We start from the raw sequence: 455,094 nt of genomic DNA on the forward strand, positions 1-455,094 counted from the left end.
CATCGTCATCGGCAGCTCGCTGCTGCTGTACGCGCTACGCGCGCCGCAGCTGGCCGACGACGCCTCGGAGAAGTCGTACTTCGCCGCCAGCTCCCGCGAGACGTTGCTGCTGGCCAACAACCTGCTGCTGACCGCCGCCTGCGCGATGGTGCTGCTGGGCACGCTGTACCCGCTGATCGCCGATGCGCTGGATCTGGGCAAGATCTCCGTCGGCCCGCCGTACTTCAGCCTGCTGTTCATCGTGCTGATGGCGCCACTGGTGGCGCTGGTGCCGTTCGGCCCGCTCGCCAAGTGGCAACGCGAAAACCCGCGCAAACTGGCGGCGATGCTGCTGCCGTGGGCCGGCCTGGCCCTGGTGCTGGCCGCAATCGCTTACGTCATGGCGCCGCAGGGCAAGCTGAAGGTGGCCGCCGGCATCCTCGGCGCAGCGTGGGTCGGCCTAGGCACGCTGCGCTTCCTGTGGCAGCGCCTGCGCGCGAACGGCCGCGTCACGCCCGAGATGCTCGGCATGACACTCGCGCACACCGGCATCGCCGTGTTCCTGGTCGGCGCGCTGCTGGTCGAAGGCCTGAACGTGCAGCGCGAACTGGCGGTGAAGCCGGGCCAGACGGTCGAGGTCGGCCGCTGGGGTTTCCATTTCCAGGGCGTCGATGAAACCCAGGGGCCCAACTATCTGTCCGACCGCGGCCACGTGCAGGTACTGCGCGACGGCCAGCCGGTGGTATTGCTGCATCCGGAGAAGCGTGCCTACGCCAGCGGTGGCCAGGTGATGACCGAAGCCGGCATCAAGCCCGGCGTACTGGGCGATGTCTACGTCGCCATCGGCGAACCACTGGGCAACGACGCGTGGGCGCTGCGCGTGCACATCAAACCCTTCGTCCGCTGGATCTGGCTCGGCGCCGCGCTGATGGCGCTGGGCGGCTTCGTCACCGCCGCCGATCGCCGGTTCCGAAACCACAAGAAACAAGAGGCGCGTCCCGCATGAACAACGCATCCGAACTCCCGCCGTCGCCGCCGCGCTCGCGCGGTGCGCTGACGTTCGCGCTGGTCATCATCGGCCTGTTCTTCGTCGGCCTGATGGGCCTGCTGTACTACGGCGTGAAGCAGTCGGACCGCGCCGGGCGCGATGCGTTGCCCTCCCCGCTGATCGGCAAGCCGGCGCCCGCGTTCGACCTGCCGCTGCTGCACGACCCCGCCAAGCGCACCACCAACGCCGACCTCGCCGGCCAGCCCTACGTGATGAACGTGTGGGGCAGCTGGTGCCCGGAATGCCGCGTCGAGCATCCCATCCTCACCAAGTTCGCACTGACCAAGCGCGTGCGCTTCATCGGCTACAACCTCAAGGACGAACGCGAGGACGCCCTGCGCTGGCTGGACCAGTTCGGCAACCCGTACATGATGGTCGTCGCCGACCTCGAAGGCCGCACCGCGATCGACTGGGGCATCTACGGTGCGCCGGAAACCTTCCTGGTCGACGGCCAGGGCGTGATCCGCTGGAAGCATGTCGGCGCCATCGACCAGGCCATCATCGACAACCAGCTGATTCCCGCGCTGGAAAAGATCGAAGCCGGCCGATGACCGCATTCCCGACATCAAGGCTCCCTCGCAGAGCCGAGCTTGCTCGGCTGCGCGGTGCCGCAACGAAGAGCAGCCGAGCAAGCTCGGCTCTACGGTGGGTGCTCGCCCTGTGCCTGGCCGTTTGCAGTTTCACTGCCTTCGCGCAGGCCAGCGATCCCACGCCGCTGCAGTTCCGCGATGATGCCGAGGAAGTCCGCTTCCACAAGCTGACCGCCGAACTGCGCTGCGTGATGTGCCAGAACCAGTCGCTGGCCGACTCCAACGCGCAGATCGCGCACGACCTGCGCCGCGAAGTGCTGGACCTGATGCGGCAGGGCAAGGACGACGCGCAGGTGAAGCAGTTCCTGGTCGACCGCTATGGCGAGTTCGTGCTGTACAAGCCCGACGTCGCGCCCGGCACCTACATCCTCTGGTTCGGGCCGCTGCTCCTGCTGCTCGCCGGCGGTTTCTGGGTCGCCCGCATCGTCGCCCGGCGCGCGAAGCAGTCAGCGCCCGCCATCGACGACACCGACCAGGAGTGGTGATGACCCCGTTCGTGATCCTCGCCATCGTGCTGTCGCTGGGCGTGCTGCTGGCCGTGCTGTGGCCGTTGTGGCGCGATGCGCGCGGACTGGTGCTGGCCGGCGTCGCCACGCTGGGCATCGCCACGTTCGCGCTGTACCGCGTGGTCGGCACGCCGGCGGCACTGGAACCCGAAGCGGCATCCGCCGCCATGCCCGCCACGCTGGACGAGGCGGTCGCGCAACTGGAGGCCGAACTGAAGAAGCAGCCGAACGAGCCCGAAGGCTGGCGCCTGCTGGGCAAGTCCTACGCGGCCCTCCAGCGTTACGACGACGCACAGAAGGCGTTCGAGCGCGCGGTGCAGCTGTTGCCCACCGATGCCGACCTGCTGGTCGAAGCGGCGCAGGCGCGCCTGTTCAACAATGCCGACCGCAAGCTCGATGCGCAGGCGATCGCGCTGCTCGACAAGGCGCTGGCGATCAATCCCGATCACCAGCGCGCGCTGTGGTTCGTGGGACTGGCGCAGCGGCAGGAGGGCAGGCACGCGGACGCGGCCAAGACTTGGGAGCCGCTGCTGGCCAAGGTGGACCCGAACACCGCGGCCACCCTGCGCACGCAGATCAACGAAGCCCGCGCGGCAGCCGGCCTGCCCCCTCTGGCCGACGCCGCGCCCGCCGCCGGCAGCGCGCCGGCGCTGCTCACGGTGACCGTCGACCTGGCGCCTGCCCTGAAGGACAAGCTCGCTCCCGGCGACACACTGTTCGTCTTCGCCCGCCAGGTGGGTGGCCCGCCGATGCCTGTCGCGGCCCGGCGCCTGCCGGTATCCGACTTTCCGGTCACCGTGCCGCTCGGCGATGGCGACAGCCCGATGCCGACGCTGAAGCTGTCGCAGCTCCCGCAGGTGCAACTGGTCGCCCGCATCGCCAAGGGCAACGGCCCCGCCGCGCAGCCCGGCGATCTGGAAGCGACCGCCGTCACCGCCGACGTCAAGGCCGGCAACACCTACGCGCTGACCATCGACCGCGTGGTGCCGTAAGGCACAGTGTGTCGCTCCCTTCTCCCCGCCTGCGGGGAGAAGGTGCCGAAGGCGGATGAGGGGCGCTCTTTTGCGCGACACCTTCGCCTCCCTGTGTAGACGCGCGTTGACGCTGATCGCAACGTCAGCTTCCCTACTCCGTTCGCCCCTCACCCGCCCTCCGGGCACCCTCTCCCCGCTTCGCAGGGCGAGGGATGTCGATTCCGCATCGCGGGTGGCGCAGCATGCACGGCGCCTGCATGACATGGCATGACCTCTGCGCCTTGCCTACACTCCGGCGATGATCCCTCTCCCGTCTGCCGCATGAGCCGCGCACGCATCGTTTCCCGGCTTGCGCCATGGATCGCCACGCCCGCCCTGATCGGACTCCTGCTGCCACTGCAGCGCGCGTGGCTGCCGGGCCAGGGATCTCTCGGCTGGGCCTTGGACCTGTTCGCGCACTGGCAGCCGCTCTACGCCCTGGCATGGATGCTCGCCTGCGCGCTCGGCACGTTGCGCGACAGGCGCTGGCTGTTGGGTCTGCCATTGCTTGCCGTGCCGTGGTTGACAGCCAGTCCCGTCGCACCGCACGCAGACGGGCCACCGGCGCTGGTCATCGCCGTCACCAACGTCAACATCCGCCAACGCGACCCCGCTGCACTGCTCGCCTGGCTGGATCACCAGCCGGCCCACATCGTCGTGCTGACCGAGCTGTCGCCCGACTACGCGGAGGCGCTGGCGCGTCAGGGCTACGGCGGGTTCCCGCACCGGGCATTGCATCCGCTGGCATCGCCGCCGGGGCTGGGCATCCTGTCCGACCGTCCCCTGCACGACGTGCGCGTGGTGCCCGATCGTCTGGGTGCACTGAGGATGGAAGCCGGCGTGGATATCGAAGATCGACGCATCCGCTTCGTCGCCGCACATCCGAAGCCGCCGATGGCCACGCGCAAGTACCGCGCACGCGATGGCCTGCTGCGCGAACTCGCGGCATCGGCCGCACGGGAGCCGATGATAGTCGCCGGCGACCTCAATGCCACGCCCTGGTCCAGCGCCCTGCTGGGCGCGGACCTGCATCCGCTGACGCGCGCCACCGGCTGGGCGCCGACCTATCCGAGCGAAGGCAAAGGCCTGTTCGGCATCGGCATCGATCACGTGCTGGTCTCGTCCGAGTTTGCCGGCACGGGCGCGGAACGCGGCCCCGACATCGGTTCGGACCACTTGCCAGTCCGTGTCAACGTGCACTGGCAGGGCGAATAGCACCGTCCGGATCGCTACACTTGGCGGATGACCGAATTCATCCCCCCCGGCACCCGCTTCCATCCCCTGCCCTCGCCGTTCCGCATGAAGCGCGGTGGCTCGCTGCATGGTGCACGGATGGCGTACGAGACGTGGGGCACGTTGAACGAACGGCGCGACAACGCGGTGCTGATCGTCACCGGGCTGTCGCCGGATGCGCATGCGGCGCGCAATGCGGGCAACGATGCCGAGGGCTGGTGGGAAGCGATGGTGGGGCCGGGCAAGCCGATCGATACCGACCGCTGGTTCGTGGTGTGCGTGAATTCGCTCGGCAGCTGCAAGGGTTCGACGGGTCCGGCATCGGTCAATCCCGGCACCGGCACGCTGTACCGCCTCGATTTCCCCGAGCTGTCCGTGGAAGACGGCGCCCACGCGGCCTTCGACGTGGTGCGCGGGCTGGGCATCGAGCAGCTGGCCTGCATCATCGGCAACTCGATGGGCGGGATGACGGCGCTGGCCTATCTGCTGCTGCATCCGGGCGCCGCGCGCACGCACATCAACATCTCGGGCAGTGCGCAGGCGCTGCCGTTCTCCATCGCGATCCGCTCGCTGCAGCGCGAGGCGATCCGCCTGGACCCGAACTGGAACGGTGGCCAGTACGACGATGCGTCGTATCCGGAATCCGGCATGCGCATGGCGCGCAAGCTGGGGGTCATCACCTACCGTTCGGCGCTGGAGTGGGATGGCCGCTTCGGCCGCGTGCGGCTGGAGTCGGATCGTCCGGATGAGGAACCGTTCGGGCTGGAATTCCAGGTGGAGAGCTACCTGGAAGGCCACGCGCGCCGCTTCGTGCGCCGCTTCGATCCCAATTGCTATCTCTATCTCAGCCGGTCGATGGACTGGTTCGACCTGGCGGAGTATGCCGGAGGCGACGTCGAGAAGGGGCTGGCGAAGATCCGGGTGCAGCGCGCCCTGGCGATCGGGGCCACCACCGACATCCTGTTCCCGCTGCAACAGCAGCAGCAGATCGCCGAGGGACTGGCTGCCGGAGGGGCACAGGCGGACTTCTTGCCGCTGGAATCGCCGCAGGGGCACGATGCATTTCTGGTGGATTTCGAGCGGTTCGGGCCAGCCATACGGGATTTCCTGGCAGGCGTCTGAGCCCCGCTGCTCCTTCTCCCTGCTCGGCGGGGAGAAGGTGCCCGGAGGGCGGATGAGGGGCGAGCGCGGTATCTGACCCCTGCACGTGCGCATTGCCGCTCCGCTCACCCCACCCCTCACCCGCCTTCGGCACCTGCTCCCCGCAAGCGGGGCGAGGGAAAAAGCCGGCCATCCCGCACCGCAAAACTCCCTCCCCGCCCCAGCCGGCTAAAATGGCTTCACACTTTCAAGCGGGCCGTGCCATGACCCTCGATTTCCCCGGCGCCGACAAGCTGGTCGCTTCGCTGGATGCCGCCGTCACCCTGGGTGACGACCGCGCCGTCACCGATGCGCTGCGCAAGTCGCTGTGCGAGTTGATCTGCGACGAGGAGGTCAGCCTGCCGTCCTGCGTGCTGGAGCCCATCTCGGACCACTACGCGCGCCGTGAGCTGTACACCAGTCCGGAGCACGGCTACAGCGTGATCGCGATGACCTGGGGCCCGGGCCAGGGGACCAAGATCCACGATCACTCGGGCATGTGGTGCGTGGAAGGCGTGTGGCGCGGGCGGCTGGAGATCACGCAGTACGAGCTGGCCGAGCATGACGATGTGCGCTATCGCTTCATCCAGGCGGGCACGATCGAGGCCGGCACCGGATCGGCCGGCAGCCTGATCCCGCCGCACGAGTACCACACCATCCGCAACCCGAGCGACAAGGCCATCGCGGTCAGTCTGCATGTGTACCAGCGCACGATGGTCCGCTGCGGCATCTTCACGCCGGAGGAAGAGGCCGGCGCCGAGGGCTGGCAGCGCCGCGGCGAGCGCTTACTGGGGACGGACCAGGTCAACTGAGGCGCGGCGGGCTCTGCCCCTGTCGGCCAGGGGTCGGGCTCGGCTATACTCCGCGTCCGCGCCGGAGTGGCGGAACGGTAGACGCAGCGGACTCAAAATCCGCCGCCCTTAAAAGCGTGTGGGTTCGAGTCCCACCTCCGGCACCAAGATCAAACCCTGGACCCCCAGGGTTTTTTCGTTTGTGGCGCTTGGGCGTGCGGAGTCCAGTGTCCGCTGACGGCCAGAAGCCGATGTCTGCTACGAGTAGAGGTCGAAAAGCCTAGCCCTGGACTACGAATGCACTCCATCCGATTCACTTGCGGCGAGCAACCTCTATCCAAGAGAAGGCGTTGTCGTTCGTCCTGGCGCATGGGTTAACCCTTCGGGCGCGCGGGACTGGCTTGGCAGCGGCCCGTCGTGGTGAACTGACCATGGAGTTCGTCGCTTGGACTATCCACTCGTATGACATCGGCACCCTTGGACCGGCGGGTACTCCCACCTTTCTGGCTACCGGTACTGGCCGGCCTGCCGCTGGGCGCCTGCCTGTTGGTGATGGCACTGCCACTTCTGGGCCATGGCCACGCGACGCTGTCGCGTACCTTGTATCTGTCCGCTTTCGTGCTGTGGCTACTGCCGCTGACCGCACTGCAGCGCTGGCTGTGGCGGCGCAGCACGCCGGGCTGGCGCATCGCCCTGGTGCTGCTTGCGGCTACCTACGCGATGGCGCTGGCCACGCGCCTGCTGAGCGTGGCCGTGCAGGCGATGACGTCGGGCAGCCTCGCGCGGCTGATGACACCGGGCGCGGTAGACGTACCGCTGTTGTTCCGCGGCCTGGAGGGCGCGTGGCTGGTGCTGGTTGCCTACTGCGCGATCCACGCGGTGGTGGCCTATTACGCCGCGCTGCGACAGGAGCAGGCAGACCATCTGGAAGCGCGTTCGCTTGCACGCGACGCCGAACTGCGCGCGCTGCGCTACCAGCTGCAGCCGCACTTCCTGTTCAACACGCTCAATGCGGTGTCCACCTTGATCGCGGAAGGCCACGGCGCGGACGCACGGCAGATGCTGGCACGGCTCAGCGACTTCCTGCGCACGGTGCTCAAGGCACAGCCACGCCACGAGGTGACGCTGGCCGAGGAAATCGCCATGACCGAGGCCTACCTGGAAGTGGAAAAGGCCCGGCTGGGGAGGCGCCTGCAGTTGGCCTGGCAACTGGGCGACGGCGTGCTCGCCGCCTACGTGCCCTATCTGCTGCTGCAGCCGCTGGTGGAGAACGCGATCCGACACGGCATCGCACCCCGTCGCGCACCAGGACGGCTCGACCTGCGCATCGTCCGTGACGGCACGCGGCTCGAGCTCCACCTGCTCAACGATCTGCCGGACACCGACGACGCACCTTCGCCGCCCGACGGCGCCCGCGAAGCCGTCGGCCTGGACAACGTGCGTGGCCGGCTGGCGCGCCTGTACCCGGGCGACGCTGCGCTGGAGACCGGCATCGAGGGCGACCGCTACCACGTGCACCTGACGCTGCCGCTACGCCTGCATGCCGGAGCGAGCGCATGATCCGCGCCGCGGTGGTCGACGACGAACCCCTCGCACGACGTGGCGTGATCTCGCAACTGGCCACGTTCGACGACGTGGTACTGGCCGGCGAATACGAAGACGGTCCCACCGCCCTGGCGGGACTGCGCGAGACGCTACCGGACCTGGTGTTCCTTGATGTGCAGATGCCGGGCATGAACGGCCTCGACGTGCTGGCCGCGCTGCCGCCCGAACGACGTCCGCTCGCTATCCTGCTGACAGCGCACGAAGGCTTCGCGGTGCGTGCGTTCGCACTGAACGCCGTGGACTACCTGCTAAAGCCGCTCGACGACCCGCGCTTCGGCGAGGCGGTGGCGCGCGCGCGCAGCCTGCTTCGTCTGCGCAGCCTCGATGCGTCGGCGGTGGAGGCCCGCGCGGCCGCACCGCTGCGTCCGTTGCAAAAGTTTCTGGTCCGGATCGGCAGCCGTACGCTCTTCATCCGCGCCGATGCGGTGGAATGGATCAGCGCCGATGGCGACTATGCAGTGCTGCACGTCGGCGCGCGTACGTACATGGTGCGGGAATCTCTGCACCAGCTCGCGGCGCAGATGGACCCTGCGCGCTTCGTCCGCGTGCACCGCTCCTCGATCGTGCGCCTGGACCAGGTGGCGGAACTGCAGCCGCTGACCAACCGAGATGCCGTGTTACGCCTGCACGACGGCACACCCGTGCGGGTCAGCCGCACCTATATCGACGCACTGCTCGTGGCGCTGCACGCACGCGCCTGACGGTCGCGTACGCGGCGCACCACCGGATCGGCGCGCCGCAGGCACGCACAACCGCACGCTGCGCGACATCACCGGACGGCGTCACTAGGTTGAAGGCTCCCCGACCGGAGCCGACCGATGCCAGCCCCATCTCCCTTCACGCATGCACGCACACGCCTGAGCGCGGCGTGCATCCTCGCGCTGCTCGCGACCGCCGTGCCCGCGATGGCGTCCGATACCTGCAGCACCGCGCCCGCCGACGCCGCCAGCACCACCTCGCAACGACTGCTGCAGGCTCTGGTGGAGACCAACGGCGTACCCGGCATGGGCGCGGCGGTATGGCGCGATGGCCGCGTCGCCTGGACGGGCTGTGCCGGCCTGCGCGATGTCGAAGCGCGCGCGCCAGTGCAACGCGACACCGTGTTCCGATTGGCCAGCGTATCCAAGGTCATAGCCACCACGGCGGCGGCGAAGCTGATCGAAGACGGCCGGCTCGACATCGATGCCGCAGTCGGCGCCACCTTGCCCTGGCTGACGCCTGCGTGGTCGCGAGTGACCGTACGCCAACTCGCCGCACACATCTCCGGCGCGCCGCACTACGCGGGCAACGATCTGCAGACGCTCGGCAAGGTCCGCTATCCCACCGCGCGCGATGCCGTCGGCTATTTCTCCGACCGCGCTCTACTGTCCACGCCGGGCACGAAGTATTCCTACTCCTCCTGGGGTTACACGTTGATCGGCGCGATGATCGAAGCGCGCTCGGGCCTGCACTTCCTCGACTACGTGCGCCAGCACGTCACCGACGGACTGGCCATCCTGGCAGATGGCGACGCGCCGTCCGCGCAGGCATCCGTTCTTTACGACATTGAGCACGGACCCGCACGGCGCGTCCCGAACACGGACATGAGCTACACCTGGCCCGGCGGTGGACTGGCGGCCACGCCCGAGGCGCTGGCGACCTTCGGTGGCCGCCTGCTCGACCACCAAATCGTTGGCGCCGCGCGGTGGGAGGCGATGCTGCAACCCACCCTGCTGGCCGACGGCACCCCGGTGCATGAGCGCGACTACGATGTGGGCTTCGGCTGGCGCGTCGGCCGCGATGCCGATGGCGACCGGATCGCGCACCACGCCGGCACTACCACCGGCGCACGTAGCGTGTTGCTCCTGTGGCCCGGACAGGGCACCGCCGTCGGCGTACTGTCGAATGCGATGTGGGTGTCGGCGATCGAAACCACTGCGGAACTGCTGGCCGCGCCGTTCCGCACGCCGCCGGCCAGCCTGACGGCCGCGGCATGCCCCGTCGGCGCACGCCTGACCGGCGCGCTTAAGGACGAACACTTCGAACTCGACGCGACGTTCCGCCTCGAACACGGCCGCTGCGTTGGCGACTTCGTCGCACCCAAACCTCTGCGCGACTTCTTCGCCAGCGCGTATGCGTGGCCCGGACACCGCCTGCGCATCGTCGCGCTTGCCGACGACGGCATGCTGTCGCGTGCAGCTCTCGCCACGCCTTACGGCCTGTACGACCTGCGTGCCGTACGTGACGGCGAATGGACGGTGTCCCTCAACGCCACGTCCACGCTGACCCTGACGCGCTAAGCCGCGTGCGCGCGCGTCCCCGGGGCCGGCACGCGCGATCCCTCACGGCCCCATCATGGAAAGGAACCACACGATGCGTTTCCGCACTCTCGCCTGCATCAGTCTCGCCGTCTTCTGTCTCGCTACTGTCGGCTGCAGTTCGATCGCAAGCCGCACCAACTCCCTCTCCGACGAACGCATCCTGTCCGAAACCGGCGGCGTGCTCGGTTTGTCTCCGTCGGAACTCACCCTGATCGAGCGCCGCACCGAAGGCACCAATACCTACGTCACCTTAAAGGCGCGCAATGGCAAGACCTATGCGTGCACCGTCAACGGCGGCAACCTGCTGTCGTTCGGCATGACCAATCCCCCGGTCTGTCAGCCGCGCTGAAACATCCTCGCCGCGACCGCGCCCGGTCGCGGCCTTCTTCTCTCCCATAGGACCCCGTCGATGCGCACACGCGGCCCATCACGGCGCGTGCGTGCGCGCCTGTTCTTTCTCCTCTGCAGCGGACTGGTGGTACCGGCCACGCAGGCGGCCATCGTGGTCGACGGTCGCCTGGACGAACCGGAGTGGCGCGACGCGGTGCAGTACCGCGATTTCCGCGTGGTGGCCCCATACCTGCTGTCGCACGCCCCAGATAGCGCAGCGACGGTGGCGTACCTGCTGTCCACGCCGGATGGACTGGTGGTGGGGTTCACCCTCACACAGTCAGACGACTATCCGCGCATCAGACCCCGCCTCGAACGCGATCAGGACACGCGCGCCGATCGGGTCGCGGTGATGATCGACTTCGACGCTGACGGCCGTACTGCTTACAGCTTCGGCGTGGACCTGTCCGGCTCGGTTCAGGACGGCGTGGTGACCAACGAGAACCAGCTTGCCACCGACTGGGACACCGACTGGACCTGGGCGGTGAGCGAGCACGACGCCGGCTGGCAGGTGGAACTGCTTCTGCCATGGACGGTGGCGCCGATGCGCGGCGCGGATGCACCCACCCGCGACATTGCCGTCCACTTCAGCCGCACGCTGGGGGCCACGGGCGAACAGGTCGCTTATCCCGCCGTCTCGCCCGAGCGAGCGCGCTTCGTCTCCGCCTTCGAACGCGTGAACCTGGCGCAGTACCGCAAGGCGCTGCTGCACGTATGGCCGTACGCGACCGTCACCCACGACCGTCTCGAGGGCGACCACCGCCACAAGGCCGGCGTCGATCTGCTGTGGAAGCCGTCGCCCACCTTCCAGCTGGGCGCCACGGTCAATCCCGATTTCGGCCAGGTCGAATCAGACGACCTGGTCATCAGCTTCGACGCCGTGGAGACGTTCCAGAGCGACCGACGTCCGTTCTTCACCGAGAACCAGAGCATCTTCAAGCAGACCACACCCGATGCCGGCCGACTGGTGCACACACGGCGCATCGGCGCTGAGGCCGATGACGGCACCGGAATGGCCGACATCGCGGCCGCGATCAAGCTCAACGGCTCGCTCGGTGCGCTCGGCTACGGCCTGCTGTCCGCGAGCGAGCGCGGTCCCGTCGGCCGCGACTTCCAAGCAGCGCGCCTGCAGTACCCCGTATCGACCGGAATCAACGTCGGCTGGCTCGGGACTTATGTCCGCCGTCCGTTCCTGCAGCGCGAGGCCCGCGTGCACGCGGTCGACCTGAGCTGGCGCCGTGGCGAGCAACTGGTGGTCGATGCGCAGGTGCTCGCCAGCGAGGCAAACCAGCATGGAGTGACGCGCAGCGGCTCCGGTGCATGGCTCCGGCTGTTCTGGATGCCGTCGCCGAGCTGGACCTACGAAATGGAAGCTACCCATTTCGATCCCGACCTCGATTTCAACGACCTGGGCTACCAGCGCCGCGGCGATCTAGATGAGATCGAAGTCACTGGCGCCTACCTGCATCGCAGCCAAGGCCCGTCCTCTCGCCTGTCGACGGCGCGCTGGTCGCTGGAAGCGCAGGCACGGCGCAATCATCGCGGCGAACGTCTGCCGGACATGTGGATCGCGCGCGGCACCTTCGATCTGCGCAGCGGCACCCGGATCATCGTCGACAGCGTCACCAGCAGCGGCGGCTGGGACGACCGTTTCCTGCGCGGGCACGGCGCGGTGTGGTTCGGCCATCGGAACGAGGCAAGCGCCCGCGTGGTAAGCCGCCGCTTAGGTGCGTGGTCGTACGAGGCCGAATTATCGTTGGCGGCGCTCGGCCTGAGTACGCGTCTCTCGCAGGCCGCACGGTTTGCAGTGAACTGGTTCGCCGGCGACCGTTTCAACGCGAAGCTGGAACTTGCGCCGGATATCAGCAGGGACTGGTTGATCTGGGAAGGTGGCGATTGCGCGGGCCGCTACACGCGCCGAGGCGATGCGTTGAGGCTCGACGCCGCCTGGTTTCCCGGACGCCAGCACGAGCTGCGCTTGAAATCGGAATGGCTCGGGCTGCGTGCCGAGGGGGGCCAACGTTACCGGCGCGGCGCCGATGGCCGGCTGCATTACACCGGCGAGAAGCTCTCCGCGTTCGACATCAACCGCTTTGGCATCCAGCTGCGCTACCGGTATTTGCTCGGACCGCAGTCGGACGTCTACCTAGCGTGGTCGCGCGGCGGCCTGGGTGAGCATGAGCGCCGCCGCCCGGGCACTGCCCAGCTGTTCGAGGAGGCGCTGTCGCTGACCGATACCGATCAACTGGTAGCCAAGCTGCGCTATCGGTTCTGAAAGCAATCGAGATGCTGCTCTTCAAAAAAATGATCAAGTCGATCGATAGCAGAAAGCACTGCGGCTGCGCGACCGCATCGAACGCACCGGGGCCGATATCGCGAACAGCACCATAGGGAAATCGCTCCGCCGGACGTCTACCTTGGTGATCGGGCGCTGTTCGCGCCCCGTGCACCGTCGACCGATGATCAAAGACCACCCGAATCCCTACCTCCAGGCCTCGCTGCGCGCTCTATCCACCGCCCTGGATCGGTGTGCCCGGCAACTGCGCGCGGCGAAGGCCCCCGTAGAGCGCGAGGACATGGCACACCTGCTTCTCGCCGCCGCCCAGCGCCTCGCCCCCAACCGCAGGAACCCGGGAGAGCCGGTGAATCGCGCGCGTGCGGGTGCGGAGGTCTTTCCAGACTTCTGGCTGCGTTACGAACGCGAGAAGCGCGCGATGCGCTGGCACCTGTTCCACCAGGCCGCCGAGACCGCCGGACTCACGCCCGCGCACCTCGGCGAGTACCTCACGCTGACGGGGCGGCCCCTGATGGATCGCGTCCTGGAAAGCGAGGAAGGCTACCGCGAAGCCCTGGACTGGATCGAAGAGGCCCGTCGTACAGGTGACCGGTCTTCTCGCCGTGTCGAGTAAGACCACCCGGGCCCATACATAGGGCTCACCAAGTAAAGCCTCACCCCGACCTGTCCCTGCCCGCGTCGGATCGGACGTGCACGCCCCCGCCCGCGTTCGCGAATACAGGGGCCCGCGTGTGCTCGGGTCCTGACGACCGATGACCCGAATCGCAATGCCGTGACACTGGGCATGCCGGGCATGCAGTGCTCACCCCCCACGTGCACTCTACGGCGCACCCTCGAATACCAAGGTCACCTTTGGTCTTGCTGGATCACCCGCGCTGTACTGCGTCTGCGGGAACCCCAGATAGTCCGGGTAGCTCGCATGCAGCGTGTGGTTGGATCGCCACTGCAGCGTCAGCGGTACGTGATCGAACGGCGCGTCGAATCCGGCAACACCGTTGGAGGCCATGCACTCCGCCTCGCGCGAAGACTCCAGCACCGTTACCTGCGTCCGGCGATAGGTGGTGATGCTGCAGCCGCAATGGCGCAGCTCGGCCTTCAGCGTGCCGTCGGGAGAGGGCAGCGTATCGACGTACTCGTCCACGCAGCCGCAGGCGACCAGAATCGATGACAGCACGCACGCCACCAGCAGACGGAACAACGGCTTCATGATGGACGGACTCCATGGCGACACGATCTTCCTGACCCATCCTGCCAGCCATTTGCCCCATCGCAAAGCGACTGGGGACGGACTGAGCGGCAGGTGATTCCCGTCGATCACGCCGCGTCGTCATCATCGATAGGTAGACCGACGCTCCCGTGCGAAGCCGCCTCACTCACCCCACCCTACGTGCCCAGTGACTCTTGAAACTACGACGCTTGGGTCATGCCTTCGCCAATGCGGCGGCTTCACACCGTCGATCCCGCGTCCAGCGCCGCCTTCCGAGCACCCTGTGCCGTGCGACCGCCAAACACGATGCCTGTGAGGCGCTCCGACTCCTGCCACAGGCGCTCGGCGACGGCGACATCCTCCGCCTGCGGCGGCACCCTGGCCGCAACCGGATGGCCGCGTGTCTCGCTCAACCTGTCCGGCCCGTAGTAACCACCGGCCTGCGCCGTGGCTGCAGTCGCCGCGTACAGGGGCGGCAAAGCCCCTCGTTCCGGGGGCTGGAACAGGAACCACAGATAGCGGCGTGCCAGCGCTTGCGGACTGCCGGGGCCAGCGCCGTTGGGCAGCAGGTCCGTGCGCGAGATGCCGGGGTGTGCGGCGAGGCTCTGGATGCCCCACCCTTCGCGCACGCTCCGTCGCTGCAACTCGAACGCGAACAGCAGGCACGCCAGCTTCGACTGGCTGTAGGCGGCCATCGGCACATACCGACGGTGCGATTGCAGGTCGTCGAAATCGATCGCACCGCTGCGCGCGGCAATGCTCGACAGCGACACGACGCGCGCATGGCATCCCTCGCGCAGCAACGGCAGCAACCGGGCCGTCAGCGCGAAATGGCCCAGATGGTTCGTCCCCAGTTGCAGTTCGAAACCGTCGGTGGTCTCCTTGCGCTGGGGCGGCGTCATCACGGCCGCATTGTTGACCAGCAGGTCCAGGCTGCCGTGCGAACGCAGCACGGTGTCGGCGAAGGTCTCGATCGAGTCGAGGCTGGCCAGATCGACGGCGCCGAAGCGCACGCGCGCCCGCGGCGACACCTGGCTGATCTGCTCGACGGCGGCCGCGCCCTTGGCGGCGTTGCGTCCCGCCACGATCACCGTGGCACCTGCCCGTGCGAGCGCAAGGGACACGTGCAGGCCAATGCCGCCCGTTCCGGTGACCAGGACCGTGCGCCGCACCTGGGAGGGAATATCCGACGTCGTCCAGCCTGCCATGATCGTTACCTTGTGGAGGGAAGAAAGAAGAGCACGCACAGGCTTCGCACGACGAGCGACACGACGCAGCGCGGGGCACGACGACGCGGTGCATCGTCGCCGTGAGGCAGTGTCGCGACGCGACTTTAAGACGCGTTTAAGGCAGGCAACGCCATCGCGGATGGCGCATGCCAGTCGGCATCGCCTGCCTGCGGCGCTGCAAGGCTCGTTGGCCAACATCGATCCGGTTGGATGCTTCCGTTGCGACACACCTGAATCCAGGCACAAAAAAAGAGGCGCGCTGCGCCTCCCACCCTCAATGTATATAACGCCCCGGGGCTTGCGGCAAGGCCCGGGGCGGGCATCAGTATCGCCGGCCTGTCGATTCGGCAGGACACACGAGCTCCTCCCATGCGCGATACCCCGGTCTACTACCACGGCACCCAGGCAACACTCGTCCCCGGCGACCTGATCGTCGCAGGCCACGTTTCCAACTTCGGCAAACGCCGCGTCGCGAAGTACGTCTATCTGACCGCCATGCTGGAAGCTGCGACATGGGGCGCGGAACTGGCGGTCGGCTCGGGACGCGGGCACATCTACATCGTCGAGCCGACCGGCCCCTTCGAAGACGACCCCAACCTCACCGACAAGAAATTCCCCGGCAATCCGACGCGCTCCTACCGGACGCGCGACCCCTTGCGCGTGGTCGCGGAAGTACACGGCTGGGTCGGCCACTCGCCCGAACGACTCGCGGCCATGCGCGCACGCCTGGCCGAACTGGACCGGCAGGGCGTGGAGGCGATAGAGGATTGAAACTGAGCGGTGCGGGCGACGCACGCGCGTGAATGCGCGCGAGCGTCCACGTCGCTGGCTGATGCGTGACGCGCAGGCTGCTGCCGCGCGCGACTCACTTGCGGGCCGAGCGTCCCCGCTTCTTACCGCCGTCCGCCATGTCCGCACGGCTCTGCGCGAACTCGGGGAACGTGTCCTCGAGCGTGTCCTTGTCCGGCAGGATGTAGAACACCCCGCCCTTCTCGAACGTCGGCTGCATGATGTCGGTGTAGAACGTGGGCGCTACGTTGATGCACCCGTGCGTGATGCGGTTGTCGTCCGGTGTCGGCGACGCGAGTCGCTCTTCGCGCTTCTCGGCGGGAACCCCGGTGGCGGTCGGATGGATGGAGACCGCGGAATCGTAGTCCACCCACAGTACGCGTCCGGCGTCGATGGAGGGGCCGAAGCCACCCACGAAGCGACCTGCCGGCGTCGTGCGGTCACGGCCGGGAATCTCCCGAAGGGCAAGCCCCGCGACGCCGGGCGCCGTGTGATCGCCGACCGCAGATCCGAACAGGCCCGGTGCGGCGCCGCGCGGGCGACCCTCGCCGTCGAACACCAGGATCTGCGCCGCCGCCTTGTCGATGATGGCGAAGGGATACCCCTGGCTGTCCCTGGTCGCGACGATCCAGCCTGCGAGCGCGACGATCGTGTCGGAGACCTGCTGGCCTTCCGGAAGCTGGTCGGCACTGGTGGCCGTTTGCGCGGGCTTGGCCTCGGAGGCCTTGTCGGCCCGTGACGTGTCGGCCTGGGACTTGGCCGCAACAGAACCGGCGAACGCGAGCGTCAACAACAGCGCGCCGCTGGCGATACGGATGAAAGAATGCGGGCGCATACGGAGGGTGCGGTTCCTCGACACTGGAGCGATATCAGTACGCATCCCGGTGGCCTGTCGCGGCCACCGGGATGCGGATTCCACGATCCGTCATGAATCGTGCGGGCGCGGTCAGCCGCGCGGCACGCGACGCGGCGCGGACTCTAGCTGACGCACGCGGCCTTCGATCTGATCCAGGCGCTGGTTGGCCTGCTGTGCGGACTGGTTCGCGGCATCGGCGCTCTGCGCCGCACCCTGCACCTTCGTGTCCAGCTGGTCCAGGCGCGAGTTGATGCCTGCGAACTCGTCGTCGTAGGTCGCACAGCCGCTCAGGGCCACGCCGGCCACCATCGCCACACCGAGCACACGCGCCGTCGTCATGAATCGCTTGTTGGTGAACATTCCAATCCTCCTTCTTCTGGGAGCTGGGAATATAGCGGCGTTTCAGCCGATGTCGGCACCCGCCTGTTACCCCCCGTTTGCGTACGTCGAGGCGGCGTGAAGATGGTGAACGACGCGCGTTCAAATTCATGAAATCCGTCGCAGTTGGATCACTGCCTTCATCGTTGAAACGGATGAGGAGACCGTAATCCACGCTTCATGTGGATGCCGTTGATCGACCTGTGCGCGCCTCGATCGTCATCGCCATGTAATTAAGCGCACTCGCCACGGACATCTTGAACGCCCTTCTTCCACGCTGCAGCTACGGAGCGCGCGGCCCTGCCACCGAACGCGCCGGTCAGTCGCGTGCGGGAACAGGTACGACAGGCGTCGCCGCGGCGTCGTAGATCACCTGCCCGCCGCGCACCGTCATGCGCACGTCCGCGAAGGCATCGATGCGCGCCTGCGGATCGGATCCCAGCAGCACCAGATCACCGGCAAGCCCCTCCTGCAAGCGCCCGCGCACCGAGGCCTGGCCGAAGCGTTGCGCCGGCGCCGTGGTGAGGCTGGCGAGGATCTGCCGCCAGTCCAGGCCCGCAGCCGCCATCAGCTGGAACTCGAGCTGCGTGTCGTACACCTCGATGTACCCGGCGTCGGTACCGAACAGCACCACGCCGCCGCCCTGCGCCATCGCACCGAGCTGCTGCTTCGCGGCGCCGACGAACCTCTCCAGCACGGGCGCGGGCACGCCTTCGCGACGCAGTTCCGAATCGAACAGGGTCAGCGTGGGCACGAACGCGACGTTGCTCGCCTTCAGGCGTGCGACGAAGTCGGGCGACCACGCGCCCGCGTCGGGGGCCGCATGCGCGAGGACATCGACGCCGCTCTCCACCGCGACATCGAGGCCCGCGCGGTCGGTGGGATGCGCGAACGCGGGCTTGCCGTGCGCATGCGCCTCGGCCACCGCCGCGGTGGCGATCTCCTTCGACATCGGCAACACGCCACCGGGGCCGCCGATGATCGCGCCGGTGAACAGTTTCACGCCATCCGCCCCTGCCGCGATCTGCGCCGCCGCACGCGTGCGCGCCTGCTCGGGCGTCGCGACTTCCGCGCTGGGCGCGTGGGTCTGCGCCCAGAGCTCGCGCACGTAGATCGGCGTGCCGTGCTCGGGAAAGAACGGCATGTCGACGGTCAGCAGCTGGGGGCCCACGACGTCGCCACGCGCGATGCGCGCGCGCAACGCACGTGCATCGCCCGGCAACGACGCGATGTCGAACAGCGTGGTGAAGCCCCAGCGCGTGAAGCGGTCACGCAGTGCCGCGTCCAGTGCCGCCGCCGGCTGCGCGTCCGGCGCGAGGAAAGGCGGCTTGATCAGATGCACGTGGCTGTTCCAGAAGCCGGCCGCCACGCTCTTCCCGCGACCATCGACGACACGCATGCCGGCCGGCACCGCCACGCGCTCACGGGCGCCTATGGCCACGATGCGGCCGTCGCGGATCACCAGGGTGGCGTCGTCGAGCGGAGCGACATCCGGTGCGGGGTAGAGGCGCGCACCGACGATGGCCAGGTCGTGCGCCGCCACGGGAGCAGCGAAAAGAAGCGCGACAAGCACGCCGGCGGTAACGCGACGCGTCGCAAGCAGGGTCAGCATGAAGTCCTCTCCCGCCCGGTCTGTCCGGGCATCGATGACGCCCAGCATAGGGGACGCGCCGGTCGCGCGGGCACGCGCCATCCGCAGCGCGGGCGGCGGGTCCGCCGCGCCTACGAAGCCGGATCGAATCCGAATACCCGCAGTTCCTGGTCGCAGCGGCAGGCCTTGGCGATGCGCGCCGCCCAGGCGATCGCGTCCTCGCGCGAGGGCAGCTCGAGTACGCAGAATCCGCCGGTGAGCGGCGGTGCCCACGGATAGCCTCCGTCGACGACGGTCGCGTCCGCGGACACCAGGACCGGTGGCACGCTTTCGTCGATGCCACCCCCAAAGACATACACACCCGCGGCCTTCGCCGCCGCGATCACCACACGCGAATCGCGCCCTGCGGCATCCAGCTCGCTGCCGGACACGACCATCGCGGCGCTGGGAAAGGAGATCAGGTACTTCATCGGGCATCCTCGTGGGCGGCGTCGAGGGGGCGCGGCGTGCCACCCCTTGGTCCGGGCAACCTACCCTCGCCCGCCGTGACGCTCAAGCCTCGCCGCTGCGCGGCCGCGCATAATCGACGCGTGATCACACGGCAGGCGGCGCGCGCATGAAGACGATCGGACTGATCGGGGGGATGAGCTGGGAGTCGACGGTGCCCTACTACCGCCAGATCAACGAGGGCATCAGGGAGCGACTGGGCGGGCTGCATTCGGCGTGCGTGGTGCTGTACAGCGTGGACTTCCACGAGATCGAGCAGTGGCAGCACGCAGGCGACTGGGACGCGGCCGGCGAGCGCCTGGCCGATGCGGCGCGCCGCGTGCAGGCCGCCGGTGCCGACCTGCTGGTGCTGTGCACCAACACCATGCACAAGGTGGCGCCGCAGATCGAGGGGGTTGTGTCGATTCCGCTGCTGCACATCGCCGATGCCACGGGCGCGGCCATGGCCGCCGCCGGCCATCGTACCGTCGGGCTGCTGGGCACCCGCTTCACCATGGAGCAGTCGTTCTATCGCGAGCGCCTGCAGCAGGTGCATGGCCTGCAGGTGATCGTGCCGGCGGCGGACGACCGCGCCGTGGTGCACGACGTGATCTATGACGAGCTGTGCCGCGGCGTGATCCGCGACAGCGCGCGCGACGCTTACCGACGCATCATGGACGCGCTGGCGGACCGTGGCGCGGACGCCATCATCCTCGGCTGCACCGAGATCGGCCTGCTGGTGGGACCGCAGGACGCGCGCGTGCCACTGTTCGACACCACGGCCCTGCACGCCAGCGCCGCGGTGGAGGCCGCGCTGTCGGCGTGACGGATCCGCTCAGCGCGGCAGGCGTGCGATCACCTTGATCTCGAAATCGAATCCCGCCAGCCAGGTCACGCCGAGCGCGGTCCAGGCCGGATAGGGCGCTGCCGGGAAGATGTCGTTCTTGACCGCCAGCACGGTGTCGAACTGGCGTTCCGGATCGGTATGGAAGGTGGTCACGTCGATGATGTCGTCCACGGTGCAGCCGGCCGCCTGCAAAGTGGCCTGCAGGTTGGCGAAAGCCAGGCGCACCTGCGCTTCGAAGTCCGGCTCCGGCGTGCCATCCTCGCGGCTGCCTACCTGTCCTGACACGAACAGGAAGGCATCGGCGCGCACGGCCGGGGAATAGCGGTGATGCTCGTACAGCGCGTGGCGGCCTGCGGGGAAAACGACGTTGCGGGTGTTCATGGACGCATCTCCTGTCGGGCCAGTCGCCCGATGCATGGCGATCACTCTAGGCACCGTGGCTTTCCGGATATACACGCCGATCGCGGGATCACTGTTTGTAGAATCGAAACAATTCCCGCCCCCAAGGAGTGCGCATGGACCGCATCGACGCGATGCAGGCCTTCGTCCGCGTGGTCGAGACCGGCAGCTTCACCCGGGCCGCCGAGACGCTGCAGTCGAGCCGCACGCGGGTGACGCAGCTGGTGCAGTCCCTGGAGGCGCACCTGCGGGTGAAGCTGCTCCACCGCACCACGCGCAAGGTCAACGCGACCGCCGACGGCGCCGCGTACTACGCGCGCGTGGTCCGCCTGCTGGCCGACCTGGACGATGCCGAGACCAGCCTGTCGGCCGCGTCCGAGGCGCCGCGCGGGCGGCTGCGCGTGGACGTGCCTGCGCCGCTGGCGCGCCTGGTCCTGGTGCCGGCGCTGCCGGATTTCCACGCGCGCTATCCCGATATCCAGCTGGACCTGGGCGCCAGCGACCGGCATGTGGACCTGATCGACGAGAACGTCGACTGCGTGGTGCGCGGTGGCACGCTCTCCGATCCCTCGCTGCGGGCACGCCACCTGGCAGACCTGGCACTGGGCATCTATGCATCGCCGGCCTACCTGGCACGCGCGGGCACGCCGGTGCATCCCCACGCGCTGGACGACGGTACGCACCGCATCGTCGGCTATCGCGGATCGCGCACCGGCCCTCCGCTGGCGTACGACCTGCAACGAGGCGACGAACACGTCAGCGTGCACGGCCGGCCCGTCATGTCGGTTGACGATGGCAACGCCTATCTGGCGGCGGGGCTGGCCGGCATGGGCGTGCTGTGGCTGCCGCAGTACATGGCCCGCGAGCCCGTCGCGCACGGCGAACTGGTGCCGCTGTTCGAGGACTGGCAGCTGGCGCCGATGCCGCTTTACCTGGCGTTTCCGCCCAGCCGCCATGTCAGCCGCAAGCTGCGGGTGTTCATCGATTGGATCGTGGACCTGATGGCGCAGCAGGCACCGGCAATCCTGCCACCCAAGGCGCGCGATGCGCCGCCGGCGTGAGTCCCGGACCGCGCGTCACGGTGGCGTTCTCGACTAGCGCGGCGTCAGCACGTCCAGCAACAGCGGCACGTTGAAGGGTTTCGTCATCAGCAGGGTGCCGGGCGGCAATCCCGCCATGTCGTTCTTGTCGTGGCCGGAGACCACGCACACGGTTGCGCCGGGATGGAGCACGCGTGCTTCGCGCGCGACCGTGGCGCCGGTGATGTCCGGCATCCAGTAGTCGGTGACGATGCAGTCGTACCTCGCCTGCCGCATCAGATCGAGCGCCGCCGTCGCGGTCGCGGCCTGCGTCACCGTGTGCCCCGCGACCTCGATGGCCTCGGCCACCATGGAGCGGTGCGTGTCGTCGTCATCGACGTAGAGGATGTTCAATGAAGTCATGGCGGAACTTTGCCGCAACGCCCCGCGAAGCTGGTGTGAACCGGAGACGGCTGACCGGTTTCGGTGTCTGGAAGCAGTGCGCGTCCTGCGGACAAGAACGGCAGATGTCCGTCAGCAGCGCAGATCAAGCCGGCAGATGCGCGCGGATCTGCGCGGCCGTCTCCGTCAGGCGTTCGAGGGAGACGCGGACGCGCGCCATCCGCGCCGCATCATCATTCGGGTCGTGGACGGCACCCCGCCTGCGCCCGGCGCTTTCGAAGACGGCGAGTTGCGGCGGGCCGATGCCCCAGTCGCTGCCAGGCTGCCGCGGCACGACGTGGAAATGGAAGTGCGGCGTTTCCTGGCCGCTGTAGACGCCGTTGTTCTGGAACGTGAGGATGCCGAGCGGCCGATAGGCGCGGACAAGGGCGCTGGCGACGCGCTGGGCCGCCCCCAGGACGGCCGCGCACTCCGGTGCGGACAGATCGAGCAGCGTCGCCACGTGCCGGCGCGTGATGACGCAGCACTGGCCGGTCTCGAATTGCCACGGATTGATCACGGTGAGCGTGTGCTCGCCCTCGTCGATGATCTTCCACGGCTCGTCGCGCGCGGCCACGCACAGGTCGCACGGATCCCGGACAGGAAGTTCGATCATCTTCCGCCTCCTGACGGCCTCATCCTTCGAAATGGAATTCCATGGGGATCAGCTCGACGGCCCAGCCGCCCTCCTCGCCCAGCGTGGCCGCCGGATGCAGCGAAGCGATCCGCACCGCCTCTTCGGGACTGTCGGCATCGATGATGAAAAGACCGCCGACCACCTCCTTCGACTCGGTGTACGGGCCGTCGCTGACCTGCGTCCGGCCCTGGCGGGGACGAAGGGTCTTCCAGCCATCCAGGTCGCCCAGCGACGCGGCCAACCGCACCTTGCCGGTCGCGCGCATCGCGTCGTCCCGCGCAGGGCACTGGCCGACCAGCGCCTCGACAGCCGCGGGGCTCATCGCGGCGAACTTTTCGGGGGTGAAATAGGCCAGGCCGAGGTACTTCATGGGAACTCCCGTGGGTCGTGATGCCTTGGCGACGAACCGTAAGGCCGGACATCGACACGTCCGCCGCCTGTGTCATCCTGCGGGGCACGCAGCTTACCGCGGCCCGGTTGCGGCCGCCGGCAAACCATCGAGCGACACGCCATGCCCGATTCACGCGCGCCCTATCTGCCCGTCAACCGCGAATTCCATGATGTGCTGGAAGCCACGGCCATGCGTCGCACCGCCGTCGAAGTCCGCTTCCTCGACGACGATGGCGTGATGCAACGGCGGACCTGCCGCCTCGTCACGCTGTCCGCGCGCGACGGCGTCGAACGGGTGGCACTCGACTCGGGCGAGCACGTCCGCCTCGATAGGCTGGTCGCCGTGGCGGGTACGGCACTGTCGGATTTCCCGGCGCCGACGTGAGTCGGGGCGCCCTCGGGAGTCGCGTAAGCTGACCCCATGACCGCCCTCGCCTCCCTCCTCGGTACCGGCCTGCCGCTGATCCAGGCGCCGATGGCGGGTGTGCAGGACGAACGACTGGCCCTTGCGGTGGCGCACGCGGGCGCGCTCGGTTCCCTGCCTTGCGCGATGCTGGACGCCGCGCAGTTGCAGGCGGCACTCCGGACGTTCGCCGCGCGCGCGCAGCCGGTCAACCTCAACTTCTTCTGCCATGCGAGGGCCGAGCCCGATGCGGACGAGATGCAGCGCTGGCGCGAGGCCCTGGCACCGTACTACGACGCGTACGGCATCGTCCCGCCCACGCCATCGGCTACCGGCGCGCGGCGCCCGCTGGATGCCGCAACGGTGGCGCTGCTGGAACCGTTCCGTCCGCCGATCGTGAGCTTCCACTTCGGACTGCCCGATGCAGCCCTGCTGGCGCGCATCAAGGGCTGGGGCGCGACCGTGCTGTCGTCCGCCACGACGCTAGAGGAAGGCCTGTGGCTGGAACGTCGCGGCGTGGACGCGGTGATCGCGCAGGGCATCGAGGCGGGTGGGCATCGGGGGCATTTCCTCTCCGAGGACCTGACGCTGCAACCCGCAACGCTTCCGCTGGTGGCGTCGTTGTCGAAGGCGTTGGCCGTGCCGGTGGTCGCAGCCGGCGGCATCGGCGATCGCCATGATGTACGGGCCATGCTCGACGCGGGCGCCAGCGCGGTACAGGCCGGCACCGCGTACCTGCTGTGTCCGGAGGCGACGACCACGCCCGTGCATCGCGCTGCGCTCCAGCAGCCGATGCGCGAAGCCGCCGTGACCAACCTGTTCAGTGGCCGGCCCGCCCGTGGCCTGGTCAACCGGCTGATGCGCGAGCTGGGCCCCCTGTCGGACCTGCCACCGGCGTTCCCGTGGGCGTCGCCGGCGCTGGCACCGCTGCGCGCGGCGGCGGAAGCCGTCGGCCGCGATGACTTTTCCCCGCTCTGGTCCGGCGCGCGGCCGGGCACCCTGGCGGGCCTGGATGCCGCCGGGGTCACGCGCCATCTGATGGGCGTGGACTGAGCCCGCGGGTGCCATCGGTGAGGCTGGGCGCGCCTGCATCCGACCATCTCCGTGACGCGTAACGTCAGTTTCAGCCGTTCCGAAGCGACGCGATCCTCTCCCCTGCGGCGTAGCCCAGGCGCGGCAGGGTGTGAGCCGTGGCACGGGATTTGCATGAAATGCCCGGATCAGACAGGGGATATCGATGGATCTGCAGCGGCTCGCAAGGCGGGCATGGTCAGGCGGGGTACTGGCCCTTGCGATGGCGTCGGGCGCCCATGCCGCGGAGGTGCGCCTGGCCGTCGGCAGCAACACCGGGCCGGCGGTGGACGCCGTGGTCAGCCTGCACGGTACGGTTCCGTCGTCCACCCGCACCGCGACCGCACGCATGGACCAGCAGCATTCGGCGTTCGTCCCCGGCGTGCTGCCGGTGCAGGCCGGCACGGTGGTGGCGTTCCCCAACCGCGACAACATCCAGCACCACGTCTATTCGTTCTCCCAGCCGCGGCAGTTCGAGATCCCGCTCTACTCCGGCAACAAGGCCGCGCCGATCCGCTTCGACAAGCCCGGCGTGGTGGTGGTGGGCTGCAACATCCACGACTGGATGATCGGCCACATCGTCGTGCTCGACACGCCCTACTTCGGCAAGACCGGGACCGACGGCAAGCTGTCGCTGGAGGTGCCGCCGGGGCGCTACACGCTGCGCGTGTGGCACGTCCGCGGTAACGGTGCACCGCTCGAGCGCACGCTCGACGTGCCGGCCGCCGGTACTTCCGCGACCCTGCAGGTGTCGCTGGCGCCGGTGAAGAGCGAGGTCCGCGGCAACGACCGTCTCCGCTCGCTGCAGGAGAAGTTCCGCCAGGCCAAGGGCGGCACGCCTTGAAGCCACGCCGTTTCCAGACGCGCGTCATCGCGGTGATGATCGCCGTGGTGGCGGCGGCGCAGCTGGCCACGTTCGCGGTGGTCACGGTCGCGACCCAGCGCGCGGTGTCGTCGCGACTGGAGCAGGAACTGCACGTGGGGCATCGCGTGTGGGAGCAGTTCCAGCAGGGCCGCTCGGAGCAGTTGCTCGCCTCGGCATCGGTGCTGGCGGACGACTTCGGATTCCGTGCGGCGGTGACCAGCGGCGATCTGCCCACGTTGCGCTCGGCATTGGACAACCATGGCACGCGCATCGGCGCGGACCTGGCATGGGTGCTCAACCGCGACGGCCGCTGGCAGGCCAGCGCCAACGGCATGGCGGGCCCCTCGGCCGATGTGTTGGCCGGGATCATGCGGCAGGCCGCCACCGATGGCCTGGCCCTGCAGACGGTGGTGGTGCAGGACGCGCTGTACCTGGTGGTGGTGCTGCCGGTGATGGCCCCTGACCGGGTCGGCTGGCTAGCGGTCGGTCGCCGCTACGACGATACCGTCGCGCAGGAATACCGCAGCCTCACGGGCCTGGAAGCCGCCTTCGTCACCCTGGTCGGCAACCGCACCCGGGTACATGCGGCCTCCCTGCCGATGGACCAGCGCGCGCCCTTCGCCCGCGCCTGGGTGGCCGACGGCGATCACGCACGGCCGGTTGCCGTGGGTGCCGACCATTACCTGTCCGATTCGCATCCGCTGACGCAGGGCGACGACGCCCGGCTGGTGCTGCTGGATTCGTACGACCGCGCGCTCGCGCCCTACCGCGCGCTGCGCTCGCGCATCCTGCTGCTGTCCGGACTGGCGGCGGTGCTCGCGGTCGCCGTGGCGGTTGCGCTGGGGCGAGGCATCAGCCGGCCGGTAGCGCGGCTGGCGCAGGCGGCGCAGCGCATCCAGGCCGGCGACTACTCGCAGGCACCCGTGTCCGGCGGCAGTCGCGAGATCGCCGAGCTGGCCGGCGCCTTCGGCCGCATGCAGGCCGACATCGCAGCGCGCGAGGAACGCATCCTGCACCAGGCGCACCACGACGGGCTGACCGGCCTGCCCAACCGCAGCCATGCCTACGACCGCCTGCAGGCAGCGATCGCGGCGGGCGGCGAAGTGGCGGTGCTGGTGATGGACGTGAACCGCTTCAAGGAAATCAACGACACGCTGGGCCACGAGTTCGGCGACCAGGTGCTGCGCGAAGTGGCGCGGCGCCTGCGCGGCGCGCTGGACGGGGCGCACCTGGTGGCGCGGCTGGGCGGCGACGAATTCATGGTGATGCTGCGTGGCCTGTCCTGCGAGGCTGCGAACGTGCAGGCCCAGGCGTTGTGGACGGCGCTGAAGCAACCGCTGGACCTGCCGAGTACGCGCGTTGGCGTGGAAGGCAGTTTCGGCATGGCCTGCCACCCGCAGCACGGTGCGGATGCCGACACGCTGCTGCGCCGCGCCGATATCGCGCTGTACGACGCCAAGGCCGCGCACGGCGGCGTGGCCGTCTACCAGCCCGGGCGCGACGAGTCGCACCTGAGGCAGCTGCAGCTCATGACCGTCCTGCGCCAGGCAATCGCCGGCAGACAGTTGGAGCTGAAATTCCAACCGAAGCTGGACGCGGCCAGCGCGCACGTGCAGCACGTGGAGGCGCTCGTGCGCTGGCGGCACCCCTCGCTCGGCCCGGTGGCGCCGGACGAATTCATTCCGCTGGCCGAACGTTCCGGCTTCATCCATGAATTGACGCGCTTCGTGCTGGACCAGGCGCTGGCCTGCAATGCCGCGTGGCGCCAGGGCGGGCTCGACCTGGGGCTGGCGGTGAACCTGTCGGCGATGGACCTGCTGGACGCCGACCTGCCCGCCTACATCGAAGAGCGACTGGCGACGCACGGCGTGCCGGCCGCGCGCGTGATCCTGGAAGTCACCGAGAGCGCGTTGATGCAGGACATCGAGTACGCCCTGCGCATGCTGCACCGGCTTAAAGCCTGTGGCGTGCGGCTGGCGATCGACGACTTCGGCACCGGCTACTCATCGCTGGCGCAGCTCAAGCGGATGCCGGTGGACGAACTGAAGATCGACAAGAGTTTCGTGATGCAGCTGGAAGAAGGCAGCGACGATGCGGTGATCGTGCGCTCCACCATCGAGCTGGGCCACAACATGGGCCTGTCGGTGATCGCCGAAGGCGTGGAGAACTATCGCGCACTCGCCCTGCTGCGCCGTTACCGCTGCGACATGGTGCAGGGTTACCTGTTCAGTGCACCGCTCGGCAGTGCCGAGCTGCTGGACTGGTGCCGCCGGCGCGAGACCGCTACCCCGTCCCCTGCCCTCCCGCTGGAAACCGACGCATGACCGTTCGCCTTCGTGCCCTCCCGCTCGCGTGCGCGGTCGCGGCGCTCCTGCCGGCACTGCCCGCGCTCGCCGGACAGGGACGCCTGCTGGCGACCGGTGGCGCGACCCAGATCGAAGGAGCGGCCGGCGGGGGCATCGTGCCGTGGGCCGTGCTGTCCGGTTACGGCACCGACGAACAGTGCGGCGGCACGGCGTTCTACACCCGCGTTGATACCGGCGACTACGCATTGGACGCCTACGGAGCGTCGTACACGTTCGGCAACCGGGTGGAAGTGTCGTTCGCGCGGCAGTCGTTCGACCTGGGCGAACTGCAACGGCGGCTGGCGCTGCCCTGGGACGCGCTGGAACAGGACATCTACGGCGCGAAAGTACGCGTGGCCGGCGACCTGGTCTACACGCGCATGCCGCAGGTGAGCGTGGGGGTGCAGCACAAGCGGCTGCGCGACGGCGCACTTCCGCTGGCGGTCGGCGCCCGCGACGACCATGGCACCGACGCCTACGTGAGCGCCAGCAAGCTGTTCCTCGATGCCGCGGGGGGTTACCAGTTGCTGCTCAATGCCACGCTGCGATCCACCAGCGGCAACCAGGCCGGGCTGCTCGGTTTCGGCGGCGACCGGCGCGCCACACGCAGTTGGCTGTGGGAGGGCTCGGCGGCGGTGCTGCTGGATCCGCGGCTGGCCGTGGGTCTCGAATACCGCCAGAAGCCGGACAACCTCGGCTTCGCCCGCGAAGACGACTGGCGCGATGTTTTCGTGGCGTGGTTCCCGAACAAGCATGTCGCGGTGGTCGGCGCGTGGGCCGACCTGGGCAGCATCGCCACACTGGACGACCAGCGCGGCGCGTACGTTTCCGTGCAGTGGAGCTTCTGACATGAAGGTCGCGCGTATCGCCACCCCCTGGGTGCTGGCCTGCCTGCTCGCCATCGCCGGGTGCGCGTCGACGCCACCGCGCGACGATGCGCTGTACCAGCAGCTGGGCCAGCGCAGCGGCATCGAAGCGCTGGTGGAGACGCTGCTGTTCCGCGTATCCGACGATCCGCGCATCGCGCATCACTTCGCCGACGTGGACATCGTCCACCTCAACGACCGGCTGGTGGAGTTCCTGTGCGTGCAGTCCGGCGGTCCGTGCCGCTACGCCGGCAAGCCGATGGTCGAAGCGCACAAGCACGTCACGGTCGATGAAGCCGACTTCAATGCGCTGGTCGAAGACCTGATGTGGGCGATGGACGAGCGCGGCCTGCCCCGCGCCACGCAGAACCGGCTGCTGCGCCGGCTGGCCGCGATGCAGCGGGACGTGGTCCGTCGGGGACCGCCGCCACCGGAAGCACCGCTGCTGCCGCAGCCCTGACCCGCCGCCCTGCGGAGTGCGCGGATTGATGCGCCGGCCGGGCGCTTTCGTCGCCGTGTCGGACATTTCGTCGCAGATCGCTGGCCCAAGGACGCCGGGGGAGCCAGCATCGGACCTCGTGATCCGCCGGATGAAGGAATCCCCCGACCATGAAGACCCTCCTCGCCCTGCTCGCCTGGTGCCTGCTGTTGGTGCTGTGCTGGCCACTCGCCCTGCTGGCGCTGTTGGCGTGGCCTTTCGTCTGGCTGCTGTCATTGCCGTTCCGGTTGCTCGGCGTGACGTTCTCGGCCCTGTTCGCTTTCCTGCACGCCTTGCTGATGTTGCCGGCCCGCCTGCTGGGCGGGCGTCCGCGCGCCACCGTGGTGGCGGCATGAGCACGTCACGCGCGCGCATCGCGAAGGTCGCGCTGTCCGGACTCGCGGGTGCGGTCCTGCTGCTGGGCGCAGTGGAATCGGCAGCCGCGGCCGACCGCACGCACGAACAGCTCACCCAGGTGGTCGATGCACTGGACAGCGCGCTGTTCGACACGTTCAACACCTGCGCCGACCCCGCCCAACTCGCCAAACATGCCGCCTACTTCGACGACGCGGTGGAGTTCTACCACGACAACGGCGGCGTCACCTGGACCCGCGACGAGATGATCGGACGCACGCGTGCCAACGTGTGCGGACAGTATCGACGCGAGCGCGTGCCGGGCACGCTGACCGTGTTCCCGATCAAGGGCTTCGGTGCCATCGCGCAGGGCACCCATCGCTTCTGCGCACGGTCGGCGACCGAATGCGCGGGCGAAGCGGATTTCGTGATGATCTGGCGCGAGCGCGACGGCCAATGGCAGGTCACCCGCGTGCTGAGCTACGCGCACCGGCAGGCCGCGCACTGAGGGCGCGCGACTTCGCACCCGCTTCACACAGCCTCCGTCACCGGCGCACGCCGGCCGTGGATCCTTTGTCCGGCATGCCCGCCGCCGACACGGAGACTGAACATGACGCACGACACCTATCGCAACGCGATCGCCTGGATACGCGTATTGCGCCCGCTCGTGTGGGGCAGCGGGGCCCTGTTGCTGCTGATGCCGTGGGTCGCCATGCGTTTCACGGACGAGGTGGCCTGGACGGGCGGCGACTTCGTGGTCTTCGGCGCAATGCTGCTGGCCGGCTGTGCCGCGTTCGAGATGACGGCGCGTGTCGCGCGCGTGCCCAGCTACCTGCTGGCAGGTGCCATCGCCGTCGGCGCCGGCTTCCTGCTGCTGTGGGCGAACCTGGCCGTGGGCATCGTCGATGAGCCGGGCCATCGCGCCAACCTGCTCTTCCTGGGCGTGCTGGTGACAGGCGTGCTGGGCGCCGGCGTTGCCAGACTGCAGGCGCGCGGGATGTCCCGTGTGCTCGTTGCGATGGCGCTGGCGCAGATGGCGGCAGGCGGCATCGCGATGGGCATGGACACGCAGGAATCACCGGCGTTCGTGCTGGCGTTCACCGCCCTGTATGTCGTCGCCTGGTTGTTGTCCGCCCTGCTGTTCCACAAGGCGGCCCGAACGCGTGCTGCCGGGTGATCAACGCGGCTTCGAGTGCCACAGCGCGTTGACGATGATCCAGCGGCTGCCGTAGCGGCCCATGTGGAAGTGATCGACGAACCACGGGGTTTCCAGCCGCACCGCGGCGGTCTCGGCGGTGACGTCGAGGATCCGGCAGCTGCGGTTCCACTGGTCCTTCGGCGTCTTCAGCACGCCTTGGCGGGTCAGGCCTACCAGTTCCTCCTTCGACATGCGGCGCAGGCCGAGCCGCTCGTCGGGCGTGTCCCCGGTAACGGCCCGCTTGGCCAGGTCGGGATGCAGCGCACGCGCCACGCGCGCCGGGTCGCCTTCCAGTTGGCCGTCGATGTAGTCGAGGCAGGTGGCTTCGATGGCGGCGAGCGTGGCGGCATCGGCGCCCGGCGGCGGCGCAGAGGCGGCCGCGGCGGCGAAGAGGAGGAAAGTCAGCGACATGGAGGTTCCTGCGAAGGGGACCCGGCGGTGGGGTCGTTCCCCGACGATACGGCAACGGCGGTGCCGGCGGGACAGGATCGCGTGTCCGTGCGGCCGCCCAGGGATCGAATGTCCGGCGCCCGGCGAATCAGGGCAGCCAGAGTTTCTCCAACTCGCGGAATCCCCATTTCTCCGGCGACTCGATGCCGACGATGCGCTCCCGGCCATCGGTCGCGGCCAGGTCGATGTCGGTCAGCAGCAGGTGCGTGCGCGACTTGGCCGAGTAGAAGGCGCGCACGCGCGGCGCGAGCAGCGTGCCGGGGTTCTGTTCCACCACCACCGCCAGGCGCTCGCTGGACAGACGGACGAGGGTTCCCACCGGGTAGATGCCCAGGCTGCGGACGAAGGCCTTCAGCAGGTCGGTATCGAAGTGTCCCTGCCAGCTGGCCATGCGCCGCAGAGATTCGCCGGGGTCCCAACCCGCTTTGTAAGGGCGGTTGGACGTGATGGCATCGTAGACGTCGCAGATGGCCCCCATGCGGGTGAGCACGGGCAAGGCGTCGCCAGGCAGGCGATTCGGGTAACCGGTGCCGTCCATCCGCTCATGGTGGTGGCGGGTGATGTGGAGCACCCCGGCCTGGGTCACGCCGCCTTCGCGCAGCAGGCGCTCGCCGTGCACCGGGTGCTGGCGGATCACGTCGAATTCGTCATCGGTCAGCTTGCCCGGCTTGTTGAGTACGTCCAGCGGCATGGCCGCCTTGCCCATGTCGTGCAGCAGGCCGCCCAGCGCGGCCTCGCGCAGATCGGCATCGGACAGGCCGATCTCGCGCCCCAGCATCACCATCAGCGCGCTGACGGCGACCGAATGCAGGTAGGTATAGCTGTCGGCGTCCTTCAATCGCGCCACGCTGACCAGGGCGGTGGGATGGCGATCGACCGAGCCGGTGATCTCCTCGATCAGCGGCAGGACATGACCGGGATCGACGCCGCGGCCCATGCGTACCTCGCGGAACATGGCCTCGACGGCATCGCGGGCCTCGCCGCAGATGCGGCGCGCACGGGCCAGTTCGGAGGCGAAATCGGGAGCGGCCTCGGGCACCAGGGTCCGGCGGCGGTCCGCTGCTGCCGGGGCATCGTCCTCGGCTCGGGTGGCAACAGTGTCGATGACGGGGGAGACCCCGTCGGCGATCGCATCCTCGCCGTCCCAGGCGCCCAACGACAGGTCGACGACCACCTGCTCCACGCCGCTGTCCTGCAGTTGCGCCAACCGCTCCTCGTCCAGCACGAACGAGGTCCTCCAGAACGGATGCTGCATCCACGGCCCGAGCAGCTTCTGTACATGCATGCCCGGCCGGAGCGCTGCGACATCGAGTGTTTTCAGCATGCACGACTCCACGGCCCCAGGTCGGTTACGCTCCGCGCTCCGGCGATGCCGGCGGGACAGGCCCGACTGCCCCGGAACCGTTATCGGCACGGGAGGCCACATGCTGAAGTCCTATGCGGGCAGTTGCCATTGCGGGGCGGTCCGGTTCGAGGCGGACATCGACCTGACCCAGCCTACCTACCGGTGCAACTGCTCCATCTGCCGGCGCAACCGGTTCTGGCCGGCCATCGTCACGCCGGACCGCTTCCGCCTGCTGGCCGGTGGCGACCAGCTGGTCGAATACCGGTTCAACGCGATGCGCCATTCCCACCATTTCTGCCGGACCTGCGGGGTGCGCCCGTTCGGGATCGGCAACGACGTCCCGGGCGGGGAGCGCATCTACGGCATCAACCTGGGATGCCTGGATGCGACGCCGGAAGAACTGGCGGCCGCACCCGTCACCTGCATCGACGGGGCGCATGACCGTTGGCAGTCGGCACCCGCGTTGACGTCTTATCTGTAGTACTTCTCACTTAGTCCGAAAAAGCCCCCGTTGCCGGCGGCGAATGCGACGCGGACTTGCCACACGCAAGTGGGCTTTTGCTAGTCTGGGTAATTGCCGCCGACCGGGTGCGAGCAGGAGTTCCACATGAGCACGCCTTCCGATTTCATGGAAAACGTTTTCAGCGACGCGCACATCCTCGGCGAGTCGCCGCTGCGACCGCGACCACACGTGGAGCTGTGCCGCCGCGGCGAGATCCGGGCGGAAAAATTCCTGGACGCCGCCACCGAGGTGTTCGCCGAGAAGGGCTACCAGCATGCTCGCCTGAGCGAGATCGTGGCGCGCGCCGGCGGATCGCTGGCCACGCTGTACCGCATCTTCGGCGACAAGGAGGGACTGGCCTGCGCCATCCTCGAGCGCCGCATGGACCTGCACATCCACGTCCTCAGCGACCTCAATCTCACCGAGCTATCGCCCGAGCAGGCGCTGCGCCGGGTGGCGATCCGGATGGCGCAGTTGATGGCCGGGCGGGATTCGCAGGTGGTGTACCGCATCGTCATCGGCGAGGGACAGTCGTTCCCCGCGTTGCGCGACTGGTTCTTCGACCACGTGGTCGCATCGATCCGGCAGACGCTGGAAGACTATTTCGCCCAGCAGGTCGCGGCCGGCCGGCTGCAGTTGCCCTCGCCGAAAGCAGCCGCGGCGCAGTTCTACATGAGCCTGTTCGGCGACCAAGTGGTCAGGCTGGCGGCGGGCAGCACCCACATGCCCGACGTCGACACGCTGGAAGCACAGGCGCTGGCCTCGGTCGACCTGTTCCTGCAGGGTGCGTTGCCACGCTGAGGGCGCCGCCCTTCACCTGTCCCTGTCGCGCCGCCTGCCAGCATCGCCGTATCGTGACGGTGCGGGGCAAGCATGGACCTGAAAAGCGGTTATCCCTTCTGGGCGGTCAGCAACGGGCTGATGCAGGCGTTTCCGCGCCTGGAGGCTGACCACCGCTGCGACGTGGTGGTGCTGGGCGGGGGCATCACCGGCGCACTGATCGCCGACGAACTGGCCACGCATGGCTTCGAGGTCGCAGTCCTCGAGCAACGCGACATCGGCTGGGGCAGCACGTCGGCCAGCACGGCGCTGCTGCAGTATGAGATCGACACCCATCTGGTCGATCTGGCGAAGCGTCACGGCGAGGCCGATGCCGCCCTCGCCTATCGCGCCTGTTCCGACGCGATCGACCAGTTGCACGGCGTCGCGTCGGCCTGGCGCGACGTGGGCTTCGCGCGCAACGCGAGCCTGTACTACGCCAGCCGACACCGCGACGTGCACGACCTCGAGGAAGAGCACGCCGCTCGGCGGCGGCACGGTCTGGATGTCGAACTGCTCACCGCCGGACGCGTGCGGGACGATTATGGCTTCGACGCCCCCGCGGCGCTGCTCAGCCGCCAGGGGGCGCGAGTCGATCCGTACCGACTGACCCATCGCCTGCTCCAGCGCCTGCAGAAGCAGGGAGCGTCGGTATTCGACCGCACGCGTGTCGTCGAGATCGACACGACGGCGCGCGGCGTCGTGTTGCGTACCGAAGGCGGGGTTACCGTGCGCGCCTCGCATCTCGTGGTCGCGGCGGGATATGCCAGCCAGCACTGGCTGAAGAAGTCGGTGGCACGCAACCGCAGCAGCTATGCCGTCATCAGCGACCCGCTGTCCGAGGAAGCCCTCGGGTTCCTGTCCGACACGCTGTTGTGGGAAACCGCGCGCCCGTATCTCTACGCGCGCAGCACGTCCGATCGCCGCCTGCTGATAGGCGGCGAAGACGACGCTGTCGACATTCCCGCCAAGCGCGATGCGCGGGTCGAAAAGAAGGCACGGACGCTGCTGAAACGGCTGCACGACCTGTTCCCTGCGCTGGAAATCACGCCGGCGTTCTCGTGGGCGGGCACCTTCGCGGAAACCGAAGACGGCCTGCCCTTCTTCGGCCCGCACGCGCAGTGGGGGCCGCGGGTGCATTTCGCGATGGCCTACGGCGGCAACGGCATCACCTACAGCATGCTGGGGGCTGGACTGCTGCGTGCGCTCATCGAGCGACGCCGGCATCCCCTGTGGCCCCTGTTCTCGTTCGAGCGACTGAAGCGCTGACGCTGCGCCACGTCGCATTGACGCCCACGTCATGCCTCCATCACGCGCATCGGAGCAGGCTGGCGGCACGTCCCGACTGGAGTACGGCCATGCCCCGTGGCGACAAATCCGCATATACCGAAAAACAGAAGCGCCGGGCCGAACACATCGAGGAGTCCGAGCGCGAGCAAGGGCGATCGAAGGAAGAGGCGGAGCGCATCGCCTGGGCCACGGTCAACAAGCAGGATGGCGGCGGCAAGAAGTCGGGTTCGGGACGCGCGAAGGCGCAATGACGCTACGGTGAGCCGGACGGCCACCATCCCTTGCCGGTCAGCGCGTAACGGTCCGCTGCCCGCTCGAAAGGATTGCGCACGCTGACGCCGCCGCAGAGCAGGTAGACCGGCAGGAACAGCGGTCCCAGCACCATGTACTGGTAGACATGCGCGCGTTCATGGTCCCCGAGGCGGATGCGAGGATGCTGGGCATGGCCAGCGCGGTGCTCATAAGTGATGCACTCGGATTCCAGCGTGTCGCCGGTGTGCAGGATGACGTTGCCGAAGGTGATGGCGCCGCCCGGTCCCCACGGCCAGTGGTGGAAGACCAAGGCGAAGTCCCTGCGACTCCACTCGACGCGCGCACCGAACGGCAGACCCGCGATCCCGGCCAACGCGCCGATCACGGTATTGGGCACGGCCCAGACCACGCCTAGCGCATATCCGAGCCACCGGCCCACCCGCGCCATGCTCAATCCTGTTCGTTCGGCATCAACAACCACAGGATCAGATAGACGAGGATGCCGGGAAACGCCGCCGACGCGATGGAGACGATCACGAACAGCACCCGCAGCAGCGTGGCACTCCATCCGTAGCGATGGGCGATACCGCCCATCACGCCCGCGATCATGCGGTCGTTCAGCGACCTGGCAAACGGCTTGGATGCGGTATTCATCGCCAACTCCCCACGGTTGTCCGTGGCCAGTCTAGCGCGTCAGCGCGCCGGCGCGGCTGAACCGCGCAGCGCGTCCAGCTTCGCCTTGAACCAGGTGGCGGCCGGCTGCGCCGGTTGTCCCGGACAACGCACCTGGTAGGCGCGTCCACTGATGCTGCTCTTGCTGGCTGCGCGCTCGATGAACTGCTCGGCGGTATCGGCCAGGTCGCGCTTCAGCAGGTAGTCGTACTTGCGCTGCAGATGCTTGCGCGCCTCGTCTCGCCCGTGCCACGTGCCGTTGCGCTGGAACTCGCAGGACGACGCCGACAACGCGTCCATCAACCCCTGGATCTCGCGCTTCGCCGCTGCGGAGGGCGCGGCATGTGCTGCGATCGGGAACAGCAGAGCCAGCAGGACGACGAAACGTCGCGTCGACGTCTTCATCGTGCGCGCTGGCCCAGCCAATGGTGGATGGCCGCAGGCACTTCGCGCTGGGCGCGGCTGGAGACATAAATGCCGATATGGCCACCCTTGAAGCTCAGTTCGGTGTAGTCGGCCGTGCCCACCACGTCCTTCAGCGCACGCGAGGCATCCGGCGGGACCAGGTGGTCCTGTTCGGCATAGATGTTCAGCACCGGCATGTCGACGAAGCCGAGGTCGACCGCTTCACCGCCGATCTGGATGCCGCCCTTGATGAAACCGTTGCGCTGGTAGAACTGGGTGATGAACTGCTTGAACGCCTCGCCCGCCAGGTCCGGCGAGTCGAAGATCCACTTCTCCATCCGCAGGAAATCCTCGATCGCACGCTTGTCGTCGAGGATGTCGACCAGGCCCACGTACTTCTGCAGGTTCAGCCGGAACGGCTTCAGCATCAGGTAGCAGGCGTTCATCATGTCGGCGGGCACGTTGCCCAGCGCTTCGACGAACAGGTCCACGTCCAGTTCGCGCGTCCAGTGCGACAGCATGTTGTCCGGCGTGTGGAAGTCCACCGGCGTGACCATCGTGATCAGGTTCTTGACCTTCTCCGGCTGCAGCGAGGCATAGCACAGCGAGAACGCCCCGCCCTGGCAGATGCCCAGCACGTTGACCGCATCGCGGCCGCTGCTGTCGCGCAGATGATCGACCGCGCCGTCGATGAAACGGTTGATGTAGTCGTCGAGCTCGAGGAAGCGGTCGGACCGGTCCGGGTAGCCCCAGTCGATGACGTAGACGTCCTCGCCCTGCGCCAGCAGGCCCTTCACCAGTGAGCGGTCGTGCTGCAGGTCGACCATGTACGGCCGGTTGACCAGCGCGTAGACGATCAGCAGCGGCACCTTCGCCGTCGGCGCCTTCTCGCCGACGAAGCGGTACAGCACCACCTTGCCGTCGCGCCATACCTCCTGTTTCGGAGTGGCGCCGTAGTGGACATCGTCCACCTCCGGCAGCGTATGCAGGCCGGCGGACAGTTTCTGCGCCAGCGTGGTGGCTTCCTGCGCCAGGGCCTCGGCGCTGAAGTTGAGCGGTCCATTCATTTGCCCTTACCCCGCTTCGTCTTGCTGGGCGCGCCCGCCGTAGCGCCGCGCGTCGCATTGCGCGCCACCCAGTCCTTCATCGATACGACCGACGTGGGCGTGGTGGCTGCCGCAATGGTCTTCTTCGTTGATTTCGCCGTGGGCTTCCGGGCTTTCGCCTCGCCGACCCCCGTCTTCGCCCTGGCGGGCTTGTGCTCGGCGGCAGTGGAGGCGCGCGCGGGCGCACGCTTGGCAGGGGCCGGAGCCGCTGCGGCCACCCCCCTGACGGCACGCTTCTTCGGCGCGGCCTTCTTCGCTGCCACGCGCGTCCCGGGCGACGCCTTCGGCGAAGGAGCCGACGTGCGTCGTGCGGCAGGACGTTTTTTCGCGGCCTTCGGCTTGGCAGCGGCCCGCGCTGACGGCGCCGCGTCGGGCGAGCGGGTTTCCACCGGCGCGGGCGCGGGCGCGGGTGCGGGCTGCGCGGGCGCGCGGCGGACAGGTGCGGAGGCCGCCCGTGTCAGCTTGCGCAATGCGCGTTCGAGCTCAACGATCTTGCGATGGGCCGAATCGACCTCGGTCCGCGTCGGCATGCCGAACTGCGTGCAGACCTGCTCGACTTCCCGCTGCACGCCGAGCCGCAGTCGGGCCTGCGCATTCGCCAATCCACCGTAGGCATGGCGGAAATCGTCGGACATCGCCACCTGCGCGTAGGCCTCTTCCGCGGCGTCGATCCACAGGTCGAACAGGGCTCGCGCATTCTGCAGCTGGCGGCCGGGCTCGGCGTGCTCCTCCAGCTTGCGTTCGAAGCGCGCGAAAGCGTCCTGCGCCACCTGCAGCATCAGCTGGTCGTACTCGCCGACCTGGCGCTGGTAATCCTGATAGGCCTGCGCCAGCTGCTGCCAGCGTTCCTGATGCTCGCGCGACAGGCCGAACGTCGGCAGGTGCATCCAGCGATCACCGTCCCGCTGGAGGTTCTCCAGCCACGGGCGCATCTGCTGCATCCACCCGTCGAGGCCGTGCGCGCCGCCCTGCATGCTGCGGAAGATGTCGGAGAACGGATTCTGGGCCGGTGCGGGATCGGCCATGCCGAGCGCGGAGCGCCAGGCGCGGCCGATGTCGCTGGCGTCATGGTCGCGGCCGGTGAACTGGGCCGCGACCTGCTGCATCTGCCCGAACCACTGGCCGGCCTGCCGCTGGAAGCGGCCTACGGCCTCGTCCACCTGCGCCTGCCCGCCCGGCACCAGCTTGGACCACCAGTCGACCGTCTGCTGCCAGCCCGAATTTGCGCCGGGCATGGACATCGCAGGCGCCGTCGCGCCAGCCTGTCGCAGGGCGTCGCCCCATAGGCTCCAGTACTGCTTGGCCACCGATTCGAAATCGCCCGGCCACGGTGGAACGGAATTTGCCATGTGCCCTCCCTTCCCGGCCGATTCTAGCCGCGGCCGGCGGCGCGTGCATGACGCGCCCTCACCTCACGGCTCAAGGCTTGGGGATGCGCAGCGTCTTGCTGATCATCAGCGTGCCGGAGACGGCGTACAGCAGCACCAGCGGGTGCAACAGCCATGGACCCAGCTTCACCGCACCGAGCCACAACGCCGGACCGACATGACCCAGGTACGCGGCGACGGCCAGCACGATGACCAATGCCAGGCTGGTGGGAATGGGCGTGCCCTCGAAGAACTTCACCTTGTCGCCCCCATCGGCCAACGTTTCGGCGGTGACGTTGTAGCGTGCCAGCCGGCTGACGCCGCAGGCGACGAAGTACGACAGCACCAGCCAGTCCCAGCCGCCCTGCATGCCGCAGGCGTAGGCCAGCGCGGCGGGCGCGACCCCGAAGGAGATGACGTCGGCCAGCGAGTCGAGCTCGCGCCCCAGCACCGAAGCCTGCTTGCGCCAGCGCGCCACCCTCCCATCGAGTGCGTCGAAGATGAAGGCCAACGGGATGAGCGCCATGCCGATCATCAGGTCGCGAAGGATGCCCTCCTGCAGGAAGCGCATGGAAGCGAACACCGCACCGGTGCCGCAGAAGGCGTTGCCCAGCGTGAACCAGTCGGCCAGCTGGAAGTCGCGGATCATCGAGAAGTGTCGGGACATGGCGGCACGCGTGACCAGGAACGGCCTACAGGGTAAGCCGAACCGGGTGAAGACGTTGCCGCATCCCCTCGCCCCGTTTACGGCGAGAGGGTGCCGAAGGCGGGTGAGGGGCGAACGAAGACCAGATGCTTACACGCTCGCGGACTCGCCGCGCCCTGCCCCTCATCCGCCCTCCGGGCACCTTCTCCCCGCAGGCGGGGAGAAGGATTCTTTCAACGCGGAATTGCGAACTGGCTCGCCTCGACGCTGCCAGCACCGCGCGGCCTGGCGTTGATCAGCGCGTTGGCCGGCAGTTCGCGGCTGCCGTCCAGGGTGGCACTGACCTGGTCCAGTGCCGCGTAGACATAGGGCAGCAGCGGTACGTAGCGCGCGCCGTACGCGGGCAATGCAAGGAATCCGTCGAAGTGCTGCGCGTTGCGCACCTGCCAATAACGCACGTCGGGATTGGCGGCACGCGCGGCCTGCACGTACGGCGCACTGGAGAACGCCGGCGGCACCAGTCCATCGTCCAGCCCATGGATCACCACCACCGGCCGCCGCGTGCGCGGGAAGCGCGCGGCGGTCTGCGCGATGCCGGCCTGCACGCGGCGCGCATCGTCGCTGCTGCCGGTCTGCAGTGCACGCAAGCACTGCAGGCCCGGCAGGGTGAAGTCCGGCGGCGCCAGTTTCGTGTCCACGATGCCCACCCCCGCCCCCGGCGGAATGCCGCTGCCATCCGACCACCACGCGGCACGTTCGGCGGCGCTCGCCGCGCGTGCGCTGAAGTCCGGGTTCTGCGCGGAGAACGCATGCCCGCACGGATGCTCGCCGACGCCGTAGCGACCATAGGCCGAGGCGTAGGTGACGGCGACCGCACGCCACAGGTCGAAGCCCACGCTCAGTGCGCCCGCCACCAGGGCTTCATCGGTCCAGCCATTCGCCTTCAATTGCGCACGTGCGGAGGCAGCCTGCGCCTTGACGTCCGCACCGGTCACCAGACCGGCCGCCTTCAAGGTGGCGCACCGCGCCGTCCACAGCGGCTCGACCTGCGCGCGCAGCGGCGGCTGCGGCAGCGATTCCGCCGGCAGGTCCAGCATTGCGCACGGCATCAGCAGCGCGGCTTCGGTGGTGTAGTCGTACAGCGAACGCGCACCCGGCGCATCGGCTGCCAGGATGTTCGGTTCGCCGGCGACCACGGCATCCAGCCAGCCGCCTTCTTCCTCGCTAGCGCGCAGCACGGCACCGCCGCCATTGGAGATACCCACCGCGATGACGCGCGTGTTGTCGAAACGGAATGGCGCCGCCTGCGGGAACGCCTGGTCCAGCGCGGCCAGCGCGAACTCGGCGGCCTGCTTCACGTGGCGGCCCCAGTCGGCCTCCGGATTGTCCTTGGAGTGCGCGTGCTTGACCGCGACACCGCTGGCACCGACCGGCGCATCCGGCGTGAACGCCAGTGTGCCGTCGCCCAGCGCGCCGATCGTCCCGTCTTCGCGCGCCCCGCGCTGCTCGGTCAGGTCGAAGTAGTCCGTGCCCGCACCTTTGTCGGTGTAGGCGATCGCGCACCCTTTCGGCAGTCCCCATGGGGCAGCGACCGCGATGGCACCGTAGACACCGCGGGAGCCCGACGACGCGGTGACCACTACGCAGCGCTTGGTCGCATCGAAATTGTCCGGCACCTGCACCAGCACGCGGTGCGGCTGCTTCGCGCCAGCGACCGTCGCCAGCGCGGAATACTCGCGTCCGGGCACGCTGGCCACGCTGCCGTAGGCCTGGCCATAGGCGCCGGTGAGCGACAGATCGGCGATGCCGCGCCAGTTCGCCCAGATCGCCCGACGACGCAGTTCGGCCGACGTCGGGTGCGCCGGATCGGCGAACGCGGGCGCGGCCATCGCGCGCAGGCCGTCGAGTCCCAGGCCCGCGGTGAGCAGGTCGTCGCTGCCGCGGTGTTCGGTAACGCGCTGGGGCTGGATCATGTGGGCGACGGCCTCGGGCTTGGGCGGCGCGGTGCTGCAGGCGGCCAGGGCCGCGCCGAGCATCAGGCCGCAGGAAATGCGCGTCTTCGCGTTCATGCGTGGAAAGCGTCCAGGGTTCCGGTCAGTGCCATGAAACTACCCTTCGGGGGAAGCGCCGTCATCGTACTTTGGTACCACGAACGGATCCTGCGTGCCTGCTACCCTAACCGCAGCACGCAGGAGCCCCCATGCAGAAGACCCACACCCTCCTCATCACCGGCGCGGCCAGCGGTATCGGCGCCGGCATCGCGGCCCAGCTTGCCGAAGCGGGCCGCCACGTCATCGTCAGCGACCTCAACCTGGCGGCCGCCGAGACGGTCGCGGCGCAAATCCGCGCCGACGGTGGTTCGGCAGAAGCCGTCGCGCTGGACGTCACCTCCCAGGACAGCATCGATGCCGCGCTCGCGGCGGTCTCGCGCCCCATCGACGTGCTGGTCAACAACGCCGGCCTGCAGCATGTGTCGCCGCTGGAGGACTTCCCCATCGAAAAGTGGGACTTCCTCGTGCAGGTGATGCTGGTCGGCGTGGCCCGCCTGACCCGCGCCGTGCTGCCGGGCATGCGCGAACGCGGCTTCGGCCGCATCGTCAACATCGGCAGCATCCATGCGCTGGTCGCCAGCCCGTACAAGAGCGCCTACGTGGCCGCCAAGCACGGCCTGGTCGGTTTCTCCAAGGTGCTCGCGCTGGAAACCGCCGACACCGACATCACCATCAACACCGTCTGCCCCAGCTACGTGAAGACGCCGCTGGTGGACAAGCAGATCGCCGACCAGGCGCGCACGCGCGGCATCTCCGAGGCCGACGTGGTCAGCCAGGTGATGCTGAAGCCGATGCCAAAGGGTGTCTTCATCGGCCTGGACGAACTGGCCGGCATCACCGCCTTCCTCACCTCACCGGCCGCGCGCAACATCACCGGACAGACGATCGTGGTGGATGGCGGCTGGACCGTGCAGTGAGCATCGGACATTGAAGATCCGCGTCCCGTCGAGAACATGCAGCCTGCTTGCGATCATCGTGCTCGCAGCCTGTAGCGAATCGACGCCGGAACATCCGCTTCGCATCGAGCTCGGACGTCTGTCCGGCTCTCAGGCCAAAGCCTGCGGCTGGGTCGCCGCAGGAGGGGAAACAGACGCAGGTTGGGCCTGTGCCCAAGCGGCCGATGCCGCCGGGCAAGCGTTCTGGTTTGCAATCCAGGGACGCGGCGTCGACTCCGAGGTGTGGGACGCGATTGGACGCGACGCGCACGGCATGCGTTACCACCTGCAATACGACTCCAATCCCTATGGCGAAGCGTCGCTGATGCCTCGCTACTTCCGCGACACCTGCCTTGGGGCGTTCCGCCTGAGGAAAGACGAGAGCACCCGACTCGGGTGTTCAAGGGCAAGGATCGAGACTCGCCAGATGCAGGCACCCGCCCAATGACTTACGCAGAATGCCCAACCTCCTGATCGCCGACGACCACCCGCTGTTCCGCGCCGCGCTGCGTGGTGCGGCCGCTGATGCCGTGGCGCAGTTGTCGGTGCGCGAAGCGGAGTCGCTGGACGGCGTCATCGCCACGCTGGAAGCGCACGACGACATCGACCTGGTGCTGCTCGACCTGCACATGCCCGGCAACCACGGCCTGGCCGGGCTGGCGGCGATCCGTGCACAGTTTCCCGCGGTCGCCGTCGTGGTGGTGTCCGCCAACGACGATCCGCGCGTGGTCCGTCGTGCGCTGGACCATGGCGCCGCGGGCTATCTGCCAAAGAGCTCGGGCCTGGACGAGCTGCGTGATGCCATCCGCAGCGTGCTCGCCTGCGAGCAGTGGCTGCCGGCCTCGCTGCGCGGCGCCGTGGCGCGTGCGCAATCGTCCGAACACGACACCGAACTGGCCGGTCGCCTGGCCAGCCTGTCGCCGCAGCAGTTCCGCGTGCTGACGCTGGTGGCACAGGGCCTGCTGAACAAGCAGATCGCCGACCGCCTCGATGTGCAGGAGCGCACCGTCAAGGCGCATCTCTCCGCGATCTTCGACCGCCTCGGTGTGCGCAACCGTACGCAGGCGGGCGTGGTGCTGCGCGAACTGGAACTGGCCGATCCGGCACGACAGATCGAAGGCTGAGGTTCCACGCCGTTTCCAAGGACGGCGCGATGACGTGGAACCAAGCGTGGATCACCGCTGATGTGCGGTGATCATAAATTCGCCACACACCTTGACAGCGTTGTGCCGCAACGCGTGCCAACGCTTATCCACATGTTGGTCGACAGACCATCCACATGCGGTGTGGACAACCCGGAAACCCGACCGTCACGCACTGGTCAAAATTTCGCCACACGCCTTGACAGGCTTGCGGCGCAAGGCGGCCGCGCGGTTATCCACATGCTTTCCCAACGCCGATCCACACAGCGTGTGGACAAGCGTGATCGTGGAACATGCGGCCGTTCCCTGTAGGAGCGACGTGAGTCGCGACCGTCGACCTTGGTCTCCGTTGTTCCGTGGATGACACGGACGAGGAGAAATATATGCCGTAGGAATCAGCGCTCATCCAAGGTGCAGTGCCCCCTCTGCCTTCCGGTCGCGACTCACGTCGCTCCTACAGGGTCGAGCAGCGCCGCTCAGATCCGCGAGTAGTCCCACGAGACCATGCGGCCCTCGTGGTACGGCATGACGCCGTGGAAGCCACGCGGATCGTCGTCGAACACCAGCGGCAGGAAGTGGCGGTCGCCGTCCCACAGCGGCAGCTCCATGAGCTTCTCCACCGGCACCCATTCCAGCGTGCCTTCCGGATTGCGTTCGAACGGCGTGCCGCTGTAGCGCGTGATGAGGAAGACGAAGCCCAGCCAGTCCTCGCCGAGCTTGCCGAAGCCCGGCCAGCTGATCGTGCCACGCAGCGTCATCGCGTCGCAGTCGATGCCCGCCTCCTCATGGATCTCGCGGCGCATGCCGGCCACCACGTCCTCATCCCGCTCGATCTTCCCGCCCAGCCCGTTGTACTTGCCCAGGTGCTGGTCATCCGGGCGCGCGTTGCGATGGATCAGCAGCACCTGCGAACGATCGGGCGAAAGAACGTAGCCGAGGGTGGCGACGATGGGGGTGTATGGCATGCGCGAACTCCGGAATCCAGGCGCGCATTCTAGCGTTCGCGGTTGTGGGAGCGACGTAAGTCGCGATGACGAACCAGAAGTGCGGACAGTCTCCGCACGTAACCATCGCGACTTACGTCGCTCCCACATCAGAGACCCGTGCGGCCAGCAGCCGGTCCAGCACCGACTTCAACGCCAGCGGCCGCACCGGCTTGGCCAGCAGCGGCAGGTCGGCATCGCGCACCGCGCGGCGGACGGCATCGGTCTGGTCGGCGGTGAGGATCAGGCACGGACGAGCACCGTGCGTGGCGCGCAGACGTTCGGCCAGCGCCACGCCGGTGTCGCCGTCATCTAGATGGAAGTCGAACAACCACAGGTCCGCCGAACGCTCACGCAGCGCCATCTCCGCGCCTGCGCTTCCACCCGCGCTGGCCACGCTGCAGCCCCACCCTTCCAGCACCTGCTGCAGCGCGGACAACGCCGCCGGATCGTTGTCGACGGCCAGCACGTGGCGACCGGCGAGGCCCGGCTTGCCCACGGCCACCGGCGCAGGTGCGGGCGTCGCCACCCGCACCAGGTCCACCGCGAACACGGCACCCTGCCCCAGCCGGCTCCGCAACGACAACGGCGCCTCCAGCAGCGCGGCGATGCGGTCGGCGATCGACAGACCCAGTCCGAGTCCCTGCCCGGGGACATCCTCGCCGCGACGGAATTCCTCGAAGATCCGCCGCTGCTCCGCTTCGGCGATGCCGGGGCCGGTGTCCCATACTTCGACGCGCAGCCGGTCGCCATGGCGACGCACGCCCAGCAGCACGCCGCCACGCACCGTGTAGCGCACGGCATTGGCCAGGAAGTTCTGCAGGATGCGCCGCAGCAGCTGCGGATCGGTGTGCACCCACGCACGCGTGGGCACGATGTCGAACGACAGCCCGCGTTCGTTCGCCAGCACGCGGAACTCGGACGCCAGCGGTTCCAGCACCTCCATCAGCGGGAAGTCGCGCGGCTCCGGCAGCAGGCCGCCCGCTTCGAGGCGCGACATGTCCAGCAGGCCGGTCAGCAGGTCCGTGGTGGAATCCAGCGCGCCGCGTACCTGCAGCGCCGTGTCGCGCTGGCGCGCCTCCGGCAGCTGCTGCGACAGCGCGTCGGTGAACAACTGCGCCGCGTGCAGCGGTTGCAACAGATCGTGGCCGATCGCGGTCAGGAAGCGGCTCTTCGCATCGTTCGCATGCTCGGCCTCGCGCTTGGCGCTCTCGAGCAGTGCGGTGCGTTCGGCGACGCGCTGCTCCAGCGTTTCGTTCGCCTGCTTGAGCTGGCGTTCGGCCTGGCGCGACGCGGTCACGTCGGTGTAGGTGGCGACGAATCCGCCGCCCGGCATCGGATTGCCGCGGATCTCGACGATGCTGCCATCGGGGAACACGCGCTCGGTGAGGTGCGCCGTGCCGGCGCGCATGAAGGCCAACCTGCGCTCCAGCGCGCGTTCGTCCTGGCCGCGCTGCGGCATGCGCGCCAGCGCCCAGCGCGTCAGCTCGGCGATCGGTCGGCCGACCTGCAGCATCTCCGCCGGAAATCCGAACATCTCCCGGTAGCGCCGGTTCCAAGCCACCAGCCGCTGCTCGCGGTCGATCACGCTGATGCCCTGGCTCATGTTCTGCAGCGCCGCTTCCAGCACCTGCTGGTTGAAGCGCAGGTCCTGCGAGACCTCGCCGACGATCGCCGCCACGGTATCGAGGTCGCCGCTCTCGCGGCGCGCGGCATCCAGCAGCAGGCGGGCCGACGCGGAACCGAGCACCGCGGACAACTCGCGCTCCAGGCGCGCTTCGATCACGCCGGGCACGGGGCCGGTGCGCGGTGCGTCGGCCAGCAATTCCTCGACCCGTTCGCGCGGCAGGAACCGGCGACCCGCATCGCGCAAGGTCTTGCTGTCGAAACCTCGACTGTCGGCGCGGCGCGGCGCGTTGCCGCGCCAGCCCATCACCAGCAACGTCACCGCCGTGCCGCAGAACAGGCTGACGCCGACCGCGCGCCCCAGGCGGCTCCACCCGGTCAGGCCGAAGAAGCCATCGGGCGACAGCCCCGCGATGCCGAAGGGTCCTTCCTGCAACCACGCCGGCGACAGTCCGCGCGCATCCATCGTCACCGGCAACAGCAACAGCCAGGCCCAGACCAAGAAACCGACCACGATGCCGGCGATCACCGCGCGCGGTGGCGTCTGCGGGCGCCAGATCGCGAAACCCAGGGCGGGGGCGAGCGTGGCCAGCGCGGAGAACGACACCGCGCCCACGTCGGCCAGCGCATCGTTGCCGGCGACCAACCGACTGTAGGCCCACGCCAACAGCATCACCGCGACGATGCCGATGCGCCGCTGCGCCAGCACCGCACCGCGCAGGTCGCCGCCGGTGCCGCGCAACCAGCCACCGCGCAGCAGGCCCGGCGCCAGCCAGTGATTGCCGATCATCAGGCTCAGCGTCAGCGTGCTGACCACCACCATGCCGGTGGCCGCGCTCAGACCGCCGAGGAAAGCCAGCAGCGCGAGGCCCTGGTGCCCCTGCGACAGCGGCAGCGCCAGTACGTAGAGATCGGAAGGCACGGCATCGCCGAACATCGCGCCACCGGCGCGCGCCAGCGGCAACAGCGGCGCCGCCATTAGCACCATGTACAGCGGGAACAGCCAGCGCGCCGTGCGCACATGCCGCTCATCGCGGCATTCGACCACGCCCACGTGCACCTGGTGCGGCAGGGTGAACATCGCCAGCACGCCGAGCGCGACCAATGGCAGGAAGCCGTAGGTGGTCGACGGCGGGGCCTGCACGGGTGGCACGTCAGGCAATTCCGGCAGGCCCCACCAGACGAACACGCCCAGCGCCAGCATCGCCGCCAGCTTGAACAGCGATTCGAACGCCATCGCCAACACGAGGCCGCGGTTGTGCTCAACCGCGCTGGCGCGCCGCGTGCCGAACAGCATCGCGAACACCGCCATCGCCAGCGCCACGTACAGCGCGCTGTCCTGCCAGGCCGGCAGCGCATCGTTGCCGGGCGAACGCGTCAGCAGCGCGAAGCTCATCGCCACCGCCTTCAACTGCAACGCGATGTAGGGAATCAGGCCCAGCGCCGCGACCAGGGTGATGGTGGCCGCCAGCCAGCCGTCCTTGCCCAGCCGCGTGGCGATCAGGTCGGCCAGCGAGGTCGCGTTGGATTCGCGCGCCATGCGCACCAGCCGCACCAGCAGGAACGCACCGAACACATACAGCAGGATGGTGCCGACAAAGGTGGGCGGCAGCGGCCAGCCGTAACGCGCGGCCTGCGTCACTGTGCCGAAGAACGTCCACGAGGTGCAGTACACCGCGAGCGACAACGCGTAGATGTAGGGCCACTGTACCGCGAGCACGCGCGGATGGTGTTCGGCATACAGCGCCGAGCCGAACAGCACGCCCAGCCAGAGCAGCCCCGCCAGCACCACGATGCCGATGCTCAGCATGCTTCCTCGAATGGTCCTCTCCGCCCAGCCACGATCTTACCGCGCCGACGATCGGCACTGTCCCCTGCCCGTTTCCGTGGCCGATGCCTGCGCAGGGCCTCGTTCTTCCTCATGACGAAGCCGCTCGGAACGCTCCTTCCGAGGGGATTGCCGCCACGCGGCTCCGTCATCGCCGGGCCCAAGGGGGTGCCCACACGGAGTCGAAAAAGGAGATCGCCATGCACAACCCCATGTTCCTGCGCTTCGCCGCGCTGTCCCTCGTGCTGCTTGCCGCATCCGCGCCCGCCTGGGCAACGCGCACCAGTACAGCGCTCGGCATCTGCATATCGCGTGGCCCGGACTGCAGCATTGCCAACAAGGGCGACAACTACGAGATCTGCGTCAACAATACCGACGGCAAGCAGTGCGTCAGTTGCCCCAACCTGGCCCAGGACAAGCAGGAGTGCTCGGTCGCCAGGACCGACAAGGGAACCCCGGCTCCGACCACCGGTGTGGCGGGCCTGCTGGCTGAGGAGTACCCGGCGTCGCCGCGCAAGCCCGAACGCCCCGCCCGCAAACCCTGAGGCGCGCCCGCCTTCCGCGCACCCGCCCACGAACGACGACGCGGCGCTGCATGCACAGCGCCGCGTCGCCTGGGGCTACGCGTCAGAAGTCGTAGCGCGCGGTCAGGCTGTACTGGCGCGGCGGACCGTAGAAGCCGGTCAGCACGCCATAGGCGGCGATGTTGTAACCGGTGGTGCGGTACTCCTCGTCCGCCAGGTTGGTGCCCTGCAGCGACAGGCTCCACGCGTCGTCGAGCTTCCAGATCACGCCCGCGTTGACCAGGCCGTAGCCCTCCTGCCGGATCAGCGGGCTCAGGTCGGTGGTCGGCCACACTTCAGACTGGTACGAGTAGCCCACGCGCGCGGACAGGTTGCCGCCGTTGGCCAGGTCGGTGCGGTACTCCACGTTGAGCGCGCCGGAGAATTCCGGTGCATTGGTGAAGCGCTGGCTGTCGGCCACGTTTACGCCGCTGGTGATGAACTCGTCGTACTTCGCGTCCAGCCAGGCCAGGTTGCCGCTGATCAGCCAGTTGGCCGTCGGCAGGAACTGGTACTCCACTTCCACGCCGTTCACGGTGCCCTTGCCGGCATTGGTGAAGTCGCCGAAGAAGCTCTGCGAGCCGTTCGGCAGCGTGTACGAGGTGAACACCGACAGCTGGATGTCCTCGTACTTGTTGTGGAACGCCGACAGGTTCAGGAACACGCGCTGGTCGAGGAACGACATCTTGCTGCCGATCTCGAAGCTGTCGACCGATTCGTCGTCGAACGGCTCGCCAGAGCGCGGCACCGCCGTGGTGTTGGCGCGGATGTTGTAGCCGCCCGACTTGAAACCGCGCGAGGCCAGGCCGTAGACCATGATGTCGGGGGTGACCTGGTAGTCCAGCGAGACCTTCGGCGAGACGTTCTTGAAGTTGACCGTCTTGTCGAAGTTCGCCGCCGTGCCCCACGACGTTTCGTACTGGTTGTTGGTGTAGAAGCGGTTCAGCGCGACGGCATGCTTGTCTTCGTCCGTGTAGCGCGCGCCCACGTCCAGCTTCAGGCGGTCGGTCAGGTCGAAGGTCCAGTCGGCGTACAGCGCGATGCTCTTGGTGTTGACCACGCCCTGGGTGTCGCCGAACAGCGGATTGGTCAGGCCGGTGGCCAGCAGCGGGTTCCAGAAATAGTTCAGCACCTGGCCACCGGCGTCGCCATTGAACCAGTACAGGCCCATGACGCCACGGGCACGGCCGCCGCCATCGTAGTTCGCCTGCAGTTCCTGGCTGACCTGGCTGTCGCTGTAGAACGCGCGCACGTCCACCAGCGGCAACGGCGTGGTGTCGAAGTCGATGTTGGTCTCGGTGTCGGATTCGCGCTTGGCGGCGACGTACTTGAACGCCCAGTTGTCGCTCGGCCGCCAGTTGGCGGTGACCGAGGCGCCCTTCATCTCGGTGTCGTTGATGTTCTTCATGCCGCTGCGGATGTCGTAGCGGTCGCTGGTCGGCGGATAGGCCGGGGCCAGCGGGTTCGGGGCCAGCATCTTCGCACCGCGCACACCGGACTGGTCGTCCATGTAGTCGAAGGCGAACTGCACGTCGAAATCGTCCTGCGAGTACGCGCCCAGCTGCATGCGGACCGCGTTGATCTCCTTGTCGCTGACCTCCTGGCCGGTGTACGTGTTCTCACCGAAGCCGTCGCGGTTCATGCTCGCCACCGAGACGCGGCCGCGCAGGCCGCTGTCCTTGCCGCCGATCTCGCCGCCCAGCGCCGCCTTCACGTCCAGCTGGTTGTAGTTGCCCACCGTGACCGAGGCGAAGCCGGTGGTCTCCTGCGGCAGGCCGCGCGAGATGTACTTGATCGCACCGCCGATGGTGTTCTTGCCGTACAGCGTGCCCTGCGGTCCGCGCAGCACTTCGATGCGCTCCACGTCGAACACGTCCAGCAGCGCACCCTGCGGGCGGGCGATGTAGACGTCGTCCAGGTAGATGCCCACGCCCGGGTCCACGCCCCACAGCGGATCGGCCTGGCCCACGCCGCGGATATAGGCGGTCACGGTGCTGGTGGAGCCGCGCGCCGCGTACACGGTCAGGTTCGGCACCTGTGCATCGAGGTCACCAAGGTCCTTGATGTTGAGCTTGTCCAGCGTCTCCGGCGTGAACGCGGTGACCGCGACCGGCACGTCCTGCAGGGTCTCCTCGCGCTTGCGCGCGGTGACCTTGACCGAATCGAGCGTGGTGGCGTTGGTGGCTGGCGTGCCGGCGGCCGGCGCGGCGTCCTGCGCCCATGCCACAGGCACGGACGACAACAGGACACAGCCGATGGCCAGGCTCAGGTGCTTGCGCTTCATGGGTCTCCCCCTCCCGGGTATGACGTTGGCGGCGGGCGGGTGCCGCCGATTGAAGCGAACACTAGGGGGTGGCCCGCGCGGAGGGCATCGTACCTTCGTACAGTGGGACGGCCGGCACGGCCCTGCGGATACTCGCCGCACTGCAACCGGCGCTGGCCGAGGAGTGTTGGATGTCGTTCCTGATCGTGCTGGCCGCGCTGTGTTTCCTGATGTTCGTGGCCTACCGCGGCTACAGCGTCATCCTGTTCGCGCCGATCGCGGCGTTGGGCGCGGTGCTGCTCACCGATCCGTCACTGGTCGCGCCGATGTTCACCGGTCTGTTCATGGACAAGATGGTCGGCTTCCTGAAGCTGTACTTCCCCGTGTTCCTGCTGGGTGCGGTGTTCGGCAAGCTGATCGAGATCTCCGGCTTCTCCAAGGCGATCGTGAAAGCGACCATCAAGGTGGTCGGCGCGCAGCGCGCGATGCTGTCCATCGTGCTGGTGTGCGCGCTGCTGACCTACGGCGGCGTGTCGCTGTTCGTGGTGGTGTTCGCGGTGTATCCGTTCGCGGCGGAACTGTTCCGCCAGAGCGACATCCCCAAGCGGCTGGTGCCGGGCACCATCGCGCTGGGCGCCTTCACCTTCACCATGGATGCACTGCCGGGCACGCCGCAGATCCAGAACATCATCCCCACCTCGTTCTTCGGCACCACCGGCTGGGCCGCGCCGGTGCTGGGTACCATCGGTGGCATCTTCATCCTGATCGTCGGCATGACGTACCTGGAATGGCGGCGTCGCGTGGCCGCGCGCAACGGGGAGGGCTATGCCGGCAGCGAAGAGCTGCGCAACGAACCCGAACCCTTCAGGGGCGATCGCCTGGCGCATCCGCTGATCGCGATCCTGCCGCTGCTGCTGGTGGGCGTGGCGAACTTCCTGTTCACCCGCTGGATCCCGGGCTTCTACGGCGACAGCCAGTCCTTCATCCCGGCGGTGATCGGCAATCCCGCACCGGTGGTGCAGGAGGTCTCGAAGGTCGCCGCGATCTGGGCCGTGCAGGGCGCGTTGCTGGTCGGCATCGTCTCGGTGATCGCGTTCGCGTGGAAGCCGGTGTTCGCCAGCTTCGCCGAAGGCACCAAGAGCGCCATCGGCGGCGCGTTGCTGGCCTCGATGAACACCGCCTCGGAATACGGCTTCGGCGCCGTCATCGCTGCCCTGCCCGGCTTCCTGGTGGTGGCCAACGCGCTGCAGGCCATTCCCAATCCGCTGGTCAACGAAGCGATCTCCGTCACCGCGCTGGCCGGCATCACCGGTTCGGCCTCGGGCGGCATGAGCATCGCGCTGGCGGCCATGGCGGACAGCTTCATCGCCAACGCGAACGCGGCCGGCATCCCGATGGAGGTGCTGCATCGCGTGGCGTCGATGGCCTCCGGCGGCATGGACACCCTGCCCCACAATGGTGCGGTGATCACCCTGCTGGCTGTTACCGGCCTCAGCCACCGGCAGTCGTACAAGGACATCTTCGCCATCACGCTGATCAAGACCACGGCGGTGTTCGTGATCATCGGCGTGTTTTACGCCACGGGCTGGGTCTGAGGCCACCCATGGCGTGACCGGCCTGTGCGCGCGGTCCCAAACGGGGCATCGCGCTTGCACAATACTTCCCGCATTCCGGGGAAGGCAGGGAAATCCGCATGGCGTACTACACCGTCCCGTGGCGTCGGCTCGCCGCGCGTGGCCCACTCCGGCGCACGGCCGTCGGCGCACGCGCTCGGCGCGACGCCGGCCCCGAACGACCGCCGGTGGCGACCGCCGACATCGGCACGCAGGTCCGTCAGCGCCTGAATCGCCTGTACGGCTGGAAAGGCGGCGAGCGCGCCAGTCCCAAGGACACCACGCCCGCACCGGACGCCATGGCCGTGCCGACCGGTGGCCGCGTGATGATGGGACAGTCGAATCCCCGGCTGCTGACCCTGGCTCGCCCGCCGTTCGCCGTGCAGGCACTCAACAACCTGAGCTACGGCGCCACCGCCACCACGGTCGCCGAGTTCAATGCGCTGGGCAGCAGCGACCGCCAGCGCCTGGCCAACTATGTCGACTGGCAGCTCAACTGGGATGCGATTGACGACAGCGCGGTCACCACTCGCCTCACCGCCGGCGGCTACACCACGCTCAACAAGTCGCTCGCCCAGCTGTGGGCCGACCACGTGGTGCCGGACCCGGAATACAACATCCGCATGCGCCCCGCCAACGAGGTGCAGCGTGCCGCCTTCGTTCGCGCGGTGTACTCGCGCCGCCAGCTGCGCGAAGTGCTGGTGAACTTCTGGCACGACCACTTCAACGTGCTGGGCACCGATTTCAGCGTGGGACCCGTGTTCGTGCATTACGACCGCGACGTGATCCGCGCCAACGCCAAGGGCAACTTCCGCACGATGCTGGAAGGCGTGGCCCAGAGCACGGCGATGCTGTATTACCTGGACAACATCAGCAATTCGCGCTCGGGCCCGAACGAGAACTTCGCCCGCGAGCTGCTGGAGCTGCACACCTTCGGGGCCGAGAACTACCTGGGCTTCATGGATCCGTTCCAGGTGCCGCCCTGCCCCGAGGATCCGGCGTACCCGATCGGTTACACCGACATCGACGTGTACGAAACCTCCGCCGCGTTCACCGGCTGGTCGGCGAAGAACGGGCACTGGCAGTTCCCCACCGAGAACGACGGCACGTTCGTCTATCGGCAGTCATGGCACGACGCCGGGCCGAAGTTCCTGCTCGGCATGCTGATCTATCCCGAACAACCGGCGCTCAAGGACGGCCGCGATGTACTGGACCGCCTGGCCAGCCATCCGCGCGTGGCCAAGTTCATCTGCAAGAAGCTGATCCGCCGCTTCATCAGCGACACGCCGAAGCAGGCGTTGATCGACAGCGCGGCGGCGATCTTCCGCGCCAACTGGCGCGCCCCGAACCAGATCGAACTGGTGCTGCGGCACATCCTGAATTCCGACGATTTCATCAACAGCTTCGGCCAGAAGAACCGCCGCCCGTTCGACTGCGCCGTGGCCGCGATGCGCACGCTGGGCGGCGACTGGACGCTCAGGCTGGACCATGGCCGCAGCGGCGACTTCATGTGGCTCTATGGGTTCACCGGCCACACCCCGTACAACTGGCCGGCGCCGAACGGGTATCCCGATGCCGGCCTGGCGTGGTCGGGTTCCAACTCTTACGCCATGACCTGGCGCCTGCTGGGCTGGCTGACCGAAACCAAGGACGGCGAGGTGCCGCTGCACCCGATCGTCGACACGACGCGCGCGAACGTGCCCGTCGCCAACTGGACCGCGAATACCCTGGTCACCTGGTGGTGCACGCGCCTGCTGGGCTACCAGCCGGAGGCCGCGCGCAAGCAGGCATTGGTGGCGTTCATGGCCCAGAACGGCGATCCCAACACCTACGTCATCACCGACACCAACACGTGGCAGGGCAGCGACCTGAAGCGGCACTACAACCACGAGCGCCTGCGCAGCCTGGTGGCGCTGATCCTGATGACTCCCGAATTCATGAGCCGCTGAGGCGACGATGACCGATTTCCGACTGACCCGACGCGAGTTCGTCAAAGGCTGCGGCGCGGCCGCCATCGTCGGCACCACCGGCGCCAGCCTGATGTTCGCCGACCCCGTCGATGCCGCCGTCAACAGCTACGACACCGTCGTGCACCTGTTCCTGCGGGGCGGCATCGATGGCCTGAACCTGGTCGTCCCGATCGACGGCGTGGACCGCGGCTTCTACGAGGAAGCGCGCCCCAGCCTGAAGATCGAGACCAGTGGCGCGTACGGTGCATTGCCGCTGACGCTGTCCGGCGGCGCCGGTACCGGCTTCGGCCTGCACCCGTCCGCCACCGGCCTGCGCGACCTGTGGAACGACGGCAGGATGGCCATCGTGCATGCCTGCGGCATGGCGACGACGGTAACGCGCAGCCACTTCGACGCGCAGCTGTACATCGACCTGGGCACGCCCGGGAAGTACGGTTCGCCGACCGGCTGGATGACGCGCGCCTGGGAAACGCGACCCAACGGTACCGGCACCCTGCCGGCGCTCGGGGTCAGCGGCACGCAGCCCGCCGGCCTGATGGGCGCGATCGATGCGCTGACCATGAGCAGCCCGTCCGACTTCTCGCTCAACACCACCGCGTGGAGCTGGCAGCGTACGCGCAGCGATTCGCCCAGCGGCCTGCGCGGCGTCAGCGAGACCGTGGCTTCGCTGTGGAACGGCCAGACCGGCATGGAGGTCAACGGCCGCCGCGCGGACGGCGCGCTGCGCCTGATCGGGCAGCAGGGCTACGCCAGCCTGCCGGCCAGCTGGCCGACCGGCAATTTCGCGCAACAGTTGTGGACCATCGCGCAGACCATCCGCTTCAACCTGGGCCTGCGCTACGCCACGCTGGACCTGGGCGGCTGGGACACGCACGAGGGTCAGGGCACCGCGGGCAGTGGCTATCACTACTACCAGAACAAGATCGCCGAACTGTCGCAGGCGCTGGCCGCGTTCTATGCCGAACTCAACGGCACCGGCGAGATGGCGCGGGTGACGGTGGTGGTGCAGTCGGAATTCGGCCGTCGCGTGCGGGCGAACGCCAACGGCGGTACCGATCATGGCTACGGCAATCCGATGCTGGTGCTGGGTGGCCCGGTCAACGGGCGCCGCTTCTACGGCAGCTGGCCCGGGCTGAATCCGGAAACCCTCTCGCCTACCTTCGGCGACGTGCCGGTGACCACCGACTACCGCCGCGTGATGTCGGAGATCCTCATCCGCCGCATGGGCAACGCCAACCTCAGCCAGGTGTTCCCCGGCTATACGGGCTACGCGCCGCTGGGCCTCATGCAGGGCACGGACATCGCGCCGAAATTCGACGAGGCAGCGACCGCTGCATCGATTCCATCGCTGATGGCGACGGGCACGGGAACGCCGGCATCCGCCGACAGCGTGTCCAGCGAGCGCGTCGTGCCGGACTGGCAGCGTCGCGGCCCGGTGGACCGCACGCTGGTGCGTCGGGAGCGATAGGGACTCGCGGTATAAGGCGCGGTCGCGGTCGCGCCCGCGCGCGGGGATGCCTCAGCCCTTGCGCGCGTGCCACGCCTTAAGCAGTTCGGCTTCCTTCTCGCGCGTGATGCCCGCGCCCAACTTGGCCTGACGCTCGGCCGGCAGGCTGCGGAACCACGCCAGCAGGTCTTCCACCGTGGTGGCGAGCGGACGGAACGTGAGCCCCGCGGTGATCGCACGCTGGTTGCTGACCGCGCCGTAGCCCGCGTACGGGTTGTCCTTCGACGGCACCCAGATCGGCAGGCCGACCTGCTGCTCGTCGAGGAACGCCGGCGGCACGTGGGTGAGCGTCATGCCGCCGCCGGTGACGGCCTGGCAGCCGTACAGCATGGCGTCCATCGACAGCGAATAGTCCGGCCCGCAGGCGTTGAAGGTGCCCAGCGTGCGCGTCTCCGCAAGCCGAATCATCCATTCGCCCAGGTCGCGGCCGTCGATGATCTGGATGGGGTCCTGGCCATCGCCGGGCACCAGGATCTCCCCTCCCTGCGCCACGCGGTGCGGCCAGTAGGTGAAGCGATCGGTCTCGTCGCGCGGGCCGACGATGTAACCGGGCCGCACGATGGTGACGTTCTTGCCGAACTGCTTGTGCGCTTCGGCTTCGCTCAGCGCCTTCAGCGGACCATAGAGGTTCTCGATGTCGGCGCGCAGCGTCTGCTGCGTTTCGGCCATCGCATCCTTGCCCTTGTACTGCGCCAGCGGCGAGGCCTCGTTGATGCCGGGCTTGCTGCCGTCGGCGTACACCGAGATGGTGGAGATGAAGAGGTAGTGGCCCACGTTGCCCTTCAGCACCTGGCCCGCATCGCGCACCCAGAACGGCAGGCTGGTGGGGTTGTCGATGCACACGTCCCACTTGCGGCCCTTCAGCGCGGCGAGGTCGCCGGTGTTGCGGTCGCCGTGCAGCTGCTCGACGGTCGACGGCCATTCCGGCGACGGGCGCTTGCCGCGGTTGAACAGCGTGACCTTATGGCCGCGCTTGAGCGCGTATTCGACCTGGAACGGCCCGGTGAAGCCGGTGCCGCCGAGGATCAGGATGTTGAGCGGCTTGGCCGCCTTGCCCACCGGCTTGGTCTCGCTGGCGGCGGAGGCGAACGACGGCAGCGCGGCGGCGGCGGCGGCCAGCGCGCCCAGCTTGAACAGGTCACGACGGGTGGTCATGCGGTGCTCCCCAGCGGTGTCAGGAAACCGACTAGATAGCACCGCCCCGGTCGGCAAACCCCTGCCGGAAGTCGTTGTGACTTCCTGTAAACCATCGGTATGGGAAAGCCAACGGCGGTCGCCCGCGTCCGGAACACAGGTGCGGTGACCAGCGTCCAACCCGTGCAGGCTCACCCTCCCCTTTCCAGGTGCCCGCAGCGAACGTCGGCCGGCCGTCGTCGAGCCTCGACGGCTCGCCGGCGACCTTCCGAATCCCACCCATCAGCGAAAAAGACGCGCGCGTGACCTCCAGCGTTTCGCCGGAGACACGAAAAATGTCGCGCGAGAGCCAGATACGCTTGTCGCTTCAACGGCCGAAGCCTCGCAAACGACATGTGGCGGGTGAAGCGCGAGGCTTCGCGCCTTGCGGCCGACACCCAAGGCTTGGCGGCCGGCACGTGGAGGCTTGCAGCCCCGAAGCGTGGACACTCGCCCTCGACGATTTTCGAGTCGCACCCGAGTCGCATGCGACTCGACGATGGGAATCGGAAGGTCGCCGGCGAGTACTGCGAGCATGCGGACCACGTGCGCCGAACGGAATGCCGACCTCAGCGACGCGTGCGTCATTCAGCTCGTGGCTTGGCGCGGCCAGGTCGGCTAAACCGAGCCTGGCGACCTCGTCGGCTAGTCGCTCAACCAGACCTGCTTGAACTTCCGCTGCGCGCTGTCCCAGAAGTAAAGGGATGATGCACTGCCGAGACGGAAATACTCGATCCCCGTGTTGGGGAGGACCAGACTGCGTGCTGCGCTATCTCGTCCCTGCTGACAGACTTCCTCCGCAGCAGGGCACGCGTAGATCCCGGGTTCCGCCGCGTCGATCCTCATGACGAGGCCGACATTGGCGAAGTCACTCCCCCATGAAATTTCATCGACCCGGACCCAAGCGGGCCCCTCCTTGCCCGACATCCGCACCCAAAGCGCTTCAGCATTGCTCGTCGTACTTTTCAGGAGCAGCGCGGTGTCATCGCCGCCATCGTCATCCAGGTCCGCAATCACACGGGTAAACGCTGCTGGCGACTCCGGTAGCATCGGGTGCTGGAGTTCTGCGCTGGTCGGCAAGCGCCAGCCTTCCGGTAAGTCGTTCACCATCGGACCGGCAACCCCTACCACGATCAAGAAAGACGCGAGCATGGCCAAACTCCAGAGCTTCGAAGATGCGGTGCGTGCGGCAACCAACGTCCCACTCGGCGGGTCCACCAGACGGATACAGCATTGGCGCTGCACTATCGTAGAGACGGCCGCCCTCGCCTATCAAGTACGTTGATCCCTCTTGGGGACCCCTGCCCCATGGAGACACCCGATGCCCGCTTCGCAGTCATTGATGACCACCCGCCGCGGTGAATTCCGCACGCTGTACCGCGCCCTCGCCCGCAAGCCCGCCGCCTTCGCCTCCACGCCCATCGTGTTCTGCGAAGGCGACTCGTGGTTCTCCACGCCACTGTCGATGAACCTGCTGGACTGGCTGGTGTACCCCGCGCCGGAGGACGAAAAGAAGGGCGTGCCGCTGTTCGGGGCGGGCGGCCTGTTCTTCCGTACCGAGGACAGCGGGGATCTGGCAACCGACATGTTCACGGCCAGCGGCATCCGCGACCTGTCCACGTGGTATCGCGGGTTCGAATTCGACCTGGTGCTGGTCAGCGCAGGCGGCAACGACTTCGTCGACACCTTCCTGCAGGCCACGTTCCGCGGGGCGGCACCGATGAACCCGGCGGCGGCGTTCCAGCGTGTCGTGGACACAGGTCGTTATGCCGAGGTACTGGACCGCTACCGTGCCTTCGTCACCTCCTTCCAGGCCATTCGTCCGCACACGCCGATCCTGGCGCACACCTACGACTACCCGCGCGAGCTCGGCCGCGCCGCGCAGCTGACCCTGGGCAACCTGGGTGCCGCCGCGCTGTTGAAGAAAGGCGTGGGCCCGTGGATCGGCAACAAGGTCTCGCACGTGTTGCCACGCATCGAGCAGCAAAGCGAGTTCGCGCGCCTGCTGATCGACGGGTTCGTCGACCGCGTGCTGGTGCCGCTGCGCGACGACCGTACCACCGGCAAGGTCTTCGACTTCGTCGACCTGCGCGGCGTACTGACCCGCAGCGACCAGTGGTTCGACGAGATGCACCCGACGGGCGCGGGTTTCGCCGCGCTGGCGACGAAGTTTCGCCAGCAGATGCGGGCGAAACTGGAGATCAAGTTGGGGGGTTAAGCCTTGTCCCGCTTCGCAGGATGAGCTGAGTACGGCGATACCCAGCATCTCCGCAATGGAAGGCTCGCACGCTGGGATCGCCTTCGACTCGGCCCCCTTAGGGCTTGCTACTGCCAGGTATCTTCGAGGTACCGCGGCTTGCATGCGAGGTACCCGCCGACCAGCAGCACGCCGACGCATGCGCCCAGGAACGCCATCGGCAGCGTCCAGCCGTGCGTGTGTTCGTGCAGCAGGCCGAACGCCAGCGGTCCAGCGCACGACAGCGTGTAGCCCACGCCCTGCATGAAGCCGGACAGCGCCGCGGAGCCTTCGGGCGTGCGCGTGCGCAGGTTGATCATCGTCAGCGACAGCGGAAACGTGCTGGGGCCCAGGCCGAGCAGCGCGACCCACAGCGCAGGTGCCGCCATCGGTGCGAGCAGCAGGCCGGCGAACGCGGCGGCGTAGAAGCCCGCGCAGACCACCACCACGATGAACGGATTGCGCATGCGCACGGCGATCAGCGGCATCGTGAGCGAGGCCACCAGCCCCAGCGTGGAAAACAGCGCCACCATGGTGCCGCCCAGCGCCGGCGTGCCGCCCGCTTCGACCAGCAGCTTGGGCAGCCAGGTGAACATCGAATAGGTGACCAGCGAGGTCATGCCGAACATCAGCGCCATGCCCCACGCCACCGGCGACCGCCATGCGCGACCCTGTGGTCGCGGTGCCGCCAGCTCGGGCGCCTCGTCATCGACGGCAACCGCTGCGTCGTGCGCGCGGGCGAGCGGGGTGTTGCGTTGTCGCTCCTGCCACAGCACCAGGCACCACGGCACCGCCGACGCGGCGGCGAAGACCGCCCACAGGCCCAGCGAGACGCGCCAGCCGGCCGCTTCCATGACCGGCACGGCAACCAGCGCGGGCAGGATGGTGCCGGCCTGCAGCACGGTGATGTACAGCGTGCTGACCGTGCCCACGCGGTCGGCGAAGTAGCGCTTCACCAGCGGCGGCAGCACGATGTTGCCGATGCCCATGCCGGCCAGCGCGGTGAGCGAAGCCGCCATCAGGGCCGTCGTGTCGCCCGCCGCGCTGCGCAGCAGCAGGCCGAGCATCGCCAGCAGCATGGCCAGCAGCGCCGTCCGTTCCAGGCCAATGCGGTGCGCCAATGCAGGCGTAGCCACGCCGAACAGCGCGAACGCCGCGGTCGGCAGCATGCCGAACACGCCGGTGAGGGTGGCACCGAAACCGAACGTGTCGCCCAGCATGTCGAGCAACGGCGTCAGCGAGGTGACCGCGGTACGCAGGTTGAAAGCGGACAGCACGATGCCGAGCAGCACCAGTCCGCGGCCGGACCAGAGCGAAGCGGGTGCGGCCGATCGAGTCTTCACGGATTCCATGCGCCCATTATCGGCGATGGCCTGCGACAGCGCGTCGCATGGGCAAGGACGGTGTGTCCTGCGGCACCGTACGCGATGCCCGAGGAAAAGGCGGACCGAAACCCGCCTTCCCTCATGCTGGCCGCACCCGGACCGCTCAGTACGTACCGGTCATGTTGACGAACCAGCCGCGATGATCGAAGTGGAAGTCCGTCAGGTCGTCGCTGAAGCGGGTGAAGTTGTACCCCGCACCGATGCGGAAGTGCTTGTTGAGGTCGCGGTCGACGCCGACCAGGAAGCCTTGCCGTGCACCGCCGTCCTCGACGTCCAGCCAGCGGTACTCGCCCAGCACATGCCACCGGGTGCGCAGTTCGTAACGTGCCTGCACGGCGCCGAACGTGGTGGCCGAGTCCAGCCACACGCCGGTGCCCCGCCCCATGCGCACCTCGCCTTCGCGACGCGACAGCTTGCCGGCGAACTCCCAGTGCTGGTCGTGCTTGTACACACCTTCCAGCGAGACGATCTGCGAGCGCTGGTCGACCTCCGCGCCGCCCAGCTGGCCCATGCTCGCCAAGTCGTACAGATAGGTGTAGCGCCCGAACAGGCCCCATCGCTCGCTGTTCCAGGGTCTGTAGGCGAAGCCCACGCTGCCCTCGATGAACTTGGCGCCTTCCTGCGGATTGAGCCGGTCGTCGGTGTCGGCATAGTTCAGGCGGGCCGCGATGCGCCAGCTGTCGCTGAAGCGATGGGTCAGACGCGTGGTGCTGACCCACTGCTCGCGCTGTTCCACACCGGTGTCCTCACGCCATTCCAGCTTGCTCTGCCAGTCGGTCTCCGGCGAGGTGTGGCCCCCGGACACGCTGACCGCGCGACGATCCACCACGCCACCGGATCGTGCGTTCTCCAGTTCTCCTTGCGACAGGGTGAAGCCCGTGTTCCAACCGCGCGCCGGATAGAAATCCATGCCGAAGGTGTGCGCCAGGCCCGACGTGTCGCGCTCCTTCAGGAACTGGCTTTCGTTGAACACGTTGGCCTGATTCGAGATGCGCCAGCGCTGGCCCAGCGTCCAGCCGTTCTGCCCCTTCGGGTTGAACAGCGAGTCGTAGCCGGTGGTGTCGGTCGAATGCGTGTAGCCGCCATAGAACGTGTGCTCCGGCGTGATGCGGTATTCGGCATTGACCGTCGCCGCATTGCCACGATCGCCGTCGGTGACTTCCGCGCCGATCGACGAGTTGTCGCCGAACAGATGCCTGGCGCCCAAGGTGTAGGCGTCGTTGTCGGCATACTGGCCGCCGTCGTCGTCCACGGTGAACTGGGCCACGCCATACACGTCCCACGCGCTGCCGATGCGGTGCTGGTACTTCAGCGCCGCCAGCGTGCCGGCGGCATCGACGGCGCCGCTTTCCTCGTTCACGCGTCGCACTTCCACGCCCAGCGTGCCGTCGTCGCTGATCCGCCATTCCACCGTCGCCTGCGCCTGGTCCAGCGTGTCCGTGCCGCGTTCGGCGCGGGTGTAGCGGCTGTACAGGCGGATGTTCTGGTCAAACTGGCCCAGCACTTCGGCGCCATACTCGGTCACCGGCAGGCCGTTGTCGTAGCGGGACACCGAATAGCCGGCGTCGGTGCGGCGCCACCAGGCCCCGGCGCTCCAGTCGTGCTCGGTCCAGCCCAGTTCCTTGAAGTTGGCGCGTGCCTCCAGTGCCTTCGCCTCGCCTTCGCGGTTCAGCGCGGTGTCGTTCTGCTGGATGAAGCTCAGGCCGCCGTTGTCGGAGAAGAATGCCGGCAGGCCGAACGACTCGCTGCGCGCGTACTCGGCCTTCACGAAGGTGCCCTTGCCCGCCTGCAGCGTGAGGTCGCCGCCCTTCAGCGTGTAGTCCTCGCCCGCACGGCTTTCGTCGATGTAGGTCGCCCCCACCCCGACGTGGTCGCCGAACCAGTGCTTGCCGCGCAGGCCGACAGTGAGCTCGTCCGCGTCGAAACCGGACGGCACCCATTCGTAGTCCACCAGCAGGCGCTGCTCCAGGCCATCGAGCGGCGTATCGCGCGTGAGCGTGGGATTGTTGTCGCGGCTGATCTGCGCCAGCGGGCGCGTCAGCAGCAGGCGGCCCTGCAGTTCGTCGATCTCGTAGTCCGTGCCCCGCTGCAGTACCACGCGGTTCTCGGTACGGCCGGTGGTGCGATCACGCACCTCCAGCGTCACCACGTCCGACCCGGGCAGCAGGTCCGTGTGGCGCAGGTAGTAGAGGCTGCCGCCGGTACCGATGAATTCATTGTGGCCCGGCGCGCTCTCCGGCTGGGACCCGAACACACGCAGTTCGCTGCCGGCATCGCCCCACCGGTTGCTGGCATTGGAGCGCCAGTTGAGCGCCGCACCGTACAGCGAACGCTGGTACTGGCCGAATTCGGTACCGGTGATTCCGGTCGCATAGTTGCCCCACAGGGCCTGGTTCTTGTCCCAGTCCACGCGCAGGTAGAAGCGCCCCATCGTGTCGACGTCGCGATAGGTGTTCGAATCGTCGCCGTAGACCGGGTAGTACAGGTCGGGATCGAGGCGGCGGAAGATGTCCTGCGGATCGGCCTGGGTGAAGCCGTCGAACAGGCGCTCCAGATCGCGTTCGGTGGTATCGGCCTGCGCCGTCACCAGGTACTTGCCCCGCCATTTCGCCTTGCCGTAGAACGCCAGCCGGCCGTCGCTGATCACGTCGTCCTGGTAGCGCGCATCGCCCTGGAACGAGGCCGACGAACCGCTGATCCTGTTCTGCGCGATGGTCACGTCGGCGAGGCCGACGCCGAAGAAGTAGCGGCCGGTGACGTCGATGTCCATCGAATGCGATGGCGTCGACGCTTCCCCGTCGCCATGTCCACCCACCACGATGTCGAAGCGATGCTTGCCCACCGGCACCAGGTACTCGGCGACGAACTTGCGCTCCAGGTCCACCGGGTAGTCCTGGCCGTTGATGCGCAACGCGGCATCGGCGGGCAGGTTGCGGCCCTGGATGCGCACGCGCGAGCCGTAGAGCGGGATGTTCTGCTGGCGCAGGCCATTTCCCGCGAAGACGTCGTCGATCAGGCTCTGCGCCTGCGCCTGCTCGGTGCTGAGTGCATTGCCCAGTTGACGCTCGGTGCTCGTGCGCAGTGCGGTGGCGCCGCGTTCGGCTTCCTCCGGCGACACCAGCTGCAACGTGCGCGGCAGGGTTTCGTCGACCTGGCCGTCGGCTCCCGTAGCGCGCAGCACGTAGACCAGCTCATCGCCCTTGCGGAAGCGGTACCTGGCCGGCAGCGCGCCGTCCCATTCGGCGCGCGTCACCGCAGCCACGTCCAGCGGCACGGTCGCCAGCGGCTCGATCAGGTCCGCATCGCTCGCGCGATACACGCTGATCTCCAGCCGCGCGATGAAGGCCGGATAGTTGCCGCGTACGTAGAACGGCACCGGCTTGAGGATGCCCGTGCCATCGAATGCCGCGAACGACGGTGCGGACACCGACAGTTCCGGCTGGCCGAGCGTGGGATCTTCGGTCGCCCAGATCGCGCCGCCGCCGGGCAGGTCGATCGAGAACTTGCCGGTCACCACCGCCTTGGCCGGCGATGCCGCCTGCACCGTCACGCGACGGTCGGGCTGCAGCGCGACCGAGGTGGCGTGCGCGCCGGTCGCCTGCGTCACCGGGTCGCCGTAGCTGCGCGTGCGCAGGCGGAAGAACAATCCGTCCTCGCTGGTGCAGCGTTCCGTATCGCACGTGACCGTCGCGCCTTCGCCCTGCGCGGGGTTGTCCGCGGTCGTGGCCGCTTCCTGCGCGGCCACCATCGGCGCCGCACCGGCCAGCAGCGTGATCAACGTGTAGTCCAACAGCTTCATCTTCATGCGCTTGTCCATGACCCGCCCCCTCAGTTCCGCGCGCCGTCGGGCGCGACCGGGTCGTTTTCGATTTCCACCCGCAACGTCGCGCGGGCCGATGCGCTGAGTCGTCCGGCGAGGGCGTCGAATACCGCCTTCGCACGTTGCATTCCCAGCGCGCTGTTGTAGGCATGCGAGCCGCGCCGGTCGGCGTGGCCCACGATGACGACGCCGCCTCCGCCACTGCGTTCGAGCGCGGCCGCGATCGCGTCGAGCAGCGGTGCGAACTCGGCGCGGATCGTCGCCATGTCGGTATCGAACAGCACCGTGCCGAGCAGCGCGGCGTCATCCCGCACACCGGCGACCAGCGACGCCGGCGCCTCCGGCTTTGCGCGGACGCTCACCGTCAGTGCCTTGGCCGCCGGCCCGTCGAGCTGGGCCAGCAAGGCGTCCTTGACCGCATTGGCCCGATCGAACGCGCGTCCTTCGCTGTCGCCATCGGCTTGGATCACCACCTCACCGCCCTGGTACTCGCGCACCTTGGCGGCCATGGCACTCACCAGCGGCTGGTAGCGCGCGGGCAACACGGCGCTGCCCGGCGCGAACTGCACCTCGCCCAGTTCGAGTTCCAGCTGGTCGCTGCCGCCTTCGATCACCTGTTCGGGCAGCACCACGCCCCAGTCGAAGCGCACCGGCACACCGGGGGTCACCCGGCGCAGCAGCGGGTTGTCCGTCGTCATCGTGGTGCCGGCGGGCAGCGTGGACGGATCCACCTTCAGGATCACGTTGCGTCCGCGCTCCCACGTGCCACCGGACACGCCGGCGAGGTGGTAGCGGCCGAACAGGTCGGTCTCGATCAACAGACCTTCCACGGTGGCGATGCGCACGCCCGGCACGCCGCGTTCCTCGATACCGGCGTTGCCGATGACGTAGTCCACCACGTAGCCGTCCGCGCCCTGCGCGACACGACGCTCCACCGTGGGCATCGCCGCCGTGAGGCCCTTGGCCGCGTCGCCACGCGTTTCGACCGAAGTGACGCCGTGGCGGTCCATCCGCAAGGTCACGCCCTGGTCGCTGCTCAGCACGAAGTCGTCGGTGAAGCTGGGCTCGCGCAACGTCTGGCGGATCACCACCTGGCGGCCGCTCGCGGGATCGGCCTCGGACTGGCGCCCTTCCACCGTGCCCACGACGATGCCGTGCAGCAGCGGCGCGCTGGCATCGGCCTGCGGCTGCGGCCCCGTGCCGCGATCCAGCGTGGTCGAACCCGCCACGTAGGCAGCCGACGCGAACCCGCCCTGCACGCGGATACCGCTCAGCGTGGCGCCGTCCTGCCAACCATCGCCGTCGCGGTCGTTGAACACCGTGCCGAACAGCAGGCTGTCTTCCACCATCGCGTCGGCCACCAGCATCACGTCGGCGCTCGCCACGTTGGACAGCGGCTCACCGGACGACGACACCGCTTGCGCCTGGTTGACCTGCGTGCCGGCGCGCGCACCGGCGCCCACCCGCATCGCGTACACCAGGCGGGCGCTGCCACCGACCGGAATGTCGAGGCCTTCGAACCGCACCGGAGACTGGCCGGCCACCGTGGCCGCGTTGTCGCCGTCGCTGACCGACAACGAGCCTTCCACGTAGGTGAAGCCCGCGGGCGGCGTATCGATGATGCGGCCGTCTACCAGCGGACCGTCGCCCAGGTTCTCGACCGACACCGTGTAGCGCACCAGGTCGCCGGTCTGCACGTCGCGCACGCCTGCGGCCTTGGTCACGCGCAGCAGCGCTTCGCCACTGACCACCACGACGGCATCGGCCGTATCGCAGTTGGCCGGGTTCAGCACTTCGCACAGGGTGTACGGATAACGGTACGTACCGGGCGGCGTGCCCGCGGTCATCGTGACGGTGCCGTCGGGGTTCATCACCAGTCCCGGGATGGGCGGACTGCCCGGCACCAGCGTGACCTGGCCGATCTGCGCAGGACCACCGCCCAGGGTGTCGTTGCCCAGCACGCTGGGCGAGGTCCCGCCCGTGCCGCTGCGGATCGGGACGAACGCGTCCTCCACGGCATCGATGATCGTGGCGGTCACGGTGAGCGTGACCGTCGCGTCGTCGCAGTTGTCGGGTGTCTGCGTTTCGCAGAGGCGGTAACCGATCGTGTACGTGCCCGCCGGTGTCCCGGCCGGGACGGACACGATGCCCGTTGCCGGATCCAGGACCGGGACCGGACCACCGTTGAGCGAGGTCGCCGGTGTGGTCACCGTGCCGGTGACGCGCGACGGATCCACCACCACACCGTTGATCGTGTCGTTGCCGTAGACGTTGCCGACCGACGGATTGCCGCGAGCCCCATCCACGGGGGCGGGCGCGTCGTCGACCGCATTCACCGCAGGCAGGATGTCGGTGTCCACGCTGCTGGTCGGCGTGCTCACGCCGGGCGACGGAGCGCCTCCCGGCGGCGTGGGCGGCTGGCCCGTGGCCATCGCGGTGTTGCGCACCTGGCCGGCCAGCACGTCGTCAGGCGTCACGCTGTAGGTCGCGTTCGCCACGACCTTCTCGCCCGGCTTCAGCTGTCCCGCCAGGCCCGGCCACGCGTAGGCCAGCGGACTGAGCCCGGCCATCGCATCGCTCACGGACACGTTCGCCAGGGTCACGTTGCCGGTGTTCTCCACCTCAAACCGGTAGGCGATCGTGCTGCCTGCGCGATACGGGCCCGTCGACGTCACCGACTTCACCAGCGTCATCGCCGGCAGCTGTTCGGTCGCCGTGTCCACTTCGCTCGAAGGACTGGTGATCGCCGGTGGCGTCGGACCCCCCGGCGGCGTCGGCGGCTGACCGCTGGCCGTCGCGCTGTTGTGCACGTTGCCGGCGGCCACTTCTTCCGCCGTCACGGTATGCACGCCCGTGCAGGTGGTGCTGTCGCCAGGCTGCAGCGTCGTCGACGCGCAGACGGCCGGCGCATCGAGTCGCGCGTCGTTCACCACGATGCCGGTGAGCGACAGGTTGCCGATGTTTTCGACCACGAACTGATACGCGACGACGCTGCCGAGGCGATAAGGACCGGTCGATGTCACTGACTTGGTGATCGACAGGACGGGGGCCTGTGCGGCCAGCGCCGTCGTGACCGGCGTGCTGGCGCAGCCCGCGGCACAATCCGGATCGCCGCCGCCCTGGATGCTGGCGATGTTGTCGACGCTGGCGGCCGCGGACACGGTCGCCGTCACCGGGATCACGTAGGTCGCCGTGTTGCCCGGCGCGGCATGGGACAGGCCGGCCGGAACCGCGCACACCACGGTCTGGCTGCCGGACGGATTCGTCGCGCAGCCAGCGGGCAGCGTACCGATGCTCAGGCCTGCGGGCACCACGTCGGTCATCGTCGCAACCGACGATGTCGCGGCAGTACCCGAGTTGGTCACCGTGATGAGGTAGTCGTAGGGCACCGCAACGACCGCGGTCGCCGGACCGGCCTTCTGGATCTCGAGGCGGGGTGCGACGATCGGCGTATCCACGGGTGCGCTGGCACAGCTGCCGGCGGTGGCGCAGGCGGGATCACCGCCGCCAGTCACCGTGGCCGTGTTCGACACGGTGGTGTTGTTGACGGCACCCTGCGGCGTCGCTGCGATCACGAAGCTCGCGGCATTGGCGGGTGCGATGTTCGACAGCCCCGAGGCGATGGTGCACACCACCGTCTGGCTGCCGACCGGGTTGGTCGTGCAACCGGCGGGCAGCGTCCCGAGGGTGAGGCCTGCCGGCACCGGGTCCGTGACGGTGGCAGCGGCGGAGGTCGGCCCTGCGCCCGTGTTGGTGACCGTGATCGTGTAGTCGAACGGCACGCCCACGGACGCCGCGGCGGGCGCGACGATGGAGGCGGTCTTGGCGATTTCCAGCCGTGGCTGGCCCGCGAACGCAACGTGGAATGCGCAATCCTGCGTCACCAGCGTGACGGTGTAGGTGTAGGCGCCGGCGGTCGGGCCGCTCAGCGTGCCGGGGCACGTGTTGGCGCCCGGCGGGGTGGTGATCGTGGGAACGTGGCCTGCAGTGGTCGGGGTGAAGGTGAAGCTGGTCCCCTGCCCGTCCTCGATGACCTGCGCCGCCGCGTTGCCCAGGGTGCCGCCGGCGACGCTGGGCGTGACGATCCAGACCCGGGCGAAGTCCGCGGTGACCTGCAGGTCCTGCGTGCCCATCTGCACTCGGCATTCGTTGCCGGTCACGCTGGCGCATCCGCCTGTCCAGCCCTTGAAGAGCGAACCGTTGTCGGCCACGGCGGTGAGGTAGGCCTCCTGCCCCTCGCCCAGGTTCCCCGAACTGCAGGCCGTCCTCGCGCCGCCCGACGGGCAGGCGTAGACCGCGGGAATGGCATTGAGGCGTCCGCTGCCGGCACCGGTGGTGTGGGCGGTGAGCAGGTGCTGCGCGGCACTCACGGGCGTGCTGAGGCCATCGGTATTGTTGGCGGCGACGCTGTCCGACATCCCGGCGGGCGGCGTCACGCTGACCACCGTCACTACCGGCGTACCGGCCGATGCCGCGGTGATGCCGTTGACGGTATAGACCAGCGACTGGCCCACCGGCAGGTTGGCGGTGGCCGTCGACAGGGTGCCGGACCCACTGCTGGTGGCGCCGCAGCTGGCCGTGCTGCCGCCCGGGACCGCACAGGTCCAGGCGGCGGTGCCGTTCGCACCGCTCAGGCTTTGCGAAAGGCTTGCGCCGTTGGCGTCGACCGGACCATGGTTGGTCACGGTGATCGTGTAGGCCACCGCGCCGCCGACCAGGTAGGACGGCACGTTGCCGTTGCCGACACTGACGCCCAGGTCGATCAGCGTGGTGCTCGCCGGCGAGATCGTGGTCTTGACGAGCGGCCCGATGAAAGGGCTGACCGTATTCGCGCGCACATCGTAGTCGCCGTTGTTGATGACGTTGTTCGGGCCGGTCGTCGCCGCACCGGCGGGTACGGTGAACGTCACCGGGAAGCTGCCGCCGGCGCCGGCCACGAGATCGCCGACCGGACAGTCGATGTAGTCCGCGCGCGGGGCCGTGCCGGCGTGGGGACCGGAACACGACGCGGGAAACGCATTGGGGACGAACGTGAGCGGCAGGCCGTTTTCGGTGATCGGCGCCGCGAGGCGGACGATCGAACCGAGCGCATAGACGCCCGAGTTGTTGACGTAGTTGTAGGTGTAGGTGACCTGCTCACCGGGCTTGGTCGTCGACGGGCCGACGGCGGACACGCTGAGACCCGGCATCTTCGAACCGAACACGTCCATGTAGACCTGGGCGGTGTGGTCGGCGGCGCCTGCGGAGCAGTTCGCCACGTAGACCTTCAGCCGTATCTGGTCGCCGACGTCCAGCCGTCCGTTGCCCGGCGAGATGTCGAAGCCCTGCCAGTTGGTGAACTGGTAGGCACCGAACGACTGCCAGGGAATGCCGGCCTGGTTCGAATAGTTGAAGGTATGGAAGAGCTGGGTGTTGCCCTTCGTCAGATTGATGACTTCGACGAAGAAGAACGGCTGCTGGCCTGCGGGATGGTTGGGATTGTTGAGCACCGGCGCCATCGCGAAGCGCAGGTGGACCTTGCCGTCGACGGGATCGACGTCGCTCAGCACCATCGTCGCTTGCTGCTCCATCGCATACGCGGCGCGCGCACCGTTGCCACCCAGCAGCGAAGACGCGGTGCCGGAGAAGGGATAGCGCGCACCGTTGCCACCGGTGTTGGCGGCAGTGCCGGCCGCGGTGAGGATGCGGACATTGCCGCCGAAGGCGGTGTTGACCGTGTTGCTGCTGGGAACGGTCTCCTGCACCGCACCCAGGGTCAGCTGGCTGCTGTTGGTCGGCGGCACGACCGGCAGGGCACTGGATGAGCGCGTGTAGCGTTCGAGCTTCCACTCCGAGAAGTTCTGCGTTTCGAAGCCGCCGTTCTTGACCTGCGCGTGCGCGGCCGGGAGGAACAGCGCCAGAAGCATCAGGACGCAGACCGTGGCGATGCGTTTCCTTCCGTTCCCGTGACAGGCCAGGGCGGCCCATCGTTCTCCAACTACCGCGGCAATCTGCATGATCCGTTCCGTCCTGAAAGCAAGAAGACTAGAAAGCGCCACGGGCGACCCCGTGTTGCGCGAGCAAGAAGTGGCGGGCATGGCGATGCCCGGCGTGCGATGCGGATGCGGCGTGGCGCGACGCCATGCATCCGCGACAGCGAGGCCGTTCAATGCGCGTGCCCGCTTGCGCGCCGCGCATCGTCGACCGTGTTCACGGTGATGCCGTTCGGCAGCACCATGTCGCCGGCGCGCTGGCCGGGCTTGCACCGGCCCAGCCATCGCCCCTTGAACGGCACGCGTCCTGTGTCGTTCGAAGGAGACGCCGGGTAGCGGATGCGATAGGTGCCCTCATACCGGGCCTGCATGTCGCCCTGCACCTTCACCTGCGTGTCGACGCGCTGGCCGTGCGTCTCGCAGACGGTGTTGATCTCATGGCCACTGCCGTTCCTGGAAACGGTGATCTGGCGGCACTGCTCGCGGGCGGGAAGCAGGAACAACGGCACCACGCGCTCGGCACCCGCGTCGGTGCACTGGAGCGCGGTCATGGCAGGCTGCATACGCCCGCCCGCACCCCGTGGTGCGTGCGCGATGATCGTCACCTCCCACAGGCCGGCCTTGCGTACCGGCGCATCGGCATAGCCCTTGCCGTCGGCAGCGTTCGCCAGGCAAGGCAGCAGGGTCGACGCGAGCAGCAGGAGCCGCCATGGCCGGAGAGACGTGCGGCAGACCGACATCGGCCCGCTGTTGGCCCGCGCACGCGTGCCGACGACTGATTCCATCGATTTCCCCCAAGTGACCAAACCGCGTGTCGTCGTCCCGCACTGCACGACGCCAGACGAACCCCGAGACATCGCCTCGGCGGCTCCCCGGAAGGCGCCACACCACGCCGGTACGGACGTTTCCCCTGCTCACGAAAGGCAGCTTCCCCGCTGCACTTCTTCGATGTTCTTCCCGTTCCTATCGGCATGCCGACGCAAAACTGAAATTCGAATTTCGCAAATTCCGTGACGCGCATGACGCCGTGCAAGTCCGGTGCCAGAACGGGAGCGCCCTAGGCTCGCCCTGCATCACGTCGACGTCGTGCGCAGGCGGGACGCGCGGAAAAGGGGCATGTCCGCGCCGTTGCGCGGCGGCAGCAGTGCCGGGCTCGCCTGCGTTTGCGCGGGGCGAACCGAAGGCACGGGCGGCTACGCCCGTGCCGCGAGCCGGGAAACCGACGCAGCCTGGACGGAAGTCCGGCGGTCGTCGTAAGACACGGACGATGGCCGTGCGCAGGCACGATGCGCCGCAACGCGGCACTCCGTGACCCAAAAGAAAAAGCGGGCCGAAGCCCGCTTTTCCGTCATGCCTTGCGATGTCGTGCGGCTTACTCGGCCGACACGCCCTCGCCTTCTTCCACGGCCTTGATCGACAGGCGGATACGACCCTGCTTGTCGACTTCCAACACCTTGACCTTGACCACGTCGCCTTCCTTCAGCGCGTCGCTGACCTTCTCGACGCGGTCGTTGGAGATCTGCGACACGTGCACCAGGCCGTCCTTGCCCGGGAGGATGGTGACGAACGCACCGAAGTCCATGATCTTGGCGACCTTGCCTTCGTAGATGCGGCCCGGCTCGACGTCGGACGTGATCTGCTCGATGCGGGCCTTGGCGGCCTGGCCGGCGGCGCCGTTCACCGAGGCGATGGTGATGGTGCCGTCGTCCTGGATGTCGATCTGCGTGCCGGTTTCCTTGGTGATGGCCTGGATCACCGAACCGCCCTTGCCGATCACTTCGCGGATCTTGTCGGGGTGGATCTTGATGGTGATCAGGCGCGGCGCGAACTCGCTCAGTTCCTGGCGCGGTGCGGACATCGCCTGGGCCATTTCACCCAGGATGTGCAGTCGGCCGGCCTTCGCCTGCGTCAGCGCCTGCTTCATGATCTCTTCGGTGATGCCTTCGATCTTGATGTCCATCTGCAGCGCGGACACGCCGTTGGCGGTACCGGCGACCTTGAAGTCCATGTCGCCCAGGTGGTCTTCGTCACCCAGGATGTCGCTCAGCACGACGAACTCGTCGCCTTCCTTCACCAGGCCCATCGCGATGCCGGCCACCGGCGCCTTGATCGGCACGCCGGCATCCATCAGCGCCAGCGAGCTGCCGCAGACCGAGGCCATCGACGAGGAACCGTTCGACTCGGTGATTTCCGACACCACGCGGATGGTGTACGGGAAGGCTTCCATCGTCGGCATCACGGCGAGCACGCCGCGCTTGGCGAGGCGGCCATGGCCGATTTCGCGACGCTTCGGACCCATCATGCGGCCGGCTTCGCCCACCGAGAACGGAGGGAAGTTGTAGTGGAACAGGAAGTGGTCCTTCCACTCGCCGGCCACGGCGTCGATCACCTGGCCATCGCGGGCGGTGCCCAGCGTGACGGCGACGATCGCCTGCGTTTCGCCACGGGTGAACAGCGCGGAGCCGTGCACGCGCGGCAGCACGCTGACCTTGGAGGAGATCGGGCGCACCTGGTCGAGCGCACGGCCGTCGATGCGGACCTTGGTCTTCAGGACCGAGGCGCGCATGGTCTGGTATTCCTGCTCGCTGAATTCCTTCGACAGGTCGCCCGTGCTCCAGGCATTGCTCTCGGCCTGCGGCGCCAGCGCGCCCAGGATGGCCTTCTTCAGGCTGGAGATGGCATCGCGGCGCTCGATCTTGTCGCGCACCTGGAACGCACCGGCCAGGCTGTCGCCCACCGCATGGCGCAGGGCGGCGATCAGGCCTTCGTTCTTGGCCGGCGGCTGCCAGTCCCACTTCGGCTTGCCGGCTTCGGCCACCAGCTCGTTGATCACGGCGATGACCTTCTGCATCTCGCGGTGACCGAACATCACCGCGCCCAGCATCACTTCTTCCGACAGCTCGGCGGCTTCGGATTCGACCATCAGCACGGCGTTGGCGGTACCGGCGACCACGAGCTCCAGCTTGGAGTCCTTCAGTTCGCTGACGGTCGGGTTCAGCACGTACTCGCCATTGACGTAGCCGACCTTGGCGGCACCGATCGGGCCGTTGAACGGCGCGCCGGTCAGGGCGACGGCGGCGGAGGCACCGATCAGCGCCGGGATGTCACCGTCGATTTCCGGATTCAGCGACATCACCGTGGCGATGACCTGCACTTCATTGCGGAACTCTTCCGGGAACAGCGGGCGCAGCGGGCGATCGATCAGGCGGGAGATCAGCGTCTCCTTCTCGGTCGCACGACCTTCGCGCTTGAAGAAGCCACCGGGGATGCGGCCGCCGGCGTAGAACTTCTCCTGGTAGTCGACCGTCAGGGGGAAGAAGTCCTGGCCCTCGCGGGCGGACTTCGCGGCCACGGCGGTGACCAGCAGCACGGTGTCGTCGAACTTGACGACGACGGCGCCGCCGGCCTGGCGGGCGACTTCGCCGGTCTCCAGGGTGACCTGGTGCTTGCCGTACTGGAAGGTTTTGGTGATTTTTTCCACGGGGGTTTCCTTGGGATGCCTTGTGCGGGTTGGACCTCACGCGACCCTTGTCGCGCGTGGCTGGCCGGATGCGTCCGGCCGGTGGTGCTGGGAGGGGCGGGCCCGGTGCGGCCAGCGGATGCAGCGCATTCCGTTCCCTGAAATGCAAACCGCGGCGCATCTCTGCGCCGCGGTCGGGGGTATATCAGCGACGCAGACCGAGCTTTTCGATCAGGGTCTTGTAGCGCTCGTTGTCTTTCTTCTTGAGGTAGTCAAGCAGGCTGCGGCGGCGATTGACCAGCTGCAGCAGGCCACGGCGGCTGTGGTGATCCTTCTTGTGGGTCTTGAAGTGGCCGCTCAGGTGCTCGATGCGGGCGGTGATCAGGGCCACCTGGACTTCCGGCGAACCGGTGTCGTTGGCGCCGCGCGCGTTGTCGGCAATGACTTTCTGGGTATCGATGGACATGCGTTTTCTCTGGTGGATGCGTGGCCTGCAGGAACGCGGGTGTCCTCCGCGCGCACCGCCTGGCTCGCCGTTGATGAAGCTGGGAAATGAACGAGATACCGGCATAAAACCGGCGGCGTAGTGTAGCCTCCGGGTCCTTGTGAAACAAGGTTCTATTGCGCGCGATCCGTCTTCACGGCGGTGCCGGCCACCGCCCAGGCGAACAGCCGCTGCGGCGACAGCGTGCCTTCGGCATCGACCGTCCCGAGGCCCAGCACGCGTCCTTCCGGCCCGTGGATCGCCACCGGGACCTCGCTGGGTGGATACCCCCGCAACCTTTGCCCCTGCGCCAACCGGCGTGCACCGACAGCATCCACCTCGACCCGCGGGAAGCCGGCCAGACCGGACTCGATGGGCAGCAGGCAGGCCTCCAGGGCAGCGTCGCCCCCTTGTTCAGCCAACGCCTGCAACGCCTCCAGGGTATACATGGGCGCCTGCATGAACGGATCGACCCAGAGGCGCCGCAGGGCCCCGACATGGGCGCCGCACCCCAACGCCTCGCCGAGGTCACGGACCAGGCTGCGCACGTAGGTCCCGGACCCGCATTCCACGCGCAAGGAGAGCCGATCAGGCGCGATCCCGAGGATCTCGATGCCGTGGACCTCGACCTCGCGCTCCGGCGCTTCGATGACGTCACCCCGCCGCGCCTTCGTGTAGAGCGGCTCGCCCCCCTGCTTCAGCGCGGAGTAGATGGGAGCGCGCTGGCGGATACGACCCTTCAGTGGCGCGAGCGCAGCAGCGACGGTGGTGGCATCCAGCGGCGGTATCGGGCGCTGGCGCAGCGGGACGCCATCGGCGTCGTCGGTATCGGTGGTCGTTCCGAGCACGGCGACCGTGTCGTAGGCCTTGCGCGACCCCAGCAGCAATCCGGCGATCTTGGTGGCTTCGCCGAAACACAGGGGCAACAGGCCGGTCGCCAGCGGATCCAGGCTTCCGGTATGACCGCCCTTTTCGGCCCTGAACAGGCGCCGCGCGACCTGCAGCGCACCGTTCGAACTCATGCCCTGCGGCTTGTCGAGCAGCAGGATGCCGTCAAGGGCGCGGAACTTGGTCTTGGGCGACGCCATGGGAAGCAACGCGTTCCTTTCGTAAGTGCAGGCCACGCCCGCGACGCTCTTCGCATGCAGGGAAGAGCAGGAGCATGGCGCGCGCCCGCAAGCGCGGCTAGCGGGTTCCGCAAACCAACGGTGGCGCGGACCGTCCGACGGACGGCACGGCGGTGGGCTCGACCATGCGCGGGCCGGGCGCCGCCTCCGCTACGGATCCCGCGGCTCTTCGTCGGCCGGCGGGGGCGGCAGGTCGCGCAGCAGATTTTCGATGCGTTCGCCGCGGTCGACGGAATCATCGTAGTGGAAATGCAGCTCCGGCACGTGACGCATCTTCACGCGTCGTGCCAATTCCATGCGCAAGCCCCAGGCCAGTTCCTTCAGGCCCTTCATCGCCTCGACCGAGCGTTCCGGCATCAGGGCGGTAACGAACACCTTGGCGTGCGCCATGTCGCGGGTGACTTCGACGTCGGACACGCTGACCGACGGCAGGCCGTGCTCGCGCACGGCCTCGTGCACCAGCGTACCCAGCTCCCGGCGGAGCTGGGCGGACACGCGGTCGGTGCGGTGGAACGACTTGGTCGGCATGATCAGAGCGTGCGCTGCACTTCGATGCGCTCGAAGCACTCGATCTGGTCGCCCGGCTGCACGTCGTTGTAGGCCTTCACGCCGATGCCGCACTCGGTGCCGTTGCGCACTTCGTCGACGTTCTCCTTGAAGCGGCGCAGCGACTCCAGTTCGCCTTCGAACACCACCGTGCTGGCGCGCAGCACGCGGATCGGCTTGTTCCGCTTGACCGTGCCTTCGACCACCATGCAGCCTGCGACCGCGCCGAACTTGGAGCTGCGGAACACGTCGCGCACTTCGGCGATACCGATGATCTCTTCGCGGATCTCCACGCCCAGCAGGCCGGACGCCACCTGCTTCACCTGGTCGATCACGTCATAGATGATCGAGAAGTAGCGCAGGTCCACGCCGTTGGCTTCGATGATGCGACGCGCGGACGCATCGGCACGCACGTTGAAGCCGATGACGGTGGCCTTCGAGGTGACCGCGGAGTTGGCGTCGGACTCGGTGATGCCGCCCACGCCGGAGCTGATGATGTTGATGCGGATCGACTCGTTGGACAGCGCGACCAGCGAATGGCGCAGCGCTTCCACCGAACCCTGCACGTCCGCCTTGACGATCAGGTTGAGGCTGAGCTGGCCTTCGCCCTTGCCGAGCTGCGCCATGATGTCTTCCATGCGGCTGCCGGCAGACTGCACCAGGCGCGATTCGCGGCGCTTGGCGTCGCGCTGCTGCGCCACGTCCTTGGCCAGGCGCTCGTCGGCGACCACGACGAAGTCGTCGCCCGCCTCCGGCACGCCGGACAGGCCCAGCACCTGCACCGGGATGGACGGGCCGGCCGACGGCGGCTGGCTGCCGGTCTCGTCGAACAGTGCCCGCACGCGGCCGTACTGGATACCGCAGACAAGGTAGTCGCCCTTCTTCAGGGTGCCCTGCTGCACCAGCACCGTCGCGACCGGGCCGCGGCCCTTGTCCAGCGAGGATTCGATGACCACACCGCTGGCGCGGCCGTCTTCCACGGCCTTCAGTTCCAGCAGTTCCGCCTGGATGGAGATGGCGTCCAGCAGGTTGTCCACGCCCTGCCCCGTCTTGGCCGAGATCTCGACCATCTGGGTGTCGCCGCCGAACTCTTCGGCGACCACTTCTTCGGCCAGCAGCTCGTTCTTCACGCGCAGCGGGTCGGCGTCGGACTTGTCGATCTTGTTCACCGCCACGATCAGCGGCACCTTCGCGGCCTTCGCGTGCTGGATGGCTTCGCGGGTCTGCGGCATGACACCGTCGTCGGCCGCGACCACCAGCACCACGATGTCGGTCAGCTTGGCGCCGCGGGCACGCATCGCGGTGAACGCGGCATGGCCCGGGGTGTCGAGGAAGCTGATGACGCCCTTCGGCGTCTCCACGTGGTACGCACCGATGTGCTGGGTGATGCCGCCGGCTTCGCCGCTGGCGATCTTGGTACGGCGGATGTAGTCCAACAGCGAGGTCTTGCCGTGGTCGACGTGGCCCATGATGGTGACCACGGGCGGACGCGCGACCTTGTCGCCCTGCTGCTCCTCCGAATGCGCCAGCAGTTCGTTCTCGACGTCGTTGGCGTCGGCGCGCACGGCCTTGTGGCCGAGTTCTTCGGTGATCAGCGCAGCGGTGTCGTGGTCGATGGTCTGGGTGATGGTGGCCATCACGCCCATCTTGAACAGCGCCTTCACCACGTCGCCGCCCTTCAGCGCCAGCTTCTGCGCCAGGTCGGCCACGGTGATGGTCTCGCCGATCGCCACTTCGCGCACGATCGGGGCCGTCGGACGCTCGAAGCCGTGCGCACCACCGCCACCGCGGCTCTGCTCATGGCGGCGCGGCGGCTTGGGCTTGCCACGCGACGCGCCACGACGGGCACGATCGGCGGCGGACAGGTGCAGCTGGCCCGCGAAACGGCTGGTGTTGTCGTCGTCCTCGACGCCGGCGACCATCGCGTGCGAACCGCGCGTCTTGTGCTTGGCGGCAGCGGCGTTGTTGCGGTCGTCGGTGCGCGGCGGATCCTTGCGCACGACCGTCTTGGGCACATGGTGGCCCTGGGTCGCGGGCTTGGCCGGACGCACCGGCTCGTCGCCATCCACAGCGACGGCACCGGCGGCCAGTGCGGCGGCTTCCGCATCGGCCTGTGCACGCGCAGCTTCGGCTTCGGCGCGCGCGGCGGCTTCTTCCTGCCGGCGGCGCTCCAGTTCCTCGGCGCGCTTGGCGTCTTCCTGCGCCAGGCGCTGCTGTTCGTCGAGGTTGCGCTGGCGGGACTCCTCCAGCTTGCGCAGGATTTCCGCGCGCTCCGGATCGGCCTCGCTCTGCCAGTTGGTCGCCACCGATTCGGCGTCCGTCGGCTTCACGTACGTACGCTTCTGGCGCACTTCCACGTTGACCGTGGTCTTGCTGCGGCCGGCCGCGACGGTGACTTCCTGCACCTTGCGGCGGTTCAGCGTGATCTTCTTGGGCGCAGCTTCATCCACCGCGGCATCGCTCTTGCCGTGCGAGCGCTTGAGGAAGCCGAGCAGCTTCACTTTTTCCATGCTGGTCACGACCTGGTCGGGACCGCTGAAGCTCATGCCCGCTTCGGACAGTTGCTCCAGGAGTTTCTCTACCGGCGTGTTGACCAGTTCAGCGAGCTTGCGGATGGTGGTTTGCTGCGACATTCGGATCCTAGTTTGGGTATTCCGCCCCCCCGGTGGTGGTGGGGCAACCCTGTTCAAGAGAGGGAATTCTAAGCCCTGCGGGTGCCAGGGCGGTGTTCATGGGTGGCTCATGCGCCGCATTCCAGGCGGGCCTGGAGGGCGGTCATGCGCCGCGCTCCAAGCGAGCGATCTCTTCGGCACGGGCGGCCAGGATCAGCGCGGCGGCGCGACCCTCGTCAAGCCCCTCGATGCCGAATTCGACCACTTCGTCGGCCGCCAGGTCGGACAGGTCCTCGCTGGTGCGGACGCCGTGCGAGGCCAGCGCGAACGCAGTCTCCTCGTCCATGCCTTCCAGCGCCAGCAGGTCGTCGGCCGGATGGTCGCCTTCCAGGCCTTCTTCCTCGGCCAGTGCTTCGTTCAGCAGGGCGTCGCGGGCGCGCGAGCGCAGTTCCTCGACGATGTCCTCGTCGAAGCCCTCGACGGCCAGCAGCTCGCCGACCGGCACGTAGGCGATTTCCTCGACGGTGCTGAAGCCTTCGCTGACGAGGATGGCGGCGATCTCCTCGTCCACTTCCAGCTTGTCCATGAACAGCTGGCGGGCGACGGCCTGCTCGGCCTCGCTCTTGGCCTGGACCTGGTCGGCGGTCATGACGTTGAGCTGCCAGCCGGTCAGGCGGCTGGCCAGGCGGACGTTCTGGCCGCCTTTGCCGATCGCCTGCGCCAGGCGGTCTTCCGCCACGGCCAGGTCCATCGAGTGCTTCTCTTCATCGACGATGATCGACTGCACTTCGGCCGGCGCCATCGCGTTGATGACGAAGGTGGCCGGATTGTCGTTCCACAGCACGATGTCCACGCGCTCGCCGTTGAGCTCGTTGCTCACGGCCTGCACGCGCGAACCGCGCATGCCGATGCAGGCGCCGATGGGATCGGTGCGGGTGTCGTGCGCGAGCACGGCGATCTTGGCGCGGTCGCCCGGATCGCGCGCGCAGGCCTTGATCTCGACCAGGCCCTGGCCCACTTCCGGCACTTCGAGCTTGAACAGCTCGATCATGAATTCCGGGGCGGCACGGCTGATGAACAGCTGCGGGCCGCGCGGTTCGTAACGCACGTCGAACAGGTAGCCGCGGACGCGGTCGCCGGCGCGCAGCACGTCGCGCGGGATGCCCTTGTCCTTCGGGATGAAGGCCTCGGCGTTGCCGCCCAGGTCCACGTAGATGTTGCCGCGCTCGGCACGCTTCACCACGCCGGTGACCAGTTCGCCGACGCGGTCCTTCCAGGCGTCGACCACCTGGGCGCGCTCGGCCTCGCGGACGCGCTGCACGATGACCTGCTTGGCAGCCTGCGCGGCGATGCGGCCGAAATCGGGGTTCTCGATCTTCTCTTCAATCCAGTCGCCCACTTCGGCGCCTTCGGCTTCGTCCTCGGCGTCCATCAGGCGGATCTGGCGGTCGGGCGATTCCATCACCACGTCGTCTGCCACCACTTCCCAGCGGCGGAACGTCTCGTAGCTGCCGTCCTTGTGGTCGATGGTGACGCGCACCTGCACGTCCTGATCCAGGTAGCGCTTCTTGGCGGCGGACGCCAAGGCGGCTTCGATGGCATCGAAGATGACTTCGCGCGGCACGCCCTTCTCGTTGGCCACCGCGTCCACGACCAGCAACAGTTCCTTACTCATTGATCACTCCGCGCGCGGCTTGCGGGCCGCCGGTTGGTTGGGTTTTTCTTGGCTTTCTTGGCCGGCGCACGCGTGGCGTCGCCGGCTTTCTTGGCACCGGCCTTGCGGCCGCCACCGGGTTTCTCGGGCGCCAGGCCCAGCGCGGCCCAGTCGGGGACCAGCCGCGCCTTGTCGATGTTGTCGAACGCCACCGTCATCTCGGCGTCGTCGACGGTGAACACGATGCTGTCGCCTTCGATGCGTGTGATCTTGCCCTGCAGGCGACGGCGACGCTCCTGCGGCAGCTTCAGCACGGCCTTGGCCGTTTCGCCGACGAAGCGCGCGTAGTGCTCCAGGCGGAACAACGGCCGGTCCACACCCGGCGAGGAGACTTCCAGCGTGTAGTTGCCGGAGATCGGATCCTCGACGTCGAGCTGCGCGGACACTTCGCGACTCACCGCTTCGCAGTCCTCGATGTTGACGTGGCGCGTGGCGCGCTCGGCTTCCTGCACATCGATGTAAAGGCGCACGGTGGCGCCGCCGGGCGCGGGCAGGTATTCAATGCCGAGCAGTTCCACGCCCAGTGCCTGGACGGTGGGTGCCAGCAGGTTGGCGATGTCGTTGGCCTTGTCGCTCACGGATTCGCTGCCGATGGTTCGTGGTTCTGCATTCGCTGAAACAAACAAGGGGCCCGATGGGCCCCTTGTCCGATACGCTGGATGTCGGTGCAACGACGGGAACATGCGTCGTTGCGTGCCCAGGCTTCTCGTTGGCCGCCGGTATCGGCGGCCTCGGATAAACATGGTAGCGGGGGCAGGATTTGAACCTGCGACCTTCGGGTTATGAGCCCGACGAGCTGCCAGACTGCTCCACCCCGCAGCAGAAGCGAAATTATGATGAATACGCCGGTGCATTGCAAGCCTTGCCATGCACCCAATTGAAACATCGCGTTCATCACGGGTGCCGGCAGCGCCCTGCCGGCGAAAGACAGCGTGGATCGCGGGATCCGACCTCAGCCCGCGAAGGCCAGCTTGCACCACGCCATGATCGGGTTCCAGGCGATGCCCAGCACCAGCAGGGCCAGTGCATTGACGCCGAACACCATCGGCACCACGCGGTCGGCACGCGGCGGCGGAAGCTCGCCCACCGGCTCGTCGAAATACATCACCTTGATGACGCGCAGGTAGTAGAACGCACCGATCACGGCGCACAGCACGCCGACGAGGGCCAGCCACAGGAAGCCGCCGTTGACGGCCGCGCCCAGCACCACCAGCTTGGCCCAGAAACCCAGGAACGGGGGCACGCCGGCCAGCGAGGCCATCACGCACAGCACCAGCCCGGCCTGCCACGGGTTGCGCGCATTCAGGCCCTTGAAGTCGTCGATCCTGTCGGCCTCGAACCCCTGCCGCGACAGCACGATGATGGCGCCGAACGCGGCCGCCGACATGATGGCGTAACTGATCGCGTAGAACAGTGCGCCCGAATACCCCACCTCGCCGCCGCCAGCGAAGCCGACCAGCAGGAAGCCGACGTGCGATACCGTCGAGTACGCCAGCATCCGCTTGAGATTGGTCTGCGCGATCGCGATGACGTTGCCGATCACCAGCGACGCGGCCGCCAGCCCCGCCAGCAACCACTGCCACTGCGCAGCCGCCGGGCCCACGCCATCCTGCAGCAGGCGGAACGCCATGCCGAACGCGGCAAGCTTCGGAGCGGCGCTGATGAACAGCGTCACCGGCGTCGGCGCACCCTGGTAGACGTCGGGCAACCACATGTGGAAAGGCGCCGCGCCCAGCTTGAACGCCACGCCCGCCACCATGAACACCACGCCCGTCAGCAACAGCATGCGCGCGTCGCTGCTTCCACCGAGCGCAGCGCCGGTGGCATCGAAGATCGCCGGCAGCTGCAGCGAACCGGTCGCGCCGTACACCAGCGACATGCCGTAAAGCAGCAAGCCCGAGGCGAGCGAGCCGAGCACGATGTACTTCATCGCCGCCTCGGTGGACAGACCGTCGTCGCGGTTCAGCGCAACCAGTGCGTACGAGCACAGCGCCAGCAGTTCAAGGCCCAGGTAAACCATCACCAGACTGCCCGCCGACACCATCATCATCATGCCCGCCGTGGCGAACATGACCAGCACCGGGGCCTCGCCCGGGTACAGGTTGCGCTCGCGCAGGTACGGCCAGCCATAGACCAGTGAGAGTGCGCTGACCGCGACGATGACCACCTTGCTGACGTCGGCCAGCGTGTCGCGCACGAACATGCCGCTGAACACGGCCCCCTGCCCGCCCACGCCCGTCGCCAGCATCCATACCACCGCCGCCATGACCACCAGGGCGAGCGCGTGGGTGATGATGCGACGGGAGTTGTCGAGGAACAGGTCCAGCATCAGCAGCGCGAACGCACCACCGATCAATGTCAGTTCGGGCAGCAGCGGCTGCAGGTCGGCGGCGGAGATGGTCATCGGCGTCGTCATGGTTCTTCCTTACAGCTTGCTGTTGGCGAGCTGCATCGCCAGTTGCGCGATCGACGGCTCCATCAGGTCGGTCAGCGGCTTGGGATACACGCCCAGCGCCAGCACGCAGACGGCGAACCCGCCGAGCACCACGGCCTCGCGCAGGGACACGTCCTTCAGCTCCGCCACGTGCGCATTGGCCACATCGCCCAGGATCACGCGCTTGACCAGCCACAGTGTGTAGGCCGCACCGATCACCAGCGTGGTAGCGGCGAAGAAGGCGATCAGCGGGTGCTGCTGGAACGAGGCCAGGATCACCATGAACTCGCCGACGAAGCCGCTGGTGCCCGGCAGGCCGGAGTTGGCCATGCCGAACAGGATGAAAAACGCGCCGAACCACGGCATCGTGTTGATGACGCCGCCGTAGTCCTTGATCATGCGGGTATGCATGCGGTCGTACAGCACGCCGACGCAGGTGAACATCGCGCCGGAGATGAAACCGTGGCTGATCATCTGCACCATCGCGCCCTGCAGGCCGAGGCGCGCGCCGTCCAGGTTGCCGTAGTCGCGCACCAGGCTGAAGGCGATGAAGATGCCGAGCGTCACGAAGCCCATGTGCGAGACCGACGAATAGGCGATCAGCTTCTTCATGTCGTCCTGCACCAGCGCCACCAGGCCCACGTAAACGACCGCGATCAGCGACAGCACGATGATGAACATCGCCCACTCATGGCCGGCGTCCGGCACGATCGGAAGGCTGAAGCGCAGCAGGCCGTAACCGCCGATCTTCAGCGCGATAGCCGCCAGGATGACCGAGCCGGCGGTCGGCGCCTCGACGTGTGCGTCCGGCAGCCAGGTGTGCACCGGGAACATGGGGATCTTGACTGCGAAGGCGATCAGGAATGCGAAGAACAGCCAGGTCTGCTCCTTCGCGCTCAACGGCATCGCGTACAGGTCGGCCAGCTGGAAGCTGCCGCCCTTGATGTACAGGTACACCAGACCGACCAGCATCAGCACCGAGCCGAGGAACGTGTACAGGAAGAACTTCAACGAGGCATAGATGCGGCGTGGTCCGCCCCAGACACCGATGATCAGGAACATCGGGATCAGCATCGCTTCGAAGAACACGTAGAACAGTACGGCGTCGCTGGCAGCGAAAATGCCGTTGGTCAGGCCTTCCAGGATCAGGAACGCCGCCACGTACTGCGCCACGCGCTTGTTCACCGAACCCCACGCACCCGCCAGCGTCAGCATCGTGATGAGGGTGTTGAGCAACAACAGCGCCACCGCGATGCCGTCGGCACCCAGGTTGTAATGGATGTCGAAGCTCGGGATCCACGCATGGGTCTCGATGAACTGCAGGCTCGGATTCGCGTAGTCGAAGCCCGTCAGCAGGCCGATGCTGGCGACGAACGTCAGTACCGCGACCGCCAGGCCCAGCCAGCGCGCTGCGCCCGCGCGGGCGTTGCCCACGGCGAGGACCAGCGCACCGCCCAGGATGGGCAGCCAGATCAGAACACTAAGCAGGGGCCAGTTCGACACGTTGTGTTATCCGTTGAGTTCTTCGCCAGGACGCTCCGCACGGGGCGGCGCCAGGTCGTTACTGCCAAAACCTGATGATCACGCCCAGCAGCAGGATCAGGCCGATGATCATCGCGAACGCGTAGTGGTACAGGTAACCGGACTGGGTCTTGCGCAGCAGCTGCGCGCCCAGGTCGACCAGCCTGGCGGTGCCGTTCACCGCCGCACCATCGATCACGTGGCTGTCGAAGGCGCGCGACGCCTTGCCCAGCTTGACGCCACCACCGGCAAAGCCGTTGATCCACAGGTGGTCGGCCCAGTACTTCTTGTCCAGGATGTTGGTCAGGAAGGCGCCCAAGGCACTGTGGCGCATCCTGCCGGGCAGCTCCGGCCTGAACAGGTACAGGAAGGTCGCCAGGGCGAAGCCTCCGAATGCCAGCCATAGCGCTGGCGTTTTCACGCTGTGAAGCGCGAAGTTGATTGCACCGTGCCACTCCGGCAACAACGCCATCACCGTATCGCGCGGCGACGTGGCCAACGACGGGTCGAGGCGAAGGAAGTCGATCGCGCCCTGGAAGAACGGCGTCACCCCATGATGGGCATCGTTCCAGGCCGTCCCGAACAGCATCGGACCGGCGGTGAACATGCCGATCAGGATGGACGGAATCGCGAGCAGTACGAGCGGCACCGTCACCACCCACGGCGATTCGTGCGGCTCATGCGCACCGTGATGGTGGCCATGGTCGTCGTGCGCCTCAGCGTGCGCGGCGTCGTGCCCGTGGTCGCTGTGCCCATGGTCGTCGTGGGCATCCCGGAACCGCTCCTTCCCGTGGAAGGTGAGGTACAGCAGGCGGAAGCTGTAGAAGCTGGTCACGAACACGCCCAGCAGCACGGCCCAATACCCATATGTCGCGATCCATTCGCTGGGGCCCTGATAGCCCTGGGCCGCCATCACGCCCATCTCGGACATCTTTTCGCCCAGCTCGTGCGCCACCTCGTGATGGTGGTGCGCGGCTTCGATGATGACGTCCTTCGAGTAGAAACCCGAGAAGAACGGCGTGCCGACCAGCGCCAGCGTGCCGATCAGGCTGGTGATCCAGGTGATGGGCATGTACTTGCGCAGGCCGCCCATCTTCCGCATGTCCTGCTCGTGGTGCATGCCGATGATGACCGAGCCGGCCGCCAGGAACAGCAGCGCCTTGAAGAAGGCGTGCGTCATCAGGTGGAACACGGCCGCCGAATAAGCCGACACGCCCAGCGCGACCGTCATGTAGCCCAGCTGCGACAGCGTGGAATACGCCACCACGCGCTTGATGTCGTTCTGCACGATGCCGATCAGGCCGGTGAACAACGCCGTGGTCGCGCCGATGAACAACACGAAGTCCAGCGCCGTCTGCGACAGCTCGAACAGCGGCGACATGCGCGCGACCATGAAGATGCCGGCGGTCACCATCGTCGCGGCGTGGATCAGCGCGGAGATCGGCGTCGGGCCTTCCATCGAGTCCGGCAGCCAGACGTGCAGCGGCACCTGGGCGGACTTGCCCATCGCACCGATGAACAGGCAGATGCAGGTCAGCGTGGCCATGGACCAGATCACGGGCTGGTCGAGCAGCTGCGTGGTGTGGCCGAACAGGGTCACGGCACCGGACCAGACCGGCACTGCCTTGCCTCCGAGCAGCGTGGCGTTGGCGAACACGGTGGCGTAGTCCAGCGTGCCGAACATCAGCAGCACGCAGCCGATGCCCAGCAGGAAGCCGAAGTCGCCCACGCGGTTGACCAGGAAGGCCTTCATGTTGGCGAAGATCGCCGTCGGGCGCTTGAACCAGAAACCGATCAGCAGGTAGGACACCAGGCCCACCGCTTCCCAGCCGAAGAACAGTTGCAGGAAGTTGTTGCTCATCACCAGCATCAGCATGCTGAAGGTGAACAGCGAGATGTAACTGAAGAAGCGCTGGTAGCCGGGATCTTCCGCCATGTAGCCGATGGTGTAGACATGCACCAGCAGCGACACGAAGGTCACCACGACCATCATCATCGCGGTCAGCCTGTCGATCATGAAGCCGACATGGCCGGTGATGCTGCCCACCTCGAAGAAGGTGTACAGGTTCTGGTTGAACGGCGACGCACCCAGCGCCACCAGCTGGTACAGCACCCAGCACGACAGCGCGCAGCTGGTGGCCACGCCCAGGATGGTCGCGGTATGCGCGCCGGCCCGGCCGACGAAACGCCCGAACAACCCGGCGATGATGCTGCCCAGCAGCGGCGCCAGCACGATGGCCAGCAGCACGTTCTTGGAGAGGAGGACTTCCATACCGGTCATCGGTGCATCAGCCTTTGAGCGTATCGACTTCGGCCACGTTGATCGTGCGCCGGGTGCGGAACAGGGTGACCAGGATCGCCAGGCCGATGGCGGCCTCGGCGGCGGCCACGGTCAGGATGAAGAACACGAAGATCTGGCCGGCGGCATCGCCCAGTTCGCGCGAGAACGCGACGAAATTGATGTTCACCGAGAGCAGCATCAGTTCGATCGACATCAGCAGCACGATGACGTTCTTCCGGTTGAGGAAGATGCCCGCCAGGCTGATGCAGAACAGCACGGCGCCGAGCGCCAGCAGGTGGCCTACGGAAATCATGCCTTGCCCTCCCCTTCCGCCGGCGCACTGGCCGGCGTTTCGCGCACCGGTTTCTCGGCCGGCATCGACACCATGCGGATGCGGTCGCGCGCCTTGACCCGCGACTGCTCGCCCGGGTCCTGCGTCTTGATGCCGGTGCGCTTGCGCAACGTCAGCATCACCGCCGCCACCACGGCCACGGTCAGGATGACGGCGGCGAACTCGAACGGCAGCAGGAACTCGGTGAACAGCGTGCGCGCCAGCCAGGCGGTGTTGGACACCTCGGCGGCCGCAGCGGCGGCGTTGTCGGCGAGCGGCACGGCCATCTTAGCCTTGATGCCGATCAGCACGAGCATCTGAGCCAACATGACCACGGCCACCAGCAGGCCCACCGGCAGGAACCTGACCCAGCCTTCGCGCATGGCGGTGACGTCGATGTCGAGCATCATCACCACGAACAGGAACAGCACCATCACCGCGCCCACGTAGACGAGGATCAGCGCCACGCCGAGGAACTCCGCGCCCACCAGCAGCCAGATGCAGGCCACCGAGAAGAACGTCAGGATGAGGCACAGCACGGCATGCACCGGGTTGCGCACGCTGATCACCGCGCCGGCGGCGACGACCGCGACGGTGGCGAAGGCGTAGAAACTGATCAGAACCCAATCCATTCTTCGGACCTCAGCGGAAAGCGGCGTCGGCGGCGCGGCGCTCGGCGATCTCGGCTTCCAGCCGGTCCCCGATCGCCAGCAGCTGCGGCTTGGTGACGATGTTCTGCCCGCGCTTGTCGAAGTGGTACTCCAGCACGTGCGTTTCCACGATCGAGTCCACCGGGCAGCTTTCTTCGCAGAAGCCGCAGTAGATGCACTTGAACAGGTCGATGTCGTAGCGCGTGGTGCGGCGGGTGCCGTCCTCGCGCGGCGCCGAATCGATGGTGATCGCCAGCGCCGGGCACACCGCCTCGCAGAGCTTGCAGGCGATGCAGCGCTCTTCGCCGTTCGGATAGCGGCGCAGCGCGTGCAGGCCGCGGAAGCGCGGCGACTGCGGGAACTTCTCCATCGGGTACATCAGCGTGTACTTCGGCTTGAAGGTGTACTTCAGTGTCAGCCACAGGCCCTGGAGCAGCTCCAGCAGCATCAGGCTCTTGAAGTAGTGCACAACCTTGCTCATGTCTTACACACCCTTCTCGAACACGCCGAAGAACACCAGCAACGCCGTCACCGCGATCCAGACGATCGTGAGCGGGATGAACACCTTCCAGCCAAGACGCATGATCTGGTCGTAGCGGTAACGCGGGAAACTGGCGCGGAACCAGATGTAGGCGCTGGCAAAGAACAGCACCTTCAGCAGCAGCCAAGGCCAGCCGCCGGTCCAGACCCAGTTGATCCAGGGCGACACGTCGGCCGTGATCCAGCCCTGCAGCGGGCTGAGCCAGCCGCCGAGGAAGAACAGCGACACCAGGAAGCTCACCAGGATCATGTTGGCGTATTCGGCCAGGAAGAACAGCGCGAACGCCGCACCCGAATACTCGACCATGTGGCCGGCGACGATTTCCGATTCGCCTTCCACCACGTCGAACGGCGAGCGGTTGGTTTCAGCGACGCCGGAGACCCAGTAGACGATGAAGAGCGGGAACAGCGGCAGCCAGAACCATTCGAAGAAGCCGGAATCGCCCGACTGCGCCATCACGATGTCGGTCAGGTTCAGGCTGCCGGCGGCGATCAGCACGCCCACCAGCGCGAAGCCCATCGCAATTTCGTAGCTGACGACCTGCGCGGCCGAGCGCATCGCACCCAGGAAGGCGTACTTCGAGTTCGACGCCCAGCCCGCGATGATGATGCCGTACACGCCCAGCGAGGTCATCGCCAGCAGGTACAGCAGGCCGGCATTGGCGTTCGACAGCACCAGCTGGTAATCGAACGGCACCACTGCCCACGCAGCGAACGCCGGCGCCAGCGTGATGAGCGGCGCCAGGATGTACATCGTCTTCTGCGCGCTGCTGGGCTGGATGATTTCCTTGAACAGCAGCTTGAAGACGTCCGCGAACGCCTGGAAGATGCCCATGCCCACGTACATCGGGCCATGGCGCACATGCATCCAGCCGATCAGCTTTCGCTCCCAGACCACGTAGAACGCGACCGAGATGATCACCGGCATGGCGATCGCCAGGATCTTCAGCACGATCCACAACACCATGCCGATGTCGCCCAGCCCGAAGAACCATTCGCGCAGCGGGCCGACCGCGTTGATCAGCAATTCATTCATGCGCTCACCACCGTGACGCGTCCGGCGCCCAACGGTGCCGTGGCACCGTAGCCGCTCTCGATCCAGGCGGCACCCGCGGCCACGCGGGCGTCCACCACCACCGGCAGCGAGGCCGTGCCGATGCCATTGCCGACCTTGGCGACCTGGCCCTCGGCGACGCCGGCGGCCTGCGCATCGGACGGATTCAGCACGATGCGGTCGCCGACGTTCAGCGGATGCGCCTGCAGCGCTTCGGCACGACGGACCGTCCCGTCGGTGCGGTAGATCGCTGCGGTGACGGCCAGTTCCAGGCCTTGGCCAGCGGCGTCCGGCGCGGCGGACTTCGCCACGGCAACCGGCCTGGTGCCGGCGATGGCTGCACGCGCGCCCGCGATGTCGGTGAACTCGAAACCGGCCAGCTGCAGCTCGCCACCGAGGGCGCGGAGCACCTTCCAGCCATCACGCGCCTCGCCCGGCAGCTTGCCGGCGGCTTGCGTGCGCTGGTCCTTGCCGTCCAGGTTGGTCAGCGTCGCGTCGATTTCAGGCAACAGACCGATCGGCAGGATCACATCGGCCACGTCGCGCGTGGACTTGCAGGCGAAGTGGCTGAACGCCACGACCTTCGACGAGGCCAGCGCCTTGGTGGCAGCCGGCGTATCGGCAAAATCCAGGCCCGGTTCGATGCCGTAGATGACGTAGGCGTTGCGCGGCTCGGCGAACATGCCGGCCACGTCGCGAGCACTCGGCAGCACGCCCTGGCGCGCGAGGCCTACCGCGTTCGCACCCTGGGGGATGCGGCACAGCGAGGCGCCGGTCGCGGCAGCGAAATCGGCTGCGGCACCGCGCAGCGCAGCGGCCTGCGGATGGTTCTCGACCATGCCACCGACGATCACGACGGCGCGGTTGGCGGCCTTGGCGACGTCGCGCAGCGCAGCGTCATTGAGCACGCCACCGAGCTGCGACGGCGCGACGATGTGCTTCCCGGCCAGGCTGAATGCGAAATCGAAATCGACCGGATTGACCGCATGCACCTTGGCCCCCTTGCGGACGGCCTTGCGGATGCGCTGGTGCAGCAGCGGCAACTCGTGGCGGATGTTGGTGCCGAACAACACGATGACATCGGCCTGCTCGATCTCCGCCAGCGGCAGCGCGAACGGTTCGGCGACGGCGCCATCGGAGAAATCGCGGTTGTTGATGCGGTGGTCCAGGTTGCCGGTACCGAGCCCTTCGGCCAGCTTCGCCAACAGGCCGCCCTCCTCGTTAGACACCGCCGGGTGCACCAGCACGCCCAGGCTGTCGCCGCGGTTCGCGCGCAGGATCTCGGCGGCGGCGGACAGGCCCTCGGCCCAGGAGACCTCGCGCCACTCGCCATCGACCTTCTGCAGCGGCTTCACCGCGCGGTCGTCGGCATAGAGGCCCTGGTGCGAATAACGGTCGCGATCCGACAACCAGCATTCGTTGACGGCTTCGTTCTCGCGCGGAACGGTGCGCAGCACCTGGCCGCGGCGCGAGTGATAGAACACGTTGGAGCCCATCGCGTCATGGAAGCCGATGGATTCGCGCGCAATCAGTTCCCACGGACGGGCGCGGAACTGGAACACCTTGTTGGTCAGCGCGCCCACCGGGCAGACGTCGATGACGTTGCCGGAAATTTCGGTGGTCAGCGGCTTGCCGTCGTAGGTGCCGATCTGCAGGTTCTCGCCACGGTACATGCCGCCCAGCTCGTACGTGCCGGCGACGTCCGCGGTGAAGCGCACGCAGCGCGTGCACTGGATGCAACGGGTCATCTCGGTGGCGACCAGCGGACCGATGTCCTCGTCCGGCACCACGCGCTTGCGTTCCTGGAAGCGGCTGACCGAACGGCCGTAGCCCAGCGACAGGTCCTGCAGCTCGCATTCGCCGCCCTGGTCGCAGATCGGGCAGTCCAGCGGATGGTTGATGAGCAGGAATTCCATCACGTTGCGCTGCGACTTCAACGCCTTGTCGCTGCGCGTGGCGATCTTCATGCCGTCCATCACCGGCGTGGCGCAGGCCGGTGCCGGCTTTGGCATCTTCTCGACTTCCACCAGGCACATGCGGCAGTTGGCCGCGATCGGCAGCTTCTCGTGGTAGCAGAAGCGCGGGATCGGGATGCCGGCCTTGTCGGCGGCCTGGATGATCATCGAACCCTTGGGCGCGGCCAGCTCCTGCCCGTCGATGAAGACGGTGACGTGGTCCGGCGGCAGGTTGGGATTCACGGGCTGCGCACTCACGCGGCCACCTCCAGGTTGGAACGGACGACCTTGCCGTCTCGCTCGTCGTCGACGAGGAAACGCTTGTTGACGATCGCGTATTCGAATTCGTGCCAGAAGTGTCGCAGCATGCCCTGCACGGGCCACGCCGCGGCTTCGCCGAACGCGCAGATGGTGTGGCCTTCGATCTGGCCCGCCGCCGCGCGCAGCGTCTGCAGGTCTTCGATCGTGGCCTTGTGCTCGGCCACGCGGGTCAGCATGCGGTACATCCAGCCGGTGCCTTCGCGGCACGGCGTGCACTGGCCGCAGCTTTCCTTGTAGTAGAAGCGCGCGATGCGCTGGCACGCACGCACCATGCAGGTGGTGTCGTCCATCACCACGACGGCACCCGAACCCAGGCCGGAACCGGCCTTCTGGATGCTGTCGTAGTCCATCGTCAGGCCCATCATCACCTCGCCCGGCAGTACCGGCATCGAGGAGCCGCCCGGGATGACCGCCTTGAGCTTGCGGCCTTCGCGCATGCCGCCGCACAGCTCGAGCAGCTCGGCGAACGACGTACCCAAGCGGATCTCATGATTGCCCGGCTTCGCCACGTGGCCGGAGACCGAGAAGATCTTGCAGCCGCCGTTGTTCGGCTTGCCCAGATTCATGAACCACTCGGCGCCGTTGCGCACGATGGCCGGCACCGAGGCATACGTCTCGGTGTTGTTGATCGTGGTGGGCTTGCCGTACAAGCCGAAGTTGGCCGGGAACGGTGGCTTGAAGCGCGGCTGGCCCTTCTTGCCTTCCAGCGACTCCATCAACGCGGTTTCTTCACCGCAGATGTAGGCGCCCGCGCCGAGCGCGTTGTACAGGTCGATGTCCACGCCGGAGCCGAGGATGTTCTTGCCCAGCCAGCCGTGCTTGTAGGCCTCGGCGGTGGCTTCCTCCAGATGCTCGAAGGGCTCGTGGTGGAACTCGCCGCGCAGGTAGTTGTAGCCCACGGTCGAACCGGTGGCGTAGCAGGCGATCGCCATGCCCTCGATCACCGCATGCGGGTTGTAGCGCAGGATGTCGCGGTCCTTGGCGGTGCCCGGCTCGGATTCGTCCGAGTTGCAGAGGATGTACTTCTGCATGTCGCCCTTCGGCATGAAGCTCCACTTCAGGCCGGTCGGGAAGCCGGCGCCGCCGCGGCCGCGCAGGCCGGACTGCTTGACCATCTCGACGACGTCGGCCGGCGGGATCCTCTCTTCGATGATCCGGCGCAGCGCGGAGTACCCGCCGGTCTTCAGGTAGTTCTCGTACGACCACGGCTTGTCGAAATGCAGCGTGGTGTAGACGGCCTGGTGCTCCTTCGGAGCAGGACCGACCGGGCCGTAGCCTTCGGAATAGTGTGAATGGCCTGCCATGCGCTTACTCCAGCCCGTCCAGCAGCTCGTCGACCTTCGCCGGCGTCAGCTTCTCGTGGTAATGGCCGTTGATGACCACGACCGGCGCGCCGCAGCAGGCGGCCACGCACTCTTCTTCGCGCTTCAGGTACACGCGGCCGTCGGCCGTGGATTCGCCCAGCCGGCAGCCGAGCTTCTTCTCCGCGTGAGCGACCAGGTCCTCGGCGCCGTTGAGCCAGCAGCTGATGTTGGTGCAGAAGGCGACATTGTTGCGGCCGACCTTCTCGGTCTCGAACATCGAGTAGAAGCTGGCGACCTCGTACGCCCACACCGGCGGCAGGTCGAGGTACTTGGCGACGGCGGCGATCAGCTCGTCGGTCAGCCAGCCCTGGTTCTGCTCCTGCGCGGCATGCAGGCCCTGCAGCACCGCCGAGCGCTTGCGGTCCGGCGGGAACTTGGTCAGCCAATGATCGATGTGCGCGCGCGTCTCGTCGCTCAACGCCACCAGCGGATCGACGTTCTGCGCCGCTTCGAAATTACCCGTGGCCCTCATCGGTCCACCTCACCAAAGACAAGATCATAGGTACCGATCATCGCGACGACGTCGGGGAGCATGTGGCCGCGCACGATCTCGTCCATCGAGGACAGGTGCGCGAAACCCGGCGCGCGCAGCTTCACGCGGAACGGCTTGTTGGCACCATCGGAGACCAGGTAGCAGCCGAATTCGCCCTTCGGCGCTTCGACCGCGGCGTAGGTTTCGCCGGCCGGCACGCAGTAACCTTCGCTGAAGAGCTTGAAGTGGTGGATCAGCGCTTCCATGTCGTCCTTCATCTCCTCGCGGGAGGGAGGCGCGACCTTGAAGTTCTGCACCATGACCGGGCCGGGGTTGGCCTTCAGCCACTTCACGCACTGCTGGATGATGCGGTTGGACTGGCGCATCTCGGCCACACGGACCAGGTAGCGGTCGTAGCAGTCGCCATTGACGCCGACGGGGATATCGAAATCGACCGCGTCGTACTTCGCGTAAGGCTGCTTCTTGCGCAGGTCCCATGCGATGCCCGAGCCGCGCAGCATCGCGCCGGTCATGCCCCAGGCGCGCGCCTGTTCGGGCGCGACCACGCCGATGCCCACCGTGCGCTGCTTCCAGATGCGGTTGTCGGTCAGCAGCGTCTCGTACTCGTCGACGCGCTTGGGGAATTCGTTGGTGAAGTCTTCCAGGAAGTCGAGCAGCGACCCTTCACGCGCCTGGTTGAACTGCTTGAGCGCCTTGCCCTTGCGCCAGGGCGACTCCTTGTACTTCGGCATATGGTCCGGCAGGTCGCGGTACACGCCGCCCGGACGGTAGTACGCCGCATGCATGCGTGCGCCGCTGACCGCTTCGTAGCAGTCCATCAGCTCTTCGCGCTCGCGGAACGCATACAGCATGACCGCCATCGCGCCGAGATCGAGCGCGTTGGACCCGATCCACATCAGGTGGTTCAGGATGCGGGTGATCTCGTCGTACATCGTGCGGATGTACTGCGCGCGCTCCGGCGCCTCGATGCCCATCAGGGTCTCGATGGCGCGCACGTACGCGTGCTCGTTGCACATCATCGAGACGTAGTCGAGGCGGTCCATGTAGCCGATCGACTGGTTGAACGGCTTGGATTCGGCCAGCTTCTCGGTGCCCCGGTGCAGCAGGCCCACGTGCGGATCGGCGCGGACGATGGTCTCGCCGTCCATTTCCAGGATCAGCCGCAGCACGCCGTGCGCGGCCGGATGCTGCGGCCCGAAGTTCAGGGTGTAGTTGCGGATTTCCTGCCTGGCTTCAGCAGGATTGCTGGCGAACGCGGCGCCGGATTGCGGATTGCTCATGCCTTGCCCTCACGCGCGGCGGCTTCGCCGGCGGCGGTCTGGTAGCGCGCGTCGTCGCGGATCACGCGCGGCACGCCGACGCGCGGCTCGACCGAAGTGACCGGCTCGTACACGACGCGCTTCTTCTCTTCGTCGTAACGCACTTCGACGTTGCCGATCAGCGGGAAGTCCTTGCGGAACGGATGACCGACGAACCCGTAGTCGGTCAGGATGCGGCGCAGGTCCGGATGGCCTTCGAAGATGATGCCGTACAGGTCGAACGCCTCGCGCTCGAACCAGTTGAGGCCCGGCCACACATCGGACACCGATGCCACCACCGGCAGGCCATCGTCGGGCGCGAAGCAGCGCACGCGGACACGACGGTTGTGCTGGTACGACAGCAGGTGCAGCACGACGGCGAAACGGTTCGGACGCGCGGCGTCGCGCGGACGCTGTTCCCAGCTGAAGCGACCCGGGCCGAAGCCTTCGACGCCGCGGCTGAAGCCCTCGGACGACACGTCCGCGGTATCCCACTCGGCGCTGCCGTAACCCAGGTAGTCCACGCCGCTGATGTCGACGGCCTGCTCGAAGCCGAATTCGTCGCGGAGCGCGAGCGCGACGGCGTGCCACGATGCCGACGGCACTTCCAGGGTGATTTCGCCGCGCGGCTCGGCCACGCTGACCGTGGCGTCCGCGAAACGGGCGCGCAACTGGTCGGTGAAGTTTGCAGCTTGCTCTGCCATGGGGCGTGGCGTGCTCTGGAGGAGGATGTCAGGGGAAAGCAGGAATCAGCGCGCGATGGTCTGCGTACGCCAGATCTTCTTCTGCAGTTGCAGGATGCCGTACACCAGCGCTTCGGCCGTCGGCGGGCAACCCGGCACGTACACGTCCACGGGCACCACGCGATCGCAGCCGCGCACCACCGAGTACGAATAGTGGTAGTAGCCACCGCCGTTGGCGCAGCTGCCCATCGAGATCACCCACTTGGGGTCGGGCATCTGGTCGTAGACCTTGCGCAGCGCCGGGGCCATCTTGTTGACCAGCGTGCCGGCGACGATCATCACGTCGGACTGGCGTGGCGACGGGCGGAACACCACGCCGTAGCGGTCCAGGTCGAGGCGGGAGGTGCCGGCGTGCATCATCTCGACCGCGCAGCAGGCCAGGCCGAACGTCATCGGCCACATCGAGCCGGTACGCGCCCAGTTCATCAGCGCATCCACGCTGGTGGTGACGTAGCCCTTTTCCAGCAGCGGATTGTCGCCTTCGGGGCGCAGGATGTCGTCCACCCGCCCTTCCGGGATCGGGTTGTTCATCAGACGGTCGACGGTCTGGATCACTCCCATTCGAGCGCTCCCTTCTTCCAAACGTAAACGAAGCCGAGGAACAGCATGCCCACGAACAGGCCCATCGTGACCAGCGCACGCGGACCCAGCTCCTGGAACACCAGCGTCCACGGAACAATGAAGATGATTTCCAGATCGAACACGATGAACTGGATGGCGATCAGGTAGTAGCGCACGTCGAACTTCATGCGCGCGTCTTCGAAAGCCTCGAAGCCGCATTCGTACGGGGAGAGCTTCTGGGCGTCGGGACGACGCGGGCCGAGGAAGCGACCGGCCACCATCAGCGCGATGCCGATGCCGGTGGCGACGATCAGGAACAACAGGGTGGGCAGGTAGTTGGCCAGCACTCGCTTGTCTCGTCTTGTCCTATCCGCCGGCGCGCAGGACGCGGCGCGGCATGAATGGGGCTCGCATCGCCCGCCAGCGGCCTTCGCCGCGAGCGACCCGTCGATGCGACCATCGGGCCCACCTTCCGCGGGAGCCCTTCCGCAACACGTACCGGGCGCCCGATGAATCGGCGGGATTGTAACGGTTCGTGAACTCGCTAGTAAACGATTACCGACACGCATCGCCGCCATCGCCAAAAGAAAAAACCCGCCGGAAGGCGGGTTTTTTCGAGGCGGGAGCGACGTTGCCGCCGACCCGCCCTGTTGGTGCCCAAGAGGGGACTCGAACCCCTACGACTTTCGCCGCTACCACCTCAAGGTAGTGCGTCTACCAATTCCGCCACCTGGGCTTTGAACTTCGTGCGATGCGCTCGGCGCCCCGCCATTGTATCCGCGCTCAGCCGCCCTGCGGCGGTGTCGCGGGAGGCGCTTCCGTCGCCGGTGCCGTTTCCTGCGGCGCGGCCGGCACGCTGTTGGCCGGCGCGGCGGGCGTCGGCTGGATCGGCGTGCTCGGTACGGTCGACGGCTTGGGAAGTTCGCCCACCGGCGCGGCGGGCGCGGCCGGCAGGTCGGACATCACGCCGAGGTTCTGCTGCGTGGTCGGGCGCGCGCTATGGGTCGCGTACCACGCCATGAACAGGCTGATGCCGAAAAACGTGATGGCCAGCCACTTGGTGCTCTTGGACAGGAAATTGGATGCACCGCGCGCACCGAACACGGTGCCGGACGCACCCCCGCCGAATCCCGAGCCCGCCTGAGCGCCGGAACCGCGCTGCATCAGCACCAACGCGATGATGGCGATGGCCACCAGCACGTACACCACATTCAGGATCAACATCCACATTTGGAATCAGTCTCAACCGGTTGAGTCGTCCGGCCCCGTTGGGCCGGTCGTGCCGGGGTCATCCCCGACCGGCCGCCGCTCGCGCGATGGCCAGGAAATCCTTGGCGACCAGGGAAGCGCCGCCGACCAGCCCTCCATCGACATCGGGCTGCGAGAACAGTTCCGCGGCGTTGTCGGGCTTCACGCTGCCGCCATACAGAAGGAGCAGCGAGCCGGCGATTCTAGCATCGCGCGCGGCGACTTCGCCACGGATGAACGCATGCACCGCCTGGGCCTGGGCCGGGGTGGCCGTCAGGCCGGTACCGATGGCCCAGACCGGCTCGTACGCGATGACGGCGCCGTCGAACGCCTGCGGACCGGCCAGGTCGAACACGGCCTGCAGCTGTTTCTGGATCCGGAACTCGGTCTGCCCGTCCCTCCGCTGCTGGTCGGTCTCGCCCACGCACAGCACCGGAACCAGGCCTGCGCCCTTGGCCGCGACGAACTTCTTCGCCACGAACTCACTGCTTTCATCGTGGTACTGCCTGCGCTCGGAATGCCCCACCAGTCCATACCGGGCGCCCACGTCGACCAGCATGGAGGCCGATACCTCGCCGGTATAGGCGCCTTTTTCGTTGCTGCTGACGTCCTGGGCGCCGAATGCCACGCCGCGGTCGCCGTAGTCCTCGATGAGCTCGCCCAGGTAGGGGAGCGGGGGAAGGATCAGCAGGTCCACGCCGTCCAGCGGCAGGCCTGCGACCAGTTCGTCCATCAGAGCCGTCGCGAAACCACGGGTGCCATGGAGCTTCCAGTTGCCGGCCACGAGCTTGCGACGCATAAGACCAATTCCTGTCCAGTTCGGGTCGCGCAGTCTAGCCGATGTTGTCCGGCACACCTACCTGCCGCGCTATCGTGGCCGCCTCCGCGCCCTCATGCCAGGACCCGACATGCCCGACGTCTCCCCTGCCCGCACCGCGGGTTACGCCCTGGTCACCGGCGCCTCCAGCGGCATCGGCGAACAGATCGCGCGCGAGTACGCGCGACGCGGCGTACCGCTTGTGCTGACTGCGCGCCGCGCGGAACGGCTGCAGGCGTTGGCCGCGGAACTGCGGGCGCAGGTCGCCGTGGAAGTGGTCGCGGCCGACTTGGCGGAACCGGACGCGCCAGCAGCCCTGGTCGCCGAACTCGAACGGCGGGGCGTGCAGGTCCGCATCCTGGTCAACAACGCCGGCTACGGCATGCCGGGGCGGTATCGCAGCAACGACTGGAGCGCACATGCAGCCTTCCTGCAGGTGATGGTAACGGCCGTCTGCGACCTGACATGGCGGCTGCTGCCCTCCATCCGCGCCTCCGGGCAGGGCCGCATCCTCAACGTCGCCTCGTTCGCGGCGCTGATGCCGGCGGCCGAGGGGCAGACGCTGTACGCGCCTGCGAAGAGCTTCCTGCTGAAGTTCAGCGAGGCGATGGCGCTGGAGAACACCGACCGTGGCGTTCACGTCACTGCGCTATGCCCCGGCTTCACCTATTCCGAGTTCCACGATGTCACCGGCACCCGGTCGCGCATGCGGGTGTCGCCGACGATGTGGCTGCAGGCCACGGAGGTGGCGCGCGCCGGTATCGAAGGTAACGAGCGCGGCGACATCCTGGTCATTCCGGGCTGGCGCTACCAGTTGATGCACGCCATCGTGAAGCTGCTGCCGCACCGCGTGGCGATGGGCCTGATGGCGCGCAACTCGCGCAAGGTGCGGCCGCTGGATTGAAGAAGTAAAGCATCGCGCCCCAGGGCGCTCCTACAGAACACCAGGATTCTGTAGGAGCGGGCCATGCCCGCGATGCTTTTTGCCTGGCGCCACCGCGCATCTCATCGCGGCCGCTTGCTCTCAGCGCGCGAGGCAGCGACTACTTCAGCTTGATCTCGCGCAGACGCTCTTCCAGATAACCCTGCGCCGTGATCGGTTCCGCATAACGCTTTGGATTGTCCGGCGTGATCGTGGACGGCAGCACGTCGATCAGGAAATCCGGATTGGGGTGCAGGAAGAAAGGCACCGAATACCGCGGCTGGCGCGCCTGCTCGCCGGGCGGATTGGTCACGCGGTGCGTGGTCGACGGATACACATGGTTGGTCAGGCGCTGCAGCATGTCGCCGATGTTGACGACGATGGTGTCGGCGTCCGACGTGAACGGTACCCACTCGCCCTGCTTCGACCGCACTTCCAGGCCGGCCGCGCTCGCACCGACCAGCAGCGTGATGAGGTTGATGTCCTCGTGCGCACCGGCGCGCACGTTGGGGATGTCGTCGGCGGTGATCGGGGGATAGTGGATGGGACGCAGGATCGAATTGCCCGAATCGGTCTTGTCGGCGAAATAGGTTTCCGGCAGGCCGATGTGCAGCGCCAGCGCCGACAGCACGCGTGAGCCCAGCTGGTCCAGCGCCTGGTACAGGCCATAGCCATGTTCGCGGAAGCCTGGCACCTCGTCCGGCCACAGGTTCGGCGGCATGACGTCGCGATACTTGGAATCGTCCGCGATCTCGCGACCGATGTGCCAGAACTCCTTCAGGTCGAAATGCTTGGAGTCCTTCGCGGTTTCCACGCCGAACGGCGTGTAGCCGCGCGCGCCGCCGCTGCCCGGGACGTGATACTGCTTCTTCACGTCATCGGGCAAAGCGAAGAAGCGCTTGAACACGTCGTAGGCAGCATCGATCTGCGCCTGCGGGATGCCGTGGTTGCGGATGCCGGCGAAACCCCATTCGCGATACGCCGCACCCAGCTCGGCGACGAACGCCTCGCGGTCGGTATCGAAACGGGTGATGTCCAGCGTGGGGATACGGGCACTCATGCAATCTGCTCCAACAACAGGGGGAAGGCGCGGTGGATCATCGGACCCGTCCCGCGCCGGACGTTCATGGATCCGATTCAAGCCGTGGCAGCGGCGCGCACGGCCTCGGCCAGGGTTTCCAGCGTGTTCTTCACCAGCGTGTCGTCATCGGCCTCCACGGTCACGCGCACGACCGGCTCGGTGCCGGAAGGGCGCAGGAACGCACGACCACGACCGGACACCGCGGCCTGCGCCTGCGCCAGGGCGGCCTGCACGCTGGCGGCCTCGGTAGGTTTGGCGCCGTTGGCCAGCTTCACGTTGATGGTCTTCTGCGGCAGCATCGCCAGGCCATCCAACGCCTCGCGCAGCGTCAGCTTGCGGCGCTTCAAGGATTCCAGCACCTGCAACGCCGCGATGATCGCGTCGCCGGTCGTCGTGCGATCCAGGCACAGCAGATGGCCGGAGGCTTCACCGCCGAGCACCGCATTGCCTTCCACCAGCGCCTGGTGGACGTAACGGTCGCCGACCTTGGTGCGGACGAACGGAATCTCGAGCTTGCCGAGCGCGCGCTCCAGGCCATAGTTGGTCATCAGCGTGCCGACCACCGGACCGCGCAAGCGGCCGCTCGCCTGCCAGTCGCGCGCCAGCAGGTAGATCAGCTGGTCGCCATCGACGGGGGTGCCCTGCCCGTCCGCCATCAGCACGCGATCGCCATCGCCATCGAAGGCGATGCCCAGCTGCGCCCCGGTCTCGCGCACCTTCGCGGCCAGGCTGTCGATGTGCATCGAGCCCACGCCGTCGTTGATGTTGACGCCGTTCGGTTCCGCCCCGATGGTGACGACGTTCGCCCCCAGTTCGCGGAAGAGCAGCGGTGCGATGTGGTAGGTGGCGCCATGCGCGCAATCCAGCACCAGCTTGACGCCTTTCAGGTCGAAGCGGCGCGGCACGCTGGCCTTGCAGAATTCCATGTAGCGGCCGACCGCATCGCGCGTGCGGATCGCCTTGCCGAGCTTTTCGGATTCGGCGGTGAAGAACGGTGCGTCCAGCGCGGCTTCGATCGCCAGTTCGGTGGCGTCGTCCAGCTTCTCGCCCTCGGCGGAGAAGAACTTGATGCCGTTGTCGTAATGCGGATTGTGCGACGCACTGATGACGATGCCGGCGTCCGCGCCCAGCGTGCGGGTGAGGAAGGCGACCGCAGGCGTCGGCATCGGCCCCATCAACTGCACGTCGGCGCCCGCGGCGACCAGGCCCGCCTCCAGAGCGGCCTCGAACATGTAACCGGAGATGCGCGTGTCCTTGCCGATCACCACGACCGGTCGTGCATCACCCGCGTTTTCGCACAGCACGCGTCCGAGCGCATTGCCCAGGCGCAACACGAAGTCGGCGGAGATCGGGCTGGTACCGACCCGGCCGCGGATGCCATCGGTACCGAAATACTTGCGGCTCATGCGGTCACCAGTTCGCTGTCTTCGGGCTTGGGCTGTCGCATCATCAACGCCAGCAGGTCCGCCAGGCGGTCACGCATTTCGCGACGGTCGCAGATCTGGTCGATGGCGCCATGCGCCACCAGGAATTCCGACCGCTGGAAGCCTTCCGGCAGCGTCTCGCGCACGGTCTGCTCGATCACGCGGGGGCCGGCAAAGCCGATCAGCGCTTCAGGCTCGGCCAGGTTGATGTCGCCCAGCATCGCGAAGCTGGCCGACACGCCCCCCGTCGTGGGGTGCGTCATCACCGAGATGTAGGGCAGACCCGCCTCGCGCAACCTGCCCAGCGCGGCCGAGGTCTTGGCCATCTGCATCAGCGAGAACAGGCTTTCCTGCATGCGCGCGCCGCCGCTGGCGGAGAAGCACACGAACGGCGAGCCGATCTCCAGCGCCTTTTCCGCGCCCAGCGAGAAGCGTTCGCCGACCACCGAGCCCATCGAGCCGCCCATGTAGGCAAAGTCGAAGGAACTGGCGACCAGGTCGCGGCCCTTCAGTGTCCCCTGCAGGGTGATCAGCGCGTCGCGCTCGCCGGTGCTTTTCTGCGCGGCCTTGATGCGGTCGGCGTACTTCTTCTGGTCCTTGAACTTCAGCACGTCGGTCGGACCCAGTGCCGCACCGATCTCGCGGGTGCTGCCCGGGTCGAACAGTGCGGCCAGACGGGCACGGGCGCGGATGGGCATGTGGAAGCTGCACTTCGGGCAGACCTCCAGGTTTTCCTCCAGTTCCGGCCGGTACAGCACCGCGCCGCAACGGTCGCATTTTTCCCACAGCCCCTCGGGGACGCTGCGTTTGCTCTTGCCTGCGTTGCCCTCGGTGCGGATGCCCGACGGCATCAGTTTGCTGAGCCAGCTCATGCGTGGTCTTGCTGCCTGCCCCGGGAGGGGCCTTATGGTTGAGCGCGGCAGTTTAGCTCAGTCGTCCATGCACAGCCGTACGGTGGTTCAGGCGTCCAGCGCCGCCCGCAGCGGGGCGAGGAAGGCGGACGCGCGGGCAGGTGCATCGCCTTCGGCGTCGGCCAGCGCCGCCACCAGCGCACTGCCGACCACGACGCCATCGGCATCGGCCGCCATCGCACGGGCACTGCCGGCGTCGCGGATGCCGAAGCCCGCCACCACGGGAACGTGGGAGCCTGCCTGCAGCTGCTTCAGCCGTTCGCCCGCCGCTGCGGTGTCCAGGCGATCGGACGCGCCCGTCACGCCCGCGAAACTGACGTAGTACAGGTAGCCCTGCGCGGTCTCGCACAGCATCCGTAGGCGCTCGGGCGAGGTGGTCGGCGACGCCAGCGCGATCAGGGCGAGCCCTTCACGGTTGAACACCGCGCGCGTCTCTTCGGCCTCTTCCGGCGGCAGGTCGACCAGCAGAACGCCGTCGACGCCCGCCGCGACCGCCTCGCGGGCGAAGCGCCCTGCACCGTGGATCTCCACCGGGTTCAGGTAACCCATCAGCACGATGGGCGTCGTGTCGTCCTGCTGGCGGAACACCTCCACGGCCTCCAGCACGTAGCGCAGCCCGGCGCCACGCGCCAGCGCGCGCTCGGAACTGCGCTGGATGACCGGGCCGTCGGCCATCGGGTCGGAGAACGGCACGCCGAGTTCGATCACGTCGGCACCGGCGTCCACCAGCGCGTGCATCACCGGCACCGTCGATTCCAGCGATGGGTCGCCGGCGGTGATGAACGGCACCAGCGCCTTGCGGCCCGCAGTCTTCAGTTCGGCGAACTTGGTTTCGAAGCGGCTCACAGGCTGATCCCCTCGCGTGCGGCGATGGTGTGCACGTCCTTGTCGCCACGACCGGACAGGTTGCACAGCACCAGCTGGTCCTTCGGCAGTTCGCGCGCCAGCTTGATCGCCTGGGCGACCGCGTGGCTGGATTCCAGCGCCGGCAGGATGCCCTCGGTGCGTGTCAGGCGATGGAATGCAGCGAGCGCTTCGTCGTCGGTGACGCCGACATACTCCGCGCGTCCGCTGTCCTTCAGGAACGCGTGTTCCGGCCCGACGCCCGGGTAGTCCAGGCCGGCGGAGATCGAATGCGTTTCGATGATCTGCCCGTCGTCGTCGCAGATCACGTAGGTGCGGTTGCCGTGCAGCACGCCGATGCGTCCCGCCGACAGCGACGAGGCATGGCGACCGGTCTCGATCCCGTCGCCGGCGGCTTCCGCGCCGACGATGCGCACGCCCGGATCGTTGAGGAAGGCATGGAACAGACCGATCGCGTTGCTGCCGCCGCCGACGCAGGCGGTGATCGCATCCGGCAGGCGGCCGTAGTCGGCCAGCATCTGCGCCCTCGCCTCGCGGCCGACCACGGCGTTGAAGTCGCGCACCATGCGCGGATACGGATCGGGACCGGCGACGGTGCCGATGATGTAGAAGGTGTCGTGCACGTTGGTCACCCAATCGCGCATCGCTTCGTTCAGTGCGTCCTTAAGCGTGGCCGAGCCGCTGGTCACCGGCACCACGGTCGCGCCGAGCAGCTTCATGCGATAGACGTTGATCTTCTGGCGCTCGATGTCGGTGGCGCCCATGTAGACCACGCATTCCAGCCCCAGCCGGGTGGCGACGGTGGCGCTGGCCACGCCGTGCTGGCCGGCGCCCGTCTCGGCGATGATCCGCTTCTTGCCCATCCGGCTGGCCAGCAGCGCCTGCCCGATGGTGTTGTTGATCTTGTGCGCGCCGGTGTGGTTCAGGTCCTCGCGCTTGAGCAGGATCTGTGCGCCGCCCACTTCACGACTCAGGCGCTCCGCGTGGTAGATCGGGCTGGGCCGGCCGACGTAGTGCTTCAGGTCCTTGTCGAAGGCAGCGATGAAGGCCGGATCGACACGGGCGGTGTCGTAGGCGGTGGCCAGTTCCTGCAGGGGGCCGATCAGGGTTTCGGCGACGAAGCGGCCGCCATGCCGGCCGAAGTGGCCGGCAGCATCGGGGTAGGCGTGATAGTCGGCAGCGGCGGCCATGATCGTGTGTCCAGCGAGGGCGAGCCGTCACTGTATCGCACAGGTTGTGGACGAAAAACCCATGAAATCTGACCAATCCGTGACTTAAACTGATGCCATGTCACGACCTCTTCCCCCGCTCAATGCCCTGCGTGCGTTCGAAGCGGCAGCCCGGTTGGGCAGCGTCAGTCGTGCGGCCGCCGAGCTGCACGTCACCCACGGAGCGGTCAGCCGGCATGTGCGCACCCTGGAAGAGGCGCTGGGCCGCCCGCTGTTCGTCCGCGATGGTCGCGGCCTGGCGCTCACGGCCGATGGCCTGCGCCTGCGCGACCTGGCCGGCGACGCATTCTCTTCGCTCCAGGCTGGCTGGGCTGCGATGCAGCGCGACCGCCGGCCGCTGGCCTTCGTGCTCGGCTGCCCGGGCAGCCTGCTGGCGCGCTGGGTGATCCCCCGGCTGGAGCGACTGGCGGTCGACCTGCCGACGCTGACGCTGCACCTGTCGGCACAGGAGGGAGGGTTCGACGACGCCCTCACCGGACTCGACGCCGCCCTGCTGGTCGGCGAGGCCCCCTGGCCCTCAGGCTGGGATGTGCACCTGCTGGCGCCCGAGCGGATCGGACCGGTGCTCAGCCCAAGGCATGTCCGGTTCGCCGCGCTGTCGGGCGCGCCACCCGCAGTGCTCGCCGACGAGCCCGTGCTGCACACCGCCTCGCGTCCACAGGCCTGGCCGCGCTGGTTCGCCACGCAGGGCCTGGATATCGGGCAGCCGCGGCGGGGCGCCGGCTTCGATCACCTGACCTATCTGCTGGAAGCCGCCGTCGCCGGGCTGGGCGTGGCCATCGCGCCGCAGGAACTGGTACAGGCCGATCTCGAAGGCGGACGCCTGGTCGCCCCCTGGGGGTTCACCGATACCGGCGGGCAGTGGGCGCTGTGTGGCCGGCGCGGCAACCCGGACCCACGGATACCGGCGCTGGCGGCGTGGTTGCGCACCGCACTGGCCTGAGCTCAAGCGCCGGTTTCGGCCTCGCGCACGGCCTCGACGAACCGACGCATCTTCTCCCCGTCTTTCACGCCGGGCGCCGTTTCGATGCCGCTGGACACATCGACGCCCCAAGGCCGCGCCGTGCGCAGCGCGAGGCCGACGTTCTCGGGCGTCAGGCCGCCGGCCAGCAGGAACGGCTTGTCGGTGGACGCGGGCATGCGGCGCCAATCGAAGCGCTGCCCGCTCCCCCCCTGCTCGCCTGCGGCGTGGCCGTCGAACAGGAAGCCCTGCGCGCCCGGATAGGCCGACACTCGGGCGAATACGCCCGCGTCCTGCCCGCCCATCGCGATCGCCTTCCAGTACGGGCGCCCGAAGGAGGTCGCGAATGCATCGTCTTCGTCGCCATGGAACTGCAGCAGGTCGGGCTGCAGCGATTCCACGATGTGCTCGATGTCGCCACGCGTGTTGTCCATGGCCAGCGCGACCACTGCGATCTCTTCCGGCACCAGGTCGCGCAGCATGCGCGCCTGGCCGAGCAGCAGCCGGCGCGGACTGTGCGGCGCGAACACCAGGCCGACGTAGTCCACGCCCAGCTCGACCGCCAGGCGGACATCCTCGGCACGCGTCAGGCCACAGAATTTGATGCGCATGTGCATGGTGGGGAAAAGGTCGGGCGTCGCGGAAGCGTAGCCGCTTTCGGGGGATCGCGCGGAGCCGGGCCATGCCGGCGGGACCTGTCCGCCGGGCGGACGTGCCTGGAAAAGCAGTGCGGACATGGTCCGCTACAATGGCGCCGCGGCCGCGACGGGCGTGTCCTGCAGCGTCACTTCCGCGGGCAGCTGCCACTCCGCCGGGTATAGCGGACTGACGAAGACCAGGCCATCCGGCGGTGCGGTCGGCCCGGCCACCGTGCGATCACGGCCGGCCAGCAGCTCGCCCACCCAGGTTTCCGGCCGCTCACCCCGCCCCACCACCAGCAGCGAACCGACGATGTTGCGCACCATGTGGTGCAGGAAGGCATTTGCCTGCACCTCCACGACCACCCGCTCGCCCTGTCGCGCCACCGAAATCGCATGGAGATTGCGCATCGCATGCGGCGACTGGCAATGCACGGTGCGGAACGCGCTGAAGTCGTTCTCGCCGACCAGCACCTGGGCGGCGCGGTGCATGGCATCGGCATCCAGCGGGATCTTTTCCCAGCTGAGGTATTGCCGCTCCAACGCCGGTCGCGCCAGGCGATTGACCAACGTGTAACGGTAGCGACGGGCACGCGCCGAGAAGCGCGCGTGGAAATCCTCGGCCACCGGCTGACACCAGCGTACGCAGACGGCAGGCGGCAACCGCGCCGTCGCCCCCAGCAGCCAGCCCCGTGGCGTCCGCGCCGCGTCGCTGTCGAAATGCACGACCTGGCACTGCGCATGCACACCGGCGTCGGTGCGGCCGGCGCAGATCGTATCCACCCGGGCATCGGCGACGGACGACAGCGCGAGTTCCAGCGCCGACTGCACGGTGCGGGTGTCGTCCGGCGTGCCGGATTTGCTCAGCCGTTGCCATCCCAGGAATTCGCTGCCGTCGTATTCGACACCCAGCGCATAGCGCGTCACGACATCACTCCGCGCCTTTCATCCGATATCGCGGAGCAGCTGCAGGGCTTCGTCGCGCGCGCCGGCATCGTTGCCCGCCGCCACTTCGTTCAGCAGATCACGGGCCGTGGCCACGTCGCCCAGGTCGAGGTAGGCCACCGCCAGTTCAAGACGGTCGCGGCCGGCCGGCGCCGGCGTCGGCGCAGGTGCCACCGGTGCGCCGGAGGCAGCCCCGCCTGCGTGCCAGGTGGGCCCCATCGCAGGCTTGGCTACCGGGGTCGGCGCGACCTTGGGCGGCGCGGCGACGGACGGCTCCAGCACCGGGCTCGGCGCCGTCTCCGCCTCGGGCACCGTCTGCGGGATCACGGCAGCGAGTTCGGCAGCGCGGCTCTCTGCAGGGGCCTTGCCGAACACCGGGTTGCGCGGTACCGGCGCGGGCGACAGGCGCTGGCGACGTTGCGCGAATCCCCAGGCCAGCGCGCCCGCGAACAGCAGGCCGAAGCCTGCCCATGCCCACACCGGCACGCCACCGTCGCTGCCGTTGCTCTGCGCCAGCCGCTGCTGTGCGGCGGCGAGATCGCTGTCCTTCATGGCCAGCAGTTGTTCCTGCTGCGCCTTGAGCTTTTCCAGGTCCGCGACCTGCGAGCGCAGCTCCTGCACTTCCGCTTCGCGCGCGGCCAGGTCTTCCTTCGACTGCTGCAACTGTTCGTTCGCCAACATCTCGCCCTCACCGCCGGCGCTGACGCCGGACTGCGTTCCAGAACCCGACGTGCTCGTGGCCGCGGGCGCGATTTCCAGCCGTGCATCCGCCACCGGTGCCGGGCGGGATGCCGCCGCGGCAGGCGCCGTCGCTGGCGTGGCGTCGACGACGGCGGCCGGTTGCGGAATGGGCGCGCGTGCGCGGCGCCATTCCGCAATCTGGCTGCGCACCAGCGCCGCGGCTTCACCCTCCAGGATCGTCTGCGCGTCCGCCACGTCCGGGACGCGCAACACAGCGCCCTGCTTCAGCAGGTTGAGGTTGCCGTTGATGAAGGCCTCGGGATTGGCGCGCAGCAGTGCGACCATCGCCTGGTCCAGCGTGTAGCCCTGCTCGCGTGCCAGCGGCGCCGCGATCTGGGAAAGCGACTGGCCACGACGCACCGGTGCCAACGTGCCACCGGGCGCCACGGAAGCCGCCTGTGCCACCGACGCAACGGGTGCCGCCGCCGGTGCCGGCGTGGGCTGCGCGGCCGCTTCAGGCGATGCTTCCGCCGTTTCCTGCGGCGTCGAGGCGACCGGTTCGACCGGACGGCTGATGATGTCGGTAGGCGCGGCAACCGGCGCGTCGATCACCGGCTGTTCTGCCGCCGCCAGCGTCCCCGGCGCGCTGACGAGCGCCGAATACTCGCGCACCAGCCGCCCCTGGCCCCAGTCGACCTCGATCAGGAAGTTCACCGCCGCCACGTCCACCGGCGTACGGCTGGTGACGCGCACCACCGGACGCCCGGCGTCGTCCAGCGCGACCGTGAAGTCCAGCTCGTTCACCAACCCCTGCGGTCGCGGCAGGCCGACGCGCTCGAACGTCACCGGCGACGCCAGGCGCGCACGCAGTTGCTCGAGTTCGCCCGGTTCGCTGGAAATGACCGGGATCTCGGCCAGCAAGGGCTGGCCGGGCTGCGATTTGACCTTGATCTCCCCCAGGCCGAGCGCGAGGGCTGCGTTGCTCAGCAACGCCAGCCCCAGCCCGATCATGCCGGCCAGGTGGAGTCTTGCCGCCCGAGGTCTGTGCTTCGGTTTCACGGCCCTTCCCCAAGTTTTCCCGGTCACGACTATAGCGGCTCAGCCGTTTTTCGCCACCAGCTCGGCGATCTGCACGGCGTTCAGGGCGGCGCCCTTGCGGATGTTGTCGGACACGATCCACAGGTTCAGGCCGCGCGGGTGCGAGAGGTCTTCGCGGATGCGGCCCACGTAGACCGCATCGTTGCCCGAGGCATGCGTGACCGGCGTGGGATAGCCGCCGGGTGCGCGATCGTCGACGACCTCCACCCCCGGCGACGACGCCAGCAGCGCGCGCGCGTCCGCGGCGGTGATCTTGTCGCGTGTTTCGATGGCGACGGCTTCGGAGTGTCCGTAGAACACCGGCACTCGCACGGCGGTGGGATTCACCTGGATGCTGTCGTCGCCGAGGATCTTGCGCGTTTCCCACACCAGCTTCATCTCTTCCTTGGTGAAGCCGTTGTCGAGGAAGTCGTCGATGTGGGGGATCAGGTTGAAGGCGATCTGCACCGGGAAGCGTTGCGGATCGGGGTCCTGGAAGTTCAGCAGCGCGCCGGTCTGGCGGCCGAGCTCTTCGAGTGCCGAACGCCCGGCGCCCGAGACCGACTGGTAGGTCGCCACGTTGATGCGCTCGATGCCGACCTTGCGGTGGATGGGCGCGAGCGCGACCAGCATCTGCATGGTCGAGCAATTCGGGTTGGCGATGATGCCGCGCGGGCGGTTCTGCACCTGCTCCGGGTTCACTTCGCTGACGACCAGCGGGATGTCGGCGTCGTAGCGGAAGGCCGAGGAGTTGTCGATGACGACGGCACCGGCCGCGGCGAACTTCGGCGCGAATTCCTTGGAGATGCCGCCGCCTGCCGAGAACAGCGCAATGTCGATGCCGGTCGGATCGAAGGTGGCCAGGTCCTGCACGGTGATCTTTTCGCCGTTGAATTCGACACTGTTGCCGGCGGAACGCTCGGACGCCAGGGCGACGAGCTTGCCGATCGGGAAATCGCGTTCGGCGAGGATGGACAGCATGGTTTCGCCGACGGCGCCGGTGGCGCCCACGACGGCGACGTTGAAGCTACGGTTCTGGTTGCTCATGGAGGGGTTTCGCGAAGGGAGGAGTGAAGACAGCAGACGGGAGAAGGCTGTGTTCGGGGAACCTGCGGACGTGCCTCAGGCTCCCTGTCGTTTGGCGATGGTGATTTTGATGGTGCCGGCGATGGCCAGCGCGTCCGGATTGACCGGCGTCGGCGGATGACCCGCGTCCGGACCCTCGCCCAGCGCGGCGATCAGGTTGTCCACTGCCAGCGACACCATCGCGCGGCGCGTGGCGAGGCTGGCGCTGGCGATATGCGGCGTCAGCACCACGTTGCGCAGCGCGAGCAGTTCGGGCAGCACGGCGGGTTCGCCTTCGTAGACGTCCAGGCCTGCGGCGGCCAGGCGTCCGTTGCCCAGCGCATCGGCCAGTGCGACCTCGTCGATGATGCCACCGCGCGCGATGTTCACCAGCGTGGCGGTCGGCTTCATCTTCGCCAGCGCGGCCGCGTCGACCAGGTGGTGGACCTGCGGCGCGTACGGCAGCGCCAGCACCACGTGGTCGGCCTTAGCGAGCACATCGTCGAAGCTCGCGTAGTCCGCACCGCATTCCCGCTCGACCGCGTCCGGCAACCGGCTGCGGTTGTGGTACAGCACGCGCATGCCGAAGCCGCGCGCGCGGCGCGCGATGCCCTGCCCGATCCGGCCCATGCCCACGATGCCCAGCGTGCTGCCATGCAGGTCCGCGCCCAGCAACGTGCTGAAGGACCACTGCCGCCACTGCCCTTCGCGCAGCCAGCGCTCGGCTTCGGTGATGCGGCGCGCGGTGGCCATCAGCAGCGCGAAACCGAAATCGGCCGTGGTCTCGGTGAGTACGTCCGGCGTGTTGGTGGCGACGATGCCGGCCTGCGTCAACGCGTCGACATCGAGGTTGTTGTAGCCCACGCCCACGTTGGCGATCGCGCGCAGCTGCGTGGCGGCGCCGATTTCCTGCGCCCCGATGCGTTCGTTCAGCGTCACCAGCGCACCCGCGCTGTCGCGCAACGCGTCGGCGATGGCCTGGGGTGCGTGCTCGATGACCTCCGGGGTCGAACGCACGTCGAAGTGCGCATCCAGCCGCTCGACGATGTCGTCGAACAGCGGTTGCGACACCCAGACGCGCGGCCGCGACTCAGCCATCGAGGCTGCCGGGGACCTGCGGCGGCACGACGCCGACATCACCGCACTGCGCGCGATGGCGCAGCGCCTGGTCCATCAGCACCAGCGCCATCATCGCCTCGGCGATGGGCGTGGCACGGATGCCTACGCAGGGGTCGTGGCGACCGGTGGTGATGACATCCACCGTATTGCCATCCACGTCCACGGTCGCGCCCGGCAGGCGCAGGCTCGAGGTCGGCTTCAGCACGATGGACGCGGTGACCTGCTGGCCAGTGGAGATGCCGCCAAGGATGCCGCCTGCGTGGTTGGACAGGAACCCGTCAGGCGTCATCAGGTCGCGATGCTCGGTGCCCTTCTGGGTAACCGCCGCGAAACCGTCGCCGATCTCCACGCCCTTCACCGCATTGATGCTCATCAGCGCGGCGGCGAGATCACCGTCCAGCTTGCCGTAGATCGGCTCGCCCCAGCCGGGCGGCACGCCGTCGGCGACGACATTGACGCGCGCGCCTATGGAATCGCCCGACTTGCGCAGCGCATCCATGTAGGTTTCCAGCGCCGGCACCTGCGCCGCGTGCGGCCAGAAGAACGGGTTGTCCTCCACCGCGCTCCAGTCGAAGCCTTCGGGGGTGATCGGCCCGAGTTGCGACAGGTAACCCCGCACGCTCACGCCGTGACGCTGCTGCAGCCACTTCTTGGCGATCACGCCCGCCGCGACGCGCATGGTAGTTTCTCGCGCCGACGAACGTCCGCCACCACGCGGGTCGCGGATGCCGTACTTCTGCCAGTAGGTGTAGTCCGCATGCCCCGGGCGGAACTGCCGTGCGATGTCGGCGTAGTCCTTGCTGCGCTGGTCGGTGTTGCGGATCAGCAGCGCGATCGGCGTGCCGGTGGTGCGCCCCTCGTAGACGCCGCTGAGGATCTCGACCTCATCGGCCTCGCGGCGCGCGGAGGTGTGCCGCGACTTGCCGGTGGCGCGGCGCTCCAGGTCGTGACGGAACTCCTCGGGCGCGATGTCCAGCCCCGGCGGGCAGCCGTCGACGACGCAACCGATCGCCGGTCCGTGCGATTCGCCGAACGTGGTGACCGTGAGGAGTTTTCCGAAACTGTTGCTGCTCAAGCGCCGCTCCGCTGTGGAACCACCCTGCCGGGCGTTGAAGCATCGCACGCCGGGCGCCCTATTGTGCAGTGCGCCAACGTTGGCCGCGACGGTTGCAGGCGCAACCGCCGCGGACCGCGTGCGAGACGCGCTACTTCCGCGTGGCGGCGAGCGCGCTGATCTGCGCGTTGTGGCGGATCAGTTCTGCGCATTCGACGGCAAAGATGCCCATCTGCCCCACCTTGAACTCGATCCACGCGAATTCGACGTCCGGCAGCAGCGCGACCAGTGCACGCTCGGACTCGCCGACTTCGCAGATCAGCAGGCCGTCCTGGCTCAGGTGCAGCGGCGCATCGCGCAGGATCTTCAGCACCAGGTCCAGCCCGTCGTCGCCGGCGCGCAGGCCAAGTTCCGGTTCGAAGGAATATTCCCTGGGCAGCGCGTCGGTCTCGTCGTTGGTGACGTAGGGCGGGTTGGTGACGATCAGGTCGTAGTGCCTGCCGGTCAGGCCGGCGAACAGGTCGGACTTGAGGAACTGCACGTTGTCGGCCAGCAGGCGCGCCTTGTTTTCCGCCGACAGCGCCAGGGCGTCGTCGCTGATGTCGACGCCGTCGACCTGCCAGTCCGGGTTGTAGTGGCCCATCGCGATGGCGATGCAGCCGGAGCCTGTGCACAGGTCCAGCGCACGGGTGACGTCGCGGCCGCCGAGCCAGGGCTCGAAGCCGGCTTCGATCAGTTCCGCGATCGGCGAACGCGGCACCAGGGCACGGGCATCGCTCTTGAAGCTGAGGCCGGCGAACCAGGCCTCGCCGGTCAGGTAGGCGACCGGGATGCGCTCGCTGACGCGTCGCTCGAACAGCGCCAGCACCTGGGCCTTCTCCGCACCCGTGACGCGCGCCTGCCCGTAGGCCGGGCCCAGGTCGGGCGGCAGGTGCAACGTGTGCAGCACCAGATGCGAGGCCTCGTCCAGCGCGTTGTCGTAGCTGTGGCCGAAGGTCAGGCCGGCCCCGTTGAAGCGGCTGGCGCCGTACCGGATCAGGTCGATGATGGTGTGCAGTTCGGCGGCGACGTCGGCGGTCATGGCAAGGCTTGTGAAGACGCCGGGACGGCGAAGGCCGCCGATTATAGGGGCTGCCCCGGTATCATGGCCGCCTTGCCGCCGCGCCCATGCGGCCCCCGGCCCGTGTGGCCGCGCCCTTCCATCGTGGGAATCCCCAGCGCATGTTCAACAAGAAGATCGGCCTCATCCTCGTCCTGGCGCTGGCCGCCGGCTTGGGCCTGCTGGCCGCGCAGAAATTCTTCGGCCCCGTCACGCCCGCCACGCAATGGCCAGCGACCCAGACGGTGACCCTGTTTCCGCAGCCGCGGCCGCTGCCGCCATTCTCGCTGCGCCAGTCCGACGGCACCCAGCTCACCGACGGGGAACTGAAGGGCCACTGGACGCTCGTCTTCCTCGGCTTCACCTTCTGCCCCGACGTCTGCCCGACCACGCTGGCCGAGCTGGCACAGGCCCAGGCGCAGTGGAAGGACCTGCCCGACTCGACCCGCCCGCGCGTGCTGTTCGTCTCGGTCGACCCCGAGCGCGACACGCCGACCCGCATCGGCGAGTACGCCCACGCCTTCCATCTCGACACGATGGCAGCCACGGCCGACATCCCGACCCTGGAGAACTTCGCCAGGTCGCTGGGCTTCGTCTTCATGAAGGTCCCCGGGGAAGGCTTCGAACAGAACCCGAACGACTACAGCATGGACCACTCGTCCGCGATCGGCGTACTCGACCCGCAGGGCCGCCTGGCCGGCCTGATCCGCCCGCCATTCCAGCCCAGGGCGATCGCCGCCGACATGCGCGCGCTGACCGAGGCGGCGTCGAAATGAGCCTGCTGACCTCGCTAACCTACGTACTGCCGCACCGCTTCCTGTCGTCGCTGGCGCGCCGGCTGGCCTATTCGACCTCGCCAGGCGTCAGCCGCTGGCTGATCGATACGGTGACGCGGAAATTCAATGTCGACCTCGGTGAAGCCGCCAATCCCGACCCCCTGTCCTACCCGAGCTTCAACGCCTTTTTCACCCGCGCACTGAGGCCGGGCGCACGGGTTGCCGATGCCGACCCGCGCGCGCTGCTGATGCCGGCCGATGGCCACATCAGCCAGTGCGGCCCCATCGAGGATGGCCGCATCTTCCAGGCCAAGGGCCAATCGTTCACCGCCGCCGAGCTGCTGGGCGACGCGGCGGATGCGGAACCCTTCCGCCACGGCGTGTTCGCCACCGTGTACCTGTCGCCGCGCGACTACCACCGCGTGCACATGCCGTGGACCGGCACGTTGCGCGAAACCGTACACGTGCCCGGCCGCCTCTTCAGTGTCGGCACCGATGCGGTGGCGAACGTGCCGCGCCTGTTCGCGCGCAACGAGCGACTGGTCTGCCACTTCGACACCGATTTCGGACCGATGGTGTCGGTGATGGTCGGCGCCCTGCTCGTCTCCGGCGTGGAAACGGTGTGGAGCGGCGAAGAGATTCCCGCCTATGGCACTGCCATCACCCGCAAGGATTACCGCGGCAAGGGCATCACGCTGGAGCGGTTCGCGGAGATGGCAAGGTTCAACTACGGCTCGACCGTCATCGTGCTGCTGCCGCCAGGCGTGGCGGAACTCGCGCCGAATCTGAAAGCCGAATCATCTGTGCGATTAGGTCAGGCCCTCGCCCGGCTGATTGAGTAGCGACCGTATCCAAAGGCGTTACAACGCGCTGTTGGCCATCGGCGCGCTCTTATCGGGACGTGAGGCGCGCTTCCATGGTGGATTGACCGTCATCGTGCCGACGCTCGCACCGAAATTGAAAGCAGTATGGCCGGTTCAGCAGGGATCGACGCTCGCAGAATGACTCGGTTGCCGACGCGATCACTGCAGGGGCGACCAGTGCATCAATGCTCAGCGGACAGGATGTACCCCTGCGTTCGCAAGAGCGAGATGATTTTGTCGCGATCATAACCCTCCAACTTTGAGTTCGCTGTCACGATGACGGGAACCCGCTCTGCATCCAGCCGATGCAACTCCTGACGATGCAGCAGCAGATTGTCAGCAGGACGTTCCACGTAATCCACGCCAAGTTCACGCAACAACTGTCTCGTCTTTTTGCAACCGCCGCATGACGCGAGGGAATAAAAAGCGACTTGCTCCGGACGTGCAAGATAGAGGGAATACTCCCCGTGCGTGATGACGAGCGCGCTCGACTTGGCAAGCTTGTGGGCGTTGTACGCTCGCCCCGCCCCGATTCCGATCAGAAGCGATATCGCCACCACTGCAACCGGAAGCATCCGTTTCATGTTCACTGGCGTCTCCCAACACCGCGGGAGCTAGCCCCCGCGGTGAAATGCTTCTGGTCAGGGGGGATCGCAATTTCCGCAGTTTACGAACCTGCAGGTATTGAGGCTGGTTCTGCACTGGGCAGGGGTGTACTGCCCCCCTTGCATACAGGCCGTGTATGCCTGGTCGCAGGCGAGCCAACAGTCAGTGCACGGATCGTCGGCTTTCGACGTGAACGAGAATCCAAGCACCAAAGCAGCCGCACACGCGGATGAAAGTAACAACGTCTTGATCGACATGACTACCTCCTTGTGATGGATACGCTGACGAGTCAGCGGTGCATATGTACTCTCGCTTCAGCGATACGAATGCGCGCACGCGCACATTTTTTCATCCCAGTAGGACGCCTGACTGTTCTCGCGCCCCATTCATCCGTTTACGTACAGATGTTTACATCAGTGCGCTGACAGATCACAGAAAGCTTCTCGACACTGGACCATCCGCAGGCAGCGAATCCCCGATATCGCTAGCACAGGCAAGGAACGCACCTCCCCTCACACAATGCGCATCACTTCCTGCAGCCTTCCAGCTTGAGCTCCTGCCCCGGCCGCACGGCGTACGCCGGCGCCTTCAACCTGTTGGCCTGCGCGAGCTTCTTCAGATCGCACTGGAACCGCTGCGAGATGCGCCCCAGCGTGTCGCCCTTCGCGACGCGGTAATCCCGCGCCTGCTTCGCCTTCGGTTCGGCTGGTTGCGGCTCGCCGGAGGCGACGGTGGTCGGCACGCCGGCCACGGGGGTCACATCGCCGACGGCGACATTGCCGGTCCGCGAGGCGCGGCGGATGGCGGCCGCGGGATCGGCGCTCACCAGCGTGCGCGCCAGTTCCGCGCGGGGGCCACTGATGCAGTGGCGTGTGTACAGGCCCGAGATGCGCGCGTTGGCCTTGAGCGTGGTGCCGGCGGGGATCCATGCCTCTGGCTGGTAGCGCGGGTTGAGGTTGCGCAGCGTGCGCATGTAGCCCTCGCGCGTGCCGCCATTGCCCAGACAGATGGTCAGCTCATAGATGGATGCGTCGCGCGCCAGCTTCAGCGTCGCCGGCTGCGCCGTGACCTTCGGAAACTCCAGTCCGTACTGGCGCGGGTGCAGGAACAGCCATGCCGCCGCGATCACCATCGGCACGTAGTCGCGCGTCTCGCCGGGGAACTGGCTGTAGACCACATCGTCCCAGAAGCCCAGGCCGCCGTTCTCGCGGAACACGCGCGCAGCCCGTCCCTCGCCCCCGTTGTAGGCCGCGAGGGCCAGTTCGATATTGTTGTTGAGCCCGCGCATGCGCTCGTTCATGTACTCCGCGCTGGCCTGGCCGGAGGCGTACGGGTCGTAGCGCGTGTCGAAGCCACTCGCATCGCGTCCCAGACCGAAACGGGCGCCAGTGTGGAACATGAACTGCATGGGCCCTGCCGCACCCGCGCGCGAGGTCGAATGCACGCGCCCGTTGGATTCCTTCGCCATGATGCCGAACAGAAGCGCTTCCGGCAGGCCGCTGCGCTCCCAGGCGGGATACAGCTCGGCGCGCATGTTCTGATAATTCTCGTAGCTGTCGATCAGCGCCGGGCGCATGTCGGTCAGCCAGCGGCGGATGCCTGCCTGGATGGCCGGGTTGTACTCGACCATGCGGTCGAACGCATGGCGCTGGTCGTTCAGCAGCGCCGCGGTGCGTGCGGTTTCGGGGATGGCGGCGCTGGCCGGCACCGCGTGGTCGGTGCCGTCGTCGAGTGCGTCGAGGGTCTCGCCCTCGTCTCCCGGGCCCTCTCCCTGCGCATCGGCGTTGCCCTTCAGCAGCCGCTTGTAGGTCGCCAGCAGCGTGGGCACCTGACAGCCGCGCTGCTGAACGCAGGCCGCCAGCACGTCCTCCATGTCCTCGAGTGCGGCGTCGCTCTCGGTAGCGCCGCGCGGATCACTGTTGGCCACCAGCACCAGACCGTCGCGGTAACGCTTCTCGGCGGCGGCCATGCGCTGTTCCAGCGCTTGCGCGGCGGCGCGATCCTTCGCGGACACGCGTTGCGCCAGCGAAGGCGGGGAGACCAGCAGGAGGGAAAGAGCGACCGCAACGGGCCACAGGCGCAGACAGGCAGGAACCGCAAGCGACATCAGGTGTGCATCCAGAGTGTGAGCCGGGAGGGTAGCCCCGGCTGCGCGACCGGGGCAAGGTCACGCGTCTCAGCGCTTTATCCCGGAGGCGGTTTCCAGCCGCTAGAATCGCGCCATCACCACGCGAGGTTGCACATGGATCCGATCCTGCTGGGCAAGGGCATCACGGACGACATCCCGGTCACGCTGCAGCCGAAGTTCGGCAACCGCCATGGCCTGGTGGCCGGCGCCACCGGTACCGGCAAGACGGTCACGCTGATGACCCTGGCCGAAGGCTTCTCGCGCATGGGCGTGCCCGTGTTCATGGCCGACGTGAAGGGCGACGTGGCCGGACTCGCCACCGCCGGCGATGGCAGCGAGCGCGTCATGCAGCGGGCCAGGGACATCGGCATCGCCGACTACGCACCGGGCGCGAATCCGGTGATCTTCTGGGATCTCTACGGCAAGCTGGGCCATCCGGTCCGCACGACCGTCAGCGAGATGGGCCCCACCCTGCTCTCGCGCATCCTGGAACTCAACGACACCCAAAGCGGCGTGCTCGACATCGTGTTCAAGCTCGCCGACGACCGCGGGCTGTTGCTGCTGGACCTGGAAGACCTGCGCGCCCTGCTGGGCCTGGTCGCCGCCGAGCGCAAGGACATTTCCACCAGTTACGGCCTTGTAAGCACGCAGTCGGTCGGCGCCATCCAGCGCGCGCTGCTGCGGTTGGAACAGGAAGGCGGCGAGGTGTTCTTCGGCGAGCCGGCGCTGGAACTGGCCGACCTGATGCGCACGAATACCGACGGGCGTGGGGTGATCGGCATCCTCGCCGCCGACCAGCTCATCCTGAAGCCGCGCCTGTATTCCAGCTTCCTGCTGTGGCTGCTGTCGGAACTGTTCGAGACGCTGCCGGAAGTGGGAGACCTGGACAAGCCCAAGCTGGTCTTCGTGTTCGACGAAGCCCACCTGCTGTTCGACGATGCCCCCCCGGCCCTACAGCAGCGCATCGAGCAGGTCGTGCGCCTGATCCGTTCCAAGGGCGTGGGCGTCTACTTCTGCTCGCAGTTTCCCGACGACGTGCCGGACAACATCCTCGGCCAGCTGGGCAACCGCGTGCAGCATGCGCTGCGCGCGTTCACCCCGCGCGACCAGAAGGCGGTGAAGACCGCCGCCGAGACCTTCGTGCCGAATCCCAAGCTCGACGTGGCCCAGGCGATCTCCAAGCTCGGCACCGGCGAAGCGCTGGTGTCGACGCTTCAGGACAAGGGCATCCCCTCGCCCGTGCAGCAGACGATGGTGTCGCCGCCGCGCTGCCGGATGGGCGCGATCAACGAAGGCGAACGCCAGCAGGTACGCAACGGCAGCCCCGTCGGCGGCAAGTACGATACCCGCGTCGATCGCGAGTCCGCCGCGGAAATGCTTGCCAAGCGCGGCGAGACCGCCACGCAGGCCGCCCAGGCGCCGCCGGCGAAGACCGAGCAGGACGATCCCGACGCCGGCGGCTTCGGCCAGGCCGTGAAGGACGCGGTGTTCGGCACCAAGCGCCGCCAGGGCATGATCGAGACGATGGCCAAGCAGACCACGCGCACGGTCGGCACCAAGCTGGGCAACCAGATCGTGCGTGGCATCCTGGGCAGCATCTTTGGCGGACGTCGCTGATCACGCGCATGAAGTGGAGTTTCGTACCGTTGGCCTGCGCGTTGTCGCTGGCGGCTTCCGCCGCCAGTCCGGCGCCGTCGACGTTCGCCGGCACGTTCTTCGGCAGCCTGCCGGCGGAAACCTGCGCATCGCAGGACGTATTGCTCGACCTGGGGGCTGACGGCCGATACGCGCTGGAAGCGCACTGCCAGGACGACTTGCAGGCGGCACCCATGCGCGCCGGCCGCTGGTCGGTGACCTGGAACGGCACCTGCGTGCAGCTCGCGCCGGAAGACGGTGGACCTGCGCAGGAGTTCGCCATCCATGACGACGATCTGCTGGTGTTGACCGCGGGCAGCTGCATCGAGCCGGTCGAGGATCCGCGCGGGCGCACGTTGCGGCGCGCGGAAGCCGCCGGAGAAAGCTGACGTGTCGCGCTGGCGCCCACCGGGCGAGAAGAGCACCGCCCTGATCACCCGCGAAGGCCATGATCGTCTCAAGGCGGAGTTGGACGATCTGTGGCGCGTTCGCCGCCCCGAGGTGGTGAAGGCCCTGGCCGCCGCCGCCGCGGAGGGCGACCGCTCCGAGAACGCGGAGTACACCTACCGCAAGAAGCAGCTCGGCGAGATCGACCGGCGCGTGCGCTACCTGAGCAAGCGGCTGGAAGTGCTGCGCGTGGTCGACACCGCGCCCAGCGATCCCGACGCCGTGTTCTTCGGCGCCACCATCGAGCTGGAGAATGTCGCCAGCGGCGAAACCTCGCGTTACCGCATCGTCGGCCCCGACGAGACCGAGGCGACGCGCGGCTGGATCAGCATCGATTCGCCGCTCGCGCGTGCGTTGTTGAAGAAGCGCATCGACGACGAATTCTCGGTCGAACTCCCCGGCGGGATCACCCACTTCGTGCTGGTGGATGTCAGCTACGCGAGCTGATCCTCACAACGGTCGCGGGTAAACGCGGCCCTCCCGCAACGGACGGAAGTAGTCCTCCTGCCCGTAGAACGCGGCATCCTGTCCTGCGTGCCATCCGGGAATGCCGGCCAGTGGCAGCGGACGCAGTTCGCTTGGCGCAGTGAGGATCGCACCCGCTAAGATCGATTCGACCACGCGCGCGATCACATCGATCTGATCTCCGAATACGACAAGACACTTGCCGACCAGCAAGCGCCCGGGCACCAGCACCTGCTCCATCAGCGCATGCCCCACCACCGCAGCGACGGTGATACCGCCGTCGTGCCAGCATGCAGCGTTCGCATGGAACAGTGCCGCCCAGTCGTGCCGATCCCACAGATCCAGCAGTGCCGCATCGCGCACCTGCACGATGACGCCGCTTTCATCGAACTGGGTCAGCGCCTGCTGCGCGGGACTGCGCTCGCGCGAGCCCATGTGCGCCATGTGCCGGCACTGCTGCTGGTTGAGCGCGTGCTTGAGCGCCGGATGACGCAGCCAGACCATCGCGTTGAACAGGTCATGCCAGTTCTCCGCGCGCGTGGCGATGCACCCCTGCGCGGACCGTGCTTCGTAATGCAGCCCGTCGGCAAGCAGGCCGGCATCCTGTCTCGCGAAACGGGGCCCGGAGAGCGGCATCCGCGCATTGAGGGTTTCGATGTCGGGCCAGTGCGGGGCCGTCAGCAGGTCCCGGTGCTCGCCATACCCGCCGAACAGGGGATGCCGGAAACATGCGGCATCCACCTGTCCACGCAAGGGGGCGACGAAGCGACGCCGGCCGTTGCCAGCATGAGTGTCCGTCGCCGGCGCGGTCACAGCACCTTGACGTCGAGCGGCCGGCCCGCCGTTCCGACGATGGCATCGCCAATCAGGTCGTGCTCGTCGCTCTCGGTGATTTCCACGTCGACGAACTGGCCGACGCGCAGCCCCAGTTCGCCGCCATTCTGGATATGCACCAGGCCATCGATCTCCGGCGCATCGGCCTTCGAGCGCGCGACGGCGATATCGTCTTCGATCAGGTCCACCAGGCACTGCTGCACCGTGCCGATCTTCGCTTCGAGGCGCGCGGCGGAGATCTCTGCCTGCTTCTCCATGAAACGCGCCAGGCGCTCCTGCTTCACTTCTTCCGGCACCGGATCCGGCAACAGGTTGGCCGCCGCGCCTTCGACCGGCGAGTAGGCGAACGCACCCACGCGGTCGAGTTGCGCTTCATCGAGGAACTGCAACAGCTCCTCGAATTCCTGGTCGGTTTCGCCGGGGAAGCCGACGATGAAGGTCGAGCGCAGGGTGATGTCGGGGCTGATCGAACGCCAGCGCTTCACGCGATCCAGCGTCTTGTCGACGGCGCCGGGACGCTTCATCAGCTTGAGGATGCGCGGACTGGCGTGCTGGAAAGGAATATCCAGGTAAGGCAGCACCTTGCCTTCGGCCATCAACGGAATCACGTCGTCGACGTGCGGATACGGGTAGACGTAATGCATGCGCACCCAGGCATCGAGTTCGCCCAGGCCCTCGCACAACGCCTTCATCCGCGTCTGGTACACCTTGCCGCGCCATTCGCGTTCGGCGTACTTCACGTCCACGCCGTAGGCCGACGTGTCCTGCGACACCACCAGCAGTTCCTTCACGCCGCCGCGCACCAGGCGCTCGGCCTCGCGCAGCACGTCATCGACCGGGCGCGACACCAGGTCGCCGCGCATCGACGGGATGATGCAGAAGCTGCAGCGGTGGTTGCAGCCCTCGGAAATCTTCAGGTACGCGTAATGCCGCGGCGTCAGCTTGACGCCGTAGTCTGGCACCAGGTCGACGAAGGGATCGTGCTTCGGCGGCAGCGCCGCGTGCAACGCTTCCATCACGCTCTGGTAGTCCTGCGGACCGCTGATCGACAGCACATCCGGGTACTGCTCGCGGATCTGCTCCGGGCGTTTGCCCAGGCAGCCGGTCACGATGACCTTGCCGTTCTCGTTCATCGCTTCGCCGATGGCGTCGAGCGATTCGGCCACGGCGGAATCGATGAACCCGCAGGTGTTCACCACCACCACGTCCGCCGCGTCGTAGGTCGGCACGATGTCGTATCCCTCCACGCGGAGCTGGGTGAGGATGCGTTCGGAATCGACCAGGGCTTTCGGGCAGCCGAGGCTGACGAAGCCCACCTTGGGGTTCTGCAGGGACATGGGGAGTACGGCGGCGGCGTGTACGGGGCGCGGATTATAGCGCCCCGCCCCGGGCGGCCCGTTCCGTCCATTCGGTCCGGGGCCGCCTGCGCATACACTGGGTGCCGTCTTCGCCGGAATCCTGCCGATGGGCCATTGGACTCAGATCGACACGCCCCGCGGCCGCATCGGGGCCTGGCGCGCGGATCCCGCCGACGCGCCGCGCGGCGCGCTGGTGATCGTGCAGGAAATCTTCGGCGTGAACGCGCATATCCGCAGCATCGCCGAGGGCTTCGCCATCGACGGTTACGTGGCGCTCGCGCCGGCGTACTTCGACGTCCTGGAGCCCCGCGTCGAGCTGGGCTACGACGATGTCGGCTTCGCGCTCGGCCGCGACCTGATCACGCGCCTGGGCCTGGAAGCGGCACTGGACATCACCGCGGCAGCGGCGGATACGATCGCGAGCCACGGCAAGGTGGGCGCCGTCGGTTACTGCTGGGGCGGCACGGTGGCGCTGCTCGCCGCCATGCGCCTGGGCCTGCCCGCGGTGAGTTACTACGGGGCACGCAACGCGCCCTTCCTCTCCGAGACACCGCTGGCCCCGGTGATGTTCCACTTCGGCGAGCAGGATGCCTCAATACCGCCGAAGCTGGTGCAGCAGCACCGCGACCTGCTTCCCCAGATGGACGTTTTCACATACCCCGCGGGGCATGGCTTCAACTGCGACCTGCGCGCGGACTACGATCCGTCGAGTGCGCGCCTGGCACGCGAACGCACGCTCGATTTCCTCGCAAGGAACCTGGCATGAGCGATTTCCTCCTGGACCCACGCCTGGCGGCCGACAGCGCCTTCGTCGCCGACGGCCCGCTGTCGCAGGTACGGCTGATGGACGACACGCGCTACCCGTGGCTGGTCCTGGTGCCTCGCGTGAACGGGGTCAGCGAATGGCTGGAACTGGAGGGCGGCCAGCAACGCCTGCTGTTGGCGGAGATCAACCAAGCCGGCCAGCTGATCCGCGCGCAGCCGGGCGTGGAGAAGCTCAACATCGGCGCCCTTGGCAACATCGTCCGACAACTGCATGTGCATCTGGTCGGCAGGCACGAGGGCGACGCGGCATGGCCCGGACCGGTCTGGGGCAACGGCGCCCCGGTCCGGCATGGTCCTGCCGCACTGGCAGAACGGATAGACGCGTGGCGCCGGTGTCTGGGCTGAGCGCGCAACCGCCTCAGGTCCGCGGCAGCGTCACGCCGGTCTGGCCCTGGTACTTGCCGCCGCGATCCTTGTAGCTGGTCTCGCAGACGTCGTCGGCATCGGACTGGAAGAACAGCATCTGCGCGACGCCTTCGTTCGCGTAGATGCGCGCCGGCAGCGGCGTGGTGTTGCTGAACTCCAGCGTCACATGGCCTTCCCACTCCGGCTCCAGCGGGGTCACGTTGACGATGATGCCGCAGCGCGCATAGGTACTCTTGCCGAGGCAGACCACCAGCGTGTCGCGCGGGATGCGGAAGAACTCCACCGTGCGCGCCAGCGCGAAGCTGTTCGGCGGGATGATGCATTCATCCGCTTCGATGTCCACGAAACTTTTCGGATCGAAGTGCTTGGGGTCGACGATCGTGGAGTTGATGTTGGTGAACACCTTGAACTCGCGTGAGCAGCGCACGTCATAGCCATAACTGGACGTGCCGTAGCTGACGATGCGCTCGCCGTCGGCCCCGCTCTTGTTGGCGAACTTCACCTGCCCCGGCTCGAACGGCTCGATCATGCCCTGCTGCTCGGCCATGCGGCGGATCCAACGGTCGCTCTTGATGCTCATGCAAATCCTGGTGTGTGGGGCGAAGGCCACGCGGACGGCGCGCGGCGGACGGGGAATTGTAGGGCGGGCCCCGGCCCGCCGTCTTCGCCGGCCGCTAGACCAGCGACGAGAGGATGGACAACGGCGCGCGCGGACGCTGCGCCAGCGTCGCCGCCATGACCCTCGCCGTCTGCCGGTAGGCCTGCGTAACCGCCGAATCGGGCGCGGCGACCACGACCGGCTGGCCGGCATCGCCCTGCTCGCGAATGGCGATGTCCAGCGGCAGCGAACCCAGCAGCGGCACGCCGTACTGCGCCGCCATCCGTTCGCCACCGCCCTGCCCGAACAGGTGCTCCACGTGGCCGCAGTTGGAGCAGGTATGGACGGCCATGTTCTCGACGATGCCCAGCACCGGCACCTCGACTTTCTCGAACATCTTCAACGCTTTCTTGGCATCCAGCGTGGCGATGTCCTGCGGCGTGGTGACGATGACCGCCCCGGCCACCGGGATCTTCTGCGCCAGGGTCAGCTGGATGTCGCCGGTACCCGGCGGCAGGTCGATCAGCAGGTAGTCCAGATCACCCCACAGCGTGTCGTTGAACAGCTGCATCAGCGCAGACGTGGCCATGGGGCCACGCCAGATCATCGGCGTGTCCTGGTCGACCAGCAGGCCGATGGACATGGCCTCCACCCCGAACGCCCGCATGGGTTCGATCGACTTGTTGTCAGGGCTGTCCGGCCGCCCCGCGAGCCCCAGCATCGCCGGCACGCTCGGTCCATAGACGTCGGCATCCAGCACCCCCACCCGGGCACCCTCGGCCGCCAACGCCAGCGCCAGGTTCACCGACGTGGTGGACTTGCCCACCCCTCCCTTCCCTGAACCGACCGCAATCACATTGCGAACGCGCGGGTGGGGCGACAGCGCCCCCTGCACGGCGTGCGTGCGCGGCCTGGCGTAATTCTGATGGGATTCAGTCACTTGCATCGATTCGCGCGGCGGGGAAACCGCCATTGTCTCACCCCGAGGCGCCTCGCCGGCAACCTGAATGACGCGTCATCACCGTGACGATCCCATCACGCGCCGGAAATAATTTCGTGGTATGCGCATCACATTAATTCCGTGTTAATGTCGGGTCGCACGGACGCTATTGCGCGGCTGGGGCCGATGGGAACGGTCCTATTGAAAGCCGCTTACACGTACGGATTTCTAGGGGATTCACCGACATGAACTACGGAAACGCGAAAGCGCTCCGGCGCAATCCGCTTGGTGCGGCTCTTGTCGCCGCGTTGCTGATCCCGGGCGCGGCACTGGCCCAGGACGCTACCACCAGCGGCTCGACTGCAGAAGCCGAAACGACCAACCTCGGGAAGGTGCAGGTCGTCGGCTCGCGCATCAAGCGCGCAGAGATCGAGGGACCGTCACCGGTCACCGTCATCACGGCCGAGCAGATCAAGCAGGAAGGCTTCAATACGGTCGCCGAAGCGATCGACACGCTGAGCCAGAACACCGGCAGCGTCCAGAACGACTTCAACGCTGCCGGCGGTTTCACGCCCAACGCCAGCCCGGTTAACCTCCGCGGCCTGGGTCCGGGCCGCACGCTGCTGCTGATCAACGGTCGCCGGGCGAATGACTATCCGTTCCCCTACAACGGCCGCAGCAACTTCCAGAACCTCAACAACGTCCCCGCGGCGGCCGTCGAACGCATCGAGATCCTCTCGGGCGGCGCATCGGCCGTGTACGGTTCCGACGCCGTTGCCGGCGTCGTTAACATCGTGTTGAAGACGAACTACGAAGGCAACATCCTCAAGGTCAAGGGCCAGACCTCGACAGACGGTGGCCGTGACATCGCCGACATCCAGTGGGTGGGCGGCAAAGCCGGCGACAATTGGAGCGTGACCTACGCGTTCGAGTCCTACAACGCCGAAGCCCTGTGGGGTTATCAGCGGGATTTCATGGATTCGGCGGCGGATAACCCCGCACCTCCGGGAACATATCCCAACGCACTCAACAACGGGCGCGGGTTCTACCAGCCGCCGATCGGCATCCAGATTCGCCGCCTCAACAACGTGGGCTCCACCGTTTCGTATGTATTGCCAGCAGGCCGTGACTGCTCGGCGAGCGAACTCTATCGCCCTCACTTCTATACGAGCGCCACCACGGGCAACAACCTCGGCCCTGGCTGCGGTTATGACCGCTTCCCGGCCGAACAGACGGTTGCTAACGGCAGCAACGAGCTGTCCGGCTATGTCTATGGCACGTTCAATTTCACTGACAATCTGGAAGGCTGGGCGAGCGCGATGGCGTTTCATTCGCGCAGTCGACTCGGCGGCGGCACGGAACAGTGGCAGGGTGGTCCGCAGCCAGGTACGAATTACTACGACGCGGGATTGGGTATGCGTATCCTGCCCATCCGCAACTTCACGCCCGAACCTTACGGCGGATCCGAAGGCACCTACCAGAAGTTCGAGGAAGATTCCCTCGATCTCGCGTTCGGTATGCGCGGTAGTTTTGCGGATCGTTTCGATTGGGAATTCAGCCTCGGCGGCGCACAGTATGAAATTGTCCGCGATCGTCCGCGCATGACGGTGGCGGGAGCCACCAACTACTTCTTGGGTCAGCGTCTGGGTACGACGGGCCAGGGGGCGTACACAGGGTTGGCTGGCGTCCCCAATGGCTTGGCTGTTTATCGCTTGAACCTCGATCGCTTCTACGGCCCCATCTCGACCGCAGACTATCAGGCCATGTCGACAATGGTTCATTACGAAGCAGTGTCGCGCAACGTCGCGTCCAACTTCGTGTTGTCGGGTGACTTATTCGAACTGCCGGCAGGTCCGCTGTCGTTCGCCGGCGTGATCGAGGCCTCGCGGCAAAGCTACGATCTGGAAAGCGATGCCCGCATCCTCCCGACCGTGCGAGAAATCTACAACTTGACGGGCACCGGCGGCAGCGGCGAACGCAACCGCTATGCCGCGGGCGTAGAGTTCAAGGTGCCGATCTTCAGCATGCTGACGGCCAGCCTCCAGGGCCGCTACGACAAGTACGATGATGTCACTGACGTGGATGCTGCGAGCACTTGGGGCGCAGGATTGGAGTTCCGTCCCTTCGACAGCCTGCTGATTCGCGCCAATTATGCGACCAGCTTCAAAGCACCGGACATGCACTATGTGTTCTCCGAACCTAGTGGCTCGTTTGGCACGGTGACAGACTACTACCGCTGCTACCTCAATGGCTTGGGAACCAGCGACAACGTCTGCGGCAACTCGGGCGGCAACTACCGCTACTCGGTCTTCACTACGTCACAAGGCGCGCCGGAGCTCAAGGAAGAAACCGGCAACTCCTGGACGGCCGGCTTTGTGTGGGACGTCACCGAGCAGTTGTCGCTCGCTGCGGACTACTACGAGGTCGAACTCAACGACGTTGTGACCGTTCAAAGCGGCACCGACATTCTGGCGGCAGAGTTGGGCTGCCTAACGGGCAAGTACCCCAACGGCAGCAATTACCCACACGCAGCGGGCAGCGGCTATTGCCAGATCATCCAAGGTCGCATTAGCCGCAATCCCGAGACCGACGCGCTCACCGAGATCCGTAGCGGACCGATCAACCAATCGTTCCTTGGCACGAAGGGCATCGACGCGACCGTGCGTTACCGCATGGATACGGACCGCTTCGGCGACTTCAGCACCACCTTGCAGTGGACGCATGTCCTTGAGCAGACCCAGAAGCTGTCGGTTGACCAGCCAATCCAGAGCTATCGCGATTTCAACAGCAATCTGGACAATCGCAGCCGGGTGCGCTGGACGATCAACTGGTCAAAGGATGATTGGATGGCGACGGTATTCATGAATCGCCTGGGAAGTACGCCGATCTGGGATCCCACCGTACCGGTGGCCTATCCCGAGTTCGACACTCGCATCGGCCCGTTCATCACCTGGAACGCCAGCGTGGCGAAGGACATCACCGAGAAGCTCAACCTGCGCCTGTCGGTGGTCAACATGTTCGACAACCACCATCCGGTCGACAAGACCAACTACACCTATCCGTACTACTGGCGCGGTTTCGATGCCATCGGTCGTCAGGTGGGTCTGGAAGCGACCTACAAGTTCAACTGATGGTTTGAGCGGTGCAGCAACACCTGGACCCGGCGGCGACGCCGGGTCTTTTTCTTCCTACGCCGCACACAAGGAGATCATGATGAAGCGTCAAGGAATTCTGCTTTTCCTCGCCGGATGGCTGATCGCGGCCGAGGCACTGGGCGCGCCGGCGCCGATCCGCGATTTCGTCGGCCACGCCGCCTTCAGCACCGCGAAGATATCGCCCACCGGTGAGTACCTGGCCATCACGGTGGACCGGGGCGACCAGGACGTGCTCACCACGATGCGCACCAGTGACCTGAAGATCCTCAACGTCAGCCAACTGCCCGACAAGAAGAGCGTGGGCTCGTTCGAATGGGTCAGCCCTAACCGCCTGATGTTCAATGCCATCCGCAAGATGGGCGGCTACGCGCAACCGTTCAGCACGGGCGAGTGGTTCGCCGTCAATGCCGATGGCTCACAACCGCGGCCGCTGGTCTTCTACGGCACGCAGGACGTCACCCAGCGCGCGAAGACCGTCACGTCCGAGCGTTTCAGCCTCATCGACACCCTGCAGGACGACGACCAGTTCGTCATCATGGACGTCCGCTCGCCCCGCTCCAGCGAAGGCGCCGGCACAGAGCTGGTCAAGCTGGACGTGTTCAACGGGCGGCGCACATCGCTCGGCCGTGCACCCAAGGAGAATTGCAACATCACGCTGGACGAGAACAAGCAGGCGCGTTTCGCCGTGTGCTCGTCAAGCCGCAACGAAGATGGCGAGTTCGACGAACGTACGGAACTCTACCGCCGCGATGGCCGCGACTGGACGCTGGTGAACGCTTCCAAGTCCGGCGGCAAGCACCTCGGCGTGATCCACACCACGCGCAACGGAACCGTCTACGTCACCCAGGACGACGGCGTGGCGCCGGCGGCGCTCGGAACGCTGGACACCACCACGGGGGCGTTCAAGCCCTTGTTCCATGACCCCGTGGCGCAGATCAGCAACCGTATCTGGTCCACCGACGACACGACACTGATCGCGGTAGTGACGGAAGCGGGGGCACCGTCCGTCAAACTGATCGACGAAGCGCATCCGGATGCCGAACTCTACGCCTCGCTCGCGTCCGCGTTCGAGGGGCAGATGGTGGATTTTTCCAGCCATACCACCGACGGCAAGAAAATCATCGTCAGCGTCTACAGCGACCACAATCCGGGCGAGCTCTACCTCTACGATCGCGACTCCGGCAAGGCCCGCTTCCTGATGAAGCGCCTGCCGCAGCTGGACCCCGCGAAGATGGCGTCGGTGGTGCCGTTCAACTTCGTGGCGCGCGACGGCAAGCGCATCCATGGGTACCTGACCATTCCGAACGGCTCGAACGGAAAGAACCTGCCGCTGATCGTCAATCCGCATGGCGGCCCAATCGGTCCCCGCGACGACTGGGCCTTCAGCGGCGAGACGCAGTTGTTCGCAAGCCGGGGTTACGCCGTGCTGCAGGTGAACTACCGCGGCTCCGGTGGTTACGGCCGTGGCTTCCAGAATGCCGGGCACCAGCAATGGGGCCAGGGCATCCAGAACGACATCATCGACGCCACGCAGTGGGCGATCCAGAAGGGCCATGCCGACAAGGACCGCATCTGCATCTACGGCGGCAGCTTCGGCGGTTACTCATCGCTGATGGCGCCGATCCGTGCGCCGGGCCTGTTCAAGTGCACGTTCGGCTACGTCGGTGTCTACGACGTGGAGATGATGTTCGAGAAGGGCGACATACCGAGCACGGAGTCCGGCCAGCGCTACCTGCGCCGCACGCATGGAATCGACAAGAAAGCGTGGGCGGAGAATTCGCCCGCACGCCGCGCCGCGGAAGTGAAGATCCCGGTCTACCTTGCCGCAGGCGCGCGCGACGTGCGCACGCCGCCCGAGCAGAGCGAACTCATGAACAAGGCGCTGATCGCAGCGGGCAATCCGCCGGAAGGCATGATCATCCAGTCCGGCGAGATGCATGGCTTCTACGACGTGGACAACCGGGTGAAGCTGTATACCGAGATGCTTGCCTTCTTCGACCGGCATATCGGGAAAACGGATTCTGGCGCATCGAAGTAACGCCATCCCGCACGGATGCGGTGGAGAGCGCCAGGCTCCGCACCACGGCCATGACTTCCGAGACGTGACCGGCGACAACGTCGCCGGTCACAATCGAAGCCTACTTCCCATCACCGGTGTCGGAGTACACATGGGCAACCTCAGGACGACCACCTTGTGCCTGCTGCTGGCTGGCACTGCGGCCGCATTTTCCGCGGCACATGCCGCCAAACCTCCGCCGGACCCGACACGCGACGCGATGATGCTCAGCGCCGGCTTCCTGAGCGGACATCCCGACCTGCGCTACCGCCTGCTGGGCCTGAAGCGGTTCAAGGCCGGCGAGTTCGACGAGGCGTTCCGTTTCTACCAGCGCGCCGCCTACTACGGCGACAAGCCTTCGCAAGGGATGGTGGGGGAGATGCTGTGGAACGGCCAGGGGACGGCGAAGGATCGCGCCCTGGCGTATGCGTGGATGGACCTGGCGTCCGAGCGCGGGTACACCGGGTTCCTCGGACTGCGGGAGCGCTATTGGGAGCAACTGACGGAGGCTGAACGCGCCCGGGCTGTCGACGAAGGCCAGGCCATCTATGCCCGGTTCGGCGACCAGGCCGCGCAGCCGCGCCTGGCCACCGTGCTCCGCCGCGAGAAACGTCGGTCCACGGGAAGCCGTACCGGTTTCACCGGGAACCTGCAGATCCACATCCCCGGCCCGGGGGGATTCATTCCGATCGATGGCAGCAAGTTCTACGACGACCGCTACTGGGACCCGAAGCAGTACCAGGCGTGGCACGACGAAATCTGGATGAAGCCGCGCATCGGGCGTGTGTCGGTGGGCAGCGTCGAACAAGTGCCGGGATCAACCCCGCCGGCTTCGCGCATTCCCGCCACGGCGCCGCAGCAGGATGCGCAGGAGCCGGAGACGCCCGAGGCGGACGACGCCGACCTCGGCACCCGCAAAGACGGCTGAACAGCTGGCACGCCGCGCTTCCATACGCCGGCGGATGCGGTATAACAGCGGCATCCCGCCGGTCGTTGCCGGCGGGCCTGACCTACATCCCTGGGAGGGGAACATGCGCAAGACCCTGATGGCCGTGATGCTGGCCGCCCCGCTGATGGCCCTGTCGCTGGTGGCCTCGGCCGCCGACCCGGTGGTCGGCCGCTGGAAGACCATCGACAGCGAAACCGGCAAGCCGAAATCCTTCGTCGAGATCACCCAGGCCGCGAACGGCACGATCACCGGCCGGATCGTCGAGTTGATCAACCCGAGCAAGCCCAATCCGACCTGCGACAAGTGCAAGGGCGACCGCAAGAACAAGCCGATTACGGGGATGGAGATCATCCGCGGCATGAAGGCGGAAGGCGGTGGCGATTACGCGGGCGGCACCATCCTGAAGCCGGATGAAGGCAAGGAATACAAGTCGAAGATGGAGTTGATCGAAGGTGGCAAGAAGCTGGAGGTCTCCGGCTGCATCGCCTTCATCTGCAAGTCGCAGACCTGGATCCGCCAGTAAGTCTCGACGCATCCTGTTGCAAGACGGGCCCGGCATTGCCGGGCCCGTTGCGTTCTGGCCAGGCGGAAGGGGCATCCGGCCGTCCATGCGATAATCGCGCGCCCCCGCAACGAAGTCCGACATGAGCCGCACCGCCCTCGTCACCAATGCCCTGCCCTACGCCAATGGCCCGCTGCACCTGGGTCATCTGGTCGGCTACATCCAGGGCGACATCTGGGTGCGGGCCCGGCGCATGCGCGGGGACACGGTGTATTTCGTCTGCGCCGACGACACCCACGGCACGCCGATCATGCTGGCAGCGGAGAAGGCGGGCGTCACCCCGGAGGCCTTCATCGCGGGCATCCAGGCAAGCCACGAGCGCGACTTCGCCGCCTTCGGTGTGGCCTTCGACCATTACGACTCGACCAACTCGTCCGGCAACCGGGCGTTGACGGAACAGTTCTACCAGCGCCTCGATGCCGGTGGGCACATCAGCCGCCGCACGGTGGCGCAGTTCTACGATCCGGCCAAGGGCATGTTCCTGCCGGACCGCTACATCAAGGGTATCTGCCCGAACTGTGGATCCGCCGACCAGTACGGCGACAACTGCGAGGTCTGCGGCGCGACCTACGCACCGACCGATCTGAAGGAACCGACGTCCATCCTGTCCGGCAGCACGCCGGAGATCCGCGACTCGGAACATTACTTCTTCGATGTCGGCCGCTTCGATGCGTTCCTGCGCGAATGGCTGGCGGGCGACGTCGCCCTGCCGGGCGTGAAGGCGAAGCTGCGCGAGTGGCTGGATGCCGACGGTGGCCTGCGCGCGTGGGACATCTCGCGCGATGCGCCCTACTTCGGCTTCGAGATTCCCGGCGCACCCGGCAAGTACTTCTATGTCTGGCTGGATGCGCCGATTGGCTACCTGAGCAGCTTCCACGCCCTGTGTGCGCAGCGTGGCCTCGACTTCGCATCGCATCTCGACGCCGGTACCGAGGTGGAACTGCACCATTTCATCGGCAAGGACATCGTCAACTTCCACGGCCTGTTCTGGCCGGCGGTGCTGCACGGCACGGGGCACCGCGCACCGACCCGCCTGCACGTCAACGGTTACCTCACGGTGGATAGCGCGAAGATGTCGAAGTCGCGCGGCACGTTCATCATGGCGCGCACCTACCTGGACGTAGGCCTCGAGCCTGAGGCACTGCGCTATTACTACGCGGCGAAGTCGTCCGGGGGCGTGGACGATCTCGACCTGAACCTCGGTGATTTCATCGCGCGCGTCAATGCGGACCTGGTCGGCAAGTTCGTCAACCTGGCCAGCCGCTGTGCCGGCTTCATCGACAAACGCTTCGGCGGTGCGCTGGCCGAAGCGCTGCCGGACCCGGGGATGTACCAGCGTTTCGTCGATGCGCTCGCCCCCATCGCCGATGCCTACGAACGCAACGAACCCGCCACGGCGCTGCGCCTGACGATGGCGCTGGCCGATGAAGCGAACAAGTACATCGATGAAACCAAGCCGTGGGTGATCGCCAAGCAGGAGGGCGCGGACGCCGACCTGCAGTCGGTCTGCACACAGGGGCTGAACCTGTTCCGCATTCTCGCAGCGGCACTGAAGCCGGTGTTGCCGCGCACGGCCGCCGAAGCGGAAGCGTTCCTCAGCGCGCCGGTGGAGACGTGGGCCGATGTGGACAACCCGCTGCTCGCCCACACCATCCAGACCTACTCGCCGCTTTTCACCCGTATCGACCCGAAACTGATCGACGCCATGACCGACGCCTCCAAGGACACCCTCGCCGCCGCGCCCGCACCCGCACCCGCCGTTACCGAGAAGAAGGCACAGGCGAAAGCTGACGTGCCGACCGAGGCGAAGGATGCGACCGGCCTCATCGGCATCGAGGATTTCGCCAGGCTCGACCTGCGCATCGGCAAGGTGCTGGAGTGCGGCTTCGTGGACGGTTCCGACAAGCTGCTGCGATTCCTGCTGGATGCCGGCGACTTGGGCCAGCGCCAGATCTTTTCCGGCATCCGCGCCAGCTACGGCGAACCGGACACGCTGGTCGGCCGCAACGTGGTGTTCATCGCCAACCTGGCACCGCGCAAGATGCGCTTCGGCCTGAGCGAGGGCATGATCCTGTCGGCCGGGTTCGACGGTGGCGCGCTGGCATTGCTGGACGCCGATGCCGGTGCCCTGCCCGGCATGCCGGTGCGGTGAGGCAAGAGCAGAGCGAAGAGACGTGAGGAACGAGCAGAAGCCGGTTCCATCCCACTCCTCGCTGATCCCCGTGGCAACCGCGGACCTGACCGAGCGCCTCGATCGCCTGCTGCCGCAGACCCAGTGCGGACAGTGCGGCTTCGATGGCTGCCTGCCCTACGCGCAGGCGATGGCATGCGGCGAAGCGGGCGTGGACCACTGTCCCCCCGGCGGCGATGACGGCGCGCGTGCGCTCGCACGGGTGCTGGGCGTACCGCCGCTGCCGTACGACCGCGCCCGCGGCACGCACAAGCCCGCAATGGTCGCGGTGGTGGTGGAGGCCGACTGCATCGGTTGCACGAGATGCATCCAGGCCTGCCCCGTGGATGCCATCATCGGCGGCGCCAAGCAGATGCATGTAGTGATCGATCCGCTGTGCACGGGCTGCGAACTCTGCGTGCCCGCCTGCCCGGTGGACTGCATTGTGATGGAACAGCCACCACCGCACGTGGGCCACGCGCGCGCAGGCGCCATTTCGTGAGCAAGCCGGCGCAGGGATCGTCCCGCGCCGGCTGGTCGATGCTACTCGAGGCAGGTCAGGAGCGCATCGTAAGTGTCGCTGTAACACCATTGACCCAGCGCTTCGAAATAAGAGTATCCGGCAGCCGTCAACATCATCGCCTCTCCCGCCACTTCACCCGATGCGCTTACGACGCTTGGCGAAAGCGAGCCCACAATTCCCGCTATCGCGTTCCCACCCAGGACAGCCGCATGCTCGGCTACAGTCAAGTCACGCATTCTCCAACTCCTTTTAGTTGACCATGATCGCCCCGCTTTCTTGCAGGACGACTCAACTTACCGGATAGGGCATGCGGGAGCAATCGCGTGATAGCGCGCGGGTCAACGCGGGCAAGCGGAGCAGATTCTCTCAACGGAGTAGCCCTGCGCGCGCAGCTTCTCGACCACGCCATCCTGGCCCAGCAAGTGCAGAGCGCCGACGACGACCAAGACATCATCACTGCCGCTTGCATCGAGGTGCTGACGGATTTTCGGCACCCATGCATCGTTCCGCGCGACGTTGATGCGCCGGTAAAGCTCGGGGTAGTCACGCTTCATGTCCGCCGCCATGCCCGCCCGCAGCAGTTCCGCATCGCCACGACGCCATGCGTCATGCAAGCGCAAGGTTTCCGTCGACCCTTTACCTGCTTGTTCTAGTGCATCCGCGAGCATCTGTAACTGCTCCTTCTCGCTCGAGCCATCCAGGACATCAATCTGCTCCTGTCCGGTCTCCAGGCCAGCGCTCGGCTTGCCGGACTCGGCGCTACGCTTGACGAAATGGTTGTCGAGCCCCAGCGCGGGATCCAGACCCAGCTTCCCCATTTCCACCATCGTCACCATCAAGGCCGCAAACCAAGGCTCCACTACCGAGAGCATCTGCGGCGACATGCCAAACTTTGGCAGCGCATCCCTATTCGCCTGAGCCCAACCGTCGAGTTGTTGCGCGATAGCTGGTGGCAATGCGGACTGAAGGGTCTTGCCATCCTGGCGCATTGCAGCTCGCATCATCGCCATGGCCAGTTCGGGCGAGGCCAGTTCCTCCGGCGACAACTCGAACATCACGCGCTCGGCATCGGCGAACGCGGCATCGACATCGCCGGACAACGGGTAGTCGCTGGGGCGCAACAGGTGGAACGAGCCCAGCAGGTAGACGGCGTTGTCCTTGTCGGACACCTTCCACATCAACGGCACCGGTGCCGTCGAAGCCGTGGGTGCGTCACTGGCGGATGCGGTCGCCCCGCCCAGCGAGGCCATCATGATCAGGGCTTTCAACGCGTGGCGCAGCTGCATGTCATCCTTCCCGGGTCGTCATAGCACTTTGATGGGTTTCGCATAGGCCTTCTCTCCCGCTTCCACCAGCAGGTCGAGGCGGTTCTCTGCGGGCGGCAACGGACACGTCGCGTACGGCGTGAAGGCGCAGGGCGGGTTGTACGCGCGATTGAAATCCAGCACCACCTTGCCGGCCTGCGGCGCGTCGGCATCCAGGAAGCGGCCGGCAGGATAGCTGCCGTGGCCGCTGGTGCGGTCGGACAGCACGAAGAACAGCGGACCACCTGCCTGCCCCAGCGCTTCCAGCCGGTACGTCGTGCCATCGCGCTCGAACTCGACCACGCCTGGATTCGGCGACTCGTTGGCCACGCCGATGACGTCGACGATGGTCAGCGTCTTGCCTGGCGGATGCGGGATGAAACGCCCTTCGATGCGCCAGTCCTCCTGCGCAGGCCAGTAGTCCAGCCCGATGAACTGCGTGCGCGATTCGGCATCGGCGTGCTTTACGCGCAGCGCGTGGCGCCCGCCGCGCTCGATCACCGTCAGCACGCCCTTTCCTTCGTCGAAGCCGATCGTCGATGGCTGCGCATCGCGATCGCTCTGCAGTTCCACGCGACCCTTCAACGGTTCGCCATCGAACGTCAGCGCCGCACCACCTTCGGGGGTGAGGAACACGCGTCCATCCTGCTGCGTGACCATGCCCAGCTTCGCCGGGCCGACCGCCAGCTTGATGCCACTGCCCGGACCGCTGCCGACGAAGTGGGACTTCAGTTCGATCCAATGCAGCCCGACCAGACTGGTCCAGCCATCCGGCGCGGTCAGCTCGTTCTTGCGCTGTTCGCGCCACGCGGCGTTGTCGGCCAGGAAGTTGACGTCCGCCACCTTGCCCGTGGAGGCCGCCTTCTCATCGCCGCCGCACCCGGCCAGCACTCCCAGCAGCATGGCCACCCCAAGCCATCCCGTGTTCTTCCCCATGTCAGCGTCCTCGCAGGAACCAGCGGTCGATCTCGTTCAAGGAAAAGCGCGCCCATGTCGGGCGGCCGTGATTGCACTGCCCCGAGCGCTCGGTGGCCTCCATCTCGCGCAACAGGGCGTTCATTTCGGGCACGGTGAGGCGCCGGTTCGCGCGCACCGCGCCATGGCACGCCATCGTCGACAGCAGTTCGTCGCGCGCAGCCGCCACGCGGCGGCTTTCGCCGTGTTCTCGCAGGTCCGCCAGCACGTCGCGCAGCAGTGCTTCGGGTTCGGCGTTCGACAACAAGGCGGGAATGCTGCGCACGCTCAACGACTGCGGACCGCTGCGGGTGACGTCGAAGCCCAGCGCCGCCAGCGTCGCCGCTTCTCGCTCGGCCACGTCGGCCTCGCGCTCCGCCACGGCGAGCGCCAGGGGGACCAGCAGCGGCTGCGCACGCAGGCCGATGCCATCGTGCGCATCCTTCAACTTCTCGTAGCCGATGCGCTCGTGCGCGGCGTGCATGTCGACTACGATCAGGCCATCCGCGTTTTCCGCCAGGATGTAGATGCCGTGCAGCTGTGCGATGGCGAAGCCCAGCGGCGGAATGCCGTCGGCATCGGCAGCCGGCATCGCCTGCGGCAGGGAGGGTGCCGGTGTCGCGGTTCCTGCCGGCGCAGCGTACAGCGCGGCATACGCCGCGGGTGCCTCGGCCACGTTCAGGCCCAGCGGCGACTGCTGCGTGGGCATCCAGGCGGACGGCACCGACGGGTAGTTTCTGCTGGCGAACGACGGCACCGCGGCGTCGTTCGGCAATGCACCAGCGCGCGTTTCGGCCAGGGCGTCGTGCAGCGTGCGGTATACGAAATCGTGGATCAACCGCGTGTCGCGGAAGCGCACTTCGTGCTTGGCGGGGTGCACGTTGACGTCGACGCGGGTGGGATCCAGTTCCAGGAACAGCACGTACGCCGGCTGGCGGCCATGGAACAGCACGTCCTGGTACGCCATCTTCACCGCATGCGCGATGTTGCGATCGCGCACGGAACGGCCGTTGACATAGACGTACTGCTGGTCCGCACTGGCGCGCGAGTAGCTGGGCTGTGCGATCCAGCCCTGCAGGCGCAGGCCGGCGGCGGCATGGTCCACGCGCAGCGCATTGCGTGCGAATTCGTCGCCCAGCGTTTCGCTCAGGCGGGACAAGGATTCCAGCTCATCGGCCTTGTAGCGCCGCGAGGGACGGCCGTTGTGGGAGACGCGCAGCTCGATATCGGGACGCGCCAGCGCCAGCGAACGCAGCCACTCTTCGATATGGCCCATCTCGGTGCGCTCGGCGCGCAGGAACTTGCGCCGCGCCGGCACGTTGTAGAACAGTTCGCGCACTTCCACGGTGGTGCCCACGGCATGCGGCTTGGGCGCCACCTCGCCGACCTTGCCGCCCTCCACCTGCAGCGATGCGCCGTGCGCATCCTGCGCACGCCGCGAGGTCAGCGCAAACCGGCTGACCGAAGCGATCGAAGGCAAGGCTTCGCCGCGGAAGCCGAGCGTGGCGACGGCTTCCAGGTCATCGAGCGAGGCGATCTTGCTGGTGGCGTGGCGCGATACCGCCAGCGGCAGTTCCTCGGGTGCGATGCCGCCGCCATCGTCGCGGATGCGGATCAGCCGCACGCCGCCCTCTTCCAGGTCGATGTCGACGCGGCGCGCGCCGGCATCCAGTGCGTTCTCGACGAGTTCCTTGACGACGGACGCCGGGCGCTCGACGACTTCGCCTGCAGCGATCTGGTTGATGAGGGTGTCGGGAAGCTGGCGGATCGGCACGTGCTGGCGGCGCAGGCGCGCCGTCTCGGGGGATCAGCCGTGATGATAGCCGAGCGGGTGCGCGATCAGGGCGCGCCGGCGGCGCCGCCCGCCGCGACAGTACGTGCGTCGGCCTCGGCCTGCGCGCGTGCGGCGAACAGCGTGCCCGGCGGCGGCTGGCGGGTGAAGTACGACTGGATGCCTTCCAGCACCGCGCCCGCCACCTTGCGCTGGTGCGCCGGGTCGAACAGCCGCTTCTCTTCGTCGGCGTTGGAGATGAAGCCCGTTTCCACCAGCATCGCCGGCATGTCGGAGTTGCGGAGGACTTCGAAGTTGGCGAATTCGATCTGCGGCTTGTGGGTCTTTCCGAGGCCCTTCAGCGAGGTCAGCACGTGGCCCGCGGCGTCCTGCGAGGCCTTCATGTGGCCGCTCTGGGCCAGGTCCAGCAGCACGTTGGACAAGGTGTCCTTGGTCAGGCGCACGCCACCGACCAGGTCGGAAGCATTTTCCTTGTCCGCCAGCCAGCGCGCGTGCTGCGACGAAGCACCCCGCAACGACAGCACGTACACCGACGAACCCCAGGCGCTGCGGTTCTCCGCCGCGTCGGCGTGGATCGACACGAACATGTCGGCCTTCGCCGCCCGCGCCTTGCGCGCGCGCTGGGGACGCTCGACATAGACATCTGTGTCGCGGACCAGATAGGCCTTCATGCCCGGCGTGGCGTTGATCTGGCGCGCCAGTTCCCTGGAGATCGCCAGCACCGCGTGCTTTTCGTAGCGACCGCTGGGACCGATGGCGCCCGGGTCCTGGCCGCCGTGGCCCGGATCGATGGCGATGACCAGCGGGCGCGTTCCGGAGGGCACGATGGTCGGCACCTTCGGCGCTTCTGCCGGAGGCGTCGTCGCGCCCGGCATCGGAGTGGGCTGACCCGTGGCGATGGTATAGGTGGGTCGTTCGCCGGCGGGGGTCGGCGCCGGCATCGTGGCGGCGGTGGACTGGCCGTTGAGGATGGCCTGCGGCGAGGGCGAGGGCGGACTGACGGGCGTCGGCCCTGTCGTTGCCGGCACCGACCCCGCCTGCACCACCTTGGCGGTCAGCAGCGCGGTCGCCCGGGCCGCATCGGCCTGCGGCGAGGGCGCAGGAACCGGGGTCGCTGGCGACGGTGTCGCGTTTGCGGTTGTCGCAGCAGCGCTGGCTGTCGCCGGCACCGCGACGCCATCACCGGGCCATTCGATGACCAGGCGGGAATTGGCGCCTGCCTGTTCCATGCGCGGCGCGAGCGCGGTGACGGGCGATGCAAGGTCGAAGACGACACGCAGGGTACTCGCGTCCGGCTGTCCTGTGCGCACGGCGCGCACGATGCCCGCCGGTACCGGCAGCCGCAGGCCAGCCTTCGCTTTCGATGCCGGGAGATCCACGACCAAGCGGTCGGGCCCCTTGAGAGTGAGGGTCTTGTACTGTCCGGCGCCCACCAGTTCGATCTCTGCGCGGGTGCCGGTGCTGCCCTGGGCCAGGGTGACGCCGGTGACCTCTCCTGCGAGGAGCACGCACGGCGCGGCGGCCAGCAGGGCCGCAAGGGCAAGGCGCAGCAAGGTGGTGGGCATCCCCGGGCTCATGCCGCGGATTCAAGCACCATCGGCTCACGAATGCAAGGCGTTTTCCCTTAATAATCCGCAACCTGGCGGATGTTCCTAACCGGACTGGAGAGATGCCGCCTGCAACTGGGCCTTTGCCGTCATTCGTGCGATCCAGTGTTCGCCCACCGCGGATGCCCCGGTAAGCCGGGCCGAGCGACCCGCACCGGCGACTTCGAGTGCCACGTGCAGGTCGGCGGGCGGCAACGCCGCCGCGCCGCGCTCGGGCCACTCGACCAGCCAAAGTGCGGCAACCCCTTCATCCAGCCCCAGGAATTCGAGTTCGCCCGCATTGCCGATGCGGTAGAGGTCCAGATGCCAGGCCTCTCCTCCCTCGACGGGGTAACGCTCCACCAGCGTGTAGGTCGGGCTGCGGATTGCGCCCACCACACCCAGCGTACGCAGCAGCGCGCGTGCCAGCGTGGACTTGCCGGCGCCCAGGTCACCCTGCAGGTGGACGACAGCGGCCGCAGGACGCGTGCGGGCGAGTGATCGGCCCAAGGCCTCGGTGGCCTCGTTGTCGGGAAGGAACACGTGCATGCCGCGATTCTAAGCGCTGGCGCGACGGGTGCCATGCATGCACGGCCCTCAGGGATTGGCCAATCGCCGCAGGTGTGCGAACAGGTCCGACGGCAGCAACCCCCGCTGGCCATCCCACGCCGCGGCGTCCCCGGCCAGCGCATGCAGCAGCGCGCCGGCGCTGGCGGCGTCGAACGCCGCGAGACCCTGCGCCCGCAGGGCGGCGATGACACCGGTCAGGACATCGCCCATGCCGCCCACGGCCATGCCGGGATTGCCGGCAGCGACCACGCGCAACACCCCGTCCGGCGACGCGACGATGGTGCCGGCTCCCTTCAGGACGACCACGCTCGCATGACGCTGGGCGATCGCCCGCGCGGTGGCGAAGCGGTCGCGCTGCACGTCGGCCGTGGTGCACGCGAGCAAGCGTGCCGCCTCGCCGGGATGCGGCGTCAGCACGGCGTCCTGCAGCCTGTGCGGCGATGTCGCCAGCAGGTTCAGCGCATCGGCATCGATTACAGAGGGGATGTCGTAGCGCATCGCGTGCTGGAACAAGGCGCGCGCCCATTCGCCCTGCCCCAGGCCGGGGCCAACGGCGATCACGCGCGCCCGTTCAAGCAGGGGTACCAGCGCGTCCGTCGATTCGACCGCACGCACCATCGCCTCGGGCCTGCGCGCCAGCAGCGCCGCGACATGCGCCGGCCGCGTCGCCACGCTGACCAGGCCGGCACCCGCGCGCAGTGCGGCTTCGGCACACAGCGCAATCGCGCCCCCGCTGCCTTCGTCGCCGCCGATGCACAGCACGTGGCCGGACTCACCCTTGTGCGTGTTGCGTCGGCGCGGAAGCAGCCAGCGTGCGAGCGCGTCCTGCTCCAGCAACGACGCCTCCGCGGGAACGCCATCGAATGTCGCGACGGGAATCTCGAGGTCGTCGAACGCGAGTGCGCCCGTGTATTCGAGCGCATCGCCGGTGTACAGGCCTGCATGCCGCACGATGAACTGCAGCGTGCGCGTCGCCAGCACCGCCACGCCGGGCGTACTGCCGCGATCGGCATCCACCCCGCTCGGCACGTCGAGCGCGAACACGGGGACGGACTGCGCGTTGATCGCGTCGATCAGCGCCTTCGCTTCGTGCTCCGGCGCGCGCGACAGGCCGATACCGAACAGGGCATCCACGATGACATCGGCCTTCGGCAGCGCATCGTCGAAGAGCGTGACCTGCCCACCCGCGGCCACGTAATCGGTGCAGGCGCGCTGTGCGACAGGATTGCCCGGCACGTGCGAATGCAGGTGCACGACCTCGACCGCCCGTCCCGCGCGGCGCGCATGCCGCGCCAGGACATACCCGTCGCCTCCATTGCTGCCGGGTCCGCACACCACGACAATGCGCTGCGCCTCGGGCCAGTGCATCAACAGGTGCTGCCAGGCCGCCAGGCCGGCGCGCTGCATCAGCACGTAGGCATCGCCGCCGAGTGCCTGCGTGGCGCGCGCATCCAGTGCCCGTGCGGCGTGCGCGGAGTACAGGGGCCAGGTGCCGGACATGCGCGGATTCTAGGTCCGGTCCCGGTTGCGGGGAAGTGAACCTGCGGCCCCCTCCTATAATCCCCCCATGCCCGTTTCCGACCCCATGACACCCGCGCCCGATCCTGACGCGCTTGCCCGGCGCGTACGGGAGCTGGCCCGCGAGTTCGGCTTCCAGCGCTGCGGCATCGCCGGGATTGATCTGGGTGACGACGAACGGCACCTGCGCGACTGGCTGGCGCAGGGACTGTACGGGTCGATGGCATGGATGGCGCAGCATGGCGACAAGCGCTCGCGCCCGCAGGAACTGATCCCCGGCACGCTGCGGGTGATCTCCGTCGGGCTGGACTACGGCCGCAACGACAGCGACGACGCATGGGACACGCTGCAGGATGGCCAGCGCGCGTACGTGGCGCGCTACGCGCTGGGGCGCGACTACCACAAGCTGATGCGCAACCGCCTGCAGAAGCTCGCCGAACGGCTCCAGCAGGAAGTCGGCGCATTCGGCCATCGCGTGTTCGTCGATTCCGCACCGGTGCTCGAACGCGCCCTCGCGCGCAACGCGGGCCTGGGCTGGATCGGCAAGCACACCTGCCTGATCGACAGGGACGGTGGTTCGTGGTTCTTCCTGGGGGAAATCTATGTCGACCTGCCGTTGCCGATCGATGCGCCGGCGAGTGCGCATTGCGGCACCTGCACCCGCTGCATCGACATCTGCCCGACGCAGGCAATCACCGCGCCCTACCGGCTCGATGCGCGACGCTGCATTTCCTACCTGACCATCGAGCACGAGGGTGCGATTCCGGAAGACCTCAGGCCCGCGATCGGCAACCGGATCTTCGGGTGCGACGATTGCCAACTGGTGTGCCCTTGGAACAAGTTCGCCAAGCGCACGGACGAGCCGGACTTCCGCGCGCGCAATGAACTGGACGTGGCGACGTTGCCGCAGCTGTTCGCGTGGAACGAAGACGAGTTCCTGCGCCGCACCGAAGGCTCGGCGATCCGCCGCAGCGGGCACGAACGCTGGCTGCGCAACATCGCGGTGGCGCTGGGCAATGCGCCCACTACGCCCGACGTGCTGACTGCGCTCGAAAGCCGTAGGGAAGACCTGTCCCCGTTGGTACGCGAGCATGTCGCATGGGGATTGGCGCAGCACCGCCTGCCTGTGGGAGCGACGTAAGTCGCGAAGGGCGACAAGCCAAAGCTCGCGACTTACACCGCTCCCACAAACGATGGGCGAAGGCGGTATTGCAGGCAGCTCACCCGCGTGCAGCGATCTCCGCCAGCAGTGCCTGGGTCACCGGATCCTTCGCCTCGGTTTCGCCCTTGAGCGCCGGCAGCAGCCCGTTGGCCAGCTGCTTGCCCAGTTCCACGCCGAACTGGTCGAAGGCGTTGATGCCCCAGAGCACGGACTGGGCATAGACGCTGTGCTCGTACATCGCGATCAGGCCACCGAGCGACTGCGGGGTCAGCGCATCGAGCAGGATCATCGTGCCGGGACGACCGCCGGCATAGCTGCGATGCGGATCGTCGCTGGCTTGGCCATTGGCGAGCGCTTCGCTCTGCGCGAGCAGGTTGGACATCAGCGCGAGGTGGTTTTCCGCGTAGGGGTCGTCGTTGCGCACGGTGCCCACGAAGTCGAGCGGCACGATCTGCGTGCCCTGGTGCAGCGCCTGGAAGAAGCTGTGCTGCACGTCGGTACCCGCCCCACCCCACCACACCGGCACGGACTCGACGCCGACCGGGCTGCCATCCAGCTTCACCGACTTGCCCAGACTCTCCATCACCAGCTGCTGCAGGTACGCCGGCAGCAGCGCCAGGCGCTGGTCGTACGTCATCACGCCCTGCGCCGCATGACCCAGCACATTGCGGTTCCACACGGCCGTCAGCGCGTGGCGGACGGCGATGTTCTCGGCCAACGGTGCGCCGATGACATGCGCGTCGAAAGCCGATGCGCCCGCCAGCAGTTGCTCGAAACGGTCGAAACCGATCGCCAGCGCGATCGGCAGACCCACCGCCGACCACAGCGAGTAACGGCCGCCCACCCAATCCCACATGGGCAGCACGCGCTCGGACGCGATGTCGAACGCCGCGGCGGCGCGGTCCGGGTTGGCGCTGACGGCGTACAGCCGATCGCTGCCGCCGAGCCAGTCGCGCAGGATGCCGCCGTTGAGCAGCGTCTCCTGCGTGCCGAACGTCTTTGAGATCAGGACTGCCGCGGTACTTGCCGGATCCAGCGGTGCCAACGTGCGCTGCGCCGCGGCGCCATCGACGTTGGATAGGAAGTGCACGCGGAACCGACCCGGCAACGGATCGCGCAACGCGTCGGCGACCAGCCTCGGCCCGAGGTCGGACCCGCCGATGCCGACGCTGACTATGTCCGTGACGCCGCTGTCTTCCAGACCCGAGATCAGGGCCGCCATGCGTTGGCGGACATCGAGCGCCGTCGCGTAGGCCTCGCGTGCGACGACCGCGTCCGAGTGGCGTCCGCGCAATGCGGTATGCAGGGCCGCGCGGTCTTCGGTGACGTTGACCTTCTCTCCGTCGAACAAGCGACGGAACGCACCCGCCAGGTCGGCGGAGTTGCCCTGCGCCAGCAGGGCCTGCCAGGCAGCCGCGTCGTACGACTGGCGCGCGAAGTTGAAATACAGGGGACCGGCGCGCAGCGTGTGGGCGGCGATGCGGTCGGGTTCGCGCGCCAGCAGTGCACTCAAGGGCTCCGCACGCAGGCGCGCGGCATGGGACTGCAAAGCGTCGAAACCCTGGCTCATGTCAGGCCGCCTGCTTGGGGATGCTGCGGTTGGTGTGGGTGATGCGGTTCTGGCCGTCCACGTAGACGAGCGTGGGCTGGAACGCATCGGCTTCCTGCTCGCTCATGGAAGCGAACGCGGCGATGATGATCAGGTCCCCGACCTGCACGTGGCGGGCTGCACCGCCGTTGAGCGACACGATGCCGCTGCCCTCGTCGGCGCGGATCGCGTAGGTGGAGAAGCGCGCCCCATTGGTGACGTCCCAGATATGGACCTGTTCGAACTCGCGGATGCCCGTGGCCTCCAGCAGCAGGCCATCGATGGCGATGGAACCTTCGTAGTTCAGTTCCGAATGGGTGACGGTCGCGCGGTGGATCTTGGTCTTGAGCAGGCTGAGGTGCATGTCGGCGGCACGAAGAGCGGGAGCGCGAAGTTTATCCCCTCATGCCGGCCTTGTACCGCGCTCAGAACTCGAGGTTGTCGATCAAGCGCGTGCGCCCCAGCTTCGCTGCGACCAGCGCGACGCGCGCGCCCGCTTCGCCGTCTTCCGGCTCGCTGAGGTCGGGGCGACGGACCACGGTGTAGTCCACTTCGTAACCAATCTCCGCAAGCTGCCGGGCGGCATCGGCTTCCACCCGGGCGCGCGGGGTTCCCGCCACCAGGCTTTCGCGCATGGCGATCAGTGTCCGGCGGATCTCCGCCGCGCGCGGACGTTCGTCCGCCGACAGGTACTGGTTGCGCGAGCTCATCGCCAGTCCGTCGGACTCGCGCACGATGCTGCCGGCGAGGATCTGGATCGGGAACGCCAGGTCGGTGACCAGTTGGCGGATCACCGCGAGCTGCTGGTAATCCTTCTTGCCGAAGGCGGCCACGTCGGGCTGTACCTGGTTGAACAGTCGACTGACCACGGTGCATACGCCATCGAAATGCCCCGGGCGGTGCGCGCCTTCCAGCACGCTGCTGACACCGGGTACGTGCACGTTGGCCGCGAGACCGACGCCGAACGGGTACATGGATTCCACCGTGGGCAGCCACAGGACATCGCAGCCGGCGCCTTCGAGACCGCTCATGTCCGCCTCGGGCGTGCGCGGGTAGCGGGTGAAGTCCTCGTTGGGCCCGAACTGCGTCGGGTTCACGAATACGCTGGACACCACGCGGTCGGCGTACTGCCGCGCCAGCATCACCAGTGAGTAATGCCCGGCATGCAGGTTGCCCATCGTCGGGACGAAACCGACCCGCAGGCCCTGCTGCCTCCATTCCCTGACGCGGGCGCGCAGCGCCTCAAGCTCGGTGATGGTCTCGATCATCGTGGCCCCTGGGGCGTGTGGTCGCGCGCGGCGCGGTCAGTAGGAATGGGCATCGTCGGGGAAGGCCCCGCTGCGCACCGCGTCGGCATAGGCGCGTACGGCGCCCGCCACGGAACCGCCTTCGGCAAGGAAATCCTTGACGAACTTCGGCCGTCGATGGCCCGTGTCGAGGCCGAGGAAGTCGTGCAGCACCAGCACTTGCCCATCGCAGCCGGGACCCGCCCCGATGCCGATGGTGGGGATGGCCAGGTCCGCGGTGATCGTGGCGGCCAGCGACGACGGCACGCACTCGAGCACCAACAGCTGCGCGCCGGCGTCCTGGACGGCGCGCGCTTCTTCGCGCAAGCGGACGGCCGCGGCCTCGTCACGCCCCTGCACGCGATAACCGCCGAACTTCAGCACCGACTGCGGGGTCAGGCCCAGGTGCGCGCAGACGGGGATGTCGCGCTCGACCAGGAAGCGGATGACCTCCAGCTTGTGGCCCGCCCCTTCCAGCTTGACCATCTCCGCACCGGCCTGGAGCAGCGCGATGGCGGCATCGAGCGCGCGCTCGGGCGTGGCATCGGACTGGAACGGCAGGTCCGACACCAGCAGGGCGCGATCGAGGCCGCGGGCAACGGCACGCGTGTGGTAGACGATGTCGTCCACGGTCACCGGCAGCGTGGAGTCGTGCCCTTGCACCACCATGCCCAGCGAGTCGCCGATCAACACCAGGTCGATGCCACTGGCATCCAGGACGCGGGCGAAACTGTTGTCGTACGCCGTCAGCATCACCAGCTTGCGACCGTCACGCTTGGCGTCGGCGAGGGCGGGAACGGTCCAGGGCTTGCTGTCGGCGTGGGTGCTCATAGCGCCGCATTATCCACTCATAACGGCTGGATGTTGGACATTTCCAGCACGGACACAGCATCCCGCGCAGCGCCGTAGGCAGGGATACGGGCATCGGGCAGGACGTCCAGCAGCGGTACCAGCGCGAAGGCGCGTTCGTGCAGATGTGGATGCGGCACGCGCAGCCCGGGCTCGTCGATCACCGCGTCGCCGTACAGCAGCAAGTCCAGGTCCAGCGTGCGCGGGCCCCAGCGCTCGCCTTCGACGCGACGCCGACCGAACCCCGCTTCCACCGCCAGCAGCAGGTCCAGCAGCGCGCGCGGCGGCAGCGAGGTTTCCACCAGTGCGACGGCATTGATGAAGTCGGGCTGGTCTTCCCTGCCCCAGGCCGGCGTGCGGTAGAAGGGCGAGACCGCCCGCACGACGATGCCTGCGCGGCCCGCCAACGCAGCCACCGCCTGGCGCAGCGTATCGGCCGCATCGCCGAGGTTGGCTCCCAGGCCAATGCAGGCCTGGCACGTCGCCGTCATTCCGGCGAGGCGCCGCCCGTGCGCCGGCGGCGACGGCGACGACGCTTCGACGGGGCCGCATCATCATCGTCGCCGAAGGCGTCGGTCGACGCGGCGACACCGAGCGTGGCGGCGAGCTCTTCACCGGACTGCGTCTGCGCTTCGCGCCAGAACGCCACATCCTCGGCATGCTCCGGCGACGCGGCGAGGCGCAGCACGAGGAAATCGAACGCGGCCCGGAACCGCGGATGCGTCAACAGGCGCGTCACCCGCTTGCGCTGGCGGTTGCCGAACCGGGTCTGCAACAGCCAGATCTCCTGCATCGGCAACGAGAAGCGGCGCGGCAGGGCCACCGTGTTCAACTGGTGCAGGGTCACCCGATCGGCGGCGCGACGCTGCGCTTCCTCCGCCTGCACGCCCTGGGCCTGCAGCCCCATCAGGGCGCGGCAGTACGCCGGCCACAGCAGCAACGCGAACAGGAAGGCCGGCGATACCGGTTCCTCGTTGGCCACGCGCTGGTCGGTGCCGGTCAGCCCCGCGAGTACCATGCGACGCAACGCGCCGCTGCGATTGGACGCGAGCGCGGCGGCGGTTTCGGGGAACAGCACCTTCAGCAGGCCGAAACGCTCCAGCCCCTCGAAGCTCGCCACGCCATGCCCGGACAGGAACAGCTTGAGGATCTCTTCGAACAGCCGCGCCGGCGCGGCCTCGGCCAGCAGTGGCGCCAGTGGCGCGATCGGCGCGGCGGTGTCGGCATCGATCTCGAAGCCCAGCTTGGCCGCCAGGCGGACCGCCCGCAGCATGCGCACGGGATCCTCGCGATAACGCTGTTCCGGATCGCCGATCAGCTTTAGCCGTCGCGCCATCGTGTCTTCGAAGCCGCCGACATAGTCGCGGACCGAAAAATCGTCGATGGCGTAATAAAGCGCATTGGCGGTGAAATCGCGGCGCACCGCATCGTCTTCGACGGTGCCGTAGACGTTGTCGCGGACCAGCCTGCCGTTGTCCATCTCGCGGTCGCCGCTGCCGTCGTCGACATTGGCGCGGAAGGTGGCGACCTCGATGATCTCGCGCCCGAAGACCACGTGCGCCAGGCGGAACCGGCGCCCGATCAGCCGGCAGTTGCGGAACTGCTGGCGCACCTGTTCCGGCGTGGCGTCGGTCGCCACATCGAAATCCTTGGGGTGGCCGCCGACCAGCAGGTCGCGCACCGCGCCACCGACCAGGTACGCCTGGAAACCGGCATCCCGCAGGCGGTAGAGCACACGCAGCGCGTTCGGGCTGATGTCCTTGCGCGAAATGGTGTGCTGGTCGCGCGGGATGGTTCGCAGAGCGGTGACGGGCGTAATAGCGGCAGTTCCATGCAGGAGGGTCACGCGGCCGGCGGGGTGGATTGCCCTCGACCTGACCGCCACCTATACTAATCCGCTACGCCGGTTTCACCAAAAACGCTCCCTTCGTCTAGTGGTTAGGACGTGGCCCTCTCAAGGCTAAAACAGGGGTTCGAGTCCCCTAGGGAGCGCCATCCGGTCGAGGTTGCGGGTTGAGATCCGCGACAGGTGGAGTGCCAGGACCCCGCTACGGCGGGGTTTTGCGTTTGCAGGGGCCGGCACGGACGCATTAAAGACGGTTTAATCGCGTCGTCCTAGCATGATCGCCCCATATCCCGCCGAGGCCCGCTCGTGTCGCGCCTGCTCCTGGTTGAAGACGATCGCATGCTCGGCGATGCCCTGGCCGCCGCCCTGGCCCAGGACGGCTGGTCCATCGACCGCGCCGAAGACGGCGCATCCGCACGCCTGGCGCTGGTCGACCACGGCTACACCGCGGTCCTGCTGGACCTGGGGTTGCCGCGCGGCTCGGGACTGGACGTACTGGCGGCACTGCGCCAGCGCTACGACACCACCCCCGTGCTGATCATCACGGCACGCGACCAGCTCAGCGACCGCGTGCGTGGACTGGATGCCGGCGCCGACGACTACATCGTCAAGCCGTTCGAAGCCGGGGAACTCAGCGCTCGCCTGCGCGCGGTGGTGCGCCGCACGCAGGGCCGCGTCGCGCCAGTGCTGCGCCATGGCGACATCGTGCTGGATCCTGCCGACCGCTCGGTGCGACTGGGCGACCAGCCGGTGCGATTGGGTGTACACGAGTACCGCACCCTGCTCGCCCTGATGGAGCGGCCGGGCCGCGTGATCGCGCGCGATACGCTGGAGTCCCTGGTGTACGGCGGCGAAGGGTCGATCGAGAGCAACACCATCGCGGTCTACATCCACCAGCTGCGCAGGAAACTGGGAGACGGCGTGATCACGACCGTGCATGGCTTCGGCTACCGGCTGGGAGAGGGTGAATGAGCCACTCGCTGAAGTCGAAACTACTGTTGGCGGTGATGACGCCGCTCGCGCTGGGTTGGGCCGGATGGCTCGGCAGCCAGCACTTCCAGATGACGCGTCAGCAGCAGGGCCACGACGACCTGTTCCTGCAGGAGGTCAGCGAACAGATCCTGTTGTCCATGCCGAGCAACCTCGACGCGCTGGACGACGGCCCGCGTCTTCGCCTGCCCCCGCGGGCCGGCCCGGCGGGCAAGAAGAAGAAATTCGACACGCTGCGCTACCAGGTGTGGATCCTCGGCCGGCGCACGCCCGTGGTGGCGTCGGATGGCGCACCGATGCAGCCGCTGCGCGCGGACTTCAAGTCCGGTTTCGTGGTGAGCGAGGTCGCGGGCGAACCGTGGCGCGTCTATGCCGCCACCGATGCCAGCGGCCGCATCCAGGTGCAGTCCGGCATGTCGCAGTCGGCGATGAAGGCCGAACTCGCGCACTGGGTGAAGATCAGCCTGTGGAGCGGCATCGGCATCCTGCTCATGCTCGGGGCCATCGTGGGCCTGGCCATCCACTGGAGCCTGCGTCCGATGAACCGCCTGCGCCGCGAGATGGCGCAGCGCGAGCCTCACGACCTGGCTCCCTTGCCCGCCTCCGGGCTGCCGCGCGAGATCCGGCCACTGGTGGATTCGTTCAACCTGTTGCTCGAACGCCTCTCGGAGGCGATGCGCGGCGAACGCCAGTTCCTGGCCGACGCCGCGCACGAGTTGCGGACGCCGCTGGCTGCGCTGCTGACGCAGACGCAGGTCGCCATGCGCGCCGGCAGCCAGGCGGACGCGCAGGCCGCGCTGGCCCAGCTGGCGCATGGCATCCAGCGCACGTCGCGGCTGGCGCAGCAGCTGCTCGACTCGGCACGCGTGGACGCGTCGCCGCTGCGCGAGGATCGACCCGTCGTCGCGCTCCCCGACGTAGTGACGATGGTCGCGCGCGAGTTCGAATCGATGGCGAGCCGCCGACAGCAGACGCTCGCGCTCCATGCCGAGCCCGCCAGCGTGCGGGGCGACCTCGACGATCTCGGCATCCTGGTGCGCAACCTGCTGGACAACGCAGTCCGCTACGGCGGCGACGGCGCGCGCATCGAGATCGCCTGCGGCACCGACGACGGAGGCGCGACCGCCTGGGTCAGGGTGCGGGACAACGGCCCCGGCGTGCCCGCAGACGAGCGCGAACGCATCTTCGAGCGCTTCTTCCGGGGGAGCCAGGGCAATGGCGAACGCGGCAGCGGCATCGGCCTGTCGCTGGTCGACCGCATCGCACGCGCACACGATGCGCGCATCACGGTGGAAGACGGCATCGCCGGACGGGGATTCGGTTGCCGCGTCGCGTTCCGCGCGGCACCCGACGCCTGATGCGGCGACGCGGCGCTATTCGCCGCGCCACCACGGTTGCGTGTCGGCGGGCCCCGCGATCGACAGCGGTTGGCCGATCACCGGAGTGGCGATGGCGACCCCCGCGTCCTGCGACAGGGCGTACAGCGTTTCCATGGGTTCGCTCCAGCCATGGAAGGCCAGGTCGAAGGTGCTGTTGTGGATGGGCACCAGCGATCGGCCGCCCAGATCGCGATGCGCCTGCAGCGTCTGCGCGGGCAGCATGTGTACGTCCTGCCAGCGGCGGTCGTAGGCGCCGCACTCCAGCAAGGTGATGTCGAACGGCCCCAGGCGCTCGCCGATGGTGCGGAAACCGTCGAAGTAGCCGGTATCGCCACTGAAAAAGACCTTCAACTCGTCCGTCCGGATCACCCACGACGCCCACAGCGTGGCGTTGCGGTCCAACAGCGTGCGGCCGGAGAAATGCTGCGACGGCGTCGCCGTGAAGCGCACGCCATCGCGTTCCACTTCGTCCCACCAGTCAAGCTGACGCACCTTGTCGCGGGGCACGCCCCACCTGACCAGCCGGTCGCCCACGCCGAGCGGCGTCAGGAATACCTCCGTCTTCGCCGCCAGCGCGCGCACCGTGTCGCGGTCCAGATGGTCGTAGTGATCGTGCGACAACACCACGGCCGCCAGCGGTGGCAATGCATCGAGGGCGATCGGCGGCGCGTGGAAGCGCTTGGGACCCGCCCACTGGACGGGCGAGGCGCGCTCGGAGAACACCGGATCGGTCAGCCAGAACCGGCCGCCGAGCTTCAGCAGGACGGTCGAATGTCCGAGCCGGTACAGCGTGCCATCCGCCGCGGCGTCCAACTGCGCACGGGACAGCGACTGGACCGGAATGGCACCCGTCGGCACGGTACCGGCCGGTTTGCCGCCGACCAGGAAGTCCCACCAGAGCTTGCCGGTATCGCGCCAACCGAGCGCACGCGGCTTGCGTTCGTTCTGGAAGCCGTCCTCGCCGAACTGCGGCGATTGCGGGTAGGACAGCGTGGCGCAGCCGGACAGGCCCGCGTAGGCGAAGGCCGTGGCGGACACGCAGGCCGCCGCCGCGATGCGCTTCAGGCGTTTTCCCCGGCGAGGCATCGGGGTGGACGGATCAGCCATCGTGGCCGCTCCTCGACGTGGGGAATACGTACTGGACCATCGTGGCCGCACCGGCCTGCCCGGGCAGCATCATCTGGACATCGCCCTGCCCCACGGGCACCTGCCAGCGGAGATCGACGCAGCCGAGCTGCGATGCCGTGCGACGCGCTTCGGCGAGCAACTGCGTGGCGACGTCCGAGGGGCGCGCGCTGGCGGGTACGAAGAGCGCTTCGAGATTGAGGTAATACGCCCGGTCGAGCATCGAGAATCCCACCGTGGCGAAGGCATAACCCGCGGGCTCCCGGCGGCGCTCCGCGATCCACGCCCACGCGCGCAGCGGTGGTTCGAACAAGGCTTCCATCAGCTCCAGCACGCCGGCGCCGGCGCGGGTACCGGAGGTTTCGGGCAGTTCCGCCCGCTGGCGGTCGCACAGTTGCATCAGCACCGCGGCGTGCGCCCGGGTGACGCGACGGATATCGATGCCGTCATCGGCCGATGCGTGGCTCCACGGCGGATCCTGCGGTGCGGGAAGGTGGGCCACGGGTACCGGGCGAAACAATGTCGCCGTCCCCGCGCGCGAAAGTCGTGCATTCATGGGAGCTCCAAGGGTTAGGGAAACCGCGATCAGAATCCGCGCGAGATGCCGACGAAGAGCGACGTGCTGCGGTCCTTGCCCTCCTCGACCAACGGGCTGTCCTGCAGCGCGTCGGGCAAGGCTCGGTATTCCACGTTGCCCACCAGCGCCCAGCGTCTGGCGAAGGGATGGACCAGGGTCAGGCTGGCGCGCGGCACCGTAGCCGCACCGGGACGGTAGGCCGCCACGCCGCGTGCAACCTCTTCATCGAGGATGCCGTAGTAGTAATCCGCCAGGTCCGCCGACAGGCGGATGGCGCCCACCGACGGCACCAGGGTCGAGCGACCGAGCGCCAGCGGATAGCTGTAGTCGAGGGCGACCGCGTAGCCGTCGCTGGTACCGGTCACATCGACGCGCGCGTCCAGGTCGAGCTTGCCGCCCGCCCCCTTCCAGCTCGCACCGACGCCGATGTCGACACTGTCGTCGCGATCGGACAGCAGCCGGCGGTCCACACCGCGACGCGCGAGTTCGGCGATGCCGAAGTCATCCGCATCCAGCCCATCCAGGCGACCCGCGATGAAGGTGCGCAGTTCGAAACGATCGTCCACGTGGACGCGGTAGCCCAGTGCCGCGCCACGCAGGTAGACACGTTCGCCGTCGTAGGCGAGGTTGGGATACAGGCGCGTCCGCGTGCCTTCGCCCGCGTACTCGCTGTCGCGGTGCACGACAGCCAGGCCGGCGCTCCAGCGCGACGGCAACTGGTCCTGCGCCTTGGCATCGGTGCGCTCGACGACCTGGGCGAACGCGGAGAAGGGCAACAGCAGCAACAGCGGTGTGCAGGCACGCAGCAGACTCATGGAAACCTCGGCGGTGGGGGACCGGATTGCCCGGCCCGCCCATGCTCGCGCGGGATGTTTAAGAACTCCTTAAGTCAACGCGTGTCCACTGCACCTCGCCTCATTGCATCCGCGGAAGGTCGAACACCAGCACCTCGGCACCGATGCCGCGTTCGATGGTGACCAGCGGCTCCGCGTCGTACAGCAGCGCATCACCCGCCTTCAGGGGCTTCCCGTTGACGGTCGCCTCGCCACGCGCCACGTGCACGTAGCCGAGCCGGCCGTCGGCGAGCGGCAGTTCGGCCTTTTCGCTGCCATCGAACAGACCGACGTACATGCGCGCATCCTGGTGGATGCGGACCGACCCATCGGCGCCATCGGGACTGACCGCCAGGCGCAGGCGGCCCTGTTTCTCGGTCGCGGGAAAGGACTTCTCCTCGTACGACGGCTCGACACCCTGCCGATCGGGAATGATCCAGATCTGCAGGAAGTGCGTGGCACCGGACGCGTTGTAATTGAACTCGGAGTGCTGCACGCCGGTGCCGGCGCTCATGCGCTGCACATCACCGGGCACGATGCTGGAGCTGTTGCCCATCGAGTCCTTGTGGCCCAGCGCACCTTCCAGCACGTAGCTGATGATTTCCATGTCGCGGTGGCCGTGTTCGCCGAAGCCGCGCCCCGCGGCCACGCGATCCTCGTTGATGACGCGCAGCGGGCCCCAGTGGACGTGCTTGTCATCGAAGTAGTTGGCGAAGGAGAAGCTGTGCCACGAATCCAGCCAACCGTGATTGGCATGGCCGCGGGCCTCGGCAGGGCGGAGGGTGATCATGGCGAAACTCCTTGGGTGGTGGACAGGGTACGAAGCTTGGGTGCTATCAAAAATGGAATAAACCCAGCCAATCTCAATTGTTTGTCCTATTTGTGAACTTAATTGGATTCGAAACCCGCAATCCCGCCGGCGGATGGGACGACGCCCGATGCACGGTCGAAGCGGTACAGGGTCGGGGCTGCGTCATTGTGTCGCGATGAAGTGCGCATCACGCGGACGCCTGCCTGCATTCGCGCCACGACGGGCCGGCTGCATTAAACTTGCGCGGTTCCCGCTCGAGCGCTCGTCTTCATGCCCTTCGTCGTCACCGAAAACTGCATCAAGTGCAAGTACACCGACTGCGTGGAGGTCTGTCCGGTGGACTGTTTCCACGAAGGGCCGAACTTCCTGGTGATCGATCCGGACGAATGCATCGACTGCACGCTGTGCGAGCCGGAATGCCCCATCAATGCCATCTATCCCGAGGACGACGTGCCGGCGGGACAGGAGGGCTACGTGGCGCTGAACGCCGAACTCTCGCGCGCCTGGCCGGTGATCACCACCCGCAAGGAGCCGTTGCCGGACGCCAAGGAGTGGGAAGGAAAGCCCGGCAAGTTGCCGCTGCTGGAGCGCTGACCGCGCGGCATGGCGGAACGCCTCCCATGAAAAAGGGCGCCTTGCGGCGCCCTTCTCGCATGTCGCGGCGGATGCGATCAGCCGCCCAGCTTCGCCTTCAATGCCGCAAGCAGCTTGGTCGCGGCCGGCGACGTCGCCGGCAGGCCGCGCGGATCGACCGCCGATACGTACGCGCCTGCGTCCACCGCCGACACGCGCACCAGGAAGCTTGCGCCTTCGTAGCTCACGTCATAGGTCCCCAGCAGCTGCGCGCGGCTGGCGATGGTCACGCCTTCGACGCCGGCAAGCGCTTCACCGACGCGGGTGAAGGCGTCGTCGCGTGAGCCGGCCACGCTGAACCCACCGGCGGTAGGGGCGTTGGACGACGTGGCCTGGCTGGCGGCCGGCACCTGCATGGCGCCGCTGGTGTTGGGCAGGTTGAGGTCCGGCGGCACTTCCAGCGGACGGGCTTCCGGCGCCAGTGCATAGTCGCCCCGCGCACCCTTCTTGAACCACGAGCAGCCGGCGACGGAGACGACCAGCAGCGCGAGGGCAAGCGGACGCACGAGGGAAGACGAAAGACGCATGAGGTTCTCCTGGGTTCAGGCCGCGAGGGTATCGCGGCTGGATTGTGCTTCCAGCGCCTGCGCCAAGGCGGCGAGGCGATCGGCGGTATCGGCATGGGCGGCGGACAGCGCGAGCAGCGGCAGGCGCAGGCCGTGGCCGAACCCCGCACGCTGCAGCAGCGCCTTCACCGGAATGGGATTGGATTCGACGCCGAGGAAGGCGTAGATCTCCTGCAGCTGCGCGTCCAGCGCTGACGCGGCCGCGGCATCACCGGCGCGCGCCACGTCGCACAGGCGGCGGAACGTGCGCGGCAACGCATTGGACCCGACCGAGATCAGGCCATCGGCTCCGGCCAGGATCGCGCGCGACGCGGTCGGGTCGTCACCACTCAGGATGGCGAAGCCCGGCGTGCGCAGCGCCAGCAGTGCGGACATGCGCTCGGGCTCGGAACGCGCTTCCTTGATGCCGACGATGTTCGGGTGGTCGACGAGTTCGGCGACCGTTTCCGGCAGCAGGTCACAGCCGGTCCGGCCCGGCACGTTGTAGAGAACGACCGGCAGGCCGCCCAGGTCGGCGACGGCGCGATAGTGGGCCACCAGGCCTGCCTGCGTCGGCCGGACATAGGGCGGCGTCACCACCAGCGCGAACTGCGCGCCGCCCGCGGCCGCACGGCGGGTCGCCGCGATGGTCCTGGCGGTATTCATCTGGCCGGTGCCGGCCAACACGGGAAGGCGCCCACGCACCTCTTCCACCGCGATGCGCAGGACCGTGTCGTACTCGTCGTCGGACAACGCCGCCGCTTCGCCGGTCGAACCCGCCACCACCACGCCCTGCGTGCCGCCGTCGAGCTGCTGTTTCAGCAGCGCGCGCCAGGCGTGCAGGTCGAGTTCGCCCGACGCCGAAAACGGCGTGGCCAGTGCGGTGATGCTGCCGGAAAGGTGCAAGGGGAGGCTCTCGGTGGGGATCCGGCGCACCGGAAGCGCCCGTGAGCGCGGTCGTCCCGGTCCGCCTGCAATGTCGGCCGCATGTTACTTGCGGGCTCAAAGGGCGGGCAAGTATGCTGCCTGCGTCGTCGGGCCGCTGCCCGGCCGCCATTCAGCCTGACCGCAACGCCGGAAGCTCTCTTGACCGATTCCACGCCCCGGCCTTCGCCGACCGAAAACCACCTCCTGATCACCGCCTATACGACGCATCCGGAATCGCCGCTCCTGTCGGTGACGCGCCGGATCGCCGACAGCGGCTGCAATCTGGTGGACGCGCGGCTGTCCACGGTGGGCCGCGACGTGTCGGTGACCGCGCTCGCGACCGGGTCGTGGGACGCGGTGGCGAAGCTGGAAGCCATGCTGTCGCGGCTCGAGCGCGACGACGGCCTGAAGCTGGTGTTCTACCGCACCGGGCCGAAGGTGGTGCAGTCCAACCTGCTGCCGTACATCGTGGAAGTGGTGGCCGCCGACAAGCCTGGCATCCTGTTCCAGCTGGCGGACTTCTTCGACCGCCAGGGGATCACCATCGAGAACCTGCAGAGCACGCGCTACCGCGCGATGCAGACCGGGGCGGAGATGTTCTCGGCGCAGGTCACCATCGGCGTGCCGGCCAACATGCACATCGCCGCGCTGCGCGACGATTTCCTCGAATTCTGCGACCATCTGAACCTGGACGCGATCATGGATCCGATGAAGTTCTGACGATGACGGCGAAAAGCGCGAAAGCCCTGCCCAAATCGACACTGAAACTGCCGCTGGCCCTGTCTGGCGGCGAGACCGCCACCCTCGCCGACTACGCCGGCCGATGGCTGGTGCTCTACTTCTATCCGAAGGACAGCACTCCCGGCTGCACCACCGAGGGTCTGGACTTCAACGCGCTGCTGCCGAAGTTCGCCAAGCTCGACGCCACCGTACTGGGCGTCTCGCGCGACTCGGTGAAATCGCACGACAACTTCTGCGCCAAGCAGGGCTTCAGGTTCCCGCTAGTGAGCGACGCCGACGAAGCGCTGTGCAAGGCCTTCGACGTGATCCACGAGAAGAACATGTATGGCCGCAAGGTGCTGGGCGTGGTGCGCAGCACCTTCCTGATCTCGCCGGACGGCCGCATCGTGCAGGAGTGGCGCGGCGTGAAGGTTCCCGGCCATGCCGACGCCGTGCTGGACGCGCTGAAGGCCCACCAGGCCCAGTGACGAAATCCCCTTCCCTTCCACCCACCATCCCGCGCCGCGGCGGGTCATGGTGGTTCGCTGCTGTCCGCGGAAATGTTGCCCGTGTTCACACATCTTCCTCGATGAGGTTGCCCGAATGACCCGTAGCAAGCGTATCTATGTGTTGGACACCAACGTGCTGATGCACGACCCCACCGCGCTGTTCAAGTTCGAGGAGCACGACGTCTTCCTGCCGATGCAGGTGATCGAGGAACTGGACAACGGCAAGAAGGGAACCTCGGAAGCGAGCCGCAACGCGCGGCAGGTCAGCCGCTTCCTCAACGAACTGGTCGAGGCGTCCGGCCTGGACAACCTGGCCGCCGGCATTCCGCTCGTGCAGCCCAACAGCCTGCAGCTGCGCGGCTCACAGAGCGCGGGCCTGCTGCGCTTCCAGACCAGCCATTTCGATGCCGGCAAGAGCTTCGGTGCGGTCATTCCCGACAACGCCATCCTCGGCGCCATTCTCGCGCTGAAGGAGAGCGAGCCGGAGATCCCGGTGGTGTTCGTCTCCAAGGACATCAACCTGCGCATCAAGGCGGCGATCGCCGGCATCGTGTCGGAGGACTACGAGAATGATCGCGCGCTCGACGATTTCAGCCTGCTGTACACCGGCGCCGATCCGCTGCCGGAGGATTTCTGGCAACGCCATGGCAAGGACCTGCGCTCGTGGACCGACAAGGGCCGCACGTTCTACGAAGTGACGATGGCCGATGGCGCGGGCTGGTACCCCAACCAGTACCTGTACCTGCCCGGCGACGACGAGTCCGAATTCCGCGTCAGCAAGGTCGAGGGCGACAAGGCGACGCTGCAGATCGTCGACGACTTCCGCCACAGCCAGCATGCGGTGTGGGGCATCAATGCGCGCAACCGCGAACAGAATTTCGCGCTCAACGCGCTGATGGATCCCGAAGTCGATTTCGTCACCCTCCTCGGCACCGCCGGCACCGGCAAGACGCTGCTCGCGCTCGCCGCCGGCCTGGCGCAGACGATGGACCAGCAGCGCTACCGCGAGATCATCATGACCCGCGCCACGGTCAGCGTCGGGGAGGACATCGGCTTCCTGCCGGGCACCGAGGAAGAGAAGATGACGCCGTGGATGGGCGCGCTTACCGACAACCTGGAAGTGCTGACGCACAACCAGGAAGGCGGCGCCTGGGGCCGTGCGGCGACCAATGACCTGCTCGCCTCGCGCATCAAGATCCGTTCGATGAACTTCATGCGTGGCCGTACGTTCCTGTCGCGCTACCTGATCCTCGACGAGGCGCAGAATCTCACGCCGAAGCAGATGAAGACGCTGATCACCCGCGCCGGCCCCGGCACCAAGATCGTCTGCCTGGGCAACGTGGAACAGATAGACACGCCCTACCTGACGGAGACGACATCGGGCCTGACCTACGCGGTGGACCGCTTCAAGAACTGGGCGCACAGCGCGCACATCACGCTGCGACGCGGCGAGCGCTCGCGCCTGGCGGATTACGCGTCGGAAGTGCTGTAGCGGTATCGATCGCCACGCTGGCCCTTGCGGCCTGCGTGGCGACACCAGAGCAGGCAGCCATGCATGATCCCTACACGCCGACACGCTACGCATCCGCCGCCGCCCCCACGGATGCCGCCGCAGCGCTGAAGTTTGGCGTGCAATGGCGGCGCGTCCTGCTGGGTGGCGTCGTCCTGTTCTCGGCACTGGCTACATGGTCCATTGGCACCAGCATGTTGCTCTCGCTATTCCTGTTCCGGTTCGCCCCGGATGATGTTGGATTCGCGTCCTTCAACGTCGTCCGCACAAGTGGATATATCCTGTTTGCGACGGTCGCCTACTGGTGGTTCTCCACCGGAATCGCGCGTTGGCGCGGGCTCCATCTGCTGCTTGCCTGGGTACTGGTCCAGTCGATAGGCGCCGGCATCCTGAAGGTGCTGTTGGACGTAACCCTCGACTATTCAGCATGGAAGTATTGGGCGTCCGAACTCCTTCCGGTCTGTGCCGCCTGGTCGCTTGCATGGCTGTGGCCGGGACGAGGTCCGCGTTCTGCACGCGGGGCTCATTGACGCCATGGGCCTCCAACTTCCCCGCTGGGTCTGGATCGGTGCCGTGCTGCTGGCCTGCGTGGCCGGCATGGTCAACGTCATCGGCTACCTGGGGTTCGAACACCAGGCGGTCAGCCATCTGACCGGCACCACCAGCCTGCTGGGTGCGGCGATCGCGCAGGGCGACCTGCGTGCGGTGATCCACCTGTGGGGCGTGCTGATCGCGTTCTGCCTCGGCGCGATGCTCAGCGGCCTGATCATCCAGGACCAGACGCTGAAACTCGGCCGCCGGTACGGCGTGGTGCTCGCGCTGGAGGCCGTGCTGCTGATCGCCGCGGTCCCGCTGTTCAAGCAGGAACAGATCTGGGGTGCCCTGCTCGCTGCCGTGGCCTGCGGCCTGCAGAACGCGATGGTCACGACCTACAGCGGTGCCGCCGTGCGTACCACCCACCTCAGTGGCATGTTCACCGACCTCGGCATCGGCCTGGGGCACCTGCTGCGCGGCATGCCGTTGCCGGTAAGGCGACTGACGCTCAGCGCCCTGATCATCAGCGGCTTCCTGGGCGGTGGCGTGCTCGGCGCCTGGCTGTATCGGCAAGTCGGTTACGACGCCCTGCTGGCGCCGGCGCTGCTGACCGGCTGCACCGGCGTCGGCTACGTGCTGTATCGCCAGTGGATGCGCGCACGGTCGCCGACGGCGTGACCCGCCCCGCCACCCGCCCGCGTACGGATGGCACAATCCGCGCATGACCGTTCCCTCCGTGGTTTCCGCCCTGACCATCGCCGGTTCCGACTCCGGTGGCGGTGCCGGCATCCAGGCCGACCTCAAGACCTTCGCCGCCCACCGCGTGCATGGCCTCTCCGCCATCGCCGCGCTCACCGCACAGCACACGCGGGGCGTTACCGCGGTAAACGTGCCGCCGATGGATTTCCTCCGCGCGCAGCTTGACGCATGCTTCGACGATTTCGACGTGCGCGCCGTGAAACTGGGCATGCTGGCGACCGCCGACGTCATCGGCGTGGTGGCCGAGGCCTTGCGCGTGCATCGCCCGGCCACGGTGGTGGTCGATCCGGTCATGGTGGCCACCAGCGGCGCCAAGCTGCTGGAAGACAGCGCCCTGCAAGCACTGCGCACACGGTTGCTGCCGCTGGCGGACGTGGTGACGCCGAATCTTCCGGAAGCGGAACTGCTGCTCGGGCGCGCCATTGCCGATGCGCCGGCGATGCGCAGGGCCGCGAACGACCTGCTGGCGCTGGGCGCCCGAGCCGTGTTCCTCAAGGGTGGCCATCTGCCGGGCGACGGCGATGTGGTGGACCTGTACGTCGATGCGGACGGAATGACCGAAACTTCGCACCCGCGCCTGGCCCTGGAAGCCCATGGCACCGGCTGCACGCTCGCTTCCGCCATCGCGGCGCGTGGCGCGCAAGGCATGGCGATGAAGGCGGCATGCCTCGCCGCTTCGGACTACGTGCACGCTGCGTTGCGCGGCGGCTATCGGCCGGGACGCAGCGACATCGTCGTGCTGGACCACACCGGGGCTGCACCGACCGCATGAATGCCACCGACACGTCCCGGCTTGCGGAAGACATTCCGCTGCAATCGCAGGATGGTCACGGCTACACCCTGGTCGCCCGTATTCCGACCCATCCCGTCTCCACGCTCCTGTGGGTACCCGCGCTGGGGGTCGCGGCGCGTCATTACCTGCCGTTCGCCGAGATGCTGGCCGCCCGCGGCATCGCGGTCTTCGTGCACGAATGGCGCGGCAATGGCAGCAGTTCGCTCCGCGCCGGACGGCACACGGACTGGGGCTATCGCGAGTTGCTGGGCACCGACCTGCCGCTCAGCCACGCCGCGATGCGTGGTCGCCTGCGGGACATTCCCCATCGCATCGGCGGCCACAGCCTGGGCGGCCAGCTGGCGGCCTGCCATGCAGGTCAGGCTGCCGACGCGTTCGCGAGCCTCTGGCTGGTCGCCAGCGGAACGCCATACTGGCGAACGTTCCCCGCGCCGCGTGGTTACGCGCTGCCATTCTTCTACCAGTTCGCGCCCTGGCTGGCACGCGCCTGTGGCGCCCTGCCCGGTCGCCGACTGGGCTTCGGTGGCGATGAAGCACGCGGTTTGATCCGCGACTGGGCGCGGGTGGGGTTGAGCGGCCGCTATCGCGCAGCGGGCTGGCCGGTGGACCTGGACGCCGGCATGCGAGGCGTGCGTGCGCCTGTGCGCGGCGTGTTGTTCGACGATGACTGGCTGGCTCCGGAAAGTTCGCTGCGGGCCTTGATGGCGAAACTGCCCGGGAGTCCCGCCCACGTGACGGTGCTCGACCATGCACGCCTGGGCGCACGCGCCGATCACTTCGCCTGGATGAAACAACCCACGGCCGTGGTCGACGCCCTGCTCGACTGAGCGCGCCTCAGCAGCCGACGACGATGCAGTCGCGCCCCTGGGCCTTCGCGCGGTAGAGGGCACTGTCGGCGCTGTTGATCCAGTCCGACACCGACGCGATGCCCGCATGGGATTCCGCCAGGCCGATGCTGACGGTGCACCGCAACGCACGCTTGGAGAATCCGCACGCCGCGACCTGCCGGCGCAGGCGCTCGGCGGCCACGATGGCCTCTTCCCATCGCGTGTCGGGCATCACCACGCCGAACTCGTCGCCGCCGTAGCGTCCGCTCGTGTCGACATCACGCAGACAGGCTTTCAGCAGGCGGGCGAACTCTTCCACCACCTCGTCCCCGACCGTATGGCCGTAGCCGTCGTTGATGTCCTTGAAGCGGTCGATGTCGATCAAGACGAGCACTGCGGTACGCCCGGCGCGCTGGTAGCGTTTGAGCTCGTGGGTCGCCGCGTGCAGCCATTGCTGGCGGTTCATCAATCCGGTCGCGGCATCGAAGCGCGCCATCTTCTCGAGCAGGTCCTTCTGCTGCCGCGCCCTGCGCGCAAGCGAATGGGTCGCGATGCCGATGGCCGTCGGATAGATCGCGAGGAAAGGCAGGCACGCAAGCACTACCGGATAGCTCGTGAAGGGCTCGAAGGCGAAGCCCCAGGCCGCGCTGGCCGCCAGGCAGGTCAGCGCCATCGCCGCCAGCGTGCGCACCGCGAAACGCCCGCCACCGACGATGACCTTGTCCATCGTCAGCATCACCGCCAGCAGCACGCTGGGCAGCGCATCGAACTGCATCGCCGCGATCCAGAACCCGCCCATCGCGGCGTCGAAGGTGAGGTTCTGGAACTCCGTCTGCAACGGTGCGTCGTGCTGCCGCTTCACCCGCCAGTAGGCCAAGTGCGGCCACAGGAACCCATGCGCGGCCAGCAACGCCCACAACGCAGGAGGCGCCGCGTGTTCGTACAGCACGGCGCCCACGCACAGCGCTCCCAGGCCCAGCCCCAGCGCGCGCATGCGGTACATGCGCTGGCCGTAGCGTGAGCGGTTCTGTTCCGCCAGGTCGCGAACGGCGTCGGTTGGCAAGCGGATCCAGGCGAGCGGGAGGTGCGTCGATTCTCGACCAATCGCCACCGCGTCGCCAGCCTGCGGCCGGCCGCCGCAGGCTCGCTTATGCCAAACCGGTCACGTTCGCGGCGTCCGGTCAGGCGGACGGATAGCCCTGCGGGTTCTGCGACTGCCACCGCCAGGCATCACGGCACATCGCGTCGACGTCGAGCTCCGCACGCCAGCCCAGCACGTCGTTGGCCAGCGATGGATCGGCATACACTTCGGCCACATCGCCCGCGCGACGCGCGACGATCTGGTACGGGATCGCGCGCTCGGCCGCACCCGCGAACGCGTTCACCAGCTGCAGCACGCTGATGCCCTGCCCGGTGCCGAGGTTGACGGTGAGGTTGCGGCGCTCGCGCACCAGGAAATCCAGCGCATCCGCGTGCGCGCGTGCCAGGTCCATCACGTGGATGTAGTCGCGCACGCCGGTGCCATCGGGCGTGGGCCAGTCGCCGCCGAACACGCTCAGGTGCTCGCGCCGGCCCACGGCCACCTGGCAGATGTAGGGCATCAGGTTGTTCGGGATTCCGGTCGGGTCCTCGCCGATCAGGCCGGAGACGTGCGCGCCCACGGGATTGAAGTAGCGCAGGTTGGCGGCGTGGAAACCCGGATCGCTTTCGCAGAGGTCGCCGATCAGCTGTTCCATCACCAGCTTGGTCCGGCCGTACGGGTTGGTGACCTGAAGGCGCGCGTCTTCACGGACGGGCACGCTCGCGGGGTCGCCGTAGACGGTGGCCGACGAGCTGAACACCAGCCGCTTGACGCCCGCCGCCTGCATGCCGTGCAACAGGTTGAGCGTGCCGCTGATGTTGTTGTGGAAATAGTCCAGCGGACGCTCGCAGGATTCGCCCACCGCCTTCAACGCCGCGAAGTGCACCACCGCATCGAACTGCTGCCGCGCGAAGAAGCCGACGACCGCCTCGCGGTCGCGCAGGTCCAGCGGCTGGAACGGCACCGGATGCCCGGTGATCTGCTGCAGGCGGGCCAATACGCCCGGCGAACTGTTGCTGAAGTTGTCCGCCACCACCACGTCGTGGCCCCGCTCGACGAGCACCACGTAAGCATGCGCGCCGATGTAGCCGGCGCCACCGCACAACAGGATCCGCATGTCGACTCCCCGGTCGCTGGTCGCCACCCTCCTGGTGGCCGATCATGCCTCTGGTACGCAGAGCGCGGCGCAATCAGGCCATTGCGCAAGCGTGTCCTCTCGACGGGGCTTTGCACGTTGATCGACTCGACATGGGGCCGCCGGCGGCAGCGCGGGCATGCCCCCGGCCTTATAGACTCTTCCAACACGCAGTACACAGGGGACCCCACATTGATGAACGCTCCATTGCCCACCCTGGACCAGGTCAGGATCGCCGTGATCGGCCTGGGATACGTCGGGCTGCCGCTGGCCGTCGCCTTCGGCCGCAAGTTCCCCACCCTGGGTTTCGACATCAACAGCAAGCGCGTGGCAGAACTGCGCGAGCACCAGGACCACACGCTGGAAGTGAGCGCCGACGAGCTGCGCGACACGCCGCTGCTCGACTTCAGCGACGACCCGGCGGCGCTGGCGGGCTGCAACGTGTTCATCGTCACCGTCCCCACCCCGATCGACGACTACAAGCGCCCCGACCTGCATCCGCTGGAATCGGCCAGCCGCACCGTGGGCCGCGCGATCGGCAAGGGTGCAGTCGCGATCTACGAATCGACCGTGTATCCCGGCGCCACCGAAGAGACCTGCGTACCGATCATCGAGCGCGAATCGGGACTGCGGTTCAACCAGGACTTCTATGCCGGCTACAGCCCGGAGCGCATCAACCCCGGCGACAAGCAGCACCGCCTGGAAACCATCATGAAGGTGACCTCCGGCTCCACCGCCGAGGTCGCGGACTTCGTCGACGCGCTGTACGGCAGCATCATCACCGCCGGCACCCACAAGGCCAGCAGCATCCGCGTGGCCGAGGCCGCCAAGGTCATCGAGAACACCCAGCGCGACGTCAACATCGCGCTGATCAACGAACTGGCCCTGATCTTCCATCGCCTGGGCATCGACACCCATGAGGTGCTCGAGGCCGCCGGCACCAAATGGAACTTCCTGCCGTTCCGCCCGGGCCTGGTCGGCGGCCACTGCATCGGCGTGGACCCGTATTACCTGACCCACAAGGCGCAGCAGATCGGCTACCACCCCGACGTGATCCTGGCTGGCCGCCGCATCAACGACGGCATGGGCAGCCATGTCGCGCGACGCGTGGCCAAGCTGATGGCCCGGCAGAACCTGCCCACGGCCGGCGCCAGGGTGCTGGTGCTGGGGCTGGCATTCAAGGAGAACTGTCCCGACGTGCGCAACACGCGCGTGGTCGACATCGTGGCCGAACTGCGCAGCTACAACGCGCAGGTGGACGTGCACGACCCGTGGGTCAGCGCCGCCGAAGCCAAGCACGAATACGGCCTGGACCTGGTGGCCGAGCCTCAGGCCGGCCAGTACGATGCCGTGATCCTGGCGGTCGCCCACCGCGAATTCACCGAGCGTGGCGGCGACGGCGTGCGCGCCCTCGGCAAGCCAGGCGCGGTGGTGTTCGACGTGAAGCGGGCGCTGCCCCGCCACGCTGTCGACGACTGCCTGTAACGTCCTTCCCCACGAGAATCCTCGATGCGCGTCCTCGTTACCGGTGCCGCCGGCTTCATCGGCTCCCATCTCAGCCATCGCCTGCTCGACCGCGGCGATGAGGTGCTGGGATACGACAACCTCAACGACTATTACGACCCCACCCTGAAAGAGGCGCGCCTGGCGCGCCTGCAGCCCAAGGACGGGTTCCGCTTCGTGCGGGCCTCGCTCGAAGACCGCGCGGCGATGGAGGCCGCGTTCGACGACTTCAAGCCGCAGCGCGTGGTGAACCTGGCCGCCCAGGCCGGCGTGCGCTATTCGCTGGAGAACCCGCACGCCTACATCGACAGCAACATCGTCGGCTTCACCAACATCCTGGAAGCCTGCCGCCATCGCGGCGTCGAACACCTGGTGTACGCCTCGTCCAGTTCGGTCTACGGCGCCAACCGCAAGCTGCCGTTCGCGGTGGAGGACAGCGTGGACCATCCGGTCAGCCTGTATGCCGCCACCAAGAAGGCCAACGAGCTGATGGCGCATACGTACAGCCACCTGTTCGGGCTGCCGACCACCGGCCTGCGCTTCTTTACGGTCTACGGACCGTGGGGCCGCCCGGACATGGCGCTGTTCCTGTTCACCAAGAGCATCCTCGAAGGCCGGCCCATCGACGTGTTCAACCATGGCCGCCACACGCGCGACTTCACCTTCGTCGACGACATCGTCGAAGGCGTCATCCGCACGCTCGACACGGTGCCCAGCCCGGACCCGACCTACGACCCGCTGCTCCCCAACCCCGGCTCGTCCAGCGCGCCCTGGCGTGTGTACAACATCGGCAACCACCAGCCGGTGGAGCTGCTGCGCTACATCGAAGTGCTGGAGGAATGCCTGGGCCGCAAGGCCGAGAAGCGCCTGCTGCCGATGCAGCCCGGCGACGTGCCCGACACCTGCGCCGATGTCGAAGCGCTGCGTCGCGACACCGGTTACCACCCGTCCACGCCCATCGAGACGGGCGTGCGCCGTTTCGTCGACTGGTACCGCGAGTTCTATCGGGTCTGACCGCCCTTTCGCCCGCGTCCGGTGGCCGGGCGCGGGCACTCCCTGCGTTGTATGGGGCAATCCGCACCAACACAGGGGATGTTCCATGAACCGCACCTTCGCCGGCCTTCTGGCCGTCGTCCTGGCGCTTCTTCTCGCCGGCTGCGCCTCCGGCAACGCCGGCAGCAAGTCCGCACCGCCGCAACAGGCCAGCACCGCCGTCGAGAACTACCAGATCGGCGTGGACGACATCGTGCAGGTGTCGGTCTGGCGCAACCCGGAACTCGGCATCACCGTGCCGGTCCGCCCGGACGGGATGATCTCGGTCCCGCTGGTGGGCGACGTGTCGGCCGCCGGCCACAGCCCCGCCGAGGTCGCCAAGGACATCCAGGAAAAGCTCGGCGCCTACGTGCGCGACCCGCAGGTCGCCGTGATCCTGACCGAACTGCGCAGCCACGAGTACCTGTCGCGCGTGCGCGTCACCGGTGCGGTGCGCCAGCCCGTCTCGATCCCCTATCGCCCGGGCATGACGGTGCTGGACGCCGTGCTGGCCGCCGGCGGCGTCACCGAGTTCGCCGCGCCCGACCGTTCCAACCTGTACCGCAAGACGGCCGACGCCACGCAGAGCTACGCCGTGCGGCTGGACCGCATCCTCAACCGCGGCGACCTGAGTACCAACTTCACCGTCGCCCCGGGTGACGTGATCACCGTGCCGGAACGCGTCCTGTGAACCAGTCCGCTGCCTGGGGAGCGCCCGAAGAGGGGCGCTCCGCGTTCGATGCGGTACCGGTGCTGAGCAAGGAGTTCAAGCGTCGCGCCGTGCTGCTGGCGAGCCTGTTCGCGGGCATCGCGCTGCTCGGCCTGGTCATCGGCATGATGCTGCCCAAGAAGTACACCTCCTCCACGATCATCCTGGTGGAAGACCGCAACATCATCGCGCCGCTGATGGAAGGCCGCGCAGTCGCCACCAGTGTCGTCGACCGCGCCAGCATCCTGCGCGAAGTCGCCTTCAGCCGCCGCGTGATGGAAGAGATCCTCAAGACCGGCGGCTGGATGGAGGACAACCCCACGCCGCTGGAGCAGGACAAGCTGATCGAGAAGATCATCGACCGCACCAGCATCAGCAACCCGCGCGCCAACCTCATCGAGATCGCGTACAGCGACTCGGACGCCACGCGGGCCTACGAGATCACCCGCCGTTTCGCCGAACTGGTCATCCAGGAAAGCCTGGCCACCAAGGAACGCGAGAGCAGTGAGGCGTACGCCTTCATCGATTCGCAGGTGAACCAGTACCACGAGAAGCTGACCACCGCCGAGGCCGGCCTGGAGAACTTCCGCCAGAGCACGCCCGATGCGCGGCCGGGTACGGACGTCGACGTCAACGCCCGCATCGGCGAGCTGCGCCGCATCATCGAGGGCGCGCGGATGGAACTGATCGACCTGCGCTCGCAGGAGGCCGCGCTGCAGTCGCAGCTGTCGGGCGAGAGCGAGATCACCCTGGTGCAGACCCGCGCCGGCCAGTACCGCGCGCGCCTGGCCGAACTGCAGTCCGATCGCGACCGCCTGTTGTTGCAGTACACCGAACAGCACCCGGACGTGGTGCGCGTGCAGCACCAGATCCGCGACGTGGAAGAAGACCTGCGCCGCGAGGAAAACGCGCCGCGCACGGCGGGCACGGCACTGGAGGGCCCGGCCGCCTTCAATCCGCTGTACGGCGAATTGAGGAGCAAGCTGGCCGAAGCCCGCCGTCGAAGCGCCGCCACCGCCGCGCGCATCGGCAGCGCCGAGCAGATGCTGGCCAGCGAGATGGCGCGCAGCAACCGGATCGCCTCGTCGGAGAGCACGCTGGCCGAACTGACCCGCGACTACGAGGTCAACCGCGATCTCTACCAGGACCTGCTGAAGCGCCGCGAGAACGCCCGCGTGTCGATGAACCTCGACGCCGAGCAGCGCGGCCTGAGCTTCCGCATCCAGGAGCCCGCTCAGATGCCGCTGCGCCCGAGCGGCCTGCGTGTCATGCACGTGGCCGGTGCCGGCATCGCCCTGGCACTGTTGATTCCCCTGGGCGTGCTGTTCGCGCTGATCAAGCTGGATCCGCGCGTGCGCTCGCCGCTGCAGATCGAGCGCGAAGCCGGACTGCCGGTGCTCGGCACCATGCCGGCGTACCTGACCGGGCGCCGGCGGCGCAAGGCGTTGCGGCGCTACGCGCTGGCCGCGTCGCTGTTCCTCGCCGTGCCGCTGCTGTACGGCCTGACCTATACGCTGAAGGTAATGGAAGTCCTATGAGCAACCCGATCAGGCCGCTGGGCAACGACGCCGCGGGCGACCGCGACGAGCACGTCGCCAGCCGTTCCATCGCGCCGCGCGCACCGGTCACCGCCCTCAGCCCGCTGCAGCTGGAAGACCGCGCCACCATCTACCGCAGCGATGCGGCACGGCGCGAAGTCGACGCCTTCCGCGAGCTGCGCACCCAGCTGCTGTCCGTGGCCGAGGGCAATTTCATCACCCTCGTGACCCCCGTGAGCCCCGGCAGCGGCGGCAGTTTCGTGGCGCGCAACCTCGCCGTGGCGGTCGCGTTCGACGAGACCAAGAGTGCGCTGCTGATCGACTGCGACCTGCGCCAGCCCACGCAGGACCGCACGATGAAGCTGTCCGCCGAAGGGGGCGGCCTGGTCGACTACCTGGAAGACCAGGAACGCACCACCGAGAGCGTGCTGTACGACACCGGCGTGCCGCGCCTGCGCCTGCTGCCCGCGGGGCGCACGCGCGAGACGGGCTCGGAGTATTTCTCGTCCTTCCGCATGCGCCTGCTGCTGGATTCGCTGCGCAGCCGCTACCCCAACTGCCATCTGTTCCTGGATGCGCCGCCGGTGCGCGGCGCGCCGGATGCCCGCATCCTCTCGGAACTGGCCGATGTCGTGGTGCTGGTGGCCGGCTACGGGCGCGACACGCCCGCCGCCATCGCCCAGGCGGCCGCGAACTTCGACCCGAAGAAGTTCGCCGGCGTCGTGTTCAACGAAGGCGTCTGACCCACCTGCGCACGGAAGAAACCATGGCCACGTCCCGCCACAGCCTCCACCGTACCCTGTCCACGCGCCGGCGCATCCTGTGCGCCGCACTCGCGGCCGCCTTGCCGTTCGGTGCGCAGGCCGCGCGCCTGGATTACGACGTCAGCATGCGCTACATGCATAGCGACAACATCGTGCTGCAGGCAGCGAACGAGATCAGCGAGGACATCCTCTCGCCGCAGGTCAGGTTCGACCTGACCCACGACAGCTCGGTGCTCACCACCCGGCTGCGCGGCAACGTGCAGTACCTGGACTACATGGACGATGTCTACCAGGACGATACCCGCGGCGAGTTCACCGGCGAGCTGGAATGGACGCTGCTGCCCGAGCGCCTGACCTTCTACGCCCGCGATTCCCTCAGCGAGCAGTCGGTGGACTCGCTGGCCGCGTTCACTCCCGGCAACCAGCAGAAGATCAACGTCTTCGAAGCAGGCCCGACGCTGATGGCCCGTTTCGGCGAGACGATGCGCGGCGTGCTGGACCTCCGCTACACCAACAGCTGGGCGGAAGAGACCGAGACGTTCAACAGCGATCGCTACTCGGCCGCGGCACGCCTGCTGCGCCCCCTGAGCACCACCGACACGCTGGTATTCAATCTTGAGGCCGGGCAGACCGAGTACGACACTATCTCCGAGTTCTACAACTACAAGCGCTACGACGCCTATGTCACCTACCTGAGCGAACTGTCCAAGCTCAATCTCGACGTCAGCGCCGGTTATTCGCGGCTGAAGCCGGAAGGTGCGGATGGAACGTCCAGCGCGCTGTTCCGCGGCTATGCAGGCTGGCAGGTCGCGCCGCGCAGCCAACTGAGCGGGCGGGCCAGCTACCAGTTCGGCGACGCCTCGCAGGACCTGATCCAGCGCGTGGGTGCGCCGGGCGAACCCACCGATCCGGGCACCCCCGGTGGTCCGGGCGTCGGCCAGCCGGGCGATCCGAACCTGCAGATCATCCCGGACACCTTCAAGCAGAAACGTGCGAGCGTGGGATACGAGTTCACCGGCGAGCGCCTGACGCTGCTGGCCGAACCGTACGTCGAACAACTGCGCTACCTGCGCGACGAGAGCTTCGACGCCGACAACTCTGGCATCTCGGTCTCCGCACGTTACGGCCTGACCGCGCGCCTGAGCCTGACCGGCGTGGCGCAGCGCTACAAGCGCGAGTTCACCAATATCGACCGCGACGATACCGACACCATCCTCGGCACCGGCCTGGCGATGCGCTTCAGCCGTCATTGGGGCGCGCAGGTCGACTACCTGCACCGCAAGCGCAACAGCTCGATCAGCAGCCAGGACTATGTCGAGAACGTCGTGGCCCTGTCGGTCACGTTCTACCGCTGACGCCGCGCCATGCCGCTCCCCACCCCGCCAGCCGTGGAACCCGGCCCCGTCGTCGCGCTGATGTACCACGCGTTGCATACCGGCGCCGTGCCCGACGGGCAGGATCCGCACTACACGCTCGCGGTGGACGAGTTCGACGAACAGATGCGCGAAGTGGCGTCCGCGGGGGGTGGCAGCAGCGCCGCCGCGTTGCTGGACGGCACCTCGCAGGCGCGCGTACTGGTCACGTTCGACGACGGGCACGCCAGCAACCACGCGCTCGCGCTGCCGCTGTTGTCGCGCCACGGCATCACCGCCGACTTCTTCATCAATCCCGCCACGGTCGGCACCCCCGGCTTCCTCGACTGGCGCCAGCTGCGGGAGATGGCGGATGCGGGCATGTCGATCCAGTCGCATGGCTATGACCACGTCTACCTCACCCAGCTCGATGCGCACCGCCTTCGACACACGCTGACCGCCGCGCGCGAGGAGATCGAACAGCGCATCGGCACGCCGGTCACGCTGCTGGCACCGCCCGGCGGCCGCATGCCGAAGGACCTGCTGCCGATCGCACGGGAGTGCGGCTACACGCACGTGCTTTCGTCGGAACCCGGCGTGCTCGCCGCCGCGGATGGCGCTACGGGCCCGCTTCCCCGCATGGCGATGACGGCGGCGACGCGGCATGTGACCTTCCAGCGCTGGATCCGGCGCGACCCGGTGGCCATCGGCCACGAGCGGTTGCGCTACCGGGGCCTGGCGCTCGCCAAGCGCATGCTCGGCGACACCGGTTACGAACGCCTGCGTGCCGGTGCCCTCGGCGTGCTGGGACGGCGCGCATGACCCTGCTGTTCTGGGCATCGCTGGCCCTGGTGGCGTTCGCGTACGCAGGCTATCCGCTGCTGATGGCGTTGCTGGCCCGCGTCCGGCCGCGCCCGGTCCACGCCGCGGCCGCGCTGCCCACGATCGACGTGCTGCTGGTGGTGCACAACGGCATGCGCGAACTGCCCGCGAAACTGGACAACCTGCTGGCGCTCGACTACCCGCACGACCGCCTGCGCATCAACGTGGCGTGCGATGGCTGCACGGACGGCAGCGACCGGTTCGCGGCACAACGGGATCCGCAACGCATCCGCGTATTCGCCTTCGGCGAGCGGCGCGGCAAGTCGGCCTGCCTGGGCAACGTGGTGCCGCTGCTCGATGCGGACATCGTGCTGTTCAACGATGTGCGCCAGCGCATCGATCCCGCGGCGGCGCGCGCGCTCGCCTCGGTACTGGCGGATCCCACGGTCGGGGCGGCGAGCGGCGAACTCGTGCTGGAAGCCGGCGATGGTTACGGCAAGGGCGTGGACGCCTACTGGCGCTACGAGAAGGCGATCCGGCGGCTGGAAAGCGCCAGCGGTTCGCTGGTGGGCGCCACCGGCGCGCTGTACGCCGCACGTCGCACGCTGATCCCCGCCATCCCCGGCGGCATCGTGCTGGACGACATGTGGATCCCGCTGGGCATCGCCCGTGCGGGATACCGCACCGTGTTCGTGCCCGAGGCCCAGGCCTTCGACCGCACACCGGCCAATCCCGCCGACGAGGAACGCCGCAAGCGGCGCACGCTGGCCGGAAACTTCCAGCTGATCCACCTGCAACCTGCGCTGGCCATCCCGGGCGCTCACCCGCTCGCCTGGCGGCTGTGGGGCCACAAGTGGCTGCGCCTGCTCGCGCCCTGGCTGCTCGCGCTCGCGCTGTTGTCGAACGTCGCGCTGGCGCTGCGAGGCGGCATGCTCTATCCGCTGCTGCTCGCGTTGCAGCTGTCCGGCTACGCCATCGCCGTGCTCGGTCGCGGCTGGCCGCGACTGGCGACGCTGCTGCCGGTGCGCCTGGCCGTTGCGTTCCTCAGCCTCAATACCAGTGCCATGCTCGCCCTCGCGGACTACCTGCGCGATCCCGAGGCGCACCTCTGGCAGACCACCCGACTGGAAGACGTTCGCCGATGACCGCCCACCCTCCCCTGCAACGCGCCGTGTACGTGGTGTCGTTGTTTCCCTGCTGGTCGGAGACGTTCATCGTCCGCGAGATCACCGCGCTGATCGAGAACGGCGTCGACGTACGGATCATCTCGCTGAAGAAGCCGTCGGAGACGCTGGTGCAGGCCGATGCGCAGGCCCTGATGGACCGCGTGCGGCATCCGCGTTCGCCGCTGCATGCACTGTGGGGCGCGACCAAGGCCTTCCTGCGCAATCCCGGCGCCGTCATCGCTACCCTCGGCAGCGTCGTTGCCGACAGTTGGCGTTCGCCATCGGTGCTGGCCAAATCGCTCGCCGCCTGGCTGCGCGGGCTGGAGCACGTGGACTGGCTGCACGGTTTCAAGCCGCAGGTCCTGCACGCGCACTGGGCGACCTACCCGTCTACCGCCGCCTGGACGCTGTCGCGCGTCCTGGACGTGCCGTTCGGTTTCACCTGCCACGCGCACGACATCTTCATCGAACGGCAACTGATCGCACGCAAGATCCAGGATGCCGCCGTCGCCGTCACGATTTCGCGCTTCAACGTGGAATGGCTGAGCGAACGCGAGACCGCGCAGGCGCGTGACAGGCTGCATGTGATCCATTGCGGCGTCGACCTGCGCGCGAATCCCTGGCAGCCGGACGGCCGCCTGCCGCACCAGATCCTCACCGTCGGCCGGCTCGACCCGATCAAGGGCTTCGCCACGCTGGTGGAAGCGCTCGCCCTGCTGCAGGCGCGCGGCGTCGATTTCCAGTGCCGCCTGCTGGGGTCCGGCCCGCTGGATGCGTCGCTGCGCGCGCTCGCGCAGGCCCGCGGCGTGGCCGACAGGATCGAGTTCTGCGGTGCGCAGCCGCAGGACGTCGTGCGCCGCTGGATGGGCGAGGCGGCATTGTTCGTGCTGCCTTCCGAAGTGGCGCCCGACGGCAACCGCGACGGCATCCCGGTGGCGCTGATGGAAGCCATGGCCACCGGCTGCCCGGTCGTCAGCACGCGCGTGTCCGGTATTCCCGAGCTGGTCGAGCACGAAGCCACCGGCCTGCTGGTGGACGAAAAGCAGCCGGCCGCCCTGGCCGATGCCATGCAGCGCCTGCTGGAAGATGCCGACCTGCGACGGCAGGTCGTCGCTGGAGCCCGTGCCAAGGTCGAGCGCGAGTTCGACGCGCGCAAGGAGGCACGCCGCTTGCAGGACCTGATGGAGGGTGTCGCACATGCGTCCTAGGAAGCTGCTGGTGGTAAGCGACGAGATGGAAGTGGGCGGCAGCCAGCGCCAGATCACCTACCTGCTCGGCGGCCTGGACCGTCGACAGTGGCAGGCGGAACTCGTGTTCTTCCGCAAGGAGTCGTTCCTGGTCCGCGACCTGCGCGCGCAGGGCATCGTGGTGCACCACATTCCCAAGCGTGGCCGGCTTGACCTGCGCTTCGTGCTGGCCTACGCGGCGCTGTTGCGCCGCCAGCGCTACGACCTGGTCCACGCGTTCTCGCTGACGGCGGAACTGTGGACGATCGTGTCCGGCTGGCTCGCGCGTCCGCGGCCTCCCATGGTGGCGTCGATCCGCGGTTTGTACCTGGACGAATCCGAACGCTTCTGGCGCATCAAGCGCTTCATCCTGTCGCGCTCGGCGGCGGTGATCGCGAATGCGCGAGCCGGCGCAGTCGCCGCGGCCCAGCGGGCGGGCGTGCCGCTGGCGCGGATCGACGTGGTGCCGAACGGCATGCTGCCCCCCGAGCCCCTGCCCATCGGCCAGCGCGAGGCCCTGCGCCAGGCCATCGGCGCGCCGGCGGACCGTCCTTTCGCGTTGTTCGTCGGCCGGCTGGTGAAAGAAAAGAACCTGGCCTGCCTGATGCGCGCCCTCGCCCGCCTTCCCGCGGATGAACGCCCCTGGGTGGCGCTGGCCGGCAACGGACCGTTGCGCGGCGACATCGACGCGATGCGCGAGGCGGCCGGTCTGGACGCCGATGTACGTTTCCTAGGCGAACGCAAGGACACTGCCGCCCTGATGCAATCCGCCGATTTCCTGATCCTCCCCTCTTCGTACGAAGGCATGTCGAACGTTCTCATGGAAGCCATGGCGGCCGGCTGCCCGGTGATCGCCTCGGACGTAGGCGGCAATCCCGAGCTGGTGGAGGACGACGCGACCGGCCTGCTGTTCCCCAGCGACGACGCCGAAGCGCTCGCGCGTTGCCTGCAGTCGCTCGGCACGGACGCGGCATTGCGCCAGCGGCTGTCGCAACAGGCGGCCCAGGTGGCGCGCCAGCGCTATTCGGTGGAGCAGCTGGTGCGATCGACGACCCGCGTCTACGACCGCTGCCTGCAGGCACCGGCCACCGACGCCGGCGCCGTTCCGCTGTCGCCCATCGGCTCAGCACGGGACGACGCATGAGCTCCGCCGGTTCGCTCTGCGAAGACTTCATCCTGGCCAGCGGGCCGCAGGCCGCTGCCTGGCTGGCGACCAAGCCCGGCCTGCAGGTGCGGGACGTGGGTGGCGGAACGCTGCAGGTGGCCACGACCGCCGGGGTGCGGCATGGCCGGCACGCCGACGGCCGTCACTGGCTGGCGATCGCCGACCTGATCTCGGGCGATCTCGAGGAGGCTGCCGCCGGTACGGCGACGGCGCCGCAGCGCCACTGGCGTGGTCGCTTCGCCTCCGCCAGCTGGCAGGCCGGCCCCGCCGGACTCACCGCGTTCACCGACCACTTCGGATCGCTGCCGCTGTTCTGGTACCGCCGCGACGGCCATTTCGCCGTCGCCACCGATCTGCGCCTGTTGCTCGACGCCCCGGGCGTCGGCAATGAGGTCGACCTGACGGCGGTCTACCACTACCTCAACTTCACCTGCATCCCGGCGCCGCTGACCATCCATCGCGACATCCGTCGCGTCGAGCCGGGCTGCGTGCTCACGCTCGATGCCGGCGCTGACGGCAGCACGCGCTACTACCTGCCGGAGTATCCGGCCGACCTGCAGGGCACCGACACGCAGCTCGCGCACGATCTGCGCGAACGCATGATCGCGACCGTGCAGGACTTCCGTCCTTCATCGGATGGGGACTGGGGCTGCTTCCTCAGCGGCGGCACCGACAGCAGCAGCATCGTCAGCATCCTGGCGCGCCAGGGCGGATCACAGGTGCACAGCTGCTCCATCGGCTTTCCCGAAGCCGGTTATGACGAACTGGATTTCGCGCGACTGGCCAGCGAAGCCTGTGGCGCACAGCCGCACCTGGCGAAGGTCGACCGCCACCGTGCGCTCGGCCTGCTGGACTCGGTGATCGATGCCTACGACCAGCCTTTCGGCAATGCCTCGGCCGTACCCACGCTGGCGTGCGCCGAACTCGGCCACAGCCAGGGTTTCGCGACCATGCTGGGCGGCGACGGCGGCGACGAGATCTTCGGCGGCAACCAGCGCTACGCCAAGGACAAGGTGATGGAGGCGTTCTACCGGCTGCCTTCCCCGCTGAAGGCGGCCGCGCGCGCCATTGGCGAGACCGTCGGCGGCGGCCATGTACACGTGCTCAACCGCGTGCAGAACTTCACCCGCCGTGGCTCGCTGCCGAACCCGGACCGCTTCTATACCGACGACTCCTTCGCCTCGGATTTCTACGGCGAACTACTGACGCCCGCCTTCCGCGCGCAGGTGCCGCAGGATGCCTCGCTGGACTTCATGCGTGGCGTGTACGCCATCGGTCCGCGCACGGAACCGCTGCACCAGATCATGCGGCTGGACCTGCTGATGGCCATCGCGCAGAACGACCTGGTGAAGGTCCATCGCGCCTGCCGCCAGCACGGCGTGTCGGTGCGCTTCCCGTACCTGGATCCCGCGCTGGTCGACTACTGCGGGCGCCTGGCGGCGCACTACAAGGTGCGCGGCCTGAAGAAGCGGTATCTGTTCAAGCAGGCGGTCGCCGACATCCTGCCTGCGGAGATCCTGAGCAAGCGCAAACAGGGCTTCGGTTTGCCCATCGCCATATGGATGAAGGAAGACCCTGCCCTGCAGGCGCGCGTGCGCGAGGTGCTGCTGGATGAGCGCACCCGCCAGCGCGGCTGGGTGAACCCGGCCTTCATCGAACGCCTGGTCGACCTGCACATGGCCGGTGGCTGGGACCACTCCAACGCGCTCTGGCAACTGCTGGTGCTGGAGCTGTGGATGCGGAGGTACATGGATGTCCGCTGACGCGTTGCGCGTGCTGATGGTGATGGAAGCCGCCTATCCGGCGCACAAGGGCGGTGGCGCGGAGGCGCAGGTCCGTACGCTGGCGCGCGGCCTTCGCGCGCGGGGACACCGCGTCACCATCCTCGTACCCCGCCTTCCCTATGCGTCGCCCGCGCGCGTCGAGCGCGTGGATGGCGCGGTCGTCTGCCGGCTGGCCTTCCCGCGCCTGCCGCTGCTCGCCAGTCCGTTGCTGTGGCTGCGCACGATCGCCTTCCTGTATGCACGCAGCCGTCGCTACGACGCGTGGCATGTCCACATCGCGCACCGCATGGCCGCGATCTGCGCGGTGATGGGCCAATGGCTGGACGTTCGCGTGCTGACCAAGGTGTCCGGCTGGTGGGAACTCGAGAAGGGCACGCTGGCGCCGCGCACGGGCCTGGTCGACACGCTCGCCCAGCGCGCGCTTCGACGCACCGAACACTGGCAGGCGATCAGCCGCCGCATCGCGCGCACGCTGGAATCGCGCGGCATTCCGCCGGAGCGCATCGTCGCCCTGCCCAACGCGGTCGACACGTCGCGCTTCGCCGGCATCCGTCGTGACGGCGCCCTGCCGCCGCGCTTCGTGTTCATCGGCCGGCTGGAGGCGGAAAAGGGCCTGAACGTGCTGGTCGACGCCTTCTCCGACATCGCGCAGGACCACCCCACGGCCGGCCTGCTGCTGGTCGGGACCGGCCGTCTGGAAGCCGAACTCAAGGCGCGCGTGCGTGCGCTCGACCTGGAATCGCGCATCGCCTTCGCCGGCCACCGCGACGACATCGAAGCCCCCTTGGCCGAAGGCAACATCGGCGTGCTGACCTCGCGCATCGAGGGCCTGTCCAACACCTTGCTGGAATCGATGGCATCCGGCCTGCCGATGGTCGCCAGCCGCATCAGCGGCAACGAGGATTTCGTGCGCCCCGGCGAGAACGGCTGGCTGTTCGAACCCGGCGACCGTGCCGCCCTGGCGACGTGCCTCGCGGAGGCGGCGGCGATGGATGGCGCCAGGCGCACCGCCATGGGTGAAGCCGCCCGCGCGACGGTACGGACGCACGCCGGCCTCGATCAGGTGCTCAACCGGCTGGTACAGCTGTATCGCGGCGAACGCCTGCTTGCCCACGGCACGCCCGCGCACAACGGGAACGCCTGACCATGTGCGGCATTGCAGGACTCGTGGTCGCTCCCGGCCAGCCGGCGCCCGACCCCGCGCTGGGCCGGCGCATGAACGCCGTCATCCACCATCGCGGTCCCGACGACGAGGGCCTGCACCACGACGAGCGCGCACTACTGGGCATGCGGCGGCTGTCGATCATCGACGTCGGCGGTGGTCACCAGCCGATGTACGGGGCCGACCACCAGGTCACGATCGTCTTCAACGGCGAGATCTACAACTACCGCGAACTGCGCGCGGGCCTGGAGCGCGATGGCCACGCCTTCGCCAGCCAGAGCGACACCGAGGTGATCCTGCAGGGATACCTGCGCGACGGCGTCGGCATCTTCGCGCAGCTGGACGGCATGTTCGGGGTCGCCATCTGGGACCGCCGCACGCAGGAACTGGTGCTGGCCCGCGACCGCCTGGGCGAGAAACCGCTCTACTACGCGCACGACGAGCGCCGCGTGCTGTTCGGTTCCGAGTTGAAGTCGCTGCTGCAATCTCCCGACTGCCCGCGCGACCTCAACGACGATGCGCTCCGCGCCTACCTCACCTACGGCTACGTGCCGTCGCCTTACAGCGTGTTCGCGGGCGTCCACAAGCTGCCGCCTGCGCACTTCCTGCGCTACCGCGACGGCCAGATCAGTCTGCATCGCTATTGGCAGCCCTCGCTCTCGCCCAAGACCTCGCTGAGCGAGCCGGAAGCGGCGGAGCAGTTGGAGGCGTTGCTGGACCGTGCGGTCGCGAGTCGACTGGTATCGGATGTGCCCTTCGGTGCCTTCCTCAGTGGCGGGCTCGATTCCAGCACGGTTGTCGCGCTGATGGCGCGCCACCTGGGACAGCCGGTGAAGACGTTCACCATCGGCTTCAAGGAAGCGGCCTACAACGAACTCGACGACGCGCGCCGCGTCGCGGCGCATCTGGGCACCGAACACCATGAACTGGTGGTAGAGCCCGATGCGGTCGACCTGCTGAAGACGCTGGTCTGGCACTTCGACGAACCGTTCGCCGACTCCTCCGCCGTACCGACCTTCCTCGTCTCGCAACTCGCGCGGCAGCACGTGAAGATGGTGCTGACCGGTGACGGCGGCGACGAGATGTTCGGCGGCTACGACCGCTATCTCAAGCTGATGAAGCTCGAGCGCCTGGGCGCGATGCGGGGCCCGGTCGCGGCAGGATTGTCGCTGGCCGGTGCCGTGGCGCCCAATCCGTACGGCGAACGGCTGGCCCGCGTCGGCGAGCGCCTGCGGCTGCGGTTCGACGAGCGTTACCTGAGCGGCGTCGCCGTCATGCGCTCGGACATCGCGCAGCGCCTGCGCCCGCAGGCGGGCGGCAGCAACCACTTCCACCTGCCGGCACTCGCACAGCCCGGCAGCGATCTCGGTGCGGGTGACGAACCGCTGGACCGCGCGGTCGCCATCGACCTGCAGAGCTATCTGCCCGATGACATCCTCGTGAAACTCGACCGCATGGCGATGGCCGCGTCACTGGAAGGGCGCTCGCCGTTCCTGCAGCCGGACCTGGTGCAGTTCGCGCTGTCGCTGCCGGTGGGCTACCGCGTCCGCGACGGCCGCGGCAAGCACCTGCTGCGCGAGGTGGCCAACAAATGGTTGCCGCCGCGCGCCATCAGCAAGCCCAAGCAAGGCTTCGCGATTCCGCTGGCGGACTGGTTCCGCGGGCCACTGCGCACGCTGGCCGCCGACACCTTCGGCAGCCGTGCCTTCCGCGAACGCGGCCTGCTGCAGGCGTCCGCCGCGCAGGCGCTGCTGCACGACCACGTGGAGCGCGACATCGATCGCAGTGAGGCGCTGTGGCAGGCGCTCTGCCTGGAACTGTGGGCGCAGCGCTTCCTCGACGGCGACGTCGCGTCAGGAGCCTGACCCATGTGGATGCGGCTGCTGCTCGCGGTGCCCCTGCTGTTCATGCCGAACATGCTGCACCTGTCGGTGGACACCGGCATCCCGGGGCTGAACCTCGCCAACATCATCTTCATCGTGGTGCTCGGTGCGCTGCTGATGGGGGGCCGTCGCTACCAGCCGCTGGACCCGCGCGGCTACCTGACGCCGGCGCTGCTGCTGCTCTTCGCCGCCCTCACCATCGCCTTCCTGATCGCGCAGGCCACCATGCCGCGCAACTTCATGGAGGATTTCACCTATCTCAAGAACCTGATCTTCTATCCGCTGCTGTACTTCGTCTACCGGCGTTGCGGTCAGGATGCGAAAGGAACGCGGCAGCTGATCATCTTCGTCATGATCGTCGCGGCGGTGGCGGGCGTGGAGGCGATCCGCGAAGGACTGGACTACGGGTTCGGCAACTACAACGAATCGCGGCGTGCCTCGGGCCCGTTCGGCACCGACTACTCGACCGCCAACCGCGCGGGCGTCTTCTACGCGATGTTCCTGCCGATGTTCATCGCCATGGCGCTGTTCTTCCGCAAGCAGAAGTTCTGGCGCATGGCGGCGATCGCCGGCTGCGCGATCATGGTGGTCGCGATCATGGCGACCTATTCGCGCCAGTCCTACCTGATCGCGCTGGTCGCGTTCGCCCTGCTGCTGGTGCGTCGCAACGTGGTGCTGGCGGTGGCCATCAGCCTGCTGATGGTGCCCGCGATCGGCTTCCTGCCGGAGAGCGTCACCCAGCGCGTGGCCGAGACCGAGCAACAGGACTCGGTGGGCGAAGAACAGCTCGACGTCAGTACCGCCAGCCGCTTCGAGATCTGGGGCGGCGCCACGCAGATGTGGACCGAACACCCGGTGGGCGTCGGCCTGAACCGTTTCAAGCAGCATATCGGCACGTACGTGCCGCGCTATGCAGGCTACGACGCGCACAGCATCTACTTCCTGATGCTGGCGGAATGCGGGCCGCTGGGCCTGTTCGCCCTGCTGTTCCTGCTGGCGCGCGTGCTGTGGATGGGCGTGCGCTTCACGCGCTCGGTGCCTGCCAGCGATGCCGAAGGCAAGGCACTCTCGCTGGGTTTCATTCTGCTCGCGGTCTGCACCGCCTTGGGCAATGTCTACGGCAGCCCGTTCTTCGAAGGCGCGGTGATGGCCAACTTCTGGGCGCTGTGCGGCCTGATGGAGCACTACTTCGCCCTGAAGCGCCGTGCGCCCGCGACGGGCAGCGTGGCGGCGGCCGGCCCCGCGCCGGCCAACGAACCGGCGCCGGCGATGCGCGGCATCGGCGACCGCTTCCCCCTGGCGGCGCGCATGGCGCCCCGCCGCTACGGCAGGACCGACGACTGACTTAGCGCGCGTGGTCGGGGAAGGTGCCATCCGCGCGCGGCAGGGCCGCCTCGCGGTCGTACAGGCGATAGGCCAGCAAACCCACCCATTCGTGCAAGGCGGCTTCGGTCTTGGCCAGGCCACCACTGTCGGGCACCAGGAAGCCTGCGTGCTGGAACGCGACGTAGCGTTCATCGGTCGCGAGAGGGCATGTACGGAAGCCCGCCTGCTGCAGCGAAAAGGAAGCCCGCGGCATGTGCAGTGCGGACGTGACCAGCACGATGTCGCGCGGCAACGCCGGCGTCAACGCCGCAAGGTGGCGGGCGTTCTCCCACGTCGTGCGCGAATGCGTTTCGAGCCGCATGGCGTCGGCCGGCACGCCCAGTGCGCGCAGGTAGGCCGCCATCAATCGCGCCTCGGGCGGGCTGCCCTGCCAGCCGCTGCCGCCGGCGAGCACCAGCTGCCGTCCCGGCGCCTCGCGCCACCAGCGCGCCGCCGCTTCGGCGCGCCGACGGCTCGCTTGGGTCAGCACGCTGTAGTTGTCCTGCGTGTGCGCCTTGCGGTCCACGCCGCCGGCAAGCACGACCGCCACACCCGGTGATCGCGCACGGCAGTCGGCGGAAGGCGTCACCCGACTTTCCAGCGAATGCACCAGCAGGTTGGCCACCCAGGGTGTCATGGCGATGAAGGACACCACGATCACGCCCATGCAGACCGCGCGCCACAGGCGCATGCGGGGTCGCCACGCGAGCGAGACCGCCAGGCCGACGAGCGCCAGCAGCAGCCATGACAGCGGCGACAGCCACCACATCAGGCGCGTGACTCCCGCGGGTGCGCGGTCATGCGGCGCTCCGCGTCCGCCAGTGGCGTGCCAGGTCGCGCAGGCGCGCGTCCAGCATCAGTACCGGCAATACGTAGAGCAACACCCACAGGCCACCTGCCGCGAACAGCCTTGCCCACGGCGACGCCAACCCGAACAGGCCGCTTCCTTCCACCGCCAGCACGAACGCCAGTCCCGCACCGCCCGCCACGCTCCACGCGCGCAGATCGGGGCGGTAGCGCAGGTCGCGCGGGCACAGCAGGTAAAGCCCGAACCCCAGCACGGAGAAACTGGCCACCGTGGCCCACGTCGCGCCCAGATAGCCATGCGCGGGGATCAGCCACAGGTTCAGCAGCGCGTTCAACGCGGTGGCCGCCAGCGTCATGTAAAGCACCGTCTTCGAACGCTTGTGCAGCAACAGGCCATAGCCGCCGATTTCCAGCAGCGGGTACAGCGCATACAGCGCTCCCAGCCAGGCGAACACGGCGCCGGAGGGTGCCTTGTCGGCGCCGCTGATGGCCTGCACGGCTTCGCTGCCGATGCAGCCGATGGCCACGGCGATACCGACCGACGCGTACGTCATGGGGAACAGCACCTTGGCCTTGAGCGCGCGCACCGCCTCCGCACCCCCGGTCTCCCAGCTGCGATTGGCCACCGGAATGAACGACTCCGACAGCGCCGCGCTCATCAGCAGGCTGACCTGCAGCGCCAGCGAGTAGCCGATGGTGAAGATGCCCACCGCGGCGAAATCCCCGGTGATCCCCTTCAGCATCAGCCGGCCGATGGAAATCAGCAGCACCGTGGCGATCTCGTTCACCACCAGCGGCATGCCGTAACCCAGCGTCCTGCGCATCTGCGACCAGTCCAGCTGGCGCGAGAACGAGAGGTGCTTGCGCACCCAGTACACGTAGAACACCACCACGATGCCGGCGGCCAGCATCTTGCCGCCGTAGGCCGCCATGGCGGAGCGTTCCAGCCAGGCGACCGCGCCCACCATCAGCACCAGTTCCAGCCATCGCCACGCCACCCGGGTAACCATCAGCACGCCGGAGTGCTCGCCTGCGCGCAGCACCATCTGCACCAGGCTGACGAACACCTGCAGCGGCACCATCATCACCGCCATCCACAGCACCGGCGAGAACGAGACGCCGCCGAACCAGTCCACGCACGCGAACACCGTGATGCCCACCGCCCAGATGCCGCACGACACCAGCAACGGCAGCAGGAACATGTTGGTGGCGAACCCCGGCAGCGCGCGGGCTTCGTCCTGGTAGGGATAGAAGCGCAGGATGGCGTGCTGCGCGCCCAGCTTCGCCACGGCGACGCCGATCATCAGCCACGTCTCGTAGTAGCCGAGGATGCCGTACTGCGTGTTGTCCAGCAGCCGCGTCAGCAGCGGGAACGACACCAGGCCGGCGACCATGACCAGCAGGCTGGCCGAGGAGTAGCGCAGGTAGTGCGCGCCCACGCTTCGCTTTCGCGGCGCCGTCGTGCCGTCTTCGCGGCTCATGGCGCGGGCTTGCCGCGAAAGACGGCGGGCAGGGGCTGGGAAGAAACGGCGTCAGGCATCACGGGTACAACGCACAAAGGCGCGCCGGTCGGTCATGGCCGGGCTGCCTGTACCCCCGCGACGCAGGCGGCGAAGCGCTGCGCGAGCTCCGGCTGGTCGATGAAGTCGTGGTGACGGCCGGGTAGCGTGTACACCTCGATCCGGCCTTCCACCCACCCGCGCCAGCCCAGCGCGTCATCGTCCTCGTGCCCACGCAGGGGGGTCCGGAACAGGGCGACGTCGCCCGGATAGGGGTGCGGCCGATACGAGGCGAGCGCTTGGTGATGGGCGCGCTCGACCTGTTGCAGGCGTACCTGCTGCGGCAAGGGAAGTCCCGGCGAACGCCGGTGGCGCCAGCCCGCACGCGGCGAGTCCCACAGCCGCACGCGCAGGCGACGGAGGAGTTCGGTCCATGGCGTGTGCGCCAGCGCTTCGCGCCAAAGCGGCACGCGCCGCCACCACCGGCGATGCATCAGGCCGGGCCCGAACGTATCGAACATCGCCAGCAGCACCATCTCGCGCCCAGACGCACGCAGCAGGCGCGCCGTTTCCAGCGCGAGTACACCCCCCATCGACCCGCCTGCCAGCATCAGCGGGCCCTGCGGCCGCGCGGCCTGGATCGCGGTGGCATAGGCGTCGGCCATGGTCTCCACACGTGTCGAAGCGGCCGACATCCCGTCGAGACCCGCCGCCTGCACGCCGAAAACCGGCTGCCACGATGGCAACGCGTCGAGCAGCGGCATGTAATTGAGCACGTTGCCGCCGACGGCATGCACGAGGAACAACGGTATGCCGTGCCCGCCGGCACGCAGGGTCACCAGGCACCGTCCGTCCGCGACCGCGACACCTTCGCCCTCGCCGGCCACCGCCACCGTCGCCTCGATGGCCTGCGCAAGCGTGGCCACGGTGGGATGCGCGATCAGCGTGGCCAGCGGCAGGTCCACGCCATGCCGCCGGTGGAGTTCGTTGAACATGCGCACGGCCAGCAGCGAGTAGCCACCGGACTCGAAGAAATCGTCATCCACCCCGACCTCGGACCGCTGCAGCAATCGCGCCCACTGTTCGCAGAGTTCGCGCTCAAGCGGCGTGCGGGGCGCGACGCGGCGACGCAGCGGCGTGGAGGCATCCAGCGTGGGCGGCGGCAGCGCGCGCCGGTCGATCTTGCCGTTGGGCGTCTTCGGCAGGCGTTCCAGTACTTCGATGTAGTGCGGACGCATGTAGGCCGGCAAGGCAGCCGTCAAGCGCTGGCGGAGGCGTTGCTCCACCCCGGCCGGCTCGGCCGCCGTCGACGCATACAGCACAAGCACCTGGTCGCCGCCGTCTAGGGTACGCACGACCGCCACGCACTCGGTGACGCCGTCGTCGCCCGCCGCCGCTTCGATGTCGCCCGGTTCGATGCGGTACCCGCGCAGCTTGATCTGCTCGTCCGCGCGCCCGTGGAAGTGGAGCCGCCCCGCATGCAGGCGGCCCAGGTCGCCGGTGCGGTACATGCGCGAGCCGTCATCGGCGAAGGGATCGCGGACGAACCGCTCGCTGCTCAGGTCGGGCCGATGCAGATATCCATCGGCAACCCCTGCGCCGCCGATCCATATCTCTCCCAGCGCGTGCGGCAGGGCCGGTCGCCGCTGTCCATCCAGCAGATAGAAGCGCGTGCGGGCGACCGGTTGTCCCAACGGCACGGTGTCCTCGCTTCCGTCGATGCGATGAAGGCTCGACCATACGGTCGTTTCCGTCGGCCCATACATGTTCCAGAGTTCGCGGCATTGCCCGTGCAGCGTACGCGCCAGCGGAAGCGGCAACGCTTCGCCGCCGACCAGCAGGCGCAGGGGCGCGAGCACCTCGGTGCGTCCCACCTCCTGCAGCAGCGCCATCAGCGACGGCGTGGTCTGGAACAGCGTGCATCCGTGCCGCTCGATCAAGCGGCACAGGGCTTCGGGGTCGCGATGTTCCGCATCGTCGGCGATCACCACCTGCGCGCCGCAGACCAGCGGCAGGTACAGCTCGAGCGCGGCGATGTCGAACGAGAGCGTGGTCGCCGAGCACACCACGTCGTCACGGGTACAGCCCGGCTGTTCGCGCATCGTGGCCACGAAGTTGACCAGGTTGCGATGCAGGATCCGCACCCCTTTCGGTTCACCGGTCGAGCCGGACGTGTACAGCACGTAGGCCGCATCGTCTTCCGCGACCCGGGGCAGCGCTCCGTCCTCACCGGTCGACTGCACTTCCGCCAACGTGAGCAACGCCCGACCTTCCGCCAGTCCGTCGGGCAGCGCCGCGCCCTCGCCGACCAGAAGCGTGCGCAGGCCGGCATGGTCGGCCATGTGCCGCAGGCGCTGGGGAGGAAAGGCCAGGTCCAGTGGCACGTAGGCCGCCCCGGCGCGCAGCACCGCCACGACCGCCACCAGCATGTCCAGCGATCGCGGCAGCGCGATGCCGACCAGATCGCCACGCCCGATGCCACGCGCGGCAAGTCCGCCCGCTGCGGCGCGCGTGCGCTGGTCGAGCGTCGCGTACTCGATCGAATGGGGCCCGCATGCGGCGGCCTTACGCGCCGGATGCGCGGCGAAGGCCTGTTCCAGCATCGCCACCAGGGACGGGGCATCCCCGCCCGGCGGTGCGATGTCGTTGACGAGCGCGAAGTTCGCCAGCGGCTGCGAGGACGTCAGGTCGATGGACTGGATAGCCGCCTCGTTCCCTGACGCGACTTCCTCCAGCAGGCGCAGGTACAGGCCCACCCAGTCGCGCAGCGTCGTCGCGTCGTACAACGCGGTCTGGTATTGCACCTCCAGCACCAGAGCCCCGGGCGTCTGGTGCCAGTAAAAACCCAGTTCCCAGGCGGCGGCCGAACGCGGAAGCACGTTCAACGCGCAGCGCACGTCTTCCATGCGCAGCTTGTCGAGCGACGGGGCCAGGGTGAAGATGGATTCCAGCAGCAGCATGCGCCCCGCGTGCCGCGGCAGTTGGAGCGCATCCACGATGCGTCCGAGCGAAGTGTCCTGGTGATCCGCCGCCTCCGCCAGGCGGGCCTGCACCTGTCGCGCCAGCGCTTCGAGCGGGGCGGCCGGGTCCACCTCCACCCGCAGCGGCAGGGTGTTGTCGGTATCGCCCACGACGCGCGCGCCACCGCCGCGTGCCGCACCGGCGAAAGGAATGCCGCAGACCAGGTCGGTCTGTCCGCTCAGCCGATGCAGCAATGCGAAGTACGCCGACAGCAGCAGCGCGAACCGCGTGGTGCCGGTATCGCGTGCGCGCTCCCGGATCTGCTGCCACCGCGCCACGGGCAGCTCCACCGTGAAACTGGCGGCGTCGAAACGGATCCGCGCAGGCCTGGGCCGATCGGTGGGCAGCCGCAAGGGTTCCGGCAGCGTGGCGAACCGCGCGCGCCAGTACGCCAGGCTGCGCGCGCCTTCGGGCCCGTCGCGACGCGCGCGTTCTTGCCGCACGAAGTCGCTCCAGCGATCCGCAGCCGGAATGCGTGCACGCGCCTCGGGCGTCGTCGCGTTGTAGTGGTCCATCAGGTCCTTCAGCACCACCCGCATGGACCACCCATCCATCACCAGGTGATGCGCGGCCATGAACAACCGATGGTGGTCGGGCGCGAACGCGTACAGGATGCCCCTCACCAGGGGTGCGACCGCAGGATCGAACGGTGTCGCGCGCCACCGGCGGCACGCGGCGGCGTAGGCGGCTTCCGCGTCGTCCACGGCGGACAGGTCTTCGACCTGCAGCGCCACCGCGCACTGCGGCTGGTAGAACTGCTCGGTACCGTCGCGCGAAAACGCGACCGCCAGCGCCTGGTGCCGCGACACCACCTCGCGCAGCGCATTCTCGAAGCGCGTGCGATCCAGCGGCCCATCCATCACCAACTCGAAGGCTTCCCCGAACGCCAGGGTGGCCTCGTCGCTGTAGCGGCTCCCCAGCCACTTCTCCGCCTGCGCATCCGTCAACGGAAACCGGAGGTCACCCGCATGCCCTGCCCCTGGTGCATCTTTCCGCAAGAATGGCCTCCTGATGCACATTCCTCCCTTTGCCTTCGAGTATAGGCAAATGTGAGACGTGCGACCCGGTTTGGCGTCTTGCAGTGTTGACGGGGACGCCGCGCCATGGCGTCTACTCGCTCCCCAGACGACACGCTGGCTGCGGCCATGTCGTTCGTGAAGGTGTCCTTCACGATGCTGTGGGCGGGCTGTATACCAGCGCCCATAAAGCGCAAAAACGTGAATCAGGTTTGAATCCGGCCAGAAGCGATTCGCCGATCCGTGAACCAATCGGCAGCGCCACGCATAACGTCGTATAGACTGGCCATCGGACAGGGGGTCCCCGTTTTTCGATACACAACGGCCGACAGGAGCCGTTCTAGATGACTGCATCCCGCATTTTGTCCCCCCGTAGCCTGCTGGGCCTCGTGCTGGTCCCGCTGGGCCTGGTCGCTTCGGCCGCCCACGCCCAGTCGCTGGGTGTCTGCAACTCGTTCTACACCTCCGGCTTCTCCCTCGCCGAGGGCAAGGTCAATCCGGCCATGCCGGCGCTGGGCAAGCCCGCCAAGGGCGCCGTGTTGAAGGAGCCGAACTTCAACACCTGCCTGGTCCGTGCCACGGACCATGCCGTCGAGCCGCCGAGCACCTTCGCCCGCAACGACTACTCGCGCCGGCAGGCGTTCAACGCCGACAACACCTATTTCATCGTCTACTCGAACGATGGCTGGTGGCACCTCTACAACGCCAACACCCTGGCGCACGTCCGCGCGCTGTCGCCCAAGGTGGCCAACGCCAACGTGTCCTCGGCGTACCACATGGCCGGCGATGCCGAGCCGCAGTGGCACCCCACCAATCCCAATATCCTGTACTACCTGCCCACTAACGGCGGCACCACGCTGCTGTCGCTCGATGTGCGCACCAACACGCACACGGTGGCGGCGGACTTCAACGGCAAGCTGCCGTCGTGGGCGTCGACCGCCGCCCACATCTGGACCAAATCGGAAGGCTCGCCGTCGGCTGATGGCCGGTACTGGGGCTTCCAGGTGGAGAACAGCAACTTCGGCCTGCTGGGCTACATCGTGTGGGATCTCCAGCAGAACCGTCTGGTCGGCAGCCGCCAGGACAGCAACCGCCCCGATCACTCCAGCATGTCCGCCTCGGGTCGCTGGTACATCACCTCGTCCGACGACACCGGCACGTGGGCGTGGTCGCCCGACTTCACCCAGAAGAAGAAGCTGCACGCCAAGAGCGAGCACTCCGACATGGCGCTGGGCCCGAACGGCCAGGACTACTACGTGTCGGTGGACTACCAGAGCTCGGCCGGCGATGTGTTCTTCACCGACGTCGACGCCTGCCCGGCGGTTGCCGCCAGCGCCACGACGGCGCCGGTCTGCCCGCGCACCGTGCTCTTCCCCAGCTACGCCAACGGTGCCGCGACCGCGATGCACTTCTCCGGCAAGGGCTTCAGCAAGCCGGGCTGGATGGTCTGGAGCACCTACGCCACCACCGGCGCGCGCGATGGTTCCTGGCCGTGGTTCACCAACAAGATCTACGCCGTGGAACTGAAGGCGAACCCGCGCGTGTATGCGCTGGGCTATACGCGCCGCGCCGAGTCCGCGGGCGGCTACTGGTCCGAGCCGCACGCCTCGGTGAGCCGCGACTTCACCCGGATCGCGTTCAACAGCAACTGGGCGGTCAACGACGCCAACAACATCGATACGTACATCATCCACATCCCGCAGTCCGCGCTGCCCGGCGGCACCACGGCGCCGCCGCCGACCAGCGGACGCGTCACCGGCGGCACCCTGCCCCCGCTGACCAATACGGCGACGACGGCGGGTAGCCAGCCGATGTCCGCAGGTACGGCCCCGGCGGTGACCGGTGGCAGCACCTCGACCGTTCCGGCGTCGGGTGATGTCGGCACCGCTGCCACGACCAGTGTCGCCTCGCGCGCCGCGCGGAGCGCCAAAGCCAATGCGCGCCGCGCGATGTCGGCACTGCGGCGCAGCAGCCCACGGCTGACCAGTGCCCTGCTGTCGCTGCCGCTGGTCTACTGGGCGGACCAGCAGTGGGAGCTGGACGGGCAGAAGTAAGCCGTCGCCGCGCCCCCGCGGCACACGATCACGAGGCCGGCGGAACCCTGGGTTCCCCGGCCTTTCTGCTTTCTGCGCGACGTCACAGGTACCACGGCCAGAGCGACGCGCCCCACAGCAGTCCCAGCCGCGACTGCTGCATCACGTGCGAAACCCGAGACGCCATGCGTGGCGAGCGTGCCGCGGGATCGTGGGTCACCGGCATCCGTCGCGCTGCATCGGGTGGCACGCCGTGGGCGTCCAGCACCTGCCATCGCCCGGCGGCATTGAAGGTATGGCACCCATCGTGGTCCGGTGCCCAGGTCGGGTCCAGTTGCGAACTCCTGCGCTCGCGGTAGCGTTCGGGATCGAGTTCGATGACTTCGTTGAACACCACCGCCGCGCCATACACCGGTGCACAGCACTGGGCGGGACGCCAAAGGCGCCCGCCGTGGTGGAACAACCGGCCTGCCGGACGCGCGCTGCGCACGTCCGCGACGAGCGGGTTGGCCGGATGCGGGCGGTAGGGTCCCTCGAGCGCGTCGGCGACGAACAGGAACAGTTCGTCGGACGGATTGCCGCCACTCTCGGATACGTTGCCGAACAGGTACCAGTGCCCGTCATGGTGGTGCAGCGTCGGGTCCACGCAGGCGCAGCCTTCGAGCAGATCGCAAACGCGGGTCCAGCCGCGCGGAAAGTCGGTCGTGCGGTACAGGCTGACGCGATCGGCCTCGTAGGATTCCACCGTCATGTACCACGCCCCTTCCCAGCGGAACACCTGCGGATAGGAAAGGTGGAAGGGCTCGTCCAGCACGGTGCCTAGATTGATCGCCGTACCGTCGTCCAGGATCTGCAGGCATGCGATCACGCCCTGGTTGCGCGCATCGACGAACTCCTCGACGAACAGCAGGCAACGTGCGTCGTCGTCGACCAGGAAAGGATCCGCCCAGTAGTCCTTGCCCGGCGCCACCAGCGCACGCGAGGCGCCGATGCGCGGTGCCTCCGGCAGTACCGGGTCTGCGGCATCCGGCATCAGCACGTACCAGGGTTGGTGCGTGGCGCGGCGCCGTGCGCCGGACTGCAGGAGCAGGCGCAGCGCGATCCACGCGGCATGCACGCACATGCCCATGTTCCAGCGGATCGGCGCCGGCCCCACCTGCAGACGCGCCATCGACGCGGTGCCGCCCGTGTCGGGCAGGTCGCGGATCGCGCGCAGCAGCAGCGCGGGCAGCTTCAGGAACGCCATGTCGCGATGCTGGCTGAAGGACACGGCGCGCGTCGCGCCCCAGCTGCCGGCCAGCACCTCGGGCGCGGCGGCTCCGTCCCGGCACAGCTCCAGCGTGATCGGCGTGGCATCGTGCCCTTCCAGGATCGGCGACAGCAGGGCCGCACCCGCACGCACAGGATCACGCAGGTCGCCGTCGAGCAGCCAGCAGCCGTGCGTGGCCACGCTGGCGAAGGCACGGCCCCATGCGACCGGCGCCATGCAGATGACCAGGTCCGGGGCCAGCGCGGACAGGCGGTCGCGGATCGCGGCGGAATCGCGCAGGACGGAGGTGTCTCCCGTCGCAGGGCCATGCAGGTCCGCGGGCAGCGTCCCCGTGGTCAGCGGGCCTTCCATCGGACGTCCGCGCAGGCGCAGGAACAGTCGGAGCAGCGTGCGCTCCAGCCAGAGGAACGGGAACAGGCCGAGCGGCAGCCGGCGCGGCGACGGCTCCGCGTGCGCTTCCGCGTACACGGCGAGCAACTCCATGTCGTCACGGTCGCGCGACAGTTCGAACGCGCAGGTCAGCCAGCGCGGCACGCGTGCGGGCCCGACGAACACGACGCGCAGGGGCCGCGCGCGGCGGCGGGCGTACAGCGAGGTACGCAAGCGCGCCGTCATGCCGCCACCGCCCAGTCGCGCACCTGCGCGAGCACGTCGTCGCGGTGCGACGGCGACAGGATCAGGTGGTCGATCTCCGGCCTGAACGCAACGCGCAGGTGCGGGTGGTGGCGATGACGGCCGAACGTGGCGTCGAGTTGCCGGGGATGGAGCAGGTAATACGAAACACCGCCGGTATAGAGCGCGAAGATGCGGACGCCGCGCTCGAGCAGTTGATCCAGTTCGTCCAGGAATTGCGGGTGCGCAGGCCAGTCGCGGTAATCGAGCAGGCCCGGCGCATCCTCCGGACGGGACCGGAAGAAGCGCGCCAGCATGCCGAACCAGCGCGTCGGCGCGCGCGACAGCACCAGTCCCATCTGGCCCACCCGGAACCACGCGTTCTGCACGGCCAGGCCATCGAGCAGCCACAGGCCGTCCACGCGCGGATCCTTCACCGCCGTGCGCCAGCCGAGGTCGGCCGCACTGCAGATGCCACCGACGATGAAGCGATCATTGCCGGTGGCGGCCTGCGCGGCATCCATCGCCTCCCGCACGACCTCCGTCTTGCCGGGATGCGAGCCCGCGGGGGCATCGCCCACCATCGGCAGGTCGAAGCGCAGCACGTCGTACCCTTCGGCCGCCAGCGTGCGCGCCAGCCGGACGTGCAGACGGAACGGACCCATCCGGTGGATCAGGCCGGCGTTGAACAGGACGAACGTGCGTCCACGGCGCGTCCCCTGCGCACGGGTCAGCAGGCCGAACGCCTTGCCGCCATCCAGCGGAATCACATCATCCATGCGCGTGCCGCTCCGGTTGCCACTGCGTGGCCTGGTCGAGGACCTCCTGCAGCCCGCCCAGGGGAATGAGGCCATCGAGATCGATTTCGCTGGTCCATCGCTGCAAGGCGTCGGGCAGCACGAAGCGCGCATCCGCGCGGACCGGGCCTTCGCCCACCGGCGTGTCGAACAGCGCCACCGGCACGCCCGGATCGCCGTCGAGACGCAGCGCCCGCATCTGCGCGGGAAAACCTGAAGGCAGGCGATAGCCCATCAGATCGTCGGGCGTCGCGGGTGCGGCCGAGCGTGCACGCGGGTAGCGCGACCGCGAGTTGCGTTCGCTCGCATCGCGCCTGCGCAAGGTCTCGACATGGCGCGCGCCGTCGACGACGGGTTGCCAGAGCCAGAGCGCCGACGCGCCGAGCGACGCCGCTTCCCGCCATGCGAACATGGCCGACGCGCGCACGGCCATGAGGTACAGCGGCACGCCGGGCGCGATGCTGCGCGCGGCGGCGGCGGCCAGTGCCAGGTCGCGCGACGCGCCTTCGGGATCGAACGCGGACTCCTCGCCTTCCGAATCGCCGGTACCGAAATAGTCGAAGCGCAGGCACGCCATGCCGCGGTCCGCGATCATTCCGGCCAGTTGCGAGAAGAAACGGTAGCTGCGCATGTGTTCATGCAGCAGCGGCGGGCACATCAGCACGACGGCGTCCGCGCGCGCCTGCCGCGGAAGGTGGCGGATGCAGAACAGTCGCCGGTCGTCCACGCCGAAGAATCCCGGCGTCATCGTGGTGTCGCTCATCGCCGGCATGCGCAGCGCCCCGTCCGGCGCACGCAACCTGCGGACACTTCCGTCCGCGCTGATCCGTTCAACACCACGTTCCTCCCCAGTATCGGCGCCTGCCGGGCGGCCATCGCCACGCCGCGTCCCCGCCGCCACGCTAGCGGACACGGGACCGACTCCCACGCCGCCACCAGTTCGCCATCCGGCGGAACATACCGACAGGCGGCGCCTCGGCCGCGCCGTCGATACGATCGCCTGCCGACGATGGCAGCTGTTCCGCCGCCTGCGCAAGGGTCTGCGTGGCCAGCTCCAGGATCCGCAGGCGCACGCCGGTGTCGCGCGCGACCCGGTTGGCCATCTGCACGGCGAGCATCGAATGCCCGCCTACCTCGAAGAAATTGTCGCCCGCCTCGACCGGCACGCCCAGCATGTCGCTCCAGACCTGCGCCAGGTACGCCTGGCGCGGGTCGTCGAAGTACGCGGGCCCGGCGGTGCCGTGGTCCGGGGCCGATGCCGAAGGTACTGGCAAGCGGCTTCGATCCAGCTTGCCGTTCGGCAGCAGCGGCACCGCCGGCAGCCTGACGATGTGCTGCGGCACCATGTAGCGCGGCAGCGCATCGCGCAATGCGGCCAGCAGACGCTGCTCGTCGGCCTCGCCGTCGGTGTCCATCACCACATACGCCACCAGGCGCACATCGCCCGGCGTGTCCTCGCGCACGATCGCCACGGCGCGCTGCACGCCCGCCTGCCGTGCCAGCACGTGTTCGATCTCGCCCAGTTCGATGCGATGGCCACGCACCTTCACCTGGAAGTCCAGCCGGCCTTGGTGCTCGAGCACGCCGTCGGTGCGCCAGCGCCCGCGGTCACCGGTGCGGTAGAGGCGCGCGCCCGAGGCGGTGCCGCCCGAGACCAGATGATCGGGGATGAAGCGGTCGGCGGTGAGTTCGGGGCGGTCCAGGTAACCTTGGGTGACGCCGGCGCCACCGATGTGGATCTCGCCCGACACGCCCGGCGGACACAGCGCACCGCGCGCATCGAGGACCCACACTGTGGTATTGGCGATGGGACGCCCGATGTGGATGTCGGGGCTGCGCCCGTCTTCGCCCGGCAGGATGCGTGTGCAGGTCGACCAGACGGTGGTCTCGGTCGGGCCATACATGTTCCACAAGTCCACGCCGCAGCCCAGCAGGTCCACTGCCAGGTCCGGCGGCAACGGCTCGCCGCCGCACAATGCCTTGAACGGCCCGTCCGCCTTCCAGCCCACGTCGCGCAACATGCGCCAGGTCGAGGGCGTGGCCTGCATCACCGTCGCCTTCGCGGTGCGCAGCAGTCGGGCCAACGCATCGCCATCGATGGCCTGCTCGCGGCTGGCGACGACCACATGGCCCCCCACCGCCAAGGGCAGGAACAGCTCGAGCACGGCGATGTCGAACGAGGTCGTCGTCACCGCGACCAGCCTGTCGTTCGCGGACAGGCCGGGTTCGCGCGCCATGCTGGCGAGGAAGTTCACCACCGCACCGTGCGGCACGCAGACGCCCTTCGGCTTGCCGGTGGAACCCGAGGTGTAGATGACGTACGCCGTCGCGTCCTGTCCGCCGAGGGTGGCGTCGTGGACGGCCGGCACGCGCGGAGCGGCGGCGATCGCGTGCGCATCGGCGTCCAGCCGCAGCAGACGCTCCATGGGCAGGTCGAGCGGCGCCGCGAGATCACCTTCGCTCACCACCAGGCGAAGGCCTGCGTCGTCGACCATGAAGCGCAGTCGGTCCGGCGGGTAGGCCGGATCGAGCGGCACGTAGGCAGCGCCGGTCCGCCATACCGCCAGCATCGCCGCCACCAGATCCGCGTGGCGGTCGAGGCAGATGCCGACCCGGTCGCCGGCCTGTACGCCGCGACGCACGAGCTCGTCGCCGATGCGGGCACTGCGTTCATGCAGGGCGCGATAGGCCACCTCGTTGCCGTCGCAGGACACGGCGACCGCGTCGGGCGCCAGCACGGCCTGCGCGTGCAGCAGCGCATGTGCCGTGCGTTCGGCAGGCACGGCCACGGCGGTCGAGTTCCACTGGCCCAGCTTGGCGGCATCGTCGGCGCCGACGATCGGCAGCGACCCGATGGTCGACTCGGGCTGGCGGGCGATCGCGTCCAGCAGGGTGCCGAAGCGGTAGCCGATCGCGCGCGCGCCTTCCGGCGTCAGGATGTCCGCGTTGTAGCCCAGTGCCCCCGACAGGCCGGTCGGATGCTCGAGGAACCAGATGCCCAGGTCGTGCGCCATGCCCTTCTGGAACATCAGCAGGTGTTCATGGCGCAGTTCGCCCCACTGCAGGTTGCGCGCACGCACATCCTGGAACGAGAACAGCGCCTGGTAGATCGGCGAGCGGCTGGGATCGCGCGCGACCTTCAGTGCCTGCATCAGGTGTTCGAACGGGACGTCGGGATGGTCGAGCGCTTCCACCAAGCCGGCCTTGACCTCTTCCACCAACGCCAGGAACGGCATCGCCGGATCCAGCCGCCTGCGCAACGGCAGCACGTTGACGAAGAAGCCCATCACCTTTTCCAGCGCATCGCTGGGACGGTTGCGGAACGGCATGCCGACGACCAGGTCGTCCTGTCCGCTCAGGCGGTGCAGCAGCACGTAGTACGCGGCCAGCAGGGTCATGAACAAGGTCGCGCCGACGCGCCCGCCTACCTGCCGCAGGGCATCCGTGGTGGCACTGTCCACGTGCACCCAGTCGGTACCGCCGATGCCGCTGGCGCGCGCCGGCCGCGGCTTGTCTTCCGGCAGGTGCAGCGGTTCGCCGCTGCCCGCGAGGTGCGTGGTCCAGTACGTCACCTGCCGCTGCAGCGCGTCGCCTTCCAGTTGCTGGCGATGCCAGGCGGCGAAGTCACCGTAACTCGTCTCCAGCTCCGGCAGCGGCGAGGCCTGGCCCTGGGCGAAGGCCGCGTACAGCACCGACATCTCCGCGTAGAAAATGTCGAACGACCACCCGTCCCAGATCACGTGGTGGGTCATGAAGTAGAGCACGTGGTCGTCTTCGGCCAGCGTGTACAGCGCCACGCGGAACAACGGGCCCTGGTCCAGCACGAAGGGTTGCGCGGTGCGGGCCTCCAGGTCGGCCATCAGCGTGGCCATGCGCTCCGGTTCCGGCAGGTGGGTCAGGTCGATGGCGGGCAACAGCGGGACATCGAGCGCATCGTCGATGACCTGCACGGCCGTCTCGCCCTGCGACACCAGGCGCGTCCGCAGCGAGGCCTGGCGCCGCACCATTTCGCGGAATGCGCGGTCCAGCGCCTGCAGGTCCATCGGGCCATGCAACCGGTGCGCCGACGGCGTGTTGTAGGTGACCGTTCCCGGCTCGATCTGCTCCAGCACCCACAGGCGCTGTTGCATCAGCGTCATCGGCGCGGTGCTCTGGTCGGCGAGCTTCGGCACGATCAGCGCGGCGGACGCGGCGTCCTGCGGCAGCCCGCCCATGCGTGCACGGAGCGCCTCGGACAGACCGCGCGCCGTCGGCGTGTCGAACAGCTGTCGCAGCGGCACGGGCAGCCCCAGCGCGCGACCCAGGCGCGTGCACAGTTGCGCGGCCAGCAACGAATGACCTCCCGCCTCGAAGAAGCCGTCGTCCATGCCCAGGCCCGGACGCCCGAGGACGTCCTCCATCGCTTTCACCACCTGCGCCTGCAGCGCATCGGCCGGGGCGGTCGCCGGCGACGAGCGCGTCGCGGCGGCCGCATCCACGGTCGACGCCTCCGGCGCAGGCAGCGCCTTGCGATCCACCTTCCCGTTGGGCAACAGCGGGATCGCCGGCAGTCGCAGGATGTGCTGCGGCACCATGTAGTCGGGCAGGTGCTGCTTCAGGTGGTGCACCAGCGCGGCGTCATCGACGCCCGGCGAGGATGCGGGAACGACATACGCCACCAGCCGCACATCACCGGGCCGGTCCTCGCGCGCCATCACGACCGCGCGCGCGAGTGCCGGATGCGTCAGCAACTGGCTTTCGATTTCGCCCAGCTCGATGCGGTACCCCCGCACCTTCACCTGGAAGTCGAGACGTCCCAGGTGTTCGAGCTCACCGTCCGGACGCCAGCGGCCGCGGTCGCCGGTGCGGTACAACGTCGGCGATGCGATGCCGGTACCGAAGCCGGCGGCCGTGGTGGCGAACGCATCCGGCAGGAAACGGTCCGCCGTCAGCTCGGGCCGGCCGAGATAGCCCAGCGTCACGCCTTCGCCACCGATGCAGATCTCGCCCGGCACGCCCCGCGGACAGGGCTGGCCGTTGTCGTCGAGGATCCAGACCTGCGTGTTGGCAATGGGACGGCCGATATGGATGTCGGGCATGCCCGGCTGCGCCGGTGCCATCACGCGCGTGGCCGTCGACCACACCGTCGTCTCGGTGGGGCCATAGAGATTCCACAGCTCGCCGCAGCGCGGCAGCAGTGCCTGCGCCAGGTCCGGCGGCAGCGGTTCGCCGCCGCACATCGCCTTGAAGCCCGCACGCCCTTCCCACCCCGCTTCGAGCAGCAGGCGCCAGCTGGCCGGCGTGGCCTGCATGGCGGTGGCGTCGGTCGCGGCCAGCAGCGCGGACAGCGCAAGGCCGTCGATCACCGTGTCCTTGCCGGCCAGGATGATCTCGGCGCCCACGCTCAGCGGCAGCATCAGCTCGAGGACGGCGATGTCGAAGGACAGCGTGGTCACCGCGACCAGGCGATCCTCGGCCGACAGACCGGGCTGGACCTGCATGGCGGTGACGAAATTGGACACCGCGCGGTGCGGTACCTGCACGCCCTTCGGGCGGCCGGTAGAGCCCGAGGTGTAGATGACGTAGGCCGGCCCTTCCGGATCCGCGGCGCCGCCATCGCGTCCCAGTCGCGCGGCCGGCAATGTGGCGAGTTCGGTCGCCAGCGAGTCGAGCGCCAGCACCGGACGCCCGCGAAGATCGAAGCGGGCCGCGTGGTGCGACTGGGTGACCAGCGCCGCCAGGCCTGCATCGCCGGCCATGTACGCGAGCCGGTCGGCGGGAAACTGCGGGTCCAGCGGCACGTAGCCGGCGCCGGCCTTGAGGATGCCCAGCAGGGCCGCCAGCATGTCGGCGCCACGGTCCAGCGCCAGGCCGACCAGTGCGCCCTTCTGCACGCCATGCCGGCGGAGCAGGTGCGCAATGCGGTTGGCGCGCACCTCCACCTGGCGGTACGTCAGCGCGCCATCGTCCGCGCGCACCGCGTTGCGATCCGGCGCGCGGTCGCACTGCCGTTCGAAGAATTCGTGCATGCGGCACTGGCGATCGAACGCCACGGGCGCCGGCTGCAAGGCCACCAGTTCCGCCAGCATGGCCGCGTCGACCAGCGGCAAGCGTGCGATCCGTTCGCCCGGTGCCTCGCACGCCGCCCGCAGCAGCGTCTCGAAGGCCGACAACCATCGGCGCACCGTGGCCGCCTGGAACAGGTCGGTGTTGTACTGCGTTTCCAGCCGCAAGGTGCCGTCGACCTGCACGGCGTTGATCGACAGCTCGAAGTTCTCGTAGTGGCGGGGATTGGTGGTGAAGTCCAGCGCCAGGCCCGGGAAGCCGCTTTTCTCCTGGTCCAGCGCCTGGTCGATGTTGAACATCACGCTGACCAGCGGCAGGCGTGCGGGGTCGCGCGCGATGCGCAGCTTCTTCAGCAGCGTGCCGAAGGTGTAGCGCTGGTGCTCGATGGCATCCAGCAGCGTGGTCTGCGCGGCATCGACGACCTGGGTGAAGCTGTCGCTGGACTGCAGGTCGAACTTCAAGGGCAGCAGGTTGACGCAGTGCCCGACGAGATGGTCATGGCCATCCACCGACTGTCCCGCCGCCGGAATACCCACCACCACCTGCTCCTGCCCCGCGATGCGCGACAGCAGCGCGGCGAAACCGCCCAGCAGGGTCGCGAACAGGCTGGCACCGCGTCGTGCACCGAGCCGGCGCACGGCGGCCACCAGGTCGGCGTCGAGCACGTGGTCCTCGCGCAGCGACGCGAAGCTGCGGCGCGCGGGGCGCGGCCGGTCGGTGGGCAGGTCCAGCACGGGCGACAGGCCTGCGAACTGCGACAGCCAGTAGGCCTCGTCGTCGCGGTATTGCGGCCCCATCGGATGCCGCGCTTCCGCCAGCGCATAGTCGGCATAGTGCTCGGCCTCCGGCAGCGCGCCTTCGCCCTGCCCGTAAGCGGCTCCCAGTTCGCGCACGATCACCCACCACGACCAACCATCGCAGACCAGGTGGTGCGCATGCATCAGCAGCACGTGGTCCTGCGCGGACAGCCGCACCAGTTCGGCGCGGAACAGGCGGCCCTGCGCCAGGGCGAACGTGGTTTCGACGCCCGTGCGGCGACGCTCTGCAAGTTGCTGTTCGCGCTCGGCCGCAGGCAGCGGAGAAAGATCCGTCAACGGCAGCAGCAGCGGCGCGGGCTCCAGCACGCAGAAGGTCTCGCCGTCCGGACCGAAGCTGGCACGCAGCGCGTCGTGACGCGCAACGACGGCCTGCAGCGCACGCTGCAGGCGCGCAGCGTCCAGGGCACCGCGCAATCGCAGCGATACCGATTCGTTGTAGGCGAGGGACGCGTCTTCACCGAGCTGCGACGCCAGCCACAGCTCGCGCTGCGGCTCCGTGGTCGGCACCACGCGCGCCAGCGCGCCACCGGCGAACGGGTCGTAGTCGACGGCGATGGTCGCGTCCTGGCGTTGCACCCTCGCCTCCCTCACGCAGTCACCCGGAGATACTGGCCGGGAGCATCGGGATTGGGCACGTACCACGCCGGGCGGCCGTCGGGGTCGCGTCCCAGCCGGGCGCCGGGCGCAACCGGATCAGCCGCGTCCATGACCGTGCGCGAGGTGGCCGCGTGGCGCGGCAGCAGTTCGGCTTCCTGCAGCTCAAGCACTGCTTCCTTCCACGCCTGCGTGATGGCCTGGAAGTCGGCCTCGCTGTGGGCGGTGGTGAAGAAGCACGGGAAATTGTCGAGGATGTGGATGCCACGGCTGCGCATCATCGCGAACAGCAGGTCCTGCAACGGATGCTCTTCGTCGAAGTGCGTGCGCCACAGCGATGCGAAGTGCTTGATGCGCACCGGCGCGCCGACGCCCTCCGAGAACGCATTCAGTTCCGCCGCCATCGCCGCGGTGCGCTCGTTGAGGCGCTGCTGCAGGGCCGCGCCGTGTTCCTTCATGTGCAGCAGCGACGCCTTCGCCGCCGCGAGCGTGAGCGGATGGCGCACGAAGGTGCCGGCGAAGTAGGTCACGCCGGCCGGCGGCGTGGAGTCGTCGCCGTACTGCCAGTAGCCACCATCCAGCGCATCCATGTACTCGCGCTTGCCGGCCATGACACCGATCGGATAACCGCCACCGACCACCTTGCCGTACGTGCACAGGTCGGCCTTGATGCCGAACAGCACCTGCGCACCGCCGGGATGCGAGCGGAAACCGGTGATCACTTCGTCGAAGATCAATACCGCGCCGGCCTCTGCCGTGATCTTGCGGACGTCCTTGAGGAACTCGACCGGCTGGAAGTCGGGACGGCGGCTCTGCACCGGCTCCACCAGCACGGCCGCCAGCTCGTGCGCGCGCTCGCGGATGATCTGCAGGGTTTCCGGCGTCCCGTAATCGAGCACCAGCACCTTCTCCGCGGTGTTGCGCAGGATGCCGGGGGCGGCCGGCACGGCGCGCAGCTTCTTGGTGCCGCGCACGATCACTTCGTCGTTGATGCCGTGGTAGGAACCGGAGAACACCACGATGGTCTCGCGGCCGGTCGCGGTCCGCGCGATGCGCATCGCGCCGAGCACCGCCTCGGAGCCGGTGTTGCACAGCGCGGCGCGATCGTGGCCGGTCAGTTCGCACACCAGCTGCGACACTTCGCCGGCCAGCGGATGCATCGGGCCGATCTCGTAGCCCTGTTCGATCTGCTGCTTCACCGCATCCACCACGAAGTCCGGCTGCCAGCCGAAGAGGCTGGTGCCGAAGCCATTCAGGGCGTCGACGTATTCATGCCCGTCGATGTCCCACACGTGGGATCCCTTCGAGCGCTGCACGACGATCTGGTACACGATCTCCTTGGTGAGCGGCCGGAAGCCGGTCACCACGCGCGGATCGGCCATGTGGCCGCGATGCTGCTGCGTGTAGGCCTTGGAGTTGGGCGTGCGTGCCGTGTACCGACGGATGAAACCATCGAGGCGTTCGCGCTGGTGCGGGTTGAGTTCGGTACCGTTGTGCGCGTCGATGCGGGCGATCGCGCCGAAGGCCTTCTTGACGTCGTAGCGCGTATGGGCGAGCGCCGCCTCCTCGTCGGCGGCGACGGCCGTGCCCGCGGGTGCGGGCGCGGCAACCGGTGCGGACGGCGGCACGGAGACCGGCGCGGCCTCCATGGGCGGCGCGGGCGTGGGCGCCACGGCGGCAGGCGCGACGGGTGCGGTGCCCGCAAGCAGGGCCAACTGCTGGGACATCAATTGCATCTGCTGGGCGATCAGCTGGCTCAGCGCATCCCCGCCTGCCAGTGCCCGCATCGGCGCGACCGTCATGGGCGCCGGTGCGGGCGCCAATGTCGCCGGCATCGCGAGGGCCGACGGTGCCGCGAGCACCGCGGGCGCTGCGCTCTGGACGACGGGGGCCGCCGGGGCCGGAGCGGTTTCGGGCGGCAATTGCGCATCCAAGCCCTGGGTCAGGCGATCGAGACTGGCGTATTCGCCCATCAACTGGCGGAAGGTGATGCGCACCGGGAAGGTCTTCTGCAACTGCAGCGCGACCTGGGTCAGCATCAGGCTGTCCAGGCCCAGCTCGATGAAGTTCGCATCGCCGTCCGCGTCGGACAGCTCGAAACCGGCCACGTCCTCGAACACCTCGCGCAACTGCGCGGCAATGCGGGGGCGACGATCGGCAGCGGGCGGTGCGATTTCGGGCACGACGGACATCAGGAACTCCGGGGCCGCACGCGCGGCCAGGCTGGGGTGGGGAATGACGTTGCGGGGCACCGCATGGGCGGCCTCTACCCAATAACGCTTTTTTTCGAACGGATAGGTCGGCAGGCAGAGACGCAGGCGACGGCCCCGTCGATCCAGGGCCTCGGCATGCACGTCGACGCCCTGCGACCACAGCTGCCCGAAGGCGTTCAGCAAGGCCGCATGTTCGCCCTCCACGTTGTCCGCCAGCGAGGCAACGGCGGCAATGCGGTGCTTCTGCAGCAGGGGTTGCTGGCGCGATAGCGTGGCGAGGGTGTTGCGCGGGCCGATCTCCAGCAGCACGCGACCAGGACGCTCCAGGACGTGGGCGACGGCAGAGGAGAAGCGCACGGGCTCGCGCAGATGGCGTGCCCAGTATTCCGGCGACACCGCCTGCGCGTCCGCCAGCCATTCGCCGCTTGCGGTCGACAGGATGGGCAGCGACGGCGCGTGGCGCACCAGCGCCTCCACTTCCGCGCGGAATGCCGGCACCACGGCGTCCATCATCGCGGAGTGGAACGCGTGGGATGTCTTCAGCGCGCGGCAGGCCACGCCCTCCCCCTCCAGCTGCTGCTGGAAGGCGGCGATCGCCTCGTGCGGCCCCGCCACCACGCAGGCGCCCGGTGCATTCTCCGCCGCCAGCGACAGCGCATCTGGCAGGCGCGCCTGCAGCGCATCGAGCGGCAGGCGCACGGACAGCATCGCGCCCGCGGGCTGCGCCTGCATCAGGCGGCCGCGGCGCGCGACCAGCCGCAACGCATCCGGCAGCGAGAACACGCCCGCCAGTGTCGCGGCGACGAATTCGCCGACGCTGTGGCCGACCATGGCCGTGGGCACTACGCCATGCGACATCCACCAGCGCGCCAGTGCGTATTCGATGCTGAAGATCGCGGGCTGCATGATGGCGGTGGGCAGCAAAGCGTCGGCATCGTCTCCGAACACCAGCGCGCGCAGGTCTTGGCCCAGTTCGACATCGAGCACCTGCGCGCAGTCGTCGAACGCGGCGCGGAAGGCCGGTTCGGCGGCGTAAAGCGCCCTTCCCATGCCGGCGTACTGGCAGCCCTGCCCGGGGAACATGAAGACGACATCCGCCGCCTGGACAGGCCGCGACTTCGATGCATTGGCCGACACATCGGCGCTGCGCAGCAGCGCGACCGCGTCTGCCGCACTCGCCGCCGCCACGGCGATGCGATGCGGGAACGCCTTGCGACCCACGGCGAGTGTCCATGCCACGTCAGCGACGTTGAGAGCGGGTCCGCGTTCCAGGTGATCCGCGAGCCGGGCGACCGCCTCGCCCAGGGCGACGGGCGTGCGCGCCGACAGCGTGAGCACCTGCGGGCCGTCGCCGGGGTCGGATGGCGCAACCGCGGGCGCTTCCTCCATCACCACGTGCGCATTGGTGCCGCCCACGCCGAAGGAGCTGACCCCCGCGCGCCGCGGTTGGCCCTCGAGCGCATTCCAGGGCGCCAGCTCGCCGCTCACGCGGAATGGCGTGCGCGTGAAGTCGATCACCGGGTTGGCATGGCGGAAGTGCGCGGTCGGCGGCAGGCAACGCTCGCGCAGCGCATAGGCCGTCTTGATGACGCCGGCGGCACCGGCCGCCATCAGCAGGTGGCCGACGTTGCTCTTCACCGAGCCGACCACACAGAAGTCCGTGTCGTCGGTACTCTGGCGGAACGCGCGCGTCAGCCCTTCGATTTCGATGGGGTCGCCCATCGGAGTGGCGGTACCGTGGGCCTCCACGTACCCGATGCTGCGCGCCTCCACGCCTGCATCGGCGTGCGCCATGGCGATCACCGCGGCCTGCCCTTCGCTGCTCGGCGCGGTGAAGCTGGCTTTCTGGCCGCCGTCGTTGTTGACCGCCGCGCCACGCACCACGGCATGGATCGGGTTGCCATCGGCGATGGCATCGGAGAGGCGCTTGAGCAGGACGACGGCCGCCCCGTCGCTGAACACCGTGCCGCTGGCATCGGCATCGAAGCTGCGCGTATGACCGTCGGCGGAGAGCATGCCGCCTTCCTGGTACACGTGTCCGCTGCGCACCGGGCAGGTCACCGCGATGCCGCCTGCCAACGCCATGCTGCAACGCCCCGCACGCAGGCTGTCGATCGCCTGGCTGATGGCGACCAGCGAGGTGGAGCACGCGGTGTGCACGCTGACGGCCGGGCCGGTGAGGTTCAGCTTGTGCGCGACGCGCGTGGCGATGTAGTCCTTCTCGTTGCCGAGCATCACCTGGAACGCGCCGAGCTTGTCGACCAGGTCGGGATGCGCCAGCACGTTGCGCTGGTAATAGCTGGCGTTGTACATGCCGGCGAACACGCCGACCGGCTCCGTCGTCGCATCCGGCACGTGGCCGGCGCGCTCGATGCATTCCCAGCACAGCTCCAGAAAGATCCGCTGCTGCGGATCCATCAGTTCCGCTTCCTTCGGCGAGATGCCGAAGAAGGCGGCGTCGAACTTGTCGACGTCGTCGAACACGCCCCGCGCCGGTACGTACGCCGGGTCGGCACGCTGCGCATCGGGAATCCCGGCATCCAGCTCATCGGCGGCGAAGCGGCTGACGCTGTCGCGACCGGCGCACAGGTTGTCCCAGAACGCTTCGACGGTCGAGGCGCCCGGGAAGCGACCGGCCATCGCCACGATGGCGATCGGCTCGTGGGCGTGCAGGTCGCGCCGGGCAGACATGCGCGCGGCGTCCAGCGGCTGGCGCTGGCCATCCGCCATCGCGGCGGCGAGTTGCGCCGGCGTCGGCGCGCGGAACAGCGCCATGGCGGGCACATCACCCACGCGCTCGCGGCGCGCCGCTTCGAGTACACGGATCGCCAGCAGCGACGTACCCCCGAGGTCGAAGAAGTTGTCGTCGCGCCCCAGGTCTTCCAGGTCGAGCACATCGGCGAAGATGCGGCACAGCGCCGCTTCGGTCGCATCGCGTGGCGCGCTGTACGCCCCGGCCCATTCGGGACGTCCACGACCGGGGCGCGGCAGCTTGTGCCGGTCCAGCTTGCCGTTCGGCGACAGCGGCAGCGCGTCCATCTGCACATACGCCACCGGCACCATGTAGTCAGGTATTGCCTCCACCAGATGCTGCCGCAGGCGCTCCAGGTCGACGGGCGCATCCCGGTCCCGGGGCGCTAGGTAGGCCACCAGGCGCTTGAGGCCGGGCACGTCCTCGCGCGCCAGCACACCCGCTTCGCGCACGCCGGGGAACGCCATCACCTGCGCCTCGATCTCGCCGAGCTCCACGCGGAAACCGCGGATCTTCACCTGGAAGTCCTGCCGCCCCAGGTATTCGACCGTCCCGTCCGGCAGCCAGCGACCGATGTCGCCGGTGCGATACATGCGCGCGCCGGCGCAGTCGACGAACGGATCGGGCAGGAAACGTTCGGCCGTCAGGTCATCGCGATGCAGGTAGCCGCGCGCGACCACCGGACCTGCCAGGTAGAGCTCGCCGACCACACCGAGGGGCAACGGACGGCCCTGCGCGTCGAGCACGTAGATGCGCGCATTGGCGATGGGCCTGCCGATGGTGGGCAGGCGCGGCCAGGCATGCGGATCTTCCGGCAACGTCAGCGCGGTGACCACATGGGTTTCGGTGGGACCGTAGTGGTTGTGCAGGCGGCAGCCCGGCAGCTGTTCGAAGAAACGCACGATCTTCGGTTCGATGCGCAGTTGCTCACCGGCGGTGATCACTTCGCGCAGCGCACACGCGATGCGCTGGCCCTCGGGCAGCGAGGCAAGGTGGCCCTCCAGGCCCTCGGCCAGCATCTGCAGCGCGAAGTACGGCAGGAACATGCGCTCGATGCGCTGTTCGACGATGGTCTCGAACAGCTTGCCCGCGCTCATGCGCGTTTCCTGGTCGATCGTATGGAGCGTCCCGCCGGTCGCCAGGGTGGCGAAGACTTCCTGGAACGCGACATCGAAACCCAGCGCTGCGAACTGCAGGGTACGCAGCGGCGCGTCATTGCCGGGCTCGCGCATCTGCCACTGGATCAGGTTGACCAGCGGCCCGTGCGGCATCGCCACGCCCTTGGGCTTGCCGGTGGAACCGGAGGTATACAGCACGTAGGCCAGATCTTCGGGGCCCACGCCGGCCTCGTCGTCGGCCAGATCGTGCGATGCCATCGACGTGGCAGCCGCATCGGCGTGCTGCATGTCGATGACGACCAGGTGTTCGGGAAGTTCGCCCAGCACGTCACGCGCCTCGCGCTCCATGCCCGGCATCGTCAGCAGCACGCGCGGCGCGCTGTCGGCCACCGTATAGGCCAGGCGGTCGGCGGGATACGTGGGATCCAGCGGCACGTAGGCACCGCCCGCCTTGAGTACGGCCAGCAGGCCGAGCGCCACCTCGATGCCGCGATCGACGTAGATCGCCACGCGCTCATCCCGTCCCACGCCGTGGTGCTTCAGCATCCGGGCCAGCCGGTTGGCGCGCGCATTGAGTTCGGCGTAGGTCAGGCGCGCATCGCCCTGCACGAGGGCCACGGCGTCCGGGGTCTCCGCCACCCGCGCCTCGAACAGGCGATGTACACCGGCTACCCGGGGGAACGGGTGGGCCGTGTCGTTGCCGAACGCGAGCAGATCGCCTGCCGCGTCCGCAGGCACGATCGCGGCCTCCGACAGGAGCGTATCCGGCGCTGCGGCGAGCGATGCCAGCAGGCACGCCCAATACGACAGCCATTGGCGCAACTGCGCGTCCGTATAGCCACCGTCGTGGTCGTGCAGCACCACGTCGCCGCCGATCAGCTGCAGCACCAGCGGACATGCCGGCGGGTCGGCCGCTTCGCGTACATAACCCGCCCACGGTGCCGCGTCGCTGGCGAAGGCGGCCGTTGCGTCCGGCGCCGGGGCGGCTGACGCATCGAGCGCCGCCACAAGCCGGCCGGTCGCGCTGGCGACTTGCTCGCCGTCCAACGCCAGCGTCCATGCGAGCGCGGGCTTCGTCCCGTCTCGCGACCAGGCCAGCGACACGCATGCCATAGGCTCGACGGTCATCCGTGCGAGCAGCGTGGCCCAGGCCACTGCCGCGACTGCATGCGTTTCCACGCCGATCTCGCTCGCGAGCTGCGCGAGTTCCGCCGGTTGCGGCATGCGCGCCGACGTGATGCCGGCATGCGGCGCGCTGCGCCAGGGCAAGGCCTGGCTCGCCGCCGGTGAGCGGCGAGGATCGTCGAGAGTGTCGCTGGCAGTGTCCACGTCGGTGCCCCATGGAGGCCGTCCGCGCCTCCCCATTCCTCCAGAACGTATGGGAAGATAGATTCAGGTCACAACGTGAACGTTTTCATCCCCGCGCCATGGAAGTCGATTTCCATTCGTTGTACAGCGAACTGCGGGTGCAGCCCGACTGCAGCCTGGACGACTTCAAGCGCGCCTATCGGCGGCGCGTCGCCGAGCTGCATCCCGACCGGCACGGCGACCAGGCCGTGCGACCCGACATGCCGGGAATGTCGTTGCCCGACCTGACGTTGCGCTACAGCCAGGCGATGCAGTTCTTCCGCGCGCATGGCCGACTTCCCGGCAGCCCTCCGCCGCGGGTAAACGTGCGGACCACCCACCTGACGCGTCCTCCGCGCCCGCACGTCGCGCCGGCCACAGGCGAATCCCCGGGATTCGCCAATGTCTCGCAGCGCAGCTGGCTCGTCCTGCTGGTGCTGCTGGCGATCGCCGCCTACCTGGTGTTTTCTTCGCCTCCGGCGTCGGCCGCCCTTCGCTGACCGGCGCGCTCAGCGCGCGCCACGCCCGAACAGCACGACTTCGACGGTCTGCAGCAGGATCATCATGTCGAACACCAGGCCATGGTTCTTGACGTAGAAGAGATCGAACTTCAGCTTCTCTTCGGCGTCCTTCACGGACGCGCCGTACGGATAGCGCAGCTGCGCCCAACCGGTCAGGCCCGGCTTCACGCAATGGCGGACACGGTAGTAGCGGACTTCGTCGTTCAACATGTCGACGAACTGCGGGCGCTCGGGGCGCGGCCCGACGAAGCTCATGTCGCCGCGAAGCACGGCGAACAGCTGCGGCAGTTCGTCCAAGCGAGTCTTGCGGATGAAGCGGCCCACGCGTGTGGTGCGATCGTCGTCCTTGCTCGCCCACACCGCGACGCCGCCCTTTTCCGCATCCGTCCGCATGCTGCGGAACTTGGTCAGCTTGAAGTGGTTGCCACGCTCGCCGACGCGGATCTGGCTGTAGAGGATCGGGCCACCGGATTCGAGCCATACCGCCAGCGCGGTCAGCAGCATCAGCGGCCACGCGAGCAGCAACAGCGCGCCTGCCGCGAGCAGGTCGAAGAACCGCTTGCTGAGTCGCCTCGGCGTGGAGTAATCGAAGCCGCCGGAGAAAACCAGCCAGGACGGATCGACGATGTTCAGCTGCACCATGCCCGCTTCGCGTTCGAAGAAGGTCGACAGGTCGATGACGTTCACCCCGTGCTGCACGCACTGAAGCATGTCTTCCATCGGCAGGCCGCCGCGACGCTCGTCCGGTGCGATCACCAGCTCGTCGATCTGCAGGTCTTCCACCAGGTCCGCCAGCGTGCCCTCGGGCTTCACCAGCAGGTCATCCCGCACGACCACCGGCTGGCCGGCCACGGGCACGAAGCCGACCACGATGAAACTGCGGCGGTCCGCCTTGCGCCGCATGCGGCTGTTGATGAGGTCGGCGTTGTTGCCGGCGCCCAGCACGAGCAGACGCTGCTTCAGCACATCCGTGCGGAACAGGCTCACGGACAGCATGCGCACCGCCACGATGCCTGCGGCCGACAGCGCCAGCGACAGCGCCAGCACGCCGCGGCCGATGTACGCCTGTGGCACCAGGTAATACAGCACGATCAGCGCGATGCCGCCGAGCACGAACGACATCAGGAAGCGCAGGAAGAAGTCCATGCGGCTGTGGCGCATGTGCACCTGGTAGAGGCCGAACGCCGCCATGGCGCCGGTCAGGCTCAGCGCCACCAGCAAGGCGCGTGCCGGCGCATGTTCGACGAACTCCAGGTGGGTCTCCTGGTCATTCAGGAAGCGCAGCCAGGCCGAGCCCAGCACGGCCAGCACGATGATCACCACCTCCAGCAGCCACAGGAACCGGATGGCCCTGGACTTCTGGCTCGCATGCGTCGACTTCATTACGTCCCCCTGATGCCTGATCGCCGGGCCCGGAACTACCGCCTCGCGCGACGCCGCCGCGTGAGAAGGACCCGGCCCTGATGCCCCTCACTTTCGAAAAACGCAAAAAGTGAGAGATCCGGACACACGCCTGCCCGCCGCACGACGGCCCTAGCGGACTTCGTCCCTTCGCATCGGCCGCAGCCAGCCGGCGATACAGCCGGCACCCGGCGGCCGCGCCACGGCGCAGACGACATCAGGCCCCAGATCCAGCCGCTCGATCTCCACCGTTGCCGTGCCGTCCGGATGCAGCGCCACGACGCCTTCTACAGGCAGGGAGAACGTATCCATCTCGCGTTCCAGCCCGACGCCGGCCGCTTTCAGGAAGGCCTCCTTGCGAACCCAAAGATCGAGCAGCGCCGCCGCGCGATCGGCGTCGGGAACCTGCGCAATGCGTGCCGACTCGGCAGCGTGGCAGATGCGTCCGGCGATCTCCGGCATGACCTGCGCGCGACTCACCGGTTCGATGTCCACCCCGACGTCGCCGGACATGCTCACTGCAACGGCCACCACACCTTCGGCGTGGCTGAGACTCGTCTGTTCCAGCCTGCCCTCGAGCAGGGGTCGACCGCGGGCATCCCGCGCCAGCCGCACCTGCGCCGCCGGGACACCCAGAGCATGCGCCAGCACCAGGCGATGCAACGCGTAAGCCAGCGCAAGGTCTGTGCGATGCCGTGGCTGCCGCTGCCGCTCCGCACGCCCGCGCTCGCGCGGATCGATGATCGCCAGCGCCTGCGTCTCCCATGCGCGCCAGTCCTGCAGCGCGAAGGCGGCTATCAGTACGTGTCGTTCCAGCGCAGGCTTCAATGCGATGCCGTTCAGGCACTGCGGAAACACGGATGCCATCGCGTCCGCGGACGGGTAGCGATCCGGTGAAAGCCCCGGGGGATGCGCGGATACGAAAGACATGCCGATGTCGGAATCACTACGTGAGCGAACCATCTTCGTCACGTACGTCACGACACGAACAGGTCACGCGGATCGCGATGACGCACGATCAGCGAAACCCCGAAACGCAAAGAGCCAGCGGATGGCCGCTGGCTCTTTGCGTTCGTAATGGCGCGCCCGGAGAGATTCGAACTCCCGACCGCCTGGTTCGTAGCCAGGTACTCTATCCAGCTGAGCTACGGGCGCGTGAGGAGCGGAATTATGCGTGAAGCGTTTTCCGCCCGTCAATCTTTTTTCTACCACTTCTTTGCACGACGACATCGTGCAAAGCACTACCGGAACACATCCTGCGAGCCTCGTTCGAGTGCCCGCTCTCGCCATCTTTCCGGCGCGTCACCCGACAAGCACGGGCAACCGCGGAACTGGCGGAGTGAGAGGGATTCGAACCCTCGATAAGGCTTTTGACCCTATACTCCCTTAGCAGGGGAGCCCCTTCAGCCGCTCGGGCATCACTCCGGTTTGACGCTCGTTGCAGCCAAGCTGCAGCGGCCGCATAGGATAGCGGCTCACCGCGCAGGCGGCAAACAAAATCAATCGGACGTGACGTTCTCCGACGCCGCATGCGAAGAGATTTCTTCGCCACGCTGGATGCGCTGGTAGATTTCTTCGCGGTGCACGGCCACATCCTTGGGCGCAGTGATGCCGATGCGCACCTGGTTGCCTTTGACGCCGAGCACGGTCACCGTGACCGAATCGCCGATCATCAGGGTTTCGCCGACACGGCGGGTCAAGATCAACATGTTTCTTCTCCGTAATCCGGCAAAGGATAGTGCCGGGGGCGCGTCGGCACCGTGAAATAGGGCCGCCGGCTTCCTGGTACATTCATGAACCTAAAGCATGTTAGCGGCCGGAGGCACGCGGCCGCAAGCGCCGTCTGGTCCAATAGAGGGGTCAACCGAGGCGCTGCCGGACCCATTCCGGAATGGCCTGGAGGGCTGTCGCAAGGGCGGGCCCGTCCTCACCACCACCCTGGGCGAGGTCCGGGCGACCACCGCCCTTGCCACCGATCTGACTGGCGATATGTGAGAGGAGTTCCCCCGCCTTGACCTTGCCGGTTGCGGCGCCGTTCACGCCCGCCACCAAGGCAGCCTTTCCGTCCGATGCGCCGGCCAGCACGATCACGGTATCCCCCAGTTGCTGCTTCAGGCGGTCGACCGCGTCCCGAAGGGCCTTGGCGTCGAAGCCTTCCAGGCGGGAGGCGAGGACACGGATTCCGCCAACGTCCACCGCGGCACTGCCCAGATCGGACGTGGCACTGGAGGCCGCCTTCGCCTTCAGGGATTCCAGCTCCCGCTCGAGCTTCTTCTGGCGGTCTGCCAAGGAGCGGATCTTTTCGACGATCTCGCCCGGACTGCCGCCCAGTAGACTGGCAGCCTCGGACAAGCGACGCTCCTCGTCGGCCACATAGTCCAGGGCGCCCTGCCCGGTCACGGCCTCGATGCGCCGGACCCCGGCGGACACACCGCTCTCGCCGATCAGCTTGAACAGGCCGATGTCGCCCGTGCGCCCCACATGCGTGCCGCCACAGAGTTCCGTGGAGTAATCGCCCATCTTCAGGACGCGGACGTTTTCGCCGTACTTCTCGCCGAACAGCGCCATGGCGCCGAAATCCAGCGCCTCCTGCATGCCCATGTTGTGCACTTCAGCCGCGTTGTTCGCGCGGATCTGCGCATTGACGCGACGCTCGACCTCGGCCAGTTCGGCCGGCGTCATCGGCTGGAAATGGGAGAAGTCGAAGCGCAGCCGGTCGGGCGCGACGAGCGAGCCCTTCTGCTGGACATGGTTGCCGAGCACGTCACGCAGCGCCGCATGCAACAGATGTGTGGCGGAGTGGTTCAGGATGGTATTCGCGCGGCGCGCGGCATCCACGGAAGCGACGACATGGTCACCCAGCTTCAACACGCCCTCGGCGACGCGGCCGGCATGGCCATGGAACTGGCCGGCGAACTTCAGCGTGTCCCCGACCTCGAACCGCACGCCCTGCTCGACCAGCACGCCCGTATCACCGACCTGGCCGCCGGATTCCGCGTAGAAGGGCGTGCGATCCAAGATGACGACCGCCTCGTCGCCCGCCGCCACGGATGGCACCGGACGCCCCTCCTTCAGCAGCGCGACGATCTGCAGGCCACCCGCATCGAGCTGGTCGTAGCCAAGGAACGCGGTCGGCGAGAGCTGGGCCACCAGGTCGGCAGGCAAGCCAGTGTTTGATGTGAACTTGCCGGCGGCACGCGCGGTCTCGCGCTGCTGCGCCATTGCAGTATCGAACCCGGCCATGTCGACCGTCAGCCCGCGTTCGCGGGCGATGTCGGCGGTCAGGTCGACCGGGAAGCCATAGGTGTCGTACAGCCGGAAGGCATCGACACCGGGAATGACGCCATCGGCGACGCGCGCAGCGACGTCGTCAAAAATGCGCATGCCGGAATCCAGTGTCTCGGCGAACCGCTCCTCCTCAGCCTTGAGTGCGCGCTCGACCAGGGCCTGGGCGGCAGGGAGTTCCGGATAGGCATCCCCCATCAGGTCTGAAAGCGTGTCGACCATCTTGTGGAAGAACGGCTGGCGCATGCCCAGCATCCAGCCGTGGCGCAGCGCGCGGCGGATGATACGGCGCAGCACGTAACCCCGGCCTTCGTTGGACGGCAGCACACCGTCGACGATCAGGAAACTGCAGGCGCGGATGTGATCGGCGATGACGCGCAGCGACTTGTTTTCCAGATCGGCCGTGCCGGTCAGCTCCGCCGCCTTGCGGATCAGGCCCTGGAACAGGTCGATCTCGTAATTCGTGTGGACGTGCTGGAGTACCGCCGCCAACCGCTCCAGCCCCATGCCCGTGTCCACGCACGGCGCCGGCAGCGGCACGAGCGTGCCATCGGGCTGGCGATCGAACTGCATGAAGACGTTGTTCCAGATCTCGATGTAGCGGTCGCCGTCCTCGTCCGGCGAACCCGGCGGACCGCCGGCGATATGCTCGCCGTGATCGTAGAAGATCTCCGTGCATGGGCCGCAGGGGCCGGTATCGGCCATCTGCCAGAAATTGTCCGATGCGTACGGCGCGCCCTTGTTGTCGCCGATGCGGACGATGCGCTCGGCCGGCAGGCCGATCATCTTGTTCCACAGGTCGTAGGACTCGTCGTCGGTGTGGTAAACCGTGACCAGCAACCGCTCCGGTGCCAGCCCCCACACCTCCGTCAGCAGTTCCCACGACCAGGCGATGGCTTCCTTCTTGAAATAGTCGCCGAAGGACCAGTTGCCCAGCATCTCGAAGAAGGTGTGGTGCCGTGCGGTGTAGCCGACCGAATCAAGGTCGTTGTGCTTGCCTCCCGCGCGCAGGCAGCGCTGCACGTCGGCCGCGCGCACGTAGCTGCGCTTCTCGGCGCCCAGAAACACGTCCTTGAACTGGACCATGCCGGAGTTGGTGAAGAGCAGCGTGGGATCGTTGCCGGGCACCAGCGAGGCGGAGGGCACGATGGCGTGGCCCTTGCCGGCGAAGAAATCGAGGAAATCCTGGCGGATCTGGCGGGTGCTGAGGGTCTTGGGAGTGGTCATCTGGCAGGCATTGGCTGGAAGGCGCCTCATTGCGACGCACCATCCACAACATGCGGACGCGGCCGGGGGAAGCAACCCAATGCGCTAGATTATCAGGCCGCCCCGCCCCAGTCCTCCGGCTTCATCTGGCTGGCAGCGCGCACCGCTGCGGCGTCGAAGCCGCGCCGGACCAGGAAATCCGCGATCTTTCGCGATTGCGCCGGATCGATCCGGCAGGCTGGACCGAAACGGCGGCGGACGAGGTCGCATGCCGTTTCGGTCCAGTCGCCATCGAAGGTGGCCATGGCCGCCGCAACCGCCTCGCGATCCAGCCCGTGGGTGGACAGCTCGGCCCGGATGCGCAGCGGACCATACCCCCCTGAGGCCCGACTGCGGACGAGGGCCTCGGCAAAGCGCGTGTCGCTCTGCCACCCCTCCTCCGACAACCGGTCCACGGCCGATCGCACATCGGCCGCTTCCACACCGCGGGATGCCAGCTTGCGGGACAGTTCCCGCCGGGAGTGCTCGCGCCGGGTCAGCAGGCCGAGGGCCCGCTGCAGTGGCGTCTGCAGGGACGACGGGCGACGCCCCCGCTTGCCGCCGCCGGCTGGCTCATCCTGTTCGCTCATCACCTGCCGCCTTGCGCTTACTCGCCGTCGTCGGCGCTCTCATCGCGCTGCGCTTCGGCGGGCTGGAACTTCTCGCGCAGCTCCGACTCGAGCTTGGCGGCGATGGCCGGATTCTCGCGCAGGAAGGTGCGGGAATTGTCCTTGCCCTGCCCGATGCGCTCGCTGCCGTAGCTGTACCAGGCACCCGCCTTCTCGACCAGCTTGGCCTCGACACCCATGTCGATCAGTTCGCCCTCGCGACTGATGCCCTCGCCATACAGGATCTCGGTGACGACCTGCTTGAACGGAGGTGCCAGCTTGTTCTTGACCACCTTGATCTTGGTCTGGTTGCCGATGATCTCGTCGCCTTTCTTGATGGCGCCGATGCGACGGATGTCGAGGCGGACCGAGGCATAGAACTTCAGCGCGTTGCCACCGGTCGTGGTTTCCGGGCTCTGGCCGGGCATCATCACGCCGATCTTCATGCGCAACTGGTTGATGAAAATGACCGTGGTGTTGGAGCGCTTGATATTGCCGGTGAGCTTGCGCAGCGCCTGGCTCATCAGGCGTGCCTGCAGGCCGGGCAGCTGGTCGCCCATCTCGCCCTCGATTTCGGCCTTCGGAGTCAGGGCCGCGACGGAGTCGATGACCACGATGTCGATGGAGCCCGAGCGGACCAGCATGTCGGCGATCTCGAGCGCCTGTTCGCCGGTATCCGGCTGCGACAGCAGCAGATCGTCGACATTCACGCCCAGCTTGGCGGCGTAGATCGGGTCGAGCGCGTGCTCGGCATCGATGAAGGCCGCGGTGCCACCCTGTTTCTGGCACTGTGCGATCGCCTGCAGCGTCAGCGTGGTCTTGCCGGAGGACTCCGGACCATAGATTTCCACCACACGACCGCGCGGCAATCCGCCGATGCCCAAGGCGATGTCCAGCATCAGCGAACCCGTGGGAATGATCTCGACGGGCTCGATCACCCGGTCGCCCATGCGCATCACCGAACCCTTGCCGAACTGGCGCTCGATCTGGGTCAGGGCAGCGGAAAGGGCGCGCTTCTTGTTCTCGTCCATCGTCGTGGTCCTAGTCAATGTGGTCAGGTGCGATCAGTGTGGTGGGTGCCCATCGCACAGGCTGCGACGGAGCGGGCATGAGTGAAATTACGTCGGGGCACGGGTTGCGGACATCGGGGCATGTCGTGCCCGGGCATCGGGAAATGCCGTTCGCCGGCATCGGACATGCCCGTCACCGATTGGGCCTCACCAGCCCGCAATACAACCCTTCGATGGCGAAGTCCTGGTCGGGCAGCACTTCGATGGGGGCGTAGTCCGGATTGCGCGGGAGCAGGCGGATGCGGTCTTTTCCGATCTTCAGCAGCTTGACGGTGATGGCGTCGTCGACCCGCGCCACCACGATCTGGCCAGAACGGGCGTCCCGTGTGCGGTGAACGCCGATCAGGTCACCATCGAAGATACCTTCGTCGCGCATCGAATCTCCCTTGACCTTCAGCAGGTAGTCCGGGGCAGGCGCGAAGAAGGCGCGGTCCAGCAGCACATAGTCGTGGTGGCCCGCGTCGGCCCCGATCGGAGCACCGGCAGCCACCTGCCCGAGCACGGGCACGCGGAGGCCGTCGTCGTTGGCGGCCGGGAACGCAAGGTCGGGCTGCGCCGATGCCGGCACCTTCAACAGGCGGATCCCGCGTGCCCGGCCGGGAACCCGCTCGATGGCGCCCGCCTGCTCAAGTGCCTCGAGGTGGTACTGCGCGGCGCGTACTCCCTTGAAACCGAAGGCCTTGGCGATTTCCGCCTGCGACGGTGGCATGCCTTCGGCTTCGAGCCGGTCGGCGATCAGGGCGAGGATGGCGTGCTGGGTATCGGTCAGGTCCATGGTTAGTAGTAATACTACTAACCCGACCATCTGGCAACCGGTCGTGCGGAACGGATTCCGTCCGGACCCCAGCTACAGCCGCTCCAGGCCTGCAAGTGCGGTCGCCACCGTCTGCCGGCGTACCGCCTCACGGTCACCTGCGAACTGGAAGACCTCCGCCCGCGCGTAGCCCCCGCGCCGCTTCCAGCCTATCCATACCGTGCCGACCGGCTTGTCGGGGCTGCCACCCCCGGGGCCGGCGATGCCGGTCACGGCGACGGCGACGCTGGCACCCGAGTTGACCAGCGCACCGGAGACCATTTCGATGACGGTTTCCCGGCTGACGGCGCCGTGCGTTTCAAGCGTCTGCGGCCGCACGCCCAGCAGGGCCTGCTTGGCTTCGTAGCTGTAGGCGGCCAGGCCGCAGTCGAACCAGTCCGACGAGCCCGCGATATCGGTCACGCACTTGGCGATCCAGCCTCCCGTGCAGCTTTCCGCCGTGACCAGGTGATCGCGGTCCTGCCGCAGGAGTTCGCCGACCTGATGGGCCAGGGCGCGCAGTTCTTCATCGGTGGGGGCTGACATCATCGGTTCCGACGGGGGACTGTCGTGTTGTAGCCGATTTGCCGCGCGCTGTCGCCCGTCGGGCACACAAGAAAACGGCCCGCCAGGGGGCGGGCCGCTCGCCACATTGTGCGAAGGGGATCAGTAGCGGACGCGGAAGGTCACGCCGTACATGCGGGGCGCACCGAGGAACGCGTTGAAGGTGTTGAAGGGATTGTTCGGGGCCGGCGAGACGTTCTGCAGCGGACCGTCGAAACCGACCTGCACGTATTCCTCGTCGGTGATGTTGGTGCCCCAGAACTCGAGCATCCAGCGCTGGTCCTGCGCGCCGATGCCGAAGCGCGCGTTGGCGACCGTGTACGCGCCCTGCATCTTCTCCGGGTCGAGGTCGGAACCGGTGTTGTACTCGGACACGTACTTGGCACCGATGTTGAAGCGCGCCATCAGGCTGCCCACATCCCATTCATACGTCACCGATGCCGAACCGGACCACTTCGGAGCGAAGCTCATCTGCGCACCGGGCAGCTTGTACAGTGCGCCGGTCGGCGAAACGAAGTCGCCGCCGGGGATGTTGTCGCCGTAGGTGGTGTCGGCATACATCAGGCCACTCTGCAGCATCAGACCGCGTATCGACTTGGGCTGCCACATCAGTTCGGCATCCAGACCCTGCGAGGTGACTTCCGGGATCGAGCGCACCACGAAGCTCGTACCCAGGAAGCTGTTGAGCTGGAAGTCCTCGTACTTCTGATGGAACAGGGTGGCGTTCAACAACAGGTTGCCGTCGAGCCAGGTGGTCTTGGCGCCCAGCTCGTAGCTGTCGACGAACTCACCGCCGAAGGAGGTGTCCAGGACAGGCTGGATGCCGTTCGCACTGCCGCTGCTCAGGCCGTTCGACGACTGCACGCGGTCGAGGTTGAAGCCGCCGCCCTTGTAGCCGCGTGCGAACGAACCGTACGTCATCACGTTGTCGTTCCAGCGGTAGGCGGCCTTGAGCGTGCCGGACCACTCCTTCTCCTCGCGGCTCTGCACCGTGTCGCGCGACGGTGCGTTGTGCAGCGGATTGGCCCAGGGCAGGCAGCCGTATCCGACCACCGTGGGGGCGGCGGCGCTGGCCTGCGCCACCGTCAGGCCGCGCGCCACCAGGGCGGCGACGACCTGCGCGGGATTGGCCAGCATGGAACCGCAGCCCGCACCGCCGTTCGGATTGCTGTAATTCGAAATCAGCGTCTTCTTCTCGCGCGTGTAGCGCAGGCCCAGCGTCAGGTCGAGGGCATCGGTGGCATGCCACGTGTTGTTGGTGAACAGCGCCGTGCTCTTCGCGCTCTGCTGGTAATTATCCAGCGCACCCAGGCCGGCGAACACCGTGCCGAACGGGCGACCGGTAGCCTGCGAGAGGAACAGCGGCGCGGTCGGCGAGGTGCCCAGCGCGGGATTGATGATCGACAGCAGCGCGACCGACAGGTAGGGCTCGTAGTGCGGACCGATGCGATAGGTCTCTGTGCGATCCAGGTCTTCGTCGGTATAGAACGCGCCGACCATCCAGTCGATGCGATCGGTCGCGCCGGTCAGGCGGAATTCCTGGCTGAAGGTCTTGAAACCGGTGAACGACTCGTCCTTGTCCGCCACGCGGTACAGGATGTCGGCCGTGCTGAAGTCGTAGTCGAGGCCGTTGATCGCCTGCCATTCGCGCTGTGCGGTGATCGAGGTCAGCGTGGCGCCGCCGAACCAGGACGAGTCCCAGTTCACTTCGACGGCAACACCATTCTCCTTGATGTCCTGGGTGGTCGGCCGGTTGCTGTAGGCCACGCGGTTGAACGGGTCGTCGCCCGGCGCGGCCACGGCCTGGCCGCCGACCAGCCGGTTGAGGATGGCGGCCGTCGCACCGACGGTCGTCTGTACCGCCGCGCAGCAGTTTTCCTCGCGGCTGGTGAAATCGCCGGACAGCATGATTTCCAGGTTCTCGGTCGGCTCCAGCAGCACCTTGCCGCGCACGGTGTGGAAGTTCTGATCGTTGTCGTCGGTCTCGCGACGCGGGCCGGCACCCGTGCGCACATCCATCCAGCCGTCGCGCTTGCGCTTGGCAGCGTAGATGTTGAACGCACCCACTTCGCCTAATGCGTCGTTGTACGCGCCCGACACGCCGATGGCGTTGTAGTTGCCGAGCGTGATCTCGCCTTCCGCGCTCTGCGTATAGCTGGGACGGCGTGTGACCACGTTGATGACGCCGGCAGAGGTGTTCTTGCCGAACACGGTGCCCTGCGGGCCCTTCAGGACTTCGATGCGCTCCAGCTGGCCGAGGTCGCCAAAGCCGACGCTGTTGCGGGGGCGGTACACGCCATCGATCACCACGCCCACCGACGATTCCAGGCCGACATTGTCGCCGACGGTACCGATGCCGCGGATACGCGCTGTGGTGATGGCCTCGCTCTGGGTGCTGGTCACGGTCAAGCCAGGCACCAGGACCTGCAGGTCCTTGATGTCGCGCACGCCGGTGTCCTGCAGCAATTGCTCGGACACCGCGGTGATCGCGATCGGCACGTCCTGCATGGCCTCCTCGCGCTTCTGCGCGGTGACCGTCATGGTCGCGAGCGTGGTGGGTTCCTCATCCGTCGCCGGCGCGGCGGCCTGCTGCGCATACGCATGCGAGCTGGCGCAGAGCGCGGTGAAGACGGCGAGCGAAAGCGCTTTGTGCCTGGGCGATGCGTTGACCATGTTCTCCCCTCCCAAGGGTCATGTCTGGCGGTTGGTGCTGTGGTTTACCTGATGTGGCGAGCGGTGATGCCGCTGACGACGAACGCAACTCCCCTTGCGTCAACGCGAAATTAACACCGGCTTCACAGCACGGCATTCTGCACTGCGTCGATACGCAGGCCATCACTTTGGCACGGATAAGCCACTGATTTTCCGAACGATCGTGCGGAACTGGGGTTACGCGGGGCGTGCCGCATGCATGGCTTCGAGCCATGTGCGTGCTCGATCCACAGGGGCAGCGCATGGGTCAAGGTGCGCACGGGCATGGGTGCCCAGCCGCTACAATCAACGCCCTTTTGCCTCCCCTTCCCCGCTGGCCACGTGAGCAAAGACAAGTCGGAACACACGCCCCTGATGAAGCAGTAAGGGCGTGCGACTTTCTTACGGCTCTATCCATCTGTTTTAATTAGGATTTCCCTTCGCAATTTCGGGATGTTCGGCATTTTGGCTACCCATTGGCGACCCTTTCCCCATCCTTCATCCCCTAAAACACACGCTCCTGACGATCGTCATTGAGGGCCGATCTGGGATATGAGTGGATGCATCCACTCTCCAAGAAAAGGAAGCCCCCGACGATGCCGAGGGCTACAGCCTTTCTGATGGAATTCGTGTGTCGGAGCGAAGGAAGCACTGGCTTGCTACTTGCACTGAGCTACCAACTTCTACTCTTCAAGCGACTCAGGAAGCGGCGTCTTCTTCACCAGCTGAAGCTCGCCATTCTCCATGACGTAGAAATAGGCGAAGTAGCCGATCTGATTGTATTGATCGTCCATCTCAGGTCCTTCAGCCACGAGCAACCGACTACTCGGCTCCATCTTCATGATGAGCTCTCCGTCCTCACCGCCGAACCCCTTCTCCACGACATGACCCGTTCGCTTACTTACTAGGGTGGTGACGAAGCATTGCGTGCCACAACCCCAACCTGCGACCGCGTATTCACCTGCAAACGCGACCTGACCATCGGCCAGGCCCTCTGATAGCTTCGTCCTGAAGGTTCTCGCAGTTTCGCTACTTAGATCCAATGCCGCCACCGGCCCCTGGTAGATCTCACCCACCGGATAGTCTTCGAGTTTGGGGCCACCATCCTGGCCACTAAGGATCGCCTCGCGCTGACGTTCAATCTCCGCAATTGCTTCAGGGGAAGGCGCAGCCGGCACCTCAGCAGCATTCTCCATGGCAGGCTCATCAGCGGGTGCGCCATCCACCCGGGATGCTTCTGATATTGGATTGACGTCAGCGGACGTCACATTGTTCTTGGCGCTAGCCACTGCGCCCATCAAGAAGATCTGATCCCCTGCGTCTAAGCCGCCGATATGGACCAAGTGTTGATCTTGGTCATCCAACTGAGATGTGTAATCGAGGGTGAGAGAGTGCTGGCCACCTTGACCGTTGGGAACACGCAGTGTGGCTTGGCAGCTGTATTTCTTGATGTTCTCTTCCAAGGATGTCGCGTGAGGAAGATCAATGGTCAGCACCTTTCGTAGCGCCTCCGCGGGAATGCTGTCCCCACCCGCCACACCGACGTTTTCCGCAATGATTCGCCTGACCAAGTCCAGCGTATCGGCATCTGAACACTTAGGCACTTCCGGCTCCATGAGCGAACAACCAGCCGAAACGCCCACGGCAAACACCAGCAGCACCGAGCCCACCGTCTTCATGCACAACCCCTAGCCCCTTGAATGAAAAAGATGATACATCGGCAACTCGCCACGGCGTCCTGAAATCGGTGCCCACTGGGCACTGTTGAGGCCCCTCGAACACGGGCATTGGCAAAGACCACCACGCGCTCCAGTCGAGACGCGACGTGGACACGCTCCACTCCCATGGGCGGCGGCACACGAACCCATCGCACTCCTCAGCTGGCGTGATGGCCAGCGGGTCCAGACCAGGCCAAAGTGGCGGCAAGGGCTCGGGCACCACGGCCGCCACCCTTACCTCCTGTCCGGCCCTATAAGAACGAATGGCCAGAAGGCAGGGCGTGCGCATCTCGACATGGGGCATGTCCTTGAAGTCGGTCCAAGCCCCACCCCACCGCAAGCCGGCCGCCTGGGCCAGTTCCCCATACCGCTCGTAGCCTTGGCGAACGTGGTCGTTCTTGAGGTTCCAGCTGGGTCGCCCCCGCTTGTGGATGACCATGTCGGCCGCGAAGCCGTGGTTATGGCAGCTTCGACCGGGGCCGACCTGAGTCACGCCCTTCTGGCTGGCCAGGAGTTCGGCCTGGCGTTGCTCGGACCGGTAGCCCTCGGCCAGGCGCAGGTCATAGCCCTCCTCTTTCATCTGCTGCTGGATCCGTTCCAGCTTGGCCCGCAGGTCGGGGTGGACACCGTCCCACTGAGGAGCGTCCTTGTGGCGGTGGAACAACCGCTTGAACAGCCCCGGTTTCTTGCCGTGGACATCGGCGATGGAGTCGGCAGGAACGTGGGCATGCGCCGGCACGGTGACAACGAGGAATAGGACAGACGCCAGCAGCGCCTTCATTGAACGAGATTTCATGAGTAGGCCTCCTTACTCACATGGGTCTACTCTTCATGCAAAAGGAAAATCGGAAACGCGCAAGGCCCCCTTGCCAATCTGAAATCCTTGTATAGAAAAGAAGAGGCAGGCTTCCTCCTTGCCTGCTGCTTCCCGGCCCGATGAGGTCTCCTGTCGGTCCCGTAGTCGGGTCGGGAAGCTCTTCTACCCCCCCTTGCGCGTTTCCCGCTGCGTGTTACTCGTGAGTAGACACCCCTACTCGTCGGAGGACACCCACCATGAAACGCTCACTCATCCACATCGCGCTGCTCGCCTGCCTGTTCTCGGGCACGGCGATGGCGCAGGTCCAGGTTGGCAACAACGCCACCGCGACCGCCCTCGAAACCACCGCCGTGGGCGACGGCGCCCATGCAGTCACGGACCTCTCAACGGCCATCGGTGCACGAGCCTTGGCAGATGGCGGCACAATTGACGGAAACCCCTGCGTGGGGGCTACCGCGGTTGGCAACGAAGCCACTTCCCAGGGCTGCAGCGCCACCTCGCTGGGGCACATGAGCCACGCGAACGGGCCGAGTGCGACCGCTGTTGGCGCGAGAGCCGAATCGATGGGCGTCAATTCATCCGCGTTTGGCGCAGGGGCTTCCGCCTCGAACAGCGGAACCGCCATCGGTTCCAATACTTCAGTATCCGGCACGTTCGGAACGGCCCTCGGATCAGGTGCTTCTGCAGGCGCCCCCCGCGGCACGGCCATCGGAGCAATGTCGAAAGCTGACGCGGATGGTTGCGTTGCCTTGGGTTCTGTCAGCGAATGCTCGAATTCGGATGAGGCCAGTGTTGGCAATGCGGAATATGGCATCTACCGCCGCGTGACCAATCTCGCCAACGGGATCAACGACACCGATGCAGCCTCCGTTGGCCAGCTGCGCACCATTGCCACCGCCATCGGTGGCGGTGCCGGCTTCGTCAATGGCGTGTTCGTGCCGCCATCCATCACCCTGTCCAGTGGTAACACCCACACCAACGTGACCGCCGCGATCTACGACCTGGACGGCCGGCTTCACACCCTGGAGCAGAACCCCGCCAGTGGCTCGCAGGGTCCGGCCGGTCCTGCCGGTGCCAGCGCCTACCAGGTGGCCGTTTCCAACGGCTTCACTGGAACGGAAACGGAGTGGCTGGTATCGCTGAAGGGCGACAAGGGAGAGCGCGGCAATATGGGCCCGCAAGGCCCTGCCGGCGCCAACGGTCAGGACGGACAAGGCGACGGAACCAACCCCTACTTCGCAGCCAACGGCAACAACGACGGGTCGGACAACGCGCAGGCAGACCAGCTCGGGGGTGTTGCGGCCGGCCGCAACGCGGCTTCCCGAGGGTTCGGCGACGTGGCTGTCGGCGAGAACGCCAACGCGGACTCAGGCCCAGATGGATCTGGGGCGGTTTCCATTGGCCCCCGCTCCAGCGCCACGGGTGGCGGAACCACCGCCGTGGGCGACCAAGCCAATGCTCAAGATCGCGGTTCGGCTGCTTTCGGGCTGGGCGCCACCGCGCGTGACAGCAGCCTGGCCGCTGGCATGGGCTCTGCGGCCACGGGTCACGTCAGCACCGCTGTGGGCCCGAACGCCCAGGCTTCCGGCCGCGCCTCCTCTGCCTTCGGCAACAACGCGCAGGCCCAGCAGGACAACGCTACTGCTGTCGGCTCTGCGACGGTTGCTCAGCGAAACGGCACCGCTGTGGGCGCTGGCTCAGCGGCTGGGGTGAATGGAACGGCTCTCGGTGTGAACGCCAGCGCCACGCACACCAACTCGGTGGCCATCGGCGCCAACACCCGCACCACGGGATCCAACCAGGTGGCCATGGGCTACCGGCAGGTGACCCAGGTTGCCGACGGCCGAGTGGCGCAAGGCTCCACGGATGCTGTCAACGGTGGGCAGCTGTGGAACCTTCAGCAGTCGCTGGATGACCGGTGGATCGAGATTGATCGGCGTTTCGACCACACCGACAAGCGCATCAACGGCTTGGGTGCCCAGACCGCCGCGATGTCCCAAATGGCAGCGGCTGGTGGTCCCTACGGCCTGGCCGTTGGTGAAGTCGCCATCGGTGCCGGCGTCGGCTTCTACGGCAACGAAGCCGCCATCGCCATCGGTTGGTCCACCCGCCTGACGGAACGCGTCAACGTCAGCGCCGGCCTGTCTTTCGGCAGCGGCAAGACCAAGCCCATGGGCGGGGTCGGGATTTCCATTCGTTTGGGTCGATAAAAAGGAGGTGATCCGTCTCGGCAGGGGCCCTTCGGGGCCCTTGTTCGCGCCTGCTGGAATTTAATTGAATTGCTATAATTTACAAGCACTTACAGTTGCATTCCGGGCACGAGGGGCGTATAATCGGCCCCAACAAATTCGCAGAGGGGTGGGGGTTCAATTCCCTACCCATCACGATGGTCGTAGCGCCGATAGCCTCCATCGCCTTGGCTCTCACCAAGGGATGGTTCTTCAACCGAAACAGGAATGGTGACACCCGCAACAACGATGACAACACGGAGGAAAACGTCATGAAGAAAGCAAACCGTTCAAGCAATATAGGTAATGGCAACAAGGGCAAGGCATTCAAGAACGCTATAGGCGCCGTTCTGGATGTGATTTACGACACGACCATTGGGATGGGAGCAGGTGCGCTCCTCCAGCAACACCAGGTCAGCGAACGGTGAGCCCCGCTCCCTGCTGACCCACACGAAGAGCCCGGGCTGGTCCCGGGCTTTTCTTTTGAACCCTTACAGCCTCGGCCGGGAGGGAGCGGAAGAAGCAGTGGCCAACGCCAGCTCCAGCCGCTCGGCCTTCTGAGCCGCACGCCAGGCTTGAAGCACTTTCAGTGTTGGCGCATCGTCGGCCAGGTCCATGGCGCCCTCGCCATCCTGGTTGAATGTTTCCAAGTCCGCGCCGTTCTCCAGGAGCAGTAGGCACATGGACGGCTGGCCCGACCGTGCCGCGGCCAGCAACGGCGTGTCACCGGTCATCCCGTCAACGCCGTCCACGTCCGCCCCTGCCTTCAGCATCAATTCGGCCACCGCGAGCGAGCGACCCCAGACGGCGCGCATCAACGGCATGTCTCCGCTTTCCCTGCGCTCCAAGGGCAACGTCAAGGCATCGACTTCTGCGCCATTGGCCAGGAGCAATCGGCAGGCATCGAGGTGGCCCCCGAATGCGGCCAGGTGGAGCGCCGTCACCTCCTCGGCCATCGTGGACACCATGCCCTGATCAACCAGCACGTAGCGCCCGGGATCCATGCCCAAGTGCAGGAGCCGGCTCAGCTCGTCGGTGTCGCCCACTCGGGCTGCGCGCATCCATCGGTTGTCCAAGGCCTGCTCCCTCTCGAGGTCGATAAGCCACGGTAGATCGGCATCGGAAACGCGCAAGGGGTTGCCAGTCCTCGAATCTGATCTATTCGTGAGTGGGTCGTTTCACTCACGGAGAGACCATGACCCACCGCCACAACCTCGGACGCAGCGAGAAGTATCACGCCCTGCCCCGCACCCTTTACGCCCTGTTGTTCGACGACGGGGGCTGCTACATCGGCCAGAGCTCGAACCCGGAGCAACGCGAGAAGCAACACCGATCACGCCAGGGCGGCTGGCACCGTCCCTTCCAGTTCCATGTGCTGGGCGTGGTGACGGCCACCCGGGCGGAAGCCGAAGCACACGAACAGGCCTGGCGAGTGAGGGCGTCGAAGGAAGGTTGGCGCGTCTACGCCAAGCCCCCGGGGATCGTCATCAACCCTCACCGTCGGGCTACGCCCCACGTGCGATGGCTGGCACTCCAGTGCCGTTGGACCTTGGGCACGCCAAGCAGGCGTCCCTCGGAACACATCCGATGGTGGCCGTGGATTCTCGTGGGAGCCAGCCTCTTGCTGCTGTCCCGCTGCGTCACCGGGTGAGCACGGGTCCGCGTTGCTTCATCACGGGCACCTGGGGTTTCGGCTTCAATCCCGCCAGCAGTTCTTCCACGTCCTGGACCAGGTTGCGCACGGGAGCGGCCTGGGTCTCGGACAGTCCGACGCTCAGTGCCATCTCCTTATGGCGTTCGGTGCCCAGGCGTTCGGCCATGCGCTCCATGACGTCGTCCGTCGTATACATGCGGTAGCTGCCCTTGGTCAGGCGCGTGAACGCCACCAGGGCCGATTGCTGGTCGAGCATGCCCATGTTGGTGGCCAGGTGGTAGATCTCCGCCTTGCCTTGCCCTTGGGACTTGTGGACGGTCATGGCATACCGGTGGGCCAGCGCGTTGTGCTCGCTCGTGTTGAACCGCACGAGGCGCCCGTTCTCCTTCGGGTTCGAGGCCTCGATGCGCACCACCAGATCGTAGCCGCCGGCCTTGTCCTTGCGGATGCTTTCCACGGTGCCTTCCGTGCCATTGATGACGCCCAGATCGTTGTTCGTCGCCGTGAACATGACCCGGTCCCGACGGGACAGCGTCAGGTCTTCCCACTGCCCCTTCACGATCGACCGGAAAGTGAACTCTTCCTTGTCCAGCACACCCTGCTCCTGCAGCCCTTTTCGGATGGCCATGTTGAGCGTGGTGACTTCGCCCCGGGTGTGGGCCAGAACCAACTTCTCGTCCATCGGGGTGGGGTCTTTCAGGTAGTCGTCTACCAGCGCCTTGATGGCCTGTTTGTCCGTGCCGAAGTCGTCGATGCAATTTCGCTCCTTGAGATTGCGAAGGATCTGCGCACCCATATCGAGGGTGCCTTGGCGGCTCCGGTGCCCTCGGCGCATGTCCTTGACCCTCCCGTGGTGGTCCCGTTCGTAGAAGCTGTTCGCGGTGACCAGGTCACCGGCGTTCTTCTGCCGACGGATCTCGGTCAGCTTCGTGTCGCCCAGCGCCATCTTCGCCAGTTCGAAGCCATTGCCCGCGGCGATGGGCTGGAGCTGGTCACTGTCCCCCTGCATGATGAGCTTGGCTCCCACCGACTGGCAGTAGGTCATGAGCTTCAGGGTGTCACCCGTGGCCACCATGCCGGCTTCGTCGAGCACGACCACGTCTTTCTTGGTCAAGGCCACCTTCCCCTGACGCACCTGGGAGAAGAATCTGGCGACGGACATGCTGGGCATGCCCGATTCGAGCTCCAATTTTTCAGCGGCCCGTCCACCCACCGCCAGTCCCATCAGCTGCTTTCCCTCGGCTTCGAAGCACTGCTTATAGACCTCTGCCACGGTGGTCTTGCCGGTGCCGGCCAACCCCGACATGACGCCGACTCCGGACGTTCCATAGGTCAGGTGACCGATGGCGGCCTTCTGCTCCTCGGTGAGAGTGAACCCCTTGCGCTTCTCATACGCGGCGATCTCCCGGTCCACTGTGGAGCGGAAAAGCTGCAGGTCCGTCTCGTTGTCCCGTTCCTTTGATCGGCGGATGATCTCGGCCTCCCATTCGACCATCCAGGTGGCGCAGAAGCGATCCTCCCGGTGCTTGCGCGCCAACCGGTTGCCCCGATCGTCTTCGTGGAGGTGTTCGGCTTTCACGCGCACCAGGTCGTCCTGTTCGGTGAACTCCTTCACCATCTTGAGCACCTGTTCGGCGTTCTTCTGCCCGGCGAATTCCATCCCCAGCTCCCGAACCAGGTCATGCTCGCAGAACATCGCCTCGTTCTCGTGCATGCGCCTCAAGACCTCATCGAATGTATGTGGGTCCAGGTGTTGGCCTTTGGTCTGCTTGAGGGACTGGGTGGTGGGGACCAGATCCGGTCTTTCCTTGGCGATGTTGGCGAAGGTTTGCTGCCAGTCCTTGACCACCTGCTCGAACGGCGGTTCTTCCTTCTTCTTGCGGGTGGCCTTGCAGGCCTCGTCGTGGCTGGCCGAAGGGTGTTCTTTGACGTAGTCCAGGATTTCCTGGCGGCGGGTCTTCGTCTGAAGCACGAGCTCCCGGTCGATGCCGGCGATGGTGGTGAGGATCTGGCCCGTCTCGCGCCCCATCACGTCCACCTCGCGCTCCCGCTGGATCCCGTAGCCCAGCGCCTTCATCGCGCTGTAGAGCTCGGCCTTGTAGAGATGATCGGCCGCATGGCGGTGACGGTAGATTTCGATGGCGTCGAAGGTGCCCCATTTGCCGTCCTCGCCCTTCGATATCCCGTAGACCAGGTGATGGGTGTGAAGGTCGGGTTCCACGTTCCGGTTGCTGACGTGATCGGCTGCGGTCCACACCAGGCCCTGCGTTCCGATGACTTCTTTTCCTCCCTTCTCCCGGCGGGTTTCCACCTTGCTCTCGATGTAGCCCATGGCCACGGCGCAGGCCTGGCGGTGGGCTTCCAGGATGGCCAGCTTCTCGCGCTCATCCGCAAGCGCAAAGGCCACGCTCACGTCCCCGGGGGCGGAAATGGTCAGATCGAACCCCACCCGATGGCCGCCCTGCCACTTCTCCATCGGCTTGCCATCGTCGTCCAGACGCACGTTGCCCCAGCGATCCGTCTTGATGACCAGCTGGGGTTCCTCGCCCGCGTTTTTGCACAACGGCCTTCCGGTGGGTGAAAAGCCCTTGCCCAGCTGTTCCATCACCTCGCGGGTGACCGGCTGCCCTTTCAGGCCGAGCTCGGCGGCGAGCTTGCCGCCCCAGTTGATCGTCTGACGGGGATCGGGCCCGCTGCCAGCGTAGTAAGCCACCGCGCTGTCGATGGCCAAGCGCTCGGTGGCCAGCATGTAGTCGAACATGTTGCCGTTGCCCTTGTTGCGGCCACGGGCGTCGATGCGCGTGCAATTGATCATGTGACTCTCCGAAACCTTGACTGATCCAAGGTCCCAGAAAACGGAGAGTTGGCAAGGCCACTCAGCGCTTGAACAGCGCGTCGATTTCTTCGGGGGTCATCGCCAGCACGCGCTGGATGTCTTCGACACCCCCTTGGGTAATAGGGAACGCAAACGCCCCGCCCGGTAACGTTGCCGACTGCGTCGCTTCCCCTTCAACAGGCCCAGCGGGCTTGGTGGTCCACTCAGCGGGCTCCTGACCATCACGAACCTGCGGGTAGGTCTTCCCCGGCCAGGCGAGCAGGAGCACGTCGCCGCCCATCTGGACGATCGCTTCGATGCCCCACTTCTCCGGCCCATATCGCTTGCCCTTGCGGAAGCCCAGCCGGTCCGTCAGTTCCCCAGCGGAAATCAGCGCCCGGCTTTCCTCGTGGACCTGCGCCTTGTCCTCGTGCGAACGCCACGCGATCTTGTGCTTGCCGAGCTGGCTGGCGAGCTTGTCGCGGGTCGCCCCCATCTGGACTTGGCACACCACATGGGTGCCGACCAACGACGAGAACGCCTGAGCGGTCTTCTCGCCGTAGACCAGTTCGATCTGGGCATGGTCCTGGACTGCCATGACGGCCACCACACCCTTGCTGCGCCCCAGCGCCAACAATGGGTCGATGTTCAACCGTCCAGCGCTCGTGAGCTCGTCGAACACGAAGTAGAGCCCCCGCCCGCTTTCGTTGTCCGGCAGCGCAGGCCCGATGAGATCCGGAACAGCCACGTTGATCATGGCTGCGATGTAGGCCTTGGTCAGCGTGGGATCGGGCCCCGATTGAACGATGATTTGCTTGCGGCCCGTGTAGTCGTCTCGAATCCATTCGGTCATCGAGAAGCGGCGTTTGCCCACCTTGGGCCAGGCGGTGGCCAGATCGTCGATGAGTCGGGTGAAGCCACCGAGGGTGGACAGCACGCTGGCGGTGGTCTGGCTCTCGGCGTTGGCGACCAAGGCTGCACCGCGGGGATAGTGATGTCGCATGCCTTCGCACATCGCCGCCGCGGGTCGCCGCAGCAGTTGGGCCAGCTCTGGGAAGCCCCAGGTCCCCGGCTGCGTGTTCTGCAGTTCACGCACGCACCCGATGAAGAGATCCTGGGCGGCCATAGTCCAGAACTTCGAGCTGCCCTCTCCCTCGGGAATTAGGGACGCTGCGAAGGCAGCCGCCTGGGTGGGCGTGCGAACGTCTGCGGCCACGTCCCACACGTAGGACCGTGAGTCGAATGGCGACACGATGATGGGACGCTTGAAGATCGAGGTGAAATCCCCTTTGATGTCGTAGAGAAACAGCTTCGCGCCCTTCATCCTGACCAGTTGCTCCAGCACGTGCTTGAGGATGACGCTCTTGCCCGAGCCCACGGAACCCGTAAGGAGCACGTGGCGTGCCCACTGCTTCTTCGAGAGCACCAAGTCGGGATGCAACGACAAGGCGAATGGGTCGGCCTCAATCTCCTTGGGCGTGAGTGAGCGGCGCCGTGCCTCGGCAATGGCCTCCTCGCCCTCCAGCATCTGCGCGCCTGCCAGGTGCCAGGTGTTGCTCACGGGCTTGGCTTCGTTCAGGAAAACGCGGACGGCCAGGTAACCCGCCAACGCAAGCGAGACCCCGATGCGTGTCCAAGTGGCAACCGGGTGGTGATAGGCCACCAGCTCGATGAACTCCCGCGCCGGAGCGCGAGCCGAGATGCCGGCGGTTAGGACGTGGTAGCCGGTCACCAGGCCGCCTTTCAGGGCATCGGTGAAGCGGATGAGTTGGCCGTCCGAGTTGGGGATGAGCCAGGCAATGCCCATGGCGCCCACGTAGACCACCCCAAACGTGAATCCCCCGCCCAACAAGGCGCGGTGCCAATAGCGGACCGGCTGCGAAGGCGCGACGTTGCCGGGCACCTCGCCCAGGGCGTCATAAGGCTTGGGCTTGCTCATAGCCGTTCTGACGCTGGTGCATGCGCGTGGGGGTGCGTCCACGCCACCCAGGCTGCTCAGGATTAGCGCCGTGGGCCATCAGCTGCATGCAGACGCGGGCGTGCTTGTGGAGCGATGCCAGGTGGAGCGGCGCCCAGCCCTGCCCGTTCAACGCCGACACGTCCGCACCGGCCTCCATCAAGGGGGTGACCAGGTGGGCGTGGCCGAAGCGGGCTGCATGGTGGAGTGGCGTGTTCCCGTTGAGGTCGGGCATGCGCACGTTGGCGCCCAAGCCAATGCAGGCCAACACCGCAGCTTCATGGCCCGCTCGAGAGGCGCCGGTCAGCCACGCTTGCCAGGGGCCATGTTCCTGGAGGCTTTTCGCATCGGCGCGAGCTGCGCGCGCTTCTTCAGCCGCCATGGACAGGTCATGGAACAACCCTGTGTGTTGTGCGGAGGTAAGGCGCGAGACGTGGTCGGCGATGGCACTGAACGCCATGGGTTCGTTCTTGTCGCCCAGCCGCCGCTCGAATGCGCGGACCATGTCTAGGGTCGAGGCGTTCTCGGGAGCGTCGAAGGTCAGGCGGTGAAGCCCCCACCGGAGATCCACCTGGGGAGCTCGGTCGGCGTCGCCGTGGCAAACCTGCCAGACCAGGTCGCCGCTCCGCCCCTCGACGGGGGCCAAGCTCAAGGCATGGGCGCGGGCCAGGACAACGGAACCATGCTGTGGCTCGTTGCCGAACTCCTGCAGTAAGGCGTCCACCAGAACTTCCGTTCGGTGGAGGCCCAGGGGGCGCAGTTGGTGTTGAAGACATTCACGGGCGTCCATGCCCATGGTTGTAAAGACGAATCGCCGGACGTCAAGCGAATGGCAAACATCAGCGTTGGTGGGTCAGGTAGGACTTGAACCTACAGGGGACGCGATGCCATCAGTTTTACAGACTGCCCCGGCTGCATTACCGGACTACTGACCCTTATGAAACCCCGCCGTTCGGCGCGACGGTCAACCCGGGATGGGTGCCAAGACCATCCAGACAAGCACTGTCAAAACCCAGAGAGGGTGCAGCCAGAACATGAACTCGTCGCCATCGAACCGGCGGAGGCTCCGCCGGAGGTAGACACGCACCTGTCGGTAAGAACGACTCATGCTCAGTTGAACATGGTCTCGACGCCCATGTAGATGACGCCGACGAAGAACAATCCCACCAGAGCGGCCTTGGCCATGAACGGTGCCAGCGCGAAAGCGAGGGCTAGAATGATGATGGCGAAGAAAGCCACCAGAATGGCAAGGGCGGTGTTCTCTACGGCCCATTCGTAGAAGTTAGCAATGAAAGTCATGTCGGTCTCCTTGGTTATTTATGAGTAGGTCGGTCTACTCTTGATACACCTTCAGGAAACCACACCAGAACTGGGTGTCAAGTCGCAAAAAAGCCCGATTCTGTGAAGAACCGGGCACTTTTTGACTTTAGTCGGAAAGGGCGGAGCTATTGACTGAAGACGTTCCGCTGGCGCTGCTTCTCGTGCTTGTCCCAGTCGAAGTTCTTCTCATACTCCTTCATGAAGGCAGCCTCCTTCGGGGCCGTGCGGGCATACTCGGCGTAGCCCAAGCGCCCCGGCCCGTTCTCCATCCGCTGCTCACGGGTCAGCATGGGAGGGCGCTGCTCTTCCCCCTGACGTTGCTGGCGCCACTGCTGGACGGTCTGAAAGGCCACCTGTTCGTGCTGGTTGTCGGGTTGGCTTTCGGCCTTGGCTTTGTCGGCCTCCTGAATCTTCTTCTGCAAGGCCTCGATCTGCTCCGGGCTGGCCTTCTCGGCCCAATCCAGCAACCGCTGCCGGCGCTCCTCAATCGCCTGCTGGTCCTTGCTCACGGACTGATCGTAGGCCGCCCTGGCCTCTTCTTTCTGGACGGGTGGGCGATCGCCCAACAGCTTCTCGTTGCGCTGTGCCCGCAGCGTGCGCAGGTCGGTCAGGGTTTCCATGGGTTGGGTAAGGGTGTCGCTCATAAGTGGGTTCTCCAGTGGGGATGGGATACATCGAGGGTTGATCAAATCGGCGGATTGGCAAGGGGGCGAACCCCCTCGCCGTCTCCGTCAGTCCAGGTCAGGAACCAGCTCGGCCAGGTCGATGCGCTTGTGACCGGCGCGGTTCAAGGCAACGATGGCGTGACCGCGGGGCTCCAGCAGGGCCGGATACTCTTCGGGCCGGAACAACGGCTGAACTTCGCGCTTGCCGCCTGTCGGCATGTCAATGTCACGGGCCAGTTCGTCCTGACCGATGACGTCCTCCGCCCCAATCCTCCAGCGACGACCCGTGGCCGGATCCACACGCAGAGCCGTCATGCGACCTGCACCTTCCAGTCGCATTTTGTCGTAGACCGCTGCATGGGGGTGACGCGGATCGTTGAGCACCGAGTGGCGGTAGTTGTCTAGGCCACCCTTGTAGTCGATGCCGCGTGTCTTCTGTTTGAAGGTCGTCAGCATGGCTTCACCGAAGCGCTTGATCAAGTATTCAACGGTGTTGAAAGAACACTTGAGCGCGATGACCGACTGCATAGTGTTCGCCAGCAGTTCCGCCCTGGTCTTATCGTTGTTGAAAGAAGAAATCAGGCTCTCAAATCCTTGCATAGCCAACACTGGCATCAGACCCAGTGAACGGGAGATGGAGAAAAGCTTCGTGTCATCGGCAGTCAAAAGCAGATGTGCTTCGTCCATCATCAACATGACTTCCACCTGGCCCGGCAAGGCTTCACGCCAATCGTCACCGTAAGCACCTCGGGCCTGTATGCCATTCATGACCCGCTGCTTCAGCAAACGCATCATCATCTCGCCGGCCTCACCGTATTGGGTTGGCGGCAAGAACAGGCCTACCATCGCGCCATACAAGGCTTGCGAAACGTCCACCTCACCCTTCTCGATGGAGTGCCAGGGGATGTCGTTTGCGTCACGCAGCTTCTCACCGCGCAACAGCTTCTCCAGCAGACCACGGGAGTTCAGGGTGAACGACTGGCGCTGTTCGGCGTTCATTGCCGGCACCTCCAGCAACGCCCACTCCAGAGAGCTCTGAAGCTGGGACATCGGACGGAACAGATCCGGGTGGATAGTCTGGGGTTCGTTCGCCTGACGTTTCCTGTAGGCAGCAAGATACGCGGCATGCGTCGCACGCCCTTCTTCATCCAAGCTGTTGTCCGGCTCTTCCAATCCCAGATACTTGATCACTTCAATGATCTTCGGGTTAGGCTTGGGCAACGTCCCGGTCGGGATGACGCGTTCGACGTTCGCCAGCAGCTTGGCGTGGTGCATAGGGGTGTAAGCCCAACCCCGATCAGACTCCACCACGCAGGTGTAGAGGCCCATCTCCTGGACCACTGCAGCCAAGCGCTCCTCCACTTCGACAGTATCCTGTCCCAGCTTGCGGAGCTTGCGCTCTTCGAGCTGCAATAGCGTGAGGGATTGTTCCAACCCGTCGATCTTGGCCATACACCAAGCACGGTAGGTCTTCTCGTGCTGAACCAGGGCCTTCAGGATGACTCCCGTGTGATAGATAAACGCGTCACCGCCGTCGGCCCACAACTTCGAATCCGGATCCACTTCGCCACCGGAGGCACCTCGCAGCGCTTTCACGATCTGATCGGGCTCCAATCCCTCGTAGGGAGCGACGGTCAGGCCCGGCTTCACCACGATGTCGAACAGACCTTCCAGGTCGGAGATGATGGCGCCATCTTTACCGTCGGCGATTAGTGCACCGCCGGCCATACCCTCCAAGCCAAGCTTGACCCCCAATGCAAGACCAGCCCGACGAAAGCGTCGAGCCAACGGGCGCATGGCGCTGTAGGACTTGCCAGAACCAATAGCCCCGAAGATCACCAGGCCTTGAGTTAGGTCACGCCAGGAAATCATCATCACTGTTCCCAAGTCGGGCGAATAGCCGTATCCCTTGTCGGTCAGGTGACCTTGGGCACGGGCCACTGCCATCAGTGGAGTCGTGTCCTTCAGGGCGTTCTGGGCTTGCTGCTCACGCGCCTTCACGTGCGAGTTGACCAAGGCCCCTTGGGTGCCCAAGTTGTTGTCGTTGTTCTGCAGGCAGAGGCGCGCGCCGGTCTGGACGAAGTTGCCCTCGGTGAACTGCATGGCATACATGCAGGCCAGAACGAAGGGCACGGCATCGCCCAGGCCCCACGGCAGGATCTGGGACACCAGCAGCGCGACCACAATGATGCCCACCCACTTCATCGCCTGGATGAACCGGGCGGCGGTGCCACCGATGACGCCGCGGTGGGGATGGGAAGCGGCGGCCACCAGGCATACCACGAAGATCACACCCACCAGGCCAAAGCCGATGACCGCGGCCTTGGTGAAGAAAGCCATGTAAGCCTGGAGCCCAGCCGAACCCGCTGCCGCACCTCCGACTCCTAGAGCGCTGAACTTTGACATGCCCGCCATGCCCATCGGAATCCACTGGAGGAGCACCAAGGCCTTCAAGGCTTCCTTCATGCTCTCGCCCTGCTTCAGGGCGATAAAGTAGGGAATGGTCGTCAGCAGGAAGGCCCAGCCCGCCCAGCCGATCCACGAGACCAGGAACAAAGTCAGCGCTCCAATCGCGGGGAACGCGAGATACATCAGAGGAGTGGCAATGCTGTCGTTGCCCTGCCCCATGTCGTTGCCCTGCAGGTAGCCTTCGGCCCTACGTCCGTCCTTGGTGATGGTGATGCGGGATTGGCTGTCGCGCAGGTCCTCTGGGACTTTGGGCCACCACTCCTGAAAATCGTCCTCACTCATCCCTTCCGGAACCAGGAAGGCGTTTTGCTCCTCGCTCCACACCGCGCCGCACTCGGCAGCCAATTGGGTGTCCTCTGAAGGAACGTCCAGGACGCGGCTGCGCACCCGATCGCTCAGATCAAACCGGCCGACCAGGTTCTCGAACTCTACGTTCGATTTGATGATGATGGTTTCACGGATGGTTGAGCCCTCGCCTTCCTTGCGACGGAACTTGCGACCCAAGCCGCTCGTCCAGTCGATGGCGCTCAGAATGTTGATGTTCAATGCCATGGTGTTGTTCCTCCCTTAGTTGCCAAGCCAATGCGCCAGGACGGCGAGCACCGCGCACAACGGCGCGATCACCAGGAAGCCCGCCTTGGCTACCCAGCGCTCTGCCACCTGTTCCACCTTGCTCGCGTAGAGCCGATCCTTGGTCCAGGCCTCGTAGGCCGCGTCGTTTTCAACCGGCGGCACGCGATCGGCGCGCAGGTAGTAGAACGAACGCCTCACGGCTTCCGTCAGGTGCCCCATGCCCAGCGACTCCGGGCTGCCGATGAGCAGTCGCCCGTGAAGGTTCATCCACTTCGAACCGAAGTGGAGCTTTCCGGGTTCCCGGTATTGCGTAAAAAGCCACTGGAACATGTTTCCCCCTTAAATGATGAGTAGGTCACTTCTTTCTAGATCGAATCCGCGAGTTGGCAAGGGGGATCACTTGATGCCGGATTTCTCCGCCCAAGCGTCTAGGTCGTCGTTCGCCTTCTGCTGCCAATCGTTCTTCTGCTCGGCAGCTAGTGCGGGAGCCTTCTTCGGCAACGGGGGTGACGCACGTTTCGGCGAAGGCTTGGGTTGGGCCTCTTTCGGCGCTGACGCCGTTAGCACTGGAGCGGTAACAGGTTGGGGCTTCTCAAGCGTGGGTTCTGTCCTGGCCTCCTCTGGAAGCACTGCTGGAGCAGGCGCCACCACAGGGGCTTCCATCACCTCCGGCACCTGCTCGGGAACAACCGGAGCGGCAACAGGTGTCACGGGAGCAGGCACGCTCGGCGGCGGCTGGTCGTCCTTCCCCTGTAGGAAATTGATCGCCCCAGCGACCAATGCCACCGCCACAACGCCGCCCACGAGCCAGGGCCAAGCCTTGCGTCTTGGGGTTGTGTCGTCGGTTCCAATGCACGGCTGCGTCACCTCCTCGCTGTAGGCGTCATCCGGCGGCGGCACGGGTTCGCCCAAGGGGTCTTCCAAAGGAGAAGCGAACTTGGAGTCATCGGCCAAATCCGACACGCGTGCACCTGACGTCTTGGCGTAACCGGCCTCTTCAAGAACTGATCGGGCCATCTCCCGCGCTGTGTCGCCTGGTGGCTCTGGGGAGAGAAATCCGCGTTCGTCATGTATTCCAGCTTCCGCTATCTGGGCCAGCACTTCCTCGATGACTTCGGACGAGACACCCTCGAAAGATGGAGAATCCAATTCCGATTGAACGGACAGGCTTTCTGTTACGTCCTGCTGCGACGGGTTGGCCAAGGGTGCGTCACCTTCACCAGCAATTGCTGCTGGCACCTGGACGGACACTTCTTCGACCAAGTCCTCGACTGCCATTTCAGCGAAAGGAGCTTTGCCTTCCCGACCTTCGCCATCGACAGAGGTTAGGTCCTGAGCCATTCCGTCCGCCACGAGAGAACCCGCCGTCTCGGTCTTCAAAAACGTTTTCGCCACATCGACCTTGGCCGGCTGGACTGTCAGGGTGCTCGAGTTGGCTTCTGTAGCCTGAACCCGTTCCTCTGCGGTCTTTGCCCGCTTCGCGTCCAGTTGTGCCTTGGCTTCCTTCGCCTTCTCTGCAGCAACAGCAACGCCTTTCTGGGTCAACTCGGCAGCGCGCTTGCCGATCACCCCTGCCCAGTGACCGGCGGCCTTCAATGTCTCCTTGGTGTTCTCGGACACCAACTGCTCACCATCGGTTGGCGTGGTTGGTTGCGCGGCATTGGCGCGCTTGAGCAGCTCGTCGCGCTTGCGCTTGCGGATCAGTTCTTCGGGGGTCATGGGATCTCCTGGGGAAAGGGGAAGGAAGCCCGGGCATCGCGAGGACACCCGGGCAATCGGCGTCAGCGGACGTCAGGCACCGGGGTCACGACGATCACGTGCTCGCCCCTGCCGCAGCGGTCGTCCACCGTCACCTTCGACAAAGCACCGCGCTTGGCCAGCTCCACAATGGGCACCTGGCAGGCGGCCTTGTCGGCGCCCTGGAACACGACCGTGAGCCCGTTGGTCGACTTGGTCAGCAAGCCAGCGAACTTGTCGAGGAAAGCCTGGGTGCCGGCATCCAGCCTCTTCATGTCGGCAGGGTCGTAGTTCAAGCGCAGTGAATCCAGCACGGTCTCTTGCTTGCCTTCGACGGCCTCGGTCTTCGTGACGACCTCGGCCTTCATTCCGGCAGCACGTGCGGCGTCGGCGGCTTCTTCGGCGTGTTCGCGCTGCTGCTTCACGTAGGACGCCGTTGCACCCACGGCAGCACCCGCGGCGCACGCGGCAACGGCTCGGTCCTTCTTGCCGGTCAAGTAAGCCAGGGCGCCACCGGCAACGCAGCCGATGCCACCGGCCTTGAAGACGCGATTCTTGTCGGTCTTGGGCTTCTCCTCGGTGGAAGCGACCGACTCCGACGGGTTGGACTGAGCCATGACCTGGGCCGGCATTGCCATCGGCATGCAGGCGATCAGGCAAACGGTGATTGGGAAGGTGGAACGTTTCATGGGATGGATCTCCTATTCGTGGGGAAGGAAGTCAGGCGCGGGGGGCGAGCATGGGATTGGGGGCGGGCGCCTTGGCCGCACCGGTGCTCTTGACGGGGTGCTGGGAGAGCGATGTCAGGACACGCCGCAACACGTCCTCGTAGTTCTGAATGGCCTGGGCCTGCTCAGCCTTCATCTCGTCGCGCAAGCGCTGGTGGTCTTGCTGGAGAGAGCGGCGCAAGGTCGCGTTCTCCTCGCGGAGCTGATCGATTAGAAACTCCAGGTGGGCATTCGAGTTCTCCAGCGCCGCGGTCAATGTGACGCTCGCGTTGTGCCGCTCCAGTGCATCGCGCATGTAAGCGCTGAACGCCACCCCGCTCTCGCGAGCGAGCCGGCGAGCTAGCTTCAGTTGCTCGCGATCGAGATTTACGTTTTGACGAACGAACGCCATTGGTCGAGTAGCTCCGTTTCTGGATTACTCCACCGATACCTGGAATCCGCGAGTTGGCAAGGCCCCATCGCAGGAGCCTGAACAACAAGGGCGAAACGAGCTAACAACCGCTGACCTTGTCTCCTGACGTTTGTGACACGGTCTGGCCTTGATTCAATTGATACTTCGGCCGCCGTGACACCGATTATTGGGCGCGAAGCGCACACCTACTTCAGTGCGTCATGTGTATGACGAGTCCAGGGCACCCTCCAGGCTTCTGCTTTGGTGCCTGGGCCGACACCGCTTCAACCGACGCAGAGCTGTTGCCGTTGCTTCTCGCCACCCCTTGCGGTTCGCCAGTTCAGCGGTATTGGTGGTGCATCCCCAACCGGTTCACCTCTCCCCAGGTTCACGCCATGCCTTCCCAGACCCCACGCTCCCCCGCCCCTCTCGCCTTCCGTCGCCCCTCGCATGGAAAGCCAGTTGCGCTCGTTCGGATACCCGTTTCTTCTCGCCGGCCAACCCTCGTCCATGACCACCGCAACCCATCGGCGCTGCACTCGAAAACCGGTGAGGCTATCGTTTTAGTCAAACCAGTTGGGGGACGCTGGATGCACCGTGCGGGGCGCTTTAGTCACATGGGAGCAGTCGCCCTCGCAAACCGAAACGTGTTTCGGAATTCCGCGCGTCTTATCGTTTTAGTCAAGCGAGTGAGGGGGCTGCTGAAGTGCTCGCGCCCCATCAATGACACCCCACTCCTGATCGCATGCAGTTCGTTGAAGGCAACCCCATGACCACCTCAGACTTCCAGGCATTCGCCCAACGGGTGCTGGAGAAACACCGCGCCCGTGCTGCCGATAACCCTCGGTGGGCGCTCGACCTGCTGCGGCGACAAGACAACCCGACGTGTGCGTTCTGCTGCTCGCCCATCGACGTGAGCCGGCGGCAGTCGTGGGGTCTGTCACCCCTCGTTCCGTTCAACCAGGGCGGCCCCGTCGAACCGTCGAACCTACGGATGGCCTGCAAGAAGTGCGCGGTCGAACGCGGCGCGCGCGACCTTCTGGCGTGGGAAGAGCTGGCGGGACGGGTGCCTGCCGACCACCTGAATGCCCTGAAGGAAGCCCGGATGGGAGTGTTGCAACGCTCGGACAATCACCTGACCTCTGTGGGTCGCTACGCGAAAGACGGAACCGTGCTAAACCTGCTCCATGAGCGCTGGAAGCATCCCCGCTTTCTCGTCTACGTCGAACGCCATGAGAACGGATGGTTCGTGGGTTGGCCGGTGGGCCAGCGCACCCAGACGACCCGCAACGAAGCCGCCGCCCTGCTGCGCCACGTGCATCATGGCCGGTGGATGGAGCACGGCGAGGTGGTGGGCTTCGACGTATCAGAGGATGTTTTTCAAGCCGCTGTCTGGCAGCTCATCGAGCACCACGCCCTGGTCATCGACCTGAGCCCTGACGATGCCACCCACGGCGAGCGAACCGGACAGGACAGTTGGAAGGCCCGGTATCCGACGTTGCGACAGGTGCGCCAGCGGCGCAATGGCGCGCACGAGACACCTTGGCCACTGGCTGGCAATGGTCATATCAGGTCATACAGCGATAAGGCCGGCTCAGTGCGCATGCGAGAGAAACGGCGAGCGTCACGGGAGGCGGAGACGAAGGCCAGGTGGCTGGAAGCACGTCACCGGCTGGAACACCGAGACGCCGCGGTGGAAGCCGGCCAGGTTCGGCCATGGCTGCCTGGGGAACGAGCAGCGCTGCAGGCAGATGTAGACGATCTGGCTCAGGCCTGGTTGAAGGCTAGGGCTCGAGTCAAGTCAGAAATCATCCCAGCGCTATAAGTGCCGGCTCAGTCTTTTGTTGTCAGTCCTCGGTCCACGAGTTGCCGAAGGGCTTCTGTTAATGAGACTCCCGCTGCTTGAGCGTCGGCACGCAACGCATCGCTGGCCGTCGCCGACACCCGGCAATCCGGAAGAGCGGCCGTGAACCTCGCTGATTCACCGTGGGCCTTCCGAATGCGGGGCGACAACGGTTGGCGGACTTGGGCATGAGTGTTGACCAACGCGGCCAATGCCGCCGTGGTCGAGAGCCCTTTGCGTCGCGCCAGTTTCCTGAAAGAGGCAGCCTTGTCAGGATCTAGGCGCACCATGGGCAGCCGGTGATCGTCCTGGGGTTTTGAGGGAATCGCGTAGGAGTTAGTCACGGAAAGGACGTCACATGTCGTATTCGTCAAAAGCGCATTCGCCGCATAGCCCACCCATCGCGGCGTGAAACGAGCAGTCCACTGCACGCCGTCCGCATTGCGAGCAGTAGCCTGTCTGGGCTCGCGCAATCCTCGATCGAGAGGTCCGGCAGAGGGCTACGTCCGCTCCCTGCCAAACAATGCCATCGACCTGTGCCTCCCAGGTGTTGCCATTCTTCGCAACCACTGTCAGCTGATCGCCGACGCCCACCTTGGGGGCTAGGACCCGAGCGCCCCACTCGCCCGATTTGAGCAGAGTGGGGGTAGCTTGACGGTGAGCCATCAGTGTTTCACCAGGGCTTTGAGGTGGCTGATCGAATCGCCTTCCACTTTCGTCGCGCCTTCGCCTGCTTGGGCTTCCAGCTGGCGCTTAATTTCAGCAAAGGCCTTGCCAAAGCCGGACGCGGGGCCAGCGTTGCGCACGTCCACTTCGATATCTTCGAGCACTTCAAACGACTTCTCCCAGCGATGGCCGGTCTTGCTCAACTCGTCGGCCACTTTCTCAGCCGCCGCCACGTCGAACCGGATGAGCCGCAATTTCCTCCAAATTCCCCAGGCGCGGGCTCCTCCCGTTCCTTGCGCTTCAGTGATGGCGAATGCCTGCTTGTTGTTGTGGGTGATGGCGTGGATATACATGTCAGTTCCTTGGTGTTGGTTGGCAGGATTGCCTCCCTCAAATCCAAGTTACGACAGCGCATAAATAGCGCAATAGTTTTTCCATCACTTTTTACGACTAAATGCAATTTCTGCGGCCAGATAAAGCATTTATTACTAACATAAAGCCATCCGCGCATCAGGAATATCTCTCATTCTGCTGTTCGTAATTCCAACAACGCTGGGCATTCTCGGCTTCGCTCTGCATTTCTCGCCATTTCAAGAGCAACGCCTTCTTTGACTTTGGACGTCCCTTCTGCACAACGACCCTTCTGCCATCGACCACGATCCACTCGCCCATGGGATGCGAGTAAGCCCGATGCCGAGCGCACCAGGTGTCCGCCCACCCCCAGTTCTCTTCGTATCGAAACCCCACCGGCTCAAGGGAAACGTGCGAATACCCTTCCAGCATGCATTCGTTGAGCCCCATCACCTTCATCAGTTCCTCGTCGCTGGTCGCATTCTCATTCACGTCATAGCTCCTTCGGTTGTTGGGCGTCGATGCCCCTTCAACCCCAGGCTATGAGCCCGCTTAAAATGCGCAACAGGTGAACCTCACTTTTATAGTTCACTAAATGAACGTTTATGCCCTTGGCCCACCCAACGTTCGTTATTGCGCCGTAGGCGTGTGCCATTCCCCGCCAGGGGATGCTTTTCAGCCGCTGTTGCTTTTCCTCCGGCACGAAACCCGGGCACAAAAAAAAGCGGCCGTAGCCGCTTTCTTCGTCACCCCTGTTTGCCGGGGTCAGTAGATCTTGCCGTTCTTGGCCTTGCCCCGGTTCCGCACGGCCACCCTGGCGGCTTTCCGTTCCTCGGCGTGCTCGTCCGCCGGCGAGCTCACGACCAACAGGGTCTTCTCTTTGATGAGTGTCGCGGCGGCGTAGTCCGCCAGCGCCACCATCGCGGTGGTCAGGGCCACTTCCCGGCCGGCGTCCTCGGAGTCCTCGTAGCCGAACAGCTTAGCGATGTTCTCCCGAAGCTTGGGCGGGATGGTCACCATGGCCCGGTGATGGCGCAGGCCGTCCTCCCGCCGACGGTAGTCGTGGAGGGTGACCGACCGCGGCATGACCATGTGAACGCGCTTGCCACCCACCGTGCCAGCCCGCTGGCTGTCGTCGTAGTCGAAGTAAGACTTCCGCTCCGGGTAGTCGCCCGGCCCCAGCAGGACGTGCTCGGGAATGCGCCCGATCGCCGGCTCGGCCTTCGCGCTCTGGCGCGACGCCTTGGTATGAGTGACGTTCTTCACGTCGTCCAGCGTGCGTTTGGCAGTCTTCTTCGTCACCGCCTTCTTGGCGGGAGCTTTGCGAGTGGCCATGGGTAGGTCAGGCAGGGAAACCAGCGGGAGGTCCATCATGCCGCAGCCCTCCCCTTGCCGTCACGCTTGAGGGTGTGGCGCACCCTCACGGCCAACCCGTGGATCTCTTCCTGGGCTTTCTGGGCCCACCGGTCGGCGGCGTCGAACACCGTCTGGCCCTGCTCGTAGCAGTCCGCGATCAGCGCCCGGTCACGCACAAGAACTGCGCCGGCCATCTTGGGGTGCTCCAGACGGCGACGGTGAGAAGACCGCTTCTCGTTCGCCCGGTTGGCGATGGGCAGATAGCGCTTGCCCTTCTTCTCCAGCACCTCCACCGTCCGCAGGAAGATGAGGAAGCTGGCACCGTCCAGCAGCGTCGGGACGAGGTAGAGGTCAGCTTCGGGGATCACCTCATTGTCCGGGAGCCTGGGCGGGGTGTCGGTGATCTCGATGTTGAAACCCGGCGAGCGCGAACGGCCCACCGAGAACGGGGTTTCATCGGACAGGGCCGCAAAGGCGCTGGCGCCGCCCTGGGGGTCACGGTCGTTCACTAGCACACGCAGCCTGGGGTCGCGGGCGTAACACCCGGCGAGGTTCAGGGCCAACGTGGTGCGGCCGACACCGCCCTTCAGGGAGAAGCAGCACAAGCGCATGGAAAACTCCGTCTATATGAGTAGGTAGGGGTAGCCCAACCGACTCTACAGAGAGTCAATCGCAACGCAAGCGCATGTTTTTGCAAATCTTTTAGCCGTTAAGGCGCCGGACTCTTTTCCTTGAACATGGCGCACTGCTGGGGTGACCTCACCCCACACTTGATGGGGGGAAGCGTCCGCTGGGTGATCATGGCTTCGGACGGTGACACGTGGAGATCAAAGGGCTGCTTAGCCATCCAGTCCTTCAACGCGGGTGGAACATCGCCTTCCAGTTCCTCGAAGATCGTTCGGCGCTGTTTGCCGATCCAGTATTCGGCGAAGGGGTCCGCGCCCGCGGCGGCCAGGATGAGGGCCATCTGGTCGAACCCATAGGCCAGGTGCGGACTGTCCCGATACGCCTTCCACCCCATGCAGGCCAAGTGGAAAGCGGTGATGCCCTGCAGGCTCACCGGGGCATCAAGGGACGGGAAGATGGCGTTGTCGTCCCCTGAGGTCCAGGCGTCGATGCGGGCCTGATGGATGCGGCGCACCAGGTGGCGCAGCAGAAACGGGTTGTTGGCCTGGACCGCGGCGTGGAGCTCGCGGGCGAAGCGCTCTTTGGGGTTGAGGGCGCTCATTTCCACTTGGCCTCCTTTCGGCTCTTCTGCTCGAAGTGGGCTTTCTCTTTCGCCAGGCGAACCAGCCGATGTCGTTTCGAGTTGGGGATGTGGGCGGCTTCAACGAAGCCTCGGCAAGGCTCGTTGGCGGCGTTCATGAACAAGCCCGAGCGGGGTTGGAGCACGGTCAATGAGATTTGGTGCATGGGGGTGATTCCTGTCGGTTGAGGTTGGGCCTTTTATGAGTAGGTCATCCCACTCCTTTAATCGGCTTAACCCCATGCAACCACACCGACAGGTCGAGTCAAGGGGGTAAATTGCAGAAAGTCTGACTAAAACAGGGGCTTGCCAAACCACCTTTGCATCGCATGCTGAAATGCATGACGACATTTCCTTCTCTGCGCAGACATCCCTCCCCCTCTCGCCTTTCCAGCGGGGTTCGCTCTGCGCTGGGCTTCGGCATGGCGGAAACGCTTCTCACCCTGGCCGGGCTGACCGTGCTCTCCGTCGTCGCTTTCGCGAGTTATTCGCATGTGTCCGCGAAGTCGAAGGTGTCGGACGAGACCGATAACCTGCGCGTGCTGTCCTCTAAGGTCGAGAGCTCATTCGGATTGCTGGGCACCTTCGCGGGCGTCAGCGCCGACGCGATCGTTCGCGATGGCCTCGCCCCCGACCGGTTGACCCAGGGAGAAGGCTTGCTGACCAATGCCTGGGGCGGTGCGGTGACCGTCGAGCCCTACACGGTGACTCGCTTCGGGGATGGGTTCTCCATCGTCCACCACCAGGTGCCCGTGCGCTCGTGCGCCGATTTCGTTGCTGTCAACGCACGCGATCCGTGGGACGTCCAGGTGTCCGACGTGTCGGTGATCCGCAACCACGGGGGGCGCCTGGACCTTCAAGCACTGACCGATGCCTGCGCGGGCGGCGATGGCCGCATTGCGTTCGTCTACCACACCGGGTTGGTGGCGGGAGCTGCGGTGGCGGCCTCACCGCTGCAGCTTCCCCCCGCCCGGACCACAATCACCCCTCCCGGCTCTCCACCGCTTGGCGGTCCCGTGGGCCCTGCTGGGCCAGTGGGCCCCGCTGCTCCCGTGGGCCCCATCAATCCAGCCCCTTCCCTCCCACCTCCACCGCCGGCACCGGTTGCGCCGCCGATTGCCACCCCAATTGTTCCGGTCACGCCGCCCGCGCCTCCGGTCACACCTCCACTCCCTCCGCCCACCACGGTGGCAGCGTGCGTGGAGAGCTCGGAGAACCGAACGGTGAGCTGCCCTGCTGGATCGGTGGGACAGGCGTTTCAATCGCGGCGCCATCACTGCGGGCCCGACCCCTTGGTCTACGAAGCGTGGGCAGGAACTACAACGGCTGGCCCGTGGACGGAGACCAGCAACACCTGCACGCCTTGCCCAGGGCCTGAAAGCCGCACCTTGGCCTGCCCCGTCGGGCAACTCGGCGCGCTCCAGGAGCAACGCTCGTATGTGTGCGCAGGTTTAGGAAGCTGGGGCGCGTGGACACTGACGAGCAACACCTGCGCGCCCGCGTGCGTGTTGCCCACCCCCAGCTCTCAGACCGAGGATGAGTTCCAGACCGCCACGCAACGACTGGATTGTCCGGTGGGCCAGGCAGGCGACATTTACCAATCTCGACAAGAACAACGCACGCGCACACGCACGGCCTCCTGCCCCGCCCCAACCGGGTCCTACACCTGGGGTGGGTGGTCGGCATGGACGGCATGGACACCCACCACGGGGTGGGCCAGGACCAGCGACACGTGCGTGACGCCACCTTCGGCCACCTTCGTGTCCGGTTGCGATTTCAGCCACTACTACTACGGTCGCACTGGATTTCAGGACACTTACTGCGATTGGGATCCAAGCCCCTATTGGCAGGATCTGGCAACGGTCATGGTGGGAAACACATTCGATTCGAACGGATATCCGGTGCTTGATATCACACTGTATCGGGTGGAGATGACGTCGCTATGGGATGGAGTGAACTGCTCGGCGTCGGCCTGCGTGGTCTACCCCAACATGTCTACCGGCGATGGCCGTTCCAGGACGCGCGTCAGGGTGTATCGCCGCTCGGACAACGCCTTGCTACACGACAACGTGGTCGAGATCGATTTTTCCAATCTGTGAGGAGCTCTTTGATGTTCAATTCAACGCCCATTCCCAACTCGGGCGGCCTTTGAGATCGCCGGCAGCGCATCGGCCGGCAGGTTCGATAGTTCAAGGCTTTTCAGCTTCCAGCGGCGCCTGCTGAAACCTGACCTGCAGACGTTTGATGAGGGCCCTGGTTTCTGCGTTGGGTGAGCGCGTGCAAACCAACACCGCCTCGCCATTGGGCACGTGGCGCACGGCCTTCTGCTCCGCCCGAACGATGGCCCGATACTTCACCGCCTGGTAGACACCCCGCTGGAGCTCGTCCTCCGAGCACTTGCTGGTTTTCACTTCGACCGCCAGGCGATGCCTTCCGTTATCGAAGTGAGCGTCCAGCCGGTCACCCGAGCTCAGCAACTTCTCGTTGCTGCCGGCGGGGAAGTTCCCGTAGTCCACGAACTCTTCGGGATGGCTGGCCACCCACGCCTTCAAGGCTTTGTGCTCGTCGCTCTCCGGCTTCCCACCCTCCTGGACTTTCGGAAGGGGAATGGGCGCGTCCGCTGCCACTTCCTCCACCGCTCCCATTGCTGGGATCAGCATCGTGGCACCCAGGGCGCGAGCGACGCGGTCCCAGTCAGGGTAAGTGAAGACGTCTTCCATGGCTTCACGAAGATGAGCGCGCTTTTCCTCCTCGGTGTCCAGCTTCTTGCCGGCGAAGTAACGGGGCGAAATCGTGATCGCACCTTCCCCGGGGTGCTTGGTGGCCTTGTTGATCACGATCGTGTGGAGTGGCGGGATGGGTTCCTCCCACTGGTCGCTGAGCCACTCCAGGGCTTGGGCAACGCCCCCGGCCACGGTGCCGTAAAGGTCCTTGCGGGGTTTGATCTCGTGCCCGAAGGTGTCGTGCAGCTCCTGGGCCAGGTCGCTGTAGGAATGGGCCTCACCCTCCTGGGCCCACCGGATCAGGATGGGCAGCGCGTCTGGAATGACCTGGCTTCGCCAGGGTGTGCGCGCGAACTCAACCTTCGACCAATCGAACTTCTCCATCCCCAACCCCTCCCTTGTGGTCCCTCCATGTTAGCCGCGGGACCTTGGCGGGAAAAAGATGAGGGCCGGTTTCCCGGCCCCCTCGTCAATCCTCGCTTGGCAGCATGATGGTGACCACCGGCGCAGGGTCATCCCCTGGCCCGCACACCGCTTTCAGGGTGACCAGCCGGTGCGTCGACCGGGTCAGGCCGGACCGATCATCCGGAACCGCTTCGTTGGGCTGCCAGTCGCCCCCATCGGGCATGGCCACCAAGAGTTGGTAATGGATCTCGGACGTGTTGCCGCTCTCCCGCTGGATCGCCACGTGGAGCATGAAGAGCACGTCCCAGAGCCGACCCTCCACGGACTGCCCACGCATCTCCAGCCCCGCGGGCACTTCGACGTAGCGTGCCCACACGGCGTGCGTGATGGCCACGGGCAGCTTGAAGCCTGCTTCCTTCGCCACGTCGGACACGTCCACCAGGACGCCGTCCGCGATGGCCTGAGCTCGGGTGTAGGAATGAATGAGATCGGAAGGTTCGAACATGCGCTGCTCCTCGCTGGTGAGTAATGGCCCGCCCAGGGCATCCGGTCGGGATGTCCTGGAATGGGAAACCCACCGCCCCACCGCTCGGCGCGGTCAAGGGAGGAAATGGAAGGGCTGGCGCGGCCCGCAGCGAAGCGAGGACACGGGCCCTGGAATGGCCCTTGACCGGAGAAGCTGGGCGATGGGGCCGCGCGAAGCGCAAGGAGCCCCTATGGCGTGCCGAACGGCACACCGATACGCGGTCCGAGTTGGAGAAGCCGTTAGACCTGGGTGCAGATCAAAGGCACCCGGTCCATCCAGGCGCCCTGCCTCGCAGAGGCCTGCGCGGTGAGCTGGCCCAGGCCGCGGATGAACCGAAGGGAGGCCAGTTGGACGTCGCCTTCGGGCCAATACGGGCCATCTGGGGAAAAGACGAAGTGGTCGCCCTGGAGGGCCCCGCAGGTGGTGCAGTGGTGGGCCAGATATACCTGCCCGGATGTCCGGGTGGACGCGAAGCGCAGCCAGGGAGCGTGCCCGGTTACGAAAGCGGTGGCGCTCTCGTCGAGGTGCTCGATGTAGCGCAGCAAGGCGCCCTCCCCCTGGTCCACTACGCCTTCATCGTCGCGCTCCTCAAAGGACGGCACCCACACCGCCGCCGTGGGCGTCTGGGCGTGGCAGAAGTGGCAGGTGGTCTGCCCAAGCAGGAGGCCGTAAGCAGGAGCGTGGAGGAAAACGTCGTCGGGTTCGTGGGAGGCAGACTGATTCATGCCCACATTTTGCCTTGCGCTTGTGTCAGTCGGTGAGACGAGATCAGGCCGTTGTTGCGGCGGCACGCTTGGCCATCGGTCGGTTCGTGCCCAGCCACCCCATGGCTTTGTATTGCTCGGGTGTCAGCAGCTTGCTCACGCCCAGCCATTGGGTCAGGTGGTAGTGACCGATGGTGTGGGGGTAACGCTGGATGCCTTCATGCAGAAGCTTCGGCAGGTAGCACACCTCGCCGTCCGTGCGCTCGTAAGCGTAGTAGTAGTGCCGTGCTGCCATGGCGGCCTCAGAACGCCCAGGCGGCGTTTTCGATGGCGTCCGAGATGCGAGCCCCGAGCAGAACGCTCAGGGGCAGCACGATGGGAGCAAGCATGGCGAGGATGGAGAGGGTCATGGCTGTCGGTCCAGTGAGTGGAAAGCACTGCGCCTTCCATACATTCAAGGTAGATCGCCACATGAAAATGTCCATGGCTGCAATGGATCTTTTCAAGACTAAAATCAAAAACTGCGTAATTTCACGCAAATATTCCTAACATCGAATATGCGCCGAAGGCGTTGCTGCCTTTCTTCCATTGAGTGCTTATCAGATCGCCGGTCGCGCAGCGGCCGGTGGCGGCGTCGTGCAGTTGCTCTTGCTTAAAGACGCGGCCGGCTTACCGTCGGCGTGTCGACTACGGTCACCAGCCTGTCCTGCAGCAACTCCTGCCGCAGTTCGGCTTCCACTTTCGCCACCACCTGGGGCATCGCATCGCGCAGGGTTCCTGTTCGCCAGAACGGGCTGGCGCGGTAAGCGTTGCCGCCCAGCCTCATCAGCAGCCGCGCCGTCTGTTCCATGCGCCCCCGCTCCACCGGATGCTCGCTGGACTGGTAGTCCGCTGCGAGCTTTTCCAGCGGCCGTTCACTCCAGAAGTTGCGGGCGTGCGGCTCCGCCCCCGCTTCGATCAGGGCTTCAACGATGCGTGGCCAGGCCAGCGCCGAGTGGATAGCCGGACCTTCGTTCTCCCGCCACGCATTGGGATTGGCCCCCTCCCGGAGTGCCTCAAGCACCCCCACCAGGTTGCCCTCGATACACGCGTGGATCAGTTCCGCACTGGGACTGCCGGGCGGTGGCGGAGAGCGATCAATCACGGCCACGGCGTTTCCTCAGCGTGCCCCGTATGATCTGACGCAACACTTCGCCGCGGGTGTGGCCCAACGAAGACGCCAGAACACCAATGCTTTCGACAAGGTGGCGCGGGGCCACCATCTCGGGCAGCCGATCTGTCTTGCTGTCGCCCATTCGCTTGCTTGATAGGGGGAATGGCTGGCGGAAGTAGAGCGCCACAATCTGTCGCACGGCTTCGTTGAACGAAATGCCGTGCTTCTCGGCCAACCGGCGGATCTCGTCGGCATCGCCGGTGTTGACGAAGGACGTCGGCAGGCGCCCCATGGGGTTGTCCAAGCGGGGGTTGCGCAAGGGCAGCATCACCAGCTCCTCAGGCCGCCGCAGCTTCGCGGACGGTGGCGATGGCCTTCCAGCGGTTGAAGGCGGCGCCCGCGTAGTAGAGCGCGTCCACCAGTTCTTCTGCAGCACCCTTGGCGCGCAACTCGTCGTTGCCGCGGACGAAGCCGGCCAGGATGGCGTAGCGCTCCTGGTCATCGGTGGCGTTGTTCATCGATTGGGCGATTTGGACGTTCATGTGGGTTCTCCTGATTGGGGTGGTGGATGCGGTTAGAAGCGCATGCGGTGCTGGGGGATTTCCTGACTGGCCACTGGCGTTTCCTTCTGCGCTTCTTCGCGTGGGCTCCACACCTGGCCACCGATGACCATGCTCGGACCGCTGGCGGCAGGAAGCGCCTGCGAAAGCTTGGCCTGCTTCGTCATTGCCTTGAGCGCACCCAGGGTGCCCTCCCCCATGTCTTTGGCTTCGTAGGTCACCGCCCCCTTCAGGTGGTCCGGCGCCTCGTCCACCAGCGCGGCGAGGGTTCGACCGAACTTCGAATTCGGACCCTGGTTGCGAGCATCAGCATCCCAGCGCTCGATCACTTCAAATGACTTTTCGTGGCGATGGCCAGACTTGTTGAGTTCATCGTGCACCGCTTCAGCGTCTTTCACATTGAAGCGAATGGTGGAGAGCTTCACCGGGTGAGCGTAACCACCGCCACTCGATGCAGATTGCGTGATGGCGACCGCTTGGGTTCCGTCGCTAACGAGGTGATGAATTTTCATGTCGATTTCCTTGATGGTTTCGAAAGGCGTGATTGCCTCCTACCATTTCAAGGTAGATCGCCACGCGATTTTGTCCATGCGATCCATGGATCTTTTTTCGACTAAAGTGCAAATCTGCGGCCTTAGGAAGCAATTATTCCTAACATCGAACCCGCGCCGAAGGCGTTGAGCCTTCCACCGCCAGGTGGTGCTTTTCAGATGCGGCACGAAAAAGCCCCCTTTCGGGGGCTTGAAGTAGCTCACTTGCTCTTGTGCACTCAGATGCGCGTGGCCCGCACGAAGCGCGTCAGGTAGCCGGTCGCCAAGGGCACGACAGTGTAAAGGACGGCAAACGGGAGCAGCGCGATGGAGGCGATGGCCTGCACCGCGTCCGGTGCCGCTGGCGTGAACGCCGCGAAGAACAACACCACGTGGACCACGAAGACACCCAGCAGTCCCAACAGGAAGCCTTTGAAGAAACCGCCCTTCTGCCCGGTCTGGTCATACAGACCCCAGCGCGAGGCGCGGAAGCGCGCCGCCCGCCAGTTCATCCAAGTCAGAACTGCCAGCACACCGAAAAGGGCAGCGCTCGCGAGCAGTGCAAGGGCCACGCCAAAGGGGTGCCCATTGTTCTGGCCGATCTCCTGCGCCCCACCCAAGGCCAGCAGGGCGGCACCGCCCAGGATGACGTAGGCGGGCAGCAAGGCGCCCCAGTTCATGTGCTGCGACGTCGATTTCATGTTCATGTGGACCTCCGTGATGGGTTGCTTCCCCTACTCATAGCGCGTCCTGGCGAACTGGCAAGGGTCAGCCCTTCTTCTGCGCGCTGATCGGCACCCACGTGCTGTTCTGCTTCGCGAAGGTGATGTCGAACTCCGCCGGCACCGGAACCGGCTCGGGCCTCATCTGCACGCCACCGTGGAACCCGACCAGGTCCAGCGTGCCACCAGTCACGCAGGTGACCCGTTCGGGGCCACTGGACGTGCAATCCACCTCCAGGTCGTCCCAGCCTCGGACCTCCATCCTCTGCCCCAGCTGGGCAACCAGATTGGCATTCAGGTGCGTTTCGTAGGCCTTGGCTACCTGCTCTGCTGTGGGCACGTCCGACTTGCTCCCGCACGCTGCCAGCGACAGGGTCAGTAGTGCCAGTGCGATTGCTGCGTTCTTCATGCGCCTTCTCCCTGCTTGTTGGTGAGGTCCACTTCGATCGTCTCGTTGCGGTAGCCGACGCGCACCCGCTCGACGGTCACGTCCATCTTCGGAACCGTGTTCTCGACCCACACCCGGTTGACGGTGAACACCACCAGGTCATCGCGGGCGTCGCGGCCTTGCCGAGCGAGGTTGGCCGCCTCGGCTGCGTCCATGCGGATCAGTAGCTCGTAACGCCCGGCGTGGCGTGGACTGGAGACACCCGTGTGGGTGACCCGATGCCAGGGAACGAAACCTTTGCCCGTCACCGACAACCCGGAGGCGGAGATCTGCGGCATGGGGACGTAGACCTCCATGACACCTCGGCCAGCGTTGTATTCGATGCCTCCCAGCGACACGAACGGCGGGCGCACGGCGAACCGGCGCGTGGCCTTGAACTTTTCCAGTCGCGCGTCGAACGCTGGCCCATACTGACGTTCGATGGCGTCTGTCTGGGTCTTCTCTATCCCATTGGGGCCGTTGATCTTCATGTCGGCCACCCACCACTGGTAGAGGCACCACTGACGCCGCTTGGCGTCCTGGCGGTAGTCCGAGTGCGCCATCGCGAGCAGGTCCATGTCGCACATGTCCGTGCCGGCCCCACCGGTCGCTGTCGGGCCCACCCGCAGGTGCTGCGCCCCCTCCAGCGTCTCCCGGTCCAGATCCCAGTAGGTTCCGGCGGGTTCCTGGTAAGGACTGCGCGCAGTCTCAGTGGCCACCCGGGGCGTATTGCCCAGCGCCCGCCCGATGGTCTCCAGCAACCCCTTCCCGTCCCCGGCCTGGGCCTGGAACGCCAAGGCCAGCATCAGCGCGCTAGCCCACCCTTTGCTTGCCATAGAACCCCCTGTTGGCTCCTTGCCACGGACTTACGTGGTGCGTAGAGTCTACCCGGGGCGTAGGGCCTGGGTCATCCTGTCGGCATGCCTGCATTGCATCCGTTCAGCCCGTGAGCACTCCCCCGCCGGTCCCTCGGGCTGTTGTGGCGGCGCGCCTGCGCCAGGCCCGCCAGCTGCGAGGCCTGAGCCAACGCGAGGTCGGGGTGCGCATGGGGTTGGACAAGGACACCGCGTCCGCGCGGATCAGCCGTTACGAAAGCGAGAGCATGGCCATCAGCCTGGAATCGCTGTTCGAGCTGGCCTTGGCCTTGGACGTCCCACCCGCTTACCTGCTGGCCACCACCCCGGCCATGGCCAACGCCATATTGGCCCTGGGCGAACACAACGAGGCCCAGCAAGTCCGGTTGGCGGAGGTTTTGGAGAAGCTTTCAGAGTTGCCACCGAAAAAGCGCAACGTGCTCATTGAGCAGTTGTCACATCTCACCAAGGAATAGCAGTCACAACAAGGAATGATCCCGATGTGGAAATGGATTTCCCGTCTGCTGAGCACCACCCCCACCGATCAGGCGCAACCCTCCCCCAGGGTCGAACTCGCCGCACTCGTTGATCTGAACATGGTCGAGCTCAATGCGGCCGAAGCCCGGGCATTGCTCGCCCAGGACCTCGCGTTGCCGGACCGGCTCCGTCAGCGCCTCGTTGTGTTTTCAAGCACCGCTGACGCGCTCCTGGATCAAGCACAGACGATCCCTCCGCAGGCCCCCGACTGGGAGACCATTCGGCGAACAGCCCGCTTACTCAACGGCGAGTTTGAGCTTCTGCGAAGCGATATTCACCGCTCTCTTCGACAACTCGCTTTCTAGCGCCCTGCGAGGGCGGTAGGCGCAACACCGCTTTGGCGACGTGCGAAGGATCGGCCTGCCATACGTCCGCCACTTCGGGGAACAGACGCAGCAGCAACCCGTCCCACGTCCGGTCGGGCTGAAAGCTGCTCTCGCCCTTGGCCAGGCTGGACAACACGTCCTTCATCTTGCCCTGGAGTTTTCTGGTTCGGTCCTGCTCCAACACGGTCTTCAACTGGCCGTGCGCGCGGAGCATGCAGCGGTAGAACCACAAGGTTTTCGGCCACACCTTGTGGATGTGATGACCGAGTTCGGCCAAGGTCTCGAACCCGATGCCGATGGGTTTGCCCTGGCCATGCTTGGCCGAGTAGCCGGCCACCAGCAGGCGGTCCAGTTCGCCTTGGCCTTTGGCGTAGTGAGGCAGGGTGATACCCACCTGCGCGAACGAGCGGCGCAGTTCTTCCCACCGCCGGTCACGCACCTTGTAGTCCTCGATCTCCCCGCGCAGCAGTGCCACATAGAACGTCTCGAAGGCCTCCCGTCGCTTGGCCCACACCTGCTCCTCCCGCCAAGCCTCACGGGCTTGCTCGGCAAGTGCCTTCTGCGTTTCGTAGTCGAAGGCGTAGGCCCTGGGAACGCCGCGACTGCAGGTGTCGAATGTCAGCTCGTCGAAGGCCACCTCTCGGCGCACCTCCACATCCTCCACCACCCCGTTTGTAAGGCGGGGCTCCAGCCAGGCACCCTCCAGGTAGAAGCGCCCCTCCCGCTGGGACCGTGCTACCGTTTGCGGGGTGACGCGAAAAGCATTGCGGTTGTTGGAGAAGAACAGATCGTCTTCCGCTAGCCGGAACTTCGACAGGTCCAGATCCTTGAACAGCCAGAGCATGTGCCCGGTGTTCTCGCGGTAGAACTTCATGCGTTCGGCGATGACATGCACAAAGGTGGTGGAGAGCTGGATCTCGATGGCCCACCGCTGACCGTTCCGTTGGGCCTGGATGTCGGGCTGGCGCCACTTCGCGCCGTCCACGTCCCACCACCGCCGCTCCACTTCGGTGTTGAAGAACGACGGGTCGGCATCCAGGCTGTCCCTCACCCACTGCTTGAAGGCTTTGTGGAGCGAGCCCTCTTTGTGCAGCCCGAACTTGCGGGCCAGGATGGCCTTGGGAGAGTGGCCCTTGCGCCCGGTGCAGGTTTCTCGGAAGCGCGCCGTGAGGTGGTCGAAGTAGAAGCGGATCTCGGTGCGCGCCCGAATGGCCTTGGACCTGACCCCCATCGCATCCTTGCAGTGAGGGCAGACGTAGCGCGGCGTTCCGTCGAGCAGCTCAAGCTCCGCAGCCAGACGGCCATCCCGGACCACCTCCCCGTAGTCCCGGCCTTCCATGAAGTCGTCGAGGGTGAGGGTGTCAGCGCTCACCCTGTCCCAGACAAGGTCATGGGAACGCTTCGAGGCTGGCACGTATCGGACAGGGCTTTCCATTCCACAACGCTACCGTGCATCCGTCGCAAAAGATGAGACATGCTCGCGTCCACTTCGCCAGCTTGTCGAGATCCGTTCTCATCGCCTAAAAACCGCCTACAAAAAGTGGTTGCCGGCACTCGATTCGTGGCTTAACTATAGGGCCCTTCGAAACATCACACGGGGGCGATGATGACGACACAACACGGCTGGCAGCCATGCCGCGCATGCCACCACCCAGGGCAAGACGTTCGTATTGAAGGGGATTGGCACCTGCGCGCCAACCCTGGGTATTGGGGCGCTCAAGCCCCCCGGGTTCTCGTGCTGGGTTTCTCCAAGGGCGCCACGCAGATCGCTGCCGCCGCGGGAGGGCAATTCGATGCGGTCGCTTTCGCGGGCATGCGCCCCCGCTTGAAGGCGGTGCTGGACGGGCTTGGCCTGGATCTCGATGGGCAGAGCATCGACGAAGCCCTAAGCGCCAGCGGGCGCGCCTTGGGCGCCGCATCGCTGATCCGTTGCGGGCTGTCGGTGATGGAGAACGGGCAGCTCAAGAGCAGTGGCACGATCATGCCCAAGGCGACGAAGGCCAGCTTTCCGCTCCAGGCCATGAAGACGTGCATCGGCCGCCACCTGGACCCTCTTCCGGAGAGCGTGGAGACGGTGGTCATGCTGGGCACCACCGACGCTTACTTGAAGGGGGTGAAGGGCCTGATGCGCGAGCAGTTCTCTGACTACCAGGACGTCAACGACGTGGCCTTTCGCGCGCAGGGCCGCACCTGGGTGTTCGCGTCCCACCCCAGCGGAGCCAACGGCACCTTCGGGGAATGGGTGGCCGGCGATGGGTCGACCGAGTCGGGCCGCAAGCGATTGCTGGCGCTGGCCGCGCTCGGCAACTTGTCCAACTCGCTCCCGACCCGTGCGTCAGCTCCTGCGCGCGTTTCAGCGACAGAGACTCGGCCTGTCAGCACTCCCCCACCAGTGAGCCGCACGCCTCCTAAGCCCACCTCGCCTGTATCCCAGGCATCGGCTCCCACCCGCCTGGATGCGCGCTTCGCCCAGACCTTTCATCTGGTCAGCAACGAGGGCCGGAAGGTTGTGCCGGTGCGTATGAAGAATCAGGACACCGGCCTGGTCGCCTTTCGCCTGGCGAAGATGGGCAACACCAAGGATGGCCAGCGGGAAGTCACCGACGAAGCCGAACTGCTGCGATTGTGCGAGACCGGGCAATACCAGGTCAGGGCGCAGCCGTTGGACAAGTCGGGTCCCGCGAACTTCGTTCGCCCCCTGCTCAACCACCGGATCGTGAAGTCACCTGCGACTTGATGGGGGCTCCCCTGTCCTCCATGCCCTCCGTCAGCAGCTCGCGGACGAGTTCGCTGACGTGCTTGCCCTGCTCGGTCGCCAGCAGTTCCATCTGCGCCTTCAGCTCCCTGGGCACGCGCACGGCCATTTGAACGTAGGCCGGCCGGGTCATGGCAACGCCAAGGACAGCACCACCGCCACGGCCAGGCCCGCAATGATCGCGGCTTTCAGGAGCGAACGGCGGCGGGCTACGCCCGTCTGGCGTTTCGCGCTCTTCCAATGGATGCCAGCGATGCAGAAGACGATGAAGAGGAACAGGACCACCCAGGCGGTGGTGACGATGGCACCGAAGGTGATCATGCGGCACCTGCCAGAATCATCGTTGGGAACACAATCCAGGAGGCGATGACCACGTAAGCACCAACCAGACCCAGCGATGCGTCACGCCGCTGGGAAATTGGAGCCTGCTTGTTGGCAACGGTGTGCCCACACCAAGTCAGCAGTGCCCAGCCTTCCAAAGGAATGGACCACCACGACCTGGCTGAAGGCTTGAGTTCATTCGGCATAACGGTCATAAGGGCTCTCGATCTGTTGGGCGGCGCCGTAAGGCAAGGGTTGATCAGGGGTGGTGGACGCGTCAGCCATGCCGGCCACGCTCATGAGCACGTCCAACAGCGACCGGCTGTTATCGGCATCGGCCTCCGCACGCGCCACGAACTCGTCCAGCTCGCTGGGCAAGGTGGAGCGCATGTCAGTGACGACATCGCGCACCTCACTTGAACCGGGCATGCTGGCTCCGGTCACGCGATTCCAATCGCTGGAGAATCGATCGAAACCATCCATTCCCATGAACAACAGCCGGGCCAAGATGGCTGCGACGATGATGTTGACGACCCCTTTGCGCGTCACTCTGAAACTGATGAACATGTCTTTTCCTCCCCAAGCGTGTCGTTTTCCGGTGTATGACGCTCGTATCCCGTTCGTCATACCTTTGGGATACACCTGCACGACAAAGACGCCAGGGGGTGATGCAGACTAAAATTCATTACTTTGAAATCTCGCCAAGTTCTTAGTTAGGTAAGGGCGTGATTCCACTGTTTTCCCTCGGGATTTTTCATCGCTTGACTACACGTCCTCCCGCACAATAGGCCTCCTCCCCGGAGGTCTCGACCATGCTGCACAAGTCAGAAATCGACGCCCGCCTAAAGGCAATCGAGGCAGAGATCCCTCGCCTGCGAAAGAACATGAACACGTTCTACCGCGCCTTCGAGGACCGGGCAGATCGTTTGTGCTGCGAAGTGGATCCTGCGTGCCAGGACTACGTGCTCGACGAGCTCAACGCGATGATCGAGCGTGCCGGCATCAATGCTTAACGAGTGGGCCGCGCTCCCTAGGACGTTCTACGATCGGCACCCCACCCTGGTGGCGCCCGAGCTGTTGAACAAAGTGTTGGTCCGGGACGATGGCCGTGCCCTGCGCATCGTCGAGGTGGAGGCCTATGCTGGTCACGAAGATCCCGCCGCCCATTCCTACCGTGGGCAGACCGCGCGGAATGCCACGATGTTCGGGCCACCCGGTCACCTGTATGTCTACTTCACCTACGGGATGCATTGGGGCAGCAACGCCGTGTGTGGAAACGGGATGGGCGTGCTGCTGCGCGCCGGGGAGCCCCTCCAGGGCCTTCAGTCCATGCTGCAAGCCAGGCCCGCGGCCAAGCGCGATCGGGACGTGGCCAGTGGCCCCGGCAAGCTGTCGCAAGCGATGGGGATCACCCGTGAGCTGGATGGATCCGACCTCGTGACGGGCGATCGGGGCATGCTCATCGTGAGCGATGGGACCCCACCACCCGACCATCCCATCATTGGACCCCGCGTTGGCATTTCAAAGGCGATGGACTTCCCTTGGCGCTGGCACGTGCCTGACCACGCGCACGTGTCGGTTCGCCCTCCCAGGCCGAGCAAGCGCTGACGCTACTTCGAGGTCGCGTTCTCATCCTTAGTCTGATCTTGGGGTTGGGCATGGTCGTGGACCTGCCCCGTAGGATCCACGATCTGGATGATCTTGCCTTGCTGCCATGAGTCCGCCCCTGGAACGATGGGAGGTGCGGGAATGTCTGCTCGTTTGGCACGCTTATCCGAGCTGTCGATGCCCAGCCGCTCATCGCGCTGCGCGATCATGGCCGGGTCCGCTTGACCGTCTTTCGTGAAGCCCATCATCAGCTGAGGAACCCCCAGGGGGAGCTCAAGATCCTGGTCGGTGTGCCAGGTGTGCCACGTCTTGCCGTAGGTGCCCACCAGATTTTCCATCAGTGCGTGCTCGGCCGCCTCGGGCAGACCGGGGGCGACCAGTGTGCCCGACTTCACCTCGTGGACATGGCTGTGCCAGAGCGCCTTCTCGTCATCGGGCAGCCCGGCAAACAGCTCAGCACTCACAATGTATTCCACGCCCATGATTTTCGCTTCGCGCACGCTGCCGTCGAAGATCACGCATTGGATGACGTCGTCGTTGAGGACAGAGCAGTAATGGTGAGCCTCCATCTGCGCCGCCATATCCCCGTTGTAGAAGTGGAAGCCGTCCAGGTAAGCGTTCAGGGCGTCGATCGGCTGCTTGTCCTGAAGAACGGCAGCGCCTGCGTCGAGCACCTGGGTCTTAGCGCTCTCGGCTGCCCCGGGCGGCTCTACGCCTGAATCCGTCTTTCCACCTCCACAACCCCCCACCAGGCAGACGACCAGGCATGCAGCTGTCCAACGTGAAGTCTTCGCCACGGGGCTCTCCTACTCTTCCCGCGCCCAACGCGCCAGGTTCTGTTTCACCCCATCTATGCTGTCCCACGGATCCTTGCGGCGACGCTTCAACTTGGCTGGGACGTCCTTTATCGTGAAGGCGTTGGCCTTGGTCAGCTTGGACAGTTCGCTCCACGCCAGCGGCATCGCCACGGGCGCCCCCGCTCTTCCCCGCATGGAATAGGAGGCCACCGCGGTGGCACCGCGCCCATTGCGCAGGTAGTCCACGAAGATCCGCTTGTTGCGTTTGCTCTTGGTGGCCGTGGACAGGAAGCGGTCCGGCTCTGAGCGGGCCAACGCGTCCGCGAATCCATGAGCGAAGCGCTTGGTCAGGTCCCAATCGCAGCCCGGGTTCAACGGCACCACCACGTGGAGGCCCTTACCGCCCGACACGCGCAGGAACGATTCCAGCTCCAGCTGTTCCAGCAGCTTGCGGATGTCCGTGGCTGCCTTCTTGATCTCCGAGAACGGCACACCCTCGCCCGGATCCAGGTCGAAGACGACCCGGTCGGCCCTATCGGGTTCGTTGGCGTGCGAGCCCCAGGGGTGGAATTCCAGCGCGTTGAACTGGACCAGCTCCATCAACCCCGGCAGGTCTTCTACTACCAGGTAGTCGGCATTGGCGCCTGATTCCTCCTTGAGCTTGACCGTGTCCACCCGCTCGAGCCCCGCGGTCAGGTGTTTCTGGAAGAAACAGGGGCGCTCGATGCCTGCAGGGCAGCGGATGATGGATAGCGGTCTCCCAGCGATTTCCGGCAAGAGGTGATCGGCCACCGCCATGTAGTAGTCCCACACGTCCTGCTTGCTGATGCGGCTGTCAGGAAACAGGATCTTCGTGGGGTTGGAGAGCTTGGGCAGCTCCGTTGTCGCCACGCTCCTCTTGCCCCTCTTGGTGACCTTCCTGCTGGTAGTGCCGGCCGTGACCGCCTTAGCCAAGCTCGGTGCCTTGGCCGGTTTTTCAGCGCGGTCGCTGTCGGCCAGGTCTTTCACGTCCTTGTCCTCACGGATGGTCTTGAGCGAGGGCTGGCGAAGCAGGTCTTGCCGTCCAATGCCGCGGAAGAAGACCTCCACCACGAAGCGCGGAGGGAACCAGGTGGCAGTGCGAAGGTCGGTGTCCGTCGTGCCCACATGAGCCGTGGGCTTCTTGCCCCCGCCCTTGGCCAGCTTCTTGGTGATTTCGCGCATCAGCTCGTCGTTGAAGCCGGTGCCCACCCGGCCCACATAAAGCCAGCCGTGCTCAGCATCAGGCTTGGCCAACAGCAGTGATCCGAATCCCGTTCGACTGCCCTTGGGCGCGGTGTAACCCACAACGGCGAACTCGTCGGAGGCCAGCTGCTTGGTCTTGCGCCAGTCCTCGCTGCGCCCACCGTGGTAGGGCCGATCCCCGCGCTTGGAGATGATCCCCTCGAAGTGCTGCTTGCCGGCGAGCTCAAAAGCCGCCTGCCCGTCGCCCTCGATGTGGGAGCTGAAGGCCAAATGGGCGGGGGCGTCCTCCAAGAGCTCTTGGAGCAATGCCTTGCGCTCGATGAGCGGCGCGCCGGACACGTCCACCCCATTGAGGTTGAGCACGTCGAACAGCGCATAGGACAGCTTGCCCAGGCGCTCACCGGAGAGCGTGGACTGAAGAAGGTTGAAGTCCTGTTTTGTGCCGGTGCCGGCGATGAGTTCGCCGTCCAACGCACCGGATTCCAAGCCCAGCGCTGCGACCGCATCGCGAACGTCAGGAATCTTGGCCGTCCACTCCAACGCGTTTCGCGACCACAATCGGACCTCGCCTTTCGCGATGGTGGCCAGGATCCGGTAGCCGTCCCATTTCAGCTCGTGGATCCACTGCTCGCCCTGCGGAGGGCTGTCGCCGAGCTTCGCCAATTGCGGCTCGAAAGGCCCGCTGGGGGCGGCACGCTTCTTGGCCTTGGGCAACGACGCCGCCTTCTTCGCCCAATCCTTCTTGCGTCCCTTCTTAGTAGGGACCGCGGTGAGCTTCTTCTTGTTCGACTTGCCCGAGCCCGCGCGCTTGAGATCCTCGGCTGGGGCCTTTGCCACATCTGCGAGCAGATCGTCGGCCTCCAGGGTGCCGGCGTAATCATCCTTGTCCTTGAAGAGCAGCCACTGGGGCTGCTTGGCGGGTTTGCCCGAGCGCACCAGGTGCCACCCACCCTTGAGCTTCGTGCCGAACAGCTCGAAGCGCAGGTGGCCTTTGACGAGTTGTTCCTCTGGATCGCCGTCGGTGGCCCACACGCCGTGGTCGAACTGGGCCACGTGCCCTCCCCCGTATTGGCCCTTCGGGATCTCGCCCTCGAAGGTGGCGTAGTCCACGGGGTGGTCTTCCACCTCCACCGCCATGCGCTTCACGCTGGGGTCGTAGCTGGGGCCCTTGGGGACCGCCCAGCTCTTGAGGGCGTCGCCCACCTGCAGCCGGAAGTCGTAGTGCCGGCGGCTGGCGTGGTGGAGCTGAACCACGAAGATGGCCCGCTGCCCTTTCGGGACCGCCTTGCCTGGTTCCGGTTCACGCGTCTTGTCGAAGCTGCGCTTGCGGCGGTAGTCGGTCAGGCTCATGGCAAGCCGTTACTTGCCCAACCGCTCGCGCACGGCTTTGGACGTGTTGCCCACGGCCTTCACGGCGTCGCGCAGCTCCTGCTCCGACACGCCCAGTTCCTTGGTCCAGTATTGGACCTCGTAGTCCTCGTTGAGGCTGATGCGATCACGGTCGGGGGAACCGGTCTTGCTCTTGTCGTCGGACATGGGAGTGCTCCTTTGTGCTGGGGTGACTCAAGAGGCCTTTCGGGCCGTGGATTTCTTCGTGGCCTTGCTGGCCTTTTTGGCGGGTGACTTTGCTGGCTTGGCAGGTGCCTTCTTCGCTGCGCCCTTGGCCGGCGTGCGCTTCTTCGTGTCCAGGCTTTGCTGGAGCAGTGACATGAAGTCCACCACGTTGGTGGCGGCGTCTTCGCGCGGCTCGGGCTCTTCGAACTTGGTGGTGGCACCGGCGGACTTGATGCGTTTCTTGATGATGTCGGACAGCCGTGCGCGGAACTCGTCGTGGTAGTCGGCCGGGTTCCACTCGGAGGTCATGGAGTCGATGAGCTGTTCGGCCATTTCCAGTTCCTTGGGCGCCAGGCGGTAATCCGACGGCTTGCCTTCGGGAAGCTTGTATTCGTCGAAATCGACCAGCTCTTGCGGGTAGCGCAGCAGGATCAGCACCAACGCGTCACCGTCGGGCATGACCGCGCACATATACTCCCGCGTGCGGATGACCACCCGTGCGATGCCGACCTTCCCAGACTTCTTCAGGGTCTCGCGCAGGAGCACGTAGCCCTTCTCGGCTTTCTTGCCCGGGACCAGCACGTAGGGCTTCTCGAAGTAGCGGAGGTTGATGCTGGACGCATCCACGAACGTTTCCACGTCCACCGACTCGTGGGACTCGGGTGCCGCGGCGGCGATGTCCTCTTTCTCGATGACGACGTAGCTGCCCTTGTCATACTCGAAGGCCTTGACGATGTCCTTCCAGGGCACCTCTTCGCCGGTGTCAGCGTTCACCCGCTCGAACCGGATGGGCTTCTTGTCACGCGAGTCGAGCATGCGAAAGCTCAAGTCCGTGCGGCGCTCTCCAGACATGAGGGACACGGGAATGTTAAGGAGACCGAACGACAGCGATCCGGTCCAGATCGGGCGGGCCATGGCAGGCTCCAGCGGTTGCGATTCTCTTTTGTAGTGCCGCGAGTGTGAAATTGATGTCACCTCCCACGGCTTAGGGGGCCCGAAGGCGGGCGGCGCTCAGCCCACCCCCGGTCGACCCGGTCCAGGTCGTAGTCGTCGCCGAACTGCAGGGCGGCTTCTTTCGGTTCCAGATCCGCGTAGCGGGACAGCTCGGTGTCGGTCAGGCCAGCGTCCTCGATGGTGATGGCGAAGTGCGACTGAAGAGCGGCGTTGAAGGCGTCACGCCAGGTCGCGGTGATGGTCGTCATAGGTGTTCTCCTTGAGGAAGAGAAAGGGGCCCCGAAGGGCCCCGTGGCGGTCAGTCTTCCTTGGGTTCGGGCAGGCGCAGGACCACCACACCGCTCAACGGCACCGCGTTGAGGACGAGGCGGTAGCCCTTGCCGTCCTGGTGCGGCCAAGCCGCGCCGATCTTCGACCAGTTGCTGCGCTTGTCGCCCTGGACTTCGTATTCCTCGACCAGGAAGGCGTCGAGGCGGTCGTTGGCGGGCTGATTCTTCTTGGCCATGGTCTTTCTCCGTTGGGTTCGAGCGGATTGCTCGCGAACCGGTGAAGGAAGCCGTCCAGGCCTTGCAGCACCCCGGCAGCGACGCAGCGGCAGCGCAGGAGCCCAGAGGGGCCGAAACGCAGAGGAGGAGTGCCACGCACTTGCGCAGGGACGAGGCGACCGATCCTGTCGCGATGAAGCAACCGCGCCCAACGGAGTCACGCAATGGACCTTCCCACCTGCCTTCGCCTCGCTCTGCAGTCGGCGGAAGGTCCAGGCGAATCAGCGTTCGAAATCGGGATGGCCGAACCGGACCAGGGCTGCCTTGGCCCGCGGTTCGCACACGGTTTGGCCTGCGCCTTGCCGATGGAAGACACCCCGGGACATTGCGATACTTGAGTGACAGGATGGGGGAACACATGGGTATCGAACGGGAGTTTCAGAGCTACGGCGCGCAGCTCGTCAATCGCGCATGGGCGGTTTCCGCGATCACCGACGATCCACGCGAAGTGGTGGTGAGCATCTGGCAGCACAACATCGCCGAGCGCGACGGTCGGTGGGTCTACGATGACTCCCTCGCGCGGTGGAACGGCGCGGGCAAGAACTTGCTCAAGGAACACCTCGGTGTGGCCTACACGGAAGGCCTGCGACTGCGCGCCGTCCTCGCCACCCAACACAACCGGGCCGAACGCGAGCGAAACCCGGACAAGGCCCCGCGCAACACGTTCAAGGCCCGCCCCGACTGGGTGGGCCGTGTGGAGTTGCTGGACGGCGACCACTTCCTGTTGGTGTTCGAGCACCTCGGCGAGCTGGCCACCGCCCCGACCGGTGCCAAGTATTGGCGGGTTGCCGAAGCGGTGGAAGCAATGGGCGGCGGCACGCTGGCGGAGGTGGGCGAGTGGCTGGAGACCCACTACCCGTCGGACCCCATCGCCGACTTGCGGGCCAACCTGGAGCACCTGACGGTCAACTCCCCCAGCCGGCCCCACTACAACTACGGCCGATCCGACTGGCGCACCGATCAGGGCCACCCCCATGATCGGTTGTTCAAGGTGGTGGACGTGGGCCCACCCCGGCGCACGCGCTACGTGCCCTTCAACCCAGCCGTCCATGGCCACCTGGATCTCCAGAAAGCCGACGATAGGAAATGGGTGGTCGTGCCCTTGGCCCAGGACGACCAAACCCGTGCGGAAGCGCAAGGCCAGGCCGACGCGTTCGACCATGCGCCACCGCTCGACAACGAGCACGACGCCCGCGTGTGGGCCATGCGCGCGGTTGCACAACGCCGCGGCCAACCCCTGTTTCGCGCCAGGCTGCTCGACGCCTACGATCGCCAGTGCGCCATCACGAGGTGCTCTGCCCTGGAAGTGCTGGAGGCGGCGCACGTGCTGCCCTACAAGGGCGACCACACCAACCGCGTGGACAACGGCCTGCTCCTTCGCGCCGATCTCCACACCCTGTTCGATTGCCAGTTGCTTTGGATCACGGCGGAGAACACGGTGGCCCTCGCCCCCGCTCTCCTGGCCACCGACTACGCTTCCCTGGAGGGTCAGCTGCTTCGTCTGCCGGCGTCCCGAGCGAACCACCCCAACCCGGCTCACTTGGCCGAACATGCGAGAGCGTGTAATGCACGCCACTCGCTTCAAACGGACCAGGGCCAGGACGCATGCTGATCCGCAACACCACGCCCGCCAGCTGCTTCGGACTGGCCGGCTGCGATGAGAACGCCGGCACGGCTGCCTTTGGCTGGTGTTTGGACCAGGTGCCCGCGTTGCGCCGAGAGGTGCTGAAGGCATTGAGGTGTGATTCCGAGGCAGAGCTGGTGGTGGCCAGCCAGGTGTTCGCAGAGGATCGTGGATTCACGGACCTGGAACTGACCTCGGGCACCGCGCTCCACGCCATCTTCGAGGCCAAGCTGGGATGGCGCGTGCCAACGGTGGGGCAGCTGGAGCGCTACCTGCCGCGCTTGTTGGCCTCACCTGCCCAGTCGAAGGTTCTGATCTCGGTCAGCGCCGCCGATGCGGCTTGGGCGCGAAGGCACCTGCCCGATGAGTTGGCCGGTGTGCCGGTGGTTCACTGGTCCTGGTCAGACCTCCAGGCCATGGCACGGCGCGCCCACGACGCCACCCGCAGCCCGATAGACCGGGTCTGGCTCACCCAGCTGATCCATCATCTTCAGGAATACGGCATGACCTCCAACGTCTTCGATTCGCGGGCCTATGTGGTCTCGCTCAACCGATCGCGCATCCAGCCGTCGGACCCGTTGACCTGGATCGACGTGGTCGTCGAACAAGGGAAGTATTTCCACCCCGTGGGCGGCAGCGATCGCAGCGGGTGGCCGGTTATCCCGCCGTCCTACATCGGGTTCCGCTACCTGGCTGAATTTCGCAGCGTCCATTTCATCGAGCGGGTGGACGTGACCGACCATCTGCAGGACGTGGATCCGCGTTGGCCGGAAACCAACGCACCGAATTTCGTCTACACCTTGGGGCCGCCGATGAAACCGGCCAGGCCCATGCCCCTGGGTGCCATCCACCCGAGCATGCGCAACTGGGTAGCGTTGGACCTGCTGCTCAGCGGCAAGGCGAGCAACTACAAGGACGCCATTGATCGCATGCGCGAGCGCGTTCAACAGCAGGGCGGATGAAACAAAGCCCCCTTGCGGGGGCTTCGGTCGTCGGCGCTTGTGTGAGGATTCTCGCCCCCGCCCCCCATTGCCGGGTGAAGTGGCCAGGACGACGAGGCCACGATCCGACAACGCATGGCCACCTGCCATCAGCTGCCCAACCTAAGTGGGGTCAGACTTCCTCCCGCTCGGCTTCGGATTTTTCCGCCAGCCACTGCTCCACGGTCTTGCCCTTGAGTTCCTCCGCCATGTGACTGGCACACAACATCGGGCCCTTCGAGCGGAAGTTGGCCACCATGTGTGCCGCAAGGATGGCAGCAGCCAACACGTGACGCTTCTGCCGTCCTTCTTCGGCCCAGCCGTTGGGCAACGCTTTGAGTGCCACCAGGGCTTCTTGCCCTGACAGGTATTGGATGCAGGTAAGGAACGACCACTGGAGGCCGATCGCTTCGCGCAGGCGAACACCGGCCATCTTCTCGTCGATCTTCCCTTCCACGGCATCGAGAAGCACGTTGGCCGCCACCACGGCTTTTCCCTGCGCGGAGAGCCGACTTTTCTTCTTCGGAAACAATCCGCGCACGTTCAAGCCTTCTTGGCGGCCTTTTTGACGGCCTTTTTGCCCGTTTTCTTTGCCACCTTCTTGGCCGGCTTCTTCACCGCCTTGCGGGTTGCCTTCTTCGCAGCCTTGGCCACCTTCTTGGTCGCCTTCGCGGGCGCCTTCGTCGCCCCACTCGCAGGCGGGAACTTCGACCCGGGGTTGGCCTGGGCCCAGGCCTTGCCCTCGGCGGACTTCGCCCACGCGGCAAACGCCTTGGGGGTCAGCCCACGGCCCGCCCAGGTTTCCCCGGTGGGCAGTCGATACTTCGGGGCCACCTTGCCGAGCTTGCGGCCCTTGCGAGAGGCAGGAGCGGCTTTGGGCGCGCGCGCCAGCTTGTCGTCAAGCGTTTCTCCGATGAGCTTGGCCACCTGGCGACGTTGGGCGGGGCTCAAGACCTTGGCGAATTTCTGGAGCACGGCCAGTGCCTTGGGCACTTCACCGTCGCGCTTCTCGACCAGCTTGCGCTGGGCTTCCAGCTGTTTGATTTCCGCGTTGATCGACTGCAGGATGGTCAGGGCCAAGGGGTATCTCCGTTCCGGGGAACCATGGGTTATAGCCCATAAGTCTAGTTTTCGGCCACATAGTGGCCGCAATCTAGAGTAATCCCCGGCCCCTTCCGATCAGTCGCGCTCCACCACCACCGTCCACGCGAAACTGGCCTGCGGCAACCCGGTCTTCGGATCCGTCCCCATGGTCGCCTGGGGCAAGACGCTGATGACCCGCCACCCCTGGGCGTAGAGCTGCGGGATGGTGAGCGAGCCGGCGGTCTTGCACTCGAACACGGTGTCGTTGGTGAGGGTTCCGTCCTTGAGCACGGGCTTCGAAGAGCAGACCTCTCCTTGCTTGGCGAGAACGGTGGTGGACACGGCCAGCAGCACGGCGGCCAGACCCAGCTTTTTCAGGTGCATAGGCAATCCCCTGTAGACCGCCTTCCTGGCGGCCTCTGAACGATAGCAACAAATGGCCTGTCTGCGATCGGGCCTACGCAGCTTCCTTGACCAACTCGTAGTAGGGGTGGCGCTTGTCGTCGAAGATGGCGAACAAGGCGTCCAGATTGTTGGGATCCGGATTGAGCCAGGCGTCCACGTGCTCGGGCTTGATGTTGATAATCGTGCGGTCGTGCCCGGCCGCGGCCACTTCCGGTTCCGGTTCGTCGGTAATCGCAGCGAACGACCACAAGTCGGGCTCTTCGCCCTTCGGGTCCACCCAGTGGGAGTAGAGGCAGGCGATATACATGGTCTCCCCGGTGCGGGGGCGGAACTGGATTTCTTTCGATCCGCCCTTCCCATCGTCCACGTTCTCGTAGAACGTCTCGGCCAGCATCAGACCGTGCGTGTAACCGAACTGGTTGCGCCAGAAGCGCTGGAGGTTGTCACGGCGGGCGTTGTAGGTGCCAGACACTCGCCCATCCTTCGTCCAGTCGATCGATGGATCCATGCCAGCGGGGCGGCAGTGGTAGCGCATGGGCCGCACGACCTTGCGCCCGTTCTCCGAGATCAGGACGGGGAGATACCAGTCGGGGAAAATGCGGTTGTCCTTGGCCGGTTCCAAGCGGGTGCGCTTGGCGTCGGCGATCCAGCGCTCCATCTGTTTGATCTTGTTCCCGGCGATGCGCTGATCGTTGAGCGCGGCCTTGGTCTCCTTCTTCGCCAGCTTCGCTTCGGCGGCAGCCAGGCGTGTTCTCTGGGCATCGAGCTCAGCTTCACTTTCAGCCAGCTTGCGGCCGTTCCATTCCGAAATGAGGTCCTGGATCTGCCGCTCCAAGTCGGACTTCGGGGGCAGGAAGTTCAGATCCATGCCCTTGGGAATCTTCGGCATGAACTTCGCCGGCTTGCGAATGCGGAACGCCTCATCCCGCTTGAGGTAGACCTCCCAGAATTCGCGGATGTCGATGTCAGCACCGAACTCCTTCACGTAGTTGTCGTAGAGGGTCCAGGCCTCCGCCGAGTAACACATGCTCAGCTCCTCAATTGGCGGTCGTGTGGGTGGTCGATGGCATGTTCTTGCGAACCACTTCTAGAAGCTCATCGTCGCTGATCGGGCCCTGCGGCTGCTGCTCGATGTAGTCGTCCACTGCCTTGAGCGTCGGCTCATACTCGTCCATCCAGTAGGCATTGAGGGGCAGGTCGAGCATGTAGGTGGGGCAAACCAGTTCCCGATTGTCCAGCGTCATGCCGTATTCCATCCACGCGCTGTCGAGCTCCGCATTCCCCTCGATCTCGCCCAACTTCAACCACACCTCGCGCGTGAGCCCGAGCTCGGCCTGCTTGGCTTTGAGCAGCTCGTGGAACTGACGATACGTCGTCTTCACTCGGAACTCTTCCGTCAGTGGGTAAGTGCGGACCCACCCGTCCAATTGCTGGATCTGTTTGAGGTAGTGCGGGACATCAAGCTCGGTGGTCATCGTCAGTCACTGCAAGGTTCATCGTCGCCAGGAATAAGACCTGCGTCCCGCTGGATGCATTGCAGGCGACTCCAGACGTGATCGTGATGCTCAGGAGGGGTGTCCTCCATGATTGTGTCTGCCATGCCGGCGAAAGCGTCACCATGGTGTTCGGGCTCACAGTTGCTCAGAACATCCTTCAGCGATTGCTGAAGGCCATTCAACGCGTCGTCGAGTTCTTGTAAATTTTTAACCATGCTAGCTCCTCCTCGGATGCTGCTGTGCACAAATGAATGCGGTGTTCACGCACCCATCTTTAATTTAATCGATCGACACATGGACAGAGCGATGAGCGATAAGCCCTCCTCCACATTGAACGATCCTGTAGACGACGCTTGGATGAGCGAGTCAAAGCAATTTCGGTTGCTGTTGAACAGCGTAACCGACTACGCCATCTACATGCTTGACCCGGCTGGACACATCCAGACCTGGAATCACGGTGGTGAGCGCGTCAAAGGTTATACCCGCGACGAGGTGGTTGGCACGCATTTTTCGCGGTTCTACGAACCTGCGGATATCGAGGCGGGCCTGCCACAAAGCGAGCTGGACGCTGCCAAGGAGCAGGGTCGGTATTCGTCGGAAGGGTGGCGGGTGCGAAAAGACGGGAGCCGCTTTTTTGCCAGCGTTGCCATTGACCCCATCTGGTCGGACGGAAAACTCGTTGGTTTTGCCAAGGTCACGCGAGACGTCACTGAAAAGCGAGATGCCCAGCGTCAGTTGGACGAGGCCCAAGCTTCCCTGCTCCAGGCCCAGAAGTTGGAGGCGGTGGGCAAGGTGACTTTGGGTTTAGCCCACGATTTCAACAACTTGCTTGCGGTGGTGATCAACGCCCTGGATCTTATCGCCATTCGTGTGAATGACGACCCCCGGGTTACCCGGAACGTGGAAGCCGCCTTGCGTGCCGCTGAGCGTGGCGCGCTCCTCACGCGTCAGCTCCTAACGTTCGGCCGTGGCCAGAACTTGGTCGCACAGCCTCTGGACGTCAACCGGTCAATTCAGGACCTGAATGATTTGATGAGACGCAGTTGCCCCGAGAATGTCGAACTGGCATTCGACTTGGCGCCCAAGTTGCCGTTCGTGGAGGTGGACAAGCCCCAGTTCGAAGCTGCGGTGCTCAACGCGGTGGTCAACAGCCGGGACGCGATGCCCAGAGGCGGAAGAATCGTGATCACAACCGCTCTACGAAAGGTGGCCGACCCTGCCGATACGGGCGCATCCAAAAAGGACATGGTTTGCGTAAGCGTGACAGACAACGGCAGTGGCATCCCGTTGGAGATCCAGGAGCGTGTGTTCGAGCCGTTCTTCACCACCAAGGAGATCGGCAAAGGCAGCGGGCTGGGTCTTAGCCAGATCTTCGGCTTCGCCAAGCAGTCCGGAGGTCATGCGACCCTTAGCAGCACCCCCGGCCAAGGAACAACCGTCGTCATTTGCCTTCCGTTGAGTGTTCAACATGCCTAAGGTTCTTTTGGTGGAGGACGAGAAAGACCTCCTCCTTCTAATTTCAGAGTCGTTGGAGATCCACGGCTACACCGTTTCCAGCGCGTGCTCGGGCAGTGAGGCCCTTGACGCCTTGAGAGACAATGGCCCATTCGATGTCGTTGTGTCAGACATTGCGATGCCCGGAATCCTCAACGGAATTGACGTGGCGCAAGCTGTCGTGGGCCAGCACCCAGGGGTGCGCGTGATCCTCACCTCCGGACATCCCTTGTCCCATTTCCCGCCCATTCCGAAAGCCGTTGAGTTCTTGTCCAAGCCTTACCGTGCCAAGCAACTTCTGGACATGATCGGTGACCGCAGAACTTGATTAGCACGATTGTCCGATTGAGACTGTCCAAGCTATGAGTCGTTCGTAATATTCCTTGCGCTGACTCGGCCTGCCGGTGGATGACATGTGGTGGCTGCCGCCCGGATAAACGACCAGGCGATTCCGCGCCTTTCTCCCCCGAACCAGTGCTGCGTGCAACTGCTCGCCCTGGCCAACAGAGCATCGGTGATCGCGACGCAGTGGGGAAAGTTGGAGAGCTTGCGGGGGTTGCCACCGTCGGCATCGCGAGCGAACACCTGTAGCAGGCCATCGTGGCGCTGCAAGTAGGCGAGCTTGCTGCCGTCCGATCACCAGAAGGGTCCGGACGCGTCATCGCCGCTGCCCGTGACGGCGAACACCCCGTGCTAGAGGAGGTCCAGACCTGCGTATGGCTGCTGTCCCCCTCCTCGTCGATTCAGCCGACTTGGAAGGCAACGTCGTTCCAGTCGGGATAGCCCTCCAGTTTGGATAAGTTCTTTGCTCGAACATGCGGTCCAGCCCGCCCATTTCCTGTCCTCAAGGTAAAAAATATGCCCCGCCTAAGCGGGGCACATCGTCTGGCGGGCGGTATCAGCGCTGCTCGCGGTTCTGCTGTTCCTGGCGGTTCTGCTCATCGCGATTCTGCTGCTGGTTCTGCTGCTCGCGGTTCTGGCCGCCCTGACCGCCCTGCTGCTGGTTCTGCTGGTCACGGTTCTGGCCGCCCTGACCGCCCTGCTGCTGGTTCTGCTGGTCACGGTTCTGGCCGCCCTGGCCCTGCTGCTGGTTCTGCTGGTCGCGGTTCTGGCCGCCCTGACCGCCCTGCTGCTGGTTCTGCTGGTCGCGGTTCTGGCCGCCCTGGCCCTGCTGCTGGTTCTGCTGGTCGCGGTTCTGGCCGCCCTGGCCCTGCTGGTTTTGGTTGTTGGTGCCCATGTCATCGTTCCTATTGAGTTACGACGGACTTGTCGTGCCTAGAACCGTATTCCCGACGACGTGATCACAACGTCTAAGTAATACAGTCAAAATCATTCTGTTGGCAATCATTTATCCGGAACATCACACTGCATTGACGTGGGAGTCGTAGAAAGTAGTTCTCTACTCCGGAGAGCCAGCCATGCAACGCGATATTCTCGTCACCCTCCAATCCGAGCACGACTCCCTGCGCGCACTTTTCCAGGAGATGGAGACCACTACCGACCGCGCAAAGAAAAAGAGACAGCAACTGCTCCAGGACATCGAAGCGGCCCTCATTCCGCACGCAAAGTGGGAAGAACTGCATTTCTACCCCGCGTTCAAGGAGCGGGCTGATCGTGACGGTCTGAAAACGCATGCCGAGGCCGTTATTGAGCACCAAGCTGTGGAGCTGACAGTGCTGCCAGAGGTCAAGGCCAGTGACATCGAATCCCCGAGGTTCGCGGGGGCAGCCAAGGTGTTGGGCGAAATGGTCGACCACCACGCGACTGAAGAAGAAACCACCATGTTCAAGATGGCGCGCAAGCTCTTCACCCCGAAGGAACGCGCCGAGCTCGATGTGCAATACGAGGAATGGAAGGCTTCGCTGGCTTCCAAAGCCGTGACTGCCCATGCAGAAATCAAGACCGGTCTCAAGGCTGCCATCAAAAAGATCACCCCCTAAAGGATTCCCATGAAAGCCCTGACCTACCACGGCTCAAAAGACGTGCGCGTTGAAGACGTCCCGGATCCCACGCTCGTCCAGGCGGACGACATCATCCTGCGCGTCACCGCCACTGCCATCTGTGGCTCTGACCTGCATCTCTACCGCGGCAAGATGCCCGCCCTGAAGGAAGGCGACATCCTGGGCCACGAGTTCATGGGCATTGTGGAGGACGTCGGCAGGGATGTGACGGAGGTCGCCAAGGGTGATCGTGTCGTCATCCCCTTCGTGATCGCATGCGGCAAGTGTTTTCACTGCCTCTTGGACGAGTTTTCGGCGTGCGAGACCACCAACACCGGCAAGGGCGCCGCGCTCAACCAGAAGGGCATCAAGCCGCCTGCAGCTCTGTTCGGCTACACCCACCTCTACGGCGGGGTGCCGGGTGGACAAGCAGAATTCGTGCGGGTCCCGAAGGCCAACGTCGGACCATTGAAAATCCCCGACGCGCTCACCGACGAACAGGTTTTGTTCTTGTCGGATATCCTGCCCACCGGCTTCCAAGCCGTCCTGAACGCGGGCGTGGGCAAGGGATCTTCCCTGGCCATTTTTGGTGCCGGCCCCGTGGGGCTGATGTCCGCCGCCTGCGCCCGCATGCTCGGCGCCGAGCAGATCTTCATGGTGGACGAGTTGCAGTATCGCCTGGACTTCGCTGTTCAGGCCTACGGCGTCATTCCGATCAACATGAAAGACGTCGATGATCCGGCCGAGTTGATCATGCAGCAGACCAATGGCCGCGGCGTGGACGCTACGGTGGATGCGGTGGGTTTCGAAGCCAAGGGCAGCACGACCGAAACCATCCTGACCAACTTAAAAATCGAAGGCAGCAGTGGCGTCGCTCTCCGCCAAGCCATTGCCGCCACGCGCCGCTGCGGGACGGTGAGCGTGCCGGGTGTCTACGCCGGCTTCATCCACGCATTCATGTTCGGTGACGCGTTCGATAAGGGCCTGAGCTTCAAGATGGGTCAGACCCATGCCCAGGCGTTCATGCCTGAACTGCTAGAGCACGTGGGCAACGGCTTGCTCAAGCCTGAGATCATCATCTCCCACCGCATGAGCTTGGCCGATGCAGCGCACGGGTATTCTATTTTTGACCAGGCTGAAGAGGACTGTAGAAAGTTAGTCCTGACGCCGTAGCTTCCCTGTTTTAGACCTATTATCCAGCGCCCTTACGCATTCTCTTGGGGGCGCTTTGTTTACAGGGCCATCGGCCTCCATTGTCAATCGTAGAGGTGCTGGCAACCCACACAGAAGAAACTACGGCGCTTAGTGGTGCCCAGATAGGCTTTCGTCAATGGTCCCCCACAACTTGGGCATTTCCGCTTGGTGTGCACCAGCCAGTGCTTCTTGAGCACGAACGCTCTCTTCCACTCCAGGAAGTCGAAGCTGTATTGGCGCGCCTGCTTGATCAGCTCTCCAAGCTTGCGCGGTGGGAGGCTACCCACCCGGGAACTGGGCTGGACGCGAATGCGATACAACACTTCGTTCTTGATGATGTTGCCGACGCCCGCAAAGATGTTCTGGTCCAATAAGACATCACACACCAGCATATCCGGCGCGGCCTTCAGTTTGGCCCTTGCTTTTCTGGGGCTCCATGAATCCGACAATACATCCCCGCTCCAGTCGTAGGCCTCATCGAGAGGACCTTCGATGTATTTCAAGGAACAGGTGTAGAAATTTACTTCTCCATTGTCAAAGCGAAGAGATAGTCTTGGCGTCGCCCCAGCTTTTCGTTCATCGATGCGGTAGGACCCAAACATCATCAGGTGGATGCGCAGGCTGAATCCAGAGAACTCAACCAGGAAATGCTTTCCCCAACTGCGCACCGAGAGGATCCGCCGCCCCTCCATGCGAGCAATATCCAGTTTGCTGTTCCCGCTCACCGAGCGCACTGTCTTTCCGCGAAACCGAGCGGCTTCCTCTCGGAGAATATGAATGGAGGGCCCTTCAGGCATCAGAGCCCCCCTTTGCAGTGGGTAGCAACATCGCCTTCAGTCGCGTCGCATTCGCTACGGCCTGTCCATGAGCGGTGTTATCGAACACGACCCATGCACTTACCCGCCTCTTGAGTTGTGCGCGCACGTCACTGGCCAGCGCTGCGAGCGCTTCCTCACTGTAGCTGCTGTAATACTTGCGTGGCGACCCATGCCACCTCCAATAGCGAAGGGGACCCGTTTTTCCCGGCGCTGCAGAAAGATCAGTGATCGGGGGATCGGCCGCGACTCGACTGATGTCATGCGACCCGAAAGTGGCTTCTGCTGAGGGCTCAAACCAGCTGGGATGGCGCGGCTCACAAATGATCGGCGCCGTGGTTCGTCTGCGCAGCATCGTAAAGAACGTGGAAGCAACCCTTACCTCAAACATCAAGGAAGGCGGCAACTGCACCAGGATGGCGCCCAGTTTTTTGCCGAGCCCCGAGGTTTCCTCCATGAAACCATCCAAAAGTGATCCGCATCCACGCAGTCGCGCTTCGTGGCTGATGGACTTTGGCAATTTGACAGAGAACAGGAAGTCGCGAGGGACTGAGTGCGCCCACCGCTCATAGGTTTTGACTCCGTGCCGCCGGTAGAACGAGGAGTTGATTTCCACCCCGTTGAACACCGTGGCGTAGCGTGCGAGCGCAGTCTCCCCCTCGCCGAAGAGACTGCGCTGCGCGGCGGGGATGCTCCACCCCGCACACCCTATCCGCAGGCGTGGCTTAGGGGCCGCCATTCCAAGCGCCCCGTGCACTCACAACAAAGGCGGGTCGGTTTCGCGCCCGAAGTGCTTGTGCTTGGCCAAGGCACCAACGAACTGGGTGATCGCAGCCTCCTCGGGTTCGCTTTGGAGGAGCAACCCCGGATCGTTCTCATCCCTCAGCACGCCCGTCCCTTCTACGAACGCGACGGCCTCACCCAAGGCGAGAATGGTCTTGAGGTGCCGGAACTGATCCTTCACGAACTCCGCGGCCCGGCCATCCCTCGCCCACGCTTTGGCGGTGCCCTCCCCATCGGGAATGATCACCCCGTCGAACAGGACGGAAGGCTCGTTTTCGAAGGACGCGTCGGCGTCTATCTCACTGCCGTCCTTCGCCGTGAACACGCCCACCCGGTGCCCAACGAGGCGGCCGACGGCTCCGGCGTCCAGCAAGGCCTGCTGGGCTTCCGCCACCTGTTCGCCGTCGACGCCGTCACCGACGAAAATGGCGACCTTGCGCGTTGCCACGCCGGTATTGCCCGGGCGAGCAAACATCGACAATGGCTGGGAAACGTCTACCTCCGCCTTGGGAGGCTTCGGCAGCGCCCGGGGCATGGCATCCGGGAGCGGCATGCCCAGCCCTTCGGCGACCTGCGCCGCCAGCTCTTCCGAAGCGTTGCGAAGCATGGACACCACGCGCTGGCGAATGGCCGGCACTGTCAGCTTGGAAAGCTCGAAGCGGAACGCAGCCGCGATGTGGGCTTGCTCCACGGGTGTCTGGCTGTTGAAGAACAGGGCGGCCTGATTGAAGTGCTCGGCAAACTTCTCGGGCTTGCCGCGCACCTCGTCCTGCTCGACCGGTTCGGGGAACGAGACGAAGCCTGCTGCCCCGGCCTGGAACGGGCAACCCCCGCCCAGGGAATTGGGTTCGTAGGAGACCTTGCCGCGGTGAATGGCCTGGCGATGGAAGCCGTCGCGCTGGTTGTTGTGGACCGGGGCGACGGGCGCGTTGATCGGGATCTCGTGGAAGTTTGGTCCGCCCAGGCGGGAGAGCTGGGTGTCCACGTAGGAGTGGATGCGGCCCGCCAGCAGGGGGTCGTTGGTGAAGTCGATGCCGGGGATGACGTGCGCGGTGCAGAAGGCCACCTGCTCGGTTTCGGCGAAGAAGTTGTCCGGGTTGCGGTTGAGCACCATCCGGCCCAACGGCGTGATGGGCACGAGCTCTTCAGGGATGATCTTGGTCGAATCCAGGATGTCGAAGGAGAAGCGTTCGGCCTCTTCTTCCGTGAACACCTGCACGCCCAGTTCCCACTCAGGATAAGCGCCTGATTCGATGGCTTCCCACAGATCGCGCCGGTGGAAGTCCGGGTCGGCGCCGGCGATCTTGACGGCCTCGTCCCACAGCAGTGCGTGCGTGCCCTGGAGGGGCGTCCAGTGGAACTTGACGAAGCGAGACTGCCCCTGGTCGTTGACGAAGCGGAAGGTGTGAACACCGAACCCCTGCATCATCCGGTAGCTGCGCGGGATGGCCCGGTCGGACATCAGCCACATCAGCATGTGGGTGGATTCGGGCATCAGGGAGACGAAATCCCAGAACGTGTCGTGCGCCGAGGCGGCTTGCGGCATTTGATGATGGGGCTCGGGCTTCACCGCGTGCACCAGATCCGGGAACTTCATCGCGTCCTGAATGAAGAACACCGGCATGTTGTTGCCCACCAGGTCCCAATTGCCCTCGTCGGTGTAGAACTTGACCGCGAAGCCGCGCACATCGCGCGCGGTGTCCTTGCTGCCGCGCTCACCCGCCACCGTGGAGAAGCGGACGAACACCGGGGTGATCTTCCCTGCCTCTTGGAACGGAGCGGCCCGGGTAAGTTTGTTGTGCCGCTTGTAGCTCTCGAAGAAGCCGTGAGCCGCCGATCCGCGGGCGTGCACGATGCGCTCGGGAATGCGTTCGTGATCGAAGTGGGTGATCTTCTCCCGCAGGATGAAATCCTTGAGCAGCGCCGGTCCACGAAGGCCAGCCTTCAGGGAGTTCTGATTGTCAGCGATGGGAACGCCCTGGTTGGTCGTCAAGCGTTGCCCCGAGCTGTCCACGCGCACGCGATCCAGCGAACCCACCGTGGGATTCGAACCTGGGGCTGCCTGGGTGCCCAGCTTCGTCGAACCGTTGCCTTCTGCCAGCGTGCTGGCCGTAGCCAGAGGGGAAGGCGGAATGACCTCGGTGCCCTCCGGTGGATCCACCGCTCCTGCCCGACCATGCTCAGCGGCCTTGTTCTCATTGAATGGCATCGCAGTGGCCGTGGCGTCCACTTCTGCTGCCTGCTCGGCGATGAGATCGCCTGAGCCCAAGGGCGGTGCTTTGGACGCGGCGCTGTCGGAGTTCCTCGCGGCGGAGGCGCCGGCAACGTTCTTCTTGGTCTTGGGGTTGGTTGGCTTGCGCGAGGTGGCCATAGCTCTTCCTGATCGAAAATCACGGATGGATTGGAAACAGTGACGCATAGAGAAAAGCCCGCAAAAGCGGGCTTTTCAGCAGTTACAGCATGTCTTCGCGGGCTTGTTCTGCTCGGGCTGCGCCGATTGCGGTCTCGACTTTCTTGACCTCCTCGGGAGGCGGCAATACAGCCGGCATGCCCAAGCTCTGGATCCAGAGTTCACGGCACCAGCCCTTGGTGTGGTAGAGGTGATGGTCTTCGTCTTCTTCCACCTCGTCATACGCAGCCTTCAGGACCTCGGCCACCTTGTCCTTACCCGCGTCGGCGACTTTGCCGATCAACTCCCAGTTGGAGTGATCCTTGGTCTCGGCCAGAACCACGCATTCGCAGGCCACCAATTCGGCCGCCGCTGGATCAGCGTTGGCTTGGGCCATCTCGATGGCCGCAACCAGTGAGGCGCCGTTGTGCGCGCACACCTCTCGCCCCGGGCTCATTTCTTCGGTGTCCATGCCCAGTTCCCCGAACACCCGGGTCAGCACCTCCTCGTGGTGCTTGGTTTCGTCAAGGTATTCCCCCCACTCCTTGCGCAGGTCCTCGTTGACGGCCACGGCGATGGCTGCCGTGTAGACCTTGATGCCGCCGCGCTCGGTTTCCAGCGCCTGGAGCAGAAGCTCCTTGACGCCGTTCTGATCGTAGCCCTTGCTTGCCATTGCTGACTCCGTTAGCTGGGGAAGAAATTTGATTATTCAGTCCCACCACGCAAAGGCTTTGTGAAAACCAGTTTCTTCACGGCGTTTCTACGAAGTCACGCCTTCAATGTGCAAAAGGATCACTTCATGACCAGCACACATCCCGGATTCCTAAAACGGAATGGCCTTTCGATCGTCGTTCTCCTGTTCATGCTGGGAACATGGCTAGGGCAAATCCTGACCGGCCACGTCGTTTACAACGACGAGCTCTCGGACCTCGCTGCGCCTACCTTGTCCCTCTGGGAATACTTGGCCAGCGGCCACTTCGTTTCGGCCACGTTCGAAAACTGGGAAAGCGAATTCTTACAGATGGGAATGTATGTGTTGCTGAGCGTGTCCCTTCGTCAAAAGGGCTCAGCGGAATCCCGGCCATTGGATCCGTCGAAAGAAGAGGAGCGAATCGAAAAGGGTCCCAAGCCGTGGCCCGTGCGGGTCGGCGGTCTATGGCTCAAGCTCTACGAGCACTCCCTAGCCATCGCGTTCACGGCGCTGTTTCTGCTCTCCTTCGTTCTTCACCTAGACGGTAGCTGGCGGCACGAATCCGTTCAACGGCAACTGGAGGGCGAGCTCCCCGTTACCCTCTGGCACCATCTGTCCAGCGCCCAGTTCTGGTTCGAGTCGTTCCAGAACTGGCAGAGCGAGTTTCTCGCCGTTGCCTCATTGGTCCTGTTGACCATCGTGCTTCGCCAAAAGGATTCACCCCAGTCCAAGCCGGTGGAAGCTCCCCACAGTCAGACCGGCACCTGAGTTCGCATGCGGCCTGCCCTCATCGTCTTGGACATGATCAACCTCTTCGATTTCGACGGGGGTGATCGGTTGGCGGCGCAAGCGGTGAAGGTGTGCAATAACATCGCGGCACTGCGCGCCACATTTACTGAACGCGATTGGCCGGTGCTCTACGTCAACGACAACTTCATGGACTGGAACCGCGAGTTTTCAGACCTGGTCGCCACATGTCGGCAGCGGGGAGGTGCGACCAGCTCCATTGCGACCATCCTGGAACCAGGACCCAAGGACTATTACGTCCTCAAACCACGGCACTCCGCCTTCCTATGCACCACATTGCCCGCCATCCTGGACGACCTGAGCGTGTCCGCATTGGTCATCACCGGCGTCGCAACCGACTCGTGCGTGCTGGCCACGGCACAAGACGCCCACATGCGCGGCTACAAGGTTCGGGTCCCATCCGACGCGGTCGCCGCCCAGACTGCTGCACGCTCCAAGAGGGCGTTAGCGTTGATGTCGGAATCCATGGAAATTGACACCCGCCCCACCGCAACCGCGTCCCGAAGCCTTGCCTCGTCATGACTCTCTACTTTCCCAACAGAGGGCCGTTCCACCCACCAGGAGTCACGCATGAGAGACCGAAAAGATACCCCCGCCCCAGGCGAGCCTGTCGAGTGCGAAGAGACCCATGCGCAACGACGGGAACGCAAGAAACACGAGAGTGACAACCAGGACCAGGCGCTGGAAGAGACGTTCCCGGCCAGCGACCCGGTGTCGCCTTTCGTCCCAGCCAAAGCGCCTGAGTAACTAGAACCACCGCTTGTGTTTGCCCCAGAGGATGGAGCCGGCGGCCAGCACAAGCATCAACACGACGGCGACGGAAAATCCAGCCACTCCGGTCTTGAAGAACGGGGCTTCGAAGTTCATGCCCAGAATGCCGCCGATGACGGCCAGCACGCCGACGACCACCGTGACAAAGGTCAGCACCTTCATCGTTTCGTTGGCGGACAACGCGGTCTGGCTGCTGAACAATTCGAACGTCCCCACCACGAGATCGCGGGCGTTCTCCACCATGTCCATGGCGCGTTCATAGTGGGTGTCCAACGCACGAAAGTGCCGCTCGGTTTGCTCATCCTCCTCCGGACGAAAGTCGGGGCGGCCCAACGCCGTGAACACCCCACGGTGGGGAGCGAGCATTCGCCGGAGGCGGGACGCCCCCTTTCGCAGCGACCGAAGTTCCTCAAGGCAATCCCGGGGCGCCGTGGACAATACGTCCACCTCCAGCCGTTCGACCGCCAGCTCGAACCGGGATACTGCGCTGAAGTATGTGCCCAGGTGCCATTCCAGCAGGGCTGAAACAAAGCTGCCCGACGTCAGGGCCCCAACGCCCGACCTGCCCCCTTGCCCGTCTCGAAAATTGTCCAGGAACTCGACGGGTTGGCGGTGAAGGGTGGCCACCACGTTCTTGCCCGCCACAATGGTCAGCACGGTGCCGCTGAACGCTGGACTGGGTGAGTCGGCGACGGCAACCACCCTGACCCAGAAACACTTGCCGCAGTTCTCCAACGCGGGATTGGTGTCGGTGCCCGCGTAGCCGTCTATCGCGGCCCTGGGCAAGGAAAGGCGTTCGGCCATCCGAGCCAACTCGGTCTCATCGGGCGCGTGGAGATCGATCCACAGCAATTGATCCTCGGACGGATCCATCACCAAGGCCGCATCCAAGCCCGTGACTTCACGGGTAGCGCTGGCTGCATCGAATAGCATCGCCCGAACCCGCGCCGGGCCTTCATCAGGCGCAGAACCGCCGCTTAAATCATTCCCTCTGCCTTGCGTTGTATCCATTCCCAATCCGCTCCCAAGGATCTTTTATGTCACCCGATGTGATCGGCTGGGCCGCTTCGGCCATCTTGATAGCCACTTTGATCAGGCAGATTCACAAGCACGCCACGGAAGACAACTCGGCCGGTGTATCCAAATGGCTTTTTCTCGGCCAGACGGCCGCGTCCGTGGGCTTCGTTATTTACAGCTGGCTGCTGGACAACTGGGTGTTCATCACCACCAACAGCCTCATCTTGCTCACCGCCTTGGTCGGCCAGTGCGTGGTGTGGCGAAAGCGAAAGCGCACACAGGCCTAGTGCTGCGTGGACGTGTCCACGGGGTGAGCGTCCAGCCACGCCCAACCCCGCTCCACGATGTCGCGCACGTCCGGCCAGAGGAGGGTTGAGTTCCCGCTCAACTCGTCCCAGAGCACTTCCATGTCGGCGTCGTCTTGGGGCAGCGCGTAGCCGCCCGAGGTCAACAACGCCAAGGCGTAAGCAGGGCATACGTCCGACCAATTCGATTCCGTCGCTTGGGAATCGCGGTTGGCGAACTCATCGAAACCGGCGGGCACTGGGGTCATGCCTGGGTAGGGCAGGCACTTTTCCACGCCTCCCGATCGGCTGAGATAATCCACCAAGCGGTGGAAGTGGTCTGAATCGAAACGTCCCATGGGAGCTCCTGAGCGGCGGCTGGCGCGTCCGACCAGCCCGGCCCCTATGACGACATGGCGCCCGTTATGGCGACGTCATAGAGGGCGCGTGCGTGCGCGGAGGGATCGTTCGTGGCAGGCTTTGCACACATCCCGATCCGGCAAAACCCATGGAACTGGACTGCATCATCGTAGGGGGCGGCCCCGCCGGCCTCACCGCCGCTACTTACCTTAGGCGCTTTCACCGACGCGTGGTCGTGTTCGATGATGGTCGCAGCCGCGCGCGTTGGATTCCGGAAAGCCACAACTGCCCCGGCTTCCCGCTGGGCGTGTCGGGGACTGAACTCCTCCAGCGCCTGAGGGACCAAGCCGCCAACTACGGCGCAACGTTCCGCCCCACCCGAGTCAGTGACTTGCGCCCCATCCCGGGAGGATGGGAGGTGGAGGCGAAGGACGGTGTCTTCTCTGCGCCCACCGTCCTGCTGGCCACGGGGGTCGTCGATCGACTCCCAGAGCTCGCTTCGGGAGACCCCGAAGCAGCGCTGAAGAGCGGGCTGCTCCGCTCTTGCGCGCTTTGCGATGGATTCGAGGCCACCGATCACCGCCTCGCCGTGGTGGGGCCACTCACCAGAGCAGCGGCCAACGCCCGCTACCTGAGCACGTTCTCGGCCAACGTCAGCGTGGTGCCAATTCCGGACCGAGGCGACAGCGGCTCCCAGACCGACACCGAGGGCTTGGTCGTCCTGCCGTCTCTCCGCTCTCTGGCGTGCCGGGATGACGGCTGGGACCTTATCGACGCCTACGGCGACACGCACCGCTTCGATTTCGTTTACGCGGCCATGGGAGCGCCTGCGCGCGGAGAGTTGGCGCGGCAAGCATGGGCCGAACTCAACGACGAAGGCGCCGTGCTGACAAACGAGCACATGGAAACCTCTCGCCATGGCCTTTACGCCATTGGTGATGTGGTCACCGATCTCAACCAGATCGCGGTTGCTTTTGGCCATGCCGCCATTGCTGCCAGCGCCATACATCGCGCCTTACCGCCGGCTCCACGTCCTGCCCGCGGATCGGAAGACCATCCGCGCATCGCACAGGCTTGACGCCCCACTCGCCCCGCGCGATAACAGCCCTGCCGCGTGGGAACTTACCCCCGGTGTTGTGCCTGCTTAGCCAATGGCACCAGGTGCCCGATCCGTTCTCGCCTACGAGACGTCGGGAAAGAACCCCTGTTCCCTTTGGATTGAGCATGCCCAAACTTCAACGCCTGAGAACCGACGCTTTCCACGCCCAGAAGGGCCGCTGCTGCTACTGCAGCCTGCCCATGTGGAACGCCTCACCCGATGAACTGAAACCCTTCGGCCTGCCCGCCCGAACGGCCAACCCGCTTCGTTGCACCGCCGAACACCTGGTGGCCCAACAGGACGGCGGCAAGGACGTGGCCGGCAACATCGCCGCGGCTTGTTGGTTGTGCAACCAACGCCGCCACAAACGGAAGTCCCCCCCCTCTCCAGAGGACTACCGCGCCTTCGTGCAGAAGCGCCTGGCCAAGGGGAAATGGCACCCGCCGGGGGTGGCCAAGCTGCGACCCCGATAGGCTCTCAGACACCGCAATGAAGAACGAAGGGAGCGTGACAGCTCTTCCTTCGTTGCCGCTTCGTATTCAAGCGTGCGATCTGACTAAACTGAAAAACTGCTGGGGTTGCACGACAGTTTTTCAAACTCCTGCCCCCCTTGCGCGTTTCCGCTTCTGCGGTAAACCAGAAGAAAAGGAGGACGCATGGCCAACACCGAGTTGCTCGCTGCAATCCAACAGCGCGACCCCAATCAGGTGGCCGCGGCGATCGGACGAGGGGCCCAACCCAACGCGCACGACGCCCGTGGCTACTCGCCGTTCCACGTCGCCCTGCTCACCGCGGACGCGCCGACCGTTCGCGCGTTGCTGGACAACGGAGCTGATCCGTTGGTGCGCACGAACCTGGCACAGGGCCGGAACATGGGCGCCAAGACCCTGGCCGCATATCGCCACGGTCGGGCGCACGCGCACCCACCGGGCAGCCGAGAGCGGGATGCCGAGTTCGCCGTGTGCGAAGCACTGGACCTCCTGCTGGATGAGCGCGGCGCGCTGCCGCACCTGGACGACACCCACTGGTGGATGAAAGGGGTCGAGGACGCGGCGGATATAGCTGCCCGCCAGGGGCGTCCGTGGAAGGCTGCGGGGTAACAGGAGGCTGGGCTACGATGTGGTCATGCCCGTCTCTGACAACCTCGCCATCCCATTGTTTCGCGCATTCGCCTTGCTCGAATACCAGCTCAAGCGCCGTCATGCATTTCTGAAAGCGGATCGGTTCGGCAATGCGATGGTGGACTGGTCCGAAGTGAAGGCGCAGGTGGACAGGTTTCCACCTGCCAACTTCGTCCTTCGGGTGGAGCCTGTTACTCGTCAGAAGATGCTTGGGGGAGCCCGTGATCGACCGAAAGTTCAGGTGGTCGTCAATGCGGGGGGCCAGCGCGAGGCAGCCTTCGAGCCTCGCCCTCTTCAGCCACCCAACGAAGTTCAATCCGACGCCCGCGCCTTAGTGGAAGCGACCAAGCGCGTGCGCAACAACCTCTTCCATGGCGGCAAAGAAGATCCGGGCGAGCAGCCTTTCGATGGCGACGACGACGAATGGGGTCGTGCCGCCCTCGACGTGGCGCGGACATTGCTCGACCTCCTGGACCAAAGAGCATTCGGACCACCCGATCGTCCCTGAGCGTTTGCGCGTGGAACCGACGCTGCGCCCCGCCCCCTCGGTTTCACGGCCCCGCCCACCCTCGCAGTGACAAGGGGTTGGGCCCGTTCAGCGAAATACTAATTGGCGGCTCCGTTCGGGCCGGTCTAGCCTGTCTCCCCGGTGCCGTCTCACCGGGTGATTCTGGCTTGTAGAGACTTCCGCCATGCTCGACACCACGCTTCCGCCCGGTTACCTGGGCGCCGCCCATCTCCATCCCCTGCCGCTGCACCTGCCGTTGCTGCCAGTGCGGGCCACGTGTGGCTTCCCCTCGCCTGCTGAAGACTTCTACGGCTCGCAGGACGTGCTGGACATCAACCAGCACGTGGTGCGAAACCCGGTAGCGACGTTCTACGTGGAAGCGGACACAGGCACCTCGATGGTGGAGTTCGGGATCTTCCCGGGCGACACCCTGGTGGTGGATCGCTCCCTGACCGCCCGCGATGGGGACATCGTCATGGTGTGTTGGGAAGGCGGCTTCACGGTCAAGCAATTGCGGCTGCGCGCCGGGCGCTACGAGCTCCACTCGGGCAATCCTGCCAACGCCCCCATCGTCGTGCCGGAAGACGTGGAGCTCGACGTGTGGGGCGTGGTGACCTGGTCCTTCCGAAAACAACTGAGGCGCTAACATGGACGATGCAAGCCGCTGGAGCCAGCTCAAACCAATGGAGGGCCCGCGCTGGCCCATCCGGTGTGGCCATGTCTTCACCGCCGAGGATGTGGTGCGCCTGCGCGAGGGCCTCTGGCCGCGCAGCGTGGATGACCGCTGGGCGTTGCATCTGGATGGCGACACGTTGCGCTGCTGGCTCTCCTGGACGGGCACCTGCATCTACGAAACCCGAATCACCATGGCCGCTGACGGCACGGGGGTGGCCGGCGTGCTGGAGGTGCTCGACGACGACGGGGACACCTACCGGCGGGCCGCCACCGATGAAGGCGAACTGGAACGGTTCGAGGGCGTGTTGTCGCAAGTGCGGCGCCGCGAAAACGACGGCGACACCCTGGCTGGGGTATCGATCATCCAGGAGGCGTGATGCGCCAGCGCATCGAGCTCTGGCAACGCGTCTTCGACACCGACGACAACGCCATTTCCAAGGCGTTGTCCAAGCTGACGTGGGATCTGGCCGCGTTCTCCTGCGTAGTGGAAATGGTGCGCCAAGCACCCGATGCCGACGACGGCAAGCGGCTCAACGGCATGGTGCTGGAAATGCTCGTTTCAGGGTTCTGGAGCACCACCATGCAAGGCGTTCGGCGACTGGCCGAGCGGGAAACCATCCACGGCCATCGTGGAGTGTGCTCCTTGGGTGGTCTGCTGATGGACGCAAGAGCGGTTCGGCAGCGCGTCACCCGCCGGGTGTTCGTGGAAGACATCGCTGGCCTGGAATACAACTACGCGGCCACGGAAGAGCGGTATTGGCGGTTCCTACATGCCCAAACACCGGGTCAAGCGTATTGGGTCCCCCGCGAGTATCACTACGAACCCTCGGTTCAACGACACGCCCTCTTCGATTGGTTGAGTGGGACCACGCCCGGCACCTCCACCCCAGAAGATCTGATTCGGGAAGACGTGTTCGACACACTGGAGCGGCGCTTGGCGCAACTCGATGGAGTGATGGAACACGTCAACGTTGAGATCGCACATGCAGCCACAGAGTTCAGCCGCACCGGCCGCGCGCTCCAGCAATGGAACCTGGATGACGCCAAGGCGGCCATCAAGGAACTCGCGCAGATTGCGCAGTTGGTGGGCGAGTGGTTTTGCTTCAGCGGCATCGGCACTGTCCTTCCGCATCCGCAATTCGACCAGTTCGCCCACCTGGATCAGCCGCTCTTCACCGGCGACAGACGGCAAATCCAAGCGACATGGGACAGCTTGGAGCGAGAAATCAGTCAGTGGCACAACGTGGATCCGAGGTCCCTTTGACATGTTCGGCTTGGTGGATGGCAACAACTTCTATGCCAGTTGCGAGCGAGTCTTCAACCCTGCTCTGAGGGGAGTGCCAGTTGTGATACTGAGCTCGGGCGACGGCTGTGCGATCGCCCGAAGCAATGAAGCCAAAGCCTTGGGCGTGCGCATGGGGCAACCCATTCATGAAGTGGATCCCGGGATTCGAAAGCAGTTGCGCTGCCTGTCGGCAAACTTTGGCCTATACGGGGATATCAGTTCCAGAATCGCGACCATCCTCCGCGATCTTTTTCCTGCCGTCGAAATCTACTCGATCGATGAGAGCTTCGTGACCTTCGACGGCATCCCTGAAACGCACAGGGTGCGCGTTGCAACAGAAGCGCGGGCCCGCATCCTGAAGTGGACCGGGGTTCCCTGCTGCGTAGGTATCGGCCCAACGAAGACCTTGGCAAAGCTTTCAAACAAGTTGGCAAAATGCACGTCGCATGGCGTGGTGACCACCTTTCCCAACTCGCCTGCACTTGAGAGCTATCGAGTGGAAGACGTATGGGGAGTGGGACGCAAGCTCACTGCTCGTTTGGGAGCAGAGGGGATTCTGACTGCGGCGGATTTATGCCGGGCCGCGCCAGATACGTTACGAGCCCGTTATGGAGTAACTCTGGCGCGAACGCAACGTGAGCTTCAGGGCGAAGTGTGCGCAGACATCCAGGAACAAGAGCCAGATCGCCAACAAATTATCGTTTCAAGAACCTTCGGAAAGGAGGTCACCTCACTCGAAGACGTGCAACAGGCAGTTGCCACGTTCGCCCAGCGAGCTTGCGAGAAGTTGCGAGCAAGATCACTTATGGCGGGAGGTGTGTGGGTGTGGCTTAACACCAATGCTTTTAAGCCTGGCATCCCCCAATATCATCCGAGCAAAGCGTTCAATCTGATTGCCCCGTCTTGTGATACCCGAGAAATCCTCATGGTCGCTAAAGGACTCGCGCGTGCGATGTATCGCGGAGCCGGTAGGTATGGCTACAAGAAAGCAGGTGTTGGCCTCCTTGACCTGACGCATGGCGACAATCAGCAAGGCGATCTGTTTGCGCAGCTCGACCCCCGTTCGAAGGCACTAATGGATGTCGTCGATCAGGCCAACGCCAAGTTCGGGCGTGGAGCGATGGGCTTTGCAGCCTCCGCATGGCGACCTGCCGACAGAAGCCTTTCGAAACCCATCTGGTCCGTCAAGCGCGAGGCGCTGTCGCCCGCCTATACTACCCGATGGGACCAGCTACTAAAAGTTAGTTAATCTCACCAGTTCCACGCATTGTAGATTCCGAAAACCTGGGAAAGCTCGTGTGGAGCACCACTGTCAACGATGGAACCCGTATAAGAATACTGGGCAGATTTGGGCTCCTTGCTTACATCGTTGGGCTGATAAGGTTTTAGGGAAATCTTGTCGGCCATTGCCCAATACGGCGTATTGATAGTCTTAAGCCACGTAAAGAGCCGAGCCTCCCCACCCGCGGCTTCGACGTAGGCGCGCGCAGCTTCAAGGCTTCGGCCAGAAGTGCATATGTCATCGACAACCAATACAACCTTACCACGCAGACTAATTGCCCCCTTGTTGGGAGTAACAGCGAGATTTTTATGGGGATAAGTATTAAGCTGAATGGTGCGCAATTGATTTGAAAATTCCCGGTCGGCCGCTTTTATCGGTTGGCTTTTATCGGCTGTCGTGTGACGCACAATGAGATCGTGATAGAAGCTCATTCGAAAGCACTTTCCCAGCCGCATTAAAGCAACCTGGAGACTGGCATCCTTAGGCTGATCGGATTTAGCCTGATGCCCTGGATAGGTGCAAATGTAGTTAACACCCTCCAATAGCCCACCGAAGTAGAGAGTCGATATGGTTAGAAGAAACCAAAACTCAGGGTGACCATAGCCAAACTTTGCCGCAGCCCTGGCGTCTTCTCCAAAAAGCGAATAAGCCTGGACCTTCGTGGAGAACGGCCCTGCAGCATGAAAGTTTAGCGATCCATCCTTGATTCCGAAGAAGAGTGGATGGCTACGCATAGCGAAAACAAAGCAAAATCTCGCAAGCTCACTGACAGTCTTGACCGCAAAACCGTAGCTTGTTTGCTGACCATACCAGTCGGCGCGAATGTGCAGGAGATTGTTATTTACGCCTGCGCGCATATCCTCTTCTGAGCCCCCCAGAAGGATTGTCTGCTGCTTAGTTGCCCCATAGTGAGCAAGAACGGGAAGAACCGAGTCAGCAAGACGCCTGGACGGCTTACCGTCTTCGTGCCAACCATGAGCGGAGATCGGAACTCCTGAGATGTTCGAAAGATGCTCATGAAGACTTATAGATTTGTTGTAAGTCCACTTCCTGTTAGACCACAACGCAACGCTGACCCCCTTGTCGGAAAGCTGTTTAGCGAGCTTGGCGAGCTGCTGCAAGATCGCACCATCTACCTTGTTTTGTTCGTTCGCGATCGTTCCTGAAACACTAATGAGCAGAAGTTTTAGGCTCACTGGTTAGCTCCCGAAAAGCTCTGCTTGTGGCGGCTCGTTATGACGCCTAGTCATAGCGGCCTTAAGCGAGCCACGAAAGGCTGCATATTGCCTCGGGATTTGGAATGTTAAGTCCGCATCACCGTGATCAGCACTTGCAACAACGCCTTCCGCAAGAAGATTAATACATGTTCTGCCAAGCGCTCTCGAGAATCGGATGGTATGAGCAGTGCCAGAGCTACGACGCCACTCAGGCGCTACGACAACCCGGGCAAGTGCAGCTTGAAGCCTGTTCCGCATAACGAAATTCTGAGCAGACGGCTCCGCGAAGGGCATGTATTCGGAAACAAGAAGCCCGCCTCTATCAACAATCTCATTCGCTAGGCGGATGTTGCTGGAGGGATATGGCCGAAGAATTCCGGTCCCCAGAACGGAAATAGTTGGCGTCCCAGAAATTAGAGACCACTCATGGGCAATCGAGTCAATTCCCTTCGCGAGACCGCTCACAACTGGCAGGTGATCTTCAGCGGCTACCGATACAGCGAATTTCGTCAGAAAGTCGCCAACCACCGTAGGGTCTCGCGTGCCAACAATGGCCACGCTGTCCACGTTGAGGAGATCCAAATTTCCTCTACAGAAGAGCCAGCGAGGTTTCGATTCTGGCGGAAGGTCTCTGAAGAGGCGGGGATACGCTCGATCATCTTCCCTAACGAGGTGAACCCCTGCAGTAGTCAGCAAGGATATTTGTTTCTGACCTAGCGCTAGGAGAGCTGACTCGAATCCCTCATTTGAGCCGTTTAGATGCTCCCACAGAAATGGATCCAGATCGCCACGATCGAATTTATGCGCAGCCTCTGCTACACCACCCATCTCAAACAATGTCCGGTATCCGATGCCCTTGATCTGACTCAGACCCAAGAAGACAGCTGCATCTCTATCGAAAGATGACATTTTATGCCGCCAGGTTTGAACAGCGCTTCGAGAACTGATGGTTCGTTGATCTTAGATCCAGCGCGAGTAAGGTGGGCATAGGCATCCGGAAAAACGGTCATAGCGGACCTCAGTATCCTCAGCATTGGGGGCCAAGGGCAATGTTGCTAGGAAGGGCGCTGCGCGGACCCCTTGATTTCATAGGGTTGGCGGATCACTGGCAGGCCAGTGACACCACCGTTTGCGCAGACCCAAGGTCAGAGGGCAGCTGGGCCTTGCAGACCCCCGTCACCTCGACCACCTGCCCCGGCTCCGGGTGCTGCAGGTAGAGCGCCCCATCGAAGCCCACCTGGGTGGTCTCCCGCGGCGTGCTGGCGACCGTTCCGGGTGGGATGCTGGCACCGGTCAGAGTGTAGGAGCGCGCCGTCTCGGTGAGCACCGGAAACGCCACGTGCATCCCGGCTTGGCGTCCCGCCATGGCGCTCTTCTCGGTCTCGCCCACTTGGGTGCCCAGGGGCAGGGCCTTGTCGTCGATGCGCACCGTGGTGGGCACCAAGGCCGCCACGTCGCCGGTCACCAGGCGGCCCTTGGTATCGGTCTGGCCCACCACCCGGCCGCCCACCCTGACGGGCACGTTGGGCTGGCCCGGCACGTCCACCACGGCGAAGCCCTGGGGCGCGGGGCGCAGGAACGTCACGCCCTTCCCGTCGATGTGGACCGCCCCGCTGTAGCCCCCGCTGACGTAAGGCACGCCGTGCCCGGTGCCGGCGTCGAGGCGGGCCATGCCGGTGTCCGTGTTCCACGAAGCGGCGGCCCTCACCTGGTTGCCGCGCTCGCCCCGCTCCACTTCCGCCGCCACGCTGACCGGGGTGTTCCCGACGGTGGGCCGTCCGGAGTAACGAAGCGCCAGGGCATCGGCATTGGGCGCCGAGCGTGCCCTCACGCCCACCCGGTTGGCCCCGAGGGCGTAGGTGTAGCCGGCTTCCACGCGGGTGTCGCCGCGCCCGATGTCGCGCAGCACGCTGGCGCCGACCTGGTGAGGCCCCTTGCGCCAGTTCACGCCCACGTCGGCAAAGGTTACGCGGGCCCGGTCGGTCGTCAGGTCGGTGTAGCCGGCGCGCAGGGACAGGTCGCGGCTGGGTCGCCAGAACAAGGACGCGCGGGTGCGCTCCAGCACGTCGGCGGCCCGTTCCGGTCGCAGGCGCCAGTAGTCCTCGTTGCGCTCGTGCTCGAGGCGCGCACCGAAGGTCGGGCCACGGTAATCGTAGGCGGCGGCCACGCGCCGGCCGCCCCCACTGGAGCGCCCGACTTCCAGATCGAGCGTGCCCAGGGTGCCCAACGTGGTGGTGGCGCCCAGGGCCAAGTTTGACTTCCCTTCCCCATCGGCTTGCGCGTTCGTGCGCAGGGTCCAGCGATCGGAGGCGCCCCAAGCCAGTGAGGCGCTGGCACCGGTCTTCTCATAGCGGTTCTCGTCCTCGCGCACTTGGCCCACGGCCACGTCCCAGGTGGTGAGGCCTGGGCGAAGCAAAGTGGGCGCGATGTAGTAGCGCTGATCGCTCACCACCGCCTCGCGGCCGAATCGGTCGCGCACCACCACTTGGGCCTGGTTCGCACCGGCCGACAGCGGGCTGCCTTCGACGATGAAGGGGCCGCGCTCCACGTCCCGCTGGAGCACGCGGGCCTGGTTGGCCATGACCTCCACGGTGCCCGGATCCAACGCCAAGCCACCCAATGTGGGGATGGGATAGGTGGGCGTCATCGGGTCGAGGGCCTTGGGGTCCTTGGCGATGCGCACGCCGCCCAGGTTCACCACCGCCGACGGCGGTCCGGTGAACACGTCGCCTGCTTCGTAAGTCACCAAGCGCGACAGGTCATCCCTCTGCCAACGCGTGATGCCGCGGCGATACTCCCCGCCCCGCGTTGAATCCACGTTGAGCTGCCCAGTGGTGGAGAGCACGCCCCAGCGTCCGGCGGTGCGCACCTCGTGGGACAGGGACGCGCCCTGGGCTTCCTGCGTCGCGCGCCCTGAAAGCGAATAATTGATCAGCACGCCGGGCGCCGCGGGCGAGAGTGAACCGGTGGTTTCGTGGCGCTTGACCGATTGAACCGGTGCGCGATCGGGGGGAATGGTGATGGCCACGGTGGCGTCCTCTTCCTTCACCGCCAGGACCACGCCCAACGCTTGAGCAGACAGCGGGCCGCTCTCGCCTTCCTTCAACACCACGCCCAAGGCAGACCAGGTGGTGGCATCGGCGAACCACTGGCCCTGTTGCTGCCAGAAGATGGCCGGTTCCTTCGCAGGTTTGCCGCCAACGGTGGGGAGCAGCACGCTGGGCTCCACGCCCGCGGGCACAGCTGCGTCGGCCGCGTGCGCGGCCAGGCAAAGGGCGAGCAGAACTCCCCAACGGCGCATGGATGGCTCAAGGGGCAACAGTGAGCGTGACCGGCTGACCGTTGACGGTCAGGGTCAACGCCGAGGCGCGGTGCTCCGGCTTGAGCGGGATGTCCTTGCTAAGGCCGGGCAGCACCCACCCCAGCGCGCCTTCGCGCCACGACTGGCCGGAGGACGGCCCAATGGTGGTCACGCGCGCGGCGGTGGTGCCGGTGTTGGTCAGGCGGTAGCCCGAACCGTCCGGCGACAGCGACGCGGTCAAGCGAACGTCAGGCGTCGATGCTTCAAACGCGAGCGGCAGGGAATGATTCACGAGCAGCGAGACGTTCGAGCGCCCACCATTCTCGACGGGAGGTAATGGCAGCTGCTTGAAGATGACGCGGTAGTAGCCCACCGCCCCACTTCCACTGACCCTTACCACCCGAACCACACGCCGCCCTGTCGGAGGAATGGAGATGATCGATGGCGAAGCCAGCACATCACCGGTATTCACCAGCTGGTCGACTCCATCCTTCTGCAGCCACTGGTAGGCAGTGACCTGATAGCTCACCGGCATGTCGTCTGAATTGATCAGCGTGACCGCGTGCGCTTTCGTGGAGGGTTCGCCCAGAAGCGCCGTCGGAGTCAAGGACACTTGGGAAGCGTCTGCCGAGAACGGGAGCAAACTGAAAACCAAAAGAGTGAAGAAAAACACTAGCGATCGCATGGAGGCATCTCCTGTCGGGGGATACCTTTCAAGCTAGAGACGATCCACGTTTCGTCAACCCATACCCACTCACAATGAAAAGCCCCGCAGGTGCGGGGCTTCGCGTCGTGCAGATCGAGTGTCGATCAGTTGTAGGTCAGGGTGACCTGGACGGTGTCGCTGTAAAACCCGTTGGGCGCCTTGTTCGCTCCCAGGAAAGCGATGGAGTAAGGCATGAACTGCCACTCGCCATTGCCGACCCCGGAAATCTGATCTGCGCCCGTGCCCCACGTTTCACCACCCACCATATCCCGGTGGAGAGAGTAAGCCAGGAAAAAGCCAGGGCCAGACAGACTGCGGTGATTTGGGAAATCGGCGTTCAAACCGTAGTTCAGCCCATCACCGGGGGCAATTTCGTAAGCGGTGCCGGTATTGCAGCGAGCGCCAATGCCCGTCGGCGACGAAGCCACCTGCGAAAGCGAGAGCGAGTTGATGTCCAGGTTGTCCAGCGGAGAGATCTGCAGCTGGCAACCCGGAAGAACTTGGCCGTTGATGATCAGGCTTTCCGACACTTCGTCGGCGAAGGCCGGGGCCGCCAGAGCGACCAAGGCGATGGGGAGGATGGAACGGAGGATGGACTTGCGATTCATGAGTATCGGCTCCTTGTTAGGAATGTGAGTAGGGGTGAGTGGCCCGACGTGGACCATCCCTCTACCGATACCTGGAATCGGCGAGTTGGCAAGGGGTGCCGAAAGAACGGCGAGAGAACCTCATAGCCGGGGGCGAGGTTTCACGGGCGCTTCGATTATCGGCGTCGCATTGAGTTTGTCGGCCAAGGAACGTCGATGCATACCTGCTGCCTCGGTTGCCAGTTCGTTGAGAACGACGGCAAACGCAGACTCCCACAGAAACGCACTGTCACCCACATCTAGCGGGAGGTGGCTAGGACGATTTCGCAAGGCCTCCACGGCCGGATTGAGCCTCTCATCCTGGAAACCAGAAGTCCACAACTTCGGCAACCTCCCAAGTATGTTCTCTGTTTCCACCACAACAGCTCTACATATGCCGTGGCCGATGACCGGGTCCGCAAGGACCCTTTCCACATCTGTCATGGCCAGGACCCCTTGCCGCTTGCTCAGAATCGCATGCATGGTTGGACTGATGATCTTCACGTAGCAGAGGACATACTTCCGCCTTAGGTGCAGTTCTCGAGCCGCTTGCTGCACAAGCGAAGCCCTGTTCTGACGAACGGTCCAATGGTAATCGCGTAGCGCCTCACGATAACCCTCCATTCGCTGCTGGCTGGCCAACTGCTGTCTTTTTCCCCTTTGATTGAGAACAAGGTCTACAGCAAGCATGGCAAGTGTTGCCAGGGCGAGGAAAATGAGTTGAAGAAATGAAGTTACCACTGCCGTTTCTCAACGCAGAACTCACCCGCGACGATCTTCCGAAAACACACGTCTGAGAATCGAAGCCCCTCCTCAATATCCGTGTCGTGAAACAACTCCCCCTGGACGAGCGGCTGCAGCTTCTTGAGCTCAACCCAGGCAACATCGGTGCGGTCTTGGATGGGGAGTGGCAGGTTAGGGTTGGTCATGGCGAGGACGTCGATCAGATCCTTGTCGTCCACACCGTAGATCGGCTGGACTTGCCCATCGTTGGTGGTGATCCAGAACGGCGCTTTCGTGAAGTCGGTCGTCTTAGCACCGTCCTCGTCGCCAAAGTCGGCTTGATCCGCCACGATGCTTTCCTGCGAGTTCAAATAGACGCCTGCCGCAACTTCGACGGAGCCTTTGTCCTGGGCAACTTTGAGAGCAGCAGCGCGAATGGCTTTGGCGGGGGTATAGAGTTTGATGTTCATGTTGATCTTCCCTTTTTGCGTTTAGTTAGCGGTTTGCCCTCCACACCTTCAAGGTAGATCGCCACATGAAAATGTCCATGGCTGCAATGGATCTTTTCAAGACTAAAATCAAAAACTGCGTGATTTCACGCAAATATTCCTAACATCGAATGCGTGCCGAAGGCGTCGCTGTCTTTCTTCCATCGAGGGTTTTTCAGATCGCCGGTCGCGCAGCGGCCGGTGGCGGCGACAGGCCTTTCCTGAGTGAGAAAGGGGGTGGTCACACCCACCCCCGTGAGGCCATCGACACGTGTGAGGTTCCCGCAACCACCAGATGGTCCAGCACTCGAACGTCCAGCAGTGCCAGCGACTGCTTCAGGCGGGCCGTCAGGGCACGGTCGACCGCGCTGGGCTCCGGGTTTCCGCTGGGATGGTTGTGAAAGAAGATGACCGCCGCGGTTGTGGTCCAAGGCCTGCTTGGCCACGATGCGGGGGTGAACTTCGCAGCCGTCGATGGTGCCTTGGAACAGGTGCTCGGTGGCGATGATGCGGTGGCGGGTATCGAGGAAGACCACGCCGAACACCTCGTGCGGCAGGCCAGCGCAGCGGGCCTTGAGGAAGTCAGCGGCGTCGCTGGGGTCGGTGATGGCGCCTTGGCGCTGCAGGCGGCGTTCGAGGATTTGCGAGGCAGCCAGGAGGATGCCCTCCTCGTCCATCGTCAGTTGATACTGGGCCCGGATGTCGTTCGCTCGCTTCATCTGCTTTCTCCACCGGCGCGGGATGCGCCTCTGGGGACCGATGGGCGAAGCGATCAGCCCTTCCCGCACCCGGGAGCGAGCACCGCCAGGCGCGCAGCGTAGGGCCAGAACACCGTGGAGGAGGCCCGCCCTTGCGGGAGGGGCAAGCGGAGCCAGGATCCCAATGAAGAGGCCACTGCCCGGTTGAGGATCGAGGCGAGCGAGTGACTTGAGGGATGAGCTTGGAGGGCGAGGATGAGCAGACTTGCCCACTCACGGATGAAAGCCGCCATGCCCGGCATGACCGATCCCACCGCTGCCCTCGTGTCCTTTCAAGAAGCCCTGTCCGCTGGGAAGCTCCGCCTGGAGCGTGGACGTGTCGATCCCACCATCTACCTGCACGTGGATCAGGCTCAAGGCAAGCCGCGATTTACCTACGTGCATCTGGACGGCAGAACGGTGACGGCGTTCGTGAGCTTCGTCCTCAACGGGACGTTCGAAGGCCATCCCAACTTTGCTGCGGGATACGCCGTTCCAGAACACCATCGCAAACAGGGGAAGGCCAAGGCCATCCTTGCGGCAGGCATTGCAGAGATGCAGAACGGCTTTCGCGGCCACCGACCGTTCTACGTTGAAGCGGTGGTGAGCGAGAGAAACACTCCGTCCATTAAGGTGGCCGAAACGGTGCTGGGTGGGGAACCTGAGTCAATCCAAGACAGCATTTCGGGTGAACCCGCCCTCCGCTACGCAAAACAGTTCACTCCCGTCGCATAGCAGACGCAAACCCTGCCACCAACATCATTGACGAAGCGCCAACAACATGGCCATTTTTTCAGAACGACACAATTACAGCGCACCAGATGCGGAGATCACTGTCCGCGAAGACGCCCCTGAGGTATTGCGGGGCGCGATCGTCATCTTGGCCAGCAAAGCTGGAATGGGATACGAAAGCCTTCGAAAAGAGGTCTGCGGACTGCTTGGCGTTGCTCCCGACACCCGGGGCAACTGGAGCGAGCCCAATGTCCTTTCAGAAGTTCAGAATCATCTGGAGGAGTGCGATTGGTTCGAGGTGTATGACGTCATCGAGGGGATCGCAACATCTCTTCAGGGTCGCCCTCAAATCTATGGACAATCAAAATCGCCTGCAGATGTTTTCGTGGACGGAATCAACAAGATCTTTCGCAAGAACGGGATTGGATGGCAGTTGCTTGGCAACCGAATTGAATTCCGTGGATCCGAGGCATTTGAGGTAGCTGTCAGGGAGGGCACAAAGGAACTGCGGAGCGCTGGGAAGAACACGACGGCCAACGAACTTCATGAGGCGCTTCGCGACTTGTCGCGTCGCCCCAGTCCTGAGCTCACCGGCGCCGTCCAGCATGGCATGGCGGCATTGGAATGCTTGGCTAAGGACCTGACAGGGGAGCGCAAGCTAACGCTGGGGGATCTTATGAAGAAGCGTCCCGAACTATTCCCGCCACCCTTGGGCCATGCGGTATCCCAGGTCTATGGATTTGCGTCCAACAACGGGCGGCACCTCTTGGAGGGTGGTGAACCATCGCTGGAGGAGGCGGAGCTGATCGTGGGATTGTCTGGGGTGCTATGCCGATACCTCGGCCGAAAGATCCCTAAGGCGTGAACCCGGTCAACCTTACAGCGCTTTTCAGCGCTTCATAAGCCATCTGTTCTTCGGCACTCAAGCGAGACGCATAACGTTCCATTTCGGCTAAGAGACGGAGGACTCGACCCCGCGCGAGCATATCGGCGGGGAGATCGCCGGCTTCAACCAACACACGACAGTCGGACTTGATGGTGTGGACCGGAGCCTTCAACCGCTCAGCCAGTGACTGGACCGATTCCCCCGCGAGCACGCCGTTCTTCACCTCCAGTCGGCGAGCCTTGGTCATCGTCCTCACCCTTTCGGTGCCTGAAACTGGGGTAAGCCCAAGCGCCTTCAGATCGGAGTGAACGGTAGTGTCCGTGAAGCTGTAGCCCAGTTTCATGGCGAGCGCGTGCGATGCCTCAATGGCCGTCATCCCGGGACGGAATACCTTGGCCAACGTCTGGCGTCGAAGTGCTCGCATGTCATTCACAGCAACACGGTAGGCAGACAGGCTCATGGATCCCTCCCCACTGTCTGCAAGGACAGAGTGCGCTCCTGCTGGGTGACCGGGTTCCACGCACGGTGTTCCGCCAGGTAGCGTTGCAGGCCTGCATCCACCATCACGTCGCCGCTCAACAGCGGCAGTGGTCGATCGTGCTGGTTGTCCCTGAGCATGGCGTAGGCCACTTGCTCGGGCTCGCCGTAGGCCAGTCGGTGGTCGTCCAGCAGACGGTCGATGGTGTCCACGTCCCGGCGGTTGACCAGCGATTCCGTGTAGAGGGCCTGGAGCAGTGGGTCGCGCTGCCCGTTGGCTTCGAACAGGAGATCGGATGGGTCACGCAGGTCGACCGGGTCGGGGCGGAGATGGCCGTGGGAGGGGGTTATATTCATCAATGGACGGCGCTGCGGAGGGGCTCACTCATGGCGGCGCTGAAGGCCATCATCAAGAGCGTGAAAAACATCAATGCCGCGAAAGCGACCGCGATGAAAGCGTAAGTAGTTCCCACTGCAATCGCCTGAAAGGCGAAGTAGGAAGCGACGAACACGACGAACAGAAGGCGCAGGATATCAACCGCCATCCTCCACGATAACGTCTTGAGTCCTTTTCCATACGATGGCTTGAGCGAGGAAGGCGCATCGCTCGAGAAGACCAGGTAAGCGTAAGTGATGGTTTGTGCCAATCCGCGGCCCACCATGATTGGCACAATGAAGAAGGCCGGTATGGCCACCACTGAGAGCAGAGTTAACAGAAGAAGTGAGCTCACTTTGGCACCCCCCTTCTTGAGGGAGCAGCCATTGGCCTGAATATTGACCAGCGCATCAATGGGCCTCCCTACCACTGGTGGATCCCATCTGCGTCGTTCCACATGCAGTGAAGCATTCACTCCCCTCGCGCGGCGTCAGCACCAGACGGGTCTTGTTCCCCTTGCCCACCAGGAACACCCGATCCCCTTCGCGAAAGCCCAGATCGCCCTCATGGATGATCACAACGACCCGGTCGCCCTTCCCCGACAACTCGCGCACGTAGACCTCGTATACCTTGCGGTGGCTGACAGCATTCTGGACGGCCGTGCCGGCGACGCCCCCGAGCACACCGCCCGCCACACGAGCAGCGTTGCGGTAGTCGCCTTTGACTTGGCGTGCCGCGCCGTAGCCAATGGCCGCACCCACAACCGAGCCAGCGTTCGCCTTCTTGCGTCCCTCCATCTGAACTTCTCGGGCCATCAACACTTCGCCCAGGCGTGCGTCTTCCACACCAACGACTTCAGAGGAACGGTAGGGGCCCACGGATGCCGGACTAGCGGCAAAGGCCGAGGGGATGGCGGCAACGAGAACGGCGAGAACGATGGACTTCAAGGGACACCTCCATTTCGTGAGTAGGTATCCCTATGCATAACTCGAATTGGAGAACTGGCAAGGGGAGTCAAGCCACCATGGTGTGCTCGCGCTGCTTAGTTTTTGCACGCCCCTTGGTGCGAGCCTTTTCGACGCTAGGTTTTTCAAGCTCCTGCTGGTTGGCCACCACCGGCTGCCGTTCCTGCTCAGTCTTCGGGAGCGGTTCGTGAACCAACTCAGGCACATTCAGGAACTCCACCACCCGCTCGGCTGCTGCCGCGGCTCGAAAGAGTTCGCGGGGGTCGTTGCGGAGGATCTGGATCCAGTGCTGGATGTAGGCCGCGTGCTGGGTGGGGTCGTGGCCGATACCTAAGCGCTCGCCCATCAGCATGCTGGAGACCTCGGCCACCAGTTCTTCCTTCGCGTAGTCCACGGAACCGAAGCCGCCCTTCATCGGGCGATTCAATCGGGAAGGGAAACCGGTCCAGTGGCCCAGTTCGTGGAGGGCGGTGGCGTAGTAGCTGCTGGCCGAGTGAAAGGCGTTGCGCTCGGGCAGGTGGATGCTGTTGGTCATTGGACGATAGAACGCCTGGTTGCCCCCATCGTGGTGAATCTCGGCCCCACTGTCCTGGATGACCTTCTCGCAGGCCTGGTGGATCTCCGGTTCTGGCCGCGGCGCCGCCAGCACCAGTTCCGGCAAGCCATCGATCTGCGTGGCGTTGAACACGCGGGGGAAGAACACCTTGGGGTGCGCCTTGGCGATAAGCTCCGGATCGCCGCTCTTCTTCGCCTCCTCCACCGGTGACCAGTCCCAGAATTCGATGACGCTGGCCTTCTCGCCCTTGCGGACCTGGGCACCAACGGCCGCGGCTTGCTTGTAGGTCATCCAGCGGTTGTCCTTCACGTCCCAGGCGTTCTGCAGGGCCCAGAGGTGGAGCAGGTTGCCGCCCTTGTAGGTCTTGCCGGTCGTGGGGTTCATCGGCAGCCCCAGGTCCATGCGGGCATCCCAAGGCTGCACGAAGGGGCCGGTGCCCTCCTCCATTTGCCGGATCAGGCGTTCGACGACGTCGCGCGAGTGGCGATGAAGGAAACTTTCGTTGGTTGAATCGGACACGACAGGGATCTCCTAGGAAGAAGACGCACCCTGTCGGCGGTGCGGATATTGGTGGATGGGTTACTCGTGGAGAGTGACGGCGCGGCCTTGCTCCAACGCGCTCTCCAGCAATGCCATCGCTCGGTCAATGGTCAGCCGGGTGTCGGGGTCCCCGTCGTCGTCCTGCAACTGGAGGCGGATGCCGTTGGGGGTCTTCAGGACCACGAAACGGGGGGACGCCGCCAGGGCGTCCTGGCGATCGAGGGCGGTTTCGTGGAGGGCGTCGGAATGGTCCATGGCTTCAGCATGCGACGGCGTCGGGATTTGGCAAGCCCAGATCAAAAACGCATCCTTGAGCCAGGCGATGCGTGGCGCAGCCGCCTTTCCAAGCCCTTGTGTCGCTCACCCGCACGCACCTCATACGCTCGTTGGATCACCATGCCGGGTGGAATGCCAACCCAAGCCATGACGGCGCACGCGCCTTCTGTCAGTTCATACCCCTCTTTGAACAGAAAGGCAGCGATGTCTAACCCGCTCCTGCCTTGGAGCATGCGCACCACACTGACGATGGGTGAATCGCTCGTGTTCCTAGGGGAGCCATGGGCAACAAGCAACTTGGCCATCTCCAAAGTGCGCGCATAGTTAAGTGGCACAAAGGTTCTGATCAGTTGAGGCTCGTCGCATATGACGCCCGCCGCCACCCGAGTCTCCGTCGTCACTTCTTCCGCACCAACATTGCTCCCTGCTGCCAGCAGCAGTTGTGCGCATCCAAGGTGGTCGGGGCACATTGGCATTGAATATCGTCTTCCCGCTGCTGCAGCCAGGTGTAACGCTGTCGTTCCAGTGACCTGCTTAAGCAGTCCCGTCTGCTGACTCTGCGCACCTGCAAATGTGGAATGCTCGATACGAGCATTCACATCGGCGCCCGCGCCGATCAAGGCCTTCAAAGCCTCTTTGGCTCCATAGAGCGCAGCGAGGCATATCGGGGTTCGTCCTTCGTCATCCCGCTTTTCAATGTCGGCGCCAGCCTCCAACAAGGCGCACACAACCTTGGGATTGTTGAACCGAGCGGCTTCGTGGAGAGATTTCTCGAAATTGTTTGGCGCACTCATAGGCGCATCCTATGTCGAGGCGCTTGCTGGACGGCGACTGATTGCTCTTGGACCTCCTCGCGCGCATTCCAGACCGCACCGCCGATCACCATGGAGGGCGTGCTGGGGCTGCTCAGATGAGGTGCAGCGGGTGGGGCCTGGTTCAACCGTTCTTCCAAGTGCTGCTGCCGTTCGGTGGCGCGCATCTCGTGGGCCCGATGGTGGACCGCCCCTTCTTCCACGCCCGCTTTCGCCATGACCGCCCGATCGCGGTCGTTCGGCTCGTAGCCCTGGTTCAACAGAAAGGCCGCGATGTCCATGCCTTGCTGGCCCTTGAGCACACCCACCGCGCTGGCGAAGGGTGAGTGGGAGGCGTTCAACGGGGAACCGTGAGCGACGAGCAGTTTGGCCATGTCCAGCGTGCCGGCGTAGTTGAGTGGGATCAGAGCGGTGGCCGAATGGAGCACGTCCCCGGTGGGAAGCAGGTTCTTCAGGGTTTCGGTGGTTCGATCCTTGGCACCCACGTCGGCCCCTGCCGCGAGCAAACGTTCCGCGCAACCCAGGTGGTCGGGGCGGTTGGGCGTGGTGCAGTTCGTTCCGGCTTGTGCGGCGAGGTGAAGCGCCGTCGTGCCGCTGAACTTGGTCTCCACCGCCACACCGATGTCGAGCTTCAGATAGCCTAGCTTCTTGCCGGACTCGCTCCTGCTGGTGACGTGTTCGATTCGGGCGTTCACGTCGGCGCCGACGTCGATCAAGGCCTCCAGTGCATCTTTAGACCCGTATAGCGCGGCTTGGCACAGCGGGGTCCGCCCTTCATAAGCTGGCCGTTCCAGCTCGGCCCCTGCCTTCACTAAGGTATGCACCACCTCGGGATGATTGAACCGCGCAGCCTCGTGAAGCGGGGTGTTCCTCGTCTTGTCGACCGCGTCCAGGGATGCGCCTGCCTCGATGAGCAAGGCGCACACGGCCGGATGACCTCCTTGAGCCGCCTCGTGCAGCAGGGTGAACTTGTCGGCGTCAGCGAAGGTAGGATCGGCGCCTGCGGCCAGCAGCCGGCGGCATTCGTCGAGGTCACCCCGGTTGGCGGCTTCGGCCAGGCGGGATTCGAGATCAGGGGAAGTCGTCATGGGGCCTCCACTTCAACGGATGCCACTAACGTTTCGTCCTCGGCCACCTCGGGGTAGAAGAGGCGATGCACCGCGGCATCGATCTTTCGGCGCTCCTCATGGGTGGCGTCTTCGATCAGCGCTTGACCGTAGAGCATGGCAAGCTCCCTGCTCCGCTCGTCCGTGCTCAATGCATCCCACTTCCTTTCCAGGGCTTGCTGGTGCTCGCCCTTCTTTCTCTCACTGAGCTTAGGGTCGGTTCCCCAGGGGCCACAGATGGTGGGACCCACGCCCGGAACCGGCATCACGGTGACGCTGGCAGAGGGTTTGGTGACAGCGGCCTGCAACACCGCTCCGTTGATCCGCAACCGAACACATTCTTCCTGCTTGCCGTTGACGCGGCGGTTGGAGCGGACCCCGTCGTCCAGGCCCATCTCCTTGAGGCCACGCCAGAACTGGCGACCGGTGAGGAGATCGATGTCGGCCAGCCCTTGGCGGTAGCCCCAGTTCTTGTAGTTCTCGTAGACCTCGCGCATCGGCAACGTGCATTCGTCGGTTTCCACACGCACCACGCGCTCGGCTTGCGCCCAGGCCATGACCTGGTCACTGCCGTGGCGGGCGGCCAGCTTGGCGGCGCGCACGGCTTCAGGCATGTCCGCATCATTCTCCGAAAGAGCGCGGCCACGGACCACGATGCGGCGGGCGCCTTCGAGCATCCAGTCGAGCACCAGCTGCCCTTCCTCGGCCAGAATCTTCTTGACCAGATCCGGGTCGTGCTCGTGCTGCGGCACCGCCTTCTTCCAATGAACGACCGTCAGGCGGCGCCACACGCCGTTGCTCTTGTCCCGGATGAAGGGCGCCGAGTTGGACGTGATGATCCACTTCGCCGTGGAGTGGTAGCTCGCCAGCTGCTTCTGGTTCTTGCGATCGATGCCAATGCCATTGCCCGACACCATGGTCTTGAACCGGCCTTCGGCCCACTTCTCGCACTCCACCTCGTCCACCAGGATGAGGCTGGCACCGATCAAGGGTTCAAGGCTGAAGCGGTCGCCCAGGGTTTCCAGGTTGCAGCGCGCAACTTGGCGATGCATGGCTTCCACGATTTCCGCCAAGGTGGATTTGCCGGATCCCGCGACACCGTGCCACCAGGCGGCCTGGCTGTAGACACCCGGCAACAGGGTCATGCCGCATTGTTCCTGCAGCAGGTCGATGACGCGCGGGTCGTCGTGGGCCTGGTTGAGGAACCTGGCGAAGCGAGAGTCAGCCGGCAAGGACTTAGGCTTGTAGGCTTGGCCCTCCTTGCCACCACACGCCACTTTGACCGCGTGTGTCATGCCCAAGGCCGGGTCGGGTGCGAGCACGTGGAAGCCATCACGGAGGATTTCCACGTAGCCGTCGGCCACCGGCACGATGGCCCGCTTGGCTTGGGTCGGCATGGGGTTTTTCTGGCGCAGCCGCAGGGCGGCCATGTCCCAGCAATCCTTGGCGAGCTTGGGGCTGCCGGCAAAATCGGCGTTGCGGTCGATCCAGTCGGATGCCACGCCCACGCCTTCCGCATCGCTGATCGCCTGCCAGTAGGTGCCGTTCCAGTGGTGGACGATCTCGCCCGTCCCGCTGGTGGCTTGGCACGCCCACAAACGATCGACGCATTCGGTGGTGCGGCGGGCAAACAGGATGGGGAGAGACGGTGGCTTGCGCTGACCTTCTCGATCGACCGAGTGGCGGTAGAGTTGCTTGTCCTCTTCGACCTGGATTTTCTGCTTCCTCTGCGACGCTTCAGCACCGAGGAAGCGAGTCGCATCGAAGGGCACGACGTTGGACGAATCGGCGTGAGGAGGGTTGACAGCATCCCCATTCGGAGACAAATTGTTCGTAGACATGTTGTGGTTCCTTTCAAACCCTCACCCTGGCCGGTGGGGGTTTGCTGTTTGTGGGGAAGGATTACGCTGCGCGGGGGAGCGCTTTTTCCAGCACGCGCCGGATGAATTCGCTCTCCGTCATTTCTTCTTCCTCCGCCGCACGACGAAGGCGCTCTGCCAGCGGACGCTTGATGCGAACGTGCTTCTTCACGCTCGCTCGAACGCTGTAAGACGCTGGGGTCGATGACTGGGGAACGGTGTTCACGGTGACAACTCCGAGAGGTTGAGGGCGTAGGTGTGTCCCACCTGGGGGACACTTCCAATCAACCACGCGTTGAAACTTCCGCAAGCCCCAACTTTTGACTAAAAGCAAAATCTGCGGCCTCTTCACGCAAAAATTCCTAACGATGCGAGCGCTGGCTTTCATCGTGCTGCTGGCTTTCCATTAGCCAGCAGAGATCGAAGACCAGCAGGAAGACCAGCAGCTGCAACCTCTTGAATCCATATGCTTTGCAGCTCAGAGAAACCCCTCTGCTGGGCTGCTGGGTCAAAATTGAATCGATTTCAAATGCTGAAAAAATACTGAGACTGTTAGGAATAATCTCCAGTGCATGGAGGAGTCAGACGTTTGGGCCAGCAGGCCAGCAACGCCCTCCTTGGCGATGCAAAGTGTTGAAGAATCAAGCGCTTTGCACTGCTGGCTTTCCTGCTGGCTAACGCCTCCTGCTGGCTAAGGGGAAGACCAGCAGGGGGCTAAATTGACAACTCTCCCCTTATTTCAGCTCCCTTTGCGAGCAACTCCTCAATCGTTAATTTCCACCGGTGGGTGATGTAACCCAGCTTCCGTCGCCCTGCCAGGGTATTACCCACCCAGAGTTCGACGTGCTTGAGCGGGGAACTGTGCAACACTTGGGCTGCCTGCAGCTGCAAGGCCGTCATCGCCACGCAGAACGGATCCATATCCACGCCACTCGCTTCGATCGTGTCGGCGGGAAATTCTTCCATTAGCGAACGAATTTGACCCAACAGCAACCCACCGGCACCACATGCCGGGTCGTGGATCCTGATGCGGCGACGATTCGCCGAACGAGGCTTGAAATCCCGAGAAAGAGCGACTTGCAATTCCACCAAGTCTGGCGGCGTAAAGAACTGACCAAGCCCCTCACCGCGTTTGGTGGCCAACAGCTCGGTATGCACCCAGATCAGCACGTCTTCAAAAGGGCGACATTCGCGCACCAGTTCGATGTAGGCCCAGATGGCATTAGCCAACGGCTCAACGGGAGGGCGTTGTTCCTTCAACATGGCAAACCCAAGCGTGCTGCGGTCTACGCACGCCCCCAGCTTGTCGAGCGCCAGCACATTACCCACATCGATGAGATTCACCAAGGTGTGCTGGACAAACAGTTCCATTGCCTCACGGGCATTCCAGGGATGGTTCCGTCGCGTGGGGATTTCGCGAATGAACTTGACCAGGTCGCGGACCAACTCTCGGCTCATCTGCTTGTTACTCATTGTTGGCACTCCCCTGGTTGGTATTGGCCACCCGCGCCACCCGCTGGATGGCAAAGAACTTCCCGCGCAGCACACCGCTTGCCTGCGCTCGCTTGAGATTGCGGGCCGCCCGCTGGCCGTAGGCGACGAACACCGACCCGGTCGGCGCCGCAGTGCCAGTGCTTCCATCGGGACGCATGAACTTCAGGCGGCCACGGGTGAGGAGGATCGCGGTGGTGTTGGGGTGGTTGAGCACGAACTCGTGCATCCATGCCGGATCCATGTGCGCCGGCACCAGTGCGACGCCGCCACCAGCGTGGTTGGCCAGCTTGGCCATCCACTTGTCCATGCCCTTTCCGTAAGGCGGATTCATCCACACGAACGCTTGGGACCACCAATCCGTTGCCAGGCCATCCTGGCTGGGCGGGATCATCCGGCAGGCCGTGGGTGCCGGCAGACGGGAGGGGTCTTCCGGCGTGCAAGGATCGAGGTCAAACCCTTCCTTGCCGCCCAGCGCTTCCACGATGACCGGCGGGGTATACCAATCGACGGTCGAGTGGTCTTTGTCGCAGGCCTTGTAGCAAGTGGTGGTGAGCCGGGTGGCCTTAGGTGCCGGGAGGCGCTTGGGGCGCAATGCCGGTTTGAAGTGAAGAACGTTGGACTGCATGTCAATCTCGCAAGTCGTCCCCAATCGGAACGGACACGAGATTGCAGTTCTGACCCTGTAGGCCATCCACGCGAAAACGCCGCTTTATCGGGACAACTGTCCCGATAACGGCCGGGAAGCATTGGTGCGCTTCGCTTGAGCGTTTCCCGTTAAAAAGGATCGGGATGTGGGAATTAGCCGGCGGCTTGAACGGCGCGTTCGGCAGCCGCCTGAAGCACGCCCATGGCCCAGTCGTGGAATGGTTGGCGCGCCTCGCTGCTGACCCAAGGGGCGTCCAGCGCTTCGAGCGCCGTAAGCGCGCGAGCAGGAAAATGGGGATGGAACATGGCCAACCCCAGCAGCCGATCAGACTCGTTGACTGCCATTGGCAACTTCTTCTTGAGACCGGCGACACCTGCTCTGCTGAGGGCCAAAAGCGCTTCTTCCAGACTCTTCTCGGTTGATGCTAGGCGGTCTTCCACTTTCGTCAGCCGCTCTTGAAGGATGGACCGCTGATAGCCTTCGGCATCGACACATTCGCGCACCGAAGACCAGCGGTATTGCACTCCCTGTCGGTTGCTCCGAGCGGGGCGATGGACTGGGATCAACCCTTCGTTGCGCTGGCGCCGTTTCTTCAACGCATCCTTGGAGATGCCTAACAAGAAGGCCGTAACACCAGGGCCCACCCACTCGCGTTTTCCCTCAATCGCCTGGCTCAGCTCAACATCTTCTGTATAGGTCAGGGCGAACGGACCTGGGTTTTTCGGTGGGCGGCCAGGACGTCCACCCATCCAGCCTGATTCGCGAGTGCTCAAAGCCGACCTTTCCCTTTCTCGAACGGCCGGACTCCATTGCCTTCCACCACATTGCCGCTCAACCGCTCTTCCAGGTCACTGGCACGCTGGCGCGACCGTGCCGCCTCGATGGCATGCTGAGTAGTGGATAGAACGGCCACAAATGCGTCCTGGTAGGGCTGTCGGCTCTCGGTGTTGATCCAGGGCTGGGCCAGTGCTTCTTCCAACGCCCCTTCCCACTGCTCATCGTCTGCGGCGTTGAACGTGGCGTCGTCCACCGCCCAGGCATGACCGGCGATGCGGCCGTCCACCGTAGACCACGGTTGGATTTCCAGCGCGTCGGTGAGGGATTGGAAACAAACGATGCCCAGGCGACGTGCGCGTGCCCTGGTCTTGGCGAGCCGATCTTCGGCTTCCTTCAACGCGATGAGGGCCTCGATGCGCTCGGCTTCCTTGAGCACGTCGCCGGTGTCGGTGCGCTTGCCTCGGGTGATGGGCTCGCCGCTTCGGGTGGCCAGGAACGAGTCCAGCGCTTCCAGCGTGAACCCCAAGTGCTGGTTCTGCGCCGTCGTGCCGGGCTTGCCCGGGTTCTGAATCGGCTGGGGCCCCCTGCCTTCCCGCACCCAGTCGCGCAAGGTTGTGTAGTGGACGCCGATGTAGAGGGCTGCAGCCTTGGTGCTGACCTTGGCACGCACGCCGGCCTTGGCGTCGGCGATCTCCTGGCGCCACTTCTGGGCGTCTGGCGCCGGTGAGGCCAGATCGGGGTCGCGTTGGAGGGGAAAGGAGCCGTCCATGGCCCCAGTGTATCGACGGCAGGCTATTCCTCGGAAGGTCCAGGCACCTGACGGGCCGGCAGCAATGGCCAGTCGGCGGGCTTGAGCATGTTGTAGAAGCTGGGTGCGCTCGATGCCATCAGGTGCTCCACCTTCTGCAATGCGTCTTGCAACTCAAACCACTCTGGCTCTTGGTATCGAACCGAGGACTTCGCGCCTTCGTCCTCATCGTCCCGCTTGGGTGGCAGGTGGTTGAAAAGCCGGCTGATGATGCGATCGGAAATCCCCACACGCGTGGCGTAACGGCCGAGGGTGCGGCGCAGATCGTGGGGGGTGGGTCCGAATTCCACCGACAGCTTCTCGCCCAGTCCCTTCATGATCGCCTTGCTGTCCTTGTAGTGCCCCTCTGCCGCCCGCTTGCTGCGCGCCGGGTAGACCCAACGCGCCCGCGGATCGTCTTCGGCCTGCCGCTTCTCAAACCGGTGCTTGATGAGCTGGACGGAGATTGGACCTAGGGGCATGGAATGGTCACGGCGGTTCTTCGTCTTGGCGAAGAACACCTGAGGACCCTTCTTCTTGGTCGCCGGATTGACCGATGGAACTCCGGCGCGCCACGCCTTGGGGTCCATTTCGTCCAGCCACACCCACGACTTCGTGGCCCGCTCGCTCTCGCTCAATCGGTCAAACCACGCCAGCTTGGCCGTCTCGTTTCGACGGGCACCCAGGAAGAGGGTCGTCAGCAGGTAATAGACCCCGCTTTCGTTCTGGCCCCGCTGGGCCTGCCGTCGACTCCAGAGGTATTCGATGGCGTTGCCCAGCGTGTTGTCCTCGCTGCCCAAGGGGTTCCGCACCCTTGCCTTTTCGTAATAGTCGTGGAGGCCTGCGGCGTCGCGCATCTTGCCTTCCTCCCACAACACCCCGAAGTCGTTGCCGAACAGCACCGCCTTGCGCTCGGCCTTCTTCGCCGCGCGCGCTTCCTTGTCCACCACGTAATTGACGGCGCGGAAGGCGGTGGCGAACGTCTGCTCGGCCGCGGACACGCCAGCGGCGCGGATGCGCGAGCGCATTGGTTCGCTGGTCACGCCCAGTTTGGCCAGCTCCGCGTCGGTGAGATCCACCCGCCCCGTCCGCTCCATGAAGTCCTTCACGGGCTGGGACAACCGGTTGGAATGCAGAGCGGCGGACAGCCGAGTGGCTTCAAACGCCTTGGTCACCCTTTCCTCGTCCAGGTCCATGATCGGGGTGTTACCGATTCCCACCTCCGGACGGGCCAGGCGCGCTGTGGAGTTGGTCAGGGTCTTGAGCGTGCCCTCGGTCGCCGGGCGGGTTCGCCGGGCCAACATGTCGTGGTAGAGCTGGATCGCTTGGTTGACGGTCAGCGCCTTGGTGGCCTGGATCGAGAGTTCTTTCTCCGCCAGGACCTTGGGGTGCTTGCCTTCCTTCTTCGCCCCGGCGACTTTGACGCCAGCCAGATCGTGGGCATCCTTCAAGGTCAGTTCGCTGGTGTCCCCAATGCTGATCCGCATGACCTTGCCGCCGATCTTGCGTTGAACTTCGTAGGTGGACTTGAGCTTCCCTACGAAGACGCCGAACCCCGTGGGGGCACCCGGCGAGGCATCGAGGAACCTCCACTGCTTGCCATCGGGATTGGGTTCGAGGACTGCAAACCCCTTTGCGCCGGTGACGATAGCCCCCGCTTTGTCTAGCTTCGGGCGCTGGGTGCTGCGAAGCTGTCGCAGTTGTTCTGGGTTGAGCTTCAGTCGGAATGCCACGGCGGCCACCTTTCCTTGTTGAACGCATCGGTCGCGACTCTGTCGCGGGTAGCCAAATTTTGGCACGAATCGACAGATGCAGGGGTTTGGCTACCTTTGGCTACTAATATGGTCTCCAAACCCTTCCACTTGCGTTCACTGACTCCCACATTCGCTAGACTGAATTACGCGCTAAATGTCTGATAAAAAAGAACAATCAAAAAAATCAACGGGTTCGGCGGAGCACACCCCGCTCATGAAGCAGTTCTTCGCCGCCAAGGCGGAGTATCCGGACCTGCTGGTGTTCTTCCGCATGGGGGATTTCTACGAACTGTTCTACGACGACGCGCGCAAGGCCGCGCGACTGCTCGACATCACGCTGACCCAGCGCGGCAGTTCAGGCGGCGCCCCCATCCCGATGGCAGGCGTGCCCGTGCACGCCTGCGAAGGCTATCTGGCCCGCCTGGTCGCACTCGGCGAGTCGGTGGCGATCTGCGAACAGATCGGCGATCCGGCGCTGGCGAAAGGCCTGGTGGAACGCAAGGTGGTGCGCGTGGTCACGCCGGGCACGGTGACCGACGAAGCCCTGCTCAACGAACGCCGCGACACCCTGCTGATGACGATCAGTCGGGGGCGCTCGGGCTATGGCCTGGCGTGGGCGGACCTGGCCGGCGGCCGTTTCATGGTCAACGAAGTGGACAGCGACGATGCGCTGGAAGCCGAACTCGCGCGGCTCGAGCCGGCCGAGTTGCTGGTGCCCGACGAAGAAGGCCTGCCCGCATTCCTGCAGCAGCGCACCGGCTTGCGCCGTCGCGCGCCCTGGCTGTTCGATCCCGACAGCGGTCGTCGCCAGTTGCTTGGCTTCTTCGGCCTGCATGATCTCACCGGCTTCGGCATCGACGACAAAGCCCTGGCCACCGGCGCGGCGGGCGCGTTGCTCGGCTACGTCGAGGAGACCCAGAAGCAGCGCCTGCCCCACCTTACCGCGATCGCGCTGGAATCGGCCGGCGATGCCATCGCGATGAATGCCGCCACGCGGCGCCATCTCGAACTGGACACGCGCGTCGATGGCGACACCAGGCACACCCTGCTCGGCGTACTCGACACCACGGTCACCCCGATGGGCGGCCGCCTGCTGCGCCGCTGGCTGCACCGGCCGCTGCGCGACCGCGCCGTGCTGAGTGAGCGCCACCATGCCATCGCGACACTGATCGGGCACGGTACGGATCGCGACTTGCGCAGCGGCTTCCGTGCGCTTGGCGATCTCGAGCGCATCCTCACCCGCGTCGCGCTGCGATCGGCGCGGCCACGCGACCTGTCCACGCTCCGCGACGGGCTGGCGCTGTTGCCCGACATCCGCGGCCACCTGCAGCCGCTCGACTCGCCACGCCTGCAGGCGCTGGCCGCGGAACTGGGCGAACACGACGACACCGCGACGCTGCTGCTGGCAGCGGTCGCACCGCAGCCACCACTCAAACTCACCGATGGCGGCGTACTGGCCGACGGCTACGACGCCGAGCTCGACGAACTGCGGCGCCTGAGCACCCACGCCGACCAGTTCCTGGTGGACCTGGAAGCACGCGAACGCGCGAGCAGCGGCATCGCCACGCTGAAGGTCGGCTACAACCGCGTGCACGGGTACTACATCGAGATCAGCAAGGGCCAGGCCGACAAGGCGCCTGTGCATTACACGCGCCGGCAGACGCTGACCGGCGCCGAACGCTACATCACCGAGGAACTGAAACAGTTCGAAGACAAGGTCCTGTCCGCGCGCGAGCGCTCGCTGTCGCGCGAGAAGCTGCTGTACGACGCGCTGCTGGATACGCTCAATGCGCGCCTGGAACCGCTCAAGCGCTGTGCAGCCGCGCTCAGCGAACTCGACGTGCTGGCGTCCTTCGCCGAGCGCGCGCAGGAACTGGATTGGGCACGGCCCGAACTGGCCGAAGCGCCCGGCCTGTGCATCGAGCGCGGCCGCCATCCGGTGGTCGAGGCGGTGCGCAAGGAGCCATTCGAGCCCAATGACCTGCGCCTGGACGAGGGCCGCCGCATGCTGGTCATCACCGGCCCCAACATGGGCGGCAAGTCGACGTACATGCGGCAGAACGCGTTGATCGTGCTGCTCGCGCACATCGGCAGCTTCGTGCCGGCCTCGCGGGCGGTGATCGGGCCGATCGACCGCATCCTGACCCGCATCGGCGCTGGCGACGACCTCGCGCGCGGGCAGTCCACCTTCATGGTGGAAATGGCCGAGACCAGCTACATCCTGCATCACGCCACCGCGCAGTCGCTGGTGCTGATGGATGAAATCGGCCGCGGCACGTCCACCTACGACGGGCTCGCGCTGGCCGATGCGGTGGCGCGTCATCTGGCGGCCAGCAACCGCTGCTATACGCTGTTCGCCACGCACTATTTCGAACTGACTGCACTGGCCAACGAACCCGCCAGTGGCATCGCCAACGTGCACCTGGATGCGGTGGAGCACGGCGACACGCTGGTCTTCATGCATGCGGTCAAGGACGGTGCGGCCGATCGCAGCTTCGGCCTGCAGGTCGCGGCGCTGGCCGGACTTCCGAAGATCACCCTGAAACAGGCGCGGCGCCGACTCGCGGAACTGGAGCAGCGCGGTCGCGACACGCACGCCTCGGACATGGCGCCGCAGGCGCTCGATGCCCCGCAACAGTTCGGACTGTTCGCCGCGACACCCTCCGCCGCGCAGGAAGCGCTCGCCGCGCTGGATCCCGACGAATTGACGCCGAAGCAGGCCCTGGAAGCCCTATATCGGCTCAAGGCGCTGCTCTGAAACGCGCTGCGCGAGGTCGCGCGGATGGGTAAAGCCATCGCCGTGCGGCCTCCGTCGCCTGCGGCTGCGCCCGCATCTCCAACATCCGCGTAACGCGCGCGGAGTATCGTGAGACCAGTTTCAGGGAGGGGCGATGGCGCGCCGCACCATTGAGCACCGCTATCGGACTCTTCGCTACAAACGATTTTCATTGATCGTCCGCACTGCCTAGTCTGGTCGCCATCCGCCAACGCACCGCCGGGGACGTCAGCCATCAACGCGCATCTCCTGCCTGACCATCGGCATGCCGCTCCCGCCTTGCCCTGCCGCACGCGCGATTGACGTCGCCGCGTCGCGTTGTATCCCGCGTGACACCACCCCGCTCCCACCCACTCACCCGACCGCCAAAGGAAGGAAATCCATGACCACCGAATCGAAATGCCCGTTCCATCCCACCGCCGGTGGCGGTACCGGCAACCGCGACTGGTGGCCCAACCAGTTGCGCGTGGATCTCTTGAACCAGCATTCCTCGCGCTCCAATCCACTGGGGAGCGGATTCGACTATGCGGAGGCCTTCAACAAGCTGGACTACCACGCGCTGAAAAAGGACCTGCGCGACCTGATGACCGACTCGCAGGACTGGTGGCCGGCCGACTTCGGACACTACGGCGGTCTCTTCATCCGCATGGCATGGCACAGCGCGGGCACGTATCGCATCCAGGACGGGCGCGGCGGCGGCGGTCGCGGGCAGCAGCGCTTCGCCCCGCTCAACAGCTGGCCGGACAACGTCAGCCTGGACAAGGCGCGCCGCCTGCTGTGGCCGATCAAGCAGAAGTACGGCCAGAGCATCTCCTGGGCCGACCTGATGATCCTGACCGGCAATGTGGCACTGGAAACCATGGGGTTCCGCACCTTCGGTTTCGGTGGCGGACGCGAGGACGTGTGGGAGCCCGACCAGGACGTCTACTGGGGCCGGGAGACGACATGGCTGGGCGGCGACTTGCGCTATGCGCACGGCTCGGACGGCGTGGAGAAACCCGGCGATGCCGCCGTGCTGGTGTCTGACGACGACGCCGATGGCGACGTGCATTCGCGCCGTCTTGAAAACCCGCTCGCCGCCGTGCAGATGGGCCTGATCTACGTGAATCCGGAAGGACCCGACGGCAATCCGGACCCACTGCTGGCGGCGAAGGACATCCGTGACACGTTCGCGCGCATGGCGATGGACGATGAAGAAACCGTCGCCCTGATCGCCGGCGGCCATACGTTCGGCAAGACTCACGGTGCCGGCCCCGCCGACAACGTCGGTGCCGAGCCCGAAGCCGACGAACTGGAAGCACAGGGCTTCGGCTGGCACAACAAGTTCGGCAGCGGCCGCGGCGGTGACACGATCACCTCGGGCATCGAAGTGACCTGGACGCAGACGCCGACGCTGTGGAGCAACAAGTTCTTTGAAAACCTGTTCGGCTTCGAATGGGAACTCGAGAAATCGCCGGCCGGCGCGCACCAGTGGGTCGCCAAGGACGCCCCCGAGGACGTGCCGCATGCGCACGACAAAACCCGGAAGCAGCGCCCCAAGATGCTGACCACCGACCTGTCGCTGCGCTTCGATCCGGTCTACGGCCCGATCTCCAGGCGCTTCCTCGAAAACCCGCAGGCATTCGCCGAGGCCTTCGCGCGTGCGTGGTTCAAGCTGACCCACCGCGACATGGGTCCGCGCGCCCGCTACCTGGGTCCGGAGGTTCCGAAGGAAGAACTGGTGTGGCAGGACCCGCTGCCGAAGGCGGACTACGCGACCATCGACGCCGGTGACGTCGCGTTGTTGAAGCAGAAGATAGCCGCCTCGGGACTGTCCGTCGCCGAGCTGGTCTCCACGGCATGGGCCTCGGCCTCGACCTTCCGCGGCGGCGACAAGCGGGGCGGCGCCAACGGCGCACGCATCCGCCTTGCTCCGCAGAAAGACTGGGCGGTCAACCGGCCGGACCAGTTGTCGAAGGTACTGAAGGCGCTGGAACGGATCCAGATGGAATTCAACCTGGATGCCGCCGGCGGCAAGAAGGTCTCGCTCGCGGACCTGATCGTGCTGGCCGGTGGCGTGGGGGTCGAACAGGCGGCCAGGGCGGGCGGTCACGATGTCACCGTGCCGTTCCGCGCAGGCCGCACCGATGCGCGTGCCGACCAGACCGATGTGGCCTCGTTCGCCGTGCTGGAACCGGTGGCGGACGGTTTCCGCAACTACCTCAAGGGACGCTCCGCCGTGCCGGCGGAGCACTTGCTGGTGGATCGCGCGCAGCTGCTGACCCTCACGGCCCCGGAGATGACCGTCCTGGTCGGCGGCCTGCGCGCATTGGGCGCGAATGCCGACGGCGGTGCGCATGGCGTGTTCACCGACAAGCCGGGCACGTTGAGCAACGACTTCTTCGTCAACCTGCTCGACATGGGTACCGAATGGAAAGCGACCGGCGCCAACAGCTACGAGGGCCGCGACCGAAAGACCGGCGCCGTGAAATGGACTGGCACGCGCGTAGATCTGGTGTTCGGCTCCAACTCGGTGTTGCGCGCGCTGGCCGAGGTCTACGCGAGTCGCGATGGCGAGGCGAAGTTCGTGGACGACTTCGTCGCCGCCTGGACCAAGGTGATGGAACTGGATCGCTTCGATCTGGCGTAGCGCGATGGTCGCGACCCGCACGCGGCGCGTGCGGGTTGGACCCGATCCGCCGGTCGGTCCGGTCTATTGTGAGACGGAGGTCACGGGATTTGGCGCTAGGATGATCGGCGCCACCCATCGCGTCCAGGAGGACGGCCACACCATGAGCAACCAGTCACTCGCAGAAGAACTCTTCGCCCAGCTGCAGGGCGCGCCCTTGCAACAGGTTTCGCAGCAACTCGGCGTGGGCCAGATGCAGACCTCCGGCGCCGTGGCCGCCGCCCTGCCCTTGCTGCTGGGCGCGCTGGGCAAGAACGCAGCACAACCGCAGGGCGCGGAGGCGCTGTTCGGTGCCCTGCAGAAAGACCATGCCGGCCTCGACCTCGGCAGCGTGCTGGGGGCTGTGCTCGGCGGCGGTTCGGCGCCGAGTCGCCAGACGGATGGCGCAGCCATCCTGGGTCACATCTTCGGTGGTGCGCAGCCGCGCGCGGAAGCCAGCCTGGGTCAGGCGACCGGGTTGGGTGGCGACAAGTCGGCGATGCTGATGAAGATCCTCGCGCCGATCGTGCTGTCCTTCCTGGCGCAGCGTTTCCTCGGCCAAGGCGATGCTGGTCCGAATACGCTGGGCCAGGTGCTCGGCCAGGAACGCCAGGCCGCGCAGCAACAGGGCGGACTCGGGGGTGGCCTGCTGGGCGCGGTGCTGGACCAGGACGGCGACGGCCAACTGGGCCTGGGCGACATCCTCAAGATCGGCAGCGGCATGTTGGGCGGCCGGCGCTGATACGCATCACGCCTCGACGCGGCAGTGAAGAAGGGCGCCGATGGCGCCCTTCTTCATGCAGTCCCCTGTCACAGGGCGTCGATATCGCCCAGCGCACGGATCAGGCGCCGCGCACGCTTGTCGGGACGCGACGACGGCGCCTGATACCCCGCGCGCTCCGCCTGCCTTGCCGCCAGCGCGGCAAGGCGCCGCGACCGGGAGGCGTCTGATTCCAGATACAACGCCTGCGCCACGGTCGCCGACGCCCGCTTGTCGCTGAGCGCACGCACTTCGACCTCGAACACGTCCTCGCCGCGCGTTATCGCCAGCACGTCGCCCACGCGCACCCCCCGCGACGCTTTCGCCCGCTGCCCGCCCGCTTCGACCTTGCCGGTCTCGATCGCCTGTTTGGCCAGGCTGCGGGTCTTGAAGAAGCGGGCCGCCCAGAGCCAGATATCCAGCCTGATCGCGTCGGGCTGCGTACTGCCGCTATGCATCGGACGCGCCCGACGGAGTCGCGCTAAGGCAGTTCATACAGCCCCGCCTTTTCCGCGATAATCCGCGACAGCTCGACGCTGCGTGGGGCCGCCAGTCCGCCATAGTGCGCATCGAGTCGCGCAAGCAGCCGTCCCGCCTCATCGAGCTCTCCACTTCCCACCTTGGCCGCGACCGCGTCGAGTTGCGCCTGGATGCTTTGATCGAGCGCGCCGGCACAGGCACCGGCATCCGCACGTTGCGATACCGGCATCTCCAACTGCTTCAAGGCCCTGCCGAATCCACGACCGTCCGGCACCCAATGTTCGACGCCGTTCTGCGGAACCAGCCGAATGCCCTGCATGCACAATGCTTCGAGGTCTTTACGGGTACGTGCATCCTTCGCACGATTGGGTGAATCGTTGCCCCCTGTCGAGAACACGAACCGCGTACGTTGCTGGAGTTCGCGGGACAGCGCGGTCGACGGCAGCGTGAATCCGCTCTCCCCGCCGAGCGGATCGCTGCCGCCGATGAGCAGCACGCCATGGAACACGTCCGGGTACGCCATCACCACCCGCTGCGCGGTGCGCGAGCCACCGGAGAAACCGCCGATGTACACGCGTCCGGGAGCCAGTCTGTAACGGCTACGCACGTACTCGTAGCCATGGAGCGCCAACGGCACGCGTCGGTCGAAGATATTCTCGACATTGCTCGAACGACGGGAAGCGACATAGATGATGTGGTTGTCCCGAAGGACTTTCCACCATCCTTCCGGCACCTGGATCTCGTCGCCCGGCCAGATGAAGACCAGCAGGCCGTATGTTCCGTCCGCAGCAGGCTCGGGGACGAAAAGCTCGTAAGGCTCTTCCCCCACTTCGATGGTCTGTTCCCTGAAGCTGAAATCCACCTTTTCGCGAAACTTGAGGATGCGATCCTGGGTCACGGGCGTCAGCAGGCGCGAGGTGAGTTCCGAAGCCGACGCAAGGGGAGACAACGCGTCGAGCGTGAATCGCCGGCTCGGTGACGTGGCGGCGGCCAGCTCGCCGAGCATCAGAAGGCCCGCCATCAAGGCCATGAGGCGGCGCCGCCGCCTTTTCCAGTCACGCGTCATCACACACGAATCCGATGGGAAAGTGGAAGGACCACTGCGGGCCGGCCAGATAAAAAACATACGCGATGCCCCAACGCAAACGGCCACCCGAAGGTGGCCGTCCGTTGCGACGCGCTCGAGCCGGTATTACTCGGCAGCGGCAGCGGCGGCAGCCGCCTGGCGGGCGACCTTGGCGGCGGCGTTCGCGGCCAGGTCTTCCTTGATGCGGGCCGCCTTGCCTTCCAGCTCGCGCAGGTAGTACAGCTTGCCGGCGCGGACCTTGCCGCGGCGCTTCACTTCGACCGAGTCGATGGAGGCGCTGTGGGTCTGGAAGACGCGCTCGACGCCGTAGCCGTGCGAGATCTTGCGCACGGTGAAGGCGGAGTTCAGGCCGGCGTTCTTCTTGGCGATGACGACGCCTTCGTACGCCTGCACACGCTCGCGGTTGCCTTCCTTGACCTTCACGTTGACGACGACCGTGTCACCGGGGCCGAACGCGGGCAGCTCGCGCGTGATCTGGGAGGCTTCGAATTCCTGGAGGAGCTTGCTCATGTTGGCACCAATGCTTGTATGCGTGATCGTGTCTTGCGACAGCGGAAACTGATGCAGTCGCCGGATTGCGCTGCACGATATTGTTATGGGGTCCGCAGGCGAGAACCGCCCAAGGGTCGCGCATTCTACCGGATTCCGGGCCGGGCTGGCTACCCTGCGCCTTCCCCGCCGGCCTGGCTGGCCTTGAACGCCTCCAGCAGGGCCTTGTCGGCCTTGGACAGACCGGTCTCGTCCAGCAGGTCCGGCCGCCGCAGCCAGGTCCGCCCCAATGCCTGCTGCCGGCGCCAGCGCGCGATGGCCGCATGGTCGCCGGAGCGCAGCACGGCCGGCACGTCGCCCAGCGGATGGCGGGACGGGTGGGTGAAGTGCGGACAGTCCAGCAGGCCATCCCCCTCGAAGCTGTCCTGGACGGCCGAGTCGGCATCGTTCAGCGCCCCCTCCTGCAGCCGGCCGACGGCGTCGATGAGCACCGCCGCAGCCAGCTCGCCGCCGGAGAGCACGTAATCGCCGATGGAGATTTCCTCGTCGACTTCGGCGTCGAGAAAACGCTCGTCCACGCCCTCGTAGCGGCCGCACAGCAGGATCATGCGCGGCAGCGCGGCCAGCTCACGCGCCTTCTTCTGGGTGAGCGGCGCACCCTGCGGACTCAGGTAGATCAGCGGCGCAGGCTGTGCATCGGCGGCGCGGACCGCCGAGAGGCACGCCTGCAAGGGCTCGATCATCATCACCATGCCGGGACCGCCACCGAACGGGCTGTCATCCACGCGGCGATAGCCACCGCTGGCGTAGTCGCGCGGATTCCAGCCATGCAGCGACAACAGCCCCCGTTCCTGCGCACGCCCCACCACGCCCACCGCCGCGGCCTGGGCGATGAAGTCGGGGAACAGGGTCATGACGTCGATGCGCATGGAGGGGAGAAGTGAGTGGAGAGGGGTGAGCAGTGAGCAGGAGCGCCGGCAGAACACGGGAGAGCGCGAGTGGAGCGATGACGGCACGGCGCGACAGGAACTCCGGCATCCTTACCCACTGCTCTCCGCTCACTGCTAGAACGCCGGGTCCCAGTCCACGGTGACCACGCCCGCCTCGAAATCCACCGAGCGGACGTAATCGGGTTCGACGAAGGGAATCAGCCGCTCACGGTCGCCGCGCACGACGAGCACATCATTGGCGCCGGTGGAAAACAGGTGGGAGACGGTGCCGAAGTCGGTCCCGTCGGCATTGACGACGCGAAGCCCCTCCAGATCGACCCAGTAGAACTCGCCCGCGCTCGGCGGCGGCAGGGCAGCGCGCGGAACGAGGATCTCCTGCCCGTGCATCGCCTCGACCTGATCGCGGTCTTCCACGCCCGGCAATGTGGCCACCAGATGCTTGCCCGATGCCTTGCCGCGCGCGCCGCTCAGCTCGCGCTGGGCGCCGGACGCATCGCGCAGCGTCCACGGCTGGTAGCGGAAGATGGCCTCGCGCGGCTCGGTCCAGGATTCGATCTTGATCTGGCCACGCACACCAAAAGCGCCCAGAAGCCTTCCCAGCAGAATCATCTTCTGCGGGGTCGGTGGGCGCTCGGTGTTCATGCGAAGGAAAGGCCGCGCCGTTCGCGCGGCCGGGCCATCAGGCCGCCGGAGCGGACTTGGCGACTTCCTTGTACAGGCTGCGGACCTTCTCGGTCAGCTGTGCGCCGTTGCCGACCCAATGGTCGACGCGGGCGACGTCGAGTTCGACGCGCTTCTCGGCACCAGCGGCGACCGGGTTGTAGAAGCCGACGCGCTCGATGTTGCGACCGTCACGCGCGCTGCGCGAGTCGGTGACGATGATGTGGTAGAAGGGGCGCTTCTTGGCGCCGCCGCGGGTGAGACGGATCTTGACCATGGTGTTTTCCAGTGTTGCCCAGTCGCCAGAATGGCGAGGTAAGCCGGCTATTCTAAGCCATTGAATCCGTCAGGAAAACCCCGCCCATGGCGCAGGCGGGCAGGTCAGGCCAGCGGCTCCCAGGGGACGGCGCGCAGGACGTCCGACAGCCCGGCCATCAGATCGGTATCAGCCCCCCATGCGACAGCGTCGACCCCGGTCACGGGCTGCAAGCCACTGGCATTGCAGGCAAATCCCGCCCGGAACCGTGCCAGCTCAGCCACCGCGACCGGCTCATGCCGCTGCGATACGCCCTTGGCACCCAGGGCGTGTTGCAACAGCTGCTCGGTCGTTCCGCGGAGGGCGGGACCCTGGGGCCAGATGACCGTCGCGCCGTCCCACAGCCCCAGATTCCAGATCGACCCCTCCACCACGCACCCCGCAGGATCGACGAACAACGCATCGTCGAAGCCGTCCGCCAGCGCCTGCCTGCGGTAATGGAACAGCGGGAACGTCCCGACATGCTTGAACTGCGGCAGTGGACGCACGAACGGATACGTCTTCACCCGCAGCGCCGGCTTTTCCGCCGTGGAAGGGGGCGCGAGCGTGACCAGCACATCCGGCGTCACTGCACGCGCAGGATCGCGGTAGTCGAAGCGCAGGGAGAACACCGTGATGCGCAGGGACGCATCGCGCAGGTCGGCGGATTCCATCGCATGCGCCGCCTGGCGCAAGGCCGTCACGCCATCGAACGCGGCGCCAAACAGAGCCTGCGTCGCCTCTTCGAGCCGCCGGACATGCAAGTCACGGCCCTGCACGGCACCGTCGCGCACCTGCATCGAGGTGAAGTGGCCATAGTTTGACAATGCCAGCGCGCGCAGATCGTCGGCGCTGGCGGGTTTGCCGTTGAGGTAAGCGAGCGTCATGGGACCGGAACTCCGCTTCAATCCAATGTGGGAGCGACGTAAGTCGCGATGAGCGGAGGCAAGATCGCGACTTACGTCGCTCCCACAGCAAGCGAAAGCATCAGCGGAACGGCATGCCGCCGCGGCCGCCCATCATGCTCTTCATGTTGCGCATCATGCCCTTCATGCCGCCGCCGGCCAGCTTGCCCATCATCTTTTCCATCTGCTGGTACTGCTTCATCAGCTTGTTGACGTCGGCCGGCGTCAGGCCCGCGCCCTTGGCGATGCGCGCACGGCGCGAGCCATTCAGCAGCGCCGGGTTGCGACGCTCCTTCTTCGTCATCGAATTGATGATGGCAATCATGCGCGGCACTTCCTTGCCCTGCTGCACCTGCTGCTTCACGTGCTCGGGGATCTGGCCCATGCCCGGCAGCTTGTCCATCAGGCCGCCGATGCCGCCCATGTTCTGCATCTGCTCCAGCTGGTCGCGCATGTCGTTGAGGTCGAACTTCTTGCCCTTGATGACCTTCGCGGCGAGCTTTTCGGCCTTCTCGCGATCGACGCTCTGCTCGACCTGCTCGACCAGCGACAGCACGTCGCCCATGTCGAGGATGCGGGCGGCCACGCGCTCGGGGTGGAACACGTCCAGACCGTCGGGCTTCTCGCCCACGCCGATGAACTTGATGGGCTTGCCGGTGATGTAGCGCACCGACAGCGCCGCGCCCCCGCGCGCATCGCCGTCGGTCTTGGTCAGCACCACGCCGGTCAGCGGCAGCGCTTCGCTGAAGGCCTTGGCGGTGTTGGCGGCGTCCTGGCCGGTCATCGCGTCGACGACGAACAGCGTTTCCACCGGCTTGACGGCGGCGTGCAGCACCTTGATCTCGGCCATCATGGCCTCGTCGATCGCCAGGCGGCCGGCGGTGTCGACCAGCAGCACGTCGACGAAGGACTTCTTCGCGTCGTCGATGGCGGCACGCACAATGGCTTCCGGCTTCTGCCCGGCATCGGACGGGAAGAACAGCACGTCCACCTGCTCCGCCAGCGTCTTCAGCTGCTCGATCGCGGCGGGACGGTAGACGTCCGCGCTGACCACCATCACCTTCTTCTTGCGCTTCTCGCGCAGGTGCTTGGCCAGCTTGCCGACGGTGGTGGTCTTGCCCGCGCCCTGCAGGCCGGCCATCAGGATGACGGCCGGTGCCGGCACGTTGAGGTTCAGATCGCTGGCCTGCGACCCCATCACCGCGGTCAGTTCGTCGCGGACCACCTTGATGAGCGCCTGGCCCGGCGTCAGCGACTTCAGCACTTCCTGGCCGACCGCACGCACCTTGATGCGCTCGATCAGCGCCTGCACCACCGGCAGGGCCACGTCGGCCTCCAGCAGGGCGATGCGGACCTCACGGGTGGCCTCGCGGATGTTCTCCTCGCTCAGGCGGCCACGGCCGCGCAGGCGTTCGATGGTGCCGGAGAGTCGCTGGGTCAGGGATTCGAACATGGAAGCAGGCACGCCAGGGGAAAACGGACGGCGATTATAGCGGTCCCGCTCTCTGCCTCCTCCCCGCGCAGCGCGGGCCGCCTTCGCCCCTGCGCCGGCGCCGCCCGCTGTGCGACACTTCCCCGATGACAGTCATTCTCATCGCCGTTGCGCTCTATCTGCTCGCCGCCGGCCTGCTGGTCCGCTCCGTGGCCCGCGACACCGGCGAGGCCTCGCGGCCTTGGGTGTGGCCTGCACTCGGCGCGGTGGTGCTGCACGGCGCCTACCACCTGCTGGTGGCCTGGCGTACGCCCGGCGGTCCGGACATGCATTTCTTCGCCGCGCTCTCGCTGGTGGCGCTGGGCATGGCGGCCATGACGCTGCTGGTCGCCATCCAGGGCCGGATGGCCGCACTGGGCGTGGTGGCATTCCCGCTGGGGGCCGTCCTGCTGGCGGCCTACCACTTCTACGGCCACCAGGCCTCCAGCGGATTGGACTGGCGCCTCCAGTTGCACGCCTGGCTGGCGCTGCTGGCCTACGCCGCGCTGGCCATCGCCGCGCTGCTGGCGGTGATGCTGTGGGCACAGGAACGCGCCCTGCGCCGGCGCGAATTCCACCTCTGGCTGCGTGCCCTGCCCCCGCTGACGGAACTGGAAGATCTGCTGTTCCGCACGATCACGGTCGGCTTCATCCTGCTGACCGCCACGCTGCTGACCGGCGTGCTGTTCGTGGAGAACTTCCTGGCCCAGAAGCTCAGCCACAAGACCGTGCTGAGCGTGCTGTCGTGGCTGGCGTTCGGGGCGCTGCTGGTCGGCCGCTGGCGCTATGGCTGGCGAGGCGTGAAAGCCGTCCGCTGGACCCTCGCCGCGATGGCGCTGTTGCTGCTGGCGTTCTTCGGCAGCAAGTTCGTCTATGAAATGGTGTTGAGGCGCGCGTAACCGCCCGCTTCCAATGTGGGAGCGACGTGAGTCGCGATCGCGCGGCCGGCGCTCGCGACACGGTGTCGGTGGACTCAGTCCTGCTGTCGCGACTAACGTCGCTCCCACAACGTTCTCTGCCGCCCTACTCCGCCGCCGCCTCCAGCGCCTGCGACAGCCGCTCAACCGCCACGACTTCCAGGCCCTTGAACGTACCCGACTTCGGCGCGTTGCCCTTGGGCACGATGGCGCGCTTGAAACCGTGCGTGGCCGCTTCGCGCAGGCGCTCCTCGCCGTTGGGCACGGGGCGGATCTCGCCCGAAAGGCCCACTTCACCGAAGGCCACGGTCTTCTCGGCGAGCGGACGATCGCGCAGCGAGGACAGCACCGCCAGCAGCACTGGCAGGTCGGCCGCGGTTTCCTGCACGCGGATGCCGCCGACGACATTCACGAACACGTCCTGATCGCCCACCACCACGCCGCCGTGCCGGTGCAGCACGGCCAGCAACATCGCCAGGCGATTCTGTTCCAGACCCACCGCCACGCGACGCGGATTGGACAGCGGCGAGCTGTCCACCAGCGCCTGCACTTCCACCAGCAGAGGGCGCGTGCCCTCGCGGGTGACCATCACGCAGCTGCCGGGCTGCTGTGCGCTGCCGGAGAGGAAGATCGCCGACGGGTTGGGTACTTCCTTCAGGCCCTTCTCGCCCATCGCGAACACGCCGAGCTCGTTCACCGCGCCGAAGCGGTTCTTGAATGCGCGCAGCACGCGGAAGCGGCTGCCGCTCTCGCCTTCGAAATACAGCACCGCATCGACCATGTGTTCCAGCACGCGCGGGCCGGCGATGCCGCCTTCCTTGGTCACGTGGCCGACCAGGAACACGGCCGTGCCGGTCTCCTTGGCATAGCGCACCAGCCGCGCGGCGCTCTCGCGCACCTGGCTGACGGAACCCGGCGCGGCGGTCAGCGATTCGGTCCACAGGGTCTGCACGGAGTCGGCGACGATCAGTTTCGGCCGCGCCACCGAGGCGTGCTGCAGGATGGTCTCGATACCGGTCTCGGCCAGCGCCTGCAGGTTGTCCAGCGGCAGGTCCAGGCGCACGGCGCGGCCGGCGACCTGGGCCAGCGATTCCTCGCCGGTGACGTACAGGGCCGGCAGGCTGGCCGACATCCGGGCCAGCGCCTGCAGCAACAGGGTGGATTTGCCGATGCCCGGGTCGCCGCCCACCAGCACCACGGCGCCCTCCACCAGGCCACCGCCCAGCACGCGGTCGAACTCGCCGATGCCGGTGGTCACGCGCGCTTCTTCGCTGTGGCGCACGTCCTTCAGCGCGGTGATCTTCGGGGCTTCGGCCTTCCCAGCCCAGCCGGAGCGGCGGGCCGCCGGTGGTGCGCCGGCGGCGGTCTCCAGGACGATCTCGCTGAGCGAATTCCACGCTCCGCAGTCGGCGCACTGGCCCTGCCATTTGCTGTGGTCCGCCCCGCATTCGGCGCAGACGTAGGCGGTACGGGACTTGGCAGAGGTCTTGGCCACGGGAAACCTGTCGGGACGGCGAGCGGCTACTGTATCGGCCCGCCGTCTCCGCAGGCGAGACCCGGAAAAAACAAAGCCCCGCCGAAGCGGGGCCTTGTCACGACTGGTGCCGGAAATAGGAATCGAACCTACGACCTACGCATTACGAATGCGCCGCTCTACCAACTGAGCTATTCCGGCGGAGCCGCGAATTTTAGGGGTTGGGGTACCTATGGTCAATGCGCGGGGTCGGGCGGGCCCCGTCACGGGACGCATGGGCTTCGATCCTGACCCGCCGCACCTTCGATGGAGCCTCTCACACAACGGTCCCGCATCGCGGGGCCGTTGTTCTGCATCAAACTGCCACCCTCCCGCCGCTAGCCGTTGCCAACGCTCTCGCCCGGCGCATCGCTGTCGTGCGTGCTGATGCGGAAGCGGCTGGCCAGATGGCGGCGGGCTTCGTCCAGGCCCTTGCCCTTGCCGGCGACCTTCAGCACGCCGTAGACCTCCAGCGCGGCGGCCATCAGGTCGCTGCCCAGGGCCATTTCGGTGTCGGTCAATCGCTGGTAAAGGTGGGCGATGCGCAGGATGCGCGGGCGCAGTTGGTCCAGCGTCTGCTGGTCGCGACGAACGCCCTCGATGTCGAAGTCGCGCGCCATGATGCCGGCATGCTGCTCGGCCACGTTGAAGGCCGCGCGGCAGAAGGCTTCCGATTTGTCGCCCATCTTGATCAGGCCGCGCCGCTGTTCCGGCGTCAGCGAGATCAAGCCCGCCAGGCAGGCTTCCATCTGGGAGATGGCAGCATCCAGCGGATCGAGGATAGTGGTGTCGATCTGCAGGTCCACGAGGTTCTGACTCATTGTCGCTCCTTGATTCCTTGTCAGGTGAGGCCGCCGCATCCGACGGCATCGCCACGCTAACGCGATGCGCGCACGCTTCCAAGCGAGTCGCGACGGAAAATGACTCACAGTTGAGGGTGCACGCGGCTTACGCGCATGCACGGGCGGCGTCGCCGCGCCTCATGTATGAGAAATCGAACCAGAAAGGTGCGCGCGCGAGGTTTTCAGCTGAGATGACGAGGATGTTTTCCCCGATGACGCGGCGTTGAGGTGAGATGACGAGGAAAATTTCCCCGCCGCCGGACCTTTGAAGTGAGATGACGAGGAAATTTTCTTCGACGCCCAGGCTCTGAAGTGAGATGACGAAGAAATTTTCTCCGTCAGCGAGGCTTTCAGGTGAGATGACGAGGCTTCATTGTGAGCGCGCGAACCGGGAAGGTGCGCGCGTGCGGCACGGAAGGGCGGTGGCGAGGAAAATTTCCCCGGCATCGAGGCCCGGAGGTGCGGCAGCGAGGAAATTTTCCAAGGTCGCAGCGTGCGATGCGCGCCGCATCGACCGGTTCCGGCCCGCGGCGTCCCGCGAAGGATGCCTGCCCCGCTCCGGGACAGAGGCTCAGCCGACCAGCTGCAGCCGCAGTTCCTTCGGCAGCGCGAACACCATGTTCTCCGGCTCGCCGTCCAGTTCGCTGACGCCGGCGGCGCCGAGGTCGCGCAGGCGCTGGATGACGCCGTCGATCAGTACGTCCGGCGCGGAGGCACCGGCGGTCACGCCGATGCGCTGCTTGCCGTCGATCCAGCGCGGGTCGATCTCGTGCGCGCCGTCGATCAGGTACGACTCCACGCCGTCGCGCTCGGCCAGCTCGCGCAGGCGGTTGGAGTTGGAGCTGTTCGGCGAACCGACCACGAGCACCAGGTCGCACTGCTTGGCCAGGTCGCGCACGGCGTCCTGGCGGTTCTGGGTGGCGTAGCAGATGTCGTCATTCTTCGGCCCATGGATGGCCGGGAAACGCGCCTGCAGCGCCTGGATGATGCCCACCGTGTCGTCGACCGACAGCGTGGTCTGGGTGGTGTAGAACAGGTTCTCGGGCTGGCTGACGTCCAGCGTGGCCACCTGGTCGATGTCCTCCACCAGGTAGATCTGCCCTTCCCCGCCTTCGCGGTTCCACTGGCCCATCGTGCCTTCCACCTCGGGGTGGCCGGCGTGGCCGATCAGCACCACGTCGCGCCCGGCGCGGCAGTGGCGCGCCACTTCCAGGTGCACCTTGGTGACCAGCGGGCAGGTGGCGTCGAACACTTTCAGGCCACGGCGTTCGGCTTCGTGGCGCACCGCCTGGGAGACGCCATGCGCGCTGAAGATGACGGTGGCGCCATCCGGCACTTCGTCGAGTTCTTCCACGAAGATCGCGCCGCGCTGTTTCAGGTCGTCGACGACGAAGCGGTTGTGCACCACTTCATGGCGCACGTAGATCGGTGCGCCCAGCGTCTCGATGGCGCGCTTGACGATCTCGATGGCGCGGTCGACGCCGGCGCAGAAACCACGGGGATTGGCGAGCAGGACGTCCATAGAATCCGATAGTACCGAAGGCGGGAAAATGAAACGCTAAACGTGTTGCCGGTGCCGATCCCGCATGGCACCTACGCCCCTCTCCCCTCCGCGGGAGAGGGGAACGGGGTGAGGGAAAACCACCGCGATGCCCGCAGTGTGGGCCTTGGCCCACCGTGTTGATGCATCACCGAGTGGCGAGCCAAGGCCCGCTCTACGCGGCCTTCTTCTTGCCGTCGAACATGCCGAACAGCGCAATGCCGATGGCTCCGCCGACGACCGCGCAGTCGGCGATGTTGAACGCCGGCCAATAATGGTCGCGCCAGTGCCACTGGATGAAATCGATCACGTGGCCGTGGATCTGGCGGTCGATCACGTTGCCCAGCGCGCCGCCGATCACCAGCGCGTACGGCAGCGCCTGGCGCCAGTCGCCCCGGCGCGTGCGCGACAGCCAGAAGCCCAGCAGGCCGCTGATGCCCACGGCCAGCACGGTGAAGAACCAGCGCTGCCAGCCGCCTGCGTCGGCCAGGAAGCTGAATGCCGCGCCGGTGTTGTAGGTGCGGTACCAGTTCCAGAAGCCGTCGATCACCGGGATGGCGGTGTACTCCGGCAGCGACGCCAGAACCCAGGCCTTGGACCACTGGTCCAGGCCGATCACCACCGCCGACAGCAGCAGCCAGAGCAGCGCGTTGGGCTTGGGGGCGGCCGTCATCAGAACCACTCCCGGGTTTCGCCGGCGCCGTCGATGTTGCTGACGCAGCGGCCGCACAGTTCCGGATGCTCGGCATGCGCGCCGACATCGGCGCGGTAATGCCAGCAGCGCACGCACTTGCTCTTGGTGGTCGGCGTGGCGAGGACGAAGACCTCGTCGGCGCTGACTTCGGAGACGGTGACGTCGCCGCTGATGAAGAAGAAGCGCAGTTCTTCCGCCAGCGGCTGCCACTTGGCGGCGGCAGCGGCGTTCACGGACACCGCGATCTCCGCTTCCAGTGCGGCACCGATCAGGCCGTTGGCGCGCATCGGCTCCAGCACCTTGGCGACCTGTTCGCGCAGCGCCAGCAGCTGGTCGAAGTCGGCGGCGTTCAGGGCGGCGTCGGCCGGCAGCGGCGCCAGGCCGTCGTACCAGGTGGCGAACAGCACGTTGCCGACTCGCTCGCCCGGCAGGTAGCCCCACATCTCGTCGGCGGTGAAGCTCAGCACCGGCGCGATCCAGCGCACGAAGGCCTCGGCGATGCGGTACATCGCGCTCTGGGCGCTGCGGCGACCGCGCGAATCCTCGCGCATGGTGTACAGGCGGTCCTTGGTGACGTCCAGGTACAGCGAGCCGAGGTCGACGCTGCAGAAATTCAGCAGCGCCTGCACGATTTCGGCGAAGTCATAACGGTCGTAGGCGGCCTTGATCTTCTCCTGCACTTCGAACGCGCGGTGCACGATCCAGCGGTCCAGCGCGACCATGTCGGCCGGCGCCAGCAGGTCGCGGGCGGGATCGAAGCCGTTGAGGTTGCTGAGCAGGAAGCGCGCGGTGTTGCGCAGGCGGCGGTAGGCGTCGGCGTTGCGCTTCAGGATTTCCTGCGACAGCGACATCTCGTTGCTGTAGTCGGCGCTGGCGATCCACAGGCGCAGGATGTCGGCGCCAAGGGTCTTCATGATGTCCTGCGGCTCGATGCCGTTGCCCAGCGACTTGGACATCTTGCGGCCGTGCTCGTCCACGGTGAAGCCGTGGGTGAGGCACTGCTTGTACGGCGCCCGCTTGTCGATCGCCACGCCGGTCAGCAGCGAGGACTGGAACCAGCCGCGATGCTGGTCCGAGCCTTCCAGGTAGAGGTCGGCCGGCTTGCCGAGGCCGCGCTCCAGCAGCACGCCTTCGTGGGTCACGCCGGAGTCGAACCAGACATCGAGGATGTCGGTGATCTTGTCGTAGTCCTTCGCTTCGTCGCCGAGCAGCTCGGCCGCGTCCAGCGTGTACCAGACATCGACGCCGCCCTGCTCCACGCGTTCGGCGACCGCGCGCATCAGCTCGACGCTGCGCGGATGCGGCTCGCCGGTTTCGCGATGCACGAACAGCGCGATGGGCACGCCCCAGGTGCGCTGGCGCGAGATGGTCCAGTCGGGACGGCCATCGACCATGCCGGCGATGCGGGCTTCGCCCCATTGCGGGAACCAGCCGACCTGCTTGATCGCTTCCAGCGCGTCGGCGCGCAGATGGGCCTGCTCCATCGAGATGAACCACTGCGGCGTGGCCCGGAACGCGATGGGCGTCTTGTGGCGCCAGCAGTGCGGGTAGCTGTGTTCCAGCTTGCTGAAAGCGAGCAGCACGCCGCTCTGCTTCAGCACGTCGACGATGACGTCGTTGGCCTTCCAGATGTGCAGGCCGGCCAGCTCCACGCCATGCGCGGCCGGCGTGGACGGCAGGTAGACGCCGCGGCCATCGACCGGATTGAGCTGCGCGGCGGTGTACTTGTCCAGCAGGCCGTACTGCTTGCTGACGACGTAGTCTTCCTGGCCGTGGCCCGGTGCGGTGTGCACGGCGCCGGTACCGTCTTCGGCCGACACGTGGTCGCCCAGCAGCACGGGGATGTCGCGCGTGTCGTAGAACGGATGCGCGAACAGCAGGCCTTCCAGCGCGCTGCCCTTCACTCGCGCGTGCACGACCACGTCGGTAACGCCGTAACGCTGCAGCGCGCGCGTCGCGAGCGCATCGGCCAGCACCAGCCAGCGGCGCTTGCCGTCGTGCGCGGGGCCTTCGACCAGGGCGTATTCCAGTTCGCCGCCGATGGAGATCGCCAGCGACGCGGGCAGCGTCCACGGCGTGGTGGTCCAGATCGGCAGCGCGACCTCGACATCCGCCGGCACCGTGGCGCCGAACGCCGTCGCCACCGCCTGCGCATCGCGCGCGGCGTAGGCGACATCGACGGCGGGCGACACCTTGTCGGCGTACTCGATCTCGGCCTCGGCCAGCGCCGAGCCGCAATCGAAGCACCAGTGCACCGGCTTTACGCCGCGGGTCAGGTGGTCGTTGGCGACGATCTTCGCCAGCGCGCGGATCTCGTTCGCTTCGAAGCGGAAATCGAGCGTCTTGTACGGGTTGTCCCAGTCGCCGATCACGCCCAGGCGCTTGAAATCCTTGCGCTGGATGTCTATCTGCGACTCGGCGTATTCGCGGCACTTCTGCCGGAATTCGACGGCGTCGAGCTTCACGCCCACCTTGCCGAACTTCTTCTCGATGGCGATCTCGATCGGCAGGCCGTGGCAATCCCAGCCGGGGATGTACGGCGCATCGAAGCCGGCGAGGTAGCGCGACTTGACGATGATGTCCTTGAGGATCTTGTTGACCGCATGGCCCAGGTGGATCGCACCGTTGGCGTACGGCGGGCCGTCGTGCAGCACGAACAGCGGGCGGCCCTTGGCGTTCTCGCGCAGCTGCGCGTACAGGCCCTGGCTTTCCCAGCGGGCCAGTGTGTCGGGCTCGCGCTTGGGCAGGTCGCCGCGCATCGGGAAATCCGTGGCGGGCAGGTGGAGAGTCGCTTTGTAGTCCTGGCTCACGCCGTCGCTCGTTCTTTGTGTTCGGAAAGGAGTGCGCGCGCCTGGTCGGCATCGCGGTGCATCTGCTCGGTGAGGCTGGGCAGATCGGGGAATTTCAGTTCGTCGCGCAGCTTGGCGACGAATTCGACTTCGATGTGGCGCCCGTAGAGGTCGCCGGCGAAGTCGAACAGATGGGCTTCCAGCAGCGGCTCGACGCCGTCCACCGTGGGGCGCGTGCCGAAGCTGGAGACCGACGGCCACGGTGCATCGCCCACGCCGTGCACCCAGGTGGCGTAGATGCCGGACAGGGCCGGCGCTTTCGGGAAGCGCAGGTTGGCGGTGGGGAAGCCGAGCGTGCGGCCGAGTTGCTTGCCGCGCACGACCCGGCCGCCGATGGCATAGGGTCGACCGAGCAAGCGGGTGGTGGTAGTGAAGTCGCCGCTTTTCAGGGCTTCGCGAATGCGCGTGCTGGACACGCGTTCGCCCTGCACTTCGACCGGCGCGATCGCGTCGGCGCTGAAGCCCAGCTCACTTCCCATCGCCTGCAGCAGCACGACATCGCCGCCGCGGCGGTGGCCGAAGCGGAATTCCGGACCGATCCAGACTTCGCGGGCGGCCAGCCGGCCGACCAGCAGGGTGCGGACGAAGTCCTCGGCGGACATCGCCGAAAGCCTGGCGTCGAAGCGCAGCAGGCCGACGCGATCCGCACCCAGGCCCAGCAGGCCTTCTACTTTGGCGCGCGCCAGGGTCAGGCGCGGCGGCGGATGGTCCTTGGAGAAGAACTCGCGCGGCAGGGGCTCGAACGTGACGACGACGCACTCGACGCCCAGCGCACGCGCACGCGCCACGGCATGCCGCACCAGCGCGCGGTGGCCCGAGTGCAGGCCATCGAAGGCGCCGATGCAGACCACGCTACCGTGCGGGCACAGAGACCCGCCATCGACGTCACGGAACAGCCTGCTCATGGAATCCTGTCAGGGCGGACGCGCCAGGCGGCGGATCCGGGATGGTGCAAGACATTGAAGTATAGCCGGCCCGCCCGTCCTCAATGCCCACGCAGGTCTCGCGGCCGGATGCCCTGAACGTACAGCAGGCCGGCATACAGGCCGCCGCCGGCGCCGACCATCGCCGCAAGCCGCCAGCCGCGCTCCCACCACGTCCAGGCGGACCAGTCCGTCCACAGCAACCGGAACGCCAGCACCGTGAGCGTCATCGCCAGGGTGGCGATGCCGATCTGGCGCAGGAAACGCCCCCAGCCCGGCTGCCGGCGGTAAACGCCTGCTTTGCGAAGCAACCACGCCAGTTGCAGCGCATTGACCCAGCCGGCGATGGCAATGGCCAGGGCCAGCAGCGCATGCGCTCCGGGAATGCTCGCGAGCGCCTGCATCCAATCGCCGCCCGCCGCCTGCAGCGCGGCCTGCCCGGCAGGCGTGGCGTACAGCAGGCCGGCGAAGAGGCCGATGGTGCAAAACGCATTGGTCAGGACAGCCACCACGGCCGCCTTCACGGGCGTGCGGGTGTCCTGCCGCGAATAGAAGGCGGGGGCCAGCACCTTGACCAGCAGGAAGGCCGGCACGGCGGTGGATTGCGCGATCAGGCTCCAACTGCTCATGCGCGCGTCCATCGCAGTGAAGTTGCGGTACTGGAACAGGGTCGACATCAGCGGCTCCGCGCACAGGATCAAGCCTGCGCAGGCCGGCAGACCGATCATCAGGCAGAGGCGAAACCCCCAGTCGAGCCCCTTCGAATAGCCGTCGGGATCGGTCGCGGCATGCCGGCTGGACAGGTGCGGCAGGATCACCGTGCCGATCGCCACCCCGAACATGCCCAAGGGGAACTCCAGCAGGCGGTCGCTGTAATACAGCCAGGTGATGCTGCTGCCGATCAGGTACGAGGCCGCCATGGTGTTGAACAGCAGGTTGAACTGCACCACCGAGGAACCGAACAGCGTCGGGACCATCAGCGTCAGGATCTTGCGGACACCGGCATGGGCGAAATCGAGCCTGGGCCTCGGCAGCAGCCCCAGCCTCGCCAATGCCGGCAGCTGGAACCCCAACTGCAGGATGCCGGCGGCGAACACGCCCCACGCCAGCGCCTTGACCGACCCGCCCATCAACGGAGCCAGCCCCAGCGCTGCGGCGATCATCGCGACGTTCAGCAGGACCGGGGACAGCGCGGGCACCGCGAACCGCTGGTAGCTGTTGAGGATGCTGCCCGCCAGCGAGGCCAGCGAAATGAACAGCGCGTAGGGAAAGGTGATGCGCAGCATCTCGATGAACAGCGCATGCTTCTCGCCCCCGACCTCGAAGCCGGGCGCGATCACCCTCGTCAACCACGGCGCCGCCAGCAGGACCACCGCGGTGACCACCAGCAGGGCCGCCAGCAAGGTACCCGCGACCCGGTCCACCAGGTTCCTGACCGCATCCTGCCCGTACTTCTCCTTGTATTCGGCCAGCACCGGCACGAAGGCCATCGAGAACGACCCCTCCGCCGACAGCCGCCGCATGAAATTCGGGATGCGGAAGGCCGCAATGAACACGTCCATGGCCGGGTTGGCGCCAAAGACGATGGCGTAGACCTGATCCCGCACCAGCCCGGAGACCCGGGACAGGAACGTCATGGAACTGAAGATGGCGGTGGAACGAAGCAGCCGGTTACCGCTCATCGCCCCCCCTCTGCCCGGGGACGACCCAGGTTGACGCAACCCATTGAATGCCCCATAATTTCCGGCTCAATTTACCCGTCTTCCGTTCACCCCCTGAATTCTCTCAGGTATTCACCAGGAATCCCACCGTGGCCAATATCAAGTCCGCCAAGAAGCGCGCCAAGCAGACCGTCGTGCGCAATGCGCGCAACGCCGGTCAGCGTTCGATGCTGCGCACCGCCGTCAAGAAGGTCCTGAAGGCGCTCGACGCCAATGACGCCGCCGGCGCCCAGGCCGCGTTCGTCTCGGCCCAGCCGATCCTCGACCGCCTCAGCTCGCGCGGCCTGATCCACAAGAACAAGGCTGCCCGCCACAAGAGCCGCCTGAACGCCCGCATCAAGGCCCTGCAAGCGGCCTGATTCACGGCGGTACGCAACGCGAAGACACGGAAACCCGCCGAAAGGCGGGTTTCTTTTTGGTGCCTGGCGCCCATTGACGCCCTCGCCTCGCCGAGGGTCTGATGCCTGCGCCTAGCCGACCGGCGATGGCGGCGTTCGCTTCTGCAAGGCAGCGGTGGAAGCCGGCAAGACCTATTACTTCAGGACCCACATCATCGACGGCATCTGGGGACTCTCGCCGGTGCATCAGGACGCGCTAGCCGGCAAGGATTTCGAAGGATGGGACAAGGGTACCCGGCTGACGATCAACAGCCCGAAGTCGCTGGAATGGGGAGAGGCCAATCTCGAAAGCGCCACCCGGCGCCACAAGGCACTGGAACCCCAGGTGATCGCCGATTCCGCCTCGCTGCGCGTGCAGGACGGCCGCTGATGCTCGATCACGAGAAACGAAAAACCCGCCTTCCGGCGGGTTTTTCGTTGCCACTCAACCCTCGCGGGCGGCCTCGTCGGCCTCTTCCTTCTGCCGATCGAAGAACGCCATCACGTCCTTCATGATCGGCCAGGTGCCCTCGCGGGAGATGGCGGACACCTGGTACCAAGGCTGTGTCCAGCCCAGGCTGGCGATGATCTCGGCAGCGCGCTCTTTCGCCTCGTCCTCGAACATCAGGTCGGCCTTGTTGAGCACCAGCCAGCGTGGCTTCTGCAACAGCTCCGGGTCGTGCTTTTCCAGCTCGCGTTCGATGGCGCGGACCTGCTCGACCGGATCGACGTCCTCGACGCCGCCTTCCATCGGCGCCATGTCCACCAAGTGCAGCAGCAGGCGCGTGCGCTGCAGGTGGCGCAGGAACGTCGCGCCCAGGCCGGCACCGTCGGCGGCCCCCTCGATCAGCCCCGGAATGTCGGCGATCACGAAGCTGCGATGCGCTTCCACGCTGACGACGCCGAGATTCGGGTACAGCGTGGTGAACGGATAGTCGGCCACCTTCGGCGTCGCCGCCGACACCGCCCGGATGAAGGTGCTCTTGCCGGCATTGGGGAAGCCCAGCAGCCCGACATCGGCCAGCAGCTTGAGCTCCAGCTTCAGCAGGCGCTCTTCACCCTCCTCGCCCGGCGTGGCCTTGCGCGGCGCACGGGTGATCGAGCTCTTGAAATGCATGTTGCCAAGGCCGCCCTTGCCGCCCTTGGCGACCAGCAGGCGGTCGCCGTGTTGGGTCAGGTCGCCGATGACTTCATCGGTACTGACATTGGTGACGACCGTGCCGACCGGAACGGTGATGGTCAGGTCGTCGCCCGCCTTGCCGTACATCTGCCGACCCATGCCGTTCTCGCCACGCTGGGCGCGGAACTGGGTCTGGTGGCGGAAGTCGACCAGCGTATTGAGGTTCTCGTCGGCCTGCAGCCAGACGCTGCCGCCGTTGCCGCCATCACCCCCGTCCGGTCCGCCCAGCGGAATGAACTTCTCGCGCCGGAAGCCCACGCAACCGTTGCCGCCGTTGCCGGCGCCGACCAGGATTTCTGCTTCGTCTACGAGTTTCATGAGAGCCGGGAGTGGGGTTCGGGAGTGGAGAGTGGGAGAAGCGGGTGCGCTGCCCGATCATTGCCGGGTCTCGAAACGAAAAGCCCCGCACGCGGCGGGGCCCTTCGCTCGACGTGTGCGAAAGCCTCAGGCTTCCGTCACCACGCTCACGGTGCGGCGCTTCTTGGCGCCCTTGATCGAGAACTCGACCTTGCCGTCGACCAGCGCGAACAGCGTGTGGTCGCGGCCCAGGCCGACGCCCGGACCCGGATGGAACTGGGTGCCGCGCTGGCGGATGATGATGTTGCCCGCGTCGATCGCCTGGCCACCAAACACCTTGACGCCCAGCATCTTCGGGTTGGAGTCGCGGCCGTTGCGCGATGAGCCTACGCCCTTTTTATGTGCCATGACTGCTTCTCCTTACTTGTTGATGCCGGTGATTTCGATTTCGGTGTAGTGCTGCCGGTGACCCTGACGCTTCATGTGGTGCTTGCGGCGGCGGAACTTGATGATGCGCACCTTGTCGGCGCGGCCATGGCCGACGACCTTCGCGGTGACCGTGGCGCCCTTCAGGGCGTCACCCAGGCTGATGGTCTCGCCATCGCCCAGCATCAGGATGTTGTCGAAGGTGAGCTCATTGCCGGCTTCGGCCTCGAGCTTCTCGACGCGGAGCGTCTCGCCCTTCATCACGCGGTACTGCTTACCGCCCGTGACTACGACTGCGTACATGTGGATTCCTTGGTTTCTGTAGTTATTTTCTGGAGCCTGCCCGCCATCGAGGGCGAACAGAAGCGGAATTCTAGTGGATTCATGGGGTTACGGTCAACCGACCCCTGCGTCGCGAGCCGCGCGGCCATCCGCTCGCGCTTTGCGGACCGGAACTGTCCGCATGGACGCCCATGCTGGCGGGTCCCGCTTCCCCCTCCGCCCTGCACGATGGCATCGCATTCCCTTGTAACTCAGCCACTTGGATGCGCCGGGAGGACGGCGCTGCGACATCGCCCGATGACCTCCTAGCGGCTGCCCCGCACGGAGCCCGTGAGTGCCCATGCTGACTGCCCACCTACCCTTCCCCCTCGTTTCGCTGGCAATGGCGGTATTTGCCCCCACCTAGGCAGATCGCTACGCTTCCTTGTTCGCTTCCGGATCCCCCACCCGATGGCCATGGACTTCATCCGCATCCGCGGAGCCCGTACCCACAACCTCAAGAACATCGATCTCGACCTGCCGCGCGACAAGCTGATCGTGATCACCGGCCTGTCCGGTTCCGGCAAGTCATCGCTGGCGTTCGACACCATCTACGCCGAGGGCCAACGCCGCTACGTGGAATCGCTGTCGGCGTACGCGCGGCAGTTCCTGTCGGTGATGGAAAAGCCCGATGTGGACCACATCGAAGGCCTGTCGCCGGCGATCTCGATCGAGCAGAAATCCACCAGCCACAACCCGCGCTCCACCGTCGGCACGATCACCGAGATCTACGACTACCTGCGCCTGCTGTACGCACGTGTCGGCCTGCCGCGCTGCCCGGACCACGGTTATCCGCTGGAAGCCCAGACCGTCAGCCAGATGGTCGACCAGGTGCTGGCGCTCGACGGCGAGCAGCGCTACATGCTGCTGGCGCCGGTGATCCGCGAGCGCAAGGGCGAGCATGCGCAGGTGTTCGACCAGTTGCGCGCGCAGGGTTTCGTGCGCGTGCGCGTGGACGGCGAGCTGTACGAGATCGACGCCGTGCCGGCTCTGGCGCTGCGCCAGAAACACACCATCGAGGCAGTGATCGACCGCTTCCGGCCGCGCGAGGACCTCAAGCAGCGCCTGGCCGAGAGCTTCGAGACCGCGCTGAAGCTGGGCGACGGCATGGCACAGGTGATGTCCCTGGACCAACCGGAAACCGCACCGCTGCTGTTCTCGTCGAAGTACTCCTGCCCGGTCTGCGACTACTCGCTGCCGGAACTGGAGCCGCGCCTGTTCTCGTTCAATTCGCCGGTCGGCGCCTGCCCGACCTGCGACGGCTTGGGCGTTGCGCAGTTCTTCGATCCCTCGCGCGTGGTCGTGCATCCGGAACTGTCGCTGGCCGCCGGCGCCGTGCGCGGCTGGGATCGCCGCAATGCGTACTATTTCCAGCTGATCGCCTCGCTGGCCAAGCATTACCAGTTCGACACCGATGCGCCCTGGCAGTCGCTGCCCGCAAAGGTGCAACAGGCCGTGCTGTACGGCAGCGGCGAAGACGTCATCACCTTCACCTACCTCACCGAATCGGGCGGACGCACGCAGCGCAAGCACCGCTTCGAAGGCATCGTGCCGAACCTGGAGCGCCGTTACCGCGAGACCGAATCGCCCGCGGTGCGCGAGGAGCTGGCGAAGTACATCAGCGACCGGCCCTGCCCCGACTGCCAGGGCGCGCGCCTCAACAAGTCCGCGCGCAACGTGTTCGTCGCCGACCGTCCGCTGCCGTCGCTGGTGGTGCTGCCGGTCGACGAAGCGCTGGCGTTCTTCCGCGGTCTCGACCTGCCGGGCTGGCGCGGCGAGATCGCCGCGAAGATCGTGAAGGAAATCGCGGAGCGCCTCGGGTTCCTGGTCGACGTCGGCCTGGATTACCTGACGCTGGAGCGCAAGGCCGACACCCTGTCCGGCGGCGAGGCGCAGCGCATCCGACTCGCATCGCAGATCGGTGCGGGCCTGGTGGGCGTGATGTACGTGCTCGACGAGCCCAGCATCGGCCTGCACCAGCGCGACAACGAGCGCCTGCTCGGCACGCTGACGCGCCTGCGCGACCTGGGCAACACGGTGATCGTGGTGGAGCACGACGAGGACGCGATCCGCCTGGCCGACTACGTGCTCGACATCGGCCCGGGCGCTGGTGTGCACGGTGGCGAGATCGTCGGACAGGGAACGCTCCAGGACCTGCTGGAAGCACCGCGTTCGCTCACCGGCCAGTACCTTTCCGGCAGGCGTCGGATCGAGGTGCCCAAGGCCCGCCACAAGGCCAACCCGAAGATGACGCTGCACCTGCGTGGCGCCACCGGCAACAACCTGAAGGACGTGGACCTGGACATTCCGTCCGGCCTGTTCACGTGCATCACCGGCGTATCGGGTTCGGGGAAGTCGACACTGATCAACGACACGCTGTATTCGCTCGCCGCCAACGAGATCAACGGAGCCTCGCACAAGCCGGCACCGTACCGCGAAGTGACGGGACTGGACCTGTTCGACAAGGTCGTCGACATCGACCAGTCGCCGATCGGGCGCACGCCGCGTTCCAATCCCGCGACCTACACCGGCCTGTTCACGCCGCTGCGCGAACTGTATGCGCAGGTGCCGGAAGCGCGCGCGCGCGGCTACTCGCCGGGCCGCTTCAGCTTCAATGTGCGGGGCGGTCGCTGCGAAGCCTGCCAGGGCGACGGCCTGATCAAGGTCGAAATGCACTTCCTGCCGGACGTGTACGTGCCTTGCGACGTCTGCCACGGCAAGCGCTACAACCGCGAGACGCTGGAGATCCTCTACAAGGGCTACAACATCAACGATGTGCTGGAGATGACGGTCGAGGACGCCCTGACCCTGTTCGAGCCGGTGCCGTCGATCGCCCGCAAGCTGGAAACGCTGGTGGATGTCGGCCTGAGCTACATCAAGCTCGGCCAGAGCGCGACCACGCTGTCGGGCGGCGAAGCCCAGCGCGTGAAACTGTCGAAGGAGCTCTCGCGCCGCGATACCGGACGCACGCTGTACATCCTCGACGAGCCGACCACGGGCCTGCACTTCCACGACATCGAGCACTTGCTCGCCGTGCTGCACAAGCTGCGCGACGAGGGCAACACCATCGTGGTGATCGAACACAACCTGGATGTCATCAAGACCGCGGACTGGGTCGTGGACCTGGGGCCTGAAGGCGGTCACCGGGGAGGGCAGATCCTCGCGACGGGCACGCCCGAGGACATTGCCGCGCATGCGGATTCGCACACGGGTCGCTTCCTCGCCAAACTGCTGCCCACCGCCAAGGCGCCGAAGCCGACCAAACCTGCGGCCGTCGCGAAGCCCGACGTCCTGCCGCCGCGCAAGTCCGCCACCAAGAAGACCGCCAAGTCCACCACGAAGAAGGCCGCCCGATGAGCGACACCCACGATACCGGCCGCAAGCTGCTGGCGAAGATTCCGATCAGCGTGCGCTGGCGCGACATGGACAGCATGGGCCACGTCAACAACGCCAAGTACATCTCGTATCTGGAAGAAGCGCGCGTACGCTGGATGCTGACCGTGCCGGACGTGTCGATGACCGACCGCATCGCCCCCGTCGTGGCCGCCAACAACATCAACTACAAGCGCCCCCTGACGTGGCCGAACGACGTGGTGGTAGAGCTCTACGTCGACCGGCTGGGCACCAGCAGCGTCACCATCGGCCACCGGATCGTGTCGGCGAAGGACGACAGCGTGCTGTATTCCGACGGCAACGTGGTGGTGGTGTGGATGGACACGCAGACCGGCCAGAGCGCGGCGCTGCCGGCGGCGATCCGCGCGGCGTCGGAGTAACCGCGGGAAGGCTGTAGGAGCGACGTGAGTCGCGACCGGAAACTCAAACAGCCATGGACTATCCGGACATCCAGCCGCTATACCGTCCCTACCCTGCTGCCCTGGCGCTTGGGATCTACGGTCGCGACTGACGTCGCTCCTACAACAAGCCGACGGATCTCAGGGCGACGACTTGCGCACCTCGAAGGTCACGGGCAGCGAACGGCCATCGGCCAACTTCAGCGTGATCACGGGCCTCTCGCCCGCCACCAACGACTGGTCGGCGCCATGCAGCATCAGGTGCAACCCGCCCGGCTTCAGCTCGACGGCCTTGCCTGGAGCGACGGGTAGCGCGGTCACTTCGCGCATGCGGCTGACGCCGTTCTCTTCGCGCGTTTCGTGCAAGGACACATCCTGGAAAGCCAGGCTTTCCGCGCCGACGATACTGACCGGCGTCCTGCACGGATTCTCGATGCGCACGAAGCCGGCCATCATCGGCATCGCGGCCGGCGGCAGGCGCACCCATGCCGCCTTGGCCACTGGGAGGCACTCCGCGGCATCGGCGGTCGCCATGCACGACAGCATGAGGGTGGACAGGCATAACATTTCGACGCGACGGTTCATGCGCCTATGATACCGGCCTGGCTTCAGGGAGAGGATGAATGACGACCGGACTCATCGAGACCATCGACCACGGCGACATCCGCGAGATCCGACTGGCGCGCGCACCGGTCAATGCCCTCAACACCGAGCTGTGCCGTGCGCTGATCGATGCGCTCAACGCCGCTCTGGATCACGGCGCGCGCGGCATCGTGCTGGCGGGCAATCCGAAGATTTTCTCCGCCGGCATGGACGTCCCTTATCTGCTGTCGCTTGGCGACAACCGCAATGCGCTGCTCGATGCCTGGCAAGCCTTCTTCGGTGCAGCGCGCACGCTGGCCGAGTCACGTGTCCCCGTAGTGGCTGCTCTCACCGGGCACGCACCCGCAGGCGGCTGCGTGCTGGCGCTGTGCTGCGACTACCGGGTGATGGCCCGCAGCGCGGATCCAGCGCGCCCGTTCGCACTCGGGCTCAACGAAACCCAGGTGGGCCTGGTGGTGCCGGAAGGCATCCAGCGGCTGATGCGCCGCGTGGTCGGTTCCTACCGCGCGGAGCGGCTGCTGGTCGCGGGCGAAATGGTGCCGGCCGAGGGGGCGCTGGAGATCGGACTGGTCGATGAGCTCGTCGACCAGGACAACGTCACGGCGCGTTCCATCGCCTGGCTGCAGCAATTGCTGCGGCTGCCGCATCAACCGATGCTGCAGACCCGCACCCTCGCCCGTCGCGATCTGGTCGAGGCACTCGATCCGTCGTTGATCCAGTTGGAGCGCTTCGTCGATGCCTGGCATGCGCCCGATACGCAGGCAGCCCTGCAGGCGCTGGTGGAAAAACTGAAGAAGTGACGTGAAGCGGGGTCGCGTCAGTCGCCGCGTGCGACGGGACGCGACGGATCGCTGATCCAGCCACTCCACGAGCCGGGATAGATCCGGGCGCCATGCAGGCCGGCATGCTCGAAGGCGAGCAGCAGGTGGCAGGCCGTCACGCCGGAGCCGCACATCAGCACGCTATCGCTGGCGGCGCGCGTGCCCAGTAAAGCAGCAAGCTCCGTGCGCAGCGCTTCCGCAGGCCTGAAACGGCCGTCATGCAGGTTCTGTGCGAACGGCCGATTGAGGGCGCCGGGTACGTGCCCGGCGACCGGATCGATCGGCTCGACATCCCCACGGAAGCGTTCTGCCGCGCGTGCGTCGAACAGCCAGCCGCTGGCTTCGCCCAGGCGCGAGGTCACTTCCTCCGCGCTGGCGAGCCGACGCGTGTCGAAGTGCGACGGGTACGGCGCCTCCGATGCCACCGGCGCGCTATCGGCCGTCTCCTTGCCGCCGAAAGCACGCCATGCAGCCAGGCCACCGTCGAGCACGGCGACGCGCTCATGCCCCATCACCTTCAACAGCCACCACAGGCGTGCCGCGGCCATGCTGCCGTCGCCCGCGTCGTACACCACCACCTGGTGCCCGGGTCCGATTCCCCACGCCCCCAGCGTGCGCGCGAAGGCATCGCTGTCAGGCAGCGGATGCCGTCCCTCTCCCGTCTTAGAAAGGTCGGAGAGATCGTGATTGAGATGGGCGTAGACGGCACCCGGCAAGTGCGATACGAGGTAGGCCTCGCGTCCCGCATCGGGCGCGGCGTTGAGCATCACGAAGCGCGCATCCACCAGCTTCAAGCGCGGATCGCCGAGCACGGCGGACAGGGAAGACGCGTCGACGAGGGTAGTCCAGTTCATTCGAGCTGCTCCAGCCGTTCCCGCAGGTTGAAGAGGATGGCCGCCGTCGCACCCCAGATACGCTGTCCCGGCCATGCGTATTCGAGCACTACCCGCCGGCGCCCGCGATAGTCGACCTCGACACGGCGCAGATTGTCCGGCGACAGCAGGTAGTCGAGCGGGACCTCGAACACGTCGGCCACTTCATTGGGGTCGGGCACCGGCACGAAGGCCGGATCGATCAGGGCGACAACCGGCACCACGCGGAATCCACTGATCGTGGTGAACGGATCGAGGAAGCCGAGTGGCGTGACCAGCGATGACGGCAGCGCGATCTCTTCGTGGCTCTCGCGCAGCGCGGCAGCGACGGCATCGGCATCCGTCGGCTCGATGCGTCCGCCGGGGAAACTGACCTGTCCGCCGTGATGGCGCAGGCCATCCGTGCGGCGCGTCAGCACCACCTGCGTGCCCTCCTTTCGCGGCACCAGGCCCGCCAGCACCGCGGCTTCGGCCAGGGGCCCGGGGGGGAGCAGGTCGATCAGTTCGCCATGGTTCCAGCCGGCTGCACGGGGCACCTCACCCAGCGGATGCAGTGCGCGGCGCAGATCGCCGCCCTCGCGCAGCCGACGCTCGAGCGGCACGCGACCCTGCTCGCGTGCGGGCAGCACGTGTTCCATCAGACGCAGGCGTTCGTCATCGTTCATCTGCGACCAGCGCGCGATCTCGGCCGTGGTGCGGAGGCAACCTTCGCACAGCCCGTCATTGTCCAGCGTACAGACGCCGATGCAGGGGCTGAGCACGGCGCGGAATGCGGTAGTCATGTCTTCGGGCACCTGCGGAGGGTAACGCGATGCGTCGCCCAGCGCGGAAACGCACTGCGCCGGCACTAGGCCGGCGCAGAGGGTGTAGCGACTGCTGGAATTACTTGACGCTGACCAGCTTGATTTCGAACACGACGGCCACGTTCGGGGGGAAGCCCGTGCGCGGGTCCGCGCCATACGCCTTGTCCGGCGGCAGCGCGACTTCCCACTTGGAACCGGCGGGCATCTGCAGCAGCGCTTCGCGCATCGCCGCCATCTCGACCGCACTGACCTTCAGGTCCTTCATCTGCTGCGCCGGACGCGCTTCCGCCGGACGCTGGCCGAACGGATACGGACCGGACACCAGCAGTTCAACCGTGCTCGCCTGGGTCGGCTTGGCGCCGGTGCCGTTCTCCAGCACCTTGTACGCGACACCGCTCGGCAGGGTCTTCACGCCCGCCTGGCCCTTGAACGTGCCGATGAACTGGTCGCTCTTCGTCTTGTTCTCGGCGGCGACCTTGTCGTACTCGGCCTTGGCCTGCTGGGCGCGCGACTGCTCGCGCTTCTGGAAGGCTTCCAGCGCGGGCTTCAGCTGGTCGGCGGTCAGAGCCGGCTGCTTCTTGGCGTAGGCGTCCTGCAGGCCCTTTACCACGGAATTGATGTCGAGCTGCTCGCCACGTGCGGTCAGCTCGGCAAGGTTGTTGCCGTAGTCGTAACCGAAGTAGTAGCTCAGCTTGCCTTTCTCGGACGAGACGTCCTGGGCCAGGGCGCTACCGGCCATGGCGAATGCCGCAACAGCGACCGCAATCGAACGCAACTTCATCAACACACTCTCCGATATGGCGACGGCGGCATACCGCCTGGAATGGACGCGCTAGGATAGCCGCCGGGGCGCTTAACCGCCACTGACGACAGGCTGCTCAGACCGGGCCCTGCGGGCGGAGTTCCGAATTCACCCAAATTTTACAAATCGACGCGAAAAACCCATGTCCGAACCTCTTGTCCTGGTCGCCGATGACGCCGGCGTCCGTCGCCTCACCGTCAATCGCCCCGACAAACTCAATGCCCTCAATGCGGCCACGCTGGACGCGCTGCAGGCCGCGTTCGACGACGCCGCGCGCGATCCCGGCGTCCGCGTGGTCGTCCTCACCGGTGCGGGGCCCAAGGCCTTCGTCGCGGGCGCGGACATCGCGGAGATGGCCGACCTGCGCGCGACCGACGGGCGCGACTTCTCGCTGCGCGGCCAGCGACTCATGCGCACCATCGAAACCTTGCCCAAGCCGGTGATCGCCATGATCAACGGTTTCGCACTCGGCGGCGGGCTCGAACTGGCGATGGGCTGCCACCTGCGCATCGCAGCGGACAGCGCCAAGGTGGGGCAACCGGAAATCAACCTGGGCCTGATCCCCGGCTTCGGCGGCAGCCAGCGGCTGCTGCGCCTGGCCGGGCGCTCGGCGACGCTGGAATTGTGTCTGCTCGGTGCGCCGGTGACGGCCGAGCGCGCGCTCCAGTTGGGTATCGTCACCCGCGTGGTGCCGGCCGCGGAACTGGACGCCGAGACACTGAAGATCGCGACCCAGCTTGCCGCCTCCGCACCGCTCGCGCTGCGGGCGACGCTCGACATCGTCAACATCGGCGGGGAATGCGGCATCGAGGAAGGCCTGCAGTACGAGAGCGCGCAGTTCGGCCTGATGTTCGCCACCGACGACATGCGCGAAGGCACGCGTGCGTTCATAGAACGACGCAAGCCTGCGTTCACCGGTCGCTGAGGCGGGAATCACGCGTGCCGGCCATCGCCTGCCCCAGCTGCGATCACGCGCGCATCCTGCGAGCGCACCTCACGGCCGACGATGTCGATGCCGCGATCGAGGGGGGCCTGATGGCGTTCCAGCCGTGCGACTGCGCGGGCGACGCAGTCACCGCTGTCTTGCAGGCCCAGCAGCGCCTGCGGACGGCCTGGGCCGCCAGGGCGCGTTACCGGCAACGTCAGGCGCGACTGGCATGCCGCGCGGCGGAGCGTGAGGCGCGTCGATTGAAGGTGAGCGACGTCGCCAGCGACATCAAGGTCGCGCGACCTGCCCTGCCCTCAGGCGCCGCCGCGATCCTGGCCCGCGCGAAGGCGAAGGCGGCGGAAAGGATGAAGCCGTGACGCGTGCAGCCCGGCGCAGCGCTACGCTCACCCGCGCCGAGGTCGTGGAGCTGTTCTCACGGCTTCGCGAACTCAATCCGAAGCCGACCACGGAACTGGAGTACAGCACCCCGTTCGAACTGCTGGTGGCGGTGACGCTATCCGCCCAGGCGACGGACGTGGGCGTGAACAAGGCGACGCGACGGCTGTTTTCCATCGCCAACACGCCGGCCGCGATCCTTGCCCTGGGCGAAGACGGGCTGAAGAAATACATAGCGACCATCGGCCTGTTCAATGCCAAGGCGAAAAACGTCATCGCCACCTGCCGCATCCTGATCGACGACCACGGCGGTGAGGTACCGCGATCACGAGCAGCACTGGAAGCCCTGCCTGGCGTAGGACGCAAGACCGCGAACGTGGTGATGAACACCGCGTTCGGCGAACCCACCATCGCCGTGGACACCCATATCTTCCGCGTCTCGAACCGCACGGGACTGGCGCCAGGCAAGGACGTGCGTGCGGTGGAGGACCGGCTGGTGAAGGTGGTGCCGGCTGAGTTCACGCAGGATGCGCACCATTGGCTGATCCTGCACGGACGCTACGTGTGCAAGGCCCGCAAGCCGGACTGCCCGCAATGCGTTATCCGCGATCTTTGCCGGTTCAAGGACAAGACTGTCGCTTGATGCGGCAATAACACCTGCCGCCGGCGCGGCCCTGTTGCAGACGGCGCACGCAGGCTGTTGCGGGCCGGCTGATCCTGCACGGACGCTACGTGTGCAAGGCCCGCAAGCCGGACTGCCCGCAATGCGTTATCCGCGATCTTTGCCGGTTCAAGGACAAGACCCTCGCCTGACGTAGCGTGCGCCATGCGCACGACATCGCATTGCCGGATTCCACGCGTTCGTGCGCGCAGCGCACGCTACGGCGCGTCGCGCTCGATGAAGGGCTTCCGGGGCAGGCGCTCTTCGCGCATCGCGGCGTGCCAGGCGAACGAGGCGATGATGGCCGCGGCCTGTTTCAGGTCTTCCGGCACCACGTGATCGTACGTGTCGAGATGCGTGTGGTGGACGTGGGTGAAGTAGTCCGCCGGATCCTGGACGAACTGGAATCCCGGCAAACCGACGCGGTCGAACGAAATGTGGTCGGTGCTGCCGGTGTTGCGCGTGGTGACGATGGTGGCGCCGAGATCGTTGAACGGTTCCAGCCAGGCCTTGAAGATCGGCACCGCCGCATGGTTTTCCTGCGCATAGATGCCGCGGATGCGCCCGGTGCCGTTGTCGAAGTTGAAGTAAGTCGAGAACCGATCGTAACCACGCTGGCGCTGCAGCGGGCCGGTACCTCGCTGGTAAGCGCGCGGCAGTGCCTTCTGTTCCGGATCGGTCGGTGCGGGATAGTCCGCCAGATGCCTGGCCACGTACCCGGCCGAGCCGTTCAAGCCCTGCTCCTCACCGCCCCACAACGCCAGCCGGATCGTGCGCCGCGGTTTCGCACCGACCGTCTTGAGGATGCGCATGGCCTCCATCATCACGACCACGCCCGCGCCGTTGTCGCTGGCGCCGGTGCCCGTGTGCCAGGAATCCAGGTGTGCGCCGATGATGACCAGCTCGTCCGCCTTGCCGCTGCCGGGAATCTCGGCAAAGGTGTTGGTGGCTGGCAGGTCCTCTGCGCTGGTGAACGCAGAATCGACGTCGATGCGCAGGCGCACCGGTTGCTTGCCCTGCACCGCACGCACCAGCGGGTTGTAGTGCTCCGCGGGAAGCACCAGCTCGGTCACGCCGACCGGTTCGCCGGCCTTGCGTGCGCCACCGCCGGTCGCGCGGATGATGCCGTTGTCCCACGAACTGATCGACAGCGTGGCCAGCACGCCCTCTTCGGCGAAGAACTCGTTCAGCGCCTTGCTCAGCGCAGTACGCTTGCGGTATTCGTCGAGGCGCTTCTGCTGGGCGTCGGGCGCGGCGTCTTCCGGCATGGGAAACGTCTGCAGCTCGCCCAGCTCGGCCTCGCTGTAGCGACGGAAGTCGTTCTTGTCGGACGGCTTGTAGGCGCGCGCTTCATCGACCAGCACGATGCGGCCGCGCAGCTTGCCGCGCTGCTTCCCGATGTCTTCCAGCGTCTTGAACGACGCCAGCACGACCTCGCCTTCGACCGGTCCGTCGGTACCGCGTGTCCAAGCCTTGGGCAGCGCATGGACCGGCAACTGGCGCGGCGACAGCATTTCGACGCGGGACGCACGGAAGGCCCAGCCTCGGCCGAAGGCCGGGTCGTACACCTCGTCATGCACGTTCGCGAGTCCCCAGCCGGACAGCTTGCCGCGCGCCCACGCGCTGGCCGCCGTGTAGTTGGGCGAATTGGTCAGGCGGGGACCGATGGTCTCGGTCAGCTCCTTGAGGTTCGCGGCCGCCTGGGAGCGATGGAGCGCCTCGCTGCGGATCTTCGCCACCATGTCCAGGTCGACGGGCTCGGCGGCCCGCGCCGCCCCTGCCATCGACAGGCCCGCCCACAACGCCACGCCAAGAACACTCGCCGAATGCTTCACCACGCCCCCTGGTTCGAAAAGGATCCCCATCCCTCGGCGACCCGGCCGTGCCTGGGTGCCACCGCCAGTGTCGCCGCCCCGTGCGTGACGGCCCCCTGCCAATGGTCATGGTCGCCGGCATCCCCGCTCCAGAAACGACAAGGCCCGGGAGACGATCCCGGGCCCTGCGTTCACGCGGTCGCGGACATGGCCGCGCGACGGTCTTACCAGGCGAACTGCGTGCGCAGCGCGTACTGGGCGGTCTCGTCGCCGGTGACTTCGTTGTCGCCCTGCGTGTAGTTGAACATGAAGCGCAGGTTCGGATTGACGTAGTAGTTCACGCCGAGGATCCAGCTGGTGACTTCGCGGTTCAGCGTTTCGTTCTCGACATAGTCGTAGCGGCCGGTCAGTTCCCACAAACCCTTGTCGGCGACCTTCGGCGAACCGAACACGCCGGTGGCGCCCTTGTACGGCTTGTGTCCGCCGTTGAGCATGAAGCTGCCCTGTACGTAGTACGTGGTCACATCCTGGTCGCGGCCCAGCGGCTGGCCGAAGGTCGCATCGGCGTACTCGGCCTGGAAGAAGGCCGGGCCGAACGAACCGGCGGCTTCCACCGCCATCACGTCGACGGTGTTGCGGCTGGCGCCGGTCGTGGTGGCGATCACCTGCGACGGACCGCGACGGCCGGCGTAGTTCGAGGTGGCGACCAGGTCGGCCGAACCGAGGTTGTTGTTCTCGGTGCTGTACCAGGCGCCGAAGTGCAAGGTGTTGTTGTCGTTGTTGATCGGGGCCCAGGTCACGCGGCCGGCGGCACCGGTGCCTTCGTTGCGCGTGGCGGCCGCGCCGCGCAGGTTGAACACGCTCAGCCCGGCGGTGTAGTTCTCGCCGGCGCGCAGGTAACCGACGCCCTGCTGGAACTGGCGGCCGGAGAACAGGCCGGTGGCGGAAGAGAACGGCCGCTCCATCGTCAGCAGTTCGTTGGAGCTGGTCAGTTCCTCCATCGCACGGTAGGGCTTGAAGTGGCCGATGGTGAACTTGCCGCCGAGCGCGGACTTGGCGATGTAGGCATCGCGCAGGCCGTCGAGGTTGGTGCCGGCGCCGAAGTCCTGCTCCATCTTGTATTCCCAGCCGTAGGCCTTGCCGGACAGGGTCAGGCGCGCGCGGCGGAATTCGGTCGTGCCGGTGGTGCTGGCGATGTCGCGATCGAACGCGTAGGTGTCGAAGTGGATGCGGCCGCCGATGCTGGCCTCGAACTTGCCGTCGGCCGAGGTCACCTTGACGCCGCCCTTGGTGTCGATCTTCGGAGAGCCGGTGGTGATCTTGTCGAGCTGCGCCGCCGTGTCCAGGTTCACGTCGGACTGCGCGTCGGTGCGCTCTTCCAGCTCGGCCACCTTGGCCGACAGCGCTTCCAGCTGCGCCTTCAGTTCGGCGATCGTCTGATCGCGGGAGTCGGCGGCGGACGCCGAGAAGCTGGTGCTGCCCATGGCGACGGCAAGCGCGGCGGCCAGGAGGGAATAACGCATGGTGACTCTCCGAGTGGAATGGGAAGTGAAAGCGCAGGCTTCGTGGGCGACCCGCTTCGTTTCCGAGATCACCTTCGGAAATCATTAAGCGCCCGTCAAAGATGCGCTAAAGGATGGGAGTGAAATCTTGCAGTCACATGTGAGTTTCATGACCGATGTGTGACAGCGGCGCCGTGGCCCCCAGGTGATCCCGGCTCGAAGGCGATGCATCTAAATGTATCGCGCCTTCAGAGGCAGATTGGATCGACATCGCCGGCGCATCCCCACCTTCGGCCCTTGCCCGCATCGATGCCATCCCGGCCTGGAGGTGCGGAGGCCGCCCAGCGTCACGCGACTGTCGCAATGCCGACACCGGGCTGTCACACAAACGTCGTGGAATGGCCACCCAACGGGCATGCCCGTCCTTCCACCCTGCCTTCTCCCAGGAGATTTCCGTGCTCAACTCGATCAAATCCCGCGTCGCGCTGCTCGCGCTCGCCTCGGCCTTCTCGGCGCAGGCGTTCGCCGCCGACGTGACCGGCGCTGGCGCGTCGTTCGTGTATCCGGTGATGACCAAGTGGTCCGCCGACTACGCCAAGGCCACGAACAACCGCGTGAACTACCAGTCGATCGGTTCGGGCGGCGGCATCGCGCAGATCAAGGCCGGCACGGTGGATTTCGGTTCGTCCGACGCGCCGCTGAAGCCGGAAGAGCTGGCCAAGTACGGCCTGGCCCAGTTCCCGTCGGTGATCGGCGGCGTGGTGCCGGTGCTGAACGTCGCCGGCCTGAAGCCCGGCCAGCTGAAGCTGGACGGCCCGACGCTCGCCAACATCTTCCTGGGCACCATCAAGACCTGGAACGACCCCGCCATCGCCGCCCTGAACCCGGGCCTGACCCTGCCGGCGCAGCGCATCACCGTGGTCCGTCGCTCGGACGGCTCGGGCACCACCTTCAACTTCGTCAACTACCTGTCCAAGGTCAGCCCGGAGTGGAAGACCAAGGTGGGCGAAGGCACCACCGTGCAGTGGCCGACCGGCGTGGGCGGCAAGGGCAACGAAGGCGTGGCCGCCTACGTGAAGCAGATCAAGGGCGGCATCGGTTACGTCGAACTGTCGTATGCGCTGCAGAACAAGATGGCCTACGCCAGCCTGAAGAACGCCTCCGGCAACTTCGTGCAGCCCAGCGACGAGACCTTCGCCGCCGCCGCCGCCAGCGCCGAGTGGGCCAAGTCCAAGGACTTCTACCTGGTCATGACGAATGCGCCCGGTGCGAACTCCTGGCCGATCACCGCCACCAACTTCATCCTGATGTACAAGGCGCCGAAGAAGGGCAACAAGGACGCCCGCGACTTCTTCCGCTGGGTCTACGCCAATGGCGACGCCCAGGCCAAGTCGCTCGACTACGTGCCGCTGCCGCCGGCGCTGGTGCAGCAGATCGAGACGTACTGGAAGGCCAACCTGAAGTACTGATCGCACCCCGCCGGCACGGTCTCTCCCCGTGCCGGCACCGGCGCCGCGACCCTCCCGCGCGGCGCTACCCCGACGGGCCTTCGGGCCCGTTTTCTTTTCCCGGCGCCCGCACCGCGCGTCGCATGACAGCGCGAGATGGCGATGTCATCACGCTGTAACAAAAACATCATTTCATAGCCGGGATCACACACGACCTGTCTGGAGAGCCCATGCCTATCTGCACTGCCCGCCTGGCCACGCTGGCCCTGGCCACCGCCTTCTTTGCCACGGCCTGCGGTGGCAAGACCGATGCACCGGCCCCGTCGGCCGGCGGCGATGCCGCCGCACCGGCCGCCAGCGGGTTCCAGCAGATCTCCGCCGAGCTGACCGGCGCGGGCGCATCGTTCATCTACCCGCTGATGGCGCGCTGGTCCACGGACTACAACAAGACCACCGGCGCCAAGATCAACTACCAGTCGATCGGCTCCGGCGGCGGCATCGCGCAGATCAAGGCGGCGACCGTCGATTTCGGTTCGTCCGACAAGCCGCTCTCTTCGGAAGAGCTGGCGCAGGCCGGCCTGGCCCAGTTCCCGTCGGTCATCGGCGGCGTGGTGCCGGTCATCAACGTGGAAGGCCTGCAGCCGGGACAGCTGAAGCTCAATGGCACCGTCCTGGCCGACATCTTCCTGCACAAGATCACCACCTGGAACGATCCGGCGATCGTCGCGCTGAATCCGGGCGTGGCCCTGCCCGCCGGCAAGATCAACACCGTGCACCGCTCCGACGGATCGGGCACCACCTTCAACTTCGTCAACTACCTGTCCAAGGTCAGTCCCGAATGGAAGTCGAAGGTCGGCGAAGGCACCTCGGTCAACTGGCCGGGCGGTGTCGGCGGCAAGGGCAACGAAGGCGTGGCCGCCTACGTGCGCCAGCTTAAGGGCTCCATCGGCTACGTCGAACTGGCCTATGCCGAGCAGAACAACATGTCGTACGCGTCGCTGCAGAACGCCGCCGGCCAGTTCGTGAAGCCCACGCCGGAGAGCTTCGCCGCCGCCGCGGCCAGTGCCGACTGGGCCAGCGCCAAGGACTTCAACCTGGTCATCACCAACGCGCCGGGCGAACAGGCGTGGCCGATCACCGCGACCAACTTCATCCTGGTCTACAAACAGCCCAAGGATGCGGCCAAGGCCAAGCACACGCTGGACTTCTTCAAGTGGGCCTACGAGCAGGGCCAGGCGCAGGCCAACGAACTGGACTACGTGCCGCTGCCGCCGGAGCTGGTCGGCCAGATCGAGCAGTACTGGAGCACCGAGATCAAGCTCTGATGCAGATCGTGCGGTGGGCCGTCCCGAGGGGCGGCCCGCTGTCATCACGCGGTAACCGCATCACCGTGCACTAGCGCCTCCCGCGTCACCCCGCCCCTTCCCCACTCCCCGGGTTGCATGAACGCCACCGCCCTCCCCGCCTCACTGACGGACGTGCGTACCGCGAAAGACGCGCGCGCCGACAGGCTGTTCCGGCTGACGCTGACCGGCGCCGGCATGTTCGTCCTGATTTCGCTCATCGCTGCCGCGCTTTCGATGCTGTGGGGCGGGCGCGAAGCGCTGCAGACCTTCGGCCTGGGCTTCTTCACCAGTACCGAATGGAACGTGGGTACGCGCGAGTTCGGCGCGCTGGTGCCGGTGTTCGGCACGCTGGTCAGCGCCGGCGTGGCCATGCTGATCGCGGTGCCGGTGAGTTTCGGCATCGCGGTGTTCCTGACCGAAGTGGCACCGGCCTGGATGCGCGGACCGGTGGGCATGGCGATCGAACTGCTGGCCGGCATCCCTTCGATCATCTACGGCATGTGGGGCCTCTTCGTGCTGGCGCCGCAGTTGAGCGAACACGTCTATCCGTGGATCAACGACAACCTCGGCCAGCTGCCGCTCGTCGGCGCGGTGCTTTCGGGTCCGCCGCTGGGCATCGGCATGCTGACCGCAGGGCTGGTGCTGGCGATCATGGTGATCCCGTTCGTGTCGTCGGTGATGCGCGAGGTCTTCCTGACGGTCCCGGGCCGACTGAAGGAATCGGCGTACGCGCTGGGCTCCACGAAATGGGAGGTCGTGTGGGACGTGGTGCTGCCGTATACGCGCTCGGCCGTGATCGGCGGCGTCTTCCTGGGCCTGGGCCGCGCCCTCGGCGAGACCATGGCGGTGACGTTCGTCATCGGCAACGCCTACACGATCAGCGCCGCTCTGCTGGAGCCCGGCACCTCCATCGCCTCCACCATCGCCAACGAATTCGCCGAAGCCACCGACCCGCTGCACAAGGGATCGCTGCTGCTGCTCGGCTTCACCCTGTTCCTGCTGACCTTCATCGTGCTGGCCGTCGCCCGCCTGATGCTGCGCCAGCTGGCCAAGCGCGAGGGCAACTGATGTCCGCGTCCCTGTACACGTTCCGCAAGGTCAAGAACGCCGTCGCCCTGACGCTGTCGATCGCCGCGGCCATCTTCGGCCTGATGTGGCTGGTCTGGATCCTGTGGACCACGATCACCAAGGGCATGGGCAGCCTGAACCTGGATTTGTTCACCCAGATGACGCCGCCGCCGAACGAACCCGGCGGCCTGGCCAACGCGCTGTTCGGCAGCGTGGTGATGAGCCTGCTGGCCATCGTGCTGGGCACGCCCATCGGCATCGCCGCAGGCACCTACCTGGCCGAGTACGCCAACAAGCACTGGCTGGGCGAAACGGTCCGCTTCGTCAACGACATCCTGCTGTCGGCACCGTCGATCGTGCTGGGCCTCTTCATCTACACCGTGATGGTGGCACAGATGGGCCACTACTCGGCATGGGCCGGCGCCGTCGCGCTGGCGTTCATCGCGTTGCCGGTGATCGTGCGCACCACCGACGAGATGCTGCGGCTGGTACCGCAGCAGATGCGCGAGGCCGCGCTGTCTCTGGGCGTGCCGCAGTGGAAGGTCACCACCCAGGTGCTGATGCGATCCGCGCTGCCGGGCATCGTCACCGGCATCCTGCTGGCGCTGGCACGCATCAGCGGCGAGACCGCGCCGCTGCTGTTCACCGCCTTCAACAACCAGTTCTGGAGCACGGATCTCAACCAGTCGATGGCCAACCTGCCCATGGTCATCTTCCAATACGCGATGAGCCCGTACGACTCCTGGAACTCGCTGGCCTGGGCAGGCGCCTTCCTCGTCACCGGCATGGTGCTGGTGCTCAGCCTGATCGCCCGAACCATCCTTCTTCGAAACAAGGTGACCCATGAATGACGCCGCCCGCATCGCCGTGGTGACGCCGCAGCGCCACGACGAACACGCCGCGACCGCCAGCGTGAAACTGGCCGCCAAGGGCCTGGACTTCTATTACGGCGATTTCCATGCGCTGAAGAACATCAACCTCGAAATCCCGGAAAAGCGCGTGACCGCGCTGATCGGACCCTCCGGCTGCGGCAAGTCCACCCTGCTGCGCGTGTTCAACCGCATCTACTCGCTCTACCCCAAGCTGCGCGCCACCGGCGAGGTACTGCTGGACGGTGAGAACATCCTCGATGCCCGGTATCCGATGAACCGCCTGCGCAGCAAGGTAGGCATGGTGTTCCAGAAGCCGGTGCCGTTCCCGATGACGATCTACGAGAACGTCGCCTACGGCATCCGCCACCACGAACGCCTCAACAAGGCCGACATGGACGTGCGCGTGGAGCAGGCGCTGCGCCAGGCCGCGCTGTGGGAAGAAGCCAAGGACAAGCTGAAGCAGAGCGCGCTGGGCCTGTCGGGCGGCCAGCAGCAGCGCCTGTGCATCGCACGCGCGGTGGCGCTGCGTCCGGACGTGATCCTGCTGGACGAACCGACCTCCGCGCTGGACCCCATCTCGACCAGCAAGATCGAGCAGCTGATCGAAGAGCTGAAGCACCAGTACACCATCGCCATCGTCACCCACAACATGCAGCAGGCCGCGCGCGTGTCCGACTACACCGCCTTCATGTACCTGGGCGAGCTGGTGGAGCACGACGTCACCTCGACGATCTTCTCCAACCCCGGCAAGCAGCAGACGGAAGACTACATCACCGGCAGGTTCGGCTGAGGACGCCCATGAACACCCAACCCAACGACCATATCGTGAAGAGCTACGACGAAGAACAGCGCCGCATCGTGGCGGAGATCGTGCGCATGGGCGAGACCGCCGTCGCCCAGCTGGAGGCCGCGCTGGACGTGGTCGAGCGCCGCGACGACAAGGCCGCGCAGCGCATCATCGCCAACGACGAGGCCATCGACGCCATCGAGCACCAGGTCAGCCACGACGTGATGCACCTGGCGCTGCGTGGCCCGATGGCGCGCGACCTGCGAGAGATCCTCGCCGGCCTGCGCATCCCCGCCGACATCGAGCGCATCGGCGATTACGCGGCCAATGTCGCCAAGCGTTCCATCGCGCTCAATGTGTCGCCGCCGATGCCACAGATCACCGGCCTGCGCGCGCTCGGCAAGCTGGCCGCCCGCCAGGTGCGCGACGTGCTGGTCGCCTACCAGAATGGCGATGCGGACCAGGCCGTGCAGGTGCGCGAGCGCGACGCCGAACTCGACGCGCACTACACCGCCCTGTTCCGCGAACTGCTGACCTACATGATGGAAGACCCCCGCAACATCACGCCGTGCACGCACCTGCTGTTCATGGCGAAGAACCTGGAGCGCATCGGCGACCACGCCACCAACATCGCCGAGAACATCTGGTTCCTCGTACACGGCGAACAGCCCTTGCCGCCCCGCGACAAGCGCGACGAGACCAGCACCACCGGCGCGGTCTGAGATTTCCGCACCGCAGCACCCCCGCGCCCCGCTTCCACGCGGGGCGCGAGCATTTCCGGGCATGCATACGGCCGGCTAACGGACTGCGTCTACACTGTCGCCACTTCCCGTGCGGCTCCGCCGCACCTCACTGGAGAGCATGACGATGTCCAAGACGAACAAGCCTGCCGCGGTCGCCATTGCCCTGGCCGGAGGCCTCGCCCTGACCGGTTCCGCGTTCGCGATGGAGCCGCTGTCGCAGGGTTACCTGCTGGCGGGCCAGGAAGCGGCGAAGGCGGCCGAAGGCAAGTGCGGCGAAGGCAAGTGCGGCATGGCCAAGGCCGACACCGACAAGGACGGCAAGGTCTCGCAAGCCGAATTCAACGCAGCCCATCCCGACAAGGCCGCGAAATTTGCCGAGATCGACACCAACAAGGACGGCTTCATCGATGCCGCCGAGCACAAGGCCCATGCCGGCGCCAAGGGCGCGGAGGGCAAGTGCGGTGAAGGCAAATGTGGCGAGGGCAAGTGCGGCGGCACCAAGAAGGCCGGCGAGACCAAGTAAGTCCGAAGCAGGCCCCGGCGTTGCGCCGGGGCCTGCGCTTGCATCCGCATGATCACCCTTCCTCCCGCCTCCGCCGGCCTGGGCCTGCGCCGCGCCCTGCTGGACGAACTGCTGGCCGCGCCGGCCGGGGCGTTCGACTTCCTCGAATGCGCGCCGGACAATTGGCTGGGGGTGGGTGGACGCTACGGCGATGCGTTGAAGACCCTGGCCTCGCAGTATCCGATCACCTGCCACGGACTGTCGCTGTCGCTGGGCGGCACGGCGCCGCTGGACGATACGTTCCTCGCGCGCACGCGGCGCTTCCTGGACGAATACCGGGTGGTGCTCTACAGCGAACACCTCAGCTACTGCACCGACGACGGCCATCTGTACGACCTGATGCCGATCCCGTTCACCGAGGAGGCGGTGCATCACGTCGCCGCGCGCATCCGCCACGCACAGGACGCGCTGGGTCGGCGGATCGCGGTCGAGAACGTCTCCTACTACGCCGCGCCCTACCAGGCGATGGATGAAGTCGACTTCATCACCGCAGTGCTCGATGAGGCCGACTGCGACCTGCTGCTCGACGTCAACAACGTATTCGTCAACGCCATCAACCACGGCTATGACGCATGCGCCTTCCTCACGCGCATGCCTTCGGCGCGGATCGCGTCGTACCACATCGCCGGCCACTATGACGAAGCCGACGACCTGAAGGTCGATACGCATGGCGCCCCGGTGAAGGACGACGTGTGGGCGCTGCTGTCGCAAGCCTATGCCACGCATGGCGTGCGCCCCACGCTGCTGGAGCGCGACTTCAACTTCCCGCCGCTGGCCGAGCTGTGTGTCGAACTGCAGCGCATCCGCGCCCTGCAGGCGCTGCATCTTCCTGGCACAGCGGCGCGGGCGACGCATGGCTGACCCCCTGCACGACATGCAGTTCGCGTTGTCGCGCCACCTGCGTGATCCGTCCTCGCATCCGCCGCCGCCCGGCATCGAAGCGCGCCGGCTGGCGATCTACCGCGACCTGTTCTTCAACAACATCGAAGCCCTGCTGGCCGGCAACTTCCCGGTGATCCGGAAGACGCTGGGCGAGGACGCATGGCGCGTGCTGGTGCGCCGCTTCTACGCCGACCACCGTAGCCATACCCCGCTGTTCCCGGAGATCGCGCGCGAATTCATCCGCTACCTGGAAACGCGCGACGACGACCTGCCCCCTTGGCTGCGCGAACTCGCGCACTACGAATGGGTCGAGCTGGCGCTGCAGATCGCCGACGATCCCGTGCCAGCGCATGACCCGCACGCCGACCTGCTGACGGGCGAACCGGTGGTCTCGCCCTTCGCGTGGGCGCTGGCCTACCAATGGCCGGTGCACCGGATCGGTCCGGACTTCCAGCCCGATGCGCCGCCGGTCGAACCGACGCTGCTGCTCGTGCGTCGGGATGCGGAACACCAGGTGCGCTTCGCGGCGATCTCGCCACTGGTCTACCGGCTGGTCGAACTGCTGGGCGAAGGCGGTCGCAGCGGTGGCGATGCGGTGCGTCAGCTGGCAGCGGAGGCAGGAGTCGACGACGTGCCCGCCTTCGCCGACCAGGGCGCCGCAATGCTGGTGCGCATGCGCGACGAAGGCACCGTGCTCGGGACGCGCACGCCTGCACTGTAGGAACGACGCAAGTCGCGACCGCACGACACGGGCGACCAGGACATCACTGCAGGCCAGCAACCGGGGCATGGCGTCCGCCCTTCATGCGGCCCCCTCATTGTCACTGGAGTGGCAGGTTGACGGTCGCGACTTACGTCGCTCCTACAGAAAACCTGGCCGACGTTGGGTTTCCAGCCGAGGAAGCACCCGCGCCCTCTGCTACCCTTTCCCGCATGGAAAACGCTGCCGAACCCGTCCGCATCACCCCCATGGCCCACCGCTTCCGCGGTTACCTGCCCGTGGTGGTGGACGTGGAGACCGGCGGCTTCGACTGGAGCCGGCACGCCCTGCTCGAAATGGCCGCGGTACCGCTGGACCTGGACGAGAACGGGCTGCTGGTCTGTGGCGAAACCGCGAGCGTGCACCTGCATCCGGCGCCGGGCACCGAGATCGATCCGAAATCGCTGGAAGTCACCGGCATCGATCTGGACCACCCGTTCCGCTTCGCCAAGCAGGAGAAGGAGGCGCTGGACCACGTGTTCGCGCCAGTGCGCGCGGCGGTGAAGAAGCACGGCTGCCAGCGCGCGATCCTCGTCGGCCACAACGCGCACTTCGACCTCAATTTCCTCAATGCCGCCGTTGCGCGGGTAGCGCACAAGCGCAACCCGTTCCATCCCTTCAGCGTGTTCGACACGGTGACGCTGGCTGGCGTCGCGTACGGCCAGACCGTGCTCGCCCGCGCCGTGCAGGCCGCCGGCTTCGACTGGAATGCCGACGACGCGCACTCGGCGGTCTACGACGCCGAACAGACCGCGCGCCTGTTCTGCAAGATCGCCAACATGTGGCCGAAGCCGTTGGGCTGATACCTCGCACAGGACGGCGTCATGCGGTTGACTGCGATCCAGGCCGACATCACTGCGCTGCAGGTCGACGCCATCGTCAATGCGGCGAACAGTTCGCTGCTCGGCGGCGGTGGCGTGGATGGCGCGATCCATCGCGCGGCGGGTCCGGAGCTGGTGCACGAATGCCGACTGCTCGGCGGCTGCGCCACTGGCGAAGCGAAGATCACGCAGGGGTATCGCCTGCGGGCACGCCATGTGAACCATACCGTCGGTCCGGTCTGGCGTGGCGGTGGACACGGCGAGCCCGCCCTGCTCGCTGCGTGCTACCGCAACAGCCTGGCGCTGGCGGAAAGGCACGGCCTGCGCAGCGTCGCTTTTCCCTGCATCAGTACCGGTATTTTCGGCTATCCCGCGGAATCCGCCGCACGCGTCGCGGTCGACACTGTCCGTGCCGTATTGTCTGCATCGCCCACGCCGCCCGAGGTGATCTTCTGCTGTTTCTCCGGCAGCGACCTGGCGGTCTACCAGGCCTCGCTCGCCTGACTACGCTTCACCGTTGGCCGCGGTCTGCACCGGCGGACGCGAGGTCATCGCCGCGCCGGCGGACGCGACGATGATCGCCGCGATCGCCAGCCACTGCAGCAGCGACAGGCGCTCGTGCAGGAACAGCAGGCCGCACAGGGCGGCGATGGCCGGTTCCAGGCTCATCAGCATGCCGAAGGTGCGCGTGGGCATCTTCGTCAGCGCCACCATTTCCAGGCTGTAGGGGATCGCCGTGGACAGCAGCGCGACCGCCAGGGCGATGGGCAGCAGCGCTGGCGCCAGCAGCGCAGCACCGGCATGCGCGACGCCGAACGGCACCGCCACCGCCGCCGCGATGCAGCTGCCGATGGCGACCGTCTGCGGCCCGTGCGCATTGCCTGCCCGTTGGCCGAACACGATGTACATCGCCCAGCAGGCGCCTGCGCCAAGCGCGTAGACCGCTCCCACCGGATCCAGCGCCTCGGCACCCTGCTCCGGCACCAGCAGCACCAGCCCGGCGACGGCCAGCACGACCCACACGACGTCGCGCAGATGGCGCGAGCCGAACAGCGCCACGGCCAACGGACCCGTGAATTCGAGTGCGACCGCGATTCCCAGCGGCACCGTTTCCAGCGACTTGTAGAACAGCAGATTCATCAGCCCCAGCGACGCGCCGTAGAACACCAGCAGAGGCCACTGCTCGCGGGTGACGCGCGCGTGCCAGGGCCGGAACACCGCGACCAGCATCACCGTCGCCAACGTCAGCCGCAGCGCCGTGGCGCCGGTCGCCCCCACGGCGGGGAACAGGCCCTTCGCCATCGACGCGCCCGCCTGTATGGACAGCATGGCGATGAGCAGCAGTGCGATCGGCTGCCAATGCAGCGAGGCATGGGAATTCGGGGACGACATGACGGCATGACCTGCGCGCGCCGGGAGCGCCGCGCTTGAAGAAGGGAAGGAATGCGCACTATATTGCGCAGACCGAAGCTTACCGGATGCGCAATATAGTGCGCAACCCCGCCCATGAGTGTGCTGGAACACGTCGCCGAGAACATCCGCCGCCTGCGTACGGACGCAGGTCTCAGCCAGCAGGCCCTGTCGGTGGCGGCGGACGTCTCCCGCCGTATGCTGGTGGGCATCGAATCCGGCGATGCGAATGTCAGCCTCAACACCCTCGACCGCATTGCCGAAGCCCTGAAAGTGACCTTCGCGGACCTGGTGAAGCCGCCGAGTGCCCCGGGTCTGGACCGTATCGAAGCCTTGGCCTGGAGCGGCCGCACGCCGGGCTCGCAGGGCGTGCTGCTGGCCACCGCACCCGCCTCACACGATGTCGAACTGTGGGCGTGGACACTGATGCCCGGCGACCGCTACTTGTCGGCGGCCGATCCGGCCGGCTGGCACGAGATGTTCTTCGTCATCGAAGGCCATCTGGTCGTCGAGCTCCCGGACGGCGACCACATCGTCGCGGCGGGCGACTTCTTCGTATTCCCGAGCGATCGCGACTACGCCTACCGCAACGATGGCGACACGCCGCTGCGCTTCATCCGCAACGTCGTGCACTGAAACCGAGGAACATCACTTCTTGGGTGCGGTGATGCCGTGCCGCCGGAGGATCTCTCGCACCCGGTCGAGCGGGATGGCCTCGACGGTCTCGCCATTGCCGCTGACCGTGGTGGCCATGAAGAGCGAATTGTAGATCGCTTCCTCGACCGCCTCGACGCTGGCCTGGAAGACGGCACTCATCTGCTCGTTCGCCAGCTCCGAGGTGTCCAGCCGGGGCGCATCGAAGGCGCGCCGCACCGACTCCGCGGTGGAGAACGCGAGGACGTAGTCGCCGCTGCCGTTGGATGCGGAGCTGCCCGTGCGACCCAGGCCCATCATCGCGCGCGACGCGACGCGGCGCAGGTTGCGGTCGGCCAGCGGGGCATCGGTGGCGATGACGATGATGATCGAACCGTCGCCACGATCATCCGCCGGACCACGACGACCATCGCCCTGCATCGCGACCGCCTTCTGGAAGGCGTAGCGATCCAGCTCGCGGCCGACCGGCGCCCCCGACACCTGCAACACGCCACCGAAGTTGCTCTGTACCAGCACGCCGACCGTCCAGCCGCCCAGCGACGCAGGCAGCTTGCGCGATGACGTGCCGATGCCGCCCTTCCAGCCGAACGCCACCGTACCGGTGCCGGCACCGACGCTGCCTTCCTGCACGGCACCGCTCGTGGCGTCATCCAGCGCGCGGCGCACGGCGTCGGCCGTGACCGGACGCGCGCGGATGTCGTTGAGGCCTCCATCGTTGGTCTCGCCGACCACGACATTGAGCGAGCGCACCTGCTGCATGTCGGGCCGGGCCAGCATCCAGTCCGCCATCGCATCGGCGGCCTTCCATACGCACAGGGTGCAGGTCAGCAGGATGGGGGTTTCGAGCTCGCCGAGTTCGTTGACCTGGGTACTGCCGATGAACTTGCCGAAGCCGTTGCCGACGTGCACGGCAGCCGGCACGCGCGAGCGGTACACGTTGCCGGGGTGCGGCAGGATGGCGGTGACGCCCGTGCGTACCTTGTCGCCCTCCTTCAACGTCACCTGGCCGACCCGCACACCGGCGACATCGGTAATGGCGTTGTACGTCCCCGGCGCGAAGATGCCTGGCGCCACGCCCAGGTCTCGCGCGTGAGCGCGCGGCGCGTCCTGCGCGAAGGCTGCGAACGAGGACAGCCCCAGCAGCAGCGCCACCAGTCGCGGAAACGGAGGATGCGGCATGCGGGACACGTGGACTCCTTTACTGGCGCTGGCGGACCGCCTCGAACAGCGTGATGCCGGCGGCGACCGACACGTTGAGGCTTTCGATGTCGCCCGGCATGGGGATCTTCACCAGCCCGTCGCAGTGTTCGCGCGTCAAGCGGCGCAGGCCGTCGGCTTCGCCCCCGAGCGCCAGCGCGACGTTGCCGCGCAGGTCGGTGGCGTACAGCGACGCCGTAGCCTCGCCGGCCAGGCCGTAGATCCATACGCCGAGCTGTTGCAGGTCGCGCAGGCAGCGGGACAGGTTGGTGACCTGCACGACCGGAATCCGGTCCGCCGCACCCGCCGAGGTCTTGCGCACGGTGGCATTGACGCCGACCGACTTGTCCTTGGGGATGATCACCGCGGTCACGCCGGCCGCCGCGGCGCTGCGCAGGCACGCGCCGAGGTTGTGCGGATCCTGCACACCGTCCAGCACCAACAGCAGGGCCTTGCCTTCGGCGCCCTCCACCAACCCCTGCAGTTCGTTCTCGTCCCAAGTGGGCGCAGCGGCATAGCGTGCGGCGACGCCCTGGTGGCGCAGCGAACCGGCCACGCCATCCAGCGCCTGCCCGGTGACGCGGCGCACGTCGATGCCCTTGCGGCGCGCGTTCTCCTCGATCTCGGTGAGGCGCGCGTTCTTGCTGCCGCCTTCGACCAGGATCTCGCGCACGTTGTCGGCGTCGTTCTCGACCGCCGAGGCGACCGCATTGACGCCGACGATCCACGAATTCTGCTTGCTCATGCGCTGTAAGGCCGCGTTGGAAAGGGCGGCATTATCGCACCGACCGCCCGCTCAGCGTGGCGGCCAGGCCGCCGTGTCGTGGTCCGGATGCTGGAACGAGACCACCCCTGCCAAGAACGCCGCAGCCGCCTCATCCTCCTCGGTGCGCCGCTGCGGCAGTGCGGACAGGGCATCCACATAGGGTAGCTTGCCCTCCACGCCGTACTGCACCCAGGGCGCCAGCCCGGACGGATCATCGAACGCACCGGCTGCGAGAGCCACCCCATCCGGTGCTTCATAGGTCAGCGGCGTGCCGCACTCGGCACAGAAGCCTCGCCGCACCACGTTCGAGGACTGGAAGCGCTTCGGTTCGCCGCGCGTCCACGCGAGCACCGCGCCGCGCGTGGACACCAATGGCGCGTAATACGCACCGAAGGCTTTCTGGCACATCCGGCAGTGGCAGATGGAGGCGTCCTTCAGGTCGCCGGTGACGCGGAAGCGGACCGCGCCGCATTGGCAGCCGCCGGTGTGGGTCTGGGTGGACATAGCAGCTCCTCATCAAGCAGGGGAAACGAGAACCGACGCCGTCATCCCGGCGAAAGCCGGGACCCAGCGACTTTGGTTCCGTCGCGACCGTCGTCTGCGTGAACTTCGCAGCGTCGCCAGCAAACGGCCCTGGGTCCCGGCTTTCGCCGGGACGACGGACCTGAATCAATATTTCTTCTTCGTACGCTTGGCCGGTTGTCCGCGCGGCGGGGGCGGCGGCAGGCCGCTGTCCCTGGTCTTGTCCTCGACCAGGCGGAAGTCGATCTTGCGCTCTTCCAGACTGGCTTTCAGCACGATGATGCGCACGCGGTCGCCGAGACGGAACGACATGCCGCGACGCTCTCCCGACAATGTCTTGCGCAGCGGATCGAAGTGGTAGTAGTCCTGCGGCAACTGGGTGACATGGACCAGGCCATTGACCTTGGATTGGTCGAGTTCCACGAACAGGCCAAAGCTGGTGACGCCGCTGATGACGCCATCGAACTGGCCGCCGACGTGCTTTTCCATCCACGCGGCGCGGAAACGCTCGTCGACCTCGCGCTCGGCTTCGTCGGCACGGCGTTCGCGCTCGGAACACTGCAGCGCCAGCGCGGCCATGTCGCGTGACGAGTAAAGAAAGGCGTCGGGCTTCTTCTTGGTCAGCCCGTGCTTGATCGCGCGGTGCACCAGCAGGTCTGGATAACGGCGGATCGGCGAGGTGAAATGCGCGTAAGCGCTCAACGCCAGACCGAAATGACCGATGTTCTCGGGCGCATACACCGCCAGGCTCTGGCTGCGCAGCAGGACCGATTCCAGCAACGGGGCGTCGGGACGCTCGCGCACCTTCTTCAGCAGGTTGGTGAAATCCTTCGGCTGCACCTTGCCCCACGACGGCATCGACAGCTTGAACTCCTTCAGGAATTCAAGCAGGTCCATGTATTTGGTTTCCGGAGGCTTGTCGTGGATGCGGTACGGGGCCGGGATGTGCGCCGCGAGCAGGAACTTCGCCGCTTCCACGTTGGCCGCGATCATGCATTCCTCGATCAGCTTGTGTGCGTCGTTGCGCACCAGCATGCCGGCCTGGGTGACTTCGCCGCGGTTGTCGAGCACGAAGCGGACTTCCGAACTTTCGAATTCGATGGCACCGCGCTGCGTCCGCGCCTTTGCCAGCACCTGGTACAACTGGTACAGGCGTTCGACGTGCGGCAGCACCGGCGCGATCTGCGCGCGGGTCTCCTCGTCGTTCTCGCCGACGGCCTTCCACACCTGCGTGTAAGTCAGGCGGGCGTGCGAATTCATCACGGCTTCGTAGAACGTCGAGCCGGTAACTTCGCCGTCGCGGTTGACCTGCATGTCGCAGACGAAGGTCATGCGGTCGACCTTCGGGTTCAGCGAGCAGATGCCGTTGGACAGCGTCTCCGGCAGCATCGGCACCACGAATCCGGGGAAGTACACCGAGGTCGCGCGCTTCTGCGCCTCATCATCCAGCGGCGTGCCGGGACGTACGTAGTGCGACACGTCGGCGATGGCGACGATCAGACGGAAGCCGTCGCGCGTGGGCTCGCAGTAGACGGCATCATCGAAATCCTTCGCATCTTCGCCGTCGATCGTCACCAACGGCGTGGACCGCAGGTCGACGCGGTCGCCGATCATCGCCGGCTCGACCACCAGCGGCACCGCGGTGGCTTCGTCCAGCACTTCCTGCGGAAACTCATGCGGCAGGTTGTGCCCGTGGATCGCGGCCTCGACCACCAGCGACGGCGTCAGGCTGTCGCCGAGCACGGCGATGACCTTGCCGATGGGTGGGCGTCGCGCATCTGGCGCCTGGGTCAGCTCAACCACGACCAGCTGGCCATCCCGCGCACCCCCGGTCGCGTCCTGCGGAATCTGCACGTTGCGCTGGATGCGCTTGTCGTCCGGCGCCACGTAGGCGATGCCGACTTCGAAACCGAAGCGGCCGATCAGGCGGGTGACGCCGCGTTCCAGCACGCGCGCGATGCTGCCTTCGCGGCGGCCGCGGCGATCGATGCCGGTGACGTTGGCCAGCGCGCGGTCGCCATGCATGACCTTGCGCATTTCATAAGGCGGCAGGAACAGATCGTCGCCGCCGCCGGCGTCGGGACGGAGGAAACCGAAGCCGTCCGGGTTGGCGATCACGGTGCCGGAGATCAGGTCGGTCTGCTGCACGGGCGCGAAGCCGCCGCGCCGGTTCTGCACCAGCTGGCCGTCGCGGACCATCGCACCCAGGCGCTTGGACAACGCATCGAAGCGTTCGGGTGCATCCAGTCCCAGCGGACCGGCGATTTCCTCTGCCGTCTGCGGCCCTTCGGCCGCTTCCAGAAACCCGAGGATGGCCTCGCGGCTGGCGATGGGCTGTTCGTAACGCTGCGCCTCGCGCTGCGCGTGCGGGTCGACGAAACGCCCGCCCGTCCGCGGCGCGTGCCCACCGGCGGGGCGTCGCGACGGGGACGTGCCACCCGCTGCGCGCGAAGGCGAACGCGCCGCCTCGGGCATCCAGGGCGGCAGGCTCTTCTTTGCCGGAGTACCGGATCTGGCGGGCTTGCCGGCCTGGCCCGTGCCACGGGAGGCGGACGCTCCGCCCTGCTTGCTTCCCTTCCCGGCGGGCGTCTTGCCGCCACTTCGCTGTGTTTTCTTGGTCATGGGGGGATGGTACACCTCGCCTGAATACCGCCACGCGAAGGAACCGTTGACATTCCCCTGCCCGGTCCTCAAAATGCGCGCCTCGCTTACCTGCCCAGGTGGCGGAATTGGTAGACGCACTAGTTTCAGGTACTAGCGGGTAAAACCGTGGAGGTTCGAGTCCTCTCCTGGGCACCACGCACAACGAAGACCCTCGCGAAAGCGGGGGTTTTTCGTTTCCGGAATGGGCGCGTGCCTGCGGCATGCCGCCTCACGCGTCCTCACGCCGATCCGCAGTAGGCTGTCGGCACGCACGACGACGCAACGCACGGGGAAGCGCATGGAAGTCCAACAGATCCTGTTCCTCGCCATCCTGGCGATCACCCTGGGTCTGTTCATCAGCGAAAAACTGCGCGTCGACCTGGTGGCGTTGCTGGCCCTGCTGGCGCTCACGCTGACCGGCATCCTGGGACCGAAGGAAGCATTGTCCGGATTCGCCAGCGAGCCCGCGATCATCGTCGCGGCGGTATTCGTGCTGTCCGCCGGTCTCTCGGCCACCGGCATCACCGACCGCATCGGCGCCGGCATCGGCAAGGCGGCCGGCGGCAGCGAGTGGCGGACCATCGCCGTGGTCATGCCCGCGACGGCGGCGCTGGCGGCGTTCTCGCACCACGTGATGGTCACCGCGATGATGCTGCCGATCCTGATGCGCATCGCCCGCGAGCAGAAGCTGGCCGCGTCCCGGCTGCTGATGCCCATGTCGCTGGCCGCCTCGCTGGGCACCACGCTGACCTTGTTCAGCGCGCCGGCCTTCCTGCTGTCGAACGACCTGATCAAGCGCGCGGACCTGCCGGCCCTGGACATCTTCGCCATCACGCCGATCGGCGCGGCACTGGTGGTGCTGGGCACGGTCTACATGCTGCTGGCCCGGTGGCTGGTACCCAAGCGCGAAGGCGAAACGCCGCAGGGCGATTACCTGAAGCTGGACCGCTACTACACCGAACTGCTGGTGGAAGAGGATTCGCCGTGGATCGGCAAGTCGCGCGGCGATTTCGCGAAAGCCTTCGATGACCGCCTGCAGGTGGTGGACTGGCTGCGGCACGGCATGCGCCGCCGCGTCCAGCGCAGCGACAGCCTGCTGGCCGCGGGCGATGTGCTGCTGGTGCGGGCATCGCCGGACGAGATCGCCTCCATCCGCGACGAGCCGGGCCTTGCCCTGCATGCCGTGGCGAAGTACGGCGAAAAGCCGGGCGAGCAGCCGAAATCCGAAGCGCTCGGCGAAGAGCAACTGGTGCAGGCGGTGGTGGCGCCGCATTCGGAGTTCGTCGGCCGCAGCGTTGCGGACATCGACTTCCTGCGCAACCTCGGCGTCGTGGTCGTGGGCCTGTGGCGGCGCGAGGGCTGGCTGCACGGCGAACTGTCGGAGATGGTGCTGCAGGAAGGCGACCTGCTGGTCCTGTGGGGCCAGCAGCAGAACCTGGAGCCGCTGGCGACCCACCACGGCTTCCTGATGCTGATGCCGTTCGGCGGCCAGGAAAAGCCGCGCCGCAAGGCCCCCGTCGCGCTGGCCATCATGGTCGGCGCAGTGGCGGCGGCGGCCACCGAGACGCTGGCGCCGCACATCGCATTCCTCGCCGGCGCGGTGGCGATGGTGCTCACGCGCTGCGTCGATATCGAACGGGCCTACCAGGAGATCGACGTGCGCATCTTCGTGATGATCGGCGGCGTGATCCCGCTGGGCATCGCGATGGAGAAGACCGGCACGGCCGCGCTGGTGGCGGACCTGCTGCTCAACCACACCGCGCACTGGTCGCCGCTGATGCTGTTGCTGGTCATGTTCGGGACCGCCGCGCTGCTGACGCAGATCCTGTCCGACGCCGCCACCACGGTGCTGCTGGCGCCCATCGCCCTGGCGCTGGCGACGGGACTGGGACTGAATCCGGTGCCGTTCGTGGTCTGCACCGCGATGGGCGCCGTGGCCTCGTTCCTGACCCCCATCGGCCACCACGGCAACCTGCTGATCCTCAATCCCGGCCGCTACACTTTCGGCGATTTCCTACGCGTGGGCGTGCCGCTCACCCTGGCGATCGCCTTCACCACGGCCTGGCTGGCGCGCTGGCTGTGGCTGGACGGTCCGCTGCTGCCGGGTATCGGCGGCTGAGACGACGCGACGGGTAGAATGGCCGGGCTTCCGACCCGCAGACCGCACGCCCGCAATGACCGAAACGATCCGCCCCACCTTTCACGGCTTCGAACAGATCCCGCTGCGCGAGTACGCCGAGCGCGCCTACCTCGACTATTCGATGTACGTGGTGCTCGACCGCGCCCTGCCCTTCATCGGCGACGGCCTGAAGCCGGTCCAGCGGCGCATCGTGTATTCGATGAGCGAGCTGGGCCTGAACGCCGGCGCGAAGCCGAAGAAGTCCGCACGCACGGTCGGCGACGTCATCGGCAAGTACCATCCCCACGGCGACAGCGCCTGCTACGAAGCCCTGGTGCTGATGGCGCAGCCGTTTTCGTACCGGTATCCGCTGATCGAAGGCCAAGGCAACTTCGGCTCTCCGGACGACCCGAAGTCGTTCGCGGCCATGCGCTACACCGAATCCAAGCTGACGCCGATCGCCGAGGTACTGCTGGGCGAACTCGGCCAGGGCACGGTCGACTGGACACCGAACTTCGACGGCACGCTCGAGGAACCCACCTGGCTGCCGGCGCGCCTGCCGCACCTGCTGCTCAACGGCACCACCGGCATCGCCGTCGGCATGGCCACCGACGTGCCTCCGCACAACCTCAACGAGATCGTCAGCGCGTGCATCCGCCTGATCGACGATCCGGACGCGACGGTCGCCGACCTGTGCGAACACGTCCGTGGCCCCGACTACCCGACGAAGGCGGAGATCATCACCGCCGCCTCGGACTTGCGCGCGATGTACGAGAACGGCACCGGCAGCGTCCGCGCGCGCGCCACCTGGCGCAAGGACAACGCCAACATCGTCATCGACGCCCTGCCCTACCAGGTGTCGCCGTCCAAAGTGATCGAGCAGATCGCCGCGCAGATGCGGGCGAAGAAGCTGCCCTGGCTGGAAGACATCCGCGACGAATCCGATCACGCGAACCCGGTGCGCGTGGTATTGATCCCGCGCTCCAACCGCGTGGACGCGGAACAGCTGATGGGCCACCTGTTCGCCACCACCGACCTGGAGAAGAGCTACCGGGTCAACCTCAACATCATCGGCCTGGACGGGCGCCCGCAGGTCAAGAACCTGAAGATGTTCCTGACCGAGTGGCTGGCGTTCCGCGGCGACACGGTGACGCGCCGCCTGAAGCATCGGCTGGAGAAGGTCGAGCGTCGCCTGCACCTGTTGGAAGGCTTGCTGGTCGCGTTCCTCAACCTGGATGAAGTCATCCGAATCATCCGCACCGAGGACGAGCCCAAGGCCGCGCTGATCGCGCGCTTCAAGCTGAGCGAGGAACAGGCAGACTACATCCTCGACACCAAGCTCAAGCAACTCGCCCGTCTTGAGGAGATGAAGATCCGCGGCGAGCAGGACGAACTGCTGGCCGAGCGCGAGAAGATCGCCGGCATCCTGGAGTCGAAGAGCAAGCTGAAGAAGCTGATCAAGGACGAACTGACGGCGGACGCGAAGAAGTTCGGCGATGCGCGCCTGTCGCCGCTCGTGCAGCGTGATGCCGCCCAGGCACTGGACGAGACCGAACTGGTCGCCAGCGAGCCGATGACGGTGGTCTTGTCGGAAAAGGGCTGGATCCGCGCCGCCAAGGGCCATGACGTGGATGCCTCAACGTTGTCGTATCGCGACGGCGACGGGCTGCTGGGTGCGGTGCGCTCGCGCAGTACGCAGCAGGTGGCGTTCCTCGACTCGGAAGGCCGCAGCTATTCCACCGCCGTGCACACGCTGCCGTCCGCGCGCGGCAACGGCGAGCCCCTGACCGGGCGCTTCTCGCCGGCGGCGGGCGCGTCGTTCCAGGCGCTTGCCAGCGGCGACAACGACAACCGGTTCGTGCTGGCGTCGTCGCATGGCTATGGCTTCGTCACCCGATTCGAAAACCTCACGGGCCGCCAGAAGGCCGGCAAGGCCATGCTCAACCTGACCGCCGGCGCGAACGTGCTGCAGCCGGCCCACGTCCCCAACCCCCCGGCCGACCGCATCGTCGCGGTGACCAGCGCGGGGCATTTGCTTGCCTTCCCGGTCAGCGAACTGCCGGAACTGGACAAGGGCAAAGGCAACAAGATCATCGAGATCCCCAAGGCCAAACTGGGCACCGAGCATGTCGTCGCCATCGCCGCCGTATCGCCGGGCACCACGTTGTCGATCAAGAGCGGACAGCGCACGATGAGCCTGTCGTTCAAGGATCTGGACGCATACGTCGGCGCGCGCGCCACGCGGGGTGGCTTGTTGCCGCGGGGGTGGCAGAAGGTGGATGGACTGGAAGTCCAATAGTCCGTCGAACGGGCGCGCTGAGGTGCGCTCGTGAAGACCGAGTGCCGGAGGCTTCGGCACCGACTGCTTTTCATGCGGAAAGGCGTCTGACCTGACGCCTCCTGCAACGGCTCGATGGTTTCACCCAACGAATTCGACGAGGACCGGCCGATGGACACCGACTTCTGGCTGCAGCGGTGGCAGGAAGGCCAGATCGGCTTCCATCGCCACGACGTGATGCCGCTGCTGCAGAAGCACTGGCCATCGTTGCAGCTGCCGCAGGGCTCGCGCGTGCTCGTGCCGCTGTGCGGCAAGTCGCTGGACATGCACTGGCTGGCGGCGCAGGGGTACCGCGTGCTGGGCGTGGAACTGTCGCCGCTGGCGGTAACGCAGTTCTTCGAGGAAGCCGGGCTGGATCCCGTGCGGACGACCAGCCGCTACGGCGAACACGTCAGCGCCGGTCCCATCGAGATCATCGTCGGCGATGCCTTCGGCCTGGCACCGGCGCTGCTGGCGGACGTCGCCGGCGTCTACGACCGCGCCGCACTGATCGCCCTGCCGCCCGACATGCGCCTGCGCTATCGCGACACCGTGTATGCCGCGCTGCCGACCGGCTGCCAGGGATTGCTGATCACGCTCGAGTATCCGCAGGAGGAGAAGGCCGGGCCACCGTTTTCGGTGGCACAGGCCGAGGTCGAAGCGCTGTTCTCGGCGCCTTGGCGGCACACGCTGGCGGAGCGGCGCGACATCCTGGACCAGGAGCCGCGTTTTCGCGAAGAGGGGCTGAGCGCGCTGGAGACGGCGGTATACCGCCTCCGTCGCGGCTGATCACTCTGCGGCGGACTCGCCGTCGAGCTTCGACGTCAGGTACAGCGCGATACCGAGGCGCTCGATCAGGCCCAGCTGCTGTTCCAGCCAGTGCGCGTGGTCTTCCTCGGTGTCCTTCAACTGCGCCAGCAGGATGTCGCGGCTCACGTAGTCCCCATGCTGCTCGCAGATCCCGACGCCCTTGGCCAGGTTGGCCCGCACCGCGTATTCGACCTCGAGGTCGCGCTGCAGCATCTCCTCGACCGTCCTGCCGGCGGTGAAGGCTTCCGGCCGCATGTCCGGATCGCCCTCCAGGAACAGGATGCGGCGCAGCAGCGCGTCGGCATGCTGGGTTTCCTCGTGCATCTCGTGGTCGATGCGGTGGAACAGCGCCTTCAGGCCTTGGTCTTCGTACCGGCGCGAATGGATGAAGTACTGGTCGCGCGCGGCCAGTTCCCCGCGCAGCAGGAACTTCAGGTAGTCGACGACATCGGGATGGCCTTTCATGGGAGCGGCTCCTGGGGCAAGGCGCGCATCATGCCCCATCCCTCGGGGCGATGACCGAATCGGAATCAGTCTCGTTGGGCGCTGCAGCGCGGCGTTGGTGGCATCGGCTTCCATGGAATAATCCGGCCACCCCGCCACGCAATCTCCGCAAGGATCCCGCAATGCTGAAGTGGACCCGGCGCATCGCGCTGCTGTTGTTGGCCCTGGTGGTTTTGGCGGTGCTGGCGGCGTGGTGGTCGCTTCGGGGAAGCCTGGCGCATCTCGATGGCGAGCAGCCGCTGGCCGACCTGTCCGCGCCGGTGGCGATCCAGCGCGATTCACTGGGCGTGGTCACCATCGAGGCCGCCAGCGAAACCGATGCGGTGCGCGCACTCGGCTACGTGCACGCGCAGGAACGCTACTTCGAAATGGACCTCATGCGGCGCAGCTCCGCAGGTGAGCTGTCGGAGCTGTTCGGCGCGATCGCCCTGCCGATGGACAAGGAACGACGCATGCATCGCATGCGCGCACGCGTGACCGAACACCTGGAGGATTTCGCCGGCGACCGCCTGCCGCAGCTCGAAGCGTATGCGCGCGGCGTCAACGCCGGGCTGGGCGATCTGCGCGCGCGTCCCTGGCCCTATCTGCTGCTGCGGCAGGCACCGCGCCCATGGGAGGTGGCAGACTCTGCGCTGGCCGGGTATGCGATGTACTTCGACCTGCAGGACTCGGAGAACCTGCGTGAACTGGCTCTCTGGCAGCTTCGCCAGCAGGTGCCTTCGGGGCTCTTCGGGCTGCTCGCGCACGACGGCACGGAATGGGACGCGCCGCTGTATGGACAGCCGCGCGGCAACGCGGCGCTGCCGACGGCAGACGAGGTCGACCTGCGTACGCTGCCGATGCCGACGACGGGAGCGCACCGGCGGCTGGCCGACAAGGGCACGCCCGGCAGCAACAACTGGGCGGTGGCTGGCGCGCTGACGGCTGATGGCCGCGCCATCGTCGCCGACGACATGCACCTCGGCCTGCGCGCGCCGAACATCTGGTTCCGCGTGCGCCTGCGCTATCCGGACCCGCGCGCCCCGGGCGGCCGCGTGGACGTGTCCGGCTTCAGCCTGCCCGGCCTGCCGGCCATCATCGTGGGCAGCAACGGCCATGTGGCGTGGGGCTTCACCAACAGCTACGCGGATACCGCCGACTGGTATCCGGTGACGCCCTGCGGGAAGGATGCCGCACCCGGCACCTGCGATGCGGTCGAGCACCACGCCGAAACGATCCGTGTGGCCGGCGCCGACCCGGTCACGGTCGACGTGCAGGACACGCGCTACGGTCCGCTCATCCATCGGGCGCGCGGCAAGCAGCCTGCGCTTGCGCTGCGCTGGGTGGCGCACCAGCCGGGCGCACTGAATTTCGGCCTCGCCGATTTCGCACGCGCGGGCGACCTGTCAGCGGCCTTGTCGGTTGCGCAACGGACTGCCACGCCGGCACAGAACCTTGTGATCGCCGACCACAACGGCCGCATCGCGTGGCGAATCCTGGGTCCGCTGCCGTCGCGCGCCGGCGCCTGCCCGTCGCCCCTGGAAGCAGGCGGCCCGATGACTGGCGACAGGACCACATCGGGTGCACCGACGTGCACGCCATGGGCGATCTCGCGCCAGCTCACTCCCGTACTGACCGCCCCCGCCAACCATCGCCTGTGGACGGCGAATGCGCGCGTGCTGGACGGTGAAGCGCTCGCCCGCGTCGGTGATGGCGGCTATGCGCTGGGTGCGCGCGCAAAGCAGATCCGTGACGGCCTGATGGCGAAGGAACGCTTCACCGAACGCGACCTTCTGTCGATCCAGCTGGACGACCGTGCTGTGTTCCTCGAACGCTGGTGGCGGCTGCTGCAGGACGAAGCGAAGCGGTTGCCGGCCAGTTCGTCCATCAAGGCGCTCGCCGAGGCAGGCAAGACCTGGGAAGGACGCGCCAGCACCGATTCGGTCAGCTACCGCGTGGTCCGCGCCTGGCGACTGGCGGTGCACGCACGCATCGCCGACGGCCTCACCGCGCCTGCGCAGGCCACGCTGGGCGACGACTTCATCATGCCCGACCTGCCGCAGCTGGAGGGCGTGGTGTGGCCGCTTTTGCAGCAGCGCCCCCTGCACCTGCTGTCGCGCCGCTACGCAACGTGGGATGCATTGCTGGAAGACGCCGCGAAGGAAGTCCGCGACGACCTGGCCGAGCAGGGACCACTGGCAGAGCGCCGCTGGGGCGAGCGCAACACCGCGAAGATCTGCCACCCGCTGGCCAACGCGCTGCCCGGATTCCTCAAGGCGAAACTTTGCATGCCGGGCGAACCGCTGGCAGGCGACGGCGCCATGCCGCGCGTGCAGGGTCCCGCGTTCGGCGCGTCGGAACGCATGGTGGTCTCGCCCGGCCATGAGGCGGACGGCATCATCCACATGCCCGGCGGCCAGAGTGGCCACCCGATGTCGCCGTTCTGGGGCGCGGGCCATGACGATTGGGTGCATGGCAGGCCGACACCCTTCCTGCCGGGCGAAGCGACCCACACGCTCACGCTGCGGCCGGCCAACGCCCAGTCCAGGTAGTGATCCGGCACCGCCAGCCCCTGCTGGCGGACGGTGTCATGTGGTCGCCGCCTGCAACGCGGACGCATGCACGCCGGCGACGGCACGACCGGACGGATCGGCCATCTTCGCGAAGCTGGCGTCCCAGGCGATGGCGGCCGGCGACGAACACGCGATCGACTTGCCGCCCGGCACCGTCTCGGCGCAGGCCTGGCCCGGATAGTGCTGCTCGAACAGCGTGCGGTAGAAATAGGCTTCCTTGGTCTGCGGCGGGTTCACCGGGAAGCGCTTGTCGGCCGCTGCCAGTTCGCGATCGCTGACCTGCGCTTCGGCGTGCGCCTTCAACCCGTCGATCCAGCCGTAGCCGACGCCATCGCTGAACTGCTCCTTCTGCCGCCACAGGATCGATTCCGGCAGGTAGCCATCGAACGCCTCGCGCAGCACGCCCTTCTCCATGCGCTTCGCGCCCTGGCTCGTCTTGTCGATCATCTTGTGCGCAGCATCCATCTTCATCGCCACATCGAGGAACTCGACGTCGAGGAACGGCACGCGCGGCTCCACGCCCCATGCCATCATCGATTTGTTGGCGCGCAGGCAGTCGTAGTTGTGCAGCGCGTCCAGCTTGCGCACCAACTCTTCATGGAATTCCCGCGCATTAGGCGCCTTGTGGAAGTACAGGTAGCCGCCGAAGATCTCGTCGCTGCCCTCGCCCGACAGCACCATCTTGACCCCCATCGCCTTGATCCGCCGCGCCAACAGGTACATCGGCGTAGACGCACGGATGGTGGTGACGTCGTAGGTCTCGATATGGCGGATCACCTCGGGGATGGCATCCAGCCCCTCCTGGAACGTGTAGGTGAAACCGTGGTGCACGGTGCCCAGCGCCTTCGCCGCCACCTCAGCCGCGGCCAGGTCGGGCGACCCGTCCAGGCCGATGGCGAAGGAATGCAGGCGCGGCCACCACGCTTCCGTCGTGTCGTTGTCCTCGATGCGATGGCGTGCGTAGCGCGCGGCGACCGCCGCGACCAGCGACGAATCCAGTCCGCCGGAGAGCAATACACCGTACGGCACGTCGGTCATCAACTGCCGGTGCACGGCACGCTCGAAGGCTTCGCGCAGTTCTTCCCTGGGCACCTGTACGCCTTCGACGGCGGCGTAGTCGCGCCAGGGCTTCTCGTAGTACTTCACCAGTTCCCGCGTGACGGTGTCGTAGTAATGACCGGGCGGAAACTGCGCCACGTCCGCGCAGATCGGCGCCAGCGCCTTCATCTCCGAGGCCACGCACAGGCGGCCTTCGCGATCATGGCCCCAGTACAGCGGGCAGACGCCGATCGGATCGCGTGCGATCAACGCACGTCCCGTCGCACGGTCCCACAGTGCGAACGCGAAGATACCGTTGAGGCGGTTGAGGAAGGAGGCCGGCGCATCTTCGCGATACAGCGCGTTGATGACCTCGCAGTCCGAACCGGTCTGGAAGGCGTAGTCCTGCGCCAGTTCGCCCTTCAACTCCCGGTGGTTGTAGATCTCGCCGTTGACCGCCAGCACGAGTGCGCCATCGGCCGAGCGCAGCGGTTGCGATCCGCCGGCCGGATCGACGATGGCCAGGCGCTCATGCACCAGGATGGCGCCGTCGTCGTGATACACGCCACTCCAGTCGGGGCCTCGATGGCGCTGCTTCTGCGATAGCTCAAGCGACTGCCTTCGCAGGGCCTGGACGTCGTCGCCGGGCTGCAGCCCGAAGATGCCGAAGATGGAACACATGGATGGAAGCTCCTGGGTGGGGTTCGAAATCGGGGGCCGGAAATGAAAAAACCCGCATCTCGCGATACGGGTTTCTGGAATCCGGCAGGTCTTTCGTTGCCTAGTCGCAGAGCCGCATCGCCCGCACCCCGTTGTTCGGGCGCAGGTTGTTGCGGTTGTAATTGATGGCGGCGCGACAGGGCATGGGGCGACCGTAACCGCTTCACCCGGACCTTGGCAAGTCCCGAAAAAGTTGCGCGTGCAACCACCCACTTCCTGCAGGAGCGCTCTGGGGCGCGACGCTTTCAGGAACCTGCGGAACAGGCAGTGCGCCCGAGGGCGCTCCTACGAATCCGCGCGAACCGGCAGCATCAGCCGCTCGAGCAGCTTCTGGTACAGGCCAGGCAGTGCCTCGAGATCCGTCACGCGGATGTTCTCGTCGACCTTGTGGATGCTGGCGTTGACCGGTCCCACCTCGATGCACTCGGCGCCCAGCGGCGCGATGAAGCGGGCGTCCGACGTGCCGCCTGCGGTGCTTTCCTCCGGCGGCGCGCCGACGAACTCGCCCAGCACTGCGCGCGCGGTCGCACGCAGATGGCCTTCCGGCGTATAGAAGGGTTCGCCGCCGCGCAGCCACTGGATGCTGTAATCCACGCCATGGCGGCGGAGGATGCCCTCGATCTCCCGTTCCAGCCCTTCCGCTGTCCAGCTGGGATTGAAGCGCAGGTTGAACACCACCTGCAGCTCGCCCGGGATGACGTTGCTGGCACCGGTACCGGCGTTGATGTTGGAAATCTGCAGGCTGGTCGGCGGAAAGGTTTCGTAGCCTTCGTCCCACTGGCGCGCGGCCAGCTCGTCCAGTGCAGGCAGGGCCTTGTGGATGGGGTTGAGCGCCTTGTGCGGATACGCCACGTGGCCCTGCACGCCGTGCACGTTCAAGGTACCGGTCAGCGTGCCGCGACGACCCACGCGCAGCAGGTCACCCAGCGTTTCCTTCGAAGACGGCTCGCCGGTGATGCACCAGTCGATGCGCTGCCCGCGTTCGCGGAACAGCTCGGCGACTTTCTTCACCCCATCGTGCGCGGGCCCCTCCTCGTCCGACGTGACCAGCAGGGCGACCGTGCCCGGATGGTCGGGATGCGCATCGACGAAACGTTCCAGCGCGATCGTGCATGCGGCCACGCTGCATTTCATGTCGGCGGTGCCGCGCCCGTAGAGCACGCCCTCGCGCACGGTCGGCACGAAGGGATCACTGGTCCAGGCAGACAGCGGACCCGGCGGCACCACGTCGGTATGTCCGAGCAGCACCAGCACCGGTGAGCCGGTTCCGTGCGTGGCCCATAGATTGTCGGTATCGCCGAAGCGCAGGTGTTCGCACTGGAAACCCCATTGCACCAGACGCGTCGCCAGCACGTGCTGGCACCCTGCGTCATCCGGCGTCACCGAATGGCGGCGGATCAGTTCGCTGGAAAGCTCGACGACATCGCTCACGACCCGGCTCCGAACTGCTTCTTGAAACCATTGTCGCTGAAACCCTGTGAAAAACCCGCCATGCCGCCGATGACGACGGGGCGACGGATCAGCTGCGGATACTCCTTCAGCAGCAGTTTCCATTCCGCGTCCGAGCCGGGCGACTTGCGGTTCTCCGGCAGCTGCCGCCAGGTGGTCGACGACTTGTTGATCAGCGCATCCCATCCACCCGCCTTCTCGGCCCAGTCCTTCAGCGTCTCCGGCGCCTGCCGGTTGTCGCGGTAGTCGATGAATTCATGCGCGACGCCAAGGCGGGCCAGCCACTTCGTCGCCTTCTTGCAGGTGTCGCAGTTCTTCAGGCCATAAAGCGTCGTCGCCATCGATCAGTCCGCCAGGCCACGCAGCAGTTCGTTGACGCTGGTCTTGCTGCGCGTCTTCTCGTCGACCTGCTTGACGATCACGGCGCAGTACAGCGAGTGCGACCCATCGGCGGCCGGCAGCGAGCCGGAGACGACGACGCTGCCCGGCGGCACGTAGCCGTAAGTGATTTCCTTGGTGGCGCGGTTGTAGATGCGCGTGGACTGGCCGATGAAGACGCCCATGCCGATCACGCTGTGGTGGCCGACCACCACGCCTTCGACCACCTCGGAGCGCGCACCGATGAAGCAATGGTCCTCGATGATCGTCGGGCTGGCCTGCAGCGGTTCGAGCACGCCGCCGATGCCGGCGCCGCCGGACAGGTGGCAGTGCTTGCCGATCTGCGCGCACGACCCCACGGTCGCCCAGGTGTCCACCATGGTGCCCTCGCCCACGTACGCGCCGATGTTGACGAAGCTCGGCATCAGCACCACGTCCTTGCCGAAGTACGTGCCGCGACGGGCGATGGCGCCCGGCACCACGCGCACGCCGAGCTTGCGGAAATCGTTCTCGTCGAATGCGCCGAAGCGCGCCTCGACCTTGTCCCAGAACGGCGCGGGATAGGCCTCGACCAGCTCCATCTCGTTGACGCGGAAATACAGCAGCACGGCCTTCTTCAGCCACTCGTTGACCTTCCACCCGCCCTTGCCGTCGGGCTCGGCCACGCGCAGCTTGCCGGCCTCGAGGCCTTCGATGGCCAGCTCGACGGCAGTGCGGGTGGAGCCCTCGATCTCGGCGGGGGTCAGTTCGGCGCGGCGCTCGAAGGCGCTCTCGATGGTGGACTTCAGTTCTTCGGTCTTGCTGGCTTTACGGGTCATCGAACGGTCTACCGGATACGTGTCAGGGGGGAGTCTCGAGGCCGGCGCGCAACGCGTCGCGCAGCGTGTCCTGCAAAGCGGCGTCGTTCAGCGGCTGGTCGTGCTCGTCGGTGATCTGGAACACGTCCTCTGCGCGCTCGCCGAACGTCGCGATACGCGCATCGTGCACGCGCAGGCCTTGCCGGCGCAGCACCTGGGCCACATCCGACAGCAGACCGGGGCGATCGGGCGCGACCAGGCCGAGGATGGTACGGCGCCCATCGGGCGTCGTGCCGAATTCGATCCGCGGGGCGAACCGGAAATGCCTGAGTTGGCGCGGCACGGCGCGACGCGAGGTGCGGACGCTGTCGAGCGGGCGCGCCAACGCGTCGCCGAGGGTGCGCTCGATGTCGGCCGGATCGCGGGACGCGTAGGCGTCGGCCGGCAGCACTTCGAACGTGTCGAACACCGCGCCCTGCGGCCCGACCAGTACGCGCGCCTGGTGGATCGCGAAGCCCATGCGGTCCAGGGTGGCGAGGATGGCCGCGAACAGCCCGTCCCGGTCGGGCGAATGCACGAAGACTTCCATGGCGTCGGCATCGTCGGCGATGCGGCGCGCACGCACGCGCGTTTCGCCTGCCGACGCACCGCGGATCGCATGCGTCTGCCAGGCGAGTTGTTCGGGGCGGAAGCGCAGGAAGCTTTCTTCGGGCATGGTGGTGAACAGCGCATCAGCCTGCGCCGCGGACAGGCCCTGCAGTTCCAGCATGGCGCGCACGCTGCCGCGCGCCTCGTCCAGGCGTTCATCCACCGCCACCGGATTCTCCAGGCCTTCGCGCAGCACGCGGCGCGCGGCGAAGTACAGGTCGGCGAGCAGGCGGTCCTTCCACGCATTCCACAGCTTCGGGCTGGTGCCGGCGATGTCGGCGCAGGTCAGCAGGTAAAGATAGTCGAGGCGCTCGCGGTCCTCGACGAGCGCGGCGAAGGCGTGGATCACGTCCGCATCGGAGATGTCCTGCTTCTGCGCCGTCACCGACATGCGCAGGTGCTGCTCCACCAGCCACGCCACCAGGGCGGTGTCTGACTCGCTGAGCCCGTGGGCGGAACAGAATTCGCGCGCATCCACCGCGCCCAGTTCCGAATGGTCGCCGCCACGGCCCTTGGCGATGTCGTGGAACAGGCCGGCCAGCAGCAGCAACTCGGGTTTGCGCAGGCGCGGCCAGACCTCGTGCGCGATCGAGAAGCGCTCGTCAGCGCGACCCGCGGCGAAGGCGGCGATGTTCCGCAACACCATCAGCGTGTGCTGGTCGACGGTGTAGACATGGAACAGGTCGAACTGCATGCGTCCGGACACGCGCGCGAACGCGGGAATCCATTGCCCCAGCACGCCGAGGCGCGCCATGCGGGTGAGCGTTTCCATCGCTCGCGGACCACGCAGCAACGCCATGAATGCATCGCGCTGTTCCTTGCCGGCGGCGGGATACGCCGAAAGCTTCGGAAGCGACTCCGCCAGCGCGCGCGCCGTGCGCGAATGCAGCCCGCGTACCTGCGGATGGGCGGCCCACACCGCGAACAGCGCGAACACCTGGCCGACATCGTTCGCCGGCCAGGCGCCTTCACGTGCGGCCAGGTAGCCGCGACGGAGAGCGAACTGCCCGTCCAGCGGCTCGGGCAGCGCCTCGCCGTCGAACTGCTCCTCGAAGCGTTGCAGCAGGCGGTCGCTGATGCGGCGCACGATGGCCGCGCTGCGGTAGAAGCCCTGCATCATCTTCTCGACGCCGAGGCTTTCCTCGTCGTCGGCGAACCCGAGCCGCTGCGCCAGCGTCTTCTGGTAATCGAACCGCAGGCGCTCCTCCGGCCGGTTCGCCACCCGGTGCAGGCCATAGCGCAGGCGCCCCAGCGCGCGGCGTTCGCGCGCCAGCGCCGCGGCTTCGTCCGGGCCCAGATGCCCCAGTCCCACCAGCGCCTCGAGATCGCGCACACCGAACGTGCGCAGCGCCATCCAGCCGAGGGTGTGCAGGTCGCGCAGGCCGCCCGGGCCTTCCTTGATGTTGGGCTCCAGGTTGTCGGAGGTGTCGCCGAACCGCGCGTGGCGGATGCGCAGTTCCTCGCGCTTGGCGACGAAGAAATCCCGCGGTGGCCAGACCCGGGCCGGGCCGATGGCATCGATCAGCAGCCCTTCGTCGACAGGCTCGCCGACGATCAGGCGCTCCTCGATGAGCGCGGTCAGCACGCTCTGGTCGGCGGCGGCCGCAGCCGTGCATTCGCCCGCCGAGCGCACGCTGTGGCTGATCGGCAGTCCGGCGTCCCACAACAGCGCAAACAGGCGCGCCACGGCGCCGTGATGCGCCTGCTGCACGTGGGGCGCCGCCAGGACCAGCACGTCGACGTCCGAATGCGGAAACAGCTCGCCCCGGCCATAGCCTCCCACCGCGAACAACGCCATCGGCGCCTCCGGCGGAATGCAGCGCAGCCACGCATCCTTCAGCAGGTGATCGACCGCCCGCGCACGCAGCGCGAGGATGCGGTCCATACCGTCGTCCTGGTCGAAGCGCTTGTCCAGCCGGGCATCGGTATGGCCCAGCGACGCGCGTGCCGCCGCCGACCAGGCCGCGTCATCGGCAACGCCCGGGCCGATGTCCGGCAGCCGCGTCGCCTGTCCGTTCGCGGCTGTCGGGGTACTCACAGGTCGTTGTCGTCGCCCGGCACGCGGGTCAGGATCTCGACGCCATCCTCGGTCACCGCCACGGTATGTTCCCACTGCGCCGAAAGCTTGCGGTCCTTGGTCACCACGGTCCAGCCGTCCGGCAGCACGCGGGTATGGCGCGCACCCTCGTTGATCATCGGCTCGATGGTGAAGGTCATGCCCGGCTTCAACACCACGCCCTCGCCCGGGCGGCCGTAGTGCAGCACCTGCGGCTCGTCGTGGTAGACCTTGCCGATGCCGTGGCCGCAGTACTCGCGCACCACGCTGAAGCGCTCGGATTCCGCGTACTGCTGGATCGCGTGGCCCACATCGCCCAGGGTGGCGCCCGGCTTCACCGCGCGGATGCCGCGGAACATGGCCTCGCGGGTCACGTCCACCAGGCGCCTGGCCATCACCGACGGCGTGCCCACGATGTACATGCGGCTGGTATCGCCGTGCCAGCCATCCTTGATGACGGTGACGTCGATGTTGACGATGTCGCCGTCCTTCAGCACTTTCCCCTCGCTGGGGATGCCATGGCAGATGACGTTGTTGACCGAGGTGCAGACCGTCGCCGGGAAGCCCTTGTAGCCCACGTTGGCGGGAATCGCCTGCTGCACGTTGACGATGTGATCGTGGCAGATGCGGTCCAGTTCCGCGGTGGTCACGCCCGGCTTCACATGCGGGGCGACCACCTGCAGCACCTCGGCGGCGAGGCGGCCGGCGATGCGCATCTGGGCGAGGTCTTCGGGGGTCTTGAGCTGGATGGCCATTGGCCGATTATCCCCCATTTGGCGCGCGGGCTGAACGGCTCGGGCCACCAGCGCCCTCCCCGCGACTCCACCCGGTTTGCCGCCACCGGGCGAACCCCGCTATACTCCCGCGGCTTCGCGTCCTGGCCTGCCCGGCCGGACCGCCCACGTCGGGCGACACCGACGAATCCACACCTGCTGCCTCAACCCGTGCCGGGGTGCCCTTCGCTGGAGGGTTCGGACACGGATGCCGCAGGGAGGCCCAACCCCGGAACCCCGCCCTCACGGGCACCGCCTTCCTTTGCCTGGCGGTGGGTTCCTTATCAGGAGTCATGCAATGCCCCAAGTCACCATGCGCCAGATGCTGGAAGCCGGCGTCCATTTCGGCCACCAGACCCGCTACTGGAACCCCAAGATGGCGCCGTACATCTTCGGTGCCCGCGGCAAGATCCACATCATCAACCTCGAGAAGACCGTTCCGCTGTTCAACGACGCGATGAACTTCATCTCGGGCGTCGCGCAGAAGCGCGGCACCATCCTTTTCCTGGGCACCAAGCGCAGCGCGCGCGAAGCGGTGAAGGAAGAAGCCGAGCGTTGCGGCATGCCGTTCATGACCCAGCGCTGGCTGGGTGGCACGCTGACCAACTTCGCCACCGTGAAGAAGTCGGTCGCCCGCCTGAAGGAACTGGAAGCCGCCGAAACCGATGGCACCTTCGAGAAGCTGGTCAAGCACGAAGTGCTGGGCCTGCGCCGCGAGCGCGAGAAGCTGCTGGCCTCGCTGGGCGGCATCAAGGAAATGAACCGCCTGCCGGACGCCCTGTTCGTCATCGACATCGGCCATGAAGACATCGCCATCAAGGAAGCCAAGAAGCTCGGCATCCCGGTGATCGCGGTGGTCGACTCGAACTACGACCCGGCCCTGGTCGACTACGCCATCCCGGGCAACGACGACGCCATCCGCGCCGTGCAGCTGTACGCCCGCGCCGCCGCCGACGCCGTGCTGGAAGGCAAGGCCGCATCGCCGAACGCCGCCACCGTGCGCGAGGAAGAGTTCGCCGAAGGCGGCGACGACAAGGGTGCCCGCCGTGCCCCGGCCAAGAAGGCCGCCGGCAAGAAGTCCGACGAAGCCGCTGCCGAGTAATCCGGCTGCAACGCCGCCGCGCCATGCTGCGCGGCGGCCCCTATTGTTCCTTCTCCCCGGAGAAGGTGCCCGAAGGGCGGATGAGGGTACGGGAAGCACGCTGGCGTTCAATGCGTCGCGACTCCACCGGCCCTCACCCCAACCCCTCTCCCGACGGGAGAGGGGCTTTGCCAATCCAAACAGAGGTAATCCCGTGGAAATCACCGCATCCCTGGTCAAGGAACTGCGCGAGCGCACCGGCGCCGGCATGATGGAGTGCAAGAAGGCGCTCACCGAGAACAACGCCGACATCGACGCCGCGGCCGAGTGGCTGCGCAAGTCGGGCCTGGCCAAGGCCGACAAGAAGGCCGACCGCGTCACCGCCGAAGGCCGCGTGGCCGTGGCGCAGGACGGCGGCAAGGCCGTGCTGGTCGAGATCAACTCCGAGACAGACTTCGTCGCCAAGGACGCCAACTTCATCGCCTTCACCGACGCCATCGCGCAGGCCGCGCTGACCTCGGGCGCCGCCGACGTCGAAGCGCTGAAGAGCGCCAAGCTGGCCTCGGGCGAGACCGTCGAGGAAGCCCGCGCCGCCGCCATCGCCAAGCTGGGCGAGAACATGCAGATCCGTCGCCTTGTCGCCATCGACAGCGCGAACAACGTCGCGGCCTACGTGCACGGCGGCAAGATCGGCGTGCTGGTCGAGGTCAAGGGCGGCGACGCCGAACTGGCCCGCGGCCTGGCGATGCACATCGCCGCCATGAACCCCCCGCACAACAAGGCGGCCGACGTGCCGGCCGAGTTCGTGGCGAAGGAAAAGGAAATCGAGCTGGCAAAGATGTCGGACAAGGACAAGGCCAAGCCGGCCGACATCCTGGAGAAGATCATCTCCGGCAAGATCAACAAGATCGTCAACGAAGTGACGCTGTACGGCCAGCCGTACGTGCTGGACAGCGACAAGTCGGTCGAGCAGGTGGTCAAGGCCGCCGGCGCCGACGTGGTCGGCTTCCAGCGCCTGGTGGTCGGCGAAGGCATCGAGAAGGTGGTGGAAGACTACGCCGCCGAAGTGATGAAGCAGGCCGGCCTGGCATAAGCCGCGCATTCCGCTTCACCCGGAAAAGCCGCGGGAAACCGCGGCTTTTTTGTTGTCCGCGAAACGCGTCCCGACGCGGCGGCGTGCGCACCGCCTTTCGTCGTGCGCGCCTAAAGTTTGACGCTGCCGTGCCGAAACTGTCTACAAAGCTGCCATCCCGTCACGCTTTGCTGGCATGCTGCCGGCCACTTTCCTCCAGCGTAGTGCGCACCCGGATGCGTCCCGAACTCGAATCCCAGTTGTCGAACTGCCGCAACCTGCCCAGCCCGCCGGGCGTGGCGTTGCGCATCCTCGAACTGGCGCAGGACCCCGAGGTGGTGATGGCGACCGCGGCCGATGCGATCGGCCTGGACGCCGCCCTGAGCGCGCGCATGCTGCGCATCGCCAATTCCCCGCTCTATGCCAGCCGACGCCGCGTGGAAAACCTGTCGCAGGCACTGACGGTACTCGGCCTCAACGCGACGCTCACGCTGGCCCTGGGCTTCTCGCTCGCGCGCTGCGGCAGTGGCAGCCATCCCGTGGCGCAGGAGCGCGTCTGGCGCCGCAGCGTGATCGCCGCACTGGCATGTCGCCTGCTCGGCCAGCATGCCGGCACGCGCAAGGCCGAGGAACTGATGCTCGCCGGACTGCTGCAGGACATCGGCATGCTGGCCCTGCTGGAAGTGCTGGGCGACGACTACGCGCAGCTGGTCGAACGCACCGAAGACAACGCGGCACTGCTTGCCGCCGAACGCGACTGGCTGGGCTGCGACCACGCCTCTGTCGGTGGCTGGCTGGCGCGGCAGTGGAACCTGCCCGCACTGCTGCGGGAAGCCATCATGGAAAGCGAGGGGCCCGCTTCCGACACCACGTTCAATGCGTGCGTCGCCGTCTCCGGCCATGTCGCCGACATCTGGCTGGCCGGCGCGGATGAAGCCCGCACCGAGGCCGCCCATCGGCACGCGGCGCTGCAGGCGGCCACCCGCCTCGGGCTGGACTATGCGGCCTTCCTCACGCTGACCGAGGACATGATCGCCGCCCTGCCCGAAGTCTGCGCGATGTTCGACGTTCCGCCTGCGCCCCCCGCCCGCATCCAGGCCCTGCTGGACCAGGCGCGCGAGTTGCTGGTGGTGCGCAACCTGCGCGAGATCCAGGAAGCCGCGCGCGCGCGCAAGGAGGCCGACGAGCACGAAGACCGCGCACGCCGCCTGGCCGAGGAAGTGCGTCGCGATCCGCTGACCGGCGCCTACAACCGCAGCCAGCTGGAAGAAGTGCTGGAGAAGGAGTTCGACGCCGCCACCCGCCACGGCTGGCCGCTGTCGATCGCCTTCATCGACCTGGACGACTTCAAACAGGTCAACGACCGCTGGGGCCATCTGGTCGGCGACGAGGTGCTGCGCAACTTCGCCAAGTCGCTGATGCGGCATGTGCGCAGCAGCGACATCGTCGCCCGCTACGGCGGCGAGGAATTCCTGGTGGTACTGCCGGGCATCAATGAGGACGCGGCCGCCCACGTGGTGCGACGCATCCTGTCCGAGGTTTCCGGCGCAGCCATGGCGCACGTCAACGGCCAGCCGCTGCACATCACCTTCTCCGCCGGCCTCGCCACGCAAGGGGCGCTGGAACAGTTCCGCCACGTCGACGATCTGCTTCGCGCTGCCGACGAAGCGCTGTATGGCGCCAAGCGCGAGGGGCGCAATCGCGTCTCGGCGGGGGCCGTCGGCTCCTGAATCGACCCGTTGATGCCGGAGGCCGGCATCATCGTTCAGTCACTGCCGAGGCGCTCCCGCAACGGTGCAAGGTACCGCTCGTACGCGCGCCACTTCGGCACTTCCCGCACATGGATCGCGGTGCGGACCTGCACGGCGCTGGCCGTGACGACACCCCGCGTGCGCGACTGCATCCCCAGCATCTGCGGCTCGAAGGCGAGGCCGATGAAGTCGCAGACCCGGCGGACCACCTGTTCCGGCTCGCGCGTCAGCTGCGCGTAGTCCACGTCCATGATCCGCCCGGGATAGCGGGCATGCCAGTGAGCCATCAACGTGCGGTAGTGCGCGTGGAAATCGGCCAGTTCGCGCTGGTCGTAGCTGTAGGGATTGGCGTCGGAGAACAGTTCGCGCAGATTGGAGAAGCCGGTCTCCATCGGGTCGCGCACCATGTGCAGGATCTTCGCCTGCGGCAGGGCCTCGCAGATGAAGCCCAGGTTGAGGAAGTTCGAAGGAAGCTTGTCGGTGAAATGGCCCTCGCCGGACAAGCGCCAAGCGATGCCTTCCAGGTAACGGCGGCCGACCATGTCGAAGTCGACGGAAGCGGCCCTTGCGACGATCTCCGGACCGATCACGCCCGCGCAATGATGATCGGTGCCGTAGCGCATGGCACTGGTGAAGTCGTAGAGCTCGCCCAGTCCGCACACGTCGGAATGCCCGTCGAGCAGGTGCTCGATCAGCGTCGTGCCCGACCGATGCATGCCCACGATGAATACCGGCACCGCAGGGGTGCCGGACCCCGCCTGCACGGTGGAACCGCGTCGTTCGAAACGCAGCAGCCGCTCGAAAAGCAACGCCGTCTGCGCCGCGTCGTAGCGCAGCGAGGAACGCTTGCTGGCGCACCCTTCCTGCAGCGCATGCCAGGCCTCCTCGTAGCGCCCAAGACCGTCCAGTTCCTTGTGCAGCGCGAAGGCGAGCAACGCACGATCCTGCGCGGTCCGTCGCGGCACCTTCAGCTGCGCCCTGATCCGGGCCAGGTGGGCCTCGCCGGCGTGCTGCCTGCGGACCTGCGACAGGAGCCAGTAGCCCTGCGCGATCTGCGGCGCCCGCGCGAGCGCACGGGAGGCATCTTCCGCCGCCTCGTCGAATCGACCGAGGAACATCAGCACATGGGCCCGCGACAACAAGGTCGGCGGATAGTCCGGGTCCGCGCGCCGGGCTTCGTCCAGGAACATGATCGCCCGCTGCGGCAACCCCGCGTAGGTCAGCTGTGCCGCAATGGTGATCAACGAAGGGATCGGAATGCGGGACATCGGCAACATGCGCTCGATGCACGCCAGCATGGCCGGGATTTCGTTGAAGGTACGCAACCGTGCAAGCAGCTCCTTCACGACCTCGACCCGCTGCGTGTCGTGCTGGCTGGCCTGCAACGCATGGCCGTGCGCGGCCCGGTAACGGCCTGCGAGGGACGCCATGTAGGACAACTGCAAGAGGATGTCGGGATCGCCGGGCGACAGGGCGAGTGCGCGCCGGTACTCTTCGGTCGCCGCGTCGAAATCCTTGGCCACGGCATGCGCCTGGGCGCGTTGCATCAGCGCAGCCACGCGTCCGGACATCGGCTCAGCGGTCATGCCCGTTCCCCTGCGCGTCCAGCATCCGGCGCAGGGGCTCCAGCGGGACGGCGTAACGCCGCCATGCCCCTATGCCGCGGTCGTGGATGGGCGAACGGACTTGCGAACTGCTGGCGGTGGACACGGGCGCCGCATTGGCGGTGATGTCCAGCATGTCTAGGGCGGGCGCCAGGCCGCAGAACGCGAGAATGCCGCGCAGGGTGTCCTCGCCGCTCCGCACCAGCGCCTCGTAGTCCACCACGTGCATCGCACCCCGCGCCTCGGCCATCCAGTGCGCCAGCAGCCTGTCGAAACCGCGATGGTGCGCAGCCAGGTCTTCGAATGCGTAGCTGTAGGGATACGCGCCGCCCTCGAACAGCTCCTTCAGGTTCGAGAAGCAGGCGTCCATCGGATCGCGGCGCACGCAGAGGATGCGTGCCTGCGGGAGCGCCCGCAGTATCAGACCCACATTGAAGAAGTTCCGGGGGTTCTTGTCGATGAAGCAGCGACTCCCCGCGACCATCGGCGCCAGGCGATCCCTGTACCGTACGCCGACGGTGAGCGGATCGATCCCCGCGAGCTTCTCCCACCGCGACTCCCTCAGTCCGCCCGGGTAGAAATGGTCGGACACCTCGCTTATCGCCGCCTCCAGGTCGTTGCGCTCGCCCAGCGAAACGACCTCGGGATGATTGCCCAGCACCCGGTCCAGCACGGTCGTGCCGGTACGCGGCAGGCCGACGATGAAGATCGGCACGGGTCCGGATGGCACCTGATCGACGCGCACCGGCATAGCCCAGGGAGAGGACTGCATGAGACGCTCGAACGCCCGCTCCTCCTCTGCCGGATCGTGCCGCAGCGTGCTGCGCACCATGGCAGCTCCCTCCCGCAACGCGTCCCAGGCAGCCGCCGTGTGACCGGCATCGTCCAGTTCCTTGAACAGCGCATAGCGCAGCTGTGCACGTTCGGGCGATCCATCCGCATGTTGCCCGTAGGCCGCTTCGATCCTCGGCGCTCGGCTACCGGCTGGCTTCGCAGCCTGGTGGAACGCGAGGGTCCGGTGCACATAGGCGTTGTCCGGATCCAGGCGCAGTGCGTATTCGTAATAGTCGGTGGCTTCGTCCAGCCTGCCCAGCGACCTGAGTACGTTGGCGCGGGTGTAGCAGAGGAGCGGATCGGGCCGCACACGGCTGGCGACATGCGTCAGGAACTCGAGTGCGAGGTCGTGCCGATCCACCAGCCAGAGATGCTGGGCGAGCACCGCTGCCTGACGCAGGACTTCTTCGTCGGACCACGGCATGGACCGGATGAGCCGGACGATTTCCGCATCTTCGGCAAAGGCGAGCAGGCGCAGGCTGACGAAGCCGACCGACTTGGTGTCGTGGATCCGGGCGCATATCCGCGCGGCCTGCAGTGCGTGCAGGCGCGAATCGACATAACGATCGGCGACCTGCGCAAGCCGCGAAAGGCGAAGGTGTGGCGCCACCAGATCGGGCGCTATCGCCAGCATGGCCTCGTAACAGGCGCGGGCCGCGGATGGGTTCCTGGCGGCCTCGTGGTGGTTCGCCTCGTTCCAGTGGCGCTGCAGCGCTCCGTTCATGGTCGCCATCGTGAGGGAGTTGGTTCAAGCATATCCGCAACACGATCAACGCAGGCCGCGGCGCACAAGAAAAGGCCGCCCGAAGGCGGCCGAGAAGAGAGCATGGAGCGTTGTTCTTGTTCGAACAGATGCGGGATCAGAAGTCGTACTGGACCATGAAGCGGACCGAACGGGGTGCCTGGTACGAGCGTGGCAGCAGGTAGGTGCTCAGCGGATTGCCGGTCGCCGAGTCTTCCGCCACTTCGCTCACCGCCGTGACCTTCTGCGAATTGAAGACGTTGAACACGTCCATCTTGAACTGCAGGCCCGGTGCGAACGACGGCCTGAAAGCGAGGTTCAGGTCCAGGCTGGTGGTCGTGGGCAGGCGCCCGGCGGTACCACGCGGAACCGCGCTCACCGTGGAATCGTCAGAGGCGCCATTTTCCGAGTTGCTGCAGCGCATGAAGCCCGAACCATAAGGATGCGGCGAATAGTTGGTCACCGGACCCACGGGCTCCAGGGGGTTGAGATCCAGGACACCCAGGCAGTTGATCGGTCGTCCCGTCTGCACGATGAGGTTCGCACCGAGCGACCACTCGTCGTTGAAGTCGTAATTGCCGAACACCTTCAACGCGTGGCGGCGATCGTTGGGCAGGTAGCCGTAGGTATCGACCGTCAGCTCGCGGTAGTCGAAGTCCTGCGTGGTGTTGGTGTCACCCTGGCCGATGTCGGACTTCACGCCGCCCTCGGTATTGCCCTTGTTGTAGCCGAGCGTATACGAGGCCTGGAAGAAGAACTTGTCCCAGCTGCCGTCCAGGAACAGTTCCAGGGCCTTGTACGAACGCTTGGCGGGCGGGCTGAGGCGGTCGCCCTCCACCGTGTAGGTGGTGTAGACGCCGTCGCCGTTCAGGTCGGTGACCAGCACCGCATCTTCGCCCGGGTTGAACAGGCGGCAATACGGGAAGCCGGGGTTCGGCACGGTGTAGTCGAGCCCGTCGGCATCGGCCAGGTCGGTGATCGCGGTGTAGTCGCAGTTGTCGTCGATGGCGGCCTTCAACTTGCGGTAGATGCCGCGCGCACCGAAGTTGAGGTGGTCGGTCAGCGTGGTCTGGAAGCCGAGGATGAACTCGTCCTGGTACATCGGATCCAGGTTCTTGCTGGCGATCGTGTTCGGATCGTGCGCTTGGCCGTCTTCGCCGTTGATCAGGTTCAGCGGATTCAGCGGGTTGATCAGGATCGGCGCACCGGTCACCGGGTCGACGCCCGAGAAGCGGTTGTTGTTGGACCGCTGGTAGATGGAGGCGCTGGAGCCGCGCACCGCGACGCTCGGCGTCAACGGCAATGCGTAGCGACCCGCATTACCGTAGATCTTCAGGGAGGAGTCGCCCTTGGCATCCCACGAGAAACCCAGGCGGGGGCCGAACTGGTTGTCGATCTTGACGAAGGCGCGTCCGTCGGAGCCCAGGTTCTCGAAGGTATCCCAGCGCGCGCCGAGGTACGCCAGGAAGTTGTCGGTGATCCTCCACGAATCTTCGAGGTAGTAGGCGCGCTGCTTCACCTCGATGGTGGTGCCACGCGCCGTGGTCTGGCGACGGACCACGTCGAACTCGTCGCCGGTGTTCGGGCGCCCGTCGGGACCGTTGTTCGTCGAGTAGCGCCACAGCCAGCCACCCACGTTGGCTTCGCCCGCCACCGACTCGTAATTGTCCACGTCCACGCCGAAGCGCAACTGGTGCGAGCCGAGGATCCACTCCGCGTCGATGCGGTACTGGTCGCGGGTATCCTTGTTGTTGGATGCCTGCAGCAACGCGCCGTCGGTCAGATGGCACAGGCTGCCGTAGGCGCCGGTGATCAGTTTGCGATAGCCCGGACGCACGTCGATGATCGCCGGGCAGCCTCCGAGCGCGGTCGTCCCGTTGATGTCGGTCGTGTATGCCGTGGTGATATCGCCGTTGTAGCTGACGGTCGAACCGTCCGGATTGCGGAGATGCTGCGCGCGCTTGAATTCGCCGTGGCCATACAGCGCGGTCAGGGTGAAGGCGTCGGTGAGATAACCGGTGTACTTCAGTACGTAGTTGTTGCCGCCCTGCTCGTCGAACACCGTGCCGACATAGGTGGTGCGGTCCACTTCGCCCGGGGTGTTGTTGTAGACCCGCGTCTCGGTTTCCTGCTTGTCGGAGAACGCGGTCAGCTCCAGCTTGTTGCTGTCGTTGATGTTCCAGTCGAACTTTGCAAGCCAGGTCGGATTCTTGATCGACCCGTTGCGGTTCGTGACCGCATCCATGTTGCCCCAGGCATCGGTGTCGGTCTTGCCGTAGGACAACAGGCCGTAGGCGAACAGCGTGTCCTTGATCAGCGCACCACCTGCCCACACGGCCCCGATCAGCTCTTCCTGCGTATCGTTGCTGTTGTTCTCGGCGACGTTGCCGTAGTCGCCCGGGACCAACGGGTTGGAGTACTTGTAGTCCTCCACGTCCGAACGCAGCGATTTCGGCGACCAGAACACATTGGCACCGGCCTTGAACTCGTTGGTGCCGCGCTTGGTGATCTGGTTCACCACGCCGCCCAGCGAACGGCCGAACTCGGCGCCGTAGCCACCGGTCTTGATCTGCTGCTCGGCGATCGCCTCGAAAGGCACCTTCGAGAAGTTCAGGCTCCGGAACGAATTGGTGATGTTGAAGCCGTTGATGTAGTACTGGTTCTCGGCGACGGAGGAGCCACCGAACGAGGCAAGGTTGCCGAAGGCGCCATCGCCACGCACCGTGCCCGGCGCCAGCAGGGCCACCGAGGTGGTATCGCGCGGCACGGGGATGCGGGCCAGCTGCTCGGACGTCAGGATGGTGGTGGACTCGACCGACGAGACGTCGATCGGGTTGACCAACTGCGACCCGGTGACGGTCACCGTGCCGAGCGTTGTGGCACCACTGCCGGAACTTTCCGCTGCGAAATTGACGGCCGTACCGGTACCGACGTTGACCGCGACTTCGCGCGTCGTCGTCGTACCGTCGGCCCGCTGAAGCGTCACGCGGTACGTGCCGGGCGAGAGCGCGGATACGCGGTAACTACCGTCGGCGCCGATCGCGATTTCACGGCTGAAGCCGGTGGCCGGGTTCTGGACCAGGACCTTCTCGCCCGCCGATGCCTGGCCGAAGACCGCGCCGGAGGTATTGGACTGGGCGTAGACGGACGTGTTGAAGCAGACGCCGAGCGCCAGGGTAAGGGCGCTGCGTTTGAGTGTTCGATTGAACGTACGCTTGGACACTGTGCGACTCCCTGCTGCAGGTTTATTCACATGAGCGTCCGGACGGGCCCGCCCTCTCCGAGAATGTGCGGCGCGCCCTTCAGGCCAGCCACGGGCCTTAATAGCAGGTTAATCAAATGTTGGAATTAGGTTACGCAACACTCAAGTAATAATGAGAAATAGATCACAAAATGCCGTGTAGTTTTGCCCCCCCTCAGGCGCATTTTTTGGACGCCTCGAAACGTAATAGCGATAACAGAATGCGCCCACGCGCAACATCGACACGCTGTTACGGATAGCGAGGGATCTCCGGGTCCGCCGCACCGGGCGCCGCGTTTGATGGACGGCCGTGCGCCCGCGCCTTTGAAGCCGCGACAGCGCGGCAGAGGACTGGGCGTGGCGCGCGCATGCGGGTTCCCCCTCCGCAGTCGACGCCGCGCCTCCATGCACCGGCCGGTGACGCCGCAACAGAGAGGAACACCGGGCGCTTATTGCCTCGGCTGGTACACGACTTCTTCGTAGGGCTGCACCACCACCCAGCCGTCGCCCGCAAACCGTAGCTGCACGCTTTCTCCGGACCCCCGTCCCAGCAGCGTGCCCAGCGAGATGTCGGTGACTATTTCGGGCGTCAGGCTGCCCGACCACGCCACGGTGGCGTTGGGGTCGGTAAACACCGGACCGGTCTGCGCATTCACCGGCAGTGTCAGCGGTTCGTAGTGCGACGTGATCGCGACGATGCCGTGCCCGCTGAGGCGCACGTTGAACAACCCGCCGGACAGCATGCCGGCGACCTTGCGCATCATGGTGATGCGGCTCTCGATGCCCGACTCCACGGCCAGCACGTCGTTGCCGTTGACGAAGATGGCCTCCCCGGCGAGCCGCAGCAGGGTGATCCGCTTGCCGGCATCGGCCAGATAGACGCGCCCCTGCCCCTCGATCTTCATCAACTGCATGCCTTCCCCGCTGACCGCCTTCTTCAGCAGGTTGCCCAGGCCCTGCTCCAGCACGCCTTGGCGGGTGAACTTGACCGCCCCCTTGCGTGCGACCATCGCGCCGGACTTGGCCCAGACCAGCCCGTTCAACCGCACCTCGAGCAGGTGCGGGCTCTCGAGCTCGAAGGCATCCGGACTGGCATCCTTCTCACGCGACGAGGCGAGGAATTCCTGCAGGGTGCGCACGCTCATGGCCGTTCCTTGATGGTTGCCGAAAGAAGGCCACATCATAGTCGCCCCGCCCGACGGTTCCGCTCATGTCCCGCATCGTTTCCGTACCGCATACCCCGGATGAAGCCACGCGTGCGCCGGTCGCGGCGGAGCGCGTCGTGCACGGCGCGCCGCGGCAGGCGCTCGCCAACGCATATTCCACGCAGGACGAGCGCTTCCATTGCGGCGTCTGGGAAGGCAGCGTCGGGGCGTGGCGCGTGCAGTACACCGAACACGAGTTTTGCCACCTGCTCAGCGGACGCGTGCGCCTGCGCGGCGACGACGGCAGCGACGTGCTGCTGGAGGCAGGCCAGAGCTTCATCGTGTCGGCCGGCTTCAGCGGCACGTGGGAAGTGCTGGAAACCGCGCGCAAGCTCTACGCCATCTACGAACCCGGCGACTGAGACGGGGGCACTCGGCTAGAATTGCCGCGTTTGCCCCCACGCCGAGAGATCCCCATGCCCGCTCCCCTCGTGTATCGCCGCATCCTGCTCAAACTGTCCGGCGAGGCGCTGATGGGGGCCGAGGACTACGGCATCGACCCCGCCGTCATCACCCGCATCGCCCGCGAGATCATCGAGGCGCGCGACGCCGGCGCCGAAGTGGGCCTGGTGATCGGCGGCGGCAACATTTTCCGCGGCGCCGGCCTGGCCGCCGGCGGCATGGACCGGGTCACCGGCGACCAGATGGGCATGCTGGCGACCGTCATCAATGCGCTGGCCATGCAGGACGCGCTGGAAAAGCTCGGCGCCAAGTGCCGCGTGATGAGCGCCATCAAGATCAACGACGTCTGCGAGGACTACATCCGCCGCCGCGCCATCCGCCATCTGGAAAAGGGCCGCATCGCGATCTTCGCCGCGGGCACCGGCAACCCCTTCTTCACCACCGATTCCGGCGCTGCGCTGCGGGCGATCGAGATCGGCGCGGACCTGCTGCTGAAGGCGACCAAGGTGGACGGCGTCTACGACAAGGACCCCAGCAAGCACGCCGATGCCGTCCGCTACGATCAGCTGACCTACGACGATGTCATCGCGCGCGACCTGCAGGTGATGGACACGGCGGCGTTCGCCCTGTGCCGCGACAGCGACGTACCGCTGCGCATCTACGACCTGTCGGTGCCCGGCAACCTGATGCGCATCCTGCGCGGCGAGCATGTCGGCACGCTGGTGAAGGGCCGCAACTGACTGACGGGCGCGGCCCCGGTGGCCGCGCCTTTAGGCCACGTCGGGCACGTGGGACGCGATCGCCCTTGTAATAGTGTTCGCACAGGGCCGCAGGCACCCTAGTCCGCCATGGGACACGCACATCACCACGGGCACGGGGCGCACGCCCACCCGCAGGCTTCGGCCACGCGCACGTTCGCGTGGGTCACGCTGATCAACCTCGCCTACACCGCCATCGAAGCGGGCTACGGCTTCCACACCAATTCGCTGGCGCTGCTGTCGGATGCGCTGCACAACCTCGGCGATGTCCTCGGGCTCGCCCTGGCCTGGGGCGCCGCCGCCCTGGCCGGACGTCCGCCGCGCGGACGCCACACCTACGGTTGGCGGCGCGCGACGCTGCTGTCGCCGCTGGCCAACGCCGTCCTGCTGATGGTCTTCTCGGGCGCATTGGGCTGGGAAGCGTTCCGACGCTTCAGCGCGCCGCCGGAAATTCCCGCCACACCGGTCATCGTGGTCGCCTCGCTCGGCATCCTGGTCAACCTCGGCGCCGCCTGGCTGGTCAAGGACGGCCACCTGCACGACCTCAACAAGCGCGGCGCTTTCCTGCACCTGATTGCCGACGCCGCCGTGTCGCTGGCTGCCGTGCTGGCTGGCGTCGGCATGGCGACCCTGGGCTGGGCGTGGCTGGATCCGGCTACCGCGCTGCTGATCGCCGTGGTCGTCGCCGTCGGGTCGTGGGGGCTGCTGCGGGCCAGTTTCGACGCCGCCATGGACGCGGTGCCGGGACACGTGGATCCTGACGAGGTCCGCGCATTCCTGCAGGAACAGACCGGCGTGTCGGCTGTGCACCACCTCCACATCTGGTCCCTGGGCGCCAACGAGATCGCCCTGACCGCGCACCTGGTGCGGGCGCGGGACGACGACCACGACGCGTTCATCGACGCCACGGTGCATGCGCTGGACCATCGCTTCGGCATCAACCACGCCACGCTGCAGATCGAACGGGGCGCGGGCTGCGGCCACGATCTGCATGATGCGGCACCGCATCATTCGCACCGGACCGGCCCCTGACGGTCGGCAACGGGGCCGAATCGCCCTATAATCCGTCGTTTACAGGCTTTGCAACGGAAAGGGCGATGCTCAACGACATCAAGAAAGACGCGCAGGCGCGCATGACCAAGAGCATCGAAGCGCTCCGCCACACCCTGATCAAGGTGCGCACCGGCCGTGCCTCCACGGCCCTGGTGGAACACCTGAAGGTCAACTACTACGGTTCGGACATGCCGCTGAGCCAGGTGGCGACGGTGACGATCTCCGACTCGCGCTCCCTCACGATCACCCCGTGGGAGAAGCAGATGGTCGGCGCGGTGGAGAAGGCCATCCTGGCATCGGATCTGGGGCTGACGCCGAACACCGCCGGCACCACCATCCGGCTGAACCTCCCCGCGCTGACGGAAGAGCGCCGCAAGGAGCTCTCGAAGGTCGTGCACAGCGAAGGCGAGGATGCCAAGGTCGCCATCCGCAACATCCGGCGCGATGCCAACCAGCAGGTCAAGGACCTGCTGAAGGACAAGCAGATCACCGAAGACGAAGAGCGCCGGACCGAAGACGAGATCCAGAAGCTCACCGACAAGTCCATCAAGGACGTCGACGATGTGGTGAAGGCCAAGGAGCAGGAATTGATGGCGGTCTGAGGACTGCCATGTCCCCTGCCGCTTCCCCGTCCGTGCCCCGCCACCTGGCCGTCATCATGGACGGCAACGGGCGCTGGGCGGAACGCCGTCGCCGTCCCCGCGTGATCGGCCACCGCGCCGGCGCACGCGCGGTCAACCTCTGCATCGACTTCTGCCTGGAGCGCGGTATCGGCGCGCTGACCCTGTTCGCGTTCTCCAGCGAAAACTGGGGGCGTCCGGAAGAGGAAGTCGGTGCGCTGATGAAACTGTTCCTCAACGCGCTGGACCGCGAGGTCGACGAACTGCACCGGCGCTCGGTGCGCGTGCGCTTCATCGGTGACCGGGCCCGCTTCTCGACCGACATCCGCGCGCGGATGGACGCCGCAGAGGCACTGACCCGCGCCAACGGACGCCTGCACCTGGTCATCGCCGCCAGCTATGGCGGGCGCCAGGACATCGCGCACGCCGCGCGGGCACTGGCCACGGAGGTCGCCGCCGGCCGGCTGCGACCCGAAGACATCGACGAAGCCGCCCTCGGCTCGCAGGTGGCACTGGCCGACCTGCCCGCGCCCGACCTGTTCATCCGCACAGGTGGCGACCACCGCGTCAGCAACTTCCTGCTGTGGCAGCTGGCGTACACCGAACTCTGGTTCACCGATGTGCTGTGGCCCGACCTGGACGCGGCGCTGCTGCAGCGCGCGCTGGACGACTTCGCGCAGCGCGAGCGCCGCTTCGGCCTGACCAGCGCCCAGGTCGCCGGCAGCGCGACCGAGGATCACCCCGCATGAGCGCCACCCGCACCCGTGTCATCGCCGCACTGGTGATGGCGCCGTTCGCCATCGGGGCGATCCTGCTGCTGCCCACCTCGTGGCTGGCCATGCTGGCGGCGCTGGTGTTCCTGGTCGGCCTGTGGGAATGGTTCAAGCTCGCCGAAATCGACGACACCCTGCAGCGCACGGTGCTGCTGACCGCCAACCTGCTGGTGATGGTGGCGCTGGTATGGGCCTCGCGTGGCTCGGGCGACGCCACCGACCTGGTACCGCTGCGCCTGATGGCGCTGGTCGGCGTGGGATGGTGGTTGCTGGCGTTGCTATGGCTGCGCTTCTTCACCTTCGCCTCCGACCACGAGACCTGGGCGCGGGTGTTCAAGCTGGCGGCCGGCACGCTGGCCGTGGTGCCCGCCTGGTGCGCGCTCGGCCTGATCCATTCGTCGCAGCCGAACGGACACATCTGGCTGTTCGTCGCGCTGGCCATCGTGTGGGCCGCCGACAGCGGCGCCTACTTCGCCGGCCGTCACTTCGGTGGTCGCTGGTTCGGCGGCCGCAAGCTGGCACCACGGATCAGTCCCAACAAGACGCTGGAAGGGCTGCTGGGCGGCCTGGTCGCCGGCATGGTGGTCGCCGTGGCCGGTGCGCTGATCGCCGGCGCAGGCGCCGGACACCTGCCCGGCGTGCTGGTCGTGGCGGTGTTCACGGTGCTGTTCTCGGTCGTCGGCGACCTCTTCGAAAGCCTGCTCAAACGGCATGTCGGCGCCAAGGATTCGGGCGACCTGATCCCGGGCCACGGTGGCGTGCTCGACCGCATCGACGGCGTGTTGGCGGCCCTGCCCATCTTCGTACTGGGCAAGGAAGTCTTCGGGTTCTGAGCATGTCCCTGCCCGCCTACCGCAACGTGGCCGTCCTGGGCGCGACCGGCTCGATCGGCGCGTCGGCGCTGGACGTCATCGCGCGCCATCCGGACCGCTACCGCGCCAGCGTGCTGGCGGCCGGCGGCAACGTCGAGGCGCTGCTGTCCTTGTGCGCAGCGCATCGACCCGACCACGCGGTGATCGCCGACGCCGACCTCTACGCGCGCCTGCGCGACGGTCTGGCCGATGCCGGCCTGGCGACGCGCGCGCATGCCGGCGTGGCCGCCCTCGACGCGCTGGTGGCCGCGCCCGACTGTGAGGTCGTGGTCGCCGCGATCGTCGGAGCGGCCGGCTTGTCCTCGACCCTGGCGGCGGCCCGCGCGGGCAAGCGCTTGCTGCTGGCGAACAAGGAGTCGCTGGTGCTCGCCGGCGAACTGGTGACCGCTGCGGCGGACGCGGCGAGCGCCGAGATCATCCCGATCGACAGCGAGCACAACGCCATCTTCCAGTGCCTGCGTTCACGACAGGCTCAGGCCGACGTAAGCCGCATCGTGCTGACCGCGTCGGGCGGACCTTTCCGCGGACGCAGCCGCGCTGAACTCGCGCAGGTCACCCGCGAACAGGCCGTCGCGCATCCGAAATGGTCGATGGGGCCGAAGATCTCGGTCGATTCGGCCACTCTGATGAACAAGGGCCTGGAGCTGATCGAAGCCCACCACCTGTTCGGTGTCGGCCGCGAGCGGCTGGACGTGCTGGTGCATCCGCAGAGCCTGGTGCACTCGCTGGTGGAATTCGTCGATGGCTCGACGCTGGCGCAACTCGGCCTGCCCGACATGCGCACCTCGCTGGCGGTCGGCCTCGGCTGGCCCGAACGGATCGCATCCGGGGTGGGTGGGCTCGACCTGTTGGCCCACCCGCGCCTGGAGTTCGAAGCGCCCGACACGGACGCGTTCCCCTGCCTGCGGCTGGCCTGGGACGCCATGGCGGCGGGCGGCACCGCCCCCGCCGTGCTGAACGCCGCGAACGAAGTCGCCGTTTCAGCCTTTCTTCAGGGCCGGATCGGTTTCCTATCCATCCCCGCGCTGGTCGAGGACGCCCTCGCTGCGCTGCCTGCGGCGCCGGCGGATTCGCTGGAGGTGCTGCTGGCAGCGGATGCACAGGCTCGCCGGCTGACCGAACGCAACCTCGCAAGCCACCTTTCCCGATGAGCGCCGACATCCGATGAGTGAAGTGCTGGGCTCAATCTGGTGGATGATCGTGGCACTGGGCGTGTTGGTCACGTTCCATGAATTCGGCCATTACTGGGTCGCACGCCGTTGCGGCGTGAAGGTGTTGCGCTTCTCGGTGGGCTTCGGAAAGCCGTTGTGGTCCCGGCGCGACCGCCACGGCACGGAATTCGCGGTGGCCGCGATCCCGCTCGGCGGCTACGTGAAGATGCTGGACGAAGCCGAGGGCGACGTCCCCGCCGCCCAGCTCGACCAGGCCTTCAACCGCAAGTCCGTCTGGCAGCGCATCGCGGTGGTGGCGGCGGGTCCGCTGGCCAACATCGTGCTGTGCGTGATCCTGCTGTGGGTCATGTTCGTGATCGGCAAGCAGGACTACTCGGCCACGGTGGGCAGCGTGTCGGGCATCGCCGCCGATGCCGGCCTGAAGCGTGGCGACCGGATCCTGCAAGTCGGCAACCGCACGATCGACACGTGGACCGATGCATCGATCGTACTGACCAAGGCTGCCATCGACGGCGAAGACGTTCCCCTCGAGGTGGAAGCCGCAGACGGCACCACGCGCCTCGTCACGCTACCGCTGTCGCGACTGCCAGACGGGTTCGACCAGGAAAACACGGTTGGCCTGGCCGGACTGGTCTGGCAGCACTGGGTGACGCCGGCCACCATCGGCAAGGTCGCAGCCAACTCCGTCGCGGACGGCGTCCTCAAGCCTGGCGACACCGTCACCGCGGTGGATGGTCATCTGGTGCACGGCTTCGACGATATCGCCCGCCAAGTCGATGCCCTCGGCAAGCGCGGCGGGACCGCCATGATCGAGGTGGACCGGGCAGGCGAGCGGCTGGCCTTCGAGCTTGCGCCGCGCTGGACCAAGCACCCCGACGCCGGCAAAGGGCATTATTGGGCGCTCGGTCTCGCCCCTCCCGACAAGCGGACGATGCCCGCTTACGACGCCCGACTCCACTTCGGCCCCGTCGCCGCTCTTCCAGCGGCCGTGCGCGAGACGGGCAAGCTGACCAGCGACTCCCTCGGCATGATCCGCCGCATGCTGACGGGCGACGCATCGTTGAAGAACGTGTCGGGCCCCATCACCATCGCGCAGGTCGCCAATGTCTCGGCCCAACGGGGTCCGGATTGGTTCCTGTGGTTCCTGGCGGCCATGTCCCTCAGCCTGGCCATCATCAACCTGCTGCCGATCCCCGTCTTGGACGGCGGGCACCTGCTGTATTACCTTATTGAATTGGTCAAGGGCAGCCCCTTGAGCGAGCGCCACATGGTGGCCGGACAATATGTGGGCCTGGCCGCGCTGGCGGGCTTGATGGGATTGGCGTTCTACAACGACATCCTGCGTCTGATGACGCGTCTGGTGACCTGATGCCCCTGAACTTCTTCGGGCCGGCCCGCCCAAAGGCCGCCACCCTTTCCCTGGCAACACCCCGGACCGCTGCCCTGCAGTCCACTCCTGCCCCGCAGGAACCACCCCAACCGGATGTAACGATGACGCGACTGCCTTCCCGCCGCCTGCTTGCCCTCGCCCTGGCTTCGGCCATCGCCATGCCGGCACTGGCCCAGACGACGGAACCCGCTGCCGCGCCCGTGGCCGCCGCGCCGTCGAGCAGCGCATCGTTCACCGCGACGGATATCCGCATCGATGGCCTGCAGCGCATCTCGACCGGCACCGCGCTGACCTACTTGCCCATCGAGCGTGGCGACGTCGTCACCTCCGCCAGCGTGGCCGAGTCGATCCGTGCGCTCTACAAGACCGGCTTCTTCGAAGACGTCAAGCTCGACCGCCAGGGCGACATCCTGGTGGTGACGGTCACCGAGCGCCCCGCCATCAACAAGCTGACGCTGACCGGCAACAAGGACATCAAGACGGAAGACCTGATGACCGGCCTGAAGGACATCGGCCTGTCCGAGGGCGAAACCTTCGACCGCCTGAGCCTGGACCGGGTGACCCAGGAGCTGGTGCGCCAGTACAACAACCGCGGCAAGTACAACGTCGACATCACGCCGACCGTGAGCCCGCTGGACCGGAACCGCGTGGACGTCACCATCGCGGTCAAGGAAGGCAAGGCCGCCAAGATCAAGCACGTCAACGTCGTGGGCGCGGAGAAGTTCGAGACCGAAGACCTGCTGGAGAACTGGGAATCCAAGGAGTCGAGCTGGCTGTCCTGGTACCGCCGCGACGACCAGTATTCCAAGGAAAAGCTATCCGGCGACATGGAGCGCCTGAATTCCTGGTACCTGGACCGCGGCTACGTGGACTTCAACATCGACTCCACCCAGGTGTCGATCAGTCCCGACAAGCGCGACATGTTCATCACCGCCGGCATCACCGAAGGTGAGCAGTACAAGATCTCCGACGTGAAGGTCACCGGCGACACGGTGCTGCCGAAGGAAGAGATCGAGAAGCTGGTGATCGTGAAGCCGGAACAGACGTTCTCGCGCATCCTGCTGGAAATGACGTCCGATTCGATCACCTCGACGCTGGGCAACATCGGCCACGCCTTCGCGCAGGTCACGCCGATCCCGACCATCGATCGCGAAAACCGCACCGTCGCCATCAACCTGCAGGTCGTGCCGGGTCCGCGCGTCAACGTGCGCCGCATCCTCTTCAAGGGCAATACGCGCACGTCCGACGAAGTGCTGCGCCGCGAGATGCGCCAGTTCGAAGGCAGCTGGTTCTCGCAGGTGGCCGTCGACCGCTCGCGCGTGCGCCTGCGCCGCCTGGGCTATTTCGAGACGGTCGATGTCGAGACCACCCCGGTGCCGGGAACGTCCGACCAGGTCGACGTGGTCTTCAACGTCAAGGAAACCACGTCCGGCAGCTTCGTGTTCGGCCTGGGTTATTCCCAGCTCTCCGGCCTGACCACCTCCATCCAGCTGTCGCAGAACAACTTCCTCGGCGGCGGCAACCGCGTATCGGTGGAAGCGCAGCGCAGCGATTACCTGCAGCGCTATTCGTTCTCGTACACCAACCCGTTCTTCACCGACGAAGGCATGTCGCTGGGCTACAACCTGTGGTGGCGCGAGTTCGACTACTCGGACTTCAATACCGCGCAGTACTCGACCACCAGCGCCGCGGCACAGGGTGTGCTGGGCCTGCCCATCACCGAGAACGACACCGTCTCGCTGCTGTTCGGCGTCGACAGCAATGAAATCCTGACCTTCGGCGGATCCACGCCGTCTTCGATCATCGACTACATCAATGCCGTCGGCCAGCGCACCTTCCATGCCTGGCGCACGGAGCTTGGCTGGGCGCGCGACACGCGCAACGACTACTTCATGCCGACGGGCGGCACCTACCAGCGCGTGTCGGCGGAAATCGCGCTACCGGGTTCCACGGTCGAGTACTACAAGCTCAACTACGAGTTCTCCAAGTACTGGTCGATCAGCCCGGCGCTGGTGCTGAACACGCGTGCCGAGATCGGCTACGGCGACAGCTACGGCTCCGACATCTACCGGTACATCTGCCGCGCGAACGGCTCGGATCCGCAGATCCCAGGCCAGGGCACCACCACGCCGCCGGCCGCGGATGGCACGTGTGCGGATGGCGGCACCCTGGACCGCACCCTGGTGGCAACCGGCCTGCCGTTCTTCGAGAACTTCTATGCCGGCGGTACGCGCTCGGTGCGTGGTTTCCGCGACAACACGCTGGGTCCGCGCTCGGAGGTCATCTCGGGCTATCGCGGCCAGCCGCTGGGTGGCTCGCTGAAGACCACCGGCTCGGTGGAACTGATCTTCCCGAAGCTGTTCGATTCCAACGCGGCGCGTATCGCGGCGTTCTTGGACTTCGGCAACGTGTTCGACGGCGTGGACAACTTCGACGCCGGCCAGTTGCGCGCCTCCACGGGCATCTCGCTGCTGTGGCGCGCGCCGGTCGGTCCCATCTCGATCAGCTACGCCTTCCCGATCAAGAAGGAAGAGGGCGACGAGCTCGAGCGGTTGCAGTTCACCTTCGGCGGCGCGTTCTGACGCGGGCTTCCGGTCCGGCATGACGACCTGACGGGGGGGCGCAAGCTCCCCGTCTTCGTTTCCACCATACGCCCCCGTGGAGCGGTTCCAGGGCGGTGGGGCTAAACTACGCGCCCTATGACCCTGCCCTCCTTCACTTCCGGCGACTTGGCCGCCCGCTTCGGACTGGAGCTGCGCGGCGACGCCGGCCTGCCCATCGAGGGCGTGGCGACACTGGCGCGTGCCGAGCCGGGCCAGCTGGCGTTCCTCGCCAACAGCCGCTATCGCGCGCAGCTGGCGGACAGCCGGGCCAGCCTGGTGGTGCTGCGTGCCGAGGACGCCACCGATGCGGCCGGCACCGTGCTCGTCGCCAAGGACCCCTACACCGCGTTCGCGAAGATGGCGGCGCTGTTCGAACACAAGTCCGCCCGCGCACCCGGCATCCACCCGAGCGCGGTGGTCGATCCCAGCGCGCGGATTGCGCCGGGCGCGCACGTCGGCCCCTTCGTCGTGGTCGGCGCACGCAGCACGCTCGGCGAAGGCAGCGTGCTGGGCCCGGGCTGCATCGTCGGCGACGACTGCGTGGTCGGCGATGGCTGCGAACTGGTCGCGCGCGTCACCCTGGTCACGCGCGTGCGCCTGGGCCAGCGCGTCCTGGTCCATCCAGGCGCCGTGATCGGCGCCGACGGCTTCGGCTTGGCGATGGACAGCGGGCACTGGATCAAGGTGCCGCAGCTGGGCGGCGTGGTGATCGGGGACGATTGCGAAATCGGGGCGAACACCACCATCGACCGCGGCGCGCTGGACGATACCGTGCTGGAGGAAGACGTCCGCCTCGACAACCAGATCCAGATCGGCCACAACGTCCGCATCGGTGCGCACACGGCGATGGCCGGGTGCAGTGCCGCCGCCGGCAGCGCACGCATCGGCCGCTATTGCCTGATCGGTGGGGCGGCAGGCGTGCTCGGCCACCTCGAGATCTGCGACCGCGTGGTGGTCACCGCCATGTCGCTGGTGACCAGCTCGATCACCGAACCCGGCGAATACTCGAGCGGCACGCCGCTCACCGACAACCGTACCTGGCGCAAGAACGCCGCGCGCTTCAAGCAACTGGACGCCTTGGCACGACGCGTGCTGGCGGCCGACAAGGAAACCTGATGACCCTGGACCTGCAACTGCCCGTCGACTCGGCCACCATCCGCCAACTGCTGCCGCACCGCTACCCGTTCCTGCTGGTCGACCGCGTGGTGGAGTTCGAGAAGGACAAGCGCGTGCTGGCGTACAAGAACGTCACCCAGAACGAGCCCTTCTTCACCGGCCATTTCCCGGACCGCCCGATCATGCCCGGCGTGCTGATCATCGAGGCACTGGCGCAGGCCGGCGGCCTGCTGACGCAGCTTTCGCACCAGGGCGACACTGCAGGACGGATGTTCTACATGGTGAAGGTGGAAAACGCGCGCTTCACCCGCATGGTGGTGCCCGGCGACCGGCTGGACCTGGATGTCACGCTGAAGCGGCTGATCCGCAACATGGCCTTCTACACCGGCGTGGCGTCGGTCAACGGCGAACAGGTCGCCTGCGCCGACGTACTGTGCGCCGAGGACACCCGCTGAGATGAGCGCCCCCACCGCCATCCATCCCAGCGCGGTCGTCGATCCCGGCGCGATGCTGGGTGAAGGCGTGCGCATCGGTCCGTTCGCCTACGTCGGTCCCGAGGTCGAGATCGGCGACGGCACGGTGATCGGCCCGCATTGCTCCGTCACCGGGCCGACGCGGATCGGCCGCGACAACCATTTCGTCGGCCATGCCGCGATCGGGGGCGACCCGCAGGACAAGAAGTTCAAGGGCGAGCGGGTGGAACTCGTCATCGGCGACCGCAACCAGGTGCGCGAATTCGTCACCGTGAACCGCGGCACCGGCACCGGCGGAGGCATCACCCGTGTCGGCAGCGACAACATGCTGCTCGCCTATACGCACGTGGCGCACGACTGCATCGTCGGCAACCACTGCGTGTTCTCCAACAACTCGACGCTGGCCGGCCACGTCACGATCGAGGACTGGGTGATCATGAGCGGATTCGCCGGCGTGCACCAGTTCTGCCGCGTCGGCGCCCACGCGTTCATCGGCATGGGCGTGCTGCTCAGCGGCGACGTGCCCCCGTTCACGATGGTGGCCGGCGACGCGGCAGGGCGTCCGCGCGGCATCAACAGCGAAGGCCTCAAGCGGCGTGGCTTCGATGCCGAACGCATCGCCGCCATCAAGCGCGCCTACCGCACGCTGTACGTCGCCGGCCTGCCCCTGGCGGAAGCCAAGCAACAGCTCGCCGAACAGGCGCAGGCCAGCGAAGACGTCAAGGCGCTGCTGCACTTCATCGACAGCGGCGAACGGCCGTTGCAGCGCTGATGGACGCGACACCCGCGGCCCGGCCGCTCCGCATCGCGCTGTGCGCGGGCGAAGCATCCGGCGACGGCCTCGGGGCCGGACTGATCGCTGCGTTGAAACAGCGTTTCCCGCACGCCGAATTCGCCGGGATCGGGGGCGACGCGATGCGCGCCGCCGGCGCCGATACCTGGTGGGACGCGGGCGAACTCGCCGTGATGGGCCTGGCCGAGGTCCTGCGCCATCTTCCCCGCCTGCTGAGATTGCGCAGGGCGTTCCGTCAACGCGTGCTGGACTGGAAACCCGACGCCTACGTCGGCATCGACGCGCCCGACTTCAACCTGGGCATCGAGCGCTGGTTGAAGATGCGCGGCGTGCGCACCGTGCACTACGTCAGTCCTTCGGTGTGGGCGTGGCGCGAGAAGCGCGCCGAGAAGATCGGCCTCAGCGCGGATCGGGTGCTCTGCCTGTTCCCGATGGAACCGCCGATCTACGCCCGACATGGCATCGATGCGCGCTTCGTCGGTCATCCGATGGCGGACGACATTCCCCTGCACCCCGATCGTGCGGCAGCACGCGCTGCGCTCGGCCTGCCACTCGATGCCCCGGTCCTCGCCGTGCTGCCCGGTAGCCGCCTTGGCGAAATCGGTCGCCTGGCGCCGGACTTTTTCGAGGCGGCACGCCGCGTCGCCAGCCAGATGCCCGGCCTGCAGATCGTGGTACCGGCCGCCAACGCCGCCTGCCGCCGGGCCCTGGAAACACAGCTCGCCGCGCAGGGCGTCGACACGGCATGGCGCCTGCTCGACGGCCGTGCACGCGAGGCGATGATCGCCAGCGATGTCGTCCTGCTCGCTTCGGGCACTGCGACACTGGAAGCCATGCTCTGCAAGCGGCCGATGGTGGTCGGCTATAGGATCGCACCGTTGACCTACCGCATCGTCAAGGGACTGGGCCTGCTGAAGGTCGAGCGCTACGCCCTGCCGAACGTGCTGGCAGGCGAGGACATCGCGCCGGAGGTGATGCAGGACGACTGCACGCCGGAAGCGTTGTCCTCCGCCGTCCTCCACTGGTTCCTCGAGCCCGAGGCCGTCGCCGGCCTTCAGCCTGTCTACCAGCGGTTGCACGCGCAGTTGCGCCAGGATGCGTCAGCGAGTGCCGCCGAGGCGGTGGCGGAGTTGATCGGTCCCCCTGCAGGAGCGACGTAAGTCACGACCGGCCACCATGATTTCTGCTGCCTCCGCATCGCCCGACGGACAAGGCCCCTCCGCACCCTCTCATGCAGTGGGGAACATCCGCGTGGATGTCGTTTCCGCGGTCGCGACTGACGTCGCTCCTACAAGGAGCATTTCACGATGACCTCGGCGTCACTGTTCCCGGATCCTGTCGTCCGTCTGGTTGCCGGTGTGGACGAAGCAGGTCGGGGACCCCTCGCGGGGCCCGTGGCGGTTGCAGCCGTGATCCTCGACGCGTCGCGCCCCATCGAAGGCCTGAACGATTCCAAGCAACTCAGCGAAGCCAGGCGCGAGGCGCTGTTCCCGCTGATCCAGGAGCGCGCGCTCGCTTGGCGGGTCGTCTTCGTCGAGCCCGACGAGATCGACCGGCTCAACATCCTGCAGGCCACGCTGGAAGGCATGCGCCGTGCCATCGCGGCGCTGCAGCCGCTGCCGGAGCTGGTCCGCATCGATGGCAACCGCGCGCCGAAGGGACTGGGCTGCATGGCCGAGACGCTGGTGGGCGGCGATGCCATCGAGCCGGCGATCATGGCGGCGTCGATCCTGGCGAAGGTCTCGCGCGACCGGCTGATGGTGCAATTGCACGCCACCTTCCCGCAGTACGGCTTCGATGTGCACAAGGGGTATCCCACGCCCGCGCATCTCTCCGCACTGACGCAGCACGGCCCCTGCGTCCACCACCGGCGCAGCTTCGCGCCCGTGCGCGAGGCCTTCAACCGGCGCTGACGCGCGGACCACCGCGCATGACCACCGGCACGGTGTCCATCGTCACGGTGGCTTCCTGCAGGCGCGTCCGTGCCCACGCGCCGGCACCATGGCCCTGCATCCTGCACCCCCTGCGCAGGAGCCTCTTCCCCCATGAGGTGCGCCATGAGCCTGCCCGATCCCATTCCCGTCGCGTCCGCCCCGCCCCATCCCGTTGAAGATGCACGCGTGCAGTTGCTGCGCAGCCTGCTGGCGGACCGCGACTGGACGCAGTCCCCGATTCTTCGCGCCCGGCTGCAGCACGCAGCGGCGCTGCTTCGGAACGCGGACGCCCATCCGCTGGACGAAGCCACCTGGCTGCTGGTCGCCGACGAAACCGCGCGCTATCTGGATTTCCGCCGCCTGCGCAGCCTCGAAGCGCAACTGCAGGGGTGCGCACCCGACGCGCTGCATTACACCCGTGCCGACTGGGAAGCCGCGCGCACCGCCGAAGCCGCGCTGGAATCCCACCTGCGCCACGTCCGCTTCAGCAGCTATGTCCCGGAACCGGTGCCGATGTTCCGGATCCACTGACACTCCGGCGTCGCCCACGCAGCGGCGCCCACCCCACCCGACCCCTCGGGTTTTCCCCTGAGCCGCCTTCCCCGGGCGGCTTTTTTTCGTCCCCGCCGGCCCGTTCCGCGCACCCGGAATGTCAAGCCTTGCCCCACCCCACCCCCGCCGGTACGCTGCCCCGACAGTACCCCGAGTCGGCATGTCTTCCCGTTTCGTCCACCTCCACCTGCACACCGAGTTCTCGCTTGCGGATTCGATCATCCGCGTGCCCGAGAAACCGGATCATGCCGACCCGAAGAAGGCCAAGCAGGCCAACCTGCTGAGCCGGGCGGTGGAACTGGGCATGCCGGCACTGGCGGTGACGGACCGCAACAACCTGTTCGCCTTGGTGAAGTTCTACAAGGCCGCCGAGGGCGTGGGCATCAAGCCCATCGCCGGCGCGGACCTGCTGGTGGCCGACGGCAACGACGCGCCGTGGCCGGTGACGCTGCTGTGCCGCGACCGGGAGGGTTACCTGTCGCTGTCGCGCCTGCTGTCGCGCGCATGGATGGAAGGCCATCGCACCGATGGCGTCGCCATCGATCCCGATTGGCTGCGCCACGACCACCAGGGCCTGTTCGCGATCATGGGTCGCCAGAGCCTCGCGGGACGCCTCGCGCTGACCGGTCGCCATGATCTGGCGGAACAGCACTTGGCCGACTGGCAGCGCGCCTTCGGCGACGACCTGCACCTGGAACTCACGCGGACGCAGCGCGACGGCGAAGAGGCGTTCAATGCGTTCGCGCTGCACGCCGCCAGTGCGCGCAGCCTGCCGGTGATCGCCAGCAACGATGTGCGGTTCCTGTCGCCGGATGATTTCGACGCACACGAAGCACGCGTGTGCATCGCCTCCGGCCGCGTGCTGGACGATCCCAAGCGGCCGCGCGAATACAGCGCCGAGCAGTACATGAAGTCGGCCGACCAGATGGCCGCACTGTTCGCCGATGTCCCCGACGCGATCGACAATACGCTGGCGCTGGCGCAGCGCTGCAACATCGAGATGCGGCTGGGCACGTACTTCCTGCCTGCGTATCCGGTGCCGGACAACGAAACGCTCGACAGCTGGATCCGCAGCCAGTCGCACGACGGCCTGAAGGCGCGGCTGGAGAAGAATCCGCTCGCGCCCGGCCATACGCGCGAGGACTACGAGCGGCGGCTGGACTTCGAGCTCGACACCATCTGCAAGATGGGCTTTCCCGGCTACTTCCTGATCGTGGCCGACTTCATCCAGTGGGGAAAGAACCACGGGATCCCGATCGGACCGGGTCGCGGTTCCGGTGCCGGCTCGCTGGTGGCATGGGCGCTGCAGATCACCGACTTGGACCCGCTGCCGTACGGGCTGCTGTTCGAGCGCTTCCTCAACCCGGAACGCGTGTCGATGCCCGACTTCGACATCGACTTCTGCATGGACCGGCGCGACGAGGTGATCGACTACGTCGCGCGCAAGTACGGCCGCGACCGCGTCAGCCAGATCATCACCTACGGCACGATGGCGGCGAAGGCCGTGGTGCGCGACGCCGGCCGCGTGCTCGGATTCCCGTACGGGCTGGTCGACGGCGTCGCCAAGCTGATCCCGAACATCCTGGGCGTGTCGCTGAAGGATGCGATGGGCGAAGGCAGCAGCGAAGCCGCGTCGCAGGAGTTGATCGACCGCTACCGCGACGAGGACGACGTCCGCGACCTGATCGACCTCGCGCGCCAGCTGGAAGACCTGACGCGCAATGCCGGCAAGCACGCCGGCGGCGTGGTGATCGCGCCGTCGCCGCTGTCGGACTTCTGCCCGCTGTTCGCCGAACACGACGAAGGCGGTCGCGGCAAGAATCCGGTCACCCAGTTCGACAAGGACGACGTGGAGGCCGTCGGCCTGGTGAAGTTCGACTTCCTGGGCCTGCGAACGCTGACCATCATCGACTGGGCGGTGAAGGCGATCAACGAACGGCATGCCCGCGCGGGCGTGCCGCCGGTCGACATCACCACCATCCCGCTCGACGACGCCAGCGTCTACCGCGACGTATTCGCCAACGGCAACACCGGCTCGGTGTTCCAGTTCGAATCCACCGGCATGCGGCGGGCCCTGAAGGAAGCCAAGCCGGACCGCTTCGAGGACCTGATCGCGCTGAATGCGCTGTACCGGCCCGGCCCGATGGACATGATCCCGTCGTTCGTCGAGCGCAAGCACGGCCGCGAGGAATTCGAGTATCCCGACCCGCGCACGCGGACCATGCTGGAAGAGACCTACGGCATCATGGTCTACCAGGAGCAGGTCATGCAGATGGCGCAGATCGTCGGCGGCTATTCGCTGGGTGGCGCCGACCTGCTGCGGCGTGCGATGGGCAAGAAGGTGCCGGCCGAAATGGCCAAGCACCGCGAGATCTTCCGCGAGGGCGCCGCCAAGGGCGGCGTGGAAGAGCGCAAGGCCGATGAAATCTTCGACCTGATGGAGAAGTTCGCCGGCTACGGCTTCAACAAGTCGCATGCCGCCGCGTATTCGCTGGTCGCCTACCAGACGGCGTGGCTGAAGAAGCACTACCCGTCCGAGTTCATGGCCGCCACGCTGTCGTCGGACATGGACAAGACCGAGAAAGTCGTCGGCTTCCTCGATGAAGCGCGCGGCCTGGGCCTGAACGTGCTGCCGCCGGACGTGAACCATTCGGACTTCATGTTCGTCGCTACCGACGCCAACACCATCCGCTACGGGCTGGGCGCGGTGAAGGGCGTCGGCCAGGGTGTGTGCGAGAGCATCGTCGAGGCGCGCAAGGACGGCGGGGACTTCCGCGACCTGTTCGATTTCTGCAAGCGCGTCGATTCCTCCAGGCTCAACAAGCGCGCGCTGGAAGCGCTGATCAATGCCGGTGCGCTCGACGCGCTGGGCCGCAACCGCGCCTCGCTCGCGCTGCAGCTGCCGGAGGTGCTGAAGGCCATCGACCAGATCAGCAAGAACCGCAATGCCGGCATCGTCGACATGTTCGGTTCCAGCAGCGGCGGCGACGACATCCACGTGGAGCTGCCGGTCACGGACGAATGGCCGCTGATGCAGGTGCTGCACGGCGAACGCGAGACCCTGGGCCATTATCTCAGTGGCCACCCGATGGACCCGTATCGCGACGACCTTCGCTCGCTGGTCGGCAACGACCTCAGCGAGCTGGACCGCATCTGGTCCAGTTCGTCCGGCGGCGACAAGAAGGGTTGGCGTCCCGAAGTGAATGCCATCGTCGCGGGCCAGGTGGTGGGCATCCGCCGCAAGGGCGACAGCCAGGTCTTCGTGCAACTGGAAGACGGTCGTGGCCGCATCGAATGCAGTGCGTTTTCCGATGCGCTGGCGGAGTTCGGCGCGCTGATGACGCGCGATCGCGTGCTGGTCATCAAGGGTGGACTGCGCGAGGACGAGTTCAGCGGTGGCTACAGCCTGCGCATCCGACAGGTGTGGGACTACGCCCAGCTCTGCCAGCAGCACGCGCAGCGCCTGCAGCTGCGGCTGGACCTGCGCGTGCCCGGCCTGTGGGAGCGCGTCGATGCGCTGCTGTCGCGCCACCGCCCGGGCGGCACGCCCCTGCGCCTGGACCTGCTGATGGCGACCGACGGCGCCGCCATCGCCGGCATGCTGGACCTCAACGGCCAGAAGGCCGTGCGCGTGGATGCCGAACTGCTCGATGCCCTGCGCGCGATGCCGGGCGTGCGCGCGGCCAAGCCCGCTTTCAGCCGTCCTTGGGCGAACTGACGCGCTGCGCGTGCGCGATGGCGGCCCTACCCCCCCGTACGTGACCGCTGGAGCGCTTCGGCTACACTTTCCCCCTTTCCGGCCCATGGCCCGCAGATGAACCCGAACTACCTCGATTTCGAACAGCCCATCGCCGATCTGGAAGCCAAGATCCAGGACCTGCGCGCCGCCAGCACGGGCCCGGCGGTGAATGTCGATGCCGAGGTCCATGCGTTGCAGGACAAGCTGCGCGTGCGCACGGCACAGATCTTCCGCGACCTGTCGCCGTGGCAGGTATCGCAGCTGGCGCGCCATCCGGCGCGCCCTTACACGCTGGACTACATCAGGGTCTTCTGCGACGAGTTCCAGGAACTGGCCGGCGACCGCGCGTTCGCGGACGACTCCGCCATCGTCGGCGGCCTGGGCCGCATCGACGGCCGCAGCGTGATGATCATCGGCCACCAGAAGGGGCGCGACACCAAGAGCAAGATCGCGCGCAACTTCGGCATGCCGCGTCCCGAGGGTTATCGCAAGGCGCTGCGCCTGATGAAGATGGCCGAGCGCTTCAAGCTGCCGCTGCTGACCTTCATCGATACGCCGGGCGCATACCCGGGCGTGGGCGCGGAAGAGCGCGGGCAATCGGAAGCCATCGCCCGCAACCTGCTGGAAATGGCCGAACTGAAGATCCCGATCATCTGCACGGTGATCGGCGAAGGCGGCAGCGGCGGCGCGCTCGCCATCGGCGTCGGCGACCGTACGCTGATGCTCGAGTACGGCACCTATTCGGTGATCTCGCCGGAAGGCTGCGCGTCGATCCTCTGGAAAGACGCCGCCAAGGCCAAGGACGCGGCCGAACAACTGGGCCTGACCGCCAAGCGCCTGCATGGCCTGGGCCTGGTCGACAAGGTCGTTCGCGAGCCCATCGGCGGCGCGCATCGCAACCCGCGCCAGATGGCGGTCCGCCTGAAGGCCGTGCTGCTCAATGAGCTGGATGCGCTGGACCAGTTGCCGGTCGATCAGTTGCTGCAGAAGCGCTACGAGCGCCTGCGCGGCTACGGCGCCTACGAAGCGGCCTGAGTCCGCACGGGGGATGGCCTGGCTCAGAGCCACCCTCGGGACCCTGCTGGCAGTTGCGACACTCGTCACGGGGTTCTGCTTCGGTCTGCATGCCTACGGCGCTTCCGGACTTCCCGACGACCTCGATCCGAATCGCTACCGCGCTACGCCGGCGTTGCGAGCGCTTTATCTGGACGTTGAAGCAGGCGCCATCGAGGACGTGCCACGCCTCAACCCCGTCAGCATCTGGGGCTACTCGCTCTGGCACTACTCGGGCCGGCAACGCGAACCCCTCGGTCACCAGCTGCGACTGCTCGGCCGTGCAGGACGTGCTCTGGTGATACGACAAGATGCAGGTCAGTCGGCCGCTACGCGCTGGCACCTCACCCAACTGGCGGCCACGACTCACGTCAGTCGCACCTGGAGCATCGGACGGATGGTCGACACGGTGTTGGCGGAGAGCGGATTCGGCCGCAACGCCCGGGGCATCGAACAGGCGGCGCAGGCCTGGTACGGCCGACCGCTGGCCGATCTGGTGCCCGAGGAACGCGTTTTGCTGATCGCGCTAATGAAAGGTCCGTCGTATTACGACCCCGCATGTCGTCCGGAACGCTTCGCCAACCGTTATCGCCACCTCGCGGCGAAGGCCGGAGGATTCGATGCCGATACCGCGCTACCGCGTGCGTTGGCGCGACTGTCGATGCAGGGCTGTCCCGGCCGGCGCTGATCGCCGGCAGGACAGCGCGGGGTCACAACGACCTGAGGAAATCCACCAGCGCACGCCTGTCCTCGGCGCTCATCGCCTCGAACCGCTGCTTCGCCGCCGTCCCCTGTCCGCCATGCCACAGCACGGCCTCCTCCAGCGTGGCGGCGCGACCGTCGTGCAGGTAGCGCACGTTCGGATCGATGCTGGACGCAAGGCCGAGGCCCCACAGCGGCGCGGTCCGCCACTCTCGGGCGGTGGCGCGGCCTTCGACGTAGGTGTCGGCCAGGTCCGGCCCCATGTCGTGCAGCAGCAGGTCGGTGTACGGCCGGATGGTCTGGTAACGCAGTTCGACGAACCGGTGGTGGCCCGTGCGCAGTGCCGGGACGTGGCAGGTGCTGCATCGCGCGGCGTCGAAGAGCTGCGCACCGCGTTTCACGCGCAGCTGCCGGGCGCGCGCCTGGGCGTCCTGTTCCAGCGGATTGTCGAAGTCGCGTCGCGGCGGCACGCCCAACAGACTCAGGTAGAGCGTGGTGTGGTGGATGTCGGCCGCCGTCAGTCTTGCGCTGCCGTTGTCGACCTGTGCACACGCCGTGCCCTGGCTGCCGCGTGCGCATTCCAGCGACGGCATCAGCGGTGTCGTGACGCCCATGTCGGTGTTGAGCGCGAGCGATGTCTGCTGTTCCAGCGTCGCCGTGCCCGCTTTCCAACCGAACCGTCCGACGCGGCTGAGTCCCGCATCGCGCGCATCGGCCACCACCTGCAGCCGCCCGGCGGCCCCATCGGGATCACCCTGCTGCGCCAGCGCCAGTCGCTCCAGCTGCTGCTCGGGGACGGCTTCCAGCAGACCCAGGCCGATCAGCGAGGGCGCCACGCGTACCGACAGCGCCGTCGGCATCGCCAGCGGCTGACCGGCACGGTCGCGCAGCGCATAGGTCGGGCGGCGCAGCACATAACCGCTGCCATCGGCATAGCGGCCCGGAAGCTCAGTGTACCCGGTGAGCACCAGTTCGGCTTCGCGCCCGTCGAGGTTGGCGCCGGCTTCGCGATAGGTGCCCTGCTGCAGGCGCAAGCCGAAGCGTGCATCCGGCGCCTGCGTGCCCGCACCCGCCACCCCGACGAACACGCCCAGGCGATTCAGCGGCGCGCCGACCACGGGCGAACTGCGGCCATTGCCGGTGTGGCAGTCGACGCAGCGCGTCTGCGAGAAGCGCGGCGCCGCCTTGCCGGCATGCGCAGCGAAGACGGTGTTGCTCTCCTCGGAATGGCGACCGCTGGCGAACGAGGTATGGATCAGCCGGCGTCCTTCGGCCCACGACTGCATGTTGTAGCCGGCGATGTTGTGCGACGCCTGCTGCAGCATGCGGAACGGCTCGCTGGAGGTGTCCTCGTGCAGCGTCATCCACGGACCGGCACTGAGTGCTTCGCCCGGCATGGCCAGCGAGTCCAGCGGACGCTGCACGCCGTAGCCGGGCCCGCGGAACCAGGACACGATGCCGTGCGATCCCGCTCGGTAGACCAGCGCTTCGGCGTAGTAGTTGAAGCGCCCGATGAGGTCGGGATTGCCGGCCAGGAAGATGCCCAGCTCGAACTCCACCAGGTCGCCCTTGCGCAGCGGCCGGTGCGATTCGTTGGCGGCGGTGCGGATCTCCTTGACCAGCACGAAGGCGTTGCCCGGCGTGCCGGCCGGCGGCGTGTAGTTGCTGCCGGGGTCCTGCCCGAGCTGCGCGTAGCCGGTGATCGGCGTCTGCCCGACCACGCCGCCAGGCAGCAGCTTCATGCCGCCGTTGTCCGCGTACAGCGCGACCGAGGTAGGCGCCAGCGGATCCTCGCTGCGCCGGCCGATGTAGCCGTGCCGGAAATTGGTGCCGTACCAGTAGTGCTGCGGCCTGACCACGATGGTCAGGATGCGCTGCTCGCCCGACGTGCCGGGCACCGCATCGTCGTGGATGACGATCTCGTGCGTGCGCCGTTCGAAATACTGCGGCGGGAACACCTGGTAGCTGTCGTCGACGATGGGTTCGCGCGCATGGCGATCGCGCACGCGGCCACCGACGTGGGTCACCAGGGTACCGTCGTCCTGCGTGTAGAGGACCGGTGCGGCATCGTCGGGCCAGAGGAGCGGCTGGTAGGTGGCCGAGGGCGGCACCGGCCGCGGCGGCGGCAACAGCGGCTGCGTGCCGTTCTGCCGCACCGCCTCGGGCTCGCCCGCGCCCAGGTGGAACTGCTGTGCCGGCACCGCGGCGCACGCGAGCTGCTCAAGTACGGCGCCCGCCGCGGTGGACGCGGCGGTGATGCCCAGGCACTTTCCGCTGTTGACGTTGACGACGCGGTACCGGTCGCTGGTGTCGATCCGCTGCAGGCGGAATCGCTGCGCGCCGCTGCCGTTGTCCTCCCACTGCTGCACGATGACGTGGTCGGCGCCCGATCCTGCGGGAATGTCGGCGGACTTCTGTGTGGCCAGGTTGCGCAGTCGGTACTGCCCTGTCGTCGTCTCGGCGATATCGAAGAATTGCCGGTGCAGCGTGGCATCGCAGACCGATTGCACCAGCGGGGTGCCGTTGGCGGCACTCCCCTCCCGGACCTCGATGCACAGACCGCTCGCCACGCTCACGATGCGATAGCGGCCGGACGGGACCGGGTCGATATTGATGTTCTGCGGCGGAGCGGCCTGCGCTTCGGCGGACGCCGTCGTGGCCGTGCCACCGGCCATCCCCGCCGGGGAGGCCGACGCGACGCGCGCGCGACTCCAGAACGGCGCGTCGTCCGTGTCGTCGGACGGTGCGGAGCAGGCGGTCAGCGCCATGACGGCCAACACGGAAAACACCGGCGCGCGGCGGCGCCGGACGAACACGGGCAAAGGCATCGGGTACCGACTCCAGGGGACGCGTGGGGAACGTCGGCGGCACGCTCGCCTCATTCCCCGAAACGGGCGCGCGCCATCCGATGGTCGGACGCGGCATCGTCGCAGAGCGTTCGCCCGCACTGCTGTGACCGGCGCCGCACATCATGGTGCGAGGCGCATGCGGCCGGCCGGCGCCCTGCGCTGGCGCCGGTCAAGCGGATGGCCGATGCTTGGCGCTCCGCCGCCACTTCCATTACCGCATGAGCCCACTCCTGCTGCTGACCTATGCCGTCCAGATCGCGTGCTGCGTGCACGTGGTGCGCACCGGTCGCCCCCTCTACTGGGTCTTCATCCTGCTGGTCTTCCCGTTCCTGTCGGCCATCATCTATTTCATCGCCGAGATCCTGCCCGACCTGCGCCACAGCCCGTCCGCCCGCCGCACCGTGCGCAACGTGCGCAACCGCATCGACCCCGAGCGCGACCGCCGCGACGCCGCCAGGCTGCTCAAGGCGGCAGACACGCCGGAGAACCGTCGCCGGCTGGCCGACGAAAGCCTGCGCAGCGGCGACTACGCACAGGCCGCCGAACTGTACGAACAGGCGCTCAAGGGCCTGTACGCCAGCGATCCCGACCTCATGCTGGGACTGGCGAAGGCGCAGTTCGGCCTGGGCGAGTCGGCGAAGGCGCGTGCCACGCTGGATGCCCTGATCGCGGCCAATCCCGGCTTCCGTTCCGTCGACGGCCATCTGCTGTACGCGCGCACCGTGGAAGACACCGCCGATGCCGCCGCCGCGATCCACGAGTACGAGGCCGTGGTGCAGGGCTATCCGGGCGAGGAGGCGCGGGCGCGTTTCGGCCTGCTGCTCAAGCGCCAGGGCGAGCATGCCCGCGCACGCAGCGTGTTCCAGGAGATCCTCGACCGCTCCGACGCCGCGCCGCGCTACTACCAGCGCGAGCAGCGGGACTGGATCGAGGTGGCGAAACGGGAGCTGGCCACGTTGCCGCACGCCTAGATCGCGTCAGAACAGCCCCACGACCTTGCCGGTGATGTCCTCGCGCCGGGTCATGGGTTGCATCCGGCTGTCCACGCTGTTGTCGCGATTGTCGCCCATCATGAAGTAGTGCCCCTGGGGCACCCTGACCGGCGCGAACGCGAGGGCGTAGCCCGTGCGCACGTTCTGCGCCGCGACGTACGGCTCATCCAGCGCAACACCGTTGATGTGCACCTTGCCGTCGACGATCCCGACCCATTCGCCGGGCAGCCCGACGACGCGCTGTAGCCACACCTGGCCCGCGTGTTCGGGCACAAGCAACGTCACCACGTCACCGCGCTGCGGACGATGGCGGGTGTAGTAGCCGGCGCGTGTCACCAGCACCTGGCCGGGCACGATGCCGGGCAGCATGCTGGACGAAGGCACACGGTACAGGCCGTGCCCCAGGACGCGCTGTCGCGGATCGATCGAGCGCGCACCGAACGGATTGAAGGCGTACATCGCCAGCGACACCGCCGGGATGAGGATCATCAGCGCCACCAGCACGCGGGCGATGGAACGGCGAAGGCGGGACATGCTTCCCCAGCGGCGGGACCGATGACGAGCATGCCGCAGATCGCCGCACCCCGCACGCGTGGCCATGGGCCTCGCCCGATGGCGGGCGGAGATCTCCGTCCGCACCGCGGATCCGCCGCGCATCGGGTGAACCCGCGGCATGCCCGCCACCCGCGCCTGGCCGCATCGGCGCCATGGGTTGCGAAACCCTGCGCACGGTGGACGCGGGCGCCGTCCCGCGGCCCAGTCCTCGTCAGGCAGCGCGCCTGTCGGAGACCGTATCCTTCTGCCGACTGAGGTCTTCTTCCGCACGAAGGTAGACAAGATGCATGGCCTCGCCCGGCAGGGCGGTGGCGGCCCCCACGAGCATCGACAGTCCCTCACGCTGTCCGGCACGTCGCGCCGCGTCGCGAAGCGCATCCACGCGCGCATCCGCCTGCTCACCGTGGAGCAGCACGACGTACTCGGCACTGCCGGTGACCCGACCGACGTGATCGCCCCGTGCGGGCTGCACACAGGCATCGAAATCCGTCCCCAGCCCCTCCAGCTTCCGCTCCAGCACCCGTTCCCCCAACCGCCGCACGGCGTCCGCCATGCCTTGCAGCTCGATGATGGCTACCGTGAACGCAGGCGCGTCCGCCGTATCGGTGACCACCGCGGGCGTGCCGGCCTGGAGCGCAGCGAGCGCCGATGCGTCGTGCTCTGCCCTGTGCGCGTCCAGCAGCGCCATCGTGACGCGTGCGAGCGACCGCAACGAGGCCTTCTGCTGGCCACTGAGCCGGCGGGGCTGCGTGTCGACCACGCAGACGGTCCCGATCGCCTCACCGTTGCCGGTCACCAGCGGCATGCCGGCATAGAAGCGCGCCTTGATGTCGCCGGTCACGATGGGGAAGTCGGTGAAGCGCGCATCCTCGCTCAGGTCCTGCACCTCCAGCAGGTCCTCCGGATGCCGGATCGCATGGTCGCAGACGGCGGTATCCCGCGTGGTCTGGTGGTCATCCAGTCCGAGGCGTGCCTTGAACCACTGGCGATCCCGGTCGATCAGCGAGACCACCGCGATGGGCGTGCCGCAGAGCGCCGCGGCGAGCGTCACCAGGTCGTCGTACACCGTGGCAGGTAGGGTATCCAGCACGTGGTAACGGTCGAGCGCGTGCTGTCGCCGGGTTTCCGCAAGGGATGAGGCCGTGGACGCTGTCATGCGTTCTCCTTCGTTTCGGTGACGCGATCATCCTCGCCCGTGGCCGGTTCACACACCGTCAACGCGCCGTCGATCGCGGTGTGACCGGCTGCACATCGCACGCTTCGCCGCTAGCATGCACGCATGCAGCACCCTGCCCTTCCTTCGCTCGCCCTGTCGCCGTCGCCGGTCGCGGGCCGGGTGTGGGTGGCGTTCAGTGGTGGACGGGATTCGACGGTGTTGCTGCACCGGCTGGCACAGGATCCGGACGTACGCGCGCGAGGACTGCAGGCGATCCATGTCCATCACGGACTGCAACCGCAGGCCGACGCATGGGCAGCGCATTGCGAAACGACGTGCCGGGCACTCGGCGTGCCGTTACAGGTGCACCGCGTGCACGTCGATACCTCGCGGGGCGAAGGCCCGGAGGCCGCGGCACGGCGCGCACGGCATGGCGCCTTCGCGTCGGCCATGTCGCCCGGCGACCTCCTGGCGACCGCACACCATCGCGAAGACCAGGCTGAAACGTTCCTGCTGCGCGCCCTTCGCGCGTCCGGCCCTGAAGGACTCGCGGCCATGCGACCGTGGCGCGCATTCGGGCCGGGGTGGCAATGGCGTCCGCTGCTGGATACACCGCGCGCCCTGCTGGAGGCGTACGCCGACGCCCACGCGCTGCGGTGGATCGACGATCCCAGCAACGAAAGCACGGCATTCGACCGCAACTTCCTGCGGCACACGGTGATGCCCCTGCTGCGGCAGCGTTGGCCGCACACCGATGCCGCGTTTGCGCGCAGCGCCGCGCTGAGCGCGGCGGGCGCAGACCTGCTGGCGCAACAGGATCGCGCACTGCTGGCCCGCGCGGCCACGGCAGACCCTGCGGCGCTCCGCGTCGCCACGCTGCGGTCGGAGGATGCTCGCGCGCGTGCCCGCGCGCTGCGGCGATGGATCGAAACGCTGTCGCTGCCTTCCTTGCCTGCGCAGGGCGTGGCGCAGATCGAGGCGCAGTTGCTGACCGCGCGCGACGATGCGCAGGCGGAATTCGCTTGGCAGGGCGCGGTGGTGAGGCGCTGGCGCGGCCTGCTGCATGCCGAACGCCTCCGCACTGCGCTGCCCGGCACGTGGCAGGCAACGTGGGATGGCAACGTCCCCCTCACCCTGCCCGATGGCGGAACGCTAACACTGGAGGGTGAGGGAGAGCCCATCGCCCCCCGTCTCCGACTGACCGCGCGCCGGGGTGGCGAGCGCATCGCCCTGCCCGGCCGCGCGCACCGGCATGCGCTGAAGGACGTGCTGCAGTCGTGCGGCGTCCCGCCCTGGGAGCGGCGCCAACTGCCGCTGCTCTGGCAGAGCGACGAGCTCTGGGCCGCCGGCGACCTCGTCCTCTCCGCCGGATGCGACGCCTGGCTGCGCGACCGCGACCGCCGCCTGGTGTGGCGACGCGGCTGAGCCCACCGGGCGGTTTGACCTGACCGCACGCGATCCCCACACTTGCCCCATGGCAAAGAAGACCCCCGCAGGAGCCTCACCCGTCGCCCATTTCGAGCAGTCGCTGGATGAGCTCGAGCAACTGGTCGAGAAGATGGAACACGGCGACCTCAGCCTGGAAGCTTCGCTTGCGGCCTATGAGCGTGGCGTCGGACTGTACCGGCAGTGCCAGGCGGCACTCGAGCAGGCCGAGTTGCGCGTGCGCCTGCTGACCGATCCGGAACAGCCGGAGAACGGCGAACCCTTCGCACCCGCGCCCGATGGCCGCTGAGCCGCGTCTCGCGGCGTGGGCCGCAGCGCTGGAAGACCACTTGGACCGCGCACTGCCGCCGTCCGACGCCGCCCCGCACCGCCTGCATGCCGCCATGCGCCATGCCGTGCTCGGCGGCGGCAAACGCATGCGCGCACTGCTGGTCTATGCCAGCGGCACGCTGCTGCAGGCGGATGAAGCCACCCTGCATGCGCCCGCGATCGCGGTGGAACTGGTCCACGCCTATTCGCTGGTCCACGACGACCTGCCGGCGATGGACGACGACGACCTGCGTCGCGGCAAACCCACCGTGCATGTCGCCTTCGACGAGGCCACCGCCATCCTCGCCGGCGACGCGCTGCAGACGCGCGCATTCGAACAACTGGCGGACGCCGACGTCGACGCCGCGCTGAGCGTGGCATGGATGGGCACCCTGGCGCGGGCCTCCGGCGCCGCCGGCATGTGCGGAGGCCAGGCGCTGGACATCGACGCCACCGGCACACGGCAGCCACTGGACGACCTGCAACGGATGCATGCGCTGAAGACGGGGGCACTGATCCGCGCCGCGGTCCGCATGGGGGCCTTGGCTGGCGCCGCCGACGCCGGCACGCTGGCGCGGCTGGATGATTTCGCCGATGCGCTGGGCCTCGCGTTCCAGGTACGCGACGACATCCTCGACATCGAAGCCAGTTCCGACCAGTTGGGCAAAACCGCCGGCAAGGACGTGGCGCAGGCGAAGTCGACCTATCCGGCGCTGCTCGGCATGGAAGGCGCGAAGGCGAAACTGAGGGAACTCGATGCGCGGATGCGCGAGGCGTTGTCGGTGTATGACGCTCGCGGCGACGCCCTTCGTTCACTCGGCGATCTCGCGATCCATCGTTCGCATTGAGTGACAAAAAAGCCCGGCGATGCCGGGCTTTTTCTTGCCGCGCGAAGGTCGCTTACTTGACCAGGCGCAGACCGAACGGAAACCGATACGCGGTCCCGTCCTTGGCCTTCAGCGCCGCGATGATGCACAGGATGAAGCTCGCGAGGCCGAGGGCCATGTACAGCAAGCTTCCCAGCACCGCCAACTTGGCCGACACCATGGCTAGCACGACCACCACGATCCACAGCAGGACGAAGGCGATGGTGACGGAGATCGCCCAGTTCAGCGCCTCGCTGGTCTGATCCTTGGCGAAAGGTCCCTTGTCCTTGAAGACCGCCCAACCGATCACCGCGCCGATGATGCCGAGGAAAGCGGTGAGCAGGTAGGTGATGAGGGCTGCGGAGCGTTCTTCCGGTGAAACGTTCGAGGTGGACATGCGAATTCCCTGTTGTGAGTCGGACGAACCGCGCGCCCGCTGCGTCGCTGATGCGACGCGCGCGCCGGGTCCGCGGGATTCTAGGTGCCTGTCCACCGCTTGACACCTAACAATAAAAAAGCCCGGCATGGCCGGGCTTTCCCATCACGCTTGGCGTGCGATCACTTGATCAGGCGCAGCGCGAACGGATAACGGTAGGACTCGCCATTGTTGGCCTTGATGCCCGCGATGATGCAGAGCACGAGATTGGCGATGCCGATCAGCGGCATCAGCAGCAGGCCGATCAGCACGAAGGCCAAGATCCAGGAGATCACGAACGCGATCAGCACGGTGATCTGGAAGTTCAGCGCTTCCTTGGACTGGTCGACGACGAAGCCCTTGGAAGCGTCGTCCTTGCTCACCAGCCAGATGACCAGCGCGCCGATCGGCCCGGTGATGATGCCCAGCAGGTGCCCCAGCAGCGACATCGTGCGCTGGTCCTGCGGTGCATCGCCCGTGGCCGGCGGCGGAGGTGCTGTGACGTTGTCGAATTCGCTCATCTGGATGATTCCCCGAAAGTGTTGTGGTGGGCGGTCGAGCGCCGCGATCCCCCGCAGCACTCCGCACGCCAAGCATAACGGGTAACGATGGCGCCGTCGGCCAGGGTCGCGCAGCCGCGCCCCGTCACTCGCCCGCGACGGTCATCCGGCCGACCAGGACAGAGCCGATGCCGACATGCGAGCGACGATCCACGTCGCGCCCCACCGCCTCGATGCCGGCGAAGATGGCCTTCAGGTTGCCGGCGATGGTGATGCCGTCGACCGGGTAGGCGAGCGTGCCGCCTTCCACCCAGAAGCCGGCCGCACCCCGCGAGTAATCCCCGGTCACGCCGTTCACCCCCTGCCCCATCAGCTCGGTGACCAGCAGTCCCGTGCGCATGCCCGCGAGCAGGTCCTCGAATCCTCCGGCGTTGGCCTGCACCTGCAGGTTGTGGACGCCACCGGCGTTGCCGGTGGTCTGCAGGCCGAGCTTGCGCGCCGAATAGCTTCCCAGCACGTAGCGCTCCAGCACGCCGTCGCGGATCAGATGCGAACGCTTCGTCGCCACGCCTTCGGCATCGAACGCCGCCGAGCGCAGCCCATGCGGCAACAGCGGCAGCTCCTCGATGGCGAACCAGTCCGGGAAGATCCGCTGGCCCACGTGGTCGAGCAGGAAGCTGGCTTTCCGGTACAGCGCGCCCCCCGATACCGCGCCGAGCAGGTGGCCGATCAGCGACCGGGCGACCTCAGCGGAAAACAGCACGGGATATGCACCCGTCGCCAGCGGCCGCGGCTGCAACCTGGAGACCGTGCGTTGTGCTGCCTTGCGCCCGATCGACGTTGGATCGTCCAGTTCCAGATGCGACAACGCCGTGCTGTACCAGCCGTCGCGCTGCATGCCATCGCCCTGTCCTGCGATCAAGGCGCAGCCGATCGTGTGCTGGGTCTCCCGCTCCCTGCCGACGAACCCGTGCGAATTCGCGTACACCGACAGGCTTTCGCCGCTGCCGACGGACGCGCCGTCGGAATTCTCGATGCGCGCGTCGGCCTCGCGTCCCGCCGCCTCGCAGGCCATCGCCAGGTCGACCGCGTGGTCCATCTCCAGCGCCCACGGATGCCAGACGTCGAGGTCGGGGGCATCGGACGCCATCAGCGCCGCATCGGCCAGCCCGGCTGCCTCGTCGTCCTCGGTATAACGGGCGATGGCGCAGGCCTGCGCCACCGTCGCTTCCAGGCTTTCCTCGCGCAGGTCGGCCGTACTGGCGCTGCCCTTGCGCTGCCCGAAGTACACGGTCACGCCGATACCGCGGTCGCGGGTCGACTCCACCGTCTCCACGTCGCCCAGGCGCACGCTGACGTTGAGGCCGGTCTCTTCGCTGCAACTGACCTCGGCTTGCGTGGCGCCTTGCGCCCGGGCGCGCTCCAGCAGGCGCAGCGACAGCGCTTCCAGGCGTTCGAGCCGGGCCAGGCTCTGGTCGGGGGACGTCAGGTCGGTGGCGTTCAATGCTTTATCCTTGTGTCCTGTGATCCGCGCCCGCAGGGCAGGATCGGATGAATCCAGGCGTCCGCGCGATGCGACGGAAGCGAGAGAGAGAGGCAGCACCATGCGCGGACGCGACCCCGAAACCGGCGAATTCCTCAGCCCCAGCCGTACCCAGCAGCGGGGCGAAGCGCTGGAGATCCGCAGCCTGGCCGAAAAACTGGTGGCGCTGCCGCCCGCGCAGCTGGCGCGCCTGCCGATTCCGGAGGAGCTGATGCCGCATATCGTGGAAACCCAGCGCATCACCTCGCACATCGCGCACAAGCGCCAGCTGCAGTTCCTGGCCAAGCAGATGCGACGGGAAGAGGACGAGGTACTGGAAGCCATCCGCGATGCGATGGACGAAGGCGGCGACGCCGCGCGACGCGAGACGGCGCTGCTGCATCGCGCCGAGCAATGGCGCGACCGCCTGCTGGCCGGCGGCGACCAGGCGCTGGCGGACCTGCTGGACGAATTCCCGACGGCCGACCGGCAGAAGCTCCGACAACTCGTGCGCAACGCGCTCGACGAAAAAGCGAAGAACAAACCGCCGCGCGCGTTCCGCGAACTTTTCCGGGAACTGCGCGAAGTACTGTCCTCGCTCGATACGCAGGCCCCCGAAGACGACGAGACGGAATAGCCCCTCTCCCCTCGGGAGAGGGGTTGGGGTGAGGGTTCGGCGAAGTCCGTGCGAGGCAGGCGTCATGGACTCCGCCGCACCCTCATCCGCCCCTTCGGGGCACCTTCTCCCGACGGGAGAAGGGACAGCCAGGAATGCATCACGCTTTCGTCCCGCCTACCGTCAGGCCCTCGATCAACAGCGACGGCTGGCCCACGCCGACCGGCACGCTCTGGCCGTCCTTGCCGCAGACACCGACGCCCTGGTCCAACGCCAGGTCGTGGCCGATCATCCTCACCTTCTGCATGGTGTCCGGACCGTTGCCGATCAGGGTGGCGCCCTTCACCGGCGCGGTGATGCGGCCGTCTTCGATCAGGTAGGCCTCGGTGGCCGAGAACACGTACTTGCCGCTGGTGATGTCGACCTGCCCGCCGCCGAAATTGACCGCGTACAGGCCCTTCTTCACCGAGCGGATCATGTCTTCCGGATCGTCCTGCCCGGCCAGCATGTAGGTGTTGGTCATGCGCGGCATCGGCAGGTGCGCGAACGATTCGCGACGACCGTTGCCCGTGCGGGCGACGCCCATCAGCCGCGCGTTGTGGGTGTCCTGCATGTAGCCGACCAGCACGCCATCCTCGATCAGCGTGGTGCAGTTCGTCGGCGTGCCTTCGTCGTCGATGTTGAGCGATCCGCGGCGTCCGGGCAGCGTGCCGTCGTCGACGATGGTGACGCCCTTCGATGCCACCTGCTCGCCGATGCGGCCGGCGTACACACTGGTGCCCTTGCGATTGAAGTCGCCTTCCAGGCCATGCCCGATCGCTTCGTGCAGCAGCACGCCCGGCCAGCCGCTGCCCAGCACCACCGGCATGATGCCGGCGGGCGCGTCGATGGCGTCCAGGTTCACCAGCGCCTGGCGCAGCGCCTCGCGCGCGAGGTCTTCGGGCTTGCCGTCAGCGAACAGTTCGGCATAACCGTAGCGGCCGCCCATGCCGGCATAGCCGGATTCGCGGCGTCCGTTCTGCTCGACGATCACCTGCACGTTCAAGCGCACCAACGGGCGCACATCGGAGGCCATCACCCCGTCGCTGCGCGCGACCAGCACGGTATCGATGCCGCCGGAGAGACTGACGGTGACCTGTTGCACGCGCGGATCGGCCGCGCGCAGGAAACGATCCACCGCACGCAGCGCCTCGACCTTGGCATCGTTCCCCATCGCATCGATGGGATCGTCGCCGGCGTACAGCGCGCGGCCGCCGCTGCGTACCAGCGTGCGTGGCGCGTGGGTCGCGCCGTCGCGCGCGATGGCGCGTGCCGATTTCGACGCCTCGAGCAGTGCCTGCGCGTTGATGTCGTCCGAATACGCGAATCCGGTCTTTTCGCCGGAGATGGCGCGCACGCCGACGCCCTGTTCGATCGAATGCGCCCCGTCCTTGACGATGCCGTCCTCGACCGTCCAGCTCTCGCGTCGGGCGTGCTGGAAGTACAGGTCGCCGAAATCGATCCCGGGACCCAGCAGCGTGCCGAAGGCGCGGTCGAGGCCGGACGGGTCCAGTCCGGCAGGCAGGAGGAGGCGGGTTTCGGCGAGCGTGATCGGCAGAGTCATGGTCATCACAATGGGGGCGGAAAACGGCCGCGGCAAGCGCGGCCGCGGACAGGCGGCGTCAGGGCGCGCCCGCGCTGTCGGTACGGTCGTCGTCCGTGCGCACGCGAGACTGTTCGCGTCCCACCACCTCGACCTTGGGCGACTTCCACGGGCCGGTGACGCGATAGGTCTTGGCGCCCATCTCGGACAGGGGCTTCTTCAGCACTGCGTTGGCGACCGCGCCCACCGCCGCACCGATGGGGCCACCGGCCACGGCGCCGACGGCAGTCAGCACGTTGGCGGATTTGGGCTTCACGTCGACGGTCTGGTCGAACCGTTCGCTGCGCAGGTCGGTATCGCCGCGGATCGCGATCTCGGCCGCGGGACCATCGATCAGCAGGTTGTCGCTGCGTGCCAGTCCGCCGCCGATCCGGATATCGCCGTCGATGCGGTTGAACGCGAAGCCCTTGGAGAAGAAGTCGCTGAAGTCGAGCATCAGCCGGCGCCGCACCTCGGCCACGCTCAGCAGGCCCAGTACACGGCCCGCGCCGGGTTCCACTTCGAGCAGGTGACCGTCGCGCACGGCCAGCTTCACGTTGCCGTCGAGTGCGGCAAGGCGGAACGCGGCAGGGCTTCCCGGCCATGCGGCCTCGGCGCTGATCTGGCCATGACCGCCCCCCACCCTATCGCCCAGGCCAAGATCGTCGAACAGCACCCCGAAGTTCTCGCTCTTCACATCGGCCGCGAAACGCGTGCGGGCGGCGGACGTCGTGCCGGTCCACTGGCCACGCACGTCGATCTGCTGGCCGGGAGAGCGCAGCTGCAACTGGTCCACGTGCATGCCATCGGCCTGCTGGCGCGTGCGCAGTTTGGCCGTGCCCAATCGCGCATCGCCGAAACGGAGATCCTCGACGTCCAGCGACAGCGGCGGGACGGCAGCGGGATCGATGTCGTCGGTGGCGGCGCGCGCGCCCGACGCGGCGACCGGCGCACCTTCGACGGGCGCCTTGCGCCAGTGCACGCGCGCCAGCTTGCCGGCGATCGGCGCACCCTTCGCATCGGGCACCAGCAGGGCACCCGACAGCGCATCGCCATCCAGCGACACCGCCAGTGCCTGCTGCGCCGGCGCGAGTTGCAGGCGCGTGTCGGGAAACACCGAACCGATCATCAGCAGACGCTCGGCAGTGACATCGATATGCCGCAGCGGCACGCCATGGGCATCATCGCTCCCGCCGCGCGCGACCGCGATCCACTCCATCGCATCGAGGGTTCCGGTGCGCCCCGTCGCCACCAGACCCGACGATGGCGGCGCGTCCATCACCCGGTCGCTGCCGAGTACGACACGCACCCCGGTCTGCCCGTTGGTAGTGCGCGCGCGCAACGCCAGCAGATCGCCGAACGCCACATCAATCTCACCGCTGCCGATGGGCAAGGGGGCGCGGACCGTCGTCGGCAGTGGCGTTGCGGACGCTTTGCGCATGGGGGCCGGCAGGCTCATTGCCGTGCCGACCAGATCGGACGTCAGGCTGAGCTGGGTGGGCGGAGACACCGCGCCCGTCGGCGTACGCGGAATCGTCACGCCCACGGTCCACGACGAACGCCCGTCCATGTAGGGCTTCAGCCATGCCATCTCGGGCGCGCGATCGAGCAGGCGGTCGGCATCGACGGCTGCGGACAGGTCGGCTTCGAACGCCTGATTGCGGTCGCGCGTGCCGCTGCCTGCGCGCAGGCCCAGCACACCGGGCAGTCCGTCGTGCACCACCTGCAGCGGGCCTGACGCGAAACCGCCGTCGTCGTATTTCGCCTTGCCACGCACGTTGTCGAACACCAGGTTCCAGCGCGTTTCCGACAACTGCGCGCCCTTGAGGTCCACCGTGCCGGCGAGCTTCTTGCGTGTCTGCTCTGCGGCATGCAGCGGCTGCAGCAGGTCGAAGGTCGCCGCGACCGGTCCCTTGGCCTGCAGGTGGTCCAGGGTGTCGCCGTAGGTCTTGCGCAACGGACTCTGCCTCAGCAATGCCAGCAGCTTGCCCGCCTCCGTGTCGGTACGCGCTGCGATCTTCAGATCGCCCGCGGCGAAATCGGCGATGCCGGCCTGGAACGCCGGGATCGCAACGCCGCCCAACGCGCCTCGTCCCTTCAGTTCGAATCCGTTGCCGATAAAGGCGATGTCGGCATCCACCTGCTCGAGTGGCGGCCACTCCGGCTGGAACTTGAACTGCCCACGCTCGATGTTTGCGACCGCCTCGAAGCGACCGTCGCGATCATTGAACGGCCAGTCGTCCAGGTCGCCGCTGACGATCGCACGCCCGTTCCGCACGGTGCCGCCGACCAGCGCGGCATCCAGCCAGTCGACGGCCGCCTTCGACATCTTGTGGTGGATCCAGAAACCTTTCGCCACCGGGACGGGCGCATCGGCCAGGTCCGCCGCCACGTCGATCCAGGGCCGCGTGCCGTCGCCCTGGAACCACATCCCGCCGCGCACATCGGCCGCGTACTGTTCGCCCTGTACGTGCAGCGCGCTGGTGCCGACACGCCACCCGCCGCCTTCGCGCCAGCCGAGCACATCGCCCTTCAGTCGCACGTCGTGCACCACGGCGAATCCGCTGGGCCAGTCGAAACGCATCACCGACGCAGGATCCAGCGTCAGCCGGAAACCCTCCGCGTCGCCGTCGAAGTCGCCGGCAAGGCCGCTGAGACCGGGGGCATCGCCCACGGTCCGGAACGAGATGTCGCGCAACCGGCCTTCCGCACGCAGCCCGCCGTCGCGGCGACCGGCAAGGGTCAGTCGCGCGAGCCGTGCGCCCGGCCGTGCCTGCACCAGCCAGCGGCGCAGGCCGGCGTCGATCTTGTCGCTCAGGCCCAGGACGGCGAACAACGGCGCCGCATCCACCTGGTCGGCCAGCAGCGCATAGCGTTGGCCGCCGGCCAGCACCAGGCCATCCAACGTCTGCACGGCCGGCGCCGTGCCCACGCGCAAGTGCGGCGCGTCCAGCCGCCAGCCGCCGGAGACCAGGCGCCAGCGCATGCGGCCTTCCATCTGGTCGAACGCGATCCGGGTCGGCGCGTCCGCATCCGCCAGTGGCGCGCCGCGCAGCCCGACCTGCTGCAGGTTGGCGTCCGCCGTCACCAGCACCACGCGATGACGGCGCAATTCCGTCCACGCCTGCACGCGTCCCTTGCCACGCTCGGCGACGACACCGGCATAGCGAAGCAACGGCGACCAGGCGCCGATATCGTCCGCGGACACATCCAGGTACGCACGGCCATCGCCCGCCTTGCGGTCGAAGTCCACGGCGACGTTCAGCGGCGCAGCGTCCTTGCTGATCCACGCCCGTGTGCCGGCACGCACCCGGTCGCCCTCGACCCGCAGGCGCAGATCGATCTCAGGCAGCCGGATGTCCCAGCCCAGCGAAGGCGCGACGATGGCGAGCCTGCCGTCGATGACCTGCAACTCGCCCAACCCCTCGAGGCTGCGCAGCGGATCGTCGCCGGACTGCTGCTGCCCCGGCAGACCCCGCACCGACCACGTGCCGTCGTCACCACGCTGCAAGGTCAACGACAGGCCACGCAGGCGCAATTCGGTGAACGAACGACCGGGCAGCAGGCCGCCGTACATCGACACCAGCACTTCCGCCTGGCCGATGCGCACGCCGCTGTCGCCTTCGCCCAGGCGCAGGCCGTCGAGCTGCAGCAGCGGCCCGCGTCGCGTCCATTGTGTCTTCACGGCATCGAAGGCGACCGGCCGTCCGGCACGCTCGCTCAACCATGCGGCGACGCGGTCCGGATGGCGTTCGGCCAACGGCAACACCTGGCTGGCGATGCCGAGCACCACGGCCATGCACACCAGCACCACGGCGATGCCGTAGACGGCACCCCGGCGGGCCAGGCGCAGGCGGCGGCGCAGCGGCGTGGGCATCAGTTCGCGACGCTCGCCGGGATGCGGGTGTCTGCGTTCGGTCGCCCGGAACGCAGACGCCGGGATCCGCTCTTGCGGCTTCCGAATGCCGACGCCCGCCCCCTGGCCTTACAGCAGCACGACATCGAACTGCTCCTGCAGGTACTGCTCGTCGGCCTGGAAGCGGATCGACTTGCCGAGGAATTCCTCCAGCTCCGCGACCGCGGTCGATTCCTCATCGGTGATGCGGGCGACCACCTTGGGGGATGCGATCACCAGCAGGCGCGCGGCCTCGAACTGGCGCACGGCACGCGTGATCTCGCGGAAGATCTCGTAGGTGACGGTTTCGGTGGTCTTGATGCTGCCGCGGCCACTGCATTCCGGGCACGGTTCCGACAGCTGGCGCGCGAGGCTTTCCACCGTGCGCTTGCGCGTCATCTCCACCAGGCCGAGCGGCGAGAATTCGTACACCGTGGTCTTGGCGTGGTCTTTGGCGAGCGATTTTTCCAGCGTGCGCAGCACCTGACGCCGGTGCTCCGGATCGTCCATGTCGATGAAGTCGATGATGATGATGCCGCCCAGGTTGCGCAGCCGCAGCTGGCGCGCGACCGCCTGCGCGGCCTCCAGGTTGGTGCGATAGACGGTTTCTTCCAGGTTGCGCTGGCCCAGGAACGAACCGGTGTTCACGTCGACCGTCGTCATGGCCTCGGTCTGGTCGATCACCAGGTAGCCACCGGACTTCAGCGGCACCTGCTTGTCCAGCGCGCGACCGATTTCGTCCTCGACTCCGTAGAGATCGAAGATGGGCCGCTCACCGGAATAGAGTTCGATCCGTTCGGCCAGTACCGGCATGTACTTGGCCACGAACGCCTGCAGGCGCTCGTGGGTTTCCTTCGAATCGACCTTGACCTTTTCCACGTCCTTGCGGATGAGGTCGCGTACGGCGCGCAGCGGCAGGCTGAGGTCTTCGTACAGCACGCTGCACGAAGGCGATTCGCGGCCGCGGCGCTCCACCACGTTCCAGACGCGGGACAGGTACGCGATGTCTTCGGCCAGCGCCTCGGCCGGCTGGCCCTCGGCATTGGTGCGGATGATGTAGCCGTGGCCACCGTGCAGGCCGGCCAGTTCGCCGACGACCTGCTTGAGGCGCTGGCGCTCGGTTTCGTCCTCGATGCGCGCCGACACGCCGATCACCTTCGACTGCGGCAACAGCACCAGGTAGCGCGACGGAATGCTGATCTGCGTGGTGAGCCGCGCGCCCTTGCTGCCGATGGGATCCTTCACCACCTGCACCACGATGTCCTGCCCGTCGCGGAGCAGGTCCATGATCGGTGCCGCCGGCGGCGTGGGCAGCGGTGCGTCTTCACCATCGGCTACCGCGCCCGGCGACGAACGCACGATGTCGTTCGCATGCAGGAACGCCGCCCGGTCCAGTCCCACTTCGACGAACGCGGCCTGCATGCCGGGCATCACCCGCTGCACCTTGCCCTTGTAGATGTTGCCCACCACGCCCCGGCGCCAGCCGCGCTCGATGTGCAGTTCCTGCAGCATGCCGTTTTCGATCACCGCGACGCGCGTTTCGCGCGGGGTGACGTTGACCAGGATTTCTTCCGACATGGGGTCCTTCCCTCAGGCTGACACAGCAGCGGCGGATGCCGACGGATGGATGCCGAAGTCGCGGAGCAGCTTCGCCGTTTCGTGCAGCGGCAGCCCCATCACCGCCGAATAGCTGCCGGACAGGCGGGTGACGAATTGCTCCGCACGCCCCTGGATACCGTAGGCCCCCGCCTTGCCCATCGCTTCGCCACTGGCGACATAGGCCGCGATGTCATGCTCGTCCAGCTCGGCGAAGCTGACATCGGTGACCACCAGCGCCTGCGCCTCGCGCGAGGCGCTGACCACCGAGACGGCGGAGACGGCCTGGTGCGTGCGGCCGGACAGGCGACGCAGCATGGCGGCGGCATCGGCGGTGTCCACCGGCTTGCCGAACACCTCGTCGCCCAGGGTCACCTCGGTATCGGCCCCCAGCACCACGGCATCCGGGGTAGCCACGACCTTCAGCAATCCGGCACCCGCCTTCTCGCGGGCGACGCGGCGGACATAGTCGACGGCGGGCTCGCCGGGCTGGCGGTGTTCAGGGATATCGAGGTCGATCCGTCCGAAGGACAGGCCCAGGCGGGTCAGCAGTTCGGCACGTCGCGGGGATTGGGAGGCCAGATAGAGCATCGCGAAAGAATAACCCGCGGCGCCTGACTGAATGACCGCTGATGCCGGCCGGATCCCGCTAACCCTGCGCCGGATCACGACGCGTTCATGTCATCGTGAACACCCTTGCGCGTCGCCGACGACCCGGGTGCCCGCCACTCGAACCACGAAAAGGAGATCCCATGCGCCTGCCCCTGATCCGCCCGCTGCTGCTCGCCCTGACCCTGTCCCTTGGAACCACCGTCGCCATGACCAGCCACGCCCAGACCGCACCCGCCTACGCCGTGCCTTCCGACGGCACCCTGCTCAACGTCTCGGCGCAGGCCGACGCGTCGCGCGTGCCGGACATCGCCACCATCTCCGCCGGGGTGGTGACGCAGGCCGTGGACGGCAACACGGCCATGCGTCAGAACAGCGAGCAGATGGCCAAGGTCGTGTCGGCCATCAAGGCCGCCGGCATCGCCGACAAGGACGTGCAGACCAGCGGCATCAGCCTGAACCCGCAGTATCGCTACGCCGAGAACGAAGCCCCGAAGATCACCGGCTACCAGGCCAACAACACCGTGAGCATCAAGGTCCGCGACATCGCCAAGCTGGGCAAGGTGCTGGATGCGCTGGCCGGCGTGGGCGCCAACCAGATCAATGGCCCCAGCTTCGAGATCGACAACCCGGAGCCGGTGTACGACGAAGCCCGCCTCGCCGCATTGAAGAAAGCCCAGTCGCGTGCCGAAACCTATGCCAGGTCGCTGGGGCTGAAAGTGCGCCGGATCGTCAGCATTTCAGAGGGCAACGGCGGTTTCCGCCCGGTCCCGATGATGGCCATGGCCAAGATGGAAGCGCGTGACGCCAGCGGTGCCCCCCCGGTGTCGCCTGGCGAGACCACCGTCTCGATCAACCTGGACGTGGTGTTCGAACTGGGCAAGTAAGGCAGCGCCCGCCTATCCACGACAACGGCGCCCCGGGGGGCGCCGTTGTCGTTTCCGGGCCGGGCGACCGGACTACGCCAAAGGTCGAAGTCCGCCCCCTCTTGCGCACGCCATCCGCCGGAGTACAGTCTGGACGTGCGGCGCCGGGACGTTGCAACCCCACTCCCCGCGACCGAGCGTTGTTCCGTTCACAGCCCTCAAGGAGGTGGATCATGGTTCGCGCACTACCCCACGGTTCCGATACCCGCATCGACATCGGCCGCATCGCGGCCATCGCGGCCGCCATCGCGGTGCACGCCGCCGCCCTGCTCATGCTGCTGATGCCGATGGCGGCGCCCCCGATCACGCCCACGGTCAAGCCGAAACCCGTGGTGCGCTGGATCCAGAAGGAAGAGCCGGTTCCGGTCGTCGTACCGATCGAGGAACAGCAGACCACCGTCAAGCGCGAGGAGCCGCGCCCGGTCGTTCCGGCCCGCACGGTGACCACGGACACGACCATCGTCGACACGCCGGCCGTGGTGGACCCTGGTACTGAGCGCACGATCGACCTTCCGGCCATCGACAGCACCGCGTCAACCGGCACGTCGCTGGGCGCCGGCCCGCTGCCGTCCGCCACGCTGGAATACGTCCGTGCGACGTCGCCGCGCTATCCGACCAACGAGCTGCGCAACGGCATCCAGGGCACGGTGATCCTGCGCGTGCTCGTGGACATCGATGGAAAGCCGGTCGACGTGACCGTCGAGATCAGCAGCGGCAACCGCAACCTCGACAAGGAAGCGCGGCAGCACGTGCTGAAGACCTGGCGCTTCAAGCCCGCCATGCAGAACGGACAGGCGGTGCAGGCTTACGGCCTGGTGCCGATCGCGTTCAACCTGCAGTGATGCATCCGAACTTAAAGTGGAAGCCCGCCGAAAGGCGGGCTTCCTGCTGTTCCTGTAGGTGCGACGTGAGTCGCGACCACGCACCAGAGAGCACCGACAACCTCGCAACGGGTCGCCGACTCTCCACTTAGACCGTCCCTGCCGCGCACCTCACCCGGTCGCGACTTACATCGCTCCTACCGAGAGTCGCAAGCCTCATGCGCGATGGTACGGATGATTCGCCAGCATCGCCGCCGCGCGGTATACCTGTTCGGCGACCACCAGCCGCACCAGCATGTGCGGCAGCGTCAGCGGACTGAGCGACCATTTCTCGTGCGCCGCCGCGAGCACATCCGGGGCATGGCCCTCGGGGCCGCCGATCAACAACGCGATGTCGCGGCCCAGCGTGCGCCAGTGTTCGAGCCGTTGCGCGAGCTGTTCGGAGGAGTAAGGCTTGCCGGTGACTTCCAGCGCCACGACATGCGCGCTTTTCGGCAACGCCGCCAACACCCGCTTTCCCTCGTCTTCGATGGCCCGCTGCGGATCACGGCCCTTGCCGCGCAGACCGGGCTCGATCTCGACCAGTTCGAACGGCAGCCAGTGCGACAGACGCTTCTGGTATTCGGCGAAGCCTTGCGCGACCCATGTGGGCGCGCGTTCTCCGGTAGCGATGAGGCGGCATTTCATGTGCGCATGATAACGGTCGCAGGCCGCGCGCCTTGAACGAGAACGGCGCCACGAGGGCGCCGTTGCACCGAGTCGAGCGGCTGCGGATCAGAGGCGCGATTCGTCCGCCGTCTCGACGTCTTCCGGCGGCTGGTCGCCGACGGTCCAGAGGCGCTCCAGCGCGTAGAACTCGCGCACGCGGGGCAGCATGACGTGGACGATGACATCGCCGAGGTCCACCAGTACCCACTCGGCCTCGCGCTCGCCTTCCACGCCCAGCGGCATCACGTCGAGCTTCTTGGCGAACTTCACCACCTCGTCCGCGATCGATTTCACGTGGCGGGTGGAAGTGCCCGAGGCAATCACCAGGTAATCGGCGACGCTGGACTTGCCGCGCACGTCGATCTCGACGACATCCTTGGCTTTCAGTTCCTGTACCGCGGCATGCACCGTGGCGAGCAGGTCCGGCAGGGCCGGCGGCGGGCTGGGAAGGCGGGTCTTGATGACGTGGGCTTGGCTGGACAAAGGCTTGGTGGCTCTGGGAATACGGCCGGGATTATAGCGGACCCGTGTCGGCGGCCCGTGAGGCGTACAGCCTTTCGTCGGCAATGGCGTCCGCCACCCGCGCGGGCACGAGCTGGCGCCAGGCTTCGCCCGTTGCGATGCGGCGCCGGATTTCGGTGGCCGATTCGGGCTGAAGGGGCTGGTGCAAGCGGAACACGCGCCCCGCGGCCACCCGCGCCAGATCGTCCGGGTGGTCCGTCCAGCGACCCTCGAGAGCGGTGGCGAGCACGGGCGGCAGCGCTGAATCCAGCCCACTGCCCGGCCGGTCGGCGACGACGAAATGCGTGAGGTCGAGCAGCGCCGTCCACGCCCGCCAGGTGGGCAGTCCGAGCAGGCTGTCCGCGCCGATCAAAAGCGCGATGGGAACGACGTTGCCCAGCTCGCTCCTCAGCTCCCGCAGCGTGTCGATCGTGTAGGAACGGGAGGTCGGCTCGCGCGCGGCGCGGTCCAGTTCCCGCCGATCCACGCACAGGCCCGGGATGTCCCACGTGGCGAGGTCGAGCAGGCGCGCGCGCTGCGCAGCGGTGGCCCCCGGCGGAGCGCGATGCGGCGGATCCGCCGCCGGCATCAGGCGGACCGGCACGCCGAGGGCATCGTGCGCCGCGCGCGCGATGGCCAGGTGTCCGTTGTGGACGGGATCGAAAGTACCGCCGTAGAAGACGCGCAGCATCGCCGGATCAGGCGACCAGCAGGCGCACGGCCTTCGCGTCCGCGATCGCCAGCAACAGGCGCTCCAGCCCCACCCAGGCGTCGCCATCGCCACGGCCCTTGGCGGTGCGGTCGATCTTCGAGGCCTCGGCGACGAAGCGGTCCCAGCGCGCGGGCGTGGTATGGCGCTGCAGTGCGCGCTTGAAGGGCGCCTGCTTCGCCTCCCAGATGCCTTGCGATTTCATTTCGGCAGCGAGGTTGCCGCCGTTGGCCTGCACCCGCGCCAGCGACGCGGTGCGCAGCAGCTCCTTGACGATCATCGGCATCAGGCCCGCGACGACGTCGCCCTCGGCGCGCAATCCCGCCAGGATGCGCGACACCTGTGCCCCCTGCCCCGCCAGCACGGCGTCGGTCAGGCGGAACACGTCGTAGCGCGCGGCATTGGCGACCAGCGATTCCATGCGCTCGGCATCGAGCACCTCGCCATCGCTGAGCAAGGCCAGCTTGTCGATTTCCTGTGCTGCGGCGAGCAGGTTGCCTTCAACGCGATCCGCCAGCAGCTGCACCGCATCGCGATCCGCGCGCAGGCCCTTGCTGCGCAGGCGGCCTTCGATCCAGCCCGGCAGTTCGTGCGGCTTGATGGCCCAGGCCACCGCCAGCACGCCGACGCGCGTGATGGCATCGCTCCATTTGCCCTGATAGGCCTTGCCCCACTCTCCGGCCGTGATCAGCAGCACCACGTCGGACGGCGGGTTGGCGCAGAACGCGCTGATGACCTCGGCGCCCTCCTTGCCCGGCTTGCCTCCCGGCAGGCGGACTTCGACCAATCGCTGTGCGCTGAAGAGACTGGGCGCATTGAAACTCGCTTCCAGCTGGCCCCAGTCGAAATCGCGTCCGTCGGCATCGAAGACCTCCCGTTCGCCGATGCCCTGCGCACGCGCCTGCGCGCGCACCGCATCCGCGGCTTCCAGTACCCGCAGCGTCTCGGGGCCGGCGATCAGGTATACCGGCAGCAGCGGCTCGGTGGTTCCGCGCGCCGCCAGCTGTTCCGGCTTGAGTTCCATCAGGGGGCCGGCGTCACCGGGCCCGAACGCACGACGCCGTCGATGCGGCGCAGGATCGAGGCGGCCATCTCGCGGCGCAGTTCGTCGGCGAGCACTTCGCGCTCGGTCGAGGTGCCGGTCGCGTCCTGCGGCGGCGACACGTAGTCGCGCGACAGTTCGACCACCTGCTGCGGCACCAGGTCGGTGCCGTCGGCCTTCTTGAAGGAGAAGACGACGGCATAGCGCAGGCTGAATTCCTGCGCTCGGCCGAACTGGTCGACCGCGATCGGAAGATCGCCCCAACGCTCGGACACGACGCGGAGCGTGGCGACCTGTCCGGACGCCGTATCGTCGCGTTCGTCGCGTTCGTCGCCGATCGACGAGGCGAGCGTGGCACCGGCCGCCTGGAGGCCGCGCGACAGGCTGGTCACCAGCGCGCTGTAGGAAGTCGATGATGCCTCCACGCGTACCGGCCCCAGGTCCGCCGGCAGCGCGATCTTGTTGCGCAGGTGGAAGCCGCAACCGGCCAGCAGGGTCAGGGCGAGGATGAGGGCGGGCAGGCGGAATCGGGTCATGGTCGAAGTCTGGACGAGCCTGTCATGGGCGGCAAGAGCGTAGCCGGACCGGAGGTGAACACAGGGGCAAGGCGGTCGAGTGCCTTACCCCGCGACGATGTTGACGATCTTGCCGGGCACCACGATGACCTTCCGGATGGCCAGGCCCTCGAGGAACTTCGCGGTGTTGGGCTCGGCCCTGGCGAGCGCTTCCACGTGGTCGCGCGGCGCATCGGCGGCGACGTCGATGGTGCCGCGCAGCTTGCCGTTCACCTGCACCGCGAGCGTTACCGAGTCGCGCACCAGTGCATCAGGGTCCACGACCGGGAACGCCACATCCTCGATCAGCGTTTCCCCGTGGCCCAGCGCCTGCCACAGCGCATGGCTCGCGTGCGGCGTGATGGGATTGAGCAGCAGCACGGCCGCTTCCAGCGCTTCCTGGCGCACGGCGCGCCCCTCAGGGGAGGCATCGTCGAACTTGCCCAGCGCGTTGGACAGTTCCATCACCGCCGCGATGGCGGTGTTGAAGCTGTGGCGCTTGCCGTAATCGTGGCCGACCTTGTCGATGGTCTCGTGGGTCTTGCGGCGCAGGGCCTTCTGGTCCGCGTTCAGCGCGGCCACGTCCAACGCCGACGAAGCGCCATCGGCGGCATGCTTCTGCACCTGCGTCCACAGGCGGCGCAGGAACCGCGCCATGCCTTCCACACCTGCCTCGTTCCATTCGAGCGACTGCTCGGGTGGTGCGGCGAACATGGAGAACAGACGCACGGTATCCGCACCGAACTTGTCGACCATCGATTGCGGATCGACGCCGTTGTTCTTCGACTTCGACATCTTTTCGACGGGACCGATCTTCACCGGCTGACCGTCGGCCTTCAGCGTCGCGCCGACGACACGCGCCTTGTCGTCGCGCTGGATCTCGACATCGACCGGATTGATCCAGTCCTTCGAACCATCGGCATTGTCGCGATAGAACGTCTCGGCGATCACCATGCCCTGCGTCAGCAGGTTCGTAGCCGGCTCGTCGCTGTCCACCAGCCGCGCGTCGCGCAGGAGCTTGTGGTAGAAGCGGAAGTACATCAGGTGCAGGATCGCGTGCTCGATGCCGCCGATGTACTGGTCGACCGGCAGCCAGTAGTTGCCGCGCTTGTCGACCATGTCCTTCGCGCCGGGCGAGGTGTAGCGCGCGTAGTACCAGCTCGATTCCATGAAGGTGTCGAAGGTGTCGGTCTCGCGCTCGGCGGCGGCGCCGCACTGCGGACACTTCGTCTTGCGCCATTCCGGGTCGGCCTTGATCGGCGACTTGACGCCGTCCAGGGTGACGTTCTCGGGCAGCACGACCGGCAGGTCGGCGTCCGGCACCGGCACGGCGCCGCAGCTCTGGCAGTAGATGACGGGAATCGGGCAGCCCCAGTAGCGCTGGCGGCTGACGCCCCAGTCGCGCAGGCGGTAATTCACGCGACGCTGGCCCTGGCCCTTGCGCTCGAAGCGCTCGGCAAAAGCTTCGAACGCGCCGCGGTAGTCCAGCCCGTCGAACTCGCCGGAGTTGACCAGTTCCAGGTCGTCCCGCGTCTTGTCGCTGTACCAGTCGCGCCAGGTGGTGGCGTCGTAGGCCTTCTCCTCCTCGTTCCTCGGTGCCTTCAGCGCGATGACCTGCTGGATCGGCAACGCGTACTTGGTGGCGAACTCGAAGTCGCGCTGGTCGTGGCCGGGCACGGCCATGACCGCGCCGGTGCCGTAGCCCATCAGCACGAAGTTGGCGACCCACACCGGTACCCGGTCGCCGGTGATCGGATGGATGGCGCGCAGGCCGGTATCCATGCCGCGCTTTTCCTGCGTCTCCAGTTCCGCCTCCGAGACGCCGCCATGCTTCAGCTCTTCCAGGAACGCGGCCAGTGCCGGATTCGACGCCGCTGCCTTCAGTGCCAGCGGATGTTCACCGGCGATCGACACGAAGGTCACGCCCATCAGCGTGTCGGGTCGAGTGGTGAACACCGTCAGCGGCTCGTGGCCCTCGACGTTGAACTGGATTTCCAGGCCTTCGGAACGGCCGATCCAGTTGCGCTGCATGGTCTTGACCGCATCCGGCCAGCCCGGCAGGTCGTCCAGCCCGTCCAGCAGTTCCTGCGCGTAGTCGGTGATTCGCAGGAACCATTGCGGAATCTCGCGCTTCTCCACCAGCGCGCCGCTGCGCCAGCCGCGCCCATCGATGACCTGCTCGTTGGCCAGCACGGTCTGGTCGACCGGATCCCAGTTCACCACCGAGTTCTTGCGGTAGGCCAGGCCCTTGCGCAGCAGGCGCGTGAACATGCGCTGCTCGTGCACGTAATAGTCCGGGCGGCAGGTGGCGAACTCGCGCGACCAGTCGATCGCGTAGCCCAGCGACTTCAGCTGGCTGCGCATGTGGTCGATGTTGGCGTAGGTCCACTTGGCCGGCGCGGTCTTGTTCTTGATCGCGGCGTTCTCGGCCGGCAGGCCGAAGGCGTCCCAGCCCATCGGCTGCAGCACGTTGTGGCCGGTCATTCGCTTGTAGCGGCTGATCACGTCGCCGATCGTGTAGTTGCGCACATGGCCCATGTGCAGCGCACCCGACGGATACGGCAGCATCGAGAGGCAGTAGTACTTCGGCTTGTCCGACCGCTCGTCGACCTCGAAGGCGCGCCGGGCCTCCCAGAAGGACTGGGCCTGGGACTCGACGGATTTCGGATCGTAGGAGACGGGTTCGGCGGCAGTGGGCATGGCGGCGTGCGGAGACGGCTACGGCAAAGCCGCCAAGGGTACCGCAGCGCACCATGACCCGCCATGCCAGCAGTTAGCATGACGGGGTCGAAACAGGGGATCCCACATGAACAAGACCGTCCTTGCCCTCGCCATGGCCGCTTGCGGCCTGACCGCCTGCATGACCGCGAGGGCTGCCGCACCGGCTGCGCCGGCGACGCTGGCCCTGCACTGCGACCGGGTCTTCGATGCCCGCAGCGGGAAGGTCCTGGGTGAGCACACCATCCTGGTCCGCGACGGCCGGATCGCCGAGGTCATCCCCGGCCGCGCCAAGCTCGCCGATGCCGAATCGATCGTCCTGGCCGACCATACCTGCACGCCGGGCTGGACCGACCTGCACGTGCACCTGGACGGCGAATCCAGCCCGCAGAGCTACTCGGAAGGTTTCCGCCTGGACCCGGTGGATTTCGCCTACCGCTCGGTGGGATACGCCGAGAAGACCTTGATGGCCGGCTTCACCAGCGTGCGCGACCTCGGCGGTGACGTGACCCTGCACCTGCGCGATGCCGTGAACCAGGGTGCCGTGAAGGGGCCGCGCATCTTCGCCGCTGGCACCTCCATCGCCACCACCGGCGGCCACGCCGATCCCACCAACGGCTTCAATACCCATCTGGCGCACCTGATTGGCCCGCCGGGACCGACCGAAGGCGTCATCAACTCCATCGACGACGCCCGCCAAGCCGTGCGCCAGCGCTACAAGGACGGCAGCGACGTCATCAAGATCACCGCCACCGGCGGCGTCCTGAGCTACGCCAAGTCCGGCGACGCACCGCAGTTCACCGTCGAGGAAGTCAAGGCGATCGTCGACACCGCGCGCGACTACGGCTTCCGCGTCGCGGCGCACGCGCACGGCAAGGAGGGCATGAAGCGCGCCATCCTGGGTGGCGTCACCAGCATCGAGCACGGTACCTACATGGACGACGAGGTGATGCGGCTGATGAAGCAGCACGGCACCTGGTACGTCCCGACGATCTCGGCCGGCCGCTTCGTCGCCGAGAAGGCGAAGATCGATGGCTATTTCCCGGCCGTGGTAAGGCCGAAGGCCGAACGCATCGGCGCACTCATCCAGCAGACGGCGGGCATGGCCTACCGCAACGGCGTGAAGATCGCCTTCGGCACGGACATGGGCGTGGGGCCGCACGGCGACAACGCACGCGAGTTCGTCTACATGGTCGAAGCCGGCATGCCGGCCGCTTACGCCCTGCAGGCAGCGACGATCCGTGCGGCGGAGGTGCTCGGCGTGGACGACCAGGGCGTGATCGAAGCCGGCAAGCGCGCGGATATCGTGGCGGTGCCCGGCAATCCGGTGGAGGACATCAACGCCGTGTTGAAGGTGGATTTCGTGATGAAGGACGGCAAGGTGTATCGCCAGCCGTAACCGTGCCCGGGGGGTCGCGCTAGCCCAGTTGCTCCTTGGGCCAGCTCGCGCCCTCATCCACCCGAGCGCAGCGGAGCCAGCTCCCTACGCGCCGCGGTGTCGCGACGCCACGCACAACCACCCCAGCCAGCCTAGGTAGCCCATGCGCTGGGCCAGGCCCGCCGGCATCAGCTCCACCGCCAGCAGCGCGACGAACAGCACCAGCAGCGCCGCCACGACGCTGGCCCATGCCAGCCCGCGCCAGGACTGTCGTCCACGCAGACCGAGCGCGATCAGCAGCGCGCCCGGCACGAAGGCCACCCACCAGAGCATCCACGCCGTGGCGTGCAGGCTGCTGGCCGGATTGTCCAAATCCGATGGATCGAGCGGCAGCAGCCCCATCGCCGCGAACCCCAGCGCCGACAGCAGAATGAGTTGCGTGCCCACGCGCAGCGGCCAGCCGGCGTCGTGCGGTACATGGCGACGCAGGCGAAGCGCCGCCGACGCCGCCAGCAGACCCGTCAGGACGAATCCGAACATGTTGAACGCCACCGCGTGCTGGACGCCTTTCGCGCCCAGCACCGCCACCGGATGCCAGACCTGCGAATAGCCGGACAACGCCGTGCCGAAGCCGACCACCGCCAACACGAACACGCCCAGGGCCGCCCACCCGCTCCACGTCCACGCACTGTTCATTCGCCGCCCCATCTGAATACCTCGTCGATCCCCACGCCGAACGCCCGCGCAATGCGGAACGCCAGTTCCAGCGACGGTGCGTAGCGCCCCGCCTCCAGCGCGATGATGGTCTGGCGTGTCACGCCACAGGCATCGGCCAGTGCCTGTTGCGTCATCTCGCCGCGCTCGAAGCGCAGCCGGCGGATGTCATTGGCGATCGGCGTGCCGGTCATGCACGATCGCGCCGATAGAGCGCCGCAACGGTCGCATGGCCCGCGACATTGGCCACCGTCACGCCCACCAGCAACAGGCCCGGCACCCGCAACACGGGCGCCAGCAACGCCTCGCGCACAGGCGGCCAAGCCAGCGCAATGGCAAGACCTACCATCCAGATACTGGCGGCAATGCGGAACGAGCGGTCACCAGGTGCCAGCAGCACGTCGTCGCGCTCGTCCTCGATCGCGTGACGGCGGTCCGCTTCTTCCTGCCGAGCGCGACGCCGGAAGAAATACGACATCGCCAAACAGGCGGTGGTCGACAGGAAGGGGAACACCCCGCCCTGCACGACCACCGCGATGGCGGCGAACAACGCCAGCCCGGACATGCCCAAGGCCGAGTTGCGGGCGAACCGCTCGCCGAACCCCGCTTTCACCGTCTCCCGCCCGGCACTCATGCCCGGACCTCCCGACGATCACGCCAGTACAGCAAGGCCGTCGCCACGTACTCGCACAGCCAGCCCCACATCAGCGCGAACACCAGCAGGTTCGCGATCATGAAGTGCGTGGCCCATGCCAACCGGTCGGAAGGCGAGAACGCCAGCATCGCCGCCAGTCCGATCAGGCAGAACGTCAAGGCGCCACGTCCCCAGCCTGCCGCCTGCTTTTCGATCTCGCGGTCGCGCTCATCCTCCTGCACGCGCCCCTTCCAGCGCGCGCCCAGCACACCCAGGAGCACGCTCCAGGCGACCAGCAGCAACGCCAGGTTGCGTCCCACAGCGCGGGCGCCGTCATTCTCCGCCGCCGGACCATCGGCGAAGACATGCGCCTTGGCCAGAAAGTATCCGGTCGCCGCCAGCATGAAGGCGACGCCGACCCAGGCCTTCCACTCACCCGGCGACAGGATGCGCTCGGCCTCGTCCACGGGTGCGCGCGACACCGCAAACATCGAGATCCAGGCGACCGTCACCAGCAGGGCCGTTCCCCACTTGCCCAGGTCGACGCCCAGCAGCACGTCGGGCCCCGCCAGCAATCCCCAGAACGCCAGCATGGCGCCGAAAAGCAGGATCCACCACTTCGCTCGCTGCACTCGCATTGAGTAACCTTCGCTATACAAAATGTAAGGCAAACTTTACATGTCAATCGGCGAATGTCAAACACTTTTTACATCGCCTTGTATCCTGCGGCCCGCGACACCATCTGAACGCCACGCCCCCACACGCCCAAGAGCGCCCCGATGAGCGAACTGCCCCACGTTTTCGATGCCACCACCGAAACCTTCGAAGCCGAAGTCCTGCGCAAGTCGCTGGAGGTTCCGGTCCTCGTCGACTTCTGGGCCACGTGGTGCGGGCCGTGCAAGACGCTGGGGCCGATCCTCGAGAAGCTGGCCGGGGAATACAACGGCGCCTTCCTGCTGGCCAAGGTCGACGTGGACAAGGAGCAGCAGATCGCGGCCGCCTTCCAGATCCGCTCGGTGCCGACCGTGTTCCTGGTCAAGGACGGACAACTGGTCGACGGCTTCCCGGGTGCCCTGCCGGAAGGCCAGTTGCGCGAGTTCCTCGCTTCGCACGGCATCCAGCCGGCAGAAGCGGCCGACGCCCTCGTCGAAGAAGTCCCGCTGGATCCCCAGCACCAGGTCGCCGCCCTGCGCGAGGCCGTCGCCGTCGAGCCCGACAAGGACGAACTGAAGCTCGACCTGGTCCTCGCCCTGCTGAAGACCGGCGACGCGAGCGAGGCCGAGCGGCTGCTCGACGCGCTGCCCGCGAACCTTGCCACCGACGACCGCGCAGTCAAGGCCCGCGCCCGGCTCGGATTCGCGGCCGCCCTGAAGGACGCACCTGCGCGGGAGGTCCTGCGCGCCGCGGTCGCCGCGAATGGCGACGACCTGCGCGCGCGCCACCTGCTGGGTGTGCACGCGCTGGTCGCGGGCGAATCCGAAGAGGCGCTGGACCAGTTCCTGGAAATGCTGAAGCGCGACCGGTCCTTCGAGGATGGCCTGCCGCGCAAGAGCCTGATCGATGCGTTCCGGGTAATCGAGGACGACGCGCTGGTGGGCCAGTACCGCCGGAAGATGTCCTCCCTGCTGTTCTGATCCGCGAATACCTTCCCGTCCCTTCCTGATCCCTCCGTCGTCCTGCATGAAACCCGGTACCCTGCGCCACATCTTCAACGTGTGGCCGCCCTTCCTGCTCAGCGGCATCCACGTCACCGAGCTGGCCGACGACTGGACCTTCGCGCGTGTCGAACTGCGCATGCGCCCCTGGAACCGCAACTACGTGGGCACCCATTTCGGCGGCAGCCTGTTCGCGATGACCGATCCGTTCTGGATGATCCTGGCCAAGGAGCGGCTGGGTCCCGACTACTACGTCTGGGACAAGGCCGCCGAGATCGAATTCGTGAAGCCGGGCAAGGGCACGCTGCACGCCGAGTTCAGGCTGGACGGCCATGTATTGGACGAGATCCGCGCCGGGGCAGCCGATGGCCAGAAGTACCTCCGCTGGATGCCGGCCGACGTGTTCAATGCGCAGAACGAAGTCGTCGCCCGCGTGCGCAAGCAGATCTACGTGCGGTTGAAGCCCGAGGCGCGCACGACGGCACGCTGAGGCGCGGACGGCATCACGGCGTTTCACCGATGGCGCTACAGCCACCGCCCTGCAGCGGCCTACAATAGGCCCATGCTCCCCGACCATCCCCCGCACCGCGTCTCGGTGCAGAAGCTCTTCATCACCGGTCTGCTGACCCTGTTGCCCATCTGGCTGACGTGGGTCGTCATCAAGTTCGTGTTCGTGCTGCTGTCCGACATCAGCAAGCCGTGGGTGGAGCCGTTGTCGCACCAGATCGCGGCTACGTTCCCGCAGTCGCTGGGGTGGTTCAACGGCCTGTGGGTGCAGAACACCATCGCCATGGTCGCGACGCTGTTCGTGATCCTGGCCGTGGGTGCGCTGACGCGGCGCGTGGTCGGGCAGCGATTGCTGAGCTGGTTCGAGGCGCTGATCGCGCGCGTACCGCTGGCGAACGTCATCTACACCAGCGCACGCAAGCTGCTGGACATGCTCGAGACCAAGCCGGGCAGCACGCAGCGCGTGGTGCTGATCGACTTCCCGCACCGGGAGATGAAATCGGTCGGCCTGGTGACGCGGGTGATCCGTGAGGAAGGCAGCGGCCGCGAACTCGCCGCCGTCTACGTGCCGACCACGCCCAACCCGACGTCGGGTTACCTGGAGATCGTGCCGGTCGAGCTGCTGACGCCGACCGACTGGACGGTGGACCAGGCGATGAGCTTCATCATTTCCGGCGGTGCCGTGGCACCGGAAACCATGCCGTTCACCCGCGCCGGGGAGCGCTGACCGATGGACGCGCCGCGCACGCTGGACGACCGTGCGGTCCGCCTCTTCATCGTGCTGGCGGCGGTGTTCTGCGCCAACGCGGTGCTGGCCGAGTTCATCGGCGTCAAGATCTTCGCGCTGGAAGACACACTGGGCATCGCGCCGCTGGAATGGAACCTGTTCGGCCAGACGGGCTCGCTCAGCTTCACCGCCGGTACGCTGCTGTGGCCGTTCGTGTTCGTCCTCACGGACACCATCAACGAGTTCTTCGGTAAGCGCGGCGTGCGCTTCATCTCGTGGCTGGCGGTGGCGCTGATCGTCTACGGCTTCCTCTTCGCCTTCGCCGCGATCGCGCTGGCGCCGGCAGGCTGGTGGGTGGACGCGGCACAGGCGCAGGGCGTGCCGGATTACCAGAAGGCCTTCGCCGCCATCTTCGGTCAGGGCATGTGGACGATCGCCGGCTCGGTGGTGGCGTTCCTGATGGGACAACTGATCGACGTGTCGGTATTCCACCGCATCCGCGAGGCTACCGGCGAACGCTGGGTGTGGCTGCGCGCCACCGGCTCCACCGCGATCTCGCAGCTGGTGGACAGCTTCGTGGTGATCTACATCGCCTTCGTGCTGGGGCCGCAGAAGTGGCCGACCTCGCTGTTCCTGGCGGTCAGCACGGTGAACTACGTGTACAAGATGCTGGCGGCCATCGCGCTGATCCCGCTGCTTTACCTGATGCGGCATGGCATCCGCCGCTACCTGGGCCATGAACGCGAGCGTCAACTCCGCGCCGAAGCCGCCCTCGACTGAGCCGGTGCTAGGCTTCGCCCTGGGTGGCCGGGAGAAGGCGATGAAAGCAGCCTGTCTGTGGGGGATCCTGGTGATGGCGAACGTCGAGGCGAGCGCCGCCACGCGCAAAGACGATATCGACGCATGGATGCGTGACTATGCGGGCCAGGTCCCGGGCGCGTCGGTACTGGTGCTGAAGGAGGGCGTGCCCGTCTTCCAGCGCAGCTATGGCATGGCCGATCTGGAAGCAGGTATCGCCGCTTCGCCCGGGACCAACTTCCGCCTCGCCTCGATCAGCAAGCAGTTCACCGCCGCCTGCGTGCTCCTGCTCGCCGAGGACGGGATGCTGACGGTCGATGATCCGCTGCTGCGCTGGCTGCCTTCGCTGCCCGCGGCGGCCGAAGGCATCACGCTTCGCCATCTGCTCACCCACACGTCGGGCCTGGTCGACTACGAGGATCTCGTTCCCGCCACGCAGACGCGACAGGTACGTGATGCGGATGTGCTGCGCCTGCTGGAACGCGAGGATCGTCTCTACTTTCCCGCCGGCAGCACCTACCGTTACAGCAACAGCGGCTATGCGCTGCTGTCGCTGGTCGTGGAGCGCGCCTCCGGACAGCGGTTCGCCGAGTTCGTGCGCGCGCGCATCTTCACGCCACTGGGCATGACCGCGACGCAGGCACGCGAAGACGAAGGCCCGCCGGTAGCCGATCGCGCATTCGGTTACAGCCTCCGCGACGGCCGCTGGCGGCGCACCGACCAGAGCATGACCAGCGCGGTGCTCGGCGACGGGGGAATCTACTCATCGATCGGGGATCTTGCGCGCTGGGACGCCGCGCTCTACGACGATCGACTCTTGTCGGCCGCGTCGCGCGCACTGGCGTTCGCGCCTTCGATCACCACGCGGGAACCCGACGTGGCGCACTACGGCTTCGGATGGCGCCTGCAGGGCGGCATGCAGTGGCACTCGGGCGAAAGCATCGGCTTCCGCAACGTCCTGCTGCGCTTTCCGGCGCAACGGCTGACGGTCATCGTATTGACCAACCGCGATGCGCCGGAGCCCTACGCGCTGGCGCGCCGCATCGCCGCCCGGTGGGGCGGCACACCCTGAGGGTGCCGGGACGGGGCGCGCTCCGCCAAGCCAAGTCACATTAACGACGAACAAGGGCAACACCGGCCAGATGCCGGATCAAAGCTTCTATAATTGTGATCGATTCAACATTTCCTGACGATCAATGCGGGAGCGTGCAATGCGAGGGCGGGCGAGCCGGGGGAAAGGATGGCTGGGCTGGTGCGGCCTGGCGATGCTGGTGCTGGCGTCGTGGTCGGTCCACGCGCAGGAATGGGTCTATCGCGTCCGTCCCGGCGACACGCTGTGGGATGTGACCGGCGCGTACCTCAAGCCTTCGATCCCCTGGCAGCGGCTGCAGGCGCACAACCGCATCGCGAACCCCTACCAGTTGCCACCGGGCAGCACACTGCGGATTCCGCTCGAATGGCTGCATGACCAGCCGGCGACCGCCAAGGTCGTCGCGCTGCAGGGCGCTGCGGTGGCACGCACCGCAGCCGGCCGCGATGCGCCGGTGACGGCCGGGATGTCGCTGGGCAGCGGCGCGCGCGTGACGACCTCGCCGGAGGCCTCGCTCAGCCTGCAGTTCGCCGACGGCTCGCGGCTGCTGTTGCTCGGCGGCAGCGAGTTGCTGCTCGACCGGCTGACCCGCTTCGGCCGTTCCGGCATGGCCGACACCCGGCTGCGCCTGCAGCGCGGGCGCATCGGCAATGACGTCCGCCACCTGCGTGGACCGGCGGCCAACTTCATCGTGGACACCCCCAGCGCATCGTCCGCGGTGCGCGGCACGCAGTTCCGCGTGGAAGCCCGCGACGACAAGACGCACACCGAGGTGCTGGAAGGACGTGTCGCGGTCAGCGCTCCCCGCCAGCGCGGCGCCGTGCTTCGCCGGGGTTTCGGCGCGGTGGTGGCGCAGGGCCAGGCCGCAGTCACCCCGGTCGCGCTGTTGCCGGCGCCCGACCTGTCGCGCCTGGCGCCACTGTCGCAGCGTGCCCGCGCGGATCTCGCGTGGCCTGCCGTCCCCGGCGCGCAGCGATACCGCATCCAGGCCAGTGCGCAGCGTTCGTTCGACAGCCTGAGGGTGGATGCCGAAAGCGATGCTCCGCGCTACACGCTGCCTGCGCTCGGAGCAGGCCATTACTTCGTACGTGTCCGTGCGATCTCGTCCGCCGGGCTGGAAGGCCACGATGCGGTCGCAAGCCTGCAGATCGATGACCAGCCCGCGGCACCGTATTCCATCGCGCCTGCCGCAGGGGGCGTCATTCGCACGCCCGGGGTAGACCTGGCCTGGACGCAGGCGCCTGGCGCCACCGCGTACGACTATGAGGTGGCGGGCCCCTCCGGTTTCCACCAGCCCGTCGCGCAGGCGCGCATCGAGGGCACCACGCAGGCCCGGCTACCCGATCCCCTGCCCCCCGGCGACTACGCCTGGCGCATCCGCAGCGTGGACGGCACCGGGAAGGCCGGGCCCTTCGGCGACAGCGTGGCCTTCACCGTGCGTCCGCTGGCGGAGATCACCGACATCGACCGCGCTGCGGCCGAGCCTGGCAGCACCCGTGACGTGACCTTCCGCTGGCCAGCCGGCCAACCCGGGCAGCGCTATCGCTTCCAGATGTCGCGGACCCCGGATTTCAGCGCCCCGCAGGTCGACGAACTCGTCGCCGAGGCCGAGATCACCCTGCCCCGGCTGCGCTCGGGTACCTGGTACCTGCGCGCCCAGACCATCGACGTGGATGGCTTCGAAGGCCCGTTCCCGCCTGCCCAGGTGGTCGAGGTGCCCTGCCGCTGGTGCCGGATTGGCGCGGGAGCCGGCGCATTGCTCATACTGCTGGCCCTGTGAGCACCGCCCCGGCCACGCCCAAATGGAAACCCCGCCTGCTGACGGCGGTGGGCGCGGCCGCGCTGGCGATTCTCGTCACCCTGTCCGGGATCACCGCCCCGCTCGATGCGTGGGTGTATGACCGGTTGATCCTGGGCGCAGCGCCGGACGCCGACCCCCGCATCGTGGTGGTCGACGTCGACCAGAAAAGCCTGGCCGAACTCGGCCGGTGGCCGTGGTCGCGGCGCACGCATGCGCAACTCGTCGACCGTCTGCGGCTCACCGATGTGAAGGGCATCGCATTCAACGTGCTGCTGTCGGAGCCCGCACTGTTCGATCCCGAGGGCGACGCCCTGCTGGCGCGCGCGATCAGCCGCAGCGGCCGGGTGGTGCTGCCGGTGCTGGCCGAGCCGGTCCAGCTCAACAGCTCCACGGTCGAACTGATGCCGATCCCCGAGTTCGCGGCCTCGGCGGCATCGCTGGGCCATGCCGAGATGGCGCTGGATGCCGACGGCGTGGCGCGCACGGCTTATCTGCGCGCCGGCCTTGGCTCGCCGCACTGGCCCGCGCTGGCGTTGGCATTGCTGCAGCTCGACCAGGGCGCGGGCACGGAGTTGCCCGGGCGCCGGCTGGTCATGACGGGCCTGGAACCGGCCTCCGCGTCGGAGTGGGTACGCGACTACGAGGTCCGGGTGCCGTTCACTTCGCCGCCGAATGCGTTCCGCCACGTGTCGTATACGGACATCCTCAACCAGCGCATCCCGGCGTCGCTGCTGCGCGGCAACTGGATCCTCGTCGGCGTCAGCGCGACCGGCATGGGGCCGCTGGCGCGCGCGCCCGGCCAGCCCCCGAACGCCAGCATGAGCGGGACCGACTACCAGGCCAACCTGCTGAACATGCTGCTGAAACGCGCCGCCATCACGCCGATGTCGGAAGGCTGGCAGGCGATGCTGGCAGCGACGCTGGCGGCGCTTCCGCTGCTGCTCTCGCTGCTGCCCGGGCTCCGCCATATCTGGCGCCCCACCATCCTGACGATGGCCGGCGTCGTGGTGCTGTCGATCCTGCTGCTGCGCTATGCCCACGCTTGGTTCTCCCCGGTGCCCGCCCTGCTGGTGCTGGCGCTGGGCGCTTCGCTGTGGATCTACCGCCTGCTGCGGCGTACCCACCAGCAGGCGCAGTCGGACTCCCTTACCGGGCTGGCCAACCGCAGCCGGTTCGACCATGCCCTGGACCACGAACTGCGCATCGCGCGCCGCAGCGGCCAACCGCTTTCGCTGCTGGTGATGGACATCGACCACTTCAAACAGCTCAACGACACGCAGGGACATGCGGCCGGCGACGCCGCCCTGAAGTCGCTCGGGCGCATCCTCCGCAGCCGCGCGCGCCGTCCGCGCGACCTGGTCGCACGCCTGGGAGGCGACGAGTTCGCGGTGCTGCTGCCGGAGACCTCGGCACAGGCAGCGGCCACCATCGCCACCACCATCCACGTGGACCTGGCCAACCACGCACGCAAGCCGCACGGCGCGAACGCGGGCGCACCGCCGCCGTTCACCGCGAGCGTCGGCATCCACACCTATACGTCCGGCGACGATGTCGGACCGGAAGACGTGTTCGACCGCGCAGACGCCGCGCTCTACCGCGCCAAGCAGGCCGGCCGCAACCGCAGCTTCAGCCATACGGGCGAACACGACGCCATCGGTGCGCCGGTCACGCGCGCCTGACGTGCGGCGCACGGCGTCGTCAGACGTCGACCACCATCCCCGGCCGCGCCAGTTCCACCGGCACCCCGTGGCGCTCGCCGATCTCGCCTGCCAGGGCTTCGCGTGCGCGATCTTCGCCGTGCACCAGCACCAGCGGCGGCGCGGGCTGGAAGTTGCCGTACCACGCCAGCAGGCCCTGCTGGTCCGTGTGCGCGGACAGGCCGCCGACGGTGTGCCGCTGCGCGTTCACGCGGTAGTCGCGGCCATGGATGCGCACCCACGGCGCTCCATCGACCAGGCGCCGGCCCAGCGTGCCTTCGGCCTGGTAGCCGACGAACACGATATGCGCGTTGCGCCGCCCGACGTTGTAGCGCAGGTGGTGCTGGATGCGGCCACCGTTGGCCATGCCGGAGCCCGCGATGATGATGGCGCCGTTCTCCACCTGGTTGATCGCCATCGACTGCTGGGTGGTCTCGACCATGTGCAGGTTGGGCAGGCGGAACGGATTGGGCGACTGCGCCCACACGCGCCGCGCATCCTCGTCGAACAGGCCGTGGTGGCGCGCATACACGCCGACCACCTTTGCCGCCATGGGGCTGTCCAGGAATATCCGCCAGCGCGCCAGCTTCCACGCCTCCCAGTGGCGGGCGAACCAGTACAGCAGCTCCTGCGTGCGGCCGACCGCGAACGCCGGGATGAGCACGTTGCCGCGGTCGCGCCAGGCATGCTCGAAGATCTCGCCCAGCTCGCGGATCGTTTCCGGGCGATCACGATGATTGCGGTCCCCGTAGGTCGACTCCATCAACAGCAGGTCGGCCTGCTTCACCACGCTGGGATCGCGCAGGATGGGCGTGCCCTTGGGGCCCAGATCGCCGGAGAACACGAGCTTGCGGCCATCGGCCCACAGTTCGACGATCGCCGAGCCCAGGATGTGGCCGGCGTCGCGCAGGACGATGTCCACACCGGGCGCGATGGTCGTACGCTCGTCGTAGGGAACCGGACGCACGAGTTTCATGGTGGCGTGCACGTCCTCCTCGGAGAACAGGGGCTCCATCGCCGGCGCACCCGGACGACGGCCGCGGTTGGCGCGTTCGGTCTCGGATTCGGACAGCGACGCGGTGTCCAGCAGCATGATGGGCAGCAGTTCGGCACTGGCGCCCTGCGTATGGATGGGGCCACGGAAACCACGCTTGACCAGCAGCGGCAGTCGCCCGATGTGGTCGATATGGGCATGGCTCAGCACCACCGCATCCAGCGTGGCGGGGTCGAACGGAAACGGCTCCGCGTTGCGCGCCTCGGCGTCGCGGCTGCCCTGGATCAGCCCGCAATCCAGCAGGATGCGCTGGCCGGCCGCTTCGACCAGGTGCATGGAACCGGTGACTTCGCCCGCCGCGCCATGGAAATGGACCTGCATGGAATGCCCTCCTCGCCGTGGCGCCCAGTATGGCCGCTACGGCCCCCTGGGGCATGACCTTCGACACACCTGCCCCCCCGGTGACAGGCGTAGAGTCGCCGCCACGCCCCCTCCGGGGGTTCCTTTTTTTCCATTGCCCCTGTCCGGGGCCGGAGTAGATCGTGATTGCCCGCAAACCCCAGATACTGATCCTGTCGCTGGCCGTGGCCGCCGCCCTGGCCGCCTGCGCGAAGAAGGAAGACGCCGCCCCCGCCCCGGATACGGCCGCCAAGGCGCCCGCCGCGCTGGAACTGAAACTGGACGAAAGCAGCCTGCCGGGCGTGAACCGCTTCCAGCTGGCCGACCTCGATACCACCAAGAACGCGTGCACCGACTTCGCGGGTTATGCCAACGGCAAGTGGCTGGCCGCCAATGCGATCCCCAGCGACCGCACCAGCTGGGGCGCGTTCGAAATGCTGGATGAGCGCTCCACCGCCATCCAGAAACAACTCGCCGAACAAGCCGCCGCGCACGCCGGCGCGACGGGCGTTGAAAAGATCGTCGGCGACCTGTGGGCGACCGGCATGGACGAAGCCAAGGCCAACGCGCAGGGCGTCCAGCCGATCGCGCCGATGCTGGCCTCGATCGACGGCCTGCAGGACAAGGACGCCATCGTCGCCTACCTCAACCAGACCGCCGCCAAGGGACAGAACTTCCTGTTCGGCTTCGGCTCGCTGCCGGAGTTCAGCAACCCGGACATGAACACCGCGGTCGCCATGCAGGGCGGCCTGGGCCTGCCTGACAAGAACTACTACTTCGACGCCGACAAGAAGGACATCCGCACGGCGTACGTCGCGCACATCGCGAAGGTGCTCGAGCTCTCGGGCGTGGCCGCGGCTGATGCGCAGACGCAGGCCAACGACATCATGGCGTTCGAAACGCGCCTCGCGAAGGCCTCGAAGTCGCGTGAAGACCTGTCGCGCGACGTGAGCCTGTACAACAACATGGTGTCCGTCGCCGACGCCGACAAGCTGACGCCGAACTTCTCGTGGACGAAGTTCCTCGCCTCGCAGGGCGTAAGCGGCCTGCAGCAGTTCTCGCTCGCCATCCCCTCCTTCCATCAGGAGGTCAGCAAGATGCTGGGCGACACCGATCCGGCGACGTGGCGCGCGTACCTGCGCTTCCACACCGTCGACGGCGCCTCGCCCTACCTGAGCGATGCCTTCGCGAACGAGCAGTTCAACTTCTACAGCAAGACGCTGCGCGGGCAGAAGGAAATCAAGCCGCGCTGGAAGCGCGTGCTCGACACCATCGAGGGCCAGAGCGGCGAAGCGCTCGGCCAGATGTACGTGAAGGTGGCCTTCTCGCCGGAAGCCAAGGCCAAGATGGAAACGCTGGTGGCGAACCTGGGCGCCGCGCTCAAGGCACGCATCCAGAACCTGGCGTGGATGAGCGATGAGACCAAGGCCAAGGCGATGGAGAAGCAGGCGGCGTTCACGACGAAGATCGGCTACCCCGACAAGTGGCGCGACTGGGCCGGTCTGGCGACCAGCCGCGACAGCTACATCGGCAACGTGCTGGCCGCGCAGGAGTTCAACTACAAGTTCGACCTGGGCAAGATCGGCAAGCCCGTGGACAAGACCGAATGGGGCATGCCGCCGCAGATGGTCAACGCGTACTACAACCCGTTCCAGAACGAGATCGTGTTCCCGGCCGCCATCCTGCAGCCGCCGTTCTTCGACCCGAGCGCCACGGATGAAATGAACTACGGCGGCATCGGCGCGGTGATCGGCCACGAAATGACCCATGGCTACGACGACCAGGGCAGCCGCTTCGGACCGACCGGCAAGTTCGAGAACTGGTGGAGCGATGCCGATTCCAAGGGCTTCAAGGCGCTCACCGGCAAGCTGGTGGCGCAGTTCGATGGCTACCGCACGGACGACGGCCAGAAGATCAACGGCAACCACACGCTGGGCGAGAACATCGCCGACCTGGGTGGCCTGGCCACGGCCTACGACGCGATGAAGAAGGCCACCGAGGGTACGCCGGACGCGATGACCGACGGACTGACCCGCGACCAGCGCTTCTTCCTCAACTGGGCCACGGTGTGGCGCCGCAACTTCACGCCGGAAGAGCTGAAGAACCGCATCGCCACCGACGAACACGCCCCGGCGCAGTTCCGCGCCATCGGTGCGCCGTCGAACCTGCCCACGTTCGCTGCGGCGTTCTCGTGCAAGGCAGGCGATGCGATGGTGCGCGGCGGCGACCAGCAGGTCGTCATCTGGTAACGACACGCAACTTCGCGCGTGAGGAAGGCCCGGCATGTCCGGGCCTTTCCTTTTGCGGGGGCTGGCCCGTACCCCTCGGATCGCCGAGCTGTGACACGGGCCCGCAAAAGTCGCCACCTGCGGCGGGATTCCCGTCGATCCCGCACGGGGCATGGACGGCTGCCTTGCTAGAATCGCCCGACCCCTGAACTCCGGACAGTCCTGATGCCCAGCCCGCGCCACGTCTTCGGCCGCCCCACCCTGATCGCCTTCGCCCT

412 protein-coding genes, 9 tRNA genes and 6 pseudogenes (2 of these 427 cut by a window edge) are annotated in these 455,094 nt (G+C 66.6%); 178 read left to right on the forward strand and 249 right to left on the reverse strand.

Going from position 1 to position 455,094, the window contains the following annotated elements; all coding sequences use genetic code 11:
* The 14 genes from ACSQ19_RS00295 to ACSQ19_RS00360 form a co-directional block, all read left to right on the forward strand.
* Window positions 1-985: the 3' portion of a heme lyase CcmF/NrfE family subunit gene (locus ACSQ19_RS00295; protein WP_435999173.1), read on the forward strand. The gene continues 956 nt to the left of window position 1, outside the view; 985 of the gene's 1,941 nt are visible here — the last part of the coding sequence; the start codon falls outside the window, past its left edge; its stop codon occupies window positions 983-985.
* A complete protein-coding gene (locus tag ACSQ19_RS00300) occupies window positions 982-1,578 on the forward strand; it encodes a DsbE family thiol:disulfide interchange protein (protein WP_435999175.1) in 597 nt (198 codons plus the stop codon). Before ACSQ19_RS00295 ends, ACSQ19_RS00300 begins: the two co-directional genes overlap by 4 nt.
* Before the next feature lie 98 nt (window positions 1,579-1,676).
* Entirely contained in the window at window positions 1,677-2,102 is a 426-nt protein-coding gene (locus tag ACSQ19_RS00305; RefSeq protein ID WP_435999177.1) for a cytochrome c-type biogenesis protein, read from the forward strand.
* A complete protein-coding gene (locus tag ACSQ19_RS00310) occupies window positions 2,102-3,115 on the forward strand; it encodes a c-type cytochrome biogenesis protein CcmI/CycH (protein WP_435999179.1) in 1,014 nt (337 codons plus the stop codon). Before ACSQ19_RS00305 ends, ACSQ19_RS00310 begins: the two co-directional genes overlap by 1 nt.
* Window positions 3,116-3,418: 303 nt before the next feature.
* Window positions 3,419-4,351, forward strand: coding sequence for an endonuclease/exonuclease/phosphatase family protein (locus ACSQ19_RS00315; protein ID WP_435999181.1), 933 nt, complete (start codon window positions 3,419-3,421; stop codon window positions 4,349-4,351).
* A gap of 27 nt (window positions 4,352-4,378) precedes the next feature.
* Window positions 4,379-5,491 carry a homoserine O-acetyltransferase MetX gene (gene metX, locus ACSQ19_RS00320; protein WP_435999183.1) on the forward strand — a complete coding sequence of 371 codons (1,113 nt, stop codon included), beginning with the start codon at window positions 4,379-4,381 and terminating at the stop codon, window positions 5,489-5,491.
* Window positions 5,492-5,733: 242 nt separating this feature from the next.
* Window positions 5,734-6,321: a cysteine dioxygenase family protein gene (locus ACSQ19_RS00325; RefSeq protein WP_299343145.1), complete on the forward strand. Its 588-nt coding sequence runs from the start codon at window positions 5,734-5,736 to the stop codon at window positions 6,319-6,321.
* A gap of 60 nt (window positions 6,322-6,381) precedes the next feature.
* Window positions 6,382-6,467, forward strand: a tRNA-Leu gene (locus ACSQ19_RS00330).
* A 385-nt stretch (window positions 6,468-6,852) separates the two neighbouring features.
* Window positions 6,853-7,860 (forward strand): sensor histidine kinase, encoded by a 1,008-nt coding sequence (locus ACSQ19_RS00335; RefSeq protein WP_435999186.1) that lies wholly within the window; start codon window positions 6,853-6,855, stop codon window positions 7,858-7,860.
* The gene (locus ACSQ19_RS00340) at window positions 7,857-8,606 is read left to right on the forward strand and encodes a LytR/AlgR family response regulator transcription factor (RefSeq protein ID WP_435999188.1); all 750 of its coding nucleotides are present in this window, start codon (window positions 7,857-7,859) and stop codon (window positions 8,604-8,606) included. Before ACSQ19_RS00335 ends, ACSQ19_RS00340 begins: the two co-directional genes overlap by 4 nt.
* A gap of 117 nt (window positions 8,607-8,723) precedes the next feature.
* Window positions 8,724-10,184, forward strand: coding sequence for a serine hydrolase domain-containing protein (locus ACSQ19_RS00345; RefSeq protein WP_435999190.1), 1,461 nt, complete (start codon window positions 8,724-8,726; stop codon window positions 10,182-10,184).
* Between the two features lie 73 nt (window positions 10,185-10,257).
* On the forward strand, window positions 10,258-10,554 hold the full coding sequence (locus tag ACSQ19_RS00350) for a hypothetical protein (protein WP_296282720.1): 297 nt from the start codon (window positions 10,258-10,260) through the stop codon (window positions 10,552-10,554).
* A gap of 60 nt (window positions 10,555-10,614) precedes the next feature.
* Window positions 10,615-12,870 (forward strand): DUF5916 domain-containing protein, encoded by a 2,256-nt coding sequence (locus ACSQ19_RS00355; RefSeq protein WP_435999192.1) that lies wholly within the window; start codon window positions 10,615-10,617, stop codon window positions 12,868-12,870.
* Between the two features lie 184 nt (window positions 12,871-13,054).
* Window positions 13,055-13,504 carry a hypothetical protein gene (locus tag ACSQ19_RS00360; RefSeq protein WP_435999194.1) on the forward strand — a complete coding sequence of 150 codons (450 nt, stop codon included), beginning with the start codon at window positions 13,055-13,057 and terminating at the stop codon, window positions 13,502-13,504.
* A 207-nt stretch (window positions 13,505-13,711) separates the two neighbouring features.
* Here ACSQ19_RS00360 and ACSQ19_RS00365 read toward each other — a convergent pair whose 3' ends face one another.
* Window positions 13,712-14,098: a hypothetical protein gene (locus ACSQ19_RS00365; RefSeq protein ID WP_435999196.1), complete on the reverse strand. Its 387-nt coding sequence runs from the start codon at window positions 14,096-14,098 to the stop codon at window positions 13,712-13,714.
* Window positions 14,099-14,337: 239 nt separating this feature from the next.
* Window positions 14,338-15,306 carry an SDR family oxidoreductase gene (locus ACSQ19_RS00370; protein ID WP_435999198.1) on the reverse strand — a complete coding sequence of 323 codons (969 nt, stop codon included), beginning with the start codon at window positions 15,304-15,306 and terminating at the stop codon, window positions 14,338-14,340.
* 390 nt (window positions 15,307-15,696) lie between these two features.
* Between ACSQ19_RS00370 and arr the strand changes: the two genes are divergently transcribed.
* On the forward strand, window positions 15,697-16,098 hold the full coding sequence (gene arr / locus ACSQ19_RS00375) for an NAD(+)--rifampin ADP-ribosyltransferase (RefSeq protein ID WP_435999200.1): 402 nt from the start codon (window positions 15,697-15,699) through the stop codon (window positions 16,096-16,098).
* 94 nt (window positions 16,099-16,192) lie between these two features.
* Here the strand turns inward: arr and ACSQ19_RS00380 are convergent, their stop codons facing one another.
* From ACSQ19_RS00380 to ACSQ19_RS00395, 4 genes are all read right to left on the reverse strand, one after another.
* Window positions 16,193-16,951, reverse strand: a complete 759-nt coding sequence (locus ACSQ19_RS00380; RefSeq protein WP_435999201.1) for a hypothetical protein — start codon at window positions 16,949-16,951, stop codon at window positions 16,193-16,195.
* A gap of 111 nt (window positions 16,952-17,062) precedes the next feature.
* Window positions 17,063-17,332, reverse strand: a complete 270-nt coding sequence (locus ACSQ19_RS00385) for a hypothetical protein (protein ID WP_093490678.1) — start codon at window positions 17,330-17,332, stop codon at window positions 17,063-17,065.
* 337 nt (window positions 17,333-17,669) lie between these two features.
* Window positions 17,670-18,962 carry an amidohydrolase family protein gene (locus ACSQ19_RS00390; RefSeq protein WP_435999202.1) on the reverse strand — a complete coding sequence of 431 codons (1,293 nt, stop codon included), beginning with the start codon at window positions 18,960-18,962 and terminating at the stop codon, window positions 17,670-17,672.
* Between the two features lie 110 nt (window positions 18,963-19,072).
* Window positions 19,073-19,411, reverse strand: a complete 339-nt coding sequence (locus ACSQ19_RS00395; RefSeq protein ID WP_435999203.1) for a YciI family protein — start codon at window positions 19,409-19,411, stop codon at window positions 19,073-19,075.
* Window positions 19,412-19,557: 146 nt separating this feature from the next.
* Between ACSQ19_RS00395 and ACSQ19_RS00400 the strand changes: the two genes are divergently transcribed.
* Window positions 19,558-20,253, forward strand: coding sequence for an aspartate/glutamate racemase family protein (locus ACSQ19_RS00400; RefSeq protein WP_435999204.1), 696 nt, complete (start codon window positions 19,558-19,560; stop codon window positions 20,251-20,253).
* A 9-nt stretch (window positions 20,254-20,262) separates the two neighbouring features.
* Here ACSQ19_RS00400 and ACSQ19_RS00405 read toward each other — a convergent pair whose 3' ends face one another.
* On the reverse strand, window positions 20,263-20,655 hold the full coding sequence (locus ACSQ19_RS00405; RefSeq protein WP_435999205.1) for a RidA family protein: 393 nt from the start codon (window positions 20,653-20,655) through the stop codon (window positions 20,263-20,265).
* Window positions 20,656-20,789: 134 nt separating this feature from the next.
* On the opposite strand from ACSQ19_RS00405, the gene ACSQ19_RS00410 reads away from it, so the two are divergent.
* Window positions 20,790-21,734: a LysR substrate-binding domain-containing protein gene (locus ACSQ19_RS00410; RefSeq protein ID WP_435999206.1), complete on the forward strand. Its 945-nt coding sequence runs from the start codon at window positions 20,790-20,792 to the stop codon at window positions 21,732-21,734.
* 33 nt (window positions 21,735-21,767) lie between these two features.
* Here the strand turns inward: ACSQ19_RS00410 and ACSQ19_RS00415 are convergent, their stop codons facing one another.
* The 3 genes from ACSQ19_RS00415 to ACSQ19_RS00425 all read right to left on the reverse strand — a co-directional run bounded on the left by ACSQ19_RS00415 (window position 21,768) and on the right by ACSQ19_RS00425 (window position 23,140).
* Window positions 21,768-22,115 (reverse strand): response regulator, encoded by a 348-nt coding sequence (locus ACSQ19_RS00415; protein WP_435999208.1) that lies wholly within the window; start codon window positions 22,113-22,115, stop codon window positions 21,768-21,770.
* A gap of 124 nt (window positions 22,116-22,239) precedes the next feature.
* Entirely contained in the window at window positions 22,240-22,710 is a 471-nt protein-coding gene (locus tag ACSQ19_RS00420) for an HIT family protein (protein ID WP_435999209.1), read from the reverse strand.
* Window positions 22,711-22,768: 58 nt separating this feature from the next.
* The gene (locus ACSQ19_RS00425; RefSeq protein WP_435999210.1) at window positions 22,769-23,140 is read right to left on the reverse strand and encodes a YciI family protein; all 372 of its coding nucleotides are present in this window, start codon (window positions 23,138-23,140) and stop codon (window positions 22,769-22,771) included.
* A 141-nt stretch (window positions 23,141-23,281) separates the two neighbouring features.
* Between ACSQ19_RS00425 and ACSQ19_RS00430 the strand changes: the two genes are divergently transcribed.
* The 9 genes from ACSQ19_RS00430 (at window position 23,282) to ACSQ19_RS00470 (ending at window position 30,719) form a co-directional block, all read left to right on the forward strand.
* The gene (locus tag ACSQ19_RS00430; RefSeq protein WP_435999211.1) at window positions 23,282-23,545 is read left to right on the forward strand and encodes a hypothetical protein; all 264 of its coding nucleotides are present in this window, start codon (window positions 23,282-23,284) and stop codon (window positions 23,543-23,545) included.
* A 36-nt stretch (window positions 23,546-23,581) separates the two neighbouring features.
* Window positions 23,582-24,616, forward strand: coding sequence for an NAD(P)H-dependent flavin oxidoreductase (locus ACSQ19_RS00435; RefSeq protein WP_435999212.1), 1,035 nt, complete (start codon window positions 23,582-23,584; stop codon window positions 24,614-24,616).
* Window positions 24,617-24,857: 241 nt separating this feature from the next.
* Entirely contained in the window at window positions 24,858-25,478 is a 621-nt protein-coding gene (locus ACSQ19_RS00440) for a methylamine utilization protein (RefSeq protein WP_436040753.1), read from the forward strand.
* Window positions 25,475-27,823, forward strand: coding sequence for a putative bifunctional diguanylate cyclase/phosphodiesterase (locus ACSQ19_RS00445; RefSeq protein WP_435999214.1), 2,349 nt, complete (start codon window positions 25,475-25,477; stop codon window positions 27,821-27,823). Before ACSQ19_RS00440 ends, ACSQ19_RS00445 begins: the two co-directional genes overlap by 4 nt.
* The gene (locus ACSQ19_RS00450; RefSeq protein ID WP_435999215.1) at window positions 27,820-28,692 is read left to right on the forward strand and encodes a DUF3034 family protein; all 873 of its coding nucleotides are present in this window, start codon (window positions 27,820-27,822) and stop codon (window positions 28,690-28,692) included. Before ACSQ19_RS00445 ends, ACSQ19_RS00450 begins: the two co-directional genes overlap by 4 nt.
* A 1-nt stretch (window position 28,693) precedes the next feature.
* On the forward strand, window positions 28,694-29,170 hold the full coding sequence (locus ACSQ19_RS00455) for a group I truncated hemoglobin (RefSeq protein WP_299343121.1): 477 nt from the start codon (window positions 28,694-28,696) through the stop codon (window positions 29,168-29,170).
* Window positions 29,171-29,319: 149 nt separating this feature from the next.
* Window positions 29,320-29,544, forward strand: a complete 225-nt coding sequence (locus ACSQ19_RS00460; RefSeq protein WP_296282702.1) for a hypothetical protein — start codon at window positions 29,320-29,322, stop codon at window positions 29,542-29,544.
* Complete coding sequence (locus ACSQ19_RS00465) at window positions 29,541-30,050, forward strand: nuclear transport factor 2 family protein (protein WP_299343119.1); 510 nt, start codon at window positions 29,541-29,543, stop codon at window positions 30,048-30,050. The genes ACSQ19_RS00460 and ACSQ19_RS00465 overlap by 4 nt, the downstream gene beginning before the upstream one ends.
* A 102-nt stretch (window positions 30,051-30,152) precedes the next feature.
* Window positions 30,153-30,719: a hypothetical protein gene (locus ACSQ19_RS00470; RefSeq protein WP_299343117.1), complete on the forward strand. Its 567-nt coding sequence runs from the start codon at window positions 30,153-30,155 to the stop codon at window positions 30,717-30,719.
* On the opposite strand, the gene ACSQ19_RS00475 is transcribed toward ACSQ19_RS00470, so the two are convergent.
* Together ACSQ19_RS00475 and ACSQ19_RS00480 are read right to left on the reverse strand one after the other, a co-directional pair.
* The gene (locus ACSQ19_RS00475) at window positions 30,720-31,151 is read right to left on the reverse strand and encodes a nuclear transport factor 2 family protein (RefSeq protein ID WP_299343116.1); all 432 of its coding nucleotides are present in this window, start codon (window positions 31,149-31,151) and stop codon (window positions 30,720-30,722) included.
* Window positions 31,152-31,278: 127 nt separating this feature from the next.
* Window positions 31,279-32,514, reverse strand: coding sequence for an HD-GYP domain-containing protein (locus tag ACSQ19_RS00480; RefSeq protein ID WP_299343114.1), 1,236 nt, complete (start codon window positions 32,512-32,514; stop codon window positions 31,279-31,281).
* Window positions 32,515-32,614: 100 nt separating this feature from the next.
* Here ACSQ19_RS00480 and ACSQ19_RS00485 point away from each other — a divergent pair, with 100 nt between their 5' ends.
* From ACSQ19_RS00485 to ACSQ19_RS00500, 4 genes and pseudogenes are all read left to right on the forward strand, one after another.
* Complete coding sequence (locus tag ACSQ19_RS00485; RefSeq protein ID WP_435999216.1) at window positions 32,615-33,016, forward strand: GFA family protein; 402 nt, start codon at window positions 32,615-32,617, stop codon at window positions 33,014-33,016.
* A 126-nt stretch (window positions 33,017-33,142) separates the two neighbouring features.
* Window positions 33,143-33,838: a TetR/AcrR family transcriptional regulator gene (locus ACSQ19_RS00490; RefSeq protein WP_296282696.1), complete on the forward strand. Its 696-nt coding sequence runs from the start codon at window positions 33,143-33,145 to the stop codon at window positions 33,836-33,838.
* A 72-nt stretch (window positions 33,839-33,910) separates the two neighbouring features.
* Complete coding sequence (locus ACSQ19_RS00495) at window positions 33,911-35,125, forward strand: NAD(P)/FAD-dependent oxidoreductase (protein WP_435999217.1); 1,215 nt, start codon at window positions 33,911-33,913, stop codon at window positions 35,123-35,125.
* An 89-nt stretch (window positions 35,126-35,214) separates the two neighbouring features.
* A pseudogene (locus tag ACSQ19_RS00500) lies at window positions 35,215-35,394 on the forward strand (hypothetical protein); the annotation flags it as partial.
* Between the two features lie 5 nt (window positions 35,395-35,399).
* On the opposite strand, the gene ACSQ19_RS00505 reads toward ACSQ19_RS00500, so the two are convergent.
* The 7 genes from ACSQ19_RS00505 to ACSQ19_RS00535 all read right to left on the reverse strand — a co-directional run bounded on the left by ACSQ19_RS00505 (window position 35,400) and on the right by ACSQ19_RS00535 (window position 41,663).
* Window positions 35,400-35,846, reverse strand: a complete 447-nt coding sequence (locus ACSQ19_RS00505; RefSeq protein ID WP_299343108.1) for a hypothetical protein — start codon at window positions 35,844-35,846, stop codon at window positions 35,400-35,402.
* A 2-nt stretch (window positions 35,847-35,848) separates the two neighbouring features.
* Window positions 35,849-36,052, reverse strand: coding sequence for a PspC domain-containing protein (locus tag ACSQ19_RS00510; RefSeq protein WP_296282693.1), 204 nt, complete (start codon window positions 36,050-36,052; stop codon window positions 35,849-35,851).
* A gap of 39 nt (window positions 36,053-36,091) precedes the next feature.
* On the reverse strand, window positions 36,092-36,475 hold the full coding sequence (locus ACSQ19_RS00515) for a DUF5329 domain-containing protein (protein ID WP_435999218.1): 384 nt from the start codon (window positions 36,473-36,475) through the stop codon (window positions 36,092-36,094).
* Window positions 36,472-37,542: a class III poly(R)-hydroxyalkanoic acid synthase subunit PhaC gene (locus ACSQ19_RS00520; RefSeq protein ID WP_435999219.1), complete on the reverse strand. Its 1,071-nt coding sequence runs from the start codon at window positions 37,540-37,542 to the stop codon at window positions 36,472-36,474. Before ACSQ19_RS00520 ends, ACSQ19_RS00515 begins: the two co-directional genes overlap by 4 nt.
* Window positions 37,539-38,930 (reverse strand): class III poly(R)-hydroxyalkanoic acid synthase subunit PhaE, encoded by a 1,392-nt coding sequence (gene phaE, locus ACSQ19_RS00525; protein ID WP_435999220.1) that lies wholly within the window; start codon window positions 38,928-38,930, stop codon window positions 37,539-37,541. The genes ACSQ19_RS00520 and phaE overlap by 4 nt, the downstream gene beginning before the upstream one ends.
* Window positions 38,931-39,000: 70 nt before the next feature.
* Entirely contained in the window at window positions 39,001-39,615 is a 615-nt protein-coding gene (locus ACSQ19_RS00530) for a CDP-alcohol phosphatidyltransferase family protein (protein WP_296282689.1), read from the reverse strand.
* A 212-nt stretch (window positions 39,616-39,827) separates the two neighbouring features.
* Window positions 39,828-41,663 carry a 3-hydroxybutyrate oligomer hydrolase family protein gene (locus ACSQ19_RS00535; protein WP_435999221.1) on the reverse strand — a complete coding sequence of 612 codons (1,836 nt, stop codon included), beginning with the start codon at window positions 41,661-41,663 and terminating at the stop codon, window positions 39,828-39,830.
* A 131-nt stretch (window positions 41,664-41,794) separates the two neighbouring features.
* Here ACSQ19_RS00535 and ACSQ19_RS00540 point away from each other — a divergent pair, with 131 nt between their 5' ends.
* Genes ACSQ19_RS00540 through ACSQ19_RS00550 form a run of 3 tightly spaced genes read left to right on the forward strand, consistent with a single transcriptional unit; the run spans window position 41,795 to window position 43,704 of the window.
* Window positions 41,795-42,562: a 3-hydroxybutyrate dehydrogenase gene (locus tag ACSQ19_RS00540; protein ID WP_296282687.1), complete on the forward strand. Its 768-nt coding sequence runs from the start codon at window positions 41,795-41,797 to the stop codon at window positions 42,560-42,562.
* 10 nt (window positions 42,563-42,572) lie between these two features.
* On the forward strand, window positions 42,573-43,028 hold the full coding sequence (locus ACSQ19_RS00545) for a hypothetical protein (RefSeq protein ID WP_435999223.1): 456 nt from the start codon (window positions 42,573-42,575) through the stop codon (window positions 43,026-43,028).
* Window positions 43,029-43,038: 10 nt separating this feature from the next.
* Window positions 43,039-43,704, forward strand: a complete 666-nt coding sequence (locus tag ACSQ19_RS00550) for a response regulator (RefSeq protein ID WP_093299330.1) — start codon at window positions 43,039-43,041, stop codon at window positions 43,702-43,704.
* Between the two features lie 494 nt (window positions 43,705-44,198).
* Here the strand turns inward: ACSQ19_RS00550 and ACSQ19_RS00555 are convergent, their stop codons facing one another.
* Together ACSQ19_RS00555 and ACSQ19_RS00560 are read right to left on the reverse strand one after the other, a co-directional pair.
* Entirely contained in the window at window positions 44,199-44,687 is a 489-nt protein-coding gene (locus tag ACSQ19_RS00555; RefSeq protein ID WP_435999225.1) for an NUDIX hydrolase, read from the reverse strand.
* A 112-nt stretch (window positions 44,688-44,799) separates the two neighbouring features.
* On the reverse strand, window positions 44,800-48,141 hold the full coding sequence (locus ACSQ19_RS00560) for a PAS-domain containing protein (protein ID WP_435999227.1): 3,342 nt from the start codon (window positions 48,139-48,141) through the stop codon (window positions 44,800-44,802).
* A gap of 218 nt (window positions 48,142-48,359) precedes the next feature.
* Here ACSQ19_RS00560 and ACSQ19_RS00565 point away from each other — a divergent pair, with 218 nt between their 5' ends.
* On the forward strand, window positions 48,360-48,704 hold the full coding sequence (locus tag ACSQ19_RS00565) for a hypothetical protein (protein WP_296282685.1): 345 nt from the start codon (window positions 48,360-48,362) through the stop codon (window positions 48,702-48,704).
* 82 nt (window positions 48,705-48,786) lie between these two features.
* On the opposite strand, the gene ACSQ19_RS00570 is transcribed toward ACSQ19_RS00565, so the two are convergent.
* Complete coding sequence (locus tag ACSQ19_RS00570) at window positions 48,787-51,006, reverse strand: TonB-dependent receptor (RefSeq protein WP_299343094.1); 2,220 nt, start codon at window positions 51,004-51,006, stop codon at window positions 48,787-48,789.
* Window positions 51,007-51,176: 170 nt separating this feature from the next.
* Between ACSQ19_RS00570 and ACSQ19_RS00575 the strand changes: the two genes are divergently transcribed.
* The 3 genes from ACSQ19_RS00575 (at window position 51,177) to ACSQ19_RS00585 (ending at window position 56,036) form a co-directional block, all read left to right on the forward strand.
* On the forward strand, window positions 51,177-52,580 hold the full coding sequence (locus ACSQ19_RS00575) for a GntP family permease (protein WP_435999229.1): 1,404 nt from the start codon (window positions 51,177-51,179) through the stop codon (window positions 52,578-52,580).
* A gap of 98 nt (window positions 52,581-52,678) precedes the next feature.
* A complete protein-coding gene (locus tag ACSQ19_RS00580) occupies window positions 52,679-54,547 on the forward strand; it encodes a DUF1800 domain-containing protein (protein WP_435999230.1) in 1,869 nt (622 codons plus the stop codon).
* A gap of 7 nt (window positions 54,548-54,554) precedes the next feature.
* Window positions 54,555-56,036 (forward strand): DUF1501 domain-containing protein, encoded by a 1,482-nt coding sequence (locus ACSQ19_RS00585; RefSeq protein WP_435999231.1) that lies wholly within the window; start codon window positions 54,555-54,557, stop codon window positions 56,034-56,036.
* Between the two features lie 51 nt (window positions 56,037-56,087).
* Here the strand turns inward: ACSQ19_RS00585 and ACSQ19_RS00590 are convergent, their stop codons facing one another.
* Both ACSQ19_RS00590 and ACSQ19_RS00595 read right to left on the reverse strand, forming a co-directional pair.
* Window positions 56,088-57,230, reverse strand: a complete 1,143-nt coding sequence (locus tag ACSQ19_RS00590; RefSeq protein ID WP_435999232.1) for an NAD-dependent epimerase/dehydratase family protein — start codon at window positions 57,228-57,230, stop codon at window positions 56,088-56,090.
* A gap of 663 nt (window positions 57,231-57,893) precedes the next feature.
* A complete protein-coding gene (locus ACSQ19_RS00595; protein WP_435999234.1) occupies window positions 57,894-58,400 on the reverse strand; it encodes a hypothetical protein in 507 nt (168 codons plus the stop codon).
* 169 nt (window positions 58,401-58,569) lie between these two features.
* On the opposite strand from ACSQ19_RS00595, the gene ACSQ19_RS00600 reads away from it, so the two are divergent.
* Entirely contained in the window at window positions 58,570-59,466 is an 897-nt protein-coding gene (locus tag ACSQ19_RS00600) for a hypothetical protein (RefSeq protein WP_435999235.1), read from the forward strand.
* Between the two features lie 107 nt (window positions 59,467-59,573).
* Here the strand turns inward: ACSQ19_RS00600 and ACSQ19_RS00605 are convergent, their stop codons facing one another.
* The 29 genes from ACSQ19_RS00605 to tpiA all read right to left on the reverse strand — a co-directional run bounded on the left by ACSQ19_RS00605 (window position 59,574) and on the right by tpiA (window position 98,197).
* Window positions 59,574-60,836 carry a CynX/NimT family MFS transporter gene (locus ACSQ19_RS00605; RefSeq protein ID WP_296282678.1) on the reverse strand — a complete coding sequence of 421 codons (1,263 nt, stop codon included), beginning with the start codon at window positions 60,834-60,836 and terminating at the stop codon, window positions 59,574-59,576.
* 136 nt (window positions 60,837-60,972) lie between these two features.
* Entirely contained in the window at window positions 60,973-64,686 is a 3,714-nt protein-coding gene (locus ACSQ19_RS00610) for a hypothetical protein (protein WP_435999237.1), read from the reverse strand.
* An 11-nt stretch (window positions 64,687-64,697) separates the two neighbouring features.
* Window positions 64,698-70,595, reverse strand: a complete 5,898-nt coding sequence (locus ACSQ19_RS00615; RefSeq protein ID WP_435999239.1) for a DUF7507 domain-containing protein — start codon at window positions 70,593-70,595, stop codon at window positions 64,698-64,700.
* Window positions 70,596-70,834: 239 nt separating this feature from the next.
* On the reverse strand, window positions 70,835-71,446 hold the full coding sequence (locus tag ACSQ19_RS00620) for a DUF3617 domain-containing protein (RefSeq protein WP_435999241.1): 612 nt from the start codon (window positions 71,444-71,446) through the stop codon (window positions 70,835-70,837).
* Between the two features lie 587 nt (window positions 71,447-72,033).
* Window positions 72,034-74,142 (reverse strand): polyribonucleotide nucleotidyltransferase, encoded by a 2,109-nt coding sequence (gene pnp / locus ACSQ19_RS00625; RefSeq protein ID WP_435999243.1) that lies wholly within the window; start codon window positions 74,140-74,142, stop codon window positions 72,034-72,036.
* 184 nt (window positions 74,143-74,326) lie between these two features.
* A complete protein-coding gene (gene rpsO / locus ACSQ19_RS00630; protein WP_142124238.1) occupies window positions 74,327-74,587 on the reverse strand; it encodes a 30S ribosomal protein S15 in 261 nt (86 codons plus the stop codon).
* 152 nt (window positions 74,588-74,739) lie between these two features.
* A complete protein-coding gene (truB, locus tag ACSQ19_RS00635; RefSeq protein WP_435999245.1) occupies window positions 74,740-75,693 on the reverse strand; it encodes a tRNA pseudouridine(55) synthase TruB in 954 nt (317 codons plus the stop codon).
* Between the two features lie 189 nt (window positions 75,694-75,882).
* Window positions 75,883-76,260, reverse strand: a complete 378-nt coding sequence (gene rbfA, locus ACSQ19_RS00640) for a 30S ribosome-binding factor RbfA (protein WP_296282671.1) — start codon at window positions 76,258-76,260, stop codon at window positions 75,883-75,885.
* Between the two features lie 2 nt (window positions 76,261-76,262).
* A complete protein-coding gene (gene infB / locus ACSQ19_RS00645) occupies window positions 76,263-78,911 on the reverse strand; it encodes a translation initiation factor IF-2 (RefSeq protein WP_435999248.1) in 2,649 nt (882 codons plus the stop codon).
* Window positions 78,912-79,053: 142 nt separating this feature from the next.
* Window positions 79,054-80,565: a transcription termination factor NusA gene (gene nusA, locus ACSQ19_RS00650; RefSeq protein ID WP_296282669.1), complete on the reverse strand. Its 1,512-nt coding sequence runs from the start codon at window positions 80,563-80,565 to the stop codon at window positions 79,054-79,056.
* Entirely contained in the window at window positions 80,562-81,182 is a 621-nt protein-coding gene (gene rimP, locus ACSQ19_RS00655) for a ribosome maturation factor RimP (RefSeq protein ID WP_435999250.1), read from the reverse strand. Before rimP ends, nusA begins: the two co-directional genes overlap by 4 nt.
* Before the next feature lie 164 nt (window positions 81,183-81,346).
* Window positions 81,347-81,423, reverse strand: a tRNA-Met gene (locus ACSQ19_RS00660).
* A 133-nt stretch (window positions 81,424-81,556) separates the two neighbouring features.
* Window positions 81,557-83,020 (reverse strand): NADH-quinone oxidoreductase subunit NuoN, encoded by a 1,464-nt coding sequence (nuoN, locus tag ACSQ19_RS00665; RefSeq protein WP_299343067.1) that lies wholly within the window; start codon window positions 83,018-83,020, stop codon window positions 81,557-81,559.
* A gap of 9 nt (window positions 83,021-83,029) precedes the next feature.
* A complete protein-coding gene (locus ACSQ19_RS00670; protein ID WP_435999252.1) occupies window positions 83,030-84,541 on the reverse strand; it encodes an NADH-quinone oxidoreductase subunit M in 1,512 nt (503 codons plus the stop codon).
* 58 nt (window positions 84,542-84,599) lie between these two features.
* Window positions 84,600-86,831 carry an NADH-quinone oxidoreductase subunit L gene (gene nuoL, locus ACSQ19_RS00675; protein WP_436001044.1) on the reverse strand — a complete coding sequence of 744 codons (2,232 nt, stop codon included), beginning with the start codon at window positions 86,829-86,831 and terminating at the stop codon, window positions 84,600-84,602.
* A 16-nt stretch (window positions 86,832-86,847) separates the two neighbouring features.
* Window positions 86,848-87,153: an NADH-quinone oxidoreductase subunit NuoK gene (gene nuoK / locus ACSQ19_RS00680; RefSeq protein WP_056881218.1), complete on the reverse strand. Its 306-nt coding sequence runs from the start codon at window positions 87,151-87,153 to the stop codon at window positions 86,848-86,850.
* Window positions 87,150-87,803, reverse strand: a complete 654-nt coding sequence (locus ACSQ19_RS00685; protein WP_435999255.1) for an NADH-quinone oxidoreductase subunit J — start codon at window positions 87,801-87,803, stop codon at window positions 87,150-87,152. Before ACSQ19_RS00685 ends, nuoK begins: the two co-directional genes overlap by 4 nt.
* A gap of 10 nt (window positions 87,804-87,813) precedes the next feature.
* Entirely contained in the window at window positions 87,814-88,302 is a 489-nt protein-coding gene (gene nuoI / locus ACSQ19_RS00690) for an NADH-quinone oxidoreductase subunit NuoI (protein WP_162108528.1), read from the reverse strand.
* A 3-nt stretch (window positions 88,303-88,305) separates the two neighbouring features.
* A complete protein-coding gene (gene nuoH, locus ACSQ19_RS00695; protein WP_296282663.1) occupies window positions 88,306-89,397 on the reverse strand; it encodes an NADH-quinone oxidoreductase subunit NuoH in 1,092 nt (363 codons plus the stop codon).
* A complete protein-coding gene (gene nuoG, locus ACSQ19_RS00700) occupies window positions 89,394-91,628 on the reverse strand; it encodes an NADH-quinone oxidoreductase subunit NuoG (protein ID WP_435999257.1) in 2,235 nt (744 codons plus the stop codon). The genes nuoH and nuoG overlap by 4 nt, the downstream gene beginning before the upstream one ends.
* Window positions 91,625-92,995 (reverse strand): NADH-quinone oxidoreductase subunit NuoF, encoded by a 1,371-nt coding sequence (gene nuoF / locus ACSQ19_RS00705; protein ID WP_296282661.1) that lies wholly within the window; start codon window positions 92,993-92,995, stop codon window positions 91,625-91,627. Before nuoF ends, nuoG begins: the two co-directional genes overlap by 4 nt.
* Before the next feature lie 4 nt (window positions 92,996-92,999).
* A complete protein-coding gene (gene nuoE, locus ACSQ19_RS00710; RefSeq protein WP_296282660.1) occupies window positions 93,000-93,527 on the reverse strand; it encodes an NADH-quinone oxidoreductase subunit NuoE in 528 nt (175 codons plus the stop codon).
* A complete protein-coding gene (locus ACSQ19_RS00715) occupies window positions 93,524-94,828 on the reverse strand; it encodes an NADH-quinone oxidoreductase subunit D (protein WP_296282659.1) in 1,305 nt (434 codons plus the stop codon). Before ACSQ19_RS00715 ends, nuoE begins: the two co-directional genes overlap by 4 nt.
* Window positions 94,825-95,550, reverse strand: a complete 726-nt coding sequence (locus ACSQ19_RS00720; protein ID WP_296282658.1) for an NADH-quinone oxidoreductase subunit C — start codon at window positions 95,548-95,550, stop codon at window positions 94,825-94,827. Before ACSQ19_RS00720 ends, ACSQ19_RS00715 begins: the two co-directional genes overlap by 4 nt.
* Window positions 95,551-95,595: 45 nt before the next feature.
* The gene (locus tag ACSQ19_RS00725; RefSeq protein WP_162108535.1) at window positions 95,596-96,150 is read right to left on the reverse strand and encodes a NuoB/complex I 20 kDa subunit family protein; all 555 of its coding nucleotides are present in this window, start codon (window positions 96,148-96,150) and stop codon (window positions 95,596-95,598) included.
* On the reverse strand, window positions 96,141-96,497 hold the full coding sequence (locus tag ACSQ19_RS00730) for an NADH-quinone oxidoreductase subunit A (protein WP_162108536.1): 357 nt from the start codon (window positions 96,495-96,497) through the stop codon (window positions 96,141-96,143). The genes ACSQ19_RS00725 and ACSQ19_RS00730 overlap by 10 nt, the downstream gene beginning before the upstream one ends.
* A 304-nt stretch (window positions 96,498-96,801) precedes the next feature.
* Window positions 96,802-96,886: transfer RNA gene (locus ACSQ19_RS00735), tRNA-Leu, on the reverse strand.
* Window positions 96,887-96,933: 47 nt separating this feature from the next.
* Window positions 96,934-97,380: a preprotein translocase subunit SecG gene (gene secG / locus ACSQ19_RS00740; protein ID WP_435999262.1), complete on the reverse strand. Its 447-nt coding sequence runs from the start codon at window positions 97,378-97,380 to the stop codon at window positions 96,934-96,936.
* Window positions 97,381-97,438: 58 nt separating this feature from the next.
* Window positions 97,439-98,197 (reverse strand): triose-phosphate isomerase, encoded by a 759-nt coding sequence (tpiA, locus tag ACSQ19_RS00745; RefSeq protein WP_296282656.1) that lies wholly within the window; start codon window positions 98,195-98,197, stop codon window positions 97,439-97,441.
* A 109-nt stretch (window positions 98,198-98,306) separates the two neighbouring features.
* Here tpiA and ACSQ19_RS00750 point away from each other — a divergent pair, with 109 nt between their 5' ends.
* On the forward strand, window positions 98,307-99,119 hold the full coding sequence (locus ACSQ19_RS00750; RefSeq protein WP_435999264.1) for an SDR family NAD(P)-dependent oxidoreductase: 813 nt from the start codon (window positions 98,307-98,309) through the stop codon (window positions 99,117-99,119).
* A 139-nt stretch (window positions 99,120-99,258) separates the two neighbouring features.
* On the opposite strand, the gene ACSQ19_RS00755 is transcribed toward ACSQ19_RS00750, so the two are convergent.
* The 5 genes from ACSQ19_RS00755 to trpB form a co-directional block, all read right to left on the reverse strand.
* Complete coding sequence (locus ACSQ19_RS00755) at window positions 99,259-100,197, reverse strand: isopenicillin N synthase family dioxygenase (RefSeq protein ID WP_296282654.1); 939 nt, start codon at window positions 100,195-100,197, stop codon at window positions 99,259-99,261.
* A gap of 77 nt (window positions 100,198-100,274) precedes the next feature.
* Entirely contained in the window at window positions 100,275-101,624 is a 1,350-nt protein-coding gene (gene glmM, locus ACSQ19_RS00760) for a phosphoglucosamine mutase (RefSeq protein WP_435999267.1), read from the reverse strand.
* A complete protein-coding gene (accD, locus tag ACSQ19_RS00765) occupies window positions 101,621-102,514 on the reverse strand; it encodes an acetyl-CoA carboxylase, carboxyltransferase subunit beta (protein WP_299343042.1) in 894 nt (297 codons plus the stop codon). The genes glmM and accD overlap by 4 nt, the downstream gene beginning before the upstream one ends.
* Before the next feature lie 87 nt (window positions 102,515-102,601).
* Window positions 102,602-103,399, reverse strand: a complete 798-nt coding sequence (gene trpA / locus ACSQ19_RS00770) for a tryptophan synthase subunit alpha (protein ID WP_296282651.1) — start codon at window positions 103,397-103,399, stop codon at window positions 102,602-102,604.
* Complete coding sequence (gene trpB / locus ACSQ19_RS00775) at window positions 103,396-104,607, reverse strand: tryptophan synthase subunit beta (protein WP_299343038.1); 1,212 nt, start codon at window positions 104,605-104,607, stop codon at window positions 103,396-103,398. Before trpB ends, trpA begins: the two co-directional genes overlap by 4 nt.
* A gap of 97 nt (window positions 104,608-104,704) precedes the next feature.
* On the opposite strand from trpB, the gene ACSQ19_RS00780 reads away from it, so the two are divergent.
* Entirely contained in the window at window positions 104,705-105,589 is an 885-nt protein-coding gene (locus ACSQ19_RS00780; protein ID WP_435999270.1) for a LysR family transcriptional regulator, read from the forward strand.
* Window positions 105,590-105,591: 2 nt separating this feature from the next.
* On the opposite strand, the gene ACSQ19_RS00785 is transcribed toward ACSQ19_RS00780, so the two are convergent.
* The 7 genes from ACSQ19_RS00785 to prmB all read right to left on the reverse strand — a co-directional run bounded on the left by ACSQ19_RS00785 (window position 105,592) and on the right by prmB (window position 113,267).
* A complete protein-coding gene (locus ACSQ19_RS00785) occupies window positions 105,592-106,218 on the reverse strand; it encodes a phosphoribosylanthranilate isomerase (protein WP_435999272.1) in 627 nt (208 codons plus the stop codon).
* Window positions 106,219-106,350: 132 nt separating this feature from the next.
* Window positions 106,351-107,172 (reverse strand): tRNA pseudouridine(38-40) synthase TruA, encoded by an 822-nt coding sequence (gene truA / locus ACSQ19_RS00790; protein ID WP_435999274.1) that lies wholly within the window; start codon window positions 107,170-107,172, stop codon window positions 106,351-106,353.
* Window positions 107,173-107,190: 18 nt separating this feature from the next.
* Window positions 107,191-108,930 carry a FimV/HubP family polar landmark protein gene (locus ACSQ19_RS00795; RefSeq protein ID WP_435999276.1) on the reverse strand — a complete coding sequence of 580 codons (1,740 nt, stop codon included), beginning with the start codon at window positions 108,928-108,930 and terminating at the stop codon, window positions 107,191-107,193.
* A 39-nt stretch (window positions 108,931-108,969) separates the two neighbouring features.
* Window positions 108,970-109,995 carry an aspartate-semialdehyde dehydrogenase gene (locus ACSQ19_RS00800; protein ID WP_435999278.1) on the reverse strand — a complete coding sequence of 342 codons (1,026 nt, stop codon included), beginning with the start codon at window positions 109,993-109,995 and terminating at the stop codon, window positions 108,970-108,972.
* 75 nt (window positions 109,996-110,070) lie between these two features.
* Window positions 110,071-111,111, reverse strand: a complete 1,041-nt coding sequence (locus tag ACSQ19_RS00805; RefSeq protein ID WP_435999280.1) for a 2-hydroxyacid dehydrogenase — start codon at window positions 111,109-111,111, stop codon at window positions 110,071-110,073.
* Complete coding sequence (aroC, locus tag ACSQ19_RS00810) at window positions 111,104-112,207, reverse strand: chorismate synthase (protein ID WP_435999282.1); 1,104 nt, start codon at window positions 112,205-112,207, stop codon at window positions 111,104-111,106. The genes ACSQ19_RS00805 and aroC overlap by 8 nt, the downstream gene beginning before the upstream one ends.
* Window positions 112,208-112,337: 130 nt before the next feature.
* Window positions 112,338-113,267, reverse strand: coding sequence for a 50S ribosomal protein L3 N(5)-glutamine methyltransferase (prmB, locus tag ACSQ19_RS00815; RefSeq protein WP_435999284.1), 930 nt, complete (start codon window positions 113,265-113,267; stop codon window positions 112,338-112,340).
* Between the two features lie 140 nt (window positions 113,268-113,407).
* Here prmB and ACSQ19_RS00820 point away from each other — a divergent pair, with 140 nt between their 5' ends.
* Both ACSQ19_RS00820 and asd read left to right on the forward strand, forming a co-directional pair.
* The gene (locus tag ACSQ19_RS00820; protein WP_435999286.1) at window positions 113,408-114,061 is read left to right on the forward strand and encodes an SCO family protein; all 654 of its coding nucleotides are present in this window, start codon (window positions 113,408-113,410) and stop codon (window positions 114,059-114,061) included.
* A complete protein-coding gene (gene asd, locus ACSQ19_RS00825; RefSeq protein WP_435999288.1) occupies window positions 114,058-114,903 on the forward strand; it encodes an archaetidylserine decarboxylase in 846 nt (281 codons plus the stop codon). Before ACSQ19_RS00820 ends, asd begins: the two co-directional genes overlap by 4 nt.
* Window positions 114,904-115,106: 203 nt before the next feature.
* Here asd and ACSQ19_RS00830 read toward each other — a convergent pair whose 3' ends face one another.
* Together ACSQ19_RS00830 and ACSQ19_RS00835 are read right to left on the reverse strand one after the other, a co-directional pair.
* Window positions 115,107-115,508: a glutaredoxin family protein gene (locus ACSQ19_RS00830; protein WP_435999290.1), complete on the reverse strand. Its 402-nt coding sequence runs from the start codon at window positions 115,506-115,508 to the stop codon at window positions 115,107-115,109.
* A 548-nt stretch (window positions 115,509-116,056) separates the two neighbouring features.
* Window positions 116,057-117,637: a transglycosylase SLT domain-containing protein gene (locus ACSQ19_RS00835; protein ID WP_435999292.1), complete on the reverse strand. Its 1,581-nt coding sequence runs from the start codon at window positions 117,635-117,637 to the stop codon at window positions 116,057-116,059.
* Between the two features lie 18 nt (window positions 117,638-117,655).
* Here ACSQ19_RS00835 and ACSQ19_RS00840 point away from each other — a divergent pair, with 18 nt between their 5' ends.
* From ACSQ19_RS00840 to greB, 3 genes are read left to right on the forward strand one after another with little or no spacing between them, the layout of a single operon-like run.
* Complete coding sequence (locus tag ACSQ19_RS00840) at window positions 117,656-119,275, forward strand: helicase HerA-like domain-containing protein (RefSeq protein WP_435999294.1); 1,620 nt, start codon at window positions 117,656-117,658, stop codon at window positions 119,273-119,275.
* An 8-nt stretch (window positions 119,276-119,283) separates the two neighbouring features.
* Window positions 119,284-119,682: a copper resistance protein NlpE N-terminal domain-containing protein gene (locus ACSQ19_RS00845; protein WP_435999296.1), complete on the forward strand. Its 399-nt coding sequence runs from the start codon at window positions 119,284-119,286 to the stop codon at window positions 119,680-119,682.
* 1 nt (window position 119,683) lies between these two features.
* Window positions 119,684-120,187, forward strand: coding sequence for a transcription elongation factor GreB (gene greB / locus ACSQ19_RS00850; RefSeq protein ID WP_435999298.1), 504 nt, complete (start codon window positions 119,684-119,686; stop codon window positions 120,185-120,187).
* A gap of 3 nt (window positions 120,188-120,190) precedes the next feature.
* Here the strand turns inward: greB and ACSQ19_RS00855 are convergent, their stop codons facing one another.
* Window positions 120,191-121,018 (reverse strand): DUF3025 domain-containing protein, encoded by an 828-nt coding sequence (locus ACSQ19_RS00855; protein WP_435999300.1) that lies wholly within the window; start codon window positions 121,016-121,018, stop codon window positions 120,191-120,193.
* Complete coding sequence (gene rimO / locus ACSQ19_RS00860; RefSeq protein ID WP_435999302.1) at window positions 121,015-122,376, reverse strand: 30S ribosomal protein S12 methylthiotransferase RimO; 1,362 nt, start codon at window positions 122,374-122,376, stop codon at window positions 121,015-121,017. Before rimO ends, ACSQ19_RS00855 begins: the two co-directional genes overlap by 4 nt.
* A gap of 127 nt (window positions 122,377-122,503) precedes the next feature.
* Here rimO and ACSQ19_RS00865 point away from each other — a divergent pair, with 127 nt between their 5' ends.
* Entirely contained in the window at window positions 122,504-123,163 is a 660-nt protein-coding gene (locus tag ACSQ19_RS00865; protein WP_296282632.1) for a dienelactone hydrolase family protein, read from the forward strand.
* Window positions 123,160-123,567, forward strand: coding sequence for an HIT domain-containing protein (locus tag ACSQ19_RS00870; protein ID WP_435999305.1), 408 nt, complete (start codon window positions 123,160-123,162; stop codon window positions 123,565-123,567). The genes ACSQ19_RS00865 and ACSQ19_RS00870 overlap by 4 nt, the downstream gene beginning before the upstream one ends.
* A 13-nt stretch (window positions 123,568-123,580) precedes the next feature.
* Here ACSQ19_RS00870 and dcd read toward each other — a convergent pair whose 3' ends face one another.
* Both dcd and apbC read right to left on the reverse strand, forming a co-directional pair.
* Window positions 123,581-124,168 carry a dCTP deaminase gene (gene dcd, locus ACSQ19_RS00875; protein ID WP_435999307.1) on the reverse strand — a complete coding sequence of 196 codons (588 nt, stop codon included), beginning with the start codon at window positions 124,166-124,168 and terminating at the stop codon, window positions 123,581-123,583.
* Window positions 124,169-124,262: 94 nt separating this feature from the next.
* The gene (apbC, locus tag ACSQ19_RS00880; protein ID WP_435999309.1) at window positions 124,263-125,132 is read right to left on the reverse strand and encodes an iron-sulfur cluster carrier protein ApbC; all 870 of its coding nucleotides are present in this window, start codon (window positions 125,130-125,132) and stop codon (window positions 124,263-124,265) included.
* A 239-nt stretch (window positions 125,133-125,371) separates the two neighbouring features.
* On the opposite strand from apbC, the gene ACSQ19_RS00885 reads away from it, so the two are divergent.
* The 6 genes from ACSQ19_RS00885 to rnfB all read left to right on the forward strand — a co-directional run bounded on the left by ACSQ19_RS00885 (window position 125,372) and on the right by rnfB (window position 134,520).
* On the forward strand, window positions 125,372-128,257 hold the full coding sequence (locus ACSQ19_RS00885; protein ID WP_435999311.1) for a TonB-dependent receptor plug domain-containing protein: 2,886 nt from the start codon (window positions 125,372-125,374) through the stop codon (window positions 128,255-128,257).
* Window positions 128,258-128,339: 82 nt separating this feature from the next.
* Entirely contained in the window at window positions 128,340-130,319 is a 1,980-nt protein-coding gene (locus ACSQ19_RS00890) for an alpha/beta hydrolase family protein (RefSeq protein WP_435999313.1), read from the forward strand.
* 130 nt (window positions 130,320-130,449) lie between these two features.
* On the forward strand, window positions 130,450-131,265 hold the full coding sequence (locus tag ACSQ19_RS00895) for a sel1 repeat family protein (RefSeq protein ID WP_296282626.1): 816 nt from the start codon (window positions 130,450-130,452) through the stop codon (window positions 131,263-131,265).
* A gap of 103 nt (window positions 131,266-131,368) precedes the next feature.
* Complete coding sequence (locus ACSQ19_RS00900; protein ID WP_296282625.1) at window positions 131,369-131,809, forward strand: DUF2147 domain-containing protein; 441 nt, start codon at window positions 131,369-131,371, stop codon at window positions 131,807-131,809.
* A 121-nt stretch (window positions 131,810-131,930) separates the two neighbouring features.
* Window positions 131,931-134,000: a methionine--tRNA ligase gene (gene metG, locus ACSQ19_RS00905; protein ID WP_435999316.1), complete on the forward strand. Its 2,070-nt coding sequence runs from the start codon at window positions 131,931-131,933 to the stop codon at window positions 133,998-134,000.
* Window positions 134,001-134,070: 70 nt separating this feature from the next.
* Entirely contained in the window at window positions 134,071-134,520 is a 450-nt protein-coding gene (gene rnfB, locus ACSQ19_RS00910) for an Rnf electron transport complex subunit RnfB (RefSeq protein ID WP_435999318.1), read from the forward strand.
* A 359-nt stretch (window positions 134,521-134,879) separates the two neighbouring features.
* On the opposite strand, the gene ACSQ19_RS00915 is transcribed toward rnfB, so the two are convergent.
* From ACSQ19_RS00915 to ACSQ19_RS00940, 6 genes are all read right to left on the reverse strand, one after another.
* Window positions 134,880-135,827, reverse strand: coding sequence for a TraB/GumN family protein (locus tag ACSQ19_RS00915; RefSeq protein ID WP_435999322.1), 948 nt, complete (start codon window positions 135,825-135,827; stop codon window positions 134,880-134,882).
* Window positions 135,828-135,845: 18 nt separating this feature from the next.
* Window positions 135,846-136,781, reverse strand: a complete 936-nt coding sequence (locus tag ACSQ19_RS00920) for a DUF1684 domain-containing protein (RefSeq protein ID WP_435999324.1) — start codon at window positions 136,779-136,781, stop codon at window positions 135,846-135,848.
* Window position 136,782: 1 nt separating this feature from the next.
* Complete coding sequence (mutL, locus tag ACSQ19_RS00925; RefSeq protein ID WP_435999326.1) at window positions 136,783-138,573, reverse strand: DNA mismatch repair endonuclease MutL; 1,791 nt, start codon at window positions 138,571-138,573, stop codon at window positions 136,783-136,785.
* A 65-nt stretch (window positions 138,574-138,638) separates the two neighbouring features.
* Complete coding sequence (locus ACSQ19_RS00930) at window positions 138,639-140,168, reverse strand: N-acetylmuramoyl-L-alanine amidase (RefSeq protein ID WP_435999328.1); 1,530 nt, start codon at window positions 140,166-140,168, stop codon at window positions 138,639-138,641.
* Between the two features lie 75 nt (window positions 140,169-140,243).
* Window positions 140,244-140,726: a tRNA (adenosine(37)-N6)-threonylcarbamoyltransferase complex ATPase subunit type 1 TsaE gene (gene tsaE / locus ACSQ19_RS00935; protein WP_435999330.1), complete on the reverse strand. Its 483-nt coding sequence runs from the start codon at window positions 140,724-140,726 to the stop codon at window positions 140,244-140,246.
* A 48-nt stretch (window positions 140,727-140,774) separates the two neighbouring features.
* Window positions 140,775-142,247 (reverse strand): NAD(P)H-hydrate dehydratase, encoded by a 1,473-nt coding sequence (locus tag ACSQ19_RS00940; protein ID WP_435999332.1) that lies wholly within the window; start codon window positions 142,245-142,247, stop codon window positions 140,775-140,777.
* 85 nt (window positions 142,248-142,332) lie between these two features.
* On the opposite strand from ACSQ19_RS00940, the gene queG reads away from it, so the two are divergent.
* Window positions 142,333-143,406: a tRNA epoxyqueuosine(34) reductase QueG gene (gene queG, locus ACSQ19_RS00945; RefSeq protein ID WP_436001046.1), complete on the forward strand. Its 1,074-nt coding sequence runs from the start codon at window positions 142,333-142,335 to the stop codon at window positions 143,404-143,406.
* Between the two features lie 79 nt (window positions 143,407-143,485).
* On the opposite strand, the gene pgi is transcribed toward queG, so the two are convergent.
* The 6 genes and pseudogenes from pgi to pcnB form a co-directional block, all read right to left on the reverse strand.
* Window positions 143,486-144,997 carry a glucose-6-phosphate isomerase gene (gene pgi / locus ACSQ19_RS00950; RefSeq protein ID WP_435999334.1) on the reverse strand — a complete coding sequence of 504 codons (1,512 nt, stop codon included), beginning with the start codon at window positions 144,995-144,997 and terminating at the stop codon, window positions 143,486-143,488.
* Window position 144,998: 1 nt separating this feature from the next.
* On the reverse strand, window positions 144,999-145,379 hold the full coding sequence (panD, locus tag ACSQ19_RS00955; protein ID WP_296282617.1) for an aspartate 1-decarboxylase: 381 nt from the start codon (window positions 145,377-145,379) through the stop codon (window positions 144,999-145,001).
* 61 nt (window positions 145,380-145,440) lie between these two features.
* Entirely contained in the window at window positions 145,441-146,283 is an 843-nt protein-coding gene (gene panC / locus ACSQ19_RS00960; protein ID WP_435999336.1) for a pantoate--beta-alanine ligase, read from the reverse strand.
* A 36-nt stretch (window positions 146,284-146,319) separates the two neighbouring features.
* Window positions 146,320-147,132: a 3-methyl-2-oxobutanoate hydroxymethyltransferase gene (gene panB / locus ACSQ19_RS00965; RefSeq protein ID WP_296282615.1), complete on the reverse strand. Its 813-nt coding sequence runs from the start codon at window positions 147,130-147,132 to the stop codon at window positions 146,320-146,322.
* A 17-nt stretch (window positions 147,133-147,149) separates the two neighbouring features.
* Entirely contained in the window at window positions 147,150-147,641 is a 492-nt protein-coding gene (folK, locus tag ACSQ19_RS00970) for a 2-amino-4-hydroxy-6-hydroxymethyldihydropteridine diphosphokinase (RefSeq protein ID WP_435999339.1), read from the reverse strand.
* A pseudogene (gene pcnB / locus ACSQ19_RS00975) lies at window positions 147,638-148,951 on the reverse strand (polynucleotide adenylyltransferase PcnB); the annotation flags it as partial. The pseudogene pcnB and the gene folK, both read right to left, overlap by 4 nt.
* 119 nt (window positions 148,952-149,070) lie before the next feature.
* Here pcnB and ACSQ19_RS00980 point away from each other — a divergent pair.
* From ACSQ19_RS00980 to ACSQ19_RS00990, 3 genes are all read left to right on the forward strand, one after another.
* Window positions 149,071-149,145: transfer RNA gene (locus ACSQ19_RS00980), tRNA-Glu, on the forward strand.
* 157 nt (window positions 149,146-149,302) lie between these two features.
* Entirely contained in the window at window positions 149,303-149,968 is a 666-nt protein-coding gene (locus ACSQ19_RS00985; RefSeq protein ID WP_435999341.1) for a response regulator transcription factor, read from the forward strand.
* Window positions 149,965-151,344, forward strand: a complete 1,380-nt coding sequence (locus ACSQ19_RS00990) for an ATP-binding protein (protein ID WP_435999343.1) — start codon at window positions 149,965-149,967, stop codon at window positions 151,342-151,344. Before ACSQ19_RS00985 ends, ACSQ19_RS00990 begins: the two co-directional genes overlap by 4 nt.
* 15 nt (window positions 151,345-151,359) lie before the next feature.
* On the opposite strand, the gene ACSQ19_RS00995 is transcribed toward ACSQ19_RS00990, so the two are convergent.
* The 4 genes from ACSQ19_RS00995 to ACSQ19_RS01010 all read right to left on the reverse strand — a co-directional run bounded on the left by ACSQ19_RS00995 (window position 151,360) and on the right by ACSQ19_RS01010 (window position 154,690).
* Window positions 151,360-152,472, reverse strand: a complete 1,113-nt coding sequence (locus ACSQ19_RS00995; protein ID WP_435999345.1) for an MBL fold metallo-hydrolase — start codon at window positions 152,470-152,472, stop codon at window positions 151,360-151,362.
* A complete protein-coding gene (locus ACSQ19_RS01000; protein ID WP_435999347.1) occupies window positions 152,465-153,046 on the reverse strand; it encodes a hypothetical protein in 582 nt (193 codons plus the stop codon). Before ACSQ19_RS01000 ends, ACSQ19_RS00995 begins: the two co-directional genes overlap by 8 nt.
* Before the next feature lie 29 nt (window positions 153,047-153,075).
* Window positions 153,076-153,882 (reverse strand): MipA/OmpV family protein, encoded by an 807-nt coding sequence (locus tag ACSQ19_RS01005; protein ID WP_299342973.1) that lies wholly within the window; start codon window positions 153,880-153,882, stop codon window positions 153,076-153,078.
* Window positions 153,883-153,982: 100 nt separating this feature from the next.
* Entirely contained in the window at window positions 153,983-154,690 is a 708-nt protein-coding gene (locus tag ACSQ19_RS01010) for a pirin family protein (RefSeq protein ID WP_435999349.1), read from the reverse strand.
* Between the two features lie 291 nt (window positions 154,691-154,981).
* Between ACSQ19_RS01010 and fdxA the strand changes: the two genes are divergently transcribed.
* Window positions 154,982-155,305, forward strand: coding sequence for a ferredoxin FdxA (fdxA, locus tag ACSQ19_RS01015; protein ID WP_296282606.1), 324 nt, complete (start codon window positions 154,982-154,984; stop codon window positions 155,303-155,305).
* A gap of 77 nt (window positions 155,306-155,382) precedes the next feature.
* On the opposite strand, the gene ACSQ19_RS01020 is transcribed toward fdxA, so the two are convergent.
* Together ACSQ19_RS01020 and dapA are read right to left on the reverse strand one after the other, a co-directional pair.
* Window positions 155,383-155,871, reverse strand: coding sequence for a hypothetical protein (locus ACSQ19_RS01020; RefSeq protein WP_435999352.1), 489 nt, complete (start codon window positions 155,869-155,871; stop codon window positions 155,383-155,385).
* 15 nt (window positions 155,872-155,886) lie between these two features.
* Complete coding sequence (gene dapA / locus ACSQ19_RS01025; protein WP_435999354.1) at window positions 155,887-156,795, reverse strand: 4-hydroxy-tetrahydrodipicolinate synthase; 909 nt, start codon at window positions 156,793-156,795, stop codon at window positions 155,887-155,889.
* 180 nt (window positions 156,796-156,975) lie between these two features.
* Between dapA and ACSQ19_RS01030 the strand changes: the two genes are divergently transcribed.
* From ACSQ19_RS01030 to ACSQ19_RS01060, 7 genes are all read left to right on the forward strand, one after another.
* On the forward strand, window positions 156,976-157,536 hold the full coding sequence (locus tag ACSQ19_RS01030) for a glycine cleavage system protein R (protein WP_162336523.1): 561 nt from the start codon (window positions 156,976-156,978) through the stop codon (window positions 157,534-157,536).
* Window positions 157,537-157,538: 2 nt separating this feature from the next.
* Complete coding sequence (locus ACSQ19_RS01035) at window positions 157,539-158,024, forward strand: peroxiredoxin (protein ID WP_296282602.1); 486 nt, start codon at window positions 157,539-157,541, stop codon at window positions 158,022-158,024.
* A gap of 115 nt (window positions 158,025-158,139) precedes the next feature.
* Window positions 158,140-159,537: a PhoH family protein gene (locus tag ACSQ19_RS01040; RefSeq protein ID WP_296282601.1), complete on the forward strand. Its 1,398-nt coding sequence runs from the start codon at window positions 158,140-158,142 to the stop codon at window positions 159,535-159,537.
* A gap of 59 nt (window positions 159,538-159,596) precedes the next feature.
* Entirely contained in the window at window positions 159,597-160,085 is a 489-nt protein-coding gene (locus ACSQ19_RS01045; RefSeq protein ID WP_435999357.1) for a hypothetical protein, read from the forward strand.
* A 4-nt stretch (window positions 160,086-160,089) separates the two neighbouring features.
* Window positions 160,090-160,767, forward strand: a complete 678-nt coding sequence (locus ACSQ19_RS01050; protein ID WP_435999359.1) for a YoaK family protein — start codon at window positions 160,090-160,092, stop codon at window positions 160,765-160,767.
* A 43-nt stretch (window positions 160,768-160,810) separates the two neighbouring features.
* The gene (gene thiD / locus ACSQ19_RS01055) at window positions 160,811-161,620 is read left to right on the forward strand and encodes a bifunctional hydroxymethylpyrimidine kinase/phosphomethylpyrimidine kinase (protein ID WP_435999361.1); all 810 of its coding nucleotides are present in this window, start codon (window positions 160,811-160,813) and stop codon (window positions 161,618-161,620) included.
* Window positions 161,617-162,468, forward strand: a complete 852-nt coding sequence (locus ACSQ19_RS01060) for an alpha/beta hydrolase family protein (RefSeq protein WP_435999363.1) — start codon at window positions 161,617-161,619, stop codon at window positions 162,466-162,468. Before thiD ends, ACSQ19_RS01060 begins: the two co-directional genes overlap by 4 nt.
* Window positions 162,469-162,475: 7 nt before the next feature.
* Here the strand turns inward: ACSQ19_RS01060 and ACSQ19_RS01065 are convergent, their stop codons facing one another.
* Together ACSQ19_RS01065 and galE are read right to left on the reverse strand one after the other, a co-directional pair.
* Window positions 162,476-163,531 carry a diguanylate cyclase gene (locus ACSQ19_RS01065; protein WP_435999365.1) on the reverse strand — a complete coding sequence of 352 codons (1,056 nt, stop codon included), beginning with the start codon at window positions 163,529-163,531 and terminating at the stop codon, window positions 162,476-162,478.
* A 118-nt stretch (window positions 163,532-163,649) separates the two neighbouring features.
* A complete protein-coding gene (galE, locus tag ACSQ19_RS01070) occupies window positions 163,650-164,666 on the reverse strand; it encodes a UDP-glucose 4-epimerase GalE (protein WP_435999367.1) in 1,017 nt (338 codons plus the stop codon).
* A gap of 213 nt (window positions 164,667-164,879) precedes the next feature.
* On the opposite strand from galE, the gene ACSQ19_RS01075 reads away from it, so the two are divergent.
* From ACSQ19_RS01075 to ACSQ19_RS01140, 14 genes are all read left to right on the forward strand, one after another.
* Entirely contained in the window at window positions 164,880-166,169 is a 1,290-nt protein-coding gene (locus ACSQ19_RS01075) for a nucleotide sugar dehydrogenase (RefSeq protein ID WP_296282594.1), read from the forward strand.
* Window positions 166,170-166,193: 24 nt separating this feature from the next.
* A complete protein-coding gene (locus ACSQ19_RS01080; RefSeq protein ID WP_435999370.1) occupies window positions 166,194-167,201 on the forward strand; it encodes an NAD-dependent epimerase in 1,008 nt (335 codons plus the stop codon).
* Window positions 167,202-167,286: 85 nt separating this feature from the next.
* Entirely contained in the window at window positions 167,287-167,910 is a 624-nt protein-coding gene (locus tag ACSQ19_RS01085; protein WP_296282592.1) for an XrtA/PEP-CTERM system exopolysaccharide export protein, read from the forward strand.
* A complete protein-coding gene (locus ACSQ19_RS01090) occupies window positions 167,907-169,466 on the forward strand; it encodes an XrtA system polysaccharide chain length determinant (RefSeq protein WP_296282591.1) in 1,560 nt (519 codons plus the stop codon). The genes ACSQ19_RS01085 and ACSQ19_RS01090 overlap by 4 nt, the downstream gene beginning before the upstream one ends.
* Window positions 169,463-170,209: a polysaccharide biosynthesis protein gene (locus ACSQ19_RS01095; protein ID WP_296282590.1), complete on the forward strand. Its 747-nt coding sequence runs from the start codon at window positions 169,463-169,465 to the stop codon at window positions 170,207-170,209. Before ACSQ19_RS01090 ends, ACSQ19_RS01095 begins: the two co-directional genes overlap by 4 nt.
* A gap of 23 nt (window positions 170,210-170,232) precedes the next feature.
* On the forward strand, window positions 170,233-171,585 hold the full coding sequence (locus tag ACSQ19_RS01100; protein ID WP_435999373.1) for an outer membrane beta-barrel protein: 1,353 nt from the start codon (window positions 170,233-170,235) through the stop codon (window positions 171,583-171,585).
* 9 nt (window positions 171,586-171,594) lie between these two features.
* Window positions 171,595-172,404: a polysaccharide deacetylase family protein gene (locus ACSQ19_RS01105; RefSeq protein WP_435999375.1), complete on the forward strand. Its 810-nt coding sequence runs from the start codon at window positions 171,595-171,597 to the stop codon at window positions 172,402-172,404.
* Complete coding sequence (locus ACSQ19_RS01110) at window positions 172,401-173,549, forward strand: glycosyltransferase family 2 protein (RefSeq protein WP_435999377.1); 1,149 nt, start codon at window positions 172,401-172,403, stop codon at window positions 173,547-173,549. The genes ACSQ19_RS01105 and ACSQ19_RS01110 overlap by 4 nt, the downstream gene beginning before the upstream one ends.
* Entirely contained in the window at window positions 173,546-174,778 is a 1,233-nt protein-coding gene (locus ACSQ19_RS01115; RefSeq protein WP_435999379.1) for a glycosyltransferase, read from the forward strand. The genes ACSQ19_RS01110 and ACSQ19_RS01115 overlap by 4 nt, the downstream gene beginning before the upstream one ends.
* Complete coding sequence (locus ACSQ19_RS01120; RefSeq protein WP_296282585.1) at window positions 174,768-175,940, forward strand: glycosyltransferase family 4 protein; 1,173 nt, start codon at window positions 174,768-174,770, stop codon at window positions 175,938-175,940. Before ACSQ19_RS01115 ends, ACSQ19_RS01120 begins: the two co-directional genes overlap by 11 nt.
* On the forward strand, window positions 175,937-177,724 hold the full coding sequence (locus ACSQ19_RS01125; RefSeq protein ID WP_435999381.1) for an asparagine synthetase B family protein: 1,788 nt from the start codon (window positions 175,937-175,939) through the stop codon (window positions 177,722-177,724). Before ACSQ19_RS01120 ends, ACSQ19_RS01125 begins: the two co-directional genes overlap by 4 nt.
* A complete protein-coding gene (locus tag ACSQ19_RS01130) occupies window positions 177,714-178,889 on the forward strand; it encodes a glycosyltransferase family 4 protein (protein ID WP_435999383.1) in 1,176 nt (391 codons plus the stop codon). The genes ACSQ19_RS01125 and ACSQ19_RS01130 overlap by 11 nt, the downstream gene beginning before the upstream one ends.
* Before the next feature lie 2 nt (window positions 178,890-178,891).
* A complete protein-coding gene (gene asnB, locus ACSQ19_RS01135; RefSeq protein ID WP_435999385.1) occupies window positions 178,892-180,772 on the forward strand; it encodes an asparagine synthase (glutamine-hydrolyzing) in 1,881 nt (626 codons plus the stop codon).
* Window positions 180,773-180,775: 3 nt separating this feature from the next.
* Window positions 180,776-182,134 carry an O-antigen ligase family protein gene (locus ACSQ19_RS01140; RefSeq protein WP_435999387.1) on the forward strand — a complete coding sequence of 453 codons (1,359 nt, stop codon included), beginning with the start codon at window positions 180,776-180,778 and terminating at the stop codon, window positions 182,132-182,134.
* A 1-nt stretch (window position 182,135) separates the two neighbouring features.
* Here the strand turns inward: ACSQ19_RS01140 and ACSQ19_RS01145 are convergent, their stop codons facing one another.
* The 3 genes from ACSQ19_RS01145 to ACSQ19_RS01155 all read right to left on the reverse strand — a co-directional run bounded on the left by ACSQ19_RS01145 (window position 182,136) and on the right by ACSQ19_RS01155 (window position 188,429).
* Window positions 182,136-182,924: a YdcF family protein gene (locus ACSQ19_RS01145; protein ID WP_435999389.1), complete on the reverse strand. Its 789-nt coding sequence runs from the start codon at window positions 182,922-182,924 to the stop codon at window positions 182,136-182,138.
* A gap of 28 nt (window positions 182,925-182,952) precedes the next feature.
* The gene (locus tag ACSQ19_RS01150) at window positions 182,953-184,443 is read right to left on the reverse strand and encodes a lipopolysaccharide biosynthesis protein (protein WP_435999391.1); all 1,491 of its coding nucleotides are present in this window, start codon (window positions 184,441-184,443) and stop codon (window positions 182,953-182,955) included.
* A gap of 92 nt (window positions 184,444-184,535) precedes the next feature.
* The gene (locus ACSQ19_RS01155) at window positions 184,536-188,429 is read right to left on the reverse strand and encodes a non-ribosomal peptide synthetase (protein WP_435999393.1); all 3,894 of its coding nucleotides are present in this window, start codon (window positions 188,427-188,429) and stop codon (window positions 184,536-184,538) included.
* Window positions 188,430-188,842: 413 nt separating this feature from the next.
* Between ACSQ19_RS01155 and ACSQ19_RS01160 the strand changes: the two genes are divergently transcribed.
* Window positions 188,843-190,552 (forward strand): hypothetical protein, encoded by a 1,710-nt coding sequence (locus ACSQ19_RS01160; RefSeq protein ID WP_435999395.1) that lies wholly within the window; start codon window positions 188,843-188,845, stop codon window positions 190,550-190,552.
* 82 nt (window positions 190,553-190,634) lie between these two features.
* Here ACSQ19_RS01160 and ACSQ19_RS01165 read toward each other — a convergent pair whose 3' ends face one another.
* The 5 genes from ACSQ19_RS01165 to ACSQ19_RS01185 all read right to left on the reverse strand — a co-directional run bounded on the left by ACSQ19_RS01165 (window position 190,635) and on the right by ACSQ19_RS01185 (window position 208,079).
* Entirely contained in the window at window positions 190,635-192,416 is a 1,782-nt protein-coding gene (locus tag ACSQ19_RS01165; protein ID WP_435999397.1) for a glucosamine inositolphosphorylceramide transferase family protein, read from the reverse strand.
* A complete protein-coding gene (locus tag ACSQ19_RS01170; RefSeq protein ID WP_296282575.1) occupies window positions 192,413-193,192 on the reverse strand; it encodes an alpha/beta fold hydrolase in 780 nt (259 codons plus the stop codon). The genes ACSQ19_RS01165 and ACSQ19_RS01170 overlap by 4 nt, the downstream gene beginning before the upstream one ends.
* Window positions 193,185-193,973, reverse strand: a complete 789-nt coding sequence (locus ACSQ19_RS01175) for a hypothetical protein (protein WP_435999400.1) — start codon at window positions 193,971-193,973, stop codon at window positions 193,185-193,187. Before ACSQ19_RS01175 ends, ACSQ19_RS01170 begins: the two co-directional genes overlap by 8 nt.
* Before the next feature lie 139 nt (window positions 193,974-194,112).
* Window positions 194,113-200,649 (reverse strand): amino acid adenylation domain-containing protein, encoded by a 6,537-nt coding sequence (locus tag ACSQ19_RS01180; protein ID WP_435999402.1) that lies wholly within the window; start codon window positions 200,647-200,649, stop codon window positions 194,113-194,115.
* An 11-nt stretch (window positions 200,650-200,660) separates the two neighbouring features.
* Window positions 200,661-208,079: an amino acid adenylation domain-containing protein gene (locus ACSQ19_RS01185; protein ID WP_435999404.1), complete on the reverse strand. Its 7,419-nt coding sequence runs from the start codon at window positions 208,077-208,079 to the stop codon at window positions 200,661-200,663.
* 98 nt (window positions 208,080-208,177) lie between these two features.
* Here ACSQ19_RS01185 and ACSQ19_RS01190 point away from each other — a divergent pair, with 98 nt between their 5' ends.
* Window positions 208,178-208,597 (forward strand): J domain-containing protein, encoded by a 420-nt coding sequence (locus ACSQ19_RS01190; RefSeq protein ID WP_296280659.1) that lies wholly within the window; start codon window positions 208,178-208,180, stop codon window positions 208,595-208,597.
* A gap of 9 nt (window positions 208,598-208,606) precedes the next feature.
* Here the strand turns inward: ACSQ19_RS01190 and ACSQ19_RS01195 are convergent, their stop codons facing one another.
* From ACSQ19_RS01195 to ACSQ19_RS01255, 13 genes are all read right to left on the reverse strand, one after another.
* On the reverse strand, window positions 208,607-210,001 hold the full coding sequence (locus ACSQ19_RS01195) for a TIGR03013 family XrtA/PEP-CTERM system glycosyltransferase (protein ID WP_296280657.1): 1,395 nt from the start codon (window positions 209,999-210,001) through the stop codon (window positions 208,607-208,609).
* A 150-nt stretch (window positions 210,002-210,151) separates the two neighbouring features.
* A complete protein-coding gene (locus ACSQ19_RS01200; RefSeq protein ID WP_435999407.1) occupies window positions 210,152-211,000 on the reverse strand; it encodes a 4'-phosphopantetheinyl transferase family protein in 849 nt (282 codons plus the stop codon).
* 97 nt (window positions 211,001-211,097) lie between these two features.
* Window positions 211,098-211,174, reverse strand: a tRNA-Arg gene (locus ACSQ19_RS01205).
* A gap of 177 nt (window positions 211,175-211,351) precedes the next feature.
* A tRNA-Ser gene (locus ACSQ19_RS01210) sits at window positions 211,352-211,444 on the reverse strand.
* Between the two features lie 74 nt (window positions 211,445-211,518).
* A complete protein-coding gene (gene csrA, locus ACSQ19_RS01215) occupies window positions 211,519-211,728 on the reverse strand; it encodes a carbon storage regulator CsrA (RefSeq protein WP_296280654.1) in 210 nt (69 codons plus the stop codon).
* A gap of 151 nt (window positions 211,729-211,879) precedes the next feature.
* On the reverse strand, window positions 211,880-214,531 hold the full coding sequence (gene alaS, locus ACSQ19_RS01220) for an alanine--tRNA ligase (protein ID WP_435999409.1): 2,652 nt from the start codon (window positions 214,529-214,531) through the stop codon (window positions 211,880-211,882).
* A 92-nt stretch (window positions 214,532-214,623) separates the two neighbouring features.
* On the reverse strand, window positions 214,624-215,139 hold the full coding sequence (recX, locus tag ACSQ19_RS01225; protein WP_435999411.1) for a recombination regulator RecX: 516 nt from the start codon (window positions 215,137-215,139) through the stop codon (window positions 214,624-214,626).
* 17 nt (window positions 215,140-215,156) lie between these two features.
* Entirely contained in the window at window positions 215,157-216,188 is a 1,032-nt protein-coding gene (gene recA / locus ACSQ19_RS01230; RefSeq protein WP_296280649.1) for a recombinase RecA, read from the reverse strand.
* Between the two features lie 172 nt (window positions 216,189-216,360).
* Window positions 216,361-217,002 carry a transcriptional repressor LexA gene (gene lexA, locus ACSQ19_RS01235; protein ID WP_296280647.1) on the reverse strand — a complete coding sequence of 214 codons (642 nt, stop codon included), beginning with the start codon at window positions 217,000-217,002 and terminating at the stop codon, window positions 216,361-216,363.
* 72 nt (window positions 217,003-217,074) lie between these two features.
* Window positions 217,075-217,566, reverse strand: a complete 492-nt coding sequence (locus ACSQ19_RS01240; protein ID WP_435999414.1) for a CinA family protein — start codon at window positions 217,564-217,566, stop codon at window positions 217,075-217,077.
* A gap of 120 nt (window positions 217,567-217,686) precedes the next feature.
* The gene (locus ACSQ19_RS01245; protein ID WP_435999416.1) at window positions 217,687-220,257 is read right to left on the reverse strand and encodes a TonB-dependent receptor; all 2,571 of its coding nucleotides are present in this window, start codon (window positions 220,255-220,257) and stop codon (window positions 217,687-217,689) included.
* A 701-nt stretch (window positions 220,258-220,958) separates the two neighbouring features.
* Window positions 220,959-221,954: a hypothetical protein gene (locus ACSQ19_RS01250; protein ID WP_435999418.1), complete on the reverse strand. Its 996-nt coding sequence runs from the start codon at window positions 221,952-221,954 to the stop codon at window positions 220,959-220,961.
* Complete coding sequence (locus ACSQ19_RS01255) at window positions 221,872-222,789, reverse strand: M15 family metallopeptidase (protein WP_435999420.1); 918 nt, start codon at window positions 222,787-222,789, stop codon at window positions 221,872-221,874. Before ACSQ19_RS01255 ends, ACSQ19_RS01250 begins: the two co-directional genes overlap by 83 nt.
* A gap of 257 nt (window positions 222,790-223,046) precedes the next feature.
* Between ACSQ19_RS01255 and ACSQ19_RS01260 the strand changes: the two genes are divergently transcribed.
* Complete coding sequence (locus tag ACSQ19_RS01260) at window positions 223,047-225,020, forward strand: YadA family autotransporter adhesin (RefSeq protein ID WP_435999422.1); 1,974 nt, start codon at window positions 223,047-223,049, stop codon at window positions 225,018-225,020.
* Between the two features lie 206 nt (window positions 225,021-225,226).
* On the forward strand, window positions 225,227-225,466 hold the full coding sequence (locus ACSQ19_RS01265) for a hypothetical protein (RefSeq protein ID WP_435999424.1): 240 nt from the start codon (window positions 225,227-225,229) through the stop codon (window positions 225,464-225,466).
* A gap of 63 nt (window positions 225,467-225,529) precedes the next feature.
* On the opposite strand, the gene ACSQ19_RS01270 is transcribed toward ACSQ19_RS01265, so the two are convergent.
* Window positions 225,530-226,171: an ankyrin repeat domain-containing protein gene (locus tag ACSQ19_RS01270; protein ID WP_435999426.1), complete on the reverse strand. Its 642-nt coding sequence runs from the start codon at window positions 226,169-226,171 to the stop codon at window positions 225,530-225,532.
* A 62-nt stretch (window positions 226,172-226,233) separates the two neighbouring features.
* Here ACSQ19_RS01270 and ACSQ19_RS01275 point away from each other — a divergent pair, with 62 nt between their 5' ends.
* Entirely contained in the window at window positions 226,234-226,689 is a 456-nt protein-coding gene (locus tag ACSQ19_RS01275) for a GIY-YIG nuclease family protein (protein ID WP_435999428.1), read from the forward strand.
* Here the strand turns inward: ACSQ19_RS01275 and mobF are convergent.
* The 11 genes from mobF to ACSQ19_RS01330 all read right to left on the reverse strand — a co-directional run bounded on the left by mobF (window position 226,679) and on the right by ACSQ19_RS01330 (window position 239,347).
* The gene (gene mobF, locus ACSQ19_RS01280; RefSeq protein ID WP_435999430.1) at window positions 226,679-229,507 is read right to left on the reverse strand and encodes a MobF family relaxase; all 2,829 of its coding nucleotides are present in this window, start codon (window positions 229,505-229,507) and stop codon (window positions 226,679-226,681) included. The genes ACSQ19_RS01275 and mobF overlap by 11 nt on opposite strands.
* 61 nt (window positions 229,508-229,568) lie before the next feature.
* A complete protein-coding gene (locus ACSQ19_RS01285) occupies window positions 229,569-231,446 on the reverse strand; it encodes a helicase HerA-like domain-containing protein (protein WP_435999432.1) in 1,878 nt (625 codons plus the stop codon).
* Window positions 231,424-232,254 carry an ankyrin repeat domain-containing protein gene (locus ACSQ19_RS01290; protein WP_435999434.1) on the reverse strand — a complete coding sequence of 277 codons (831 nt, stop codon included), beginning with the start codon at window positions 232,252-232,254 and terminating at the stop codon, window positions 231,424-231,426. Before ACSQ19_RS01290 ends, ACSQ19_RS01285 begins: the two co-directional genes overlap by 23 nt.
* A 56-nt stretch (window positions 232,255-232,310) precedes the next feature.
* A tRNA-Tyr gene (locus ACSQ19_RS01295) sits at window positions 232,311-232,399 on the reverse strand.
* A 175-nt stretch (window positions 232,400-232,574) separates the two neighbouring features.
* A complete protein-coding gene (locus ACSQ19_RS01300; RefSeq protein WP_180852287.1) occupies window positions 232,575-232,763 on the reverse strand; it encodes a hypothetical protein in 189 nt (62 codons plus the stop codon).
* A gap of 146 nt (window positions 232,764-232,909) precedes the next feature.
* Complete coding sequence (locus ACSQ19_RS01305) at window positions 232,910-233,428, reverse strand: hypothetical protein (protein WP_435999436.1); 519 nt, start codon at window positions 233,426-233,428, stop codon at window positions 232,910-232,912.
* Window positions 233,429-233,515: 87 nt separating this feature from the next.
* Window positions 233,516-236,470, reverse strand: a complete 2,955-nt coding sequence (locus tag ACSQ19_RS01310; protein WP_435999438.1) for a TraM recognition domain-containing protein — start codon at window positions 236,468-236,470, stop codon at window positions 233,516-233,518.
* 15 nt (window positions 236,471-236,485) lie between these two features.
* Window positions 236,486-236,821 carry a hypothetical protein gene (locus ACSQ19_RS01315; protein ID WP_435999440.1) on the reverse strand — a complete coding sequence of 112 codons (336 nt, stop codon included), beginning with the start codon at window positions 236,819-236,821 and terminating at the stop codon, window positions 236,486-236,488.
* Window positions 236,822-236,887: 66 nt separating this feature from the next.
* Window positions 236,888-238,210, reverse strand: a complete 1,323-nt coding sequence (locus tag ACSQ19_RS01320; RefSeq protein WP_435999442.1) for a hypothetical protein — start codon at window positions 238,208-238,210, stop codon at window positions 236,888-236,890.
* Between the two features lie 62 nt (window positions 238,211-238,272).
* The gene (locus ACSQ19_RS01325; protein WP_435999444.1) at window positions 238,273-238,917 is read right to left on the reverse strand and encodes a hypothetical protein; all 645 of its coding nucleotides are present in this window, start codon (window positions 238,915-238,917) and stop codon (window positions 238,273-238,275) included.
* Window positions 238,918-238,948: 31 nt separating this feature from the next.
* Window positions 238,949-239,347 carry a hypothetical protein gene (locus tag ACSQ19_RS01330; RefSeq protein WP_435999446.1) on the reverse strand — a complete coding sequence of 133 codons (399 nt, stop codon included), beginning with the start codon at window positions 239,345-239,347 and terminating at the stop codon, window positions 238,949-238,951.
* A gap of 745 nt (window positions 239,348-240,092) precedes the next feature.
* Here ACSQ19_RS01330 and ACSQ19_RS01335 point away from each other — a divergent pair.
* The gene (locus ACSQ19_RS01335; protein WP_435999448.1) at window positions 240,093-241,172 is read left to right on the forward strand and encodes a hypothetical protein; all 1,080 of its coding nucleotides are present in this window, start codon (window positions 240,093-240,095) and stop codon (window positions 241,170-241,172) included.
* Window positions 241,173-241,855: 683 nt separating this feature from the next.
* On the opposite strand, the gene ACSQ19_RS01340 is transcribed toward ACSQ19_RS01335, so the two are convergent.
* From ACSQ19_RS01340 to ACSQ19_RS01360, 5 genes are all read right to left on the reverse strand, one after another.
* The gene (locus tag ACSQ19_RS01340) at window positions 241,856-242,209 is read right to left on the reverse strand and encodes a hypothetical protein (RefSeq protein ID WP_435999450.1); all 354 of its coding nucleotides are present in this window, start codon (window positions 242,207-242,209) and stop codon (window positions 241,856-241,858) included.
* A 157-nt stretch (window positions 242,210-242,366) separates the two neighbouring features.
* Entirely contained in the window at window positions 242,367-242,699 is a 333-nt protein-coding gene (locus tag ACSQ19_RS01345; protein ID WP_435999452.1) for a hypothetical protein, read from the reverse strand.
* 273 nt (window positions 242,700-242,972) lie between these two features.
* Window positions 242,973-243,542 carry a hypothetical protein gene (locus ACSQ19_RS01350; protein WP_435999454.1) on the reverse strand — a complete coding sequence of 190 codons (570 nt, stop codon included), beginning with the start codon at window positions 243,540-243,542 and terminating at the stop codon, window positions 242,973-242,975.
* Between the two features lie 35 nt (window positions 243,543-243,577).
* Window positions 243,578-244,174, reverse strand: a complete 597-nt coding sequence (locus ACSQ19_RS01355; RefSeq protein WP_435999456.1) for an AAA family ATPase — start codon at window positions 244,172-244,174, stop codon at window positions 243,578-243,580.
* A 98-nt stretch (window positions 244,175-244,272) separates the two neighbouring features.
* Complete coding sequence (locus ACSQ19_RS01360; RefSeq protein WP_435999458.1) at window positions 244,273-244,791, reverse strand: hypothetical protein; 519 nt, start codon at window positions 244,789-244,791, stop codon at window positions 244,273-244,275.
* A gap of 359 nt (window positions 244,792-245,150) precedes the next feature.
* On the opposite strand from ACSQ19_RS01360, the gene ACSQ19_RS01365 reads away from it, so the two are divergent.
* Window positions 245,151-246,908, forward strand: coding sequence for a type 4 pilus major pilin (locus tag ACSQ19_RS01365; protein ID WP_435999460.1), 1,758 nt, complete (start codon window positions 245,151-245,153; stop codon window positions 246,906-246,908).
* A 90-nt stretch (window positions 246,909-246,998) separates the two neighbouring features.
* On the opposite strand, the gene ACSQ19_RS01370 is transcribed toward ACSQ19_RS01365, so the two are convergent.
* The 11 genes from ACSQ19_RS01370 to ACSQ19_RS01420 all read right to left on the reverse strand — a co-directional run bounded on the left by ACSQ19_RS01370 (window position 246,999) and on the right by ACSQ19_RS01420 (window position 253,395).
* The gene (locus ACSQ19_RS01370; RefSeq protein ID WP_435999461.1) at window positions 246,999-247,916 is read right to left on the reverse strand and encodes a hypothetical protein; all 918 of its coding nucleotides are present in this window, start codon (window positions 247,914-247,916) and stop codon (window positions 246,999-247,001) included.
* A gap of 85 nt (window positions 247,917-248,001) precedes the next feature.
* The gene (locus ACSQ19_RS01375; RefSeq protein WP_435999463.1) at window positions 248,002-248,442 is read right to left on the reverse strand and encodes a DUF6573 family protein; all 441 of its coding nucleotides are present in this window, start codon (window positions 248,440-248,442) and stop codon (window positions 248,002-248,004) included.
* Window positions 248,443-248,702: 260 nt separating this feature from the next.
* Window positions 248,703-249,188: a hypothetical protein gene (locus ACSQ19_RS01380; RefSeq protein ID WP_435999465.1), complete on the reverse strand. Its 486-nt coding sequence runs from the start codon at window positions 249,186-249,188 to the stop codon at window positions 248,703-248,705.
* A 43-nt stretch (window positions 249,189-249,231) separates the two neighbouring features.
* Window positions 249,232-249,462, reverse strand: coding sequence for a hypothetical protein (locus tag ACSQ19_RS01385; RefSeq protein ID WP_164177657.1), 231 nt, complete (start codon window positions 249,460-249,462; stop codon window positions 249,232-249,234).
* A 357-nt stretch (window positions 249,463-249,819) separates the two neighbouring features.
* Window positions 249,820-250,317: a hypothetical protein gene (locus ACSQ19_RS01390; protein WP_435999467.1), complete on the reverse strand. Its 498-nt coding sequence runs from the start codon at window positions 250,315-250,317 to the stop codon at window positions 249,820-249,822.
* Complete coding sequence (locus ACSQ19_RS01395) at window positions 250,304-250,648, reverse strand: hypothetical protein (RefSeq protein WP_435999469.1); 345 nt, start codon at window positions 250,646-250,648, stop codon at window positions 250,304-250,306. The genes ACSQ19_RS01390 and ACSQ19_RS01395 overlap by 14 nt, the downstream gene beginning before the upstream one ends.
* A 10-nt stretch (window positions 250,649-250,658) precedes the next feature.
* Window positions 250,659-250,862, reverse strand: coding sequence for a hypothetical protein (locus ACSQ19_RS01400; RefSeq protein ID WP_435999471.1), 204 nt, complete (start codon window positions 250,860-250,862; stop codon window positions 250,659-250,661).
* 32 nt (window positions 250,863-250,894) lie between these two features.
* On the reverse strand, window positions 250,895-251,392 hold the full coding sequence (locus tag ACSQ19_RS01405; protein WP_435999473.1) for a hypothetical protein: 498 nt from the start codon (window positions 251,390-251,392) through the stop codon (window positions 250,895-250,897).
* 257 nt (window positions 251,393-251,649) lie between these two features.
* The gene (locus ACSQ19_RS01410) at window positions 251,650-252,117 is read right to left on the reverse strand and encodes an ABC transporter permease (RefSeq protein ID WP_435999475.1); all 468 of its coding nucleotides are present in this window, start codon (window positions 252,115-252,117) and stop codon (window positions 251,650-251,652) included.
* Window positions 252,118-252,178: 61 nt separating this feature from the next.
* A complete protein-coding gene (locus ACSQ19_RS01415; RefSeq protein ID WP_435999476.1) occupies window positions 252,179-252,541 on the reverse strand; it encodes a hypothetical protein in 363 nt (120 codons plus the stop codon).
* The gene (locus ACSQ19_RS01420; protein WP_435999478.1) at window positions 252,538-253,395 is read right to left on the reverse strand and encodes a hypothetical protein; all 858 of its coding nucleotides are present in this window, start codon (window positions 253,393-253,395) and stop codon (window positions 252,538-252,540) included. The genes ACSQ19_RS01415 and ACSQ19_RS01420 overlap by 4 nt, the downstream gene beginning before the upstream one ends.
* A 143-nt stretch (window positions 253,396-253,538) precedes the next feature.
* On the opposite strand from ACSQ19_RS01420, the gene ACSQ19_RS01425 reads away from it, so the two are divergent.
* Both ACSQ19_RS01425 and ACSQ19_RS01430 read left to right on the forward strand, forming a co-directional pair.
* Window positions 253,539-253,889, forward strand: coding sequence for a helix-turn-helix domain-containing protein (locus ACSQ19_RS01425; RefSeq protein WP_436040755.1), 351 nt, complete (start codon window positions 253,539-253,541; stop codon window positions 253,887-253,889).
* A 24-nt stretch (window positions 253,890-253,913) separates the two neighbouring features.
* A complete protein-coding gene (locus ACSQ19_RS01430) occupies window positions 253,914-254,255 on the forward strand; it encodes a hypothetical protein (RefSeq protein WP_435999482.1) in 342 nt (113 codons plus the stop codon).
* Here the strand turns inward: ACSQ19_RS01430 and ACSQ19_RS01435 are convergent.
* On the reverse strand, window positions 254,191-255,648 hold the full coding sequence (locus ACSQ19_RS01435) for a DUF6035 family protein (RefSeq protein WP_435999484.1): 1,458 nt from the start codon (window positions 255,646-255,648) through the stop codon (window positions 254,191-254,193). The genes ACSQ19_RS01430 and ACSQ19_RS01435 overlap by 65 nt on opposite strands.
* A 234-nt stretch (window positions 255,649-255,882) precedes the next feature.
* Between ACSQ19_RS01435 and ACSQ19_RS01440 the strand changes: the two genes are divergently transcribed.
* A complete protein-coding gene (locus ACSQ19_RS01440) occupies window positions 255,883-257,013 on the forward strand; it encodes a hypothetical protein (protein WP_435999486.1) in 1,131 nt (376 codons plus the stop codon).
* On the opposite strand, the gene ACSQ19_RS01445 is transcribed toward ACSQ19_RS01440, so the two are convergent.
* The 3 genes from ACSQ19_RS01445 to ACSQ19_RS01455 all read right to left on the reverse strand — a co-directional run bounded on the left by ACSQ19_RS01445 (window position 256,979) and on the right by ACSQ19_RS01455 (window position 257,919).
* Window positions 256,979-257,164: a hypothetical protein gene (locus ACSQ19_RS01445; RefSeq protein WP_435999488.1), complete on the reverse strand. Its 186-nt coding sequence runs from the start codon at window positions 257,162-257,164 to the stop codon at window positions 256,979-256,981. The genes ACSQ19_RS01440 and ACSQ19_RS01445 overlap by 35 nt on opposite strands.
* A complete protein-coding gene (locus tag ACSQ19_RS01450; RefSeq protein ID WP_133320383.1) occupies window positions 257,161-257,352 on the reverse strand; it encodes a hypothetical protein in 192 nt (63 codons plus the stop codon). The genes ACSQ19_RS01445 and ACSQ19_RS01450 overlap by 4 nt, the downstream gene beginning before the upstream one ends.
* Before the next feature lie 195 nt (window positions 257,353-257,547).
* A complete protein-coding gene (locus ACSQ19_RS01455; RefSeq protein ID WP_435999490.1) occupies window positions 257,548-257,919 on the reverse strand; it encodes a hypothetical protein in 372 nt (123 codons plus the stop codon).
* A gap of 317 nt (window positions 257,920-258,236) precedes the next feature.
* On the opposite strand from ACSQ19_RS01455, the gene ACSQ19_RS01460 reads away from it, so the two are divergent.
* The gene (locus ACSQ19_RS01460) at window positions 258,237-258,365 is read left to right on the forward strand and encodes a hypothetical protein (RefSeq protein WP_435999492.1); all 129 of its coding nucleotides are present in this window, start codon (window positions 258,237-258,239) and stop codon (window positions 258,363-258,365) included.
* On the forward strand, window positions 258,358-258,960 hold the full coding sequence (locus tag ACSQ19_RS01465) for a DNA-3-methyladenine glycosylase (RefSeq protein ID WP_313222560.1): 603 nt from the start codon (window positions 258,358-258,360) through the stop codon (window positions 258,958-258,960). Before ACSQ19_RS01460 ends, ACSQ19_RS01465 begins: the two co-directional genes overlap by 8 nt.
* Window positions 258,961-258,962: 2 nt before the next feature.
* On the opposite strand, the gene ACSQ19_RS01470 is transcribed toward ACSQ19_RS01465, so the two are convergent.
* From ACSQ19_RS01470 to ACSQ19_RS01500, 7 genes and pseudogenes are all read right to left on the reverse strand, one after another.
* Window positions 258,963-259,757 (reverse strand): OBAP family protein, encoded by a 795-nt coding sequence (locus ACSQ19_RS01470; RefSeq protein WP_435999494.1) that lies wholly within the window; start codon window positions 259,755-259,757, stop codon window positions 258,963-258,965.
* 9 nt (window positions 259,758-259,766) lie between these two features.
* Window positions 259,767-261,656: pseudogene (ligD, locus tag ACSQ19_RS01475) on the reverse strand (DNA ligase D); the annotation flags it as partial.
* Between the two features lie 264 nt (window positions 261,657-261,920).
* Window positions 261,921-262,331, reverse strand: a pseudogene (locus ACSQ19_RS01480) (DNA polymerase ligase N-terminal domain-containing protein); the annotation flags it as partial.
* Window positions 262,332-262,340: 9 nt separating this feature from the next.
* Window positions 262,341-262,517 (reverse strand): DUF3606 domain-containing protein, encoded by a 177-nt coding sequence (locus ACSQ19_RS01485; RefSeq protein ID WP_435999496.1) that lies wholly within the window; start codon window positions 262,515-262,517, stop codon window positions 262,341-262,343.
* A 27-nt stretch (window positions 262,518-262,544) separates the two neighbouring features.
* On the reverse strand, window positions 262,545-263,450 hold the full coding sequence (locus ACSQ19_RS01490; RefSeq protein ID WP_435999498.1) for a Ku protein: 906 nt from the start codon (window positions 263,448-263,450) through the stop codon (window positions 262,545-262,547).
* 56 nt (window positions 263,451-263,506) lie between these two features.
* Window positions 263,507-263,737: a hypothetical protein gene (locus ACSQ19_RS01495; protein ID WP_435999500.1), complete on the reverse strand. Its 231-nt coding sequence runs from the start codon at window positions 263,735-263,737 to the stop codon at window positions 263,507-263,509.
* A 50-nt stretch (window positions 263,738-263,787) separates the two neighbouring features.
* Window positions 263,788-263,994: a hypothetical protein gene (locus ACSQ19_RS01500; RefSeq protein WP_435999502.1), complete on the reverse strand. Its 207-nt coding sequence runs from the start codon at window positions 263,992-263,994 to the stop codon at window positions 263,788-263,790.
* A 398-nt stretch (window positions 263,995-264,392) separates the two neighbouring features.
* On the opposite strand from ACSQ19_RS01500, the gene ACSQ19_RS01505 reads away from it, so the two are divergent.
* The gene (locus ACSQ19_RS01505) at window positions 264,393-265,646 is read left to right on the forward strand and encodes an HNH endonuclease (RefSeq protein ID WP_435999504.1); all 1,254 of its coding nucleotides are present in this window, start codon (window positions 264,393-264,395) and stop codon (window positions 265,644-265,646) included.
* Window positions 265,640-266,620 (forward strand): hypothetical protein, encoded by a 981-nt coding sequence (locus ACSQ19_RS01510; protein ID WP_435999506.1) that lies wholly within the window; start codon window positions 265,640-265,642, stop codon window positions 266,618-266,620. The genes ACSQ19_RS01505 and ACSQ19_RS01510 overlap by 7 nt, the downstream gene beginning before the upstream one ends.
* Before the next feature lie 151 nt (window positions 266,621-266,771).
* Here ACSQ19_RS01510 and ACSQ19_RS01515 read toward each other — a convergent pair whose 3' ends face one another.
* The 6 genes from ACSQ19_RS01515 to ACSQ19_RS01540 form a co-directional block, all read right to left on the reverse strand.
* On the reverse strand, window positions 266,772-267,179 hold the full coding sequence (locus tag ACSQ19_RS01515) for a hypothetical protein (RefSeq protein WP_435999508.1): 408 nt from the start codon (window positions 267,177-267,179) through the stop codon (window positions 266,772-266,774).
* A gap of 2 nt (window positions 267,180-267,181) precedes the next feature.
* Entirely contained in the window at window positions 267,182-267,718 is a 537-nt protein-coding gene (locus tag ACSQ19_RS01520; protein WP_435999510.1) for an H-NS family nucleoid-associated regulatory protein, read from the reverse strand.
* Between the two features lie 99 nt (window positions 267,719-267,817).
* Window positions 267,818-268,105, reverse strand: coding sequence for a hypothetical protein (locus tag ACSQ19_RS01525; protein WP_435999512.1), 288 nt, complete (start codon window positions 268,103-268,105; stop codon window positions 267,818-267,820).
* A 73-nt stretch (window positions 268,106-268,178) separates the two neighbouring features.
* Window positions 268,179-269,153 (reverse strand): SOS response-associated peptidase family protein, encoded by a 975-nt coding sequence (locus ACSQ19_RS01530; protein ID WP_435999514.1) that lies wholly within the window; start codon window positions 269,151-269,153, stop codon window positions 268,179-268,181.
* A gap of 10 nt (window positions 269,154-269,163) precedes the next feature.
* A complete protein-coding gene (locus ACSQ19_RS01535; RefSeq protein ID WP_435999516.1) occupies window positions 269,164-269,601 on the reverse strand; it encodes a hypothetical protein in 438 nt (145 codons plus the stop codon).
* Window positions 269,602-269,603: 2 nt separating this feature from the next.
* Window positions 269,604-269,837: a hypothetical protein gene (locus ACSQ19_RS01540; protein WP_435999518.1), complete on the reverse strand. Its 234-nt coding sequence runs from the start codon at window positions 269,835-269,837 to the stop codon at window positions 269,604-269,606.
* A gap of 91 nt (window positions 269,838-269,928) precedes the next feature.
* Between ACSQ19_RS01540 and ACSQ19_RS01545 the strand changes: the two genes are divergently transcribed.
* Entirely contained in the window at window positions 269,929-271,098 is a 1,170-nt protein-coding gene (locus ACSQ19_RS01545; protein WP_435999520.1) for an ATP-binding protein, read from the forward strand.
* On the forward strand, window positions 271,091-271,444 hold the full coding sequence (locus tag ACSQ19_RS01550; RefSeq protein WP_435999522.1) for a response regulator: 354 nt from the start codon (window positions 271,091-271,093) through the stop codon (window positions 271,442-271,444). Before ACSQ19_RS01545 ends, ACSQ19_RS01550 begins: the two co-directional genes overlap by 8 nt.
* A gap of 570 nt (window positions 271,445-272,014) precedes the next feature.
* On the opposite strand, the gene ACSQ19_RS01555 is transcribed toward ACSQ19_RS01550, so the two are convergent.
* A complete protein-coding gene (locus ACSQ19_RS01555; RefSeq protein WP_435999524.1) occupies window positions 272,015-272,353 on the reverse strand; it encodes a hypothetical protein in 339 nt (112 codons plus the stop codon).
* A gap of 181 nt (window positions 272,354-272,534) precedes the next feature.
* Here ACSQ19_RS01555 and ACSQ19_RS01560 point away from each other — a divergent pair, with 181 nt between their 5' ends.
* Together ACSQ19_RS01560 and ACSQ19_RS01565 are read left to right on the forward strand one after the other, a co-directional pair.
* Window positions 272,535-273,056: a hemerythrin domain-containing protein gene (locus ACSQ19_RS01560; RefSeq protein ID WP_435999526.1), complete on the forward strand. Its 522-nt coding sequence runs from the start codon at window positions 272,535-272,537 to the stop codon at window positions 273,054-273,056.
* A 9-nt stretch (window positions 273,057-273,065) separates the two neighbouring features.
* Window positions 273,066-274,229 carry a zinc-dependent alcohol dehydrogenase gene (locus ACSQ19_RS01565; RefSeq protein WP_435999528.1) on the forward strand — a complete coding sequence of 388 codons (1,164 nt, stop codon included), beginning with the start codon at window positions 273,066-273,068 and terminating at the stop codon, window positions 274,227-274,229.
* Window positions 274,230-274,312: 83 nt separating this feature from the next.
* Here ACSQ19_RS01565 and ACSQ19_RS01570 read toward each other — a convergent pair whose 3' ends face one another.
* The 4 genes from ACSQ19_RS01570 to ACSQ19_RS01585 form a co-directional block, all read right to left on the reverse strand.
* Window positions 274,313-275,047: a DNA-formamidopyrimidine glycosylase family protein gene (locus ACSQ19_RS01570; RefSeq protein WP_435999530.1), complete on the reverse strand. Its 735-nt coding sequence runs from the start codon at window positions 275,045-275,047 to the stop codon at window positions 274,313-274,315.
* Window positions 275,040-275,804, reverse strand: coding sequence for a DUF72 domain-containing protein (locus ACSQ19_RS01575; protein ID WP_435999532.1), 765 nt, complete (start codon window positions 275,802-275,804; stop codon window positions 275,040-275,042). The genes ACSQ19_RS01570 and ACSQ19_RS01575 overlap by 8 nt, the downstream gene beginning before the upstream one ends.
* An 18-nt stretch (window positions 275,805-275,822) precedes the next feature.
* Window positions 275,823-278,219 (reverse strand): catalase, encoded by a 2,397-nt coding sequence (locus tag ACSQ19_RS01580; protein WP_435999534.1) that lies wholly within the window; start codon window positions 278,217-278,219, stop codon window positions 275,823-275,825.
* An 82-nt stretch (window positions 278,220-278,301) separates the two neighbouring features.
* Entirely contained in the window at window positions 278,302-278,910 is a 609-nt protein-coding gene (locus ACSQ19_RS01585) for a hypothetical protein (protein ID WP_435999536.1), read from the reverse strand.
* Window positions 278,911-279,036: 126 nt separating this feature from the next.
* On the opposite strand from ACSQ19_RS01585, the gene ACSQ19_RS01590 reads away from it, so the two are divergent.
* Entirely contained in the window at window positions 279,037-279,696 is a 660-nt protein-coding gene (locus ACSQ19_RS01590) for a DUF6766 family protein (RefSeq protein ID WP_436001048.1), read from the forward strand.
* Window positions 279,697-279,702: 6 nt separating this feature from the next.
* Entirely contained in the window at window positions 279,703-280,257 is a 555-nt protein-coding gene (locus tag ACSQ19_RS01595; RefSeq protein ID WP_435999538.1) for a cysteine hydrolase family protein, read from the forward strand.
* Between the two features lie 225 nt (window positions 280,258-280,482).
* Here ACSQ19_RS01595 and ACSQ19_RS01600 read toward each other — a convergent pair whose 3' ends face one another.
* Complete coding sequence (locus ACSQ19_RS01600) at window positions 280,483-281,517, reverse strand: magnesium transporter CorA family protein (protein WP_435999540.1); 1,035 nt, start codon at window positions 281,515-281,517, stop codon at window positions 280,483-280,485.
* Window positions 281,518-281,543: 26 nt separating this feature from the next.
* Between ACSQ19_RS01600 and ACSQ19_RS01605 the strand changes: the two genes are divergently transcribed.
* A complete protein-coding gene (locus ACSQ19_RS01605) occupies window positions 281,544-281,810 on the forward strand; it encodes a hypothetical protein (RefSeq protein ID WP_435999542.1) in 267 nt (88 codons plus the stop codon).
* Here ACSQ19_RS01605 and ACSQ19_RS01610 read toward each other — a convergent pair.
* On the reverse strand, window positions 281,807-282,166 hold the full coding sequence (locus ACSQ19_RS01610; RefSeq protein ID WP_313222305.1) for a hypothetical protein: 360 nt from the start codon (window positions 282,164-282,166) through the stop codon (window positions 281,807-281,809). The genes ACSQ19_RS01605 and ACSQ19_RS01610 overlap by 4 nt on opposite strands.
* Before the next feature lie 149 nt (window positions 282,167-282,315).
* Between ACSQ19_RS01610 and ACSQ19_RS01615 the strand changes: the two genes are divergently transcribed.
* The 8 genes from ACSQ19_RS01615 to ACSQ19_RS01650 all read left to right on the forward strand — a co-directional run bounded on the left by ACSQ19_RS01615 (window position 282,316) and on the right by ACSQ19_RS01650 (window position 288,104).
* Entirely contained in the window at window positions 282,316-283,245 is a 930-nt protein-coding gene (locus ACSQ19_RS01615; RefSeq protein ID WP_435999544.1) for an NAD(P)/FAD-dependent oxidoreductase, read from the forward strand.
* A 146-nt stretch (window positions 283,246-283,391) separates the two neighbouring features.
* Window positions 283,392-283,739: an HNH endonuclease gene (locus ACSQ19_RS01620; protein ID WP_435999546.1), complete on the forward strand. Its 348-nt coding sequence runs from the start codon at window positions 283,392-283,394 to the stop codon at window positions 283,737-283,739.
* Between the two features lie 183 nt (window positions 283,740-283,922).
* Window positions 283,923-284,366: a hypothetical protein gene (locus tag ACSQ19_RS01625; RefSeq protein WP_435999548.1), complete on the forward strand. Its 444-nt coding sequence runs from the start codon at window positions 283,923-283,925 to the stop codon at window positions 284,364-284,366.
* A gap of 25 nt (window positions 284,367-284,391) precedes the next feature.
* Window positions 284,392-284,895 carry a hypothetical protein gene (locus tag ACSQ19_RS01630; RefSeq protein WP_435999550.1) on the forward strand — a complete coding sequence of 168 codons (504 nt, stop codon included), beginning with the start codon at window positions 284,392-284,394 and terminating at the stop codon, window positions 284,893-284,895.
* Between the two features lie 184 nt (window positions 284,896-285,079).
* Window positions 285,080-285,541, forward strand: a complete 462-nt coding sequence (locus ACSQ19_RS01635; RefSeq protein ID WP_435999552.1) for a LexA family protein — start codon at window positions 285,080-285,082, stop codon at window positions 285,539-285,541.
* 1 nt (window position 285,542) lies between these two features.
* A complete protein-coding gene (locus tag ACSQ19_RS01640) occupies window positions 285,543-285,947 on the forward strand; it encodes a hypothetical protein (protein WP_435999554.1) in 405 nt (134 codons plus the stop codon).
* Window positions 285,947-286,834, forward strand: a complete 888-nt coding sequence (locus tag ACSQ19_RS01645) for a hypothetical protein (RefSeq protein ID WP_435999556.1) — start codon at window positions 285,947-285,949, stop codon at window positions 286,832-286,834. The genes ACSQ19_RS01640 and ACSQ19_RS01645 overlap by 1 nt, the downstream gene beginning before the upstream one ends.
* Window position 286,835: 1 nt before the next feature.
* Entirely contained in the window at window positions 286,836-288,104 is a 1,269-nt protein-coding gene (locus ACSQ19_RS01650; RefSeq protein ID WP_435999558.1) for a Y-family DNA polymerase, read from the forward strand.
* A gap of 2 nt (window positions 288,105-288,106) precedes the next feature.
* Here ACSQ19_RS01650 and ACSQ19_RS01655 read toward each other — a convergent pair whose 3' ends face one another.
* From ACSQ19_RS01655 to ACSQ19_RS01690, 8 genes and pseudogenes are all read right to left on the reverse strand, one after another.
* Window positions 288,107-289,333, reverse strand: coding sequence for a phosphoribosyltransferase family protein (locus ACSQ19_RS01655; protein ID WP_435999560.1), 1,227 nt, complete (start codon window positions 289,331-289,333; stop codon window positions 288,107-288,109).
* A gap of 3 nt (window positions 289,334-289,336) precedes the next feature.
* Window positions 289,337-290,263: a DNA-processing protein DprA gene (locus ACSQ19_RS01660; protein WP_435999562.1), complete on the reverse strand. Its 927-nt coding sequence runs from the start codon at window positions 290,261-290,263 to the stop codon at window positions 289,337-289,339.
* Between the two features lie 193 nt (window positions 290,264-290,456).
* Window positions 290,457-292,655, reverse strand: a complete 2,199-nt coding sequence (locus ACSQ19_RS01665) for a fimbria/pilus outer membrane usher protein (RefSeq protein WP_435999564.1) — start codon at window positions 292,653-292,655, stop codon at window positions 290,457-290,459.
* A gap of 7 nt (window positions 292,656-292,662) precedes the next feature.
* Window positions 292,663-293,340 carry a fimbrial biogenesis chaperone gene (locus tag ACSQ19_RS01670; RefSeq protein WP_435999566.1) on the reverse strand — a complete coding sequence of 226 codons (678 nt, stop codon included), beginning with the start codon at window positions 293,338-293,340 and terminating at the stop codon, window positions 292,663-292,665.
* A gap of 125 nt (window positions 293,341-293,465) precedes the next feature.
* Window positions 293,466-293,969, reverse strand: coding sequence for a Csu type fimbrial protein (locus ACSQ19_RS01675; RefSeq protein ID WP_435999568.1), 504 nt, complete (start codon window positions 293,967-293,969; stop codon window positions 293,466-293,468).
* Window positions 293,970-294,089: 120 nt separating this feature from the next.
* Window positions 294,090-294,677, reverse strand: a complete 588-nt coding sequence (locus tag ACSQ19_RS01680; RefSeq protein WP_435999569.1) for a hypothetical protein — start codon at window positions 294,675-294,677, stop codon at window positions 294,090-294,092.
* A 44-nt stretch (window positions 294,678-294,721) separates the two neighbouring features.
* Window positions 294,722-295,180 carry a hypothetical protein gene (locus tag ACSQ19_RS01685; protein ID WP_435999571.1) on the reverse strand — a complete coding sequence of 153 codons (459 nt, stop codon included), beginning with the start codon at window positions 295,178-295,180 and terminating at the stop codon, window positions 294,722-294,724.
* Between the two features lie 259 nt (window positions 295,181-295,439).
* Window positions 295,440-295,917: pseudogene (locus tag ACSQ19_RS01690) on the reverse strand (JAB domain-containing protein).
* Between the two features lie 234 nt (window positions 295,918-296,151).
* On the opposite strand from ACSQ19_RS01690, the gene ACSQ19_RS01695 reads away from it, so the two are divergent.
* Both ACSQ19_RS01695 and ACSQ19_RS01700 read left to right on the forward strand, forming a co-directional pair.
* Window positions 296,152-296,670 (forward strand): GNAT family N-acetyltransferase, encoded by a 519-nt coding sequence (locus ACSQ19_RS01695; protein WP_436040758.1) that lies wholly within the window; start codon window positions 296,152-296,154, stop codon window positions 296,668-296,670.
* A gap of 46 nt (window positions 296,671-296,716) precedes the next feature.
* Window positions 296,717-297,532, forward strand: coding sequence for an AbiJ-NTD4 domain-containing protein (locus tag ACSQ19_RS01700; protein ID WP_435999575.1), 816 nt, complete (start codon window positions 296,717-296,719; stop codon window positions 297,530-297,532).
* Here ACSQ19_RS01700 and ACSQ19_RS01705 read toward each other — a convergent pair.
* The 15 genes from ACSQ19_RS01705 to ACSQ19_RS01775 all read right to left on the reverse strand — a co-directional run bounded on the left by ACSQ19_RS01705 (window position 297,522) and on the right by ACSQ19_RS01775 (window position 309,957).
* On the reverse strand, window positions 297,522-298,013 hold the full coding sequence (locus ACSQ19_RS01705; RefSeq protein WP_435999577.1) for a hypothetical protein: 492 nt from the start codon (window positions 298,011-298,013) through the stop codon (window positions 297,522-297,524). The genes ACSQ19_RS01700 and ACSQ19_RS01705 overlap by 11 nt on opposite strands.
* Window positions 298,010-298,387, reverse strand: coding sequence for a hypothetical protein (locus ACSQ19_RS01710; protein ID WP_435999579.1), 378 nt, complete (start codon window positions 298,385-298,387; stop codon window positions 298,010-298,012). Before ACSQ19_RS01710 ends, ACSQ19_RS01705 begins: the two co-directional genes overlap by 4 nt.
* Window positions 298,387-298,761, reverse strand: coding sequence for a hypothetical protein (locus ACSQ19_RS01715; RefSeq protein WP_435999580.1), 375 nt, complete (start codon window positions 298,759-298,761; stop codon window positions 298,387-298,389). Before ACSQ19_RS01715 ends, ACSQ19_RS01710 begins: the two co-directional genes overlap by 1 nt.
* A gap of 55 nt (window positions 298,762-298,816) precedes the next feature.
* Entirely contained in the window at window positions 298,817-299,353 is a 537-nt protein-coding gene (locus tag ACSQ19_RS01720) for a hypothetical protein (RefSeq protein ID WP_435999582.1), read from the reverse strand.
* Window positions 299,354-299,420: 67 nt separating this feature from the next.
* Window positions 299,421-300,446, reverse strand: a complete 1,026-nt coding sequence (locus ACSQ19_RS01725; protein ID WP_435999584.1) for an ArdC family protein — start codon at window positions 300,444-300,446, stop codon at window positions 299,421-299,423.
* Between the two features lie 60 nt (window positions 300,447-300,506).
* Window positions 300,507-300,722, reverse strand: a complete 216-nt coding sequence (locus ACSQ19_RS01730) for a hypothetical protein (protein WP_435999586.1) — start codon at window positions 300,720-300,722, stop codon at window positions 300,507-300,509.
* Window positions 300,723-300,763: 41 nt separating this feature from the next.
* A complete protein-coding gene (locus ACSQ19_RS01735) occupies window positions 300,764-301,537 on the reverse strand; it encodes an ankyrin repeat domain-containing protein (protein ID WP_435999588.1) in 774 nt (257 codons plus the stop codon).
* Complete coding sequence (locus tag ACSQ19_RS01740; protein ID WP_435999590.1) at window positions 301,534-302,643, reverse strand: ankyrin repeat domain-containing protein; 1,110 nt, start codon at window positions 302,641-302,643, stop codon at window positions 301,534-301,536. Before ACSQ19_RS01740 ends, ACSQ19_RS01735 begins: the two co-directional genes overlap by 4 nt.
* Window positions 302,640-304,502 carry a DNA primase family protein gene (locus tag ACSQ19_RS01745; protein ID WP_435999592.1) on the reverse strand — a complete coding sequence of 621 codons (1,863 nt, stop codon included), beginning with the start codon at window positions 304,500-304,502 and terminating at the stop codon, window positions 302,640-302,642. The genes ACSQ19_RS01740 and ACSQ19_RS01745 overlap by 4 nt, the downstream gene beginning before the upstream one ends.
* A gap of 61 nt (window positions 304,503-304,563) precedes the next feature.
* Window positions 304,564-304,746 carry a ribbon-helix-helix protein, CopG family gene (locus ACSQ19_RS01750; RefSeq protein ID WP_435999594.1) on the reverse strand — a complete coding sequence of 61 codons (183 nt, stop codon included), beginning with the start codon at window positions 304,744-304,746 and terminating at the stop codon, window positions 304,564-304,566.
* 488 nt (window positions 304,747-305,234) lie between these two features.
* Entirely contained in the window at window positions 305,235-305,993 is a 759-nt protein-coding gene (locus ACSQ19_RS01755) for an N-6 DNA methylase (protein WP_435999596.1), read from the reverse strand.
* Entirely contained in the window at window positions 305,986-306,639 is a 654-nt protein-coding gene (locus ACSQ19_RS01760; protein ID WP_435999598.1) for a DNA N-6-adenine-methyltransferase, read from the reverse strand. Before ACSQ19_RS01760 ends, ACSQ19_RS01755 begins: the two co-directional genes overlap by 8 nt.
* A 173-nt stretch (window positions 306,640-306,812) precedes the next feature.
* Complete coding sequence (locus ACSQ19_RS01765) at window positions 306,813-307,409, reverse strand: hypothetical protein (protein ID WP_435999600.1); 597 nt, start codon at window positions 307,407-307,409, stop codon at window positions 306,813-306,815.
* 20 nt (window positions 307,410-307,429) lie between these two features.
* On the reverse strand, window positions 307,430-308,206 hold the full coding sequence (locus ACSQ19_RS01770) for a hypothetical protein (protein WP_435999602.1): 777 nt from the start codon (window positions 308,204-308,206) through the stop codon (window positions 307,430-307,432).
* Between the two features lie 23 nt (window positions 308,207-308,229).
* Window positions 308,230-309,957, reverse strand: coding sequence for a tyrosine-type recombinase/integrase (locus ACSQ19_RS01775; protein ID WP_435999604.1), 1,728 nt, complete (start codon window positions 309,955-309,957; stop codon window positions 308,230-308,232).
* A 175-nt stretch (window positions 309,958-310,132) separates the two neighbouring features.
* Between ACSQ19_RS01775 and mutS the strand changes: the two genes are divergently transcribed.
* From mutS to ACSQ19_RS01790, 3 genes are all read left to right on the forward strand, one after another.
* Entirely contained in the window at window positions 310,133-312,736 is a 2,604-nt protein-coding gene (gene mutS, locus ACSQ19_RS01780) for a DNA mismatch repair protein MutS (protein ID WP_435999606.1), read from the forward strand.
* Between the two features lie 400 nt (window positions 312,737-313,136).
* A complete protein-coding gene (gene katG / locus ACSQ19_RS01785) occupies window positions 313,137-315,383 on the forward strand; it encodes a catalase/peroxidase HPI (protein ID WP_435999608.1) in 2,247 nt (748 codons plus the stop codon).
* Between the two features lie 142 nt (window positions 315,384-315,525).
* Complete coding sequence (locus ACSQ19_RS01790) at window positions 315,526-316,143, forward strand: DUF937 domain-containing protein (RefSeq protein ID WP_435999610.1); 618 nt, start codon at window positions 315,526-315,528, stop codon at window positions 316,141-316,143.
* A 68-nt stretch (window positions 316,144-316,211) separates the two neighbouring features.
* On the opposite strand, the gene ACSQ19_RS01795 is transcribed toward ACSQ19_RS01790, so the two are convergent.
* The 8 genes from ACSQ19_RS01795 to ffh all read right to left on the reverse strand — a co-directional run bounded on the left by ACSQ19_RS01795 (window position 316,212) and on the right by ffh (window position 322,480).
* Window positions 316,212-316,619: an RNA-binding S4 domain-containing protein gene (locus ACSQ19_RS01795; protein ID WP_435999612.1), complete on the reverse strand. Its 408-nt coding sequence runs from the start codon at window positions 316,617-316,619 to the stop codon at window positions 316,212-316,214.
* 23 nt (window positions 316,620-316,642) lie between these two features.
* Complete coding sequence (locus tag ACSQ19_RS01800; RefSeq protein ID WP_299342896.1) at window positions 316,643-317,707, reverse strand: hypothetical protein; 1,065 nt, start codon at window positions 317,705-317,707, stop codon at window positions 316,643-316,645.
* Window positions 317,708-317,833: 126 nt separating this feature from the next.
* Entirely contained in the window at window positions 317,834-318,238 is a 405-nt protein-coding gene (gene rplS / locus ACSQ19_RS01805; RefSeq protein ID WP_241045774.1) for a 50S ribosomal protein L19, read from the reverse strand.
* A gap of 149 nt (window positions 318,239-318,387) precedes the next feature.
* Entirely contained in the window at window positions 318,388-319,146 is a 759-nt protein-coding gene (gene trmD, locus ACSQ19_RS01810; RefSeq protein ID WP_435999615.1) for a tRNA (guanosine(37)-N1)-methyltransferase TrmD, read from the reverse strand.
* 135 nt (window positions 319,147-319,281) lie between these two features.
* On the reverse strand, window positions 319,282-319,809 hold the full coding sequence (gene rimM / locus ACSQ19_RS01815) for a ribosome maturation factor RimM (RefSeq protein ID WP_435999617.1): 528 nt from the start codon (window positions 319,807-319,809) through the stop codon (window positions 319,282-319,284).
* 37 nt (window positions 319,810-319,846) lie between these two features.
* Complete coding sequence (gene rpsP / locus ACSQ19_RS01820) at window positions 319,847-320,104, reverse strand: 30S ribosomal protein S16 (protein ID WP_296280628.1); 258 nt, start codon at window positions 320,102-320,104, stop codon at window positions 319,847-319,849.
* 104 nt (window positions 320,105-320,208) lie between these two features.
* Window positions 320,209-321,009 carry an aminotransferase class IV family protein gene (locus ACSQ19_RS01825; protein ID WP_435999619.1) on the reverse strand — a complete coding sequence of 267 codons (801 nt, stop codon included), beginning with the start codon at window positions 321,007-321,009 and terminating at the stop codon, window positions 320,209-320,211.
* A 100-nt stretch (window positions 321,010-321,109) separates the two neighbouring features.
* Window positions 321,110-322,480 (reverse strand): signal recognition particle protein, encoded by a 1,371-nt coding sequence (gene ffh / locus ACSQ19_RS01830; protein WP_296280624.1) that lies wholly within the window; start codon window positions 322,478-322,480, stop codon window positions 321,110-321,112.
* A gap of 125 nt (window positions 322,481-322,605) precedes the next feature.
* On the opposite strand from ffh, the gene ACSQ19_RS01835 reads away from it, so the two are divergent.
* Window positions 322,606-323,397, forward strand: a complete 792-nt coding sequence (locus tag ACSQ19_RS01835) for a cytochrome C assembly family protein (RefSeq protein WP_435999622.1) — start codon at window positions 322,606-322,608, stop codon at window positions 323,395-323,397.
* Window positions 323,398-323,521: 124 nt separating this feature from the next.
* On the opposite strand, the gene radA is transcribed toward ACSQ19_RS01835, so the two are convergent.
* From radA to murJ, 8 genes are all read right to left on the reverse strand, one after another.
* Window positions 323,522-324,910: a DNA repair protein RadA gene (gene radA / locus ACSQ19_RS01840; protein WP_093490508.1), complete on the reverse strand. Its 1,389-nt coding sequence runs from the start codon at window positions 324,908-324,910 to the stop codon at window positions 323,522-323,524.
* Window positions 324,911-325,014: 104 nt separating this feature from the next.
* A tRNA-Thr gene (locus ACSQ19_RS01845) sits at window positions 325,015-325,090 on the reverse strand.
* Window positions 325,091-325,266: 176 nt separating this feature from the next.
* Window positions 325,267-325,749 (reverse strand): hypothetical protein, encoded by a 483-nt coding sequence (locus ACSQ19_RS01850; protein WP_435999625.1) that lies wholly within the window; start codon window positions 325,747-325,749, stop codon window positions 325,267-325,269.
* Between the two features lie 592 nt (window positions 325,750-326,341).
* Window positions 326,342-327,292 (reverse strand): 4-hydroxy-3-methylbut-2-enyl diphosphate reductase, encoded by a 951-nt coding sequence (gene ispH, locus ACSQ19_RS01855; RefSeq protein ID WP_435999627.1) that lies wholly within the window; start codon window positions 327,290-327,292, stop codon window positions 326,342-326,344.
* Window positions 327,293-327,485: 193 nt separating this feature from the next.
* Entirely contained in the window at window positions 327,486-327,983 is a 498-nt protein-coding gene (gene lspA, locus ACSQ19_RS01860) for a signal peptidase II (protein WP_435999629.1), read from the reverse strand.
* Window positions 327,983-330,814 carry an isoleucine--tRNA ligase gene (gene ileS / locus ACSQ19_RS01865; RefSeq protein ID WP_435999631.1) on the reverse strand — a complete coding sequence of 944 codons (2,832 nt, stop codon included), beginning with the start codon at window positions 330,812-330,814 and terminating at the stop codon, window positions 327,983-327,985. Before ileS ends, lspA begins: the two co-directional genes overlap by 1 nt.
* A complete protein-coding gene (locus ACSQ19_RS01870; RefSeq protein ID WP_435999633.1) occupies window positions 330,811-331,758 on the reverse strand; it encodes a bifunctional riboflavin kinase/FAD synthetase in 948 nt (315 codons plus the stop codon). Before ACSQ19_RS01870 ends, ileS begins: the two co-directional genes overlap by 4 nt.
* An 80-nt stretch (window positions 331,759-331,838) precedes the next feature.
* The gene (gene murJ / locus ACSQ19_RS01875; protein WP_435999635.1) at window positions 331,839-333,458 is read right to left on the reverse strand and encodes a murein biosynthesis integral membrane protein MurJ; all 1,620 of its coding nucleotides are present in this window, start codon (window positions 333,456-333,458) and stop codon (window positions 331,839-331,841) included.
* 128 nt (window positions 333,459-333,586) lie between these two features.
* Here murJ and rpsT point away from each other — a divergent pair, with 128 nt between their 5' ends.
* Window positions 333,587-333,856 carry a 30S ribosomal protein S20 gene (gene rpsT, locus ACSQ19_RS01880; protein WP_062355047.1) on the forward strand — a complete coding sequence of 90 codons (270 nt, stop codon included), beginning with the start codon at window positions 333,587-333,589 and terminating at the stop codon, window positions 333,854-333,856.
* Between the two features lie 154 nt (window positions 333,857-334,010).
* A complete protein-coding gene (locus tag ACSQ19_RS01885; RefSeq protein WP_435999637.1) occupies window positions 334,011-334,265 on the forward strand; it encodes a hypothetical protein in 255 nt (84 codons plus the stop codon).
* Window positions 334,266-334,319: 54 nt separating this feature from the next.
* On the opposite strand, the gene cgtA is transcribed toward ACSQ19_RS01885, so the two are convergent.
* The 3 genes from cgtA to rplU form a co-directional block, all read right to left on the reverse strand.
* Entirely contained in the window at window positions 334,320-335,372 is a 1,053-nt protein-coding gene (cgtA, locus tag ACSQ19_RS01890; RefSeq protein WP_296280458.1) for an Obg family GTPase CgtA, read from the reverse strand.
* Between the two features lie 126 nt (window positions 335,373-335,498).
* Window positions 335,499-335,759 carry a 50S ribosomal protein L27 gene (gene rpmA, locus ACSQ19_RS01895; RefSeq protein ID WP_142123858.1) on the reverse strand — a complete coding sequence of 87 codons (261 nt, stop codon included), beginning with the start codon at window positions 335,757-335,759 and terminating at the stop codon, window positions 335,499-335,501.
* A 12-nt stretch (window positions 335,760-335,771) separates the two neighbouring features.
* Window positions 335,772-336,080, reverse strand: coding sequence for a 50S ribosomal protein L21 (gene rplU / locus ACSQ19_RS01900; RefSeq protein WP_055935657.1), 309 nt, complete (start codon window positions 336,078-336,080; stop codon window positions 335,772-335,774).
* Between the two features lie 429 nt (window positions 336,081-336,509).
* Between rplU and uvrA the strand changes: the two genes are divergently transcribed.
* Together uvrA and ACSQ19_RS01910 are read left to right on the forward strand one after the other, a co-directional pair.
* Window positions 336,510-339,455 (forward strand): excinuclease ABC subunit UvrA, encoded by a 2,946-nt coding sequence (gene uvrA, locus ACSQ19_RS01905; protein ID WP_296280447.1) that lies wholly within the window; start codon window positions 336,510-336,512, stop codon window positions 339,453-339,455.
* On the forward strand, window positions 339,452-339,871 hold the full coding sequence (locus tag ACSQ19_RS01910) for an acyl-CoA thioesterase (RefSeq protein ID WP_296280446.1): 420 nt from the start codon (window positions 339,452-339,454) through the stop codon (window positions 339,869-339,871). Before uvrA ends, ACSQ19_RS01910 begins: the two co-directional genes overlap by 4 nt.
* A 159-nt stretch (window positions 339,872-340,030) precedes the next feature.
* On the opposite strand, the gene ACSQ19_RS01915 is transcribed toward ACSQ19_RS01910, so the two are convergent.
* A complete protein-coding gene (locus ACSQ19_RS01915; protein ID WP_435999641.1) occupies window positions 340,031-340,474 on the reverse strand; it encodes a copper chaperone PCu(A)C in 444 nt (147 codons plus the stop codon).
* Between the two features lie 38 nt (window positions 340,475-340,512).
* On the opposite strand from ACSQ19_RS01915, the gene ACSQ19_RS01920 reads away from it, so the two are divergent.
* Window positions 340,513-341,292 carry an enoyl-CoA hydratase/isomerase family protein gene (locus ACSQ19_RS01920; RefSeq protein ID WP_435999643.1) on the forward strand — a complete coding sequence of 260 codons (780 nt, stop codon included), beginning with the start codon at window positions 340,513-340,515 and terminating at the stop codon, window positions 341,290-341,292.
* A gap of 17 nt (window positions 341,293-341,309) precedes the next feature.
* On the opposite strand, the gene ACSQ19_RS01925 is transcribed toward ACSQ19_RS01920, so the two are convergent.
* From ACSQ19_RS01925 to ACSQ19_RS01935, 3 genes are all read right to left on the reverse strand, one after another.
* Complete coding sequence (locus tag ACSQ19_RS01925) at window positions 341,310-342,167, reverse strand: sulfurtransferase (RefSeq protein ID WP_435999645.1); 858 nt, start codon at window positions 342,165-342,167, stop codon at window positions 341,310-341,312.
* A complete protein-coding gene (locus tag ACSQ19_RS01930) occupies window positions 342,164-342,967 on the reverse strand; it encodes a CoA pyrophosphatase (RefSeq protein ID WP_435999647.1) in 804 nt (267 codons plus the stop codon). The genes ACSQ19_RS01925 and ACSQ19_RS01930 overlap by 4 nt, the downstream gene beginning before the upstream one ends.
* Before the next feature lie 100 nt (window positions 342,968-343,067).
* Window positions 343,068-343,769 carry an FKBP-type peptidyl-prolyl cis-trans isomerase N-terminal domain-containing protein gene (locus ACSQ19_RS01935; RefSeq protein ID WP_299342852.1) on the reverse strand — a complete coding sequence of 234 codons (702 nt, stop codon included), beginning with the start codon at window positions 343,767-343,769 and terminating at the stop codon, window positions 343,068-343,070.
* 163 nt (window positions 343,770-343,932) lie between these two features.
* Between ACSQ19_RS01935 and ACSQ19_RS01940 the strand changes: the two genes are divergently transcribed.
* The 4 genes from ACSQ19_RS01940 to ACSQ19_RS01955 all read left to right on the forward strand — a co-directional run bounded on the left by ACSQ19_RS01940 (window position 343,933) and on the right by ACSQ19_RS01955 (window position 345,927).
* Window positions 343,933-344,715, forward strand: coding sequence for an enoyl-CoA hydratase/isomerase family protein (locus ACSQ19_RS01940; RefSeq protein ID WP_435999649.1), 783 nt, complete (start codon window positions 343,933-343,935; stop codon window positions 344,713-344,715).
* A gap of 14 nt (window positions 344,716-344,729) precedes the next feature.
* Window positions 344,730-345,095: a hypothetical protein gene (locus ACSQ19_RS01945; protein ID WP_299342850.1), complete on the forward strand. Its 366-nt coding sequence runs from the start codon at window positions 344,730-344,732 to the stop codon at window positions 345,093-345,095.
* Window positions 345,092-345,757 (forward strand): endonuclease III, encoded by a 666-nt coding sequence (gene nth, locus ACSQ19_RS01950; protein ID WP_435999652.1) that lies wholly within the window; start codon window positions 345,092-345,094, stop codon window positions 345,755-345,757. Before ACSQ19_RS01945 ends, nth begins: the two co-directional genes overlap by 4 nt.
* 89 nt (window positions 345,758-345,846) lie before the next feature.
* The gene (locus tag ACSQ19_RS01955) at window positions 345,847-345,927 is read left to right on the forward strand and encodes a hypothetical protein (protein WP_436001051.1); all 81 of its coding nucleotides are present in this window, start codon (window positions 345,847-345,849) and stop codon (window positions 345,925-345,927) included.
* Between the two features lie 66 nt (window positions 345,928-345,993).
* Here the strand turns inward: ACSQ19_RS01955 and ACSQ19_RS01960 are convergent, their stop codons facing one another.
* Both ACSQ19_RS01960 and ACSQ19_RS01965 read right to left on the reverse strand, forming a co-directional pair.
* Window positions 345,994-347,559: a M28 family metallopeptidase gene (locus ACSQ19_RS01960; RefSeq protein ID WP_436001053.1), complete on the reverse strand. Its 1,566-nt coding sequence runs from the start codon at window positions 347,557-347,559 to the stop codon at window positions 345,994-345,996.
* A 254-nt stretch (window positions 347,560-347,813) separates the two neighbouring features.
* Window positions 347,814-349,112: an OprO/OprP family phosphate-selective porin gene (locus tag ACSQ19_RS01965; RefSeq protein WP_296280436.1), complete on the reverse strand. Its 1,299-nt coding sequence runs from the start codon at window positions 349,110-349,112 to the stop codon at window positions 347,814-347,816.
* A gap of 434 nt (window positions 349,113-349,546) precedes the next feature.
* Here ACSQ19_RS01965 and pstS (ACSQ19_RS01970) point away from each other — a divergent pair, with 434 nt between their 5' ends.
* The 11 genes from pstS (ACSQ19_RS01970) to ACSQ19_RS02020 all read left to right on the forward strand — a co-directional run bounded on the left by pstS (ACSQ19_RS01970) (window position 349,547) and on the right by ACSQ19_RS02020 (window position 358,884).
* On the forward strand, window positions 349,547-350,560 hold the full coding sequence (pstS, locus tag ACSQ19_RS01970) for a phosphate ABC transporter substrate-binding protein PstS (protein ID WP_296280435.1): 1,014 nt from the start codon (window positions 349,547-349,549) through the stop codon (window positions 350,558-350,560).
* A 209-nt stretch (window positions 350,561-350,769) separates the two neighbouring features.
* A complete protein-coding gene (gene pstS / locus ACSQ19_RS01975; RefSeq protein ID WP_435999655.1) occupies window positions 350,770-351,864 on the forward strand; it encodes a phosphate ABC transporter substrate-binding protein PstS in 1,095 nt (364 codons plus the stop codon).
* 117 nt (window positions 351,865-351,981) lie between these two features.
* On the forward strand, window positions 351,982-352,953 hold the full coding sequence (pstC, locus tag ACSQ19_RS01980) for a phosphate ABC transporter permease subunit PstC (protein ID WP_296280433.1): 972 nt from the start codon (window positions 351,982-351,984) through the stop codon (window positions 352,951-352,953).
* Entirely contained in the window at window positions 352,953-353,804 is an 852-nt protein-coding gene (gene pstA, locus ACSQ19_RS01985; protein ID WP_296280432.1) for a phosphate ABC transporter permease PstA, read from the forward strand. The genes pstC and pstA overlap by 1 nt, the downstream gene beginning before the upstream one ends.
* On the forward strand, window positions 353,797-354,615 hold the full coding sequence (gene pstB / locus ACSQ19_RS01990; RefSeq protein WP_435999658.1) for a phosphate ABC transporter ATP-binding protein PstB: 819 nt from the start codon (window positions 353,797-353,799) through the stop codon (window positions 354,613-354,615). The genes pstA and pstB overlap by 8 nt, the downstream gene beginning before the upstream one ends.
* Window positions 354,616-354,623: 8 nt before the next feature.
* Window positions 354,624-355,334 (forward strand): phosphate signaling complex protein PhoU, encoded by a 711-nt coding sequence (phoU, locus tag ACSQ19_RS01995; protein ID WP_299342842.1) that lies wholly within the window; start codon window positions 354,624-354,626, stop codon window positions 355,332-355,334.
* 145 nt (window positions 355,335-355,479) lie between these two features.
* The gene (locus ACSQ19_RS02000; protein ID WP_296280426.1) at window positions 355,480-355,878 is read left to right on the forward strand and encodes an HvfA family oxazolone/thioamide-modified RiPP metallophore; all 399 of its coding nucleotides are present in this window, start codon (window positions 355,480-355,482) and stop codon (window positions 355,876-355,878) included.
* A gap of 48 nt (window positions 355,879-355,926) precedes the next feature.
* Window positions 355,927-356,778 (forward strand): HvfB family MNIO-type RiPP peptide maturase, encoded by an 852-nt coding sequence (locus tag ACSQ19_RS02005; protein ID WP_296280424.1) that lies wholly within the window; start codon window positions 355,927-355,929, stop codon window positions 356,776-356,778.
* Window positions 356,771-357,520: an HvfC family RiPP maturation protein gene (locus ACSQ19_RS02010; RefSeq protein WP_296280422.1), complete on the forward strand. Its 750-nt coding sequence runs from the start codon at window positions 356,771-356,773 to the stop codon at window positions 357,518-357,520. The genes ACSQ19_RS02005 and ACSQ19_RS02010 overlap by 8 nt, the downstream gene beginning before the upstream one ends.
* A 212-nt stretch (window positions 357,521-357,732) precedes the next feature.
* Window positions 357,733-358,362 carry a ribonuclease T gene (gene rnt / locus ACSQ19_RS02015; protein WP_435999662.1) on the forward strand — a complete coding sequence of 210 codons (630 nt, stop codon included), beginning with the start codon at window positions 357,733-357,735 and terminating at the stop codon, window positions 358,360-358,362.
* 21 nt (window positions 358,363-358,383) lie between these two features.
* Window positions 358,384-358,884 carry an O-acetyl-ADP-ribose deacetylase gene (locus ACSQ19_RS02020; protein ID WP_296280420.1) on the forward strand — a complete coding sequence of 167 codons (501 nt, stop codon included), beginning with the start codon at window positions 358,384-358,386 and terminating at the stop codon, window positions 358,882-358,884.
* Here ACSQ19_RS02020 and rhtA read toward each other — a convergent pair whose 3' ends face one another.
* Window positions 358,885-359,772: a threonine/homoserine exporter RhtA gene (gene rhtA / locus ACSQ19_RS02025; protein ID WP_435999664.1), complete on the reverse strand. Its 888-nt coding sequence runs from the start codon at window positions 359,770-359,772 to the stop codon at window positions 358,885-358,887. It lies immediately after the preceding gene.
* A 114-nt stretch (window positions 359,773-359,886) separates the two neighbouring features.
* Here rhtA and ACSQ19_RS02030 point away from each other — a divergent pair, with 114 nt between their 5' ends.
* Complete coding sequence (locus tag ACSQ19_RS02030; protein WP_435999666.1) at window positions 359,887-360,426, forward strand: helix-turn-helix domain-containing protein; 540 nt, start codon at window positions 359,887-359,889, stop codon at window positions 360,424-360,426.
* A 12-nt stretch (window positions 360,427-360,438) separates the two neighbouring features.
* On the opposite strand, the gene ACSQ19_RS02035 is transcribed toward ACSQ19_RS02030, so the two are convergent.
* The 4 genes from ACSQ19_RS02035 to rnr form a co-directional block, all read right to left on the reverse strand.
* Window positions 360,439-361,623 carry a P1 family peptidase gene (locus tag ACSQ19_RS02035; protein WP_436001055.1) on the reverse strand — a complete coding sequence of 395 codons (1,185 nt, stop codon included), beginning with the start codon at window positions 361,621-361,623 and terminating at the stop codon, window positions 360,439-360,441.
* Window positions 361,624-361,642: 19 nt separating this feature from the next.
* Window positions 361,643-362,386 (reverse strand): 23S rRNA (guanosine(2251)-2'-O)-methyltransferase RlmB, encoded by a 744-nt coding sequence (rlmB, locus tag ACSQ19_RS02040; RefSeq protein ID WP_299342831.1) that lies wholly within the window; start codon window positions 362,384-362,386, stop codon window positions 361,643-361,645.
* A 51-nt stretch (window positions 362,387-362,437) separates the two neighbouring features.
* A complete protein-coding gene (locus ACSQ19_RS02045; protein ID WP_299342829.1) occupies window positions 362,438-362,911 on the reverse strand; it encodes a GFA family protein in 474 nt (157 codons plus the stop codon).
* Window positions 362,912-363,076: 165 nt separating this feature from the next.
* Window positions 363,077-365,551 carry a ribonuclease R gene (gene rnr, locus ACSQ19_RS02050; protein WP_435999669.1) on the reverse strand — a complete coding sequence of 825 codons (2,475 nt, stop codon included), beginning with the start codon at window positions 365,549-365,551 and terminating at the stop codon, window positions 363,077-363,079.
* Between the two features lie 92 nt (window positions 365,552-365,643).
* Between rnr and ACSQ19_RS02055 the strand changes: the two genes are divergently transcribed.
* The 4 genes from ACSQ19_RS02055 (at window position 365,644) to ACSQ19_RS02070 (ending at window position 370,797) form a co-directional block, all read left to right on the forward strand.
* Window positions 365,644-365,728 (forward strand) — tRNA-Leu (locus ACSQ19_RS02055).
* 142 nt (window positions 365,729-365,870) lie between these two features.
* Window positions 365,871-367,691 carry an SLC13 family permease gene (locus ACSQ19_RS02060; RefSeq protein WP_299342827.1) on the forward strand — a complete coding sequence of 607 codons (1,821 nt, stop codon included), beginning with the start codon at window positions 365,871-365,873 and terminating at the stop codon, window positions 367,689-367,691.
* A 55-nt stretch (window positions 367,692-367,746) separates the two neighbouring features.
* Window positions 367,747-369,990, forward strand: a complete 2,244-nt coding sequence (gene parC / locus ACSQ19_RS02065; protein WP_435999671.1) for a DNA topoisomerase IV subunit A — start codon at window positions 367,747-367,749, stop codon at window positions 369,988-369,990.
* Window positions 369,991-370,140: 150 nt separating this feature from the next.
* Window positions 370,141-370,797 (forward strand): thiopurine S-methyltransferase, encoded by a 657-nt coding sequence (locus ACSQ19_RS02070; RefSeq protein WP_296280406.1) that lies wholly within the window; start codon window positions 370,141-370,143, stop codon window positions 370,795-370,797.
* Here ACSQ19_RS02070 and bfr read toward each other — a convergent pair whose 3' ends face one another.
* Window positions 370,798-371,283, reverse strand: coding sequence for a bacterioferritin (gene bfr / locus ACSQ19_RS02075; RefSeq protein ID WP_296280403.1), 486 nt, complete (start codon window positions 371,281-371,283; stop codon window positions 370,798-370,800).
* Window positions 371,284-371,444: 161 nt separating this feature from the next.
* Between bfr and ACSQ19_RS02080 the strand changes: the two genes are divergently transcribed.
* The gene (locus tag ACSQ19_RS02080) at window positions 371,445-373,853 is read left to right on the forward strand and encodes a penicillin acylase family protein (RefSeq protein ID WP_435999674.1); all 2,409 of its coding nucleotides are present in this window, start codon (window positions 371,445-371,447) and stop codon (window positions 373,851-373,853) included.
* Window positions 373,854-373,889: 36 nt separating this feature from the next.
* On the opposite strand, the gene asnB (ACSQ19_RS02085) is transcribed toward ACSQ19_RS02080, so the two are convergent.
* The 6 genes and pseudogenes from asnB (ACSQ19_RS02085) to map all read right to left on the reverse strand — a co-directional run bounded on the left by asnB (ACSQ19_RS02085) (window position 373,890) and on the right by map (window position 381,715).
* On the reverse strand, window positions 373,890-375,593 hold the full coding sequence (gene asnB / locus ACSQ19_RS02085; RefSeq protein ID WP_435999676.1) for an asparagine synthase B: 1,704 nt from the start codon (window positions 375,591-375,593) through the stop codon (window positions 373,890-373,892).
* A 324-nt stretch (window positions 375,594-375,917) separates the two neighbouring features.
* Window positions 375,918-377,063, reverse strand: coding sequence for a succinyl-diaminopimelate desuccinylase (gene dapE, locus ACSQ19_RS02090; RefSeq protein WP_435999678.1), 1,146 nt, complete (start codon window positions 377,061-377,063; stop codon window positions 375,918-375,920).
* Window positions 377,060-377,422: a Spx/MgsR family RNA polymerase-binding regulatory protein gene (locus tag ACSQ19_RS02095; protein WP_435999680.1), complete on the reverse strand. Its 363-nt coding sequence runs from the start codon at window positions 377,420-377,422 to the stop codon at window positions 377,060-377,062. Before ACSQ19_RS02095 ends, dapE begins: the two co-directional genes overlap by 4 nt.
* A 3-nt stretch (window positions 377,423-377,425) precedes the next feature.
* Window positions 377,426-378,253, reverse strand: a pseudogene (gene dapD / locus ACSQ19_RS02100) (2,3,4,5-tetrahydropyridine-2,6-dicarboxylate N-succinyltransferase); the annotation flags it as partial.
* Between the two features lie 46 nt (window positions 378,254-378,299).
* Entirely contained in the window at window positions 378,300-380,903 is a 2,604-nt protein-coding gene (glnD, locus tag ACSQ19_RS02105) for a [protein-PII] uridylyltransferase (protein WP_436001057.1), read from the reverse strand.
* Between the two features lie 35 nt (window positions 380,904-380,938).
* Window positions 380,939-381,715 carry a type I methionyl aminopeptidase gene (gene map / locus ACSQ19_RS02110; protein ID WP_296280397.1) on the reverse strand — a complete coding sequence of 259 codons (777 nt, stop codon included), beginning with the start codon at window positions 381,713-381,715 and terminating at the stop codon, window positions 380,939-380,941.
* Between the two features lie 316 nt (window positions 381,716-382,031).
* On the opposite strand from map, the gene rpsB reads away from it, so the two are divergent.
* The 3 genes from rpsB to ACSQ19_RS02125 all read left to right on the forward strand — a co-directional run bounded on the left by rpsB (window position 382,032) and on the right by ACSQ19_RS02125 (window position 385,616).
* Entirely contained in the window at window positions 382,032-382,835 is an 804-nt protein-coding gene (gene rpsB / locus ACSQ19_RS02115; RefSeq protein ID WP_192269570.1) for a 30S ribosomal protein S2, read from the forward strand.
* A 193-nt stretch (window positions 382,836-383,028) separates the two neighbouring features.
* Window positions 383,029-383,907, forward strand: a complete 879-nt coding sequence (gene tsf / locus ACSQ19_RS02120) for a translation elongation factor Ts (RefSeq protein ID WP_142123817.1) — start codon at window positions 383,029-383,031, stop codon at window positions 383,905-383,907.
* Between the two features lie 215 nt (window positions 383,908-384,122).
* Entirely contained in the window at window positions 384,123-385,616 is a 1,494-nt protein-coding gene (locus ACSQ19_RS02125; protein ID WP_435999683.1) for an HDOD domain-containing protein, read from the forward strand.
* 35 nt (window positions 385,617-385,651) lie between these two features.
* Here the strand turns inward: ACSQ19_RS02125 and ACSQ19_RS02130 are convergent, their stop codons facing one another.
* From ACSQ19_RS02130 to ACSQ19_RS02145, 4 genes are all read right to left on the reverse strand, one after another.
* The gene (locus ACSQ19_RS02130) at window positions 385,652-387,223 is read right to left on the reverse strand and encodes a tetratricopeptide repeat-containing sulfotransferase family protein (protein ID WP_435999685.1); all 1,572 of its coding nucleotides are present in this window, start codon (window positions 387,221-387,223) and stop codon (window positions 385,652-385,654) included.
* Entirely contained in the window at window positions 387,213-388,799 is a 1,587-nt protein-coding gene (locus tag ACSQ19_RS02135) for a sulfotransferase (protein ID WP_435999686.1), read from the reverse strand. Before ACSQ19_RS02135 ends, ACSQ19_RS02130 begins: the two co-directional genes overlap by 11 nt.
* Window positions 388,800-388,935: 136 nt before the next feature.
* Window positions 388,936-392,040, reverse strand: a complete 3,105-nt coding sequence (locus ACSQ19_RS02140; protein ID WP_299342806.1) for a TonB-dependent receptor — start codon at window positions 392,038-392,040, stop codon at window positions 388,936-388,938.
* A 467-nt stretch (window positions 392,041-392,507) separates the two neighbouring features.
* Window positions 392,508-393,203, reverse strand: coding sequence for an AIM24 family protein (locus tag ACSQ19_RS02145; protein WP_296280385.1), 696 nt, complete (start codon window positions 393,201-393,203; stop codon window positions 392,508-392,510).
* Window positions 393,204-393,268: 65 nt separating this feature from the next.
* Here ACSQ19_RS02145 and ACSQ19_RS02150 point away from each other — a divergent pair, with 65 nt between their 5' ends.
* The 18 genes from ACSQ19_RS02150 (at window position 393,269) to ACSQ19_RS02235 (ending at window position 413,254) form a co-directional block, all read left to right on the forward strand.
* The gene (locus tag ACSQ19_RS02150; protein ID WP_435999689.1) at window positions 393,269-393,625 is read left to right on the forward strand and encodes a cupin domain-containing protein; all 357 of its coding nucleotides are present in this window, start codon (window positions 393,269-393,271) and stop codon (window positions 393,623-393,625) included.
* Between the two features lie 54 nt (window positions 393,626-393,679).
* Window positions 393,680-394,405, forward strand: a complete 726-nt coding sequence (gene pyrH / locus ACSQ19_RS02155; protein ID WP_296280381.1) for a UMP kinase — start codon at window positions 393,680-393,682, stop codon at window positions 394,403-394,405.
* Window positions 394,406-394,513: 108 nt separating this feature from the next.
* Window positions 394,514-395,455, forward strand: coding sequence for a cation diffusion facilitator family transporter (locus tag ACSQ19_RS02160; protein ID WP_299342802.1), 942 nt, complete (start codon window positions 394,514-394,516; stop codon window positions 395,453-395,455).
* Between the two features lie 65 nt (window positions 395,456-395,520).
* On the forward strand, window positions 395,521-396,078 hold the full coding sequence (frr, locus tag ACSQ19_RS02165; protein ID WP_296280377.1) for a ribosome recycling factor: 558 nt from the start codon (window positions 395,521-395,523) through the stop codon (window positions 396,076-396,078).
* An 8-nt stretch (window positions 396,079-396,086) separates the two neighbouring features.
* Window positions 396,087-396,845: a polyprenyl diphosphate synthase gene (uppS, locus tag ACSQ19_RS02170; RefSeq protein ID WP_296280375.1), complete on the forward strand. Its 759-nt coding sequence runs from the start codon at window positions 396,087-396,089 to the stop codon at window positions 396,843-396,845.
* Complete coding sequence (locus ACSQ19_RS02175) at window positions 396,842-397,702, forward strand: phosphatidate cytidylyltransferase (protein WP_296280373.1); 861 nt, start codon at window positions 396,842-396,844, stop codon at window positions 397,700-397,702. The genes uppS and ACSQ19_RS02175 overlap by 4 nt, the downstream gene beginning before the upstream one ends.
* Window positions 397,703-397,704: 2 nt before the next feature.
* Window positions 397,705-398,892, forward strand: coding sequence for a 1-deoxy-D-xylulose-5-phosphate reductoisomerase (gene dxr / locus ACSQ19_RS02180; RefSeq protein ID WP_435999693.1), 1,188 nt, complete (start codon window positions 397,705-397,707; stop codon window positions 398,890-398,892).
* A 13-nt stretch (window positions 398,893-398,905) separates the two neighbouring features.
* Window positions 398,906-400,282, forward strand: a complete 1,377-nt coding sequence (gene rseP / locus ACSQ19_RS02185; protein WP_435999695.1) for an RIP metalloprotease RseP — start codon at window positions 398,906-398,908, stop codon at window positions 400,280-400,282.
* Window positions 400,283-400,404: 122 nt separating this feature from the next.
* Complete coding sequence (bamA, locus tag ACSQ19_RS02190; RefSeq protein WP_435999697.1) at window positions 400,405-402,885, forward strand: outer membrane protein assembly factor BamA; 2,481 nt, start codon at window positions 400,405-400,407, stop codon at window positions 402,883-402,885.
* Window positions 402,886-403,002: 117 nt separating this feature from the next.
* Window positions 403,003-404,022, forward strand: coding sequence for a UDP-3-O-(3-hydroxymyristoyl)glucosamine N-acyltransferase (gene lpxD / locus ACSQ19_RS02195; protein ID WP_435999699.1), 1,020 nt, complete (start codon window positions 403,003-403,005; stop codon window positions 404,020-404,022).
* On the forward strand, window positions 404,022-404,477 hold the full coding sequence (gene fabZ / locus ACSQ19_RS02200) for a 3-hydroxyacyl-ACP dehydratase FabZ (RefSeq protein WP_296280365.1): 456 nt from the start codon (window positions 404,022-404,024) through the stop codon (window positions 404,475-404,477). Before lpxD ends, fabZ begins: the two co-directional genes overlap by 1 nt.
* 1 nt (window position 404,478) lies before the next feature.
* On the forward strand, window positions 404,479-405,267 hold the full coding sequence (lpxA, locus tag ACSQ19_RS02205) for an acyl-ACP--UDP-N-acetylglucosamine O-acyltransferase (RefSeq protein ID WP_435999701.1): 789 nt from the start codon (window positions 404,479-404,481) through the stop codon (window positions 405,265-405,267).
* Window positions 405,267-406,448, forward strand: coding sequence for a lipid-A-disaccharide synthase (gene lpxB / locus ACSQ19_RS02210; protein ID WP_435999703.1), 1,182 nt, complete (start codon window positions 405,267-405,269; stop codon window positions 406,446-406,448). The genes lpxA and lpxB overlap by 1 nt, the downstream gene beginning before the upstream one ends.
* A 147-nt stretch (window positions 406,449-406,595) precedes the next feature.
* A complete protein-coding gene (rnhB, locus tag ACSQ19_RS02215; RefSeq protein ID WP_296280359.1) occupies window positions 406,596-407,201 on the forward strand; it encodes a ribonuclease HII in 606 nt (201 codons plus the stop codon).
* 144 nt (window positions 407,202-407,345) lie between these two features.
* Window positions 407,346-407,753: a hypothetical protein gene (locus tag ACSQ19_RS02220; RefSeq protein WP_296280358.1), complete on the forward strand. Its 408-nt coding sequence runs from the start codon at window positions 407,346-407,348 to the stop codon at window positions 407,751-407,753.
* Between the two features lie 181 nt (window positions 407,754-407,934).
* A complete protein-coding gene (dnaE, locus tag ACSQ19_RS02225; protein WP_435999706.1) occupies window positions 407,935-411,492 on the forward strand; it encodes a DNA polymerase III subunit alpha in 3,558 nt (1,185 codons plus the stop codon).
* Between the two features lie 96 nt (window positions 411,493-411,588).
* On the forward strand, window positions 411,589-412,548 hold the full coding sequence (locus ACSQ19_RS02230; RefSeq protein WP_435999708.1) for an acetyl-CoA carboxylase carboxyltransferase subunit alpha: 960 nt from the start codon (window positions 411,589-411,591) through the stop codon (window positions 412,546-412,548).
* A 13-nt stretch (window positions 412,549-412,561) separates the two neighbouring features.
* On the forward strand, window positions 412,562-413,254 hold the full coding sequence (locus ACSQ19_RS02235; RefSeq protein WP_435999710.1) for a transglycosylase domain-containing protein: 693 nt from the start codon (window positions 412,562-412,564) through the stop codon (window positions 413,252-413,254).
* Between the two features lie 22 nt (window positions 413,255-413,276).
* Here the strand turns inward: ACSQ19_RS02235 and ACSQ19_RS02240 are convergent, their stop codons facing one another.
* A complete protein-coding gene (locus tag ACSQ19_RS02240; protein ID WP_435999712.1) occupies window positions 413,277-416,096 on the reverse strand; it encodes a di-heme oxidoredictase family protein in 2,820 nt (939 codons plus the stop codon).
* A gap of 239 nt (window positions 416,097-416,335) precedes the next feature.
* On the opposite strand from ACSQ19_RS02240, the gene ACSQ19_RS02245 reads away from it, so the two are divergent.
* The gene (locus ACSQ19_RS02245) at window positions 416,336-417,088 is read left to right on the forward strand and encodes a tetratricopeptide repeat protein (protein ID WP_296280350.1); all 753 of its coding nucleotides are present in this window, start codon (window positions 416,336-416,338) and stop codon (window positions 417,086-417,088) included.
* Between the two features lie 6 nt (window positions 417,089-417,094).
* On the opposite strand, the gene lepB is transcribed toward ACSQ19_RS02245, so the two are convergent.
* Both lepB and ACSQ19_RS02255 read right to left on the reverse strand, forming a co-directional pair.
* Window positions 417,095-417,643: a signal peptidase I gene (gene lepB / locus ACSQ19_RS02250; RefSeq protein WP_435999714.1), complete on the reverse strand. Its 549-nt coding sequence runs from the start codon at window positions 417,641-417,643 to the stop codon at window positions 417,095-417,097.
* Window positions 417,644-417,875: 232 nt separating this feature from the next.
* The gene (locus ACSQ19_RS02255; RefSeq protein WP_435999716.1) at window positions 417,876-418,820 is read right to left on the reverse strand and encodes a GAF domain-containing protein; all 945 of its coding nucleotides are present in this window, start codon (window positions 418,818-418,820) and stop codon (window positions 417,876-417,878) included.
* Between the two features lie 123 nt (window positions 418,821-418,943).
* Between ACSQ19_RS02255 and tilS the strand changes: the two genes are divergently transcribed.
* The 3 genes from tilS to ACSQ19_RS02270 are packed head-to-tail and all read left to right on the forward strand — an operon-like array spanning window position 418,944 to window position 421,423.
* Window positions 418,944-420,245 carry a tRNA lysidine(34) synthetase TilS gene (gene tilS / locus ACSQ19_RS02260; protein WP_435999718.1) on the forward strand — a complete coding sequence of 434 codons (1,302 nt, stop codon included), beginning with the start codon at window positions 418,944-418,946 and terminating at the stop codon, window positions 420,243-420,245.
* Between the two features lie 49 nt (window positions 420,246-420,294).
* Window positions 420,295-420,555 (forward strand): exodeoxyribonuclease VII small subunit, encoded by a 261-nt coding sequence (locus ACSQ19_RS02265; RefSeq protein ID WP_435999720.1) that lies wholly within the window; start codon window positions 420,295-420,297, stop codon window positions 420,553-420,555.
* Window positions 420,545-421,423, forward strand: coding sequence for a polyprenyl synthetase family protein (locus ACSQ19_RS02270; RefSeq protein ID WP_435999722.1), 879 nt, complete (start codon window positions 420,545-420,547; stop codon window positions 421,421-421,423). Before ACSQ19_RS02265 ends, ACSQ19_RS02270 begins: the two co-directional genes overlap by 11 nt.
* A 52-nt stretch (window positions 421,424-421,475) precedes the next feature.
* On the opposite strand, the gene ACSQ19_RS02275 is transcribed toward ACSQ19_RS02270, so the two are convergent.
* The 3 genes from ACSQ19_RS02275 to pmbA all read right to left on the reverse strand — a co-directional run bounded on the left by ACSQ19_RS02275 (window position 421,476) and on the right by pmbA (window position 423,860).
* Window positions 421,476-421,838 (reverse strand): DUF4870 domain-containing protein, encoded by a 363-nt coding sequence (locus ACSQ19_RS02275; RefSeq protein WP_299342773.1) that lies wholly within the window; start codon window positions 421,836-421,838, stop codon window positions 421,476-421,478.
* 161 nt (window positions 421,839-421,999) lie between these two features.
* Window positions 422,000-422,377, reverse strand: coding sequence for a DUF4870 domain-containing protein (locus ACSQ19_RS02280; protein WP_296280339.1), 378 nt, complete (start codon window positions 422,375-422,377; stop codon window positions 422,000-422,002).
* A gap of 124 nt (window positions 422,378-422,501) precedes the next feature.
* Window positions 422,502-423,860, reverse strand: coding sequence for a metalloprotease PmbA (pmbA, locus tag ACSQ19_RS02285; RefSeq protein WP_435999725.1), 1,359 nt, complete (start codon window positions 423,858-423,860; stop codon window positions 422,502-422,504).
* 100 nt (window positions 423,861-423,960) lie between these two features.
* Here pmbA and yjgA point away from each other — a divergent pair, with 100 nt between their 5' ends.
* Window positions 423,961-424,515, forward strand: a complete 555-nt coding sequence (gene yjgA / locus ACSQ19_RS02290) for a ribosome biogenesis factor YjgA (protein ID WP_343125249.1) — start codon at window positions 423,961-423,963, stop codon at window positions 424,513-424,515.
* A gap of 139 nt (window positions 424,516-424,654) precedes the next feature.
* Here the strand turns inward: yjgA and tldD are convergent, their stop codons facing one another.
* The 4 genes from tldD to ACSQ19_RS02310 form a co-directional block, all read right to left on the reverse strand.
* On the reverse strand, window positions 424,655-426,097 hold the full coding sequence (tldD, locus tag ACSQ19_RS02295; RefSeq protein ID WP_436001059.1) for a metalloprotease TldD: 1,443 nt from the start codon (window positions 426,095-426,097) through the stop codon (window positions 424,655-424,657).
* Between the two features lie 58 nt (window positions 426,098-426,155).
* Window positions 426,156-429,992, reverse strand: coding sequence for a YhdP family protein (locus tag ACSQ19_RS02300; RefSeq protein WP_435999727.1), 3,837 nt, complete (start codon window positions 429,990-429,992; stop codon window positions 426,156-426,158).
* Window positions 429,993-430,100: 108 nt separating this feature from the next.
* Window positions 430,101-431,588, reverse strand: coding sequence for a ribonuclease G (gene rng, locus ACSQ19_RS02305; RefSeq protein WP_296280330.1), 1,488 nt, complete (start codon window positions 431,586-431,588; stop codon window positions 430,101-430,103).
* Between the two features lie 12 nt (window positions 431,589-431,600).
* On the reverse strand, window positions 431,601-432,197 hold the full coding sequence (locus tag ACSQ19_RS02310; RefSeq protein WP_435999729.1) for a Maf family protein: 597 nt from the start codon (window positions 432,195-432,197) through the stop codon (window positions 431,601-431,603).
* A 161-nt stretch (window positions 432,198-432,358) separates the two neighbouring features.
* Between ACSQ19_RS02310 and ACSQ19_RS02315 the strand changes: the two genes are divergently transcribed.
* Together ACSQ19_RS02315 and ACSQ19_RS02320 are read left to right on the forward strand one after the other, a co-directional pair.
* Window positions 432,359-433,102, forward strand: coding sequence for an SIMPL domain-containing protein (locus ACSQ19_RS02315; protein ID WP_296280327.1), 744 nt, complete (start codon window positions 432,359-432,361; stop codon window positions 433,100-433,102).
* Window positions 433,103-433,314: 212 nt separating this feature from the next.
* Window positions 433,315-433,983: a TonB family protein gene (locus tag ACSQ19_RS02320; RefSeq protein ID WP_435999732.1), complete on the forward strand. Its 669-nt coding sequence runs from the start codon at window positions 433,315-433,317 to the stop codon at window positions 433,981-433,983.
* Between the two features lie 195 nt (window positions 433,984-434,178).
* Here the strand turns inward: ACSQ19_RS02320 and rlmH are convergent, their stop codons facing one another.
* From rlmH to leuS, 6 genes are all read right to left on the reverse strand, one after another.
* Complete coding sequence (gene rlmH, locus ACSQ19_RS02325; RefSeq protein ID WP_241046881.1) at window positions 434,179-434,649, reverse strand: 23S rRNA (pseudouridine(1915)-N(3))-methyltransferase RlmH; 471 nt, start codon at window positions 434,647-434,649, stop codon at window positions 434,179-434,181.
* Between the two features lie 87 nt (window positions 434,650-434,736).
* Complete coding sequence (gene rsfS, locus ACSQ19_RS02330; RefSeq protein ID WP_056878289.1) at window positions 434,737-435,153, reverse strand: ribosome silencing factor; 417 nt, start codon at window positions 435,151-435,153, stop codon at window positions 434,737-434,739.
* Between the two features lie 31 nt (window positions 435,154-435,184).
* Window positions 435,185-435,862 (reverse strand): nicotinate-nucleotide adenylyltransferase, encoded by a 678-nt coding sequence (gene nadD, locus ACSQ19_RS02335; protein WP_435999735.1) that lies wholly within the window; start codon window positions 435,860-435,862, stop codon window positions 435,185-435,187.
* A gap of 7 nt (window positions 435,863-435,869) precedes the next feature.
* On the reverse strand, window positions 435,870-436,904 hold the full coding sequence (gene holA, locus ACSQ19_RS02340; protein WP_435999737.1) for a DNA polymerase III subunit delta: 1,035 nt from the start codon (window positions 436,902-436,904) through the stop codon (window positions 435,870-435,872).
* Window positions 436,904-437,458, reverse strand: coding sequence for an LPS assembly lipoprotein LptE (locus ACSQ19_RS02345; RefSeq protein WP_435999739.1), 555 nt, complete (start codon window positions 437,456-437,458; stop codon window positions 436,904-436,906). The genes holA and ACSQ19_RS02345 overlap by 1 nt, the downstream gene beginning before the upstream one ends.
* A gap of 84 nt (window positions 437,459-437,542) precedes the next feature.
* Window positions 437,543-440,176: a leucine--tRNA ligase gene (leuS, locus tag ACSQ19_RS02350; RefSeq protein WP_435999741.1), complete on the reverse strand. Its 2,634-nt coding sequence runs from the start codon at window positions 440,174-440,176 to the stop codon at window positions 437,543-437,545.
* Between the two features lie 106 nt (window positions 440,177-440,282).
* On the opposite strand from leuS, the gene ACSQ19_RS02355 reads away from it, so the two are divergent.
* Window positions 440,283-441,593 carry an amidohydrolase family protein gene (locus ACSQ19_RS02355; RefSeq protein WP_435999743.1) on the forward strand — a complete coding sequence of 437 codons (1,311 nt, stop codon included), beginning with the start codon at window positions 440,283-440,285 and terminating at the stop codon, window positions 441,591-441,593.
* 84 nt (window positions 441,594-441,677) lie between these two features.
* Here ACSQ19_RS02355 and ACSQ19_RS02360 read toward each other — a convergent pair whose 3' ends face one another.
* From ACSQ19_RS02360 to ACSQ19_RS02375, 4 genes are read right to left on the reverse strand one after another with little or no spacing between them, the layout of a single operon-like run.
* Window positions 441,678-442,268 carry a DUF998 domain-containing protein gene (locus tag ACSQ19_RS02360; RefSeq protein WP_435999746.1) on the reverse strand — a complete coding sequence of 197 codons (591 nt, stop codon included), beginning with the start codon at window positions 442,266-442,268 and terminating at the stop codon, window positions 441,678-441,680.
* Complete coding sequence (locus tag ACSQ19_RS02365) at window positions 442,265-442,480, reverse strand: helix-turn-helix transcriptional regulator (RefSeq protein ID WP_296280306.1); 216 nt, start codon at window positions 442,478-442,480, stop codon at window positions 442,265-442,267. Before ACSQ19_RS02365 ends, ACSQ19_RS02360 begins: the two co-directional genes overlap by 4 nt.
* A complete protein-coding gene (locus tag ACSQ19_RS02370; protein ID WP_435999748.1) occupies window positions 442,477-442,920 on the reverse strand; it encodes a hypothetical protein in 444 nt (147 codons plus the stop codon). Before ACSQ19_RS02370 ends, ACSQ19_RS02365 begins: the two co-directional genes overlap by 4 nt.
* A complete protein-coding gene (locus tag ACSQ19_RS02375) occupies window positions 442,917-443,558 on the reverse strand; it encodes a hypothetical protein (protein WP_296280302.1) in 642 nt (213 codons plus the stop codon). The genes ACSQ19_RS02370 and ACSQ19_RS02375 overlap by 4 nt, the downstream gene beginning before the upstream one ends.
* A gap of 141 nt (window positions 443,559-443,699) precedes the next feature.
* On the opposite strand from ACSQ19_RS02375, the gene trxA reads away from it, so the two are divergent.
* From trxA to ACSQ19_RS02410, 7 genes are all read left to right on the forward strand, one after another.
* Window positions 443,700-444,554, forward strand: a complete 855-nt coding sequence (gene trxA, locus ACSQ19_RS02380; RefSeq protein ID WP_435999751.1) for a thioredoxin — start codon at window positions 443,700-443,702, stop codon at window positions 444,552-444,554.
* Window positions 444,555-444,600: 46 nt separating this feature from the next.
* Window positions 444,601-445,065: a DUF4442 domain-containing protein gene (locus ACSQ19_RS02385; protein WP_296280298.1), complete on the forward strand. Its 465-nt coding sequence runs from the start codon at window positions 444,601-444,603 to the stop codon at window positions 445,063-445,065.
* Between the two features lie 72 nt (window positions 445,066-445,137).
* Complete coding sequence (locus tag ACSQ19_RS02390) at window positions 445,138-445,809, forward strand: DUF502 domain-containing protein (protein ID WP_435999753.1); 672 nt, start codon at window positions 445,138-445,140, stop codon at window positions 445,807-445,809.
* A gap of 3 nt (window positions 445,810-445,812) precedes the next feature.
* Window positions 445,813-446,589, forward strand: a complete 777-nt coding sequence (locus tag ACSQ19_RS02395) for a queuosine precursor transporter (RefSeq protein WP_435999755.1) — start codon at window positions 445,813-445,815, stop codon at window positions 446,587-446,589.
* A 40-nt stretch (window positions 446,590-446,629) separates the two neighbouring features.
* Window positions 446,630-447,679: a serine hydrolase domain-containing protein gene (locus ACSQ19_RS02400; RefSeq protein ID WP_435999757.1), complete on the forward strand. Its 1,050-nt coding sequence runs from the start codon at window positions 446,630-446,632 to the stop codon at window positions 447,677-447,679.
* 139 nt (window positions 447,680-447,818) lie between these two features.
* Window positions 447,819-449,477 carry a FecR domain-containing protein gene (locus ACSQ19_RS02405; RefSeq protein ID WP_435999759.1) on the forward strand — a complete coding sequence of 553 codons (1,659 nt, stop codon included), beginning with the start codon at window positions 447,819-447,821 and terminating at the stop codon, window positions 449,475-449,477.
* The gene (locus ACSQ19_RS02410; RefSeq protein WP_435999761.1) at window positions 449,474-451,177 is read left to right on the forward strand and encodes a CHASE2 domain-containing protein; all 1,704 of its coding nucleotides are present in this window, start codon (window positions 449,474-449,476) and stop codon (window positions 451,175-451,177) included. Before ACSQ19_RS02405 ends, ACSQ19_RS02410 begins: the two co-directional genes overlap by 4 nt.
* A 19-nt stretch (window positions 451,178-451,196) precedes the next feature.
* On the opposite strand, the gene ACSQ19_RS02415 is transcribed toward ACSQ19_RS02410, so the two are convergent.
* Entirely contained in the window at window positions 451,197-452,570 is a 1,374-nt protein-coding gene (locus tag ACSQ19_RS02415; RefSeq protein ID WP_435999763.1) for an MBL fold metallo-hydrolase RNA specificity domain-containing protein, read from the reverse strand.
* A gap of 164 nt (window positions 452,571-452,734) precedes the next feature.
* Between ACSQ19_RS02415 and ACSQ19_RS02420 the strand changes: the two genes are divergently transcribed.
* Window positions 452,735-454,837 carry a M13 family metallopeptidase gene (locus tag ACSQ19_RS02420; protein ID WP_436001062.1) on the forward strand — a complete coding sequence of 701 codons (2,103 nt, stop codon included), beginning with the start codon at window positions 452,735-452,737 and terminating at the stop codon, window positions 454,835-454,837.
* 204 nt (window positions 454,838-455,041) lie between these two features.
* Window positions 455,042-455,094 carry the start of a M13 family metallopeptidase gene (locus ACSQ19_RS02425; protein ID WP_435999765.1) on the forward strand. The gene runs 1,966 nt beyond the window's last position, so only the first 53 of its 2,019 coding nucleotides appear in the window; the start codon lies at window positions 455,042-455,044; the stop codon falls past the right edge of the window.

Source organism: Pseudoxanthomonas sp. LjRoot127, from assembly GCF_964253495.1.
Lineage (GTDB): Bacteria > Pseudomonadota > Gammaproteobacteria > Xanthomonadales > Xanthomonadaceae > Pseudoxanthomonas_A.

Excerpts from the sequence above, each read along its gene's own strand:
- ACSQ19_RS00300 (WP_435999175.1), top strand. The coding sequence starts at position 982 with ATGAACAACGCATCCGAACTCCCGCCGTCGCCGCCGCGCTCGCGCGGT.
- ACSQ19_RS00310 (WP_435999179.1), top strand. The coding sequence starts at position 2,102 with ATGACCCCGTTCGTGATCCTCGCCATCGTGCTGTCGCTGGGCGTGCTG.
- ACSQ19_RS00315 (WP_435999181.1), top strand. The coding sequence starts at position 3,419 with ATGAGCCGCGCACGCATCGTTTCCCGGCTTGCGCCATGGATCGCCACG.
- metX (WP_435999183.1), top strand. The coding sequence starts at position 4,379 with ATGACCGAATTCATCCCCCCCGGCACCCGCTTCCATCCCCTGCCCTCG.
- ACSQ19_RS00325 (WP_299343145.1), top strand. The coding sequence starts at position 5,734 with ATGACCCTCGATTTCCCCGGCGCCGACAAGCTGGTCGCTTCGCTGGAT.
- ACSQ19_RS00335 (WP_435999186.1), top strand. The coding sequence starts at position 6,853 with ATGGCACTGCCACTTCTGGGCCATGGCCACGCGACGCTGTCGCGTACC.
- ACSQ19_RS00340 (WP_435999188.1), top strand. The coding sequence starts at position 7,857 with ATGATCCGCGCCGCGGTGGTCGACGACGAACCCCTCGCACGACGTGGC.
- ACSQ19_RS00345 (WP_435999190.1), top strand. The coding sequence starts at position 8,724 with ATGCCAGCCCCATCTCCCTTCACGCATGCACGCACACGCCTGAGCGCG.
- ACSQ19_RS00350 (WP_296282720.1), top strand. The coding sequence starts at position 10,258 with ATGCGTTTCCGCACTCTCGCCTGCATCAGTCTCGCCGTCTTCTGTCTC.
- ACSQ19_RS00355 (WP_435999192.1), top strand. The coding sequence starts at position 10,615 with ATGCGCACACGCGGCCCATCACGGCGCGTGCGTGCGCGCCTGTTCTTT.
- ACSQ19_RS00360 (WP_435999194.1), top strand. The coding sequence starts at position 13,055 with ATGATCAAAGACCACCCGAATCCCTACCTCCAGGCCTCGCTGCGCGCT.
- ACSQ19_RS00365 (WP_435999196.1), bottom strand. The coding sequence starts at position 14,098 with ATGAAGCCGTTGTTCCGTCTGCTGGTGGCGTGCGTGCTGTCATCGATT.
- ACSQ19_RS00370 (WP_435999198.1), bottom strand. The coding sequence starts at position 15,306 with ATGGCAGGCTGGACGACGTCGGATATTCCCTCCCAGGTGCGGCGCACG.
- arr (WP_435999200.1), top strand. The coding sequence starts at position 15,697 with ATGCGCGATACCCCGGTCTACTACCACGGCACCCAGGCAACACTCGTC.
- ACSQ19_RS00380 (WP_435999201.1), bottom strand. The coding sequence starts at position 16,951 with ATGCGCCCGCATTCTTTCATCCGTATCGCCAGCGGCGCGCTGTTGTTG.
- ACSQ19_RS00385 (WP_093490678.1), bottom strand. The coding sequence starts at position 17,332 with ATGTTCACCAACAAGCGATTCATGACGACGGCGCGTGTGCTCGGTGTG.
- ACSQ19_RS00390 (WP_435999202.1), bottom strand. The coding sequence starts at position 18,962 with ATGCTGACCCTGCTTGCGACGCGTCGCGTTACCGCCGGCGTGCTTGTC.
- ACSQ19_RS00395 (WP_435999203.1), bottom strand. The coding sequence starts at position 19,411 with ATGAAGTACCTGATCTCCTTTCCCAGCGCCGCGATGGTCGTGTCCGGC.
- ACSQ19_RS00400 (WP_435999204.1), top strand. The coding sequence starts at position 19,558 with ATGAAGACGATCGGACTGATCGGGGGGATGAGCTGGGAGTCGACGGTG.
- ACSQ19_RS00405 (WP_435999205.1), bottom strand. The coding sequence starts at position 20,655 with ATGAACACCCGCAACGTCGTTTTCCCCGCAGGCCGCCACGCGCTGTAC.
- ACSQ19_RS00410 (WP_435999206.1), top strand. The coding sequence starts at position 20,790 with ATGGACCGCATCGACGCGATGCAGGCCTTCGTCCGCGTGGTCGAGACC.
- ACSQ19_RS00415 (WP_435999208.1), bottom strand. The coding sequence starts at position 22,115 with ATGACTTCATTGAACATCCTCTACGTCGATGACGACGACACGCACCGC.
- ACSQ19_RS00425 (WP_435999210.1), bottom strand. The coding sequence starts at position 23,140 with ATGAAGTACCTCGGCCTGGCCTATTTCACCCCCGAAAAGTTCGCCGCG.
- ACSQ19_RS00430 (WP_435999211.1), top strand. The coding sequence starts at position 23,282 with ATGCCCGATTCACGCGCGCCCTATCTGCCCGTCAACCGCGAATTCCAT.
- ACSQ19_RS00435 (WP_435999212.1), top strand. The coding sequence starts at position 23,582 with ATGACCGCCCTCGCCTCCCTCCTCGGTACCGGCCTGCCGCTGATCCAG.
- ACSQ19_RS00440 (WP_436040753.1), top strand. The coding sequence starts at position 24,858 with ATGGCGTCGGGCGCCCATGCCGCGGAGGTGCGCCTGGCCGTCGGCAGC.
- ACSQ19_RS00450 (WP_435999215.1), top strand. The coding sequence starts at position 27,820 with ATGACCGTTCGCCTTCGTGCCCTCCCGCTCGCGTGCGCGGTCGCGGCG.
- ACSQ19_RS00455 (WP_299343121.1), top strand. The coding sequence starts at position 28,694 with ATGAAGGTCGCGCGTATCGCCACCCCCTGGGTGCTGGCCTGCCTGCTC.
- ACSQ19_RS00460 (WP_296282702.1), top strand. The coding sequence starts at position 29,320 with ATGAAGACCCTCCTCGCCCTGCTCGCCTGGTGCCTGCTGTTGGTGCTG.
- ACSQ19_RS00465 (WP_299343119.1), top strand. The coding sequence starts at position 29,541 with ATGAGCACGTCACGCGCGCGCATCGCGAAGGTCGCGCTGTCCGGACTC.
- ACSQ19_RS00470 (WP_299343117.1), top strand. The coding sequence starts at position 30,153 with ATGACGCACGACACCTATCGCAACGCGATCGCCTGGATACGCGTATTG.
- ACSQ19_RS00475 (WP_299343116.1), bottom strand. The coding sequence starts at position 31,151 with ATGTCGCTGACTTTCCTCCTCTTCGCCGCCGCGGCCGCCTCTGCGCCG.
- ACSQ19_RS00480 (WP_299343114.1), bottom strand. The coding sequence starts at position 32,514 with ATGCTGAAAACACTCGATGTCGCAGCGCTCCGGCCGGGCATGCATGTA.
- ACSQ19_RS00485 (WP_435999216.1), top strand. The coding sequence starts at position 32,615 with ATGCTGAAGTCCTATGCGGGCAGTTGCCATTGCGGGGCGGTCCGGTTC.
- ACSQ19_RS00490 (WP_296282696.1), top strand. The coding sequence starts at position 33,143 with ATGAGCACGCCTTCCGATTTCATGGAAAACGTTTTCAGCGACGCGCAC.
- ACSQ19_RS00495 (WP_435999217.1), top strand. The coding sequence starts at position 33,911 with ATGGACCTGAAAAGCGGTTATCCCTTCTGGGCGGTCAGCAACGGGCTG.
- ACSQ19_RS00505 (WP_299343108.1), bottom strand. The coding sequence starts at position 35,846 with ATGGCGCGGGTGGGCCGGTGGCTCGGATATGCGCTAGGCGTGGTCTGG.
- ACSQ19_RS00510 (WP_296282693.1), bottom strand. The coding sequence starts at position 36,052 with ATGAATACCGCATCCAAGCCGTTTGCCAGGTCGCTGAACGACCGCATG.
- ACSQ19_RS00515 (WP_435999218.1), bottom strand. The coding sequence starts at position 36,475 with ATGAAGACGTCGACGCGACGTTTCGTCGTCCTGCTGGCTCTGCTGTTC.
- ACSQ19_RS00520 (WP_435999219.1), bottom strand. The coding sequence starts at position 37,542 with ATGAATGGACCGCTCAACTTCAGCGCCGAGGCCCTGGCGCAGGAAGCC.
- phaE (WP_435999220.1), bottom strand. The coding sequence starts at position 38,930 with ATGGCAAATTCCGTTCCACCGTGGCCGGGCGATTTCGAATCGGTGGCC.
- ACSQ19_RS00530 (WP_296282689.1), bottom strand. The coding sequence starts at position 39,615 with ATGTCCCGACACTTCTCGATGATCCGCGACTTCCAGCTGGCCGACTGG.
- ACSQ19_RS00535 (WP_435999221.1), bottom strand. The coding sequence starts at position 41,663 with ATGAACGCGAAGACGCGCATTTCCTGCGGCCTGATGCTCGGCGCGGCC.
- ACSQ19_RS00540 (WP_296282687.1), top strand. The coding sequence starts at position 41,795 with ATGCAGAAGACCCACACCCTCCTCATCACCGGCGCGGCCAGCGGTATC.
- ACSQ19_RS00550 (WP_093299330.1), top strand. The coding sequence starts at position 43,039 with ATGCCCAACCTCCTGATCGCCGACGACCACCCGCTGTTCCGCGCCGCG.
- ACSQ19_RS00555 (WP_435999225.1), bottom strand. The coding sequence starts at position 44,687 with ATGCCATACACCCCCATCGTCGCCACCCTCGGCTACGTTCTTTCGCCC.
- ACSQ19_RS00560 (WP_435999227.1), bottom strand. The coding sequence starts at position 48,141 with ATGCTGAGCATCGGCATCGTGGTGCTGGCGGGGCTGCTCTGGCTGGGC.
- ACSQ19_RS00565 (WP_296282685.1), top strand. The coding sequence starts at position 48,360 with ATGCACAACCCCATGTTCCTGCGCTTCGCCGCGCTGTCCCTCGTGCTG.
- ACSQ19_RS00570 (WP_299343094.1), bottom strand. The coding sequence starts at position 51,006 with ATGAAGCGCAAGCACCTGAGCCTGGCCATCGGCTGTGTCCTGTTGTCG.
- ACSQ19_RS00575 (WP_435999229.1), top strand. The coding sequence starts at position 51,177 with ATGTCGTTCCTGATCGTGCTGGCCGCGCTGTGTTTCCTGATGTTCGTG.
- ACSQ19_RS00580 (WP_435999230.1), top strand. The coding sequence starts at position 52,679 with ATGGCGTACTACACCGTCCCGTGGCGTCGGCTCGCCGCGCGTGGCCCA.
- ACSQ19_RS00585 (WP_435999231.1), top strand. The coding sequence starts at position 54,555 with ATGACCGATTTCCGACTGACCCGACGCGAGTTCGTCAAAGGCTGCGGC.
- ACSQ19_RS00590 (WP_435999232.1), bottom strand. The coding sequence starts at position 57,230 with ATGACCACCCGTCGTGACCTGTTCAAGCTGGGCGCGCTGGCCGCCGCC.
- ACSQ19_RS00595 (WP_435999234.1), bottom strand. The coding sequence starts at position 58,400 with ATGCTCGCGTCTTTCTTGATCGTGGTAGGGGTTGCCGGTCCGATGGTG.
- ACSQ19_RS00600 (WP_435999235.1), top strand. The coding sequence starts at position 58,570 with ATGCCCGCTTCGCAGTCATTGATGACCACCCGCCGCGGTGAATTCCGC.
- ACSQ19_RS00605 (WP_296282678.1), bottom strand. The coding sequence starts at position 60,836 with ATGGAATCCGTGAAGACTCGATCGGCCGCACCCGCTTCGCTCTGGTCC.
- ACSQ19_RS00610 (WP_435999237.1), bottom strand. The coding sequence starts at position 64,686 with ATGGACAAGCGCATGAAGATGAAGCTGTTGGACTACACGTTGATCACG.
- ACSQ19_RS00615 (WP_435999239.1), bottom strand. The coding sequence starts at position 70,595 with ATGCTTCTGGCGCTGTTCCTCCCGGCCGCGCACGCGCAGGTCAAGAAC.
- ACSQ19_RS00620 (WP_435999241.1), bottom strand. The coding sequence starts at position 71,446 with ATGGAATCAGTCGTCGGCACGCGTGCGCGGGCCAACAGCGGGCCGATG.
- rpsO (WP_142124238.1), bottom strand. The coding sequence starts at position 74,587 with ATGTCCATCGATACCCAGAAAGTCATTGCCGACAACGCGCGCGGCGCC.
- truB (WP_435999245.1), bottom strand. The coding sequence starts at position 75,693 with ATGGCGTCGCCCAAGACCAAGTTCCGCGCCCTTGACGGCATCCTGCTG.
- rbfA (WP_296282671.1), bottom strand. The coding sequence starts at position 76,260 with ATGCCGACCAAGTCGTTCCACCGCACCGACCGCGTGTCCGCCCAGCTC.
- infB (WP_435999248.1), bottom strand. The coding sequence starts at position 78,911 with ATGTCGCAGCAAACCACCATCCGCAAGCTCGCTGAACTGGTCAACACG.
- nusA (WP_296282669.1), bottom strand. The coding sequence starts at position 80,565 with ATGAGTAAGGAACTGTTGCTGGTCGTGGACGCGGTGGCCAACGAGAAG.
- nuoN (WP_299343067.1), bottom strand. The coding sequence starts at position 83,020 with ATGACGACGCCGATGACCATCTCCGCCGCCGACCTGCAGCCGCTGCTG.
- nuoL (WP_436001044.1), bottom strand. The coding sequence starts at position 86,831 with ATGGAAGTCCTCCTCTCCAAGAACGTGCTGCTGGCCATCGTGCTGGCG.
- nuoK (WP_056881218.1), bottom strand. The coding sequence starts at position 87,153 with ATGATTTCCGTAGGCCACCTGCTGGCGCTCGGCGCCGTGCTGTTCTGC.
- ACSQ19_RS00685 (WP_435999255.1), bottom strand. The coding sequence starts at position 87,803 with ATGGATTGGGTTCTGATCAGTTTCTACGCCTTCGCCACCGTCGCGGTC.
- nuoI (WP_162108528.1), bottom strand. The coding sequence starts at position 88,302 with ATGAGCAAGGTTGTGCACTACTTCAAGAGCCTGATGCTGCTGGAGCTG.
- nuoH (WP_296282663.1), bottom strand. The coding sequence starts at position 89,397 with ATGAATGAATTGCTGATCAACGCGGTCGGCCCGCTGCGCGAATGGTTC.
- nuoF (WP_296282661.1), bottom strand. The coding sequence starts at position 92,995 with ATGGCAGGCCATTCACACTATTCCGAAGGCTACGGCCCGGTCGGTCCT.
- nuoE (WP_296282660.1), bottom strand. The coding sequence starts at position 93,527 with ATGAGGGCCACGGGTAATTTCGAAGCGGCGCAGAACGTCGATCCGCTG.
- ACSQ19_RS00715 (WP_296282659.1), bottom strand. The coding sequence starts at position 94,828 with ATGAGCAATCCGCAATCCGGCGCCGCGTTCGCCAGCAATCCTGCTGAA.
- ACSQ19_RS00720 (WP_296282658.1), bottom strand. The coding sequence starts at position 95,550 with ATGGCAGAGCAAGCTGCAAACTTCACCGACCAGTTGCGCGCCCGTTTC.
- ACSQ19_RS00725 (WP_162108535.1), bottom strand. The coding sequence starts at position 96,150 with ATGGGAGTGATCCAGACCGTCGACCGTCTGATGAACAACCCGATCCCG.
- secG (WP_435999262.1), bottom strand. The coding sequence starts at position 97,380 with ATGTGGATGTTGATCCTGAATGTGGTGTACGTGCTGGTGGCCATCGCC.
- tpiA (WP_296282656.1), bottom strand. The coding sequence starts at position 98,197 with ATGCGTCGCAAGCTCGTGGCCGGCAACTGGAAGCTCCATGGCACCCGT.
- ACSQ19_RS00750 (WP_435999264.1), top strand. The coding sequence starts at position 98,307 with ATGCCCGACGTCTCCCCTGCCCGCACCGCGGGTTACGCCCTGGTCACC.
- ACSQ19_RS00755 (WP_296282654.1), bottom strand. The coding sequence starts at position 100,197 with ATGAGTGCCCGTATCCCCACGCTGGACATCACCCGTTTCGATACCGAC.
- glmM (WP_435999267.1), bottom strand. The coding sequence starts at position 101,624 with ATGAGCCGCAAGTATTTCGGTACCGATGGCATCCGCGGCCGGGTCGGT.
- accD (WP_299343042.1), bottom strand. The coding sequence starts at position 102,514 with ATGAGCTGGCTCAGCAAACTGATGCCGTCGGGCATCCGCACCGAGGGC.
- trpB (WP_299343038.1), bottom strand. The coding sequence starts at position 104,607 with ATGGCCGCCGCTGCCGACTATCACGCCTACCCCGATGCTGCCGGCCAC.
- ACSQ19_RS00780 (WP_435999270.1), top strand. The coding sequence starts at position 104,705 with ATGTCACGACCTCTTCCCCCGCTCAATGCCCTGCGTGCGTTCGAAGCG.
- ACSQ19_RS00785 (WP_435999272.1), bottom strand. The coding sequence starts at position 106,218 with ATGCGCATCAAATTCTGTGGCCTGACGCGTGCCGAGGATGTCCGCCTG.
- ACSQ19_RS00800 (WP_435999278.1), bottom strand. The coding sequence starts at position 109,995 with ATGAGCAACCAGAACCGTAGCTTCAACGTCGCCGTCGTGGGCGCCACC.
- ACSQ19_RS00805 (WP_435999280.1), bottom strand. The coding sequence starts at position 111,111 with ATGGCTGAGTCGCGGCCGCGCGTCTGGGTGTCGCAACCGCTGTTCGAC.
- prmB (WP_435999284.1), bottom strand. The coding sequence starts at position 113,267 with ATGACCGCCGACGTCGCCGCCGAACTGCACACCATCATCGACCTGATC.
- ACSQ19_RS00820 (WP_435999286.1), top strand. The coding sequence starts at position 113,408 with ATGTTCAACAAGAAGATCGGCCTCATCCTCGTCCTGGCGCTGGCCGCC.
- asd (WP_435999288.1), top strand. The coding sequence starts at position 114,058 with ATGAGCCTGCTGACCTCGCTAACCTACGTACTGCCGCACCGCTTCCTG.
- ACSQ19_RS00830 (WP_435999290.1), bottom strand. The coding sequence starts at position 115,508 with ATGAAACGGATGCTTCCGGTTGCAGTGGTGGCGATATCGCTTCTGATC.
- ACSQ19_RS00835 (WP_435999292.1), bottom strand. The coding sequence starts at position 117,637 with ATGTCGCTTGCGGTTCCTGCCTGTCTGCGCCTGTGGCCCGTTGCGGTC.
- ACSQ19_RS00845 (WP_435999296.1), top strand. The coding sequence starts at position 119,284 with ATGAAGTGGAGTTTCGTACCGTTGGCCTGCGCGTTGTCGCTGGCGGCT.
- rimO (WP_435999302.1), bottom strand. The coding sequence starts at position 122,376 with ATGTCCCTGCAGAACCCCAAGGTGGGCTTCGTCAGCCTCGGCTGCCCG.
- ACSQ19_RS00865 (WP_296282632.1), top strand. The coding sequence starts at position 122,504 with ATGGGCCATTGGACTCAGATCGACACGCCCCGCGGCCGCATCGGGGCC.
- ACSQ19_RS00870 (WP_435999305.1), top strand. The coding sequence starts at position 123,160 with ATGAGCGATTTCCTCCTGGACCCACGCCTGGCGGCCGACAGCGCCTTC.
- dcd (WP_435999307.1), bottom strand. The coding sequence starts at position 124,168 with ATGAGCATCAAGAGCGACCGTTGGATCCGCCGCATGGCCGAGCAGCAG.
- apbC (WP_435999309.1), bottom strand. The coding sequence starts at position 125,132 with ATGCAAGTGACTGAATCCCATCAGAATTACGCCAGGCCGCGCACGCAC.
- ACSQ19_RS00885 (WP_435999311.1), top strand. The coding sequence starts at position 125,372 with ATGAACTACGGAAACGCGAAAGCGCTCCGGCGCAATCCGCTTGGTGCG.
- ACSQ19_RS00890 (WP_435999313.1), top strand. The coding sequence starts at position 128,340 with ATGAAGCGTCAAGGAATTCTGCTTTTCCTCGCCGGATGGCTGATCGCG.
- ACSQ19_RS00895 (WP_296282626.1), top strand. The coding sequence starts at position 130,450 with ATGGGCAACCTCAGGACGACCACCTTGTGCCTGCTGCTGGCTGGCACT.
- ACSQ19_RS00900 (WP_296282625.1), top strand. The coding sequence starts at position 131,369 with ATGCGCAAGACCCTGATGGCCGTGATGCTGGCCGCCCCGCTGATGGCC.
- metG (WP_435999316.1), top strand. The coding sequence starts at position 131,931 with ATGAGCCGCACCGCCCTCGTCACCAATGCCCTGCCCTACGCCAATGGC.
- ACSQ19_RS00915 (WP_435999322.1), bottom strand. The coding sequence starts at position 135,827 with ATGCAGCTGCGCCACGCGTTGAAAGCCCTGATCATGATGGCCTCGCTG.
- ACSQ19_RS00920 (WP_435999324.1), bottom strand. The coding sequence starts at position 136,781 with ATGGGGAAGAACACGGGATGGCTTGGGGTGGCCATGCTGCTGGGAGTG.
- ACSQ19_RS00930 (WP_435999328.1), bottom strand. The coding sequence starts at position 140,168 with ATGAGCCCGGGGATGCCCACCACCTTGCTGCGCCTTGCCCTTGCGGCC.
- tsaE (WP_435999330.1), bottom strand. The coding sequence starts at position 140,726 with ATGCACGTGTTCCTTCCCGACAACGAGGCCACCGAGGCCTTGGGCCGA.
- ACSQ19_RS00940 (WP_435999332.1), bottom strand. The coding sequence starts at position 142,247 with ATGTCCGGCACCTGGCCCCTGTACTCCGCGCACGCCGCACGGGCACTG.
- queG (WP_436001046.1), top strand. The coding sequence starts at position 142,333 with ATGACACCCGCGCCCGATCCTGACGCGCTTGCCCGGCGCGTACGGGAG.
- pgi (WP_435999334.1), bottom strand. The coding sequence starts at position 144,997 with ATGAGCCAGGGTTTCGACGCTTTGCAGTCCCATGCCGCGCGCCTGCGT.
- panD (WP_296282617.1), bottom strand. The coding sequence starts at position 145,379 with ATGCACCTCAGCCTGCTCAAGACCAAGATCCACCGCGCGACCGTCACC.
- panC (WP_435999336.1), bottom strand. The coding sequence starts at position 146,283 with ATGATCGAGACCATCACCGAGCTTGAGGCGCTGCGCGCCCGCGTCAGG.
- panB (WP_296282615.1), bottom strand. The coding sequence starts at position 147,132 with ATGAGCACCCACGCCGACAGCAAGCCCTGGACCGTTCCCGCCCTCGCC.
- folK (WP_435999339.1), bottom strand. The coding sequence starts at position 147,641 with ATGACGGCGACGTGCCAGGCCTGCATTGGCCTGGGAGCCAACCTCGGC.
- ACSQ19_RS00990 (WP_435999343.1), top strand. The coding sequence starts at position 149,965 with ATGAGCCACTCGCTGAAGTCGAAACTACTGTTGGCGGTGATGACGCCG.
- ACSQ19_RS00995 (WP_435999345.1), bottom strand. The coding sequence starts at position 152,472 with ATGGCTGATCCGTCCACCCCGATGCCTCGCCGGGGAAAACGCCTGAAG.
- ACSQ19_RS01000 (WP_435999347.1), bottom strand. The coding sequence starts at position 153,046 with ATGAATGCACGACTTTCGCGCGCGGGGACGGCGACATTGTTTCGCCCG.
- ACSQ19_RS01005 (WP_299342973.1), bottom strand. The coding sequence starts at position 153,882 with ATGAGTCTGCTGCGTGCCTGCACACCGCTGTTGCTGCTGTTGCCCTTC.
- ACSQ19_RS01010 (WP_435999349.1), bottom strand. The coding sequence starts at position 154,690 with ATGATCACCCTCCGCCCTGCCGAGGCCCGCGGCCATGCCAATCACGGT.
- fdxA (WP_296282606.1), top strand. The coding sequence starts at position 154,982 with ATGCCCTTCGTCGTCACCGAAAACTGCATCAAGTGCAAGTACACCGAC.
- ACSQ19_RS01020 (WP_435999352.1), bottom strand. The coding sequence starts at position 155,871 with ATGCGTCTTTCGTCTTCCCTCGTGCGTCCGCTTGCCCTCGCGCTGCTG.
- ACSQ19_RS01035 (WP_296282602.1), top strand. The coding sequence starts at position 157,539 with ATGACGGCGAAAAGCGCGAAAGCCCTGCCCAAATCGACACTGAAACTG.
- ACSQ19_RS01040 (WP_296282601.1), top strand. The coding sequence starts at position 158,140 with ATGACCCGTAGCAAGCGTATCTATGTGTTGGACACCAACGTGCTGATG.
- ACSQ19_RS01045 (WP_435999357.1), top strand. The coding sequence starts at position 159,597 with ATGCATGATCCCTACACGCCGACACGCTACGCATCCGCCGCCGCCCCC.
- ACSQ19_RS01050 (WP_435999359.1), top strand. The coding sequence starts at position 160,090 with ATGGGCCTCCAACTTCCCCGCTGGGTCTGGATCGGTGCCGTGCTGCTG.
- thiD (WP_435999361.1), top strand. The coding sequence starts at position 160,811 with ATGACCGTTCCCTCCGTGGTTTCCGCCCTGACCATCGCCGGTTCCGAC.
- ACSQ19_RS01060 (WP_435999363.1), top strand. The coding sequence starts at position 161,617 with ATGAATGCCACCGACACGTCCCGGCTTGCGGAAGACATTCCGCTGCAA.
- galE (WP_435999367.1), bottom strand. The coding sequence starts at position 164,666 with ATGCGGATCCTGTTGTGCGGTGGCGCCGGCTACATCGGCGCGCATGCT.
- ACSQ19_RS01075 (WP_296282594.1), top strand. The coding sequence starts at position 164,880 with ATGAACGCTCCATTGCCCACCCTGGACCAGGTCAGGATCGCCGTGATC.
- ACSQ19_RS01080 (WP_435999370.1), top strand. The coding sequence starts at position 166,194 with ATGCGCGTCCTCGTTACCGGTGCCGCCGGCTTCATCGGCTCCCATCTC.
- ACSQ19_RS01085 (WP_296282592.1), top strand. The coding sequence starts at position 167,287 with ATGAACCGCACCTTCGCCGGCCTTCTGGCCGTCGTCCTGGCGCTTCTT.
- ACSQ19_RS01095 (WP_296282590.1), top strand. The coding sequence starts at position 169,463 with ATGAGCAACCCGATCAGGCCGCTGGGCAACGACGCCGCGGGCGACCGC.
- ACSQ19_RS01100 (WP_435999373.1), top strand. The coding sequence starts at position 170,233 with ATGGCCACGTCCCGCCACAGCCTCCACCGTACCCTGTCCACGCGCCGG.
- ACSQ19_RS01105 (WP_435999375.1), top strand. The coding sequence starts at position 171,595 with ATGCCGCTCCCCACCCCGCCAGCCGTGGAACCCGGCCCCGTCGTCGCG.
- ACSQ19_RS01110 (WP_435999377.1), top strand. The coding sequence starts at position 172,401 with ATGACCCTGCTGTTCTGGGCATCGCTGGCCCTGGTGGCGTTCGCGTAC.
- ACSQ19_RS01115 (WP_435999379.1), top strand. The coding sequence starts at position 173,546 with ATGACCGCCCACCCTCCCCTGCAACGCGCCGTGTACGTGGTGTCGTTG.
- ACSQ19_RS01120 (WP_296282585.1), top strand. The coding sequence starts at position 174,768 with ATGCGTCCTAGGAAGCTGCTGGTGGTAAGCGACGAGATGGAAGTGGGC.
- ACSQ19_RS01125 (WP_435999381.1), top strand. The coding sequence starts at position 175,937 with ATGAGCTCCGCCGGTTCGCTCTGCGAAGACTTCATCCTGGCCAGCGGG.
- ACSQ19_RS01130 (WP_435999383.1), top strand. The coding sequence starts at position 177,714 with ATGTCCGCTGACGCGTTGCGCGTGCTGATGGTGATGGAAGCCGCCTAT.
- asnB (WP_435999385.1), top strand. The coding sequence starts at position 178,892 with ATGTGCGGCATTGCAGGACTCGTGGTCGCTCCCGGCCAGCCGGCGCCC.
- ACSQ19_RS01140 (WP_435999387.1), top strand. The coding sequence starts at position 180,776 with ATGTGGATGCGGCTGCTGCTCGCGGTGCCCCTGCTGTTCATGCCGAAC.
- ACSQ19_RS01145 (WP_435999389.1), bottom strand. The coding sequence starts at position 182,924 with ATGTGGTGGCTGTCGCCGCTGTCATGGCTGCTGCTGGCGCTCGTCGGC.
- ACSQ19_RS01150 (WP_435999391.1), bottom strand. The coding sequence starts at position 184,443 with ATGAGCCGCGAAGACGGCACGACGGCGCCGCGAAAGCGAAGCGTGGGC.
- ACSQ19_RS01160 (WP_435999395.1), top strand. The coding sequence starts at position 188,843 with ATGACTGCATCCCGCATTTTGTCCCCCCGTAGCCTGCTGGGCCTCGTG.
- ACSQ19_RS01165 (WP_435999397.1), bottom strand. The coding sequence starts at position 192,416 with ATGACGGCGCGCTTGCGTACCTCGCTGTACGCCCGCCGCCGCGCGCGG.
- ACSQ19_RS01170 (WP_296282575.1), bottom strand. The coding sequence starts at position 193,192 with ATGGATGATGTGATTCCGCTGGATGGCGGCAAGGCGTTCGGCCTGCTG.
- ACSQ19_RS01175 (WP_435999400.1), bottom strand. The coding sequence starts at position 193,973 with ATGAGCGACACCACGATGACGCCGGGATTCTTCGGCGTGGACGACCGG.
- ACSQ19_RS01190 (WP_296280659.1), top strand. The coding sequence starts at position 208,178 with ATGGAAGTCGATTTCCATTCGTTGTACAGCGAACTGCGGGTGCAGCCC.
- ACSQ19_RS01195 (WP_296280657.1), bottom strand. The coding sequence starts at position 210,001 with ATGAAGTCGACGCATGCGAGCCAGAAGTCCAGGGCCATCCGGTTCCTG.
- csrA (WP_296280654.1), bottom strand. The coding sequence starts at position 211,728 with ATGTTGATCTTGACCCGCCGTGTCGGCGAAACCCTGATGATCGGCGAT.
- alaS (WP_435999409.1), bottom strand. The coding sequence starts at position 214,531 with ATGACCACTCCCAAGACCCTCAGCACCCGCCAGATCCGCCAGGATTTC.
- recX (WP_435999411.1), bottom strand. The coding sequence starts at position 215,139 with ATGAGCGAACAGGATGAGCCAGCCGGCGGCGGCAAGCGGGGGCGTCGC.
- recA (WP_296280649.1), bottom strand. The coding sequence starts at position 216,188 with ATGGACGAGAACAAGAAGCGCGCCCTTTCCGCTGCCCTGACCCAGATC.
- lexA (WP_296280647.1), bottom strand. The coding sequence starts at position 217,002 with ATGGACCTGACCGATACCCAGCACGCCATCCTCGCCCTGATCGCCGAC.
- ACSQ19_RS01240 (WP_435999414.1), bottom strand. The coding sequence starts at position 217,566 with ATGTCAGCCCCCACCGATGAAGAACTGCGCGCCCTGGCCCATCAGGTC.
- ACSQ19_RS01245 (WP_435999416.1), bottom strand. The coding sequence starts at position 220,257 with ATGGTCAACGCATCGCCCAGGCACAAAGCGCTTTCGCTCGCCGTCTTC.
- ACSQ19_RS01250 (WP_435999418.1), bottom strand. The coding sequence starts at position 221,954 with ATGAAGACGGTGGGCTCGGTGCTGCTGGTGTTTGCCGTGGGCGTTTCG.
- ACSQ19_RS01255 (WP_435999420.1), bottom strand. The coding sequence starts at position 222,789 with ATGAAATCTCGTTCAATGAAGGCGCTGCTGGCGTCTGTCCTATTCCTC.
- ACSQ19_RS01260 (WP_435999422.1), top strand. The coding sequence starts at position 223,047 with ATGAAACGCTCACTCATCCACATCGCGCTGCTCGCCTGCCTGTTCTCG.
- ACSQ19_RS01275 (WP_435999428.1), top strand. The coding sequence starts at position 226,234 with ATGACCCACCGCCACAACCTCGGACGCAGCGAGAAGTATCACGCCCTG.
- mobF (WP_435999430.1), bottom strand. The coding sequence starts at position 229,507 with ATGATCAATTGCACGCGCATCGACGCCCGTGGCCGCAACAAGGGCAAC.
- ACSQ19_RS01285 (WP_435999432.1), bottom strand. The coding sequence starts at position 231,446 with ATGAGCAAGCCCAAGCCTTATGACGCCCTGGGCGAGGTGCCCGGCAAC.
- ACSQ19_RS01290 (WP_435999434.1), bottom strand. The coding sequence starts at position 232,254 with ATGGACGCCCGTGAATGTCTTCAACACCAACTGCGCCCCCTGGGCCTC.
- ACSQ19_RS01300 (WP_180852287.1), bottom strand. The coding sequence starts at position 232,763 with ATGACTTTCATTGCTAACTTCTACGAATGGGCCGTAGAGAACACCGCC.
- ACSQ19_RS01305 (WP_435999436.1), bottom strand. The coding sequence starts at position 233,428 with ATGAGCGACACCCTTACCCAACCCATGGAAACCCTGACCGACCTGCGC.
- ACSQ19_RS01310 (WP_435999438.1), bottom strand. The coding sequence starts at position 236,470 with ATGGCATTGAACATCAACATTCTGAGCGCCATCGACTGGACGAGCGGC.
- ACSQ19_RS01315 (WP_435999440.1), bottom strand. The coding sequence starts at position 236,821 with ATGTTCCAGTGGCTTTTTACGCAATACCGGGAACCCGGAAAGCTCCAC.
- ACSQ19_RS01320 (WP_435999442.1), bottom strand. The coding sequence starts at position 238,210 with ATGACCCCCGAAGAACTGATCCGCAAGCGCAAGCGCGACGAGCTGCTC.
- ACSQ19_RS01325 (WP_435999444.1), bottom strand. The coding sequence starts at position 238,917 with ATGAAACGTTCCACCTTCCCAATCACCGTTTGCCTGATCGCCTGCATG.
- ACSQ19_RS01330 (WP_435999446.1), bottom strand. The coding sequence starts at position 239,347 with ATGGCGTTCGTTCGTCAAAACGTAAATCTCGATCGCGAGCAACTGAAG.
- ACSQ19_RS01335 (WP_435999448.1), top strand. The coding sequence starts at position 240,093 with ATGCAGTTCGTTGAAGGCAACCCCATGACCACCTCAGACTTCCAGGCA.
- ACSQ19_RS01340 (WP_435999450.1), bottom strand. The coding sequence starts at position 242,209 with ATGTATATCCACGCCATCACCCACAACAACAAGCAGGCATTCGCCATC.
- ACSQ19_RS01350 (WP_435999454.1), bottom strand. The coding sequence starts at position 243,542 with ATGGCCACTCGCAAAGCTCCCGCCAAGAAGGCGGTGACGAAGAAGACT.
- ACSQ19_RS01355 (WP_435999456.1), bottom strand. The coding sequence starts at position 244,174 with ATGCGCTTGTGCTGCTTCTCCCTGAAGGGCGGTGTCGGCCGCACCACG.
- ACSQ19_RS01360 (WP_435999458.1), bottom strand. The coding sequence starts at position 244,791 with ATGAGCGCCCTCAACCCCAAAGAGCGCTTCGCCCGCGAGCTCCACGCC.
- ACSQ19_RS01365 (WP_435999460.1), top strand. The coding sequence starts at position 245,151 with ATGACGACATTTCCTTCTCTGCGCAGACATCCCTCCCCCTCTCGCCTT.
- ACSQ19_RS01370 (WP_435999461.1), bottom strand. The coding sequence starts at position 247,916 with ATGGAGAAGTTCGATTGGTCGAAGGTTGAGTTCGCGCGCACACCCTGG.
- ACSQ19_RS01375 (WP_435999463.1), bottom strand. The coding sequence starts at position 248,442 with ATGTTCGAACCTTCCGATCTCATTCATTCCTACACCCGAGCTCAGGCC.
- ACSQ19_RS01380 (WP_435999465.1), bottom strand. The coding sequence starts at position 249,188 with ATGAATCAGTCTGCCTCCCACGAACCCGACGACGTTTTCCTCCACGCT.
- ACSQ19_RS01385 (WP_164177657.1), bottom strand. The coding sequence starts at position 249,462 with ATGGCAGCACGGCACTACTACTACGCTTACGAGCGCACGGACGGCGAG.
- ACSQ19_RS01395 (WP_435999469.1), bottom strand. The coding sequence starts at position 250,648 with ATGCTGCCCTTGCGCAACCCCCGCTTGGACAACCCCATGGGGCGCCTG.
- ACSQ19_RS01400 (WP_435999471.1), bottom strand. The coding sequence starts at position 250,862 with ATGAACGTCCAAATCGCCCAATCGATGAACAACGCCACCGATGACCAG.
- ACSQ19_RS01405 (WP_435999473.1), bottom strand. The coding sequence starts at position 251,392 with ATGAAAATTCATCACCTCGTTAGCGACGGAACCCAAGCGGTCGCCATC.
- ACSQ19_RS01410 (WP_435999475.1), bottom strand. The coding sequence starts at position 252,117 with ATGAACATGAAATCGACGTCGCAGCACATGAACTGGGGCGCCTTGCTG.
- ACSQ19_RS01415 (WP_435999476.1), bottom strand. The coding sequence starts at position 252,541 with ATGAAGAACGCAGCAATCGCACTGGCACTACTGACCCTGTCGCTGGCA.
- ACSQ19_RS01420 (WP_435999478.1), bottom strand. The coding sequence starts at position 253,395 with ATGGCAAGCAAAGGGTGGGCTAGCGCGCTGATGCTGGCCTTGGCGTTC.
- ACSQ19_RS01430 (WP_435999482.1), top strand. The coding sequence starts at position 253,914 with ATGTGGAAATGGATTTCCCGTCTGCTGAGCACCACCCCCACCGATCAG.
- ACSQ19_RS01440 (WP_435999486.1), top strand. The coding sequence starts at position 255,883 with ATGACGACACAACACGGCTGGCAGCCATGCCGCGCATGCCACCACCCA.
- ACSQ19_RS01445 (WP_435999488.1), bottom strand. The coding sequence starts at position 257,164 with ATGACCCGGCCGGCCTACGTTCAAATGGCCGTGCGCGTGCCCAGGGAG.
- ACSQ19_RS01450 (WP_133320383.1), bottom strand. The coding sequence starts at position 257,352 with ATGATCACCTTCGGTGCCATCGTCACCACCGCCTGGGTGGTCCTGTTC.
- ACSQ19_RS01455 (WP_435999490.1), bottom strand. The coding sequence starts at position 257,919 with ATGTTCATCAGTTTCAGAGTGACGCGCAAAGGGGTCGTCAACATCATC.
- ACSQ19_RS01460 (WP_435999492.1), top strand. The coding sequence starts at position 258,237 with ATGAACACGTTCTACCGCGCCTTCGAGGACCGGGCAGATCGTTTGTGC.
- ACSQ19_RS01465 (WP_313222560.1), top strand. The coding sequence starts at position 258,358 with ATGCTTAACGAGTGGGCCGCGCTCCCTAGGACGTTCTACGATCGGCAC.
- ACSQ19_RS01485 (WP_435999496.1), bottom strand. The coding sequence starts at position 262,517 with ATGTCCGACGACAAGAGCAAGACCGGTTCCCCCGACCGTGATCGCATC.
- ACSQ19_RS01490 (WP_435999498.1), bottom strand. The coding sequence starts at position 263,450 with ATGGCCCGCCCGATCTGGACCGGATCGCTGTCGTTCGGTCTCCTTAAC.
- ACSQ19_RS01495 (WP_435999500.1), bottom strand. The coding sequence starts at position 263,737 with ATGACGACCATCACCGCGACCTGGCGTGACGCCTTCAACGCCGCTCTT.
- ACSQ19_RS01500 (WP_435999502.1), bottom strand. The coding sequence starts at position 263,994 with ATGGCCAAGAAGAATCAGCCCGCCAACGACCGCCTCGACGCCTTCCTG.
- ACSQ19_RS01505 (WP_435999504.1), top strand. The coding sequence starts at position 264,393 with ATGGGTATCGAACGGGAGTTTCAGAGCTACGGCGCGCAGCTCGTCAAT.
- ACSQ19_RS01510 (WP_435999506.1), top strand. The coding sequence starts at position 265,640 with ATGCTGATCCGCAACACCACGCCCGCCAGCTGCTTCGGACTGGCCGGC.
- ACSQ19_RS01525 (WP_435999512.1), bottom strand. The coding sequence starts at position 268,105 with ATGCACCTGAAAAAGCTGGGTCTGGCCGCCGTGCTGCTGGCCGTGTCC.
- ACSQ19_RS01530 (WP_435999514.1), bottom strand. The coding sequence starts at position 269,153 with ATGTGTTACTCGGCGGAGGCCTGGACCCTCTACGACAACTACGTGAAG.
- ACSQ19_RS01535 (WP_435999516.1), bottom strand. The coding sequence starts at position 269,601 with ATGACCACCGAGCTTGATGTCCCGCACTACCTCAAACAGATCCAGCAA.
- ACSQ19_RS01540 (WP_435999518.1), bottom strand. The coding sequence starts at position 269,837 with ATGGTTAAAAATTTACAAGAACTCGACGACGCGTTGAATGGCCTTCAG.
- ACSQ19_RS01545 (WP_435999520.1), top strand. The coding sequence starts at position 269,929 with ATGAGCGATAAGCCCTCCTCCACATTGAACGATCCTGTAGACGACGCT.
- ACSQ19_RS01550 (WP_435999522.1), top strand. The coding sequence starts at position 271,091 with ATGCCTAAGGTTCTTTTGGTGGAGGACGAGAAAGACCTCCTCCTTCTA.
- ACSQ19_RS01555 (WP_435999524.1), bottom strand. The coding sequence starts at position 272,353 with ATGGGCACCAACAACCAAAACCAGCAGGGCCAGGGCGGCCAGAACCGC.
- ACSQ19_RS01560 (WP_435999526.1), top strand. The coding sequence starts at position 272,535 with ATGCAACGCGATATTCTCGTCACCCTCCAATCCGAGCACGACTCCCTG.
- ACSQ19_RS01565 (WP_435999528.1), top strand. The coding sequence starts at position 273,066 with ATGAAAGCCCTGACCTACCACGGCTCAAAAGACGTGCGCGTTGAAGAC.
- ACSQ19_RS01570 (WP_435999530.1), bottom strand. The coding sequence starts at position 275,047 with ATGCCTGAAGGGCCCTCCATTCATATTCTCCGAGAGGAAGCCGCTCGG.
- ACSQ19_RS01575 (WP_435999532.1), bottom strand. The coding sequence starts at position 275,804 with ATGGCGGCCCCTAAGCCACGCCTGCGGATAGGGTGTGCGGGGTGGAGC.
- ACSQ19_RS01580 (WP_435999534.1), bottom strand. The coding sequence starts at position 278,219 with ATGGCCACCTCGCGCAAGCCAACCAACCCCAAGACCAAGAAGAACGTT.
- ACSQ19_RS01585 (WP_435999536.1), bottom strand. The coding sequence starts at position 278,910 with ATGGCAAGCAAGGGCTACGATCAGAACGGCGTCAAGGAGCTTCTGCTC.
- ACSQ19_RS01590 (WP_436001048.1), top strand. The coding sequence starts at position 279,037 with ATGACCAGCACACATCCCGGATTCCTAAAACGGAATGGCCTTTCGATC.
- ACSQ19_RS01595 (WP_435999538.1), top strand. The coding sequence starts at position 279,703 with ATGCGGCCTGCCCTCATCGTCTTGGACATGATCAACCTCTTCGATTTC.
- ACSQ19_RS01600 (WP_435999540.1), bottom strand. The coding sequence starts at position 281,517 with ATGGATACAACGCAAGGCAGAGGGAATGATTTAAGCGGCGGTTCTGCG.
- ACSQ19_RS01605 (WP_435999542.1), top strand. The coding sequence starts at position 281,544 with ATGTCACCCGATGTGATCGGCTGGGCCGCTTCGGCCATCTTGATAGCC.
- ACSQ19_RS01610 (WP_313222305.1), bottom strand. The coding sequence starts at position 282,166 with ATGGGACGTTTCGATTCAGACCACTTCCACCGCTTGGTGGATTATCTC.
- ACSQ19_RS01615 (WP_435999544.1), top strand. The coding sequence starts at position 282,316 with ATGGAACTGGACTGCATCATCGTAGGGGGCGGCCCCGCCGGCCTCACC.
- ACSQ19_RS01620 (WP_435999546.1), top strand. The coding sequence starts at position 283,392 with ATGCCCAAACTTCAACGCCTGAGAACCGACGCTTTCCACGCCCAGAAG.
- ACSQ19_RS01625 (WP_435999548.1), top strand. The coding sequence starts at position 283,923 with ATGGCCAACACCGAGTTGCTCGCTGCAATCCAACAGCGCGACCCCAAT.
- ACSQ19_RS01630 (WP_435999550.1), top strand. The coding sequence starts at position 284,392 with ATGCCCGTCTCTGACAACCTCGCCATCCCATTGTTTCGCGCATTCGCC.
- ACSQ19_RS01635 (WP_435999552.1), top strand. The coding sequence starts at position 285,080 with ATGCTCGACACCACGCTTCCGCCCGGTTACCTGGGCGCCGCCCATCTC.
- ACSQ19_RS01640 (WP_435999554.1), top strand. The coding sequence starts at position 285,543 with ATGGACGATGCAAGCCGCTGGAGCCAGCTCAAACCAATGGAGGGCCCG.
- ACSQ19_RS01645 (WP_435999556.1), top strand. The coding sequence starts at position 285,947 with ATGCGCCAGCGCATCGAGCTCTGGCAACGCGTCTTCGACACCGACGAC.
- ACSQ19_RS01650 (WP_435999558.1), top strand. The coding sequence starts at position 286,836 with ATGTTCGGCTTGGTGGATGGCAACAACTTCTATGCCAGTTGCGAGCGA.
- ACSQ19_RS01660 (WP_435999562.1), bottom strand. The coding sequence starts at position 290,263 with ATGTCATCTTTCGATAGAGATGCAGCTGTCTTCTTGGGTCTGAGTCAG.
- ACSQ19_RS01665 (WP_435999564.1), bottom strand. The coding sequence starts at position 292,655 with ATGCGCCGTTGGGGAGTTCTGCTCGCCCTTTGCCTGGCCGCGCACGCG.
- ACSQ19_RS01670 (WP_435999566.1), bottom strand. The coding sequence starts at position 293,340 with ATGCGATCGCTAGTGTTTTTCTTCACTCTTTTGGTTTTCAGTTTGCTC.
- ACSQ19_RS01675 (WP_435999568.1), bottom strand. The coding sequence starts at position 293,969 with ATGAATCGCAAGTCCATCCTCCGTTCCATCCTCCCCATCGCCTTGGTC.
- ACSQ19_RS01680 (WP_435999569.1), bottom strand. The coding sequence starts at position 294,677 with ATGCTTGCTGTAGACCTTGTTCTCAATCAAAGGGGAAAAAGACAGCAG.
- ACSQ19_RS01685 (WP_435999571.1), bottom strand. The coding sequence starts at position 295,180 with ATGAACATCAAACTCTATACCCCCGCCAAAGCCATTCGCGCTGCTGCT.
- ACSQ19_RS01695 (WP_436040758.1), top strand. The coding sequence starts at position 296,152 with ATGAGCAGACTTGCCCACTCACGGATGAAAGCCGCCATGCCCGGCATG.
- ACSQ19_RS01700 (WP_435999575.1), top strand. The coding sequence starts at position 296,717 with ATGGCCATTTTTTCAGAACGACACAATTACAGCGCACCAGATGCGGAG.
- ACSQ19_RS01705 (WP_435999577.1), bottom strand. The coding sequence starts at position 298,013 with ATGAGCCTGTCTGCCTACCGTGTTGCTGTGAATGACATGCGAGCACTT.
- ACSQ19_RS01710 (WP_435999579.1), bottom strand. The coding sequence starts at position 298,387 with ATGAATATAACCCCCTCCCACGGCCATCTCCGCCCCGACCCGGTCGAC.
- ACSQ19_RS01730 (WP_435999586.1), bottom strand. The coding sequence starts at position 300,722 with ATGGACCATTCCGACGCCCTCCACGAAACCGCCCTCGATCGCCAGGAC.
- ACSQ19_RS01735 (WP_435999588.1), bottom strand. The coding sequence starts at position 301,537 with ATGAGTGCGCCAAACAATTTCGAGAAATCTCTCCACGAAGCCGCTCGG.
- ACSQ19_RS01740 (WP_435999590.1), bottom strand. The coding sequence starts at position 302,643 with ATGACGACTTCCCCTGATCTCGAATCCCGCCTGGCCGAAGCCGCCAAC.
- ACSQ19_RS01745 (WP_435999592.1), bottom strand. The coding sequence starts at position 304,502 with ATGTCTACGAACAATTTGTCTCCGAATGGGGATGCTGTCAACCCTCCT.
- ACSQ19_RS01755 (WP_435999596.1), bottom strand. The coding sequence starts at position 305,993 with ATGAGTAACAAGCAGATGAGCCGAGAGTTGGTCCGCGACCTGGTCAAG.
- ACSQ19_RS01760 (WP_435999598.1), bottom strand. The coding sequence starts at position 306,639 with ATGCAGTCCAACGTTCTTCACTTCAAACCGGCATTGCGCCCCAAGCGC.
- ACSQ19_RS01765 (WP_435999600.1), bottom strand. The coding sequence starts at position 307,409 with ATGGGTGGACGTCCTGGCCGCCCACCGAAAAACCCAGGTCCGTTCGCC.
- ACSQ19_RS01770 (WP_435999602.1), bottom strand. The coding sequence starts at position 308,206 with ATGGACGGCTCCTTTCCCCTCCAACGCGACCCCGATCTGGCCTCACCG.
- mutS (WP_435999606.1), top strand. The coding sequence starts at position 310,133 with ATGTCTGATAAAAAAGAACAATCAAAAAAATCAACGGGTTCGGCGGAG.
- katG (WP_435999608.1), top strand. The coding sequence starts at position 313,137 with ATGACCACCGAATCGAAATGCCCGTTCCATCCCACCGCCGGTGGCGGT.
- ACSQ19_RS01790 (WP_435999610.1), top strand. The coding sequence starts at position 315,526 with ATGAGCAACCAGTCACTCGCAGAAGAACTCTTCGCCCAGCTGCAGGGC.
- ACSQ19_RS01795 (WP_435999612.1), bottom strand. The coding sequence starts at position 316,619 with ATGCATAGCGGCAGTACGCAGCCCGACGCGATCAGGCTGGATATCTGG.
- ACSQ19_RS01800 (WP_299342896.1), bottom strand. The coding sequence starts at position 317,707 with ATGACGCGTGACTGGAAAAGGCGGCGGCGCCGCCTCATGGCCTTGATG.
- rplS (WP_241045774.1), bottom strand. The coding sequence starts at position 318,238 with ATGAGCAAGCTCCTCCAGGAATTCGAAGCCTCCCAGATCACGCGCGAG.
- trmD (WP_435999615.1), bottom strand. The coding sequence starts at position 319,146 with ATGCGCATCGACGTCATGACCCTGTTCCCCGACTTCATCGCCCAGGCC.
- rimM (WP_435999617.1), bottom strand. The coding sequence starts at position 319,809 with ATGAACACCGAGCGCCCACCGACCCCGCAGAAGATGATTCTGCTGGGA.
- rpsP (WP_296280628.1), bottom strand. The coding sequence starts at position 320,104 with ATGGTCAAGATCCGTCTCACCCGCGGCGGCGCCAAGAAGCGCCCCTTC.
- ACSQ19_RS01825 (WP_435999619.1), bottom strand. The coding sequence starts at position 321,009 with ATGACGCTCGCTTACCTCAACGGCAAACCCGCCAGCGCCGACGATCTG.
- ffh (WP_296280624.1), bottom strand. The coding sequence starts at position 322,480 with ATGTTCGAATCCCTGACCCAGCGACTCTCCGGCACCATCGAACGCCTG.
- ACSQ19_RS01835 (WP_435999622.1), top strand. The coding sequence starts at position 322,606 with ATGACAGTCATTCTCATCGCCGTTGCGCTCTATCTGCTCGCCGCCGGC.
- ACSQ19_RS01850 (WP_435999625.1), bottom strand. The coding sequence starts at position 325,749 with ATGAGTCAGAACCTCGTGGACCTGCAGATCGACACCACTATCCTCGAT.
- ispH (WP_435999627.1), bottom strand. The coding sequence starts at position 327,292 with ATGGACGTCCTGCTCGCCAATCCCCGTGGTTTCTGCGCCGGCGTCGAC.
- lspA (WP_435999629.1), bottom strand. The coding sequence starts at position 327,983 with ATGACGGCCGCCCCCAAGCCCAACGCGCTGCTCTGGCTGCTGCTGTCG.
- ACSQ19_RS01870 (WP_435999633.1), bottom strand. The coding sequence starts at position 331,758 with ATGAGCAGGCTGTTCCGTGACGTCGATGGCGGGTCTCTGTGCCCGCAC.
- murJ (WP_435999635.1), bottom strand. The coding sequence starts at position 333,458 with ATGAGCGGTAACCGGCTGCTTCGTTCCACCGCCATCTTCAGTTCCATG.
- cgtA (WP_296280458.1), bottom strand. The coding sequence starts at position 335,372 with ATGAAACTCGTAGACGAAGCAGAAATCCTGGTCGGCGCCGGCAACGGC.
- rpmA (WP_142123858.1), bottom strand. The coding sequence starts at position 335,759 with ATGGCACATAAAAAGGGCGTAGGCTCATCGCGCAACGGCCGCGACTCC.
- rplU (WP_055935657.1), bottom strand. The coding sequence starts at position 336,080 with ATGTACGCAGTCGTAGTCACGGGCGGTAAGCAGTACCGCGTGATGAAG.
- uvrA (WP_296280447.1), top strand. The coding sequence starts at position 336,510 with ATGGCCATGGACTTCATCCGCATCCGCGGAGCCCGTACCCACAACCTC.
- ACSQ19_RS01910 (WP_296280446.1), top strand. The coding sequence starts at position 339,452 with ATGAGCGACACCCACGATACCGGCCGCAAGCTGCTGGCGAAGATTCCG.
- ACSQ19_RS01915 (WP_435999641.1), bottom strand. The coding sequence starts at position 340,474 with ATGAACCGTCGCGTCGAAATGTTATGCCTGTCCACCCTCATGCTGTCG.
- ACSQ19_RS01920 (WP_435999643.1), top strand. The coding sequence starts at position 340,513 with ATGACGACCGGACTCATCGAGACCATCGACCACGGCGACATCCGCGAG.
- ACSQ19_RS01925 (WP_435999645.1), bottom strand. The coding sequence starts at position 342,167 with ATGAACTGGACTACCCTCGTCGACGCGTCTTCCCTGTCCGCCGTGCTC.
- ACSQ19_RS01930 (WP_435999647.1), bottom strand. The coding sequence starts at position 342,967 with ATGACTACCGCATTCCGCGCCGTGCTCAGCCCCTGCATCGGCGTCTGT.
- ACSQ19_RS01935 (WP_299342852.1), bottom strand. The coding sequence starts at position 343,769 with ATGAAGTTGCGTTCGATTGCGGTCGCTGTTGCGGCATTCGCCATGGCC.
- ACSQ19_RS01940 (WP_435999649.1), top strand. The coding sequence starts at position 343,933 with ATGTCCGAACCTCTTGTCCTGGTCGCCGATGACGCCGGCGTCCGTCGC.
- ACSQ19_RS01960 (WP_436001053.1), bottom strand. The coding sequence starts at position 347,559 with ATGGCAGGGGCGGCGCGGGCCGCCGAGCCCGTCGACCTGGACATGGTG.
- ACSQ19_RS01965 (WP_296280436.1), bottom strand. The coding sequence starts at position 349,112 with ATGCGTTATTCCCTCCTGGCCGCCGCGCTTGCCGTCGCCATGGGCAGC.
- pstS (WP_435999655.1), top strand. The coding sequence starts at position 350,770 with ATGCCTATCTGCACTGCCCGCCTGGCCACGCTGGCCCTGGCCACCGCC.
- pstC (WP_296280433.1), top strand. The coding sequence starts at position 351,982 with ATGAACGCCACCGCCCTCCCCGCCTCACTGACGGACGTGCGTACCGCG.
- pstA (WP_296280432.1), top strand. The coding sequence starts at position 352,953 with ATGTCCGCGTCCCTGTACACGTTCCGCAAGGTCAAGAACGCCGTCGCC.
- pstB (WP_435999658.1), top strand. The coding sequence starts at position 353,797 with ATGAATGACGCCGCCCGCATCGCCGTGGTGACGCCGCAGCGCCACGAC.
- phoU (WP_299342842.1), top strand. The coding sequence starts at position 354,624 with ATGAACACCCAACCCAACGACCATATCGTGAAGAGCTACGACGAAGAA.
- ACSQ19_RS02000 (WP_296280426.1), top strand. The coding sequence starts at position 355,480 with ATGTCCAAGACGAACAAGCCTGCCGCGGTCGCCATTGCCCTGGCCGGA.
- ACSQ19_RS02005 (WP_296280424.1), top strand. The coding sequence starts at position 355,927 with ATGATCACCCTTCCTCCCGCCTCCGCCGGCCTGGGCCTGCGCCGCGCC.
- ACSQ19_RS02010 (WP_296280422.1), top strand. The coding sequence starts at position 356,771 with ATGGCTGACCCCCTGCACGACATGCAGTTCGCGTTGTCGCGCCACCTG.
- rnt (WP_435999662.1), top strand. The coding sequence starts at position 357,733 with ATGGAAAACGCTGCCGAACCCGTCCGCATCACCCCCATGGCCCACCGC.
- ACSQ19_RS02020 (WP_296280420.1), top strand. The coding sequence starts at position 358,384 with ATGCGGTTGACTGCGATCCAGGCCGACATCACTGCGCTGCAGGTCGAC.
- rhtA (WP_435999664.1), bottom strand. The coding sequence starts at position 359,772 with ATGTCGTCCCCGAATTCCCATGCCTCGCTGCATTGGCAGCCGATCGCA.
- ACSQ19_RS02030 (WP_435999666.1), top strand. The coding sequence starts at position 359,887 with ATGAGTGTGCTGGAACACGTCGCCGAGAACATCCGCCGCCTGCGTACG.
- ACSQ19_RS02035 (WP_436001055.1), bottom strand. The coding sequence starts at position 361,623 with ATGCCGCATCCTCCGTTTCCGCGACTGGTGGCGCTGCTGCTGGGGCTG.
- rlmB (WP_299342831.1), bottom strand. The coding sequence starts at position 362,386 with ATGAGCAAGCAGAATTCGTGGATCGTCGGCGTCAATGCGGTCGCCTCG.
- ACSQ19_RS02045 (WP_299342829.1), bottom strand. The coding sequence starts at position 362,911 with ATGTCCACCCAGACCCACACCGGCGGCTGCCAATGCGGCGCGGTCCGC.
- rnr (WP_435999669.1), bottom strand. The coding sequence starts at position 365,551 with ATGACCAAGAAAACACAGCGAAGTGGCGGCAAGACGCCCGCCGGGAAG.
- ACSQ19_RS02060 (WP_299342827.1), top strand. The coding sequence starts at position 365,871 with ATGGAAGTCCAACAGATCCTGTTCCTCGCCATCCTGGCGATCACCCTG.
- parC (WP_435999671.1), top strand. The coding sequence starts at position 367,747 with ATGACCGAAACGATCCGCCCCACCTTTCACGGCTTCGAACAGATCCCG.
- ACSQ19_RS02070 (WP_296280406.1), top strand. The coding sequence starts at position 370,141 with ATGGACACCGACTTCTGGCTGCAGCGGTGGCAGGAAGGCCAGATCGGC.
- bfr (WP_296280403.1), bottom strand. The coding sequence starts at position 371,283 with ATGAAAGGCCATCCCGATGTCGTCGACTACCTGAAGTTCCTGCTGCGC.
- ACSQ19_RS02080 (WP_435999674.1), top strand. The coding sequence starts at position 371,445 with ATGCTGAAGTGGACCCGGCGCATCGCGCTGCTGTTGTTGGCCCTGGTG.
- asnB (WP_435999676.1), bottom strand. The coding sequence starts at position 375,593 with ATGTGTTCCATCTTCGGCATCTTCGGGCTGCAGCCCGGCGACGACGTC.
- ACSQ19_RS02095 (WP_435999680.1), bottom strand. The coding sequence starts at position 377,422 with ATGGCGACGACGCTTTATGGCCTGAAGAACTGCGACACCTGCAAGAAG.
- map (WP_296280397.1), bottom strand. The coding sequence starts at position 381,715 with ATGGCCATCCAGCTCAAGACCCCCGAAGACCTCGCCCAGATGCGCATC.
- rpsB (WP_192269570.1), top strand. The coding sequence starts at position 382,032 with ATGCCCCAAGTCACCATGCGCCAGATGCTGGAAGCCGGCGTCCATTTC.
- ACSQ19_RS02125 (WP_435999683.1), top strand. The coding sequence starts at position 384,123 with ATGCGTCCCGAACTCGAATCCCAGTTGTCGAACTGCCGCAACCTGCCC.
- ACSQ19_RS02130 (WP_435999685.1), bottom strand. The coding sequence starts at position 387,223 with ATGACCGCTGAGCCGATGTCCGGACGCGTGGCTGCGCTGATGCAACGC.
- ACSQ19_RS02135 (WP_435999686.1), bottom strand. The coding sequence starts at position 388,799 with ATGAACGGAGCGCTGCAGCGCCACTGGAACGAGGCGAACCACCACGAG.
- ACSQ19_RS02145 (WP_296280385.1), bottom strand. The coding sequence starts at position 393,203 with ATGAGCGTGCGCACCCTGCAGGAATTCCTCGCCTCGTCGCGTGAGAAG.
- ACSQ19_RS02150 (WP_435999689.1), top strand. The coding sequence starts at position 393,269 with ATGTCCCGCATCGTTTCCGTACCGCATACCCCGGATGAAGCCACGCGT.
- pyrH (WP_296280381.1), top strand. The coding sequence starts at position 393,680 with ATGCCCGCTCCCCTCGTGTATCGCCGCATCCTGCTCAAACTGTCCGGC.
- ACSQ19_RS02160 (WP_299342802.1), top strand. The coding sequence starts at position 394,514 with ATGGGACACGCACATCACCACGGGCACGGGGCGCACGCCCACCCGCAG.
- frr (WP_296280377.1), top strand. The coding sequence starts at position 395,521 with ATGCTCAACGACATCAAGAAAGACGCGCAGGCGCGCATGACCAAGAGC.
- uppS (WP_296280375.1), top strand. The coding sequence starts at position 396,087 with ATGTCCCCTGCCGCTTCCCCGTCCGTGCCCCGCCACCTGGCCGTCATC.
- ACSQ19_RS02175 (WP_296280373.1), top strand. The coding sequence starts at position 396,842 with ATGAGCGCCACCCGCACCCGTGTCATCGCCGCACTGGTGATGGCGCCG.
- dxr (WP_435999693.1), top strand. The coding sequence starts at position 397,705 with ATGTCCCTGCCCGCCTACCGCAACGTGGCCGTCCTGGGCGCGACCGGC.
- rseP (WP_435999695.1), top strand. The coding sequence starts at position 398,906 with ATGAGTGAAGTGCTGGGCTCAATCTGGTGGATGATCGTGGCACTGGGC.
- bamA (WP_435999697.1), top strand. The coding sequence starts at position 400,405 with ATGACGCGACTGCCTTCCCGCCGCCTGCTTGCCCTCGCCCTGGCTTCG.
- lpxD (WP_435999699.1), top strand. The coding sequence starts at position 403,003 with ATGACCCTGCCCTCCTTCACTTCCGGCGACTTGGCCGCCCGCTTCGGA.
- fabZ (WP_296280365.1), top strand. The coding sequence starts at position 404,022 with ATGACCCTGGACCTGCAACTGCCCGTCGACTCGGCCACCATCCGCCAA.
- lpxA (WP_435999701.1), top strand. The coding sequence starts at position 404,479 with ATGAGCGCCCCCACCGCCATCCATCCCAGCGCGGTCGTCGATCCCGGC.
- lpxB (WP_435999703.1), top strand. The coding sequence starts at position 405,267 with ATGGACGCGACACCCGCGGCCCGGCCGCTCCGCATCGCGCTGTGCGCG.
- rnhB (WP_296280359.1), top strand. The coding sequence starts at position 406,596 with ATGACCTCGGCGTCACTGTTCCCGGATCCTGTCGTCCGTCTGGTTGCC.
- ACSQ19_RS02220 (WP_296280358.1), top strand. The coding sequence starts at position 407,346 with ATGAGCCTGCCCGATCCCATTCCCGTCGCGTCCGCCCCGCCCCATCCC.
- dnaE (WP_435999706.1), top strand. The coding sequence starts at position 407,935 with ATGTCTTCCCGTTTCGTCCACCTCCACCTGCACACCGAGTTCTCGCTT.
- ACSQ19_RS02230 (WP_435999708.1), top strand. The coding sequence starts at position 411,589 with ATGAACCCGAACTACCTCGATTTCGAACAGCCCATCGCCGATCTGGAA.
- ACSQ19_RS02235 (WP_435999710.1), top strand. The coding sequence starts at position 412,562 with ATGGCCTGGCTCAGAGCCACCCTCGGGACCCTGCTGGCAGTTGCGACA.
- ACSQ19_RS02240 (WP_435999712.1), bottom strand. The coding sequence starts at position 416,096 with ATGCCTTTGCCCGTGTTCGTCCGGCGCCGCCGCGCGCCGGTGTTTTCC.
- ACSQ19_RS02245 (WP_296280350.1), top strand. The coding sequence starts at position 416,336 with ATGAGCCCACTCCTGCTGCTGACCTATGCCGTCCAGATCGCGTGCTGC.
- lepB (WP_435999714.1), bottom strand. The coding sequence starts at position 417,643 with ATGTCCCGCCTTCGCCGTTCCATCGCCCGCGTGCTGGTGGCGCTGATG.
- ACSQ19_RS02255 (WP_435999716.1), bottom strand. The coding sequence starts at position 418,820 with ATGACAGCGTCCACGGCCTCATCCCTTGCGGAAACCCGGCGACAGCAC.
- tilS (WP_435999718.1), top strand. The coding sequence starts at position 418,944 with ATGCAGCACCCTGCCCTTCCTTCGCTCGCCCTGTCGCCGTCGCCGGTC.
- ACSQ19_RS02265 (WP_435999720.1), top strand. The coding sequence starts at position 420,295 with ATGGCAAAGAAGACCCCCGCAGGAGCCTCACCCGTCGCCCATTTCGAG.
- ACSQ19_RS02270 (WP_435999722.1), top strand. The coding sequence starts at position 420,545 with ATGGCCGCTGAGCCGCGTCTCGCGGCGTGGGCCGCAGCGCTGGAAGAC.
- ACSQ19_RS02275 (WP_299342773.1), bottom strand. The coding sequence starts at position 421,838 with ATGTCCACCTCGAACGTTTCACCGGAAGAACGCTCCGCAGCCCTCATC.
- ACSQ19_RS02280 (WP_296280339.1), bottom strand. The coding sequence starts at position 422,377 with ATGAGCGAATTCGACAACGTCACAGCACCTCCGCCGCCGGCCACGGGC.
- yjgA (WP_343125249.1), top strand. The coding sequence starts at position 423,961 with ATGCGCGGACGCGACCCCGAAACCGGCGAATTCCTCAGCCCCAGCCGT.
- tldD (WP_436001059.1), bottom strand. The coding sequence starts at position 426,097 with ATGACTCTGCCGATCACGCTCGCCGAAACCCGCCTCCTCCTGCCTGCC.
- ACSQ19_RS02300 (WP_435999727.1), bottom strand. The coding sequence starts at position 429,992 with ATGCCCACGCCGCTGCGCCGCCGCCTGCGCCTGGCCCGCCGGGGTGCC.
- rng (WP_296280330.1), bottom strand. The coding sequence starts at position 431,588 with ATGTCGGAAGAAATCCTGGTCAACGTCACCCCGCGCGAAACGCGCGTC.
- ACSQ19_RS02310 (WP_435999729.1), bottom strand. The coding sequence starts at position 432,197 with ATGCTCTATCTGGCCTCCCAATCCCCGCGACGTGCCGAACTGCTGACC.
- ACSQ19_RS02315 (WP_296280327.1), top strand. The coding sequence starts at position 432,359 with ATGCGCCTGCCCCTGATCCGCCCGCTGCTGCTCGCCCTGACCCTGTCC.
- ACSQ19_RS02320 (WP_435999732.1), top strand. The coding sequence starts at position 433,315 with ATGGTTCGCGCACTACCCCACGGTTCCGATACCCGCATCGACATCGGC.
- rlmH (WP_241046881.1), bottom strand. The coding sequence starts at position 434,649 with ATGAAATGCCGCCTCATCGCTACCGGAGAACGCGCGCCCACATGGGTC.
- nadD (WP_435999735.1), bottom strand. The coding sequence starts at position 435,862 with ATGCTGCGCGTCTTCTACGGCGGTACTTTCGATCCCGTCCACAACGGA.
- holA (WP_435999737.1), bottom strand. The coding sequence starts at position 436,904 with ATGGAACTCAAGCCGGAACAGCTGGCGGCGCGCGGAACCACCGAGCCG.
- ACSQ19_RS02345 (WP_435999739.1), bottom strand. The coding sequence starts at position 437,458 with ATGACCCGATTCCGCCTGCCCGCCCTCATCCTCGCCCTGACCCTGCTG.
- leuS (WP_435999741.1), bottom strand. The coding sequence starts at position 440,176 with ATGCCCACTGCCGCCGAACCCGTCTCCTACGATCCGAAATCCGTCGAG.
- ACSQ19_RS02355 (WP_435999743.1), top strand. The coding sequence starts at position 440,283 with ATGAACAAGACCGTCCTTGCCCTCGCCATGGCCGCTTGCGGCCTGACC.
- ACSQ19_RS02360 (WP_435999746.1), bottom strand. The coding sequence starts at position 442,268 with ATGAACAGTGCGTGGACGTGGAGCGGGTGGGCGGCCCTGGGCGTGTTC.
- ACSQ19_RS02365 (WP_296280306.1), bottom strand. The coding sequence starts at position 442,480 with ATGACCGGCACGCCGATCGCCAATGACATCCGCCGGCTGCGCTTCGAG.
- ACSQ19_RS02370 (WP_435999748.1), bottom strand. The coding sequence starts at position 442,920 with ATGAGTGCCGGGCGGGAGACGGTGAAAGCGGGGTTCGGCGAGCGGTTC.
- ACSQ19_RS02375 (WP_296280302.1), bottom strand. The coding sequence starts at position 443,558 with ATGCGAGTGCAGCGAGCGAAGTGGTGGATCCTGCTTTTCGGCGCCATG.
- trxA (WP_435999751.1), top strand. The coding sequence starts at position 443,700 with ATGAGCGAACTGCCCCACGTTTTCGATGCCACCACCGAAACCTTCGAA.
- ACSQ19_RS02385 (WP_296280298.1), top strand. The coding sequence starts at position 444,601 with ATGAAACCCGGTACCCTGCGCCACATCTTCAACGTGTGGCCGCCCTTC.
- ACSQ19_RS02390 (WP_435999753.1), top strand. The coding sequence starts at position 445,138 with ATGCTCCCCGACCATCCCCCGCACCGCGTCTCGGTGCAGAAGCTCTTC.
- ACSQ19_RS02395 (WP_435999755.1), top strand. The coding sequence starts at position 445,813 with ATGGACGCGCCGCGCACGCTGGACGACCGTGCGGTCCGCCTCTTCATC.
- ACSQ19_RS02400 (WP_435999757.1), top strand. The coding sequence starts at position 446,630 with ATGAAAGCAGCCTGTCTGTGGGGGATCCTGGTGATGGCGAACGTCGAG.
- ACSQ19_RS02405 (WP_435999759.1), top strand. The coding sequence starts at position 447,819 with ATGCGAGGGCGGGCGAGCCGGGGGAAAGGATGGCTGGGCTGGTGCGGC.
- ACSQ19_RS02415 (WP_435999763.1), bottom strand. The coding sequence starts at position 452,570 with ATGCAGGTCCATTTCCATGGCGCGGCGGGCGAAGTCACCGGTTCCATG.